The organism is Pseudomonas sp. LB3P14 (assembly GCF_054898045.1).
This window is the reverse complement of the sequence record NZ_CM142714.1, coordinates 2,722,403-3,173,112: the sequence shown is the minus strand read 5'-3', so window position 1 is coordinate 3,173,112 and position 450,710 is coordinate 2,722,403. Positions and strand designations below refer to the sequence as shown.

Below are 450,710 nucleotides of genomic sequence, written 5' to 3'. Positions count from 1 at the left end.
CGGCGTTTGCCAGCTGGACCAACCTCAGCGAAACCACATTCATACTCGAACCGCGCGACCCTCGCGCTGACTACCGGGTACGGATCTTCACCACCCTGAACGAGTTGCCGTTCGCCGGCCATCCGACACTGGGCACCTGCCATGCCTGGCTCGAGGCCGGTGGCGTGCCCAAGGGCGAAGACATTATTCAGGAGTGCGGCGTAGGGCTGGTCCGGGTTCGTCGACAGGGCACGGAGCTGGCCTTTCTCGCGCCGCCTCTAATAAAAACCGGGCCGGTGGACGTCGACCTGATGGCGCGTGTGCGGTCAGGGCTCGGGTTGGAGCAGGGCGCGATTGTCAGGGCCCAGTGGGTCGATAACGGCGCTGGATGGCTGGCAGTGATGGTCGAGGATCGCCAGCAGGTGCTGGACCTGCAACCGGATCATTCGCAAATGCTCGGCTTGGCCGTCGGTGTCATCGCGCCCTGGCATCCCGAGCGCGATGGCGATGGCGCACAGTTCGAAGTGCGGGCGTTCATCTCCGGCGACGGCATGCCGGAAGACCCCGCCACCGGCAGCCTGAACGCCGGGATTGCCCAATGGCTGCTCAGCGAAGGACTGGCGCCGTCTTCCTATGTGGCCAGCCAGGGCCTGACGATGGGCCGCGCCGGGCGCATTCAGGTCGAGCAAGTGGGCGACGAGATCTGGATCGGCGGCGCAGTGGTGACCTGCATCAGCGGCACCCTGACGCTTTAAGGAGGCCTTGATCGTTCCCACGCTCCGCGTGGGAATGCCTCTTGTGACGCTCCGCGTCACGCTTTTGGGACGCAGAGCGTCCCTGGCTGCATTCCCACGCAGAGCGTGGGAACGATCATCCGGTGGGGAGCAGTGATTATTGCCGAACCGGTAAGGGTTTTTCCTCACCTGAGGTTTGTGCCCTGCAAGGTCCAGGGCATAAGCTTCGCCCCCTACGACTTTCGTCTTGTCCCTCCGTTTTTCAGGAACCCCTCATGTCCAGTCAGTTCCCCGAAGCACGTCCACGCCGTCTGCGCCGCAATGCGAGCCTGCGCAGGCTGTTCCAGGAAACCGAGTTCAGCTTGAACGATCTGGTGCTGCCGATTTTCGTCGAGGAAGAAATCGACGACTTCGTACCCATCAAAAGCATGCCCGGCGTGATGCGTATTCCGGAGTCGAAACTGGCGGGTGAGATCGAGCGTTATGCCCGGGCCGGGATCAAGTCGGTGATGACGTTCGGCGTGTCGCACCATCTGGACGGCAACGGCAGCGACACCTGGAGCGACAACGGTCTGGTGTCGCGCATGTCGCGCATCGCCAAGGATGCGGTGCCGGACATGATCGTGATGTCCGACACCTGCTTCTGTGAGTACACCGACCACGGCCATTGCGGCGTGCTGCACAACCATGAAGTCGACAACGACCAGACCCTGATCAACCTCGGCAAACAAGCGGTGGCTGCGGCCCGTGCCGGCGCCGATGTGATCGCCCCGTCGGCGGCCATGGACGGGCAGGTTCAGGCCATTCGCCGGGCGCTCGATGAAGCGGGATTCAGCCAGACCGCGATCATGGCCTATTCGACCAAGTTTGCCTCGGCGCTCTACGGTCCGTTCCGTGAAGCCGGCGGCAGCGCGCTCAAGGGCGACCGTAAAAGCTATCAGATGAACCCGATGAACCGCCGCGAAGCCGTGCGCGAATCACTGATGGATGAGCAGGAAGGCGCCGACGCGCTGATGGTCAAACCGGCCGGCGCGTACCTGGACATCATCCGCGACATCCGTGAAGCCTCGCGTTTGCCGCTGTCGGCGTATCAGGTGAGCGGCGAGTACGCGATGATCAAATTCGCGGCGCAGGCCGGGGCGATCGATGAGGATCGCGTGGTGCGTGAGAGCCTTGGCGCGATCAAACGGGCAGGGGCGGATCTGATCTTTACCTACTTTGCGATGGACCTGGCGCTGGCCGGGATCTAATTGTTTAAGCAGGATCGTTCCCACGCTCTGCGTGGGAATGCCTCAATGGACGCTCCGCGTCCGCTTCTGGGACGCGGAGCGTCCCGGGCTGCATTCCCACGCGGAGCGTGGGAACGATCACATCAGGGAGTACCGAAGTAGGGCCGAATCCCGTGATCCCGGAAGTACCGCTCAATCACCTTGGGATCGGCAGAGTTGTCGGCAATCGCCACATACGTATCCGGCCGCAACAGATAAAACCCGTTACGCCCCAGGCCAGCCGCTTCAAACGCCGGCCGCCAGTCAAACACATGCAACGGCAAATGATGTTCGTGGCACCAGGCGATCATTTCGTCGCTGGTGTCGCCATACACATGCACCTGCCAGGTCGGACACTTCAGCGATTCGAAATTGTCCCCTTCACCGTCGTGAGCCCAGGGCAGGCGATCGCCACCATGAACATGACCGGCAACGCCCGTGCTCAAACGCATCCCACGATAATTCAGGGTGATCTGCGACACCGTCCGAAACAGGAACTCGCGCGACGCCTCAAACGATGCCATTTTCGGAATCACGAACGGCGCCAGACGCGTGCGCAGCAAATCGGCCATGCGCCCTTCGGCCGTGACGAAACTGAACACCCGATCGGTGGTGGCGACCAGTTTGCGGGCAAACGCGATGCGTTCGGTTTCGTAAGTGTCGAGGATTTTGGCCTCAGCGCCGCCGCTCAACACCGCCGCGAGTTTCCAGGCGAGGTTGATGGCATCGCCAATTCCGGTGTTCATGCCCTGGCCACCGGCGGGGCTGTGGACGTGGGCGGCGTCACCCAAAAGAAACGCGCGCCCGGTGCGAAAGTGATCCGCCACCCGATGATGCACGCGGTAGGTCGAGAACCAGTTCAGTTGCTCGATCTTTATTTTCATATGTTCGATGGCCCGGCTGCTGACGTCTTCAAACTGGAGGGTTTCGGCATGATCGGCGCGCTCGTCGCGTACGGTGCCGATCAGGCGAGCGCGGCCTGTACCGGCCAAGGGAAACACCGCGAGAAAATCCGCTTCATCGAGATCCACGTGCAGTTCGCCGTTGAACGTCGGCCCACTGGCCTGCACGTCGGCGACGTAGAAAATCTGCTGGTAGGTGCCACCCGGGAAACCGGTGTCCAGGGTCTTGCGCACAATCGATCGGGCACCGTCGCAACCTGCCAGATAGCAGGCCTGACAGGTTTCCTGCTGACCATCGGCCAACCGCAGCGAGGCGGTGATGCCGTCGCCGGTTTCTTCGAAACTCTCTAATTCGGTGTTGCGCTCCACCTTGATGCCAAAGGCTTCGAGGCGGTCTATCAGCAGCCGTTCGTGCTCGTCCTGAGGAAAGATTTCGAGGAACGCGTAGGGCGTCAGGCCTTCGCCGATGCGGGTCAGCGGCAAGCGCGCCACGGGTTCGCCCTTGACCCAGAAGTTCGCCGCGCCCACTCGATGACCGTTCTGCACCACAGCAGTGCTGAGGTCGAGCTGGCGATACAGCTCCAGCGTCCGCGCCTGGACGGCCAGCGCCCGCGAAGTGGTTCCGGGCGTCGACGTCTTGTCGAGAATCCGCACCCGGATCCCCAGTTTGCTCAGCCACAGCGCCAGCACCAGCCCGGTCGGGCCGGCGCCGATGATCAGTACGTCGCTACGGTTCATGAGCCTGTCCTCCTCGGCGTGTGGCTCAAGTATGGTTCAGCCCAAGCGGGAGGTTAGGCAGACTGCCAAACGGAACAGGGCGCGGCAGGCACAGTCATAGCCTGCGCCATGCCATTGATCGTATGGTTAACCCGGCTCAACGGATTTGATGGAGCAACATGCAAGCCAATCGATTGATGATGAGCGTCGCCGCGCTGCTGGTTCTCGCCGGTTGCGGCACTCAGCGAACGCAGGAACTTCCTGCGCGCAAGCCCGCGGAGGTCAAGGCCGAGATCGTGCGCCTGCTGCCGGCCAAAGCCACTGATCGCCAAGGCTGGGCCACCGATATTTACGCAGCATTTGCTGTTCAAAACATTTATCCGTCCACCCAAAACGTGTGCTCGGTACTGGCGGTCACCGAGCAGGAGTCGACCTTTCAGGTTGACCCACCCGTGCCGGGCCTGGGCAAGATCGCCCGCGAGGAGATCGACCGCCGTGCCGACAAAGTCCATATCCCCGGCCTGCTGGTGAGCGGTGCGCTGCAGGTGAGTTCATCCAACGGAAAAAGCTACAGCGACCGACTCAATGCGGCGCGCAGCGAAAAAGAGCTCAGCGCGATCTTCGATGATTTCATCGGCTTGGTGCCGATGGGCCGGACGCTGTTTGGTGGCTTTAACCCGGTGCACACCGGTGGGCCGATGCAGGTCAGTATCGATTTCGCCGAGCAACAGGCGAAGGCGTATCCGTATCCGGTGGACGGTTCGATCCGGCATGAAGTGTTCAGTCGTCGCGGCGGCCTGTATTTCGGTATCGCCCACTTGCTCGGTTATCCGGTGAGCTACAAACAACCGCTGTATCGCTTCGCCGATTTCAATGCCGGTTGGTACGCCAGTCGCAATGCCGCGTTTCAGAACGCGGTGAGTCGCGCTTCGGGCATACCGCTGGCGCTGGATGGGGACCTGGTCCGCTACGATTCGATCATGCCTGGCACCACGGAATTGGCGGTGCGCACCCTCGGCAAGCAACTGGACATGCGCAATCCGACCATTCGGGACCAATTGGAGGAGGGCAAAAACCTCGAGTTCGAGGACACCCAGCTCTATGCGCGGGTTTTCGCCCTGGCCGAGCAGGCAGAAGGTCGGCCATTACCGCGTGCGGTGTTGCCCGGGATCGTGCTGCAAAGCCCGAAAATCACCCGCAAACTCACCACGGCGTGGTTCGCCAAACGGGTCGATGAACGCTACCAGCGATGCATGGCACGTGCGGGCAAGTGACCGACAACAAAAAACAGGCGTAAAAAAACCCGGCTGATGAGGCCGGGTTTTTCATTGAGTACCACGGTAAAACCATTCATTTATGCTGCGCGGCTTTCGATCAGACGATCGGAGCCACCTTCAGCGACGCGATTCTCGATCAGACGATCGGAGCCACCTTCAGCGACGCGGTTTTCGATCAGACGATCGGAGCCACCTTCAGCAACGCGGTTTTCGATCAGACGATCGGAGCCACCTTCAGCAACGCGATTCTCGATCAGATGATCCGAACCACCTTCAGCCACACGACTTTCAATCAGACGATCCGAGCCGCCTTCAGCGACAACCGGGTGAGCAGAGGTAGCGGCGAAAGCGTTAACTGCAAAAACCGAGAAAGCGATGCTGAGGAGGATTTGGCGTTTCATGAGGGTGTGCTCCGGGGTGTATTTGTTGGGTATGGAGCGGATGTTACGCCAAGCATTTTTTATGAGAACTTCATTGACGTGATGATGAACATCGACCGCAATGATAGGAAGGACGACGCACCCCACGCGAGCATGGCTCAGCCGCGCCCTTGTTCACCGGCTAGACTGGCCGATGACGGGAATGTGCCCCGTGCCCACTCGTCTACTGACTCTGTTCGTTTCGTCAGGAGCGCGCGATATGTACCAGCTATACGGACACCAGAATTCCGGCGCTGCCGCGATAGAAGCGGCACTGGAGCTCTGCGAGATTGCTTACCGCTTCATCGACGTTGAATCCTCTCCCGAGGCGGCCCACGCGCTGGAGAAGCTCAATCCGCTCAAGCAGATTCCGACACTGCAATTGCCTGACGGCAGCGTTCTCACCGAGAGCGCGGCGATCCTGATTCATCTGGGGCTCACGTTTCCCAAATCAAACCTGTTGCCGAAAAACACCGCCGCGCGGGATCAGGCCATTCGCGGCCTGGTGTACATCGTCAGCCATTGCTATTCGGCGATTGGCATCATTGATTACCCCGAGCGCTGGTTGGCCGAGGCGGATGAACTGTCCAGGCAAAACCTCATGGTCGGCACCCGCGCGCGACTGCACTGGAGTTGGGAGGTGTTTGCCGATCAGTTTTCGGGCGATTTGTACCTGGGCGATGAAACGCCGGGGGCGCTGGATGTGCTGGCGGCGGTGGTTTCCAGGTGGGCGGGCAGTCGGGAGCATTTACGCAGTGCAAGGCCCGGGTTTTTCGCATGGCTGGAACGCATCGACCGGCACCCGACATTGGCACCGGTCTTCGCGCGGCATTGGCCGAAATGATCATTCGCCGCGGATGTACTGTTCCAACTGACGAATCAGTTCAGCCTGTTCGGCAATAGCTTCCTTGACCAGGTCACCAATGGACAGCAAGCCGATCAATGTGCCGTTTTCCACCACCGGCAAGTGGCGCAGGCGTTTGTCGGACATGATGCCCATGCAGGTTTCGACGGTTTGATGGGTGTCCACGGTGATGACCGGCGACACCATGATGTCTTCGACCGGCGTACCGACGGAGGAGCGGCCCTTGAGCACGAGTTTGCGCGCATAGTCACGCTCGCTGATGATGCCGACGACCTCGCCATTCTTCACGACCGGCAATGCGCCGACGTTTTTCGCGGCCATGACCATTAGCGCTTCCAGCACCATTTGATGCGGCGCAATGGTGTGGACTTCATGATTCTGTTCAGCCTTTAACTTCAGCAGTTGGGCGACGGTTTTCATGGCGGTTTCTCAGGTGTTGTCGTTGTTCTTGAAGGATCGTAGACGCAGGCGCTGAGGGCAAGGGAGAAAGCGGCAGATAGCGCGCAAAAAACGTCATTCGGCGGTTTTTCTTCGGTAAACCTGAAACTTTTCAAATTATTCATTGATCCATGGACTGACTCAACCCTGTGGGAGCCGGCTCGCTCCCACACGGATTTCATCCACCTCGCAGAGAGGGCTATCGCCCGCGATGACGCGTAGAATTGCGACCTGAATCAAATGTGAGGTTGCAGTGGTGGATTTACAGCAGGGCTTCGTCCTGACCCGGCATTGGCGCGATACCCCGGCCGGCACGGAAGTCGAGTTCTGGCTGGCGACCGATGCCGGTCCCCAGCGGATCCGCCTGCCTCATCAACCGTCGGTGGCGTTTATCCCCGCAGTACAACGGGAGCAGGCCGAAGTGCTGCTGCGCGGCGAAAAGAACGTCGAGCTGCGGCCGTTGGCGTTGCTGGATTTCGAGCACCGCCCGGTGCTCGGTCTGTATTGCCAGCAGCACGGTCAGCTGATGCGCCTGGAAACCGCACTGCGCAAGGCCGGCGTCGACATGTTCGAAGCCGACGTGCGTCCGCCGGAACGCTACATGATGGAGCGTTTCATCACCGCGCCGGTCCGGTTCAGTGGCGCGCCGAACGCCGAGGGCCTGCTGCTCTATGCGCAGATGAAACCCGACCCCGATTACCGACCGAGCCTCAGGCTGGTCTCCCTGGACATCGAAACCACCGCTCAGGGCGAGTTGTACTCCATCGCCCTGGAAGGCTGTGGCGAGCGCCAGGTCTACATGCTCGGCCCGCCCAACGGTGATGACAGCGAGGTGGATTTCCAACTCGAATACTGCGACTCCCGAACCCTGTTGCTGAAAAAACTCAATGAGTGGTTCGCCCGCCATGATCCCGACGCGATCATTGGCTGGAACGTCGTGCAGTTCGATTTGCGTGTGCTCCACGAACACGCCCGGCGCCTGGCGGTGCCGCTGAAACTGGGGCGTGGCGGCGAAGAGATGCAGTGGCGCGAACACGGTAGCCGCAACCATTACTTCGCCTCGGCCGCCGGCCGGCTGATCATCGACGGCATCGAGTCCCTGCGCTCGGCGACCTGGAGTTTCCCCTCGTTCAGCCTGGAAAACGTCGCGCAAACCCTGCTCGGTGAAGGCAAGTCGATCAACAATCCGTACCAGCGCATGGACGAAATCAACCGCATGTTCGCCGAGGACAAACCGGCCCTGGCCAAGTACAACCTCAAGGATTGCGAGCTGGTGACACGGATTTTCGCCAAGACCGAGTTGCTGACCTTCCTGCTGGAACGGGCCAGCGTCACCGGGTTGCCGGCGGATCGCAGCGGCGGCTCGGTGGCGGCGTTCACTCACCTTTACATGCCGCTGATGCACCGCCAGGGCTTCGTTGCGCCGAACCTCGGCGGACGGCCACCGCAAGCCAGCCCCGGCGGTTTTGTCATGGACTCGCAACCGGGCCTGTACGAGTCGGTGTTGGTGCTCGACTACAAAAGCCTCTATCCCTCGATCATCCGTACCTTCCTCATCGACCCGGTGGGCTTGATCGAGGGGCTTAAACATCCCGATGACAGCGAGTCGGTGCTGGGTTTTCGCGGTGCGCGGTTTTCGAGAACCCGGCATTGCCTGCCCGCCATCGTCTCCCGGGTCGCCGAAGGTCGCGAAACCGCCAAGCGCGAACACAACGCGCCGCTGTCCCAGGCCCTGAAGATCATCATGAACGCCTTTTACGGCGTGCTCGGTTCCAGCGGCTGCCGTTTCTTCGATACACGCCTGGCGTCGTCCATCACGCTGCGCGGCCACGAGATCATGCTGCGTACTCGACAGCTGATCGAAGCCCAGGGCCACACGGTGATTTACGGCGACACCGACTCGACCTTCGTCTGGCTGCGCCGCGCGCACGGTCAGCAAGAAGCCGCACAGATTGGCCGCGCGCTGGTGGATCACGTCAACCAGTGGTGGCGCGAGCATGTGCAGCAGGAATACGGTCTGGACAGTGCGCTGGAATTGCAGTTCGAAACCCACTACAAACGCTTTCTGATGCCGACCATTCGCGGTGCCGAGGAGGGCAGCAAGAAGCGCTATGCGGGGCTTGTGACCCGCGCCGATGGCACCGACGAAATGGTCTACAAAGGCCTGGAAACCGTGCGCACCGACTGGTCGCCGCTGGCCCGGCAATTCCAGCAGGAACTGTACCTGCGCATTTTCAATCGCAAACCCTATCAGGATTATGTGCGCGACTACGTGCGCAAGACGTTGGCGGGGGAGTTCGACGACCGCCTGATCTACCGCAAGCGCTTGCGCCGCACCCTCGATGACTATCAGCGCAACGTGCCGCCCCACGTGCGAGCCGCGCGAATTGCCGATGATTACAACGACCAGCAGGGCCGCCCGCGGCAATATCAGAACGGTGGCTGGATCAGTTACGTGATCACCGTCGCCGGGCCCGAACCGCTGGAAATCCGCAGCGCGCCCATCGACTACGACCACTACGTCACCCGCCAACTGCAACCGGTGGCGGACGCGATTCTGCCCTTCGTGGACGACGACTTTTCAACCTTGATTGGGGGGCAACTGGGCCTGTTTTGAATCCAGCAGCAACAACGTCCAGTCATCCAGGATGCCGTGGAAATACTGGTCCAGTGCTTGATGAAAGTCGCTGTTAGCGCCGGCAACCTGGGCGAACAGCGTCATGGAAGAGTGAAACTTGAGATCGTCGGGGTGGCCGAAGATGCCGGCAATCGAGCTTTTTTCGATGTTCAGCACCAACTGAGTGCAGGTGCGCAATCGTGAACCCAGCAGCGGATGATTGAGGTAAGCCGCGGCTTCCTCTTTGGAGCGAATGGCAAAGTGGCGGGACATCTCGCTGCCGCCCAACCCTGCGAATTGCGGAAAGACGAACCACATCCAGTGACTGCGCTTGTGGCCGGCGTTCAGCTCGGCCAGTACCCGTTTGAACACCGGGTCCTGTGCCTGGATAAAGCGTTGCAGATTAAAGGAATCGTCCTGATCAGTGCTTCTCATGCCGAAGCCCTCTGACAGACTGCGATGGCTCAGACCATGGCCAACCGCTGTTTGCGTTGTGGCGCGCGAAATGCCTTGTCCAGCGCCTCCAGATCCCCAGCCTCCAATTGCAATTGCGCGGCTTGCGCGTTGAGTTGCACGTGCTCGGGTCGGACCGCTTTGGGGATGGCGATCAAGCCTTCCTTACGCAGCATCCATGCCAGCGCTACCTGGGCAGGCGTCACGTCGTGACGGGCGGCTATACGATTGAGCGTTGTATGGTTCAGCATAGGCCCACCCTGACCAATCGGACAGTAGGCCATGAGCGGTAGATGATGCTGCTGGCTCCAGGGCAGCAGATCAAACTCGATACCGCGCTCTTCCAGGTTGTAGAGCACCTGATTGGTGGCACAGGCCGGTGAGGCCAGTTCTTCCAGGTCGTCGACGTCGAAATTGGAGACGCCCCAGCGACCAATCTTGCCTTCTTCGCGCAAGCGTTCGAAGGCCTCGACCGTTTCTTCGAGGGGATACTGGCCGCGCCAGTGCAGCAGGTAGAGATCGATGTAATCGGTATCCAGCCGCTGCAGACTGCGTTCGCACGCTTGGGGGATGCCTTTGCGGCTGGCGTTGTGCGGATAAACCTTGCTGACAAGAAAGACTTCGTCACGCCTGCCGGCGATGGCTTCACCGACCACTTCCTCAGCACCGCCCTCGCCGTACATTTCAGCGGTGTCGATGAGGGTCATGCCCAATTCGATGCCCAGGCGCAATGCAGCCACTTCTTGGGTGTGTCGTGAAGGATCTTCGCCCATGCGCCAGGTGCCCTGGCCAATGACCGGTACATTGACGCCGGCCAGTTCGAGGGTCCGCATTCAAATCTCCTTATTTTGAGTCGATGAATACTCTCCAGTTGGCAGCAGAATACCCCGGTGGTTCCATCGACGTGTAGCAGCTGCCGAGCCTGCGAGGCTGCGTATGACTCGGTCCGCGCCGCTTACGGACCGTCGGCACTGCACTTTTTCAGGATTCACGGCTCTATCCTTGGCCAGCCTGCGGCGATCCCCACCGCCGGCAAATGCCCAAGTTCAAGAACCCATGGCTCGAGTTTTACCCCTTATCACCACGCCAATCCGCCGCCATTACCTACTGTTGGCTTGCTTGTCGATGCTCGCAGCCTCCGGGTGCAGTCAGCAGCAGGGCAGCGACATCGTCAGCCAGTTCCGCGAAGGCAAACCCCAGGAATTCCTCCAGACCAGCGTCGACCGCATGGCGACCCTGGCGATGCGTGACAACCTCGACAGCCTCTATCTGCTGATGAGCAAGCTCTACCTGCGCAACCCGGACGAGCTGAAAAAATCCGGCTTCCTCGATGCCCGCACCGCTGGCAATCAAGTGCGCATGGCCATCGAACAGCAACAGCCGCTGCCGACCCTGGGTGGCAAAAAAGACCTGGCAGCGCTGAGTTACGCCATGAGCCCGGAATTTCTCGGCGACCGGGTTGGTGCTTTCATCTATGCCATCGGCAGCATGCTCGTCACCGCCCACGGTAATCGACTCGAGTTCTACATGACGGATGCGATCAACCCGACGTTCGTCAGCAACGCTGCCCGCAACATCGAGAAAGCCACCTGGATACTCAGTCAGCGGCAAAACAAGAACGGCGGGCCTTTGCTGTTCTCCAACGAAATTTCGGAGGAGGGCAGCAACCTGAGTTTTGCTGTGGAGTTCGGCAAGATCGTCGCGCGGTTGGACCTGCTGACGCAGTTGCTGGATGAACGCTACCGCCGGATCGGTTTGAATTACGCGCAGAGTTTGCTGTTTTTGAATTTCTTGCCGGTGCAGTAAGCGAGGAAGTGCATAAAGATAGATCGCATCGATATAAGTGGTTATAAGAAAAATCGCTATGCTGCGGGCCAGATTTTTCATGCGTTTTTTGTGGGCGTGTTAATGGAATTCGGTAATTTCGGTTTAGTCGTAGCAGGTCTGGTGGTCGGCTTTATTGTCGGGATGACTGGCGTGGGTGGCGGTTCGTTGATGACCCCCATTCTGTTGTGGTTCGGTGTCAATCCGGCCACCGCAGTGGGCACGGATTTGCTGTACGCGGCGATTACCAAGTCCAGTGGCGTGCTGGCTCATAGAAAGAACAAGAACATCGACTGGGCAATTACCGGTTGGTTGACCCTCGGCAGTGTGCCGGCGGTGGCGCTGACGCTGTGGTTCCTGAGCACCTTGCAGACATCACCCGAGGCGATGAACGCTGTTATCAAACAGGCGTTGGGCTTTATACTGTTTGCCACGGCGCTGGCGATTTTCTTCAAGAAACGCCTGCTCGATTTCGCCCACAAGCGTGCGGGTGGCAATTACAACCCCAGCGGCAAACGTTTGAATGTACTGACCGTGATCACCGGCCTGGTCCTCGGCACCATGGTTGCCCTGACCTCCATCGGCGCTGGCGCCCTGGGCACCGTCGCGTTGTTCATTCTCTATCCGCTGCTGCCGACCCGCCGCCTGGTGGGCACGGAAATAGCGCACGCCGTACCGCTGACCCTGGTTGCAGGCCTCGGCCATGCGAGCATGGGCAACATGGATTGGCACGTGCTGGGTTACTTGCTGGTCGGTTCGCTGCCGGGGATTTACCTGGGCAGCCACCTGACTGGCCGTATCTCCGATGAAGTATTGCGTCCTTGCCTGGCCACGATGCTGGTGCTGATCGGTTACAAACTGGCCTTTTAGTCGAACAAGCATCAAGTGCTGGAAAAACGCATTCCGTTTTTCACCGCCCATTCCGGCGTTGGTGGCTGACGCGGCCTAGGGCCGGGTCAGAATCTCCAGCAGATGCCCGTCCGGGTCATCGAAATAAACCCGCCGGCCACCGCCGTAATCGTTGATCTGGTTCGGTCGTTGCTTGCCGGGGTCGGCCCACCAGGGTTGCTTTCGTGCTTGCAGGCGGGCGAAGGCCGCATCGAAATCGTCGTCACCGATCAAAAACGCGTAGTGCTGGGAGGCAATCGGCGGGTCATTGTCGTAGAAGTCCAGTGACACGCCGTTGTCGAACTTGACGATCAGCATCGGGCCGAAGGGTTCGGGGCTGGGCAGGCCGAGGATTTCTGCCAGGTAGTTTGCTGATGTCTGCTTGTCGCGGCACCAGACAATGGTGTGGTTCAGCTGAGCGCTCATGCAGAGGTCCTCACGGCGGATCAGGGCTTTGTTGTTGAGCTATGAGATTAGCTCAGCCTGTTGCGCAATGACCGCCCTGACCTAAGCTTGGGGCAAGGCGGAACACAATTGCGGTGCGTCACCCGGAACGAACGCCGCGATGCGCAATCATTAGAGCGTGGATATCAAAAGGAGATGCGCATGCTCATCAGGTCATTGACCCTGACTACCCTGCTGGCTTTCGCCGGCCCCTTGTTCGCTGCCGATGACGGCTCACCGCTGGATATAGACAAGGGCAGGGCGCGACCACTGATTGTTATTGCTTCCAGCACGGTTGATCCGGTGTGGGTTGGCCTGAAAAAGTCGCTGGACGATCCAGCCAACAAGGAGGGAGTCGCCCAACGCAATATCAGGGTGTACACCGTGCTGAACATGTTCGGTCAGCTCGACGGCAAGGATCTCGGGCAACAGGACACCATGGCACTGATCCGCTCGCTGAAACTCGGTGCGGGGGCGTTACCCAAAGTCATCCTGGTGGGCAAGGACGGCGAAAAGAAGTTCGAGAGTTCGGGGGATGAATCAAAATCGGTCAATTTGAAGAAAATTTTCGAGACCATCGACGCGTTGCCAGTGACCGAGAAAGAAGCAGCAGCGCCGACGGTCGCGACGCCCGTTGTAGCCGAACCGGCCGCCAAGGGTGCCAAAGGCGCAAAACCGGGCAAACCGGCCAAACCCACCAAGCCCCCTGAAATGCCGGATGATTGAACAACAATGAAAAATGGGCGACCTCAAGAGGTCGCCCATTTTTTTGCCTGGCAGCTGCTAAAAAACCGGGTGTTCCGGGGTGAGATGTATTGGCTTCTATTGGTCTCGGAAATTTCCTTCAAGTCCTGTCGGACTTTATGAACTGGTTTCTGTCAGAGCGCACCGCTAGCCTTCGTCAGCCACCGCAAAATCGCGGTCGGACGTGGGAGTCCGCGACACTCAGGGATCCAGGGACGAAAAACACCAATGGCACAAAAAGGAGCCTCGTCTGTGAAAAAGTTCAGCAAGAATCAACCGCAAACCCTAACCGACGCCGATCATCTCGATCCCGCAAAGCGGTGTGAAACCGCAAAAGGTGCAGTCGCTCGAAGCCCCAGGCGTACCGCCACGACCCAGCAGATTTTCACTGTTGCTCCTGGTGTCGACACACTAGCCCTGCTGAATCAGGCCTGCGAAACCCTTGCCACCCTGAATGTCCTGATTGCGAATTTTGCCGGAAAACTGGAAGGCTCGAACCGCCATGTGCTGCAGTCGATTCTGCAATTGGCGGCGGTCGCCGAGTTGTTGGTGAATCAGGCACGGGAAAATCTTGATCCGAGAAGGGATGCGCCTGACACTCAGCCGCCGACTCGGCATTGAGCTGACGCAGTAACGACAATGGGCGACCTCAAAGGGGGCGCCCATTTTTATTACTGACATTGACCCCCGCTCGACAGGTAAGTGAGTGTCTCCAGAGAACGATCTATTTGAGTAGTGCGCCCAATATCGTATGAGCAATCTTGATCCGCTCAGGGTTCGGGTAGTTTTTGTTGGCCAGGATCACGATGCCGATGTCTTTCGACGGCACGTACGCCACGTAAGCACCGAAGCCGCTTGTTGAACCGGTTTTGTTGATCAATACGTTTTCTGGTTGAGGCTGCGGCGGGGTCAGCCACTGAACTTCGTGCGCCTCCATCGCCATCTGCGTCGAGTTACCCGCCAGCAATGTATCGAGGGTGGCCGGGTAGTTGTAGAACTCCCAACCCAACCCCTGAGTCATCTCGCCCACCTTGTAGTAACCGATATGGGTCGTGGCAATTGCCCGCTGCACCGGATCTTCAAGGCTGGCCGGTTTCATGTTCGCTTCAACATAACGAATCAGGTCCGCGGCGCTGGTTTTCACGCCATAAGCCTCCGAATCCAGTGCCCCCGGCCCAACCCGCACAGGCTTGTCATCCTTGTTGTAACCCTGAGCGTAAAGCCCCATTTGAGCCTGCGGCACCTTGAGATAGGTGTGCTTCAGTCCGAGTTTCGGCAACAGGGACTTTTCCATCACCTCATCAAACGGCTGGCCCATGCTTTTGGCCGCCAGATAACCGAACAACCCCAGGCTCGGGTTCGAATACTGCCGATGGGTGCCGGCGGCATAGGTCGGTTTCCATTGCTTGAAATAGCCGAGCATCTTGTCCGGTGCATCGGCATCGTCGGGGAATTGCAGTGGCAGTCCGCCAGCGCTGTAGGTGCCCAGTTGCAGCACGCTGATGTTATCGAACGCGCTGCCACGCAGTTCCGGCAGAACGCTGCTGGCTTTGTCGGACAGGGACAGTTTGCCGGTGGCCTGAGCGTAGGCGGCGAGGGTAGCGGTGAAGGTTTTGCTCACCGAACCGATCTCGAACAGGGTGTCTTCGGTGACGGCTTTGCCGTTTTCCTTCGAGGCCACGCCGTAGTTAAAGTAATGCGATTGGCCGTTGACGGTGATGGCGACCGCGACACCGGGGATCTGCTGTTGTTGCATCACCGGTTCGATGGCGGCCTTTACAATGGCTTCGATGCGGTCATCCGCCACGCAATGACCGGCGCTGAGGAAAAGTGCGAAAGCGCTGTAAGACATGAGCTTGTTAGGCATGATTGATTCACTTTCCATGAGTTTCAAGGGTGTTAACCGCTACACTCCGAGCGGCTTTGCAAACCTGGCCGCTGACGGGCGAGCAAAATCTATGCAGTCTGGCGAGTTTCGACAACCGAGCATATTTCGGACGAGCCATTAGAAAAATTTTGGAGTGGATATGATCCGGCCTCAATTACCGCTCAATGCATTGCGCGCCTTCGAGGCCTCTGCCCGGCATTTGAGTTTCACCCGGGCGGCGGTGGAGTTGTGTGTCACTCAGGCGGCGGTGAGCCACCAGGTCAAGAGCCTTGAGTCTCAACTGGGCGTGACCTTGTTCAAGCGCTTGCCCCGCGGGCTGATGCTGACCAGTGAAGGCGAAACACTGCTGCCGGTGCTGCGCGAGTCTTTCGACCGTATCGCGCAAACCCTTGAGCGATTCGAGGGCGGACATTTTCGCGAGGTATTGACGGTCGGCGCGGTGGGGACGTTCGCGGTGGGCTGGTTGTTGCCACGGTTGACCGACTTCCAGTCGAAACATCCGTTCATAGATTTGCGCCTGTCGACCAACAATAATCGAGTGGATGTGGCGGCTGAAGGGCTGGATTACGCCATTCGTTTTGGCGCGGGGGCGTGGCATGGCATTGAAGCGGTGCGGTTGATCGAGGCGCCGTTATCGGTGTTGTGTGTGCCCGAGATTGCCCGGCAACTGAAAACACCGACAGATCTGTTGCAGCAAACGCTGTTGCGTTCCTATCGCACGGACGAGTGGCCCGAATGGTTCCAGGCCACCGGCCTATCGACCCACACAGCACCGCCCCGTAGCATCGTCTTCGACTCGTCGCTGGCGATGATGGAAGCGGCGCTGCAAGGGGCGGGGGTTGCGCTGGCGCCGCCGTTGATGTTCGCCCGGCAACTGGCGGCAGGTGCAATCGAGCAACCGTTCGCCATCGGGATCACCACCGGCAGTTACTGGCTGACCCGTTTGCAGTCCCGCCCTGAAACGTCGGCGATGGCGGCGTTCCGGGGCTGGTTGCTGCAAGCGGCCCAGACGAATTAGAGACTGCGATTCCTGTGGGAGCGAGCTTGCTCGCGATGGCGGTGTAACAGTCAGTGATGATGTTGAATGTTATGGCCTCATCGCGAGCAAGCTCGCTCCCACAGGATTATGGTGTTCCTGCTGATTAGCGCACCAGACACGGTCGCTTGTTATCGAATTTCCATCCCGGAATCAGAAACTGCATCGCCACGCTGTCATCCCGCGCGCCCAATCCCATGCCTTTGTACAGTTCGTGGGCCTTGGCCAGTTGATCCATGTCCAGTTCAACGCCCAACCCGGGTTTCTTCGGCACCTGCACGCAGCCGCCGACGATTTGCAGCGGCGCTTTGGTCAGGCGCTGACCGTCCTGCCAGATCCAATGGGTGTCGATGGCAGTGATTTCACCCGGTGCGGCCGCCGCGACGTGGGTGAACATGGCCAGGGAAATATCGAAGTGATTGTTGGAATGCGAGCCCCAGGTCAGGCCCCATTCATGGCACATCTGCGCCACGCGGACCGAACCCTGCATCGTCCAGAAGTGCGGGTCGGCCAGCGGAATGTCCACCGATTGCAACTGGATCGCGTGGCCCATTTCCCGCCAGTCGGTGGCGATCATGTTGGTGGCGGTTTTCAAGCCCGTAGCGCGACGGAATTCAGCCATGACTTCACGTCCGGAATAACCGTTTTCCGCGCCGCACGGGTCTTCGGCGTAAGCCAGCACATGATGCTGATCCCGGCACAGACGAATGGCTTCTTTGAGTGACCACGCGCCGTTCGGATCAAGGGTAATGCGCGCGTCGGGGAAGCGTTCGGCCAGGGCGGTGACGGCTTCGATTTCTTCATCGCCACTGAGCACGCCACCCTTGAGTTTGAAGTCCTTGAACCCGTAACGGGCGTGGGCGGCTTCGGCCAGGCGGACCACGGCGTCGGCGGTCATGGCTTTTTCGTGACGCACGCGGAACCAGTCGTTGTCGGCATCCGGTTCGCTGCGATAGGCCAGATCGGTTTCGTTGCGATCGCCGACATAAAACAGATATCCCAGCATCTTCACTTCGTCGCGCTGCTGGCCTTCGCCGAGCAGGGCGGCCACCGGCACGTCCAGGTGCTGACCCAAGAGATCAAGCAGCGCAGCTTCAAGGCCAGTGACGGCGTGGATAGTGATGCGCAAATCGAACGTCTGTAGCCCGCGACCGCCGGCGTCGCGATCAGCGAAAGTCTGGCGCACCTGATTGAGGATCTTTTGATAAGTGCCAATCGGACTGCCGACCACCAGCGAACGAGCGTCTTCGAGGGTCTGGCGAATGCGCTCGCCGCCCGGTACTTCACCGACGCCAGTGTGACCGGCGTTGTCCTTGAGGATCACGATGTTGCGGGTGAAAAACGGCCCGTGAGCGCCGCTCAGGTTGAGCAGCATGCCATCGTGGCCGGCCACCGGAACAATCTGCATGCTGGTGATGATCGGGGCTTTTGCGGTTTCTTGTGCGTTCATTTTCATGTCCTTCAACACAGATATTCAGGCGTGCTTGGGCGCTGGTTTGCCCAGAGCAGCAGGTGCAGGTTTCGGTTTGTTGCGTGCGGCGAAAACGATGATCGCGGCAATGATTGAGGTCGCGGCCAGGCCGTATAGCCCGCCCTGAATCGAGCCGGTGCGTTCTTCCAGCAGACCGAATGTGGTCGGTGCAACGAAGCCGCCGAGATTGCCCACCGAGTTGATCAGCGCGATCACACCCGCAGCGATCCGTGCATCCAGATAGGCCTGGGGAATCGGCCAGAACAGCGACGACGCCGATTTGAAACCCAACGCAGCAAAGCAGATCGCAACGAAGGCGAAGATCGGCCCGCCGGTGGTGGACATGAACATTCCGGCCGCCGCGATCAGCAGGGCAGCGGCGACCCAGGCTTGTTGATGCTTCCATTTGGCCGACAGCGAAGCGAAGGCGTACATGCCGACGATCGACAGCAGCCACGGAATCGAGTTGAACAGCCCGACCTGTATGTCGCTCAGGTCGCCCATCTTTTTGATGATGCTTGGCAGCCAGAAGGTCGCGGCGTAGATGGTCAATTGGATGAAGAAGTAGATCAGGCAGAACAGGATGATCTGGCGATCCTTGAGCAGTGTGCTTAAGGACGGTTTGATCGGCGTCGCGGCTTCGCGGGCCAGTTGTTCGTCGTCGATGGCTTTGACCAGAGCGTCCTGTTCTTCGCGGCTCAGCCATTTGGCGTCGTGGGGTTTGGAGTCCAGCCAGAACCAGACGAACACGCACAGCCCGACTGAGAACATCCCTTCAATGAAGTACATCCATTGCCAGCCGTGCAGGCCGAATCCGCTGATTTGCAGCAGCAGCCCGGACAGCGGACCGGAGATCAGCGAAGCAATGGCCGAACCGCTCAAGAAGATCGCAATCGCTTTGCCACGCTCAATGCCAGGCAACCAGCGGGTGAAGTAATAAATCACGCCGGGGAAGAAACCGGCTTCGGCCACGCCCAGCAGGAATCGCAGGATGTAGAAGTGGGTTTCGTTCTGGATGAACGCCATGCAAGCGGCAACCAGGCCCCAGGTCAGCATGATGCGGGTCAGCCAGATTCGTGCGCCGACTTTTTGCAGGAGGATGTTGGAGGGCACTTCAAACAGCGCGTAACCAATGAAGAACAGCCCGGCACCGAGGCCGTAGGCGGCAGCGCCGATCCCCAGGTCATGTTCCATGTGGGCACGGACGAAGCCGATGTTCACGCGGTCGATGTAGTTGACGATGAACATGATCACGAACAGCGGCAGTACATGGCGTTTCACTTTCGAGATGGCGGACTTCAGGACCGAATCGGCGCCATCGTTCGTCCCGGATATGGATGTATTCACTTCGTTTTCTCCCACTGATTATTGTTATGCGGGGTGTGGCCGGATGTTGCGATGTTGATAGACATCATACAACTACATTTTTTGGTCCTGCAAGCGTCTTAATCCAACAAAATGGCGTTGTATAAGAGGTTTGTTATTCTTTTTGCGGTTGTTGGGCGCCTTGTTGCTGGCCTCTGATGCCGTAGTTGTTGAGTGTTGTCATACAAGTGGATGGCGTTTTCCCGAGATTTCCGTCGAGCCCAGTGCTACGATTCCGATAGCCCTGCTTTCGGATGATCGCCATGCAAGAAGACCTCGACGCGCCTGCCCGCAAGCGCACCCACAACCTGGCCCATGACCTGGTCGCCAAACTGACCCAGAGCATCTTGCTCGGCCAAATGCTGCCCGGGGACAAGCTGCCGTCCGAGAACACGATTGTTCAGGAGCATGGGGTCAGTCGCACGGTGGTGCGCGAGGCGATCTCGAAGCTGCAGGCGTCCGGGTTGGTGGAGACCCGCCACGGTATTGGCACCTTTGTGATTGAACGAGCGCCGGAGCAGGGGCTTCGGTTGAACGTCGATACCGCGCTGGGGGTGCGCAGCATTCTGGAGTTGCGCATGGGCCTGGAAACCCAGGCCGCCGCACTGGCTGCAAGCCGTCGCACGGATCATCAATTGGCGCAGATGCGCGAAGCGCTGGACGACTATCAGAGCCTGCTGGCCAACAATGACAGCTGCGTCGAAGCCGACAAGCGCTTCCATCTGCTGATCGCCGAAGCCACCGGCAACGTGTGCTTCACCGAAATCATGCAGCAACTGGGCAGCGCCATGATCCCGCGAACCCGCGTCAATGCCGCCGAGCGCGGCGCAGTGGACTTGAGCAAGCTCGGGCAACTGGCCAACCTTGAGCACGAGGCGATTCTCAACGCTATCAAACGCCAGGATCCGGATGCGGCGCGGGCGGCCATGTGGCTGCACCTGACCAACAGTCGCGACCGGTTTTCGGCAGATCGCTGACAACCGTTTGTCTACTCGATAGCACCTCATCCGCGGCCCTGCTTCCAACGAGTACGGCCCAGATTTGCTGGACCTCATCAGTGAGGTGCGTCATGGCTAACGATTCGATGTTCCAGGGTGGAACGCCCAATACCGACCCTACCAGACCCATGCCCGGCACCGACGAGCCGTCCATGGATCACGACGCGCCACCCGGCATGGACCCTTCGCGCGACCCGGCTGAGGCTGATGCAGATCGACCTGAAGACTGGATGGATCCTGATGCGGCCGAGGACGTTCCTCCGGCAGATGAGCCAACACCGCTCTCCGATGACAGGCGATAAACAGAACCCGGCCAGTGCGCCGGGTTTTTTGTGAAGCAGGCCAACCGAGTCATCGTTCTTCGTCGGAACGCCTCACCACAAATCAGCGATCAGACACTGGCAACCGGAACCACCACCCGCCGCTCTAGATTCAAGGCCAGCACACTGACCAACACCACCAGCGCGCCAACAATGATCATCAACGTCGGCCGCTCGCCCAGCGCAAAAGACGCAATCGCCATGGCGGTCGGTGGAATCAGGTACAGCGTCATCGTTGCCCGGCTCAGATCTACGTGAGCCAACACATACGCCCAGGCCAGGTACGCGAGGGCGCTGGGGAACACGCCCAACGCAACCACCGCCAGTTGTACATGAACCGGTGCACTGACCACCTGATTCGCCAGGCCGGGTAGATAAATCAACAGCAGCACCGTCCCGGCCCAGACGGTGTAACACACCAGCGTCAGCCCGTCGTAACGCCGGGCGTGATGCTTGTGCAACGCGAAGTAAACACTCCAGGACACTGCCGCCAGCAGAATCAACAAGCCGTGGGCGTCGATGCTGCCCAGTCCGTGATCGCCGGCCACCACAATCACCGCGCCGGTCAATCCCAGAAGAACACAGCCCCAACGCCACACGCTCACCCGGTCCTTGAACACAAAGCGCGCCAGCAGTGTGCTGAACAACGGCGTCGATTGGGCCAACACACTGGACGCGCCGGCGCTGACACTTTGTTGGCCGAAATTGATCGCCACGTGATGCAGGCTCACCGCAAAGAAACCCAGCGCGAACAGCAGCGGCAGGTCGCGAATGGTCGGCAGGCGGATGCCCCGGAACACTGCGACCACGGCCATGAACGCCGACGCCACCAGAAACCGCAGCAGCGCCAGATGACCGGGGTCATAGGTTTGCAGGCCGATGTGAATGCCGGTCGGTGAGTAACCCCAGCAGCCGACAACAAATGCCATGGTCAGGATGATTTTGACGGGAGAGTCGGGGGAGGGCGTGAGTGGCTTCATGGTCGGGCACCTGTGAGCGGATACACCGAGTATCAGAAGCCTGACCGTTCTCCACAACTGACTTATACTGCATCAACTGTTCACTTTAGGTGATGTATGGAGCTGGCACAGATTCGCATGTTCAAGACCGTCGCCGAGGTCGGCAGCATCGCCCGGGCGGCCGAACGATTGCATTGCGTACCGTCGAACATCACGGCACGGATCAAGTCCCTGGAAGCGGAGCTGGGTGTCGCGCTGTTTCTACGCGAGGGCCGAGGGCTGCGAATCAGCCCGGCGGGGCAAACCTTTCTGGCTTATGCCTCGAAAATTCTCGCCCTGACGGTTGAAGCGAAACGCGCGGTGGACCCTGCGGCCGAGCCGTCCGGACCGTTGCGCATTGGCGCCATCGAGTCGTCGGCGACCGGTCGTTTGCCGCGGCTGCTGGCCAAATTCCACAAGCGTTTCCCTTCGGTTGCGCTGGAGCTCACCACCGGCAGCTGGAGCCAATTGCTCGACGACACACTTAATCACCGGCTCGACGGCGCGATCGTCGCCGTGGATGTCGAGCGCTCACACCTCAAGCGCACGCCGATGTACCGCGAGGAGCTGCTGCTGATTGCCTCGACATCTATGGGGCCGGTGCGTGACATCGCGGATTTGCAGGACAAGACAGTGTTCATGTGGCCTCAGGGCTGTCCCTACCGGGCGGCGCTGGAACATTGGTTGCTGCGGCAGGGGCAGGCGTTGCCGATCGTCAGCCTGGCCAGTTACGGGGCGATTGTCGGCTGCGTCAGTGCCGGGGCGGGTGTCGCGCTAGTGCCAAAAGGCGTGTTTGATCAGTACGCCAAAGGGGCGGGTTGCGCGGGGTTTGAATTTCCTGAGCTGACGGCGATCGACAACCTGTTTTACTGGCATGAAAACGCCGGGGTTCATCCTGCGCGGGAGGCGTTTGTGGGGATGTTGCGCGAGGAGTTCACGCTGGGATAGGCGTCGTGTTTGAAAGCCACCCCTCACCCCAGCCCTCTCCCCACGGGGGAGAGGGGGAAAGGGAGCCGATCTCTGTTGATGTCAGAACCTGAGTTCGCCTCGATAATTCAGGTCGATGTAGCTTGAAAGAACACCTCGGTCAGTCCCCTCGCCCCCTGGGGAGAGGGTTAGGGTGAGGGGTGGATCTAAGCCCCACCCGCATCAACAACCCAAAACCTAAATCCACCGCATCCGGAATCGGCAGATACACCGTGTGCCCATCCCCCGGGCGCCATAGGCGAAGGCATAACGCATGTTTTCAGAGTGCCCCCGGGGTTCATTGATCTGGATCTATGCTTGATGAACAAACGGATGGCACTCGCGCGAACCGTGGCGGACTAAGCATCAACTGATGTGAAGCTTGATTCTTTGCGAAATAACAATACAAAACAAAGGCCTGCATCTCTGCAAGCCTTTGTCGTTTCTGGTAAGGGTTACGGCGGGGATACACTGCCGCTGGTCGGGGCGCAGATTTTGCTAGGGCTGGTCGTCCTCGTCTAAGAGCCACCGGTGTAGTGGCAAATCGCGCCTACCTGCTACCCTGAATTTTTAACGCAGTCGGGTAGGCCATGCCATCGCGACAAAAAACGCGACATGGCATGTCGCCTACGAGTAGTTAGCATGAAAGGATCAATAATGTCTGCGTCATTTAATCAAAAGATATTTGACCGTTGGCAAGAGCTTCGTAAGGCCCTTAAGGAGTACAAGGGGGCTAAAGACTACGATCAAGTTATTGAAGTAGCCAGCAAGATTATAGTCTTAGATAAAGAAGCAAAGTTTATTCGAATAATGACGCCTCTTTTCTACAAAGAGATTGGCACGGCCTGTGAAAAACTGGGCGAATCAGACAAAGCAGTTGAAAACTATCGGTTAGCTGTGGAAGGTTTTAACAGATATCGAGAGTCTAACGAGCTTAATAAGCCAGATGACTGGCTGAAAGATATTCAGTCATTAAATAAAAAAATTGAACGGTTGCTAGCAAAGCTTTAGAGAGCCGAATCGCTGAAATCGTTCGCTTCGCTCACTGGGACGGGCTTTAGCCCGCCTCTTAACCTGAACATTATAAGCCTTATCCACGAGCATTAGTGACATGAAAATATACGGCGAAACAAAAAACCAGCACTACGTGCCGCAAGTAGAACAAAGGCTTAACTCATTAAACCCCGACGCACCAAAGAAAAAGCAGAGAATATTTTCATTCAATGTTGTCGACCGAGAAGAATACGGAGTTGCTCTTTTGAGCGATAAGGGGGCTCTTATTGAAGGCAACCTCTCGCTCGGGGACTTGTTTAGCTTCGACGTTGTAGATAAAAAGATTCGAGCAAATTTCGAATCGCTATTCCATGATTATGAGCACAGCATAGAGATTAATACATGCTCTTTACTCACGAAGTTGCAAGCGGGCAGCAGCAACATAAAGGATGAGCTGCTGAATTTATTTGCAAGCAAGCTTTTAAATTTTTTTAGAAATCCGCACTGTATTGAAAAAGCCATAAATACTGTTAGCGGTCTCGCCGAGCTCTACCCTTTAGATCCTGATCTTGCCAGTATATGTGCAAGAATTGAAACCGGCAGAAAACCTCACCAAGAATACCTATGCTCCCAGCTAGGAATTACGAATGACACATATAAGAAGTGGCTTAAAATATTGTTCATGTTGCTAATGAGGCCAAAGCCAAACGAACCAAACATGCTAGAAGCGGTCATAAAGTCTCTATACGAAAACGAATCACACTTCGTCAGTGCATTTGTTTTCAATTACACCGGGGAGCATGCAGACAAAAGGCCTCTTCTATCAGATCGTGGTTTTTCTTTGCCAATTCAAGAAGAAGGCCGCCTAGCTTACACATTTAACTTAAGCTCCAACGCCTTCATTGGCTACACTTTTACCGATGTAGATAAGCAGAGCTTCGTTTCTGCATCCGACAGAACAATAGAGCTTTTTAAAAAGCAACCAAAGAATGTATCCGTAAAGTATGTTGAAAATGAACTGAATGCCTTAGCCAGCTACAACAAAAATACAATCTATCAGGCAAAAGAAAAGGTTTACTGTTCCAGCAAGCATATTTACGGTTTATAGCAATGCGCTCAAGCCGTTCACCGTGCATGGGCTACACTGAACCATGCGCCGGGATTTTCCATTTGCAAGGGGGCGCTCGATAAATGCCTTTGCTAAGTGGAGTGTCCCGCCATGCCTACCCTTTCGATTGATTCACACACCCGCCTGCTTATCGCCAAAGCCATCATCTCTACCACAGGTGAAGCCGAAGCTATTCGTATCGTCCCGCTGCCGGACGGCGGTCAGCTATTGCTGATGTTCAACTGCGGGCATATCGCCGTCGACCTCGTATCGGATCAGGACGATCTGTTCGACAACCACCACCTCGTGTTCGACGTATCTGCACAGATCATTGCCGACATGGAAAGCCATCGCGACGAATAGGCGCAGATTCTGTTTTACCAGCCATAATAAAAATCACCCAGATGGCTTGCGCCTTTCGGGTACTTTGACCCCTCCGTGAACCCCTCCACGATAGGGGTTTTTTTATTCCCGCCAAGGCCGGGGGAATGCCCCCATAAACGGGCTGTGTTACCCGAATCTTATATCGGACTCGGCCATAAAATTGGCTACACCAGCGGGGCTTATAGGTTCTTAAATTTTGGCATAGAGATTGCGCAGAGATTGAGAGATTGAAGCAGGAGCTACCGTCATGCGCATCGAGCCGCTAATCCTCACGCTGGTACTCGCTCTTTTCATTTTTGCCATCGGGGTAGGCTGGAGTTTTATGGACGTGTTTATCGGCTAGTCCGGGCCTCTTCACAGCAATTGGCGGCGACGAATTTCCGAAATCGTAGGTTTCCTACCTGCGGCTGGTCGGTCTGGACCGGGGCCTGATTGCTCGCCGGGACCGCCATGGTAGTTGGCCAGCGTGACTTCTTTTGTCTCGCGGACCAAGGCAGCGTCGCGCCTCTGTTCAGGGGTCAAAGCGATTTCTTCGATCCACAGGGCTTTCGCTGGATCTTCACCGGGGTCGACCATGTCCGGGTAATCGGTCGGTGGCGTCCAGCGAAGTGGGTTGAGGTACGCTTCAGGCGGTGCATCCGGCGCCCGCTGTGGCGTAACCTCGGCGCTGATGTCACGCACGGCCACGGAGGGATCGTCGTGCATGCCGCGAGCGAGAATGAAGGCCACTCTGCGAGCGACTTCGGTGGGGTTTGAGTCAAAGTTGATCTGGGTATAGGTGCCACCGGGCTCACCGGGTTCATCGTCTTTCTGTGGCGCTGGCCACAACCGCGAAAGTCCCTGGCGGATGAATTCACCAGGATTTTTTTCTGCGAACTCAAGAAGCCAAGCACGCCCGCCGAGTTTGGAATAAACGAACATCAGGTCCGCCGACATTTTATCGGTCAGCAGCTTTCGCGCTTCGCGATCAATGGAGCCGCGCTTGCGACCGCCAGTTTTTGGCGCCCCGATTCGTGCGGTCATGTCAGGCACCCACAGGGGGCAGGGTGATGATCGAATCCAGCGTGGTATCGGGGCGATAACAGAACTGCACCCGGCGCCCAGCCGGGTCAGGGGTGTCTTTCTCTTCCGCCAGCCACTCGGTCAGTGCCGCGACGATCAAGCGGGCTTCGGCTACGGAATCCTTGTCAACGTCAAATGTCAGTGTGCTCATCGTGGTTCACCGGGCTGGTATTTTCTGGCCGCTGGCAGATAAGGCGGTGTGATAGCCGGTGGCACAGGCGCCTGATCAATCAGCACCATGCGCACAATGTCACCGAGGGCGCCGCGCTGCACACGCCATTGCTCATCGCCCATGTTCACCACGGCAATGCGCCGCAGTTCGTCACGCTGAAACGTAACGTCCATGGCCTTCGGTGGCTGCGTTCTTGGCACCGGTGGCAAGTCCCGGTAGTCGGTGATTGGAGCTGGCTTATTGAACTGCCGGTCGAGCTGCCGCTGCTCTTCCAGCGCGTCACCGACTCGTCGTGAGACTTCGTCGGCGATGAGTCTTTCGATACTGGCGCCCAAGCCATACCCCTCAGGGGGTGGTGCCTTTTCCGCTGGAAGTTGCCGCGCAATCCGTTCCATGTTGGGAGACATGGGCGGATAAGTTTTTGGCACCAGCCCCAATTTTGTTTGGAGTAATTTCAGTTTGGCAGACATGACCGGGCTTCCTGAATGTGATGCTCAAGTTGAAGTTGCTCGCCACCATGGAGAACTTGACGGCTTAACAGGGCTTCGAGTTTAGCCACCAAGCGTTCATGCCCGCCAAGTAAAATCAGTTTGTCGCGGACTTCACGGCCTTCGTGGAAAAGAGCATTACCGCTATCGATGTTAGCCATGATAAACCTCCTAAATAATGTAGGCTGGTGATAAACCCAGCACCAAGGATCGAAGAGCGCCTTGGTTAACGGCAACGCCAGCCGTAGTCATGCTACAGACCTGCAACTTCTGAAGACCGACTAGTGGCGCCGGATCGAACGCTACGATTGAACTGGCTGTCGTGTTGTAAGTGAGGGCGTCACCGTTGGAGTTACGCACTAAATACATAGTGCCGGTACTGCCGTCGATAGACGCCTTGAAGCCAATCACTGCTGTTGTCCAGCCGGAACTTGTCTGGATACAACTTAGGGTGTGCCCGGTAATATTAATAAGATCTGAGTCCGAAGCACCGTTGGCGATTTCCACCGAACAGTCGGCGCGTGGACTTGGTCTAGCTCTGCCTACTTGTCTAGCTGTCATTTTGAGTTACCTCGCTTGTTGCGTTTTTCCCATTTCAGCTTTCTGGCGCGTTCCTTCTTTAGCTGGGCGTCCAGTCGAATCAATTTTTTAATGTGCATGTCATCGCCCCCCTAAAGTGAGTGACAACAACTGCCGATACCTGGCTTGGAGAGCGTCGTCCTTGAGGTAGGCACGCCGAGTAGCAGGCTCACGCATTAAAGCCTCGATCTGCAATATCTCTTGAGCAATGGCCGGGCCGTTAGTGGGCATCGAGTTCACACCAATGGCCATTTCGAAGAGTCCCACCAGTCCGTCATAACTGTTCAAAAAATGAGTCCACGGCCAACTCCCCGTGTACCGGTCGAAGTGCTGTATCTCCACCGGGGTCATTTTATTTAAATGTTGTTGGGCGAGTTCGATATTGACCTTAAAACAAGAACCCCAACGCTGTTCAAGCCGACCCATGGTTTGCGCTTTTACGTTTTCGTTGTGTTTCACCAGCACAGCGTATTGTTGATCCGTCAGCTGATCTTCTACATTAGAAGGTGCTCGTCCCTGAGCTGTCACTTGACCCCGCACGGTGCCAAGATGTTGTGAATTTAAACGTTTAGTGGCTTCTGTCACCCACCAGCAGCAATCGGAAACCAGTTTCTGAGAGAATCCTTGGTCACTCGCGTAGTTGGCCCAGCTCTGGAAAATAGGGTCGTTGGTGTGTTCGTACAGGTTGTAATTATGACGCCGCTGTTCTTGCGCTGGGGGGCTTTTAACTGCATTTAAAAACCAACTGACACATTTCTGCGTTTGCGTAATCGTATATCCGAGCTTCATGAAATCAAGACTAAAGACATCGCCCAATTGTTTATAAATTGGCATTGCCTGGGCGAGGGATACACCGGCTGGCAATGCTTGGCCAAACACCGTTTGGCTGCCACCGGTATATTGCTGGTAGTCGTCGCGGTTGCTTAGTTCGGTATCACCCAAGTCGGGCGCCGGCGCCAACGGTTGAGAGGGGCTGTACGGTGCTAAGCCCCCACCGCTGTATAAGTCGAGGTCGTTACTCATGTTTCACCCCCGTAATCACGTAGAAGTACACCGAGGTTTTCACCAAGATAAGTTTCTACGTCCCTAAAGCTTTCCTCAGACATAAACATTTTCGCTTCGCGCATGATCAGCTGGACCATGTGGTTTTTGCCGTGGAACTGCATGTTCGGTACTGCGATAAGATTTTTAATGGCGGTGTCTATCTGGTTTACGAACATGTTCAAAGCCTCGGCAATAGCATAAATGTCGGTAAAGTGCTGGTAAGTGGGAAGTGGAAGTTTCACAGTAAACTCTCCCTTACTGGGGCTGTTTGGGCACGGGCGACCAAATCCCTGTGCAACTTCCACGGGCGAGAGCACTGGCGATGCAGGCGCACCGTGGTCGGGTTGCCGTAGATGTCTAACTCAGGAATCAGGGCATCCAGTACACCGCGTTCATCCGCCCAACAGAAGGAACAACAATCAGATGACGGCGGGCGTTTAGCCAATAAGCGCTTTGCCACTTCGGGATCGGTTTGTGTGGCAAGACACACTAATCTCCAGCTCTTAGTGCGGTCGGAAGATCGCCACAGCGCTGTTTCGTACATCAGCTCAAGGGTGCGTTGGGTTGACTCTTTTTGCAGGAAGTTGCGCACGCGTTCTGGCTCTGGCGCAGCCTCTCCGATTGAGTAGCGAATGAGTTCGATAAGTTTATCCAGCGAACCCCTATACGCTTGGTAGTATTTAGCTACATATTGCGTATGGGCCAATAAGATTTCATTATCGTCCATTGGCTTATCTCAACGTGGCACTGTCTAACAGCTCGGCCAACGCTTCATCACGGTTGGCTTTGCCTCTCACAATCAACACGCCATCGGCGATACGCTTACAGCAGTAGCCGCCTTCTCCGTTGTTGATTGGTCCGTCAAAGTAAATATCGAAGCCAGGTGGTAGACCGTGTTCACTGACCAACAAGGCAGGAAGTTGGTGGTAATTCAGCAGAATAACGTTACAGAAGCCTCTACCACAGTCGACTACTAACAGCTCTGCGTATCCCGATCTATCTGCCCAGATGACATTGATCCGATCAAAACTATGGAAGGTGTCAGAAACTACGCTCCACAAGCCGCTCTGCAATAGGCGCTCTTTCGTAGTACCGGCTGGCACTACAGCGCTCCACGTATTATTGCGTGATTCGTGGAATGCCACGGCGCTACGGGTTAGCGGGGTAATCTTCACCGGGGCTTCATGTTCAGTGCTGGGGCTGTTAGCCATTGAAGTTCTCCAAAAATACGTTTGAATGTATTTTCAGTTTGAACTTTGCCTACTGATTGACAATACGCTGACCGGTAATCGCTTTGCAGTTGTGACCAGAACTACTTAGCGATTATGTATAGTCCCTGATTGACCAGAACGCGCTGCACCACGGCGCGGGTTGGGAGTTTGGTGATCCCGTAGAAACTACGCTTGAGCCACATGTGGTCCAACACAGCGGATATCCTGAACACTTGGTGTTGCGCTTCCAGCTTGGCGCGAATGCTCTCGACAGCAGCGGCTATCGGAGCCTCTATCTCTTGAGTGCGATCACTGCGGGCCTTGGCGGGATTGGGCACCATGGCCTTGAGCTGTTGAAGTTCAAGCCGCGCACGCTCCAGTTCATCCAGCAACACGTTCGTTCGATGCAGCAGATCCGGGGGTAGACGCCTTGCACGGTTCTGGTCGTCGAGGCTGGTCGATTCAATCGTAGTTTTCACCGTCATTCACCTCTCAAAATGCCCTGTCGTGACAGCGTGGTAGCGTGTAGGCCGCTCCAACATCATGTCCACTGAATCCAGGCAACCTCGGCGCCTGCGCGTCTTCTACAGCCTACGGCGAGCTAAAACCCATTTTGCTGAAATACTGTATGAATACCCACTATTTACCTTCTTCCGTGACCCTGCCGTAACCCCGCGAGCATCACGCAGCTCTATCACAGGTCTTTCAAGCTCTTAAACAGCGGATCAAGTGTCCGTTTATGGGTGGAAATGGTGCTGTTCGCGTCACGTTTACGCGAAGCATGACTGCCGGATTTTTCTATTTGTCTGCTTGCACCATGGATAATTGATCGCTGTCAGTTTCTGCTAAAAGTCTTTCAAGCAATAAGGCCAATGTCTCATCACCATGCAGTCTGTCGCGCAATTTATTAAAAATGGGTTCTGGTACTAAAACCTGTAGTTTCCTGAAACCAGCGTCACGTCTCCGCTGTTCGAATTCTTTTTGCGTGACCGAGTGGCGTGACGGTTTCCTGGGTTTCACCGCCAGATAAAAGCGCCCGGACTCCAAACCATTTTTTATGTCCGCATTCATCATCACACTACGGACATATGCCGCTTCGACCACTTTGACTTCTTGCATCACCATCCCTCCCGAAAAAGGGCGCGTTATTTGGCCCATTTTCACCATCCGGAAGATTGCGCCAAAAAGATTGCGCCCCTAAGGAACACTACGCTCGGCGCAATGCCTCGCTGCCGTCTGCTGTACATGATTGCGCCAGCCTTGGAATCAATTGGCGCAATGCCCTAAAAACCAGCTGAAACCCTTGAGATAGGGCCTTGCCTATTGCGCCGGTGTATTGGCGCAATCACACACGCATTTAAGCCATTAATTCACTTTTTGATTGCGCCCGAGATTCTTTCTCATCTAGAACCCAAATGCTGTGTTCTGGCCCGAACCTTCCTATGGTTTTGGAACTGACGAACTTGATCCCCTTACCATCCAGTGAAGCCAGCACGTTCGGAATGTCGCGTCTTTCGATCATCATTTTCATGCAGCCGTCCTGCATCTGCCGTAGTGACAAACCTTCTACGTTCTCGGGTTTGCGCATGTACTGCAACAAACGCCCCTGTGCAGCTTCCTTACCCTTGACCTCGCTGGCACCTTCAATTAACTCGTAGACAGGTCCAGGCAAGCGACGGAGATAAAACGGTGGGTGAGTCGCCATATAACTGGCCTTGACGTTCCACACGGCGAACACCGGGGCGTCATGGATTTTCGTGATATGTAATTTCGAATACTGGTTATCGGGCAGCTCGACCATGATCACCACCCCACGGGCGGCATCACCCAAAGAACCACCGCCCCGCAATGATTGAAGTGTTGGCGGGTATTTCGAGACGGATTCTTTGGTGACATGGTGAACACCTTGCACGTTGGCGCCGGTGCGCTGCGCGACTTCCTTAAAGGCCAGTGCCACTTGCATCAGGTCAGAGTTCATTTCATCGCCACCGTTGAGCATGGCAATGGTTTCGACCAATACCGAGACGGCACCCTCGCTGATTTTTACAAGCGTTTCGATGGCTTCACGGCTTGGCGCGCATTTGGTGAATTCCTTGATCGTCACCTGCATGCCCCCTACCTCGTCATTGCCGAAGAAAAAGAAGTTTTCCTTTATGTCCGCTTTGACTTGCGGGCAGATATCCTCGGGTATTCTCCCCAGCCACGCTTGCATGCGCGACTTGATGATTCGCCGGCTATCCTCGCAAGAGACGAAAAGGGAAATGCCTTTGATGGTATCCATCTCCCGGTATTTCAGACCCGCTGCAATGCACAACCCTTGATTTAATGCTTCTGTACTTTTACCGACCCCACCGGGGCCAGCTAATATGGTCAGTTGCCCCATAGGCCGCGACGGTCCGGCGACATGCGGACACGGCGGGTCAACCTTGTGCATGTCATCGTCGGTCGTTCTACCGACTTCGCGAGTCAGGTTTTGCCAGTTGGGCAGGTCGGGCGCGTCAGGCTCTTTTCCCTTCGGCGCGCAGACCTCGCGCACAATGTCGGTGACATACTGCTGTTCGTTACGACGCGCATAGTTACCGTATTCGTAGTTCATCAGCCCCAGTGCAATCTCATCGGGCGTGCAGTGCAACCGCCGGTGCAGGGTCAGCGCGTAGGCATAACTGAAGTCGTCCCCGGTCGCCTTGGGGGGCATCCACGGCGTGGGTTTGCCCTTCGATAGCTTGGCGTAGTCGTCGATCTTCCAGCCCGCCGCTAGCTTGTCGGAAAATGCGTTCCGATCAACACTTTCAGGGTGCAGGATCAGAACCGTGTTGGGTACTTTTGTAGAGCCGTCCATATATGTAACCCCCGGTGTTGCTCGATAGTTGCCGAGGGTTTAAAATGACCTCGGTGTTGCTTTCGGTGCGACCCAACTTGAAAGCCCTCTCGGTTGATTAAATCGAGAGGGTTTTCGTTTATTCCCAGAGTTTATCGCCCATCTGGCGGATAAATTCTTCAGCTAATTCACCCCTGATTTTATCGGCATGCTGGCTCATGTACTCATGGACAACTTCGTCCATTCCACCGACGTATTTGTCCCCGAACCAGTTAGCCAATTCGCGGGCGAATTTCTCAACCAATCCGTCCCTGAATTCCTCGGTCAATTCATCCATGTATTCCTCGGTCAATTTGCCGTCGAAAATACCCCACAACCGGCCCTTGAATTCTTCGGCAAATTGATCATCGAAATAACTCGTCAATTTGCCCGCGAATTCACTAATCAATTCGTTCATGGCTTGCTCGGCCAGGTACTCATCAGCCGACTCACTCAACTCCGCCACAAAACGGAAACCGGAATCAGCCGGCGTTATCTCATTGAAAAAACCCCAACGGGAAATGAACCGATTTTCAAGCTCGTTCCAGCGTTCACAAGTGGACTCATTAACTAATGCCAACTTCGCGAACAATGGATGATCGCCCGGCAATGCCTTGACGGTTTCAGCCGCACCTTCCAGCGCTACACCGGACGCCAAGTTACGGGCGTCGTCAGGGTGCTTGAGGGACTTGGACTCGCGAAAGTCGATGGCGCTAGCGATGTGCATCAGCAGTGCTTCTTTAAAAATGTTCATTTCACACCTCTTATTGTTTTGCCGTCCTTGGCTTAGAGTCCATTACACACCTTCGCGCACAGTCCGGCTTTCCAGAAAGGCGTCTAGATCTTTTTTCCAGTAATAAACTTTGCTGCCGATTTTTAGATACGGGATGGGATAACGCTTGGTGCAGCGCCACACTTCAAGCGTACCGGGGGTAACACCGATATACGGGGCGGCCTCGTCGTTATTCAGTTTCTCGTTCATTTCAGTTGCCCTCATTAAACCCCGCTGACTTTAAATCGGGGGAATGGGGCTAGCCTAAACGGAGTAAAGACTGCTGTCGGGTTAGACTTTTTTCAATTCCTAACCCGTTTTTTGAGGGTCTCAGCTAGTTGACCGAGGATGATGTGCTGGTTAACTTCAAACTGCTGGCGTGCTTTGTCGTCCGTGATCTGGTCATCCAAGAACTCGGCCTCGATCAGCCCCTTCATTCCATCGTAAATCTGCTTAATCCGAGCCGCGCTAAGATGGCGGTATTTTTCGCCGACAATGCTAAAGGCACCCTTCTTCTTCTTGTTGTCATCGAGCGGCAGATGGTTTTTGGCGCGGTGATTCAACATCCAAACCTCCCGCGCGATTGCGTAGTGCTCCTTGAAGGTGGCGCTTTTCTTGCCTGGATTAAACACCTTGTCAGCCTCGCGCCCGGCCGCGATCTGCTTAAGCGCGGGCACGAAATATCCGGCCAAGGCTTTTGGTGGCACTTCCCCTTTTTCCAGGTAATCGGCCAGTAAGCCCACCAGCGCCCGCGCCGCTACATCGTCGCCCGCCTTTGCCGCTTGGATGGGAAGATCGAACCATGAGGTGTTCATGACGTGGCCCCCCTCTGGATCTGGATCACGTTATCAGCGACAGCGGCCTCGGCTTGCGCTTCGATATAGTTAGCGAGCACCTGCCAACCATTCCGCAACTCGGCTTCGCTTTTCTTCACATAGTGGCGTCCGGTCACATCGTTGCTTTGCACGGTGTGATTCAGCATTCCTTTCAAGACGTAGGTGCTCACCAACGGTTCGGCGTGACTGGCAAAAGTGGCGCGCAGGATCTTGACACTGAATTCGATCCCGGTGACTTTCACCAGCGTCTGTAGGGTCTGCTGAAGGTTGCGTGGGGCGAACAGGTGATCCGTCGAAGCCTTACCTTCAGCCTGCCGTTTGACGATTTCCCATGCTTGTGTGGACAACGCCAACGTGTGATCGCGCCGGTTTTTAGTGTCGCGCAACAACACTTTTCCACCCGCTAGATCACAGTCACTGATCAGCACTTTGAGTGGTTCGGCAGGTCTACAGCCGGTCAACATTGTGAATTTCAAGTAATCCTTAGTAGGTGAGACCGGCAACGCGTTCACCGCATTCCACCAGCGCCCGATGGGCTCAATCCAGTGCTCGTTGACGCCGGACTGGGGAATGTCGATGCGGTCCACTTGCGGAGTGTCCTTGTTGAACGGACCATGCGCGACGACGATGCCGTGGTAGTTCAGCACTGCTCTCAGGACTTGCATGGCGTAGCCAGCAACGCGTTCACCGCGCTTGAGGTTGGCGTCGTTGACTGCTTTGATTTCACGAGCGGTGATGCTGCGGATCGGCTTACTGGCTAGCGTGAACAGTCCACCTGCCGCGCCTGACGCTCCACCCGGCTTCACCTTGGCCGGTGCTACCATCTCTAGATAGTCGTCCTTGGTTCGCTGCTTCAACAGCTTCTTGTCACTCTTCCGGCGCTTGTGCTCGACATACACCGCCACGGCCTCGGCCAAGGTCAGCGACTCGACCTTCGTTGCCCGCTTTGCCGCGCTCGGGCTCCTGCCATCAGCCAGATCAGCCAGTGCTTTTTTTGCTTTCCTGCGGGCTTGCTCGATACTCACGTCAGGGTACTTGCCGAGGCTGACCCGTTCAGGCTTGCCACCTGCTGCGCGGGCGAAGACAGAAAAAGATATGGCGCCAGCGGACGTGACTCTTAGTTGCAGGCCACGCACAGATTCAGCGCCGGCTTCGTCATAGTAGGTGGTGCGTTTCCCGGCCTCGGGCAGTGGCAAGGCATCAAGGCTCGCCTTGGTGAAATTGAACCGGTTGGTGTCCATGGTCTGGTCTCCTCGGGTTACGCCGGGGAGACGCAACAGGTGTAACCCCGGTAATTTCAGTGTAACCCTGTTAAGGAGACCATCCCCCCAAGTGCCTAGAACATATAGCTTTATTAAACTCTATTAGTCAGCACGAAACCGTACTTTCGCTGACTAAGCATCAGGACGGCTCTTCAGTACAAGAGCCTGCGCCCCTGCGGACTGACATGGATCGGACATGAACGAAGAGACACTGCAAGACAAATCACTGGTGATCTTGCTAGGGCTGGTCACCGCCGCTTTCATCTGGATTTTGCTGCCGTTTTACGGCGCGGTGTTCTGGGCGGTGATCCTCGGCATCCTCTTCGCGCCCCTGCAGCGACGACTGCAACTGAAGTTTGGCTGGCCGCGCAACCTGACATCGCTGCTCACCCTGGGCATCTGCCTGGTGATCGCGATCCTGCCGGTAATCATCCTCAGTATCTTGCTGGTTCAAGAAGGGGCCGCGGTTTACAAGAGCATTGAAAGCGGCGAACTGGACATCGCCGGGTATGTGACGCATTTCAAACACAGCCTGCCGCCGTACTTCCAGCACTTGCTAGACCGGGCCGGGGTAGGCGAGCTGGACGGGCTGCGGGAGAAAATCATCAAGAGTGCGGTGACAGGCAATGAGTTCATCGCCAACAAAGCCTTCAGTTTCGGCCAGGGTACGTTCGATTTCGTGGTGGGGTTTTTCATCATGCTCTACCTGCTGTTCTTCTTTTTGCGCGACGGAGCAGAACTGGCGCGAAAAGTACGGGCTGCCGTGCCGCTGCAGGAGCACCAGAAACGCCGTTTGCAGCTCAAGTTCAATCGCGTGGTGCGGGCGACAGTGAAGGGCAACCTGCTGGTGGCGATCACGCAGGGTGCGTTGGGCGGTTTGATTTTCTGGTTTCTGGATATTCCGAGCGCGCTGCTCTGGGCGGTGCTGATGGCGTTTCTGTCGCTGTTGCCAGCGGTGGGGGCGGGGATTGTCTGGGCGCCGGTGGCGGCGTTTTTCCTGTTCACCGGGGCGATCTGGCAGGGCGTGGTGTTGGCGCTGTTCGGGATTTTTGTGATCGGCCTGGTGGACAACGTGCTGCGGCCGATCCTGGTGGGCAAGGATACGAAGATGCCGGACTATCTGATCCTCATCTCGACCCTGGGCGGTCTGGCGATCTTCGGCCTCAATGGCTTTGTGATCGGGCCGCTGATCGCCGCGCTGTTTATGTCGAGCTGGGCAATCTTCATTGAAACCAAGCCTCGGGTGCAGCTGCCTTAAGCGCTGAGTTGGCCTTGGCCAATACGTTGCGACAGTGCCTGGGCGGCCGGCAGCGAGGTGAGCGGTCCGCTGATCGGTTCGCCGTCCTGCACCAGGTACCAACAGGCGAGCAATCCTAGCTCTCTAAGCGGTGCGGGAACGGCGCTGCCGATAACGGACATGATCTGAACCTGGGACATAAGTACCTCCATCAATCTATGGAGCTACCTTACGGACCCGACGCCTGGACGGACAATCAACGCTTTCGATAGTCGTCATTGACGCCAATGAGCCTTCGGTTCAGTCGACCACCAGATCAAGCATATGGACCACTTCCTGCTCGTTGAGCAGGCCTTTTCGCACCAGGTTTTCTGCCAGCAGCGAAAGAAATTTGGCGCTGCGATGGCCTTCCAGGTGCTTGAGTTCGGTCAGTGCGTTGTACACCTTGCTGGAAGTGCACAAGCCGACAATGCGGTGCGGGTTTTGCGTGGGCATGAGGTCGTCCTTGTTTTTATCAACCTGTTGTTAACGGACAGATCCAAGATTGCGGACCTGACATGACATAAATATGACCGTTTTCCCCAAAGCGGGGGAAGAGTGGCGAGTAATCTTGCCAACTTGCACCGCAAAGACTGTCCCGACAGCGACCTTGCCGAGATTTATCCAGACCTCTACCGACGTACGGTCACAAAAAAGGCCCCGCTGTTGAAGCGGGGCCTGATGATTCTGTTACCAGCGGCCATAACCGTGGGGAGGGCCGTAGTAACCGCGCGGTGGACCGTAATAACCACGTGGCGGACCGTAGTAAACCGGCGGTGGACCGTAATAGACCGGTTGTTGCACGTAGACCGGTGCCGGCTGGTAATAAACCGGTGGAGGTTGTTGTACGTAGACCGGCTGAGGCTGAACGTAAACCGGTTGCTGTACATAGACCGGGCGGTTGCTGTTGATGATGGCCGAACCGACGATGGCCGAGCCAACGATCGCGCCAAATACCGCCGGTCCTTCCCAGCCGTGACCGCCGTGACCGCCGCCAGCCTCTGCCTGCCCTGCGATAGCAAGAGCACCGATCAGCAAGGCTACTGTGGGGATTTTACGGATCATGATAATTCCTCGGTTCTTCGACCCGGCGCTTGTGTCTGCAATAGACCCAAGGATTGTCGCGGGGATACTTCTAAGACAGCGTTTTTTTCAAAATCAGCACAGCCGTTGGGTAAATTTTGTGTAAGGTCTGTACTAGCCTCTTTACGCATCCAGTGATGCCGCGTGCAGACACGCCGTTATGATCGATCAGACCCGATGGAATGGCTAATCCCGTCCATCTGAAAGTGCTATCAAAGGAGATTTTTCATGCAGATGAACCCCAACAGAGACACCCAGCTGTGCATGTCGCTTTCCGCACGCCCCGGGAATTTTGGCCTGCGGTTTCACAATCATCTGTATGAGCAACTGGACCTGAATTTTTACTACAAGGCCTTCAGCAGCCAGGATCTGCCAGGCGCCGTTGGCGGCATTCGCGCCCTGGGGATTCGTGGTTGCGGCGTGTCGATGCCGTTCAAGGAGGCGTGCATTGCCCTGGTCGATGAACTGGACCCCTCCGCTGCGGCCATTCAATCGATCAACACCATCGTCAACACCGACGGCCATCTCAAGGCTTACAACACCGATTACATCGCGATCGCCCAGTTGCTTGAAACCCACGAGGTGCCGAAGGAATTGACCTTTGCCCTGCGCGGCAGCGGCGGCATGGCCAAGGCTGTGGCCAGTGCCTTGCGCGATGGTGGCTACAAAAATGGCCTGATCGTTGCCCGTAACGAGCGTGCCGGACGGGCGTTGGCCGAATCGCTGGGCTATCGATGGCAAGCGGAGCTGGGCTCGGAGCGGCCGCAGATGCTGATCAACGTCACACCGATTGGCATGTCCGGCCCCGAGGCCGATCAGCTGGCGTTCGATGTTGAAACCATCGCTGCTGCCGAGACTGTCTTCGATGTAGTGGCCGTCCCCTCGGAGACACCGTTGATTGTGCGCGCTCGTGCTGAAGGCAAGCGAGTGATCACCGGGCTGGAAGTGATCGCGATCCAGGCGCTGGAGCAGTTCGTGCTGTACACCGGCGTGCGGCCAACCGATGAGCAGTTTCACAGCGCCGTGGAATTTGCCCGCAGTGGCCTTGGCTATCCTGCTGCGCAGCCAGCGAAACCGTGACTGAGGTTATTCATGCATCCTGCCATTCTTAATCTGGATCAGGCCGAGCTTAAACCGCTGCCCGAAGCGTTTGCCCCTACAGGAGACACCGCCGACCGCTATCAGCAGCGGCAGGCGCGCATCGGCCAGCAACTCGGCGCGCAGAAGCTGGGTTATCGCCTGTACGCTCTGGAACCGGGGATGCGTGGCAGCCCGTTTCACAGTCATCGGGTTAACGAAGAGATGTTTTACATCGTGGCCGGGGAAGGGGAGATTCGCTTGGGTGCCGAACGCTTTCCCGTTCGCGCCGGGGATGTCATTGCCTGCCCACCGGGCGGCCCTGAAACCGCGCACCAAATCATCAACACCAGCAACGGTGAGCTGCGCTACCTGGCGGTCAGCACCCAGCAATCACCCGAGATTTGCGAGTACCCGGATTCCGGCAAGTACGCGGTGATGGACGACTTCAAGGTCGACGCCGAGGGCAATGCCTCGGGCTTCGTCGCCGTCGCCAGGCCGGCTGACGGCGTGGATTATTGGGACGGCGAATAACATTTCCAGGCATGGCGCCTATCTTGTAGCAGCTGCCGAGCCTGCGAGGCTGCGTCCGGCTGCGCAGCAGTCGTAAACCCTACGTGCACGATTTTACTGAAATACCGCATTGCTTGATTTAGCGACTGCTGCGCAGCCGGACGCAGCCTCGCAGGCTCGGCAGCTGCTACATAGACCGTGTTGTTTATTCTAGGCGGGCCAGACGCTCTTCCAGCGCCGCAATCCGCGCCTCAAGTTCTTCGATCCGCTCAACCGATACGCCGCCGCCCGTGCCACGTTCGACCGGGTTCTGCCGTGCCGCCAGGATCACTTCGATGTCCGCCGGGTCGCCCAAGGCGTGCATGTAGCGGTCTTCCCGCTGCCCAGCCTGGCGCGGAATCAACAGCGCCAGACCTCGAGCAATCAAACGTTCCAGTTGATGCACCACCTGTTCGGCATCTTCGAAGTCATGCATGCGGCCGCTGCGGGTCAGCAGCTCATTGACCGTTTGCGGACCGCGCAGGAACAGCAGTCCCGCAAGAATGACCTGCGCCGGCACCAGTTCCAGTGCCTTGTCGACCTTATGCTCCCAGCGGTCCGCACGACTGCCCATCACCAGTTTGGTAAAACCTCGTCCTTCGAGGGCGCGCAGACTCTGGCCGACCTGACCCTGGGTAAGGTTCATCACCGGCTCGCGGCTGGTTTTCTGGTTGCAGGCAATCACCAGCGCATTGAGGGTCAGCGGATAGGTTTCCGGGCTGGTGGCCTGTTTTTCGATCAGCGAACCCAGAATGCGGATTTCCGTGCTGCTGAGTCGCGGCTCGTCGAAGGTCGTTTCTTGCTCAGTACTCATGATTCTGCATCCTTCCCGGGTTCATGTTTTTCTCCTGCTGGCATGCACTTTAGATAGACGTGTGCCAATGGCAACTGAATTCGTCGCTCCTTCTTGGCAATCGTCACAAAACCTAAATGAATAATTAACGCTATTTTTACAATCCGACGAGCAACGTATGCATGGCCGAGAATTGGCGGACCTCATCGCGGGCATCTGGTAGTTCTCCCATCGACGATATAAGCCTTATTGACTGGACTATGGAGCAAAGCATGAAGCTGACGTGGGTATTGGCCAAGAACAATACGCTGATCGGTGCGTACTCCCTATGACCGTTCTGGTCACTGGCGCTGCCGGTTTCATCGGGTATCACACTGTCAAGCGTTTGTGCCGGGAAGGACTTGAAGTCATCGGTATCGACAACCTCAACGACTATTACAGCGTTGAGCTCAAGCGCGCACGGCTCAACGAGCTTGCATCCTTGCCAGGCTTTCGTTTTCAGACCCTGGATATCGTCGACAAACCGGCACTGATGGCGTTGTTCAAAGAACATCGTTTTACCGACGTTGTGCACCTGGCGGCCCAGGCGGGCGTTCGCTATTCACTGGACAACCCGGACGTCTACGCGCAATCGAACCTGGTGGGTTTTCTGAATGTGCTGGAAGCTTGCCGTCACTATCGGCCCGAGCACCTGATCTATGCATCAAGCAGCTCGGTGTACGGTACCAACAGCAAAATGCCGTTCAGTGTCGAAGACGCTGTCGATCACCCCATTTCACTGTACGCGGCCAGCAAACGTGCAAATGAGTTGCTGGCTCACAGTTATTGTCATTTGTATGGCCTGAGGGCCAGCGGCCTACGCTTTTTTACCGTTTACGGACCTTGGGGGCGTCCCGACATGGCGCTGTTCAAGTTCACCGAAGCAATCCTCAAAGGCCTGCCGATCGATATCTATAACCACGGCCAGATGGCGCGCGACTTCACCTACATCGACGACATCGTCGAAAGTATCGCCCGTCTGCGCCCACGGCCGCCGATCCCGGACGGGGAGGGCGACGGCGTTAACCGAATTTTCAATATCGGGCGTGGCATGCCGGTAGCACTGCTGGAGTTCGTCGATTGTCTGGAATCGGCGCTGGGGATCAAAGCGCAGCGCAACTTTCTACCATTACAGCCTGGCGATGTGGTCAAGACCTGGGCTGACGTGTCGGCATTGACCCAATGGGTCGACTTCCACCCTCAGGTGACGGTGGAAACGGGTGTAGTGGAATTTGTGAAGTGGTATCGCCACTTTTATCAGAGATGAAATGTTCGCCCTTGATAATAAGAAACCAAGGAATAAAGGGGGGACCCTATGAGTCATGAAATTTTTGTATCTGTACTGATTCCGGCAAAAAACGAAGCGAGCAACCTAAAGCCCTTGATTGAAGAAGTGCGCACGGCCTTGGCCGACGAGGCGTACGAAATCATCGTCGTGGACGATGGCAGTACCGATGCCACTTTGCACGAACTGCGGCAGATCAAAAACAGCGGCCTGAGCACGCTGCGTATCCTGCGTCATGAGCGTTCGCTTGGGCAAAGTACCTCGCTTTACCATGCGGCACTTGCTGCCAAGGGGCAGTGGCTGGCCACGCTCGATGGCGATGGCCAGAACGATCCTGCGGACATCCCCGGGATGTTGGCCTTGGTGCGCGGTGAACAGGGGCTGGTCGGCATTCAGTTGGTGGCCGGGCATCGGGTCAACCGCCGCGACAACGCGAGCAAGCGCTGGGCTTCACGGTTTGCCAATGGATTGCGCAGCCGCATGCTCAAAGACCAGACACCGGACACCGGTTGCGGATTGAAATTGATCGAGCGGGCGGCGTTTCTGCGCCTGCCGTACTTCGATCATATGCATCGGTTCATTCCTGCACTGATCCAGCGTCACAACGGCCGAATGATCACCCATCCGGTCAACCACCGTCACCGCACCTCCGGGGTCTCCAAATACGGCAACCTCGACCGTGCCCTGGTGGGCATTCTCGACCTGATCGGCGTCTGGTGGCTGATCCGGCGCACGCGCCTGAACGCCAATGCGCAGGAAATCGAAGGATGAATCTCTCCCGTGAAACCCTGTGGCTGGTGGTCGGCTTCGCCGGCCAGATAGCCTTTACCGGTCGCTTCGTCCTGCAGTGGCTGTACAGCGAATACAAGAAGCGCAGCGTGATTCCAGTGAGTTTCTGGTACCTGAGCATCGTCGGTAGTGTCCTGCTGCTCGCTTACGCCATTTATCGGCAAGACCCTGTATTCATTGCCGGTCAAGCCTTTGGCTCGATCGTTTATCTGCGCAATTTGCAGTTGATTGCCCGCAGCAAACACTTAAAGGACTGAGTCATGCGCAGAACGTTATCACCCCGGGTCGAATGCCTGGGTTTGATGTTGCTCGCCCTGGTTTTGATCGGTGCCGGGCTGGGGCTACGTCAGCCGCAGAATGTCGACGAGGAGCGATTCCTTGGCGTTGCGCTAGAGATGCTGCAGCACGGCTCGTGGCTGATTCCGCATCGTGCGGCAGAGATCTACGGCGACAAACCGCCGATTTTCATGTGGACCGTGGCGTTCTTCGCCTGGCTCACCGGTAAACCCGCCATCGCCCTGTATCTGCCGGGTCTTCTATCGGCCGTGACGGTCACCGCAGTGGTCTATGATCTGGGCCGCCGGTTATGGCATCAACGTGCCGGTCGGATGGCGGCGCTCTTGTACCTGGCGACTTATCAGACCTACAGCATCCTGCAGACCGGCCAGATCGACAGCTTTTTGATTCTGTTCACCTCCGTGGGCATGTACGGTCTGGCGCGGCACCTGTTGCTCGGGCCGGCCTGGCGCTGGTTTTACCTGGGCTGCGCCGCCATGGGCATTGGTGTGATCACCAAAGGGGTTGGCTTCGTCCCGGCCCTGATGCTGATTCCGTATGCCTACGCGGTGCGCAAAGGTTGGCCCGGTGTGGTGGCCATGCCGGGCGAGGCGCGCAAGTGGCTGCTGGGACTGTTGGTCATGCTGGGCGCCATCGCGATCTGGTTACTGCCCTTGGCCTTGTCCATCGCGCTCAATGGCACTGCTGACGAGGTCGCCTATGCGCGAGAAATTCTTCTGCGCCAGACCGCGGGACGCTATGCCGCCGCCTGGGACCATCGCGAGCCGTTCTGGTATTTCTTCGTTCACGTGATCCCGCAATATTGGCTGCCGTTGGTGCTCGCGTTGCCGTGGCTGGTGCCCGCTTGGGGCCGGCAACTGCGCAAGCGCGACGGCCGAGTGCTGGTGCTGCTGGGTTGGGTCGTGCTGGTGGTCCTGTTTTTCTGTATCAGCAGCGGCAAGCGCAAGTTGTACATCTACCCGGCGCTGCCCGGGCTGGTGCTGGTGGCTGCACCGCTGATTCCCTGGTTGCTCAAGCGCTGGTTCAGTCAGCGTCCGCGTGGTCGGCGGGTATTCCAGGCGCTGGTCGTGACCTGGTTTGCGCTTTGGATTGCCCGCGGTTTCATCGAGCCGATCAAGGACGGTCCCAACCCTCATGAGGCGATCATGGCGCAGGCGGCGACCATGACTCAAGGCGCCGACCTGGTGTTGGTCAATTGGCGCGAGGGCCATTGGCTGTTCGCGCGACAGCCAATCGTGCACTTCGGGATGGTCGGCTCCACGGTCGAGCAGGCGGCACTGTGGCTGCGCGAACACCCTCAGGCGTACGCCTTGGTCCCCGACGAACTGTTGAGCCAGTGTTTCAATCCCCAGGCCGCGCGTGAGTTGGGCGAAACCTCCCGTGCACACTGGTCGATCGTCGGCGCCGATGCCGATAACGGCCAATGCCGTCCGGGACAACCCGTCAATGTCTATCGATTTACCTGGGACCTGAAAAAAGCATGAGTAAAACATGGAAGGCTGGAGTTCTGCTGATCGCCGCGCTGGTCGGCGTTAGCGTGGTTTCCGTTCATTTTGGCTGGCACGGGCAGTTGTATGCGCACTGGCATAACAGCTGGTATGGCAATCAGGCGCCAGACCAAAATATCTGGCTGCCAGACTACAAGGTCGCGATCGAAGGCAAACCGATCCCGGGCATCACCGATTTGTCCGGTATCGCCTATGATCCTGATCACGACCGCTTGTTGGGTATCACCAATGGTTCGCCGATGGAAATTCTGGCGCTGACCCGTGACGGCGATTTGCTCGAACGCTACCCATTGATCGGTTTCGAGGACACCGAAGGCATTGCTTACATGGGCAAAGGGCGGGTGGTCATCGTTGATGAACGGCTGCAGCGACTGCACATTTTCACCCTTCCGGACACCGCTGGACCTATCCGTGCAGAGCAAACCCAATCACTCGCCATTGAGATCAACCTGAGCGAGCATAACAAGGGGTTTGAAGGGGTGACCTATGACCCGGCCAATGACCGCATCTTCGCCATCAAGGAGCGTGATCCGCGGCAACTGTACTCAGTCACCGGCATGCTCGGCTCCATTGGCAGCCGAATGCAGATCCGTATCAAGGATTTGACGGCCTGGGTCGACCGCGGCGTTTACAGCAAAGACCTTTCCGAGGGTTACTACGATCCTCGGACCGGTCACTTACTGTTGCTGAGCGAACAGTCCAGCAACCTGACCGAACTGGACCAGCAGGGTAACTTCGTCAGTATTCTTTCCCTGCGCGCCTTGGCGGGTGACCTCAAGCATACGGTGCCGCAAGCCGAAGGCATGACCATGGACGACGCTGGCGAGCTTTACATTGTGAGCGAACCCAATCTGTTTTACCGGTTCACTCAATCGAACGCCGGTCTGTCGGCGAGTGCAGAAAAACACTGATGAAGTTGAAGTTTTCATGCCGGCGAGGGGCTAACGTGCGCAGATCGTTCAGAGGTTGCGCTGCGTTTCCCGCACCGGATAAAAGACCCGCCGCAGGGGGACCGCGCATGGCTATAATCGCCCCACGTTTCCCTCCTGTCACAACACGAGACTGCCATGACTATTTCCCTGTACGCCGCTTCCGTTCCGGTTTTCAAACAAATGCTCAACGCCCTGAGCGACGTTTTGAACAAGGCTGAAGCCCACGCCACTGCCAAGAACATCGACCCGAACGCTTTCCTGCAAGCCCGTCTGTACCCGGACATGTTCCCGCTAGTACGTCAGGTGCAGATCGCCGTTGATTTCGCCAAGGGCGTTTCGGCGCGTCTGGCCGAAGTTGAACTGCCGAAATACGACGACACCGAAACCACTTTCGCCGAGCTGCAAGCGTTGATCGCCAAGGTGCTGGCCTTCATCGGCGAGATCAAACCAGAACAGATCGACGGCAAGGAAGGCATCGAGATCATCACCCGTCAGGGCACGCCGAAAGAGAAGCGCTTCACCGGCCAGGCTTACCTGCTGAGCTACGGCCTGCCGCAATTCTTCTTCCACGTCACCACCACCTACGCACTGCTGCGTCACAACGGTGTGGAAGTGGGCAAGCGCGACTACATGGGCGCGTTCTAAACCGCCCGGCGTAAAAAAGCCCGCCAAGGTTCGCGCCTTGGCGGGCTTTTTTTTGATCTTTGTTAAGCCAATCGCTGGGCTTTCTCGTCTTCACCTAGGCAAGCGGCGGCCGTAAACAGTACGTCGGTGGAGGAATTCAGCGCGGTTTCCGCCGAGTCCTGCAACACACCGATGATGAAACCGACCGCCACCACTTGCATGGCGATTTCACTGGGAATGCCAAACAGGCTGCACGCCAGTGGAATCAACAGTAACGAACCTCCGGCGACACCCGAAGCACCACAGGCACAGATTGCCGCGACGACGCTCAGCAGAATGGCCGTCGGAATATCCACGGTAATGCCCAAGGTATGCACGGCTGCCAGGGTCAGCACGGTAATGGTGATCGCCGCGCCGGCCATGTTGATGGTCGCGCCCAGCGGGATCGAGACCGAGTAGGTGTCTTCGTGCAGGTCCAGGCGCTTGCTCAATTCCAGATTGACCGGAATGTTCGCCGCCGAACTGCGGGTGAAAAACGCGGTGATGCCGCTTTCCCGCAGGCACATCAGCACCAGCGGATACGGGTTGCGACGCAGTTTCCAGAACACGATCACCGGGTTCATCACCAGCGCCACAAACAGCATGCAGCCCAGCAACACCGCCAGCAGATGCATGTAGCCGATCAAGGCGCCGAAACCGGATGTGGCGAGGGTCGAAGCGACGAGGCCGAAGATCCCCAGCGGCGCGAAACGGATCACCAAACGCACGATCAACGTCACGCCATTGGACAAGTCACCGAGCACTTCGCGCGTCGTGTCACCCGCATGGCGAATGGCAACGCCCATGCCAATTGCCCACGCCAGAATGCCGATGAAGTTGGCATTTATCAGTGCGCTGACCGGGTTGTCGACCACGCTCAGCAGCAGACTTTGCAGCACTTCACTGATACCGCCCGGCGCGGTGACTGCAACGTCGTGAGTCTCCAATACCAGGCTCGACGGGAACAACGTACTGGCGACAACGGCCACCACCGCCGCCGCAAAAGTCCCCAGCAGATACAGAAACAGAATCGGCCGGATGTGGGTTTCCTGGCCGTGCTTATGGTTGGCGATCGACGCCATGACCAGCACGAACACCAGAATCGGCGCGACAGCTTTAAGCGCCGATACGAAGACTTTGCCGATAAACGCAGTGGACTTCGCCACCTCCGGCGCGAACAACGCCAGGGCAATCCCGGCGATCAGGCCGATGATGATTTGTGTGACCAGGCTGGTGCGTTTCAGGCGTAACCATAGCGAAGGGGATGAAGCGGTCATAAAACGGCATCTCTGATTTTTTTAGGTGCGGGGGTATCGCGACATCAATGCCAATCAATGGCCGATGAATAGGGTGTACGTATCGCAGGGCGCGGACTTTATCACAGCGTGGCCTTTATCCTTCAGACCTGTGACGATCTGCCGCCCGTGGGGGCAACGAGAACGGCAGGTTCGTGCAACCCTGATTGGAAACACTCTGTTAAGATTCGCCATCCTCATTTTCAAGTCATGCCAGTGGGCCTTCGGGCTATCGCTGGTGTCGTCGTTTTCTGGAGTTCTGCATGTTGTTGCCCATTCTTCTGTTGTCTGCTGCCGGTTTCACGGTGCTGACCACGGAATTCATCATCGTCGGCCTATTGCCGGCCATCGCTCGAGACCTTGAAGTCAGCATCCCCCAAGCGGGTTTGCTGGTGACCTTGTTCGCCTTCACGGTCGCCGCATTCGGGCCGTTCCTGACCGCGTATTTCGCCCGGTTCGAGCGCCGCAAGTTGTTTATCTCGGTGCTGATCATGTTCGGCCTGGCCAACACCCTTGCGGCGTTTGCGCCGAACATCTGGGTGATGGCCATTGCCCGGTTGATTCCGGCGCTGGGCTTGCCGGTGTTCTGGGCGCTGGCCAGTGAGACAGCAGTGGACATCGTCGGGCCGGATTACGCCGGCCGCGCCATCGCCAAGATCGGTTTCGGCATTGTCTGCGCCACGGTGTTTGGCATTCCTGTGGGCACACTGATCTCTGATGCATTTGGCTGGCGCAGTGCCTTCGGCATTCTGGCGGTGATCGCGTTTGCCAAGGCCTTGCTGCTGTTTATCTACCTGCCGAAAACCAATCTGCATCAGCATCAAGTGAGTTTCCGCTCGCAGTTAAAGATCCTGCGCAGCCCGCTGATGCTGGGGCATGTGCTGCTGTCGATCCTGGTGTTCAGCGGCATGTTCACCGCTTACACCTACCTGGCGGACATTCTTGAGCGCTTGGCCGGTTTCAACGGCACAGTGGTCGGCTGGTGCCTGATGGGCTTCGGCGCGGTCGGGTTGATCGGCAACTCATTGGGCGGCCGCGCGGTGGATCGTCATCCGTTGATCGCTTCGATGATGTTCTGCGCGTTCATGATCGCCGGCCTGGTGGCGCTGGTGCCGAATATTCATTCGCCGCTGGGTCTGGCGGCGGCGATGGGGATTTGGGGTGTGACGCAGGCGGCGCTGTTCCTGGTCAGCCATGTGCGATTGATGAAAGCTGCACCCGAAGCGCCGGCGTTCGCGGCATCGCTGAACATTGCCGGGGCCAACCTCGGGATCGGCCTGGGCGCCATGATCGGCGGCCGGGTCATCGACGGTGTCGGACTGCAAGGTCTTGGTTTCGCGGCCGCCGGTTTTATCCTGGCCTCGATCCTGTTGGCGATCGCGCTGATGACTTTCAAGCCGCGCGAAGTCTGCGCCTGACGCTTTACAGTTCGGTAAACAGCTCGCGTCGGGCACCTTCGGTAATGGCAACAATGCCGGGGTGCTTGACCTTGCGTTCCACCGAAATGGCGTAGAACGACTCGGTCACCGCGTCGGTCTGGCCAATCAACTCCACGCGGCATTGGCGCTTCACTTCATCGGCAATCACGCTTGGGCCGATGAAAATCCCGCTGCCGGATTGACCAAAAGCCTGCATCAAGGCGCTGTCGTCGAACTCGCCGACGATGCGCGGCTGGATCTGCTGTTCGGCGAACCAGCGCTGCAAGCGACTGCGCACCACGGTCTCCGGCCCGGGAATCAATAGCGGTGCGCCGTGCAGGCTGCGTGGGAAGTCCTGACCGTAACGCGCCGCCAATTCAGCGGTGGCAAAGAAGCTGATCCCGCATTCCCCGAGTTTCTGGCTGTAGCCCTTGATGTCCAGGTGCGACGGCATCGGGCTGTCGGAGATCACCAGATCCAGGCGCTGGATCGCCAGGTCGGCGAGCAGGCGTTCGAGTTTGTCTTCGCGACAGGTGATGCGCAGTGGCTCGCTCAATTCCATGGTCGGCGCAATCAGCCGATAGACGATGGATTTGGGTACCACATCAGCCACACCTACCCGAAACAGAATCTGCTGCTCATTGGGCTGCGCTCGCAACATCAACTCCAGTTCACCTCCCAGCTGAAACATTTGCTCGGCGTAGGGCAGGGTCTGACGTCCAGCCTCCGTTAGCTCAAGCTGTCGGCCGACCCGGCGAAACAGCTCGATGCCATAGGTTTGTTCGAGTAGCGAAATCTGCCCGCTGATGGTCTGTGGTGTCAGATTCAGCTGCTCGCAGGCGCGCACGATGCTGCCGGTCTTGGCCACCACCCAGAAGTAATGCAATTGCCGATAATTGAGCATGACGACCTACAGTTCGTAAAAACCGAAGTATAAACGCTAAAAATACGAATTTTCCTGAAGTGTTTGCCTCCCTAGAATGCCCCGCTATCGACGGGTGGCCTTTTCGGCCCTGTCTGTTCTATCGAGGAAAGCATCATGAAGCTCAAAATGACGGCGCTGTTGATCACGTCTTTACTGGTATTGGCCGGTTGCGACCAGGCCGAGAAAAGCGCTCAGCAATTGATGGGCAAGGCTGCCGAAACCGCCAAGCAAGCGATCGACGACACCCATAAAGCCGCCGAGCAGGCAATCAGTGATGCCACTGGCGGGCTGATCAGCAAGAAAGAACAACCGGCCAAAGAAACGGACAAAACCGAATCTTCGTCCCAGGAAATCTAAACCGTCTTAAAAAGAGTCAGGACTGACCCATGGAATACCTTTTAGAGCTTGCTGTAAGCCCCACCGCCTGGGTTGCCCTGGCCACGTTGATCGTCATGGAAATCGTGCTCGGCATCGATAACCTGATCTTCATCTCGATCCTGACCAACAAGCTGCCCGAGCAGCATCGGCAGAAGGCGCGGCGCATCGGCATCGGTATGGCGCTGATTCTGCGACTGGCGTTGCTGAGCACCATCGCGTTCATCGTCCAGCTGACTGAACCGGTGATCGATATCTTCGGCCATGCGTTCTCCTGGAAGGACATGATCCTGATCGCCGGTGGCCTGTTCCTGTTGTGGAAGGCGACCACCGAGATTCATCACAGCATGGACCCGGCACCGGAAGATCCGAAGTCGGCTACCTCGACCGTGACCCTGGGCTTTGCTACCGCCATCGGTCAGATCCTGATGCTGGACATGGTGTTCTCCATCGACAGCATCATCACCGCTGTCGGCATGACCGAGCATTTGCCGATCATGATCATTGCGGTGGTGGTGTCGGTGCTGGTGATGTTGCTGGCGGCTGATCCTCTGGCCAAGTTCATCAACGACAACCCGACGGTGGTGATGCTGGCGCTGGGCTTCCTGATCATGATCGGCATGACGCTGATTGCCGAAGGCTTCGGTGCCCACGTACCGAAAGGCTACGTTTATGCGGCCATGGCGTTCTCGGCGACGATCGAGGGTTTGAACATGATGTCGCGACGGGCAAGGCAGAAGCGTATCGCCACTGAGGCATAACCTGCGTGAAACGAAACGGCCGCCTGCGCTCGAAAGAGCCCAGGCGGCCGTTTTTGTTTGCGCTACGCAACGAAATCGTTCAGTGCGCGGTAGCGTGGTGTGCGGCGGTTTTATCGGGTTTCGCCACCGGCGCCGACTGAGCCGGATGATGGTGCCGGCGGGTAATGCGCAGGACTCCCCATAACATGGCGGCGGCAACGGCCAGCCAGCCAGAAATCAACATCACAATGGTCATTGTCAGGCTCATCAGTGCCTCCTCTTTGCCCTGCTGCGGGCTCACACTCTTTGCAAATGACAGTCTAGTCGCTGCTGTGTTTCAGGCTATTGACCAAAGGCTGGCTGTCACCAATCAGTTCGCTCTATCGAATGCAATCATCTGCCGGTTAAGGCTATACCGTCGCCGCTCGGCGTCCTATGATCGACGGCCAAGCCGGGAGCGCGAATGCCTGGCGTCTAAATCAAGAGAGTGACGATGGTGCGGGTATTTTCTCGAATTCGATCTTTAGTGCTGGTCGTTGGCTGCGTTGCAGGTCTGGCTGGCTGCGCGGGGAGTGTGGCGCCTGAAATCAAGCGTCTGCCGGAGCGTGTCGAGCTCAGTGGCACGTTCTACCGTGGTGTGGCGAATCAAAGCGGGCCGCAAGTGCTGGCCAGCATGTTGTCCCAGCAAGGTGTTGTGATTACGCCAGGTTTGCTCGAAAAACCGTTGCATTTGCCAGGTGCCGAAGCCCAGTTGCAGCAGAACATGCAGAACCTTGCCCGTGAGTACGGCATGGTCGTCTATCCCCTCGACAGCAATCTGCCAGCGCTGTTAACCCAGGTCGCGGCTGGATACCCGGTGATGGTGCGCTTCACGGAAGGCTCGGCGTTCTGGGCTGAACCCCGTTACGCCATTCTTGCCGGGTACAACCGCCAAAAGCGCACTGTGCTGCTGCGTTCGGGCATGAATCGTCGGGAGTTGATGGGCTTCGGTTCGTTTGAATCGGCGCTCAAGGATGCCGGTGGCTGGGCTGTGCTGATCCAGAAGCCGAATCAGCTGCCGGCCAATGTCGATCAACAGCGATGGCTCAAGGCTGCGAGCGATCTTGCCCAGGCAGGTCAGGAACAAGCGGCAGCCAGGGCGAAGAAAGCGCTGAACGCACAGTAAGTCCGTTCGTCATCTGTCGGGCACCCCTGCACGTTGCCGACCTCTAATGTATAGGGCCCGGATTTCTACGGGCTGTGACCAGGAGGCGCCCATGGCACATTCCAATACCCCCGTCGGCCCGCACTCGTCCGAGCATTCGTCGGGCGATGAGTTGGGATTCGACCCCGATTCACCGGACCTCGCCGATCCTCAGGTCGACCCCATCGGACCCGCCAAGGCCCCCAGGGATGTGAAGCCGGGCGACAATCCCAAGGCGCCTGCGAAGCCTTACGATCCACTCGCCGATCTGAAACCCTGAGCCTTAGTGAGGTGCGTATGTCTACCGATTCGAGTTTCAACGACAAACGTCCGGACAGCGTTCCAACCACCCCTGAAAACGACATCGATCCGGTGTTGGATCCGGACAGCCCGCTAAGGGATCCTCTGGCCAGACCTGTGGTAGTGCCGACAGAGCATCCACAGGGCCGGAAAGACCCGAGTGCCGGGGACGGCATTCCGGATGACGATCAGATGCCGCTGCCCAATGATTAACACTGGACGAAAAAAAGCCCCGAATGATAGGGGCTTTCTTTTGCTGTCGCTGACTTACTTCGACGCTTCGACAACGCCGCTCTGACGATGCTTGAGGTTTTTGTCGGATTTGTACTGCAAGGCTACAGACGGCACGTTCGTGCCCTTGCCGGTTTCCACCCAGCTGCGAATACGGCTGGCATCGGCAAAGTGTGTGTACTTGCCAAAGGCGTCGAGGATGACCAGTGCTACAGGTCGATTGCCCATGCTGGTGACCAGCACCAGGCAGTGACCGGCCTCGTTGGTGAAGCCGGTTTTCGTCAGCTTGATGTCCCAGTTCGGCTTATTGACCAAATGGTCGGTATTACGGAAACCCAGGCTGTAGTTGGGTTTACGGAACGAGACGGTTTTTTCCTTGGTGGTGCTCAGTTCGGTCAATATCGGGTACTTGTGCGCCGCGATCAGCAACTTGCTCAGGTCGCGAGCCGTCGACACATTACGCGGCGAAAGGCCGGTGGGTTCGACGTAATGGGTGCTGCTCATGCCCAGCGCCTTGGCCTTGGCGTTCATGGCGGCAATGAACGCGACATAACCGCCCGGATAGTGGTGGGCCAGGCTGGCGGCGGCACGGTTTTCCGAGGACATCAGCGCAATCAGCAGCATTTCCCTGCGCGGCATTTCGCTGTTGAGTTTGACCCGGGAGAACACACCTTTCATTTCCGGCGTATCGCTGATGTTGATGGAGATGTACTCATCCATGTTCTGTCGTGCTTCAACCACGACCAGCGCAGTCATCAATTTGCTGACCGACGCGATCGGAACGACCACGTCCGGGTTGCTGGCGAAAATGACTTTGTTGGTCTGCAGATCCATCAGCAATGCGCTACCGGAAGCGATCTTCAGTTGTTTGGTGTCACGTGGTGCCTCAGTGGTGTCGGCAGCATTGACCGTTGGCGTGATGAACGTCCCTGTAAATGCAAAAAATAGGCTCAGGATGGAAAGACGGATTTTCACGCTGGCAGACTCATAAGGTGTGGATTAGCCGTTCTGTAACGGGTTGTTTCTTAAAACCGACGCATTTTAGGAGTATGGCTGAAGAACTGTCGATGGTTGTTCAATGAACAAGTGAAAGTCCTTGAAAACCCCTACAAAACAGCAGGTTTCCGGCGAGTGGTAGCGTTTTTTATCCGGGCAAAAAGAACCCCGCCATTGGCGGGGGGTCTTTTGTTCGTCGCTGATGTCGAAACGCGAACTCAGCTGTGCAGTGTTTCGGCTGCATACAGCGTGTTTTCCAGTAGGCAGGCGCGAGTCATCGGGCCAACGCCACCCGGGACTGGAGTGATCCAGCCGGCGCGGGGCAGGGCGGTTTCGTAGATCACGTCACCGACCAGTTTGCCGTCTTCCTGGCGGTTGATGCCGACGTCGATCACGATCGCGCCTTCCTTGATCCATTCCCCCTTGACCAGCCCCGGCTTGCCGGCGGCGACCACCACCAGGTCGGCACGGCCGACATGGCCTGCCAGATCCTTGGTGAAACGGTGGGTGACGGTCACGGTGCAGCCGGCCAGCAGCAATTCCATCGCCATCGGGCGGCCAACAATGTTGGAGGCCCCGACAACCACGGCGTCCATCCCGTAAAGATCGACACCGGTGCTTTCCAGCAACGTCATGATGCCTTTAGGGGTGCACGGACGCAGCAGCGGAATACGCTGGGCCAGGCGGCCGACGTTATAAGGGTGGAAACCGTCGACGTCTTTGTCTGGACGAATGCGCTCCAGCAATTTGGAGGCGTCCAGGTGTTCAGGTAATGGAAGCTGAAGCAGAACGCCATCAATCGTTGGGTCGTCGTTCAAACGATCGATCAGATCGGTCAGCGCTTCTTGAGTGGTTTCGGAAGGCAGGTCATAGGCTTGGGAAATGAAGCCGACCTCTTCACAGTCTTTACGCTTGTGCGAGACATAAACCTGAGAGGCAGGATCGCTGCCGACCAGGATCACCGCGAGGCCGGGCGTGCGCAGGCCTTGCTGGCGACGCTCGTTGACGCGTTTGGCGATCTGCTGGCGCAGGCTGGCGGCGATCGATTTGCCGTCGATTAGTTGTGCAGTCATTGCGCGTGATTAACCATCGAGAGGGGAAAAAAAGAGAACGCATTCTCGCATGTCATGAGGTGAGGGCAAAGGCGCTTGGTCTGCAAATTCCCCTAACCCCTTTAATTAAATGAATTTTTTTTAAAAAAGAGTTGACGACCTTCAGGGTCACCTATAACATTCGTCGCACTTGTCGGGCACAGCCTAGCACTGGTTAAGAAGGTCGAGCAGAGTTGATGTTTAATTCGGTGAGACTGAAAGCACTTAGTTTGTAATCGTCCAAGAATACAGATTAACAAGGCGCCCGTAGCTCAGCTGGATAGAGCATCCGCCTTCTAAGCGGATGGTCGCAGGTTCGAGTCCTGCCGGGTGCGCCATTAGGCAGCTTTGGCACAAGTAACGCAACATGGCAATATGGTGGGCGTAGCTCAGTTGGTAGAGCACGGGATTGTGACTCCCGTTGTCGAGGGTTCGATCCCCTTCGTCCACCCCATATTTAGAAAGGCGCCAGATTAACAGTCTGGCGCCTTTGCTTTAAAAGCTTGATGCGGATGTGGTGGAATTGGTAGACACACTGGATTTAGGTTCCAGCGCCGCAAGGTGTGAGAGTTCGAGTCTCTCCGTCCGCACCATTACAAGTAGCTATTTTAATAGCAGAAAACGGCGCAGCACCTGAAAAGGGCTGCGCCGTTTTTGTTTTAGAAGTCTGAATTTTCAAAGCGGCCGCAGGTTCTGGGTCGAGAGGGCAGGTTGGGTCGTCGGATTTATGTTTCTCGATGATGCCGACTTGCCCGTTGGTCCCCTCGTGGGGTCGACTGTCAGGGATGGATTGCCGATGTCTTCTATATATAGAAGGATTGGTGCAGAGCCCTGGCATGATTGGTTGTATTTGCTAACAGGGCGAGGCACAACCGTTTGTCCCCGCCTATAAATTGCCTGCTGCTTTTTTACCCGTTTTCAGTAGGGTGACTTCTTGAGTTTGACCCACTAGAATGCATGCCCTTGATTCTGGGGTCGGAAACGGCCGGCTAACGTCTGTGCAACGAGGAATATCCATGCAAGTTTCTGTTGAAAATACTTCTGCTCTTGAGCGCCGCATGAGCATCACCGTGCCGGCTGAGCGCATCGAGACTCAGGTCAACAAGCGTCTGCAGCAGACTGCCCAAAAGGCCAAGATTGCTGGCTTTCGTCCAGGCAAAGTGCCAATGAGTGAAATCAAGCGCCGTTTTGGTGCTGATGCACGTCAAGAAGCAGTCGGCGACGTGATCCAGTCCTCTTTCTACGAAGCTGTCGTTGAGCAGAAGCTGAACCCGGCTGGTGCTCCTTCGATTGAGCCGAAATCGATGGAAGCCGGCAAAGATCTGGAATACGTCGCAGTTTTCGAAGTGTTCCCGGAGTTCACCGTTGCCGGCTTCGACGGTATCACCGTAGAGCGCCTGAGCGCTGACGTGGCTGATGCCGATCTGGACAAAATGCTGGAAGTCCTGCGCAAGCAGAACACCCGTTTTGAAGTGGCTGATCGCGCTGCCCAAAACGAAGACCAGCTGAACATCGATTTCGTCGGCAAGGTCGACGGTGAAGTGTTCGCTGGCGGTTCCGCCAAAGGTACTCAGCTGGTTCTGGGTTCCGGCCGCATGATCCCTGGTTTTGAAGACGGCCTGGTGGGTGCTAAAGCCGGCGAAGAGCGCGTTCTGAACCTGACCTTCCCAGAGGACTATCAGAACCTCGACCTGGCAGGCAAAACCGCTGAGTTCACCGTTACCGTGAACACTGTTTCCGAGCCAAAACTGCCAGAGCTGACCGAAGAATTCTTCGCTCAATTCGGTATCAAGGAAACGGGTCTGGAAGGCTTCCGCACCGAAGTTCGCAAGAACATGGAGCGTGAACTGCGTCAGGCGATCAAATCCAAGGTCAAGAACCAGGTAATGGACGGTCTGCTGGCCACCAACCCGATCGAAGTACCTAAGGCTCTGCTGTCCAACGAAGTTGACCGTCTGCGCGTGCAGGCTGTTCAGCAGTTCGGCGGCAACATCAAGCCTGAGCAACTGCCGGCCGAGCTGTTCGAAGAGCAAGCCAAGCGCCGCGTTGTGCTGGGTCTGATCGTGGCTGAAGTGGTCAAGCAATTCGACCTCAAGCCTGACGAAGCCCGCGTTCGTGAAATGATCCAGGAAATGGCTTCGGCTTACCAAGAGCCTGAGCAGGTTGTGTCCTGGTACTACAAGAACGACCAGCAACTGAACGAAGTTCGTTCGGTTGTGCTGGAAGAGCAAGTTGTGGATACTGTTCTGCAGAAAGCTAGCGTGACCGACAAAGCGGTCTCTTACGAAGAAGCAGTCAAGCCGGTAGAAGCTCCACAAGCCGACTGATCGTTTTTGCGGTAAGAAATACACACCATAAGCCAGCCTTCGTGCTGGCTTATGCGTATTCAAGACATAACTATTTGGGAGTGACTGCGAGACATGTCCCGCAATTCTTATTATCAGCAGAGCTCTGACATCCAGGCCGCAGGCGGCCTGGTCCCGATGGTTATCGAGCAGTCCGCCCGTGGCGAACGTGCCTATGACATCTACTCGCGTCTGTTGAAGGAGCGAGTGATCTTCCTGGTAGGTCCGGTAGAAGACTACATGGCCAACCTGGTTGCGGCGCAACTGCTATTCCTTGAAGCGGAAAACCCGGACAAGGACATCCATCTTTACATCAACTCACCAGGCGGTTCGGTGACTGCAGGCATGTCGATCTACGACACCATGCAGTTCATCAAGCCAGACGTGTCCACCACCTGTATCGGTCAGGCCTGCAGCATGGGTGCCTTCCTGCTTGCTGGTGGTGCCGCGGGCAAGCGTTACTGCCTGCCGAACTCGCGCATGATGATTCACCAGCCGTTGGGCGGCTTCCAGGGTCAGGCGTCGGATATCGACATCCACGCCAAGGAAATCCTCCACATCCGTTCGCGTCTGAACCAGCTGTTGGCTTATCACACTGGTCAGAGCCTCGAAACCATCGAGCGCGATACCGAACGTGACAACTTCATGAGCGCAGAGCGTGCGGCTGAGTACGGCCTGATCGACTCCGTGATCGACAAGCGTAAAATGCCCGCCTAAGCAGCCCAAATGTAGGTGGTTGGGTTAACTGACCGCCTGCGGACTTGAAAAAGCCCGCAATAGCCTTCATCTTGTGTTGCAAGCCTATCGGATTTGGATCGATCGAATGACTGACACCCGCAACGGCGAGGACAACGGCAAACTGCTCTATTGCTCCTTCTGTGGCAAAAGCCAGCATGAAGTGCGCAAATTGATTGCCGGCCCCTCGGTCTTTATCTGCGACGAGTGCGTCGACCTGTGCAATGACATCATCCGTGAGGAGGTGCAGGAAGCCCAGGCCGAAAGCAGCGCGCATAAATTGCCTTCGCCTAAAGAAATCAGCGGCATCCTTGATCAGTACGTGATTGGTCAGGAACGTGCGAAAAAGGTTCTGGCCGTAGCGGTGTACAACCACTACAAACGCCTGAACCAGCGTGACAAAAAGAATGACGATGTCGAACTCGGCAAAAGCAACATCTTGCTGATCGGCCCGACAGGCTCGGGTAAAACCCTGCTTGCCGAAACACTGGCCCGCTTGCTGAACGTTCCGTTCACCATCGCCGACGCAACCACCCTCACCGAGGCGGGTTACGTGGGTGAAGATGTCGAGAACATCATTCAGAAGCTGCTGCAGAAGTGCGATTACGACGTAGAAAAAGCTCAGATGGGCATTGTCTACATCGATGAGATCGACAAGATCTCGCGCAAGTCTGACAACCCGTCGATCACCCGGGACGTTTCCGGTGAAGGCGTGCAGCAAGCCCTGCTCAAGTTGATCGAAGGCACGGTCGCTTCCGTTCCGCCTCAAGGTGGTCGCAAGCATCCGCAGCAGGAATTCCTTCAGGTTGACACCCGTAACATCCTGTTCATCTGCGGCGGCGCGTTCTCCGGTCTGGAAAAGGTTATTCAAAACCGTTCCACCCGTGGCGGCATCGGTTTCAACGCAGAAGTGCGCAGCAAGGAAGAAGGCAAGAAAGTCGGTGAGTCCCTGCGTGAAGTCGAGCCTGACGATCTGGTCAAGTTCGGTCTGATCCCGGAGTTCGTCGGTCGTCTGCCGGTACTTGCCACGCTGGACGAGCTTGATGAGGCTGCGTTGATGCAGATTCTCACCGAGCCGAAAAATGCTCTGACCAAACAGTATGCCAAGCTGTTCGAGATGGAAGGTGTGGACCTGGAATTCCGGGCCGACGCATTGAAATCGGTCGCCAAACGTGCCCTGGAACGCAAAACCGGTGCTCGTGGACTGCGTTCGATTCTCGAAGGTATATTGCTCGACACTATGTATGAAATCCCCTCGCAGTCCGAGGTGAGTAAAGTAGTGATCGACGAAAGCGTTATAGAAGGCAAGTCCAAGCCACTGTATATCTACGAAAACAGTGAGCCGGCTGCCAAGGCAGCGCCAGACGCCTAAGCGTCACGCTGCTGGAATAAAGAAGGGGCCTTCGGGCCCCTTTTCTTTTAAAGCGTTTTAACACCCTCTTTGCGCTTGTTTTTTTTGAAAGCAGCCCCCATCTTGGTTTCAAGCTCACTTCCATCTGTTTACGGCCTTATGGCCGCCGTAGAGGCGAAATCATGAAGACAACCATCGAATTGCCTCTCCTGCCATTGCGTGATGTTGTGGTTTATCCGCACATGGTTATCCCGCTGTTCGTGGGGCGCGAGAAATCCATCGAAGCCCTCGAGGCTGCGATGACGGGCGACAAGCAGATCCTTCTGCTGGCTCAGAGAAACCCTGCTGACGACGATCCCGGTGAAGACGCACTTTATCGCGTAGGTACCATTGCGACCGTTCTGCAGCTGCTCAAGCTGCCTGACGGCACGGTCAAGGTTTTAGTTGAAGGCGAGCAGCGGGGCGCCGTTGAGCGTTTCAGCGAAGTGGACGGCCACTGCCGTGCCGAAGTCTCATTGATCGACGAAGTCGACGCGCCGGAGCGCGAGTCGGAAGTGTTCGTCCGCAGCCTGCTGGCTCAGTTCGAACAATATGTGCAGCTGGGTAAGAAAGTCCCGGCTGAAGTCCTGTCGTCGCTCAACAGCATCGACGAACCAGGCCGCTTGGTCGATACCATGGCCGCGCACATGGCCCTGAAGATCGAGCAGAAGCAGGAAATCCTCGAAATTATCGATTTGTCGGCCCGGGTCGAGCACGTTTTGGCGTTGCTGGATGCCGAGATCGACCTGCTGCAAGTCGAAAAACGCATTCGCGGTCGCGTTAAGAAACAAATGGAACGCAGTCAGCGCGAGTACTACCTGAATGAGCAGATGAAGGCCATTCAGAAAGAGCTCGGCGACAGCGACGAAGGCCACAACGAAATCGAAGAGCTGAAAAAGCGCATCGATGCCGCTGGTCTGCCGAAAGACGCCTTGGCCAAAGCCCAGGGTGAACTGAACAAATTAAAACAAATGTCGCCAATGTCTGCGGAAGCGACCGTGGTCCGCTCGTATATTGACTGGCTGGTTCAGGTGCCGTGGAAGGCGCAGAGCAAAGTGCGTCTGGACCTTGCGCGCGCTGAAGACATTCTCGATGCCGACCATTATGGCCTGGAAGAAGTCAAAGAACGGATTCTCGAATACCTCGCCGTCCAAAAACGTGTGAAGAAAATTCGTGGTCCGGTGTTGTGCCTGGTCGGTCCTCCAGGGGTGGGTAAAACCTCGCTGGCAGAGTCGATTGCTCACGCCACAAACCGCAAATTCGTACGCATGGCCCTCGGCGGCGTACGTGATGAAGCGGAAATTCGTGGTCATCGCCGTACTTATATCGGTTCGATGCCAGGAAGATTGATTCAAAAGATGACAAAAGTGGGTGTCCGCAACCCGCTGTTCCTGCTCGATGAAATCGACAAAATGGGCAGCGACATGCGTGGCGATCCGGCGTCGGCGTTGCTGGAAGTGCTTGATCCTGAGCAGAACCACAACTTCAACGATCACTATCTGGAAGTCGATTACGATCTGTCCGATGTGATGTTCCTTTGCACCTCGAACTCCATGAACATTCCACCGGCGCTGCTGGACCGGATGGAAGTGATTCGTCTGCCGGGTTACACCGAAGACGAGAAGATCAACATCGCCGTTAAATACCTTTCACCAAAGCAGATTACTGCCAACGGTTTGAAAAAAGGCGAGCTGGAATTCGACGCCGAAGCGATCCGCGACATCATCCGCTACTACACCCGCGAAGCCGGTGTACGGGGGCTGGAGCGCCAGATTGCCAAGGTTTGTCGCAAGGCGGTCAAAGAGCATGCAATGGAAAAACGCTTCTCGGTGAAGGTCTCGGCCGAGATGCTGGAACACTTCCTGGGTGTGCGCAAATTCCGCTACGGTCTGGCTGAATCGCAGGACCAGATCGGTCAGGTGACCGGGCTGGCGTGGACTCAGGTCGGTGGTGAATTGCTGACCATCGAAGCCGCCGTCGTGCCGGGTAAAGGCCAGTTGATCAAAACCGGTTCTTTGGGTGACGTGATGGTCGAATCGATCACTGCAGCCCTGACCGTTGTCCGCAGTCGCGCGAAGAGCCTGGGGATTCCCCTGGACTTCCACGAGAAGCGCGACACGCACATCCACATGCCGGAAGGGGCGACCCCGAAGGACGGCCCTAGCGCTGGTGTAGGCATGTGCACGGCTCTGGTGTCGGCTTTGACCGGGATTCCTGTACGCGCGGACGTTGCCATGACTGGCGAAATTACGCTGCGTGGTCAGGTACTGGCGATTGGTGGTCTTAAAGAAAAACTGCTCGCTGCTCACCGTGGCGGGATCAAGACCGTGATCATTCCTGAAGAGAACGTACGCGATCTGAAGGAAATTCCTGACAATATCAAGCAAGATCTGCAGATTAAACCGGTTAAATGGATTGACGAAGTCCTGCAAATTGCGCTGCAATACGCGCCGGAGCCCTTGCCCGATGTAGCTCCAGAGATAGTTGCAAAGGATGAAAAACGCGAGTCTGACTCTAAGGAAAGAATTAGCACGCATTAATACGCATTTGCCTGGGGGGCTTCCTTGACAGTTTTTTAGAGCCCTTGTTATAAAGCGGCTCTTAAGTGTCTGTAGGCCATTCAGCACTCGTTTTTGCTTTCACCAAAAAACTTAGAATCATACTCAAATAGATATAAGGGGACTTAGAGTGAACAAGTCGGAACTGATTGATGCTATCGCTGCATCCGCTGATATCCCGAAAGCTGCTGCTGGCCGTGCGCTGGACGCTGTAATCGAATCCGTCACTGGCGCTCTCAAGGCTGGCGACTCTGTTGTTCTGGTTGGTTTCGGTACTTTCTCCGTCACTGATCGTCCAGCTCGCATTGGTCGTAACCCACAGACCGGTAAGACGCTGGAAATCGCAGCCGCTAAAAAACCAGGTTTCAAAGCCGGCAAAGCACTGAAAGAAGCTGTTAACTAAGTTCGATTCAGGTTTTTGCCTATCCGGGTCGGGGTCATGCCTGACCTGGCAGCGGAGCGGTAGTCCAGTCGGCGAGTCGCCGATCCGAGACGCCGAGGCTCGCAAGTTCGAGTCATCGGTCCGCTCCGCCAGTTACGAGAAGGCGCATCCTCGGATGCGCCTTTCTTCTATCCGGATTCTACCCACGCTCCACGGTTGCCTAATTTTGAAGTTCAACCGTTTCTGGGGGACGCATGCTGCAGAATATCAGGGACAATTCACAAGGCTGGATTGCCAAGACCATTATCGGGGTCATCGTTGCACTGATGGCTTTGACCGGTTTCGACGCCATCTTCAAGGCCACGACGCACAGTAATGATGCGGCCAAGGTCAATGGCGAAGAAATCAGCCAGAACGAGCTGAGCCAGGCGGTCGATATGCAACGCCGTCAGCTCATGCAACAGCTGGGCAAGGATTTCGATGCTTCCTTGCTCGACGAAAAAATGCTGCGCGAGTCGGCTCTCAAAGGCCTGATCGATCGCAAGCTGTTGCTGCAAGGCGCAGAAAACTCGAAGTTCGCTTTTTCCGAAGCTGCTTTGGACCAGGTGATCCTGCAAACGCCTGAATTCCAGGTGGATGGCAAGTTCAGTTCTGAGCGTTTCGACCAGGTTATTCGCCAACTCGGCTACAGCCGCATGCAATTCCGCCAGATGCTGGCTCAGGAAATGCTGATCGGTCAGCTGCGCGCTGGTCTGGCGGGTAGCGGTTTCGTCACCGACGCACAGGTTCTGGCATTCGCCCGTCTGGAAAAACAGACCCGCGATTTCGCTTCCCTGAACGTCAAGGTTGACCCGGCGGCTGTGAAGCTGACCGACGATGAAGTCAAAGCCTACTACGACGAACACGCCAAGGAATTCATGACGCCGGATCAGGTGGTCATCGATTACCTCGAGTTGAAGAAGGCTTCCTTCTTTGATCAGGTCAGCGTCAAGGACGAAGACCTGCAAGCGGCGTATCAGAAAGAAACCGCGAACCTGTCCGAACAACGCCGGGCTGCGCACATTCTGATCGAAGTGAACGACAAGGTGACCGAAGCGCAAGCCAAGGCCAAGATCGAAGAAATCCAGGCACGTCTGGCAAAAGGCGAGAAGTTCGAGGCGCTGGCCAAGGAGTTCTCCCAGGATCCTGGTTCGGCGAACAACGGCGGTGACCTCGGCTATGCAGGTCCTGGTGTCTACGATCCAGCCTTCGAAACGGCGCTGTATGCGTTGGCCAAGGATCAGGTCTCGGCGCCGGTTCGCACCGACTTCGGCTTTCACCTGATCAAGCTGTTGGGCGTGGAAGCACCTGAAGTGCCGACGTTAGCCAGTTTGAAAGACAAGCTGACCCGTGAGCTGAAAACCCAGCAGGTCGAACAGCGTTTCGTCGAAGCGACCAAGCAACTGGAAGACTCGTCGTTCGAAGCCTCCGATCTGGCTCAGCCGGCGCAGGACCTGAAGCTGACCGTTCACACGTCCAAGCCGTTCGGCCGTGAAGGTGGCGAAGGTGTTGCGGCCAACCGTGCCGTGGTCACTGCTGCGTTTAGCCCTGAAGTGCTGGATGAGGGTGCCAATAGCACCGCCATCGAACTCGATCCGGAAACCGTGATCGTGCTGCGCGCCAAGGAGCATCTGAAACCTGCTCAACTGCCGCTCGAAAGCGTTGCTGCCAACATTCGCGTGCAATTGGCCAAGGAGCACGCCAGTGCTGCCGCCAAGACCAAGGCTGAAGAGCTGATTGTCAGCCTGCGCGATGGCAAGTCACCGCTGGACAAGACGATCGACGGCCAGAACTGGAAAGTAATTCAGGCAGCCACTCGTGGCCAGGAAGGGGTTGACCCAACCGTGCTGCAAGCGCTGTTCCGCATGCCAAAGCCGGTAGCCAAGGACAAGCCGACCTTCAGTAGCGTGACCCTGGCTGATGGTAGCCTGGTGGTCGTTCGTCTGAACGCCGTGAACGAAGCCGCTGCGCCGACTGAAGAGGAGAAGGCACAATACCGTCGCTTCCTCGCCTCACGCATTGGCCAGCAAGACTTTGCGGCTTACCGCAAATTGCTGGAAAGCCAGGCTGAGATCAAGCGCTTCTGATGCCTGACTGAGCTTGTCGCGGCACAAAGACCCCAGCCGAAAGGCTGGGGTTTTTTATGAGCGAAACAAAAGCAAGGCGGGTTACCCGTCGCTTGAGTATTTACCGTGCGACTTTTTCCTGTAAATGACAGTCAGTAGACGTGTAACTGTTTTAAGACACTAATCGATACTCCGCTAAGCATCGATCTGTTGCACAATACGCCCCGGACCGTTTTCCTCAGGATGTTCAATGTTTAAATCATTTCCCATGCGTGTTGCCGGGCTGGCGTTGGTGCTGGCCGCCGCTGCCGGCTGCTCGTCGAAGAAAGCCCCCATCTATGAGCATGAGAACTTCGATGACTCCGGGACGTTTTCTCGCAGCTACCCTGTGACTGATGCGCAGACGTGCGAAGCCGCCCGTCGGGCGTTGCTCAGCCAGGGCTACATCATCACCAGCGCCGACCCGAAACTGGTCAGCGGACACAAAAGCTTCCAGCAGACCGGCGAGACCCACATGGAGATCAGCTTCAGTGTGGTCTGCGCCGATGACGGCAGTGAGGGGCATCACGCGACCATGTTCGCCAACGCCCTGCAGGACCGTTATGCGCTGAAGAAGACCAACAATTCCGCCAGCGTTGGTGTGGGCGTGCTGGGTTCCGTATCGATGCCGATTGGCTCGTCCGACGACTCGATGGTCAAGGTTGCCAGCGAAACCGTATCGTCGCCCAAGTTCTACGAGCGTTTCTTTACCCTGGTCGAGTTGTTCCTGCCACCGGAAGCAAAAAAAGCCGCGCACATCAAGGAGAAGCCGAAACCCGATCTCGGCGTGCCTGAACCCAAGGCCGCACCTGCAGCCGAATCCGCGCCGGCACCCGCTGAAGCTGCTCCAGCAGCCTCGGAGCCGGTAGCACCGCCGCCCGAAGCCGCTCCGATCGCTCCGGCCGAGAATACCGAACCGGCACCGGCCACGGAAACTGTCACTCCGCCGCCGCAATCAAGCCTGCCTCCACCTACCGAGCCTATTTCGGCCATTCCTTCAGCCCAGTAATCGGGTTCTGGCGCTGCGGGATCGGGTCAGACGACATCGATTGCGCAGCGACTTTCAAGATTGATCCACGTCAACTCAGGCCGTAGTCCAACGGCCTGTATCGAAAAAATTCTGTGATAAATGCCTGACGGCCTGCTACGTTTTATTAAGTAGCCGCTGAGCGGCGTGCCTGCGTCATTTTTCTTTCACGTGGGCACTTTATGCTCGGGGTGCTGGTCATTTATTCAGGCGTTTTTTTCAACGAGTTGTGGGGGAATAAAAATGGACGATTATCAAGAAGAGCTGCTCGAGTATCAGGCGTTTGAACTGGACCCGCTGGAACCGGCTGAAGACGCTACCGAGCTGTAAGCGTCAAGCGGAATGGCGATGACTGCGGCGAAACTCGCCGGGTGTCTGGCCGTTCCAGCGTTTGAAGGCACGTTGAAACGCTTCGGCTGAGGCAAAGCCCAGCAGGTAGGCGATTTCTCCGAACGCCAGTTCGGTATCGCGGATGTAGGTCATGGCCAGGTCGCGACGCGTGTCGTTGAGAATCGCGCGAAATTGCGTGCCTTCCTCGGCGAGTTTGCGGCGCAGGGTCCAGGTTGGCAGCTTCAGGCGTGCCGCCACTTCTTCCAGGTCGGGTTCCCGGCCACCATTGAGTAACGGCCCCAGCAACTGAGTGATACGTTCACGCAGGCTGCGGGTGCGTGTCAGTTGCTCCAGTTCCCGTTCACACAGTTGCAGCAGGTGTCGCCAAGTGCTCGGGCAATGTTCCGGGTTACGCTGCGCGAGGCTGGCAAGGCTCAAGCGCAGTTGATTGTGCTCGCCGCCAAACTGGATTGGGCAATCGCCCAGCACCTCATAAGCCGTACGGTAATCCGGTTCATCAAACTCGATCTCGATGCGTTCGGCCCGCAACGGGGCAGGGCTTATGCTGGACAATTGCTGCAACCAGCCAGCGATGATCGAATCCACCACGAAGCGGTTGTAGGCGTTGTAAGGGCTGATGGAATAGAACCGCAGCCAGGCACCTTGGGCGTCTTCGTGAAAGCTCGATTGGCCGCGATAGTTGGAGCCATACAAGGCTTCGAAGCGAATCAGGCAGCGTGCTGCTTCTCGCACCGTTGGCGCCTGGGCGGCGGTGACCCCGGCCAGGCCGGCTTGGCTCAGGCGACTGAGCTGACCCATGCGCAAACCCAGTGCCGGGTTGTCGGTCAGTTGAATGGCGCTGTGGCCCAGACGCATGTAGCGCGGGATCGAGAGCCGGGCGCCTGCTTCGCTCAGGCGAGCCGCGTCGAGGCCGTATTGTTCGAGCAGCGTCTGAGGGTCTACACCGTGGCTGCGTACGGCGTCGGCCAGGCTATGAACAAAGCCCACCGACAGATCGCCGAGCCGCATCGGCAACGGTTTCATCGGTTACAACCAGAGGTTCAGCAAACGCGCGCCACGGGCATTGCCGTCGGCGAACTGCTGCCCGTTGCTGCTGAGAAAACTTTGACCGGCGCTGCCCTGATCCCAGAACTGACCGCGCAGGAACACGCTCATGCCGGCGATCGCCTGGCTGCTGGGCGGTTGAGCGGTGAGTGTCAGACGATGCCAGGCCTGGCCTTCACTGAGCTCCCCGGCCTTGAGACTGACGGAACCAGGCGTCGACAGCCCCTTGTAACCGCGCCACGGTTTGTCCCAGGTGCCGCGCCCGATCACAAACGCCGGGACCGCGACGAACTGCGCACCCTGGTTGTCTAGCTTGCGGTAATTGTCCGGGTACCAGCTGTCGCTGCCGATCAGTACCCCCAGGCGTCCGGCCGGGGTGTCGACGACGCTGAGCGTATGCTCGCCATTGGCCGCGATGACTTCATGTTCATCGAAAATCGGATGCATCTGACGCTGGGGCTGGCCGATCGGCAGGCCATCGTGGCCGAACACCACGGTGCTGTTGTACAACGCGCCGCTGCCGATTTTCAGGGTGCCGTCGATGACGCTAGGCTCGGGCAGCACGATGGAGCCCGCCACCAGGGTCACGTGGAATTCTTTCGCCAGACCACCAAACAGCGCCTGGTAGTCCTTGGCCATGCCTTTGGCCTTCATGCGCAGGTGCGCGTCGTCCAGACGGTTGTCGCCCTTGGCGCTGATCAGTGCGCGGACGAACTTCAGGGGATTGCTGACCGCCAGCCAGTTCATGGCTTCCTTGAGCGTGGTGGCTTGGTACAGCTCATCTTTCTCGCCGCTGACCATCAACCAGGTGCCGACATGTTCGGGCAGTACGACGATGGTTTTTTCATTCAGCAGGCCCTGGTCCTGGGCCTTCTGCAAATAGGCCGCCAGCTTGCGGTGCAAGCGCTCGGGGCTTTGATAGTCAGTGGGAAACAGCTCGGGCTGAATGCCCAGCAAATTGCCGCGATCAGCGGGGGTGCCTTGGTCGACCGCCAGATTGATCCGCAGGTCCGACAGGTAATGACCCACCGGACGGTCCGCGGCCCACATGGCGTAGGTCGTGAGGACGGCAATGAATGCCATGGAAAAGGTCAGGTACAGAAGTTTGCGCATGGGGAAACAGTCAACGGCCGTGTGCAGGGTTCGCGACTAGGGTAGGGCGCATGCCGGCACTTGCCAAGGGGTGCTGTACATTTGGATCAATAAGTTGTCAGTTACGGTCATTGAGTGACGGCGGCGCGACTCTTAGTCTGTCCAACTTGACTGACGGGGGCCGTAGAGCTCCTGCACTTTTTCCGTGATCGCTCGATGTGGAGTTACCGATGGCCGCCGCTCATTACCCGCACCTGTTGGCCCCGCTGGACCTGGGTTTTACCACGCTGCGCAACCGTACCCTGATGGGGTCAATGCACACGGGTCTTGAGGAAAAGCCCGGCGGTTTCGAGCGCATGGCGGCGTACTTCGCCGAACGTGCCCGAGGCGGCGTTGGCCTGATGGTCACCGGTGGTATTGGCCCGAACGATGAGGGCGGGGTGTACTCCGGCGCGGCCAAACTGACCACCGAAGAAGAAGCGCTCAAGCACCGGATCGTCACCCGTGCGGTGCACGAGGCGGGCGGCAAGATCTGCATGCAGATTCTTCACGCCGGTCGTTATGCCTATAGCCCGAAACAAGTCGCGCCGAGCGCCATTCAGGCGCCGATCAACCCGTTCAAGCCAAAAGAGCTGGACGAGGAAGGCATCGAGAAACAGATCAGCGATTTCGTCACCTGTTCGACCCTGGCGCAACAGGCCGAGTACGACGGCGTCGAGATCATGGGTTCCGAAGGTTATTTCATTAACCAGTTCCTCGCCGCCCACACCAACCACCGTACTGACCGCTGGGGCGGCAGCTATGAAAACCGCATGCGCCTGCCGGTGGAAATCGTTCGCCGGGTGCGTGAAGCGGTGGGCCCGAATTTCATCATTATCTTCCGCCTGTCGATGCTCGATTTGGTGGAAGGCGGCAGCAGCTGGGAAGAAATCGTCCAGTTGGCCAAGGCCGTCGAACAGGCCGGTGCAACGATCATCAACACCGGCATCGGCTGGCACGAAGCGCGGATACCGACCATTGCCACCAAAGTGCCCCGCGGCGCGTTCAGTAAGGTGACGGCCAAGCTGCGTGGCTCGGTGAGCATTCCGCTGATCACCACCAACCGCATCAATACCCCGGAAGTCGCCGAGCAGATTCTGGCCGAAGGCGATGCCGACATGGTCTCCATGGCGCGGCCGTTCCTCGCCGACCCGGACTTCGTCAACAAGGCAGCGGCCGGCCGTGGCGATGAAATCAACACCTGCATCGGTTGCAACCAGGCGTGCCTGGATCACACCTTCGGCGGCAAGTTGACCAGTTGCCTGGTGAACCCGCGCGCCTGCCATGAAACCGAACTCAATTACCTGCCGGTGCAGCAGATCAAAAAAATCGCTGTGGTCGGTGCCGGTCCTGCGGGTTTGTCCGCGGCGACCGTGGCCGCCGAGCGCGGGCATCAGGTGACGCTGTTCGATTCGGCCAGCGAAATCGGCGGCCAGTTCAACATCGCCAAGCGCGTGCCAGGCAAGGAAGAGTTCTTTGAAACCCTGCGCTACTTCAATCGCAAGCTACAGACCACCCACGTCGAGGTTTGCCTGAACACCCGCGTCGATGTGGCGCAATTGGTAGAAGGCGGTTACGACGAGATCATTCTCGCCACCGGCATCGCCCCAAGAACCCCGGCGATTCCCGGCGTCGAGAACGCCAAGGTGCTGAGCTACCTGGACGTGATCCTTGAGCGCAAACCGGTGGGCAAGCGCGTCGCGGTGATCGGCGCCGGTGGTATCGGATTCGATGTGTCGGAGTTCCTGGTTCACCAAGGCGTGGCCACCAGCCAGAATCGCGAGGCGTTCTGGAAGGAGTGGGGCATCGATACGCATCTGGAAGCGCGCGGCGGTGTCGCCGGCATCAAGGCTGAACCCCATGCACCGGCTCGTGAAGTGTTTCTGTTGCAACGCAAGAAATCCAAGGTCGGCGACGGCCTGGGCAAGACCACCGGCTGGATTCACCGCACCGGTTTGAAGAACAAGCAGGTGCAGATGCTCAACAGCGTCGAGTACCTGAAGATCGACGATGAAGGTTTGCACATCCGCATCGGCGAAACCGGCGAGCCGCAAGTGCTGCCGGTGGACAACATCGTGATCTGCGCCGGGCAGGACCCGCTGCGCGAATTGCAGGAGGGTCTGGTGGCGGCCGGTCAGAATGTGCATTTGATTGGCGGCGCGGATGTGGCGGCGGAGCTGGATGCCAAACGCGCGATAAACCAGGGTTCGCGTCTGGCAGCTGAACTCTGACGTGGATCGTTCCCACGCTCTGCGTGGGAATGCCTCAACGGACGCGCAGCAATCGCTTTAGGGACGCGGAGCGTCCCGGGCTGCATTCCCACGCAGAGCGTGGGAACGATCACTGCGGCTGTTAAGATGCCGGCTCTTCACCCAGAGTCGGCATCGATGCTTCTCCCGCCCAACGAATGGCTACCCCAGGCTCCCCTCGACCCCCTTCATCTTGATTGGCTCACCCGATCAAACATCGAAGTCGCGATCCTGCGCCTGGACCAGATCGATCCACTGATCAGCGGCAACAAGTGGTTCAAACTCATCGAGCACTTGAAATCCGCTGACCAGATCGGTGCCAAAGGCATCATCAGTCTCGGCGGTGCCCACTCCAATCATCTGCACGCACTGGCCGCCGCGGGCAAGCGTTTCGGTTTCACCACCGCTGGCCTGCTGCGTGGGCATCCACAAGAAACCCCGACGGTGAAGGACTTGCAGGCGTTCGGCATGCAGCTGCATTGGTTGGGTTATGGCGGTTATCGAGCGCGGCACGAGCCGGGTTTTTGGCAACCCTGGCAGGCGCAGTATCCCGATCTGCATCCGGTGCCGGAAGGTGGCGGCGGTTTGCAGGGAGCCAAGGGCTGCCTGCAGCTGAGGACAATGGTCAGCGAGCAGCTGAACGGTCTGGGCTGGAACGACTACGACGGCTGGTGGCTGGCCTGCGGAACAGGCACGACCCTGGCCGGTCTGGTGCTGGCCGAAGCAGGTGAGCACCCGGTGTATGGCGCGCTGGCGGTGCCCGACGATCATGGGGTTGCGCAGCAAGTCGAATCGATCGTGCGGGAGGCGGGTTTACAGAGCCGCGCTTATGAATTGTTCGACGCCAGTCGTGGCGGCTTTGCCAAAGTCGATCCGCTGTTGCTCGGATTCATCGATCAGACCGAACAGGCCAGCGGCATTCCCCTCGAACCGCTGTACACCGGCAAAGCCCTGTTGGCGCTCAAGCAGCAAGTCGAAGCGGGGAGATTCGAAAAGGGCTCGCGCCTGATCTTTATCCATACCGGCGGTTTGCAGGGCCGCCGGGGTTTCCAGTGAGCGGCGGGATTCACCCGCGCTTGGGCATCATCCGCAGCAAGGTGTTATCACCCACGACATAGTGGTGATAAATCCCCGCCACGGCGTGCAGGCCGATCAGCCAGTATCCAATGGTGCCGCCGAGTTCATGCCAGCCCTGAATCTGCTTGGCTAACGCCTTGTCCTCCGCGATCAGCAACGGCAGGTCGAAGCCGTAGAACATCACTTGGTGACCTTTTGCGCTAGTGACCAGCCAGCCCAGAATCGGCATGGCGATCATGAAAATGTACAGCGCCCAGTGCATCAGTTTGGCCAATACGGTCTGCCAGTGAGGCGAGGCCGGGAAAATCTGCGGTGCCGGGCCCAGGCTCCGCGCGAACAAGCGCAACCAGACCAGCACGAACACGGTCAGGCCCAGCATGAAGTGTGATTCAACAATCAGCGTCCGCCCGCCACTGCCTTTTGGAAAGATCCCGCGAAATTCAATACAGGCGTAAACCAGCGCCAGCAGGACCAGCATCAACCAATGCAGCGCGATCGATACGGTGCTGTAGCGTGAGTCGGAGTTCTTCCAGGGCATACGGTGTTCCTCACAGGTCAGGTCGAGCCACCGTTCTTGTTAGACGGTGTGCTGTAACTGTAATCCGCTTTGGTGGATTTGCCTGTGGCTATTTGGGCGTTCAATGCTCTGGATCAAGTGGTTGGCCACAAAAAAGCGCCAGTTCCGTTGAGGAGCTGGCGCTTTTTTTATGAGGCTATGGGCGCAATCAGCTGGTTTGCGGCATCTCGCCCTTGGCCAGGCGCTTATTGATATCGGCGATCACTTCCGGCAAATCGGTGATGGTGTCGATCATGTAGTGCGGCCGCGAGCCTTCGAACATCCCGTGGATGCGCTTGCGTTCGCTGGCCAGTTGGTCGCTGCCGAGGGCGCGGTAACCTTCGTAGTCCAGGCCCAGCGCGTTGCCCGAGCAGATCAGCGCCACGGTCCACATGCCGGCACGACGACCTTCGAGAATGCCCGGCACGGTGTCGTCGATCTTCACGCAAGCCGCGACATCATCAATGCCGAGGGCGATCACGTTGGCCAGCGCCTGGGCCGGCCATGGACGACCGTTAGGCACTTCGTCGGTGGCGACCACGTGGTCAGCAACGTAACCGTTGGTGGCGGCCAGTTCGACAACCTTGTCCATGACCTGTTTCGGGTAACCGGAGCAGGAACCAATCTTGATCCCTTGCTGGCGCAGGTTGGCGATGGTGTCCAGCGCGCCGGGAATCAGCGCCGAGTGCTCGGCGATTTTCTCGATTTGCAGGGGCATGAAGCGTTTGTAGATGGCAGTGACGTCATCATCGGTCGGCGTACGGCCGAACACCGCGCGGTAACGCTCGGCAACTTGTGGCTGATCGCACAGGGTGCGGATGTGGTCCCACTTGCCCATGCCCATCGGCCCGCGGGCTTCTTCGATGGAAACCTGGACGTCGAACTCGGCGAAGGCTTCGACAAAAATCTGCGTCGGCGCGAAGGAGCCGAAGTCGACCACGGTGCCGGCCCAGTCGAGGATGGCGGCTTGCAGTTTGGTTGGGTTGCTGTAGTTCATGTCTTTGATCCTGTAGGAGCGAGCGATGCGGCGATCCGACTTGCCCGCGAAGAACGATAATTCGGTGTAATTGAAGGACCGCGTCGTCTGCATTCGCGGGCAAGCCTCGCTCCTACAGGAACAGCGGCGTCTGCTAATTCAGATATCGAGGACTTCCATCTCGCGCAGTACTTCGGCGACCGCCGCTACCGCCGCGTGCATCTCGGCCTGGTTGACGTGGCCGATGCAGCCGACGCGGAAGGTTTCGACCTGGGTCAATTTGCCGGGGTAGAGGATGAAGCCCTTGGCTTTGACGCGTTCGTAGAATTCCTTGAACTGGTAGCGCGGATCTTTCGGCGCGTGGAAGGTGACGATGATCGGCGCCTGAATGGCGGCGGGCAGGAAACTGCGCAGTCCGAGCTTGGCCATGTCATCGAGCAGCACCTGGCAGTTGTTGGCGTAGCGCTGATGCCGGGCGGGCAAACCACCTTCTTCGTTGTATTGCAGCAGGGCTTCGTGCAGCGCGGCGACCACATGGGTCGGCGGGGTGAAGCGCCATTGGCCGGTCTTGGCCATGTAGGTGTGCTGGTCAAAAAGGTCCATCGCCAGCGAGTGCGAGTTGCCGGCGGCATTCGCCAGCGCTTCTTTGCGAGCGAAGACGAAACCCATTCCCGGCACGCCTTCCAGGCATTTGCCCGAGGCGGCGATCAGCGCCTCGAACGGCACCTGTTGCGCGTCGATCGGCAGGGCACCAAAGGAGCTCATGGCGTCGATGATCAAGCGTTTGCCGTGTTGCGCGATGACGTGGGCGATTTCCGGCAGCGGGTTGAGGATGCCGGTGCTGGTTTCGCAGTGAATCAGCGCGACGTGGGTGATGCTGGCGTCGGCGTGCAGCAGGCGGTCGACGTCGGCGGCGGTGGTCGGTTCATCTTCGGCAGTTTCAAAGGTGCTGAAGGCGCGGCCGAGCACTTCGCAGATTTTCGCCAGGCGCTTGCCATAGGCGCCGTTGATCAGCACCAGGACTTTGCCGTCGCGTGGCACCAGCGTGCCGATCGCTGCTTCGACCGCGAACGTGCCGCTGCCTTGCAAGGGCACGCAGTGGTGGCTGTCGCCGCCGTTGATGATCGCCAGCAGTTGCTCGCAGAGGCTGGCGGTCAATTGATTGAAGCGGTCATCCCATGAACCCCAGTCGACCATCATCGCCTGACGGGTGCGGGCCGATGTGGTCAATGGGCCGGGGGTGAGCAGGATAGGTTCGGCGGTACTCATTCTCGTGTCCTCGCAATCGATGGGATGACGCTACGGGGCTTAAATTGCAATTTGCCGTGCTATCAATCAAATTGTTTGTTGTTATGCCAGCCATCAGTGAGGGTTATTCATGAACCTGTTCCAGCTCCGCGCCTTCGACGCCGTGGCCCGTGAGGGCAGCTTCACCCGGGCCGCTGCGCGACTGTTCATCAGCCAACCGGCGGTCACCGGGCACATCAAGGCGCTGGAGGAGCACTACCAGATCACCTTGTTGCGGCGCACGGCACGACGAGTGGAACTGACGGAGGAGGGCACCAAACTGGCCGCGATCACCCGGGCGATGTTCGGTCTGGCCGAAGAAGCGCAGGTGATGCTGGAAGCGAACCGGCAGTTGCTGACCGGTCGCCTGGAAGTGGCGGCAGACGGGCCGCACATGGTGATGCCGATGCTCGCCAGCCTGCGCGCGCGGTATCCCGGAATTACCGTGAACCTGCGGCTGGGCAATGCTCAGGAAACCCTGGCGGCGTTGCTGTCGGAGCATGCCGACGTGGCGGTGCTGACCGAAGTCGAACCGCGCAAGGGCTTGCATCTGCAAGGCTTAAGCGAGTCACGAATTTGTGCGTTGGTGCCTGAGGGGCATCCGTGGGCGCAGATGTCGAAGGGCGTGCCGCTCAAGGCGTTGGATCAAGTGATCATGGTGTTGCGCGAGCCAAGTTCGATTACCCGGCGCACCTTCGACGACGCCTGCGCGACGGCGTTGGTTAATCCACGGGTGTTGCTGGAGTTGGACAGTCGCGAGGCGGTGACCGAAGCCGTCGCCGCAGAATTGGGGGTTGGCGTTGTGTCGTCGGTGGAAGTCAGCCACGACCCGAGGGTGGTGGCGGTGCCGATTATTGGCGAAGGGTTGGTCAATCGGCACATGATTGGCTGCATGGATCGGCGGCGGGATTTGCGCTTGATACAGGCGTTTTTCGAGTTGGCCCCAAATCTGAATTGATCGTGCAACCCTGTCCTTGATCGTTCCCACGCTCTGCGTGGGAATGCCTCAATGGACGCTTTGCGTCCGCTTTGGGACGCGGAGCGTCCCGGGCTGCATTCCCACGCGGACGGTTCGACGCCTCGACGTGGGAACGATCAGTAGGCGAGACTTTCGCGAACCATCTCCAGAAACGTCGCCACCACCCGCCGCGAACTCTGCTCGCGCAAGCACACGAGTGTCTCGGTCAATCGCCGTTTGCAATCGGTAATCGGCAACGCGCAAACCCTCGAATCCGCACCGAACTCGGCAGCCGATACCACACCGACACCGATCCCCACGACCACCGCTTCACGCGCGGCTTCCCGACCTTCAACCTGAATCGCCGGGCGGATGCGAAAACCGGCCCGGGCCATTTCTTCTTCCAGCGTCTGGCGCGTCACCGAGCCGATTTCCCGCAGCACCAAAGGCGTGTCGTCCAGATCCGCGAGGCAAATCGATTCACGGTCGGCCCACGGATGATGGCGGGAAACGAACGCCACCATCGGGTCATTGCGCAGCGGCAACGAAATCAATCGTTCGTCACTGACCTCACGCCCCAGCAACGCCAGATCGGCCTGGTAGTTGAACAACCGGAACAGCGATTCATCGGTGTTACCGGTTTCGATTTTCACGCTGATGCCGGGATAGCGTTCGCAGAACCGCGCGATCTGCGGCAGCACATGCACCGGCGCATCGACGGCGAGAATCAGGCTGCCGGTCTGCAGCGCCTGAGATTCTTGAAGTAGCTCCTGAGCCTCGGCCTCGATGACAAACAGCCGCTGAGTAATGCTCAACAAACGCTCGCCCAGATCGGTCAGGCGCACCGAGCGTTTGTTGCGGTGGAACAGCAGCACACCGAAACGCTCTTCGAGCTTGCGCACTTGGTCGGAAATCGCCGGTTGGGTGAGGAATAGCCGCTCGGCGGCTTTGGTAAAGCTTCCGTGCACCGCCACGGCGTGGAAGGCTTTGAGCTGGGCATGGGAAACCGACATCGAAACCTCCAGTAACAAGCTGAGCTTATATTTGAAATACGATAAATCGATTTCACTTATTAATCAGTAATTGTTTTTATCGACCTCAGCCCCGGTGACTGGTCAGTCAAACAGCGTCGGCGGCCATGAGCCTGTGCGTGCAACAGCAGGACTCATCTGACCGATATCGCCTCAGGGACGCAGCGATATCGAAGTGCTCAACAATAAAAAAACAGGCGTTATTTCTCAATTTCTGCCGGCACACTCACACCCTGAGGTCAGAACCACAATGAACAAGCACATCGGCACCATCAAACGTTGGCGCGTGCAGATCTTCGCCATCACCTGGCTCGCGTACGCCGCGTTCTATTTCACCCGCAAAGCCTTTTCCGTGGCAAAACTGGGGATCGCCGAAGACCCCACCTTCATGCTCGACAAAATGGCCATGGCCAACCTCGACGCCATCTACCTCACGGCTTACGCCATCGGACAGTTCACCTGGGGCATCCTGGCCGACCGCTTTGGCCCAAGGGTCGTAGTGTTTGGCGGGTTGTTGATTTCAGCGGCGGCGGCCTTGGTGATGGGCAGTTTCGCGACGTTGCCAATCTTCGCTACCTGCATGTTGATTCAAGGGTTGGCGCAGTCCACCGGCTGGTCCGGGCTGTGCAAGAACCTCGGCAGTTTCTTTCCCGCCGAGCAGCGCGGGCGGGTGCTGGGGTTGTGGAGTTCCTGCTACGCATTTGGTGGGTTGGTGGCATCACCGTTTGCTGGCTGGTGGGCGTATACGCTGATCGGCACCTGGCACGCGGCGTTCTTTTCCAGTGCGGCGGTGGTTGGGCTGGTCGCCGTGCTGTTTTTTATTTTTCAGCGCAACAAACCCGAAGACGTTGGCTTGCCGGCGGTGGAGCCGGAGCCGCAACTGACGGCGGAAGAGGCCGACGCGCAAAGCAAGATCAGCGTGCTGGAACCGTTAAAGGAAATCCTGCGCAACCGGACCGTGCTGGTTCTGGGCCTCGCGTACTTTCTGCTGAAACCGGCGCGCTACGCGATTTTGCTCTGGGGCCCGGTGATCGTCTTCGAGCAAATGCCCTCGGTGGGCAAGGTGGGCGCGGCGATTATCCCCACCGCGTTTGAACTGGCTGGATTGCTCGGCCCGATTCTGCTGGGCCTGGCTTCGGACAAACTGTTCGGCGCCCGACGCATGCCAGGGTGTGTGCTCAGCCTGTTGGCGCTGACCGTGACTCTGGCATTGTTCATGGGCGCTCTGCATACCGGCAGCGTGATGCTGGTGGTGGCGCTGCTGTTCGTCATGGGCCTGACCCTGTACGGACCGGACTCGATGATCAGCGGCGCGGCAGCGATCGATTTCGGCACCGCCAAGGCGGGCGCGACAGCAGCCGGTTTCGTCAACGGTTGCGGCTCGGTCGGGGCGATTCTCGGCGGATTGCTGCCGGGCTACTTCGACTCGGTCACGGTGTTCATCGTCTTCGCCGGCTGCGCGTTGTTCTCCGCCCTGGTACTGATCCCGCACTGGAACAGCCGCCCGGCTGGCCTGGGTGCCGAAAGCGCCTTCGTGCCTAACCAGCCGATCACCGTAAAACCTCTGCGTACATAAGGATTGACCCATGAGACCTTTCTGGCTGGAACAGGCGCTGGCGGCCGAGTCCTGCGCGCCGTGCGAACCCCTGGCGGGCGACACCCGCGCCGACGTCTGCATTGTCGGCGGCGGTTACACCGGGCTGTGGACCGCGATCATGCTCAAGGAACAGAACCCCGAGCTGGATGTGTTGCTGATCGAGGCCGATATCTGCGGCGCCGGCGCCAGCGGGCGCAACGGTGGTTGTGCACTGTCGTGGTCGGCCAAGTACTTCACCCTTGAACGGCTGTTCGGCGTCGAAGAAGCGGTGCGATTGGTCAAGGAGTCGGAGCGCAGCATCCATGCGATCGGCGCCTTCTGCGAGCAGTACGCGATGGACGCCGATTACCGCCTCGACGGGACGCTCTACACCGCCACCAACCGTGCCCAATGCGGCTCGACCGACGCCGTGATCGCGGCGCTGGAGCGCAATGGCATCAACTCCTTCACCCAGCGACCGCTAGCGGATGTACAACGCATGGCCGGTTCCAGCAAACATCTGGAAGGCTGGTTTTCTCCGGCGGCGGCAAGCGTGCAGCCGGGCAAACTGGTGCGCGGCTTGCGCCGGGTCGCCTTGCAGCTCGGGGTGAGAATTCATGAAAACACCGCGATGACCGGCCTGGAAGAGGGCCGACCTGCGGGCATTCAAACCCCGAACGGCACCATTCGCGCGGATCGCGTGGTGCTGGCGATGAACGCCTGGATGGCCCGGGCGTTTCCACAGTTCGAGCGCAGTGTGGCGATCGTTTCCAGCGACATGCTGATCACCGAACCACGACCCGATCTGCTCAACGAGATCGGTTTGACCAGCGGCGTCACCGTGCTCGATTCGCGGATTTTCGTGCACTACTACCACAACACCCCGGACGGCCGAATCATGCTCGGCAAGGGCGGCAACACCTTTGCTTACGGCGGGCGGATGTTGCCGGTGTTCGATCAGCCGTCGCCGTATGCCGGTTTGTTGCGGCACAGCCTGAGCGAGTTCTTTCCGGCGTTTGCCGAGGTCAAGGTCGAGGCGACCTGGAACGGTCCGTCTGATCGCTCCGTCACCGGTTTGCCGTTCTTCGGTCAGATGAGTGCCAGCGGCAATGTGTTTTATGGTTTCGGATACTCCGGCAGCGGGGTCGGCCCGTGTCATATGGGCGGGCAGATTCTCGCCTCGATGGTCCAGGGACTGGACAACGCCTGGACCCGTTCGCCTCTGGTCAACGGCCCTTTGGGGTTCTTTCCACCGGAGCCGATTCGTTACCTTGGCTCACTGATGGTGCGCAACGCCATCCGCCGCAAGGAGCGCGCCGAGGATCACGGGCGCCGACCACGGCACCTGGATGTGCGTCTGGCGAAGTTCGCGGCAGCGGCAGGCAAGGCCGACAAGGGCTGAGTGTCAGGGGGCGAGGTCCGAGCGATTGACCAGCCAATCGAGCAGCAAGTGGCTATCGCCGCGTGGCTCGGGAGCAGGCCGAGTGCGCGGGTGATGGCCCATCTCGATGCACAGCACCGGCCGGTCCGGGTCGCTGTCGAGAAAACTGATGAGTACATCGCTGCCAGCCCTTGGCAGTCTGGACGGGTCAATCCGACCGTCCGGCGCTGCGAGGGCCACGGGTAGCCAGATACCGGCAGATTCATCCGGATCCGGTTCCTCTGTTGGCCACAGCCTGACCTGTATTCGACCTTGATCATCCAGCGCCGCTGGCTGCCCGGCCGGGCCAAGCACCCGTGCCGGCTGATAACCCGGAATGCTCGGCCTGGTCTGTTTGAGCGCCGGCCTGAAGACCGTTGACCAGGGAATGGCGATGAACTGATTGCGGTAATGGCGGACAGTCACGGGTTTGTCGGCGGCGAGAATCGAAGGCTGTTGCCCCTGATGACGGGTTTCGGTGAGCAGCCATTGATCGTTGAAACTCGACAGCGGATGCGCTGACACTTGGACAATCCGTGCGCTGCGCAGCGCGCTCTGGTTGCTTTGACCGTGGATTTTCACGTGCTGGCAACGCAGACGCTCCAGTTGTCGTCGACTCATATGATCGCGATGGAGGTGCTCGGGCGCGGGACGGGCCATCACCGGCAATGGTCTGGTGAAGGTGTGGTTGGCCGCTCCCTCGTCGGCGATCAGCGAGCCACGGTTTCTGGCCTCCAGTCGTGAGGGCGGGGGCGGCGAGTCATGGCGCTGGAACAACTCACTGATCACCGGTAAGTCACTTTCGTCGGGCGCGTTGCCCTGGAAAGGCGTAAGGACCGGTTCCTGGGGGAAACTCAGGCTGTCATCGGCCAGAACCAGTACATGCCCGTCGCGCTGATGTTCGAAGTGATAGTGAATGCCTTCTTCTTCGCACAGACGTTGCAGCAATGCCAGATCGCTCTCCTCGTACTGAATGCAAAAAGGCCGGGGAGGATAGTGCCCGGTCGACAATTCGAAGCGATAGCTTCCCTCGGGCACATCATGTTCCTCCAATAGTTGGCGCAGGATCATCGGTACGCTGAGGCGATGAAAGACGCGCCGTGAACGCTGCCGGTCGAGCCTCTGAAGGTAGGGCGCCATCACCAGTTTGTAGCCGATCCGGTGTGGGCCGCGATACTCGCGACTGGCACTGTGAATGACGCCATGAATCCCCTGGCCATCCATCAGGCTGAGGGAAACCGGTTGTTGCAGCAATCGATCGAGGTTCATGGCCGGTGCCAGGCCGATCACTTCGATGTCGAATCGATAGGGCTGGTTGAGGGCTTCTCGGCCGCTGAACTGCAACACCTGCAAACTCAAATCGCCGTCGAGGAGTGTCAGGGTGAAGGGACTTTCCTTGTCGTTGTGCATCGAACGCGCTTCTGCCATGGGATAAGGGCGCAGAGGGTACGAAACCACAGCCCTTTATAGTCACCGCAAATCGAAGTTTCAGAATCGCCCTACAATTGCCGGTGAAGATGTCGATTCATCAGGCCGGTGAACAGGGTGTAATGCTGTTCACTTAAGAAAATGGATGGCGGCCTGAGAGCCGACCGGGTTTTGATCGAGTACATATCCGTTGCTGCGGTCACGGCTCAAGATCAAAAACCAAAGCAAAGCAACAGGAACCGTTCCCACGCTCTGGGTGGGAATGCATCCCGTGACGCTCTGCGTCACCCATGCGCAGGACTCAAGCCCCGTGTCGACAGCGGAACGCGGAGCGTCCCCGGCGGCATTCCCACGCGGAGCGTGGGAACGATCAGTACGCGCAAGCGTTGAGGAAGCAGGCCGGCCGGTAGGCCGCCTCGCTTTGGCGTTTGCGGTGCACGCCCCATCGAGAGGCCGAGTGGAGGTTCTGCGCAGTGGGCAACCCGGCATGGATGCCGGGTTAGCCGCCCCCGGCCATGGATGGCCGATGGCGGCGGGCCCACGGAGCAGGACCGGAGCGAGGGCATGCCGAGCCTGGGCGAGGCACCGAACGAAAGGGGCAAGAGCGTTTGGTTACTTTGCGCTTTTCAAAGTGACCCGCTGTAAAAGCGGAACCGCCAGCCGCCGTGACCGCAGAAACGGATATGTACACAATCAACAAAATACCAGCCGGCCGGCTCTCGATGCACCGCCCCTCGCTACGCCTGTGTATGTGCCTGAAACCCCAAGCTTAAGTGAACAGCATTAGTGAACAGGGTGGATTTTTTGGTCGATTGCCAACTTTAGGCCGTATAAACTTGCGCAAAGCGTCGGCCAATAGATGTCTCGGCGCCACAGATAAGAGAGTGAGTAATGGGCGCACAGTGGAAGGTTAAACACAAAGAAGCGGCATCTAACGCCAAGGGCAAGATCTTCGGCAAACTGGTAAAAGAAATCACCATTGCTGCCCGCAACGGTGCCGATACTGCCACCAACGCACACCTGCGTCTGGTGGTCGAGCAGGCCAAGAAAGCCTCGATGCCCAAGGAAACCCTGGATCGCGCGATCAAGAAAGGCGCGGGCCTGTTAGGCGAAACCGTGCAATACCATCGCGTGACCTATGAAGGCTTCGCACCGCATCAGGTGCCGCTGATCGTCGAATGCGTGACCGATAACATCAACCGTACCGTCGCTGAAATCCGTGTCGCGTTCCGAAAAGGCCAATTGGGCGCTTCCGGCTCGGTGGCCTGGGACTTCAACCATGTGGGCATGATCGAGGCCTCGCCGGACAGCCCTGATGCCGATCCGGAAATGGCCGCCATTGAAGCCGGCGCCCAGGATTTCGAGCCGGGCGATGAAGAGGGCACAACCCTGTTCCTGACCGAGCCTGCGGACCTGGATTCGGTACAGAAAGCCCTGCCCGAGCAAGGTTTCACCGTGTTGTCGGCCAAGTTGGGTTATCAGCCGAAAAACCCGGTCAGCGGTCTGAGCGATGAGCAGATGGCTGAAGTCGAAGCCTTCCTCGAAGGCCTCGATAACCACGATGACGTGCAGGACATGTTTGTCGGGTTGGCGGGTTAAACCGTTACTTCGGTGACCGCAAAGCGGTCACCGATTCTCCAAGGCTCGCACAATCTCACTGAACCCCGGTCGCGCCAGCACCTGCGGCTGACAGCAGCGCTGCTGCAATGCCTCCAGCTGCACGCGACCGTCATCGCTCAACCCCGAGTCGATCCGCTCCAACAGTTCCCCCAGCAAAACACCAAACGCCCGTACCTCGATCCGTTGCAGCGCACGGCTTTCAAAGCTGTCTGAGGTGGCATGAAAAGACGCCGCGCCAAAATCCCCCAGCAGGCAATCACCGTGCTCGTTCCACAGAATATTGTGGCCATAGAGGTCGCCGTGGGTGATGCCATGTTGGTGCAAATGCTCGGCCGCCGAGGCGATGCCAGAGGCGATCCGCAATGCCACGCCAGTGCTGAACCGGGTGTCGTTGGCGTAAACGTCGCGGGTACATGACGCCAGGCTCGGCAGCCCGGCCAGATTGCGATAGCTCGGATCGATCAAGTGCATCACCAGCCCGGCCTGGGCTTCTGGATGCCCGACGACTCGCCCTTCAATCCGGATCAGGTTGGGGTGACAACCTGCGGTAATGCAGGCGTTCATTTCGTGCAACGGCGAACCATCGCTGGTCATTTCGCCTTTGTAGAGTTTGACCGCGACCTGTGTGGCCGGTTGGTCCGGTCGATCCCACATTGCCCGATGAATCACCCCCGACGCGCCTTCGCCCAGTTGTTGTTCCAGACGCAGTTCGGACCAGGGAATGCGGGGCGTGGCTTCGAGGGCGGCCGCATCGGCTTCGGTCTCCAGCGGGTTACCGGCGTACGCCAGCCAGGTCAGGCTCGGCAGGGACAGCAGCCACTCGGGCAACTCGGTCAACTGATTGGCGGCGATGCGCATCAGTTCGAGTCGATGGCACTGGCGCAAGCTCTCGGGCAAACGCTGCAAGCGGTTGCCTGCAAGCATGAGTTTTTGCAGGTACGGGCGTTCACCCAGCTCGGCGGGCAACTCAGTGATGCAGTTATCGGTCAGGATCAGCCAGCGCAGCAACGGTGGCAGGCCGGCGCCTGGCACGCGTTCGATGCGGTTGGCCTTGAAGCTGACCATCGTCAGTGCGGCGCATTGGCCCAGGCAGTCGGGCAGTTCGGTGAACAGATTGTCCGAGCAGAACAGCACGCGCAAACGGGTCAGGCGGTGCAAGTCGTCCGGCAGGCGGCTCAAGGCATTGCCGCTGAGGTCGAGGACTTCCAGCGAGTCCGCCAGGTCGAAGATTTCTCGCGGAAACTCCGTCAGGCCGCCGGTGAGGACCAGGCGTGTGATGCCCGACAGTTGGCCAGCGCGCAGTTGGGCAAGGGTATCCATGAACAGATTCACTATTGATCGAGAGGAGGGCGCGGAGGCCTGGAAAAGGGCGACATGATAACGGCAAAGGCAGGGGGCGTGTCAGGCCGGATCCCTGACTTCGATCAACTGCCCCAACCGGCTGCGCGTGCGCGCCAGATCGATGGCATCGCCGCCCAGGCTTTCGCGCAAAGACTGCTGCCCGAGCAAAATCAGGTGCTTGTCCTGGTCGTACAGGACGTCGACCAGATTGATGAAGCGCTGCTGGGCAGCAATTGAACAATCGGCGAGGTTGGGCAGTTCATCGATGAACCAATGATCGAAACGACGGCACAGCTCCAGATAATCCATGACGGCGGTGGGGTGTTCGCACAGATCGCCGAAGGTAAAACCGATGGTGCGTCCGATGCAATATCGGGCTTGCAAATGCCGGGTTCCGACGGGCAGCGCAATGGCCGGCGCGTTGCTGTCTGGCAGGTTCAGCATCTGACGTTGCACCACCGTGGCCGGCCAGACGTACTGGCCTTGGGTAAACAGCTGCTGGTCATGGGTTCTCACCTGACTGCGGTAGTCGTGGGGGCCGCCGACTTCCATGACCTGCATGCGTGCGTTGATCAGGTCGATCACCGGTTTGAAGCGTGCGTGGTACAGCGGGTTGGGCAGTAATCCTTCCGGTGGGTAGTTGGAGGTGACCAGCAGCAGGATGCCTCGGCGAAACAGTGCCTTGAACAGCCGGGTGATGAGCATCGCATCGCCGATGTCGTGGACGTGAAACTCGTCGAAACACAGCACCCGGCAATCGCGCAGCCGTTCATCGAGGGTGGTTTCCAGCGCATCGGGCTGATCGCGATGACTGAACATCCCTTGGTGAAGTTGCGCAAAAAACTCATGGAAATGCAGGCGCTGTTTTTCCGCGATGGGAATGGCCTGGAAAAACCCGTCGAGCAACCAGCTCTTGCCGCGACCCACGGCGCCATGCAGGTAAAGGCCAGGGAGCGTTTTTGCCGAGGTGCCCAGCAGCGCTGCGGCGTGCTGCGCCATGCAGTCGATGACGCGTTGTTGGCTATGGCTGAGGGTGTAGCCCTGGGAGTGGGCCTTGCGGTGGAAGTAGTCGTGGATGACTCGACCGGTCGCGCTGTGACCGGCGGATGCAGCCGATGCCTTGCCGAAAAAGCGGCGCAGCGTGGGCCAGCGTGATGTCAGTCGCGAACGGTTTGGCGGTCGAACGGCCACTGTGATGTCCCCCCCGTAATCTTCATGCCGGCTCCCCGAGCGGCGGCATAGTGTAACCAGAGGGGGAGTAGCTCGACCACTCCGGACGGAGTGGTCGCCGTAAAGACCGTAGCCTGCGGCAGCTCCTACCGCTCGATACTACGATTCCAGCGCGCATTCCACGCCGGGCGCTGTTCGTTGACCTGATCCCAATCGATTGCAATGGCCGTGGTCAGGTACTGCTTCATCGCCTCGACCTGGCCGCGCGTCTTGTCGCTGGTCGGGGTATTGGGGTTGGACGGGATCTGGTCGCCGTCTTCAAGCGCGGCGGCCTGGGCTTCAGGCGTCAGCAAGAAGGCGGCGAGTTTCTGCGCCAGTTCCGGTTGGGTGTTGTTGGCGATAGCGCATTCGGCAACGTTGAGCACCACGGCGCCTTCCTTCGGCTGCGCATACTCCACCGGCATGCCCTTGAGTTTCAGGGCGGTGACCTGGGTCGGCGTGAGCGGGAACAGCGCCGCTTCGTCGGTCTGAAGCATTTCGGAAATCTTCGCTGAACTCGGGATGTACTCCAGCACGTTGCGCCCGACAGTATTCGGCCAGGCTTTGAACCCCGGCTCGACGTCGGTTTCGCTGCCGCCCTGAATCCGGTTGAACATCAGGAAACCGTGCAGGCCGAAGGTCGAGGAGGCCATCGACTGGAACACCAGTTTGTCCTTGAAGCGCGGGTCGGCCATGTCCATCCACGAGGTCGGCGCGGTCCAGCCTTTCTCCTTGAACAACCGCGTGTTGTACGCCAGCCCGGTCACGCCGAGGCTGACCGCCACCGCTTGATCCTTGATGCGGCCCTTGGCCGGAATCTGCGCCAGCGGTGCGCTGTCTTCGAGTTTGTCGCACAGCCCCATGGCGATGGCGCGGTACATGATGCCGTCGTCGAGGAACATCACGTGCATCTGCGGGTTGCCTTTGCTGGCCTGGACCTTGGCCAGAATATCGGCGGAGGTGCCGGGCACAATCACCACTTTGACGTTGTTGGCCTTCTCGAAAACCGGCAGCACCTTGTCGGCGTAGAGCCGCTCCATGGTCCCGCCGTTCATGCCCAAGTAAAGCGTCGGCTCGGCCTGGGCCTGGGCGACCGGGAGCAGGGCGCCTAAGCCAAAAAAACTAAGCCATGAGAAACCGAGCAGTGCACTGCGTTTGACGTTATTCATTGGCGCGACCTTCCTCTATCAAGCAACGGAGATGGAGTGAAACCGGGTGATGGAAAACGCATCCAGCGACGTTTTTGCGGCGCCGCTGCAGATAATTTCGGTGAGCGCCTGGCCCACCGCGGGGCCGATCTGAAAACCAGCGCCGGCAAAGCCGAATGCGTGCAACAGACCGGGTCGAGTGCCACTGTGGCCGATCACCGGTTGGCGATCGGGCAGATAACCTTCGGTGCCGCTCCAGGTGCGAATCGCCTGGGCGCCTTCGAGAAACGGGTAGAGCTCGACGGCCTGACGCAGGATCTCGATCACCGCGTGCTGACCGGGCCGGGCGCGGGCGTCGTCGAGGGCAAAACCCTGGCCACCGCCCAACACGCAATTGCCGCGCGCAACCTGACGGGCATAGATACCGCCGCCCTCGACCCCGGTGCTGGCGTTCATCACCAACGGCAACGGCTCGGTGACCAGCATCGCCGGGTGCCCGGCGTGCATCGGCACCGGTTCGCCGAATTGTGCTGCCAGGGCGCCGGCCCACGCGCCGGCGCAGTTCAGCAGCCAGGGGGCGTGCAGCTCGAGACCGGTTTGCGTGTGGATGCGAAAGCGCTGACCGTCGTGTTCTACCGCCGCCACCGGGCATTGTTCATGGACCTGCGCACCGTGCCGACGCGCCGCCCGGGCAAACGCCGGGGAGACCAGTCGCGGGTTGGCGTGACCGTCATCGGGGCAAAACGAGGCACCGACCGCTACCTCGCCGACCCACGGAAAACGTGCGCGCAATTCACTGCGCTCGAGTACCTGCAAATCGAGGCCAAAGCCCTGACTGCTGGCGGCATAGTCTTGCAACGCGCGCAGATCGCTGAGGCTGCGGGCCAGTTTCAAGTGGCCGCTGCGTTGATACTCACCGTCGATGCCAATCAGCTGCGGCAGCTGCCCCCAGATTTCGTGCGCCCGTTGCGACAGTGGCAGTTGCGACAGTGGTCGCCCCTGACGCCGCACGCCGCCGTAGTTCACGCCGCTGGAATGCGAGCCACAAAAATCCCGCTCCAGCAGCGCGACACGCCGGCCAGCCTTGCTCAGAAAAAGCGCGGCGGAGGCACCGACAATGCCGCCGCCAATGATGACGGCATCGACCTCGATCATGATTCGACCTCCAGGCCAAACGGCAGGGGTTTGATGGGGGCCTGAGCCCGCAGTCGACCGATGTCGGACACGGAACGCTGGCTTTCGCAGGCAATGATTTCCGCGGCGGCGGCGCCACACATCCGGCCCTGACAGCGACCCATGCCGATCCGACAATGGGATTTGACCCGGTTGATCTCCCAATGGCCCTCGCGCACCACTTGGCGAATGTCGCCGGCGCGCACTTCTTCGCAGCGGCAGATCATCACGTCATTCGGGGCATCGGCGGCCCAGTTCTCGGGAAAGACGAAGGCCCGCTCCAGGCCTTGGCGAAAGGTATTGATCCGTCCCAGCGCCTGCTCCAATTGCGCACCACGCTGCGCCGGGATCAGGCAACCGATGTCTTCGAGCAACGCCAGGGCCGCGCGTTCGCCGGCCATTTCGGCAGCGTCGGCGCCCATGATGCCGGCGCCGTCACCGGCCAGATAAACCTCGGCGACACTGCTGCGACCGGCGCTGTCACGTTGCGGCAGCCAGGCGCGGTTGATCGGGTTCCAGGTGAACTCACAGCCGAGCAAATCGGCGAGTTGGGTTTCACTGCGCAGGCCGTGGGCGAACGCGACGGCGTCGCAATCGAGTTGCAGTTCACCTTTTGAGTTGGACCCGTTCAGCGACTGCACACGTTGTTCGCCATTGATGCGTTTCAGGCTTGCACCCTGATGCACAGGGATGCCGTGAGCGGTCAGCCAGCTGCGGTAATAAATGCCTTTTGCCAGTGTGGCCGGTTGCGATAGCAGGCCGGGCAGGGCGCGGGCCTGGGCGCTGAACGGCGAACTGTCGAGTACCGCGACCACCTTGGCGCCGGCCTTGGCGTATTGATACGCCACCAGGTACAACAACGGCCCGCTGCCGGCGAACACCACGCGTTCACCGATGGCGCAGCCTTGAAACTTGAGGGCGATCTGCGCTGCGCCGAGGCTGTAAACCCCCGGAAGGGTCCAGCCCGGTACCGGCAAAATCCGGTCGGTTGCGCCCGTGGCGACGATCACTCGGGAAAACGCCAACCGTGCGGCGCGACCCTCATGCAAGGTGTCGAGCGCGCCGTCCTCGGCGTTCCATACAAGGGTTTCGGGACGGTAGTCGAGTTGCTCGCGCAGCTCATCAATTGTCTGATGCAACGCGTTGGCCTTGCCGGCTTCGAAGCCATACAGCTTGACCGGCGAACGCTTGAAATTCGTCGGTTGCCGCCGATAAATCTGCCCGCCACCACGCGCTGCTTCGTCCAGCAGCACCGGGTGAACGCCGTGGGCGACCAGAGTTTGTGCGGCACGAATACCGGCCGGACCGGCGCCGATGATGATCACCGAATTCATATCGTCCCCACGATTTTAAAGATCAAAAGATCGCAGGCTTCGCCAGCTCCTACAGAGGATCGCGTTCGGCGTAGGAGCTGCCGAAGGCTGCGATTTTTTGGGAGCACCGGATAAATGGCTGTCATACACAGCGCCCCGGTTCGCGGCTGATCTGCTGGCCGGCTTCGAGCAGCGTCGAGCAGGCGCGCACGCGCCGGCCATCGCCCAGTCGAACCCAGCAGTCCTGACAGGCACCCATCATGCAAAACCCGGCGCGGGGTTCGGCGCTGAAGTCGCTGCCGCGCAAGTGTTCGCTGCAGGTCAGCACCGCCGTCAGCAAGGTGTCGCCGAGCAGGCCGGTGGCAGGTCGGCCGTCGAGGGTAAAGTCAAGGGCCGGGCGATCGCCTTCGGCCAGTCGTTTCAGCAGAGCCATGGCGCCCTCATTGTTTGCCCACCAGAACCCGATCGAGGCCGTAGACCCGATCAAGCAGAATCATCGTCAGCGCGGTCAGCGCAATCACCAGGGCCGACACCGCCGCCATCATCGGATCGATGGATTCGGTGGCGTACACGTACATCCGCACCGGCAAGGTTTGCGTGGCCGGCGAGGTGACGAAAATCGACAGCGTGACCTCATCGAAACTGTTGATGAACGCCAGCAGCCAGCCACCGGCGACCCCCGGCAGAATCATCGGCAAGGTAATTTCCCTGAACAACGTGAAGCGCCCGGCACCGAGCGATTGCGCGGCGTGTTCGGCGCTGCGATCCAGGCCGATGGCCGACGCCAATACCAGTCGCAGCACGTACGGAGTGATCACCAGTACGTGGGCGAAGATCAGCCAGGCGAAGCTGCCATTCACGCCCATCAGCGCAAACAAGCGCAGCAGTGCCACGCCGAGCACCAGATGCGGAATGATGATCGGCGACAGGAACAGACCGTTGAAAAAGTCCCGGCCGGGGAACTCGAAGCGCGTGATTGCCAGCGCGGCTGGCACCGCGATCAGCGTCGCCAGACTGGCGGCGCAGAACGCCAGGATCAGGCTGTTGTAGAACGCATCGACAAAGTCAGCACGCTCGAACACTGCGCGAAACCAGCGCAGGGAAAACTCCGTGGTCGGCAGGCTCAGGGTGTTTTCCGGGGTGAAGGCCACGAGGCAGACCACCACCAGCGGCGCCAACATAAACAGCACCACCAGGGCATGGAACAGCAGGGCGAAAGGACCGTTCTTGGACATGACGAGTTATCCCAATGACTTCTTGTAGCGGCCTTCGATCATTCGGTTCCACGACAGCATGATCAGCAGGTTGAGCAACAGCAGGGCCACGGCGATGGCCGCGCCCATCGGCCAGTTGAGCTCCGACAGGTATTGGTCGTAGATCAGCGTGGCGACCATCTTCAGGCGGCGTCCGCCGAGCAGGCCGGGAATCGCAAACGAACTGGCGGCGAGACCGAACACGATCAACGTGCCGGAAAGCACACCGGGCATGATCTGCGGCAACACCACTTGGCGCATCACGGTGAAGTGGCTGGCGCCGAGGGACATCGCGGCCTGCTCGGCGGCCGGGTCGAGTTTTTGCAACGAGGTCCAGACCGGAATAATCATGAACGGCAGCATCACGTGGACCAGTGCGATCACCACCGCAAACGGTGTGTAGAGCAGCTTCATCGGCGAGCCACCGAAGGCTTGCAGGGTCTGGTTGACCAGGCCGTCGGCACCGAGCAGCAGGCTCCAGCCGAAGGCGCGCACCACCACCGAAATCAGCAACGGGGTGAGGATCAGAATCAGGAAAATCGAGCGCCACGGTGCGCCCATGCGGCTGAGGATGTAGGCCTCGGGCACACCGATCACCACGCAGAGCAGGGTGGTCAGGGCGCTGATCCACATCGTGCGCAGAAAGATTTCGTAGAAGTACGGGTCGCCCAGCAGGCTGCTGTAGTGGTCGAGGGTGTAGGCGTCGCCGTTGATCCCCGAGCTGTAGTCGAAAACGTTGAATGACAACACCAAGGTCAGCAGCAGCGGAATAACCAGCAGCCCGAGGTACAAGGTCAGGGCCGGTGTCGACAGCCAATAACCCTGGCGTCCCTGGCGAATGGCGACAAGCGTACTCATGCCGGCACCTCATCGACACTCAGCACCCGCAGCAACGTCGCGTCCCAATCGAGCCCGACCGCCGTGCCTTCGGTCAGCGGTGCCGAACCGTCGTTGCGGCGTACCACGCTGAGTTCGCCCAGGGTCGTCGATACGCCGTACAGCCATTGGCTGCCGAGAAAGAAGCGACTGACGATTTTGCCTTGCAGACGGCCCTGACCTTTTTCCCGCAGATCGATTTTTTCCGGGCGCAGGCTGAGGGTCATATCGCCGCCACTGTTCACCTGGACGACGCCGGCACTGTCCCGTTCGCCGGGCAGCAGATTGGCCTTGCCGACGAACCCGGAAATGAATTCGGTGCGCGGGTGTTCGTAGAGGGTGTAGGGCGCGTCGATCTGGGTGATACGCCCGGCCTGCATCACCACCACCCGGTCGCTGATGGACAGCGCTTCGGACTGGTCATGGGTGACCATCAGCGTGGTGATCCCGACTTCGCGCTGGATGCGGCGGATCTCGAATTGCATCTCTTCGCGCAGGTTGGCGTCGAGGTTGGACAGCGGCTCATCGAGCAGCAGCACCGGCGGTTCGATCACCAAGGCCCGAGCTAATGCAACGCGTTGACGCTGGCCACCGGAAAGCTCCCGGGGGTAACGCTCGGCATGCTGGTTGAGGCGTACCAGTTTCAGCACCCGGTCCACTCGCTGCAGCAACTCGGCACCGGGCACTTTGCGCATGCGCAGGCCGAAGGCGACGTTGTCTTTGACGGTCATGTGCGGGAACAGCGCGTAACTCTGGAACACCACGCCCAAACCACGGCTGGCGGGTTTGGCGTGGGTGATGTCGCGACCGTCCAGCAGAATGCGTCCGCTGCTGACGTCGACGAAGCCGGCAATCATTTGCAGGGTGGTGGTTTTGCCGCATCCGGAGGGGCCGAGCAGCGAGACGAACTCGCCTTTCTCGACCGAGAGATTGGTGGCAACGACGGCGTCGATCTCGCCGTAACGTTTGCCGAGTCCTTCAAGTTGCACAAAAGCCATAACTGCGCTCCACCTGAGATTGTTATGCGCGGCCTGAGGTCGCGCTTTTTTGTATGGGCAGATACGAAAAAATAGTGCTGGGTGCGTTGGCGCTCGACTTCAGTCGGCTGCCGCTGTTGTTCGAATCGCCCCTGTCTGGACGCAGAGTAGGACGAAGAATAGGATGGGCTCAATGGCCTATTTCACTGAAGCGATGACTATTTTTAGTTTCATTCGGTGAGTAAATTAATACTTGAGAAAACCCATGAAAGATTCCATTGAGCGGAATAAAAGCAAAAGTGAAGTCGGCGTCGGTGCAGTCTCAAGACTGTTTGCCGTGTTGCGCAGCCTGGGTGACACCGTCGAGGGCGGGGAGCGGGTGACGCAACTGGCCCAGCGCATTGGCCTGTCGCAACCGACCACGCACCGATTGCTGCGCAGCCTGATGGACGAGGGCATGGTCGAGCAGGATGCACGCAGCAAACGCTATCGCTTGAGTCTGGAGTTTTTCGCCCTGGCGGCCCGCGCCGGGAATACCGGAAACCTGCGCGAACTGGTGCGTCCGGCGCTGCTGCGGCTGTCGGCGTCGTTGGGGGATTCGTTATTTTTGCTGGCGCGCAGTGGTTTTGATGCGATCTGCCTGGACCGCAGCGAAGGGCCGTTTCCGATCCGCACGTTTACCGGTGACATTGGCGGGCGGGTGGCGTTGGGGGTGGGGCAGGGCAGTTTGGCGATACTGGCGTTCCTGCCGGAAGAAGAGCGTGACACGGTGATTCACTACAACTTGCCGAGGCTCAAGGATTTTCACCTGTACGACGAGGTGTTCCTGCGCTCGGAAGTCGAGAACGTACGCAAACTGGGTTACGCCGGGCGCAATACAGGCGTGTTGCAAGGCATGGCCGGGGTGGCCGTGCCGATACTGGATCGAGAAGGGCGGGCAGTGGCGGCGTTGAGTGTGGCGACCGTGAGTGATCGGCTGGGGCCGGATCGTTTGCCGACGGTGGTGGAAATGCTCAAGCGCGAAGCGGCGCTGATCGGGCCGCGGATCAATCCGTTCGACCCGTTGCTGCGGAGGCCTTCGCAAGTCTTTGGGCAGGGTTGACCCCTACGTCGATCGTTCCCACGCGCAGCAAAGGAATGCAGCCCGGGACGCTCTGCGTCCCCCGCATTGGACGCGGAGCGTCCGGTGAGGCATTCCCACGCAGAGCATGGGAACGATCAGTGTCGGAAGTCAGAACTGCACGGTTTGCTTGAGCATCTGCGCCGCCGGCGTATCAGTCGGGCTGACCATCGCATAGTTGTACCCGCCCCCCGACCAGTACTCGGCCTGCAACTCGCCATCGCTGCGACTGCCCCTGGGCAACAGGTAGTTTTTCGGTCCTGGTGGGCGGACGTAGAAGCTGACTTTATGGCCGCTTTGATCCTCGTAGACCACCATCGCCGCCGGCCCTTGCTCGGTGCTGAGCAAGCGCCCGCTGACCGGTTTGAACCCTGCACCGGAAAGGTCCGGCAAGCGATGGGCCTGGGTGAAATAACGGTCGAGCCAGCCCTGCATATCGCCATCGTCGCTGACCTTGTAATCCGCCGGCAGGATGCCTTGCTGAGCAAACAGACGGTACGCCTGCATTGCATCGGTCATCGGCGCCGCAGCGCTGATGAGGGTCATCTCCCGCGCCTGCCAGCCGCTGAACCCGCCGATGCTCACGGCGACCAGCAACACAGCAGCGCTGGCCAGGTGACGGCGAGATTGTCGTTTGAGGCGTTGGCGAATCAGCGCCGGGTCGAGGTCCGGATTGGCCGGTTGCTGCAGGGCGCCGCTCAATGCCGCACGTAGTTGCTGGGCGTCCTGCTGCCAGGCGCGCACGTGTGCAGCCACTTCAGTGTTGCTGGCCAGAAAAGTCTCCACCAGACGTCGGTCGGCATCGCTGAGTTGATGGTCGACGTAGGCGTGCAGGTCACGCTCGCTTGGGGGCATGCTGATCATTTGAGTCTCCGCAGAGAAGGGCGGGTGATTTCGCCGTCGCTGAGCTGGCGCAATGCCTGGCGGGCACGGGACAGGCGGGACATCACGGTGCCCGTGGGGACGTCGAGAATCTCGGCGACCTCTTTATAACTCAAGCCTTCCACCGACACCCAAAGCAGTAACGCGCGTTGTTCGGTGGTGAGCTGGTCGAACGCTTGCAGCGTCGATTGGGCGATCACGGTGCGCTCCACCGACGGCTGTGTATCGTCACGCCCGGTAAAGAATTCGAGCATCCGCGCATAACGCCGGGAGCGCCGGTGAGCATCGAGAAACTGGCGATAAAGAATCGAAAACAACCAGGCGCGCAAGTCGCCCTCGGGGCGTTTGTCGCCCCAACTCGACAGCGCTCGCTCAAGGCTGGCCTGCACCAGATCGTCGGCGCTACTGGGATTGCGCGTCAGCGAAACGGCGAACCGGCGCAATCTGGGAATGATTTCTCTCAGTTGTTCGTCGATATCGTTCATGAAGTTCTGACTAGTCACTACGCTTGAGTGTCTAGGAAGACGCCCGGCATTCGAGGTTATTCCACGCCTGAAAAAATAAATACCGCGCGATGGAATAAACCGCCGTGGGGTGCGTCTGCTTGATCCTTCTCACTTGTGGCCGATGGCCCTGGAGTCTTTCATGGTAGATCGCTCATCACCGCCACCCCGGCCACCCTTGAGTGCCGCGAGCCTGACGTTGCGCCTGACCGGCATTGCCGTGGTGGTCGCCGCCCTGGCCGGGGCTTTTGCCTACGTCAACGGCACCTTTGACCCACAGCGTCTGACCCCGAAAAAGCTGATCAATGTGCTGGAGACCAACAACGGGAAGCACCCGGGGTTCCGCCGTAACCACTCCAAAGGTGTGTGCGTGATCGGTCATTTCGAGAGCAGCGGCGAGGCGCGCAGCTATTCCAGCGCTCAGGTGTTCAATGTGGCGAGGACCCCGGTAGTCGGACGTTTCGCACTGCCTGCGGGCAATCCTTACGCGCCGGACAACAGCGTGCCGATCCGCAGCCTGGCGTTGCGATTCACTCAGGCCAACGGCCAGCAGTGGCGCACCGGGATGAACAGCATGCCGGTGTTCCCGGTGGGCACGCCCGAGGCGTTCTATCAATTGCAACAAGCCCAGTCGCCGGACCCGGCCACCGGCAAGCCGAACCCTGCTGCCGTCCCCGCATTCTTTGGTTCTCATCCGGAAGCTGCGCCTTTTCTGGCCTGGATCAAAACTGCCAAGCCATCGGCCAGTTACGTGACGGAGACCTACAACAGCGTCAATGCGTTTTACCTGGTGAACGCGGCCGGGCAGCGGCAGGCGGTGCGCTGGAGCATGGTGCCGGTGGCTCAGGATGCAGCGGGTGCTACGGTGCCTGAAGGGGGTGATTTCCTCGAGAAAGACCTGGTTCAGCGTCTTTCCGCAGGGCCGCTGCGTTGGCAGCTGAACATCACGCTGGCCGACTCCGGTGATCCGGTCAACGACGCCAGTAAGGCCTGGCCCGAGGGTCGTAAAGTGTTGAACGCCGGCACCCTGGTGCTCGAAAGCACTCAGCCGCAGCTCAATGGCGAATGCCGTGACATCAACTACGACCCGCTGGTACTGCCCGCCGGTATCGAAGGTTCCAATGACCCGTTGCTCGCCGCTCGTTCCGCCGGTTACGCCAGTTCCTACTTGCGCCGTACCAGCGAAGTCAGCCAGTTGCCCTCTGCTAATAAACAGGAGTCTCGTCAATGAGCGCTCAACCGAACCACTTCGCGCCTTTAGCGCGACTGCTGCATTGGCTGATGGCGCTGATGATCATTTCGATGCTGTTTATCGGCGCGGGCATGGCCGCTTCGGTGTCCGAGCGTCATGAGTGGCTGATTCATCTGCACAAACCCTTGGGCGTTGCGATTCTGCTGCTGGTGATCGTGCGTCTGGGCGTGCGTTTTTCCACTCAACAGCCACCGCTGCCGGCGGATCTGCCGGGTTGGCAAGTGCTGGCGGCCAAGGCTTCACATGTTTTGTTGTACGCCTTGATGCTGGTCCTGCCGCTGCTGGGCTGGGCGATGATTTCGGCGGCGGGGGATCCGGTGATGCTCAGCAGCTCGTTGCAGTTGCCATCGATCCTGCCGGCCAATGCGCAGGTGTTTGCGTTCCTGCGCAAGGCTCACGGGTATTTGGCGTATCTGCTGTTCCTGACGGTGCTGCTGCACCTGGCCGCGGCGTTGTTTCATGGTTGGGTGCGCCGCGATGAGGTGCTGGACAGCATGTTGCGGGGCAAGGGGCGCGGCTAAAAGATCGCAGCCTGCGGCAGCTCCTACAAAGATTCGTGCGGTTCACACGATCGGCGTAGGAGCTGGCGAAGCCTGCGATCTTTTGATTTTGCGCATTCAGCGCAACGTGTTGACCATGTCCGCGACGGTGGTCAGCACATCCTTGCCCAACTGCTTCGAGCGCTTGCCGGACCAGCCGGTCAGCGCATTCGGTGCATCGTTGTTGTCCTTGAAGGGCATTTCCAGGGTCAGCGACAGGCAGTCGAATTTCTCGCCGACGCTGTTGCACGCCAGGGTCATATTGGCTTTGCCCGGCTCGTCGCGGGTGTAGCCGTGCTTGGTCTGGAAGTCCTTGGTCAGGTGCTTCAAATGGCTGCGGAAATGCTCTTCGAGTTTTTCGATCCGCGGCGTGTAGCCCGGGTTGCCTTCGCAACCGGCGGTGAACACGTAGGGGATTTCTTCATCGCCGTGGATGTCGAGGAACAGGTCCACGCCGTACTTTTCCATTTGCTGCTGAACGAACAGCACTTCCGGGCTGACTTCCTGGCTGGCGCTCTGCCAGGCGCGGTTCAGGTCCTGGCCCATGGCGTTGGTGCGCAGGTGACCGTGGAAAGCGCCGTCCGGGTTCATGTTCGGCACCAGGTACAGGTCGGCGCTGGCCAGCAATTTGCTCAGCACAGGATCGTCGTGCTTTTCCAGGCGTTCAATCACGCCTTCCATGAACCACTCGGCCATGTGTTCGCCGGGGTGTTGCTGGGCGATGATCCAGACCTTGCGTTGACCTTCGGCGCCCGTGCCTTTACGCAGCAGCTGGATGTCTCGACCTTCGACGCTCTTGCCGGTGGCCAGCAGTTCGGTGCCGGCCTTGGACAGCGCCTGCTCGATCAACCAGTCATGGCGACCGCGGCTGTAGGGTTCGAAGTAAGCAAACCAGGCGTGGGTGGCGGTGGCTTCAAGGCTGAAGCGCAGGCAGTCACCTTCGAATATGGTCGGCACCCGGAACCAGTTGACGTGGTCGTAGGACGCGACCGCCTGATAACCATCCCAGGCTTTGTTGTACGAAGACCTGCTGGCATTGTTCAGACGAAACCAGTGTTCCTGACCGACGTGCAGACCGCTGGCCTTGAAGTGGAACCACTGAAAGTGCTGGCTGCGGGTGTCTGGCTTGATGGCCAGCAGGGCTTGCAATGGATTGCTGATGTCCAGCACTTCAATGTTGCCACTGTCGAAGTTGGCACTGATGTCGAAAGAGGATTTAGCCACGGCCATAGTCGATTCCTGAATATGATTTTATGGCTGCTACTTTACACGCTGGGAAGGGAAAAACCGGGGGAAATTGCGGGGTAAAAGGGGGGGCGTCCTCCTTGACGCCGACGCAGCTTAGAGACTGTGCGATTGATTCTCAAGCGCTATTTTTTAATTAGTTTGGGCCAATGATGCCGGGCTTCTCTTGCCAACGGATATTCTTTTGATATCATCCGCGCCATCGAATTTGCAGCACCTAAAGACTTCATTAGCCTGAAGGTAAAGCCAGAATAACTGGCAAAAAAAAACCCGGCAAAAAAGCCGGGTCAAAAACCGTGATTAGCCTGATGAGGAGATAGTCCAGGAGACCGACCTAAGGTCACTTGGACAATCGACTGATCTCGCGACCAGTTGCGTGCAATAATAATCATTCTCGTTTGCAAGTCAAATGTTTTTATCTGCGCGATTGGAAAATTCTTTCCCGTCCTCCTCGCCAGTACCCTCGTCTCACCCGTTCTGATCGCCCTCCAGGGATCGATCCACCATTGCCTTGGCCATGTCGATCATGTGTACCGCCGAAAACGCCAGGTCGCGGTTTGCGCCGTGCAGATTGTTGGCTGATTCGTACGCGGTGGCGGCGGCACAACGCAACAGATCCGAAGCATGGACCAGTGCCTCTTCACAGCTGATGTTGCGGTTTACGTTAAAGAAACGTTCTTCGACCACTTCCTCTGAAACTGCTGGTTTCAAGTAATAGTCCAACGCGCGTTGTGCGGCGGCAGAGCCTTTGGGCGAGGTGAGGCTGGTGTCGATTTGCATGTCAGGCAGGTCGTTGCAGGGGATGGACATGGCGGTGGCGAGCTCCGTGATAGATTCAGATCCGTGAACCAATCCTAGTACGTACTGTATTTATGACGAGAGTTTAAATACTACAATTTGTGTTTTGATGGCCGGAGTCCCCCACGTATCGTGCCGCACATGGATAAATGGATTGAGTTGGTCAAGGCCAAGATGAGTGAACTCAAAGTCACTCAAGAGATACTCGCCGAACGTCTCGGGATGTCCCAGGGCGGCGTGGGTCACTGGCTGAATAAACGCCGTCAGCCGAGTATCGAAGACATGAACCGTGTCTTGCGGGCGCTCGGGATGGATTTCCTGGAAGTGGCGATGGTGATCCGGGAGCCTTTAGTCCTGCAGGACGACGAGATTTCCCTGACGCAAAAGTACAACCCCTATTTCCGCTACCCGGTCAGCGACTGGCGGGCGCCTGCCGAGGTGCGCGACGGTGAGCTGTCGGTGTACGGCAAGCCACGTTTCGAACTGACCGATTACCACGCCCAGGGCGCGGCATTCTGGCTGGTGGTGGTCGGCGATGCGATGACTGCACCCAGCGGTATCAGCATCGCCGAGGGCATGATGGTCCTGGTGGACCCGGCCATTGTGCCGGAGCCCGGAAAACTGGTGATCGCCCAATGGCCCGACAGCGCCGAGGCGACCTTTCGCAAGCTGATCGAAGAGGGCGGGCAGCGTTACCTGGTCCCGCTCAATCCGACGTATCCGAAAGCCCTTTACACCGAGGAGTGCCGAATTATCGGCGTGGTGGTTCAGGCGACAGCCAGGTTCTAATCAGATCGGTCCTCGCAAGACGTAGGACCGATCTTCATTTCACGCTTCTTCCAACTCGACCAACGCACTGCCTTCACTGACCATCTCGCCTTCCTGGCAATACAGCGCCTTGATCACCCCGGCGTGTGGCGCACGAATGCTGTGCTCCATCTTCATCGCTTCCAGCACCACCAGTTGCGCCCCGGCTTCGACCGTTTGCCCGGCTTCCACCAGAACCCGCACGATGCTGCCATTCATGGGCGCGGTCAGCCCGCCGTGATGGCTGTGACTGGCTTCGACAGCACTGATCGGGTCGTAGGACTCGATGCGGCGCAATTCGCCTTCCCATTGCAGATACAGAACATCGCCACGACGGATTGTCCGATGCTGACGGCGCAGGCCGTTGTGCTCGGTCAGCAACTGCTCGCCTTTAAGTTGAGCGGTGCAGGTGTCGCCTAAAGTCAGTGCCCGATCCTGGCCTTCACAACTCAAATGCAGAGTGATTTCGCGTGGCAGTCCGGCGCGCAAACCATTGCTGTTGGCCCAAGGCGAACTCGGGTCATCGGCACGTGGGGAGGTCGGCTGGCTCTGGGCAAACGCCTGGGCGGCGGCTTGCCAGAACTCGTCACTGAGGTCCGCGGCAACGGGCAGCAGTTGTTCCTGATAACGCGGAATGAACCCGGTATCCAGTTCGGCTGCAGCGAATGCCGGATGGCCGACTATCCGGCGCAGGAAGTTGATGTTGGTCTTGAGCCCGCCAATGGCAAACTCATCGAGCATGCTCAGCAGCCGCAGTCGCGCCTGTTCACGATCCTCGCCCCAGGCAATCAGTTTGCCAAGCATCGGGTCGTAGAACGGCGAGATCTCGTCGCCTTCTTCGACGCCGCTGTCGACACGACGCCCCGGACCTTCGGCGGATTCGCGATACAGTTCCAGTCGACCGGTAGCCGGCAGGAAATCATTGCCCGGGTCTTCGGCATACAGCCGCACTTCGATGGCATGGCCGATCAGCGGAACCTCGGCTTGAGTCATCGGCAGCGCTTCGCCGCGGGCCACACGAATCTGCCAGGCCACCAGATCGAGGCCGGTGATGGCTTCGGTGACCGGGTGTTCGACCTGCAGGCGCGTGTTCATCTCCATAAAGAAAAACTCACCGCGAGAATCCAGAAGAAACTCCACGGTGCCAGCGCCGACGTAACCGATGGCTTGCGCCGAACGCACGGCCGCTTCGCCCATGGCGCGACGCAGTTCCGGGCTCAAGCCTGGAGCGGGTGCTTCTTCAACGACTTTTTGATGCCGACGCTGAATCGAGCAGTCACGTTCGTTGAGGTACAGGCAGTTGCCATGCTGGTCGGCGAAGACCTGGATTTCCACGTGACGCGGTTTGAGCAGGTACTTCTCCACCAGCATCCGCGAATCGCCGAACGACGATTGCGCTTCACGCTGGGCCGAGGCCAGGGCTTCGGCCAATTGACTGACGTCCTCGACCACTTTCATGCCTTTGCCGCCGCCACCGGCAGTCGCCTTGAGCAGCACCGGATAACCGATGCGTTCGCAAGCATCGCGGAAGGTGTCGAGGTCCTGAGCCTCTCCGTGATAGCCAGGCACCAATGGTACGCCGGCGGTTTCCATTAAGGCTTTGGCGGCGGATTTGCTGCCCATCGCGTCGATGGCCGAGGCGGGTGGGCCGAGGAAGATCAGGCCCGCGTCTTCGATGGCCCGGGCGAACCCGGCGTTCTCGGACAAAAAGCCATAACCCGGATGAATCGCCTGAGCGCCGCTGGCCTTGGCGGCGGCGATCAGTTTGTCGATTTGCAGGTAACTGTCAGCGGCTTTGCTGCCACCGAGGTCGACGCGAATATCCGCTTCGCGGCTGTGTCGGGCTTCACGGTCAGTGGCGCTGTGAACGGCCACGGTGGTCAGGCCCAAGGCCTTGGCGGTACGCATCACCCGGCAAGCGATTTCGCCGCGGTTGGCCACCAGCAGGGTGGTGAGAACAGGTGCGCTCATCAACGCGACTCCTTGGTGGTGGTTGCGGCTTGCCAGCTCGGCGGACGTTTTTGCAGAAAGGCCCGCAGACCTTCCTGGCCTTCGGGGCTGACGCGGATGCGGGCGATGGCGTTTTCGGTGTAGCGCCGCAGCGCCGGGGTCAGCGCGCCGTGGCCGACTTCACGCAGCAAGTCCTTGCTGGCTCGCATGGCGGCCGGGCTGTTGAGCAGCAGGTTGTCGATCCATTGTTCGACGTTCAGTTCCAGCTCTGCGATCGGATAACTCTCCGACAACAAGCCGATTTCCCGTGCTCGTTGTCCGCCGAAACGCTCTGCGGTCAGCGCGTAGCGACGTGCCGCGCGTTCGCCGATGGCTTGCACCACGAACGGACTGATCACCGCTGGCGCCAGGCCGATACGCACTTCCGACAGGCAGAACTGCGCGTCGTCGGCGCCGATGGCCATGTCGCAGCAACTGATCAGGCCCAGCGCGCCACCGAATGCAGCGCCTTGCACCACCGCCAGCGTCGGGACTTTGAGCTTGGCGAGGTTGTACATCAACTCCGCCAGTTCCCGGGCGTCGTCGAGGTTGGTGTGGTAATCGAGTTCGGCCGACTGCTGCATCCAGGCCAGGTCTGCTCCGGCGCTGAAATGCTTGCCGCGTCCACGCACCAGCAGAAACCGCAGGCTGGCGTCGCTCGACACTTTGTCCAGGGCGAGGATCAGTTCGCGGATCATTTCGGCGTTGAAGGCGTTGTTCTTTTCTTCACGGCTGAGCCACAGAGTCGCAAAACCCCTTGGATCGCTCAGCAGTTCGAGGGTGTTGAAGTCGCTCATGATTTTCTTCTCCCGATCACATCCGGAACACGCCGAAGCGGCTCTGTTCGACAGGCGCATTCAGCGACGCCGACAAGGCCAGGGCCAATACATCGCGGGTTTGCGCCGGGTCGATGACGCCGTCGTCCCACAACCGGGCGCTGGAGTAGTAGGGATGCCCCTGTTCTTCATACTGGTCGAGGATCGGTTGCTTGATCTCGGCTTCCTGCTCGGCACTGAAACCGTGGCCACTGCGCTCTGCCTGCTCGCGTTTAACTTGCACCAAAACACCCGCGGCTTGCTCGGCGCCCATCACACCGATTCGCGCATTCGGCCACATCCACAGGAACCGCGGATCATAAGCGCGGCCGCACATGCCGTAGTTACCGGCGCCGAAGCTACCGCCGATGATCACGGTGAATTTCGGCACCTTGGCGCAGGCCACGGCGGTCACCAGTTTCGCGCCGTGCTTGGCGATGCCGCCGGCCTCGTACTTCTGGCCGACCATGAAACCGGTGATGTTTTGCAGGAACAGCAGCGGAATGCCGCGCTGACAGGCCAGCTCAATAAAGTGCGCGCCTTTCTGCGCGGCTTCGGCGAACAGAATGCCGTTGTTGGCGAGGATCGCGATCGGGTAACCGTGCAAGTAGGCAAAGCCGCAAACCAATGTAGTCCCGAACAGCGCCTTGAACTCGTCGAACACCGAACCGTCCACCAACCGCGCGATCACTTCGCGCACGTCGAACGGCTGCTTGGCGTCCGCCGACACCACGCCGTACAACTCGTCGCTGTTGTAGAGCGGGGCGATGGGTGTGCGCTGTTGCACTTCGCCGAGCTTGCGCCAGTTGAGGTTGGCGATGCTGCGCCGCGCAATGGCCAGGGCGTGTTCGTCGCTCTCGGCGTAATGGTCGGCCACCCCGGAAATCTTGCAGTGCACATCGGCCCCGCCGAGGTCTTCGGCGCTGACCACTTCACCGGTCGCGGCTTTCACCAGCGGTGGGCCGGCGAGGAAAATGGTTGCCTGCTCGCGCACCATGATCGCTTCGTCGGCCATGGCCGGTACGTACGCGCCACCGGCGGTGCAGGAACCCATGACCACCGCGATTTGCGGAATGCCCATGGCGCTCATGTTCGCCTGGTTGAAGAAGATCCGTCCGAAGTGCTCGCGGTCCGGGAACACTTCATCCTGACGCGGCAGGTTGGCGCCGCCGGAGTCCACCAGGTAGATGCACGGCAAACGGTTCTGCTGAGCGATGGTCTGCGCGCGCAGGTGTTTTTTCACGGTCAGCGGGTAATACGAACCGCCTTTCACGGTGGCATCGTTGGCGACGATCATGCATTCGACGCCTTCGACTCGGCCGATCCCGGCAATCACGCCAGCGGCCGGCACGTCCTCGCCATACACCTCGTAGGCCGCCAGTTGGCTGATCTCGAGAAACGGCGAACCCGGATCGAGCAAGCGATTGATCCGCTCACGGGGCAGCAGTTTGCCCCGCGAGGTGTGGCGTTCTTGAGCCTTCGGGCCGCCACCTTGCTGCACTTGCGCGAGCAGGGTGTGCAAGGCGTCGACCTGTTTGAGCATTGCCGCGCTGTTGGCCGCGAACTCCGCCGAACGGGGGTTGAGCTGGGTATGCAAAATAGCCATGGACAGCTCCGTTTAGCGGGTTTCGTTGAACAGTTCGCGACCGATCAGCATGCGACGGATCTCACTGGTGCCGGCGCCGATTTCGTACAGCTTGGCGTCACGCAGCAGACGACCGGCCGGGAATTCGTTGATGTAGCCGTTGCCGCCGAGAATCTGAATCGCGTCGAGGGCCATTTGTGTGGCGCGTTCGGCGCTATAAAGGATCACACCGGCGGCATCCTTGCGGGTGGTTTCGCCGCGTTCGCACGCTTGCGCTACCGCATAGAGGTAGGCGCGGCTGGCGTTGAGTTGGGTGTACATGTCGGCGACCTTGCCCTGGATCAGCTGGAATTCGCCGATGCTCTGGCCGAACTGCTTGCGGTCGTGGATGTACGGAACGATGAGGTCCATGCAGGCCTGCATGATTCCAGTCGGGCCGCCGGACAGAACAACGCGTTCGTAATCGAGGCCGCTCATCAGCACCTTCACGCCACCGTTGAGCACGCCGAGGATGTTTTCTTCCGGCACTTCCACGTCATCGAAGAACAGCTCGCAGGTGTTGGAACCGCGCATGCCGAGCTTGTCGAATTTGTTGCTGCGGCTGAAGCCTTTGGAATCACGTTCAACGATGAACGCGGTGATGCCGTGGGGACCTTTTTCAAGGTCTGTCTTGGCGTAGATCACGTAGGTGTTGGCGTCAGGGCCGTTGGTGATCCAGGTTTTGCTGCCGTTGAGGACGTAGTGATCGCCGCGTTTGTCGGCGCGCAGTTTCATCGACACCACGTCGGAACCGGCATTTGGTTCGCTCATGGCCAGGGCGCCAATGTGCTCGCCGCTGATCAGCTTCGGCAGGTATTTTGTTTTCTGTTCGTGATTGCCGTTGCGGTTGATCTGGTTGACGCAAAGGTTGGAGTGCGCGCCGTAGGACAGGGCGACCGAGGCCGAGCCACGGCTGATTTCTTCCATGATCACCACGTGCGCCAGGTAACCCAGGCCAGCACCGCCGTATTCTTCCGGCACGGTAACGCCCAGCAGGCCCATGTCGCCGAATTTACGCCACAGATCGGCGGGGAACAGGTTGTCGATGTCGATCTGAGCGGCGCGTGGTGCGATCTCTTTGGCGACGAAGGACTGAACCTGATCGCGCAGCATGTCGATGGTTTCACCGAGGGCAAAGTTCAGGGATGGGTAGCTCATGGGTCACCTTTTGGCTTTTTTGTAGGGTAGGGAGGGCAGTGATTTGGCTCTCACCTTTACGTTAACGTAAGCCTGTGACGAATGGCTGTCAATCACCCTTTACGTTAACGTCAACTTGAGCGACTCTGTAGGAGCAAAGCTTGCTCGCGAAGAACGATAACGCGGTCGTATAGTTACACCGCAATGCTCCCATCGCGGGCAAGTCGGATCGCCGCACCGCTCGTTCCTACAATAAAGACAATAGGGGTCGTCATGGATCAACCCAGTGCAAGCCCGCAGCGCAGCTATACCCGTGGTTCCCAGGACAAAGCCTTGCTGGCGATGACTATTGGCCAGGCATTCGATAACACCGTCGCACAGTATCCGACCGGGGAGGCGCTGGTCGTGCGCCATCAACAGTTGCGCTACACCTGGCAGCAACTGGCGGAAGCTGTGAACCTGCACGCCAGAGCCCTATTGGCGCTGGGCTTGCAGGCCGGTGACCGCCTCGGTATCTGGGCACCGAACTGCGCCCAGTGGTGTATCAGCCAGTTCGCCAGCGCGAAAATCGGTGTGATTCTGGTCAACATCAACCCGGCCTATCGCAGTTCCGAACTTGAATACGTGTTGAAGCAGTCTGGCTGCCAATGGCTGGTCTGCGCTGGTGCCTTCAAGACCTCCGACTATCACGGGATGCTGCAAGGCCTCGTTCCCGAGCTGGCTGAGCAATCCATCGGACAGTTGCAGAGCGAACGGCTGCCGGAGCTGCGGGGGGTCATCAGTCTTGATGCTCAGCCGCCATCGGGCTTCCTGCCTTGGTCGCAATTGACCGATCTGGCGGGGAGCGTGTCGACAGAGCAGTTGAGCGAGCGTCAGGACAGTCTGCATTTCGACCAGGCGGTAAACATCCAGTACACCTCCGGCACCACCGGTTTTCCGAAGGGCGCGACCCTCAGTCACTACAACATTCTCAACAACGGTTACATGGTCGGCGAAAGCCTCGGGTTGACCGCGAGTGACCGTCTGGTCATCCCGGTGCCGCTGTATCACTGCTTTGGCATGGTCATGGGCAACCTCGGTTGCATGACCCACGGCAGCACTATGATTTACCCCAACGATGCCTTCGATCCGCTGCTGACCCTGACCACCGTCGCCGAAGAAAAGGCCACCGCGCTCTACGGCGTGCCGACCATGTTTATCGCCATGCTCGATCAGCCCAAACGCGCCGAATTCGATCTGTCGAGCCTGCGCACCGGAATCATGGCCGGGGCGACCTGTCCGATCGAGGTGATGCGCCGGGTCATCAGTGACATGCACATGAGCGAAGTGCAGATTGCCTACGGCATGACGGAAACAAGTCCGGTGTCGTTGCAGACCGGTCCGTCAGACGAACTGGAGTTGCGCGTCACCACCGTCGGCCGCACCCAGCCGCAACTGGAAAGCAAGATCATCGACGAGGCGGGCAACCTGGTGCTGCGCGGCACGATCGGTGAACTGTGCACGCGCGGTTACAGCGTGATGCTCGGTTACTGGAACAACCCGCAAGGCACCGCGGAAGCCATCGACCAGGCTGGCTGGATGCACACTGGTGATCTGGCGAGCATGAACGACGAAGGCTACGTGTGCATTGCCGGACGTAACAAGGACATGATCATCCGCGGCGGTGAGAACATTTACCCGCGGGAGCTGGAAGAATTCTTCTTTACCCACCCGGCAGTAGCCGATGTGCAGGTGATCGGGATTCCGTGCTCGCGTTATGGCGAAGAAATTGTCGCCTGGATCAAATTCCATCCGGGCCACAGCGCCACCGAGCAGGAGCTGCAAGCGTGGTGCAAGGAGCGCATCGCGCACTTCAAGACACCGCGTTACTTTAAGTTCGTCGAAGAGTTTCCGATGACGGTGACGGGGAAGATCCAGAAGTTTCGGATGCGCGAGATCAGTATCGAGGAGTTGAAGACCAATAACATCTGACGATAATCCCCTGTGAGAAGCGAACTCGCTCCCACAGGGGATGGCGCTGGAAATTACAAACGCCAGAAAGCACAAAGGGGAGCCGAAGCTCCCCTTTAATTTTGTCGTTGCGCGTGCTCTTTTTTTATTATTGAGGGGCGGTCTGTTTTTGTTTTTGGAAACCGTGACCCTTTACCGCTGTTTTTGTCGATCCCCATCCGGGATCAAGAGCAAACGTATTTTTTTGAGCGCTGATCTACTTTTTCGCTAAGCGATCCAACCAGTTCGGGAGCTACCTGAAGGTAGTTTTATTGTTCTCTGCCCGGTTGCGGGTTACTCCGAAAAGCACCCTGAAAAGCACATCCTCTCCAAAAAAATCTGTTAGCTGCGTCTCTGCCGTGTTGTTTTTGTTATGTCAGAGTCGTTACGTCTTATTTTTATTAGGTTTGCCGCTTTTTTTGTTCTTGTTATGCAATAGAGATAGCAGAAGCCGTGCCAACTTTTAAAAAGCCTTTAAAATCAAAGGTTTGAAATTTTGTAGGATTTTTCATTCAGTCAAAGCACGACAATTTGTTTCCGTGTTACTCGCTTTCGCCCACGTTCCAGAGGTGGCGGTAACACCCCGACGCCTCACTGTGCGCTGCGAGCCTTGGCCACGCGCGAACCGGTCGATCGCCCCAGCACCGTGCAAATCTGCTGGCCGGCCAGAATCAAGGCGTCCAGGTCGATACCGGTCTCGATACCCAGGCCGTTGAGCAGGTAAACCACGTCTTCGGTGGCAACGTTACCGCTGGCGCCCTTGGCGTACGGGCAGCCGCCGAGGCCGGCGATGGAGCTGTCGAACACCGAGATGCCTTCCAGCAGACTGGCGTAGATGTTGGCCATGGCCTGGCCATAAGTGTCGTGGAAGTGCCCGGCCAGTTTTTCACGGGGTACGTCGGCCGACACCACCTCGAACATCTTGCGGGTCGCGCCAGCGGTGCCGGTGCCGATGGTGTCGCCCAGGGAAACTTCATAGCAGCCCATCGCGTAGAGCTCGCGCGCGACCCGAGCGACTTGCTCGGGCGCGACGTTACCTTCGTAAGGGCAGCCCAGCACACAGGACACGTAACCGCGCACGCTGACACCGTGTTGCCTGGCGGCGTCCATGATCGGCACGAAGCGCTCCAGGCTTTCGCTGATCGAGCAATTGATGTTGCGCTGGGAAAACGCTTCCGACGCGGCGGCGAACACCGCGACTTCCTTGACCCCGGCCGCAATGGCGTCTTCAAACCCGCGCAGGTTGGGGGCGAGTGCACCATAGGTCACGCCAGGCTTGCGCTGGATTTGCGCGAAGACCTCAGCAGAGCCGGCCATCTGCGGTACCCATTTGGGCGAGACGAAACTGCCGACTTCTATATAGCCGAGACCGGCGGCTGTCAGCGCGTCGACCAGTTGCACCTTGTCCGCAACGCTGATGGGTTGGGCTTCGTTTTGCAGACCGTCGCGTGGGCCGACTTCGACCAGGCGTACGTGGGCGGGAAGGGACATAAGCAATTCACCTGTGGGTTAAGGACTACTGAACGGTCTGCTGGCTCTTGATGGTCTGTTCCAGCGCCTGGGTGCAACGCTCCTGCGCAGTGTCCAGTTCCAGCTTCATCTGTTCGATGTCGAGCATCTGTTGCTCAAGCTGTTCACGACGTTCGGCGATTTTGGTCAGCATGGTTTGCAGCTGTTTCTGATTGCCACCGGTGGGGTCGTAGAGTTCGATCAGCTCGCGGCATTCGGCCAGGGAGAAACCAATGCGCTTGCCCCGCAGGATCAGCTTCAGACTGACCTTGTCACGGGGCGAGTAGATGCGTTCCTGACCGCGTCGCTCGGGGCTGAGCAGGCCTTGCTCTTCATAAAAGCGGATGGCCCGAGTGGTGATGTCGAGCTCGCGGGCGAGGTCGGAGATGCTGTAGGTCTGGCTGCTCATGGAAGCGCTCGAAAAAGGTCATGGCGCTAAGCTAATGGCAGGTTGACGTTTACGTCAAGGGGCGTGGATATTCAGTGTTATTGCGGGCCCCCATCGAGAGCAGGCTCGCTCCCACAGGAAATCTCTGATTTACACAAATAGTGTGTTCACCGTAGATCTATTGTGGGAGCGAGCCTGCTCGCGATGGGGGCGCCTCGGTCCAAAGTCCTACACTTTGTCGAGTTTCTTCTCATGTGCCGTCACCTGCTGGCACAACTCGATCATCTGCTCGCGCATCCAGCGGTTGGCCGGGTCCTGATCAGTGCTTTCGTGCCAGTAAAGGTGGGTTTCCACGGGCGGCACATCGTTGACCGGCAGGTTCACCGAGTACAGGTCATGGCGACGGGCGAAGCGTTCCGGCACGGTCATGACCATGTCGGTCTGCTGCAGCACTTGGGACGCCATCAGGTAGTGCTGGGAACGCAGGGCGATCTTGCGCTGAATGCCCATTTTGCCCAAGGCCAGGTCGACATGGCCCAGACCACTACGACGGCTGGAAATGTGAATGTGGGTCAGCGACAGGTAATCATCGAGGGTGAACTTCTCTTTGCCCGCCAGCGGATGGCCTTTGCGCATGGCGCACACGTATCGGTCTTCCATCAACTTGACGTGGCGCACTTGCGGGTCAGTGTTGAGCGGCGCATCGACGGCGAAATCGAGACGCCCGGCCGCCAGTTCCTTGGTGGTTTCGCGGCGCTTGGACAGAAAGCTTTCGATGATCACCGTCGGCGCGAGGCGCCGCAGGCGCTGGAACAGAGGCGGCAGGATCACTGCTTCGGTGAGGTCGGTCATGCTGATGCGATAGGTCTTGACCGCCTGCAACGGGTTGAAAATACGGCTTTCCTGCACCGACACCCGCAGCAAGGAGAGGGCGTTACGCACCGGCCCGATAATGTTCTGGGCCATCGGCGTCGGGACCATGCCCTGAGCAGTGCGTACGAACAACGGGTCATTGAAGGTCTCGCGCAGACGGGCCAGAGCGTTCGAGACCGCCGGTTGAGTAATGCCGACAATTTGCCCGGCGCGTGTCAGGTTGGCTTCGGTGTAGATCGCGTCAAAGACGATGAAAAGGTTGAGGTCGACCTTGCTCAGATTCATTGCGCTGCACTCTTATTGTTGGCTCTCGATCAGCCGATCATATATCGGTGATGAATGTTAATACACGCCGAGAATAGGCTAGGTAAATTTTCGTAGCTGTTCTAGCATCGATTGCATGACCTGAACAACTCATCAAAACCCTCCGTTAAAAGGTAGAGCTGCCCATGGATTTCGCTTATTCGCCCAAGGTGCAAGAACTGCGTGAGCGCGTGACCGCGTTCATGGACACCTACGTTTATCCCGCCGAAGCGGTGTTCGAGCGCCAGGTCGCCGAGGGCGATCGCTGGCAGCCGACCGCAATCATGGAGGAGCTCAAACTCAAGGCCAAGGCTGAAGGCCTGTGGAATTTGTTTCTCCCTGAGTCCGAACTCGGCGCCGGCCTGACCAACCTCGAATACGCGCCATTGGCCGAAATCATGGGCCGCTCGCTGCTGGGCCCCGAGCCGTTCAACTGCTCCGCGCCAGACACGGGCAACATGGAAGTGCTGGTGCGCTACGCCAACGAAGAACAGAAGCAACGCTGGCTCGAACCGTTGTTGCGCGGTGAGATCCGCTCGGCGTTCGCCATGACTGAACCGGACGTGGCCTCGTCCGACGCCACCAACATGGCCGCCCGCGCCGTGCGTGATGGCGACGAATGGGTGATCAACGGCAAAAAATGGTGGACCTCGGGCGCCTGTGATCCACGCTGCAAGATTCTGATCTTCATGGGCCTGAGCGATCCTGACGCGCCGCGCCATGCGCAGCACTCGATGATTCTGGTACCGGTGGATGCTCCGGGCGTGAAGATCGTTCGTCCACTGCCGGTGTTCGGTTACGACGACGCACCTCACGGCCACGCCGAAGTGCTGTTCGAAAACGTCCGTGTGCCGTACGAAAACGTCCTGTTGGGCGAAGGCCGCGGCTTCGAAATCGCTCAGGGTCGCCTTGGCCCGGGCCGGATTCACCACTGCATGCGTTCAATCGGCATGGCCGAACGTGCATTGGAACTGATGTGCAAACGGGCGGTAACCCGTACTGCGTTCGGTAAACCTTTGGCACGTCTGGGCGGCAACATCGACAAAATCGCCGACTCGCGGATGGAAATCGACATGGCGCGCCTGCTGACGTTGAAAGCGGCGTACATGATGGACACCGTTGGCAACAAGATTGCGAAGAGCGAAATCGCTCAGATCAAGGTTGTCGCACCGAACGTGGCCTTGCGGGTGATCGACCGGGCGATCCAGATCCATGGCGGGGCAGGGGTGTCCAACGATTTCCCGCTCGCCTACATGTATGCGATGCAACGCACCCTGCGCCTGGCCGACGGCCCGGACGAAGTGCACCGCGCAGCGATCGGCAAGTTCGAGATCGGCAAGTACGTGCCTAAAGAGATGATGCGCAGCAGTCACTAAGACCGCGGCGCTTGTATCGCGGGCCTGGATCAGGCTCGCGATAGCGTTGAGGCTGCATCAATCAACAGAAGGCAACCCGTAGAATGCTCGCGCACACGCCGTGCTGTGAGCGGCCAGATCTTCCTCGCTCTCCCCACGATGCAACGCCACTTCACGCAACACTTCGGTCAGATACGCCGGTTCGTTGCGACCATTCTTCGGCTTGGGGCGCAAGCTGCGCGGCAACAGATACGGCGCATCGCTCTCCAGCATTAACCGTCCCCGTTTGATCTCTTTCACCAGCGGATGCAGGTGCGTGCCCCGGCGCTCGTCGCAGATCCAGCCGGTGATGCCGATGTGTAAATCCAGATCAAGGTAGCTAAACAGCGCCTTCCTTTCGCCGGTGAAACAATGCACCACGGCGGCCGGCAATTGATCACGGTAATCACGCAGGATTTCCAGCAAACGCTGACTGGCGTCGCGCTCGTGGAGGAACACCGGCAATTGCAGCTCGACCGCCATCGCCAGATGCTCTTCGAGAACTTTTTCCTGCTGCGGGCGCGGCGAGAAATCACGATTGAAATCCAGCCCGCATTCACCCACCGCCACGACGTTCGGCTCCTTGAGCAAACTGCGCAGACGCTGGGCGCTGTCGGCGTTCCAGTCGCTGGCACAGTGAGGGTGAATGCCGGCGGTGGCGAACAGCCGTTGAGCCGTTTCGTCCAGTTGCCGGCACAGTTCCAGCGCCTGCTCGCTGCCCTCGACACTGATGCCGGTGAGCACCAGTTGGCAGACCCCGGCAGCGTAGGCGCGGTCGAGTACAGCCTGGTGTTTGTCGGCGAAACTGGGGTTGGTCAGGTTGACGCCGATATCGATGAGTTGCATGGTGCTACCTCGGACCAAAGGCCGGAAAGCATATCAGAGCTGTAGATTTATAAGAAAAGCCAAGAACTACAATGAGTTGTAGCTGTCTCTTGATGCCGCGAGACAGGTCGGGATGGCTAGAGTGCCATCACTGTGCCAGTCTTTCGCACTTTGCCAGCGCTCAAGGCGCTCTGTTTCTGTCGTTCGATTTCATGAAAATTCTTGAGGTCGGCCCAGTATTCTTTCTGGAGAGTGGATGATACGTCCCTCGCTTTTGCTACTGCTGTGTTGTTCGTTGCTGCTGCCAATGCCGGCGGTTGCGCGTCTGGCCGGGCCGCTGCAAGCCGTGCCTTCGACCAAAGTGCGCGACTTGGCGGAAATCCGCAGCAGTCGTGTGCTGCGGGTGTTGGTCAACCAGAGCCGTAACAGCTCCGGCGAAGTTCAGGGCCAGGCCATCGGTGTTGAATACCACCGTTTGCGCGCCTTCGAGCAATACCTCAACGGTCACGCCCGTGACGGTCAGGAAATTACCCTCAAGATCATTCCTAAAGCCAAGGATCAACTGATTGGCGCTTTGCAGCGCGGCGAGGGTGATCTGGTTGCACCGGGGGAGCTGCTCGACCTGCAACCGGGGCACGCCGTCAGCACCAGTGAACCGATTGCCAGCAACATCCCGTTGGTCCTGGTAGGGATCAAAGGCGAGCGACGTTACACCCGTCTCGAACAACTCTCTGGCAAAACCCTGGCGTTGCCCACCGGCAGTGCCGCCGGGGACGCGGTCAGTCAGATCAATCAAAAGCTCGCGCTGCACAAGCTGCCACCGGTGAAAATCGAGTGGGTCGATCCCAGTCTGGCGGTCGAGGACGTGCTGGAGATGGTCCAGGGCGGCATCTTTCACCTGACTATCGTCGAGCAACCCATTGCCGAGCGATGGGGCAAGATCCTGCCCAAATTGCGTTTCGATCGGCAGGTGCTCATCAGTGAACCGGGCGAAGAGTTCTGGTTCGTGCGCCGCGACGCCTCAATGTTGCGGGCGAGCATTGATCGCTTCCTGCCCGGTTACAAAAAGCCATCGGATCAGGATGCCGCGTTTCTGCGGATCTATCGACGCCTGTATCAAGTCCACTATCCATTGGCCAAGGCTGATCGGCAGCGCCTCGAAAAACTTCGACCGGTGCTGCAGAAACACGCCGAAGCCCAAGGCATGGACTGGCTGAACCTGGCGGCACTGGCGTTCAAGGAATCGGCCCTGCAACCCGATGCCCGCAGTGGCAGCGGCCCTACCGGCCTGATGCAGATCACGCCGTCCGCAGCCCAGCGGGTGGGGGTCAACAACATTCAGAATCTCGACGCCAATGTGCAGGCCGGGGCCAAGTACCTGGCGATGATCCGCCGCAAGTTCTTTGCCAGCCCCAAACTCAACGAGCGCGAGCGCATGGCGTTCGTGCTGGCGGCCTACAACATGGGGCCGGAGCGGGTGCAGGGCATGCGCGCCGAGGCTCGTCGGCGCGGTTTAAATCCCAATCAGTGGTTCTTCCAGGTCGAACGCATCGCCATGGAGCAGGTGGGAATGGGGGCTGTCAGCTATGTTAATAGCGTGAACAAGTATTACCTGGCGTTCGATCGGGAGCGGGAGTCGTTGGAGCCCGAGGGACAGAAAGTTGCCTCACGTAAATAATCTAATAAACTGATTGTTATGGTGCATTTATTGCGCTTTTAACATGAGATTTACTGATTAATATAGCGGCCAACCAACACACACTGACAACGGATGACACAGCATGAGCACACTGATCAACAAGGTACTGTTTACCCGCGCTGGCTACGGCCTGACCGTTCTGCGGATCTTCGTCGGCATCATCTTCGCTGCCCACGGCTCGCAGAAACTGTTCGGGGCGTTCGGTGGTTACGGTCTGGCCGGCACCGCGCAGTACATGGAAAGCATCGGTTTGGCGCCGGGTTACCTGATGGCGACACTGGCGGGCGGTACCGAGTTCTTCGCCGGTCTGGCCTTGATTATCGGCTTGTTGACTCGTCCGGCAGCCCTCGGCCTGACCATCCTCTCGCTGGTGGCGATCTTCTCGGTGCACCTCCCTAACGGTCTGTTCATGGTCAACAACGGTTATGAATTCGCCCTGGCCCTGCTCGGCGGCACCATCGCGGTGCTGATCGAAGGCGCCGGCAAGCTCTCGGCTGACCGCGCCATCGCCGGCTAACCGCTCTGGCTCAACGAAAAGGCTCGCATTGCGGGCCTTTTTTGTTGCTGGGAATTCTTGACACTGTCCGGTCAGCTTCTCTAGGATGCTGCCCATGCGCCGATTTAAACAGCTACTTGCGGGGCGCCAGGTGACTCATTCAGTTGCCGATAGAAGCTTGTTACAGGCTTCGAAATACCGCTAAAGCGCTGGTTCGGTGTTGCCTCTCACCTGCCATGCAGACTTTTGAGGCAGAGACACGACACGATGAATGCATTAAGCCCTGTTGTACGCCCCGCGCCGATCACGGCACATCTCACCCAGCGCAATCCAAAAATCCTGCTTGGTGGCAAACATCAGCCGACACTCTTGCGTTATCTCGATGGCTGGCCACGTCGCACCGGTGGGCCTGCCGCCTTCCTGATCCAGTTTGTCGAAGACGGTGAATCGCTGGTTCGATTTGCCAGCGACAGTTTCGATCTGGCGGTGATTCAATCGCCCAGCCTCGAGGACGCCCCCGAAGTGATCAAACAACTGACTCGCGTTGCCCGGCAGGGGCTGATTACCCGCCGTTGAGGTTTAGAACGCTGCGGCTCAAAGATAGTCGATCGACACGATATACACGCACTGCTCGCCGGTCGGTGTCTGGACCCGGACTTCGGCGTCCAGCGCCTTGCCGATCAGGGCGCGAGCCAGCGGTGAGTCGATACTGATCAGGCCTAGTTTCAGGTCCAGTTCATCCGGCCCGACGATGCGATAGCGCGACTCTTTGCCGTCCTCGTCTTCGATCGTGACCCAGGCACCGAAGTAAACCTTGTTCGGATCGCTGGGCTTCTCACTGACGACCTTGAGCGCTTCCAGCCGTTTAGTGAGAAAGCGTACGCGGCTGTCGATCTCGCGCAGCATCTTTTTGCCGTAGGTGTATTCGGCGTTTTCCGAGCGATCGCCCTGTGCCGCGGCCTCGCTGACCGACTGCGTGACCTGCGGCCGCCGAACATGCCAGAGCTCATGAAACTCGGCCCGCATCCGCGCTTCACCTTCGGGGGTGATCAGCGCGGTGCCAGCGGTGCGGGGAGGGCGATAACGGCTCATGGCAACTTCTTGTGATGGAAAGGCCTTGAGTCTATCAACCCTCGCGCAACACTGTCAGTGGGCTGGCGTTCAGAGCGCGACGTGTGCCGAACACGCCGGCACCCCCGATCAGCACCGCGCCAATCAACGGCAACACCAACAGCCACGGATGTGGATGCCACGGCAGGTCAAAGGCGTAGCGGTAAAGCACCAGGCTCACCAGTTCCGAACCCAGCGCCGCCAACAACCCGCTAACCGCCCCAAGCAAACCGAACTCGATCCGCCGGGCCTTGACCAACAATTGCCGCTCGGCCCCCAGCGCTCGCAACAATGCGCCTTGCCGAATACGTTCATCGAGCGTCGCCTGCAAGCCTGAAAACAACACCGCCATCCCCGCCGCCAACACGAACAACAGCACGTATTCCACCGCCAGGGTGACTTGGGCGAGGATGCTGCGCAGCTGTTCGAGCAAGGCTTCGACTTGCAGAATGGTCACCGCCGGGAAGGCCCGCGACAGATCCACGATCTGCTGATCATGACCCGCCGCCAGATAAAAACTGGTCAGGTAGGTTGCCGGCAGATCCTTCAGCGTGCCGGGCTGGAAGATCATGAAGAAGTTGGGTTGGAAGTTGTCCCAGTTGATCTCTCGCAGGCTGGTGACTTTCGCTTCGCGGTTAACGCCGCCCACAGTAAAAACCATGTGATCGCCGAGCTTGAGCTTCAAGCTTTCGGCGACTTTGCCTTCCACCGATACGCCGGGAATATCGTCCGGTGCCTGTTCCGCCCACCAGTTGCCCGCGGTGAGTTTGTTGCCCGCCGGCAAATCCGCCGCCCAGGTCAGGCTCAGGTCGCGCTGGATCGCTCGATCACCAGCCGAATCCTTGCTGACGATTTCTTGCACCGGCTCGCCGTTGATGCTGATCAGCCGTCCAGGGACTACCGGGTACAGCGGCGCGGATTGCGCCGACAGTTCGAACAGGCGATCGGTGAACGCCTGTTTGTCCGCCGGCAAGATGTTCAACGCGAAATAGTTAGGCGCGTTTTTCGGCAACTGATTCTGCCAGGTGTCGAGCAACTCGCCGCGCAGCAATGCGATCAGCGCCATGGACAGCAGAATCAAACCGAACGCCAGGGATTGTCCCGCTGCCGCTAGTGGATGACGCAGCAATTGGCCCAGTCCGAGGCGCCATGGCAAAGAGGCGCGCGCCAGCATTCGGCGCAGACTCTTCAAAAGCAGCAACAGCAAACCGCCAAGTACCAACGCCGCGATCACACCGCCACCGAGCAGGGCGAAGGTCAACACCAGGTCCAGGCTCAGACGCCACATGATCAGCCCGAGGGCGCCCAATGCCGCGCCGTAAACGATCCAGGTGCTGGAAGGAATCGGCAGCATGTCCCGACGTAATACCCGCAATGGCGGAACGCGACCCAGTGCAGCCAGTGGCGGCAAGGCAAAACCGGCCAGCGCTACCAACCCGGTGCCGATCCCGGCGATGGCTGGAAAGAGACCGCCCGGTGGAACGTCGGTCGGCAATAAATCATGCAGCAGCGCGAACAGACCCAGCTGCGCGAACCAACCGATGAGGGCGCCGCTGATACTGGCGAGCAGTCCGAGCACCGTCAGCTGCAAACTGAACAGCACCATGGTTTCCCGCCGGGACAGCCCCAGACAACGCAGCAATGCACTGGCATCGAATCGGCGGGTGGCGAAGCGCGTCGCCGACAGCGCCACTGCCACACCGGATAGCAGAACCGCCACCAGACTGGCCATGTTCAAGTAACGCTCGGCCTTGCCCAAGGCGCCGCCAATCTGTCGGTTGCCATCGCGGGCATCCTGTAAACGTTGGTTGGCGGCGAGGCCGGGTTTGATCAATTGACGATAGGTTTCCAGCGACTCGGCTTTACCGCGCCAGAGTTCGCGGTAACTGACCCGGCTGCCGGGTTGCACCACACCCGTCGCCGCGAGGTCGCTGAGGTTGATCAGCACTCGCGGCGTGAGGCTGTAGAAGTTACCGGCGCGGTCGGGTTCGTAGGTCAGCACTCGCGCCAGCTTCAGGGTTCGCATGCCGACATCGATGCTGTCGCCGATCTTCAAATCCAGCGCGGTCAGCAGTCGCGCTTCGACCCAGGCTTCACCGGGTTTCGGTCCACCGCCGGGCGTTTCCGGGGCGAAGGGTGCTGGGGCACTTTTCAGTTCACCGCGCAGTGGGTAGACCTCATCGGCGGCTTTGATGCTGGACAGCTGAATGCCGTTGTCAGTGGCGATGACGCTGGAGAACTCCACCACTTGAGCGTGTTCGAGGCCCAGCTCCGTGCCGCTTTTGATCTGTTCGGGCCGTGCCGGCGAGCTGCCTTCCAGCAGCAGGTCGGCACCGAGAAACTCGGTGGCACGCAGCATCATGGCGCCGTTCAGGCGGGCACCGAAGTAGCCGATGGCAGTACTCGCGGCGACGGCGACCAGCAAGGCGAAAAACAACACGCGCAACTCGCCGGCGCGGGCGTCGCGCAGCAATTGGCGGCTGGCAAGACTGAACAGGCGCAACAGCGGCAGGCGTGCCATCAAGGCTCCAGAGGGGCGACCAGCAGGCCGGCTTCAAGGCGGATCAGACGCCGGCAGCGATGTGCCAGGCGTTCGTCGTGGGTCACCAGCACCAGGGTGGTGCCGCGTTCCTGGTTGAGTTCGAACAGCAGATCGCTGATGCGTTCGCCGGTGTGGCTGTCGAGGTTACCGGTGGGTTCGTCGGCAAACAGCACATCGGGTTCGGCGGCAAACGCACGGGCAATCGCCACGCGCTGCTGTTCGCCACCCGAAAGTTGGCGTGGCGAATAGGTCAGCCGCTGGCCCAGGCCGACCCGTTGCAGCAGCTCGGTGGCGCGTTCACGGGCGTCTTTGCGGCCGTCGAGTTCCAGCGGCAGCATGACGTTTTCCAGGGCGTTGAGACTGTCAAGCAGCTGAAAGGACTGGAACACAAAACCGACATGCTCGGCCCGGATGCGCGCGCGCTGGTCTTCGTCGAGATTGCTCAGGGCTTGCCCTGCGAGGATGACGTCGCCGCTGCTCGGCAGGTCGAGGCCGGCGAGCAAACCGAGGAGGGTGGATTTGCCGGAACCGGAGGCGCCGACAATGGCCAGGCTGTCGCCCTTGTTCAGTTCCAGGCTGAGTTCGTGCAGGATAGTCAGTTCACCTTCCGCGCTGGGAACCACTTTGCTGAGTTTCTTCGCGGTGAGAATGCTTGCGCCCATGGAGAATCCGATGCGTGTGTGGTTTTTGAGTGCTGGCCTGGCCTTGATGTGCATGGCCCAGAACGCAGCGGCGGGTACTGTCCTGATCGTTGGCGATAGTATCAGCGCGGGTTTCGGGCTGGATACCCGGTTGGGATGGGTCTCGCTGCTCGAGCAACGGCTCAAGCGCGAAGGTTTCAACGATAAGGTGGTCAACGCATCCATCAGCGGCGACACCAGTGCCGGAGGCCAGGCGCGCCTGCCCGCGCTGCTTGCAGAGCATAAGCCTGAGTTGGTAATCCTCGAGTTGGGCGGCAACGATGGCCTGCGCGGACTGCTGCCAACGCAATTGCAACAAAACCTTGCAGCAATGATCGACAGCTCCCGCGCCAGTGGCGCCAAGGTGCTGCTGCTCGGCATGCAATTGCCACCCAACTACGGCGTTCGTTATACCGAGGCCTTCGCGAAGGTCTACAGCACCTTGGCCGAGGAAAAAAAGATCCCGCTGGTGCCGTTTTTTCTCGACGGCGTGGGCGGTCATCCGGACTTGATGCAAGCCGACGGCTTGCACCCGACTGTCGGGGCTCAGGACAAGTTGCTGGAAAATGTCTGGCCGACACTGAAACCGCTGCTTTGACGCTTTTCTAGTGGCGGTGTTTCGGCTAAGGTGGCGCCCCCCGATTTGGAGCCCCCGATGCCACGTCCTGCCTGGTCCCTTTTTGCCTACCAACTGATCGAGCCTGACGAACAGCTGGATCTGTTCGCCTGCCAGGAAGTGCGGGTACATCTGGTGACCCGTCAGCTGGAGCTGGGCGGCTCGGCGGACCGGACCTTGTGCGGCAGCCTGCTGCCAGCACAACCGCGCTGGTCGAGCGTCGACCGCCGAGTGTTCCAGGACCAGCGCCTGTGCTCGCTGTGCCGGGCCATTCTGGAATCGCAAAAACGCGGCACATCGCCGATCTGGCCAGAGCTGCGTTTCGAGCTTTAGAACCCGATACATTGCTTGCTATCGGTCAACTCCCCGATTTTCCAGACGCCGGTGTACAATCCCGTTTTTATACCCTTGTCGATCATGCGAAGGATTTTACGGATGTTGCCGCGCTTTCCTGCCGTCACCCGCTACCTGTCTCTCGCCGCCCTCTGTGTGGCGGGTCCCGTAGCAGCATTGGAGCTGCCCCTGCCACCACCCGGTGAAGACATCGTCGGTCAGGTCCAGGTGATCAAGGCCAAGTACGAAGACACCTTCGCCGACCTTGGCACCACCTACGATCTGGGCTATTCGGAAATGGTCGCGGCCAACCCTGGCGTCGATCCATGGTTGCCGGGCGCTGGCACTGAAGTGGTGCTGCCGACGCGTTTCATCCTGCCGCCAGGCCCACGTGAAGGCATCGTCATCAACCTGGCCGAGTACCGCCTCTATTACTTCCCGAAAGGCCGGAACGTGGTGTACACCTTCCCGCTGGGTATCGGCCGTGAAGGCTGGGGCTCGCCGATTGCCCATACCAGCATCATCGCCAAGACGCCAAACCCGACCTGGACCCCTCCAGCGTCGATCAAGGCCGAGCACGCCGCTGACGGCGATCCGCTGCCGAACGTGGTGCCGGCCGGTCCAGACAACCCGTTGGGGCCGTTCAAATTCACGCTGGGCACTCCGGGCTACCTGATCCACGGTTCGAACAAGAAGTTCGGCATCGGCATGCGCACCAGCCACGGTTGCTTCCGCATGTTCAACAACAACGTGCTGGAAATGGCGGGCATGGTGCCGGTAGGCACGTCGGTTCGCATCCTCAGCGATCCGTACAAATTCGGCGTCAGTGGTGGCAAGGTTTATCTGGAAGCGCACACGCCGCTGGACGACAACGGCAACCCATCGGTGGTCGACAAGCACACCGCGGTGATCAACGCGATGCTCAAGCGTGAGGACATCACCAACAACCTGCGCATGAACTGGGATGTGGTGCGCGACGTGGTTGCCGCTGAAGATGGCCTGCCGGTGGAAATCGGAGTGCCGAATTCCTCGGCGCCGATGGTGACGAGTGCGCCGATCGATCCGTTGCAGTAATGCTTGAACAGAACCCGCCGACGCTGACTGCGCCGGCGGGTTTTTTATGGCCTGGACAAAACGCCGGGCAATAAAAAAGCCGACCCAAAAAATGGGTCGGCTTGATAACAATCCCGAAGGATTATTACTTGCGGCTAGCTTTGTCCAGCATGCGCAGAGCACGCTCGTTAGCTTCGTCAGCAGTCTGTTGTGCTTTTTGAGCAGCAGCCAGAGCTTCATCAGCTTTACGGTAAGCTTCGTCTGCACGAGCCTGGGAGCGAGCAGCTGCGTCTTCAGTAGCTGTCAGACGTGCTTCGGTTTCTTTCGATACGCTGCTGCAACCGGTAGCCAGAACTGCGGCCAGAGCCAGAGCAGAGAATTTCAGAACGTTGTTCATCGTGTTCCCCTTCAAGGACTTTCTATTAAGTAGCTGTCTCCTCAGAGTGAGGAAATAGCCGGCGTACATACTACCCATTACTTGTCGTAAGTAAACTGACGTAAAGCAAGAAGCAAAAAAAATTGTAGGCGTTGATTCTTTTTCGAGCAACTTTTAACTGCATTGTTTAAAAAATATCCAGCTGGGAGGCCCGAGCTGAGCGAGCCGCCGAAGAAAAGTTCCGCGCGCTCACAGCTCTTTTCCGAGTCTTGGCTAAAGTCTGTCTAGATGGATTCGTCTACACTTTTGTTCGGATTTTGCGTGGCGCCTCTCATATCTTTCTCCATGTTCAGGTGACTTTAACAAAGGGCGCTCGTCTTAAGTCTCAACATCCGGCAATGTTCAGGCTATCGACCTTCAGATATCTTGGTCGAGCCGTCTCTGCGTAACCCTGAGCAGCACCCGCCAACCCGCGTGATGACGAGCGTACCTTGAGCATTTCTGCCAAAGGTGCCTACTATTTGATACGTGCTCGGTTGCGCGAGATTGGTGCGGCTCTTCTCGGTGTCCATTCAGGCACGAGGTGGCGTAGATGTTTCTTCGCCGGAAAAACATCGGTAAGGTAGGGGTCAGAATTCCAGACCCGCGAGGAGTAGTGATGAGCGAGGCGTTGTCCATCCACCATGACCAGGCTGGTCATCAGTTCGAGACCAATGTGGACGGTCATCGTGCCTACCTGACCTATATGGATTTGGGGAAACAGACCCTGGATATCTATCGCACCTTCGTGCCCAACGCATTGCGTGGTCGCGGCATTGCGGCAGCCTTGACCGAGAAGGCACTGGAGTACGCTGAGGAAATGGGCTACACCGTCATTCCGTCGTGCTCCTACGTGGAGCGCTACATGGAACGTCACCAGCGGCATGCGGCCAAGCTGAGCCAGTAAAACGAACGCATAAAAAAACGCCGGGTTAAGCCCGGCGTTTTTTTGTGTGGCGAAAAGTGATCAGGTGCGATCACGTTTTGGCAGCACATCCTTGAGCTTGGCATGCATGCTGCGCAAGGTGGTTTCGGTGGCGGTCCAGTCGATGCAGGCATCGGTGATCGACACGCCGTATTGCAGGTCGGCGAGGTCTTTCGGAATCGCCTGGCAACCCCAGTTCAGATGACTTTCGACCATCAGGCCGATGATCGACTGATTGCCTTCGAGGATCTGGTTGGCGACGTTCTCCATCACCAGCGGTTGCAGGGCCGGGTCCTTGTTGGAGTTGGCGTGGCTGCAATCGACCATGATGTTCGGCTTGATCTTCGCCTTGTTCAGCGCTTGCTCGCACAGTGCGACGCTGACCGAATCGTAGTTCGGCTTGCCGTTGCCACCGCGCAATACCACGTGGCCGTAGGCATTGCCCTTGGTGGTAACGATCGACACGCCACCTTCCTGGTTGATGCCCAGGAAACGGTGCGGGCTGGAAACCGATTGCAGCGCGTTGATCGCTACGGTCAGGCCGCCGTCGGTGCCGTTCTTGAAGCCGACTGCCGAGGACAGGCCGGAAGCCATTTCACGGTGAGTCTGGGATTCTGTGGTGCGCGCACCGATGGCCGACCAGCTGATCAGGTCCTGCAAGTACTGCGGGGAGATCGGGTCGAGGGCTTCGGTCGCGGTCGGCAGGCCCATCTCGGCCAGGTCCAGCAGCAACTGGCGGCCGATGTGCAGACCGTCCTGAATCTTGAAGGAGTCGTCCAGGTACGGATCGTTGATCAAACCTTTCCAGCCGACGGTGGTGCGTGGCTTCTCGAAATACACGCGCATGACCAGATACAGGGTATCGGACACTTCGGCCGCAAGCACCTTCAAGCGTTCGGCGTATTCATGGGCAGCCTTGATGTCGTGGATCGAGCAAGGCCCGATGACAACAAAGAGGCGGTGGTCGGTGCCATCAAGAATGTTGCGAATGACTTCGCGTCCCTTGGTGACGGTGCGCAGGGCAGCGTCGCTCAGTGGGATATCACGCTTGAGCTGATCGGGAGTGATCAGCGTCTCGTTGGAGGCGACGTTTAGGTCGTTGATCGGTAAATCAGCCATCGTTTACTCGTCAGGTCACGGGTGCCGGCCGCCAGCGAACCCGCGCGGCGGAGCACAGCAAATTAAGCGCGTCGGGGAGCAGAACCTTAGCGCGTTACGCGCCTGCTCGACAATGGGCAGACACTGGTTTAATCCAGCACAGCCTGTGCAAATGCCTTGCGAACCGTGTCGTGAGAGAACTCGTCGGCGTGCTCCTGGACCCATTCGAGGGCGAGGGCTTGAGTTTCCTGCAGGTCGTCGTGCGCGTCATGCAGGCGACAGTAACGTTCGATCTGGCACACCTGCTCGCCCATCCGGGCACTGAACATCATCTGCTCATCAACAAAAGCGATGCCTACCAGATAGCCGCGCTTGCGTCGCAGGCACCAGGCCACATAGCCCAGAAAACGCATGTCGGGGTTTAAGGTCGGCATGCGCACTTCCAGCGCCGTACCGTGGCGCCATGCCCGGTGATAATTGAAAGCCATGCCCCCGAGGCTGATAGTGTGCAGCTGTTGCCGCGAAATACACTCAGGTTTGAGCAACGTTAATTCGACGGGCACATCGTCAGGGTGAGGAATAAAACGTCCCATGAACACGGACTCCATGTGTCGGCCATCTGACATTGTTTCCCCCAGTATAGTGGTCGAATTGGAACTGACTGATTTCGACGCCGACCAACGGCTGCTGGCGATGAGCGGTGTGTCGCTGGTTATTTTCACCAGTGTCGGCTGCGCCAGTTGCCGTTTTGCCCGTGAACAGTTGCCACGACTCGATCTGAACGTTGATCGACTGTGCTGGATTGATGCGGGGAACAATGGCGGGGTCGTCGAGCGTTATCAGGTCTTTTACTTGCCGGCGCTGTTTGTGGTGCGCGACGGTGAATTCTTCGGGGCACTAAAATCGCGCCTGACCAGCACCGAGCTCAATGAAGCCGTGGGTCAGGCATTGAGTCGAATTGCAGAGGAGTTGCCATGATGGGGGCAGTGACCAAACCGACAGTCGGTATTATCGGCACCGGCGCGATCGGCGGGTTCTACGGGTTAATGCTGGCGCATGCCGGTTTCGATGTGCATTTTCTATTGCGCAGTGAGTTTTCGGCAGTTGCCGAACGCGGATTGCAACTTGACAGTGCGGTGCACGGCGCGCTGACGTTGAATCCGGTTCAGGCCTATTCGGCGGCCGAAGACATGCCGCCCTGTGACTGGTTGCTGGTCGGCGCAAAAACCACCAGCAACGCGGACGTGGCGCCGGCCATCGTTCAGGCAGCGGCACCGAATGCCAAGGTGCTGCTGTTGCAAAACGGCCTGGACGTCGAAGACAGCTTGCGGGCGTTGCTTCCCGAATCGCTGCATGTGCTCGGTGGGCTCTGCTACATCTGCGTTCATCGCGACGGACCAGGCGTCATCATCCATCAGGCGCTCGGCGCGGTGAATGTTGGCTATCACAGCGGCCCCGCAGCCGATGAGCAGGCGCGCATGGCGATTGTCGAAGAGGGCGCCGGACTGTTTCGGACCGCCGGCATCGATTCCCAAGCCATGGCGAACCTGCATGAGGCGCGTTGGCAAAAACTGGTCTGGAATATCCCTTACAACGGTCTGTCGGTGCTGCTTGGGGCGAGCACCACGCCATTGATGGCCGATGCCGACAGTCGGGAGCTGATCAAGGCTCTGATGGCTGAAGTGGTTCAGGGAGCAATCGCCTGCGGTCACGACGTACCGGCCGGATATGCCGACCATCTGTTCATGGTGACCGAGAAAATGCCCGACTACTGGCCGAGCATGTACCACGATTTTCTGCACAAGCGACCGCTGGAACTGGCTGCGATTTACGCCCGGCCACTGGCAGCCGCCAAGGCCGCAGGGTGTGAGTTGCCGCGAATCGAAGCCTTGTATCGCAGTTTGAGTTTTATCGATCGACGTAACACTTGAGTCGATCAACCTTGGGGAGATGGGCATGGCAAAAACGATCGATGACAAACTGGTGCTGGCGATTTCTTCGCGCGCGCTGTTCGACCTGAGCGAAAGCCACAAGGTTTATCTGTCGAGCGGCGTCGAGGCCTATCGGCAATATCAGATCGAACACGAAGATGAAATCCTCGAGCCCGGTGATGCATTCCCGTTGGTGCAAAAACTCCTCAACTTGAACACCAGCCTCGGCCGCGCCCGGGTCGAGGTGATCCTGGTGTCGCGCAACAGTGCCGACACCGGTCTGCGGGTGTTCAATTCGATACACCACTATGGCCTGGCGATTTCCCGTGCGGCGTTTGTCGGCGGGCGCAGTCCTTATCCGTACCTCAAAGCGTTTGGCTGCGACCTGTTTCTCTCGACCCATGCCGAAGACGTGCGCAGTGCACTGGATGCCGGGTTCGCCGCGGCGACCATTCTGTCGGGTGGTGCCAGCCGTGCGGCCAGTGATGAATTGCGCATTGCCTTCGATGGTGACGCGGTGTTGTTTTCCGACGAATCGGAGCGCGTCTATCAGTCCGGTGGTCTGGAAGCATTTCAGGCCAGCGAGCGCGAAGCCGCCCGCGAGCCGTTGCGCGGTGGGCCGTTCAAAGGCTTCCTCGCGGCCCTCAATCTGTTGCAACGTGAGTTTCCCGATGACGCCTGTCCGATCCGCACGGCCCTGGTGACTGCGCGATCGGCGCCGGCCCATGAACGAGTCATTCGTACTTTGCGCGAATGGGACATTCGTCTGGACGAGTCGCTGTTTCTCGGCGGCCTGACCAAGTCGGCGTTTCTCGAAGCCTTTGCCGCCGATGTGTTTTTCGACGATCAGGCCGGTCATTGCGAGTTGGCCCGTGAAGTGGTCGCCACCGGCCACGTGCCGCATGGCATAAGCAACGAGCAAAAGGTTTAAGCCCGCCGTTCAACGCGTTACGCGGGCCGTCGTACTCGCCAAGGCACTGCTAAGCTGAATCAATCTCGGCCATGTTGGCACTCGAGGAGGTCATATGATTCGTTCGATGCTGTATGCCACTGACCTCGGCCTGTACGCACCTTTGGTGATGCAGCATGCCTTGGCGCTGGCTCGAACATTCAATGCCGACCTCTACGTGGTGCACGCTGTTGAACCGATGGGGTTGTTCGCCGAATCGGTGCTTCAGAGTTACCTCGATGAGCAGGCGTTGAACGAGTTTCACAGCCAGGGCCTGAATACGGTGATTGCCAATATCGAGCAGCGCGTACTCGACAGCTTTCGTGAAGAACTGGGGGGCGAAGGGGAGCAGGACCTGGAACGAATTCAAGCGGTGCGGGTGCTTCAGGGCGACCCCTCGCAGGTGATTCTCGACCAGGCGCAGAAACTCTCCGTGGATTTGTTGATCGTAGGTAGTCATAGCCATGGTGCTGGCGCGGAAACGCCTTTGGGCCGGACCGCAGCGCGGGTGTTGCAATTGTCTCGGGTGCCAGTCTATCTGGTGCCGCTGGTGGAACGTCGTCGCCAAGGGGATCGTTAGTGTCCTGCCTCGCGTATTCACGAGGCAGGACACCAGAACACGAATAGTGGCAGTTTGATAAAAAAGTTCTAGATTTATTCTTCAAACCATTAATATAGTTATATACCGTCGCTGATGCCCGTGGCGTCTACCTGCTTTGAGGGATTCATATGAAGCTTCAACAATTGCGCTACATCTGGGAAGTGGCGCACCACGACCTCAACGTTTCCGCTACGGCCCAAAGCCTTTACACGTCGCAACCGGGCATCAGCAAGCAGATCCGCCTGCTGGAAGACGAATTGGGGGTCGAGGTTTTCGCTCGCAGCGGCAAGCACCTGACCCGCGTCACCCCGGCCGGCGAGCGCATTATCACCACCGCCGGCGAGATCCTGCGCAAGGTTGAAAGCATCAAGCAGATTGCCCAGGAATTCTCCAACGAGAAGAAAGGCACCCTGTCGATCGCTACCACGCACACCCAGGCGCGTTATGCATTACCACCGGTGATCAGCAATTTCATCAAGCAATACCCGGACGTTGCCCTGCACATGCACCAGGGTTCACCGATGCAGATCGCCGAAATGGCCGCTGACGGTACCGTGGATTTCGCCATCGCCACCGAAGCGCTGGAGCTGTTCGGTGATCTGGTGATGATGCCGTGCTATCGCTGGAACCGCTGCGTGGTCGTGCCTCAGGGCCACCCGCTGACCAAGCTGTCGAAGTTGACCCTCGAAGCCCTGGCCGAATACCCGATCGTGACTTATGTGTTCGGTTTCACCGGCCGTTCCAAACTCGACGAAGCGTTCAGCCATCGCGGCCTGACGCCGAAAGTGGTGTTTACCGCCGCCGACGCCGACGTGATCAAGACTTACGTTCGCCTGGGCCTGGGCGTGGGCATCGTGGCGAAAATGGCGGTCGATGCCAAACTCGATAGCGACCTGGTCATGCTTGATGCCAGCGATTTGTTCGAATCCAGCATTACGAAAATCGGTTTCCGTCGCGGCACCTTCCTGCGTGGCTTCATGTGCGACTTCATCGAGAAGTTCGCCCCGCACCTGACCCGCGAAGTCATGGCCAAGGCCATCCAGTGCCACAACAAGCAGGAATTGGAAGAGCTGTTCGACGGCGTCGAACTGCCGGTCCATTAATCTCCTTTACACCACCTCGGTAACAGCAAACTGTTGCCGAGCGCCCGCCACCAGAATCTCCACCTCGTCCCCTTCGAACTTGCCCAGCAGGCTTTTGCCCAGTGGCGAGCGGGGGGTAATGACGGTGATCAATTGCCCCACCAGATCGACCTTCAAACCCGCCGCATCGGGGGCCAGGAACAGCCATTGTTCACGACCTTTTTCGTCTTCCAGGCCCAGCAGAGCGCCGACTTCGATACCGCGCTGATCGTCATACGGGCGCAACGTCAGGTTCTGGCAAAGCGTCAGTGAATGACGGATCTCCTCGACCCGCTTCGCCTGCCCGGCCGCGAGGTATGACGCCTCCAGGCCCAGGGTGTCGTACTTGTTCTCGGCGATGTTTTCTTCGTGGGTCGCGGTTTCGTAAGCGGTTTGCGCGGCACGCTCGGCGATGTCGAGATCGATCCGCAGCTTGTCGAGTATCAGTTGGTGGACGGTCGGCTTGTGCATAGAGAGCTTCATGATTAATCGCAGAATTGCTGGACGTTGGCGCGGCTTTTTTCGCTCGGTGCCGTGCGGTCCTGTTGCAGCCAGAACTGGCATTTCGGATTGGCCAGATTACGGCTGGTGCTGCGCGCCTGATCCAGCCTTTGCTGCTGCTCGTTTTTGCGCAGGTTCTCTTCGTATTGTTCGAACAACGGGCTCTGCGGAGGAATATCCGGTACCGGTTGCACCACCACCGGTGGTTTGGCCAGTTGCTGCACTGCCTCAGCCACGGGCGTCAGCTGCTCGCTGAACAACAGTCGAGAGGCGAGCCAGCACGTCAGCGCGATCGCGATAAACCCCAGCCACAAACCCAGGGCAATGCTGCCGGTCAGTTGCAAGGTGCTGAGCTGGATCGGCAACGGGCGGCGCGGGTTTGGACGGTAGGGCATGGCTGCCTCCTGGCGGGTGGTCGCGGGCGAGTGGCGATTGTCGCATGAAGATTAATCGCCGTCGGCTCTTCTGCACGGGGTAATTTATGAGGACAATCGGCGCCTTTGCCAACGGGAGCCTGGAATGCCTGAAATGAAAGCCCGCTGGGATATTTTCTGCACGGTGGTCGACAACTTTGGCGACATCGGCGTGACCTGGCGTCTGGCCCGACAACTGGTGGCCGAACATTCGGTGACGGTGCGCTTGTGGGTCGATGATCTGCGGGCCTTCGAACGCTTGTGCCCGGAAATCGACATCAACGCCTCACAGCAGTGGCAACAGGGCGTCGAAGTGCGTCAGTGGACGGCCGACTGGCAGCCCTCTGAAGCTGCGGATGTGGTGATCGCCGCGTTCGCCTGCCAATTGCCGGGTGCTTACATGGACGCCATGGCCGAGCGGGAAAAACCGCCGCTATGGATGAATCTCGACTATCTGAGTGCCGAGGACTGGATCGTCGGTTGCCACGGTTTGCCGTCGGTGAAGTACAAAAGCGTACAAAAATTCTTCTTCTTCCCAGGATTCCAGAAGGGCACGGGCGGCTTGTTGCGTGAAAGCGGATTGCTTGAGCGTCGTCAGCAATTTCAACAAAACCTCGAGTCCCAGCGAGAATTCCTTCAGGGTTTAGGGATTGATCGCGCGCAAGGTGCGCAGTTGGTCTCGCTGTTTGCCTACGAAAATAAAGGGCTGGCCAGTTGGCTCGATGCAATGGCTGCCGACTCGACGCCCACTCATCTGCTGGTACCCGAAGGTCGGATTCTTGGGGATGTCGAGCGTTGGCTCGGTGTGGACGGTCTGGTGGCCGGCGCGGTGCATGTGCGCGATGCCTTGACCGTGCAAGTGCTGCCGTTCGTCCGACAGGACCAATATGACCTGTTGCTGTGGTGCTGCGATTTCAACGCCGTGCGCGGTGAAGATTCCTTTGTCCGCGCTCAATGGGCGGGCCGGCCGCTGCTCTGGCACATCTATCAGCAGGACGAAGACATCCATCTGGACAAGCTCGACGCCTTCCTCGCTCTGTACACCAACGGCCTGTCGGAGCCTGCCGGCGAGGCGATCAGCGGTCTTTGGCGGGCGTGGAATGCGGGTGACAATATGACCGGGCACTGGCAATCGACCCGAAAACACTGGCCAGAACTGCAAAAACACGCCGAAGCGTGGTGTCTGGAACAGGCTTTGCAGGCGGATCTTGCCGCAGCGCTGGTACAGTTTTATGTAAATTGGATATGATACGCGGCCTAGATTTTTGTAAATCCCATCCAAATTCGGATATTCGCAATGAAAACTGGTAAAGAACTGAAACCCGGTACCGTGATCCGTCTCGAAAACGATCCTTGGCTGGTTCAGAAAGCTGAATTCACCAAGTCTGGTCGTAACAGCGCGATCATGAAGACCAAGCTGAAAAACCTGCTGACCGGTTACAAGACCGAGATCGTTTACAGCGCCGACGACAAACTGGACGACGTAATCCTCGACCGCAAAGAAGCGACCCTGTCCTTCATCAGCGGCGACACCTACACGTTCATGGACACCACCGACTACACCATGTACGAGCTGAACGCTGAAGACATCGAAGCCGTTCTGCCTTTCGTTGAAGAAGGCATGACCGATGTTTGCGAAGCGATCTTCTTCGAAGAGCGTCTGGTCTCCGTAGAACTGCCGACCACCATCGTGCGCGTAGTTGACTACACCGAAGGTTCGGCTCGCGGCGACACTTCCGGCAAGGTGATGAAGCCTGCCAAGCTGAGCAACGGTACTGAGCTGCAAGTTGCTGACTTCATCGAAATCGGTGACAAGATCGAGATCGATACCCGCGAAGGTGGTTCCTACAAAGGCCGTGCTAAATAAGCACCGCTTCAGGAATGAAAAAGCCCGACCATTGAGTCGGGCTTTTTTGTGTCTGATGACCGAAATACGCTAGACCCCTGTGGGAGCGAGCCTGCTCGCGAAAGCGGTAGATCAGTCAACATATGCGTTGAGTTTGAAGCCGCATTCGCGAGCAGGCTCGCTCCCACATTTGTACTGCGTTATTTCTTCAGGTGTTGCTTGAGCTCTTCGGACGCTTGCAGCATCGCCGAACGCACCGCTGGCACCTGGCTCACCACATTCAGCAAACCATAATCGTGAATCAGGCCGTTGTAGCGAACCGACGTGACCGGCACGCCAGCCTCGTCGAGTTTGCGGGCGTAGGCTTCACCTTCATCGCGCAACACGTCGGCGCCGGCGGTCTGTATCAGGGCAGGTGGCAGGCCCTTGAGTTGCGCGGTGGTCGCCCGCAGCGGCGAGGCATAGATCTCGTTACGCTGCTTGGCGTCGGTGGTGTAGTTGTCCCAGAACCACTTCATCATGTTTTTGGTGAGGAAGTGCCCCTCGGCAAACTGGTTGTAGGACGCTGTCTCGAAACTGGCGTCAGTCACCGGCCACAGCAGCACCTGGAACTTGATCGCCGGCGTGCCCTTGTCTTTGGCCATCAGCGCAACCACAGCCGCCATGTTGCCACCGACGCTGTTACCGGCCACGGCCAGACGTTTGCCGTCAACGTTGATCTCTTTACCGTGCTCAGCCACCCACTGGGTCGCGGCGTACGCCTGGTTGATCGCTACCGGGTAATGCGCTTCTGGCGACGGGGTGTAATTGACGAACACTGCCGCCGCCCCCGATCCCGTTACCAAGTCCCGAACCAGACGTTCGTGGGTTGGGAAATCCCCCAGCACCCAGCCACCGCCGTGGAAGAACATGAACACTGGCAGCGGGCCTTTGACCCCGGCCGGCCGGACGATGGTCAAGTTGAGCGGTTGGCCGTCGACTTGAATGGTCTTCTCGCTGACATCGGCTTTTGGCAGCGCCAGTTTCACCCCGGCTTGCGCGCCGACCAGCACGGCACGGGCATCGGCAGGGGTGAGTTGTTCCATCGGTTTGCCGGTGCCGGCATTCAGAACGTCGAGGAACGCCTGGGTGTTGTGTTCAACACCATCACCTGCGAACGCGCTGTTAATGGACAAGGCGAGAAGGGTGCCGGTCAAGACTTTACTGAAAGTGCTCATGTTCGTTTCCTGGTTCGGGCCTGGGAATCAGCGGTTAGACGGTAACGTGCAGGCGCACATCGACGTTGCCACGGGTGGCGTTGGAGTACGGGCAGACCTGGTGGGCAGCGTCGACCAGGCTTTGCGCATCGGCGTGTTCAAGCCCCGGCAGGCTGATATGCAGGTCGATGTCCAGACCGAAACCACCAGGGATCTGGCCGATGCCGACATGAGCGGTGATCGAGGCGTCGTCCGGGATTTTGCGTTTGGTCTGGCTGGCCACGAATTTCAGCGCGCCGATGAAGCAGGCGGAGTAACCGGCTGCGAACAGTTGCTCAGGGTTGGTCGCTGCACCGCCAGCACCACCGAGTTCTTTTGGGGTGGCGAGTTTGACGTCGAGGATGTTGTCGCTGGAAACCGCACGACCGTCACGGCCGCCAGTGGAGGTTGCGATTGCGGTGTAGAGAGTTTGCATGATGTAAGCCTCGTTCGGGTTTTTGGTGTTTTGCGCTAAATGTTTGCGCGCTAAGTAAGTGCGAGATAAATGTAGCGCGCATATATTTAGCGCGCAAGATAAGTTTTGAAAAAAGTTTTGGCGACAAGAATTGATCGGGACGGTGAGGCACGAGATAGAGGCGTTTTTGCGGGATTTACAGGCAGGAAAATTTTTGCGATTTCGAGGTAGCTTTCGCGGGCAAGCCTCGCTCCTACAGGTTTTGGGTCGTCCACATTGCCGGCGGACGACCCAAAACCTGTAGGAGCGAGGCTTGCCCGCGAAGAACGATAACGCGGTAGATGCTTTACAGGCTGTCTTGCAGGTTACTACGCAGTACTTGCAGCTCCGCTTGCAGTTTCTGCAATCTCTCCAGCGTCATCCCGCTGGCGCCGAGGATGCATTGGGGAATATCGCGAGCCTTGTCCCGCAATGCGCGACCCTGTTCGGTGAGTTCGACAATCACCACCCGTTCGTCTTCGCGACTGCGGGTGCGGCTGAGTAAACCTTCGACTTCCAGGCGTTTGAGCAGCGGCGTCAGTGAGCCAGGATCGGTCAGCAGGCGGGTGCTGATTTCTCCTACGGTCAAACCGTCCTGTTCCCACAACACCATCATCGCCAGGTATTGCGGATAGGTCAGGCCCAGCGCTTGCAACAGCGGCTTATAGACCTTGGTCATCAGCAACGAGGTGGAGTGCAGGGCAAAGCAGGCCTGATTGTCCAGCAGCAGGTCGTCGCAGTTATCCGGGGTGTTGCGCTCGGTGGTCATTTCGAAGCCTTGATCAGTGATCGTCATGAATCTAGCGGGCGAATCTTTAATGCACCAGGCAATTCTAGCCTAGTGCCGGTCCAGGGTGTTTTGCAGCGCCAGATCCCACGGTGGAATGGGGCTGAATCGGGTTTTCAGGTATTCCAGCAACAAGCGACTGCGGGAATTGGGTTGTTGCTCCAGGCGTAACGCGTAAATACCGGTGGTTTCCGGTGGTGGCAGGCCGTTTTCGCAGAACAGCGGCAGCAGTTCGCCGCGCAACAGGTACTCGCTCGCCAGCCAAGTCGGCAAGTGCGCGATACCCAGCCCGGCCAACGCGCCGCAGACCAGTGCCTCGGCATTGTTGGCACTCATGCGGATGCGCGCCGGGCGGTGCAAGTGCATCTGCCCATCCCGTTCGAAGCGCCAGGCGAACGGCGGGGCCAGGCCATCCCAGTCGAGCCCGTCGTGCTCAATCAGCTGCGCCGGATCGGTTGGCACGCCACGCCGTTGCAAATACTCGGGGCTGGCGCAGGCAATGCGCACCATGCTCGCCAGCGGCGTGGCCACCAGCCGGGTATCGGCCATTTGCCCGGCGCGCAGCACCAGATCGACCTTACCCAGATTCAAACCCTGCATGTCGACGAAACTGTCGATCAGGTGTAGTTGCACATCGAGGCCAGGGTAAAGCGTCAGAAAATCAGCAATCACCGGCGCCAGATGCCGCCGCCCGAACGCTGCCGGTGCATCAATCCGGATCAAACCTTCCGGCGCGCTGCTGAGGGACACTGCTTCAGCCCGGGCGAGCCGCAGTTCCGCCACGATTCGCCGCGCGCGCTCGGCAAAGGCCAAACCTGCCGGGGTTGCGCGCACCGCGTGGGTGCTGCGAATGAACAACTGGCTGCCGACGGCGTTTTCCAGGCTGTCAATGCGCCGCGCCACCGCCGAAGGGGTCAGCGGGTGGCGGCGGGACGCGGCGGAAAAACTGCCGGTTTCCAGCACATCGAGGAACAGACCCAGTTGTTCGGTCAATTGATTGGGGTTCATGGTGTCGTCAGCGCTTATGCGAAGTTGGCACAGCCATTGTGCGTTGCTGTGCGTTTCCCCGCCAGAGCCGTCTGCGTAGGATGAAGGGCCTGACGTGAGGGGAAATCGCCTGTGATTGAGTTTTCGATGTATCTGGTCTTTGGCGCTGCCTTAGGCACCCTGGGTGGGTTGTTTGGCATCGGCGGCGGTTTGATCGCCATTCCGCTGCTGGGCGTATTGTTCGGTCTCGATCAGCAGATTGCTCAGGGTACGGCGCTGGTGATGGTGGTACCTAATGTGATGCTGGCGTTGTGGCGGTATCAGCAGCGCAACCGGATTGAATTGCGCCATGCGTTGCCGCTCGCCACGATGGGGTTCAGCTTCGCCTGGCTGGGTTCTATCTGGGCGGTGGGCATTGATGCACAAACCATGCGCCTGGGATTTGTCGGGTTCCTGATTGCACTGTCGGTCCTCAACCTTGGGCGAATGTTCTCCGCCAGCCCCGCGGCTGCTTCGAAGATGAATTACCCATGGCCATGGCTGGGTGTGCTCGGTGCGGCATCCGGCACCATGGGGGGCGTGTTTGGCGTGGGCGGTGCAGTGGTGGCGACACCGGTGCTGACCAGTGTATTTGGTACCAGTCAGGTGGTTGCCCAAGGGTTGTCGCTGGCGCTGGCACTGCCAAGCACGGGCGTTACGCTGATTACGTACGCCGCGCACCATCAAGTGGACTGGATGATCGGCGTGCCCTTGGCGATTGGCGGGCTGCTGAGCATCAGTTGGGGCGTGAAGATTGCCCATGCGCTGCCAGAGCGGCTATTGCGCGGTCTGTTCTGCGGTTATCTGGTGCTGTGTGCGGTGACGCTCGCCTTTAAAGTTTGAAGCCTTCGACGATGTGCTCGGCCAGGCACTCGGTGATCGGCGAGGGATTGTGCAGGTTGCGCACCAACATGATGCTGGCCTCTGGCAGGATCGGCAGATTCTCGGCTTCACCGAGTATGCGCATGTCGGGCGTGATCAGGCTTTCGAGTTGCGCGGTGACGGCCAGGCCGGCGCTGACCACCGCCATGATCGCCGACAGGCTGTCGCTGTTGTACGCGACGCGGTAATCGCGACCCATGGCGTCCAGCGCATTGCAGGCCCATGAGCGACAGAAACAATCGCTGTTGAACATCGCCAGCGGCAGCGGCGTTTGCTCATGGGCGCTGAAACATTGCGCTTCGGCCCAAACGAAATGCTCCTTGCGCAATAATTGGCCGATCTCGTTGCCTGGTTCACGGGTGACGATGGTCAAGTCCAGATCCTGGCGCATCAGCAATTGTTTTGATGATTCGCAATGAACCTCGATCTGGATCAACGGATAGGACTGGGCGAATCGCCGCAGAATCCCCGGCAGAAAACGCATCACATAATCGTCCGGAGTACCAATGCGGACCATGCCGACCATGTGCGGTTCGCGCAAGGTGTTGAACACCTCGCTGTGCAGTTTGAGGATGCGCCGCGCATATCCGAGCAGCACCTGGCCCTCAGCCGTCAGGCGCACCTGCCGTCCGTCGCGCTGGAACAGTTGACGCTGCAACACATCCTCTTCCAGCCGCTTCATCTGCATGCTCACGGCCGACTGGGTGCGATTGACCAACTCGCCGGCCCGGGTAAAACCGCCCTGGTCGGCGATGGCGACAAAGGTGCGCAGCACGTCGGTGTCGATACTGGGGAAGGCGGACATTCATCAATCTCCGAGATATGTGACATCAGAAACATTCGTTGGATTGATCTTAGCCCCGGGGCGAGACTGGAGCCATCCAAACGGAGGGCAACAAGATGAAAGGTCAACATGAATATCCAGCAGTAGAAAAACACTCGATCCACCTGGTATCCGATCTGCTGCACAAATTCAGTCGCTGGTACGAACTTCACCGTGAGCGCGAGCTGCTGGCGAGTCTGAGCGACGAAGCACTGAAGGACATCGGTATGAGTCGTGCGGATGTGGAGTTCGAGTCGGTCAAACCGTTCTGGAATGACCCGATGCACAAATGAGTAATGCACTACTACACAAACCGTCTCCCGGTGAGGTAGGTTGCGAGCAGACAAGGAGATGCTCATGCCCGCAACATTGTCCTTTTCCATCAAACAGGTTCGGCGTCTGGCGCTGGCCGCCCAAGGATTCAACGGGCGCCAGCCGCCGGCGGCGATCAAACCGGTTCAGCTCAATCGTCTGATTGAACGGTTGGGCATTCTGCAGATCGATTCGGTCAATGCGTTGGTGCGTTCGCACTACCTTCCCTTGTTTTCCCGCCTCGGCAATTACTCATCCGACTTGCTCGACCAGGCTGCCTGGGGTTCGGGCCGGCGGCGCACGCTATTCGAATATTGGGGCCATGAAGCCTCGTTGCTGCCCTTGTCGATGTACCCGTTGATGCGCTGGCGCATGCTGCGCGCGACCCGTGGCGAAGATATCTACCAGCAACTGGCACGTTTCGGTCGTGAGCAGCAGGGCACGATTCGTCGGGTGCTGGCCTCGGTTCAGGCGCTGGGCGCGCTGGGTGCCGGAAGTCTGTCGACCCGCCAGGAACGGGCAGGGCCCTGGTGGGACTGGAGCGCGGAAAAGCATGCGCTGGAGTGGTTGTTCGCCGCCGGTGAAGTGACCGTGGCCGGGCGGCGTGGGTTCGAGCGGCTTTATGATCTGCCGGAGCGGGTGATTCCTTCGGCGATACTCCAGCAACCGTTGCTCTCGGAAGCTGAGGCCCAGCGTGGTCTGTTGCGACATGCCGCGAATGCCTTGGGTGTGGCGACTGAAAAGGACCTGCGCGATTACTTCCGCCTGAGTCCCGGTGATGCCCGTCCGCGCTTGGCGGAACTGGTGGAGGCGGGTGAATTGCTGAGCTGTGAAGTCCAGGGCTGGCGGCAACCGGCTTATTGCTTGCCGGAGCCGAAAGTGCCGCGCAAGGTTGCGGCCAGCGCCTTGCTTTCACCGTTTGATTCGTTGATCTGGGAACGCAGTCGCACCGAGCGCCTGTTCGATTTTCGCTATCGACTGGAGATTTATACGCCGCAGGACAAGCGAATCTATGGCTATTACGTGTTGCCGTTTTTGCACAATGAACGGATTGCCGCGCGGGTAGACCTGCGCGCCGAGCGGGCGTTGGGCAGACTTGCGGTGCACGCTGTGCATGAGGAAGAGCCGGGGCTGGATGACGAGGGAATGCTGGCGTTGGCGGTTAATCTGCGGCAGATGGCGGAGTGGCTGGGGCTTGAGCGGGTTCAGTTGAGTTGTCCGCGGGCGAGTGCGGGCCGGTTGCGGGTGGCATTGGCACAGATTGGCGGTGACTGAGCTGACGCCTTCGGGCAAGCCTCGCTCCTACAGGATCGCGTCGTACCTGTAGGAGCGAGCGGTGCGGCGATCCGACTTGCCCGCGAAGGGTACGACGCTATTTAACGCCGAACCTGTTTCAGGGTCTCGGCAATAAGAAACGCCAATTCCAGCGACTGATCGGCATTCATCCGCGGATCGCAATGGGTGTGATACCGGTCCGACAAGCCGTCTTCGGTAATTGGCCGCGCGCCACCAATGCACTCGGTGACGTTCTGCCCGGTCATCTCGATGTGGATGCCGCCGGCATAAGTGCCTTCCGCTTCGTGAACCTGGAAGAACTGCTTCACTTCGCCAAGGATCTGCGCAAAGTCGCGGGTCTTGTAGCCGCTGCTGGCCTTGATGGTATTGCCGTGCATCGGGTCGGAACTCCAAAGCACCTGCTTGCCTTCACGCTGCACCGCGCGGATCAACGCCGGCAAATGATCGCCGACCTTGTTCGCACCCATCCGCGCAATCAGGTTCAAGCGGCCCGGATCGTTGTCCGGGTTGAGTACATCGATCAGGCGAATCAGGTCTTCGGGGTTCATGCTCGGGCCGACTTTGACCCCGATCGGGTTGTTCACGCCGCGCAGGAACTCGACGTGAGCGCCGTCGAGCTGACGGGTGCGGTCGCCGATCCACAGCATGTGCGCCGAGCAATCGTAGTAATCGTTGGTCAGGCTGTCGCGACGCACGAAGGCTTCTTCGTAGTTCAGCAGCAGCGCTTCGTGGGCGGTGAAGAAACTGGTTTCGCGCAGTTGCGGCGAGCTGTCCATGCCGCAGGCGCGCATGAACGCCAGGGTTTCATCAATGCGATCGGCCAGGTGGCTGTACTTCTCGGCCAGCGCCGAGTTGGCGATGAAATCCAGGTTCCACTTGTGCACCTGATGCAAATCGGCGAAACCGCCCTGGGCGAAGGCGCGCAGCAGGTTCAGGGTCGCGGTGGACTGGTGGTAGGACTGGAGCAAGCGCTCCGGGTCCGGCACGCGGCTTTTTTCATCGAAACCGATGCCGTTGACGATGTCGCCACGGTAGGCCGGCAGGGTTACGCCGTTGATGGTTTCGTCGTTGGCCGAACGCGGTTTGGCGAACTGCCCAGCCATGCGCCCGACCTTGACCACCGGGCAACCGGCGGCGAAGGTCATGACGATCGCCATTTGCAGCAGGACTTTAAAGGTGTCGCGGATTTTCGCGGCGGAGAACTCGGCGAAGCTTTCAGCGCAGTCGCCGCCCTGCAGCAGAAACGCGCGGCCCTGGGTCACTTCGGCAAACTGACGGCGCAACTCCCGGGCTTCACCGGCAAACACCAGCGGTGGATAACTGGCCAGCGTTTGCTCGACGTGCAGCAAATGCGCCGCGTCGGGGTAATGGGGTTGTTGCTGGATCGGCAGGGCGCGCCAGCTGTCAGGGCTCCAGGGTTGGCTCATCACGGTCTCTAGTGTTTTACGCTCGGACGGTCATGTTATCAGCAATTAGTGCGTGACCTGTTCCCGTCGCTTCGCGGACAATCGCGCCTTTGCCGCTGTATGCAGCGGTTTTATTGCGCTGCTGTTTACATTGCAGGCCCGGTAACGATCAGGAGACGAAATGACTGAGGAGCGCGTCGAGCATCTGCTCGCCGAGGTGCAGGATGAGTTCGGCGTGATTCGCGTGCTGGAAGTGGCCGATTACCGTTTTCTCGAATTCGGTGATGCCATCGAGCAGAGCTGCGTGTTCACGGCTGATCCGAGCTGGCTCGAATACGATTACACCCGGGCGATGCTGATTGGCGCGTTGTGCCACGAGCAGCCGGAAAGCGCGCTGTTCCTCGGCCTCGGTGCCGGCACCCTGACCCAGGCCTGCCTCAAGTTCCTGCCGCTGGAAGACGTCGAAGCCATCGAACTGCGCCCCGACGTGCCGCGCCTGGCCATTGAATACCTTGGGCTGGATGACGATCCGCGGCTGTATATCCGGGTTGGCGATGCGCTGGAGTTGCTCGATACCGCTGAGCCGGCGGATCTGATTTTCGTCGACCTCTATACCGATGTCGGGCCGGGTGTCGGGCATCTGGCGTGGAATTTCCTGGAAAACTGTCAGAAACGCCTGAATCCGGGTGGCTGGCTGGTGATCAATCAGTGGGCCACCGACGATGGCAAACCGTTGGGCGCGGCGTTGTTGCGCGGGCTCTATCACCGGCATTACTGGGAACTGCCGGTGAAGGAGGGCAATGTGATTCTGATCGTGCCTTCGGAGCTGGATCAGGAACTGGACATGGATGGCTTGAGCGCCCGGGCCGAAGGGCTGGCGCCGCGTTTGGGGTATTCGTTGCAGTCGTTGATCAAGGCGATTCGCCCGGCGACCTAAGTCGGTGTCTGTGAGGGCCTCATCGCGGGCAAGCCTCGCTCCTACAGGTTGCGCGTAACCATTGTAGGAGCGAGGCTTGCCCGCGAAAGCAATATCCGCATCGACACAAAGCTCAAAGCCCTTTGAAAACACCGGGCCGCTTCTCGATCATCGACCGCACACCCTCCTTGGCATCCTCACTGGCCAGCAACTTCCTCACCAGCGGCGGCAATCCCTGCGCCGCGGCTGTTTCCCCTTCATAGCGTGCCTGCCTCGCCGACATCAACGTCGCCTGAACCCCAAGCGGCGCCTGCCGGGCAATCCGCTCCGCCAACTCAATCGCCCGCGGCAGCAAATCCTCGCTGGCCATGACTTCCTGGACCAATCCCAGGTGCAACGCGTCATGGGCATCGAACTCATCGCCGGTCAGCAGCCAGCGCATGGCGTTGCCCCAGCCAGCGACCTGATGCAGGCGCAACGTGGCGCCGCCGAACGGGAAGATCCCGCGTTGCACTTCTTTCTGGGCGAAGCGGGTGTTGCTGGCGCACAGGTTGATATCAGCGGCCAGCATCAATTCGATACCGATGGTCAGGCAGTAGCCTTGCGCGGCGACAATCACCGGTTTGCTGACTCTGGGGCCCGCGAATACACCCCACGGATCGCAGCCGCCGGGCGGTGCCTGCCAGCCTTCAGCCAGGGCCGCGCTGGCATTGACCAGATCCAGCCCTGCGGTGAAATGCTCACCATGGCCGAACACCACCGCCACCCGCGCCTCGCTGTCGGCCTCGAACTCGCCATAGGCCAGGCTCAGTTCGTTGAGCAGGTCGAGATCGAAGGCGTTGCGTTTGGCCACCCGATCCAGGCCGATCATCAGGACATGACCATGCCGTTCACGGCTCACACGACTGGAACAGGGGTGATTCATGGTGCATTTCCTCGGGTGGGAAGGGGTGGGAAGGGGTATGTGAGACCGAAGGTCTGCGTCACAAGGGTGAACCGTTTTAGCGCGATCGCCAGCAGGGCTGGGCCTTTGAAAAATAGACCGTTGCACGATGATCCGCAAAGCGTGTGACAGAACGCTGTACTTGGCAGTTTTCCGACAAATAAAGCTCCCTTTTTGGGCTAATTCCGGTATAGTGCGCGCCGGCCTTTAACCGGGCCGCGTTTAGGTAGCGCAATTTCCCGAAGTCAGCTTCGGCTGCACGTCCGCACAGCGGACTCTCCCTTGACGAATCTTTTTCATTCATTCGTTTTCGCAAATCCCCGCCGACAAAGCAGCCAGGGCGACTCTTGAGTCTTACACGGCATGCGCAGCTTTGGAGCATGGGTCTTTGCGGATGCACTTAGAGGCAGACCCATGACCCAGGAAACCGGCGGCTTCGCCGCTTTTAATCTTAATCCGAATATTCTTGCAGCCGTCATCGCGACTGGCTACGAAGAGCCTTCGGCTATTCAGCAGCAATCGATCCCGATCATCATGGCCGGTCACGACATGATTGGTCAGGCGCAAACCGGTACGGGTAAAACCGCTGCGTTCGCCCTGCCGATCCTGCATCGCATCGATCCTGCTAAGCGCGAGCCGCAAGCCCTGATCCTGGCGCCAACCCGTGAGTTGGCGCTGCAAGTAGCAACCGCTTTCGAAACCTACGCCAAGCAAATGCCGGGCGTTACCGTTGTGGCCGTTTACGGCGGCGCCCCTATGGGTCCACAACTGAAAGCAATCCGTAATGGCGCACAGATCGTTGTCGCCACGCCGGGCCGTCTGTGCGACCACCTGCGTCGTGACGAAAAAGTCCTGTCTACCGTGAACCACCTGGTTCTCGACGAAGCGGACGAAATGCTCAAACTGGGTTTCATGGACGACCTCGAAGTTATCTTCAAGGCCTTGCCTCCAACCCGTCAGACCGTATTGTTCTCGGCTACCTTGCCGCAGTCGATCCGTGCCATTGCCGAACGCCATCTGCGCGATCCGCAACACGTGAAGATCCAGACCAAGACTCAGACCGTTACCGCGATCGAACAGGCTCACCTGTTGGTTCACGCTGACCAGAAGACCTCGGCTGTATTGAGCCTGCTGGAAGTTGAAGACTTCGACGCCCTGATCATGTTCGTGCGCACCAAGCAAGCGACCCTGGACCTGGCCAGTGCCCTGGAAGCCAAAGGCTACAAAGCCGCTGCGCTGAACGGTGACATTGCTCAGAACCAACGTGAGCGCGTCATCGAATCCCTCAAGGATGGCCGTTTGGACATCGTTGTGGCGACCGACGTTGCTGCTCGTGGTCTGGACGTTCCGCGCATCACTCACGTGTTCAACGTTGACATGCCGTACGACCCAGAGTCCTACGTTCACCGTATCGGCCGTACTGGCCGTGCCGGTCGCGAAGGTCGTGCGCTGTTGCTGGTGACTCCACGTGAGCGCCGCATGCTGCAAGTGATTGAGCGTGTAACCGGTCAGAAAGTTGCCGAAGTTCGCCTGCCGGACGCTCAGGCCGTTCTCGATGCCCGCATCAAGAAACTGACCAACAGCCTGTCGCCGCTGGTGGCTGATGCCGAATCGACTCACGGTGATCTGCTGGATCGCCTGACTGCCGACATCGGTTGCACCCCGCGTGCACTGGCCGCTGCTCTGCTGCGCAAGGCGACCAACGCTCAAGCGCTGACCCTGGCCGCGATCGAGAAAGAACGTCCACTGGTGCCGAACAACGCACCGCGTGGCGATCGTCCAGAGCGTACCGGTGATCGTCCGGACCGTGGTGATCGCGAGCGTCGTGCTCCGGTTCCATTGGCCGAAGGTCGTGCTCGTTGCCGTACCGCGCTGGGTGCGCGTGATGGTATCGCTGCCAAGAACCTGCTGGGCGCTATCCTCAATGAGGGTGGTCTGGCTCGCGAAGCAATCGGTCGCATCCAGGTGCGTGACAGCTTCAGCCTCGTTGAACTGCCGGAAGATGGTCTGGAGCGTCTGCTGACCAAGCTGAAGGACACTCGCGTTGCTGGTAAGCAGTTGAAGCTGCGTCGCTATCGCGAAGATTGATCCGCCCCCGGGCTGATTGATCGAACATAAAAAATCCCCGACTCGTTCGGGGATTTTTTTTGTCTGCCGTACGGGGTTATTCCTGCACCTGGCCGCCACCTGCCGTGATCACTTGCACGCTCATGCGCGGTGTCGCCAGGTCGAGCCCAGCTTCGTCCAGGTGTCGTTTGAGTGACAAGTTGAACGCGCGGGAAACTTCCCACTGCTTGATCGGCGCGGTCTTGAACCGGGCACGAAGAATCGCATTGCCTGACTCGAAACTCTCGACACCCTGTATTTCCAGTGGCGACCAGATATTGCGCCGTTGCAGTGGATCGGTGCGCATCTTCTGGCCGACTTCGCGCATCAGTCTGATCGCGTTATCGATGTCCATATTGGAGGGTATCGCCACCCGGAAGATCGCGTAGCCGAATTCCCGGGAGTAGTTCTTGATGCTTTTGATTTCGCTGAACGGAATGGTGTGGACGATGCCATCGATGTCCCGCAGGCGCACGGTACGAATGGTCAGCCCTTCGACGGTGCCGAGGTGGCCGCCGACGTCCACGTAGTCGTCGATGGCCAGGGAATCTTCGATGATGATGAACAGCCCGGTGATCAGGTCCGCCACCAACGACTGTGCGCCGAAACCGATGGCCAGGCCGATCACGCCGGCACCGGCCAGCAACGGCGTGACGTTCATGCCCATGTTCGCCAAGGCGACGATCAGCGCGATGATGAAAATCGCCACGAACAAAACGTTGCGGATCAGCGGCATCATCGTCTGTGCGCGGGCATTCGCCAGGCCTTTGCGTGAGCGGGTGAGGGCGTGGTGCACGGCGGTGTCGCTGAGAATCCAGATCAGCCAGGCAAAAATCAGGGTGCCACCGAGGCTGAACAATTTGACGCTGACTTCATGGCCTTCGCCCTCGGTGAATGCGATCAGCGACAGGCCCCAGACCCGCAGGCCGAGTTCGATGAACGCCAGCCACACCACCAAATGAGCGAGGGTGTAGAAGAAGCTTTTCAGGCGATCCGAGTACAGCGCATGACGCTTCACGCTGCGTTGCGGTTTAAGAGAGTGGCGGCGCACCAACCCGTTGATGACCATGCACAACACCAGCAGCACCGTGCAGATCAGCGACTGGCGCAGCGCGGTGCTGGTATCGCCAGCGGAGACAAACGTGGCGAATAGCGAGATGCCCACCAGCACCAGCGCCGGCACATACCAGAAGGTCCCGAGAATCTCGATCGTGTCGCTGAGCGCGCGACGGGTCAGGCGTCGGGACAGTGGTTGGTTGCGGATCAAGTGGGCGATGGGGCGACGGAACCGCAGGATGAACAACCCGGTGAACAGCGCGGCCAGGACGTTGGCCACGGTCGCGGCGGTATGCGCCAGGTGACTGCCGAGGCTGGCGACCAGTCGCGGATCGCTCAAGGCTTCACCGAAGGCGGCGAAACTGCCGATCAGCCACAGCGGCCGAAAGGCTTGATGCCGCAGGATGTACAAGGCGCGGTGGCGGTGTGGGCCGTCGAGCACGGAAAAGGCAATCACGCAGATTGCCGAAAAACAGGTCCCGACCACCAGCGCATAGGCCAGCACCATCGCCAGGCTTTTGCCCAGCGACGAGGGCAGGGCGTAGCTCATGTAGACCGTCATCACCAAGGCAATCAGCCACGGCCCGAGTTTGCGCAAGGCGAAGCGCAGCATATCCAGGGCCTTGGGGTGCTGCGGCAGTTCTTCGGTCAGGCCGAAGCGCATCCGTACCCGGTGGCTGGCCCAGATCAGCGCGGCGGCGAGCAAGCTCCAGACCATCAGGATCATGGCGAAGGCAAAAATGATCGGCAGCCATTCATTGGCCGGCAGCACCAGCGCCGCCAGTTCCTCCTTGGCCAGATCGAACTCGTCGGACCAGCGCGTGAGCGGACTGTCGGCCCCGGAAAACTGTTTCTCGAAACTGGCCAGCGTGCCGCCGATCAGGCCCAGCACGCCTTCTTCAGCGGCCGGTTGGGCTTTTTTGGTGGCGTCGCGCAGCTTCTTCAGGTCGGTCAGCAACTGGCTCCGTTGCTGATCGTTCTCCAAGGACTTGATGACTTCATCCAGGGACTGGCCCAAGGGTTCTTGTGCCTCTGGCTGGGTTTTCGCCGAGCTGTTGAGCAAGCTCGGCAACCCGACCGCTTGGGCGGGCGCCATCGGCAGCAGCGTCATGAGGCAGGCAAGGACGAAACACGGCAGGGCAAAAAGACGAGCGAACACTAGGCGGTCAACCTCGGGATGAGCGGATCGACCGAGTGTACGAGCCCGTCAAAATCAATGCGAGCCAGGGGTGAGGATTTATTCGTTGAGTTTGGCGAGGATCTTGAAAACCAAGGTAGCGAGGATTATCAACATGCCGATCCACATCGCGAACACGCCGGCGTTCTTGTCGCGAAAATTGAAACCGATCGCCAGCATGATCATCCCGGCAAGAATCGGGATCAGCATGGCGTGAAACGAAGACATCGAGATCATGAGCGACTGCCTTGTCGGAAGGGGTATTGAAAGTGTAGGAGCTGTCGAGTGAAACGAGGCTGCGATCTTTTGACTTTGCTATTTAAAAACAAGATCAAAAGATCGCAGCCTCATTTCTCTCGACAGCTCCTACCAGCTCCTACACGGATTACGGCAACTCGCGGCAGGCGTAAAACGCGCTCAACACTTTGACCAGGTGCGCCAGATCATGGCTGCCGCACAGCTCGCGGATCGAGTGCATGGCGAATGTCGGCAGGCCGATGTCCACGGTGCGCACGCCCAGGTGGCTGGCGGTGATCGGGCCGATGGTCGAGCCACAGCCCATGTCGCTGCGCACCACGAAGCTTTGCACCGGTACTTCTTCGGCCATGCACAGATGGCGGAAGAACCCGGCGGTTTCGCTGTTGGTGGCGTAGCGCTGGTTGCTGTTGACCTTGATCACCGGGCCAGCGTTGAGTTTCGGGCCGTGGTTGGCATCGTGCTTGTCGGCGTAGTTGGGGTGCACGCCGTGGGCGTTGTCGGCCGAGACCAGCAGGGATTTCTGAATGGTCCGTACGAACTCATCACCTTCGGGCAACAGGCGACGCAGCGTTTGCTCGAGCATCGGGCCGTCGGCGCCGCAGGCTGAACAGGAGCCGACTTCTTCGTGATCGTTGCAGACCAGTACGCAGGTTTCGTCGGTTTCGGTGGTCAGCAAGGCTTGTAGGCCGGCATAGCACGACAGCAAATTGTCCAGGCGTGCGCCAGCGATGAAGTCGCCATGCAGGCCGATGACCGCAGCACTTTGGGTGTCGTAGAAACTCAGCTCATAGTCGAGCACCACGTCGGCGTTCAAGCCGTGTTCGCGGGCGAGTTGATCAGTCAGCACGGCACGGAAGTCCACACGCTCGTCACCGGCAAATTGCGCGAGGATCGGCGGCAGTTCGGTCTGGGCGTTGATCGCCCAGCCCATGTTGGCTTCGCGGTTAAGGTGAATGGCCAGGTTCGGGATAGTGGCGATCGGCGCCTTGAAGTCGATCAACTGGCTCTCGACCTTGCCATCACGACGGAAGGTCACACGGCCGGCCAATGACAAGTCGCGGTCGAACCATGGCGCCAGCAGTGCGCCGCCATAAACTTCGACGCCCAACTGCCAGAAACCCTGGCGTTGCAGTTCCGGCTGGGGTTTGACCCGCAGGCACGGGCTGTCGGTGTGCGCGCCAACCAGGCGAATACCGCCATGCAGGGGCGAATGACGGCCCATCTTGAACGCGACGATCGAAGAGTCGTTACGGGTGACGTAGTAGCGACCGTTGGCTTCGGTGGTCCATGGCTCGCGCTCGTCGAGGCGTTGATAGCCCGCCGCTTCCAGGCGCTGAACAAGGCTGGCGGTGGCATGGAATGGGGTAGGGGAGGCCTTGAGGAAATCGATCAGGCCTTGGTTCAACTCTTCGCGCATAAGTAGCTCCAGACAGCAATGGCGCAAGTTTAACGTATTGGCTGACGGCATTGCAGAGACAATGCCGTTCGGTATGCGTCGGCTGCTGGTTGGCGAGGAGGATGAGTCAACCGGTGATCAGATTGCCATTGAGGAACACTTCGCGACGTTGCTTGCGGCCTACATATTCATGTTTGCTCGCGAGGTACACCTCGTTGAATTTTTCCTTCGAAATACCGGGGGTCTGCCGAATATAGTCGTCCACAAGGCGGTCATAGGCGGCTTCGGTGATGAGCTTGTAGATGTCCCGGCGATAGAAGAAGCCCAGCTGAAAACCCAGGGTTTCGCTTGGATGGTTTGTCTGGCCGGCAAAGCAGTTTTCAAAGTCGATGGCTTTGAGCGGGGTCTGCGGCGTTTGTGGAATCATGATGTTGCCGGCCCAGAAATCCATGTGCGTGATGTTCTTGCACGAAAGGGAGTTCAGCAATTGGAAGGCATCGAGAATGAATGTTTCGACGTTATCCGGGTTGCGTTTAAGCCATTGCACGCCGTCGATATGATCGTCGAGCAGGCGCGTGATAATGAAATACTCCTGGGTCAGCCCCAGTCGGTCCTTGGTGTAACCGAACCCTTGCAGTGGCGGCATTTGTATGCCACGGCGTTGCGCTTCAAGGGTGTTGATCAGCTCTTCCAGCGGCCAGTCGAATCGGCCATTGCGCTGTGGCTTGCCAAAGGTTACGCGCACTTTTGCCTTCAAGGAGTCCAGCGGCTGGACCTTGGCAAACAGCGGCGTATCGCCGGAGGCCAGCGGCGCACTCGCACGGGTGAGTTTGCGAGCACGTCGTTTGTGAATAAGTTGCTCAAGTGCCTGCTGCGCTTCGACTGAGGGTTGCTCGCTAAGGTGCAGCGTGGTGTTGAACAGGCAGAAGGTGAACGGGTAGTCGTCTTGGAATGTTTTGTTGCTGAGCACGAGGGCTTCCTGCCTGATATCAAAGTGCTGGCATTTTACGTTTCATTACAAATACATGACAATATTTTCACGCCATTTTCACGTCTGTTTGTAACAAGAAATAAAAAAGCGCCCTTCAATGGAAGGGCGTTTTTTTGGTTCAACCGTTACTTAAAAAGGAGCTGGGCACTCGAAGCGCAAGCGTTCGCCGCTTTGCGGGTGAGTGAAGCTAAGCATGCTCGCGTGCAGACACAGTCGTGGCCAGGCGGCCAGTGCCTGCTCGTGGGCGTAAAGCCCGTCACCCAGCAGCGGGTGGCCGATGGAGAGCATGTGCACGCGCAACTGATGGGACCGGCCGGTGATCGGCGTCAGTTCGACCCGGCACCAGTCGCCGCAACGTTCCAATACGCGCCAGAAGGTCAGGGCGTGTTTGCCGAATTCATGGTCCACCACATGACGTGGCTTGGTCGGCGGGTCATAGCGCAAGGGCAGATCGATGCTGCCACTGTCCAGTTCCGGCTGGCCCCAGCACAGGGCGGTGTAGGCCTTTTCGGTTTCGCGGTCGTGAAATTGCCGAGACAGTTCGCGATGAGTGTCCGGGTCACGGGCCAACAGAATAATGCCCGAGGTTTCCCAGTCCAGGCGATGTACGATTCGCGCTTCCGGGTAGCCGTTTTCTTGCAAGCGGGTAATCAGGCAGTCCTTGTTGTCATCGGCCCGGCCAGGGACGGAGAGCAGCAGGGTCGGTTTGTTCACCACCAGTACGGCGGCGTCCTGATAGATGATGCGGATGTTGGACAACGGCATTAAAACAGCCTCGTAACAAACGCCAACGGCGGCTCAGGCCCTCGCACTCTGTAGGAGATGAGCTTGCTCGCGATGCAGGCAACTCGGTCCATCTGATAAACCGAGGTGATGCTATCGCGAGCAAGCTTTGCTCCTACAAGGGCGCAAGCCTGAGCCGCCGTGGCTCCTGTCGGATCGACTAGCGGTCAGGCAGGGTGATATTGAGTTCCAGAATCGAGCAGCTGCCCTGGTTTTCCAGAGCGACGTGCACGTCATCGGACCCGATATTGACGTACTTGCGGATCACCTCGACCAATTCCTTCTGCAGGGCTGGCAGGTAATCCGGTGTACTGCGCTGGCCGCGTTCGTGCGCCACGATGATCTGTAGACGCTCTTTCGCTACCGACGCGGTGCTGACCTTTTTGCTGGCACGAAAGAAGTCAAAAAGATTCATTATCTACCTCCAAACAGGCGCTCGAAGAATCCCTTCTTCGTTACATCGAGAAAACGATGCTCCACGGTTTTGCCCAGCAGACGATCGACTGCATCGCTGTACGCCTGACCGGCGTCGCTCTGGTCGTCGAGAATCACGGGCACGCCCGAGTTGGAAGCTTTCAGTACCGCTTGGGATTCCGGAATGACACCCAACAGGGCGACAGCCAGAATTTCCTTGACGTCTTCGACGCCGAGCATTTCGCCGTCACTGACCCGTTGCGGGTTGTAGCGGGTCAGCAGCAAGTGCTCCTTGATCGGGTCTTCGCCCTTTTCGGCGCGGCGGGATTTGCTGGCCAGCAGGCCCAGCATGCGGTCCGAGTCACGTACCGAGGACACTTCCGGGTTGGTCACAATAATCGCTTCATCAGCGAAGTACATGGCCAGGTGGGCGCCTTTCTCGATGCCGGCCGGGGAGTCGCAGACCACGTATTCGAAGTCTTCTTTCAACGCCATCAGCACTTTTTCCACGCCTTCCACGGTCAGCGCGTCTTTATCGCGGGTCTGACTGGCGGCCAGTACGTAGAGGTTTTCCAGGCGTTTGTCTTTGATCAGGGCTTGTTGCAGGTTGGCTTCGCCGTTCACCACATTGACGAAGTCGTACACCACGCGGCGCTCGCAACCCATGATCAGGTCGAGGTTACGCAGACCGACGTCGAAGTCGACAATAACTGTTTTGTGACCGCGCAGTGCGAGGCCGGTACCGATAGCAGCACTGGTGGTGGTCTTACCCACACCACCCTTGCCGGATGTAACCACGAGAATCTTGGCCAAGGTGTTTCACCCCTAAGGAAAAAGGACATTTAGCCCCTGAAAAACATCTCTAGAAAAACTACTGCAGTCGGACAGCCTTGGCTGGAATCCGGTTCCAGAACGGCGCTTACCTCGGGTAAACACTGCTTATGGCCTTTTTCCTACTTCGTTTGAGCCGTTTTCGCTACGTTTTAGAGATGTTTGGAAAATGCGGCAGTATCCGTTAAAGCCGAATGATGTTCAACACATCGCCCGATAGGCTTATCTGTACGCCCGCGCCCCACATAGGGTCGCGACGCAGATCCTCCGAAACCTTGTAGTGGCCTGCGATGGAAACCAGTTCAGCGCTCATTTGCTGACAGAAAATCCTGGCTTTCGTGTCGCCTTTGACGCCGGCCAACACACGACCGCGCATCGGGCCGTATACATGGATGTTCCCATCGGCGAGAAGTTCCGCCCCCGGGCTGACCGAGGAGATCACCACCAGATCGCAGCCTTGGGCATAAATCTGCTGCCCACCGCGTACGGGCGAGGTGATGATCTTCGTTGGCTTGATGGTCGGCTCCGGCGGTTTTTCCGGTTTTTCCGGTTTTTTCGCAACGACGCCTTCGAGCGGGTCAAGCGCACGTTCCCGGGCGCCGGACGGTGGCAGCACCGGCAGGTCGACCGCGATGGCCGCGGCGATGTCTTCAATGCGGCTGGCACGGATCGCCAGGGTGCGCAGGCCATGCTGGCGGCAGACGCGCATCAGGCCCGGCAGATCAACGGCGCCTTCGCTGGCCGGAAGTTTGTCCAGGGCCAGCACCAGTGGCGCGTTACTGAAGAAGTTAGGCGCCTGGGCGACCTTGGCGGCCAGTTGACGATCAAGGTTCTCGAGGTCGTTACGCGCCAGTTCCAGCACCGTAATGGCGAGCATGCTGCCTTTCAGCTGGAACACGGGATCTTGGTCTAGCGGTTCGGTTTGGCTCATGGTCGGCATACAACGACTTGTCACTAAAAGTGCCGAGACTTATAACGAGAACGCCCGCGAGCCGCAAGCCGGGTCGAACGATGTAGAATGCGCGGCCATTGTCTTTCCGGAACCTTTAATGGATCGCCCGCGTTTTCGAACAGCATTTCTTTCTCCACGTTTCTGGCCGCTGTGGTGTGGCTTGGGGCTGTTGTGGCTGATTGTCCAGTTGCCGTATCCAGCGTTGCTGTCGATTGGTCGCGCCCTGGGTGCATTGATGTATCGAGTAGCGGGCGACAGACGGCGCATTGCCAGGCGCAATCTCGAACTGTGTTTCCCTGAAAAAACCGCTGCCGAGCGCAAGCGCCTGCTCAAGGAAAACTTCGCCTCCACGGGCATCGCGTTTTTCGAGATGGCGATGAGCTGGTGGTGGTCGCGCGAGCGTCTGGCGAAGCTGGCCCATGTCGAAGGGTTGGAGCATTTGAAAAAGGCCCAGCGCGACGGCAAAGGCGTGATCCTGATGGCCGTTCATTTCACCACGCTGGAAATCGGCGCGGCGTTGCTCGGTCAGCAACACACCATCGACGGCATGTACCGCGAGCACAAGAATCCGTTGTTCGACTACGTCCAGCGCCTGGGGCGCGAGCGGCACAACGTCGACTCGCTGGCGGTGGAACGCGACGACGTGCGCGGCATGCTGAAACTGCTGCGGGCCGGCCGGGCAATCTGGTACGCACCGGATCAGGACTATGGCGCCAAGCAAAGTATCTTCGTGCCGCTGTTCGGGATTCAGGCCGCGACCGTCACCGCCACCAGCAAGTTTGCGCGGTTGGGCAAGGCGCTGGTGGTGCCGTTCACTCAGGAACGTCTGGCTGACGGCAGCGGTTATCGACTGGTGATTCATGCACCGCTCGAGGGTTTCCCCGGCGAGACCGAAGAGGCCGATTGCATCCGCATCAATCAGTGGGTCGAAGGTGCGTTGCGCGAATGTCCGCAGCAATACCTCTGGGCTCATCGCCGCTTCAAGAGCCGCCCACCGGGCGAGCCCAAGTTGTACGCAAAACGCGGTTGAACCACCGATCCTTATAAGCACCATGGAGTGTTGCGATGAGTCCTGCTGAACCGGTTACAGGGTTGATTCTTTCCGGCGGCGGGGCTCGGGCGGCCTATCAGGTCGGTGTGCTGGCGGCGATTGCCGAGCTGCTGCCGGTGGGTGCAGCGAATCCGTTTCCGGTGATCGTCGGCACCTCGGCCGGCGCGATCAACGCGGTCAGCCTCGCCAGTGGGGCGATGGACTTCCGTGGTGCGATTCAACGTCTGACAGCCTTCTGGCAGGGCTTTCGCAGTCATCTGGTGCTGCGCAGCGACTGGCCGGGCGTGATCCATCAGGCCAGCCGTTTTGTCAGCCATAGTTTGCTGGGGATTGGCGCTCAGGTGCCGGTGGCCTTGCTCAACAGTTCGCCGCTGCGCGGATTGCTCGACGACAAACTGCAGATGAGCGGGATTGCCGAGGCCATTGCACAGAAGCAGTTGCAGGCGGTTGCGGTGACCGCGTTCGGCTACGAGTCCGGTCAGGCGGTGACCTTTTATCAGGGTGGCGGCACCATCAATGCCTGGTTGCGCCATCGGCGAATCGGCGTTCCCACGCAATTGACCGTCGATCACTTGCTGGCCAGTTCAGCGATCCCGCTGCTGTTCGCGCCAGTGAAAATCGGTGAAGAATATTTCGGTGACGGCGCGGTACGCCAGTCGGCGCCGATCAGCCCGGCGCTGCACCTGGGCGCCAGCCGAGTGCTGGTGGTGGGCGTCAGCGGCAACCCCCGCGGCGTCGACCCGGAACAACCGCTGCAGCGCGCCTACACCGGTCAGCAGCCGAGCCTGGCGCAGATCGGCGGGCACATGCTCAACAGCACGTTCATTGACAGCCTGGAAAGTGACATCGAGTTGCTGCAGCGACTCAATCAGTTCAGTCATCTGTTGCCCGATGGCACACCGACCCGAGCACTCGGGGTGGCGCCAGTAGAGGTGCTGGTGATTTCGCCGAGTCAGCCGATCGATGAGATTGCGGCGCGGCATCGGCAGGAGTTGCCGGCGGCGCTGCGCCTGTTTCTGCGCGGTCCGGGGGCGACGAAGACGAGCGGGGCGGGTGTGTTGAGTTATCTGCTGTTCGAGGCGGGGTATTGCAGCGAATTGATTGATCTTGGGCGGCGGGATGCGTTGGCCAAGCGCGGGGAGTTGTGCCGGTTTCTTGGGTTGGCAGAACCTGTGGTACCTGCTTGAGATTTGTGGTGCGGCCATTCGCGGGCAAGCCACGCTCCCACAGGTTTTATGTCGTTCGCCGATGATGTGAACGACACAGAATCTGTGGGAGCGTGGCTTGCCCGCGAAGCTTTTACGATCAGAAGTGGAACTTCACCAGGAAGCTCGTGGTGCTCTGATCGGTCTTGAAGTACTGGCTGTCTTTGATCCCGTACTTGTCCGACCAGTAGTCGTACTCCACACCGACATACAATTGTTTCTCACCGATGTTCAGCGCCTTGCCCAAGTCGTATTTGACCTGTGGGTTGAAGTGCAGGTTGGCGTGGTAGTCGCCTTTGGAGTTCGAGTCGTTGTCGACCACCCAGTCCATGAAACCATCGATCAGGATGTTCGAATCACCAACGGGAATGGTGTAGGACCAGACCGGGGTGATCTGCCACACGTTGTCGCCCGCACGGCTGCCTTCGGTATGGCGCTGATAGAAGTTCAGCTGGAAGTAGTCGAAGCCTGGAATCGCCAGGTCGAAACCTGGACCGATCAGGTAGGACTCGGTATCGCCTTCACCGAACTCGTACGTCATGGCCAGCAATACGTCTTTGACCGGGCCGAATTCGATTTTCTGGTCGAGGACCTTGCCCAGGGAAATTCGTGGGCTGAACTCACCGTAATAGGTGTTCGGGCCGACGTTGAAATCCTTGTCGCCGTTGTAGAAGATCTTGTCGACGAAGAAGAAGTTATCCCCATATTTCCAGCCATCGACGTGTTCGAAAGTCACGGTCTGCTGAATGCGCGGATTGACCTGGAAGTCCTTGCCATACAGGTAGGTCAGGCTGTTGTTCTGCCATTGCAGCAAGTCGCCGGCCATTGCCTGGCCCCCGGCCAGCAAAGATCCCGCCAGCATCAGGCTAGTGCACGTACGTTTCATTCGGTTGCTCCCAAAAAGTAGGTGGTTCCACGTTATTTTTTTAAGGTCGGCGCTCTGGTGTGGCGCCTTTTTCTATAGCTGTAAAAATCATCCAATCGGTCAGCTTCAGTGCTGTTAGCAAGAGCTGCGCCAAGGCTTTCAAAAAGCAAAAAAACTCCCGTTCGGCTGCTCAAGAGCAGTCGATTGAGAGAGGTTTTGGAGTGCCTTGGTACCGTCCAGAGCCGGGATAAGTTGGCTTTCTGGTCAGGAATTAAATCCGGGCTTTTTTTTAGACCAGATTCGGGCGGCCGCGGAGAATACTGACTCCTTGGCCAGGTCTCAAGTGCCCCGCAACAGCGCACCGACGACAGGTTTGGAGCACGTTTGCGGGCCATCTTAAAAGTGCACCTTCACCAGCAGGCTGGCGGTGTTTTGGTGGGTGTCCAGGTTCGAGCTGTTTTCGACCCCGTACTTGTTCTTCCAGTAGCTGTATTCGGTGCCGACGTAGACCTGTTTCTGGCCCCAGCCCAGGGCTTTGCCGAGGTCATATTTGAGCTGCGGATTGATGTGCAGGTTGGCGTGGTAGGTACCGCGGGCGTTCTGATCGTTGTCGACCACCCAGTCCAGGTAGCCGTCGAACAACAGGTCTGAGTTGCCCAATGGAATGCTGTAGGACCAGGTTGGCGTGATCTGCCAGACACCATCGCCGGGGCGCGGGCCTTCGGTCTGCCGACGATAGAAGTTCAGGGTGAAATAGTTGAAGCCCGGCACCGCGAGGTCGAAACCCGGGCCGATCAGGTAGGCTTCGCTGTCACCTTCGCCATACTCGTAAGTCATGGCCAGCAGCACGTCCTTGACCGGACCGTATTCGAAGCGGCGGTCGAGGACCTTGCCGAAGGACAGGCGTGGGCTGAACTCGCCATAAAAGGCGTGAGGGCCTTTGTTTCGGTCTTCCTGGCCGTTGTAGAAAATCTTGTCGACGAACAGGAAATTGTCGCCGTACTTCCATTTGTCGGCGTGCTCGAACGTCACCGTTTGCTGGATCGACGGGTTGATTGCGAAGTTCTTGCCGTACAAATAGCTCAGGCTGTTGGTCTGCCACAGCAGCAAGTCGCCGGCCATGGCCTGACCAGCGGCCAGAAGACCGCCGCCCAACAGCATGTTTGTCTGTGTCCGAATCATCTGTTGCTCCCTCTTGTTTTTATTGTTTGAGGCGCAGGCAGCCGCTGACCTGTGGGAGCGAGCAGGTCGGATCGCCGCACCGTCGCTCACACAGGTTTTGTGGTTTTAGTGGGTCAATGCGGGTGGGCGTGGCAGTCGTTGATGGCCGCGCGTTCGGCGCCGCCGAGGATGTTGAACAGCAGGTTCAACGACAGCGCACTCAGCGTCGCCATGGCGATGCCGCTGTGGGTGATCGGGCTCATCCACAGTGGCAGGTGCGCGAAGAATTCCGGACGGACCACCGGAATCAGCCCCATGCCGATGCTCACCGCCACCAGTAACTGGTTGCGACGGTCACCGATGTCGGCTTCCTGAAGAATCTTGATGCCAGTGGCGGCGACCATGCCGAACATCGCAATGGCCGCGCCGCCCAGTACGGCGGGTGGAATCGATGCCACCAGAAATGCCGCTTTCGGCAGCAGGCTCAACACCACCAGCAAACCACCGGCGACGATGGTCACCGAGCGGCAGCGTACGCCAGTCATCTGCACCAGGCCGATGTTCTGGGCGAAGGAGGAGTGGGTGAAGGTATTGAACAAACCGGCGAAGAACGAGGCGCCGGCATCACACAACAAACCGCGACGCAGCATGCGTGGGCAGACTTCCTGGCCGGTGATTTTGCCCAGCGCCAGGAACATCCCTGTGGACTCGACGAAGATGATCACCACCACCAGGCACATCGAAAGAATCGGTGCGAGTTCAAATGTTGGCATGCCGAAATGCAGCGGGGTAACAAATTGCAGCCACGGCGCCTGGGCCATGCCGCTCAGGTCGACCATGCCGATCAGGCCACAGAGCACGTAACCCAGGCACATGCCGATCAGCACGGAAATGTTGACCCAGAAACCGCGCATGAAGCGATGGACCAGCAGGATGGTTGCCAGCACTAGCGCGGCGATGGCCAGGTAAATCGGTGAGCCGAATTGAGCGGCACCCGCACCGCCGCCGGCCCAATTCACGGCCACGGGGAACAACGACAATCCGATCGAGGTGATGACTGTGCCGGTCACCAGTGGGGGGAAGAAGCGTACGACTTTGGACATGAATGGCGCGATGATCATGCCGAAGAATCCGGCGGCGATGGTCGCGCCGAAGATCCCTTGCAGGCCGATGCCAGGCATGCCGGCCATGGCGACCATGCTGCCGACGGCGGCGAAACTGGCGCCCATCATCACCGGCATACGGATGCCCATGGGGCCGATGCCCAGCGATTGCACGATGGTGGCGATCCCGGCCACCAGCAGGTCGGCGTTGATCAGAAAGGCGATTTCTTCACGACTCAGGCCAGCGGCCTGTCCGATGATCAGCGGCACCGCGATGGCTCCGCCGTACATCAGCAGAACGTGTTGCAGACCGACCAGGATCAGTTGCAAAAGGGGTAAACGCTGAATAGCGGGTGCGTCGGGGATGCGCGCTTCGGATAGCTCGGACATGCAACACCTCGGATCTTTTTTATTCTTGTGATTTTTGTATCAGGGCGACCGCAGTGCGGCCATTCGCGGGTAAGCCTCGCTCCTACGAGATCTACGCTGATCTGTAGGAGCGGTGCTTGCCCGCGAAGCTTTTCAACGATTAATTGGTCGGAGCTCCCTGAACAATCCACGCGCCGATCAGGTCACGTTCCTGCTGGGTCATCTGGGTGATGTTGCCCAGTGGCATGATCTGGCTGGTGACGGCTTGAGCCTGGATGCGTGCAGCGTTCTGACGGATCTGCTCGGGGGTGTCGAACATCACGCCGGCCGGCGCGGCACTGAACAGCGGGCTGGTTGGTTTGGCGGAATGGCAAACCGAGCAACGTTCCTGGATCACGCTGTGCACCTTGTCGAAACTCGGTCCGGCGTTTGCAGCCTGAACCGGCGCTTCAGCAGGCTTCGCGGCGGCAGGTTTGGCACCTCCACCGAGCGCAGTTTCCGGCAACGGCTGGTACTCGATGGTGCCAGGTGCCTTGGCCACTTCAGGTGCGCTCGGCATTTGCGCCGGGCCGGTCACGTAAGCCAGGCAGATCATGCCGACGGCTGCGACTGGCAAGGTCCAGGCGAACTTGTGGCTGTCGTGACGGGTGTTGAAGTAGTGACGCACCAACACCGCCAACACCGCGATCCCGGCCAGGATCAGCCAGTTGTACTGGCTGCCGTAGGTGCTCGGGAAGTGGTTGCTGATCATGATGAACAGCACCGGCAAGGTGAAGTAGTTGTTGTGACGCGAACGCAGCAAGCCTTTGGCCGGCAGCGCCGGATCCGGCGTGCGGTTCTCGGCAATCGCCGCCACCAGCGCACGCTGGGCCGGCATGATGATGCGGAATACGTTGCCGACCATGATGGTGCCGATGATCGCGCCGACGTGCAGGTACGCACCACGACCGCTGAACACTTTGCTGAAGCCGTAAGCAGCGCCAATGATCAGCACGAACAGGATGACGCCGAGCAGGGCAGGGCGTTTGCCCAGGGCTGAGTCGCAAAGGAATGAGTAGATGAACCAGCCGACGAACAACGAGGCAATGCCCAGGGCAACACCTTCAGGGCCAGTCAGGCTGCTGCCCGGAGCGAGCAGGTAGAGTGTCGGATTGGAGTAGAACACCACGCACAGCAGCGCGATCCCCGACATCCAGGTGAAGTAGGCTTCCCATTTGAACCAGTGCAGGTTGTCCGGCATGGTCGGTGGAGCCAGTTTGTATTTTTCCAGGTGATAGATACCGCCGCCATGGATCGCCCACAAATCACCGGCCAGACCGTTTTTCGGGTTGACCCGATTGAGGTTGTTTTCCAGCCAGACGAAATAGAACGACGCACCGATCCAGGCCACGCCAGTAATCATGTGAACCCAGCGCACGCTCAGGTTCAGCCATTCCAACAGATGTGCTTCCACAGTCTTTACCTCTCGCCTGTCACTCTGTTGTCGAGTGATCAGACCTTCTCTTATTGGTGGGGGGCAAGGATCAAACGCTCATCCTCTTTGAAAAAATGCTCATCGCAGTTGTTGCCTGTGCCACTGCGATCAACCACCAGGAAGTCATCCCGCTTTTCGATCGTCAGCACCGGATGGTGCCAAACGCCGCGATGGTAATTAATGCCCTGCCTGCCGTTGGTGACGAAGGCGCGGACCAAGCCTGATACAGGTTCATCGCCAAGTGGCGCGACCACGATCAGAAAGGGGTTGCCGAGCAGCGGAATGAAAGCCTGGCTGCCCAGCGGATGACGCTCCAGCATGCAGACGGTCAGCGGCATGTCCTGCGCGTCGGCGCGGAAGATGCTGATGATCGCCTTGTCCTCTGGCGTGGCGGTTTCAACCGTCGCCAGTTTGTGAAAGCGCATGGTCGAACCGTTGTTGATCATGAAGTGATCGCGGCCAGAGGTTTCGATCACGTCACCGAAAGGGGCGAAGGCTTCTTTGGTCAGCGGTTCAATCGTCAATGTGCGCATGCTGGTCTTCTTAATCTTTTGGATTGATCGTTCCCACGCTCTGCGTGGGAACGCCTCACCGGACGCTCCGCGTCCGCTTTGTGACGCAGAGCGTCACGGGCTGCATTCCCACGCAGAGCGTGGGAACGATCTTGTGTTACTTCGCGACCTTGCCGAGAACGCGCAGGCGGCTCACACCACCATCCGGGAACACGTTCAGGCGGATGTGGGTGATCGGTCCCAGTGCCTTGATCTGCTCGGCGAAGGTGTGTTCGGCGTGCATTTCCAGTTTCTGTGCCGGCAGCAATTCGCGCCAGAACAGCGATTGGGTTTCAATCTGGCTGTCGGTACCGCCCTTCACGAACGCGCCCTGGATCGAGCATGTGTCCGGGTAGTTGCCCTTGAAGTGCAGGGTGTCGACGATGATTTTCTCGATCTCGCCCGGATGACCCAGCGCGACGATCACCCAGTCATTGCCAGGGGTACGACGACGTGCGGTTTCCCAGCCGTCGCCCATGTTGATGCCACGGCCCGGGTTGAGGATGTTGCTCATGCGACCGAAGTGTTCGTCGGAGCAGGCGAGGGCGCGGCCGCCGTTCAGCGCTGCAGCCAGGTCAACCTGTTCGTTGTCGCCAACAGCGGACCAGTCGCGGAACGGAATACCGTAAACACGCAGGCGGGCCACGCCACCGTCCGGGTAGATGTTGAAGCGCAGGTGGCTGAAGGCCTGGTCGTTGTTGATTTCGTGGAAGTGGTGGCTGTTGCCTTGCAGCTCGACGGCCGACAGCACTTCAGTCCACTGGGTGCTTTCGTCCGGCTCGCCCGAGGCCAGGAAGCACGCTTCCAGAGAGGCCGACGGCGGGAAGTTGCCGGTGAAGAATGAAGTGTCGATGTCCACGCCTTTGATCGAACCCGGTACGCCCAGGCGGATCACGGCGCTGTCGTAGCCTTCGAAGCGCTTGCGGCGCGACTCCCAGCCGTCCATCCACTTGCCGTTGTCATCGAACACGCCCTCCTTCCACACAGCCGGGGTCGGTTGGAACAGGCGGTTGGCATCAGCGAACCAGTCATCGGTGACCGAGATGATTTTGGTGCCCAGGCGGGCGTCGGCCAGGTTGACGAACTTCTCGAAAGGTACGGCGTAAGCTTTCATTCTTCTTGTCTGCCTTTAATAAGTTGGCTTGGGATGCTCGCAGGAGCCCTGGGTGCCATTTGCGTTTAAGAACACTCGGGGCTTTTCACAACTGCTGCTCGCTAAAGGGTCAGTAATCGGAACAACGCAATCTTGTTGATCTCCGCCAGCGCGCATCTGAATTCGGTGTCTTGCGAGTTGTGAATGCGCGTTTCGAACGCCGCGAGGATCTGATGCCGGTTGCTGCCTTTTACCGCCATGATGAAGGGAAACTTGAACTTGGCTTTGTAGGCGTCGTTCAGCTCGGTGAAGCGAGAAAACTCTTCGGCCGTGCATTGGTGAATACCCGCGCCAGACTGTTCTTGAGTGCTGGCTGCGGTAAGCTGGCCCTGGACGGCGGCTTTGCCGGCCAGGTCCGGGTGAGCAACGATCAGTTCAAGCTGGCTTTCATGATCGGCGCTCAACAGGATGTCGCTCATGCGCTGGTGCAGGGTTTCGATCTCGTCGATCGAGGCGTCCTGGCCCAGGTCGAAGGCCTTTTCGGCCACCCATGGCGAATGTTCGTAGATGTCGGCGAAGGCGGCGACGAAGGCATCGCGGCTCAGGGTCGAGGGCTTCAGGGTTTGGAAGTGGCTCATTTTGCGGCCCCTTGGTACGGGTGGGTTTCTTGCCAGTGGCGAGCGATGTCGACGCGACGGCTGAACCACACCTGTTCATGACTTTTAGCGTATTCGATAAAGCGTTTGAGCGAGGCCAGACGCGCCGGACGGCCGATCAGACGGCAATGCAGACCGATCGACAACATCTTCGGTGCTTCGGCGCCTTCGGCATAAAGCACGTCGAACGCGTCTTTGAGGTATTCAAAGAAATCGTCGCCCTTGTTGAAACCCTGGACCTGGGTGAAGCGCATGTCGTTGGTGTCCAGGGTGTACGGGATCACCAGGTGCGGCTTGCCGGTCGGGTTGTTCGGTTCCCAGTAGGGCAGGTCGTCGTCGTAGGTGTCGCAGTCGTAGAGGAAACCGCCTTCTTCCATCACCAGGCGACGGGTGTTCGGGCCGGTGCGGCCGGTGTACCAGCCCAGTGGGCGCTCGCCGGTGATTTCGGTGAGGACGCGGATCGATTCGAGCATGTGCTCGCGTTCCTGCGCTTCGTCCATGTACTGGTAGTCGATCCAGCGATAGCCGTGGCTGCAGATTTCGTGGCCGGCATCGACCATCGCGCGGATCACGTCCGGGTGACGCTGGGCGGCCATGGCCACGGCGAAGATGGTCAGCGGGATGTCGAATTCCTTGAACAGCTTCAAAACCCGCCAGACGCCGGCACGGCTGCCATACTCGTAAAGGGATTCCATGCTCATGTTGCGCGCGCCTTGCAGCGGCTGCGCCGAGACCATTTCCGAGAGGAAGGCTTCGGATTCTTTATCGCCGTGCAGGATATTGCGCTCGCCACCTTCCTCGTAATTGAGCACGAAGGACAAGGCGATGCGGGCATTGCCCGGCCAGTGTGGGTGAGGAGGGTTACTGCCGTAACCGATCAGGTCGCGTGGGTAGTCAGCGCTCACTGCAGTCTTCCTTCTTATTCGTGGTAACAGTTTGTGTGGGCGGCCTGGCGATGGATGACAGGCTGGCGTCACAGCGATGGGCTGATTGTATACAACTTTATATCCACTTTGTAAGCCTGATTTTTTGCATTTTTGATGAACTGTCATCTTCACATGTTATTGCAAGAAACCTGCCTGGTTGGTCAGCTAATGGATGAAAGGTCCTTTGATCTTATGGTTCGCGGGCAGATTCGCCGGGAATCCTTGAATGGCGGGCATGGCGGTAAAAATATCGTTTTTATTGTGTACAATTTTTTTGAAAAGTGTCTTAATCAGTCGCTCGCCGCAGCTTTTCGTGCTCCGAATCGGTGCGGTCTCCTTTTCAACTGACTTCGGGAGGCGCGAGGCCTGACTGCTCCACGCAGGCAGGCGCGCAGAATCAATGGGACGTTTGACTACACACGTTTTGGACGCTGCACACGGTTGCCCGGGCAGCTCGATCAAGGTCGAGTTGTACCGCGTTGAGGGTTCGCAAATGGAACTGGTCGCCACTGCGATGACCAACAGCGACGGCCGTGTCGATGCACCGCTGCTGCAAGGTGAGGACTACCGTTCCGGGGTCTATCAGGTTCAGTTTCATGCGGGCGATTACTACCGCGCCCGTGGCGTTCAGCTGCCGGAACCTGCGTTCCTGGATGTGGTGGTGCTGCGTTTTGGCATCTCTGCGGAACAGGATCACTACCATGTGCCATTGCTGATTTCGCCGTACAGCTATTCCACGTACCGGGGCAGCTGACCCCCAAGCAGCTGCCTCCTCCGAGAAGCGACTGCGCATATAGCTTCTTTGGTCTTTCGCCCGCTTACACTGCGGGCTTTTTTTCGTGGGTTGCGGCTCGCGCTACGTGCGTGAGCCTGTTCGATGCGGTGGCAGTTTGTCAGAGCCTCGAGTGTCCGTCCCTGGCGATGAAGACTGTGTCTGGGTAGGAGGCCAGTATTTGCGAGCCGCCTCTGAGCCAGATGACTTTGTTTGCTTTGTGCGCATCTTGCACGGCCTGTGCGGCTCGCGCGCCGACCTGAAGGTTCAATCGAAGGCTGGAACTGTTCGAGTCGAGATCTAACGTCTGGTTTATTCTTCGGCCTCTGATGCGATGCAGACTGAGGAAGAACACGTAGTCATGTCCCGTTCGCTGAAACACCAGCGCCGGAAATGAGTTCGAAGGGCTGGGGTCGAACACGGCGTAGCCGTTACGGGTCAAGAGCGATGCCATGAACCGTTTGAGATCTACAGCTGATTGAGTGTTCATGTAGTACAGCCATTCCTGTTGGAATCGTATCGGATCGAAATCCAGTCGCTGCAGCGGCCCGCCCGGAACCGATAGAGGCAGCTCTGTAATTCGAACGGTCCCGGCCCCCGAGGTCGGCAATATTGGCAGCATCAGCAGCGGCTCCGCCAGTTGCGGTCGTGGATGGATGTTTCCGGTTTTCCAGTCATTGAAGGTCTGCCGCAGGAGGGTCAGCCCCGAGCCGGTGGCGGTTTCGGAGCCGTTCGCCAGCAGGAACTGGTGAAACGCCACATTTCCCAATGAGGTCGCTGACAACTCAGGAAAGTAAGTGGCGACGTATTCCGTCAATGGTCTTTGGAAAGGCAGTGTCGGATCGATTTCCCAGTGATTGGCAGGAGGAACCCGAATCGCACCGCGTGGTTGTTGAAGCAAGTCTGTCCTGAGAATATCGTCCAGCACGTCGTAGTTGTAAATGAAATGGGTCGGGTTCTTGATGTAGACGATCGGATCGTTTGGTGTGCCGCGTGGCACAACCTTGTATTGAATGCCATCAACGCGGATGTCATCGGGTGAAGGATTATGGCTGCCAATGCCCCAACCCTTCCAGGGATCAGGCAAATGTCCGATGGTGGAACCCTGCGGGGTGCGGGAGTCAGAGAATGAACGGCTCGGCTCAGGGGGGGGCGTTTCCTCGCCCGCGACCGGACTCTCGTCATCGTCGGTGTGACGACGCTTTGGCGGTACGATTGGCGGTTCATCGTCCGGCAGTCGTCGGCGTGTGATGACCAATTGCGAAGTGTCAGCGCCAGCCCGGCTCCCCGGTAGTATCCGACGCCACTGAGGGGTGCCTTCGACCCGTTCAAGCAATGGGCCGGAGGCGACGAGTTCGTTCGATAGCCTGGCTCTGAATTGATTCTGTGCATCTCTGCCAATCAGCACCGTTGCGCCTTCGACAAGGTCGACATAGGTATAGGGGCCAGCTGAGCGAAATCCGGATTGCAGGTCGGGTTGCGGCAATCGATTCACCAGGCTTGGCGCAAGAAAAAAACTGCCAATCGGGCGTTCGGTGGTGGTATGGCGGATTTGCATATCGGCAGGGAGATCGATGATTTCGATCATCGGCGGTCGAGAATCAGGAAGCTGAGATACTTGCCCGGGTTGGTGGCCAACTGTCTGGTCCGCGCCGTGACTGCCTGTGTTCATACGAGGTCCTGGCACTATTTCAGGTGCCGTGTCGCGGACAGTAGGGGTACTTTCCGGTGAGGTGAATTTCGGTCTTGTTGGTCGTTTGGGGCTCATTGACTGTCTGGCTCTTTATGGGCGATTTGTTTTATCTGGACGTCATGTGATCAGTGCGCAAACATCGGGCGCACCTTTGATGCGAATTGATACGTCGGATCCGCCAGCGCCCGCGGGAATACCGCGAGCGCTGACAAAGGAGGCGTCAGCCTTCTCTAAGAATGAACAGGGTTTGTTTTTCCGGACTTAGCTGTTGAGTGCCGCCTACCAGATAAATGAGTTTGTCCTGTGCGAGCAGCGCGTTCAGCCTTTGTCGCCCCACCTCGTCGAGCCTCATCTGCGACACCGAACTCGTCATTTCGGAGCCCGGTCTTGTAAAGCGAGGGATAAAGTCTGCGGAAACGTGCGGAAGTTTCAGTACGAAAACGGCATCGAGTCCTTCCCGGTGAAATACCAGCGCGTTCTCGACCAGTGAGTAATCCAACGGACTTACCGTGTAAGCGTTTTTTTCCAGAACGATTTTGAATAGTTTCCGCAAGCTCGCATCTCCAGGGGCCGCAGCATACTCACTCCATTCTTGCGGGAACTTCTGCGGATCAAAGTCGAGTCGTTGCAGGTGTTGCGCAGACGGCGAGGGCAGCACGATTCTTCCGCCGGTGGTGCCATCGCGCATGATTGGCTGTTCGGGCAACATCATCAGTGGGTCTGCAAGGCTCCGTCGGGGGGTAAGGTGCAAGGCTCTGTCACCCCAGTGCCGGAATGTCTGACTCAGTATCAGCAGTCCTTCACCGTTGATGACTTCGGTATCACGGGCATCTCTGAACATGGCTTTGGCAACCGCTCTGGATGACTGCTCGGACAGATAACCGACAGAGTCGGCGACGTATTGCGTCAGTGGCTTCTCGAACGGGAAGCGACTTTCTATAACGCTCCATTGACCTTGTCTTTTAGCGGCCCATCGGGGCTGCAGCGATGGATCATCCAGGAGCATCTGCTCGAACCCGTCAAAACGTTCGGGTTTGAATCGCGGGTGCTTTAAATAGACGACGCGCGTACCGGAATGAACGATCTGCGACACGATCGGATAGTGCAACCCGGCTATTTCTACCGTTTGGCCGGAGTCAGGCTTTGTAGCCTTTCCCCAGTTGCGCCACAGCTTGCTCGAAAAGTCCAACACCTGCGGTTCATTGGCCAGAATGTTTTCGGCGAACGGATCCGTATCAGGTGAAGAACTGTGATCCTCATCCAAGCGCGGACGCTTGCTCGGGCCCGCAACGCGATCGGGTTCACCTGAATTCGGTCGACGCCTTGTCTGTGTCGTTGTGGCGGTTGGTTCCAGTTTTTGCCATAGATTTGTTTCGGGAATCCGTTCAAGCAAATGTCCGGACGGGATCGACTCGTTGGCTGACGTCTGTTGATAGCTTCCGTCCGGTTTTATGTGAACCATGACGGTTCCTTCCTGCATATCCACATAGGTTCTGGTCCGATTGTCGTAGCGGATCCCGTCCGGGGAGTTTGCCGCCGGGGTCAACCTGACTGCTAGATGCGCAGGAATGAACGTGGGTGATGTCGGCCTTGCAGGTTTGTTTATAGCTTCAGTCTGGGGACCTGACTCTCGTGGCAGCCAGTTCGGCGGTTCGATGCGCCAAAGGGGCTGGCCTTCGATTTTTTTCAGGATCGGGCCTGGTAAATCGGGAGCAAAGGGCAGAGGCACCTGATAGTTGCCGTCGGAGCTCTGTTGCACCAGGAAATGGCCTTCGTCACCCAGGTGGGCGTAGGTGTTGCCATCCGGACCTTCGAACAGCCCGGTGTTGCCTGCGACGGGACGCAACTGGTCGAGCTGATCATTGGGCCAGGAAACCATTCGAATGGCGGATTCGACCGAGATGGATTCGGAAACCATCTCGCTCACCTCTACGGAGGGCGGTCGAACGATGTCGCTCGGGGATTCAAGCGATCCAGGCGAGTCGGTCGTGCTTGCCCCGGGGGGCTCCGGTCGATCATGGCGTCGGGCCAGGACGGGTTCGCTTGGGTTCGGATCCGTGCCCGGCGGGTGGCGCGTACTGGATGAAGACGTGCCGGATGAGGAGGACGCGCCGGGTTTTATAGGGGGTTTTGCCATTAGAAATATTCCGATCAAGTGCTGATTCAACGGTGTAAACCAGTGGGGAAACCACTCGGCTTGGAGGTTGATACTGCTTGGGTCGGCGCCATCAGGTGCGGTACATATGTCTATACATAGGGAGCAAAACGATGCGAAGCGTTACACATGAGAAGAGGCCTTCGCCGATTGCCGGCGAAGGCCGAAAAGGATCAGCGCTCTCGGATAATGAAGACCGATCGTTCACTCGACGTGGTCTTTTGAATGCCGCCCAGCAGCCAGATCACATTGTTTTGCGCATTGGCGGTCATCAACGCCGCAAACGCATCGCCGCCAATTCTGGACATTAGGGAAGGGGATGCCAGTTCATTGCCTGACACGTTGTTAAGCGCCAGCGCATCGCCCTCGGTGACCCCGAGTTTGAGAGCGTACAGACGGGAATCGTCTGCACGCTTGAAAACCAGTGTGGGCCCTTTGTGCTCATGCCCCGTGGGGAAGACCTCGTAACCGCTGCGGGTCAAGAGAGCGCCGAACAGAAGCTTGAGATTGTAATCGGACGGATCGGCGAGGTAGTGCTTCCACGCCGAGGGAAAACGTCGCGGATCGAAATCGAGCCTTTGCAATGGCCCGTCGGTTTCGGGTGGTAAGGGGATTAGCTTTCTGCCGCTGACCTCCACAATCTCTGTCACGGGCAGCAGTTTCAATGGATCGGCCAACGCAGGCGCCGCGTTGACCGGTTTTCGTTGCCATTGATCCAGAACCAGTTTCAGTTTCATCAGCCCCGAGGTTGTGGCAAGCGGCGAATCATCGGCCAGCTCGAAAACCTTTCGCGCGATAGCCCGGCAGGTGAGCTCGGAAAATTCGTTGAATGCATCGCGCGCGGAATCGGAAAAGGGTTTCCCGAACAACCGCCGGCCGGGGCGCGCTTGCGATGGGTCGACGCCGGTGCGGTAGGTGGCGACCGGTTGCAGCCACGGGGTGTCGCGCAACATGCGTTCGAATGCATCGAAACTGGTCTGGGTAAATGCCGGGTTTTGCAGGAAGTAGACCCTGGGCGACCCGACTTCCAGCGTCCCCCTCGGCAACGTCACGTAATGAAGCCAGCCCAGTTGAACGGACTCCACCGCCGCAGGCTTGTTGATGTGGCCCCATGGTAACCAGTCATAAGGCTCGTAAGCTGTCTGCGGGTGAGTTTGCGAAACGGATCGGCTTTCGTAAGTGGCTAGATCCGAGACGCTGGGTTCTTCGAGTCGAGGACGTTTGCTTGGCCCGGGAACCGGTTCATCATCGACCACCACGGCGTCGGGGACAGGTTTGTTGGCTGTGCTTGCGCTCGGCAATTTCTGGCGCCACAGTGCCGTTCCTTCGATCCGCTCAAGTAGCGGCCCCGACGGATCCCGTTCACTGAAGTCGGTCGACTGATATTCACCGTCGGCGTTCTTTCGGACATGGGTCGTGCCGTCAGTCTGCGTATCGACGAAGGCGCGGCCCAGTTTGTCATAGCGGATACCGTCTTTGTCGCCGGCCTTTGGCAGTCGAGCCGCCAGTGGCGCAGGGATGGGCTTGATGGCTTGCAGTTGCCCCCTGCTATCGGCCATTGGCAGAGCTTCGCCTGGGGCTCGCGTGCCCTGCGTCCAGCCAGGACGGTCGATGCGCCAGCGCGGCTGACCGCTGACTCTGGCCAGAATCGGGCCTGGTATGCCCGGGGCGAAGGGCAGGGGCACGTAGTATTCTCCCTGCCCATTGCGTTCGACCATGAAACGGCCGTCGTTGCCGATTTCGGCGTACACGCGCTGATCGGGGCTGTTGAACAGCCCGGTTTGCTCTCCGAACGGGGTCAGTTCGTCATATCTGTCGCTGGGCCAGGCAATGGCGCTATGAGCGGTCTCGACCGGCGGCGCACCGGATCCCGGCATATCGTTGACCTCGACGGATGGCTTTCGCCCTGTTTTCCCCGGCGATGAGGTTAATGAGTGCGGGCCTGACGAGGCATCACTGCCTTGCTCAACAAGGATCCGGCCGGGGGTACGGTGAAAACTGTTCGGGCTGTCCGGACCTTGCGTCATGGTTGCAAGTGTTTGCGAATCACCGGGCAGGGAAACTTTCTTTGGTGTTTTAGCCATGGATAGTTGCTCGTGAAAACGTGCGGTTGTTGATGAAAGTTAGGGTCGACCTGAGCGGTCAGTATTTGCACCTTGAAAGCGCAGTTACTCTCGCAGGGTTCTGTCTTCCATCAGTTGCAGGCTGTGTCTTCGAAGCCGCGTGAGGGCTTCCGCTTCCAGAGCTGGATTATTTTTCAGCGCGACGTTTACGAAATACTGGAACTGCGGGATGTGGTGCAGGCAATGATTGACAACTCTTAAATCCGCCAATTGAATCGAGCGGGCTTTGTCGTCCTCCAGCATCCATCGCCGTTCCTGCGGGTGATAAGTCAGGAGTCCTGGCGTACCGTCGCGCATTGCAATATTGGTAACTGTCAAACCCTCGGAGTTTGCATCAGTCAATTCTTTGGGCAGTGCTTTTGTGGAATCGGAGGGCGGCAAGAAATAACGGGCATCAATACCGCCGATATAAACAGCCTCGAATATCAGATCGACAACGTGGACGATACCGTTTGCCGTGATGACTGATACCTGATCAATAAGATCCTGAGGACTGTCGTATTCAGGCAGATAAATGACGGTACTGCCAACGTGCAAGCGGTTGTTGACGAGTTTTATATCGACGCTTCCAAGCTGCGTTGCATCGAACTCCCAGGTGGAAGAGTACGGCAGTCGGGGAGTGGCACCGGCCAAAGCGCCGGGCGTGGACACACGCCATGTCATGTCGTGGCTGAGATGCACCAGGTATTTCGAGCCTTCGCCCACCAAGTGTTCAACGGCAGTCTGTTCCGGTTGAGCATCGAGCCTGACGCATTTTTCCCGAGTGCCTAGTGTATGCGCTTCATTGTCATGGGGCCGTACGAAGGCAAACTTTCCATTTCTGGCGGTAAGGGGTAATGCCACCTCGCAGGTGAAGGACAGGGGGCCAGTTATCTCGAACCGGTCATTGGCGAACACATCCACCGACAAGCCAGGCTGCACCAGGCGGTAGGACACGTTGTCATTCAGTATCAGTATGAAATGATGATTCAGCCATAAGGAGGGGGCTGTGAGGCGTTCGTTGATTTTTTGTAGTCCGACACTCAGAGAACTTGCCAGATTCTTGAACGCCAACTGTTTCGCACCGAAGTGCAGCGTCATGCTGCACTCCGTGTACATGATGCGGTTGATGTTGACCTCGCGCCTCAAGTCCGCTTTGTAGGACGTTTCGATACGACTCAGTTCATGGCTGGATACGTCGAGGTAAATCGTAGTGAGCGCGCTTTTGCTCGGCCTTGTCACGTCGAACGTGATGCGCTCGGCAGAGGGAGAAACATAATAGTGAGTGTTTTTGTCGTGTGCGACTTTGCACTCGGGTTTGTACAGAATGATCGGCCGCTGGACCCTGCCCGGTTGAGTGATCACTACTTCAATGTCGCACAGTGCGCCCGCCGGAAGGGTATCCGGTAGTTCAGGAGCCAGATGGAAGTGATCTTTGGTGATGAAAGTCAGTTTGCGGTTTCGCAACGTTCGCTGGTGATCGGTGTTCTGATAAACGCCCTCGATAACGACCCTTTTTTCGCGGGTGTCATCGAGATCGAACCTTGATGTGATGACCAGCCGCAGGTCCTCGATCTTCCAGCTCTCGATAAGATCCATCCGCCAGTCCAGCGCGATGATGCTGTCCTCTACACCGTCTTCGGTAATGTAAATACTGCCTTTCTGGTGGGTGATCGCATAGCTGTCCGTCCCGGGCCCGCCATCCGCAATTGTGGTTCCTCCGAGCAGATACATCTGGTCATCGCCGGCGCCCGCCGCGATTTTATCGTTGCCGCGAGCCGTAATGATGTTCGGGCCATCCGTGCCTTTCACCTCGCTCCTGGCTCCCGCCAGCGTTTCCACGTTTTCGATGCTCGCCAGTCGCGTATGGCGATAGTTCCAGCGATCTTTTCTGTCGGGAGTCAGGGTGATGATGGACATCAGTCCATAGTCCAGCTCAATGCGATAACCCAGCCGTGTATCGGGAAGTTCGTCCAGCCGCCCGGTCATGACCAGGGTGTCACTGCCCGGGCCGCCATCCAGTCTTGAGATAAAGGCATCATTTGGCCCGTCCGCGAGTAGCAGCGCCGAATCCTCGAAAACAAACTCGTCGTCCTTGTCGCCACCGGTCAGGTCTTTGATCCCGGTTGCGTATTGAAAAATATTGGGTTTTTTCTCGACGCCTAGAATCGTGTCGGTGCCTTTGCCGAGCAACCACAACACGCTTTTGTGATCGCCCGCGCTGCCGAAAACTGCGCCGGGCGTATCTTTGCTGACGCCTGAGCGGGCATCGATAACGTCGTCACCATCATTGATTTGTGGACGGTCGACGAGTTCGATGGTTTGTTTTCCGGTCCACCAACTCGTCGTTCGCACCGGAACCTGTTTGATCGTGACATTAAAGTTGCCGTTGACGATGACTTCGGTGCTGTCCTTCAAGGGGCCATTGAGCAGCTTCTCGGACATCGCCCGAAGCATTCGTGAATGCTCGGAAGCCGCCTTGGCGATCAGGTAGAGGTCCTGAACATTTTTGTCGGGACTGATTCCCCAAAACGCGAACCAGCCGGTACGCAAACGCTCAATGGTGGTGAGTTCGATGTAGTCGTCGATTTCGTCCACGGCACCGACTGCGCCCCAGATTTGCGAGCCCGCCACCAGTAGCAGTCCCGCCACCAGCCCTACGGGTCCCGCGAACGAAAAGCCTGCCAGGGCGGCGATGCCAAGGATGACGGTCATGGCGGCGCTGGTGATGCTCAAACCGGCGCTGACGTAGTGGGCGGTGGCTTCCTTGCCGGTCGCTTTAGATGCAGCATCGAAGGCATTGACCGCCGCAATGATGTCGAACGGCAATGTCAGCGCGCCGGCGATCAATCCGCCGGCCCGACCCAGTCGCACGCCGACCATGGTTTTCGTAAAATCCTTGTACGCGTGTTGCCCGGCTTTGATCATCTGGGTGGCTTTTTTGGCCACGGCCACTTCAACGGCGACGGAACTTAATTCCACCGCAATGCTTGCGCTGTTGAAGAGGGTCTCGTAGGAATTTTTGTTCTTTATGGCATCCTGAAGACCCCGCAAACCGCTGTAGAGACCAAAGGCCTGAAGTCCAACACCGGTGCTCGCCATGCTGCTGCTCTTGACTCGATTGACCCAGGAGGGCGTGTTTTTGGGCATGTTTGCGCGGCGCACATCGAGCTTTTGCGCCGCGTTGAGTAGTTTTTCCAGCTTGAGCCTGTAGCTTCCGGATTTGTCCGCCGTCCTGGTTTCATCCCTCAGCAGAACAGGGGCAGTCATCGGCCGTCGGCTTGCGATCTCGAAGAGCAACGATGGCAAGTTGTAATCGTCCGCTGCAGTGGTGGCTTTCATGCGCGTTTCTATAGCGCTGGCACTGAACTGCAAGGCGTTGATAAAGGAACGTTTGGGCACGCGAAAAAATGTATTGCTACCTTCCAGGGGCAATCCGCCAATGGTCGCACCCAATGCATCCAGCGCTGAGCGGGTTATTGAAAAAGAGCCGATTTCGAGCGGGCCGAAGAGTTGGTCAACAACTTTAAGCTGCGCTGCATATTGAGATGTGTTTGAAACGTGATCAGTGCCGCTGTCCTTGAAATCGATAGTGGCGGGCGTGAGTTCGTTAGTGCGAAAGTCTATATCCGTCAACTCCACAGCGTCATCGTGCTGCAGTGTTGATGCCTGGAAAATCGTGGCCATTATGAACATCCTTGTTCTGGCGATTATGCTGGATTGCGCAGTCATCTTATGGGGTGACTGAAGCGTATGTATATCCAGTGGTCATTGCGAAGTGTTGCCGAAGTTGAAGTGGCAACCTTGGGGAATATAGTCGAATAGATAAAATAGAAGCGTGGCGTAAAGTTGCTGCCATTCGCACAAAGACATGGCGAGGTGGAAGGGCAGCAATAGCAGAACGAAAGTCGAAGTTACAACTTCGAATGTCAGTGACTGCTCAGCAAGGAGGCGGTTCCTGCACTGGCAAACAAACCGGCACTCATGCGGTTGAACCAGCTCTGGCCTTTGCCGCTACGCAGATAACGCGCCGCGCCATGGGCGCCCAGGCCGTAGGCCAACTTGCACAGCAAATCAAACATCGTCCAGGTCGCTATCATCACCAGCAATTGCGGCAAAAACGGCTGCTCGGCGCTGAGGAACTGCGGCAGAAACGCAGCAAAGAACAGAATGTCTTTCGGGTTGCTGGCGCCCAGTACGAAGGCTCGCCCGAACAGTGCACGGAAACGCGGTACTGCAGGCGCCTGCGGCACTTCGGCACCCACCGACGGTTGACGTGACTGCTGCCAGCTCTGCCAGGCGAGGTAGAACAGGTACAGCGCACCGACGATTTTCAGCGCGCTGAACAGCTGTTCCGACGCCAGCAGCAAGGCGCCCAAACCCAGTGCCGAAGCACTGAGCAAACAGATCGACGCAATCACGCCCCCGAGAAACGCCGGGTAAGAACGGCGCAAACCGTAATTCAGACTGTTGCTGATCATCAGCAAAGACAGTGGCCCAGGGATCAGGATCACCACCAGCGCAGCGCCGCTGAACAGCAGCCAGGTTTCCAGACTCATCACTTTCCTCCATTTGCACAAAAGCCTCACCCGACGGGGTGAGGCTGTTTTGAAACACTGTTTTTGAAACGTAGACGGCTTACAAGAAAATGAACTTGGCGATGAAGATCGCGCAAAGCACCCACAGGCTGACGGAAATTTCCTTGTGCTTGCCGGTGAAAGCCTTCAGCACCACATACGTGATAAAGCCCAGAGCAATGCCGTCGGCGACCGAGAAGGTCAGGGGCATCATGATCGCGGTGACGATCGCCGGAATGCTGTCAGTCGCTTCGTCCCATTCGATGTGAGCCATGCCGCCCATCATCAGCATCGCCACATAAATCAGCGCACCGGCGGTTGCATACGCGGGGATCATGCCAGCCAGCGGTGCGAAAAACATTGCGGCAATAAATAGCACACCTACGGTCACGGCGGTAAGACCAGTCCGACCACCAGCGGCTACACCCGCGGCACTTTCCACATAGCTGGTGACCGGCGGAACGCCGACCATCGCACCGAATACGCTGGAAGCACTGTCGGCTTTCAGGGCACGGGAGAGGTTTTCAATCTTGCCGTCAGCATTTACCAGACCGGCGCGCTGGGCGACGCCCATCAAGGTGCCGGCGGTGTCGAACATGTGCACGAAGAGGAAGGCCAGCACCACGCTGATCATGCTGACATTGAACACGCCAGCGATGTCCATGGCCATCCAGGTCGGCGCCAGGCTCGGCGGGGCGGACATGATGCCCTCGTAGTGCACCAGGCCCAGGCCCCAACCTGCCAGGGTTACGGTGATGATGCTGATGAGGATCGCGCCAAACACTTTGTGGTAGCTGAGCACGGCGATCATCAGGAAGCAGACGGCTGCCAGCAGCGGGCCAGGTTCGCGCAGGGAGCCGAGCTTGATCAGGGTGGCGGGGCTGTCGACCACGATGCCCGCAGTTTTCAAGCCGATCAGCCCCAGAAACAAGCCCACACCGGCACCCATGGCAAAGCGCAAACTGACTGGAATGCTATTGAGCAGCCATTCGCGAATCCGCGAAAAGGTCAGGAACATGAACAACACACCGGAAACGAACACCGCACCCAGAGCGGTTTCCCAGTTGTAGCCCATGGTGCCAACCACGGTGTAGGTGAAGAAGGCGTTCAGGCCCATGCCCGGCGCGAGGCCGACCGGCCAGTTGGCATACAGGCCCATCAACAGGCAACCCAGCGCGGCGGCGATGCAGGTGGCGACGAACGCGGCACCGTGATCGATCCCGGCGTCGGCCATGATGTTGGGGTTGACGAAGATGATGTAAGCCATGGTGATGAAGGTTGTCAGACCGGCAATCAGCTCGGTCTTCACCGTGGTGCCATGCAAGCTGAGTTTGAAGATGCGCTCCAGCCAGCCATTGCGTAACGGCGGCGAGAGTTCCAGCGTAGGGGCTTCGGATTTGCGGCTTTCCACAGCGAATACTCCTCAAGAGTTTTATTGTTATTTCCAGGGCCGGACCCAGAGGGTGGCAGCGGCCCTTTGAGGCACTTGCGAATTTGTTGACCGCTTGGTCAGGAACTCGCACGAGGTGGATTATGCTTTTGTATACAAATAAAGCAAATAATGTTTTTGATTTTGTAGACGAAAAGATTGGCAATAGGGATATATCGCCGAAGAGGTGCGCTGGATGATCGTTCCCACGCTCTGCGTGGGAATGCATCCCGTGACGCGCTGCGTCACATCCGAAGCGGAACGCAGAGCGTCCCCTGGCGGCATTCCCACGCGGAGCGTGGGAACGATCAGTCTGTGAGCACTTGGGTTTTTCCCAGCGCCAAATTCACCGCCAACCACCCATTCACCGCCGTCTCCCCGGCTTCGGCAAACACCCGCTCGAGCAATTTCACCTGCTCACGCCGCAACGACTGCTCAAACCGCGCGCCGTCGTCGGTCAGTTCCAGCAATCGCTTACGCTTGTCGGTCTCGGACGCGACGCTGTTCACCAGCTGCATTTCCACCAATTGCCTTAGCGGAATGTTCAGCGCCTGCTTCGTCACCCCGAGCAACGCCAGCAGTTCCTTGACGCTCAGGTTCGGGTAGCGAGCGATGAAAAACACGATGCGTTGATGCACCCGGCTCAAGCCACGACGCTCAAGCATCTCGTCGGCCTTCGCGGTGAACGCCTGGTAACCGAAGAAAAACGCTTCCATCGCTTGTTGTTGGGTGCTGGGGTTTTTAAGGTCAAGCATATTGACGTATCCGTTCAGTCTGTCGTAATTTCGGTCAACCAGTTTGACTCATTTCCTTCAGGCCTCGCTACCGGTGACCCCCATGGCATTTTCCGAACGTGTCTCGCGCCTTAAAAGTTCTTTGATCCGTGAAATCCTCGCTGCCGCCCAGCGCCCGGAAGTGATGTCGTTCGCCGGCGGCTTGCCGGCCGAAGCCATGCTGCCGAAAGTCGAGTGGGCCGACATGCCATTGTCCATGGGCCAATACGGGATGAGTGAAGGTGAGCCGGCGCTGCGTGAAGTGCTGGCAGCAGAGGCGCGGGCGCTGGGCGTGCCGTGCGAGGCGAGTCAGGTATTGGTGGTCAGCGGCTCCCAGCAAACCCTCGATCTGGCGGCCAAGCTGTACATCGATAAAGGCACCGAGATTTTGCTCGAGGCGCCGACTTATCTTGCGGCCTTGCAGATTTTTCAGCTGTTCGGCGCCGACTGCATCACTGTCCCGCTGGAGGTCGATGGCCCGAACATGGTGCAACTACGTGCTCGTCTGGAAAAACACCGTCCGGCGTTCATCTACCTGATCCCGACCTTCCAGAACCCGTCGGCCGTGCGCTACAGCGAAGCCAAGCGCGATGCCGTGGCCGCCTTGCTCGACGAGTTCGGCGTGACCTTGATCGAAGACGAGCCTTACCGCGAATTGACCTTTGATGGCGGTAGCGCCACACCGATTGTCAGTCGCTTGAAAAAGGCCAGTTGGATCTACACCGGCACCGTGTCGAAAACCCTGTTGCCCGGATTGCGAGTCGGCTATCTGATCGCCAGTCCGGACCTGTTCCCGCATTTGCTGCGGCTCAAACAATCAGCCGACCTGCACACCAGTCGCGTCGGCCAGTGGCAAGCGCTGCAATGGATCGGCACCGAAAAATTCCAGCATCACTTGAGCGAGCTGCGGGACTTCTACCGGGCTCGTCGGGACGCGTTCCAGTCAGCCCTGGAAATGCATTTTGCTGATTTGGCGGACTGGAACGTGCCCCAGGGCGGACTGTTTTTCTGGCTGACACTCAAGCAGCCGCTGGACACGCGTACGTTGCTCAAGGCTGCACTGGCAGCGGAGGTGGCGTTCATGCCGGGCGAGCCATTCTTCCCTGAGCCAGACCACAATCCAGGGCATCTGCGACTGAACTTCAGCCATATCGACCCGGTTAGGCTGGACGAAGGGCTTAAGCGACTGGCCGCGGTCGTGCGTCAGGCCCAGGCAGCGCAAGCGGCCTGAGGCTGCTGGTGAGAGAGGGTATAAAAACAAATAAACCGGCCAAAGGGCCGGTTTATTTTTATCTGAAATCTGTGTTGCTTCAGGCTGCGGCAAACCGCTTGTCCAGATAATCAATGATCACCTTGGACTCGTACATCCAGGTGGTCTGGCCATTCTCTTCGATGCGCAGGCACGGAACCTTGATCTTGCCGCCTTGTTCCAGCAGGGTCTGGCGATCCTGTTCGTTGTTCTTCGCATCGCGCAACGCCACCGGCACGTTCAAGCGGCGCAGGGTGCGGCGGGTTTTCACGCAGAACGGGCAGGCGTGGAACTGATACAGGGTCAGGCCCTTGGCAGCCGTGTTGACCTGAGCCTGAACCTCGGCAGGGCGCTGCTTTTTGCCGGGGCGGGTGATGAAGTCGATGAAGATGATCAGTTGGCCAAGGCCGACACGAAGCGCTTTTACGAACACGGTATAAGCCTCACAGGGGCAAAGAAGGCGCGCAGCTTACCTGATTTTCGCGGGCGAAAAAAAACCGGCGATGAATGCCGGTTTTCTTCGTGCTGCGAATTACTTGATCAGGCTGAGAAACTCGCTGCGGGTGGCGGCGTTTTCGCGGAACTCACCCAGCATCACCGAGGTGATCATCGACGAATTCTGTTTTTCCACACCGCGCATCATCATGCACATGTGCTTGGCCTCGATCACCACTGCAACGCCCAGGGCGCCGGTGACTTGCTGGACCGCATCGGCGATCTGGCGGCTGAGGTTTTCCTGGATCTGCAGGCGGCGGGCGTACATATCGACGATCCGCGCGACTTTCGACAGGCCCAACACTTTGCCGCTCGGAATGTAAGCGACGTGGGCCTTACCGATAAACGGCAGCAGATGGTGTTCGCACAGCGAGTAGAGCTCGATGTCCTTCACCAGCACCATTTCGCTGTTATCGGAGCTGAACAAGGCACCGTTGGTGACCTCTTCCAGTGTCTGTTCATAACCGCGGCAGAGGTACTGCATGGCTTTGGCGGCACGTTTTGGCGTGTCGAGCAGGCCCTCGCGGGAGACGTCCTCGCCCAATTGGCCGAGAATCGCGGTGTAATTCTGTTCCAGTGTCACAGGGGCTGATTCCATAAGGGTTTCAGAGGGGTACTGTTTCTGTCTGTACCAATTTTGTACCAATCAAGCTCTTTTCAAGCTTCCCGAGCTCACCCCGGTCGGTGCTGGAGTTGATCCATCGGGCGTAGGTCGACAGCAACATCTGAATGCTATGACCGAGCTGAGTGGCAATAAACGCAGGGTTCATCCCCGACATGAGGCACATGGTAGCGTATGTGTGCCGGCAGTTGTATTGCCGACGGGCGCGAAGCCCCAATTCGGTTAGTGCGGCCTGGAAGTGTGGTCGGTCACACTGGCCTGCTGGATGAACTCGAAGTACAGGTTGGGGGGAACACACAGGGTGAGTCCGCCTGCCTGCTGCGGCTCTGTTTCGCGTGTTGCTGGGCCACACGCTCGGCCTCCTCAATGGCGTGCAGGGCGCGACTTTTGAGCATGACCCGGCGGGCATTGCGGGTTTTGGTGCGCTCCTCGATCTGGTAGTCCGCGACGATCCGACACACGTTGACCCGCCGCTGCTCCTTGTCGGCCTCGTCCACCGTGAATGGGTCGATAGGCTTTCTGGTCTTCGCCGGCAGCTCTATGGACTCGACCGGGTTGCGATTGATCAGTCCATAGTGCCTCGAAAAAGCTGCGGGCTCAGTCTTTGAAACTCAACCGTGCGTTGCATGATCGAGGCGTACAGATTGCCGTCGGCAGTATCTTTTCCGGCTCGGGCAAATAAACGCAATGGCCTGCGGATGAACTACGCTGCCAAAACAACCCCGTCCATATGTTAATCGCCATCGGCCGGAATACGCTCCGTGAGAATCAGACTGCCCCTGCTTGCTCTTCTGTTACTCGCCTCGCAGTTTGGTGGCTGTACGACACTCAATGTCCCTAGCGAACCGAGTCAGGCCCTGCCGGCGACCGATTCGGCGTTTGGCCGTTCGATCCAGGCTCAGGCAGCCCCCCATCAGGGCCGATCGGGCTTTCGCTTGTTTTCCGATAGCGCCGAGGCCTTCAACGCTCGTGCCGAGCTGATTCGCAACGCCCAAAGCAGCCTCGACTTGCAGTACTACATCGTTCACGACGGCATCAGCACACGAATACTGGTGAGCGAGCTGCTCGACGCCGCCGACCGCGGAGTCCGGGTGCGGATTTTGCTCGACGACACCACCAGCGATGGTCTGGACCGGATCATCGCGGCGCTGGCCGCACACCCCAAGATTCAGATCCGCGTGTTCAATCCGCTGCACCTGGGTCGCAGCACCGTCGTTACGCGCACCATGGGCCGGCTATTCAACCTGTCGCAGCAACACCGGCGCATGCACAACAAACTGTGGGTGGCGGACAACAGCGTGGCGATCGTTGGTGGGCGCAATCTGGGGGACGAGTATTTCGATGCCGAACCCAACAAGAATTTCACCGACATCGACATGCTCAGTGTTGGCCCGGTTGCAGAGCAGTTGGGACATAGCTTCGACGAGTACTGGAACAGCGCTCTGAGCAAGCCGATCGAACAGTTTCTCTCAAGCAAGCCGACAGCCAGTGACCTGAAATATACCCGGACGCGACTGGACGAATCACTGGAGGAAACGCGCAAACAGAATCACACGCTCTATCAACAGTTGATGACCTACACCACTCATCCGCGCCTGGATACCTGGCGCAGTGAGCTGATCTGGGCCTGGAACCAGGCGTTGTGGGACGCACCGAGCAAGGTGCTGTCAAAGGGTGAGCCGGAACCGCACTTGCTGCTAGCTACCCAGTTGGCACCTGAGCTTAATGGGGTTAGCAAGGAGCTGATCATGGTTTCGGCCTACATGGTGCCCGGCAAACCGGGGCTGGTGTACCTGACCGGTCGTGCCGATGCCGGTGTGTCAGTCAGTTTGCTGACCAACTCACTGGAAGCCACTGATGTACCGGTTGCGCACGGTGGTTACGCGCCTTATCGAAAAACCTTGCTGGAGCACGGTGTGCAGCTGTTCGAATTGCGTCGCCAGCCCGGTGACAACGGCGGCAGCGGCAGCAGACCGCATCTGTTTCACAGTGGCAGCGGGTCCCGTAGTTCCGACTCCAGCCTGCACAGCAAGGTAATGGTCTTCGACCAACAGAAAGCCTTCATCGGCTCGTTCAATTTCGACTCGCGCTCACTACTGTGGAATACCGAAGTCGGGGTGCTGGTAGACAACCCGCAGCTCGCCAGACGGGTGCGCGAACTGGCGCTGGAGGGTATGGCGCTTGCCCTCAGCTATCAGGCCCGGCTGGAAAAGGGTCAGATCGTCTGGGGCACCGAAGATGATGGCAAGCAGCACACATTGACCAGGGAACCGGGGAGTTGGTGGCGTCGCTTCAATTCGTGGTTCAGCAGCATGATCGGCCTGGGGAAGATGCTCTAGCTTAAAAAAGGGGCCTTTCTGCTTTGATGTGCTCCCTCCGTTACACGATATCCTGGAGGTGGTTACATTCATTCCATTTTCAGGGCGAGGATGAATCATGCAGATGTGGATAGGGGCGGCGGCTCGGCCCATCAGCCAATTGCTGATTGCAGCGGGTATTAGCCTTATCGCGATCGTAGCCAATGCGCAGGCTCAAGCCACACCTCAAGTCACTCAAGAGATAAAGGGCTTGCTGGACTTTGTCGAGCACAGTGAGTGTCTGTTTGTGCGTAACGGGAGCGAATTCCCAGGTCCCCGGGCTCGAGCGCATCTGGAGAAGAAGCTGAATTATCTCGAAGACAGGAACATGGTGAACAGCGCAGAAGACTTCATCGATCTTGCTGCCACTAAAAGCAGTATGAGTGGCCGCGCCTATGAAGTGCGATGTCCAGAAGGTGTACAACCGGCAAACACCTGGTTGAAGAGAGAACTACAGAGGCAACGGCAGCTTCATTGAGTTTGTCTCAAGTCGGATAGCTTTCTCGGTCTCTCCTTGATGCGGATGAGTACGGGATGAAAATATGAGTAGCGAATGTTCAAACACCAAAGCTGAGCCTTTTCGTATTCCGCGCACGATTTGGGCTCTTGGCTTTGTCAGCTTATTCATGGATCTATCGTCCGAGCTGGTACACAGTTTACTGCCTGTGTTTTTGGTCACTGCATTGGGGGCGAGTGCATTGGCCGTCGGAGTGATCGAGGGTATTGCCGAGTCGACCGCCATGCTCGTCAAGATATTTTCTGGCGCTATCAGCGACTTTATTGGTCGGCGCAAAGGATTGCTGTTGCTTGGATATGGTTTAGCCGCGCTGAGCAAACCACTTTTTCCTTTAGCTCATTCGGTGGACGTGGTCTTTACAGCACGATTGCTGGATCGCATTGGCAAAGGCATTCGTGGGGCGCCACGAGATGCTCTGGTTGCAGATGTGTCGCCACCAGAAATCCGTGGCGCCTGCTTTGGACTGCGGCAGTCGATGGATACCGTAGGGGCTGTTCTTGGTCCTGCTCTGGCCATCTTGCTTATGTTATGGCTCGCAGATATACAGCTTGTCCTGTGGTTTGCAGTGATTCCGGCAGCAGTGGCGGTGGCTCTCATTGTCACAGGAGTAAAAGAGCCCATACACCTCGCCAGCGAACACACATTTCGATCTCCAATTCATTGGAGAGTCCTTCACGACTTCTCCTCTGGGTATTGGTGGGTCGTCATAATTGGAGGGGTGTTTACACTTGCTCGTTTCAGCGAGGCGTTTCTGGTATTACGAGCGCAACAGATAGGCCTGTCGATCACCTGGACTCCGCTGGTGATGGTAGTAATGGCACTTTTTTATACGCTGTCCGCTTATCCTGCCGGCTGGCTATCTGATCGCATCCCTCGCACCAAATTGCTCTGCTTAGGTATGGGGTTGCTCGTCTTGGCGGATCTGGTACTCGCTCAATCCGGTTCTGTCATTACGATGATGCTGGGCGTTGCCTTGTGGGGCCTTCATATGGGATTTAGCCAAGGCATTCTTGCCTCGCTGGTAGCCGATAAAGCGCCCACGGAACTCAAGGGCACGGCCTTCGGCATTTTCAATCTTGTCAGTGGTATATGCATGCTGATCGCCAGCGTTCTGGCGGGATGGATTTGGCAAAGCATTGGGTCAGACAGCACTTTCCTCACGGGTGCACTGCTTGCCATAACAGCTCTGTTTTTACTGTTATTCAAGAAGCAGTAAAGCGAAACCCAAAAGAAAAATAAATAGTTTTGAACGAACAGCTCACCGTTTTAGGCACGCCAGGGAAATGGAACTACCTGTGGGACTTTACGCAAAGGGCAAAGGGCAAGGGGTACGGTGGCGGACACGACGCCCGCAAGTGATGCGACAGCTTTACTCGTCGCGACCTTCCATCATGGTCCGTTTGAGCATCACATAAACCGCGCCGGCGCCGCCGTGTTTGGCCTGGCACGACGTGAACCCAAGTACCTGGGAATGCTGGCGCAGCCAGGTGTTGACGTGGCTTTTGATCATCGGCCGCTTGCCGTCCAGACGCACGGCCTTGCCGTGGGTGACGCGCACGCAACGGATTTCGAATTTGGTCGCTTCGGCCAGAAACGCCCAGAGGGTTTCCCGGGCCTTTTCCACGCTCATGCCATGGAGGTCGAGGCTGCCTTCGAACGGAATCTGTCCGATCTTGAGCTTGCGCATCTGGCTTTCCTGAACACCGTCACGCGCCCACATCAGCTCGTCTTCCGGGCCAACATCGATGACGAACTGATCGGACAGTCCGTCAACCGTGGTGGCATCGGTGCGCACGGTGGCGGCCTGGCGCAGTTTGGCGATTTGTGCGCGGTCAGCTTTGGGTTTGCCGGTTTCGGCGCGATCGTGTTTGATCGGCTTGACGCCTTGGATCGCGCTTTTGAACAGGGAAAAATCGTCGTCTTGCATGTCAGCCTCCGCGAAGGGCGGCCAGTTTACCCAACTCGAGACGAATCGGGGCGCGAGAAAACGCGAAGCGTACGGCTCAGTCGTGTTTTTTCATCAGGTGCGGGGAGATGTTCAGCTCACGCGACTGACGCGAGCGACGACGGCAGCGACGCCATAGCCACACGCCGATGTACAGCACGAACAGTCCAACCACCAGAATCACTGCCGACCCGGCCGGGCTGGCATTCAGCTCGCCCAAGGCGGGCGCGTGGCCGAGCAGGCTGGCAGCGCCGGCCATCGCCAGCAACACGCCGCACATCGCCAGCAAGGCAGCAAATGCCGCGCCGATTCGAAAACGCCAGTTGCGTTGGCCTTTAGGCCGCAGGCGGCGTGCGTCAAAACCATCGGATAACTTCATTCCGACCTTCCTCAATGGGTATCGGCCCTTCGACCGGGAGTTGACCGGGATGTTCCTGAGGCTAAGACAATTACAGCACCTGATAGGCTTTTGCGGATGAGCGGCGGCATGGACCGCTCATCGAGCGTTGATCAAATCAGAGCTTGCGTCAGGGCGAGGGTGGCGAAGTTGTCCGCCATGATCGCCATTTCGGTCTGCTGTACGTGGTCTGCGCTCAATACTCCGCCCTTGTAAGGCAGGTCGCGAGTCGCGCAGGCGTCTTCCACCAGCGTGCAACGAAAGCCCAGGTTCTTTGCGGCGCGCACCGTGGTGCTGACGCTGGAGTGGCTCATGAAACCGCACACGATCAGGTCCAGCGAACCGAGATTCTGCAGGCGTTCCAGCAGTTCGGTGCCGTGGAACGCACTCGGCAGCAATTTACCGATGATGGTTTCGTCGCCCTGCGGTTCCAGCCCCGGGATGAACTCACCGCGCTCGCCCTGTGGATCGAACAGCCCACCGACGGTGCCGAGGTGGCGGACATGGACGATCGGCCGGCCGGCTGCACGGGCAGCGGCCACCAGTTGCTTGATGTTCGCGACGGCAGCATCCATGCCGCTCAAGGCCAACGGGCCGCTGAGGTATTCTTTCTGGGCATCGATGATGACAAGGGTCGCATGGCTCAGAACGGCTGCTGCATAACCGCGGCCGCTGAGTTGAAACATCGTTTTTGGAACGGACATTCTGGGGCTCCTTTGAGTGGGGCTTTTGCGACATTGTCCTCTGGCTGAGCGCTTCTGTGAATCGCTACCATCGTAGGCGCCGTCTTTGCTGGCTCCCAGCCTTGTCAATAGTCCCTTTTTGTTCAATAACCAACCGAAAAAATAGAACAGTCCTACATTTGCCCCGGTAGTTTTCCCGCGTCGTCGTGACGCGTTTTGGCTGTTAGAATCGCCAGTCGTTTTTTCTGGAGTTTGCCCCCGTGATCACTTCCCGACTTCGTACCCTGCGTGACCATATCCGTTGGGCCGTCAGCCGCTTCCATGGGGAGGATCTGTTTTTCGGCCATGGGACCGACAACGCCTGGGACGAAGCTCGTCAGCTGGTGTTGGGTGCTTTGCACTTACCGTGGGAAATCGCTGACAGCTACCTCGACTGCAATCTGGAAGAGGACGAGCTGGTTAACTTGCAGCGCCTGCTCAAGCGCCGCATCGAGGAGCGCATTCCTACCGCTTATCTGCTGGGTGAAGCCTGGTTCTGCGGCATGTCGTTCATTGTTGATGAACGCGTATTGATCCCGCGTTCGCCGATTGGCGAACTGATCGAAAAGCGTTTCGAACCGTGGCTGGGCGCCGAACCTGCGCGGATTCTCGACCTGTGCACCGGTTCCGGCTGTATCGGTATCGCCTGTGCCTACGAGTTCCAGAACGCCGAAGTGGTGTTGGCCGACCTGTCTTTTGAAGCTCTGGAAGTGGCCAACCAGAACATCGAGCGCCATGGCGTCGATGAGCGGGTGTACACGGTGCAGGGCGATGGATTTGAGGGGTTGCCGGGGCAGCGTTTCGACCTGATCGTGTCGAATCCGCCTTACGTTGATGCGGAAGATTTCGCCGACATGCCGGACGAATACCAGCACGAACCGGAGCTGGGCCTGGCCTGCGGTGATGATGGCTTGAACCTGGTGCGTCGCATGCTTGCCGAAGCGGCGGATCACCTGGCCGAGAAGGGCCTGCTGATTGTCGAAGTAGGCAACAGCCAGGTTCACGTCGAGGCGCTGTACCCGGAAGTCGACTTCGCCTGGCTCGATTTCGAGCGCGGTGGACATGGCGTGTTCATGCTGACGGCGGAGCAGTGCCGCGATCATCAGGCACTGTTCGCTTCCCGCGTTTAACCCCGCAATGATCGTTCCCACGCTCTGCGTGGGAATGCAGCCCGGGACGCTCCGCGTCCCAAAAGCGGACGCAGAGCGTCCATTGAGGCATTCCCACGCGGAGCGTGGGAACGATCAGGTCTGCGCGATCAGCGGTGCGTGGCAATCCAGATCAACAACCCGGCCTGAAACACCGCAAACGCCACCAGACAGGTAATGGTAAAGCGCAGCCCGGCGTCTTCGCGCTTGTACTTACTGACCTTTTCTTCGTGCTTCTTGAGTTTGACTTCCTGCTCGGCCAGATTTTGCTCGGCTTGCTGGAGCATCTGCGCCGCCTCAAGGATTTCCACGACCTGCAGTTTTTCCGTGTTCCAGTCAGCCAGCAGGTCGCCGACCTGTACTTCTTTGACGCTGCCCTTCAAATGCTGCGGGTCGGCATAGACCACATCGAAACCGTGCATCCGCAAAAAGTGATCGCGGCGCAGGCGAGTGTCTTCGTTCAGCGCATCCTTATTGTTCAGGTCGGTGCCGTCGACGGTATAGCCGGGCCATCTCTTTTTCGCCCAGGTAATGCCCTGAGCGGCCATGAAGCGGCCGATGCCACGGTTCATCGGTTCAATTTGCAGGCCGCTGTCGGGACCGAAGTGCACGCGCTTGGTGGTGTGATCGACCCACACGTCCAGATGATTCTGTTCCTTGCGCACGCGCTGGCCGGGCAACTTGATGCTCATGCGCATCAGGCTGTGTTCCTTGTTATTGCGTTCGGCGTAACCGAACTCAACAAATCGCAGCGGCCGTCCACCGGTGTTGCGGTCGGTCTGCAACGGCGCCAGACGGAGCATCTTTTGGTGCTCGACGTGGACGTCCGCCCATGGCAGCTCGACCACTGGTGGTGCGTCTTTTTCAGCAGTGGTGTCGGGTGAAGTCTGGGTATCAGTCATAACGGCGAGATCCTGTCCAAGCGCTGCTTGCCGCCAGCCAGTGCGCTGGCGACAAAGGCTTATCGGCCGTTTTTTTCAGTACTGGAGGGTCAACAGCGCTTAAAACAGCGCTTAACTGGTGCGAAGTCCGTCAATAAACCCGAGGATTCGCGCGCCGAGTTCGGCCGCCAGCGGTAATTGCGGATCTTTATAGGAGGCCAATTGCCGCTTCACGTCGTTGGGCACGATGCGCATCACGTGGTTCATGCCTTCGATCAGCGCCAGTTCGGCGTCCGGCTTGGCGGCCTTGAGTGCCTTGGCATCACCCACGCCGACCTGAATGTCGTTGCTGCCCTGGATGATCAGCGCCGGCATTTTCAGTTTGGCGAACGCCGCTGCCGGGTCCTGGCGGAACAGTGAAATCAGATACGGCTGCACGCTCGGGCGGAAAATGACCTGCAACTGCGGCGGCACGTTGTCGTCGGTGTGACCGGCCTTGAGGCTGTCGAGCAGTTCGTTGCTGCGCAGCATCAGCGGGGGCGGCAGACGATTGCTCAATTGTTGGCGCAACACCTGATCGATCGGCCGGGCGCTGCCGGACATGGAGATGACCGCGGCGGCATCAAGGCTCGGCGCCGCCAGGCTGGCGATCAAGGCGCCTTCGCTGTGGCCCAGCAGGATCAGCTGGCCAAATCGCGGATCGGTTTTGAGCTTCTGGCCCCAGGCCTCGGCGTCGGCCACATAGGCTTCAACCGACAGATTGCGTTCGTCCGGGGTCGCCGCAAGGCTCGCCGCCACGCCGCGTTTGTCATAACGCACGCTGGCGATGTTGTGTTTGGCCAGTACCCAAGCGAGACGTTTGAGGCTGTCGTTGCGTCCGCCGTCGGGGTTGTTGCCGTCACGATCCGTAGGACCGGAGCCGGAAATGATCAGGACAACCGGTACCGGCGTGTCGGACTTGGGTAGCAATAACGAGCCGAAAAGCTCGCCGCTGCCGGTGTCCAACGTGATCGGGCGTTGCAGGACAGTGGCCTGTACAAAGCCGGTAAACAGGGTAAGGCTCAAGGCTATAACTCGCAGCATCATCACGCCATCATGAACAAGATGCCGGTTGGACTCGCAGGCACCCATAAGGTTCGAGGATGAACTAGTTGGGTAGCCTGCGTATACTGGCGCGCATTACGTATTTGGTTCGATTTCACGGAGCGTCCTGCATGTCCGGCAATACCTACGGCAAGCTGTTCACTGTCACCACCGCGGGCGAAAGCCATGGTCCGGCGTTGGTCGCCATTGTCGACGGCTGCCCGCCGGGCCTGGAGATCTCTCTGGAGGATCTGCAGCGTGACCTGGATCGCCGCAAACCCGGCACCAGCCGCCACACCACCCAGCGCCAGGAAGCCGACGAAGTCGAAATCCTCTCCGGCGTGTTCGAAGGGCGCACCACGGGTTGCCCCATCGGCCTGTTGATCCGCAACACCGACCAGAAGTCCAAGGATTACTCGGCGATCAAGGATCTGTTCCGCCCGGCCCACGCCGACTACACCTACCACCACAAATACGGCGAGCGCGATTACCGCGGTGGCGGTCGCAGTTCGGCCCGTGAAACGGCCATGCGCGTAGCCGCCGGTGCGATCGCGAAGAAATACCTGGCCACTCAGGGCATCGTCATTCGTGGCTACATGAGTCAGCTCGGCCCGATCGAAATCCCGTTCAAGACCTGGGATTCGGTGGAAGAGAACGCCTTCTTCAGTCCTGATCCGGACAAGGTCCCGGAGCTGGAAGCCTATATGGACCAGTTGCGCCGCGACCAGGATTCGGTCGGCGCGAAGATTACCGTGGTCGCTGAAGGCGTGATGCCGGGCCTCGGTGAGCCGATCTTCGACCGCCTTGACGCCGAACTGGCCCATGCGCTGATGAGCATCAATGCGGTCAAAGGCGTGGAAATCGGCGCCGGTTTCGCCAGCGTTGCCCAGCGCGGCACCGAACACCGCGATGAAATGACCCCGCAAGGTTTCCTCAGCAACAACGCGGGCGGGATTCTCGGCGGCATTTCGTCGGGTCAGCCGATCGTCGCGCACCTGGCACTCAAGCCAACCTCGAGCATCACCACGCCGGGCCGCTCCATCGACGTCCATGGCAACCCGGTGGAAGTCGTCACCAAGGGGCGTCACGACCCGTGCGTCGGCATCCGCGCCACGCCGATTGCCGAAGCGATGATGGCCATCGTGCTGATGGATCACCTGCTGCGTCACCGTGGGCAGAACGCCGACGTACGGGCGAGCACGCCGGTGCTGGGTCAGCTTTAATGGCTGACCTCACAGCCGCTGCGGACTGGTGACTGTGGCGGCGCTCCCGTACTGGCGGCTCTCCAGTTTCTATCTGTTCTATTTCGCCTTGCTCGGTTCGACAGCGCCGTTTCTGGCGCTGTACTTCGATCACCTGGGCTTTTCCAGCGCACGGATTGGCGAGCTGGTAGCGATCCCGATGCTGATGCGCTGCGTGGCGCCGAACATCTGGGGCTGGCTCGGTGACTACACCGGCCGACGCCTGGCCATCGTGCGCTTCGGCGCGGTCTGTACGTTGCTGACGTTCTCGCTGATCTTCGTCAGCAAGACCTACGCCTGGCTGGCGATGGTCATGGCCTTGCACGCGTTCTTCTGGCACGCGGTGTTGCCGCAGTTCGAAGTCATCACGTTGGCGCACTTGCAGGGCCAGACCAACCGTTACAGCCAGATCCGCCTGTGGGGTTCCATCGGTTTCATCATCACCGTGGTCGCACTCGGCCGATTGTTCGAATGGCTCAGTCTCGACATTTATCCGGTGGCGCTGGTGCTGATCATGGCCGGGATCGTAGTCAGCAGCCTGTGGGTGCCCAACGCTCAACCGGTCCAGGGTGAGCGACCGGCGGGGGACGGTTTTCTCAAACAGTTGCGCACTCCCGCAGTGTTGGCGTTTTACGGTTGTGTGGCGCTGATGCAGATGAGCCACGGTCCTTATTACACCTTTCTGACCTTGCACCTTGAGCGACTCGGTTACAGCCGTGGGCTGATCGGCCTGCTCTGGGCAGTCGGCGTGGTGGCCGAAGTGTTGATGTTTCTGGCCATGAGCAAGATCCTTGCGCGTTTCTCCGTGCGTCGGGTGTTGCTCGCGAGTTTTCTGCTGGCGGCGTTGCGATGGTTGTTGCTCGGTTCGTTCGCTGAATTTCTTTGGGTGCTGTTGTTTGCCCAGGTTCTGCACGCGGCGACTTTCGGTAGCTTTCACGCGGCTGCCATCCAATTCGTGCAACGTAGTTTCGGCGCGCGCCAACAAGGGCAGGGCCAGGCGTTGTACGCCGCACTGGCTGGTACCGGCGGTGCACTGGGCGCCTTGTATTCCGGTTATAGCTGGAATGCCCTCGGCCCTGCATTGACCTTTAGTATTGCCAGTCTCGCAGCCCTGGCGGCTGCCGTTATCATTGCCACACGTATGCAAGAGGACAGGCCATGAGCCTTACCCGTGAACACCTCGCTCAGGAAATCATCGATGCCGGGCGTTTTCTGTATGGCCGCGGCTGGTCGCCGGCCACCAGCAGCAATTATTCGACGCGCCTGTCGCCGACTGAAGCGCTGCTGACGGTGTCCGGCAAGCACAAAGGCCAACTTGGCCTCGACGATGTGCTGGCCACCGACTTGTCGGGCAATAGCCTGGAACCGGGCAAAAAGCCGTCCGCCGAAACCCTGCTGCACACTCAGCTCTACCACTGGCGCCCGGAGATCGGCGCGGTGCTGCACACGCATTCGGTGAACGCTACGGTGCTGTCGCGCCTGACGCCGGAAGACTTCATTGAGTTCGAAGACTACGAACTGCAAAAAGCCTTCAGCGGTGTGTCGACTCACGAATCCCGAGTACGTGTGCCGATCTTCGACAACGATCAGGACATTGCGCGCCTGGCCGCCGAGGTGCAGCCTTGGCTGGAAGCCCATCCCGATTGCGTCGGCTATTTGATCCGCGGCCACGGTCTCTACACCTGGGGCGCGCGCATGAGCGATGCGCTGCGGCAGATCGAAGCCTTTGAATTTTTGTTCGAGTGCGAGTTGAAGACGCGCTCGGTTTTTAACAATAAAGCATGAACCGTAAAGGCATGAACCGTTAAGGAGTTGCCCTGATGAGCAGCCTGTCCGTTTACCACGTCTCAAGCCCTGACTTGCCAAACAAGGTGCTGACGCATTTCGAAGACATCGCCTCGACTCTGGCCGAACAGGGCGTGCGCTTCGACCGTTGGCAAGCCACGGCGAAGATCCAGCCCGGCGCGAGTCAGGAAGAAGTGATCGCGGCGTACCAGGAGCAAATCGACACGCTGATGACCGAACGTGGTTACATCACCGTCGATGTGATCAGCCTGAACAGCGATCACCCGCAAAAAGCAGAATTGCGCGCCAAGTTTCTCGACGAACATCGCCATGGCGAAGACGAAGTACGATTTTTCGTCGCTGGCCGTGGCTTGTTCACCCTGCATATCGACGATTACGTCTACGCGGTTCTTTGCGAGAAAAACGACCTGATCTCGGTCCCGGCCGGCACCCCGCACTGGTTTGACATGGGCGAGCATCCGCATTTCGTCGCGATCCGTCTGTTCAACAACCCCGAAGGCTGGGTGGCCAACTTCACCGGCGATGACATCGCCAGCCGCTTCCCGCGTCTTGAGGACTGAGCCAGTGCCGATCAACGCGATTCTCACCGACATCGAAGGCACCACCAGTGCGGTGAGTTTTGTGTTTGACGTGCTGTTTCCGTACGCCGCCAGACACCTGCCTGATTTCGTTCGCCAGCACGCCGAGCGTGCGGATGTTGCCGAGCAACTGAACGCCGTGCGCCGGGACAACAACGAGCCGAACGCTGACGTCGAGCGGGTCATTGAGATTCTTCTGGGCTGGATCGCCGAAGACCGCAAAGCGACGCCACTCAAAGCGTTGCAAGGCATGGTCTGGGAGCAGGGCTATCAGGCCGGACAGTTGAAAGGCCACGTTTACCCGGACGCCGTTGAAGCGCTCAAACGCTGGCATCAGGACGGCTTCAAACTGTTTGTTTACTCTTCGGGATCGATTCAGGCGCAAAAACTGATCTTCGGCTGTTCGCAGGCGGGTGACTTGTCACCGCTGTTCAGCGGCTATTTCGACACCACTTCGGGGCCCAAGCGTGAAGCGCAGTCCTACGCGCGCATTACCCAGGCCATTGGCCTGCAAGCTTCGCAGATTCTGTTTCTGTCCGACATCGTCGAGGAACTGGACGCGGCGCACACGGCGGGAATGGCTACGTGCGGATTGGCCCGAGAGGGTGGAGAACTGGCGGGGCATGTGACGGTGGACAGTTTTGCGCGGATTGATCCTGCTGCGTTTTAAACGACAACTGACGCCCTAAACAACTCAGGCCGTGAAGCGAAAGCGCTCACGGCCTGTTTGTTTGCAGCGTGTTTATTTATACAACCGCAGGATTTACACCGAGTGATAGGTCGGCAGGGCAAACCGCTGCTGGCTTTGCAGCATGGAGATCTGCGGCAGTTCACTGGCCTGTTCGGCAATGTCACGGCGAATGGCACTGATCACCCAGGACAACTGATCACCGGCATGCAATTGCTGGTAGGAAATCGAACGTTTGAAGACTTTGCCGTCGGTGCTGCTCAAGGTCAGCAGAATCCCGCCGTCCGGACGTGGCTGGGTGGTCACTTCGAAGTTGGAGAACAGGGACGAAAATTTTTCTTGGATCAGGCTCATGTCTATCAGCTCCGTTAGCTCTTGAATGGCAAGCATGTAGAGGTAGTTGCAGTGATTGTGCCAGCACCTGTTTTTTTTAAAGTCCTTATAAATCAATAAGTTAATTTTCAGTTGATTTTTTACTTTCGTGCAATCTGCATGAATGGCCATCGTGCATCCTGCATTTTGCGTGGTCGACCCGAATTGGATGGAACGAATTGCCCGGCGCAAGCTCTCCCTTTCGAATTCATCAGCCGTGGATACAAAACATTTCAAAAACCGCGTGTACAGCTCAGGAACCGCTGACGTATTTTCGGCCTCAATCAACGCCGCCCGATAATAAAAAGATCGACCGGGAGCAACCATGAGCCGCACGTCGCACGACACGATTACCTGGGGCATGATGCTCCGCAAGCTGCCTTCCATTGCCAAGGCCATTCCTCGAGTGGTGAAGGGCATGAAAGTCGCCAACGTCAAGGACCCGACCCAACCGTGTGGCCTGGGCTGGTACTTCGAGCAAGCGACGTTGCGTAATCCCGATGGCCCGGCATTGCTGCAGGGCGAGAGGGCGCTGACGTATGCTCAGGTCAACCAGTGGGCGAACTGCATCGCCCATCATCTGATGGCCCAAGGCATCCGCAAGGGCGATGGGGTGGCGATCTTTATCGAGAATCGCCCGGAACTGTTGGTGACGATTCTGGCGGTGGCCAAGGTCGGCGCGATCAGTGCCTTGCTCAATACCTCGCAAACTCGCGATACCCTGGCTCACAGCCTGAACCTGGTAGCGCCCGCGGCAATCATTGTCGGAGAAGAGCTGGTCCCGGCGTTTTTGGCGGTGCGCGAGCGGGTGTCGATCGAGGCGGCGCGCACCTGGTTCGTCGCCGATCAAGACACCTTCACTCAACCGGGCATTGCGCCCGACGGGTTCATTAACCTGATGACGGCCAGTGCCGACGCTTCCAGCGACAATCCTTACAGCAGCCAACAGATTTTCTTCGACGACCCTTGTTTCTATATCTACACCTCGGGCACCACCGGCTTGCCCAAGGCCGGGGTGTTCAAGCACGGCCGCTGGATGCGCAGCTGCGCAAGCTTCGGGCTGATCGCATTGGATATGCGCCCGGAGGATGTCGTCTATTGCACCTTGCCGCTCTATCACGCCACCGGGCTGTGCGTGTGCTGGGGTTCGGCGATCAGTGGCGCCTCGGGCTTTGTCATTCGCCGCAAGTTCAGCGCCAGTCAGTTCTGGAACGATGTGCGCAAGTACCGCGCGACCACCCTCGGTTACGTTGGCGAATTGTGCCGTTACCTCGTGGATCAACCGCCCAGTGCCGACGACAGCAAGCACAGCGTGACGAAGATGATTGGCAATGGCCTGCGCCCTGGCGCGTGGGGCGAGTTCAAGACGCGATTCGGGGTGAACCATATCTGTGAGTTGTACGCCGCCAGCGACGGCAATATCGGCTTCACCAACATCCTGAACTTTGATAACACCGTCGGTTTTTCCCTGATGTCATGGGAGTTGGCGGCCTACGACCACGACAGCGGCGCGCCGATTCGGGATGCCAAGGGTTTCATGCGCAAAGTCGCCAAAGGCGAGCAGGGGCTGTTGCTGGCGAAGATTGACGACAAGGCACCGCTCGACGGTTATACCGATCCGCAGAAGACTGAAAAGGTTGTGCTCCACGACGTGTTCGAGAAGGGCGACCGTTACTTCAATACCGGTGACCTGCTGCGTAACATCGGTTTTGGCCACGCTCAGTTTGTTGACCGTTTGGGTGACACCTACCGCTGGAAGGGCGAAAACGTCTCGACCACCGAAGTCGAGAACATCCTTCTGCAACACCCGAATATTTCCGAGGCCGTGGCCTACGGTGTGGAGATCCAGAACACCAACGGGCGTGCCGGGATGGCGGCGATTACGCCAGCCGAGTCCCTGGCTATCCTGGATTTCAGTGAGTTGCTGGCTTTCGCCCGCGAGCAATTACCCGCTTATGCGGTGCCGTTGTTCCTGCGAGTGAAAGTGAAAATGGAGACCACCGGGACCTTCAAATACCAGAAGACTCGCCTCAAGGATGAAGCCTTCGACCCCGGTAAAACCGGCGATGACCCGATCTATGCCTGGCTGCCGGGGACCCAGACTTACGTGCAGGTCACTCCGCAGTTGCTGGCGGATATTCACGGCGGCGCTTTTCGTTATTGAATGCAGCGCTATTGAATGTGGCTATGGCCGTCCATGAGAAAAAAGAAGTGACAGCCTCGGGGCTGCTCGGGAAACTGTCGGCTTTGCGAATAACAGAAAGTGGAGTCCCCAATGTCAGACCAAAGCCGCCAGATGACCCCCGAAGAAGCCGCTGAATTTGCCGAACAGGTATTCAACAAAGCGCGCGAGGGCGATGCGGCCATGATGGCTGCGCTGTTGACCAAGGGCCTGCCGCCGAACCTGCGCAACCACAAGGGCGACACCTTGCTGATGCTGGCGGCGTACCACGGCCATGTGGAGACGGTAAAAGTCCTGCTTGAACACAAGGCTGATCCGGAAATCCGCAACGACAACGGCCAGAGCCCGATTGCCGGCGCGGCGTTCAAGGGTGATCTTGCGGTCGTCACGGCGTTGGTTGAAGGCGGGGCGCAAGTGGAAGGCTCGTCCTTCGATGGCCGTACCGCGCTGATGATGGCGGCGATGTTCAATCGCGTCGAAATCGTCGACTACCTGATCAGCAAAGGCGCCGACCCGAAAGCCAAGGACGCCAATGGCGTCTGCGCGCTGGATGCCGCCAAGACGATGGGCGCGGTGGACACCACGGCGCAGTTGCAGAAGCTGCTCGGCTGATTTGCACCCTGTAGCCGCTGCCGAGCAAGCTCGACAGCTGCTACACACACCATCAATACACCCAAACCTCAACCCGCCGATTCTTGATTCGCCCCTCATCCGCGCTATTGGCCGCCACTGGCATCTCGGCGCCAAAACCACGAATCTCGCGAAATACCACGCCGCTTTTCACCAGTTCCCGCCGCACCGCCATGGCCCGAAGTTTCGACAGCAGATCGGCCCGCGCCGGATCACTCTTGGCGTCGCCAAACCCCACCAGCGTCACCTGCCGATTGGTTTTGTCACGCTGCTTTATATAGTCGAGCACCCGCGACAGGTCCTGCCGGGCCTTGTTGTCCAGCGTCGCACTGCTTTCTTCGAAACGGAAATTCACTGACAATCGCTGGGCATGACGGCTGAGCGCCTGGTAACCCTCAGGCATCAATGCATTCGGCGTGACAGTCATGGCCTGGACGGTCTGGGCGATAAAACCATTGGCGGCGACAATCGCCTGACCCTTGCTGCTTTGGGCGAACGCCACCAGTGCTTCGGCCCAGGGATTCTTCCCATTGGGCGGCAGGTAAAAGAACAGCCGGCGGGACAACGGATAGTCTTCCGTAGCGATGAGGCTGTTGAGCGGCAACATGGCTTGGGATTGGCCGTCGGCAATCGCCACGGCTTTGGCCTGACGCACGTAAGGCAGGCCGATGAAGCCGATACCTTGCGGGTCGAGGCTGACCGCGTCGGACAATTGCTCGCTGGATTCGAACCGTTTCGCAGCGCTGCTCAGCGTTTTCCCACGACGGCTGAGGACCAGTTCCTTGAACGTGTCGTAGGTGCCCGATTGGTCATCCCGCGCATAGAGATGAATCGTCCCACCGCTGCCGCCGAGTTCTTCCCAGGTTTTTGCCTCGCCGCTGAAGATTCGTGCCAGTTGTTCGGTGTTCAGTTCACTCAACGGATTTTGCGGATGAAGAATGATCGCCAGACCATCAATGGCAATGACTTGCTCGGCGCCGGCGCTTTTAAAGTCGCCCAAGCGTGCAAGGTCCACCCGTTCGCTGTCCTTGATCGGGCGCGAGGAGGCGGCAAGATCGGCAGTGGCGGTTTTCAGGGCAGTGAAACCGGTGCTGGAACCGTGGGCCGCGACGTCCACCACGACCCGGCGGCCCTGAACGGTTTCACCGACGACGCGCAGTTCGTTGGCTTTGTCCGGGGCCTCGCTGTGAACCTTGAGCAGACCCTGTTCGCGCATCAACCCCTCAACCAGCGCCGGCCCCAATGCCGCGCCAATGGTATTGGAGCCCTGGATGCGCAGCACCGGGCCAGGCTCGGGCGTCGGCAAATCGCCAGCCGACGCCGTCAGCGGTAGCCAGGCGCACAGCATCAACAGGAACAACACGCGCAGCGTCATGCCGGCACCTTATAAAGCCAAAGGGAGTGCCGGGAGAATAAGTCAGTAAGATTTCTGAAAGATGACAGTCTCTAATGATCGTTCCCACGCGCAGCAAAGGAATGCATCTCGTGACGCTCTGCGTCACCTCCAGAAGCGGAACGCGGAGCGTCCCTGGCTGCATTCCCACGCAGAGCGTGGGAACGATCATCGACGCAAACCTGAGGGATCAGCTCAATTCAAGCCAGATAGGCGCGTGATCCGATGGTTTTTCCATCCCGCGCAGGTCGTAATCCACACCCGCAGCCTTCACGCGAGGCAACAACCCGTGGGACGCCATGATCAAGTCAATCCGCAGCCCGCGCTTGGGCTCATCCTCAAAACCGCGGCTACGGTAGTCGAACCAGCTGAAACGGTCGGTCACCTGCGGGTTCAAGTGACGGAAGCTGTCCACCAGGCCCCAGTTCTTCAAGCGGGCCATCCACTCGCGTTCTTCCGGCAGGAAGCTGCATTTGCCGGTTTTCAGCCAGCGTTTCATGTTGTCCGGGCCGATACCGATGTCGCAGTCTTCCGGGGAAATGTTCACGTCACCCATCACCACCACCGGCTGATCATTGCTGAACTGGCTTTCCAGCAATTGCTGCAGATCGCTGTAAAAGCGTTCCTTGGCCGGGAACTTGGTGGGGTGATCTCGGCTTTCGCCCTGTGGGAAATAGCCGTTCATGATGGTCACCGGCACGCCATTGGCGTCGGCGAAAGTGCCCCAGATGAAGCGGCGCTGAGCATCTTCTTCATCGGTGGCGAAACCTTTGTGCAAGGCAATCGGTTCCTGACGCGAGAGCAGGGCGACGCCGTAGTGACCCTTTTGCCCGTGGAAGTACACGTGATAACCCAGCGCCTGAACCTCGGCCAGCGGGAATTGGTCGTCGTGGACCTTGGTTTCCTGTAAGCCGATAACGTCAGGCTGATGCTTTTCGATCAGCGCCGCCAGCTGATGGGGGCGAGCGCGCAGCCCATTGATGTTGAAGGAGACGATCTTCATGGTCGGCAGTCCTGGCAAAAGGGCGATGCTAGCTGACATGTGGGAATGGGGCCAGTGTGGGGTGAGGGGATTCACTGTGTTCTGTCAGGTCTATATTGGCAGTTAGGGCCTCTTCGCGAGCAGGCTCGCTCCCACAGGGGACGAGTCTGGTCTATACCTTGTGGGAGCGAGCCTGTTCCGGGCGGCGTTCCGACGAAGACGGCTAAAGCACCCATGCTGATTTGGATCAGCAAGGAACTGTGCCGCTGCTTATAGGCTCGTACCAATAAGAGCGCAGTCATTTGAGCTGTGCCAGGGGAGAAATGCCGTTATGCCCGAAACCTCGACCGTCATCGCCGATATTCACATGCTCGACAACGGTTATTCCCGCGAAGCTCGTTCGCTGTTGTATCAGGCTTACCGGCATGAGCCGACATTCGGCTACCTGTTCGAAGCGGAGCGTCCCGGTTATGAACAGCGGGTCCGCGCCACCGTGCGCGAGCTGGTCAAACAACACTTTCTTCAGGACTTGCCGGCCATCGGCCTGCTGGTCAACGACCGGTTGATCGGTATCGCGCTGATCGCGCCGCCGCAACGTCGCCTGGGCATCACCGAAAGTTGGGCCTGGCGTTTGCGCATGGTGCTCAGCACCGGGTTTCGCTGCACCCGTCGCTATCTCGAGTATCACGATGCCGTGATGGCTTGCGTGCCGTCCGACTCGGTGCACCTGCTGCCGTTGCTGGGGGTTCATCCGCAATTCCAGGGCAAACACTTCGGCGAACAATTGCTGCAAGCGGTGCACAACTGGTGCGCGGTGGATGAGCACTCCGAAGGCGTGATTCTCGATACCGGGAATCCTCGTTATCTGGAGTTCTATAAGCGTCAGGGTTATGAGGAAATCGGTGAGGTCGCCGTAGGACCGATTCGCGAGCACGTGTTTTTCCACGCCAACCCGCAGGTGTTACAAACAGCAACGGCATAAAGGTAGAACTTTCACGCCACGCCAGGCTCTATCACGCTCCCAAGCTCGTGATAGCATCCGCGCCTATGAAGTTTCCAGGAAGAATTACCAGCGGCGTGCTGATGCTGATTACCAGCTGCACGGCGCTGGCGCAAAGTGAATTGGATGTGCGGATCAAACCGTCCAACGATGAACTGAAGGCCAATATAGAAGGCTATATCGGCAGCCCCGGCGATCGTGATGAAGAAGCCTTGTTGCGCTTCAGTCGTGGCGCCGAAGAACAGGCGCGCAAGGCTGCCCAGGCTTTGGGTTATTACCAGCCGCAGATCGACTCGCAGGTGAAGGGCGGCAAGACGCCTCGCCTGGTGCTGACCATTGATCCGGGCGAACCTGTACATCTGCGCAACGTCACTGTTCGCATCGACGGCCCGGCGGCCTCCCTCAAATCCTTTCGTGTACCCAAAGGCAATGCGTTGAAAACCGGCGCAGTGCTCAACCATGGTCATTACGAGGACGCCAAGCGCCTGATTCAGAACCAGGCTTCGCGCTACGGCTTTTTCAGCGGGCACTTCAGTAGCCAGAAATTATCAGTCGACCCGCGAGCCGGCGTTGCCGACATTGAACTGATCTATAACAGCGGCCCGCGCTATTCACTGGGCAAGGTCAGTTTCGAGGGTGACACGCCGTTTGACGAAGACCTGTTGCAACGCATGGTGCCGTTCAAGGCGGGCGCGCCTTATGATTCCGAGCTGATCGCCGAACTCAATCAGGCCATGCAATCGAGCGGCTATTTTGAAAGTGTGCGGGTGGATGCGGCGCCGACGGCGTCGAAGAACGATGTCATCCCGGTAGACGTCAAACTCGAAACCCGCAAACCACGGACCATGGGCCTGGGGCTGGGTTATTCCACCGACGTCGGCCCACGGGTCAAGGCCAACTGGACCCGGCACTGGGTCAACCCTCAGGGGCACAGCTATGGCTGGGAGACTGAAGTCTCGGTACCACGACAGAACGTCGGTGTGTTCTATGACATTCCACTGGACCCGCCGCTGACCGACAAACTGCGGTTCGCCGGTGGCTATCAGAACGAAGAAATCGCCGACAACGACTCCCTCAGCAAACTGCTGACCGTCGGTCCCGAGTGGCACAGCAAGCTGCCCAGCGGTTGGCAGCGGGTGGTGTCGCTCAAGTGGCAGCGCGAGGAATACAGGCTTGGCGACGACTCGGGGCTCAGCACGTTGCTGATGCCTGGCGTCAGCTATTCCTACCTGAAAAGCGACAATCGCATCGACCCGCACAACGGTTATCGCCTGGAATTCGAGACCAAAGTGGCCAAGGAAGGTGTGGGCTCGGACACCAATCTGGTCTACGGCACCGCGTTGGTGAAAGGCTTGACCACGGTCTTCGACAAGCACCGCTTACTCGGGCGGGTGCAGGTCGGCGGCAGCGCCACCAACGGCTACAAATCGGTGCCGCCGTCGTTGCGCTTCTTCGCCGGTGGCGATCAGAGCGTGCGCGGCTACGACTACCAGAGCCTGTCCCCGGAAAACTCCGAGGGCGACCGCATCGGTGGCCGCTACATGATCGCCGGCAGCGTCGAGTATCAGTACTCCATCGCCGAAAAATGGCGGGTCGCGACCTTCATCGACCAAGGCAACTCCTTCAACACCCTCGAACTGCCGAACCTCAAGACCGGTGTCGGTATCGGCGTGCGCTGGGTCTCGCCGGTGGGGCCGATACGCCTCGACCTGGCCCATGCGATGGACGACGACGGCGGCATTCGACTGCACTTTTCCATGGGGCCTGAGCTGTGAATCGTGGTTTGAAAATAACGCTGTCGGCGACTCTGGCGCTGCTGATGCTGGTCATCCTGACCGTGGCCACGGTGCTGGGCACAGCGGCGGGCAGTCGCTGGGCGCTGGGGTTTGTGCCGGGTTTGACCGTGGACAATTTCCAGGGTCGACTGGGCGGACAGTGGAGTGCCGACCATGTGCTGTGGCAGCAGGACAGCAGCCGGGTTGAGCTGAACAAGGCGATTTTCGCCTGGTCGCCGTTGTGCCTGACGCGTATGACCCTGTGCATCGAGCAATTGAAAGCCGATCAGGTCAGCCTGCAATTCCCGCCCGGTACGGAAGAAGAAGGCAGCGGGCCGATCAGTCTTCCGGATCTGAAATTGCCCTTGGCCATCGAGCTGGGCGATGTCCAGGTCGGCAGCCTGCTGTTCAACGGCAGCGAAGAACTCAAGGGTTTGCAACTGGCGGCGCACTGGACGGCCAAAGGCTTGCAGATCGACTCCGTTCATTTGCAAAGGGATGATCTGAGCCTGAATCTTTCAGGCCTGCTGCAACCTAGCGGCAACTGGCCGCTGACCGCCGAAGGCAAACTGACCCTGCCGGCGCCCGGCACCGAGCCTTGGACGCTGGCCCTGAAGGTCGACGGCGATCTGCTGAAAACCATGAACCTGAAAGCCGACAGCAGCGGTTACCTGAACGGCCAACTGACCGGTGAACTGCAACCGCTGGTGGAAAACCTGCCGGCCAAGGTGCGGATCACCGCTGACGGGTTCAAGCCCAGCGTCGATTTGCCGGACACCCTGCAACTCAACCAACTGGAACTCACCGGCGACGGCGACCTGAAAAACGGTTACCAGTTGCTCGGCAAAGCCACGTTGCCCGCAGAACTTGGCCCGGTCGCGCTGTTGCTGCAAGGCAAGGTCGACGCCAATGGCGCTCAGATCGCCGTGTTGGACCTCACGGCCAACGACAAGCAAAGCCTCAAACTCACCGGCAACCTCGACTGGAGCAAAGGCCTGAGCGTTGATGCAAAAATCGACTGGCTGGATTTCCCGTGGCATCGCCTCTATCCGCTGATCGACGAGCCAGAAGTGGCATTGCGCAGCTTCAACGGTGAAGTTTCCTACACTGACGGCCAATACCTCGGCAGCTTCAAAGCCGCACTCGACGGCCCGGCCGGCGCGTTCAGCCTGACCAGCCCGTTCAGCGGCGACCTGACGAAAATCTACCTGCAACAAATTCAACTCGAAGCCGGCCAGGGCAAGGCCGAAGGGCACCTGAACCTGCAATTCGCCGAGGGTATTGCCTGGGATACCGCGCTGGACCTGTCGGCGATTAACCCGGCGTACTGGGTCGCAGAGTTGCCGGGCACCCTGGCCGGACCGTTGCGCAGCAAAGGCGAGATGAAGAATGAAAAACTCAGCCTGACCGCTGATCTCGACTTGAAAGGCAAACTGCGCGGCCAACCGGCAGTGATCCAGGCCAAAGCCGATGGCGGTGGTGAACAATGGAACCTCAACGCGCTGCAAATTCGCCTTGGCGACAACAGCATCAACGGCAAGGGCAGCCTGCAACAGAAGCTCGCCGGCCAGATCGATATCAAGCTGCCGCGCCTGGCTCAGCTCTGGCCGCAACTGCGCGGTCAGCTCAATGGCCGCGTCGATGTCGCCGGGACGCTCAAGGCGCCGCAAGGCAAGCTCGGGCTGCAAGGCACGCAACTGGCGTTCGAAGACAATCGCCTGCAAAGCCTGAATCTGGACGCCACCCTCGACAGCGCACAGCGCGCGAAAATCGACCTCAAGGGCAGTGGCATTCAGGTTGGTGAGACGTCACTGGGGACGCTGACCGCCAGCGGCCAGGGCGATATGAAAAACCAGAAACTCGCCCTCGATCTGCAAGGGCCGAAGCTGAAACTTGCACTCGGCCTCGATGGCAATCTGGATAAAGGCAATTGGCGTGGTCGGCTGGCCAGCGGTGATATCCAGGCCGGCGGTCAGGACTGGAAGCTGCAAGGTCCGGCGAAGCTGGATCGGCTGGCGGACGGCAAGGTCAATTTCGGCGCCCATTGCTGGACGTCCGGCCCGGCCAGCCTGTGCGGTGAGGATCAGCGCCTGATACCTGAGCCGAAGCTGCGTTATCACCTCAAACAGTTCCCGATCGACAGCCTCGCGCAATGGTTGCCGAAAGATTTCGCCTGGAAGGGCCTCCTCAACGCCGACCTGCAACTGGACCTGCCGGCCAGCGGCCCGAACGGCCAGATCAGCGTCGATGCCAGCGGCGGCACGTTGCGCATCAAGGAGAAGGACCAGTGGCTGGACTTCCCCTACCAGACGCTGACACTCACCAGCAAACTCACGCCCAAGCGCATCGACACTGACCTCAACTTCGTTGGCGGCAAGCTCGGCGAACTCATGGTCCAGGCGCAGATCAATCCGCTGCCGAACAACAAACCGCTGACCGGCTCGTTCCGCTTGAGTGGTCTGGACCTGTCGGTAGCGCGGCCCTTCGTGCCGATGGTCGAGAAACTGACTGGTCGTTTGAATGGTAGCGGCACGCTTGCAGGCACGCTGCTGGCGCCGCAGGTCAACGGCAATCTGCTGCTCAGCGACGGCGAGATTTCCGGGCCTGAACTGCCGATGGACTTCGAAGCGCTGCAACTTCAAGCCGTGATTGCTGGTGAAACCGTGCAGTTGAACGGCGGTTGGAAAAGCGGCAAGAGCGGGCAGGGCACCTTGAGCGGCAACATCGCCTGGGGTCAGGCGCTGGTGGTGGATCTGGCGCTCAAAGGCACGCAATTGCCCGTCACCGTCGAGCCGTATGCCAAGCTGGAAATGGCGCCAGACCTGAAGATTTCGATGAAGGACGACAAACTGGCGATTGCCGGCAAGGTGCTGGTGCCCAAAGGCGAGATCACCGTGCGCGAGCTGCCGCCGTCGACGGTCAAGGTGTCCGATGACACGGTGATCGTCGGCCAGCAGACCGAAGCGGGCAAACCGCCGATGGCCATGGCAATGGACATCGATGTGGCGGTCGGACAGGACAAGCTCAGCTTTGCCGGTTTTGGCCTGACCGCCAATCTGCAAGGTCATGTGCACATCGGCGACAACATGGACACCCGCGGCGAACTCTGGCTCAACGACGGGCGTTATCGCGCCTACGGTCAGCGATTGACGGTGCGCCGTGCGCGGCTGCTGTTCGCAGGTCCCATCGACCAGCCGTATCTGGACATCGAAGCGATTCGCCAGACCGACGACGTGATCGCCGGCATTCGCCTGAGCGGCAGCGCCGAGCAGCCGACGACGCAGATATTCTCGGAACCGGCCATGAGCCAGGAGCAGGCGTTGTCCTATCTGGTGTTGGGGCGCCCGTTGAGCACCAGCGGTGAGGACAACAATATGCTCGCCCAAGCCGCGCTGGGGCTGGGGTTGATGGGCAGCTCGGGGGTGACCAGCGGGTTGGCCAAGGATCTGGGCATTCAGGACTTCCAGCTCGACACCCAGGGCAGCGGCAACGCAACCAGTGTGGTGGCCAGCGGCAATATTTCGGAGAAACTCAGCCTGCGTTATGGCGTGGGCGTGTTCGAACCGGCCAACACCATCGCCTTGCGTTACAAGCTGAGCAAGAAGGTCTACCTCGAAGCCGCCGGCGGCGTGGCCAGTTCGCTGGACATCTTCTACAAGCGGGATTTCTAAACCCGCGTTCCCTCGCCTGATCGTTCCCACGCTCCGCGTGGGAATGCAGCCCGGGACGCTCCGCGTCCCTTCCAAAGCCGAACGCAGAGCGTCCGTTGAGGCATTCCCACGCAGAGCATGGGAACGATCAGTCGCGCGCCATTGATCAACTAAATAGCAAGCAACCTAACTATTACGTTGACATTCGCTGCCTAGGCAGTAACATCTCGTCATACATTCTCTGCCTAGGCAGCTAATTGGTGGTCAGATGAAGCATTTCACGCCAGACGAATTCCAGCATTGCCATCTCGGCCTCCTGCTCGGGCGCGCTGCGCTGCTCAAGGACCGGATCATCGACACGCACATGGAACCCCACGGCATCACCGCCGCGCAGTTCAAAGTGTTGATCATCATGGCCCAGTTCGGCGTCGATACCCCGGCCGAGCTGTGCCGTCACCTGTCGCTGGACAGTGGTTCGATGACCCGCATGCTCGATCGTCTAGAACAGAAAGGTTTCCTCGCCCGCCAACGTTCCGAGGCGGACCGCCGTCAGGTTCAACTGGTGCTGACCCAAGAAGGCGAGAAGCTTGCCGACCGCCTGCCGCACATCGGCGCCGATGCGATGAATGAACTGGCAGGCGCGATCACCCCGGAAGAATTGAAAACCCTGGAACTGATCCTGAAGAAAATTTTGGTGGCAGCCGGTGACTCGATCACGCTGCTGCGGGTAGGTGACAAATGAGCAACAAAACCCTGCGTACTGGCCTAAGCCTGGTGCTGGCGGCCATGACCCTGGCCGGTTGCGCCAGTTACAGCGGCCTGACCACCGAAGGCGTCAGCCTTGATGCGAAAACCCTCAAGGCCGGGCAATCCCTCAGCGGCGTGACCCTCTCGCCCGCGGCCTGGCCGAAAAGCGACTGGTGGAAAAGCCTCGGCGACCCACAGCTCGACGGCTTGATCCGCGAAGCCTTGCACGACAGCCCTGACATGCAAATCGCCGATGCCCGCGCCCACCAGGCCAGCGCCGCCGCTTACTCCGCCGACGCTGCGCGGATGCCAACCCTCGATGCCAGCGCTGGCGTCAGCCGTTCGCGTCTGGCCCGGGATCAGGACCCGAGCGGGCAGGGCGACAGGTACTCCACCGTGCGTAACATCAGTGCCAGTTTCAATTACAACTTCGACCTCTGGGGCGGTCAGCGCGACGCCTGGGAAGCCGCACTGGGCCAGGCCCGTGCTGCCGAAGTCGATCAACAATCCGCTCAGCTGACCTTGTCCGCGGACGTGGCTCGCGCCTACAGCGACCTGGGTCAGGCACACATCGTCTATGACCTGGCCAGTGAAGACCTGAAGCGCACCCGGCAAATGCTCGATCTGAGCCAGCGTCGCCTGAGTTCCGGGATCGACAGTCAATACCAGTTCCAGCAGACCGAAAGCCTGGAAGCCACGTCCGAAGCGAGCCTGATCGACGCCGAGAAACGCCTGCAAAGCGCGAAAATCGCTTTGGCCGTATTGCTCGGTAAAGGCCCGGATCGCGGTAACGAAATAGCCCGGCCGAAAATCCTTCAGGCCAGCGCCGTCGCGTTGCCCTCGGTACTGCCGGCCGAGCTGTTGGGTCGTCGTCCCGACCTGGTGGCCGCACGCTGGCGGGTCGAAGCGGCGAGCAAGGACATCGCCGCCGGGAAAACCCAGTTCTATCCAAACTTGAACCTTAGCGCTGCCGCCGGTGCCGAATCTTTGCTGGGCGACGCAATGTTCGGTTCGGCCAGTCGCTTCTTCAATATTGCGCCGACGATCTCGGTGCCGATCTTCGACGGCGGCCGCCTGCGCGCCGACCTCGATTCCCGCGACGCCGATTACGACCTCGCCGTGGCGCAGTACAACAAAAGCCTGGTGAAAGCGCTGGGCGATGTCAGCGACACCATCAACCAGTTGCGTGACATCGGCCGGCAGATCGGGGCTCAGCAGCACGCCACCGACATTGCCCAGGATTCTTACAACACCGTGGTCCAGCGTTACGGTTCCGGCATCGGGAATTACCTGGACGTGCTCAGCATCGAGCAGCAATTGCTCCAGGCCCAGCGTCAGCTGGCCAACCTGAATGCCGAGCAGATCGACCTGTCGATCCAACTGATGCAGGCGCTGGGCGGCGGCTTCCAGGGCGAAACCCTGACCGCAGCCAACGCAACCCCAGCCACGCAGCACAACTAATTCAAGGTACTTGTCATGGCCACTGCCGATACAACTCCTGCTCCAACTGATAAAGCGTCTGACAACACGCAAGACACGAGCAACCCGCGCAAACGCAAAGTCATGCTGGTGGTGTTGGCGATCGTGGTGATCCTCGCCGGTATCGGCGTCTGGGGTTATCACCAATTCTACGGGCGCTGGAACGAAAGCACCGACGACGCCTACGTGAACGGCAACGTGGTGGAAATCACTCCGTTGGTCACCGGCACCGTGGTCAGCATCGGTGCCGACGACGGCGACCTGGTTCACGAAGGTCAGGTGCTGATCAACTTCGACCCGAACGACGCCGAAGTCGGTCTGCAAAGTGCCCAAGCCAATCTGGCCCGCACCGTGCGTCAGGTTCGCGGCTTGTACAGCAACGTCGACGGCATGAAAGCCCAGGTCAACGCCCAGCAGGCCGAAGTGCAAAAGGCTCAGGACAACTTCAATCGCCGGAAAAACCTCGCCGCTGGCGGGGCGATTTCCCAGGAAGAACTGTCCCACGCTCGCGATGACCTGACCTCGGCGCAAAACGCCCTGGCCAACGCCAAACAGCAACTGAAAACCACCAGTGCGCTGGTCGATGACACCGTGGTTTCGTCGCACCCGGACGTGATGTCCGCTGCCGCGCAATTGCGTCAGGCTTACTTGAACAACTCTCGCAGCACCTTAATTGCGCCGGTTACCGGTTACGTGGCCAAGCGCTCCGTACAACTGGGCCAACGCGTCCAGCCGGGCACCGCATTGATGGCCGTCATACCGCTGGATCAGCTGTGGATCGACGCCAACTTCAAGGAAACCCAACTGCGTGACATGCGCATCGGGCAGCCAGTGGACATCGAAGCCGACCTCTACGGCAGCGACGTGAAGTTCAGCGGCACCATCGACAGCCTCGGTGCCGGCACCGGCAGCGCGTTTGCCCTGTTGCCGGCGCAGAACGCCACCGGTAACTGGATCAAGATCGTCCAGCGTGTGCCAGTGCGGATTCACATCAACGCCGAAGAACTGGCCAAGCACCCGTTGCGAGTCGGCCTGTCGACTCAGGTCGATGTGAACCTGCATGACCAGAGCGGTCCGGTGCTGGCGCAACAGCCGCCGCAAAAGGCCTCGTTCAGCACCAACGTCTATGACCGTCAGTTGGCCGAGGCCGACGCGATGATCGCTCAATTGATCCACGACAACAGCGCCGCGGTCAGCAAAACCGTTCAACGCTGATTCGCCAATCCGCCAGCTGCGCCCGTTAAAGGGCGCGGCGCCAGCCAAGTTTCAAAGGATTCGCGATGAGTAATAACGCGTCTTTCACGCCGCCAAGCCTAGTGCTCAGCACCATCGGCCTGTCGCTGGCGACCTTCATGCAGGTGCTCGACACCACCATCGCCAACGTGGCGCTGCCGACGATTTCCGGCAACCTGGGCGTGAGTTCGGAGCAGGGCACCTGGGTGATTACCTCATTCGCGGTGAGCAATGCCATCGCGTTGCCCCTGACCGGTTGGCTCAGCCGGCGCTTCGGCGAGGTGAAGCTGTTTCTCTGGGCGACAGTGCTGTTCGTGCTGGCCTCGTTTCTTTGCGGTATCTCGACCTCGATGCCGGAGCTGATTGGCTTCCGGGTGCTTCAAGGTCTGGTGGCCGGTCCCCTGTACCCGATGACTCAAACGCTGCTGATTGCCGTCTATCCGCCGGCCAGGCGCGGCATGGCCCTGGCATTGCTGGCGATGGTCACGGTGGTGGCGCCGATTGCAGGTCCCATCCTCGGCGGCTGGATCACCGACAGTTACAGCTGGCCGTGGATCTTCTTTATCAACGTGCCGATCGGGGTCTTCGCGGTGATGGTGGTGCGTTCGCAGCTCAAGGCGCGGCCGGTGGAAACCAGTTACCAGCCGATGGATTACGTCGGTTTGATCACGCTGATCATTGGCGTCGGCGCATTGCAGGTGATCCTCGACAAGGGCAACGACCTGGACTGGTTCGAGTCGAACTTCATCATCATCGGCGCGGCCATTTCCGTGATAGCACTGGCGGTGTTCGTGATCTGGGAAATGACCGACAAACACCCGGTGGTCAACCTGCGACTGTTCGCGTATCGCAACTTCCGCATCGGCACTATCGTGCTGGTGGGCGGTTACGCCGGGTTCTTCGGGATCAACCTGATCCTGCCGCAATGGCTGCAAACCCAGATGGGTTACACGGCGACTTGGGCTGGGTTGGCGGTGGCGCCGATCGGGATTCTGCCGGTGCTGATGTCGCCGTTTGTCGGCAAGTACGCGCAAAAGTTCGACCTGCGCTTGCTGGCCGGCGGCGCGTTCTTGTGTATCGGGTTGAGCTGCTTCATGCGCGCCGGGTTTACCAATGAAGTGGACTTCCAGCACATCGCTTTGGTCCAGTTGTTCATGGGCATTGGCGTGGCGCTGTTCTTCATGCCGACCTTGAGCATTTTGATGTCGGACCTGCCGCCGAGCCAGATCGCCGACGGCGCGGGCCTTGCGACGTTCCTGCGGACCTTGGGCGGTAGTTTTGCGGCGTCGTTGACGACGTGGATCTGGATTCGCCGGGCGGATCAGCACCATGCGTATTTGAGTGAAAGCATCAGCACCTATGAGCCGGCGACCCGGGAGGCGTTGAACAATCTGGGCGGAGCGGGGAGTCCGGCGTATGCGCAGCTGGATCATGTGCTGACCAGTCAGGCGTACATGCTTTCCACCGTGGATTACTTCACGTTGCTGGGGTGGGGGTTTATGGGGTTGATTCTGCTGGTGTGGCTGGCGAAACCGCCGTTTGCGGCGAAGGCGGGGCCTGCTGCCTCAGGTCACTAGGGGGCGGATCGTTCCCACGCTCCGCGTGGGAATGCCTCAACGGACGCTCCGCGTTCGGCTCTTGGGACGCAGAGCGTCCCGGGCTGCATTCCCACGCAGAGCGTGGGAACGATCAGGTCGATCAGGCAGAAGGTGCTGCCAGCTGTGGCGGCGGGGCGAAGTCGAACGGCGCCAACGCAAACCCATTCTCATCCACCTGCAACGCCCACCCCTGACGATCCCAATCCCCCAACACAATCCGCTTGGCCGCCTGCTCGCCAATCTGCAATTTGTGGATGGCCGGGCGATGGGTATGCCCATGGATCAAGGTCTTCACGCCAAAGGCCTGCATGATCCGTGGCACTTCTTCCGGCGTGACATCAACAATGTCATTGGCCTTCATCCGCGTCTGCGCACGGCTTTCACTGCGTAGCTTGCGCGCCAGTTTATGGCGAGTACTCAGGGGCAGATGCCGCAGGATGAACAGGGTTATCGGGTTACGCAGATAGCGACGCAGCTTCATATAAGCCTCGTCGCGGGTGCAGAGGCTGTCGCCGTGCATCAATAACACCGGTTCACCGTAAAACTGCACGACACTCGGGTCCTTCAACAACGTACAGCCGGCCTGTTTGCAGAAGGCCTGGCCGAGCATGAAGTCGCGATTGCCGTGCATCAGAAAAATGGCCGTGCCGCTGTCGCTGAGTTCGCGCAGGGCCTGGCAGATGGAGCGCTGAAAGGGCGTCATGGCATCGTCGCCAATCCACGCCTCGAAAAAGTCGCCCAGAATGTAAAACGCACTCGCCGAGCGGGCGCGTCCGGCGAGCAAATCCAGAAACGCCCGGGTGATGTCCGGGCGCTCCTCTTCCAGATGTAAGTCTGAAATCAGCAGTATCACTCAATGATCTCGGCTTTCTCGATGATCACGTCTTCTGCCGGTACGTCCTGGTGGCCGGATTTCATGGTGGTGGAAACACCTTTGATCTTGTCGACGACGTCGGTGCCGGCAACGACTTTAGCGAATACCGCGTAGCCCCAGCCCTGAGTGGTCTTGGCGCTGTGGTTCAGGAAGCTGTTGTCAGCCACGTTGATGAAGAACTGGGCGGAAGCCGAATGCGGTTCCATGGTGCGAGCCATGGCCACGGTGTACTTCTCGTTCGGCAGGCCGTTGTCGGCTTCGTTCTGGATGCTTGGGCGCTTGTCTTTCTTTTCTTTCATGCCTGGCTCGAAACCGCCGCCCTGGATCATGAAGTTACCGATGACGCGGTGGAAAACTGTGTTTTCGTAGTGACCGGCTTTGACGTACTCGATGAAGTTGGCAACGGTCAGCGGTGCCTTTTCAGCGTTCAGTTCCAGGACGATGTCGCCATGGTTTGTTGTCAGTTTGACTTGGGTCATGATCATTACTCTTTATGAGGTAAAGCATTTTCAATGAATTCGTGGGTTTCGGGGCTTCAACACCCCCAACCGGTCTGGCCAAAAACAGCCAAGATGCGCAGTTTAGCGTGCCAAGCGCGAATTTCGAGGCTGTTTTTCATTTGCATCCGATTAAATGCAGCCGTTTTCGGGCCTGCTCTGTCAGCGACTTGACGGCATCGGCTATGATAAGCCCCTTTGTTTTAACCGCCGCTTTGATTTGGCCAACTGGCCGCGCACTTGTACGTTCAAGGATCCTATGAGCAAGCCCACTGTCGACCCTACCTCGAATTCCAAGACCGGCCCTGCCGTGCCGGTCAATTTCCTGCGCCCGATCATCCAGGCGGACCTGGACTCGGGTAAGCACACGCAGATCGTCACCCGTTTCCCGCCTGAGCCCAACGGCTACCTGCACATCGGTCACGCCAAGTCGATTTGCGTGAACTTCGGTCTGGCCCAGGAATTTGGTGGCGTCACGCACCTGCGTTTCGACGACACCAACCCGGCCAAGGAAGACCAGGAATACATCGACGCGATCGAAAGCGACGTCAAATGGCTGGGCTTCGAATGGTCCGGTGAAGTGCGCTACGCCTCGCAGTATTTCGACCAGTTGCACGACTGGGCCGTTGAACTGATCAAGGCCGGCAAGGCCTACGTCGACGACCTGAGCCCCGAACAGGCCAAGGAATACCGCGGCAGCCTGACCGAGCCGGGCAAAAACAGCCCGTTCCGCGACCGCTCCGTGGAAGAAAACCTCGACTGGTTCGCCCGTATGAAGGCCGGCGAGTTCAAGGACGGCGCACGCGTGTTGCGGGCCAAGATCGACATGGCCTCGCCGAACATGAACCTGCGCGACCCGATCATGTATCGCATCCGTCACGCTCACCACCACCAGACCGGTGACAAGTGGTGCATCTACCCGAACTACGACTTCACCCACGGTCAATCGGACGCCATCGAAGGCATCACCCACTCGATCTGCACCCTGGAATTCGAAAGCCACCGTCCGCTGTACGAGTGGTTCCTCGAGAACCTGCCCGTGCCGGCGCAACCGCGTCAGTACGAGTTCTCGCGCCTGAACCTGAACTACACGATCACCAGCAAGCGCAAGCTCAAGCAACTGGTCGATGAAAAGCACGTTCATGGCTGGGACGATCCGCGCATGTCCACGCTGTCCGGCTTCCGCCGCCGTGGTTACACGCCGAAATCGATCCGCAATTTCTGCGAAATGATCGGCACCAACCGTTCCGACGGCGTGGTCGACTTCGGCATGCTGGAATTCAGCATCCGTGACGACCTCGACCACAGCGCCCCGCGTGCCATGTGCGTGCTGCGTCCGCTGAAAGTCGTGATCACCAACTACCCGGAAGGCCAGGTCGAGAACCTCGAATTGGCGTGCCACCCGAAAGAAGACATGGGCATGCGCGTTCTGCCGTTCGCCCGTGAGCTCTACATCGACCGTGAAGACTTCATGGAAGAGCCGCCAAAAGGCTACAAACGCCTTGAGCCGAACGGCGAAGTGCGTCTGCGCGGCAGCTACGTGATCCGCGCCGACGAAGCGATCAAGGACGCCGATGGCAACATCGTCGAACTGCGTTGCTCCTACGATCCGGAAACCCTCGGCAAGAACCCTGAAGGCCGCAAGGTCAAAGGCGTCGTGCACTGGGTGCCGGCCGCTGCCAGCGTCGAGTGCGAAGTGCGTCTGTACGACCGCCTGTTCCGCTCGGCCAACCCTGAGAAAGCCGAAGACAGCGCCAGTTTCCTGGACAACATCAACCCTGACTCGCTGCAAGTCCTCACCGGTTGTCGTGCTGAACCCTCGCTGGGCAATGCACAGCCGGAAGACCGTTTCCAGTTCGAGCGCGAAGGTTACTTCTGCGCGGATATCAAGGACTCGAAACCCGGTCATCCGGTGTTCAACCGTACCGTGACCTTGCGTGATTCGTGGGGCCAGTGATTCAAGGAATCTAACGTGCTATCGATCTACAACACGCTCACCAAGAGCAAAGAAGTCTTCAAGCCTCTGGATGGCAATAATGTGCGCATGTACGTCTGCGGGATGACCGTATACGACTACTGCCACATTGGCCACGGTCGCAGCATGGTCGCGTTTGACCTGGTGACCCGCTGGTTGCGGTTCAGCGGTTATAACCTGACGTATGTGCGCAACATCACCGACATTGAAGACAAGATCATCAATCGGGCCAAGGAGAACGGCGAGCCGTTCGACGCGCTGACCGAGCGCATGATCACCGCGATGCACGAGGACGAGGCGCGCCTTAACATCCTCAAGCCGGACATGGAGCCGCGTGCCACCGATCACATCGCTGGCATGCAGACCATGATCCAGACCCTGATCGACAAGGGTTACGCCTACGCACCGGGCAATGGCGACGTGTACTACCGCGTCGCCAAGTTCATGGGCTACGGCAAGCTGTCGCGCAAGAAGATCGAAGACCTGCGCATCGGCGCGCGGATCGAAGTCGACGAGTCCAAGCAGGACCCGCTGGACTTCGTCCTGTGGAAAGGCGCCAAGCCGGGCGAGCCGAGTTGGCCATCGCCGTGGGGCGATGGGCGTCCGGGCTGGCACATCGAGTGCTCGGTGATGTCTACCTGCTGCCTGGGTGAGACCTTCGACATTCATGGTGGCGGCAGCGACCTTGAGTTCCCGCACCACGAAAACGAAATCGCCCAGAGCGAAGCGGCCACCGGCAAGACCTACGCTAACGCGTGGATGCATTGCGGCATGATTCGCATCAATGGCGAGAAGATGTCCAAGTCCTTGAACAACTTCTTCACCATTCGCGACGTGCTGGAAAAGTACCACCCGGAAGTCGTGCGTTATCTGCTGGTGTCGAGCCACTACCGCAGCGCGATCAACTACTCGGAAGACAACCTCAAGGACGCCAAAGGCGCCCTCGAGCGTTTCTACCACGCGTTGAAAGGCCTGCCGAACGTAGCGCCGGCCGGTGGCGAAGCCTTTGTCGAGCGTTTCACCCAAGTGATGAACGACGACTTCGGCACACCGGAAGCGTGTGCGGTGCTGTTCGAGATGGTGCGTGAGATCAACCGTCTGCGCGAGAGTGATCAAGAGGCGGCGGCGGGTCTGGCGGCGCGTCTGAAGGAACTGGCCAGCGTGCTGGGCGTGTTGCAGCTCGAAGCCGATGACTTCTTGCAGGCCGGTGCCGAAGGGCGGGTTGATGCGGCTGAGGTTGATGCGCTGATTGCTGCGCGTCTGGCGGCCCGTGCCGGTAAAGACTGGGCAGAATCGGACCGTATCCGCGACCAGCTGACCGCGATGGGCGTGGTGCTGGAAGACGGGAAGGGCGGCACGACCTGGCGTCTGGCTGACTGATTGCTGCTGATCGTTCCCACGCAGAGCGTGGGAACGATCGGCCAGCTGCGGCTAGCTTGTCACTCGGTCTGGCGCAATCGCTTGTAAAGGGTATTGCGGCTAACCCCGAGCCTGCGGGCCAAATGGGAGATATTGCCTCCGGCCGCCTGCAACTGCCGATTCAAATCCTCAGCATCATTCAAATCCACCGCCAGCGGCTCCGGCGAATCCATCGGCTCCATCTCCAGATCCACAAAAAAATCATCCGGCAAATGCTCCGGCCGCACCGGTTGTTCCTCGGCCATGGCCAGCGCTACCTGCATCACGCTACTCACCTGACGCAAATTGCCCGGCCACGGATGCCGCTCGAACAAGTCCAGCACCTCGCGACTCAATCCCGCCCACTGCGACGGTTCGCGATGCTGTTCCCACAGCCGCTTGAACAACGCCTCTTTATCACTGCGTTCCCTCAACGGCGGCAATTCCAGCGTCAGACCACCAATCCGGTAATACAGATCTTCACGAAACCGCCCGAGCTGAACCTGCTCGCGTAATGAACGGTTGGTTGCCGAGATGATGCGAATATCCACCGGGAACAACTCGCTGCTGCCCACCGGTTGCACACAACGCTCCTGCAACACGCGCAGCAGTCGAGCCTGAGTCGGCAATGGCATATCACCGATCTCATCAAGGAACAGGGTGCCTTGGTCAGCCTTGCGGATCAGCCCAATGCTGCCTTTCTGGTTGGCGCCGGTGAATGCACCTTTCTCGTAGCCAAACAGCTCAGACTCCACCAGTTCGGCGGGGATGGCTGCACAGTTGACGGCAATGAAGGGTTTTTTGCTCCGAGAGCTGGACTGATGCAGGGCTTTGACGAAGACCTCCTTCCCGACCCCGGTTTCACCGTGAATTAACAACGGAATGTCTTTTTCCAGCAAACGCTCGGCCTGGCGCACGGCTTTTTCCACGCGGCTGTCACCGAAATGCAGGGTGTTGAGGCTGATCGCTGCCGGTGGCGCCACCGTGGGTTCGGCGCTCCTGGGTTCAGCACTCTTTGTTTCAGAAAATAGCCGCGCCTGAATCGCGGTCTGTTTCGGCCGCTTCAATAGGCACTGGAAGCGGTTGCGCCCCGAGGTTTGCAAGGCGAAGGGCAGGCCGTCCGGCTGGTTCAGCAACTCCAGCAGCGAAACCTTGAACAGACTTTCGACGCTGACCCGCGACAGGCTGATGCCCAGCAGATTGTCGGCCCGGCGGTTAGCCGACAGCACCTGGCCAGTCTCGTCGAAAATCAGCAGGCCCGCCCATTGGCTGTCGAGGTTGTTCAGTCCAGTGTTAAAGGTCAGCTGGAAATGCTGGCCATGGAACAGGTTGAGGATCAGCCGGTTTTCCACGGTCTGACTCATCATTTTGACCATGCCGAGGGTGTGGGACGGCGGCAGGTAGCTGTCGCTGGACACATCCAGCACCGCGATCACCTTGCGCTCGGCATCGAAAATCGGCGCGGCGGAACCGGTCATGAAACGGTTGGCCTTGAGGAAATGTTCATCGTGCTCGATGTGCACCGCCTGCTCGCAGGCCAGCGCGGTGCCGATCGCATTGGTGCCGCTGCACCGTTCCATCCAGCTGGCGCCGGCGCTGAAACCGCGGGTCAGGCTCGGCTGGATAAATCGCTGAGTGCCCCAGGACGTCAGCACCTGGCCTTGATTGTCGGCGAGCATGATCAGGCAATTTGAGTTACTGAGGATGTTTTCGTAATACGGCAGGACTTCCTGGTGAGTGGTTTGCACCAGTGAGTGCTGGCTCTCCAGCAATTGCGCGATGCCCTCGGCCGGCAGCTGGTCGAACGCCGGGGCGCTCTGATGATTGAGACCAAACGCTCGGCAACGGGACCAGGAGTCCTGAATGATCGCGTCGTGGGAGAGCGGCGAGGCGGGTGCGGCCATGGCAGTCGATCTCTGAGCAAGCTTTATTGTTTTTATGGGTTTTGCATCACGTTCAAACGCTACATAACCGTAGGAGCCAGGCTTGCCGGCGAAGGCGATTTCAAGGACGCCTTCGCCGGCAAGCCTGGCTCCTACAAGGGCCGTGAATAGCCAGTAGAGTGTTGTTCACTATTGTTCATTGTCAACGGTTGGATTGTTCAATTGTTCAGTCGTGGTTGTTCATTTCTGTTCAGCAACGAACGCGATTTTTCTTCCACTTCAAGGATTTTCAAGCCGGATCAATGGCTTGCAATTTCTGGCACGAATGTCGCTCTGTAGCTCCGGTCGCTTGACTCCAATAATAAAAAGGCCGAGCCATGTCATTAACCCTGGAGCACGTCAGCCGCACCGTCGAGGGCCAGACCTGGATCGACGATGCGTGCCTTAGTTTCGAAGCCGGATCCTTCAACGTTTTGCTCGGGCGCACGCTGTCCGGCAAAACCAGTCTCATGCGCCTGATGGCCGGTCTGGACAAGCCCGACAGCGGCCGAATCCTGATGAACGGCGTCGACGTCACCCAGCGCCCGGTGCGTTTGCGCAACGTGTCGATGGTCTATCAGCAGTTCATCAACTACCCGACCATGACGGTGTTCGAGAACATCGCCTCGCCGTTGCGCCAGGGCGGTGTGTCCAATGATCTGATCCAGAGCAAAGTGCTGGAAACCGCGAAGATGCTGCGCATCGAGAAATTTCTCCAGCGCCATCCCCTCGAACTCTCCGGTGGTCAGCAACAGCGCACGGCGATGGCCCGGGCGCTGGTCAAGGACGCCGAGTTGATCCTGTTCGACGAGCCGCTGGTAAACCTCGACTACAAACTGCGCGAAGAACTGCGTCAGGAAATGCGCGAGCTGTTCAAGGCTCACCACACCATCGCCATCTACGCCACCACCGAACCCAATGAAGCCCTGGCGTTGGGCGGCACCACCACCATTCTTCACGAGGGCCGGGTGATTCAGAGCGGCAAGGCTTCCGAGGTTTATCACCAGCCGCAAACCGTGCTGGCGGCGGAGTTGTTCTCCGAGCCGCCGATCAACCTGATGCCGGGGCGTATCGCTGGCAACGAAGTCAGCTTCGCCAATTTCGTGCACTTCCCACTGAACGTCGATCTGCGGCCGGTGGGCGAGGGCGAGTTCCGCTTTGGCGTACGGCCCAGCCATATTTCGCTGGTGCCGAGCAACGACGATGATCTGGAGCTGGCGGTGACCGTCGAGGTGGCCGAGATCAGCGGGTCGGAAACCTTCCTCCATGTGCGCAACGAGCATTTCCTGCTGGTGCTGCACCTGCCGGGCGTCCACGAATACGACGTCGATGCGCCGATTCGGATCTATATCCCGACCCATAAACTGTTTGTGTTCGATAGGCAGGGGCAGCTGGTCCAGGCGCCCGGTCGCCGTATCTCGAGGGTTGCCTGATGGCCGAAATTCGTTTGCAACACCTCGCCCACAGTTACACCCGCACGCCGAGCGGCCCTGAGGATTACGCGATTCGCGAGATGGATCACGTCTGGGAGCAGGGCGGAGCCTATGCCTTGCTCGGGCCGTCGGGTTGCGGCAAGTCGACCTTGCTCAACATCATTTCCGGATTGCTCAGTCCGTCCCAGGGGCAGGTGCTGTTCGACAGTAAAGTGGTCAACGATCTGACCCCGGAGAAGCGTAACATCGCTCAGGTTTTCCAGTTTCCGGTGGTCTACGACACCATGACGGTGTTCGATAACCTGGCTTTTCCGCTGCGCAATCAGGGCATGGCCGAGGCGAAAATTCACAGCAAGGTGCAGGAAATCGCCGAAGTTCTCGATCTCCAGGCGTTGCTGAGCAAGAAGGCGCGCAACCTCACGGCTGATGAGAAGCAGAAAGTCTCCATGGGCCGTGGGTTGGTGCGCGATGACGTCTCGGCGATCCTGTTCGATGAACCGCTGACGGTGATCGACCCGCACCTGAAGTGGAAGCTGCGGCGCAAGCTCAAGCAGATCCACGAGCAGTTCAACATCACCATGGTCTACGTTACTCACGATCAGCTCGAAGCCTCGACCTTCGCCGACAAGATCGCGGTGATGTACGGCGGGCAGATCGTGCAATTCGGTACGCCGCGAGAATTGTTCGAGCGACCGAGCCACACCTTTGTCGGCTATTTCATCGGCAGTCCGGGGATGAACCTGATCGAGGTTCAGCCGCAGCCAGGCGGTGTCGGTTTTGCATCGACCCATTTGCCGCTGTCGGACGCCCAACAGAAACGCATCGCCGAATCCGAGTGGCACACCTTGAAGGTCGGTATCCGTCCGGAGTTCGTCCATGTGTGGGACGAACCCTTTGACGACGCGATGCAGGCACAGGTCGTACACGTCGAAGACCTCGGGACCTACAAAATCATGACCCTGAACCTCGACGGCGCGCCGCTGAAAGTGCGCCTGGCCGAAGACAAGCCAGTGCCTGAGGGAACCGCCTACATCAGCTTCCCGGCACAGTGGTTGATGGTGTATGCCGACGATTACCTGCTGGAGACGCAGCCATGAACAAGGTGCAGAACAACAAGGCCTGGTGGCTGGTGTTGCCGGTGTTTTTGCTGGTGGCGTTCAGTGCGGTGATCCCGATGATGACCGTGGTCAACTACTCGGTGCAGGACATTTTCGACCAGTCCAGTCGCTACTTCGTCGGCGCCGACTGGTACCGGCAAGTGCTGCTCGATCCGCGCCTGCATGACTCGTTGCTGCGTCAGTTCATCTACTCGGGCTGTGTGCTGCTGATCGAAATCCCGCTGGGTATCGCCATCGCCCTGACCATGCCGACCAAGGGCCGCTGGTCATCGCTGGTGCTGATCATTCTGGCGATTCCATTGCTGATTCCGTGGAACGTGGTCGGCACCATCTGGCAGATCTTTGGCCGTGCGGACATTGGTTTGCTCGGCGCAAGCCTCAAGGCCATGGGCCTGAACTACAACTACGCGGCCAACACCATGGATGCCTGGGTCACGGTGCTGGTGATGGACGTCTGGCACTGGACGTCGTTGGTGGCGCTGTTGTGTTTCTCGGGTCTGCGGGCGATTCCGGACGTCTATTACCAGGCGGCACGGATTGATCGGGCGTCGGCCTGGGCGGTTTTCCGCCACATCCAGCTGCCCAAGCTCAAGAGCGTGTTGCTGATCGCGGTGATGCTGCGGTTCATGGACAGTTTCATGATCTACACCGAGCCGTTCGTGCTGACCGGTGGCGGTCCGGGGAATGCCACGACGTTCTTGAGTCAGACCCTGACGCAAATGGCGATCGGGCAGTTCGACCTCGGCCCGGCGGCGGCTTTCTCGCTGGTGTACTTCCTGATCATCCTGTTGGTGTCCTGGCTGTTCTATACGGCCATGACTCACTCTGACGCCAACCGCTGAGGTCTGCCATGAGTAAAAGAAAGCTTATTCCGCTGGTGATCTACATCCTGTTCCTGCTGGTGCCGATCTACTGGCTGCTGAACATGTCCTTCAAGAGCAACACCGAAATCCTCAGCGGCCTGACGTTGTTTCCGCAGGATTTCACCTTCGCCAACTACAAAGTGATCTTCACCGATCCGGCCTGGTACACCGGTTACCTCAACTCGCTGTACTACGTGAGCCTGAACACGGTGATTTCGCTGAGCGTGGCATTGCCAGCGGCGTATGCGTTCTCGCGCTATCGGTTCCTCGGTGACAAGCACCTGTTCTTCTGGCTTCTGACCAACCGCATGGCACCACCGGCGGTGTTTTTGCTGCCGTTCTTCCAGCTGTATTCCTCGATCGGTTTGTTCGATACGCACATCGCCGTCGCGTTGGCTCATTGCCTGTTTAACGTGCCGTTGGCGGTGTGGATCCTTGAGGGCTTCATGTCCGGCGTTCCGAAGGAGATCGACGAAACCGCCTACATCGACGGCTACAGTTTCCCCAAGTTCTTCGTGAAGATTTTCGTTCCGCTGATTGGTTCCGGGATCGGTGTGACGGCGTTTTTCTGCTTCATGTTTTCCTGGGTCGAACTGCTGCTGGCGCGAACCCTGACGTCGGTCAACGCCAAACCGATTGCGGCGGTGATGACGCGCACGGTCTCGGCGTCCGGTATCGACTGGGGCGTGCTGGCGGCGGCGGGGGTGTTGACCATTCTGCCGGGCATGCTGGTGATCTGGTTTGTTCGCAACCACGTGGCCAAGGGCTTTGCCCTGGGCCGGGTCTGAGGAGCTGATGATGGAATGGATGAGTTGGACCGGCCCCACGACGGCGTTCTTCAGCGTCATTGCCTTGATCCTGGTGGGAATGACGACCTGGGAATTGCGTTCGCCGAGCATTCTTCGGCGTGGTTTGTTGCCGATTGCCACCACCCGTGGCGATCGGTTGTTTATCGGTCTTCTCGGCAGCGCCTACCTGCATTTGCTGGTAATCGGCGTCACCGACTGGAGCATCTGGATAGCGTTCGCGTTGTCCTTGGTGTGGCTGTTGGCTGTGATGCGTTGGGGCTAGTCGAATTGCTCGGCAATGTTGCTCCGAAACCTAATAAGGAGGTCTCTATGTTCGACAAAAACAATAAGCTGCGACATAGCATTTCATTGGCAGCCATGCTGGCACTCAGCGGTTTGAGCGCATCTGCCTGGGCCGATGCCTACGAAGACGCGGCGAAAAAGTGGATCGGCAGCGAATTCAAACCGTCCACGCTGACGGCCGATCAGCAGCTCGCGGAATTGAAATGGTTCATCAAGGCGGCCGAGCCGTTTCGTGGGATGAACATCAAGGTCGTCTCGGAAACCATCGCGACCCATGAATATGAATCCAAAGTGCTGGCCAAAGCCTTTACCGAGATCACCGGGATCAAAGTGACCCACGACTTGCTGCAAGAAGGCGACGTGGTGGAAAAGCTGCAGACCCAGATGCAATCGGACAAGAATATCTATGACGGCTGGGTCAACGACTCGGACCTGATCGGTACGCACTTTCGCTACGGCAAAACCGAATCGATCACCGACCTGATGGCCAACGAAGGCAAGGCCTACACCTCGCCGACCCTGGACATCAAAGACTTCATCGGCATCTCGTTCACCACCGCGCCGGACGGCAAGATCTATCAGCTGCCCGACCAGCAGTTCGCCAACCTCTACTGGTTCCGCGCCGACTGGTTCGAGCGGGCGGATCTGAAAGCAAAATTCAAAGAAAAATACGGTTATGAACTGGGCGTGCCGGTGAACTGGTCGGCCTATGAAGACATTGCCAAATTCTTCAGTGAAGACATCAAGGAAATCGACGGCAAGCGCGTCTACGGTCACATGGACTACGGCAAGAAAGACCCGTCCCTGGGCTGGCGCTTCACCGATGCCTGGTTCTCCATGGCCGGCGCTGGCGACAAAGGCATTCCCAACGGCTTGCCGGTGGACGAGTGGGGCATCCGCGTCGAGGACTGCCATCCGGTGGGTTCCAGCGTGACCCGCGGCGGCGACACCAACGGCCCGGCGGCGGTCTATGCAACCACCAAATACGTCGACTGGCTGAAGAAATATGCACCGCCAGAAGCGGCGGGTATGACCTTCTCTGAGTCCGGCCCGGTGCCGTCCCAGGGCAACATCGCCCAGCAAATCTTCTGGTACACCGCGTTTACCGCCGACATGACCAAACCGGGCCTGCCGGTAATGAACACCGACGGCACGCCGAAATGGCGCATGGCGCCGTCGCCGAAAGGTCCGTACTGGGAAGAGGGCATGAAACTCGGTTATCAGGACGCCGGTTCCTGGACCTTCCTCAAGTCCACGCCTGAGAAGCAAAAACTCGCGGCCTGGCTGTACGCGCAGTTCGTGACCTCGAAAACCGTATCCCTGAAGAAAACCATCGTCGGCCTGACGCCGATCCGCGAGTCGGACATCAACTCGCAAGCCATGACCGACCTGGCACCGAAACTCGGTGGCCTGGTCGAGTTCTATCGCAGCCCGGCCCGTGTGCAATGGACCCCGACCGGGACCAACGTGCCGGACTATCCGCGTTTGGCACAACTGTGGTGGAGCCACATCGCCGAAGCCGCCAGCGGCGAGAAAACCCCGCAACAGGCGCTGGATGGTTTGGCCAAGGATCAGGACGCGATCATGACCCGCCTGGAACGCTCGAAGGCGCAAGCCACCTGCGCACCGAAAATGAACCCCGAGCGCGACGCGCAGTACTGGTTGGACCAACCGGGGGCACCGAAGCCTAAACTGGCGAACGAGAAGCCTAAAGGTGAAACCGTGAGCTACAACGAACTGCTGAAATCGTGGGAGGCGGCGCGTAAGTGACATCTGAACTGTGAAACGCAAACGGCACCGCAAGGTGCCGTTTTTGTTTGTGGCTGATAGTCCGTCATCGCGAGCAGGCTCACTCCCACAATGATCTGCGATGTTCACAGCATTTGTAATCGACGCAATACCTGTGGGAGTGAGCCTGCTCGCGATAGCGGACTGACATTCACCATTGATGTTGCCTGACCCACCGCATTCGCGCCCGCGCTCCCACAGGTTTCTGCGCCGAGTGATGCACACCAAAATCATGAAAAAGCCCACACCAAACCCTCCCGAAGCAAACACAGCTACGGACACCGACCCAACATCCCCCTACGCCTCCATCGATGCCAAAAAACTCCACGAAGCTGCCGAACGCGCCCTTGATTACTACCTGAACCCTACCGCTCACGTCATGGCCACGCCCTACACCCCAATCAGATGTTTTTCGCCAATTCCAAAGCCGACACCGAATCCCTGCTGGCCAATGCCAGCGAGTCATTGTCCTCGGCTACGGCTACGGTCATGCTCGGTGACTTCGCCGCGCTGCTGGAAGGCACCCACCGCAAGACCCTGCTGGGTATTGCGTCCAACACCATGGACGGCCCGGAGCCGACAGAGCGGAAATGCTTCGGCGTGGAATTTATTGTTCGACGGGCAAGGGCCCGCCGACATGGTCGCCTGGTGACATCGTTGCAATTTGCGGATAACGCCAACGTGATGGGGTTATTACAATTTCGTCATGTGCGTGAAATGACGACCCTGCAAGTTCAAGTCAGCGCTGCGAGTTGTTCGATCGTCTGCGGAAAGCGTTCAACCAAGCGGATCAATGTCGTGGCTTGGGCATTCGGTGTTGCCCGTCCTTGTTCCCAGTTTTCAAGGGTTCGGGTGTTGGTGCGCAGGTACATGGCGAACACCGATCGGGAAAGGTTGAGCTGTTGGCGGATGGCTACCACTTCCTCGGCAGTGATGGGTACAAGTTTTGGCAACTGAACCTTGTGGCTCCGCAGCGTGACCTTACCTTGGCGCTCGTCGGCCAAGGCTTCGAGGCCCTCCATCAGTTCGGAAAAAATGTCACGTTTCATAGTGGGTTCTCGTATTGATTTCTCTATGCAGCGTTTGTCTGAAAAGTTTTTTCTGGGCTGGCGTCAGGTCGTCTTGCTCGTTTTTGCTGTACACCGTGAACAGCCAGAATTGATCGAAGCCTGACCACCAGTAATAAATCACCCGTAATCCGCTGCGCTTGCCTTTGCCTCGTCGCTGGTCGGAGAAGCGGACTTTGCGCAAACCGCCCGTACCTTCCACGAGATCGCCCGCTTCAGGGTTTTTCAGCAGCTCCAGTTGAAAGCTGCGAAACAGATCGTCATCCAGATAATCGTTTCGGTGTTTCTGGAACGCAGGCAATTCGATAAAAAGAGCATCCATATTCTGTACGCTACCTACGTATAGTGTTGTCTCGATAATCGAATAGGTCAAGGCATCGAAGCCATCCTTTTCGTCCTGGTCTCCAAGGTAGAACCAAGTGCTTGGTTCTGGCTGTAGGACGAAACGGACAATCCCGCGCGAGCTTTCGGGGATTGCAGAAGTAGGGGAGGGCGGCAGTAACAAATCCCACAAACGCAAAAACGGCACCCGAAGGTGCCGTTTCTGTTTTCTACCGAGTACCGCCTAAGCGATCAACCCGCCAACCCCGCCTGCTGAACCAGGATCAGCAACGGCTGCGGATACAGACCGAGGAAGAACGCCAGTGCAGCGATGGCCAGCAGCATCACGCCACCTGCACGTTGTTCCCAGTGCAGTTGCGCATCGTGGCGACGCAGGTTCGGCTCGATCAGGTACAGGGTGACCATGACGCGCAGGTAGTAGAAAACGCCGATGGCGCTGCCCAGTACCAGGGAACCGACCAGCCACCATTGGTGCGACTCGACACCGGTAGCGATGATGTAGAACTTGCCGATGAAGCCCGCGGTCAGCGGGATACCGGCCAGGGACAGCATCATCACGGTCAGGACGGCGGTCAGGTACGGACGGCGCCAGAACAGGCCGCGGTATTCGTACAGGGCATCCGCGTCACGGCCGTTGTACGGCGAGGACATCAGCGTGATCACGCCGAACGCGCCGAGGCTGGTGATCACGTAGGTGACCAGGTACACGCCGATGGCTTCCACGGCCAGACCCTTGCTCGCCACCAGGGCGATCAGCAGGTAACCGAAGTGAGCGATGGACGAGTAACCCAGCAGACGCTTGAGGTTGCTCTGGGTCAGTGCCAGCAGGTTACCGAACAGGATCGACGCAATGGCGATGATGGTCAGAACGTCGCTCAGCACACCGCTGCTCGCCGCCGGGGAGATCTGGAACAGACGCACCATGACCGCGAACACGGCCACTTTCGAAGCGGTGGCCAGGAACGCTGCCACCGGTGCCGGAGCACCTTCGTAAACGTCCGGGGTCCAGAGGTGGAACGGTACCAGCGACAGCTTGAACGCCAGACCGATCAGCATCATGCCCAGGCCCAATTGAGCCAGCGAACTTGGCAGACCAGTAGCCGCGAGGGCCTGGCCGATACCGACGAAGCTCAGGCTGCCCGAATCGGCGTACAGCAGCGCCATACCGAACAACAGGAACGCGGAACCGGCGGCCGACAGCACCATGTACTTGATACCGGCTTCCAGAGAGCGCTTGTTGAAGAAGGCATAGGCCACCAGACCATAGACCGGCACCGACAGCAGTTCCAGACCGACGAACAACCCGGCCAGGTGCTGCGCGCTGACCAGCACCAGGCCACCGGCGGCGGACATCAGGATCAGCAGGTACAGTTCTTCACGGTTACCCGGGTAACCCGAACCACCATCGCCGAGGTAGGCGTGGGCAAGCGTCACACAAGCGAGGGTGGCGACCAGGATCAGCGCCATGTACAAGCAAGCGAAGCTATCGATTTGCAGCAGCGGGGTCACGGCCAATGGCGCGACTTTCAGGGCTGGCAGGATCGACAGCAACGCCAGGTTCAGACCCGCCACGGAAATCAGGAAGGTCTGCGAGTGGTTGCGGCGCCAGGCGATTGCCAGCATCACCACGATGATCGTGGCGCTGGTGATCAACAACGGCGCAAGCGCGATAAAGTGTTGAGTCGTGAATTCCATAGCGCTCTTACCGGGCCGAAGCGAGTTGAGTGAAGGCGGTGCCGAGCCACTGCTGCACGCCATGCATCGTCGCGGCAGAGGTATCGAGGAACGGTTGCGGGTACACGCCGATGTAAATCAGCAGCGCCGCCAGACCGACCACCATGATCAGTTCGCGACCATCCATGCCATGCATCACCGCGTCCGATTTGGACGCGCCGAAGTAGGCACGGTGAATCATGATCAGCGAGTAGACCGAACCGAACACCAGGCCGGAAGTCGCGAGCACGGTGACCCATGGCGCGCTGGCGAAGGTGCCGATCAGGATCAGGAATTCGCCGACGAAGTTACCGGTCGCCGGCAAGCCCAGGGAGGCCGCCGCGAAGAACAGGCTGACGCCTGGCAGGTAGGCGATCTTCGACCACAGGCCACCCATTTCACGCATGTCGCGAGTGTGAGTGCGCTCGTAGAGCTGGCCACACAGGATAAAGAGTGCCGCGGCCGACAGGCCGTGCGCGAGCATCTGCATTACCGCGCCCTGCAGCGCCAGTTGGCTGCCGGAGTAGATGCCGATCAGCACGAAGCCCATGTGCGAAACGCTGGAGTACGCGACCAGACGCTTGATGTCAGTTTGCGCGAACGCCAGGAACGCACCGTAGAAGATCCCGATCAGACCCAGGGTCATGGCGAACGGCGCGAACTCGGCCGAAGCATTCGGGAACAGCGGCAGGGCGAAACGCAGCAGACCGTAAGCAGCCGTTTTCAACAAGATACCGGCCAGGTCGACGGAACCCGCGGTCGGCGCCTGGGCGTGAGCGTCAGGCAACCAGGAGTGGAACGGCACTACCGGCAGCTTCACCGCGAAGGCGATGAAGAAGCCGAGCATCAGGATGTACTCGGTGGTCAGCGACATCTTGGTTTTCAACAGATCGGCGTAGTTGAAGGTAATCACGCCGGTGTCGTTGAAGTTGACCAGTACCAGGCCCAGGATCGCCACCAACATGATCAGGCCGGACGCCTGAGTGAAGATGAAGAACTTGGTCGCCGCGTAGATCCGGGTTTTCTTGCCGTCCGAAGAACTGTGACCCCAGAGCGCGATGAGGAAGTACATCGGCACCAGCATCATTTCCCAGAAGAAGAAGAACATGAACAGGTCGAGGGCGAGGAACACGCCGACGACACCGCCCAGGATCCACATAAGGTTCAGGTGGAAGAAGCCAACGTGACGTTGAATTTCTTTCCACGAGCAGAGGACCGAGAGCACGCCCAACAGACCGGTCAGCATGATCATCAGCAGCGACAGGCCGTCGAGGGCCAGGTGCACGCTGATGCCAAAGCGCTCGATCCAGATGTGCTTGAACTCAAGCGCCCAGGTCGGATCGGCGCCAGGCGCCGGGGCAAATGAATAGTCACCGTTGGCCCACAGCCAAAGGCCGAGGGAGAGCAACAGGGACATGGTGATCAGCGCAATCCAGCGGGGGAGGGTGGCGCCGAAGCGCTCACCCATCCAGCATAGCAGGCCGCCGATGAAGGGGATCAGGATTAGCCAAGGCAGAATCATGACGGGCTCAATTCCTTTCGCAAGTTCGCAAGGTTCATATTCAGACCGCTACCAGCACGATGGCGCCGATGACCAGCACGGAGCCGGCTGCCATCGATGCCGCGTACCAACGCAGTTGACCGGTTTCGGTACGGCTCAGGGCGGTGTGACCGCCTTTGGCCATACGAGGGATCAGACCGATGGTCTGGTCGAGCGGGTCTCTGCGCAGTACGTGGCTGATCGCAAGGTAGGGCTTGACGAACAGTTTGTCGTAGATCCAGTCGAAGCCCCAGGCAGCGAACCACCAGGCCGAAAGGAAGCGGCCGATGCCGCTGTTGGCGATTGCAGTGACGAAACGACGCTTGCCGAGGAACAGCAGCGCGGCCAGCAGGATACCGGACAGGGCGATGGCGCCCGAGGCGATTTCCAGACTGTGCTTGGCTTCGCCGCCGGCATGGCCGACGCTTTCCGGCAGCACGCCGTGCAGCGGTGGAACGATCATCGCGCCGACAAAGGTCGACAGCACGATCAGCACCGACAGTGGCAGCCAGTGAGCGATGCCGTGACCGGCGTGCGCTTCGGTCTTCGCTTCACCGTGGAACGCGATGAAGATCAGGCGGAAGGTGTACAGCGACGTCATGAACGCGCCGACCAGACCTGCGTAAAGCAGACCGTGGTTGCCGCTGGCGAACGCTTCCCAGAGGATTTCGTCCTTGGAGTAGAAGCCTGCGGTCACCAGTGGCAGGGCCGACAGAGCCGCGCCGCCGACGATGAAGCTGGCGTAGGCCAGTGGCAGGTTCTTCCACAGACCGCCCATCTTGAAGATGTTCTGCTCGTGGTGGCAGGCAACGATCACCGAACCGGACGCAAGGAACAGCAGCGCCTTGAAGAAGGCGTGGGTCATCAAGTGGAAGATCGCACCATCCCACGCGCCAACGCCCAGGGCCAGGAACATGTAGCCGATCTGGCTCATGGTCGAGTAGGCGAGGATACGTTTGATGTCGGTCTGAACCAGTGCGGCAAAACCTGCGAGTACCAGGGTCACGCCGCCGACGACGCCGACGAGGTGCAGGATATCCGGCGCCAGGGCAAATAGACCGTGAGTACGGGCGATCAGGTAAACACCGGCGGTCACCATGGTTGCGGCGTGGATCAGTGCCGAAACCGGAGTAGGACCGGCCATCGCATCCGCCAGCCAGGTTTGCAGCGGCAGTTGCGCGGATTTACCGACTGCGCCACCCAGCAGCATCAGGGTCGCCATGACCATCCAGAAGTCGCCAGCCTGGAACTTCTGCGGCGCCAGAACCAGCAATTCCTGGACGTTCAGCGTGCCCAGTTGCGCGAACAGGATGAACAGGCCGATGGCCATGAACACGTCGCCGATACGGGTCACGATGAAGGCTTTCAGTGCCGCGTTACCGTTGTTGCGGTTGCTGTAGTAGAAACCGATCAACAGATACGAGCACAGGCCAACGCCTTCCCAACCGAAGTACAGGAACAACAGGTTATCGCCCAGCACCAGGAACAGCATGCTGGCGATAAACAGGTTGGTGTAGGCGAAGAAGCGCGAGTAACCGGCTTCACCGCGCATGTACCAGGACGCGAACAGGTGGATCAGGAAGCCGACGCCGACCACCACACCGAGCATGGTCAGGGACAGACCATCCAGGTACAGCGCGAAGTTAGGCGTAAAGCCTTCCACCGCCATCCACTGCCACAACACTTGCGTGTAGTGACCGCCTTCAGGTGGCGCAACGTTGAACTGCCAGATCACATAAGCCGTGACGATGGCAGACAAGCCGATGGAGCCGACGCCGATCAGGGCCGACAGGTTTTCCGAGAGGCGGCCGCGTGAGAACGCCAGCAGCAGGAAACCTATGAGAGGGAATACGAAAGTCAGATAGAGAAGATTCATCCGCGCATCTCGCTGGCAGCGTCGATATCGAGAGTGTGGAAGCGGCGATACAGCTGCAACAGAATCGCCAGGCCAATACTGGCCTCGGCGGCTGCCAGGCTGATCACCAGGATGAACATGATCTGTCCATCCGGCTGCGCCCAGCGGCTACCGGCAACGATGAACGCCAGTGCGGAGGCATTCATCATGACCTCCAGGCTCATCAGCACGAAAAGAATGTTGCGGCGGACCATCAGGCCGACCAGACCGAGGCAGAACAGGATGCCGGCGACCGCCAGACCATGCTCCATAGGGATAGCAGGCATCGTCATTGCTCCTTGGCTTCGTTGCGGCCCAAGTGGAACGCCGTGACGGCTGCGGCGAGCAGCAACATCGAGGCGAGTTCGACCACCAGCAGATAAGGACCGAACAGGCTGATGCCCACGGCCTTGGCGTCTACAGTGGTGTGGCCGACGGCCTGACCGCTGGAGTGGCTGAACAGCACGTAGAGCAGTTCAACCAGCAGCAGGGCGCCGAGTACGACCGGGCCGAGCCAGATGCCGGGTTTGAGCCAGACGCGCTCTTGCTGAGCCGAGGCGGGCCCCAGGTTCAGCATCATCACCACGAACACGAACAGCACCATGATGGCGCCAGCGTAGGCGATCACTTCCAGCACTCCGGCAAACGGTGCGCCGAGGGTGAAAAAGGTCATCGCTACGGCAAGCAGCGAAATGATCAGGTAGAGCAGGGCGTGCACAGGGTTGGTGTTGGTGATCACGCGAAGCGTGGACACAACAGCGATACCCGATGCGAAATAGAAAGCGAATTCCATCTTTCTTCCTTAAGGCAGCAAGCTCTTCACGTTGATCGGTTCGGCTTCATTCTGCGCGGCGCCTTTTGGCTTACCGGCAATCGCCATACCTGCAACACGATAGAAGTTGTAATCAGGGTTTTTGCCGGGGCCGGAGATCAACAGATCTTCTTTCTCGTACACCAAGTCCTGACGTTTGAACTCGGCCATCTCGAAATCCGGTGTCAGCTGGATCGCGGTGGTCGGGCAGGCTTCCTCGCAGAGGCCGCAGAAAATGCAGCGCGAGAAGTTGATACGGAAAAACTCCGGGTACCAGCGACCGTCTTCGGTTTCAGCTTTCTGCAGCGAGATGCAACCGACCGGGCACGCCACGGCGCACAGGTTGCAGGCTACACAACGCTCTTCGCCGTCGGGGTCGCGAGTCAGGACGATACGGCCACGAAAGCGCGGCGGCAGGTACACCGCTTCTTCCGGATACTGCAGCGTATCGCGCTTGCGGAAGGCGTGGCTGAAGATCATCACCAGGCTGCGAAGCTGGGTGAAGAAGCCATGCACGATGTCAAAAATGTACTTCATGATTCTCTATCCTCACTGAGCCGCGACGGCGGGCGTGTTGAGCAACACGATCGCAGCGGTCACCAGCATGTTGATGAGGGTCAGCGGCAGGCAGAACTTCCAGCTGAAATCCATCACTTGGTCATACCGTGGGCGCGGGATCGAGGCGCGCAGCAGGATGAAGAACATGATGAAGAACGCGGTTTTCAGCGCGAACCAGATGAACGGGATCTGCGGCAGAATACCGAACGGACCGTGCCAGCCACCGAAGAACAAGGTTACCAGCAGCGCCGAAATCAACACGATGCCGATGTACTCGCCGACGAAGAACATGCCCCATTTCATGCCAGCGTATTCAATGTGGTAACCGTCGGCCAGTTCCTGTTCCGCTTCCGGCTGGTCGAACGGGTGACGGTGAGTCACGGCGACGCCGGCAATGAAGAAGGTCAGGAAACCGAAGATCTGCGGAATGACGAACCACAGGTTCTGCGCTTGATACTCAACGATGTCGCGCATGTTGAACGAGCCGACCTGGATCACGATGCCCATCAGCGACAGGCCCATGAACACTTCGTACGACACGGTTTGCGCCGAGGCCCGCAAGCTGCCCAACAGGGCGAACTTGTTGTTACTCGACCAGCCGGCGAACAACACCGCGTAGACCGACAGACCGGCCATGGCGAAGAAGAACAGGATGCCGATGTTGATATCCGCCACGCCCCAGGTCGGGGTGATCGGGATGATCGCGAAGGCAATCAGCAAGGCGCTCATGGCCACGACCGGCGCCAACGTGAAGATCACTTTGTCGGCGAACGGCGGGGTCCAGTCTTCCTTGAAGAACATCTTGATCATGTCGGCCGCAATCTGGAACGCGCCGAACGGGCCGACGCGGTTTGGACCGTAACGGTCCTGCCAGAGGGCGAGCAAACGACGCTCGACCCAGCTCAGCAGCGCGCCGCACACCACAACGGCGAGCAGAATCACGATGGCCTTGAGGACCGCGATGATCACGTCAATCACTTCAGGCGTGAACCAGGTCATTGAGCTGCCTCCTGCAGACCGTCAACGGATTTGCCAAAGATCGCTGGCGGAATACCCGCGATACCGGCCGGCAATGCGACCAGACCGGCACCCAGCTCTTCGTTGATGCGCAGCGGCAGACGCAGGGTCTGGCCGGCTACGTTCAAACTGAGCATGGCGCCGTCATTGACACCCAAACGGTCGGCTTCGGATTTGGCCAGCGACACGTAGGCGGCCGGGATGCGTTCCTGAACCGGCGCGGCTTTGGAAGAGTTCTCTTCACTGCCGAACAGGTGGAAGAACGGCACAGCCTGCCAGGTGCCCGGAGCCGGGTTGAACGCGCGAGGAACACTGGCGAACCAGTTCAGCGAATCACCGGTGCTTTCGATCAGGCGGGTGCCCGGGTCGCCAGCGCGGATGTGGCCACCGACTTCGTCCTGGAACTTGTTCCAGGCTTGCGGCGAGTTCCAGCCCGGAGACCAGGCGAATGGCACTTGCTGACGCGGTTCGACCGAGCCCGAATAACCTTCCATGGAGAACGAGAACGCGGTGTCGTTATCCTGGGAAGTACGCGGTTCGTGCACACTGATATCGGCGCGCATGGCGGTACGACCGGAGTAACGCAGTGGTTCGCGCGCCAGTTTCAGGCCTTTGATACGGAACGCGGCGGACGGCGCGGCGCTGACGATGCCGGCCAATTGCGCAGTGCTTGCAGCACACGCAGCGGTGACGTGGTCCAGTTGAGTCCAGTCGATTGGCTGGTTCAACAGGGTCGCGCGCAGGGCATGCAGCCAGCGCCAGCCTTCGTGAACGAGGATGCTCGCATCGAGGTAAGTCGGGTCGAAGACCTGGAAGAAGCGCTGGGCGCGGCCTTCCTGGCTGACCAGCGTACCGTCGCCTTCAGCGAAGCTGGCGGCTGGCAGAACCAGGTGCGCACGATCGCTGGTAGCGGTTTTCTGATGGTCCGCCACGATCACCACTTTCGCGGCGTTCAGGGCAGCATCGACACGGGTTTTATCGGTGCGGGTGTACAGATCGTTTTCCAGCACGACGATGGCGTCGGCTTTACCGTCGATCACGGTTTGCAGAGCTGCGTCGACCGATTCGCCACCGAGCATGGCCAGGCCGAGGCTGTTGGCCTCTGGCACGATCAAGCTGATGGAACCGTTCTTCTCGCGCAGTTTCAGCGCTTTGGCGATGTTCGCCGCCGCTTCGATCAGCGCCTTGGAACCCAGCGAGGTACCGGCAATGATCAGCGGACGCTTGGCCGCGAGCAGGGCATCGGCGATACGCTTGGCCAGCTCCAGCGCTTCAGCGTCCAGGCCTTCAACGGCAGGCGCGCTGGCGTCGAGGGCGTGAGCCACGGCGAAACCGATGCGGGCCAGGTCGTCTGGCGCCGCGTGAACGCATTCTTCAGCGATGTCGTCGAGCTTGGTTTCAGCCAGGCTGGCGATGAACAGCGGGTTCAGAGCGTTCTGACCGATGTTCTTCACGGCAGCGTCGAGCCAAGGCTGAACGCGCATGGCGTCGGCCATGTCTTCAGCTTTGCCCTTGACCGATTGACGCAGGGACAGGGCCATGCGCGCAGCAGTCTGGGTCAGGTCTTCACCGAGAACGAAGATGGCGTCGTGGTCTTCGATGTCGCGCATGTTCGGGATCGGCAGCGGGCTGTCTTTCAACACCTGCACGACCAGACGAATGCGTTCCAGCTCAGCGGCTTCGATACCGGAGTAGAAGTGCTCGGCGCCGACCAGTTCGCGCAACGCGTAGTTGCTTTCGAGGCTGGCACGTGGCGAACCGATACCGACGATGTTGCGACCGCGCAGCAGGTCGGCGGCTTTATCCAGCGCTTCGTCGAGGGTCAGCTTGGCGCCGTTGGCCAGCTTTGGCTGACGCGGGCGGTCTTCGCGGTTGACGTAGCCGTAGCCGAAACGGCCACGGTCGCACAGGAAGTACTGGTTGACCGAACCGTTGAAACGGTTTTCGATACGACGCAGTTCACCATAGCGCTCGCCCGGGGAGATGTTGCAACCGCTGGAGCAGCCATGGCAGATGCTCGGCGAGAACTGCATGTCCCACTTACGGTTGTAGCGCTCGGAGTGAGTCTTGTCGGTGAACACACCGGTCGGGCAGACCTCGGTGAGGTTGCCGGAGAACTCGCTTTCCAGGGTGCCGTCTTCAACGCGACCGAAGTACACGTTGTCGTGGGCGCCGAATACACCGAGGTCAGTGCCGCCGGCGTAGTCCTTATAGAAGCGCACGCAGCGGTAGCAAGCGATGCAGCGGTTCATTTCGTGGGAAATGAACGGGCCCAGTTGCTGGTTCTGGTGGGTACGCTTGGTGAAGCGATAACGGCGCTCGTTGTGGCCGGTCATCACGGTCATGTCTTGCAGGTGGCAGTGACCGCCTTCTTCACAGACCGGGCAGTCGTGAGGGTGGTTGGTCATCAGCCATTCAACGACGCTGGCGCGAAACACTTTCGCTTCTTCGTCGTCGATGGAGATCCAGCTGCCGTCGGTGGCGGGGGTCATGCAGGACATGACGATCCGACCACGCTTGTCGTTCTCGTCGGTGTACTGCTTGACCGCGCACTGGCGGCAAGCGCCAACGCTGCCTAGGGCTGGGTGCCAGCAGAAATAGGGGATATCGAGGCCTAGCGACAGACATGCCTGTAACAGGTTGTCTGCCCCATCGACTTCGAGCTCTTTGCCGTCTACGTGGATAGTGGCCATGGTTCAAAGTTCTTCGTTGGCCCGGTGTCAGCGGGCGTGGCTAATGGAATCTTGTTATCCGCGCGAATCAACACAGCCGTTAAAGGCGTCATCGCGCGAAAAGCGAACGGCACGGACCGTTCGCTTTTTTTAAAGCGTTAAGCGCCGACTACGATCGGCCTTGCCAGAGGCGGGACGACGGCGCTGGTAGGCGCGATGCCGGCTTCGAACTCATGGCGGAAGTATTTGATTGCGCTGCCCAACGGCTCCACGGCGCCCGGTGCGTGAGCACAGAAGGTCTTGCCAGGGCCGAGGAAACCGACCAGACCCAACAGGGTCTCGATATCGCCGGCTTGCCCTTCACCGTTCTCGATGGCGCGCAGAAGCTTGACGCTCCACGGCAAGCCATCACGGCACGGGGTGCAGAAGCCGCAGGATTCGCGGGAGAAGAACTCTTCCATGTTGCGCAGCAGGGACACCATGTTGACGCTGTCGTCCACCGCCATGGCCAGGCCGGTACCCATACGGGTGCCCACCTTGGCGATGCCGCCGGCGTACATTTGTGCGTCCAGGTGTTCCGGCAACAGGAAACCGGTACCGGCGCCGCCAGGCTGCCAGCACTTGAGCTTGTAACCGTCGCGCATGCCGCCGGCGTAGTCTTCAAACAACTCGCGACCGGTGACGCCGAACGGCAATTCCCACAGTCCCGGGTTCTTGACCTTGCCGGAGAAGCCCATGAGCTTGGTGCCCATGTCTTCACTGCCTTCGCGCGCTAACGATTTGTACCAGTCCACGCCGTCGGCAATGATCGCCGGCACGTTGCACAGGGTTTCAACGTTGTTCACGCACGTCGGCTTGCCCCACACGCCAACGGCGGCAGGGAAGGGAGGCTTGGAGCGCGGGTTGGCGCGGCGACCTTCGAGGGAGTTGATCAGTGCGGTTTCTTCACCGCAGATGTAACGCCCGGCGCCGGTGTGGACCAACAGCTCGAAATCGAAGCCGCTGCCCAGGATGTTTTTACCCAGCAGGCCTGCTGCCTTGGCTTCTTCCACGGCACGGTTCAGGTGCTTGGCGGCGGTGGTGTATTCGCCACGCAGGAAGATGTAGCCACGGTAGGTTTTCAGCGCGCGAGCACTGATCAGCATGCCTTCGATCAGCAGATGGGGCAGTTGCTCCATCAGCATGCGGTCTTTCCAGGTGTTCGGTTCCATCTCGTCCGCGTTGCACAGCAAGTAGCGGATGTTGATGGATTCGTCTTTGGGCATCAGGCCCCACTTAACGCCCGTGGGGAAGCCTGCACCGCCGCGACCTTTAAGGCCCGAGTCTTTCACGGTCTGGACGATGTCGTCCTGAGCCATGTCGGCGAAGGCTTTGCGCGCAGCCGCGTAACCGTTCTTGGCCTGGTACTCGTCGAGCCAGACAGCTTCGCCGTCGTCACGCAGACGCCAGGTGAGCGGGTGAGTCTCGGCCGACCGCTTGATGCGGTTGGCAGGACCGAAGGAAGTCAGGGTCATACGTAGCCCTCGAGCAATTTGGCAACGCCGGCAGGCTGCACGTCACCGAAAGTGTCGTCGTCGATCATCAACGCCGGCGCCTTGTCGCAGTTGCCGAGGCAGCAGACCGGCAGCAGGGTGAAACGACCGTCGGCGGTGGTCTGACCCAGGCCGATGCCCAGATTGCTCTGGATTTCGCTGACAACGGATTCGTGGCCGCCGATGTAGCAAACCATGCTGTCGCAGACGCGGATGATGTGACGGCCAACTGGCTGACGGAAGATCTGGCTATAGAACGTCGCCACGCCTTCAACGTCGCTGGCCGGGATGCCGAGGATCTCGCCGATGGCGTAAAGCGCGCCGTCAGGCACCCAGCCACGCTCCTTCTGGACGATCTTCAGGGCTTCGATCGACGCCGCGCGCGGGTCTTCGTAATGATGCAGCTCGTGCTCGATGGCCGAGCGCTCGGTTTCACTCAAGGTGAAACGGTCTGTCTGGATAAGCGTGCTGTTCATGCTTAGCGGTCCACGTCGGCCATAACGAAATCGATACTACCCAGGTACGCAATCAAGTCCGCGACCATGCTGCCTTTGATCACCGAAGGGATCTGCTGCAGGTGCGGGAAGCTTGGGGTACGAATCCGGGTGCGGTAGCTCATGGTGCCGCCATCGCTCGTCAGGTAATAACTGTTGATGCCCTTGGTCGCTTCGATCATCTGGAAGGATTCGTTGGCCGGCATGACCGGGCCCCACGAAACTTGCAGGAAGTGCGTGATCAGGGTCTCGATGTGCTGCAGGGTGCGCTCTTTCGGCGGAGGCGTCGTCAGCGGGTGATCCGCCTTGTACGGGCCTTCCGGCATGTTGCGCATGCACTGCTCGATGATCTTGAGGCTCTGGCGCATTTCTTCGACGCGCACGATGCAACGGTCATAAGCATCGCCATTGGCCGCCAGCGGTACTTCGAATTCGAAGTTCTCGTAGCCGGAGTACGGACGAGCCTTGCGCAGGTCGAAATCGCAACCGGTCGAACGCAGGCCAGAACCGGTGACGCCCCATTCCAGGGCTTCCTTGGTGTTGTAGGCCGCGACGCCGATGGTCCGGCCACGCAGGATGCTGTTGTCCAGAGCGGCTTTCTGGTATTCGTCCAGACGCTTTGGCATCCACTCGACGAAGTCTTTCACCAGTTTTTCCCAGCCGCGCGGCAGGTCGTGAGCGACGCCACCGATGCGGTACCAGGCCGGGTGCAGACGGAAACCGGTAATGGCTTCGATCACCGTGTACGCCTTTTGACGGTCGGTGAACGTGAAGAACACCGGCGTCATGGCGCCAACGTCCTGGATGTAAGTCCCCAGGAACAACAGGTGGCTGGTGATCCGGAAGAACTCGGCCATCATGATGCGGATGACGTCGACTTTCTCAGGCACTTTGATGCCGGCCAGCTTCTCGACCGAGAGCACGTACGGCAGGTTGTTCATCACGCCGCCGAGGTAGTCGATACGGTCGGTGTACGGAATGAAACTGTGCCAGGACTGACGCTCGGCCATCTTCTCGGCACCACGGTGGTGGTAACCGACGTCCGGCACGCAGTCGACGATCTCTTCACCGTCCAGCTGTAGAATGATGCGGAACGCACCGTGCGCAGAAGGGTGGTTAGGACCGAGGTTGAGGAACATGTAGTCCTCGTTCGGGCCGGAACGCTTCATGCCCCAGTCTTCAGGCTTGAAGCGCGCGGCTTCTTCCTCAAGCTGTTGCTTGGCCAGCGTCAGGCTGAACGGGTCGAACTCGGTGGCACGGGCCGGGAAGTCCTTGCGCAGTGGGTGACCTTCCCAGGTCGGCGGCATCATGATGCGGGTCAGGTGTGGGTGACCGGCAAAATTGATGCCGTACATGTCCCACACTTCACGCTCGTACCAGTTAGCGTTCGGCCAGATACCGGTCACGGTCGGCACGCTGAGGTCGCTCTCGGACAAGGCGACCTTGATCATTACGTCACTATTACGTTCGATCGACATCAAGTGATAGAACACAGTGAAGTCGGCGCCGCTAGGCAGCCCTTGACGCTTGGTGCGCAGACGCTCGTCCACGCCGTGCAGGTCATAGAGCATGACGTACGGCTTGGGCAGGTTGCGCAGGAAGGTCAGGACTTCGACGAGTTTGGCGCGGGCAACCCAAAGCACCGGCATGCCGGTGCGGGTAGGCTGGGCGGTGAACGCCTCAGGGCCAAAACGGTTATTCAGTTCGACGACCACATCCTGGTCGTCTGCCTTATAAGGCGGGATGTACAGAGCACTGCCTGTAGTCATGGTTATTTATCGCTTTCGGTCAACGTAAAGAATGAAGCCAGTGTCTCGTTCTATAAAAGAAGCAGGTCTGGATCAGACTTCGTCGGGGCTGCGCAGGTTGGTGACTGCGATTCGCTGTTCGCGGCGCTGTTCCTTTTGCGAAGGCATCTCGGCGCGGTACACGCCTTGATCGCCGACGACCCAGGAAAGCGGACGACGCTCCTGTCCAATCGACTCTTGCAAGAGCATCAAGCCTTGCAGAAAAGCTTCAGGGCGGGGCGGGCAGCCAGGCACGTAGACGTCCACGGGCAGGAACTTGTCCACCCCTTGAACGACTGAGTAGATGTCGTACATGCCACCGGAGTTGGCGCACGAACCCATGGAGATAACCCATTTAGGTTCGAGCATTTGCTCGTAGAGACGCTGAATGATCGGCGCCATCTTGATGAAGCAGGTACCGGCGATAACCATGAAATCCGCCTGACGCGGCGATGCCCGGATAACCTCGGCGCCAAAGCGCGCGATGTCGTGGGGCGCCGTGAAGGCGGTGGTCATTTCCACGTAGCAGCACGAAAGACCGAAGTTATACGGCCACAGGGAGTTCTTGCGCCCCCAGTTGATCGTGCCGTTAAGCACGTCTTCGAGCTTGCCCATGAAAATGTTTTTGTGAACTTGATCTTCTAACGGATCGGAAACGGTTTCCCGTTCGCCAATCGGATACTGCTCGTTAGGAGCATCGGGGTCGATCCTGGTGAGATTGTATTGCATTGCCAAAGCCTCATTGTTTCAGCTTCGCTTGCCGCTTAAGACGAGCTGCCGGAGCCCAGTCAAGGGCACCCACTCGAAATAGGTAGACAAGACCTGCCAACAGAATTGCTATGAAAACGAGAGCTTCGACGAATCCGGTCCAGCCGCTTTCGCGGACGGACACAGACCAGGCAAAGAGAAAAAGGGCTTCGATGTCGAAGATCACGAATAGCATCGCGACCAGATAGAATTTGGCTGAGAGCCGCAAGCGGGCACCACCTGTAGGTAGCATGCCGGACTCGAACGGTTCGTTTTTGCTGCGGCCCCAGGCTTTTGACCCGAGGAGGCTGGAGACGCCGAGCATGAAGGCGCAAAGGCCGACGACGCCCAGAAGGAAAATGGCAAAGCCCCAGTTGTGGGCCATGAGTCCTGTCGCTTCGGGCATGCTGGTAATCCTTAACAGAGAGCAAAGGTCTCTGAGCTTGAAAAGAAACAAAGCAGTGACGATATGTCGCAGCAATCAATCCCGCTGATTTTATGGCTAAACACCGTGCAAGTAAAATTCCTATAGCGAAATTATTTATAGGAATAAGGACATAGCGCACCTCCAAAACCCCGCAGCCCATGCGTTGCGGGCATTAGCCGGGTTTTCATCAATATTGTTTTGTAGGGAATGTAACGAACATAGGTGCCGCTAAATGATAATCAATATTGTTTGAGTCTGTTTTTAAACTGTTTAATGGGTGGGTGGCGAGGAAGTTGTCATATATGCGCGTTACTGCAAGTAGCGGGCGGGGTCGTTTTACTCTGTTTTCCTGATTGTGAAACTGCTCTGGATCAAGGTTTTTTCCTGAATCACCACCGACCCCTGTGGGAGCGAGCCTGCTCGCGAAAGCGTCGGTTCAGTCACCATCACCGGTGAATGATAAATCGCTTCGCGAGCAGGCTCGCTCCCACAGGGTTTTGCAGTGCCGGTGAAAAATCACAGACAAAAAAACGCCCCGAATCAGTCGGGGCGTCAGTTGTGCGACGTTGCGGTTAGCTTTCTATCCGGTCCGCAACGGCCGTTAGCTCAGGCGAAGCAGATCAGTGGAACTGTTCTTCTTCAGTCGAACCGGTCAGTGCGGTTACCGACGACGAGCCACCTTGAATCACAGTGGTCATGTCGTCGAAGTAGCCGGTGCCCACTTCCTGCTGGTGAGCCACGAAGGTGTAACCCTTGGCGGCGTCGGCGAACTCTTGCTCTTGCAGCTTCACGTAGGCAGTCATGTCGTTACGGGCGTAGTCGTGCGCCAGGTTGAACATGCTGTGCCACATGTTGTGAATGCCGGCCAGGGTGATGAACTGGTGCTTGTAACCCATGGCGGACAGTTCGCGCTGGAACTTGGCGATGGTCGCGTCGTCCAGGTTTTTCTTCCAGTTGAAGGAAGGCGAGCAGTTGTACGACAGCAGTTGGTCCGGGTATTCCTTTTTGATCGCTTCGGCGAAGCGACGAGCTTCGTCCAGATCCGGCTTGGCGGTTTCGCACCAGATCAGGTCGGCGTACGGTGCGTAAGCCAGGCCGCGAGAGATCGCCTGGTCCAGGCCGGCGCGCACTTTGTAGAAACCTTCCTGAGTGCGTTCGCCAGTCACGAACTCTTTGTCATACGGGTCGCAATCGGAAGTCAGCAGGTCAGCCGCGTTAGCGTCGGTACGGGCCAGAATGATGGTCGGAGTACCGGCAACGTCAGCAGCGAGGCGAGCAGCGGTCAGCTTCTGTACAGCTTCCTGGGTAGGAACCAGTACCTTGCCGCCCATGTGGCCGCATTTTTTCACGGAAGCCAGTTGGTCTTCGAAGTGAACGCCGGCGGCGCCTGCTTCGATCATGCTCTTCATCAGCTCGTAAGCGTTCAGTACGCCGCCGAAACCGGCTTCAGCATCAGCCACGATCGGAGCGAAGTAGTCGATGTAACCTTCGTCGCCCGGGCCTTTGCCGGCTTTCCACTGGATCTGGTCAGCACGACGGAACGAGTTGTTGATGCGCTTGACCACGGTTGGAACCGAGTCCACCGGGTACAGCGACTGGTCCGGGTACATCGATTCGGCGGAGTTGTTGTCCGCAGCGACTTGCCAGCCCGACAGGTAGATCGCCTGGATACCGGCTTTAACTTGTTGTACAGCCTGGCCGCCGGTCAGGGCGCCCATGCAGTTGACGAAATCTTTCTCAGGGCGGAAGGACGGCTTGGCGCCTTGGGTCACCAGGTTCCAAAGCTTCTCGGCGCCCAATTTTGCAAAGGTGTGCTCAGGTTGAACCGAGCCACGCAGGCGGACGACGTCAGCAGCGGAGTAAGCGCGTGTCACGCCTTTCCAGCGTGGGTTTTCAGCCCAATCTTTTTCGAGGGCTGCAATTTGCTGTTCGCGTGTCAGTGCCATGGAGATAAACCTCGTCGCGTCTTTTACGGAAAGTTGTTCTGCGGTGGAAAATTCATGCGCTCGCTGACCAGAAGCTTAGGCGGTCAAGTCGGATTCGGCGGGGATGGCGACGGGATGAACGATGGGCTCGAGGGGAAGTGAGCAGGTAAGGGCGAACTGGCGAGCGCATTCGGGCGTCGTGGGCCTTGGTACGAACTTCAGTGTGGAGCCGGGTTACCTAATTACGCTTCCGTCCCTCGGGACAACTTCGTTCCAGTCGGCAACCTCGTCAAACACACCTTGTGGGCGGTACAGACACGAAGCGGCTCGCGGGGTAGGTGCGAACGGCGCCTCGAAGGCCCTTGCCAGGGCCCCTGATTAGCGGGAGCGAGGCCATCATGCCTTTGCTTTTTTCGATCGTCAAACGTTTTGTAGTGCTTTTTTTCAAGCACTACATCTTTAGTCTAATACGACTAATCAGTCAGTTTTTGGTGGTTTAGTCCAAAGTATCGACTTTCACCCGCAGGGTCATGTCATCCCGGCCCTGAGTCGAGTAGCTGCGGGTCTGGCCCTGTTTGTCGGCCTGTGTCTGGCGATTCACGCCAGCCAGGGTGATCCATTCACCCAGTCGGCCCGTGACAGTTGTGTCGGTACTTTGCACATTCACTACATCGGGACGTTCCTGGCTCATGCGGTCACGGTTTGTGCTGATCGCCAGGTGAACGATGTCGCCGGTGATGCTGGCGGTGACGTAGAAACCCTGGGTGACGTTGCGGTATTCGGTCTGGCTTCGCAGGTCGCCGTAGGCATCGGTCTGAGTACTGGTCAGCGGCACGCTCTGGCCGACCTGGATCAGGGCCGGTGCGCCTTCGCTGGCCTGAATCTGTTGGATCCCGCCATCACGGCTGTCGGTGCTGCGATTGATGATGCGGGTCTGGCTCGGTTTAGCGCCATTCACCGAGTAACCCTGGTCGCCCTGGAAGTTGTTTTCGTTGGTGTCGACGGTGATCAGCAGGCGTTTGGGTCGGGTGTCGAGTTGCACAATCAGGGCTTTAAGTTCGTCGATCTTGCGCTGATCGGCATTCACGATCAGTTGGTTGCCGTAGGCGCTGACCTGGCCATCCTTACCGATGAAATCCCGTGCCATCGGCAGCATGTCGGCGCTGGTGTGGTAGTTCAGGGGCACGATCTCGGTGGCTGCCATGACCGAGCAACTGCAGGTCAGCAGCAGCGTGGTGAGCAGGGTGCGTAGGGACATATCCGTTATCTCCGACATCTTGAAGTGTTGATATTGCCAGTTTGTCGGTCCGGCGTGGGGCAAGTTGAATCGTAGACAGCAAAACGCCCCGGCATCCGAGGATGGCGGGGCGTTTTGTGGTGTTCTTTCGGGCCTCTTCGCGGGCAAGCCTCGCTCCTACAAGGATCACGCTAAACCTGTAGGAGCGAGGCTTGCCCGCGAAGGGTGCGACTCGGTCTCAAGCCGAATGCCGCACCATGTCCACATGCGGAATCCCTGCTTCCAGGAACTCCTCACTGACCAGGCTGAAGCCCAGGCGCTCATAGAACGCCGTGGCTTGTACCTGTGCGCTGAGCATCTGCTGCTTCAGCCCGCGCTTCTCGGCTTCACCGATCACCGCTTGCATCAGCGCATCGCCGACTTTCAGGCCGCGCCAGTCTTTCAACACCGACACCCGGCCAACGTGACCATCGGGCAGCAGGCGAGCGGTGCCAATCGGAAAGTCGCCTTCGAAGGCCAGAAAATGCACCGCAGTTGCGTCATCAGCATCCCATTCCAACTCAGGCGGAACGGATTGCTCGGCGATGAACACCGTCTCACGAATGCGCCGGATCTCGGCGTTGTCCTTTTGCCAGTCTGCGACACGTACGTGAATCTTATTCATCAGCAAACCCCAGGCTTCCTTGCTTGATCAGTTCACACAGCAGGCCGCGACCGTCCTCGTCGCTCAGCCAGTCGCCGAGGTTGTCGGTGTGCAGCGCGTCTGCGGCGCAAATCAACTTCAGCAGCTCGCGCAGTTTGCCTGGCAGGTAACGGCTCTGGCCGCTGGCGAACAGCAGCAGGTCGTCATCGACTTCGGACCAGGCCAGGCGCGCGCTCGGGTTGCGGATCAGTACTGCGCCTTGCTCAAGGCTGGCGAGCAGGTCGTCTTCTTCGATCTCTTCCGGACCCGCCACCAGTTCCGGGTAGCGTGGCTCGGTCATGAACTGGCCGAACCAGGTCAGCAGCAGACGTTCGTCGCTCATGTGCTCGGCAAGCAGGCCTTTCAAGCGATCAAGGGCGTCGTGCTGGATCTGATGTGGATCGACCGAAGGCAGGGCGTCCGCGTCGGTGTAACGCTCTTCGTCCGGCAGGAACTGGCTGAGGAAGTCGGTGAAGTGCGTCAGCACTTCAGCGGCGCTCGGCGCGCGGAAACCTACCGAGTAGGTCAGGCAGTCATCAACGGCAACGCCGCAATGGGCCAGGCGCGGCGGGAGGTAGAGCATGTCGCCCGGTTCCAGGACCCATTCGTCAGTGGCGTCGAAGTCGGCGAGGATACGCAGGTCGGCATGTTGCAGCAGCTTGCTCTCGGAATCGCACATCTGGCCGATTTTCCAATTGCGCTTGCCGTGACCTTGCAGCAGAAACACGTCGTAGTTGTCGAAGTGAGGGCCGACGCTACCACCCGGGGCGGCGAAGCTGATCATCACATCGTCGATGCGCCAGCTCGGCAGGAAGCGGAAGTTTTCCAGCAGCTCAGCGACTTCCGGTACGAATTGATCGACCGCTTGAACCAGCAGCGTCCAGTCGCGTTCCGGCAATTTGCTGAATTCGTCTTCGGCGAACGGGCCGCGGCGCAATTCCCAAGGGCGCTCGCCGTGCTCGATCACCAGGCGCGATTCGACTTCTTCTTCCAGCGCCAGGCCGGCCAGTTCGTCGGCGTCGATCGGGCTTTCGAATTCAGGAATCGCCTGACGGATCAGCAGGGGTTTTTTCTGCCAGTAGTCGCGCAGGAACTCGCGCGCCGTGATGCCGCCCAGAAGTTGAAGAGGAATGTCAGGATTCATGTGTAACCTATTGAAAAAAAGCACTTTTCAGACGGGAATAAAAACGCCCGGCGCTGCCGGGCGTCTCAAACGGGTAAAGCGGTCGATCAGATGCGCTTGGCTTGCTCTACAGCGTTACCGATGTAGTTCGCCGGGGTGAGCAGTTTCAGCTCGGCCTTGGCCGCGGCTGGCATGTCCAGACCGTCGATGAAAGTTTGCAGTGCTTCAGGGCTGATGCCCTTGCCACGGGTCAACTCTTTCAGTTTTTCGTACGGGTTTTCGATGTTATAGCGACGCATGACGGTCTGGATCGGCTCGGCCAATACTTCCCAGCACGCGTCCAGGTCAGCAGCGATTTTCTGAGCGTTGAGCTCCAGTTTGCTGATGCCTTTGAGGCTTGCTTCGTACGCGATCACGCTGTGTGCGAAGCCGACACCGAGGTTGCGCAGTACGGTGGAGTCGGTCAGATCACGCTGCCAGCGGGAAATCGGCAGCTTGCTCGCCAGGTGTTGGAACAGCGCGTTGGCGATACCCAGGTTGCCTTCGGAGTTTTCGAAGTCGATCGGGTTGACCTTGTGCGGCATGGTCGACGAACCGATTTCGCCAGCGATGGTGCGCTGTTTGAAGTAACCCAGGGAGATGTAGCCCCAGATGTCGCGGTCGAAGTCGATCAGGATGGTGTTGAAACGCGCGATCGCGTCGAACAGCTCGGCGATGTAGTCGTGCGGTTCGATCTGCGTGGTGTATGGGTTGAAGCCCAGGCCCAGCTCGTCTTCGATGAAGGCGCGGGCGTTTTCTTCCCAGTCGATCTCAGGGTAAGCCGAGAGGTGTGCGTTGTAGTTGCCGACAGCGCCGTTGATCTTGCCCAGCAGCGGAACGGCAGCGACCTGGGCGATTTGACGCTCCAGACGGTAAACCACGTTCGCCAGCTCTTTGCCCAGGGTGGTCGGCGAAGCCGGTTGACCGTGGGTGCGCGACAGCATCGGCACGTCAGCGAAACGAATCGCCAGTTCGCGGATGGCGTCGCAGGTCTGGCGCATCAGCGGCAGCATCACGTCATCACGGCCTTCGCGCAGCATCAGGGCGTGGGACAGGTTGTTGATGTCCTCGCTGGTGCAGGCAAAGTGGATGAATTCGCTGACGGCAGCCAGTTCCGGCAGCTTGGCCGCTTGCTCTTTGAGCAGGTACTCAATGGCTTTTACGTCGTGGTTGGTGGTGCGCTCGATCTCTTTGACACGCTCGGCGTGCTCCAGAGCGAAGTTGTCCGCCAGGGTATTCAGCACAGCGTTGGCTTCGGCGGAGAACGCCGGCACTTCGCTGATGCCAGGGTGCGCGGCCAGGCGCTGGAGCCAGCGCACTTCAACCAGAACGCGAGCACGGATCAGACCGTATTCACTGAAAATTGGGCGCAGGGCCTGGGTTTTGCCGGCGTAGCGGCCGTCAACAGGGGAAACCGCAGTGAGCGAAGAAAGCTGCATGGGGTGTTCTCGGACAGTCGGGCAACGAAATGGGGCGCGTATCATACATGAAAAAATCCGCCGGTCCGTTGCCAACTGACCAGCGTCTTACGCGTTACAAATTACAAAAGGTCTTGCGGGCGCGGTTCAGCTGCTGCGCATCAGCGGGTAAAGCTCTTTCAGCAACTTGCGACGGCTGATCACCAACTGCCAGCGATGACCGCCCAACTGCCGCCACAGGCGCGCCGAACGAATCCCGGCCAGCAACAGGGCGCGGATTTTCGACGCGTTGCTCGGTTGCTGCAGGTTGCGCATGTCGCCATGGACCTGAATTCGTTGGCGCAAGGTGCTCAGGGTGTCCTGGTACAGCGCACCGCAGGCCGCAATCACGTTTTCGTGAGCCGGGCCGAAGTGCTCGACCTGGGACTGAATCTGCGGCAAACGCTTGCCAATCACGTCCAGCATGTCGTCGCGCTTGGCCAATTGACGCTCCAGGCCGAGCATCGCCAGCGCATAGCGCAGCGGTTCGCGCTGAAGGGTGCTCGGGTCGCGTTCCAGGGCGCCAATCAATGCGCGGTAACCTTCGCGCAGATTGATGTCGTCGCCGCCGTAGACTTCCAGGGTGTCCTTCGGATCGCGAATCAGCAGGCTACCGAGCATGCACGTCAGGCCGGCCTCGGTGGTCTGGCCGGTCTTGGCGATCTTGTCGACCAGCACGGCGGCGAGGAATACGCCGCCCAGTGCCGTCAGTTGCTCCTGAGTCGGGCTCATTGGGCCTGACCCTTGCTCGTCCACGGTTCGGCAATTTCAATTACGCCGCCGCCGAGGCAGATTTCGCCGTCGTAGAACACCACGGACTGGCCTGGGGTGACCGCGCGTTGCGGGTCATCAAAGGTTGCGCGGTAGCCGGTGGCGGTCTTTTCCAGCGTGCAGGGTTGATCGCTTTGGCGATAACGGACTTTGGCCGTCAGCTTGCGCGGCACGCTCAAATCGATCGGGTTGACCCAATAGATGTCCGAGGCGAGCAGGGCGCGGGAGAACAGATAGGGGTGGTCATTGCCCTGGCCAACGATCAGTTCGTTGTTCTCCAGGTCTTTGATCAGTACGTACCACGGCTCTTCACCAGCGTCTTTCAAGCCGCCGATACCCAGGCCCTGGCGCTGACCAATGGTGTGATACATCAAGCCGTGGTGACGGCCGATGACTTCACCTTCGGTGGTCTTGATCTCGCCTGGCTGGGCCGGGAGGTATTGCTTGAGGAAGTCGCTGAAGCGGCGTTCACCGATAAAGCAGATCCCGGTGGAATCCTTTTTCTTCGCGGTGGCCAGATCATGTTTCTCGGCGATCGCGCGCACTTCGGGCTTTTCCAGTTCGCCGACCGGGAACAGGGTCTTGGCGATCTGTTCACCGCCGACGGCGTGCAGGAAGTAGCTCTGGTCCTTGTTCGGGTCCAGGCCCTTGAGCAGTTCGGTGCGACCCTCGATATCGCGGCGGCGCACGTAGTGACCGGTGGCGATCAGGTCGGCGCCGAGCATCATGGCGTAGTCGAGGAACGCCTTGAACTTGATTTCGCGGTTGCAGAGGATGTCCGGGTTCGGCGTGCGACCGGCCTTGTATTCGGCCAGGAAGTGCTCGAACACGTTGTCCCAGTACTCTGCCGCGAAGTTGGCGGTGTGCAGCTTGATGCCAATCTTGTCGCACACAGCCTGAGCGTCCGCCAGGTCATCCATGGCGGTGCAGTATTCCGTTCCATCGTCTTCTTCCCAGTTCTTCATGAACAGGCCTTCCACCTCATAACCCTGCTCGATCAGCAGGAGAGCGGAAACGGAAGAGTCCACGCCGCCGGACATGCCGACAATGACGCGCTTCTTTTGTGTGTCAGAAGGGGCTGGATCACGCATAGGGATTCAATGAGTGTCTTGAAAAAGGACGCGATTCTAACAGGCCGAAGCCCGCAAGGCTAAAGAGAAGGGCGGATCAGTTCGAGACCGAAGTGTTGGCCGTCCAGATAATCATCAATACAGCGGATGATCAGCTCACTGCGCCAGTTTGCGCGCTGTGCCAGCAGTTCGTCACGCGTCAGCCACTTTGCGCCGACGATGCCGTCGTCCAGTTGATAGTCGGGGTGATGTTTGATCGGTTTTGCGGTGAAACAGACCCGCTGATACGTCACGCCGTTACTCGGGGCGGTGTAGAGGTAAATGCCCACCACGCCCGTGAGCTCGACGTCCCAACCGGTTTCTTCGAGGGTTTCGCGCACGGCGGCGTCGATCAGGGTTTCGTCCGGGTCGAGGTGGCCGGCGGGCTGGTTGAGCACCGTTCGTCCGCCCTTTGACTCTTCGACCATCAGGAAGCGGCCGTTGTCTTCGACGATGGTGGCGACGGTGATGTGGGGTAGCCAATCCATGAGACTTCCTCGATTTCCAAAATTGGAACAAAGATCAATGTGGGAGCGAGCCTGCTCGCGAAAGCGGTAGGTCAGTCAATACAGTGTTGAAGGATATACCGCATTCGCGAGCAGGCTCGCTCCCACAGGGGCCGGGTCCGGCAGATAAATTTGTGTGAAGTCCGGAAACAGAAACCCCGGCACAGGGCCGGGGCTTCTTTGCATCCTTACAACCTTAAACCAGCGCAGCGATCGCGGCGTTGAACGTGTTGCTTGGGCGCATGGCCTTGCTGATCAGCTCGGCATTGGCGTGGTAGTAACCGCCGATGTCCACTGGCTTGCCCTGAACGGCGTTGAGCTCGGCAACGATGGTTGCTTCGTTCTCGGTCAGGGTTTTGGCCAGCTGGCCGAACTGCGCTTGCAGTGCAGCGTCTTCGGTCTGGGCAGCCAGGGCCTGAGCCCAGTACAGCGCCAAGTAGAAGTGGCTGCCGCGGTTGTCGATGTTGCCGACTTTACGCGATGGCGACTTGTTGTTGTCCAGGAACTGGCCAGTGGCCTGATCCAGGGTCTTGGCCAGCACCAGCGCCTTAGGGTTATTGTACGTCACACCCAGGTGCTCAAGGGACGCGGCCAAGGCCAGGAACTCGCCCAGGGAATCCCAGCGCAGGAAGTTCTCTTCCAGCAACTGCTGAACGTGCTTCGGTGCCGAACCGCCAGCGCCGGTTTCGAACAGACCACCGCCATTCATCAGCGGCACGATCGACAGCATCTTGGCGCTGGTGCCCAGTTCCATGATCGGGAACAGGTCGGTCAGGTAGTCGCGCAGTACGTTACCGGTCACCGAAATGGTGTCCTTGCCTTCGCGGGTACGGCCCAGGGTGAAGGCCATCGCGTCGACGGGCGACATGATGCGGATGTCCAGGCCTGAGGTGTCGTGATCCTTCAGGTAAGCCTGAACTTTCTCGATGACCACGCCGTCGTGGGCGCGCATTGGGTCCAGCCAGAAAATCGCTGGTGTTGCGCTTGCGCGAGCGCGGTTGACGGCCAGTTTGACCCAGTCCTGGATCGGCGCGTCTTTGGTTTGGCACATGCGGAAGATGTCGCCGGCTTCAACCGACTGTTCCAGCAGCATGCGGCCAGCGCCGTCGGAAACCCGAACTACGCCATTGGCCTTGATCTGGAAAGTCTTGTCGTGCGAGCCGTACTCTTCGGCTTTCTTCGCCATCAGACCAACGTTTGGCACGCTGCCCATGGTGGTCGGATCGAAAGCGCCGTGCAGCTTGCAGTCTTCGATCACCGCCTGGTAGATGGTCGCGTAGCAGCGATCCGGGATCACAGCCTTGGTGTCGTGCAGCTGACCGTCAGTGCCCCACATCTTGCCGGAGTCACGGATCATCGCTGGCATCGAGGCGTCGACGATCACGTCGCTCGGCACGTGCAGGTTGGTGATGCCTTTGTCGGAGTTGACCATGGCCAACGACGGACGAACGGCGTAGACCGCCTGGATGTCCGCTTCAATCGCAGCTTGCTGCTCGGCGGGCAGGGCTTTGATGCGGGCGTACAGGTCGCCGATGCCGTTGTTCAGGTTGAAGCCGATCTGTGCCAGCACGTCAGCGTGCTTGGCCAGTGCGTCTTTATAGAACTCGGCAACGATCTGGCCGAACATGATCGGGTCGGAGACCTTCATCATGGTGGCTTTGAGGTGAACCGACAGCAGCACGCCTTTTTTCTTGGCGTCTTCGATCTCGGCAGCGATGAAGCTGCGCAGAGCGTTTTTGCTCATGACGGCGCAATCGAGGATCTCACCGGCTTGCACGGTGGTTTTTTCTTTCAGGACGGTGACGGTGCCGTCTTGAGCGATCAGTTCGATTTTAACGGCGTCAGCGGCGTCGATCAGGGCAGCTTTTTCGCTGCCGTAGAAATCGCCGGTGCTCATGTGCGCTACGTGGGACTTGGAGTCCGCAGCCCAGGCGCCCATTTTGTGCGGGTGCTTGCGCGCGTAGTTCTTGACCGACAGCGGTGCACGACGATCGGAGTTGCCTTCGCGCAGAACCGGGTTCACGGCGCTGCCCTTGATCTTGTCGTAACGCGACTTGGCGAGCTTGTCGGCGTCGCTGGTCACGGTTTCCGGGTAGTCCGGCACTGCGAAGCCCTGGGCTTGCAGTTCCTTGATCGCGGCTTGCAGTTGAGGAACCGAGGCGCTGATGTTCGGCAACTTGATGATGTTGGCTTCAGGCGTAACGGCCAGGTCGCCCAGTTCGGCGAGGTGGTCGGCTACGGCTTTGTCACCCAATTGCTCGGGGAAGCTGGCCAGGATGCGCCCTGCAAGAGAGATATCGCGGGTTTCCACGGCGATATCAGCGGAGGCGGTGAAGGCCTCTACGATAGGCAGCAGTGAATAGGTGGCGAGGGCGGGAGCTTCGTCGGTGAAGGTATAGATGATCTTCGAGCGGGTGGGCATATTCGGATTAACTCTCTCTTCTTTGCTAAGCGTGCGCGGAAACTCGAGGGGCGCCGTGTGAGCGCGTTCGTTCAAAGTCATCCATGAGCCGAATGTCGAGGTTTCTTCGCGGTGATGTTGGGTGCATCAGTCGAGCGTCAAGCGGGTGGACTGCGGTAACAGTCCTGCTTTTTCGGGCCCGAAGTCTCGGCTACTTATTCAGTTGCAGGAGAGGTCGGCCGTCGTGACTCTGTGGTCAGCGGGCGGCATTATACATAGGTAGCTGGCAATCTGCCGATGGTTCATAGGCAACGAATATCGTCCATTGGTCTAAAGGTCGCAGGGGCGAGCGGGGCGTAGAGTCTTGCGCCGTGCTTGAGTTTGGCGCTTTTCCCTTTGCTTTCAGGCTTGTAGGCCGCGAACTGTGCAGCTTTGCGGCAGATGGATGGAACAGAGGGTTTGCGTGCCGATTTAACTGGGGTACGCTCGAACGAAGCCAGATGTTCAATCCAAACAATGGAGTTCAGCATGGGATACAAGAAGATTCAGGTTCCAGCAGTCGGCGACAAAATCACCGTCAACGCGGACCATTCTCTCAATGTTCCTAACAACCCGATCATCCCCTTCATCGAAGGTGACGGTATTGGCGTTGATATCAGCCCGGTCATGATCAAGGTTGTCGATGCTGCTGTTAAGAAGGCTTACGGCGGCGAGCGCAAAATTTCCTGGATGGAAGTCTATGCCGGGGAGAAAGCGACTCAGGTTTACGATCAGGACACCTGGCTACCTCAGGAAACCCTGGACGCGGTCAAGGATTACGTTGTTTCCATCAAGGGCCCACTGACCACGCCGGTCGGCGGCGGCATTCGTTCCCTGAACGTGGCACTGCGCCAGCAACTCGACCTTTATGTTTGCCTGCGTCCTGTGCGCTGGTTCGAAGGCGTGCCTAGCCCGGTCAAGAAACCAGGCGACGTCGACATGACGATCTTCCGCGAAAACTCGGAAGACATTTATGCCGGTATCGAGTGGAAAGCCGGTTCGCCGGAAGCGACCAAGGTCATCAAGTTCCTTAAAGAAGAAATGGGTGTCACCAAGATCCGTTTCGACGAAAACTGCGGTATCGGCGTCAAGCCGGTTTCCCTGCAAGGCACCAAGCGTCTGGCGCGCAAGGCGCTGCAGTATGTGGTCGACAACGACCGCGACTCGCTGACCATCGTGCACAAAGGCAACATCATGAAGTTCACCGAAGGTGCCTTCAAGGAATGGGCCTACGAAGTGGCGGCTGAAGAGTTCGGCGCGACCCTGCTCGATGGCGGTCCGTGGATGCAGTTCAAAAACCCGAAAACCGGCAAGAACGTTATCGTCAAAGACGCCATCGCCGACGCCATGCTCCAGCAGATCCTGCTACGCCCGGCCGAATACGATGTGATCGCGACCCTGAACCTGAACGGCGACTACCTCTCCGACGCCCTGGCGGCGGAGGTGGGTGGTATCGGTATCGCACCGGGTGCCAACCTGTCTGACACCATTGCGATGTTCGAAGCGACCCACGGTACTGCACCGAAGTACGCAGGCAAGGACCAGGTCAACCCGGGTTCCCTGATCCTGTCCGCAGAGATGATGCTGCGTCACATGGGCTGGACCGAAGCGGCTGATCTGATCATCAAAGGCACCAACGGCGCGATTTCGGCCAAGACCGTGACCTATGACTTCCACCGTTTGATGGAAGGCGCGAAGCTGCTGTCGTCTTCGGCGTTTGGTGATGCGCTGATTTCGCATATGTAAGCGAATAGGTAATAAAAAACCGCCCGACTCAAGTGATTGAGTCGGGCGGTTTTTTTATGACTGGATGGTTACTGCGAATTCAAGCCGTGACGGTTTGTTGTCCGGTGGGAGCGACCACATTCTGAGTGTCCTGAGGCGCGCCGATATTGATGGCGTGCAGGCCTTTGGGCCCCTGAATGATCTCAAAGACGACAGCTTGTCCGGCCTTCAGGGTTTTATAACCGTCCATCTGGATGGCCGAGTAGTGGGCGAACAGATCTTCGCTCTTGCCTTCCTCATTGATGAAGCCGTAACCCTTGGCATTGTTGAACCATTTGACCTTGCCGTTGACCTTGACACCTGACATACCCATATCCCTCTGCAACAGACTCCATCACTGGAGTATCATCCAGTTCATCCGCAGTCATTTCCTGGAAATAAGATTGACTCCGCGGACCTTTTTTACCCACTGTGGGCTCTATTGGTTGTAACACCGTTTTCCCGATAGTCAAGGTGACCGGGCAGTCGGAGTTGAAATCGTCCATAGCCGCCCCCACCACTGTATTTGCACAACTGACGAACCTTTCTTTCCATGCATGCAATCAGCCAGATTCGACTAACATTCAATCAGGATCGCCCTGATTCACACGACGACGATTCCGCAGGCATTGCTGTTCAGGAAGCAAAGCCTGCTTTACAGGCGCCGCCGATGTACAAGGTGGTTTTGTTTAATGATGACTACACACCGATGGATTTCGTCGTCGAAGTGCTCGAGGTGTTTTTTAACCTGAATCGAGAGCTGGCGACCAAGGTCATGCTGGCCGTCCACACAGAAGGACGGGCAGTATGTGGAGTGTTTACCCGCGACATCGCCGAGACTAAGGCCATGCAGGTCAACCAGTACGCCAGGGAAAGCCAGCATCCGCTACTCTGTGAAATCGAGAAGGACGGTTAATCGCCGACCACTTGGGTATGAGGTGAAGCTATGTTAAACCGCGAGCTCGAAGTCACCCTCAATCTTGCCTTCAAGGAGGCCCGATCGAAGCGTCATGAGTTTATGACCGTCGAACACCTCCTGCTGGCCCTATTGGACAATGAGGCTGCCGCCACCGTTTTGCGTGCCTGCGGCGCAAACCTCGACAAACTCAAGCACGATCTGCAGGAGTTCATCGACTCCACCACGCCATTGATCCCCGTGCATGACGAGGATCGTGAGACCCAGCCAACCCTGGGCTTCCAGCGTGTTCTGCAACGTGCTGTCTTTCACGTACAGAGCTCGGGCAAACGCGAAGTGACTGGCGCCAACGTACTGGTCGCGATCTTCAGTGAGCAAGAGAGTCAGGCAGTGTTCCTGCTGAAACAGCAGAGCGTTGCGCGCATCGATGTCGTCAACTACATCGCACACGGCATTTCCAAAGTGCCGGGGCATGGCGATCACTCTGAAGGTGAGCAAGATATGCAGGACGACGAGGGCGGTGAGTCTTCATCTTCAGGCAATCCTCTGGATGCTTATGCCAGCAACCTCAACGAACTCGCGCGCCAGGGTCGGATCGATCCATTGGTAGGCCGTGAGCTGGAAGTCGAGCGTGTCGCACAGATCCTGGCGCGTCGTCGCAAGAACAATCCGCTGTTGGTGGGCGAGGCAGGCGTGGGTAAAACCGCGATTGCCGAAGGCCTGGCCAAACGCATTGTCGACAACCAGGTGCCGGACTTGCTGGCCAATAGCGTGGTGTATTCCCTCGATCTGGGAGCCTTGCTGGCTGGGACCAAATACCGTGGCGATTTCGAGAAACGCTTCAAGGCGCTGCTCAACGAGCTGAAAAAACGTCCGCAGGCGATCCTGTTCATCGACGAAATCCACACCATTATCGGTGCAGGTGCCGCGTCGGGTGGCGTCATGGATGCCTCGAACCTGCTCAAGCCGCTGTTGTCGTCGGGTGATATCCGTTGCATCGGCTCGACCACGTTCCAGGAATTCCGTGGGATCTTCGAGAAGGACCGTGCTTTGGCCCGGCGCTTCCAGAAGGTCGATGTGTCGGAACCTTCGGTGGAAGACACCATTGGCATCCTGCGCGGCCTGAAAGGGCGTTTCGAAGCGCACCACAATATCGAATACAGCGATGAAGCACTGCGTGCGGCGGCTGAACTGGCCTCGCGCTACATCAATGACCGGCACATGCCGGACAAGGCCATCGACGTCATCGACGAGGCGGGCGCCTACCAGCGTCTGCAGCCGATCGAGAAGCGCGTGAAACGCATCGAAGTGCCTCAGGTCGAGGACATCGTCGCGAAAATCGCGCGGATTCCGCCAAAACACGTCACCAGCTCCGACAAAGAGCTGCTGCGTAACCTTGAGCGTGACCTGAAACTGACAGTGTTTGGTCAGGATGCCGCCATCGACTCGCTGTCGACCGCGATCAAACTGTCCCGTGCCGGCCTCAAGTCGCCTGACAAGCCTGTCGGTTCGTTCCTGTTCGCAGGGCCGACTGGTGTCGGTAAAACCGAAGCGGCGCGTCAGCTGGCCAAGGCGTTGGGTATCGAACTGGTTCGCTTCGACATGTCCGAGTACATGGAACGCCACACCGTATCGCGTCTGATCGGTGCGCCTCCGGGCTATGTCGGGTTTGATCAGGGCGGTCTGCTGACCGAAGCCATCACCAAGCAACCTCACTGCGTGCTGTTGCTCGATGAGATCGAGAAGGCGCATCCGGAAGTCTTCAACCTGCTGCTGCAGGTCATGGACCACGGTACGCTCACCGATAACAACGGGCGCAAAGCGGATTTCCGAAACGTGATCGTCATCATGACGACCAACGCCGGTGCCGAAACGGCAGCTCGCGCTTCGATCGGTTTCACCCATCAGGACCACTCGTCCGATGCGATGGAAGTGATCAAGAAGAGCTTCACGCCGGAGTTCCGCAACCGTCTGGACACCATTATTCAGTTTGGTCGCCTCAGTCATGAGGTTATCAAAAGCGTGGTGGACAAGTTCCTTACCGAGCTTCAGGCGCAGTTGGAAGACAAGCGCGTGCAGCTGGAAGTGACGGACGCCGCACGCAGCTGGTTGGCGGCGGGTGGCTACGATACGGCAATGGGTGCTCGACCAATGGCGCGTTTGATCCAGGACAAGATCAAGCGTCCGCTGGCCGAAGAGATTCTCTTTGGCGAATTGGCTGATCATGGTGGGGTGGTTCACATCGATCTCAAGGACGGCGAGCTGACCTTTGACTTCGAGACCACGGCTGAAATGGCCTGACGTTTAATCGCTATAAAGCAAAAGGCGCCGAAAGGCGCCTTTTTGCTGTCTGCCGAATTTTGAAAGCCTGGCACATCCCCCTGTGGGAGCGAGCTTGCTCGCGATGGCGGCGGGTCAGCTTGCATTGATGTTGAATGCAATGCCGCTATCGCGAGCAAGCTCGCTCCCACAGGGGATGGTGTTGATCCATCAAATCGCAGACAAACAAAAACGCCCGGCATAAACCGGGCGTTTTGTATTGACTTGATTAGCGAGCGCGGTAAGTGATGCGCCCTTTGCTCAAATCATAGGGCGTCAGCTCGACGCGCACTTTGTCGCCGGTAAGAATACGGATGTAGTTCTTGCGCATCTTGCCGGAAATATGCGCGGTTACGACGTGCCCATTTTCCAACTCCACACGAAACATGGTGTTGGGCAGGGTGTCGACGACAGTGCCTTCCATTTCGAAGCTGTCTTCTTTCGACATGCAGTAAAGCCCTCGGTGTCCAATGAATGGCCCGGTGCAACTGCGCCAGGCAAAAGCGGCGTGCATTGTGCCCGAAAAATGGGGTTTAAGCCAAGGGGTTTACGGCTTGCTCTAGTTCAGGATGACCCAGCGCTGATTAATCAGCAGTTCGATAGGTCGATATTGAGTCTTGTAACTCATCTTTTTACAGTTTTTGATCCAATAGCCCAGATAGACGGCTTCCAGCCCCAGACGCTGAGCCTCGGTGATTTGCCAGAGAATCGCGTAACGCCCCAGGCTGCGGCGTTCTTCAGCGGGCTCGTAGAAGGTATAGACCGCCGACAGACCGTTCGGCAGCAAGTCGGTGACGGCCACTGCCACCAGTCGTCCTTCGAGGCGAAATTCGTAGAACCGGGAAAACGGCAAGTCACGTACCAAGAACGTCGCAAACTGATCGCGACTCGGCGGGTACATATCGCCATCGGCGTGACGCTGTTCGATATAGCGCTGATAAAGGTCGAAATACTCTTCGCTGAACCCTGGCCTGGCGGGACGTACCTGCAAGTCGGCATTGCGCTTGAAGATGCGTTTCTGCTGACGGTTGGGCTCAAATTGCGCCACAGGGATGCGCGCCGGTACGCACGCATTGCAATTCTGGCAATGGGGCCGGTAGAGGTGATCGCCGCTGCGACGGAAACCCATTTCAGACAGGTCTGCGTAGACATGCACATCCATGGGCTGACTAGGGTCGAGAAACAGGGTCGTGGCCTGCTCCTCGGGCAGATAACTGCAAGAGTGGGGCTGAGTGGCATAGAACTTCAAGCGCGCCAACTCGGTCATGATCAACCCTCGGGATAAGCTTTGAATTAAGTGTAAGCCACGCGGGCAAAAGTCGCTCAGCAAACCCAGGTTGCGCGGCTGGGTTGATCCAGATGCTGCGCAAGGTAGTCGGCAAACTTGCTGCGTGGAATCGCTCGGGCGCCGAGGCTGTGCAGATGGTCGGTAGGCATCTGGCAGTCGATCAGCACAAAGCCTGAGTCTTTCAGATGTCGGACCAGTGTGGCAAAGCCATATTTCGAGGCGTTGTCGGCGCGGCTGAACATGGATTCGCCGAAAAACAGCTGACCCATCGCCAGGCCATAGAGCCCGCCGACCAGTTCATCCTGGTCCCAGACTTCCACCGAGTGAGCGTACCCGCGCTTGTGCAGTTCGAGGTAGGCGTTCTGCATCGCTTCTGTGATCCAGGTCCCGTCGGCGTAATCCCGTGGCGCGGCGCAGGCGCGGATAACGGCGGCAAAATCCTGATCAAAGGTCACTTGATAGCGTTGCTGGCGCAACAGTTTGTTCAGACTGCGCGAGACATGCAGTTCGTCGGGAAACAGTACGGTGCGTGGATCCGGCGACCACCAGAGAATCGGCTGGCCTTCCGAGAACCATGGAAAACAGCCGTGGCGATAGGCCTGAATCAGACGATCGGCGGAAAGATCGCCGCCCGCGGCCAACAGCCCGTTGGGATCGCGCATGGCTTTTTCCAGGGGCGGGAAGGTCAGGGTATTGCGTTGTAACCAAGTCAGCATGGCATCCGGGCTTGCAGAAGGGGAGGGCAGTGGCGAGCTGATGGGCCCGCCGTAAAGTGTGCCGTTAAACGCTAGGAATGTCGTCGAGATACTTCTCGGCGTCCAGCGCGGCCATGCAGCCGGCCCCGGCGGAGGTCACGGCCTGGCGATAAACGTGGTCGGCGACGTCGCCGGCGGCAAACACGCCTTTGATTTCGGTGCTGGTAGCATCGCCTTCGCTGCCGCCCTTGACCAGCAGATAGCCGTCACGCATTTTCAGCTGGCCTTCAAACAGGTCGGTGTTGGGTTTGTGGCCGATGGCGATGAACACGCCGGCCAGCGGCAACTCTCTGGTTTCGCCAGTGTGGCTGTCCCGCAGGCGGGCGCCGGTCACGCCGCTGGCATCGCCCAGCACTTCATCCAGATTCTGATTCCAGTGCAGGCGGATATTGCCGTTGGAGGCTTTTTCGAAGAGCTTGTCCTGAAGAATCTTCTCCGAGCGCAACTTGTCGCGCCGGTGAATCAGGTGAACTTCCTTGGCGATGTTCGACAGGTACAGCGCTTCTTCAACCGCCGTATTGCCGCCGCCAACGACCGCGACCACCTGATTGCGGTAGAAGAAACCGTCGCACGTCGCGCAGGCTGAAACCCCTTTGCCAGCGAACGCCTCTTCCGAGGGCAGCCCCAGGTATTGCGCCGAAGCACCGGTGGCGATGATCAGTGCATCACAGGTGTAAGTGCCGCCGTCGCCGATGAGTTCGAATGGGCGCTGTTGCAACTTGGCGGTGTGGATGTGGTCGTAAATGATCTCTGTATGAAAGCGCTCGGCGTGTTTTTGCATGCGTTCCATCAGCACCGGGCCGGTGAGGCCTTCGACATCACCGGGCCAATTGTCGACTTCGACGGTGGTGGTGAGCTGGCCACCTGCCTGTATGCCGGTAATGACAACGGGTTTGAGGTTGGCGCGGGCGGCATAAACGGCTGCGCTGTAACCGGCAGGGCCGGAACCCAGAATGATCAGGCGGGAATGCTTCGCTTCGCTCATAAAAACACCTCATAAGCCTTTGTCACAAAAGAGAATGCATGCTCAAATTGAACCGCGAGTAATGTGCTGTTGGCTATGCTACACCTTGGGTTTCAAGCATGGCATCGGGCGAACAAACCCGTACAATGCCTGCCTGTTACAGTGCTTGTAATAAAATAAGCGGTGCGCGCCGTGTTTATAAAAACCGCAGCGTAGTGTTAAAAGTAGTCTCAGTTACGCCTGTTAACTTTTTTACCTGCCTGGATTGGGCAGTTTTTTATAGTCATTCAACAGATGGACGCGCCATGGGCGCAGGAAAAGAAGCGTTTTGAAGAAATCCACCGCAGCACCAAAAACAGTCGTTCCGCTCTGGCGCCAGCAATTGCACTACCGGCTCAAGGAAGGTGCATTGATCGCCATCGGCGGCTTGTGCCTGTTCCTGATGATGGCCTTGTTGACCTATGGCAAGGACGATCCGGGCTGGAGCCATAACAGCAAGATCGACGATGTGCAGAACTTCGGCGGACCGGTTGGCTCCTACAGCGCCGACATCCTGTTCATGGTGTTGGGTTACTTCGCCTACATCTTCCCGCTGTTGCTGGCGATCAAGGCTTATCAAATCTTCCGTCAACGCCACGAGCAGTGGGAGTGGAGCGGTTGGCTGTTCTCCTGGCGCCTGATCGGCCTGGTGTTCCTGGTGCTGTCGGGCGCCGCCCTGGCCCATATCCATTTCCACGCCGCGACCGGTCTGCCGGCCGGCGCTGGCGGCGCTTTAGGCGAAAGCCTCGGCGACTTGGCCAGGAACGCCCTGAACATTCAGGGCAGTACACTGTTGTTCATCGCGTTGTTCCTGTTTGGCCTGACGGTGTTCACCGACCTGTCGTGGTTCAAAGTGATGGACCTCACCGGCAAGATCACCCTCGACCTGTTTGAATTGTTCCAGGGTGCGGCCAATCGCTGGTGGGCCGCCCGCACCGAACGCAAGCAACTGGTCGCTCAATTGCGTGAAGTCGACGACCGCGTCCATGACGTGGTGGCACCGACCGTCACCGACAAACGCGAGCAGGCCAAGGTCAAGGAACGCTTGATCGAGCGTGAGCAAGCCCTGAGCAAGCATATGTCCGACCGCGAGAAGCAGGTGCCGCCGGTGATTGCGCCAGCTCCGCCCAAGCCAGCGGCTCCCAGCAAGCGCGTGGAAAAAGAGAAGCAGGCGCCGCTGTTCGTCGACAGCGCCGTTGAAGGCACCTTGCCGCCGATCTCGATTCTCGACCCTGCCGAAAAGAAACAACTCAATTATTCGCCTGAATCCCTGGCTGCGGTCGGCCACTTGCTGGAAATCAAGCTCAAGGAATTCGGCGTCGAAGTCTCGGTGGATTCGATTCACCCAGGCCCGGTCATTACCCGTTACGAAATTCAGCCAGCGGCAGGCGTCAAGGTCAGCCGCATCTCCAATCTGGCGAAAGACCTGGCACGTTCCCTGGCCGTGACCAGCGTGCGTGTGGTCGAAGTGATTCCGGGCAAGACCACCGTGGGTATCGAAATTCCTAACGAAGATCGCCAGATCGTGCGCTTCTCCGAAGTGCTGTCGACCCCTGAGTACGATAACTTCAAGTCGCCGGTCACGTTGGCCCTGGGCCACGACATTGGTGGCAAGCCGGTCATCACCGATCTGGCGAAGATGCCCCATTTGCTGGTAGCCGGTACGACGGGTTCCGGTAAATCGGTCGGTGTGAACGCGATGATCCTGTCGATCCTGTTCAAGTCCGGTCCGGAAGACGCCAAGCTGATCATGATCGACCCGAAAATGCTTGAGCTGTCGATCTACGAAGGTATTCCGCACCTGCTGTGCCCGGTCGTGACCGACATGAAGGACGCGGCCAACGCCCTGCGCTGGAGCGTGGCGGAGATGGAGCGTCGCTACAAACTGATGGCGAAGATGGGCGTGCGTAACCTGTCGGGCTTCAATGCCAAGGTCAAGGAAGCCCAGGACGCCGGCACGCCGTTGGCCGATCCTCTGTACAAGCGCGAAAGCATTCACGACGAAGCGCCGCTGCTGACCAAGCTGCCGACCATTGTCGTGGTGGTGGACGAATTCGCCGACATGATGATGATCGTCGGCAAGAAGGTTGAAGAACTGATCGCCCGTATCGCCCAGAAGGCCCGTGCTGCCGGTATCCACTTGATCCTTGCGACCCAGCGTCCGTCGGTTGATGTGATCACCGGTCTGATCAAGGCCAACATTCCGACCCGTATGGCGTTCCAGGTATCGAGCAAGATCGATTCGCGAACCATCATCGACCAAGGCGGCGCCGAACAACTGTTGGGTCACGGAGACATGCTCTACATGCCGCCGGGCACCAGTCTGCCGATCCGTGTCCACGGTGCGTTCGTGTCCGATGACGAGGTTCACCGGGTGGTCGAAGCCTGGAAACTGCGTGGCGCGCCGGAATACAACGACGAGATCCTTGCGGGTGTCGAAGAGCCCGGTAGCGGCTTTGAAGGCGGCAGCGGCGGCGATGACGACAGTGAATCCGATGCGCTCTACGACGAAGCGGTGCAGTTCGTACTGGAAAGCCGTCGTGCGTCCATCTCTGCGGTTCAGCGCAAGCTTAAAATCGGCTACAACCGCGCCGCGCGCATGATCGAAGCCATGGAAATGGCCGGGGTCGTGACGTCCATGAATACCAACGGTTCGCGTGAAGTCCTGGCGCCTGGCCCGGTACGCGACTGATTTGATTTGAAAGGCCGGCGCAGTGATGCGCCGCCCGAACTCCCACGAATGTTATGAGGACTCCCATGCGTCTTATCCGCATGCTGTTGCTGCCGGTACTGGCTTTGACCACGCTTTCGGCCCACGCCGATGACAAGGACGTGGCGCGTCTGACCCAATTGCTGGAAAAATCCCAGACCCTGACCGCGCGTTTCTCGCAGCTGACCCTCGACGGCAGTGGCACCCAGTTGCAGGAAACCGCGGGTGAAATGTCCTTGCAGCGTCCTGGCTTGTTTTACTGGCACACCAACGCGCCGGCCGAACAAACGATGGTCTCCGACGGCAAGAAGGTGACGTTGTGGGATCCGGACCTGGAGCAGGCCACCATCAAGAACCTCGATCAGCGCCTGACCCAAACCCCGGCGCTGCTGCTGTCCGGTGACGTGTCCAAGATCAGCCAGAGCTTCGACATCAGTGCCAAGGAAGCCGGTGGCGTGATTGACTTCACCTTGAAGCCGAAAACCAAGGACACCCTGTTCGACAGCCTGCGGCTGTCGTTCCGCAACGGCCTGGTCAATGACATGCAGATGATCGACAGCGTCGGTCAGCGTACCAATATCCTGTTCACTGGCGTCAAGGCCAACGAGCCGATCCCGGCGTCCAAGTTCAAGTTCGACATCCCGAAGGGTGCCGACGTGATCCAGGAATAAGACGCAGCACCCAGTGAGGTTTCATAAGTAGTGATGGACCTGTTTCGCAGTGCCCCGATTGCTCAGCCCTTGGCCGCCCGTTTGCGTGCGGCCAATCTGGACGAGTACGTCGGTCAGGAACACGTGCTCGCTCGCGGCAAGCCTTTGCGCGAAGCCCTGGAGCAGGGTGCCCTGCACTCGATGATCTTCTGGGGTCCGCCGGGTGTGGGCAAAACCACCTTGGCGCGGCTGCTGGCGGAAGTCTCGGATGCGCACTTCGAAACGGTTTCGGCGGTGTTGGCCGGTGTAAAGGAAATCCGTCAGGCGGTGGAAATCGCCAAGCAGCAGGCCGGGCAGTACGGCAAGCGGACCATCCTGTTTGTCGATGAAGTGCATCGCTTCAACAAGTCCCAGCAGGATGCGTTCCTGCCGTACGTTGAAGACGGCACGCTGATTTTCATCGGCGCAACCACTGAAAACCCCTCGTTCGAACTCAATAACGCGTTGCTCTCCCGGGCGCGCGTCTACGTGCTCAAAAGCCTCGACGAAGCGGCCCTGCGCAAGCTGGTGCATCGCGCGCTGACCGAAGAGCGTGGCCTGGGCAAGCAGCAACTGACCCTCAGCGATGAAGGCTTCCAGATGCTGCTGTCGGCTGCCGATGGCGATGGCCGGCGTCTGCTGAACTTGCTGGAAAACGCCTCGGACCTGGCCGAAGACAACAGCGAGATCGGTGTCGACCTGCTGCAAAGCCTGCTCGGTGATACCCGTCGGCGTTTCGACAAGGGCGGTGAAGCGTTCTACGACCAGATATCTGCGCTGCATAAATCGGTGCGCGGCTCCAATCCGGACGGCGCGTTGTATTGGTTTGCGCGGATGATCGACGGCGGTTGCGATCCGCTGTACCTGGCCCGGCGCGTGGTGCGCATGGCCAGCGAAGACATTGGCAACGCCGACCCCCGAGCCCTGAGCTTGTGCCTGGCGGCGTGGGAAGTGCAGGAACGCCTCGGCAGCCCCGAAGGCGAGTTGGCGGTGGCTCAGGCCATCACCTATCTGGCCTGCGCGCCGAAAAGTAATGCGGTGTACATGGGTTTCAAAGCCGCCATGCGCAGCGCCACCGAACACGGTTCGCTGGAAGTGCCGCTGCACCTGCGCAACGCGCCTACCAAACTGATGAAGCAACTGGGTTATGGCGACGAATACCGTTACGCGCACGATGAGCCGGACGCTTACGCCGCTGGCGAAGACTACTTCCCGGAAGAACTCGAACCACAACCGTTCTATCAGCCGGTGCCACGCGGCCTGGAGCTGAAGATCGGCGAGAAACTCAATCACCTCGCACAACTTGACCGTCTCAGCCCACGGCAGCGGAGAAAATAGTGATTCCTTTGATCGTTGCCGTTTCTGTGGGCGGTATCGCCGGAACGCTTTTGCGCTTTGCCACCGGTAACTGGATCAACGCTAATTGGCCGCGGCACTTCTATACCGCGACGCTGGCCGTTAATATCGTCGGCTGTTTACTGATCGGCGTTCTATACGGTCTGTTTTTGGTACGCCCGGAGGTGCCGATGGAGGTGCGCGCCGGGTTGATGGTTGGCTTCCTCGGGGGGCTGACGACTTTTTCATCCTTTTCACTGGATACGGTGCGCCTGTTGGAAACCGGGCAAATGCCGCTGGCCCTGGGCTATGCTGCGATCAGCGTATTCGGCGGGCTGCTCGCTACCTGGGCTGGCCTGTCCTTGACCAAACCTTGATAACGAGAGACCGACATGCTCGATTCCAAACTGTTACGTAGCAACCTTCAGGACGTAGCGGACCGCCTGGCATCCCGTGGCTACACGCTGGATGTTGCGCGCATCGAAGCGCTGGAAGAACAGCGCAAGACCGTCCAGACCCGCACCGAAGCACTGCAGGCTGAACGTAATGCACGCTCCAAATCCATCGGTCAGGCCAAGCAGCGTGGCGAAGACATCGCCCCGCTGATGGCTGACGTCGAGCGCATGGCGTACGAGTTGAGTGACGGTAAAGTCGAGCTGGACGGGATCCAGACTGATCTGGACTCGATTCTGCTCGGCATCCCGAACCTGCCGCACGAGTCAGTGCCGATCGGTGATGACGAAGACGGCAACGTCGAAGTGCGCCGCTGGGGCACCCCGACCGCGTTCGATTTCCCGGTTCAGGACCACGTGGCCCTGGGCGAGAAGTTCGGCTGGCTGGACTTCGAAACCGCCGCCAAGCTGTCCGGCGCCCGTTTCTCCCTGCTGCGCGGCCCGATCGCCCGTCTGCACCGCGCCCTGGCGCAGTTCATGATCAATCTGCACACCAGCGAACACGGTTACGAAGAGGCCTACACGCCTTATCTGGTTCAAGCGCCGGCGCTGCAAGGCACGGGTCAGCTGCCGAAGTTCGAAGAAGACCTGTTCAAGATCAGCCGCGAAGGCGAAGCCGATCTGTACCTGATCCCGACCGCTGAAGTGTCGCTGACCAACATCGTCGCGGGCGAAATCGTCGATTCGAAACTGCTGCCGATCAAGTTCGTTGCACACACACCGTGCTTCCGCAGTGAAGCCGGCGCCTCGGGTCGCGATACGCGCGGCATGATCCGCCAGCACCAGTTCGACAAGGTTGAAATGGTCCAGATCGTTGAGCCATCGACTTCGATGGAAGCGCTGGAAGGCCTGACTGCCAATGCCGAGAAAGTCCTGCAACTGCTCGAGCTGCCCTATCGCGCTATTGCACTGTGCACCGGCGACATGGGCTTCAGCGCGGTCAAGACCTACGACCTGGAAGTGTGGATCCCGAGCCAGGACAAGTATCGCGAGATCTCGTCGTGTTCCAACTGCGGCGACTTCCAGGCCCGTCGTATGCAAGCGCGTTTCCGCAACCCGGAAACCGGCAAGCCTGAACTGGTTCACACCCTGAACGGTTCCGGCCTGGCGGTCGGTCGTACGCTGGTGGCAGTGCTGGAAAACTACCAGCAGGCCGACGGTTCGATCCGTGTGCCGGATGTGCTGAAACCCTACATGGGTGGCCTTGAGGTCATCGGCTAAATGGACTATCTGCCGCTGTTTCATAACCTTCGCGGCAGTCGTGTGTTGGTCGTCGGCGGCGGGGAGATTGCCTTGCGCAAATCCCGCCTGCTGGCCGAAGCCGGTGCGCTGCTGCGGGTGGTCGCACCTGAAATCGAACCGCAACTGCGCGAACTGGTTGCCGGCAGTGGTGGCGAGTGTCTGGTGCGAGGCTACGTTGAGTCGGACCTGGACGGTTGCGGGCTGATCATCGCCGCCACCGACGATGAACCGCTGAACGCGCAAGTCTCCGCCGATGCCCATCGGCGTTGTGTGCCGGTCAATGTGGTGGATGCGCCAGCCTTGTGCAGCGTGATCTTCCCGGCGATCGTCGACCGTTCTCCTTTGATCATTGCAGTATCGAGCGGCGGCGATGCGCCGGTGCTGGCGCGGTTGATCCGCGCCAAACTGGAAACCTGGATTCCTTCCACCTACGGTCAATTGGCCGGTCTGGCGGCGCGTTTCCGCAGCCAGGTCAAACGCCTGTTCCCGGATGTGCAGCAGCGTCGGGCGTTCTGGGAAGACGTGTTCCAGGGCCCGATCGCCGACCGGCAACTGGCCGGGCAGGGCGCCGAAGCCGAGCGCTTGATGCTGGCGAAAATTGCTGGAGAAGCACCGAGTGCAACGGGCGAAGTCTATTTGGTGGGCGCCGGCCCGGGTGATCCCGACCTGCTGACCTTCCGTGCCTTGCGTCTGATGCAGCAAGCCGATGTGGTGCTGTATGACCGCTTGGTGGCGCCCGCGATTCTGGATTTGTGCCGTCGCGATGCCGAACGGGTTTACGTCGGCAAGCGTCGCGCCGATCACGCCGTGCCCCAGGATCAGATCAACCAGCAATTGGTGGATTTGGCCAAGCAAGGCAAGCGGGTCGTGCGGTTGAAGGGCGGTGATCCGTTCATCTTCGGACGCGGCGGTGAAGAGATTGAAGAGCTGGCAGCCCATGGCATCCCGTTCCAGGTGGTGCCGGGTATCACGGCGGCCAGCGGTTGCGCGGCGTATGCCGGGATTCCGCTGACCCACCGCGATTACGCGCAGTCGGTGCGTTTTGTCACCGGGCACCTAAAGGATGGTTCCACCGATTTGCCGTGGGCCGACCTGGTCGCGCCGGCGCAAACCCTGGTGTTTTACATGGGGCTGGTGGGCTTGCCGATCATCTGCGAGCAGTTGATCAAGCATGGTCGCGCAGCGGATACGCCGGCGGCGTTGATCCAACAGGGCACCACGGTCAATCAGCGGGTGTTTACCGGCACGTTGGCGGATTTGCCACGACTGGTGGCGGAGCATGAAGTGCATGCGCCGACGCTGGTAATCGTTGGAGAAGTGGTGCAATTGCGCGAAAAACTGGCGTGGTTCGAAGGGGCTCAGGCGCAGGTCTGAATACCCCTGAAACCGATCGTTCCCACGCTCTGCGTGGGAATGCCGCCAGGGACGCTCCGCGTTCCGCTTCGGATGTGACGCAGAGCGTCACGGGATGCATTCCTTTGCTGCGCGTGGGAACGATCATCTGTCAGGCTTTACGCCAAACCCCTTTCCCACTCAACCGCTCCCGATCATGTAGCGCCGTGAAATCCTGCGCCGGCCCTTTCGGCACAACCCCCGTTGGGTTGATGGTCTTGTGGCTGCCGTAGTAGTGATTCTTGATGTGCTCGAAATCCACCGTCTCGGCAATCCCCGGCCACTGATAAATCTCCCGTAGCCAGTTCGACAGATTCGAATAATCGGCAATCCGCCGCAGGTTGCACTTGAAGTGGCCGTGATACACGGCGTCAAAGCGAATCAGCGTGGTGAACAGCCGAATGTCCGCTTCCGTCAGGTACTCACCCGTCAGGTAACGATTAGCGCCCAACAGCTGTTCCAGCCGATCAAGCTCGCCAAACACATCATCGAACGCCTCTTCATAGGCCTTCTGCGACGTGGCAAACCCTGCGCGATACACGCCATTGTTCACCGCTGGATAAATCCGTTCGTTCAGCACGTCGATCTCGTCCCGCAGCGGCGCCGGGTAGAGATCCAGGTCATTACCCGTCAAATCATCGAAGGCGCCATTGAACATGCGGATGATCTCCGCCGACTCATTGTTGACGATGCGATTCTGTTGTTTGTCCCAGAGCACTGGCACCGTGACGCGGCCGGTGTAGTCGGCAGCATCGGCGGTGTAGCGCTGGTGCATGAAGTCGAAGTGATCGAGTTTGTCGCCGGTCGATCCGAGGTTCTGGTCGAAGGTCCAGCCGTTTTCCAGCATCAGCCAACTGACCACTGACACATCGATCAGGCTTTCGAGACCTTTGAGTTTGCGCAGGATCAGCGTGCGGTGAGCCCACGGACAGGCGAGGGACACATAGAGATGATAGCGCCCGGCCTCGGCCGCAAAACCACCGACACCGGTCGGGCCGGGTTTGCCGTCGGCGGTCAGCCAGTTGCGACGTTGCGCCTGTTCACGCTGGAACGCGCCGTCCTTGCCGCTTTCGTACCACTGGTCATGCCAGCGACCTTCAACTAACAAACCCATGTTCAAGACTCCTCAACCAATAAGCGTTGGAGAGGAGTCTATTCGCATAGGTTCGATAAAAAAGCGCAAAGGTTGGGCGCTTATGATCGGTTAAATCGATCTGTCCCGCGCATCCCAATACTGCTGGGCGGTTTCGAAGGCGTGTTCGCGGGTTTGGCCGAGGCCGCGCAAGGCCAGGGCCATGGTAGAGATCAACGCCATTTGCGGGTAGCTATCGACCACGTCACCGCGCCAAACGGCTTTCAAATGCTCGGGATCGAGGGTGGCCGGTTTGACGTGGCGTTGGCTCGACAGCTGCGGCCATTCCTCGTCCCAGCTTTCGCCACCGGTCGTACCGTACAAGTGACTGTCGGCGTCCGGGTTGATCTCGATTTCGCCGCCGTCGCCTTTCACCACGATCGCGGTGTCGCCGAGCAAGCCGCTGGCATCGCGATGCACGGCCTGATAACCGGGGTGGAAAATGCTTTGCAGGCCACAGCGAGCGCCCAACGGATTGAGAATTCGCGCCAGGGAATGGATCGGCGAGCGCAGGCCCAAGGTGTTACGCAGGTCGATCATGCGCTGAAGTTGGGGCGCCCAATCCACCAGCGGCATGAACGCCAGGCCGCCGTTATCGAGCGCCGTACCCACCTGTTGCCAGTTGCGGCATAGCGGGATCTGCAACTCGGCCAGCAATTGCTCGCTGTACAGCCGACCGGCCGTGTGTGCACCACCGCCGTGCATGAAGATCCGCACGCCGTTCTGCGCCAGGCACTTGGCGGCCAGCAGATACCACGGCAGATGACGTTTCTTGCCGGCATACGTCGGCCAGTCCAGATCGACCGCTAATGCCGGTGGATTCAAGCGTTCACGCAAGGCTTCGGTGAACCCCGCCATCTCCTCAGCGCTTTCTTCCTTGTGCCGCAACAGCATCAGGAATGCGCCGAGCTGGGTGTCTTCAACCTTGTGGTCGAGCACCATGCCCATCGCTTCGCGGGCTTCGACCCGGGTCAGGTCGCGGGCGCCGCGTTTGCCTTTGCCGAGGATGCGCACGAACTGGGCGAACGGGTGTTCAGCGGGTGTTTCGAGGGTCAGCGCTGGGTAGTTGGTCATAAGCAATTCGTCGGTTTGGGCAGGCCCGCCAGTTTCGCGGCGAGTTTGGCAGGGGTGCCTTTGAACAGTCGGTTCAGGTGCAGGCTGTTGCCCTTGTCCGGGCCCAGCTTCAGCGCGGTGTACTTGATCAGCGGACGAGTGGCCGGGGACAGCTGGAATTCGGCATAGAAACTGCGCAGCAGTTCAAGGATTTCCCAGTGTTCGGGGCTCAATTCGATGTCTTCAGTGGCGGCCAGTGCGCTGGCCACGTCGGAGGACCAGTCGCTCAGTTCTACCAGGAAACCGTCCTTGTCCAACTCGATGGCGCGTGCGCCGACCGTCAGGGAGTTCATAGCCAACTGTTGACCTTATCGTAGTGAATCGACAGCTCGACGAAGGCCGGGTAATCGATGGCCTTGGCCGTGTCAGGAATCTCCAGTGCGCGAGCCTGGGCGTCTTCGGCCAGCACGAACAGTTTCAGATTGCGGGCGTGCAGCGCATTGAACGGCGCGGTGCCCGGTTGCAACGCATAGGCCGCGTCGCCAGTCAGGAGCAGCGCATCGTCAGCGCCCATCAAGCGCAGGCAACTGGTCAGGCGATCGTCGCCGAACGGGGAATGAGACAACACATGCAAAGTCGACATCAGAGGGTGATCACCTGGTCGTAACGGTCAATGAGTGCGGTGATTTCGTGGGCGGTCAGCACTTGAGCTTCTTCCAGCGCTAAACCGGCCGGGTCCAGACCTCGTTCTGCAGCACTGTCGCCACAGACGAAAAGGTCTTCGACACCGAACATCGGCAAGGCTTGCAGGTTGGCGCTCAGGTCCTTCTGCTGGAGGGCCTTGGCATCCTGTTTCGCGGCGAGCTGGAACACCCCGTCATCGAGAAACAGCAGGCCGATCGGCAGATCAAAGGCGCCGCCGGCCAGCACGATGTCCAGCGCTTCCCGTGCACTGGGTCCGGACCAGGGTGCCTGACGGCTGATAATCAGCAAGGATTTAGGCATCTCACGCGCCTCCGAAACAGATCAGACGGTCAGCGTCCTGCACCGCGTCATGCAACTGGCCGAGGCCGGACAATTCCCACGGCGCGCCTACTGCAGCGGCTTCACGCTGATAGCGTCCGGCTTCTTCTTCGTTCAACACGCCACGACGCAGGGCTGCGGCGATGCAGACGACACCGTCCAGTTGATGCTCGGTGACGAAGTTGCGCCATTGCTTGGGCAAGTCCTGCTCATCCTGCGGCGTGACCACGCTTGCGGAGGCGTTGTAGACGCCGTCCTGATAGAAAAACAGCCGGACAATCTCATGCCCACCGGCCAGCGCGGCCTGGGCGAACAGCAAGGCGCGGCGCGAGGAGGGCGCATGGGCGGCGGAAAACAGCGCGATGGCGAACTTCATGACGGACTCGATCAGTAAAACTGCGGCCATGATAAAGCTTTATCGCCGGGGCGGCGAAGGGCGTTCGCACGTAGACCGAGTCGCCGCTCCCACTGAATTCGCTGATCGTTCCCACGCTCCGCGTGGGAATGCCTCATCGGACGCTCCGCGTCCGCTCTTTGGGACGCAGAGCGTCCCGGGCTGCATTCCCACGCAGAGCGTGGGAACGATCATGTCGAGATCAGCGTGGCATATACCCCAACTGCCAACGCCGCGGGATTTTCAGCGACAGCAGCCCGATCGCGCCGGCCAGCAGACCGCTGACAAACAAGGCCCTGAGCCCCAGGTGATGTTCCAGCACGGCGCCGAGTACTGCGCCAGCAAACATCCCGGTCCAGGGGATCAGTTGCACGCGCCAACCGTTGCGACGTTCGCCGAGCATCCAGCGTCCCAGCCCACGGCCGAAGCGCGACAGGGCGCCGGTGACGTAGGTCAGGCCGACCGGCAGGCCGTTCACTTCTTCGACGGCGGCATTGAGCATGCCCATGGCGATGATCGCCGCCAGCAGTGCTGGCAATTGCGCGTCGAAGGGCCAGGCGGCTGCCCCGCAGAGCAGCGTGGCGATGCACAGCAGCAAGGGCAGCGCCCGGCGGCCGCCGAGGCGGCTGACGACAATACCCAAGGCATTGCCGACGATGAAGGTGCCAACGAGTATCACCAGGCGCAAGGTCAGGCCCAGGTCACCGTCGCTGATGGCGACGGCGAGGCGGGTGGTGTTGCCGCTCATGAACGAGACGAAATCGCCGCTGGCCATGAAGCCGATGGCGTCGGTCATGCCAGCGAGCACCGAGAGGCTGGCCACCAGCGACATGCCGATGCGTCCCCGCCATTTCCGGGTATGCAGATGGCCTGGACTGGCGCGGTCAGTTGAGAGGGATGGCAACATCAGCGAAGGTCGTCCTCAGGCAGCGACCATGTTGGTCACTTACTCAATCCATATAACTCGCAATACTCCAGCCAGTCCATGCCGGCCATCTCGGCCACTTCCTTGTGCACTTCCAGGCGTTGTGCCTGATAGTCCTCGGGCGTCGCGGCGGTCAGTTGCAGCGTCAGCTCCCAGGCAAACAATCCCAGGCGCTCGGCCTCGGCTTCAAAGGCTTCATGCAAGCGCTCCTCGCGGTACTGCGCCGCGGTCTCGCCCTTGGCCTGAGCCAACAGAGGGTTGAGGTTGTCGAGTTCGACGCGCAGCTCAGGGCGCTCATCGAGAAACTTCTTCAGTGCTTGCTCGTGTTGCTGTTCGGTTGCCGCCATGGTCGCTCCTTGAGGCCGGGTTACGAAGATTGCTTCTTGCTGGCCTTGGCCGCTGCTGCCAGGCACTCAAGGGCAAACTGCTCGGGGTACGTCATTTGAATCGGTGTGGTTTCACCTTTGACGGTTCTTTCGCCGTCGAGGATGTAACGAATCCGCTTGTCGGTGACGCCAATTCGCTTGGCAATCCAGGACGGCGTCTGACCGATCTGGCTGATCAGCTTGTCGGCATATTCAGCGGTCGGTTTGTAATATTCGGCGTTGGGTGTCATGGCCTTTCCAAAAAATGAGCCCGGAAAAATGGGCGATGCGGCGTTAATGGCGCGACAGGGTGCGCGAATCGTCACTCGGTGTCGCGGTATAAATGAAGTAAAGCAGAACGATACGCCGTGCCGCGGTGATACAGTCCGCTTTTTCTTGATGAGCGAACGTAATGCGAATTCTGATGGTGGCGCTGGCCGTAACGTTGCTGGCGGGATGCGCCGGCTCGACGATGAACGATGCCCGCACTGGAAGCCCGTACAAAACCCTGACGTCGGACAAGCCGGAAAAAGTCGTCGCCCAGTGTGTGCAGTTTTCCTGGCAGGACGAGGCGGTGTTCGGGGTCGATGCGGGCGCGTATTTGCAGCCTGGCAAGAAGGGCGGTTCCACCGTTTACACGCGCTCGGCGGAGTCCTTTGTGGACGTGACGACTGACGCTTCCGCAACCGTGCTGAATTATTACGCGCAGCATGACGACTTTGTGGCCAAGCGCCGACTGGCGGCGCTGGCGACCTGCCTCTGAACAGACTTTCGACATGCCAATGTGGGAGCGAGCTTGCTCGCGATAGCGATTGTTCATTCAGCATTGATGTCGATTGAACGGCCGTCATCGCGAGCAAGCTCGCTCCCACAGAGTTTTGCGTAATCAGTAAGTCAGGCGCTTCTGGAGAAAGAAGCGCTTGTGACCCGGCGGATAGTCAGCGATCTGCCCGAACTCGCTGTAGCCCAGTTTCTTATAGAACTCTGGCGCCTGGAAGTCGAAGGTGTCGAGCCAGACCCCGATGCATCCCTTCTCCCGCGCCAGGTCTTCGGCCATCTGCATCAGCTTCGAACCCATGCCCTGGCCCCGGGCCTGTTCCGGCACCGACAGCAACTCGATGTATAACCATTGGTAAAACACCCGGCCATAGAGCCCGCCGAGGATCTCGTCGTTGTCGTCGCGTACCAGCAAGGCAATCGGCTCCGGCACCGTGACGCCGGCCTTTGAGGCGTTATACGCACGCAACGGCAGCACGATCGCATGTTCCTCGACATCCGTGGGGTTTTGCGACTGCTCGATTCGCAGGGTCATCAGCTATTTCCTTATGGCTTGAGTGGACAACAGCCTCAAGCCTATCGCGGTCAGCGGTCGTTGTTCCAGCCCCTGAGGTGGAACCCTCGCCATCGCGCAGATGTCTAGCCTCAAGAGCGTCATTCCAGAACGCGGCCTACGAGGACGATCCGTGAATATTTTTGAAGCCTTGCGCGAAAGCCACGACCGCCAACGCACCTACGCCGATGCGCTGATCCAGACCAGCGGCGATACCCCAGAGCGGGTCGAGGCTTACCAGCAGCTCAAGTCCGAACTCCAGGCCCACGAAACCGCTGAAGAGCGCCATTTCTACATCCCGCTGATGGAGTTCGATAACGGCGTCGACCTCAGCCGCCATGCGATTGCCGAACATCATGAGATGGACGAAATGATGGAGGAGCTGGACGAGACCGAGATGTCCAGCCCTGCCTGGCTGGCGACCGCGAAGAAGCTCGCCGAGAAGGTCAATCACCACTTGGAAGAGGAGGAGCAGAAGTTCTTCCAGATGGCCGGTAAGCTGCTCGACGACAAACAGAAAGAGACGCTGGCGGGTCAGTATGAGAAGGAATACAAGGCTCAACTTTCTTGAGGGCGTTTTCGTCTAAGATGTCGGCCCTCTGACGAAAAAAGGATGGATTGTCATGTCGAACACAGCCAAGCGGGTCAACCTCATCGAGTCTCAGGTGTTGTCCCACGACTGGTACCTGCTGAAGAAAATCACCTTCGATTACCAGCGCAACAACGGCGAATGGCAACGCCAGACCCGCGAGGTCTACGATCGTGGTAACGGCGCGGCGATTCTGCTGTTCAACCGCGAAAAGAAAACCGTCGTGCTGACCCGGCAATTCAGATTGCCGGTGTTCGTCAACGGCCACGATGGGTTGCTGATCGAAGTGGCGGCGGGGCTGCTCGAAGGTGCGGCGCCTGAAGAGCGCATCCGCGAAGAAGCGGAGGAAGAAACCGGTTATCGCGTGCACCATGTGCACAAGGTGTTCGAGGCCTACATGAGCCCCGGTTCGGTGACTGAAAAACTGCACTTCTTCATCGCTGAGTACGATGCTGCTTCGAAGGTCAGTGATGGCGGCGGACTGGAGGAGGAGACCGAGGAACTGGAAGTGCTGGAGTGGAAGTTCGACGACGCGCTTGAGGCGTTTTATCGCGGGGAAATCTGCGATGCGAAGACCATCATGCTGTTGCAGTATGCGGCGATGAAAAACATCTTCACCGACGCTTGAGCGTTAAATCAAAACAATTCCCCCGTCCTGCTGAGGCCTGACCACTCGCAACCCTCCAGCGTCAGCAGCCGTTCCTTCGCCTCAAGCCCACCGGCAAACCCCGTCAACTTCCCCGAAGCGCCAATCACCCGATGACACGGCGCAACAATCGAAATCGGATTCTTGCCATTCGCGGCTCCCACCGCCCGAACCGCACTGGGGTTACCAATCTGCCTGGCAATCTCGCTATAGCTGCGTGTCTCTCCAAACGGAATGGTCAGCAACGCCTGCCACACCTTCTTCTGAAAGTCCGTCCCGGCAAACTCCAGATCCAGGTCGAAACGATTGCGCGTGCCCGCAAAGTATTCCTGCAACTGTTGAACGGCGCGCACCAGGATCGGGTTGTCCGCCGCTTCACTCATCGGCCCGAGCCGTACGCGGTTCGGTTTGTCGTTTTCCCAGAGGATGGCTGCCAGTCGTGAACCGTTCGCGACCAGCTTCAGCTCGCCGACCGGGGACGCCAGGGTGGTAAAGGTGTAAGTCATGCTGGCGGACTCCGTAAAAGTGCTGAACTGAGGCCAAGCATACTGCCTCGACGGGGAGGCGCAATACGCAATCCCAGCCATACTTGCTTCTGCTCTTGAAGCCTTCCCTCTGTTTTTGGACAGAGCCTAAAAACAAAAAGAGACCGACTCATGAAGTTCGAACCTTTTGCCAAATCGCTGATTACGACCTCATTGGCGCTCAGCTGCCTCAGTGCTTACGCGGCCTCCGTGGCGCCGGTCGCGGCCGAAAACGGCATGGTCGTCACGGCCCAGCATCTGGCCAGTCATGTGGGCGTCGATGTGCTGAAGAACGGTGGCAACGCCGTCGATGCCGCCGTAGCGGTCGGTTACGCGCTGGCGGTGGTTTATCCCGCGGCGGGCAACCTGGGCGGCGGCGGTTTCATGACCATTCAGTTGGCGGACGGGCGCAAGACCTTCCTCGACTTCCGCGAAAAAGCACCACTGGCGGCCACCGCCAACATGTACCTGGACAAGGACGGCAACGTCGTCCCGGACCTGAGTACCCGTGGCCATCTGGCCGTCGGCGTGCCCGGCACCGTGTCGGGCATGGAACTGGCGCTGAAGAAATACGGCACCAAACCCCGCAAGGAAGTCATCGCCCCGGCCATCAAACTCGCCGAAGACGGTTTTGAGCTGGAGCAGGGCGATGTCGATTTGCTGGACTACGCCACCGATGTGTTCAAGAAGGACATCAAGGATTCCGGCTCGATCTTCCTGAGCAACGGCGAGCCGATGCAAGTCGGGCAGAAACTGGTGCAAAAGGACCTCGGCAAAACCCTGCGGGAAATCTCCGAAAAGGGCGCTGACGGTTTCTATAAAGGTTGGGTGGCCGACGCTATCGTCACCTCCAGCCAGGCCAACAAGGGCATCATCACCCAGGCCGACCTCGACAAATACAAGACCCGCGAACTGGCCCCGGTGGAGTGTGACTACCGTGGCTATCACGTGGTTTCGGCGCCGCCGCCAAGCTCCGGCGGTGTGGTGATCTGCGAGATCATGAACATTCTCGACGGCTACCCGATGAAAGACCTGGGTTACCACTCGGCCCAGGGCATGCACTACCAGATCGAAGCGATGCGCCACGCTTATGTGGACCGCAACAGCTACCTCGGCGACCCGGATTTTGTGAAAAACCCGATCGCCCATTTGCTGGATAAAAACTACGCGACCAAAATCCGCGCGGCCATCGATCCGAAGAAGGCCGGCGTGTCCCGCGAGATCAAACCCGGCGTAGCGCCACACGAAGGCAGCAACACCACCCATTACTCCATCGTCGACAAGTGGGGCAACGCCGTCTCGGTGACGTACACCCTGAACGACTGGTTCGGCGCCGGTGTCATGGCCAGCAAAACAGGGGTTATTCTCAATGACGAGATGGATGACTTCACCTCGAAAATCGGCGTGCCGAACATGTACGGCCTGGTGCAAGGGGAGGCTAATGCCATTGCTCCCGGCAAGGCACCGCTGTCGTCCATGAGCCCGACCATCGTCACCAAGGACGGCAAAGTCGTGATGGTCGTCGGCACCCCCGGCGGCAGCCGCATCATCACCGCGACCTTGCTGACCATGCTCAACGTGATCGACTACGGCATGAACATCCAGGAAGCGGTCGATGCACCCCGTTTCCACCAGCAATGGTTGCCGGAAGAGACCAACCTGGAGACCTTCACCACGAGTCCGGATACGGTGAAGATGCTCGAAAGTTGGGGGCACAAGTTTGCCGGGCCACAGGACGCCAACCATGTGGCGGCGATTCTGGTCGGTGCGCCTTCGCTCGAAGGCAAACCGGTGGGCAAAAACCGCTTCTATGGGGCGAACGACCCACGTCGTAATACCGGGTTGTCGCTCGGTTATTGAGACAGATCTGAGGGCATCCCAATGCTTGAGGGTGGCCCCCGATCCCGTAGCAGCCTCGCAGGCTCGGCAGCTGCAAGTTAAAAGGGTGAACGGATTCGAAATCCGTTCCCGATTCACCGACCCATCAAGGAAGCCCCCCTATGGCTACTGCACTGCTGATCATCGACGTCCAGCGCGCCCTGTGCACTGGCGAGTACGAATGTTTTGAGATCAAGCGCGTCATCGAGAACATCAACGGCCTCAGTGCCAAGGCTCGCGAGACCGGTGTTCCGGTCATCCTCATCCAGCACGAAGAAAAGGGTGGTCTGCTGCAACACGGCTCCGAAGGTTGGCAACTGGCAGACAGCCTGGTGACTTCGCCACTGGACCTGCGCCTTCGCAAAACCACTCGAGATTCGTTCTACCAAACCCACTTGCAATCATTGTTGCAAGACCAGGGCACTGACCGCCTGATCATCTGCGGCCTGCAAACCGACTATTGCGTCAACGCCACCGTCCGCCAGGCCCTGAACCTGGGTTATGACGTGGTGCTCGCCGCCGACGCGCATTCCACCGTCGACAACGGCAATCTCGCCGCCGAAGACATCATTGCCGAGCACAACGCAGACCTGGCGCACTTGACGGGGCCCGTGGCCCGAATCGACGTTATCCCGACCAGCGAAGTCCGCATTTAAGTGCCGAAGATGTCGATCAACTCCGTTAGAAAGGCGCTCACCACATCACGCTGACGCGCCGAATGCCTGACTGCCGCATGAAAGCCGACCTCATAGCGCAGCAGCTCAGGATTCAGCGGATGTAACTGCCCCAGCTGTTCATGCTTCGCCGCATAGTGCTGCGGCAGAAAGCCCAAATGCTGGCCCGACAGAATGAGCAGGGCGGCGCCGTCCATGCTGTCAGTGAGCACCGTCAATCGTTCAATCGAAGTAGGCGCCGGCATTTCCGGCAAGGGGTGGCTGGGCCACACCCAGTCGTAATCGCTGACGTCATCCCGGCTCAGCGCGCCTACCTGCTCAAACAGGGGGTGAGTGGGGGCGCAATAGGCGATCTGGGTTTCCTGGAATAGCGCAAAGTAATCAATGTTGGGCAGACGGTGCCAGAAATAGCCGATCGCCAGATCGATATGGCCGTTGATGATTTTCTCTTCCAGCAGCGATGACGACAGCTCCGTGAAGTGGAAATACAGCCCCTCATGCCGGGACCGTAAACGCGCAATGGCCAGGGCAATTTTCTTGTTGGCAACCGGATCGATTTGACCGAGCAGGCCGATGTTGATGTTGCCTGACACCTTGCGATTGATGTGCTGGACTTCAACCCGGAACCCCTCGGCAGCGGCCAGTAACCGGCGGGCCGCCTCGACAAACTGGCTGCCCTTGGGCGTCACCGAAAATCCGCCGCGCCCGCGCTCGCAAAGACGAAAGCCCACCCGCGCTTCCAGCGTCGCCAATTGCGCACTGATGGTGGGCTGAGTGGTATTGAGCGCTGTTTGCGCGGCCGAAATCCCCCCCGCTTCAACGACGGTCAGAAATACCCGGATCAAACGCAGATCCAGCTCCGATACAGTTCCCAGCATGCGTGCTCCCGATACTCACTCACATAGACGTGGATCTATGTAAACAGTTTGCCTGCGATATTTTATAGCCCTGATCAACGCCCTACATTGCAATGAAACCGGCGCTTTGCCCATAAAAACAACAATCACCAGCATAGGAACATTCGTATGTCAGGGTCTCCTCATTCTGCGCACGCCGTCGAGGCGAGTGGCGGGTTGGCCATCGAAGGCCACTCGATCGATTACATTCCGCAAAACGAACGTCACGCCAAGCTCAGCAGCCAGGGTCCTTTCTGGTTTTTGGGCAACTTCCACTTCTTCACCATCTCCATCGGTTTTGTCGGCCCAAGCCTCGGCTTGTCGGCGCTGTGGACGATGTTGGCCGGTGCGCTGGGCATTATGTTCGGGACCATTTTCATGGCGTTTCATGGCTCGCAAGGGCCCGAAATGGGTCTGCCGCAGATGATCCAGTCGCGTGCGCAGTTTGGTTATCGCGGGGTGATTCTGGCCTTGATGGCGACGATGTTTGTGTTCGTCGGTTTCAACGTGGTGAACATCTCGCTGATCATGAACGGTCTTGAACATGTGTTTGGCATCGACCCGACCATCGTCGCCGTAGCCGTGGTGCTGATCGGCGCGCTGCTGTCGATTTACGGCCACGACCTGATGCACAAAGCCTTCAAGTGGGCATTGTTGGCCACGCTGCCACTGTATGCGCTCGTCACCATCGCCTTGATGTTCGGCGCAGGGCAGGAGGGCGTCACCCCGGCGACCGACCTGGGTTTCAGCTGGATTGCCTTTGCCACGCTGTTTGCCATCGGTGCGAGCTACAACATTTCCTATGCGCCTTATGTCTCCGATTATTCCCGTTACCTGCCGAAAAACACCAGCCGGCCGAAGCTGATCGCCGCGGTGTTCATCGGCGCCTCGTTGTCGGGCGGCTGGATGATCGGCCTCGGCGCCTGGCTCGCGCAGCAGTTGAAAGCGGCGGATGCGCTGGTGGCGCTGAACCAGGTCGGCTCTTCGATGATTCCAGGCCTGGGCAATGTGTTGGTGATCGTCTCGGTGGCGGGCTTTCTGCCGATCATCGCGCTCAACACCTACAGCGCCATGCTGACGTTGCTGACGGGGGTGGACTCGATCAAAAAAATCACACCAACACCCCGCGCCCGCGTGATGTCGATCTCCGTGATCAGCGTCATTCTGTTGACCTGTGTGCTGTCGATCAAAGGCGATGGCATCGCCCTGTTGAACACCTTCCTCGTGCTGCTCCTGTACTTCCTCGTGCCCTGGACCGCGGTCAATCTGGTGGACTACTTCTTCGTGCGCAAAGGCCGCTACGCGATCCCGCATTTCTTCACGCCGAAGGGCATCTACGGCGCCTGGCAATTTCGCGGCATCGTCTCGTACCTGATCGGGTTCGCCACCATGGTGCCTTTCTTCTACATCTTTGATGCGGCGGCCGGCAAAGAGGTGTTCGTCGGACCGCTGGCGCGGATGCTTGAGGGCGTGGATATCGCCTGGCTGGTTGGCCTGGTCGTCTCGGGCCTGACGTATTACCTCCTCAGCCGTTCGATAGACCTTGAGTACGAACGCCGGATCATCGACTCGATTAGCGAGAGTGACATTGTTTCCATGGCTCATCAGTCTGTGGAGGAGGGGCGTTGAACAGCGCAAAAAACATCGTGGTCGCCTGCTGCCAACTGGCGCCGAAAATAGGCGACCTCGCTTACAACCGGAAGCTGACCGAACGCGCGATTCGTTCGGCGGCCTACCAGGGTGCTCAAGTGGTGGTGCTGCCCGAACTGGTCCAGAGCGGCTACTTGTTTGCCGACCGCAGCGAAGCCCTGTCCTTGGCGGAAACCGCCGAAGGGCCGACCTTGCGTCTGTGGACGGCGTTGGCCCGGGAACTGAACATCGTCGTGGTGGGTGGATTCTGCGAGCGGCTAGCCGGCGATGAACTGGCCAACAGCGCGGCGATGATCGATGCCCAAGGGCTGCGCGCCGTGTACCGCAAGGCGCACCTCTGGGATGGCGAGAACGAAATCTTCAGCGCCGGCAATGAGGCGCCGCCCGTTGTAGACACCGTTCATGGACGAATCGGCATGCTGATTTGCTACGACCTGGAATTCCCCGAGTGGGTGCGACTCCCGGCGCTGGCCGGCGCAGACCTGCTCTGCGCCCCGGTCAATTGGCCCGATGGACCACGTCCGCAAACCGAGCGCCCGGCGGAAGTCGTGCGGGTCCAGGCCAATGCGTCGGTCAACCGGATGTTCATCGCCGCGTGTGATCGGCATGGTCATGAACGTGGGGTCAGTTGGGTGCAAGGCTCGGTGATCGTCGATGCCGATGGTTATCCGCTGGCAGGGCCTGCGGAGCGGGGGGGCGAGCAGATTTTGCTGGCGACGCTGAACCTTGCTGAGGCGCGGAATAAGCGAATCAGTGCGCGCAATGATTTGCATCGGGATCGGCGGTCGGAGTTGTATGGGGTGGGCGTCGATTCACATTAATGCCTATCGTTTGATGGATAGATAGCAGACCACCGATACCGGCGCCGGCAATGGCGATATTCAACGCCGGACACCACCATCTAGTGCATTACAACTTCACTGAACTTGAGAATTAGCGGGTCATTATTTCCGTCACGAAACCCTAGTTTGATCGCTGGCGTTTTGCTCAGTTTGTTGTTGCTTTGCTGGAAAATCAGGGTGACCCGGGTAGGTACGTTCCGAATCAGCTGAAACTCCCGATAGTAGTTTTCCTCGACCTGTCCCACTCGGATCGACTGGGGCTTGAGTGGTCCGCCGGACTCGTCGAATAGGACCGTGCCATCGTCAAAGCGAAAGCTGCGGTCTACGTTCAGGTTGGATAGCTCAAACGTACAGGTGGGCAGACGACCGATGTTTTCGCAGCCTTCCAGTTCGATGCGCACGTTGTCCAGCACTTCCATGCGTTTGCCGAGAAGGTTGCTGCCTTCGTTTTCAACGACCTTGGATTGCAGTTTGGCGAACTCGAATGAGGGCTTGGCGTATTCGGTGCCCAAAATGAAAAAGCCGAAAGACAGGCCGGCGACCATAAAGAACTGCAGCAGACCTCTGAGCATTGGCGTGAAGTTACGGATCTGCCAACCGATCGAAACGACCCCCAAGAACAAAAAGGTACTGACCAGCAAGACCACATTCTTCCAACTGATGAAGCTGAAGCCGAAAACACTGGGATCAGGAACGACATAGGTGATCAACGCCCACAGTAAACCCAGCACGACGCCGAGGCCTGCCATGCCACGGGTGATCAATGAAGCGGCTTTTTGGGTGCGGGTAAGCGGGGTTAGTAAGTTTTGCTGTGACGTCAACGCTGACAAATCCTTTTTCTGTAGCCGAATCATCCGTCCATGAAGGCGACTGTCGGGCTGTTGCAATAAAAACCCCGGGAGCCCAAGGTAGGGTAGCCAATTGTGGCAGGTTGCCATTATCCAGTAATGGCTTGGCAGGTAAAGATGTGTTGACGCCTGGAGTCAGTAATTTCTGGCGTTAGGGTTTCTGCCTAACGCAACATGCCTTGTTTTTCCCTTCGTTTCTAATCACGGTCTGTAACCTTTATTTTCGATCGCCAAGACTGATTTGATGCTAGACCGCAGGCCCGCCGGAATATCGGTCGTGCCCTATGTTCAGGACCTCCTGTTGCAACTACGGGAGTGAACCCACGCGCCGTCGAGTCTAGCTCGGCGGCGCTTTGATTGTATGACCTCTTTGCTCGAGCGGGGACTGGACGCCATCGCTACGCCTATGGCATCGTCGAATTAATACGCCATGTAGCAAACAGGATCAAAACAATGGAGGAGGGTGATGAAGTCGGCGGCAGTACGTCGATGGCAACGCTGAAAGCATTCAATCTGTGCGTGCTGCAGCTGGGTCGTCTTGCTCGAGAGCGCGGCGCCTCCCAATTCATCGCCGACGGCCTGCACGCCTTCCGCCAGTTGGTACCCTTCGCGTCAGCCTGGTGGGGCGAGATGTCCGCCTCAGACGCCAATGCTCCACCCAAAAGCTGGATGCACGGGCGAATCAATCTGCCGGAGTCGTTTGCCGCCGAATGGCACAAAAGCGCGGGTAACGACAAATTCTCCCATGACACCTTGAGTCAACCCGGCGAGGTCGTGCGCGACAGCGGGTTCACCGACCCGGATGAAGAAGTGGACGCGTTCGCCCGTCGCCACGACCTCTACCACCTGATGTGCATCACCTTCGAGTTACCCGAAAGCGGCTTGATGTTCTTCGTCTGTCTTTACCGTGGCAGTGATGCTGCGGCGTTCAATGACAGCGAGGCCGGGTTGTTTTCGGCGTTCTGCGACCATCTGTTGCAGTTGTGGCGCTTTCAGGTGCAGGACATGATCCGCTTCGACACGGGCAACGGGGCGACTGATTTCGGCGTCGCGCGTATGGACGGCAGTTTGCTGTACGTGGGAGCAAGTCTGTGCGCCGCCATTCAGCGCGAGTTACCGGGGTGGAGTGGTTCAACGCTTCCCTTTGATGTGATCGCGCAGCTGCAAAAGGCACCTTGCGTCATGCGCCTGGGTCGCTGCGCACTGACACTGAGCCCTAACGCCGAGCATGTCATCCTGTCGCTCGAAACACAGTCGCGCGCGGCGGTGCTGGCGCCTCGCGAGCGCACTGCCGCGATGCTGTTCGCGGCGGGCCATTCCTATAAGGAAATTGCCAAGATCCTTGCCTTGAGCCCTGCGACAGTGCGCACTTATCTGCGCAACTGCTACTTGCAGCTCGGTGTGAAGAGCAAGGTGGAACTGGGTTCTGCCTTGCGTTCACCGACCTCGCTTGCGGAGGCTGCGCGTCGCGATTAACCCCCGGTACTTCCAACTATTTGCCTCTCCCCTCCTCATTTGTGGAGGTCCATCCGATCGCCGTGCTCTATAGGGTATGCCCTGCATATCAGGGGCTTGCACGGCAGTCTGTTCGGGCACTTCTAAAACTATAAAAACAGAGGTGAGGCATTTGAAATTTTCCAGGCTATTTATCGCCGTTGCCGCGACAACGGCATTTTCCTGCGTGGCGCTGGTGGGGTGTCAGACACAGGGTTCGGCTCCCGCTGACATGGTGATGCGCAACGGCTATGTCTACACTGTCGACGGCAAGAATTCCGTGCAGCAGGCGATCGCCGTCACGGGCGGGAAGATCGTTTATGTCGGCAGCGATGAAGGCGTTTCTTCGTACATCGGCACGCAGACGCAGCTGATCGATCTGGCGGGACGCATGGTGATGCCGGGCTTCATTGATGCACACATGCATCCGGGGGACGGCGGCCGCGCCATGACGCTGTGCGACCTGAAATACCAGACGATGACCCGCAAGGTTTTCCAGGAAACCATTCAGGCGTGCCTGGATGCCGACAAGGGCAAAGGCCCCGATGTCTGGCTGGAAGTGGGCAGTTGGGATCGCATGGGCATGGACGGACTTGACGGCGACCCGGACAAATCGACGCTGGATGCGCTCAAGACCAACCGACCGATTCAGGTCCGGTCCACTGATTTCCATACCGTGCTGACCAACTCTCGCGGCCTGGAAGTGGCCGGCATCAACAAGCACACGGCCAATCCCGGTGATGGCAAGTACGTGCGCGACAGCGCCGGCAACCCGACCGGCATTTGCGAAGACGGCGCTGCTGATGCCATGGCCGCCGTGGTGCCACCAGCCACCGACGCAGAGAAACTCAAGCAGACCCGCGCGGCGCTCGACGCCATGCGCCAGCAAGGCATTACCAGTTTCTTCGATGCCTTGTCGGGGCCTGAAAATGGCAAAGCTTTCACCACGTTGCAACAGTCGGGCGAGCTGACCGCCCGGGCCTTGCTGGCGATCAAGCTGGACCCTGCCGCCGCGGCTGCAGACCCGGCGAAAACCATCGCCGAAGCCAAGGCATTGGCCACGACTTACGATCAGGGCGAAGCGCAACCCGCGCCGGGCGTGAGCATGCGTCACGTCAAATTATTCATGGATGGCATCATCAACGCGCCGGCGGACACGGGGGCAATGTTGACGCCATACCTGCGCAATGCCGGAACCGAGGCAGCGCCCAAATGGACGCCAGGCAAGAATGTCGGTGAGCTGTATTTCCCGCCGCAAGTGCTCAACCCGCTGCTGCTGAAGGCCGTCCAGGCCGGCCTCGATCCACACCTTCATGCCACCGGAGACCGAGCGGTACGTGACTCACTGAACGGCATCGAATACGTGCGCCAGCAACTGCCGGGCAATGGCTTCCGCCCAGCCATTACTCACAACGAGGAGGTGGACCCCGCCGACTATGCGCGCTTCAAGGCGCTCGATGTGACCGCCAACATGTCCTTTCAGTGGGCCCAGCAGGCGCCGTCCACGGTCGACGGCACCAGCGATCATCTGGGGCCTGAGCGTTTTGCCCGCATGGAGCCCTCGGGCAGTATCAGCCGCGCCGGCGGCCGCGTTGCGTATGGCAGCGACTGGCCCGTCGACCCGCTCGACGAATTCCTCGCACTGAAGGTCGGGGTCACCCGCTCAGGCGATCCTCTGAACCCGCACAGCTACGGTCCCAAGTATGCGGGCAGGCTGAATGCCGACCCGGCGCTGTCGCGCACTGAAGTGCTGCGTACCATCACCATGAACGCCGCCGAGCAGCTGAAACTGGACGCTGTCGTGGGTTCGGTCGAAGTCGGCAAGTTCGCCGACGTGATCGTCCTGGACAAGAACTTCATGCAAGTGCCCGAGGATGAACTGGCCCGCAATAACGTGCTGCTGACCGTGGTCGGCGGCAAGGTCGTGTGGGCCAAGGCGCCGTTCATGGGTCTTGATCAGCGGCCGGCTCAAGTCGCCGTGACTGAACAACAAAAATAAAAGCAGTGTCTGCCCCAATGCCCGTCAGTTAAGCCGCAATGCTACAAAGAGTGAGTCGTCGCACAAATCACTTCATCGATTGGCATTAGCGCCTACCCATAAGAAGAGAACACCGTAAATGACCCAGGTCAGCGATAGTCAGCAGCGAAGTCCCCTGATCGAGACACGTTCGATCGATTACATTCCCGAGGCCGAGCGTCATGGCAGCCTCTACAGCCAGTTCACCCTGTGGCTCGGCGCCAACCTGCAGATCACGGCGATCGTCACCGGCGCACTGGCCGTGGTGCTGGGCGGTGATGTGTTCTGGTCACTCATTGGCTTGCTGATCGGCCAGGTGCTCGGCGGTACGGTGGTTGCCCTGCACGCGGCGCAAGGGCCGAAGCTCGGGCTGCCGCAGATGATCTCCAGTCGTGTGCAGTTCGGGGTCTATGGGGCGGCCATCCCGATTGTGCTGGTGTGCTTGATGTACCTCGGCTTCAGCGCCACCGGCGCGGTACTGTCGGGGCAGGCCATTGCCCAGTTGATCCATGTCAGCGACAGCGCCGGCATCCTGATTTTTGCCTCCTGCATCGCGTTTCTGACGATCTTCGGTTACCGGGTCATCCACCTGGTCGGCAAGGTGGCCAGCGTGCTGGGCATCATTGCCTTCGTGTATCTGTTTACCCGGTTGATGACGCTCAACGATATCGGTCTGTTGCTGGAGAACCGCCACTTCGGCTGGAGTACTTTCCTACTGGCAGTGTCCCTTTCCGCGTCCTGGCAGATCGCCTTTGGCCCTTATGTGGCTGACTATTCACGCTACCTGCCGAGCAAGACCTCGTCCTGGAAGACGTTTGCTGCCGTCGGGCTTGGAACGGTGCTGGGCGCCCAGGCGTCCATGGTGCTGGGGGTGTTCGCGGCGGCGTTGGCCGGTGCGAACTTCCGCGGTCACGAGGTGGCGACCATCGTCGGGTTGGGCAGCACCGGTGTGATGGCGTCCCTGCTGTACTTGAGCGTCGTGTTCGGCAAGGTCACGGTGTCCACGCTCAACGCTTATGGCAGCTTCATGTGCGTGGCCACGATCATCAGTGGCTTTCGCAGTCGTCTCGAGATTTCCGCCAGGCAGCGCATGGTGTTTGTGTTGGTGATTGTCGCGGCGTCCACCACGCTCGCGCTGCTGGGCCAGTACTCGTTTCTCAACACCTTCAAGTACTTCATCCTGTTTTTGCTGACCTTCTTCACACCGTGGAGCGCGATCAATCTGGTGGATTACTACTTCATCAACAAGGAGCGTTATGACATCCCGGCGTTGTCCGACCCGGCAGGTCGTTATGGCCGCTGGAACATGCGCGGGATCAGCGTGTATGTCATCGGCGTATTGATCCAGTTGCCCTTCGTCGATACTCACTTCTACTCTGGGCCGATGGTCGCGCAACTCGGCGGTGTCGATATTTCCTGGATTGTGGGTCTGGTGGTGCCGGGCATCTTCTACTACCTGCTGGCCAGAACCTCAGCACTTGCTGTGTTGCCCGAACAGGGCTCAAAGGCCTGAGATCCGGAACAACTCTCACACTCTTCGCCGGGTGTGAGAGCGCGCTGTCCAGTTGCCGGGACAATTGAATACGCGGTGCTAGACTTCCAGGCTGATCAGCCCCAGGCGCTTTCGACAGCTTCTGTACGGAGAAGACATCCATGGACATCCAGGCCCTACGCGGCGACGCAACCCATATCGACAAAATCGCCAGCCTCTTTGACGCCTATCGAGGCTTCTACGGCCAGCCGTCGAACCTGCCGCAGTCTCGCGCGTTCATCGCCGAGCGTATCGCCCGGGACGAATCCGCGATTTTCTACGCCCTGGACACCCGCGGCGAAGCGCTGGGTTTCGTCCAGTTGTACCCGACGTTTTCCTCCATCGACGCACACCGCACCTGGCTGCTCAGCGACCTCTTCACAACACCCGCCGCCCGAGGGCAAGGGGTAGGAACGTTGCTGATGAACACCGCGCGAGCCTTTGCGCTGTTGACCGGTGCCAAAGGCATGGTGCTGGAAACGGCCACGGACAATGTCGGCGCGCAACGCTTGTATGAATCCTTGGGCTATGTGCGCGATACGGGTTACTACACCTACTGCCTCGATTTGAAGCAAGGTTGAGCCAACCGCTGCCGCCTACATCAGCTCGTGCAGGAATGCAGCTTGGGCCTTGGGGCACACTCAGACGCCCCATCCCTCTCGCACCGCCCTTCGAATCCCCTCCAGCAACATCGCAAACGCCGGGTTGTCATTGTTCTCGCGCCAGATCAAATGCAGCTCGCTCTGCACACCTTCGCCCAAATCGATATCGCGAAACACCACATTCTTGAACACCACGCTGGTGGCGCAGCGAGGCACCAGCGCCAGGCCCATTCCGGCGTTGACCATGGCCAGGATGGTCAACGATGAGCCGAGCCATTGCACGTATTCCGGGGCGACGCGGGCAGAGCGGAGCATACCGGTCAGCAGTTCGTTGAACGGCGGATAGGCAGCGTGGGAGTACATTAGAAACGGTTGCGCATCGAGGTCGTTGACGGACACGGTTTCTGCGCTCGCCAACCGATGACTGCTCGGCACCGCCAAGACAAACGGCTCGCGCACCAGACATTCGGTGGCGTATCCCGGCTCCAGCAAAGGCGCGCGAACAATGCCCAAATCGATACGGCGAGCACGCAGGGCTTCATGCTGCTGGTAGGTGTTCATCTCCGACAGGTCGATTTTGACGTGGGGCTGTTTGAGTCGCGCTTCGGCGATGACCTTGGGCAGGAATTCATACACCGCGCTGCCGACGAAGCTGATGTTGACCGAGCCGATGTCGCCTTCGGCAAAGCGTCGGGCGGTGATGGCGGCTTGCTGGGCGCGCTCCAGCAGGTTCTGCGCTTCGATGAAAAAGGCGCGGCCGGCGGCGGTCAGGGCAACGCTGCGGGTGGTGCGGGTAAACAGCTCGACGCCCAGGTGATGTTCCAACAGTTGAATCTGTCGACTGAGGGGCGGTTGAGTCATGTTCAACCGTTCGGCGGCCCGGCGGAAATTCAGTTCGGTCGCCACGGTGGTGAAGCAGCGCAATTGAGTCAGTTCGAACATTGATCTAATTCCAGTATCAATCGAATGCCAAGTTAGATTAGACGGGATCAATGCTGGCGTCCATGATCGGACTGTCCCTAAAAAAACAATGACCGGGAGTCGCCCCTTGAATACCCTCCAGAGTCCGCCGGACCCGAATGTGCTTGCCCGAGCCGCGGCCAAGGTGAAGCGCCATGTGCTGCCGCTGTTCGTGGTGATGTTCATCGTCAACTACATCGACCGGGTCAACATCGGCTTCGTGCGCAGCCACATGGAAACCGATCTTGGCATCGGCGCAGCAGCCTACGGCCTGGGCGCCGGGTTGTTCTTCATCGGTTACGCGATATTCGAAGTCCCCTCCAACATGCTGTTGCAACGCTACGGTGCTCGCGCCTGGCTGACGCGCATCATGTTCACCTGGGGCGCGGCGGCGATGGCCATGGCTTTCGTACGCGGCGAAACCAGCTTCTATGTGCTGCGTTTTGTGCTCGGTGCAGCCGAAGCGGGCTTCTTTCCCGGCATCATTTACTACTTCACCCAATGGTTGCCGTCGACTGAACGTGGCAAGGCCATGGCGATTTTCCTCAGCGGTTCGGCCATTGCCTCAGTGATCTCCGGTCCGGTGTCCGGTGCGTTGCTGAACGTCAGTGGCTTCAGCCTGCATGGCTGGCAGTGGATGTTCTTGATTGAAGGTTTTGCCTCGATCGTGCTGTGTGGGTTCGTGTGGTTCTGGCTGCAATCCCATCCGCGCGAGGCGAAATGGCTGAGTCCAGAAGAAAAGGACGCACTGGTTGGCGCCATCGCGCTGGAGCAGCAGGCTCGTGAAGCCACGCAGACGGTCAAGCCGTCGATGTTCAAGCTGTTGGCCGACAAACAGATCGCGCTGTTCTGCTTCATTTACTTTTCCATCGCCTTGACCATCTACGGCGCCACGTTCTGGCTGCCAAGTATGATCAAAAAAATGGGCAACCTCGGCGACTTCCAGGTGGGCTTGTTCAACTCCATTCCGTGGATCATTTCGATCATCGCGATGTATGGTTTCGCCGCCATGGCCAGCAAATGGAAACACCAGCAAGCCTGGGTTGCCTTGACCCTGGTGATTGCCGCGTTCGGCATGTTCATGTCCACCACCGGCGGGCCGATTTTCGCCTTCGTCGCCATCTGCTTTGCCGCCATTGGTTTCAAGGCCGCCTCGGCATTGTTCTGGCCGATTCCGCAAGGCTATCTCGATGCCCGCATCGCCGCCGCGGTGATCGCCTTGATCAACTCCATCGGCAACCTCGGCGGTTTCGTCGCCCCAACAGCGTTCGGTTTCCTGGAACAAAAAACCGGCTCCATCGAAGGTGGCCTCTACGGGTTGGCGGCCACTTCACTGGTGGCGGCCGTGGTGATCTTTTTCGCCCGCACGGCACCGCGTGGTGACGCCCTCCACGCGCTGACCGACAAACCTACCGACGTCGCAGCGCCAACTAAATCCAACAGTCATCAAGCCTTGAGTTCAGGTTCAAAGGGAGCCGCTTCTTGAAAATCAAACGAGTCACCGTCACCCCAATCGCCTTCCGTGATCCGCCACTGCTCAACGCCAGTGGTATCCACGAACCTTTTGCGCTGCGCTCGATCATCGAGATTGAAAGCGACAACGGCTACATTGGCCTGGGTGAGAGCTACGGCGACGCCCCGGCGCTGTTGATCCAGCAGCAACTGCAAGACCAGCTGATCGGCCTCGATCCGTTCAACCTCAATCAGCTGCGCCGCATCGTGCAGGCCACGGTGGCGGCGAACAAACCGGCGAGCATTGCCGGTGCGGAACTGGCGCCTGGCTCCCACGCCAGCAAAGCGGTGAGCAACGCGTATTCGGCGTTCGAAGTGGCTTTCCTGGATTTGCAGGCGCACTCGCTGAACGTGCCATTGGTGGACTTGCTGGGCGGTGCGATTCGCAACGAAATTCCATTCAGCGCCTACCTGTTCTTCAAGTACGCCCAGCATGTCGACTCGCCCTACAAACCCGACAATTGGGGCGAAGCCCTGAACGAAGAGCAAATCGTCGCCCAGGCGCGTCGGATGATCGAGGCCTACGGCTTCAAGAGCATCAAGCTCAAGGCCGGCACGCTGCCGCCGGAGCACGAAGTGTCGTGCATCAAGGCGCTGAAAAAGGCTTTCCCCGGTTACCCGCTGCGGATCGACCCGAACGGCAACTGGTCGCTGGAAACCTCGATTCGCATGGCTGAACTGCTGGGTGACGACCTGCAATATTACGAAGACCCGACGCCTGGCCTGGACGGCATGTCCGAACTGCACAAACGCACCGGCCTGCCGCTGGCCACCAACATGGTGGTCACCGATTTTGATGAGTTTCGCCGCAGCGTGGCGTTGAACAGCGTGCAGATCGTCCTCGCCGACCACCACTACTGGGGCGGCCTGCGCGACACCCAGGCGCTGGCCAAAATGTGCGACACCTTTGGGCTTGGCGTGTCCATGCATTCCAACTCGCACTTGGGCATCAGCCTGATGGCGATGGCGCATGTGGCCGCCGCGGTGCCCAATCTGGATTACGCCTGCGACACGCATTACCCATGGCAGGAACCGGATGAGGAAGTGATCAAGGGCGGCAAAATACCCATCGTCGATGGCTGCGTGAAGATCACCCGTGCCCCCGGGTTGGGCCTGGAACTGGATCACGATCAACTGGGCAAGCTGCATGACCAATACCTGACCTGCGGCATTCGTCAGCGCGATGACGTGAAACAGATGCAGCGTTACAAGCCGGAATGGAAGGCGCTCAAACCGCGTTTTTGAGTTCAGTCAGCAAGCGCTCGATCTGCGCCAGCTCCCAAGTGCTGAGCAAACTGACCGGGTCGGTGCCGTAACGTTGCCAGCTGTCGAACACACCCTCGCGGCCGTCCGGACTCTGGCAACGTTGGCAATGGCGCAGGCGAATGCCGTCGAAGTCGAGGGTCAGGCGCCAGCCCTCGATATCGACCTGTGCCTGGCCGGGTACGGGTTGGTCGTCGAGGCGCGTTAGTGGGCGAATGCCCAGCGCAGCGTCGCGCAATGGTTGGTAAACCTCGCGGGCGGTCAGGGGCGGCACGTGTGTCTCCGGTGAGTTCGTGGCAGGCGTAGAAACGGGGTGCACAGGATAGACGATCATGGTGAAATCTCCGCGAGCTTCTGCTCTGGACACCTACTGATCTGGAACCCTACATGAAAAAAGCCGCCGTACTCACCTTCGCCTTGATACTCAGTACGGGACTGTTCAGCACGCAAGCACCAGCGGCCGGCGATGCTGAAGCGGGTGCGACACTGTTCAAGCGGATATGCGGTGGCTGCCATCAAGTCGGGGAGTCAGCACGGGGTTCTTTCGGTCCGCAGCTCAATGGCATTTTTGGACGCCATTCTGGAAGCACGACGGACTACCAATATTCCGACGCTATGAAATCAGCAGGCATCGTGTGGACCCGCGAAACGCTGACCGCGTACCTCGAAGATCCCAAAGCAGTGGTGCCCGGCACTCGCATGATTTTCTGGGGGCTCAGCGATTCGGAAAAGATCGAAAATCTGTTGGCGTACCTTCAGACGTTTCAGCCGCAGTAGGGCGTTCGCCGGCATGTCTTTTGTTGGTCGTGTGCATATCCGTTTCTGTGGTCATGGCCGCTATTGGTTTCGCTTTTACAGCGAGTCACTTGGAAAAGCCCCAAGTAACCAAGGGCTCTTGCCCCTGACGTTCGGTGCCTCGCTTAGGCTCGGCATGCCCTCGCTCCGGTCCTGCTCCGTGGGCCCGCCGCCATCGGCCATCCATGGCCGGGGGCGGCTAACCCGGCATCCATGCCGGGTTGCCCACTGCGCAGAACCTCCACTCGGCCTCTCGATGGGGCGGTGCCTCAAGATCAAAAGCTGCAGGCGAGCTAACGCTCGGCCTGTTGAGTGGTGAGAAGCAAAAGCTGTACGCCGATCTGCTTTATGTGGGAGCGGGCTTGCTCGCGAAGCTGTTGATCTTGCTGCCTGATCGTTCCCACGCTCCGCGTGGGAATGCCGCCGGGGACGCTCCGCGTTCCGCTGTCGACACAAGGCTCGAGCCCTGCGCAGGGGTGACGCGGAGCGTCACAGGATGCATTCCCACGCGGAGCGTGGGAATGATCAGTGGGTGAGCGCTGACTGTTGTCGATCTTGCTTTGGCTCTGGCTTTTGATCTTGATCTGCCTGCCCCTTTCCCAGAGGCCGAACGCAGGTATTGCGCAGGGGGCACCGCGGCAAGGATGCCGCGGTAGCCGCCCCCCGGCCATGGATGGCCGATGGCGGCGGGCCCCCGGAGCAATGCCGGAGTGAGGGCATGCCGAGCCTGGGCGAGGCACCGAATGGCGGGGCAAAAGCCTTTGGTTACTTGGGGCTCTTCCAAGTGACTCGCTGTAAAAGCGAAACCGCCAGCAGCCGCTACCGCAGCAACGGATATGTACCCCATCAATCTTAGGCCTTGACCCAGCGTTGGCGGCTCCAGCTGCTCAGCGTATCGACGGCCAATACCAGTAACAGCATGGCCAAAATAATAGTGCTGGCTTGAGCTTCCTGGAACAGGCTGAGGCTGACATAGAGCATCTGCCCCAAACCACCCGCGCCGACGAAGCCGAGCACGCTGGCCATGCGGATGTTGTTCTCCCAGCGGTACAGGATGTAGGCCAGCAGCTGTGGCAATAGATTGGGCAGTGTGCCGTAACAGAATGCCCACACGGCATTGGCGCCCTGTAGGCGGATAGCTTCGGCCGGTTCTGGTGGGGTGTTTTCCAGCGCTTCGGCGAACAGGCGGCCGAGCACGCCGGTGGTGTGCAGGGCTAATGCCAGGGTGCCAGCATTCGGGCCGAGCCCGGCGGCAAGGACCATCAACGCGGCCCACACCAGTTCCGGAATCGCGCGCAGGGCGTTGAGCACAAGGCGCGACGCGCTCTGCAACGGCCAGCCGAATCGCCCGGCCGCGGGCAGTGCCAATAGCAGACCGAGCACCGCCGCGAGCAAGGTGCCAAGGGCGGACATGGCGATGGTTTCCAGGGCGCCACGGCCGATGGCTTGCAGATGAGCCGTGCTCAGGTCCGGACTGAGAAAACGCTGCGCATAGGCGCCCATCTGGTTCAGATTGGCGGTGTCACCCAGTTCGGCGAGGTCGATGCCCAGATAGGTGAACGAGGCGGCGACCGCTGCGCCGATGCACAGGACCAGTACCAGATTGAACAGGCGATTCATGCCAGCCTCCAGCGCAGCAGGCGGCTGAGTTGATCGGCGAGCAGCACCAGGACGAGGAAGGTCAATAACAAACTGGCGACTTCACCGCCGGCAAACATGCGCAGCGACAAATCCATTTGCTGGCCCAGACCGCCGGCACCGACGAAGCCCATCACCACCGAGGCGCGGATTGCGCATTCCCAGCGGTACACCGTGTACGACAGCAGCTCCGCAGCGACATTGGGCAGGATCCCGTAGCAAAAGGCCGCGAGCCGACCACTGCCGGCCTGCAGCAGCGCGTGGGCCGGGCGCTGATCGACCGACTCGAAAATTTCTGCGTAGACCTTGCCCAGCATGCCGCTGTAGGTAATGGCAATCGCCAGTACCCCGGCAGTCGGGCCGAGGCCGACGGCGCGCACGAACAGCAGGGCCCAGACGATTTCCGGCACGCTGCGCAGGAAGATCAGTAAACCGCGTACAGGCCAACGCAGCAGCTGGCCCAAATAGCTCGGGTGGCCGGCACGGGAGGCAGCAGACAGCGACAGAGCCCGACTGGCCAGCAGGCTGGCGGGGACTGCCAACAGCAACGCCAGGGCCATGCCGGCCGTGGCGATGGCCAGGGTCTGCAGGGTGGCTTGCAACAACAGCTGAATGAATTCCTCGCCATGAGCCGGTGGCCAAAAGGCTGATACAAACCGAGCCATCTCGCTCTGACTGTCACTCGCCAGCAATACACTGAGGTCCAACTCGCTGAAGCGGATGCCCGGCCATAGCAGGGCCAGGGCCAGCAGGCTGAGCAACAGACGGGGGCGGGTGGCGGGGTCTCGGGTATCGCGCGTCAGCATCGGGGGATCTGCACACTCAAGGGGGGCGGAGGAACCGGCGAGGATTGTAGTTGCTCGTTGGCGTACAGCTTGTCGAGCAGCTCGCGGTCGACAGCGTCGGCCGCCAGGTCGAACATGATCTGTCCATCCCGTAAACCGATGATCCGCGAAAAATGCACCAGGGCCAGTTCCACCGCATGCAGGCTGGCGACCAGGGTGACGTTGTGCTCCCGGGCATGGCGGCAGAGCACCGAAAGTGTGTGCTCGGCGAGCACCGGGTCCATGGCCGATACCGGCTCATCGGCCAGCAACACCTCGGGCGCTTGATACAACACGCGGGCAATGCCCACGCGCTGGAGCTGTCCACCGGACAGTTGCTGGCATTGCGCGAACAACTTGTCACTCAGGTCCAGCCTGGCCAATGCCGCGCGTGCGCCCGGAATATCCAATGGGTGCAGCAGGTTCAACAGGCTCTTGCCCAGACCCCACTGACCAAGCTTTCCGGCCAGAACAGCGGTGACTACGCGCAGGCGCGGTGGCAGGGGGGGCGATTGATGTATCAGACCGATGCGAGCGCGCAGACGCTGACGCTGACGGGCAGAAAGCTGCCAGGCTCGCTCGCCGAGCACCTGCAGTTCGCCGTTGTCCGGTCGCAGGGCGGTGGCCAGCAGGTTGAGCAGGCTCGACTTACCCGCGCCGGACGGACCGATGATGGCGACCTGTTCGCTTGCACCGATGTGCAGGTCCACGTCACGCAGCGCCTGGACGCCGTTGGCGTGGGTAAGGCTGACCTGGGTCAGATGCACAGTCATTTGAGCAGGTCGGCGGCGCGTGCGGCTTCCTCGATACCCTTGTAGTTTTCAGGCTTGGTTTCGATGAATCGGCTGGCGGCCTGCAGATCCAGAATCTCCTTGTCCTTCGGGTTCGCCGGATCGAGCGCAAGAAAGGCGGCCTTTATCTTGGCCGCCAGCGCTGGGTCGAGGGTCCCACGCACCGTCCAGTTGTAGTCGTAGTAGGCCGGGGTGGTAGCAAACACTTTGACCTTGTTGGTGTCGACCTTGCCGGCGGCGACCAGTTTTTCCCACACGCTGGCGTTCAGTACCCCGGCGTCCACCTTGCCGGCCTGGACCCAGGCGACGGTGGCGTCATGGGCACCGGAGTAGCCCACGCGGCTAAAGTACGTTTCCGGTTTGATGCCGTCCTTCAGCATGAAATAGCGCGGCATGAGGCTGCCTGACGTGGATGACACCGAACCGAAGGCGAAGGTCTTGCCCTTGAGATCGGCGAGGGATTTGACGGCGGGGTCGGCGGTGATGAACTTGCTGGTGAACTGGGCGTCCTGTTCGCGCTGTACCAGCGGAATGGCATTGCCGGTTTTCAGGCGTGCCTGCACGAACGTGAAGCCGCCCAGCCAGGCCAGGTCGATTCGGTCGGTGGCCAGCGCCTCGACCACGGCCGGGTAATCGGTCACTGGCACGAACTCGACCTTCATGCCTAATTGTTGTTCCAGATAGGCGCCCAGGGGCTTGAACTTGCGGAGTAGTTCGGTAGGGGCTTCATCAGGAATGGCGCTGACTTTCAGGGTGTCGGCGGCCTGCGCCAGCAGGGTACAAAAAGACAGGGTTAAGCCGACGGCCAATGCCAGGGTACGCTTGAGCATGTAAGTTCTCCGGTTCATTAGCGCAAGAATGTCGATGCGCCTGGCACACGCTGATTGCTGAATGGCGTTTTGTCAGGGTAGACGAGACGCAGCGATATTGACCGCTTTTGGCCCAATTGCAATCTGTACAAAGTGTGGCAATCGAGCCAAAGCAACCGCCGGGTGTTGAACCTTACTGGTAAAACGTGCGGCCCAGCGCATCCAGGCTCTACCTTTCAGACGTGGCTCCGCGTTCGACCCATAGCGGGTGGGCGGATCAGAACCTGTAGCCACTGCATGGCGGCATCACCACCCGGTATCTGTCCTCCACCCTTGAACGAAGGTTACATCAAGGTATTTTGCGGCAGCCTCAGCAGGTCGGTCAGGGTGTTGATAATGGCTTGTTGTCGTGCACGGTCTACTTGGTGCACGGCTTCTGCGGCGGCGACATCGGCGGCGCAGTGTGGGCAGGTCACTTCGTGTGCGTGGATGTACTGCAAGCAGCCACGACACAGAGCCAGTTGCGGTGGAATACGTCCTTCGTCCGGCGATTTCTGACCCTGGTTCGCCCAGGCCAGTTTGATCACCTGGCCGCTGTCGCTGACGCTGCTCACCTTCTCGCCGGTGTCGATGCGTTCGGTAATCAGGTCAAAACGTCCGACGGCGAAGGATGTTTTTGCCGCGTCCTCAAGTTTGACAATTCGCTCCTGTAGCCCTCGTTTTTGCAGGTCCAGCGCGCGGTAATGGCAGTAGGGGTTGTTGCCGGGTTTGCCGAGCAGGGAGTGCGATGTCCAAGTGCAGCCGCCACGGCAGACGTCGTTGTAGTAACAGCTTCGGCAGTAACCCCACAGGTCGTCGACACCGCGCAGGCGGCCAAAGTGGATGCCTTCGCTGTAATGCCAGATATCGTGCAGGCTCATGGTGCGTACGTTACCGCCGGAAAACCCCACCGTTGCCAATGACGGGCAGCCCTTTACGGTGCCATCGGCCTCAAGTGCCAGCACGGTTTGGCCGGCGGCGCAGCCACTCCAGTGCACACGCTCGTCGCCGAAGCCACGCCACATGTGTTCATAAGGACCGTAGTAACCAATGTTGTTGCCCACGTTCATCAACAGGCCGCGATCGACACCCTCGCGGTAGAGCCGCGCCAGCAACGGCATCACTTCCAATAGTTGATAAGGCTGCAACAGCAGTTCCGGGTGATCGACGGCATTGCCCATGGCGACCGTCAGCTGGATCTGCCAGTGAGTGGCGCCGAGGTTGATGATCAGGTCCATCAGCTCAGGCAAATCGGGCAACGTGGCCGCGCCGATTTGTGTGTTGACGCTCACTGCAAGCCCGGACTGTTTGGCGCGTCGCAGGGTGTCCACCGCCTTGTCGAACGAGCCCGGAACATTGCGCACCGCGTCATGCAGCGGGGCCAGTCCATCCAGTGAAACACCCACGCCATTGAGCCCGGCATCCACCGCTGCCTGCATTTTTGCGGGTGTCAGGTTGCGTCCACCGGTTTGTATGGCGCAATACATGCCGTGATCGTGGATGGCCTGGATCAGTTGGGTCCAGTCCTTGCGCAAATAAGCTTCACCGCCGATCAAGGTGATCTCGCGGGTACCGAGAGCGGCCAGGGAATCGATGACGTCCAGGCATTCCCGGGTGTTCAACTCATCGGGGCGTCGATGGCCGGCGCGTGAGCCGCAATGCAGGCATTTGAGATCGCAGGCCAGGGTAATTTCCCAGACCACATGGACCGGCACGTAGCGTTTGAGGTCGGTTTCACTGAGGTAGCGGGCAGGGCGACTGTCTGACATGGGAAATCCTTGCGCACAGACGCGTGCGCGGCACGAATCCATCGAAGTGGTCGCGCCTTCCTTAGCGTAAACGGCGCGAGCGGATTTACCTTTTGAAATTGAAAAGAGCCCGGGCTCGGCCATGGGTGGTGACCAAGCCCGGGTAGTGCGGGTTAGCGGGCCTCCAGACGGGCGATTTCTGCGTTCAACTGTTCCAGTGCGCTACGCAAGGCGCCGCTGTTGGCCAGTTGCTGTTCGCCTTTGCTCACCACCGACTTCAACTGCGCCAGATCACCGCTGGCCTGCGCTTGCTGTACCGCGACGGCGTAAAGCGGCTGGGCATGGTGCGGATGCTCAGGACGCACAATAACGGGTGCCTGGCTGACGGCTGCGTGTTTGACCGAGTGCCAGATGCCCTGTTCCTGATACTTGTAGCTGGCAAAGCCGCTGGCCCAATCGGCGCCCAGGATGCCCTTCAAATGAAAGGTCTCGGCAATCTGGCTGGTAGGGCCGCTTGGGTTGCCATCCAGGGTAAGGATGATGTGGTTCTCGGCCGTCGGCACCAGTTTGGCTTCGGAGTACTCACCCCATACGCGGGCGCGGAAGTTGAGGGGCGGGTAGGTGCTTTGATAGATGCTGGAAATACCGCTGACTTTCTTTTTAACCGTATCCACCAGCAAGTCGAGGGTCAGAACTGGTGTGCCGAGCAAATGATTGCTGACGGTGAGGCGCGTGTGAAAAAGTCCAATTGACATGGTGCAACTCCCTTAAGTGTATTCAGGACAAGCCAGGCACATTCAGTGGCCGGGTTAGCGGCGCTCGAGCCTGCTAATTTCGCCCTTGGCGGCTTCCAGTGCACTTTGCAGTTGTGGCTGCTGATCCAGTTGTTGCTTGGCCAGGCTCGCCAGGCTTTTCATCTGTGCCAGGTCACCGCTGGCGATGGCGCTCTGAATCGGCGCGGCGTACAGCGGCATGATCGGTGGAGAAGGTGACTGCGGCGGAATAACCGGGCCGGGTTCTAGAGGCGGGAAGGCGCTGGATGACACCTCAACGAGATGGGCGGGGGCGTTGTTAACTTCGATCCACCGTTGGCCATCGTAGTACGAATAGTTGGCGACGCCTGCTTTCCAGTCGGTGCCCACCACCAATTGCAACTTGAAATTCACGATGGAATTCGAGCCTGGCCCGCCGTGATTGCCCTGGGCGGTGATCAGGATTTTGCTGACACCGGGTGACATGACTGTCAGGTAGGTGTATTCGCCCCAGACATCGGAGTGCACATCCAGCGGCGGGTTGGTCGCCTGAGTGATTGCAGCGGTACCGCTTACAGTCTCTTCAGGGGTAAAGACCAGAAGATTAAGTGCCAGACTTTGTGCACCGGGTGCCGAAGTACCAATTCGGTAGCCGAGCGGGAACAAACCGACAGGTTGCTGATTAGAACCAGACATGGTTATTGCCTCCATTGCAATAAGGGGGAAACAGAGCTAGCGCTGTTCCTGCCGAGAAACTTCCTTGGCTAATTTATCGTAAGCGGTCTGTAGCTCTTTGGGTTCAGGCTTGGATGCATCGCGTTGTTTCAATAACGTCTTCATCTGCTGCAGATTGCCTTCCGTGATCGCGTCATGGATGGCGGCCCCATAAGGGGGAATGGGATGAGAAGGTGAACGGCTCATAACGACTCCTTCCGTGGTGTTTGCGGACACTGCCTTCATCAGCAGTTTTTGCAGTTAAGCAGGCGCGGATGAATATGCAATGGGTAACGGGGGAGTAATTTTTAATATTATTTTATTAATAGCGATGGGTTAGGATTTGGGTTGCTTAATATTAAGAATGGCGATGAGGGAAGGGAGTATTAAGTTGCTTGCTCATAAACAGTGTTGTCTTTATCGCCATTAATAATGCGAGCGTCGCTCAGCCTGTATTCCATAAATGCAGGTCATCTGTGTCTATCGAAAAGCACACAGAATGGGTACGGTCCACGGACGCTCTTTGATCGAGGAGGCAACCATGGATCTAATGGCAATTCCCTTTGGTACGACCGATTGGTCGACTGTCGACCCCGTCCAGCATGTTGGAAAGACGGGTACCGCCTATTGGCGAACCTGCCAGTTTGGTTCGACGCGTGTGCGGATGGTTGAATACAGTCCTGGATATCTGGCCGATCACTGGTGCTGGAGAGGTCATATCCTGTTGTGCCTGGAAGGCGAGTTGCACACGGAGCTGGAGGATGGTCGCCAGTTCACGCTCACCGCCGGGATGAGCTATCAGGTGGGCAACAACGCTGAGGGGCACCGATCGTTCACCACCACCGGTGCGAAGTTGTTCGTTGTGGATTAACGCTGGGCAGCATCAAGCCAATCAGTGCTGCCCCAATCCCGCCATGTCTATTTTTTGCCACCCGGCAAGGGTGGGGTGCGAGGCGGGATCAATCGTTTTGTCCCAATCGACTCAAATGCCGACGCCAAGCGCAGCAGCGTCGAATCGTCATAGGCACGACCGGCAAAGGTCAGCCCGACGGGCATGCCGATGTCCGGCATGACGCCCATCGGCACGGTGACCGTGGGAACACCGAGGTGCCGGATGGCGAGATTGCCGTTGGCGACCCATACGCCGTTACTCCACGCGATATCCGCAGACTTCGGATCGACATCGGCATTCGCCGGCCCAACGTCGGCTACTGTCGGGAATATCACCGCATCGAGCCGCAGCCGATCCATCCAGTCCTCAAGATCGATTTGACGCGTCTTTTCAAGTCCGCGCAGCCCGTCAGGCACCGTGGTGATCTTGTCCCACGGTGTAATGCCGCGTTCGGCCATCCTCACATATTCGTCCATGCCAGCGGCAAGGTCGTCCTCCCGGTTGGGGAGCGTTCCGGGGTCGTGCGGGAAAATCAGCGATCCGTCGACATCGGCCAGACGGTTTAACTTGGGATCGCCATTGGCCCGCAGAAAATCATCGAACGCCCAGGCCGACAGGTCCCACAACTCATGATGAAGGAACTCTTTGGACACCAGGCCCCGAGTAAACACGGTCGGCGCACCAGGACGATCACCTTCGCAATTGGAGACCAACGGGAAATCGACTTCGACCACTTCGGCACCCAGGGTTTCGAGTGCCTTGCGAGCTTCTTCCCAGAGCCCGATCACGGAAGGACGAGTAATGATTCGCTGCCCCGTCGGACCACCGATGCCAGGCGCTTCGCTCGTCCCCGCTTCGGGATCCGCGTTGATGTACATACGGGGAACGCCAAATCGCTTTCCGGTGAGCGCATCAGTATTGGCGACAAGCGACGCATAGGAGGCGGGACGCACCGAGGCGACACTCGGAATCGGCACCCAGGGTTGCATCCGCCACAGATCGCCCCGTGTGTCGGGATCATCCGCTACCACCACGTCGAGCACCTCGAGGAGGTCGGCCATGGTTCTGGCGTACGGCACGACAACGTCCATCGTCGGCGTCAACGGCCAGTTCCCGCGTACCGAGATCACCCCGCGCGAAGGCGTATAGGCACACAAACCATTGTTCGATGCAGGACCGCGTCCGCTCGACCAGGTTTCTTCAGCTAGGCCGAATGCCGCGAAACTGGCGGCGGTGGCTGTACCGGCGCCGTTCGATGAGCCCGAGGCGAAGGGGGCGGTGAGATAGTCACCGTTGTAGGGGCTTTCCGCACGGCCGTAGACCCCGCGCTGCATGCCGCCGTTTGCCATGGGCGGCATATTGGTCTTGCCCAGGCAGATCGCGCCAGCGGCGCGAAGCCGTTCGATCGTGAACGCATCGCGATAAGCAATCAGGTTCGCGAAGGCGGGACTTCCAGAGGCGGCGGTGAGCCCCTTAACCAGATAACTGTCCTTGGCCGTATAGGGAATGCCATCGAGCGGACCCAGCGTCTCGCCCTTGGCCCGACGGGCATCGGACGCCTGCGCCTCGTTGAGCGCCTCGGTGTTTCGAACCACCACCGCGTTGAGGGCGGTGGGCGTATCGGGTCCGTCGTAGGCATCGATCCTGGCGAGGTAGGCCTGGACCAGCTCAACCGCTGTGGTTCGGCCAGACTCGAGCGCGGCACGCAGTTCGGCAATGGAAACCTCGGTGACCTCGATCATGCTGTTACCACCGGCGGCTGATCGGGGAGGGGTGAATGTTTCCATCTCGCTGGGTCTTGGGCTCAAGGGCATCACTCGTCTCAAAAAGGGTATTCATAGGTGTTCTCGTTGCGCTGCTTTACGCGTTCTATTTAACACCAAGCCGGGAGCAGAGGCATCGGTGTAATGGTTCACCCGTTCTCCGGTGGCTGCACAGCCGCCCGAATGAAATGCTCACGAAGCCATTGATGCGCTGGGTCTTCATGCGACCTGGGATGCCATGCCATGGCAACGTCAAAGGCGGGCAGATGAAAAGGCAGGGGCAAAATATCCAGACCGGTAGCATAACGTTGCAGCAGTCGACTGGGCAGCGTCGCTACGCAGTCGGTATCGCCCAGTACAAGGGCTATCTGGTTGAATCCAGAGACGGTCAGCGCCACGTGGCGTTGATGCCCCAAACCTTCCAGCGCGTTGTCCACACTGCTTTTGAATTTACCCTCCTGGGAAACCATGACGTGAGCAAGCTTGCAGTACGCCTCGAGACCAGGGTTTTCCGTGCCTCGGGGATGCCCCTTGCGTTGCGCCAACCGAAACTCGTCCTTGAGCAAGAATCTGGATTTCAATGCCTCAGGCACTTGTCGCGCAAGGCCGACATACAGATCAATCTCACCTCGTTCCATCCTGTACGTCAGGTTCGCTTCTATCGGCGTAATGAAGCTCAGGCGTATGCCTGGCGCCTGATGCGCCAACACCGACTGCGCGACGGGCAGTCCCACCAGCGTGAAGACATTGTCATTCACGGCAACGACAAAATCGCGCCTGGCAGTGAGCGGCTTGAAGTCTTCACTCGACGCCACCGCGCCCTGAAGATCCAGCAATGCCTGATGCAGGCGCGACTGAATCGCCAGTGCGCGGTCAGTGGGTGCCATGCCCCGACCCGCTTGCGAGGGGACCAGCAGCGGATCATTGAACATGTCCCTTAACCGACCCAGCTGCGTTGATAGCGCGGGCTGGCTGATGTTCAGTCGTTTGGCTGCACGTGTGACGTTTCGCTCTTCAAGGAGTGCGTCCAGGGAAATGAGCAAAGGGAGATCCGATCGCCGGATATCCATATTCGGTATACCTCGTATAGGGAAAGGTAACTCACTGCCGCGACGATGACGCTTTAGAGTCTGGACTGTACTGGTTTAAGGAGTGAGATATGCGAGTTGACCGTTTTTTTATCTCGAGTGCACTGGCGGCTTCGATAGCGCTCGCTGGCACTTTTTCTTCGGGGGCCAACGCGGCTACCGATGCTCAGACGACGCCCGCGGTGGCTGTCGCACAGGTTCATGCTCAAGCCCCCGGCGTCTATCGTTACCGCGTCGGCGATTTTCAGGTGACCGCTCTGTCCGATGGTACGGTGCCACAGGATCTGCATGCGCTGCTGACCAACACAACCCCGGCTGAAACTGACGGTTTGCTCAAGCATGCATTCCTGGCCAGTCCGGTTGAGGCGTCGATCAATGCCTTCCTGATCGATACGGGCAGCAGACTTGTGTTGGTCGATACCGGCTCCGGCGCACTCTTCGGTCCAGGTAATGGCGGTAAGCTGCTCGGTAGTTTGAAATCGGCGGGCTATGCGCCTGAGCAGATCAACGACATCTTGCTCACCCATATCCACAGTGACCATAGCGGTGGCCTGGTGAACGAGGGGCAGCGGGTCTTCCCGAATGCAACCGTTCATGTGGGTAAACCTGACGTGGACCTGTTCCTTGATCCGGCGAACATCCACGGCGTCAACGGCTACGACAAGAAGTACTTCGAGCAAGCGGTGAAGACGGTCGAGCCCTACGTCAAAGCGGGCAAAGTCGTCGCGTTCACCGGCGTGACCCAGCTGTTCCCGGGCGTTAAGGCAATTCCAACGCCCGGGCATACGCCTGGCCATAGTTTCTATCAGTTTGAGAGCAAGGGTGAGTCGATCGAGTTCATCGGTGACATTGTTCACGTCGCGTCGGTGCAATTCCCTAAACCGAAGATCACGATTGTTTACGACGTATCGCCCAAAGAAGCGGCGGCCCAGCGTGAGAAACAGTTCGCTATTGCCGCTTCTCAGCGTGAGCTGGTAGCGGGCGCTCACTTGCCTTTCCCAGGCTTGGGGCATATTCGGGCTGAAAGCGACGGTGGTTTCACTTTCGTGCCGGTCGACTATCGTGATCGTAATCGCGATGAGCGCTGAGTTTCTTCTGCGCGGACCTGGAAAGACTCACCGCGAGTGCCAACCCAATTGGTTTGAGATCTGTTGAGTGGCCTCCATCAGTTGTTTCACGTAGTTCTGCTTCAATTCTTCCCTGAAGCGAAAGCACGGGAATGAAACACTCATGCCACCGATCACGTGACCAAACCGGTCCCTGATCGGTGCTGCCAGGCAGCGCATGTTGTCTTCGAACTCTTCATGGTCTTCGGCATAGCCCTGTTCTCGAACCACTTCCAGTTCTCGCAAGTACAACTCGACGCTGGTCAGGGTATTGGCTGTACGGCGCTCGAAGCTTTCTTCCTCGAGGTGCGCGAGCAACTCACTCTCCTCGAGCCAGGCCATCAGCACTTTGCCGATGCCTGTGCAGTACAACGGCGCACGCCGCCCGATGCGCGAGTACATGCGCAGATTATATTTTGAGTCGATCTTGTGGACGTAAACGATGCTGCCTTCATCGAGGATGCCCAAGTGAACAGTCTCGCCAGTCAGTTCATTGATCCGCCGCATACCCGGTTCTGCTTCTCGGACAATGTCCAGATGGGGCAGGGCCTGAGCGCCTAGTTCGAACAGCCGAACGCTGAGGCGATAACGATCCTCGGCATCCTGTACCACATAACCCCGCGCCTTGAGTGACTGCAAAAAGCGGTAAACCGTGCTTTTCGACATGTCCAGTTTGTGGGCGATTTCTGATACGCCGCTTTCTTCCGGATGCTCGGCCAAGGCCTCGAGTACGGCCATGGTCCGGCCTACAGCGGAGACCAGATCATTGTTTTGGATGACGCTGTTGTCCATGAAGGCTCCAACGGAAACGTAAAGCCCAAGGATATACGCAAGCGGATCAAAACGCTGTTTCATTTTTCTTGACGGTGCGGGAAATCTGATTAGACTCGACCCTCAACAGAAAATGAAACGCCGTTTTAAAAGTGACGGAAGGTGGTGCGGAACACGACGAGATCGTGTCTGTGTCCAAGCCTTGCGACTCATTCGAATAAAAACCAAAGGCACGTCGTTATGAAAATCCGTGAAGCCCGCGTTATCGTCACCTGCCCAGGCCGAAACCTGATCACCTTGAAGATCGTCACCGATGAAGGGATTTACGGCATCGGCGATGCGACCTTGAATGGCCGTGAAATGGCAGTGGTCGCCTACCTTGAGGAACACGTTCTTCCGGCGCTGATCGGTCGCGATGCGCACTGTATCGAAGACATCTGGCAATACCTGTACCGCGGGGCGTACTGGCGCCGTGGCCCGGTGACCATGACCGCCATCGCCGCAGTGGACGTAGCGCTCTGGGATATCAAGGCCAAGGCCGCGAACATGCCGTTGTACCAACTGTTGGGCGGCAAGAGCCGCGAACGGGTCATGGTCTACGGACATGCCACCGGCAAGGACATCGAAGGTTGCCTGGACGAAGTCGCCCGCCATGTCGAACTGGGTTACAAGGCCGTGCGCGTGCAATGCGGTATTCCCGGCATTGCCACCACCTACGGCGTCGCCAAGCGCAGCGGCGAGCGTTATGAACCGGCCGACAGCGACCTGCCCGCCGAGCATGTCTGGGACACCGCCAAGTACCTCAACTACGTGCCCAAACTGTTTGCTGCCGTACGCGATCGATTTGGTGACGACCTGCATATCCTGCACGACGTCCACCATCGCCTGACGCCGATCGAAGCGGGGCGCCTGGGTAAGGCGGTGGAGCCGTTCAACCTGTTCTGGCTCGAAGACTGTACGCCGGCCGAGAATCAGGAAGCCTTTCGCCTGATCCGTCAGCACACCACCACACCGTTGGCAGTCGGGGAGGTGTTCAACTCCATTCATGACTGTCGCGAGCTGATCCAGGAACAGTTGATTGACTACATCCGCGCGACGCTGGTGCACGCCGGCGGTATCACTCACGTGCGGCGTATTGCCGACTTTGCGGCGCTGTACCAGGTGCGCACGGGTTTCCATGGCGCGACCGACCTGTCGCCAGTGACGATGGGCGCTGCGCTGCATTTCGATACGTGGGTGCCGAATTTCGGTATCCAGGAACACATGCCTCACGACGAGCGCACCGACGAAGTCTTTCCCCATGCCTATCGCTTCGAGGATGGCCATTTCACGCCTGGTGATGCGCCAGGGCATGGCGTCGACATCGATGAAGGCCTGGCCGCGAAATACCCCTACAAACGCGCCAGCCTGCCGGTCAACCGTCTTCAGGATGGCACGCTCTGGCATTGGTAAGCGCTGCTCTGAAGTTCTCCACCACGGTTCAGCTGTTCAACTGCTCAATAACTACAAATACAAGAAACGGGGCGTCGCGTCCTGACAGGAGTTATCTGATGAAAGCTTTCCAGGTAAGAGCACCCTTCGAATTCGGCCTGGCCCAGGTTGACATGCCGCTGGTTGCTCCCGGTGAGGTCAAGGTCGACGTGGCCTACGCCGGCATTTGCGGCTCAGACATGCACATCATCCATGGGCAGAACGCATTCGTGCGATTCCCCCGCGTGACCGGTCATGAGTTTTCCGGTGTTGTCCGGCAGATAGGTGAGGGGGTCGAGCATCTGCAGGTCGGCGACCGGGTGTGTATCGACCCGGTGATCAGTTGTGGCACCTGCTATCCCTGCCGGATCAATCGTCCCAATGTCTGCACGCAACTGCAGGTGATCGGCGTGCATCGAGACGGCGGCTTCAGTGAGCAGGTCTGTGTACCGGCCACCAATGCCCACCGCTTGCCTGACTCGATGTCGCTGAGCCACGCGGCGCTGGTGGAGCCTTATTCCATCGCCCTGAATGTGCTCGATCGCATGCAACCGCATCCCGGCGACAGCCTGTTGATCTACGGTGCCGGCGTCATCGGTCTGACCCTTGTGCAAATGGCTCGGGCGCTGGGGCTGACTGACATTACCGTCACCGATGTCATCGATGCCCGGCTCGACACTGCGCGGGCCTTGGGCGCGAGCCTTACCCTCAACGGCAAGGAGCTGGATGTCGAGGCGAAGATGCGCGAACTCACCCAGGGTGAAGGTGTGCCGCTGATCGTCGATGCCGCCTGTATTCCTGCGTTGATGCCGCAAATGGTACGTCTGGCCTCGCCAGCGGGACGCATCGGGCTGCTCGGTTTCAATGCAACACCGAGTGATCTGGTGCAGCTGGAAGTGATCAAGAAGGAGTTGACGCTGGTCGGCTCGCGCCTCAATAACCGCAAATTCCCACGGGTGATCGAACTGATCGCCAGCGGCAAATTGCAGGTCCAGGACCTGATCAGCCATCGCGTCACGTTCGACGAGATGCCCGCGGCCATCGAGATGATCGAGAACCATCCCGAGCACACCCGAAAGGTATTGGTGGAGCTGACAAGCGCACTTGACTGAGAACAGCGCGGCGCCTTCACGGCCCGCCGGTTTTATCGTGCCCCTGGATGGGCACCCTCACCGAATAAACACAAAAAGCGGGAGGTTCCAATGTTTGGACAAGGTCGTAGCGTAGTCATCATCATGCTGTTCCTGGCGGGCGTCATTAATTACCTGGATCGCTCGGCATTGTCCGTGGCGGCCCCCTTCATCCAGAAGGACTACGGTCTGAGTACGGGTGAAATGGGGATGATCTTCAGTAGCTTTTTCGTCGGCTATGCGGTGTTCAATTTCATCGGTGGTTGGGCTGCCGATCGTTACGGAGCAAAAACCACGCTGCTGCTGGCGATGGTGCTCTGGTCGCTGTTCAGCGGTCTGACGGTATTGACGATCGGCTTCGCCTCACTGGTGTTCATCCGAATACTGTTCGGCATGGGTGAGGGCCCGCTGAGTGTCACTACCAGCAAGATGGTCAACAACTGGTACACACCCAAGCGAAGGGCACGGGCGCTAGGCGCTTCGATGTCCGGGACGCCATTGGGCGGCGCGATTTCCGGGCCTGTGGTCGGTTTTATCGCGGTCAGTTACGGCTGGAAAGTCTCCTTCATCATCATCATGGTGATTGGCCTGATCTGGGCGGCGGTGTGGTTCAAATTCGTCAAGGATAAGCCGCAAGGCAAGGCAGCCGAGGACATTCTGCAGGCAGAGGGCGAGAGCGAGATGGCTGCGCAAGCTGTTCAACCGCTGCGCTACTACCTCAGACAACCCACGGTGCTGTTCACCTCGCTGGCGTTTTTTTCCTATAACTACACGCTGTTCTTCTTTCTGACCTGGTTCCCCAGCTACCTGACCATGGCTCACGGCCTGAACGTCAAAGACATGAGCATTGCCACGGTCATTCCCTGGTTGCTGGGTTTCCTTGGCCTGGCCCTGGGTGGCTTCATCTCCGACTTCGTCTTCAAGAAAACCGGACGGATGATGTTCTCGCGCAAGGTGGTGCTGGTGACCTGCCTGCTCGCTTGCGCAGGCTGCATCGGTTTCGCCGGCGTGGTGAAAACGCTGTATCCGGCGGTCATCCTGGTGGCCCTGGCGGTGTTCTTCCTCTACCTCACCGGCGCTATTTACTGGGCAATCATTCAGGACACCGTACCTGCCGCTCGCGTCGGTGGGGTTAGCGGCTTCATGCATTTTCTCGCCAATACGTCGGGCATTATCGGGCCGACCTTGACCGGGTTTATCGTCCAGTTCACCGGCTCGTTCACCAGTGCCTTTCTGTTGGCGGGCCTACTGACCGTCATCGGTGCGGTGTGTGTGGCACGCTATGTCAAGCCACTGGCGGTGGCCGATGTGCCCGCGTCGCCGGCGGATAGCGTTCAGCCGCGTCCGGCTTTGAATCATCCCTAGAAGGAGAGCGCCAATGTCTGTTATTCAGCGTATTCCTTCAGCAAGTCCGGCACCTGAGATCGGTATCGTGCATCTTGGCCTGGGGGCGTTTCACCGCGCCCATCAGGCGGTCTACTTGCAACGTAACCTGGCCCGCCACGGCGGCGGCGACTGGGGGCTGTGCAGCGCCAACCTTCGGTCCAATCACACACTGGTCGATCAATTGCGCAAGCAGGACGGTCGCTACCATGTGGCGGAATATCGCGACCGCGAGCAGGTGGTTCTGCGCGAAATCACCGTGTTGCGCGAGGTTTTGTACGTGGGTGATGGCGGCGATGAACTTGCACTTCTATTGCAGCGCATGGCCGCGCCACAAACGCGGATCGTGACCCTGACTGTCACCGAAAAAGGTTATTACCTGAGCCCGACCACCGGGGAATTGCGCGTTGAAGATCCCGCTATTGCCCATGATATCGCTCACCCTCAAGCACCACGCACAGCCCCTGGCATTGTCCTGGAAGCTCTGCGCCGCCGACACGCCGAAGGCATTCCGGCGTTCACGGTGCTGTGCTGCGACAACATGCCGGACAACGGCTCGCGAACACGACAGGCCGTCAGTGCATTGGCTGCGGCACAGGATCCGCAGTTGGCGAAATGGATCGACGAGCACGTAGCGTTTCCCGGCTGTATGGTCGATCGGATCGTTCCCGCGATGGACGCAGCCGCGTTCACTCGACTGGACGAACAGCTCGACTGTCAGGACCGCGCGGCGGTGGTGTGTGAAAGCTTCAGCCAATGGGTTATCGAGGATCACTTCCCGCTCGGGCGTCCGGATTGGGAAGAGGAGGGCGTGAAGATGGTTCGCGACGTCCGGCCCTTCGAGACCATGAAGCTGCGCATGCTCAATGGTAGCCATTCGTTGCTGGCCTACATCGGTTCGCTGGCCGGCCATGAATCGGTGTTCGAGGCGATCGGCGACGCCGATCTCGCACGTCTCATCCATCGCTACATGGCCGATGAGGCGGCTCCCACTCTGGACATGCCAGAAGGTATCGACCTTACGATGTATGCCCGCGAACTCTGCGCTCGCTTTGCCAATGACAGCCTGCAACATCGCCTGCGACAGATCGCCATGGATGGCTCGCAGAAAATACCTCAGCGCTGGCTGCTCGGCGCGCAACAGTTGCTTGACGATGGTCGCAGCATTGCCTGTACGGCACTGGGTGTCGCGGCGTGGATTCACTATTGCGCACAACCGCCAGTGATCGACGATCCCTTGAGCGCGACGTTCGTCGATCTAACTGCACGACTGCAAGGTGCGCAATGGGTGGATGCCTTTCTCGACCTGGCCGAAGTCTTTCCCACGGCCTTATCTGACCGCGGCCAATTCCGTGACGCCGTGCAACATGCTTACGGCGCCCTCGGTCGCGACGGTATTCGAAGCATTCTGAAAACCTTTCCAGAACACGATACCCAAGAAGGAAAATGACATGGAACATACCTGGCGTTGGTTTGGCCCGAAGGACCCGATCTCTCTGGCAGACATCCGACAAACCGGTGCGACGGGCATTGTCACTGCCCTGCACGACATTCCCAATGGCCAGGTTTGGCCGGTGGAGGCTATCGCGACGCGCAAGCAGTTGATCGAAGCCGCTGGTCTGACCTGGTCGGTGGTTGAAAGCATCCCGGTCCATGAAGACATCAAGCGTGGTTGTGGCCAGCGCGATGAGTACATCGCCAACTATCAGCAAAGCCTGCGCAACCTGGCGGCCTGCGGTATCGATATCGTCTGCTACAACTTCATGCCAATTCTGGACTGGACCCGCACGGATCTCGCCTGGGAACTCGAAGATGGCGGCTGGGCGCTGCGTTTCGATCAAACCGCGTTCGCTGCGTTCGACCTGTTCATCCTGCAGCGCCCTGATGCGCAAGACGAATACAGCGCCGACGATATCCAGCAGGCCAAGGCCTATTTCGAGCAACTGACGCCGTCCCAGAGCGATGCGTTGGTCAACACCTTGATTGCTGGCTTACCGGGCGCCGAAGAACACTACAGCCTGGATGACTTTCGTGCCTTGCTGCGTACCTACGCCGACATCGATGAAGCCCGGCTGCGTGAGCATCTGGGGTACTTTTTGCGTGCGGTGATTCCGGTCGCCGAAGCAGCCGGTGTGCGCATGGCGATTCACCCGGACGACCCGCCTCGCGCGTTGCTTGGCCTGCCGCGAATTCTCTCCACCGCCGATGACGCACAATGGTTGCTGGATGCTGCGCCAAGTCCAGCCAATGGCCTGACATTCTGTACCGGCTCCTACGGTGTGCGCGAGGACAACGATCTAGTGGCGATGGCCAAGCGTTTTGCGCCGTTCATCTACTTCACCCACCTGCGTTCAACCCGCCGCGAAGCCGATCCGCGCAGCTTTCATGAAGCCCATCATCTGGACGGGGATGTCGATATGGTTGGCGTGATCGGTGCCTTGGTCGAAGAGGAGTACAGGCGTGAACGCGAAGGAGGCCCACGTTTGCCATTGCGTCCGGATCACGGGCATCAATTGCTTGATGATCAGCAGCGCAAAAGCAATCCCGGCTACTCCTTGATAGGTCGCCTCAAGGGGCTCGCTGAAATAAGGGGCGTCGAGTTAGCCGTGCGACAACTGCGCAGCTAATAAGATTTTCGGTCATAGCCGCCGACTGCTTCTGGTCGATAGTTGTGGATAAAAACGAGGTGGCCGGACTTCCTGTCGGCCACCTGCAGCACCCCGCCCAAGGCGAGGTAATGTCATCAGGCTTTGCTGGCCGCCAGGTAAGCGCCAAGGCGTTGTCCCATTTGCTCGCCCAAGGCTTGCAAGCCACTCAAGGGACGGACCATCACCTCAAACTCAACGATTTTTCCTTGTTCGTTGAACCGGATCATGTCGATTCCCTTCAACTCTTTTCCGCCGACGTTGGCGCTGAATTCCAGGACGACGTTCAACCCGTCTGCCGTCGACAGTTCCCGGTGGTAGACGAAATCCTCAAATACCTCGATGACCGTGTTGAGAATCATCGATACCACGGCCGCACCCGGGTAAGGCGTGTGAGCCATTGGGGAGCGGAATATCGCCTGTGGGTCCAACAAACCGGGCAAAGCGCTCAAGTCACCCTTGCTGATCATGTTGTGCCATTGTTTCAGGGATTCTGCGGCGTTGGGATGCAGTTTCAGTTCAGACATTTTCAACTCCTGTATTTTTGTTGTTTTGCAAACGCTCATCGATCAGCGACACACAGCTCCCCGGTGGCGCGTATCAGTGCTTGACCATGCAGACTGTCCTTGATCAGGCCGGATCGTGCCTTGGCCAGCCAGTTCGCGCATTCCGGGTCATTGCGATAGGGCGCGAAGTCAGCGTATTGCTGCAACAGGCGGTTTTGCAGCTCATCCAGCTGTGGCCGGATTTGATTGACGAGGTCCGGCCTTGGCGTGTCAGGCGCCTTGCCAGCCGCTCGCCAATGAGCGAGCAGTCCGTACTGCACCAGCTTGCTGGCTTCTATCTGTGCCGCGATCAATTCGGCCACGTCGTCCGGGTCCAGTTTGCGCTCAACGGCCATCTTCCTGGCGTTGGCGATGACTTGCGCTTCCCGGTCACTGTCCTGGATCGGTTTGCCACTGTCCCACTTGGTCAGCGCCACGAGATCACCGATGCTCAGGCGCTCGTTCAACGTCACCAGCAGCGGTTGCAAGCTATCGGGCGCCGGGGAGGGCGCGCTGGCTTGTGCGCTGCAGGCGAGTAAACCGAGGATGGCGCAGGTCAGCAGTTGCGGTAAGCGTGGGGAACGGGGCATCGGCAAACCTCATTGGGTACGGGACTTACAATCAGGTGTTATGTATCACAGGTGTGGCAGAGGCATTAAGTGGGGATTGATTTATTTTGTGCACGAAAAAGCCCGGCTTTGCAGGCCGGGCTTTTCATTGAGTACTGCGGTAAAGCTAGTCATTTATGCAGCGAGGTATTTGATCAGACGCCGGCAATGATCCTCCTATCGTCGGCTGTACCGCTCAGCCAGAACCGCGGGGGTATGCTGGACCTCTTAGACTGTCGAGGCTCTCCAGGTCCGCAAGGATTTCCTGCGAGATTCCATACTCTGGTCGAGAGGATAAACCGATGCATGACTATTACGATTTGGGCACCTACAGCCGTCCGGTGACGACCCACTCGTCCCAGGCCCAGCGCTGGTTTGATCGTGGATTGTTATGGTGCTACGGCTACAACCACGACGAATCCATACGTTGTTTCCACAAGGCGATCGAACACGACTGCGATTGCGCCATGGCCTACTGGGGCATCGCCTACGCCTCGGGGCCCAACTACAACAAGCGCTGGGATGCTTTCATCGAACAGGAGTTGAAAGAGGTCGTGGCCCAGGCCCGACTGGCAACGCAAGCCGCGCTGGCGCATCTCGATGGAGCAACACCGGTGGAGCAAGCGCTGATCCGCGCTCTGGAGCAACGCTACCAGGCCGATCAGGCGACCAGCCTTGAGCAACTCTTCACCTGGAACGATGCCTACGCGGCGTCCATGCGCGATGTCTACAAAGCCTTTCCCGAAGATCCCGACGTCTCAGCGCTGTTTGCCGAAGCGATGATCGACCGCACACCCTGGCAATTGTGGGACCTGAAAACCGGTGAGCCGGCGCAGGGGGCTGACACGCTTGAAGCCGTGGCCGTGCTGGAACAGGCACTGCGGCGGATGGAGCAGCACGGCGATGCGCCGCACCCGGGCGTGCTGCACATGTACGTCCACACCCTGGAAATGTCGCCCTATCCGGAGCGGGCATTGCGAGCCGGCGATGTCCTGCGTGACCTGGTGCCGGACGCCGGGCATTTGCGCCATATGCCGTCGCACATCGACGTGCTCTGTGGTGATTACCGTGGGGCCATGGTCACCAATAGTCGGGCGATCCTGGCCGACAGCAAATACCTGGAACGGGAAGGGCCACTCAACTTCTACACCCTGTACCGAAGCCACAACTATCACTTCAAACTCTATTCGGCGATGTTCCTCGGGCAGTACCAACCGGCCCTCGAAGCCGCCGATCAACTCATCTCGACCATCAAGGAAGAACTGCTGCGCGTGGAACAGCCGCCCATGGCCGACTGGCTGGAAGGTTTCGTGTCGATGAAGGTGCACGTGCAGATTCGCTTCGGCAAATGGCAGGACATACTCGCCACTCCGCTGCCGAACGACCAGGCACTGTACTGCGTGACCACGGCGATGCTGCATTACGCCAGAGGCGTGGCGCACGCGGCCTGCGGGTATATAGCCGCTGCGGAAGCCGAACAGCATCTCTTCCTGAATGCCCTGACCCGAGTGCCGGAAACACGCTACCTCTTCAACAACACCTGCACCGACATTCTGGCGGTTGCCGGCGCCATGCTGCGCGGGGAAATCGAGTACCGCAAAGGTAACTACGACAGCGCTTTTACCCACTTGCGCCAGGCGCTATGGCTGGACGATAACTTGCCCTATGACGAGCCATGGGGCTGGATGCAACCGGTCAGGCATGCGCTGGGCGCGCTGCTTCTGGAGCAGGGCAGGGTAGAAGAAGCCTTGCAGGCCTATCGGGCCGATCTGGGGCTGGACAACACACTCAGCCGTGCGTCCTGGCATCTGGACAATGTGTGGAGCCTGCACGGTTATGTGGAATGCCTGAAACGACTGGGGCGGGACGCCGAAGCAGCCGCTGCCCAGACGCGACTTGATCTGGCGATGGCCCGGGCTGATGTGGAAATCACGGCATCGTGTTTTTGTCGGGTTGGAAAACGTTGTTGCGAGTAATGCCCGGCAGGTACGGCCCCGCCTCAATTGACGATTCGGCCGCATTGTGGAAATGCATGCTAACTACTACGCCGCGACGCGGCCTGGCCGCTGCGCAAACTTGAGCCGGTATCAAGCGCCCCTTCTGACCGAACCTGGACGATTCGTATTGGCCAATCATTCACTCATCTAAATCGAAAGGCCAAACCGATATTCGTGCACTGTCCCTTCTTGCCGAGATAGATGTTCGATCAAGAAGCCACACCGTTTGAGTACTTTTGCCGAGCCGATATTTCCAGCGTATACGTTGGCAACCAGTTGTTTAAGGTTCCAATGCAACTGCGCCTCCTGGATCAGATGCCTCACCGCCAGCGTTGCCAGTCCCCGTCCGCAAGCGCTTTGAGCAATCCGATAGCCGACTTCTGCCGACCGCTCGGACATGTCGATGCCTTTCAGGTTCGCTCGACCCACTATTTTTCCGTCAGGATCTTCGATGACAAATGGGTGCCAGGTTGCGGCGGCAAAATCAGATAAATAAGCCGCAATGTGGTCGGTGACGCCCTGCACCGAGTAAAAAGCAGAACCGCGCGCGTCAATGTAGCGCTCGAACCATTCGCGATTGTCCAGTTCAAATGTCAGCAACGCCTCAGCATCATTACTGTGTAGGGTACGAATTCTGACGGGTTTCATAAGTATGCCGGTCGCTCGGTCATACGTTTTCATTATCCGATCGGGTAAACGAATACCGATCGATATCAGACCTGAGCTGCCAACCTTGGCTGTGCCAATAGTTAGCCGCTGTGACATTGGTCTTGAACACGTCGAGATGACATTTAAGTATTCCGTGTTTCTCGAGACTCGAAAGACAGCGCTCTACCAACGCATTGGCTATGCCTTGCCGCCGATACTGAGGAAGGACAACCAAATGCTGCAAATATCCTCTGCGGCCGTCGTGTCCACACATGATGCAACCGCAGAGAACGGCTCCGACCTCAGCAACGAAGCTCATTCCGGGATTTCGCTCTAAATATTTCGAGGTCGATTCACGAGAGTCGGCATCACGCAAGGAAACGCCTGGGGTACGCCTCATGAGGTCGATGACCGCATCGTAATCGTCCATGGTCATGACACGGATGTTGAACATTGATTGAGCCTGGCTTTGATAACTGTCTGGCCCAGCAGACTAGCAGAAGCAGCTTGGATGTTGCTCCCATTACGAGGATCCCACCATGCGCAACTACACACTGGAATACCTGTTCAACGGCGAACCTCGCGCACACATGTTCGAGCTCAAGCAGCCTCAGCTGCCCGTCCATGAGGCGGCGATGCACCTGCTACAGCTGCATTTTGGGGATGGAGAAAACAGCCTGATCATGCCCACTGCGGACGCGACGCCGGAGGAGATTTTAGAGCAGGCTGAGCGGGTAGGGCTGACGCAGATTAAGGTTGTCGATCAACCCAGTTGATGCCAGGTGCAGCAATCAGCAACGCGCGCCTCGGCAGATTTGAACCACTGCTTCTGGCCGATTGTTGCCTGTCGCCGCAATGGTCGGCCAGAAGCGGCCCATAACCAGGGTCCGCTTTGGGCCGATACGCGAGCGGTAGATACGGGTTGAGCCATGGCCCTGGTCGCATAAATTTGAAATGCACGGCGTTGCTCGACAGAATCGCGCCCCGATCTGGCCAAAGGTGCCGGACATTCGTGATCAAAAGGAACTGCAGTTGAACGAACAGACATTGTCCATGCGCCTGGAGCGCGTGGCGGCGTATGTGCCAGCGGATGCGCGCCTGGCCGATATCGGTTCGGATCACGGCTACCTGCCGGTGGCGTTGATGCGCCGTGGCGCCATCGCGGCGGCGGTGGCCGGCGAGGTGGCATTGACGCCGTTTCGCTCGGCCGAACGCACCGTGCGTGAGAATGGCCTGGACCAGTGGATTACCGTGCGCCTGGCCAATGGCCTGGCGGCGATCGAGCCAGGAGACGGGATCACGGCGATCAGTATCTGCGGCATGGGCGGCGAGACGATCCGCGACATCCTCGACAGCGGCAAGGCGCATCTGAGCGGCCAGGAGCGCCTGATCCTGCAGCCCAACGGCGGCGAGCAGCCACTGCGCCAATGGCTGATGGTAAATGGCTACCGCATCCTCTGCGAGGAAGTGCTGCGGGAAAACCGCTTCGACTACGAAATCATCGTCGCCGAGCGCGCCGGGCCTGTGATGTACACCGCCGAGGAACTGTACTTCGGCCCGCTGCAGATGCAGGCACGCAGCCCGGCGTTCTTGGTCAAGTGGCAGCGCATACTGCGTGAGAAGCAGAAGACCCTGACCCACTTCGCCCGGGCGCGGCAGGCCGTGCCCGAGGAGAAGGTGCAAGACATCGCCCGGCAGGCCCAGTGGATCACCGAGCTGCTGGCTTGAGCCCGGTCCAGGGCGACCCAAAAGCCACCTGTCGGAAGTGCGCACGAAACCCGAGGCGACTCATTCAGATTGTTGAGTTGCCCAGTGTCTCATCTCTTCGGCAATGAAGTGGTTCACCAGGTCACGGAACATTTTTTCGATTACATCCGGGCTCAGGCCTACTTCCTCGGCCCAATCGCGACGTGTCATCAGCATGGTATTGAATCGTTCCAAAGCACGTACCGAGGCAGCAGAGGTCTTGAACTTCGAAGCAGCAAGTACGTATTGAAAACGCCTTCCTAACAACTTGATAACCGCTCGATCCAGGGCATCGATCTTGCGTTTGCAATTGACCGCGGTCACTCGGGCAACCCGGCCAGCCGCAGTCCATCCGCGAACCGCGCGAGATCCTCGGGCCGTTGGATGGGCAGCCAGTCCTTCAGGTTGGAGATGCGCAACGATGGTTCCAGCTCGTGCAGGCGCTGTATCGCCTGTTTTGCTTTGTCCATTTGCCCGGTGAGCGCATGACTGGCCGCCATCAGGGCAACCGAGGGCAGGAGCGTGGGCAGGTTCCCCAGCGCCTTCTCCGCCCAGGCCGAAGCGGCGTCGAAGCGCCCGGCGAAGAAATACGCGAGCGCCGTTCCAACCTGCATTCGGAACATTTCCGGATCCAGCGGACTTAAGCGAACGGCATGGGCCAAATGCTCAATCGCTTCGTCTGTTTCACCGCGCAGTGCGCGCAGGATACCGCCCAGGAACCAGGCGGGGGCGAGATTGGGATTGAGTAGACGTGCCCTGTCGAGCAGGGCAATGCCGCCATCGACATCGCCGGCGAGATGGGCAAGTGCATGTCCGCCTCGCGTCAGTGCCACGGCATCATCCCGGCCGAGTGCCACCGCCAGACGCGCAAGCCTCACGCCTTCGGCGATCTCTTGAGTCCGATCGGTCATCCAGCCATTCAACTTGCGCCAGAAATGGCACCAGGCTGCCATGCCATAGGCCGATGCAAACTCCGGGTCGAGTTCGATGGCCTTGTAGAACAATGGCAGCGCCACCTCAATGGCTTCCCGGGTGCCGCTGTGCAGTTTCGCCATGCCGCGCAGGTAATAGTCGTAGGCGTCCAGGCTTTCCGTCGGTTTGCGCTTGGCGCGCTCGATTTCCGCCCGTTCCAGCTGCGGCGCGATGGCACCGACGACGCTTTCGGCAATTTGATCCTGCAGCTCGAAGATGTCGTCGAGCAGGCCTTCGAAGCGCTCCGCCCAGATATGCGTCCCGCTCGTCGCATCGATGAGCTGCCCAGTGATGCGTACCTTGTTCCCCGATTTACGCACGCTACCTTCGAGCACGTAGCGCACGCCGAGCTCCTGGCCGACGCCCTTGACGTCCACCGCCCGGCCCTTGTAGGTGAAGCTCGAATTGCGCGCGATGACGAACAGCCAGCGGATTCGCGACAGGGCCGCGATGATGTCCTCCACCATGCCGTCGGCGAAATATTCCTGCTCCGGATCGCCGCTCAGGTTGTGGAAGGGCAAGACGGTAATGGAGGGTTTGTCCGGCAGAACGAGCGCGGCGGGAGGCGTTGGCTTCGGGTCAACGGGCGCGGGTTCGCCAATGCCTGGCCGGTCAGGCTGTTGCGCTTCGCCGATCTTGTCGACCTTGATCTCGCCCACGAAGCGGTAGCCCTTACGGGCAACCGTGCGAACCAGGCGCTGCTCCTCGCCCGTATCACCGATGGCCTTGCGAACCGCATTGATGTGGCTGGTGATCGTCGATTCCGAGACGATCCGGCCGTTCCACACCGCTTTGAGCAGGTCGTCCTTGCTGATGACGCGATCGGGATTGCTGACGAGCTGCAGCAATAGGTCGAAGACCTGTGGTCCGACGGACACGACTTGCCCGCGCAAGGTCAGTTCCCGGCGCTCCTGATCGAGCACGTAGTCTTCAAACACGAATGGCAAGGTGAACATCCCCTGGTCGAGCGCCCTCGACTCCGTGTCCGAGCTGGCGATTGGTACGTGGTGCCGATAATACGGCAGCGCGTAACCCTCTGCACCGTCCAGCATGGGAGCCCGTCGCACAGCTGCTGCTTTGGACGAAAAACCAAGCTTCCCCGAAGACAAACTCAAGATCGGCACAAGGACTTCCCTCACGCGCATGGGCACTCTCTCTCCACATCGACAGCAATGGTTGCCGTCGAGAAACGGAGAGAGCCCATGAAGATCGTCGTCATCGGAGGCACCGGCCTCATCGGATCAAAACTTGTGAAGAACCTCCGCGAGCACGGCCATGACGTGCTCGCAGCCTCCCCCAGCACGGGCGTCAACAGCATCACCCGCGAGGGCCTGGCCGAAGCGATGGATGGCGCCGATATCGTCGTCGACGTGGCGAACGCGCCGTCGTGGGAAGACCAGGCCGTCCTCGACTTCTTCGAAACATCGGGCCGAAACCTGTTGGCTGCCGAAGCGGCCGCCGGCGTCCGCCATCACGTTGCCCTGTCGGTCGTCGGTAGCGAACGGCTTCCCGAGAACGGCTATTTCCGGGCCAAGGTCGCGCAAGAAAACCTCATCAAGGCGTCCGGCATGCCTTACACCATCCTGCGTGCGACGCAGTTCTTCGAGTTTGTCGGCGGCATCGCGCAGTCGGCCACCGTCGGCGAGGAGATTCACCTGTCGCCGGCGCTGATCCAGCCGATGGCGTCCGACGATGTGGTGGCGGCACTCGCCGATGTCACGCTCGAAACGCCGGTCAATGGCACGGTCGAAGTCGCCGGTCCCGAGGCCATGCCGCTCGACGAACTGGTCAGGCGCTTTCTGCGCGCAACTCAGGACAACCGCAAGGTTGTGCCGGACGTGCACGCGCGCTACTTCGGCGACGTGCTCGACGATCAATCGCTGACCCCCGGCAAGGACTCGCGCCTGGGCACGATCCGCTTCGAGGGCTGGCTCGGTCAGGCGACGGCCCCAGCGGGGCGCTGAGCCTCCCATGGACACATCAGGAAAGCGTCGGCCCGGTAACGGGCCGCGCTGTCACAACACCTACCCACGAAGGAGAATTGCCATGTTTAGCCGATATCTCTTGGCCGCGGCCTTTGCCGTGCTGTCGATCACCGCAGCATCAGCCGATGAGCGGCCCGCAGGCAAGGTGACGGTTGTATTCGACCGTCCCATTCCCAACATCCCTGGCAAGAGCATGAAGGGTGTGGTCGTCGAGTATGGGCCGGGCGCCGCGTCGCCGGCCCACACCCATCCGAAAACGGCCTTCATCTATGCAACGGTCCTGGAGGGCGCGTTTCGCATCAAAGTCAAAGGCCAGCCGGAAAAGATCTACCACGCCGGCGAAAACTTCGTAGAGGAGCCGGGATCCGTGCACGAAGTCAGCGCCAACGCCAGCGACACAAAACCTGCACGCCTGCTGGCCGTGTTCGTCCTCGACACCGACGAAAAGGTGCTCGTCACGCCCATCGGGAAATGAGCCCGTCAACGCGTTCATCGACCCGCGACAGCCGGGCGGCAGGTGACTTCCGCCCTGTGGTTGCTGTAGGTCCTTGGCATTGAACAGGAAATGAGAACATGAACGCGCTCCAGGACAAGGCCGTCGGTGTCACCGGCGCAAGCGCCGAGACCGCTGCCGTTGTGGCGCGGCAAAGCAAGAGAAAGAGGATCGGCATACTGCTGTGCGTCGGCGCCGTGGTGGTCTTGGCGGCCGGATGGGTCATGGCTGTTTCGAGCGGCGCGACCTCGACCGACAACGCCTATGTCCGCGGCGACCTCACCTCGCTCGCCGCCAAGGTGGCCGGCTATGTCACTGCGGTAGAGGTCGAGGACAACCAAGCCGTCCAGGCGGGTGACGTCCTGTTCCGGATCGACGATCGGGACTATCGCGCACGGCTTGCGCAAGCCGTGGCCAATGTCAGCGCTGCCCAGGCTCGCCTGACCCATGTCGACGCAGAAACCCAGCTTCAGCGTGCCCTGATTCGACAGGCCGAAGCCCAGAGACGTTCGGGCGTGGCCGAGATGAATCTGGCGACCAAAACCCACGATCGCAGCCGCAAACTCATTCTCAGCAACGCGGTCAGCCAAGCTCTGGTCGATGAAACCGGCGCGGCACAATCCAGAGCCGAATCGACGGTATCGGCCGCTTCCGCAACGGTAGAGGCTCAACAGCAACGCATCGCCGTCCTTGTGGCCCAGCGAGAAGCTGCCGTGGCTGCGGTGACGCAGGCACAGGCCGCGCGTGATCTCGCCCAGATCGATCTCGACAGCACCGTGGTGCGTGCGCCTGTCGATGGCGTTATCGGTAACCGCCAGGTTCGCATCGGCCGCTTTGTTACGCCGGGCGTTGCCTTGCTCGATATCGTGCCGGTCAACGATGTGTGGGTCGTGGCGAACTTCAAGGAAACCCAGCTCGAACATATCCGCCCCGGTCAGCGTGTGCGCATCACGGTGGACGGCTACCCCAACGGGGCACTTGAAGGCGTGGTCGACAGCTTTGCACCGGGTAGCGGCTCGGCGTTCAGCTTGCTCCCCACAGACAACGCGACCGGGAACTTTGTTCGTGTCGTGCAGCGCGTTCCGGTCAAGATCCGGCTTGTCCACAACCCGTTGCCGGGCCGCATCGTGCCCGGCCTGTCCGCGCGTGTCGAGGTTGCGCAAGGTGATGGCTCATGAACACGGCTGCCACCGCAACGCCGAGCAACGCCAGCGTTACGACCGGTGTCCTGCTCATTACGGGCATCGTGCTTGCCACGTTGACGGAAGCGATCGCCAGCACCGTTCTGTCGCTCGGACGCAGCGACATCATCGGCGACACCTACGCAACGCCTGATGAGTTCGCCTGGTTGGATATCGGCTACACCGCGCTCAAGCTTATCGGGTTCATGACCGCTCCTTGGTTGCTGAACCGTTTTTATCCGCGTCATGTGCTCATCGGCTCAATCCTGGCCATGGGCCTGGCGTGCGGCATTGCCGCCATCACCGCTCAACTGGACGTGCTGGTCGCGCTTCGAATGATCCAAGGCTTCGCCGGTGGCACATTGCTGGTCGGGGGCCAGGCGATCATCTTTCGCGCCTATCGGCGATCCCATCAACCCATCCTTCAAGCCGTGTTTGCCATGGGCGCCGTGGTTGCGCCCGCGACACTCGCCCCGGCCCTTCAAGGGTGGTTGATCGATAGCCAATCCTGGACATGGATCTTCTTCAGCGTTGTGCCGGTGGCCCTGGCGGCTACCGGACTTCTGCTGATCGCAGACAGCCCAGTGCCCGCCAAGGTCCGGCACCGTCCGTTTGACTGGATCGGCTTTTCACTGATCTGCGCCACCCTGTTCTGTTTCACCTACGTGCTCAGCCAAGGCAGCCGATGGGACTGGTTCGAGGAGCCTCGCATCCTGTGGCTGAGCGTGATCGGCGCAGCCGCTCTGCTGGCCTTTCTCGGCCAACAAGTGTTGGCCAAAGGCCAAGGTCTGCTCGACTTCACCCTGTTCAAATCGAGCGATTTTGCCTTCGCTTTTATCGTCAGTTTTGTCGCCGGCGCCGCCTTGTTCGGGAGCGCGTTCCTGATTCCGGCGTTCGCCCTGTCGGTCCTCGCGTTCACGCCTACCGACGCCGGCCAGCTCCTGTTGCCCAGTGGCGCGTTTTTTATCGGCGCGCTGCTCATTGCTGCCTGGCTCATGCAGGTCCGCCGCGTTCCGCCGTTCGCCACCGTGCCCTTTGGAATCCTGATGATTATGGTTGCGATGTGGATGCTGTCCGGCTCGACCAGCGAAAGCGGCACGGACGACATGATGGCAGCCATCCTGTTGCGCGGCCTGGGCCTTGGCTTCCTGTTTCTATCGATCACGCTGATCGCTTTCAGCGACCTCAACAGCCGAAACCTCGCCTGTGGAATAGGCCTCTTTAATACGGGTCGCCAACTGGGTGGACTTATGGGAGTCGCAGGACTCCAGACACTGATCGAACATAACGTCGTCGCCAATGCCGTGGTCCTCGGCGCCAGCGTCACCCCAGGAGGGGCAGCGGTCATTGAACGGCTGACGACCACGACAGCCATGCTGTCGATGAAAGGGATGGATGCGGTGGCCGCGAGCCGGGCAGCGACAAGCCTACTGGGCCGTGTCGTGACAGGTCAGTCCACGGCGATTGCCTTCGACACGGCGTTCATCTCAGTTGCCCTGCTTTTTGCAATCGCCGCCCCCGTATTGGTCAGCATCAAGATCGGGCTCTTTGCCAAACAGGAAGATGCTTGCATCACGTTGCCGCCTCCAGGCTACGGGAGGGAGGCCGTGCAACCGGGTGAACACGCGAGTCAGGTGGGATTGGTCTGAAAATCCACATTCGCGGGCGATACCAGAAATGGGTTTCGAGGGTTGGGACAGCATCAGTTCTTTGGCTTTTTCGACGCGCATTTGCGTCAACCAGGCATGAGGTGCCATCCCTGTGGTCTGCTTGAATGCCCGGGAGAAGTGGCTCCGTGACAGGGAGCATTCCCTGGCAATGGTGTCGACCGAGAGATCTCCCGCCAAGTGGGTGGCGATGATCTCCTTTGCCAGCACGAGCTGCCAGGTTGTCAGCTTGCAATTGGCATCAGCGCTGTTCGTCCCGCCACGAACGTAACGACGCAGCACATGATCACAGGTAGCGAAAAAAATGTGGTCAAGGAGCAGTTGGTTCCGTGTGCTCGACGGGTTGAGGGCCGGCAACAGGGCACAGGCGAGATGATGGAGGGTTTCGTCCTTGCCACCCTGATCGTATTCGAAACGGTCAAAGCGCCTGATTCCATTTTCCTGCCGAAGATCATCAAAGGTTGAGCGTGGAATATTGAAGCGGACATTGTCATAGGGGGCCCGGTGCTGGCACCTCAACTCGTCTCCCATAAAGGGTAACGATGCACTGGCTTTTCTGTACCCGCCGGAGTAAGCAAGCCGTCCCGCACGCCAAAGTCGATGATCAGCGAAGTCCTCCAGCTGAACAATGATTGAAAACATGTCAAGGCACGGTATGTCCACAAGCCTTTCTACGTCAGGATTTTTTTGCTGTGTCCTTACCACAGTGAATTTATCGGTGGTGAGTTGAGAGATCCAGGGTGAGGTCACAGAGGAGCCCTCAAGGCTAAGGGGATTATAGAAAGCCAGTGTTGAGCTGACGCCAGTAAGAAGGCGAGAATCCGGTACATCGACTGAATACCTTGGTGAAATGCGAGCTATCGGAAAATCCGCAATCTATAGCGACATCAGTAATTTTCAACAAGGGGTTCAGGAGCAGTTTTTTGGCTTTGTCCACGCGTATTTGCAGAAGGTACTGATGAGGGCTCGATCCGAGACTGAGCTTGAACGCCCGGCTGAAATGGCAGCGAGAGAAGGAGCACTCACGGGCCAGTTTTTCAACCGATACACCATCGGCAATATGGGCGCATAACATTTCCTTTGCTCGTCTCTGCTGCCAGGGCGCCAGGCCTCGATCCTTCGAAGACACTGCAACGCTTCCCTGACCATGATGGAGGGAAAGCTGTGTCTGAATGGCCATCATGATTTGATCGATAAAAAAGCGATTGGGTTCATCAGGCTGGTTGAGCATGGGCATCACCGCACAGGCCAAGTGATAGATGACGGGGTCAGACGCCTCGATACTGTGTTTGAAATGGATGAGCAAGAACTCATCAATGGTCGGTGTATAGGTAGAGGGCATGGTTTTATCGGACATCGGACGCATGCTCGAGCTTCCTCATTTGCGGGAAACAGGCCTTTTCGTGGAACAAAGCCGTTTTACAGGCGAATCGCTCAGAAAACATCCGGGATCGCGTAAAAAAGACATGCGGTCTGCCACTGTCCGGATTCGGAAACAGCAATTTTCTCAGCACAAACCTTCCAAAATCGCACATCCATACAATCGCCTGCTCCAGCACACCATGAAAATGCACACTCCCAAACGTATCTGGAGAAGTGTCATGGCAACTGCAAAAGCAGCACCCGGTAAAGGCCTGTTGGATCCTTCCAACCACGCTCTGATCCTGATCGACTTCCAATCTCAGATGTCATTTGCCACCAAATCCATCGACGCCGTCACCCTTCGAAACAACGCTGCACTGATCTCGAAAGCAGCAAAGGAATTTGGTGTTCCGGCCATTCTTACCACGGTCGCTGAAAAAAGTTTTTCAGGTCCTATGTTTGAAGAAATCACCTCGACTTTTCCTGGTCAGAAACTCATTGATCGAACCAGCATGAATACCTGGGAAGATGAGCGGATCGCCGTCGAAGTGAACAAGATCGGTCGCAATAGAATCGTTCTTGCCGGTCTCTGGACGTCGGTCTGCATCGTGGGCCCTGCAATCTCGGCGCTCGAACAAGGGTTCGAGGTCTACGTCATTTGTGATGCCTGCGGTGACGTTTCAGATGAGGCTCACGAACGCGCCATCAGCCGTATGATCCAGGCAGGCGCGCGTCCAATGACTTCGCTTCAGTACCTGCTGGAACTGCAGCGCGACTGGGCCCGGAGCGACACCTACAACGAAACGGTGAAGACCTCCATTGCCCATGGTGGCGCTTATGGTCTTGGTTTGATTTACGCCAAAACGATGTTCAACGCCTCGGAAAGTCACTGATCTGTTTTGCGCCTCATTCCGAAGGGGAATAAGGCGCTCTCAGGCGAGTCGTGCGGATAGAAGGGCAGTTTCCATCTTGCCTGACGACCGTATTGACTCGCGGGGCGACGGCAGCCCAGGAGGTCGCAATGAGCATTTACAATGCCAATGAAGTGGCCACGTTAGTCGTTCGGCACGGAACCCGGCAGGGCAGTGAGGACGCTTATGAAGCCTGGCTTCGAAAAACAGTCAATACCGCCAAGGGTTATGAGGGGCACTTGGGCGTGGATGTTTTTCGCAGCCACCGTGACGGTATTCATCTCTTCACCAGCGTGCTGCGCTTCTCCTGCACGGAGAAGCTTCAGGCCTGGCTGGACTCCGAGGACCGTCGTTTGCTGGTGGCTGAGGTGCAAGACCTGCTGGCCGATGGTGATCAACTCGAGGTCAGCCAGGGCCGCGAGTTCTGGTTCACTCCCGAGACCTCCCAGGCGTCACCGCCGCCCCGGTGGAAACAGGCTTGCATTACCTTTTTGGTCATCCTTCCGCTGACATTGACTGTCCCTTTGTGCTGGGGCCCGTTGTTCGCACGGGTTCCGTGGCTGGGAGGGTACTTGCAGAGCAATGTGGTGATCACGCTGACCATCGTATTGTTGGTGGTTTACTTGTTCATGCCGCGTGTGACCCGGCTATTCGCACCTTGGCTCAATGGTCATAAAGGCGGGGAGCGTCCATGAAAAAAGGATTCTATCGACAGCAGTCGCCGACGATTTCTTGCCGAAAGCCAAGTTCTCGCAGGCGTGGGTGCGCTGTGGTGCGCACTACCGTTTGCCCTATCAGCAGGTTCATCAGCATCGAATATTCGAGGAGGCACAATGAACGCCGATTTGATCATGATCAATGGCCGCTTTCACACCGTTGATCGCGAGAAACCCACGGCCAGTGCCGTGGCTATCAAGGACGGGAAATTTATCGCGGTTGGCAGTGACGAAGAAATCATGGCCACCCGCGGCAGTGCCACTCAGGTCATTGACTTGAACAAACGCACAGCGATTCCCGGGCTGAACGACTCCCACCTCCACCTGATTCGAGGTGGCTTGAATTTCAATCTGGAACTGCGTTGGGAGGGCGTGCCTTCGCTGGTGGATGCCCTGCGTATGCTCAAGGCACAAGCTGATCGTACGCCTGCGCCACAGTGGGTGAGGGTGGTGGGCGGCTGGACGGAGTTCCAGTTCGCCGAAAAGAGAATGCCTACGCTGGACGAACTGAACAAAGCCGCCCCCGACACGCCGGTGTTCGTATTGCATTTGTATGATCGTGCGCTGTTGAATCGGGCAGCGTTGAAAGTAGTCGGTTACACCCGCGATACGCCCAATCCGCCTGGTGGGGAAATTCAGCGCGATGCCAATGGCGATCCTACCGGCATGCTGATCGCCCGCCCCAACGCGATGATCCTTTACTCGACGTTGGCCAAAGGCCCGACGTTGCCGCTGGAATATCAGGTCAACTCAACACGCCAGTTCATGCGCGAGCTCAATCGGTTGGGCGTCACCAGCGCCATTGACGCGGGGGGCGGCTTCCAGAACTACCCCGACGACTACAAGGTCATTCGCGAACTGGCCGATAAAAATCAATTGAGCGTACGCATCGCTTACAACCTGTTCACTCAAAAGCCAACGCAGGAACTGTCGGACTTCAAGAGCTGGACAAGCATGGTCAAGCCGGGCGACGGCAACGACTTCTTCCGTCACAACGGTGCCGGTGAAATGCTGGTGTTCTCTGCTGCCGACTTCGAGGACTTCCTCGAGCCGCGACCCGATCTTTCCCAGAGCATGGAGCAAGAGCTGGAGCCCGTGGTTCGCCATCTGGTCGAGCATCGTTGGCCTTTCCGGCTTCATGCGACCTACAACGAATCCATCACGCGGATGCTCAACGTTTTTGAGAAGGTCGACAGAGATATTCCCTTCAATGGCCTCCCTTGGTTTTTCGATCACGCCGAAACCATCACCCCTGAAAATATTGAGCGCGTCCGGGCGCTGGGTGGCGGAATCGCCATTCAGGACCGGATGGCGTTCCAGGGGGAATATTTTGTCGAGCGCTATGGCAACAAGGCCGCCGAGCAGACGCCGCCCATCCAGCGGATGCTGTCCGAAGGCGTGCCCGTGGGTGCCGGCACCGATGCTACCCGGGTTTCCAGCTATAACCCGTGGACATCGTTGTACTGGCTGGTCAGTGGAAAAACGGTGGGCGGGATGACGCTCTATCCGCAAGGTCTTTCACGGGATACGGCGTTGCAGCTGTATACCCATGGCAGTGCCTGGTTCTCATCGGAGCAGGGCAAGAAAGGGCAGATCAAGGTCGGTCAGCTGGCTGACGTCGTGGCCTTGAGCGCCGATTTTTTCAGCGTCGATGACGAAGCGATCAAGTGGATCGAATCCGTGTTGACGGTGGTGGGGGGCAAGGTCGTTTATGGCGCCGGTGAATTCGATCAGTTGGCTCCACCCGCGCTTCCGGTCATGCCGGATTGGTCACCTGTCACTAACGTTCCCGGGCACTGGAAACCCAATGCGGTGGTCGCTGCCCGCACGCATCAGTGCAGTGGCCCTTGCGCCGTCCACTCACACAGTCACGACAGGGCCCGGTTGTCGTCAGTGCCGGTCAATGATTTCACAGGTTTCTGGGGAGCCTTCGGCTGTTCCTGTTTTGCATTCTAGGGGCAGGCGGCGGCCTCGACGGTGGACACGATACGTGGCCATCCTGGATAACGGATGGTCGGATTTCAGTGGGGTGAATCATCATGCTGAGCAATATGACGATGACTGACGAACATCGCAAATCAGTGATCCTTGACTACTTCAAGGCTTTTGATAATGGCGGTGTCGCCCCGGATGGCCGCAATATCCTGGCGTTGTTCGCTGAAGACGCACAGGTTTATTTTCCCAAGTGGGGGATTGCGACAGGGCATACGCAGATCAGTGAATTGTTTGCGGACTTGGGTGAGCGGCTGATTTCAATCACCCATGACTACGCTCATTTCAATTGGGTTTTTTCCGGTACGGATGTCGTTGTTTGTGAAGGCACAAGCCACGGCGAGCATGTGGATGGCGCGTGGTGCGCTGGTAATCCGGACTGGGCCGCCGGGTATTGGTGCGATGTATTCGAGGTCCGTGACTGGAAAATCAATCGCTGTTTTATCTATCTCGATCCGGACTACGGAGGGCAGGACTCCTTACGCTATCCATGGTTGGCGAAACCGATTTGAGGCCAGGAAAAATGTCTACGACTGATATTGATACACCAACGACCGCCGCCGATGTCGCACTGTGCTGGCTACGAATCACCGGGTGCCTGCTGCTGTTGTCAGTGCATGGAATCCCCAAACTGCTCCATTTTGACCACGAATTGGGATTGATCGAAGACCCGTTCGGCATGGGGAGTTTGTTGACCTTGTCGCTGGCGATTTTCGCCGAAGTACTGTGTCCGGTATTCATCGTATTGGGCGTTCTGACGCGCCTTGCGACGTTGCCGGTTCTATTTTTGCTCGCGGTATCGGTGATCTGGGTGCATCCGGAGTGGAGCCTGGGCGAAGGGCAGTTCGCCTGGCTGTTACTGATCGTCTTCTCGACGATTTTTGTCGCGGGCCCCGGGCGATTGGCATTGGGTACCAGCTTGTCGCGTCGTTGGCCGGTTCTGCGTGAACTGTAGTGCTCCGCAGGGTAATGTAGTTCACTTAAGAGGTGATGGGACGGTGTACATATTCGTTGCTGCGGTAACGGCTACTTAGGGTTCCGCCCTTACGGCGGGTCACTTGGAAAAGCGCCAAGTAACCAAACGCTTTTGCCCCTGACGTACGGCCCTTCGCTTAGGCTCAGGGTACCCTCGCTCCGGTCCTGCTCCGTGGGCCCGCCGCGATCGGCCATCCATGGCCGTGCGCGGCTAACCCGGCATCCATGCCGGGTTGCCCACTGCGCAGAACCTGCACTCGGCCTTCCGACGGGGCAGATCAAGATCAAAGCCAGAGCCAGAGCCAGAGCCAGAGCAAGAGCAAGAGCAAAAGCAAAGCAAACACCAATCCCGCGGCTGGAAAAAATCCAAATGTGGGAGCGGGCTTGCTCGCGAAGAGGGAGTGTCAGTCGAAATCTACATTTCCTGACACTCCGCTTTCGCGAGCAAGTCGAATCGTCGCACCGCCGCTCCCACAGGGATTTGGTACAGCTACAAAAGTCAGGTCGGCTGTCAGGCCGCCTCGCTTTGTTTTTGCGGTACACGCCCCCGACCATGGATGGCCGATGGCGGCGGGCCCACGGAGCAGGACCGGAGCGAGGGCATGCCGAGCCTAGGCGAGGCACCGAACGAAAGGGGCAAGAGCCCTTGGTTACTTGGGGCTCTTCCAAGTGACTCGCTGTAAGAGCGAAACCGTCAGCGGCCATCACCTGAATAATGGATATACACCCGAAACACCCAACCCAAGTGAACAGCAATACTTTAATGGAGGGGACTTGATGAGCTCCATGAAGGAGGAAGAGAGAACCTGGCGCAAGGGCCTTCTGCTGCTGACTTTGACGCTATCAGCCTGTTCCAACTCGCCATCACTACCCGTGCTGGGGGCCTATTTCCCCGACTGGCTGTTCTGCATCTTCGGCGCTGTGCTGCTGGCGTTGCTGGTCCATACTTTTCTGGCTCGGCGCGGTTTGGGTGCCTGGCTGACGCCACCGGCGCTGGCTTACCCCGTGCTGACCGTGATGTTCGCCTTGAGTGCCTGGCTGCTGTTCTTCCAGACCTGACCGGGAGTCGCCCGCCATGAGCGAGAATGTTGTGAAGACACTGCCCCGGCGCGTCCTGATCCTGGTGTTGCTGGGGCTGACGCTGGCATTGCTGTTGTGGGTGGTCTGGCGGCTCGACAACGCACCGCGCACCGATGACGCCTATGTCTACGCCGATACCATCAACGTCACCCCCGAGGTGAGCGGCAGCATCGTCGAGCTGCCAGTGCGCGAGAACCAGCAGGTGCAGCAGGGGGATGTGCTTCTGCGCATTGATGCTCGTCCCTATCAGGACGTGCTGGATCAGACCCAGGCATCACTGCAAGCGCTGAATCAGGAAATCATCCTCAGTCAGCGCCAGGTCGATGCCCAACAATTCAACTCTGATGCCGTAAAGGCCGGCATCGATCGGGCCAAGGCGGCTGCCGTGCAGACTGCGGACACCCTGCGACGCATGGAACCGCTGCTGTCGCGCGGCTATGTTTCCGAGGAGCAGGTGGACCAGGCGCGCACCGCCGCCAAAAGCGCCCGTGCCGAATTGAACGCAGCGCAGCTACAAGTCAAGCAAGCTGCCGCTGCCGTCAGTGGGGTTGACGCAATGGTCGCCAGGCGCGCAGTGATCCAGGCGCAGATCGCCCGCGCCGAGCTGGATCTGGAGCACAGTGTTGTTCGCGCACCTTTCGACGGACGTATCGTTGGCCTGACGACTTCTGACGGCCAGTTCGCGGCAGCAGGGCATCCGCTGTTCAGCCTGATCGATACGCGGCGCTGGTACGTGGTGGCGAACTTTCGCGAGACCGAACTGGACCATATCCACACCGGCAGCCGCAGCACGCTGTACCTGATGAGCGACAGTCAGCGTGCGTTCAGCGGGACCGTGGACTCCATTGGCTTCGGTGTCTTCCCTGACGATGGCGGCGCCCAGGTCAGCGGGCTGCCGAGGGTCGCCCGGACCATCAACTGGGTGCGTGTGGCGCAGCGTTTCCCGGTGCGCATCCGCGTCGATCAACCCGACCCGCAACTGTTCCGCATCGGCGCATCGGCGGTAGCTGTGATCCACGCCGACAGTGCCAAAGGTAAGCCACAATGACGGCCGTGGATGGCTGGCCCGAGCGTCTATGGCGCTTCGTCGTCGCGGAGTTGGCGGCGTTTCCCGGGCGCGGCAACGCGCTGCTGCGCAATCTGGTGGCTTGCACGCTGGTGATCATTCTCTCGATGAGTCTGGAAGTGCCATTACTGGCGCTGTCGCTGATCATGGTGTTCTTCGTGAGCCAGACCAACGTGGTCCTGACACGTATGGCCGGCATCCTGTTCATCGTCAGCGCCACGCTCGCCATCGGTATCGCTATCCTCCTGCTCAAGTTCACCTACGGCTATCCGCTGCTGCGCATCGTCTGTGCAAGCGTGGTGTTTCTGGTCAGTATGTTCGGCATGCGTGCCACGCGCCTCGGCCCGCTGTTTTTCGTGGTGGCTATCGTCACCATTTACGTGCAGAGCCTGGTGGATCTCGTTGCGCAACCCGAGTTGCTGTTACGTGGCTGCCTTTGGGTGTGGATGGCTGTGGTTTACCCGACGCTGGTCACCCTGCTGGTCAACACGTTGCTGCTGCCGCAAGAACCGCAGCAGTTGTTGCGCGAAGCGATGCAGCGTCAACTGGCGCAGGTCGAGGCGTGTCTGGGGGAGGTGGGAGAGGGGCGAACAAAGACCCTGGAAATCAGCCCGATTGATGTCCAGCAGGGCGTGCTCAGCCTGCATAAACTGCTGAAGTTCACCAGCATGCGCGATGCCGGCTATCGAGCTCACGAGGTGCAGCATCTGGCGCTGATCACGTGCATCTCGCGACTGTATGCCGCCGTAGCATCCCTGAACGCGCCAGTCTCGGATGTCGAAGCGCTGGCGGCACTACGTCAGGATTGTGCAGCGCTGGCCAAGGCCATCGAAGGCGGCCCCATGCCGTCGCCATTGCACAGCGAGGCGTTGATGCGGCCGTTGATGCCTGCGGCACTGGAGGAGATGCGTGAAGCGTTGCGCGCCCTGGCCCCCCGCGAGGCCTTGATCCCATCCGCCAACATCCCGGTGAAGGAGCCGCTGCTGGCAAGCGACGCCTTCAGCAATCCCAACTACCTGCTTTTTGCCTTCAAGAGCTGGCTGGCCGCGCTGTTGTGCTATGTGTTCTACAACGCCGTGGACTGGCCGGGCATCCACACGGTGATGCTGACTTGCGTGATCGTCGCCTTGCCCAGTCTCGGTGCGTCGACCCAGAAAGGTCTGCTGCGCATCGGCGGTTGTCTGGTGGGAAGTGCCTTGGCACTGCTGTGCATGGTCTTCGTCATTCCGCAAGTCGAGACGCTGGTCGGCCTGTTGGTCATGAGCCTGCCGGTCATCGGTCTCGGGGCGTGGGTCGCGGCGGGCTCCGAGCGAATCAGCTATGCCGGCTTGCAAATCATGTTCTGCTTCGCCCTGGCCTTGCTCGAACAGTTTGGCCCGAGCACCGACATGACCGAAATCCGCGACCGTCTGGTGGGCATCATTCTCGGCGTTCTGGTCAGCACGCTGGTGCATGGTCTGTTGTGGCCGGAAAGCGAGGGTGACAGTTTGCGGCGGCGCCTGTCTTCAATCCTGCACAGCATCGCCGGAGTATTGGGTGCGCCCAAAGATGATGCATCGGTCGATCACTTGCACGAACTGAGCTTGCGCAGCTGGGGACAGCTCGCCGAATGCGAGGCGATGCTTGCGCGCGTGGCCCTGGAGCCCGGTTGGCAACAGGGCGAGCATGAAGTGCTGACACTGTTTACCCAGACGTTGTTGGCCAAGGCTCGGGAGATCCTTCTATTGACTGGACAGTTGCAGCGCAATCGTGCGGCGCTCGAAGCCCAATTGCCAATGCCGCTGCGCGCTTGGCTGGACGAGCATCAGGCGCGGTTGGGTGCGTGGCTGGTCAGCTACGCGGCGCGACTGAATGATCAGGCGGTTGCGCTGGATGGCTTGCCGCCATTCAATCCGCCAGCGGAAGGTAGTCGGGGCGACTTCGGACTGTTGCGGGAGTTGCATGAACTACGTCGTCTGTTGGGTTCGCTCCCAGACTGGCCGTCTTTCGAAAATGGCACGCTGGCGGAGCTGCGCCCGTGAATGGCGGCACTCGGTTGTGCGCGGTTCTCGGCCTGTGCCTGACCTTGGGCGGATGCGCGTTGATCCGCGAGGAGGGCAGCCTGGTGCCGCCGCTTGATCCGGCCAGCATCCGTCTCGCCGACGACCTGCACCTGGCCCGCGAGGGTTGGCCCGACGCGCGTTGGTGGGCACGCTATCAGGACCCGCAGCTCAACCAGTTGATCGACATCGCCTTCGCTCAGGCTCCGAGCATCGCCATCGCTCGCAGTCATATCGACCAGGCCCGCGCCCAGGCAGCCTCGGTGAAATCTCTGACTGGCGTGCAGGTCGATCTGGTCGCCCTGGTCAACCGCCAGCACGTCTCCGCCAATGGTTTTCTTGGCCCCTTTGCCCAGAACGAGCCGGCCCTCGGCCTCACCGGGCCCTGGTACACCGAGGGCGTGGTGGGCCTCGGCGGCGCGTACCAACTCGATCTCTGGGGGCGGCAACGAGCGCAAGTCGACAGTGCCTTGGGCGTGCGCAACGCGCGTCAGGCCGAAGCGGCCTGGGTCGAACTGGAGGTGTCCAGCGGCGTGACCCTGCTGTATTTCCAGATCCAGACTGCACAACAACTACTGGCCGATTTGCAGCGCATGTCGGCCATTGCTGCTGAAGTGGTGGCCGCGCATCAGGCGCTCATCGAACGTGGCCTGGAGGCGCAGCCACTGAAGCAACAGGCGCTGAGCAACCAGGCACTGATCGAGCGTCAGATCGTCTCTCTGCGCAGCCAGACGCAACAACTGCGTGAAGCCATGCGCGCGTTACTCGGTGTTGGCGCTGAGGTTGCGCTGCCACTGGCGCCGCGATCCCTGCCGACACATGCTTATGGGGTGCCGCAGAGTTTGGGCTATGAATTGCTGGCGCGACGCCCGGACCTACAGGCCATGCGCTGGCTGGTCCAATCATCCTATTCGAACATCGATGCGGCCAAGGCCGCCTTCTACCCGAGTTTCGACATCAAGGCCTTCTTCGGCGCCGACGCCCTGCACATGGGAGACCTATGGGACCATGGCAGCCGACAGATCAATCTGATCCCCGGGATGACCCTGCCGATCTTCGACGGTGGCCGCCTCAATGCCGAACTGGCCAATGCCCGCAGCCTGAGCAACGGCCTCGTGCAACAGTACAATCAAGCGGTGCTTGACGCCGTGCGTGACGTCGCTGTAGCCGGCAGCAAGCTGCAGGGGCTGGAAGTACAGGCGACGTTACAGCAGGCGCGCATCGGCAACATGCGCTTCAACCGTGACAGCGCCGAAGCGCACTACCAGCGTGGCCTGTTGAATCGGGTGGCGGCACTGGAAGCAAACCTGCCGCTGCTGGCCGAACAGAGTGGCCTGGCTTTGTTACAGGGGCAGCGCCTGGAAAGCGAGGTGGCGCTGATCAAGGCTTTGGGTGGTGGCTATCGCGCCAATACCGCAACAGCAGCGAACGATGAGGGAAGCGAGCCGAATGCGGCGTTTTAGCCAGCTCTATCAACAGACTCTCGGCTCACGCGTTAATGTTCAATAGCTTATGCAGGATCAGGCGGCCTGTTACTCAGGTCCGCAACACAATCACAGTCAGCTTTCAGGGCAAGCACGGAAATGGGCTTGAACGTGGAGCAGTCAGCCAGATCCGGGGGCACCGACAGACGGCTGCTCAATGATCAAGTTATCGGTTCTATTGTTTTTGCGGATCGAATTGCTTGTCCCGTATCAGTAGCGCCGGAATCACGCCACAGACGAAGTAGGCCGCACTCATGACGAGAAGGCCCACACCAATCGAGCCGTTCGAGGCGAGGAAGCCGATAGCGGCAGGTGCAATCGCAGCGCCAAGACGCCCGATATTGTAGGCGCCGCCTACGGCTGATCCGCGTAATTTGGCCTCGAAGCTTTCAGTCATGTAAGTGGCGTTCACACCGTAGGGAATGCCGTACAAGAAGCCGAATACCACCAACAGCCAGAGAATGTTTTCCGGGCTTTGGAACAGCACGATCACCGGCAGGAATACGGCGGTCCCCAACGCGCCAAGGGCGAACACGTCACGGCGCCCGATACGGTCAGCCGCCAGACCAGCGAGCACTTTGCCGAGGATCATGGCGGTATAGGTGCCGACCATGTAGCCGGTCATAGAGCTGAATTTCATGCCGAGTTCGCTTTCCAGGTACGTCGGCATCCGAAGGCCCGGGGTGTCATCGAGCAGCTTGGCGAACGCTGATATTGAACATTTGCGGATGACTACTTTTGGTCGATTGCTGCCTGACGCGAAGGGCGGCAGTCGACCCAAAGCAGCCGCTTGCAGATCATCCCCGGGCCGTTCACGCTCATACCTGATCCATAGCCTCGGTCACCCCTCGGTCCTCACCCAGGAACCCGCCACTCTGATGGTGCCACAGCCGCGCATAGATGCCGTTCTTTGTGAGCAACTCGGTGTGGGTGCCCTGTTCGATAATGCGTCCATCGTCCATGACAACAAGTCGATCCATCGCCGCAATCGTGGACAGCCGATGGGCGATGGCGATTACGGTTTTGCCCTCCATCATGTCATCGAGGCTTTCCTGAATGGCCACTTCGACTTCCGAATCCAGCGCGCTGGTAGCCTCGTCAAGTAGTAGGATCGGGGCGTTCTTGAGCATCACTCGGGCAATCGCGACGCGCTGGCGCTGGCCGCCCGAAAGCTTGATGCCACGCTCGCCCACCAAGGTGTCGTAGCCGGAGTGTCCTTGCCGGTCGCTCAGTTGGCTGATGAACTCATCGGCCTGAGCATTGGCTGCGGCACGGCGGATTTGCGCGTCGCTTGCATCGGGTCGGCCGTAGGCGATGTTGTCGCGAATGGATCGGTGCAGCAGGGAAGTATCCTGGGTGACCATGCCGATGGCGCTTCGCAGGCTGTCTTGCGTCACGTGCGCAATGTCTTGCCCGTCAATGCGAATCTGCCCGCTGTCGACGTCATAGAAGCGCAGCAGCAAGTTGATGAGCGTGGATTTACCCGCGCCGGAGCGGCCCACCAGGCCGATTTTTTCTCCCGGACGAATGTTCAGGCTCAGGCCATCGAGCACTTGGCGTTCGCCATTGTAGTTGAAGCTCACGTTGTCGAAGGTTACCGCCCCGCCAGAGGTCACCAGCACGCCCGCGTCCGGCGCATCCTGCACCTTGGGGCCGCGGGTAAGGGTTGCCATGCCATCCTGCACGGTGCCGATGCTCTCGAACAGCGAGGTCATTTGCCACATGATCCAGTGCGACATGCCGTTGATACGCAACGCCATGGCGGTAATCGCCGCCACGGCACCTGTGCCGACTTCGCCCAGGTGCCACAGCCAAAGCGCATAACCGCCTGCTGCCATGATCAACCCCACCACCAACGCTTGGTTGACGATCTCGAATTGGCTGACCAGGCGCATCTGGCGAAAGCCGGTCTGCTTGAAATCTTCCATGGCCGCGCGCGCGAAGTGCGCTTCACGATTGGAATGGGAGAACAGCTTCACTGTGGTGATGTTGGTATAGGCGTCTGAGATACGTCCAGTCATCGACGAGCGCGCATGGGCCTGTTCCTGTCCGACTTTCCCCAAGCGGGGCACGAAGTAGAGCATGGCCAGCCCGAATAACACGATCCAGGCAACGAAAGGCAGCATCAGTTTCAGTGCGAAGCCGCCGGCCAGTGCGATGATCGCGATGAAATACACCCCGATTCCGGGTGCGATCTCGATAAGGGTGAACAGCACGTCGCGCACGGCCAGCGCAGTCTGCATCACCTTGGTGGTGACCCGGCCGGAGAACTCATCGGAAAAGAACGAAAGGCTTTGCCGCAGCATCAGGCGGTGGAAGTCCCAACGCAGCCGCAACGGCAGATTGATCGCCAATATCTGGTGCTGCACCATGGTACGCAACGCCACCAGCCCGATGCTGGTCAGCATTACGATGCCCATGCCCCACAACACGCGACTTTCCTGCGCAGCCGCATCACCACCGGCTTGCCAGGTCGAGAGCAGATCCACGACCTGACCGAGGAAAGAAAACAGCCAGGCTTCGTAGATCGACACACCGGCACTGAGCAGCGCAAACGCGAGAATATAGCCGCGGGCGCCCCGTGTGCACGCCCAAAGGAACCGAGCCAGGCCTTCGGGTGGCGGTGGTACCTCGTCGGGCGGGAAGGGGTCGAGTCTTTGTTCAAATGCGCGAAGCATGGTGGTCTCCGAAACGATCAAGTTGAGGAGATTCTGCCATTTAAAGGTTGCTTTGAGGGTTATGTGGATTGGCGGGTATGGCGCTATTGGCATGTTGCCCTGGAAGTTGGGTTGCCGAGTGGAGGGACTCAGGCATTGTTTAAGTCCAAGTCGGCGGGGCCAAGACGGGCGGTCTCGGAGCGCCGCTCTCGACCCATTGCTGCCCTTCGCGAAAGACAGATAACTACCGATACCGGCCAGTCGCCTTCACACTCATACTGCGTAATTCATATGTTAGCCATAATGCTGGCTTAATTCAGATACGGTGATATCGCCTGAATCAGGGCCTTCGGCAGGCTGCTGAGAACCTGCATCCAATTGTAAGAGCCATTTTCAGCGACTACACTCCAGCCCATGAAACGCTATCTGCGGTTTTGCCTCATCTTCATGATCAGCTTGGCGCTTCCCATCAGCGGGATGGCTGGCGTACAGGCACCCACAGAACCTTGCCCAATGAAGACGATGGGCATGGCGATGATGGACGACATGGGGATGGACTGCTGCAACGATATGAAAAGCCCTTCCGAGCACGGTAAACCCTGTAAGCCGGGCCAGGAATGCAAGACAGGCGGCATGCTGCAAGTCTCGATCTTCAAGCCTCCTGTAACCGTGTTCAGTCCCGTAGTGCTTTCCTTTTTCAGCGATTCCCTGCCTGAACAGACCCCCTCCGGAGTATGGCGACCGCCTCGCGTTTGATTCCTGTCCCACATTGAGCCTCATTCCGCATTAGCGGGATGGACTAGCTGCGCGGGTGCCTTTTGACGCGTGCAGTGGATGATCACAGGAATCGTAAACATGAACTCCAAGTGCTATTGCACAGGTTGGTCCCTCGTGGCCGGTCTGGCGGCAAGCGTACTGGCATTGCCGAGCTTCGCTGCCGTATTGACACTCGATGAAGCGCTGCGGCTGGCCGAAAACAATGCTCCGTCGCTGACCGCACAAGACGCCAAAATTCAGGCTGCCAGTAGCGCGGCTATTCCAGCCGGTGAGCTACCTGACCCCAAACTGCTGCTGGGTGTGCAGAACTACCCCATTGGCGGTCCGGATCGCTGGAGCATTGACCAGGATTTCATGACCATGCAAATGGTCGGGGTCAGGCAAGAAATGCCAAACAGCGACAAGCGCAAAGCGCGCATTGAGGTTGCCAGTGCGGCCGTTGATCGCGCCGCTGCGGAGCGTCGGGTCGAACGCCTGAAGGTTCGCCAGTCCACGGCGTTGGCATGGATCAGCAGCTACTCGGTTGAGCGCAAAGACGCGTTGTTCCAAGACTTCTACAAAGAAAACCGCCTGCTGACCGACACCGTCCGAGCCCAAATTGCTGGTGGCCGCGCTCAACCCGCCGATGCGGTTACACCCAAACAGGAAGCGGCTCAACTGGCGGAGCAGCAGGACGATCTGATTCTCCAGAGAGCGCAGGCCCGAGCAGCCCTAAAGCGCTGGATTGGCTCCGCCGCCAACGACAAACCTGTAGGCAGCTTGCCTGAATGGCCCGTCGATACCTCAAGCTACTCACATAAGCTGCAACACCACCCCGAGTTGGCAGCGTTTGCGCCGATGACACGCGAAGCGCAAGCAAAGGTTAGTGAGGCCGTGTCGCAGAGGCAGTCGGACTGGAGTTGGGAACTGGATTACCAGCACCGTGGCCGTGAGTTTGGCGATATGGTCAGCGTGCAATTTTCCTGGGATTTACCGTTGTTTCCTGACTCTCGCCAAAATCCCAAAATCGCAGCCAAACAGGCTGAACTCAGTCAGCTTGAGGCCGAGCGCGAAGCCCTGTCACGCGAGCACACCCAGCAACTGGAAAACGAACTGGCTGACTATGAGCGCCTCAATCGTGCCGTGCGCCGAAACCAGGAAAGCCTGTTGCCACTGGCCAAGGAAAAGGTCGAACTCAGCATGGCCAGTTATCGCTCCGGTAAAGGCGATTTAAACGCCGTTGTTGCCGCCCGACGTGAACTCATCGAAGCCCGACTCAAACAGATCGACGTGGAAGAGCAGCGAGCGCTGACCAGTGCGCGTCTGTATTTTGCTTATGGGGAGCCCAGCCAATGAGCCTTAAAAAATGGAACGGGGCATTGCTGGTGGGCATCTCGCTGGCATTGGGTGTTGCCGGTGGCTATTGGTTCGCTCACCAGCGCATGAGCGGAGTACCCGTTAACGCCCCGGAGCAGAGCCACAGTTCACCGGACGAACGCAAAGCACTGTATTGGTACGACCCCATGTACCCGCAGCAAAAGTTCGATAAGCCAGGTAAGTCCCCCTTCATGGACATGCAACTGGTCCCCCAGTACGCCAGTGGCGCAGGGGATCGTGCGACCGTCACTATCGATCCAAGCCTCACCCAGAATCTCGGTCTGCGTTTTGCAACTGTCACCCGTGGAATCTTTGACTCCAGCCTCGATGTGACAGGTGTCTTGGCGTTCAACGAACGTGATGTCGCTGTGATTCAAGCACGCACCACTGGCTTTGTGGAGCGGGTCTATGCCCATGCTCCCGGTGATGTGCTCGAAGCCAACGCGGCGTTGGCGGATATCCTGGTGCCGGAATGGGCCGCTGCTCAGACAGAGTTCCTTGCCCTGAAACGCAACGGGGATGCTGCCCTGTTGGATGCAGCCCGCCAGCGTCTACGGCTCACCGGGATGCCGGCAGCACTGATTACTCAGGTAGAGCGTGGCGGTAAGGTTCAGCCGTACCTGACTCTGACCAGTCCCATTGGTGGTGTGCTGCAAGAGTTGAACGTACGCGCGGGTATGACCGTGGCGACTGGCGATACTCTGGCACGTGTCAATGGCTTGAGCAGTGTCTGGCTAGCCGTTGCCGTTCCAGAATCGGATTCCGGAGCTATCACCGTGGGGCAGGCGGTCGAAGCGCGTCTGCCAGCTTTCCCAGGGACAATGCTCAATGGCAAGGTCAGCGCGATTTTGCCCGAAACCAATCTGGACAGCCGCACCCTTCGCGTACGTGTCGAGTTACCCAATCCAGACGGGCGCCTCAGACCGGGTTTGACGGCGCAGGTACGCTTGAACCGCTCGACCGAGCAAAGTGTGTTGTGGGTGCCGAGCGAGGCCGTCATTCGCACTGGCCGACGTGCCCTGGTGATGCTTGCCGAAGACGCGGGTCGCTATCGTCCCGTGGAGGTGCAACTCGGGCAGGAAAGCGATGGCAAGACGGCGATATTGAAGGGGCTGGAAGACGGCCAGAAGGTGGTTACGTCTGGCCAGTTCCTCCTCGACTCCGAGGCCAGTCTCAAGGGCATTGTTGCAAGCTCGGAGGAAGAGGCAACACCCAGCGCAGCAGCCTCCAGCTTTCATGAGGCGGATGGGCAGATCGTTGAGATCAACGACAAAGAAGTCACGCTCGCTCACGGTCCCTTCAAAACGCTGGGCATGCCTGGCATGACGATGACGTTCCCTCTCGCCAGTCCAGCTCTGATGCAGGGTCTGAAAACGGGTGACAAGGTTCGTATCGCGGTGAGCCAGACCGATGATGGTTTGCGTGTCGAGCGCCTGAACAAATCGGGGAGTCAGCCATGATCGCTGCCCTGATTCGTTGGTCGGTGGCCAACCGATTCCTGGTGCTTCTGGTGACACTGTTCGTCACGGCCTGGGGCATCTGGTCGGTGCAGAGCACACCCATCGATGCGCTACCAGATCTCTCTGATGTTCAGGTAATCATCCGCACCCCTTTTCCGGGACAAGCGCCGCAGATTGTCGAGAATCAGGTGACCTATCCGTTGGCCACTACCATGCTCTCGGTGCCGGGGGCCAAGACGGTGCGTGGTTATTCCTTCTTCGGCGACAGCTTTGTCTATGTGTTGTTCGAGGACGGCACTGACTTGTACTGGGCCCGCTCGCGGGTGCTGGAGTACTTGAGTCAGATACAAAGTCGGTTGCCGGCTAGCGCCAAGCCAGCATTGGGGCCGGATGCGACGGGGGTGGGCTGGATCTATCAGTACGCACTGGTGGATCGCAGTGGTGGTCACGACCTGGCGCAGCTACGCGCACTTCAGGACTGGTTCCTCAAGTTCGAACTCAAGACCCTGCCCAACGTTGCGGAAGTGGCCACCGTGGGGGGTATGGTCAAGCAATACCAGGTGCAGCTTGATCCGCTCAAACTGGCCAGCCTCGGTATCACTCAGGCTGAGGTGACCGAAGCTATCGGCAAAGCCAACCAGGAAACCGGTGGTGCCGTGCTGGAGATGGCAGAAACCGAGTTCATCGTGCGGGCTTCCGGCTATCTGAAGACGCTCAGTGATTTTCGGACGATCCCACTCAAGTTGGGTTTGGGTGGTGTGCCGGTGACCCTTGGCGATGTCGCCACGATCCAGTTGGGTCCGGAAATGCGGCGCGGCATCACCGAACTCGACGGCGAAGGTGAGACCGTCGGCGGCGTGGTGATTTTGCGCAGCGGCAAGAATGCTCGCGAGACTATTGCGGCGGTCAAGACCAAACTCGACGAACTGAAAAGCAGCCTGCCGGCCGGGGTGGAAATCGTCCCTACCTACGATCGCAGCAAGCTGATAGACCGCGCGGTGGAAAACCTCAGCCACAAGCTAATCGAAGAGTTCGTCGTCGTCGCGTTGGTCTGTGGGATCTTTCTCTGGCACCTGCGTTCTTCCCTGGTGGCGATCATCTCGCTGCCGGTGGGGGTGCTGATTGCCTTCATCGTCATGCGTTACCAAGGGATCAACGCCAACATCATGTCCTTGGGCGGGATTGCCATCGCCATCGGTGCCATGGTCGATGCAGCCGTAGTGATGATCGAAAACGCCCATAAGAAGATTGAGGCTTGGCACGTGGCCAATCCAGGGGAGGAACTGAAAGGTGAACGTCATTGGCATGTGATGACAGAGGCGGCAGCAGAAGTAGGCCCCGCATTGTTCTTCTGTTTGTTGATCATCACCCTATCGTTCATTCCGGTGTTCACCCTGGAAGCGCAAGAGGGACGGCTGTTCGGTCCGTTGGCTTTCACCAAGACCTACGCCATGGCAGCCGCAGCGGGATTATCGGTGACCTTGGTGCCAGTGCTGATGGGCTACTGGATTCGGGGGCGAATCCCTAGTGAACAAAAGAACCCATTGAACCGATGGTTGATTCGGATCTATCAGCCAGCCCTGGACGCAGTCTTGCGTCGACCAAAGATTACGCTGCTTGTCGCGGTGCTGGTCTTTGTCAGCGCGTTGTGGCCAATGTCTCGTTTGGGTGGTGAGTTTCTTCCGCCACTGGACGAGGGCGATCTGCTCTATATGCCTTCGGCTTTGCCGGGGCTGTCGGCGCAGAAAGCGGCGCAACTGCTGCAACAGACCGACCGCCTGATCAAGACCTTGCCAGAGGTAGAACATGTCTTCGGTAAAGCAGGGCGTGCTGAAACAGCCACCGACCCGGCACCGCTGGAGATGTTCGAAACCACCATCCAATTCAAGCCGCACGAGCAATGGCGGCCAGGCATGACTCAGGAAAAGTTGGTGGAAGAACTGGATCGAGTAGTACGAGTCCCTGGGCTGACCAATATCTGGATACCGCCGATTCGAAACCGTATTGATATGCTGGCTACGGGTATCAAAAGCCCCATCGGAGTGAAGGTTGCCGGCACCAATCTGACTGAAATTGATGCTGTCACCCAGGCGGTCGAACGCGTGGCCAAGGACGTGCCCGGTGTCAGTTCGGCTCTGGCCGAGCGACTAACTGGTGGCCGATACATCGATGTGGATATCGACCGCAAAGCCGCCGCCCGTTACGGACTGAATATCGCCGATGTTCAGTCCATTGTGGCCGGCGCTATCGGAGGTGAAAACGTCGGGGAGACCATTGAAGGGCTCGCACGTTTCCCGATCAACGTACGTTACCCTCGGGAGTGGCGTGACTCGCTCGGCGCCCTGGAGCAATTGCCGATCTACACCCCGTTAGGGAGCCAGATCACCCTCAGCACTGTGGCGAAGGTCAAGGTCAGTGACGGTCCGCCGATGCTCAAGAGCGAGAACGCACGGCCTTCGGGCTGGGTGTATATCGATGTGCGTGGTCGGGACATTGCTTCCGTGGTCGCCGATCTACGCCGGTTCGTCAGTGAGCAGGTCAAATTGCAGCCCGGCATGAGCCTGAGCTACTCAGGACAGTTCGAATTTCTCGAAAGGGCCAACGCACGACTCAAACTGGTGGTGCCTGCCACGCTGTTGATCATCTTCGTGTTGCTCTACCTGACGTTCGCCCGCTTTGATGAGGCCTTGCTGATCATGGCCACTCTGCCATTTGCACTGACTGGCGGAGCATGGTTCCTCTACTTGCTGGGATTTAACCTGTCGGTCGCCACCGGGGTGGGCTTTATCGCACTGGCCGGGGTTTCTGCTGAATTCGGCGTGATCATGCTGCTCTATCTGAAGAATGCCTGGGCTGAACGTGAAGACCTCGGCGACAGCACTGAGCGCGGGCTGGTTGCGGCCATTCGTGAAGGCGCGGTGCAGCGTGTTCGACCCAAGGCTATGACTGTGGCCGTCATCATTGCTGGCCTGTTGCCCATCCTGTTGGGTAGCGGAACCGGTAGTGAGGTGATGAGTCGCATCGCCGCGCCCATGGTCGGCGGCATGGTCACGGCCCCCTTGCTTTCCCTGTTTGTTATTCCGGCAGCCTATCGCCTGCTGCGTCGGCGCCATCTCCCAGTTGAACCCATCCCCCCTCAAGGAAAAGTCGTATGAAACTGACCCATATTGCAGTTGCAAGCACCTTAGTTGCGTTGTCTCTTTCTGCGCGTGCAGAGGACATGCCAGGCATGAAAATGGACGGTATGGAGGGCATGCAGATGAAGGAGACAAAGCAGGCACCAATCGCTAATGCCGACGGAACGATCAAGGCTATCGATACGATGAAACATACGGTGACCATTTCTCACGGCGCTGTTCCAGCTGTGCAATGGCCACCGATGACCATGGCCTTTTCCGTAACGGAAGATCAGCTGACAGGGCTGACGGCCGGAGATCGCGTATCGTTTTCCTTTCGGCTAGAGGGCGGCAAAGCCACGATTGTGTCCATTAAAAAGTGAAACAGCAGTAGTGAAGTTGGCCGGCACGCTTGTCGTGCCGGTTATTTCCCATAACTCTGCATGTCAAGAAAACCGATACGTCTGTGATGTTGCTCGAAACTTTGCTTGCGCCGCCAGGTCAGGCCGGCTCACCGAAGGTCTCAGCGTTTCCATGCCAGGACCGAGACATTATCGGTGCGTTGCTGAACAAAGTGTTCGTGTTTTGACTCCTTTGTTGTGGCCGAGATACGTTTGACCATATCCCCCTCGGGGGGATAGGATGCCGACGTAATTCATTGGGTCTGAGGCTCAAGTCATGAGTGAACACGAACACAACCATCCCCACACCCACCAAAGCCACGAGGCAATCATCAAGCGCCTCAAACGGGCGGACGGTCATCTGCGCAGCATCATCACCATGATCGAAGACGGTCGCGAGTGCGTCGACATTGCTCAGCAGCTGCATGCGGTGGAAAAAGCGGTGTGTCAGGCCAAGCGAACGCTCATCCAGGATCACATTGATCACTGTCTGGAGGACACCGTCTCGGCGCTGAACAATGGCGAGCGCGCACCGCTGGAAGCCTTCAAACAAATCACCAAGTACCTCTAGGTCTGACATGCCCAACTTCGCTGAACTCTTGCAGCAGGGCGGTTCACACGCCTGGCTCTATTTCCCGAGCGCTATCTTGCTCGGCGCTCTGCATGGCCTGGAACCGGGTCATTCAAAAACCATGATGGCCGCCTTCATCGTGGCCATTCGTGGCTCGGTAAAACAGGCAGTGTTGCTTGGACTGGCCGCTACGCTGTCGCACACTGCGGTGGTGTGGCTGGTCGCCATCGGCGGCATGTACCTGGGCAAAGGCCTGGATGCTCAAACCACTGAGCCTTACTTTCAGCTCGCATCCTCTGCTCTGATCATTGTGATTGCACTCTGGATGCTTTGGCGTACATGGCGCGGCGAGCAGATGTTCAAATTCGAGCAAGGTGATGATCACCACCACGGCGAGCATGACCATGGTCATCATGATGAAACCCATCGAATCGATACCGGCCATGGCCGCATCGAACTGTCGATCTTTGAAGAAGGTATGCCACCGCACTGGCGCCTGAAAGCGTTGACCGGGCATGCCTGGCCCGCCTCAGACGTCCACCTCACTACTACCCGTCCAGACAGCAGCACTCAAGCGTTCTCATTCGTCGAGCGCGAAGGTTTCCTGGAGTCGACGGTCGATATCCCAGAGCCTCATGAATTTAACGCTCGCTTGAGTCTTGGGCATGCGGGGCATTCCCATGATTACGACCTGGAGTATCAGGAGCATGATCACGGACACGCACACTCCGAGCTGGAAGGCTTGGAGTTGTCGATTGATGGCTATCAGGATGCGCATGAACGTGCGCATGCCAACGATATCCGTAAGCGCTTCACCAACCGAGAGGTCACCACGGGCCAGATCGTCATGTTCGGTTTAACGGGCGGTCTGATTCCTTGCCCTGCTGCCATCACCGTTCTGCTGCTCTGTCTTCAGGTTAAAGAGGTTGCGCTGGGAGGCTTGCTCGTTCTGTGCTTCAGCATTGGCCTGGCGATCACGCTGGTGGCTGTTGGTGCTGCTGCCGCCATTGGGGCAAGACAAGCCTCCAACCGTTGGCCTTGGTTGGGCACCGTTGCTCGTCGAGCACCTTACCTGTCCAGCGTGTTGATCATTGGTGTTGGCCTGTACGTGGGCATCCATGGCTGGATCGGCTTGAACGCATAGCTCTTGGTCGACCAACTGGAGGCCCGAATCAAGGCCTCCCATCTTTTACCGATCAGCTACCGCAGACCTTTAGTCGAGCTGTCATAATTTTGCAGCACTGGAACAGCAATACTCGGGCTGTACCATCACGTAATTCACACTATTGGCTGCCATTGAAGGCGGCCTTTTTTATGGACTACGCTTTTGAAATCGACTCAAAAAACTTTGCCAATTGAGCCTTTACCTTCGGCGGTGCCGCAGCACGGATGCGCTACCGGGGCTCCATAATCCGTAGTACCGGGTGCCCATCAATATCCTTGAGCGGAAAATACGAACGGTGCGTCGCGGTATCGACGGCAACGACGTGCGCACGTGGGCCCACGCTACCACTGCCGATTTTCGTGACGACTGCACCCTTGACGTGGAACATCGACACAATGCCGGCCTCTCCAGCCACATAAAGTGTGCTCAGCACTGGATCGAACGCAAGCACATCAGGGGTTCCCCCAGTATCGAACTCCTGGATAACCCGCATGGTGTGCATGTCCAGTACGAGGAGCTTGTCGTTACCTTCGCACGTGATAAAGGCAAGCCGGTCACGCGGATTGATCAACAAACCATGGTTGCCTCTCGCCCCAGGCAGATCAATGCGCGCCACAATTTGGTCGGTCGCGGGATCGATTTCGATAAGTTGCCGACGTGTCTGGATATTGACGAAGATGTGTCGTGATACCGGGTCATATTGTGTATTGCCGACTTCACCTCCCAGCGGAATCGTCGCAACACGAGTGTTGGTGCGCACGTCGATCACCGTTTCGGTCTCGCCGTTTTCGTTCGAAACGTAAAGCTTGTGAAGGTCGGGCACATAAGCCATGCCGTCTGGATAGATACCGCCCGGTATGCGACTGACAATGGCCAGGGTCGCTTCGTCAATTGCAACGATTTCGTTGGTGCCCGTCGCCGAAGCGTAGACACGCGACAACTCAGGAATAACGAGCACGCCGTGTACCGACGAGACGTTCGCAGTGCGTCCAACGACTCGGGACTCGCGCATGTCAACGGCGATAACTTCGCCGTCACCAAGATGTGCGATGAACAACAGGTTGCGCTCTGGATCGTAGCTCTCGTAGTCGAGCCGAGTGGCGCCACCGGGCAATGGAATGTCGGTGACGTGCTTCAGTGGTAGGTCGCTAGTCGGCGTCTCATCCGCCGCCTGACAGTAACGAAGGCTTGCGACGTCCATAATGGCTAGCGCAATTAACAGGACGGCGAAGACTGGCAGAGCGAAACGTCGATTGTGCCATATGTTCATGAGGCCCTCTGCTCGGGCAGGGCGGGTTCAATCGCCCTGCCTTTGTCCCCGTCATGCAGGATTAGAACGTGCAGTATTTCACTGATCATGAGCTCAACTCTGGGATGGGCTTCAGTGTGAACAGGTCTCTTCACATTTGCGGAGGCCAGTTATGCGACTCGCCCTGACACTCCTTGCACCAGGCATACAGCGCGTCATACATGATCAAACCATGTGCGAGCATTTCGTGGTCATCGACATAACGCTGCGATAGCCCCAGTGAAATGGCGTACAGCCCAGCCGATTGCGGCGTCAGATCCAGGCGGGAGGTATCTGCCCCGCGCACGATTTTGGCCAGCTGCTGCAAGGCGGGCTCACTGAGCTGGTACTTCTTCAGAAACGCGTCGAAGCTGCACAGCTCGCCCTCATGCGTAAGCTCAACGCCCGGAATATCGTAAGGCGTTGCGTCCCTCTCGGCGGCAATCGACAAAACTTCTCGGCTGGGCACGTACAAGAGCTCGGCCTCAGGATCGATAAAACGAGTGATCAGCCAAGGACAGGCAATGCGGTCGATCTTGGGTCGTTCACGGGTAATCCACCTCATGGAACACCTCCTGCCTAGCTCAGTAGGCTGGGTGATCTGGCAGGCCCAGTGCCCGCCAGAGACAGTTAATCAATTCCTGCTCTCTAGCGCAGCAGATGCACTGCCAAGCCTACGAGCGCGCAGGCCATCAGTACCTGAATCACGCCACGCTTGAAGCGAAACAAGGCAATCGCTGCGGCAATTGCGATCAGCGCGGAAGGCCAGTCCAGGTTGCCGCTGAACCCTTTGGGCCACAGCACGTGGTAGCCGAAGAAACACGCCAGATTGAGAATCACCCCAACCACAGCGGCAGTAATCCCGGTCAGCGGCGCGGTGAACTTGAGTTCGTTGTGGGTCGATTCCACCAGCGGGCCGCCCGCGAGGATGAACAGAAACGAAGGTAGGAACGTGAACCAGGTCACCAGCGTGGCAGCGAGAGCACCCGCCAGGAACACCTGATCGGCACCGAACACCTGAGAGACATAGGCGCCGACAAAGCCGACGAAAGCCACCACCATGATCAGCGGCCCAGGCGTTGTTTCCCCGAGTGCCAGGCCATCGATCATTTGTGTCGGTGTCAGCCAGCCATAGTGGCCGACCGCGCCCTGATAGACATAAGGAAGCACCGCATAGGCACCGCCAAAAGTCAGCAGCGCCGCCTTGGTAAAGAACCAACCCATTTGGGTCAAGGTGCCTTCCCAGCCAAAGAGTGCGGTCAGGATCCCCATTGGCAACGCCCACAGTGCTGCGCCGATGAGTACCAGTAGAGTCAGTTTTAACCAGCTAAATCGGGCATGGTCAGGGGACGGGGTGTCGTCATCGATCAAGGCCGGGCCGAAGGACTTTTTGGCGGCGCTATGGCCCCCGGTTCTGAATTTCTCGGGAGCCAGGCGGCCTCCGATATAACCGATTAACGCGGCTCCCAGCACGATCAGCGGGAACGGCACATTGAACGCGAAGATCGCGGTAAACGACGCCGCCGCCATAGCCCACAGCCAGTTGTTCTTCAGCGCGCGCGAGCCGATTCGATGGGCCGCCTGCACGACGATGGCCGTCACGGCGGGCTTGATGCCATAGAAAAGCCCGGCCACCACTGGTACTTCGCCGAAGGCGATGTACATCCAGGACAGCGCGATCAGGATGAACAGTGAGGGCAGCAAAAACAGCACTCCGGCGATCACTCCACCCCAGGTTCGATGCATCAGCCAGCCGATATAGGTTGCTAGCTGCTGAGCCTCCGGCCCTGGCAACAGCATGCAGTAGTTGAGGGCATGCAAAAACCGCCGCTCGGAAATCCAACGCCGCCGCTCTACCAGCTCCTGGTGCATGATCGAGATCTGCCCTGCGGGCCCGCCAAAGCTAATGAATCCCAACTTCAGCCAGAACCAAAACGCCTCACGCAAACTGATCGGTTCAGGCCTCGACAGATCCTCTTCAGCAGCTGATGGGGAAGCCTTAATCATTGAGTTGTTCCTCTTTCACAAACGTTGCGAGCAGGCCGTCGAAGATGGCGCTCGCAGCAGCCAGCAAATGGTCATCATGGGTAATGGTTTCGCGTAGCCCGGCCAGTACCCGTTCGATACCGGCAGCCTCCACCGGCTGAATACCGCCGACATCGAGGTAGTGCACCAAGGCTGCAATGCGGCCCAGACCGGGCTCTTGGATTTCAAAACTGGCTTGCAGGGTTTCGAAGGTCACGCGGTTGCCGACATGACTGAAAGTCGCGTCATCGAAGTCGAAACCCAATGCATCTGCTGGGCAGTCCTGAGGGTGGTTCAGCCAGAGGATCTGAGCCTTGGGATCAATGAAACGGCGAATCAGCCAGGCACAGGCCAATCGGTCGACCCAGGGACGCTTGCGGGTAGCCCATACGCGGCCCTGATAGTCGCCACGACTCAGCGCCATGATTGGCTGGTCGCAGCTATGCGGCTCATCCGCAGACAGGGCCCTGCTGACCGCTGTCTCAAGCTCCTGCAACGCTGAGTCGATCTGCCGCTTCGGCTTACCAGGAAAGTAATCGATGTATGCCAGCTGATCGTAGGCTTTGCGCAGCTTGCGAATCTGCTTCGTGCTGGACAGCGCATTCTCGGAATTGAGCTGTGCCCGGCACGCTTCGATCTCAGCGCTTAGCTTGCTGTAGTCATCGCTACGGTCGAACAGCTCTACGAAGCGTTCGCCATTCGGGTCGATGACAGGCAGGACGTAGGAGGTGCCATTGATCGCCAGGATGTCTCGCTCGACAGACGCTAGCGCTTCACGACAGGCACCGGTATCCGGCAACAGGTAGGCACCATCGCGTAAGACTGCCGCACCGCTAGCTTTCAAAGCGCGCCAGGCACGCATGCGTTCGGTGGCATTGGCAGTAGGCAGACCGAGAATCAGAATAAGCCAATTTTCCATGTGATGTAATCTACTTATTATGTAGTTTTCACTACCTTAAACTTGATCCGGGCAATTGAAAAGCTCTCCTTCAGAGTTAAGAGTTTTGCGTAGGTAGGAGCAAAGAATGACGACTAGCAGGGGGGGCGTAAATGTCGTGTGATGTGATGGCTGTCAGAAATGCTTTCGATTCAAAGGCAATAGTGCTTAATGGCCGCAAGGGGTGAAAGGCTGCTTTTGGCCGATTGCAGTCCTTCGCAACAAGTAGCTACCAACCCCAAGCGGTCAGTCGTGACAGCAGAAAATGGCAAGAAACAATTCAGATGTATCCATAAAACTGAGGGCGATTCTTTGCTCCGGTGAGATAGGTTGGACGCGAGACCTGACTCAGGTCTCGTGCGTGGAAGATGGAATTAGCCGGCCAGGTTAAAAAGGGGTATCACCGATGATTTCGGCGCGTTCCATTTTTCGGTGGCAGGGTGGGTAATCCATCACGGCTAAATGCTGGGTGCTGCGGTTGTCCCACAGAGCGACGCTGTTCGGTTTCCAGCGGAAGCGCACCTGGTACTCGGGGATAAACGCCCGGCTGATCAGGTACTGCAGGCATCAATTTGCGGATTTCGGCCATCATCTCCGTGTCGCGCGAAGCGACACCGAGGTTGACGTTGCTGATTTCCGCACCGATGGAGCAGGTGAGTTGCTCGACCTTGATCGAATCAGACAACGAGCCAGCGCGGACGATGGCAGGTGCACGAGGGGTAGTCATGGACGTGTCTCCGTGTTCGGGCCACCCCCGATGGCGGCCCTTATAGTTGTTTTGGTTTTTCAGGCAAGAAGGAATCGTCGCGTGGGCTCGACGCAGGTACCGGACAGGTTCATCGCGTCGGCTCCTTCTAACGTTCGGATGGAGGCAGTGTCCGCGCTCAGGGCAGCGCTCGAATGACCGATAGGGACATTGGCTTAACAGTTCGAGACAGGCACGCCTGCGGTACACCGCAGCGGCGTTCCAGAGGGTTAAAGAGGCGGATGACAGGGTGAGCGTTCGCGAAGAGTGATACTCGGCAAGGCCGCGACTGTGGAGCAATTCACCGGAGCCGCAGACAAGCTTAGGAACTTAAGGCCAGAATTGCCCCCTCCTTGTGGAAGGGGGGGGCGAACCTCGCTGTGTAGCAACGATGTTGTCAGACCGGGCGGTCGCCCATGAGGCCGGCGCGCAGCATGCGCCGGGGCTGCGTGTCGTAGTCGTACGCCGCGTAGTGCTGGGTCGAGCGGTTATCCCAGATGGCGACGGTGTTCGGCCGCCAGCGCAGACGCATCTGGAATTCGGGAATCGTGGCCTGCGAGGCGAGGTAACTCAGCAACTGGTAGGCCTCGTGCATGTCCTGGCCGTACCGCGTGCGTTCACCGTCGTGCCAGTTGGTGAAGTGGGTGACATAGCCCATGGACACATAGAGGATCTTCTCGCCGGTCTCGGGGTGGGTACGCACGACGGGATGCTCGGGGGGCGGATTGTTCGTCACAAACCCTTGGCGCTTCTCGTTCGACATGCCGCCGCAGAACGCGATCTCGACGCTGCTCCTGGCATTCAGACCCTCGATTTGTTGCTTCACACGCTCCGGCAGCATCTCGTAGGCGAGCGCCATGTTGGCCCACAGCGTATCGCCACCGAGCTCCGGGCAGTGGACGCAGCGCAACACCGCGCCCTTCAGCGGCTCGGACTGGGACATGGTGTCGGAATGCCAGTTGTTCTCGAAGCTTCTCGGTTTGGTGTAGCCGGGGAGCTTGCTTTTTTCGGCTTCATCGATAACCAGGATCTTCGGTGCGTCCGGCATGCCGGCGTAGACCCTGTGGACATCCAGTTCGCCGAAGCACTCGGCAAAGGTCTGCTGTTCCAGCGGCGTGATGTCCTGGTCGCGGAAGACCAGCACTTTGTGCTTGAGCCAGAGCGCCTTTATCTCCGCGAACAGCTCGGCGTCCTGGCTGGCATCGACCAGACTGACGTTGCTGATCTCGGCCCCAAGGGCCGGCGACAGGCGCTCGACTTTCAGGGAGTTCTTGAGTGCCGACGGTCTGACGATCGCCGGAGCGCCTGCAATGGGGCGGGTTACGTGAATTTCTGTCATCACTATCTCCTGGTTCAGCCTGTAAGTCTTTGAACAGATGGCACGGATATACGGGTAACCGCGTGCTGGGGGGCGCACTCAAGTCTTTCTGATTGGGTTCAGGCACGGAGCATCCTGGCCTTTGGCGCATGCGCGCCCAGCGAGTCACGGACGGGTCTAGGTCGGTGCAGATACCCAGGGCAGGCTCATCGCATGGGTCCTTCAACCGTTCGGATGCAAGGCAGTATCCGCGTGCAGGACAAAGTTCGAATGACGGGCTGGGACATTCGTTTACCCTTTTGGGACACGCACGCCCTGCGGTACACCGCAGCGGCGTTCCGGAAGGTCGAAGTGCGGGTGACAGGGTCGTCTCCACGAGCTGGAGTCTGACCCGGATGGCCCAGATATCTCTGACTCGGAGTAGGGCTTCTGCCCGACAAGCTTTCCCTTGTTCCAAGGCTGATGGCTGTATGTAGCTATAGTGTTCATAGCTTGTCCTCCACGTTGAGGGAGGACAAGCGTGGATCAGTCACGGTGCGTGGTCGCTATCCGACCCAAAGCGGACCTAACCGGTTTCTGAAGCCATCCAGGTCAAAAAATTATGGACCTGAGTCGTAAACTCTTTTGGCTTAGCGCATGGGTTCCTTGCCTGGGACAAGAAAAAAAAGATCTGCATTCTCATGCACGGGAAATGCTGAACAAACAGTTCGACGTGCTCTTCCAGTGTTTGCGGCCACATCAGGTCCTGTTCAGAGCGAAATACCTGAGTTGACCGGATGAGTTTGCGCGAGGCTTCGCGTTGCAGGCGTAGCGATTGGGTCGGTGTGGTCGCTTGATTGATAAGATCGGCATACCGGGTCAGTATGGATTCAAAGTCACCATTCACGGCAATGGCGATATCACGCGACGGCTTGAACCGGTCGAAGCGCTTGGTCAGATCATTCCCCCATAAGCAACGACAGTGATGCTTGAGCCAATACCCCCAGCTCAATCGATTGTCAGCCTCCAATACTTCAGAACGACTACCGATGTCGAAATCGATCTTGATGACTTCGGTATGCCGACTTTCCAGCGTGCGCTTTTTCGACTCCAGCAATTCCAGATCCTGCGACGTAGGAGGGCTGTGCAGAACAAGGGTTAGGTCCAGGTCGGAAACCCCCGGCACGGCGTCGCCTCTAGCGACGCTGCCATAAAGATAAATCCCGTCGAGCAGAGGTTCCGACCGAGCGAGCGTCATGCAAACGTCCGCCAGCAAATCCTGAAACTGTGGCTGCATCTCGACGTTGGACACGGTGAGGATATAACCGTCTGCATCAATGCCACGAGGATGGAATCGTTCCATGAAGCCGTCCGTGAGTTGTGTTCAGAGAGGTACTTTAACAGAGCAATAGTGGCTGCTCTTGGCCGATAGCTGCCTGTCCAGAGTTTGACTGAGTAAATGGAGAGCGTAAAAAAGCCCGGTTTGTCAGGCCGGGCTTCTTGTTGGGTTTCGCAGTAAAGCCATTCATTCAGGCAACGCGGTTTTCGATCAAACGGTCGGAACCACCTTCAGCGACGCGATTTTCGATCAAACGGTCGGAACCACCCTCAGCGACGCGGTTCTCGATCAGACGGTCGGAACCACCTTCAGCGACGCGGTTTTCGATCAGACGATCCGAACCACCTTCAGCAACGCGGTTCTCGATCAAACGGTCGGAACCACCTTCAGCAACGCGGTTCTCGATCAGACGGTCGGAACCACCTTCAGCGACGCGGTTTTCGATCAGGCGATCCGAACCACCCTCAGCTACACGACTTTCAATCAGACGATCCGAGCCGCCTTCAGCGACAACCGGGTGAGCAGAGGTAGCGGCGAAAGCGTTAACTGCAAAAACCGAGAAAGCGATGCTGAGGAGGATTTGGCGTTTCATGATTTTGTGCTCCGGGGTGTAGGTGTTGGGTATGGAGCGGATGTTACGCCGAGGATTTTTTTTGAGAACTTCATTGAATTAATGGTGACTATTGACGGAGTCAATGGATGCGGAAGTCCGGCGTGGGCGCGATCAGGCTTCGCTGACCTTACTGACGCTAGTCACCTGACCATTCCAGACCATCTCGTAATGCGCTGCTTGAATGATTGATAAAACCGGTCTCGGCGTCATCAGCGCCCAGCAATAACTGCCCTGCATCCGCACAGAGTTGTAACGAATGCCCGGACATCCCGCCTCTTTAACGGACCTCCCCAAGCGATGGGAATGCGTGTAATCGTCAGGCGAATAAACAGGATCAGTCATCGCAATAGCTGCAGCATCTTTCATCGCCACGTCCACGAAAGAGCAAGACAGCCCCCGAAAAACGAACCGCTCATAGTTCAGGCTCGGGACATTCGACCAATACAGACTTTGGTGATGCCGCACTTCGGCCAGCGCCGTCTCCATGGAGTCCGCAAGGTACAACACACCAAAACTGCCATCGCTGAACCGCGAACCCGCCGGGTTGACGTGGGTAAAAGGCGCTGTCGCGTAGGAGCAGCCAGGAATGCCGAACGGGATCTGATCACGGGGAATCAACTCAAGATGACCCACTTCATTTTTCAGCCTGGGATTCGTCAGCGCCTGTATCTGATACAGCACCTCAAACTCATCCGCGTCCGCAACGTCATCAAACATCGCGATAGGTGGAAACTTCGAATTGACCAGTCGATAGGCCTGTAACCGCTCTCCGGCAAGTTCTGCCAGTTCATTCACCTTTACCATTGCGCGCCACGCAGCACGTCAATGCGCCGAAAGGTTTCATACAACGAAATCATATCGCCCTGAGACATGATCTCGAGCGGGGAGCGCCCATTGAAAAACTCGTTGTCGTTGGCCATCGACGGGAAGCCGTAGACGTTCTCCGGGTTATCGAAAACCAGGCGCAGCGCGGCGTGGATGTTGAGCACAAAACTGATGCGCTGCATCTGGTCCGAGTCCAGCGTCACAGCCCAGTCGGGGTCGCGCTGCCGGGCGCGGGTGTAGGTGCTGCGGGAAATGCGCAGGATGCGGCAGGCCTGATCGCTGGACGCACCCCATTTTTCGAGTATGCCAACAGCGGCACGCAGGCCCGTCACACACTGGCTCTTGGTAAAGGCTTGTTCCTGGAGGGCAGCGGCCATGTTCAATACCTCATCGTGAATCCATAGACTCAAAGATAGTTAAGTTGAATCTACAGAGCAAGTCTGCCTCGACCAGCGGACATTACAGCGTTATTAGCCGTTCAACCCTGTTGGGCGATCTTCCAGGTTACTCAGCAGCCACTCACTGAAGCTTCGCGCCAGCGCATTATTCTCACTGTCACGATGGGTCAGCATGGCCCAGTTCGGACCACGAATGGTTTGCTCCACCAAGGGTTGCAACACGCCATTGGCGCGTGCCTGTCGACTCAATAGTTGGCTGACCAGAGCGATACCGAGGCCCGCGCACGCGGCGTCCAGCAGAAGGCCGGGGTCGGAAAAATTCAGCCCCTGGTCTTTCTGACCGACATCAATGCCAGCCTCCACCGCCCAGTGACTCCAGTCCATTTCCCGCTCGCCGTGAAGGGTTGTGCGCTGTTCGCGTGGCAGCGCCAACAGGTTCGGGTGACACGCCGGATAGAGGCGGTCGGCGTGCAGCACCTTGAAGCTGCACTCGGCTTGGGAACTGATGTCATCGCGCACCGCGAGGTCGATAGTCTGGGTGGTCATGTCCGGGACTTCATCGGTACTGAAAATCCACAGATCAACGTCCGGATGCTCGCGGCGAAAATCTCCCAAACGCGGCAGCAGCCAGTGACGGGCGAACGCCGGTGTGGTGTTGAGGACCAATTGGTTGGGTTTTTGGTACTGCCCCAGTCGGCGAATCCCGACGGCCAGCTGTTGCAGCATCGCCTGGGTGGTGCTGAGCAAGTCGTGACCGGCATCGGTCAGGCTGACGCTGCGTCCACTGCGAAAGAACAAGGGTTGTTCAAGGTACGCCTCAAGGCTGCGGATCTGCTGATTGATCGCCGATTGGGTGAGGTGCAACTCGGCGGCCGCCTTGTGGAAGCTGCCCAGCCGGGCGGCGGCTTCAAAGCCGCGAAGGGTGCTGAGAGGCGGCCAGTGCTTGAGCATATTGATAAGTTCCTCTAATCATTTGTCTGCAAAATCCATCGTTTGTTTGCCTGTATTTACGGCCGTAGCATGCATGCCAGGACCACCCAAGCAGTTTTGTTGAACACAATGGCTTAACTAAAAGGGCTTTTTTTATCATGAAGCATGTCATGCAGCAGAATGAAGTTCGAAACAGTGGTTGGATGATGCCGGCCGAGTGGGTGAGGCATGTCGCCACCTGGATGGTCTGGCCACACAACACAGCACTCTGGGAGTCCGGTTGGGGCATGACATTGCCGCAGGTGCAAGAGGACTTCGCTCGCGTGGCCAACGCCATCGCCCGCTTCGAACCGGTGAAACTGGTCGTCGACCCTTCTGCTGTCGCCAGCGCCAAAGCGTTATGTGGGCCAAACGTCGAATTGATCGAGCTGGCGGTGAACGACAGCTGGTGCCGGGACTCTGGTCCGAGCTTCGTCTGCCATCCGCAACAAGGCCTGGCCGGGGTGAGCTGGCGCTTCAATGCGTGGGGCGGCAAGTCGGCCCACAACCTGGACGAAAGCCTGGCGCGCCGCGCACTCAATCACTTGGGCGTGGAGTGCTTTGGTACCGCGCTGAGTAATGAAGGCGGGGCCATCCATGTGGACGGCGAGGGCACGCTGATCACCACCGAATCGGTATTGCTCAACCCCAATCGCAACCCGGGCATGAACAAGGCTGAAATAGAGGAAATCTTCACGCGTTTGCTGGGTGTGAAGAAGACGATCTGGCTGCCAGGCGATCCGGACTATGTGACCGGCGACATGACCGACGGCCATGTCGATGGCGTGTGCGCATTCGCCCGCCCTGGGGTTTTGCTGGTAGATGCCACCCACGACCGGCAATCGGTGTATGCCGAAGTGGCTCGCGAAAACCGTCGTGCGCTGGAACTGGCCACTGATGCCCGAGGCCGACAGTTCGAGCTGATCGAATTGTATGAAGCCACCGACGCCGTGGACACCGAGGCAGAAGTGTTCTGCGCTTCCTACACCAATTTCTACATCGCCAACGACGCGATCATCATGCCGGCCTACGGCATTGAGGCCGACAACGCGGCTGCCGAGGTTTTGGCTCAGACGTTCCCCGGGCGCGAGGTAGTGCCGGTGCGAATCAATCACCTGGCTCATGGCGGTGGCGGAGTGCATTGCATCACCCAGCAACAGCCCGCCTGGCCGGTGGAGGGCTGATGCCATGACGCTTCTGACCATCGCCACAACCCAGATGCCCTGCACCTGGGACTTGCAACACAACCTCGATAAGGCCGAGCAGCTGGTGCGTGAGGCGGCTGCGAAGGGCGCCCAGGTCATCCTGTTGCAGGAACTGTTTGCCACACCCTATTTCTGCATCGAGCAAAGCCATAAACACCTGGCACTGGCTGAAGAATATCGAGACAGCCACGTACTCAAGCGCTTTGCCGCGTTGGCCAAAGAGTTGGGTGTGGTGCTGCCGCTGAGCTGGTTCGAGAAGGCCGGTAATGCTTACTTCAATTCCTTGAGCGTGGCCGATGCCGACGGGCGTCTGCTGGGTATGTATCGCAAGACCCATATCCCCAACGCCATCGGTTATCAGGAGAAGGAATACTTCAGCCCCGGCGATACCGGCTTCCGTATCTGGGACACGGCTTTTGGGCGCATCGGTGTGGGCATCTGCTGGGACCAGTGGTTCCCCGAGACCGCACGCTGCCTGGCGTTGATGGGCGCTGAAGTCTTGCTGTTTCCCACCGCCATCGGCTCTGAGCCTGGCTGCGCGACGCTGGATTCCCGTGACCACTGGCAGATGACCATGCGCGGCCACGCCGCCGCCAACCTCCTGCCAGTGGTGGCCGCCAACCGCATTGGCCGCGAGGTGGCCACCACCGATCCAGCCCTGCAAATGAGCTTCTACGGCTCGTCCTTTATCTGCAACCACAAAGGCCAGTTGCTCGCCGAGGCCGACCGCGACAGCACCGGCGTGCAGGCCCACAGCCTGGACCTGGCAGCCATGGGCGAAGAGCGCTTGAGCTGGGGCATTTTCCGCGATCGCCGTCCGGACATGTACGGCGCGCTGTTGACTCAGGACGGTCGTCACATCAATGCACGCTGGAACACTCAAGGGGTTTGATATGCACACGATCAACACGTGGTTGAGCGGCGCCCTGGGACTGGCACTTGGCTGTGCCATGCCGTCGCTGCACGCGGAGGAGAAAACCCTCAGGCTGTACAACTGGGCCGACTATTTTGCCGAAGACACGCTAGCCAAATTCACCACCGAAACCGGGATCAAAGTGATCTACGACGTCATGGATGGCAGCGAGACACTGGAAGCCAAAATGCTCGCCGGCGGCAGCGGTTATGACCTGATCTTCCCGGGCGACACCGTCGCCGAACGCTTGATGCGCGCGGGCAGCCTGCAACCGCTGGACCGGTCAAAACTCATGGCCCTGAATGACATCGAGCCCGGTTTGCAGAAGCTGCGTACGCAGTATGAACATTCGAGCCAGGCCACCGTTCCCTACACCTGGGGCACCATCGGCCTGACCTACAATGCCGGGCAGATCAAACAGCGATTGCCGGATGCCCCGGTCAATAGCCTCGACATGTTGTTCAAACCGGAACTGGCCGCCAAATTTGCTGATTGCGGTATCGCATCCCCCGTGAAGGCACCACGGTGTGGGTGGATACCATGGCGATTCCTGTCGACGCTAAACATCCGGAGTACGCCTATGCGTTCATCAACTTCGTCATGCGTGCGCAGAACATGGCTGCCATCAGTAACTTCACCGGCTATCCCACCTCCAATTCCAAGGCACGTCCAAGCGTCGATACGACAATGCGCGACAACCCGGACATTTACATCGATGAGGCCACTTACGCACGGTTGATTCCTGGCAAGGACATTCCCCAGTCCGACATGCGGGCGCGCATGCGAACCTGGACCAAGTTCAAGACGGCCACCGCGAAATGAGGGGGACCGGTCACCCACCGTTGGCGTAGTCCGGATCAAGCATTACTGGTGAAACGTGCGACCCAGCGCATCCAGGCGAACAGCAATGGGTGGCAAGCGCTGGCTGCTCAGGGCAAGGGTTTCGACATCGTCTGCGGTGTTTTGCGCGATGGTCTGCACAGACTGCAAGCGTCCGACAATTTCGGAGCTTGCCGTGGATTGTTCGCGGGTGGTGGTGACAATGCGTCCATTGAGTTCATCGATGTGCGAAATGTCGCTGCCCACCGCCTGCAACATCGCTGCCGCCAGCTGGCTGTCTTCGACACAACGCTCCACGCCTTCGCGGCTGTCGTGCATCGCCTCGACGGCTTTGCGACTGCCTTGCTGCAAGGCCTCGATGATCGTCCTGATTTCCTTCGTGGAGACGGCCGTTCGCTGCGCCAGGCTGCGCACTTCATCGGCCACAACGGCAAAGCCTCGGCCTTGCTCGCCGGCGCGAGCAGCCTCGATGGCGGCGTTAAGGGCCAGGAGGTTGGTCTGGTCGGCGATACTGCTGATAACCTCCAGGACGGTACCAATTTGCTCCGCCTGTCCCGCCAGCACCTGCACGGTTTCGTTCGTGCCTTTTAGGCGCGATGCCAACTGAGTGATTTCATGCTGTGCCCGGTTCACACTTTCCTGTCCTCGCGTGATTTGCACGCTGGCCTGGCCGGCATGTTCAGCGGCATGTTCGACGTGAACACCAATATGGCCCATCGCGTCCCCCATGCGCTGCATTGAACCCGTCATCTGGGCAATTTCCGTCAGCTGATGCTTGGCCCCTTTCTCCAGCGTGTTGCTCGCCTTGGCAAGCTCCTGGCCCAGCTCACCGAGGCCGTGAGAATCGCGAACAACCCCGTCAACCAGGGCGGTAATCTGCATCAGGAATTGATCGAAACGATCCGCAAGCGAGACATGCACCCCGGCCTTGTCTCCCTTGCCAGGATCGACGGTGAGCTGGGACGTGGCCGCGAGCATCTTGTCCAGCATGTCCTGGCTCTCCACCGCTTCGGCCTGACTGTGCACAGCCAGATAGAGCAGGGCGACCGTCTCCATCACCACATAGAAGGCGTGAACGAACACCATCGTCCACCCACCGTGATGCGCCATGACGTAGACCGGGAAACCTTGATGTTGCAGCGCATGGAAGACTACGTGGTGAACGGCGATCGTTGCCGCGGCGACCAGAATCGGTAGCCAGTCGCGATAAAAAGTCAGTACCGCCAGCAACGCGAATATACCGAAGTGGGATTCAATGACGCCCTCGGCCTGGTTGATATGCAAGGCGGCCATGACCATCAAGCCAATGGCCAGGCAACACCGCATCAACCGCGTTCCGCCCATTGCGCGATAAAACACCGTCAGCAGCAGGCTCGTGCCCCCACCTACCAAAAGCGCCTGCATAAAGGTGTCGTGCCAGTAAGCCAGACCCAACGCGAAGAGGAACATCAGCCAGATCAAGCCCAGCATGATTCGGTCGGCTTTGCGGTAGTGCTCGAGAAAACGAGGGGGGAAGGGCATGCACGCTTACTCCATGTAATTGAGCCAGGATGAAGCAGACTTGTGGCTGATGCCGGTCAGGATGCCGCAAAGACGGTGAATAGAGTAGCCGTTTGCCATCACCCTTGACGTGTTCGACGGTGCACACGCAAAACAATGTCGGAAATAGAGGCAAGTAATGCTGAAGTGACGCGGCCAAGGTCTGCACCTGTGCCGGCCAGGGAAAATTGCTGGCGCTCGCGACGCACGAAAAAACCCGGCATGTAAGGCCGGGCTTTTCGTTGAGTACCGCGGTAAAGCTACTCATTCATGCAGCGCGGCTTTCGATCAGACGATCTGAACCACTTTCGGCGATGCGGTTTTGACTGGCAATGGATGCGCCTCACGCCCAGGTTTGCCCGAGCGTCCCCAGATCGGCCTTTTGCAGATCCTGCGGGCTCAGCACGATACGGAACTTGCAGTTGGCGTTGAAGTTGAGAAAAAACGGTTCGGCTAAAGCGGGGATCTCGGATGAGTCTTGTACGTCGACCAGAAAGATCCCGCCGCGCATGCCATCCTGCTCAGTAAAGTACGCGGCCTCAGGCTTGATGCTTGCCAGAATGCGCTCAATCACCTCGCCCACCGTCCCGGCTTTGACAAGGGAGTTGAAGGGCTCATTAGGGCACTCGACCATCAGTAACATCTTCATCATTCAATCCTCTGCTCAACGTGCAACCCTGTAGCCAGACCTTTGCGTCTGGTGCTCATGCCGCAGGCCATCCATTCAACAGTCCTCGCGGCTCGTGTCATCAAGAATAGCGAAGCGTGAGCCAGCCCTCGGGCAGGGTTACGGGCGGTCATGAAGCCCATTTCAAGGATTGAGAAAGTCCCTGATAGTTGGCTTGCTGCGCAGCTCGGGAAACGAACCGCTCATCGCTCAATTCGACTGCTTCGGCGGGTAGTTGCCGCGCAAGCCGCCGGGCTTGTTGCCCGTTTTGTCAGGCAGGGCAGGCACTACCGGGCGGGATCTGGGCTGAGGGTTGGCGCGGCTGCGGGGTTGAGGTTGTTTGCTCATTGTTCGCCTCCTGAGTTTTCAGAAAATTGCGAATGGGTCTTCTGATAAAGCTTAGCGACTGGGCGCTATTACCTCGCTAGCGCTATTCGTCCACGCTGATGCCCGATCCCCCTAATTCGTTGGGGACATCCTTCAGCTTGGGCAATCCATCTTTGATGTGCAGCACAGTCTCCTGATAATGGACGTGAACGCCTGGTGAATACGCGAGATCCGGGATGACCGCGGCATACACATCGATGAGCCCCATCTCCGGATGTTCAGTGAAGAGGTGCCCGCCGCATGTCTTGCACCACTTGCGGTAACTGCGCGGTGTCTTGTTGTAGGTGCCGATGTTGTCAGCACCCCGAGTCACTTGCACCGCCTCGGGTTTCCATAGCGTGAAGGCATTGACCGGTCCTGCTGACCAATGCCGACACGACTCGCAATGGCAATAGCCCATTCCGGCCGGCTCGCCGCTGACGGTGAACTCGACTGCGCCGCAAAAACAACTGCCCTTGTAAGACCGTTCAATGCTCATGGCATGACTCCTTGATCAATTGCCAGGCGATACCGTCGGACATGGCATGGATCGCCTGAACGTTGCCTGACTTCACCCGTCGATGTAGCGCACTGCTGTCGCCGGCGTGCGTCGCACCTGCAGTTCGAAAATGTCAGGGCGCGCGTAGTGCCCGGTGACGTCGAGCGCCCGCCGCGCTGGCGCCACGAGTGCGACGTCGATGTCCGCATACAAAATGCCTGCCTCCCGGTGTAAGGGACCGGCCACGATCCGGCCTTGAGGATTGACCACCACCGAGTCGCCGTCGTTGATCCATTCGTCCGGATCGGGAAACAGTTGCGTACGCGCCGGGAAGTCGTCGGGAATGTCACTGCCGCGCAGCGCGGTGCCACTGCCAATCACCCAACAGCGGCCTTCGAGTGCAATGTGACGCATCGTGCTGATCCAGCCCTCGCCAGTGTCGTACGTGGGGGCGACGTAGATTTCCACCCCTTGGGCATACAGTGAATAGCGTGCCAGCGGCATGTAGTTTTCCCAGCAGATGAGCGCACCAATGCGGCCGACCGGTGTATCGACCGTACGCAACCCGGAGGCATCACCGAAGCCATGCACCATGCGCTCGGGATTCGTTGGCATCAGCTTGCGGTGGCGGTTGAGCACTGCGCCGTTCGCGCCGATAACGACTACGCTGTTATAGAGCGTGCCGCCGCCATTGCGCCGGTCGCATTCATTGATGCCGCACACGATCGTCACGGCGTGAACCCTGGCGGCCTCGCACAATTGGCTCAAGTCACCGTTGGTGATATCGACGGCGTTGGCCAGCAGCCGCGTGTGCAACTGGCCCATTACAGCCCCGTCCTTTCCTGCCGCCAGCCGCCAGATCCACGACGGGTAACCGGGAATGTACGATTCGGGCAAAACGATCAGCGACGCTCCCGTCGCCGCAGCCTCGGCGACCGATTGCACGGCCCGGGCGATCGTCGCACTGCGATCAAGCAGCACGGGCGGGCGCTGAATAATGGCTACCTTGGTCATGGCGTTCTCCTTTGGCTTTTGGCTTTCGAAGGCTTGAGCGTGCGCGTGGCGAAGTAGCGGGGCTAGTTCAAAATCTGAAGTGTTGTAGTTACGGAGCCCAGGCGATGGAAGAAAGCTACGGTCAGTTCTGCACGGTCGCGCGCGGTGCTGAAGCCCTGTGCGAACGCTGGACACCATTGGTGGTGCGCGAGCTGCTGTGCGGCAGCAAACGCTTCAATGAACTGCACCGCGGCGTACCACGGATGTCCACCAACCTGCTGGCACAAAGGCTGCGCCATTTGGAAGAAATCGGTGTCGTGCACCGCACCGCCGCAGGCAAAGTCTGGGAGTACAGCCTGACCGAGGCGGGCGAGGAATTGCGCCCCATCATCATGGCGCTAGGTCATTGGGGCGCGCGCTGGATCGGCAGTCGCCTTCGCGATGACGAACTCGACGCGGGCCTGCTCATGTGGGACGTGCGCCGGTTCGTGCGCATCGAGACATTCCCGTCCCGACCGGTGGTCATCCAGTTCAAGTTCCGCGACGCACGGCCCGGCGAGCAAGCGTGGTGGCTCGTGGTCGAACAGGGCGTGGCAGACCTGTGCCGCGACGACCCCGGCCGCGAACTGACGCTCGTCGTGGACTCCAGCGTGCGCGCATTGACCGAAGTGTGGACGGGCGACCGCACACCGCGGGAGGTTCTTCAGTCGCGAGAGCTGCGTGTAGACGGTGCCGTGAAGGATGCGGAAAACTTGTGGCGCTGGCTTGGCACGAGTGCGTTTGCGGGGACTCGGAGTGCGGCAGTAACTCGGTAATCTCGCTGGCCTGAGCCCGAGTCACGTTAACTGTTTGGAGTTAACCGATGTTGAACGTGCTTTATCATATGCAGCCAGAACCGACTGCGAAGCCCCACAGCCGAACAACATTTTGCTGACTGACCAGGCGTGGAAACCGCGTCGATGGGTATCAGCAATGATGCTTATGTTCCAGTCAGCCTGGAACTGCTGCAGTGGGCTGATCTGAGTCTGTCTGGACATACCTGATATTTTTCAATACATGGAGCCTGCACTGATCAAGTTACTGGACGCGAGAGTCACGCGGTATTTGCCTTCCTGAAATGAAGGTCAGTCGACCGATGGATGCTGGCGTACCTCTTGTTCGCAGACACAAAAAACGGGCGCCTTCATGGCGGCCGTTTCCTTTTAATCCATTCCTTGGCCGACCGCACATAGCGGTTTTTACCGTATGAAAGGCTTCACATTTTATTTCACATTTTTAGGTGAAGTGCCTTCGGTCAATGGGGGCACGAATGGATCCGTCAGCCGTGTTTATGCACAGACCGCAATTGGTGAAAAACGGGCGCCCATTGAGGCGCCCGTTTTTACTTACTCCTTCGCCTGCGCTCGCAAGCGTCGACCGATCACGTCCATCAAGTCACAGCCGTCGCGTAACGGAATGGCTAACAGCTGAGAAAAGTCTTTCAACACCACCGTGTCGCAACCGAGTTCGGCGCGGTAGGCGATATTTTCCAGCACCTGCGTGACTGTGCGGATGCGGTAATCGGCCATGGCTTGCAGGACGTCGAGTGGGGCTTGGGTGTCGATGAGCAGGGAGGCCGGGATCAAGTCGATTCCGGTGAGGGGCGTGTATCTTTCCATAGGGGGAGATCTCATTCAGTTTGTTGAGACCGCCAACAGATCGTCGCCAAACGATAGGGTGGCAGTTGCGCGCAGGTTGGCGAACCGGGAATGAGTAACCGGCAGACCCGAAGGTCTCCCGCGCACAACCGCCATAGTACAGCGGTTTTGCGGCTGCGACGACGCCTGCAAATGAGCAGACGGCCCTCGCGCTCATATCTCGGGTCGCCAAACCCGAAATCGCCATTTTGGGCGACGAGATGGACTATAGGCCTCATCAGAACGGCGGGAAAGGTGAGGGATTCCGAGGTTTATGTAGGAATTTTTATGGTGCTCCTAGGACCGTTACGCCCCTTCCTCGGGCGACTGCTATCGGCCCAGAGTGTGTAAAAACGCCTTCGCAAACCCTTGCTATGATTTCTGAGGATTTCATCGCAAGGATCGCCCATGAAGCGCTTTATTCAAGGTGAACATCGAGGCCAAAATACCTTCCTTCCCGAAAGCCTCGATGACTACGTCACGGATACAAATCCGGTGCGCGTAGTCACGGCCGGCAGCAGTCGACTGGGGCTGTGTGAAAACGTTTTAAATACCCAGCACTGATGGTTTGCTGATCAATTTTGGCGTTACCTCGCAAATTCTGAGCAATCCCACTTGGTCAAACTCCAATGATTTCGCGTAGCAACGCGAACCTTGAATTTCATCGGGAGTTTTCACACAGCCTGGAGCCAAAGCTGGCATTCGCAGCAAGAAAATAAATCAGTCCCCTTTTCCTCTGCTTTTCCTCTGCATGCTCACGCCATCACCGGGCGTGAGCATGCGCCGATCACTTAGGTAAAAGCGAAGTCCGCCTCGGTGATGGCGGCCTGTGGGACGCCGATCAAGGTTATGCTTCCCACACCCGGCTGGCCAGTGACGCTAATGACAGCCTCGCCGAACTGTTCTCCAACGGTGAGATTCGCGAAGGTCAGACCGCTGGTGCTCAGGTCGATCAGGTCAGTGCCGTCTTCGAAGTCGGCGATAGTATCCGTTCCCCAGAGGGCACCGAACTGGAACCTGTCCGCATCGAGGCCGGGTTCGAACTGGAGGCTGCCGACCATGAAGTCATCCGCCGCACTGCCCACCAGCAGGTCTTCCCCCGTGCCACCAATCATGAAGGCGCCAGCACTGCCGGACTGCAGTGTGTCGTTGCCTTCATTCCCCTCAAGGGTCGTCTGGAAAGCGAACTCGGCGCTGCTGCCGATCACCAAGTCGTTCCCGGCACCGCCGAAGGCACTGCCGAAATCCTCGATGGTGAGCGTGTCGTTACCCTCGCCGCCGAACAGATTATCCAGGCCTGTGCCGCTCAGCAGCACGTCGTCACCGGTACCGCCATCGAGCAGGTCCTCGCCCGCCTGGCCGAACAACTGGTCGTTGCCGCCGAGGCCGAAGATTTTATCGTCGCCATCGGTGCCGACGATGATGTCGTTTCCATCGGTGCCAGCCGTGACGAAGACGGTATTGTTACCGAAATCGTCCACCGTGAAGTTCTTGACGCCGAGGAACTTCACCGTGAAGTCGGTGCTGTCGAGCCGGCCGTTGTCATTCTCGTCCGCTATCAGCCAGGTATTGCCCTGGCGGACCGTGTAGAGCAGGTCGGTGATGCCGTTGCCACCGCCGACCAGTACCGCGCCAAGCTGTGGATTGAGCGTGACCTGGCCACGAAATACGAACTCATCGACCAGTTCGATCGTATCGCCCCCGGCCACACCTGCGCCCTGGAAGTCCTGGACCGTATCGAAGGTCGCGAAGGGTGAGTTCGGGTTGAACGAGCCGAGGAAGAACTCGAACTCGTCATTGCCGGCGCCGCCGTTCAACTGGTCTGCCCCGGCGTCGCCTTCGAGCACGTCGTCACCATTGCCGCCGAACAACTGGTCGTTGCCGGCATCGCCGAACAGTTCGTCGTTGCCGTCCTCGCCAAACATCTGGTCGTTGCCGTCTTCGCCGAACAGGCTGTCGTTACCGATGCCGCCAAACAGCTGGTCGTTACCGGCGTCGCCGTCCAGCGTGTCGTTGCCTGCACCGCCACTCACTATGTCATTGCCGTTGCCGCCGGCAAGCAGCGGGTCATTGCCGGCACCACCGTCAATGATGTCGTTTCCGTCGTTGCCCGTGATGCTATCGCGGTCGTCGCCACCGTTCAGGGTGTCATTGCCGAGCCCACCGGTCAGCAGATCGTTGCCCGCGCCACCGTTCAGGATGTCGTTGCCGGCGCCGCCGTCGACGATGTCATTGCCGTTACCAGCGTTAATCACATCGTTTCCACCGAGCGCGAAGATCCTGTCGATCTCTGCGGTGCCGTTGATCACGTCATTGCCTTCGGTGCCACGCAGGACAAAGGTCGTGGTGCCGAAATCGGCTTTTACGAGGTTGTGCTGACCCGTCAGTTGCACCGAGAAGTCCGTGGCGTCAAACACGCCGTTGTCGTTGGAGTCCGCGAACAGCAACGTGCTGGCGGCACCTGCGACATAGAAGACCTCGGTGAAGCCGTTGCCGCCGAAACCGAGCGCAGCGCCCAGCGTAGGTACCGTGGTGCGAGCCCCCTCGAAAACCAGCCGGTTATTCGCGGAGAGGACCAGGGTGTCACCACCAGCAACGCCAGCGCCCTGGAAGTCGGTCACCGTGTCGCGGGCCAGGGAAGAGGAGTCCGAGCCACTGCCGACAAACCAGTTGAAAGAGTCATTATCCGCGCCACCGGTCAGGGTATCTGCACCGGCATTGCCCGTGAGCCTGTCGAGTCCGATGCCACCGCGAAGCAGGTCGTCGCCGTCACCACCGGAGATATCATCGTTGCCGTCACCACCTTCTATTGTGTCGTTACCTCCTTCACCCAGGATAAAGTCGTCGCCACCAAGGCCGAAGATCTGATCGGCCTCCGGGTTGGCAAATATAAAGTCGTTTTGTGCGGTCCCATTGATTACAGCCATGGTTCTACCCTCCCTTGAAGGAGATGATAAGCGTGAATTGGCGTACAGCGGGTTGAGGCAAGTTAATATTAGCTACTGACCCTCGGTATGGGAGGCTGGAGTCACATCTTTTTGCATCTCTCCCCAATGACCGTCCCCTGATGAATACATCAAGGCATCCCGTTTTTTGGATGGCCTGACTGGGCCGATTGCAGCCTGTCGCAAAAGGTAGAAATCGACCCTGGGCTGTCGTCCGCAGAGGACGCAGGGTGTGTGATCCGTTGTGCAACTAATGGTCGCGGAATCACAAGATTCCTGCACTCACCGGATTATTGTAATTGGCCGTAGGCGATTGCCAGTCGGTTGTGGAGGCTGGATTACGCCTTTAAATGCGCATACCGATCATGCCCGTTGAGGCGCATTCCGCCTGTCGTGGGACTTGAACTGTAAGGGGGTTAATGCGTCATATCATTCGCGATATCAACCTACGGAAGCCACCATGCTTTTAAAAAATAAGAGTCTCGTTGCTGTCATGTCATGCGCCATGATGCTTGCAGCCGCTCCATTGCTCCCTACTGATCTGTCTGTCATGAACTCCGCCTATGCGAAAGATGGTGGTGGTGGTGGTGGTGGTGGTGGTGGTGGTGGTGGTGGTGGTGGTGGTAACGGAGGTGGTAACGGAGGTGGCCATGGCGGCGGTACAGGCGGCGGTTACAGCGGTTCAGATCACTCCGGCGGCTCTAACAGTAACGGCCGCGGCAATGGACTGAGCAGCGATCATGCCGGCAAGGCTGTTCGCGACCATGGTGAAAGCGGTAACCACTACGGCAGTGATCGCAATGGTGATCGCGGTCATGGCGCAACGACTTCAGGCATCGCCCATTCCAAAGATACTCGCGGCGTGGCCAAAGCCAGAGCAGTCTCGACCTCGACGCCTGGGGATCACAACTCGAAAGGGTTGAGCAAAGCCGGGACGTCGGTATCGAAAAAATCGCACTGATCAGCCATAACGGCTGATAGGGAAGTGCAACGGACTCTACTGCAAAGCCTGCCGCACGCTTGAGCTCAATTCGACTTCTTCGATGGGTAGTTACCGCGCAACCCCCCGGACTTGGTGCCTGTTTTGCTGTGCAGGTCAGGCACTACCGGGCGGGATCTGGGCTGAGGGTTGGAGCGGCTCCGGGGTTGAGGTTGTTTGCTCATTGTTCGCCTCCTGACTGTTCAGCATTTCGCGAAGGCCTCCTGATAAAGCTTAGCTGCTTGCTGCGATGGGCGGCATCGTCCAGCAGTGGGTGAATAGGCTCCAAGCGACCAAAACCCGCAGCACGCAACCCAAAACAAAACGGGCGCCCGACAAGGCGCCCGTTTTCGTTTATTCCGCTGCTTGAGCCCGCAAGCGCCGGCCGATCACATCCATCAAGTCGCAGCCATCGCGCAACGGAATGGCCAGCAGTTTGGAAAAGTCGGACAGCACCACCGTGTCGCAACCGATCTCGGCGCGGAAGGCGATGTTTTCCAGCACCTGCGTGACCGTGCGGACGCTCGCTATTTACGTCACTTGAACTGAGCAACCAGCCAATCCTTCAAACGCCCACACGCCGGATCCTCTGCCTTCTTCTCCTTAATCATCAAATACTGAACCGCTTCCCTGAGCGTCAGTTCCTCCGTCACCGGCCGAACCAGGCGCCCCTGCTGTACCAGATGTCTCACCAGATGATCCCAGCCCAAAGCGAGCCCCTGATCGTCCAGCGCCATTTGCACGAGAAGGCTGTAGTCATTGCTGCTGAAGTAGTGCGGGCTTTCCGAGGCCGGGCTCGCGTCCACATTACGATTTTGGCCGAAAGTTGTCAGTCACGAATGACCCCGCAGACGTCCCTCGAACCGCTTTTCACCTTTCGGGGAATCGCCTTTACAGACGCGTACCCATCTCGAAAGCACGAGTCTCAAACCCGAACTCTGTGTACAGTGCTCCGCCGGTTTTTGTCTGATTGCGCGGAGGCAATGCGCTCATCACATCGGCGCTCTAACTGGTACTCATTATCCGAACAGGGCCATGACGGTTAAGGACTTCGATCATAACGTTCTTTCCCGAACGCCTCAGCATCACATCAGCCGATTCCGCCCCCACTGCCAGACGCTGAATGGCGATGGTGTCCAGAAATGCCGGAAGTATTGGCTCGTCAAACATGATGTTGAGTTTCGTAGGACTGAAGCTAAGTCCCAGGCACGACTGAATCATCGAAAGCGGCGCCGCAGCAGCCCACGCCTGCGGCATGCAGGCGACTGGGTAAAACGTCGGCCCTTGGGTGCGCTGCCGGGAAAAGCCGCAAAACAGTTCCGGAAGCCGTCGAAGATCAATGTACGTGGACGCGGCAAAAATCCCTTCGAAAATCCGCGCTGCTTCCCGACGGAAGCCGTAACGGGCAAACCCAGCCGCGATTAAGGCATTGTCATGGGGCCAGACGGATCCATTGTGATAACTCATCGGGTTATAGCGTGGCTGCGAGGACGCGACGGTTCGCACGCCCCAGCCTGAAAAAGAGGAGCGGTCCATCAACGCCGCCACGACCGATGGTGCACGTTTGCGGTACGCGATGCCGGCGAACAGCGCATGGCCCGCATTGGAGGTGCGCACTCGACAGGGCATTTTGTTGCCGTCCAGCGCCAGGACATACGTGCCCAGTTCCTCGTCGAAAAAGTGAGCATCGAACTGCTGGCGCAAGTGTCGGGCTTTTTCTTTCAAACGTAGAGCCTGGTCTGGCTCGCCAAGCCGTCGTGCAATTTGCGCGGCACCACTCAAGGCGCCATAGACGTAAGCCTGCACTTCAACGATCGCAATCGGGCCGACGGCCAATCGACCGTCCGCATGAAACACCGAATCATGGCTGTCCTTCCATCCCTGGTTGATCAGACCCTCGGCGGACTGCCGCCCATATTCGACAAAACCGTCACCGTCGCGGTCGCCGTACTCCTCAATCCAGGTCAGCGCTGCCTCGATGTTTGGCCAGAGTTGGCGGAGTGTATCCAGGTCATTGGTCCTTTCCAGATAGGCTGCGGCCAACATCACAAACAGCGGCGTGGAGTCGATGCTGCCGTAGTAACGCCGGAATGGCACCTCACCCAACTCAGCCATTTCCCCGAGCCTGACTTCATGCAGGATTTTTCCGGGTTCGGCATCGGCGCCAGGGTCGACGGTCGTCGCTTGATTGGCCGCCAGATGCCCTAGCACGCCTCGGGCTATACCGGGGTCGAGCCAGAGCATCTGCCACGCGGTAATCAAAGCATCACGTCCAAAGACTGTGCTGAACCAAGGGATACCTGCGTACGGATACAGGCCCTGAGGGGTTTTGGTCATGAGCATGTAAAGGTCGGAAACGCTCCGACTCACCGCTTCGTTGAACACCTCATGGGACGTTACGACCAAGGCCGCGCGCGAAGAGTACGTGCGTGACTGGCGCCGGGCATCGCGCAGTGAAACGAAAAACCCGTGACGCACTGAATAGGGTGGGTTTTGAACGCCGCAATTGATATCCATGAACAATGATTGGATTTGACCGGGCGCCAATGCGATGTCGAACAGTGCCTGGTCACAGGAAAGACAGGCTGGCAGCGGGTCAAAGCGTAGTCGGGTGGTGCGCCGTTTGTGATCCAGCCCGGTGTAGGAGAGAACGACTTGCTCACCCGTAATGTCCGCCAGATGCGCTTCTCCGCGTTGTGGACGCCGAGCACCGCGAACCTCGAACAGATCCTTGAAGTCGGCCACGAACTGGATTCTAAGTTGCAGGCGATGTGGGAATTCGTCGAAATTGCGCAAGGTCAGCCGTTCGTAACATGATCCTTCCCATAAAAAACGTGAGCGGCGCAGATGGATCAAATCATGGTGCAGGACTTTTTGGCCCTGGGCATTGAACAGATCGGCGTTGGTAAGATCGCAAGTGAGCATCGCGTTATCGTCGCGCAGCGTGGAGCTGAGCAACAGTGGTCGCGTCCCGTTAAGCGTCAGATAAAACCCCGACAGATGCCGGGTATCGGTATGGAAAAGCCCCTGCGGGCTTTCTTCTGTAACCAGTACATCCCCATTAGGGTCGAATATCGCAAAAGTATCGTTATGTTTAAGGGTGCGTAAGCGCAATTCTTGCAACGACGCGGAGGCGGGAACATCGAAAGGCGTGTTGGGTTGACCCGTAGTGTGGCCCGTCGTCAGATGACGATACAGCTCCAGATAATGGTTGGTCATGCACTCGACCGTGAACCGTTCCTCGAACGCGGCCCGAACCCTGCGACGATCAAGCGCTTTCAGCCGCTGGATAGCCGCTACCGCGCCCTCGATGTCGTCGACAATGTAACCGGACACTCCGTCATCAATCACTTCCGGGACCGCGCCATGACGAAAGGCAATGACAGGCGTCCCACACGCCATGGCTTCGATCATCGCCAGGCCGAAAGGCTCAGGCCAATCGATGGGGAAAATTAGCGCGCGGGCATTGCCAAGAAAGTTGGCTTTTTGGCGATCATCGATCTCACCGATAAATTCGACGTTCGGATGCGTCGCGATCAACGGGGCAATGACGTCGTGCCAGTAAACCTGATCTGCCTTGTCTACCTTGGCCGCGATTTTCAACGGCAGACCCGCCTTGGTGGCAATTTCGATGGCGCGGTCCGGTCGTTTTTCGGGGGAAATACGTCCCAGGAAAGCCAGATAGTCGCCTTTGGGTTCAGGGGTGAACGCTAAAAGATCGGCTGGAATCCCATGATAAACGTTGCCCATCCAATTGACGTTGCCGATCAACGGCGCGCGTTGGGCTTTTGAAATCGAGACCAGTGGTACTTCGGGAAAATGGCTGTAAAACGATTGGGAGTCTGCGATATCCAGACGTCCGTGGAGCGTGGTTACACTGTGGCCGGCCAAGCGACGAATTAACGGAAAATGGTAGATGTCGACATGAAAATGCATCACGTCGAATTGATCCGCCTGCCTGATCACTTGGTCCAGCATCAGGATGTGATGAGGAATCGCATCCTTGACGCCCGGGTCCAGTCGCAAGGCTCGCCGCGATCCTGGCTCCAGGCGTGCCGAAGTTTGTGAATCCCCGCTGGCAAAGAGCGTTACATCGTGCCCTTGCCGAACCAGTTCTTCAGTCAGGTAAGAAACAATCCGCTCAATGCCGCCGTATAGGCGGGGCGGACAGCATTCGGTAAGCGGCGCAATCTGAGCGATCCTCATGGAGATGATCTCCGGTATTGAGTCGAATGAAAAAGCCTCCTGTGCCTTAGCTTCCTACGATTCCCTTTGCTCGCCTTATCCACGATTGATGGTACGCCCACCGCGACAGTTCAATTCGATATGACGCCTTCAGCGTTCACCGGTCGCAAATCAGCTTTCATGGCGGTGACTGATGGGTGACGCGCGGCGCAAGCGTTCCGCACAGCTTCCGGACAGGACAGAAGCGATACATGGTCAATCATCAGGGTTGTTCGGCCGGTAACGTTCCTAAGGCACAATCACTCGCCAGTTCGTCAGTGTTGTCGGGGTTGTCACCTTCTGAGCCAAGGTCATCCATATAAGGAGAGTGTCAACTTATGGCCGTTCTCTGCCTCATACCTAGCAGTTATAGCTACCCAGTTTGGCTGTTCTGATGTGGGCGAATTCAGACGCCGCACTGCGGGTACGATGCGGCTGGGACCTAGCCTTGGATTCGATGGCGGTCAGCAGAATCCACCCTAAACCCTTGTTGCTTCGACAAACCTTTTTTCACCGCAATGCGCGCCGTTGTTTGCTCGGCGCGCATCACTCTTCGTTTCGGAGATGGACATTAGCTTTGTCGATACTTTATCTCCGAACAGTATCGTAATCGTAGGGTTTAGTTCCATAGAAAGAATGGATTTCTGTTGCCCAAGACTCGTCGGCCATATTAGGCCAACTGTCCTTGTCAAAACCTGGTGCATTTTCCAAGCGTTCTTTCTCTACGTTTAGTACGAAGCGCTTATTTACTGTATCGAGTGTCAATGCGTTCCAAGGTACCGCAAACAGTTTTTCTCCCATGCTAAGAAAGCCACCAAAAGATAGAACAGCATAACTCACTCTACCGCTGCGAACATCCAGCATGATTTCCTTAATATCTCCCAAGTCTTCTTCATTATGGTTATAAACATCATTTCCAATGAGAGTATCTGCCCCCATCAGGTCGGGGCCAGGCCCCTGTTCTTCAGAGCCGGCATCTCGTAGGAGGTTGGTTTTGTACATGCCATAGGTATCGCGATCTTCGTAGTTCATTACTATCTCCTATCAGCAATTGTCAATCAATCAGAAAAATGTACCCACTGCCTTGATGGCTGTATTAGTGGGAGTCACCCGTTTTCGAAAAAGTTGAATTTTTTTTCTGCATGACGACGAATGGTAAGTTGGAGTAAAAAGTCAATCAGCTTTTATTAGTGCGCTATCCATGTGTGATGCTTGTTTTTATTTTTGGCATTAACCAGATCGATATCATAGAGGTGTGGGTGAAGCGATTTCTCAATATGACAACTGGTTTGCATATGACTTCATAAATATGACGACTAAGTTTGGGTCGCTACTGCGACCAAACTTATTTGAATGATAGTTAATATAGGGGAAAGTCCAGCAAAATCTGGAGCAGGACATAAAATTGGCAGGTGAATGTCTGCTTCTGGCCGATAACAGCCTGTCGCGAAGGGCGGCAATCGACCCTTTGTCGCCTCCCGACTGATCACACCTTTTAGGGTCTCTACTTCTAGTTAGGCCCTGTATGTACAGAGAGGAGCGCGCGATGAGCAACGAACAGGCGGCACCTGAGACGAAAGGGGTCACGGTGATCTTACTTGCAACGATTGACCTGGGTCCTGAGATCGAGGGTATGGCAGGGCGCCAACTTAGAATGCGCAGGGTGACCATCGAGCCTGGAGGCGTCTTCGGGCCGATTCACAACCATGTAGACAGACCAGGCACGGTCTACATTCTGCAAGGAACGATCACTGACCATCGAAATGGAGTCGCCACGGATTATGGGCCGGGAGTAGGCTGGCCCGAGGACAGGAACACCACACACTGGCTTGAGAACAGAGGCACGATTGCGGCGGTGGAGATCTCGGTCGATATTGTCAGGCAAGAGTAAGTTCATTTACGTCACTTGAACTGAGCAACCAGCCAATCCTTCAAACGCCCACACGCCGGATCCTCTGCCTTCTTCTCATTAATCATCAAATACTGAACCGCTTCCCTGAGCGTCAGTTCCTCCGTCACCGGCCGAACCAGGCGCCCCTGCTGTACCAGATGCCTCACCAAATGATCCCAGCCCAAAGCGATACCTTGATCATCCAGCGCCATTTGCACCAGAAGGCTGTAGTCATTGCTGCTGAAGTAGTGCGGGCTTTCCGAGGCCGGGATCTGTAGATCGTGGGACTGGAAAGCGAACCACACATTCCAGTCGACCTGTTCTGACAGCTGGGAACGGCCATAAGGGTTCAGGTCCAGCAGTACGCTGTTGCGCATGCCCTCCAGGGTTTTCAGTTCTGGATGAGCCTCCAGATAACGAGGCGTGCACACGGGATAGACGACTTCATGAAACAAGGGGATTCGCAGATAGCCGGGGCGCAGATCACTGGTCTGGGTGATGAAGATATCCGGATTGATCCCGGGCTCCATGACCAGAAAATGCTGAGTGGTAATGACATTCAGGTCGACATCGGGGTGGGCGCTGAAGAAGTCTTTCAGTCGATGGGATAGCCAAAGCGCCGACAAGGCGGGTGAGCAGCAAAGGGTCAGGGTGCGCTTATCGCTTTTTTCCCGGCGGATTCTTTCGGTTGCTTGAAAGATGTTGAGCAGGGACAGCTGTGCAGCATCGAAGAGTGCCGTGCCCGAGGCTGTCAGCCTGACTTCCCTCCCGGTACGGGTGAACAACTCGGTCCCCAAGTAGAGTTCAAGCTCGCGAATCTGACGGCTGATGGCCGCCTGCGTGACGCACAACGCCTCGGCGGCCCGGGTAAAGTTCCGATACTTGGCGGCGGCCACGAAGGATCTCATGGCCTTGAAGGACGGCATTGAGAGCAGGGCCTGATCAGGCTGGGAGCTTTTAGCCATAACAAAAACTACCTGTTTTCTCGAAAAAAAAGTCGGTTCTGCCCATCGGGCTCCGGGTCCACACTCTACCGCACGATGGGTCACAATCGAACCGGCGGCGGGAAGACAAAAACAAGGAGACGAAATGCGGTACCAATCAGGAAGAGAAGCCTTCATGCAAGGTGTCCGGGCGCTCATTCCATTGAGTCCCGGTGTCGTTCCTTTCGGCTTGCTGACGGGGGTCATGGCGATCAACATGGGCATGTCGCCCGGCACGACCATGGGCATGACGCTGCTGTTCTACTCGGGGTCCGCTCAGATGGTTGCACTGCAACTGCTCCATACGGGCGTTGTGCCGCTGGCGATCGTGGTGACTGCCCTGGTCATCAACTTGCGCTTCATCATGTACAGCGCGTCACTGGCCCCTTATCTGCACCACTTGCCCCGGCGCTGGACATGGCCGGTGTCCTACATGCTTTCTGACCAGTCCTACGCGCTGTGCAGTCTCAAACTGTCCTCTGGCGAACTGGGTCAATTCGCACATCACTACTATGCCGGCACCGCCGCTGCCATGTGGCTGTCCTGGCAATTGTCGGTATTGGCGGGCATCTACCTGGGCGCGAGCATCCCCGAGACCTGGTCATTGAGCTTTGCCATACCGCTTTCGTTTCTGGCGCTTCTGGTTCCCGGCATACGCAGTGCGGCGAGCCTGGCCGCCGCCTCTGTCGGCGGGCTGATCGCCGTGTTGGCGGTCAATATGCCCTATAACCTTGGGTTGATAACCGCTTCCATCGGCGGTGTCATGGCGGGTCTGTTGATCGAGAGTGTTCGCAAGCGCCCATTGATCGATGCGCTGCCCCATGACGTCGAGAGGGAGACACCATGAGTGATTTAGCCTTGTGGGGGATGTTCCTGGCGGTCGGTTTGGGAACGTTCGCGATGCGTCTTTCCTTTGTCGAACTGTATGGCCGGTTGCGCATCCCGTCAGTGCTGAGTCGGGCTTTGCTTTACGTACCGGCGAGTGTGCTGGCTGCCCTTGTGCTGCCCGCCGTGGTGTATCCCAATGGGCAGGGGGCATTCGTATTGAATAACCCCCAGATACCCGCCGCCATTATTGCGGCCTGGGTCGCCTGGCAGACTCGCAATACGGTCCTGACGCTGGCGGTTGGTATGGGAGGGTTGTGGCTATTCAGGTATTTAGGTGTGTAGTGAATCGATGTGCAGCCGGGGGGGCCTGAAGCGTCAGCGACAAACTGTCTGCCAGGCTCCTGGCCTGCCGAGTCGCGTCCTCACGCGCGCGAAGGTCAACGTCTTCCCCCAGGATCGTTTTCTCCACAATCACCGAATGCACATCCGTGACGCCGATAAATTTCAGCCAGGCTTCCACGTAGGGCTTCTGGAAGTCGAAGCGCTCCGCCGGTGTGCTCGACTGCGCCGAAAAATCCAGGCCGCGGGCGTACATCACCACGGCGAGTTTGTTGTGCAGCAGGCCTTCCAGACCCCGTTCCGGGTCAACGCTGAACAGGACGTCTTTCTGCGAGACCAGGTCGATGAAGTGCTTGAGTTTGTACGGGATGCTGAAATTCCACAGCGGTACGGACATCACGAGTACATCCGCGCGGTGCAGGTGACTGGCCAGCTCTTTTAACGTGTTCCAGGCGTCTTGTTGCGCGGCGGTCAACGGCGTGCCATTGAGCCCGGCGTATTTGGCCTCCATTGCCAGATCATCGAATTCTGGCAGCGCCATGTTCCAGAGGTCGAGGGTGATGATTTCGGTATCCGGGGTGTTTGCTTGATAACGCGCAATGAAGCTGCGAGCGACTTCAAGGGAAGCCGAACGCTGTTTGCGTGGAGAACATTGAATATGGAGAAGAGTCGTCATGGCACACCTTGAATGATGGGGAGACAGGGCAGGTGGGAGCATTGCAACATAGTTGTATTTGAAATATAAATCGTAAATTCCAACTAGATTGATCACGTATAAAACTATGTTCGATGCTCTGCTGCTCAAGACATTTGTCACCGTCGTCGATGAAGACAGCTTCAGCCGTGCAGCCCAGAAGCTGCACCTGACTCAGTCTGCGGTCAGTGGCCACGTGCGGCGATTGGAAGAACAGATTGGTAAACCCCTGTTGACGCGCACCACCCGATCCCAGCAACTGACTGCCGATGGCGAGCGCCTTGTCTCTTATGCGCGCACGATCCTCGCGCTGAACCGTGATGCCTGGACAGACCTGACACGCACGCCGTTTCACGGGCGGCTGCGGATCGGGGTGTCCGAGGATTTTGTCGAGTCTCGATTACTGCGCACTGTTCAGGATTTCGCGGCGCAGTACCCCGGGATGGAGATCGAGGTGCAGGTGAACATTCCGGGTACGTTACTGGCGCTGATGAAGCAAGGGCATCTGGAGGTGGTCATCGGTTCGCTGTGTGAAACCAGCGAAGTGGGGCTGTTGCTATGGCAAGAGCCGCTGGTGTGGGCCTGGTCGGCGCAACCTGTCGCCCGGTTACCCACGCCGTTGCCGCTGGCCCTGTTCCCCGAGCCGTGCCCTTATCGCGAGGCCGCGCTGACAAGGCTGGCGCAGGCGGGAATCGCCCAACGCACGGCGATGTTGTGCAGCAGCACTGCCGGGTTGCGGGCGGCGGCCCTGGCAGGCTTCGCAGTAGCGCCCATGCCTCTCAGTCAGTTGGGGCAAGGATTGACGGCTATTGGGGTAGAACAAGGATTGCCGGATTTGCCGGATGCGCAATGTCGGCTGTTCACCTCGCCTGACGCGGATCAGGCGATTGTGGCAGCGGTCACTCAGCTCATTGTGGAGTATTGCTCTACGCGGAGGGCTTGATTGTCATTTCAAGGGCTTGCTTGAGCGTCTCGGGTACGCGGTCTTTGCCTTCCTGAGGGAAGGTCAGCTGTCTGTTGGATGCTGGTGAACCACTTTGATCATGGACACAAAAAAAACGGGCGCCTTGATGGCGTCCGTTTTCATTTCATCCATTGCCCTAACCAATGTCCGACCGCACATAGCGGCTTTTTACCGTATGGAAGTCTGCACATTTTATTTCACATACTGACTTGATGAAGAGGCGCTAATTTACTGGCCTCCAGAGGTTTTGTAGGCTCTTAAAACAAAATTATCTTCACATTTTATTTCACATATTTTTGTGAAATGACTTCGGTCAATGGGCTCACGAAAGGATCCGTAAGCCGCGTTTATGCACAGATCGCAATTGCAGAAAACGGGCGCCCATTGAGGCGCCCGTTTTTACTTACTCCTTCACCTGCGCTCGTAAGCGTCGACCGATCACGTCCATCAAGTCACAGCCGTCGCGTAACGGAATGACTAACAGCTGAGAAAAGTCTTTCAATACCACCGTGTCGCAACCGAGTTCGGCGCGGTAGGCGATGTTTTCCAGCACTTGAGTGACCGTTCGGATGCGGTGGTCAGCCATGGCTTGCAGGACGTCGAGTGGGGCTTGGGTGTCGATGAGCAGGGAGGCCGGGATCAAGTCGATTCCGGTGAGGGGCATGTATCTTTCCATAGGTGAGATCTCGTTCAGTTAGATGAGACCGCCAACAGATCGTCGCCAAACGAATAGGGTGGCAGTTGCGCGCAGGTTGGCGAACCGGGAACGAAAACCGGCAGACCCGAAGGTCTCCCGCGCGCAACCGCCATAGTACAGCGGTTTTGCAGTTGCGACGACGCCTGCAAATGAGCAGGCGGCCCTCGCATTCGTATCTCGGGTCGCCAAACCCGAATCGCCATTTTGGGCGACGAGATGGACTATAGGCCTCATCAGAACGGCGGGAAAGGTGAGGGATTCCGAGGTTTGTGTAGGAATTTTTATGGTGGTCCTAGGACCGTTACGCCCCTTCCGCGGGCGACTACTATCGGCCAAAAACGGACATTCGGGCGATGAGTTATTTCCTGAATCGCGGTGCCCAAACTTCTAAGACCTTAGTTTTTTTTTACAAATTTTTGAACAACCCCGCCCCCAACGCACATCGTCATTACCACGAACTTCACCCTCACCGCCCTCTTTCCAGGAACGCGTGCCGTCCATTAGCACCCCGCTCATGCCAAAGAGATGCCCGATCGAAATGGTGCTGCTGACGTTCAACTTTGCCGGAACGATCTCCAACCGCGTCGCGCGCAATAAAAAATTCTAGGATGCCCTTTTTCCCGGAAATTGATAAAAACGCTGCTCCCGTTTGCCATAGCGTTAGAGGTGATAGGAATCATTGTCTCGCATGCAAATGAAAATAATCCTTCCAAAAGCCAGTATTAATAACCCAGCTAAGGTGAGTAATATTCCCTGCGTCGCGCCGTCTAAACTTTCCCAGCGAGTCTTGCTTAGTCTCTTGCCATCTACCCATACCCAATCTGCAACGCCTTGGTATATTAGGCTGCCGTCATCATCAGCTCTCCCGCTGATACTCCCACTGTAAAAAGCGAATTCATGCCCGAGAATATTTTTTATGGACTCTCCATTTAGTCGCAAATAATTAATATTTCCGCCAATTGTCAAGCCCTGCATGATCCCTGGTGAAATCAAGTTTTTGATCCGCTCAGGCTTAATGTTGCTGACTGACAACCAGCCATTAAGCCCTGTAAGGCTGAAAGAGTTTTGTTTGGAAAAGCTGTATACTTTGCTTTTTTCGGTTTGACGAATTTCAAGAATAATTTTGATCGCGCCAGCCTTCGAGAAATGTGTACTTAAAGACAAAGGCGGTCCTGATAAGTTGAAGGGTGCACAGACATTCGAGGTAGCTCGCGGTGCATTGGGCTTGAATGCGAGCGAGTAGATCTTCCCGTTCATATCAAGCTTTATTATCTTTTCGGCGGACGTCACCTCGGAAGCTTCGTTCATAGTAAAAAGTGGGAGCTGTATTATGAACTTTTTGGGCACTTCATTTGACCAGTACTCAGTTACATCAGTGGCCATTACGAATCGATTAAGTTCATGCCCCTTGTCATCCTTTAAATGCCATGAGGGCTCTACCTTTGACTGCCGAACCTCAATATTTCCGTCATCTGTTTTAGATCCTAAGATCACTATCCCCTTATCCAGGATGATGGATAAGTCCCTTAGATCCGTAATTTTTAGCGCTTTCGATTTATCTGTATTTGCTTTTAATAGATCCTCCGTAAGACATCCATCGAAAGCGGTGACAGTGATTTCAAAATCATCAGAATTAGTGGCTTTCCAGCCCAAAGTTGCATTTTCTGCATTCCCTTGAAACGTAAGGTTGCCCTCAAACTGTCCCTTAAGAAATCCGAAGTCATTTTTATTATTTTTTTCGGGCTCGCAGTTGCATTCGGCGGCATTCTTCTTCTGATGCCGTTCTTTCATCTCCTGGCTGAATATATAGCTTGCGCCCGATTTTGGTGATGTCTTTGCTTCTATGTTAGATGGGGTCGGATTGAAAACTAACGTCAGCGCGTAGTATTGGAACAAGAAGACGAGTAGACCCAGTATGGCAGGTAACAGCGAGGACACAAATTCCGCTAGTTTCACGTGCTCGGCCATACTTTTCTTCAAACGCTCCGCGCTCCAAAGAATGACAACCAAAAGAGCTGATGTTAACGGGGCGCCGATTATGTTGCTAGATACGGACTCAAATAGTTGAGAGCCTGTGAACGTCTCGTACCAAATGAATGATCCTAAATCTAGCAGGGTCATGAAGGCGAACGAAGTAACGGAGGTCAAGATAATTGCTCCCCGCATCGAGCGACTTTTATAAATACACAGCGTCAAGGCGGCAGCCCCAATACTATAGAGTAAATAATCGTTACCGAGAATCCATTCCTTGAAACTAGGAAATCTTATGAGCGCATCCTTATAGACGCTTTGATAAAGACTCGAACTAGGGCTGGTTAAGAGAGCTAGTCCATGTTGCTGAAATGAGGGGCCTAGAGTAAGGATAAGAAGTGCACAAAAAAATATTGACCCTAAAGTTGTGCATTTTGTTACCTGATTAAATTGAATTTTCAGCAATTTCTTCTTGAGTCCGTTCAGGATGTGAGTGGGACAGCGGGGGGTTGGAGCAAGCATACCCCACACGCGTGATGACGGAACCTGCTACTTTCGAAGGCATCTCGCAGGGATGCCCTAAGAAGTTTTTTTAAGGTAAGCATTGCTCAAAAACAAATCGCATTGCGTGTAATTGATTCATCGCGCACTTCTGCGACATGAAGCACAGTAGCGCCCCTCTACCAGCGGTTTAACCTTCGGCAAACCCAAGTCAGGGGCAAGGCAATCGATGAACAAACCATTCGACTAGCCGTCGCAGAGGTGCTGCGAATAAGCGGCCGGTCGCGAGTGACCGGTTTGGGTCGGATAGCGCTCCCTTCGCACAGTGACTGATCCACCCTTGTCCTCCCTCAACATGGAGGACGAGCCATGAACACTATTGCTACATACAGCCATCAGCCTTGGAACAAGGGAAAGCTTGTCGGGCAGAATGCCCCGCTCCGAGTCAGAGATATCTGGGCGATCCGCGTAAGACTTCAGCTTGCTGAGAAGACACGTGATTTGACGCTATTCAACTTGGCGATCGACAGCAAGCTGCGTGCCTGTGACTTAGCCCCGCAGAGCATCTGCTTTCACAGCCAAGGCTGAGCAGGCCTTGGCACTGGCTTCAAAGGTGCGACCAATTACACTTTGATCTGAGCTTCAGCAAAAGTTGGAAACAACTATCATGCACTACAGCATTTCTTGTATTTTTTTCCTGATCCACATGTGCAACGCTCGTTGCGGCCCGGAATAGTCGCTTTGCGGGGTTGGGATTGAACGAACTCGCTAACCGTCACCTTCCGTTGACTGAGAGTTGAGGTTTCGAAAAAATTCCACGGCTTATTTAACTCTCGGTAATGCGAGCGAAGTTCTTCCGTCCATGTTTCGCAGGGCATGAGAATGAAGTCTTCAGCAACGGTGTCAGAGTATTTTGGCGACTCCACTCCGATGCCTACTATTTTCGTAAAGTTCGGGAATTTATTTTTTGCAGCGCCACATGCTATTTCTAAAATCGTCTGGCGTTTTTCCCGCAAGTCAGGTGCTAACTTGAAGCTATCTGGGACTTTTAATTGTAAAAACAGATACGCCGTTGTTGGAGTAATTGACGGCATCAGAGTGACTTTTCGTCCGCCACCATACATTTCAGGAAAAGTCTCGATCGCTTGAAACATTCCCTCGGCGATGCTTCGGCGCATGAATCGAGGTTCTTTCACCATTTCGTAAATTGCGCTTGGCCCCCGCAGCAGATCCGCATTACCTTGCAACTTTCCGTCAATGGAATACTGGCACGTTCTCTGTATCAGTTCGTCCCACATATAGGAGACTGCGTTCGCCTCCTTCGTCGCAGCATACGTATCGGATTCAAGGTATTCTTTCCATTCCCCCTCGCCGATCATCACACCGTTTATTTTCCTATCATCACTCCCTATGTAATGGCGCTGATTTTTCTTGTCAAAATTCATGTAGTAGTGAGCTAGAAGGTCTTCTTCGCCGCAATAGCTAAGAACATTTAAATAATGTATCGCTGCTGTCTTTTCATCCAGATAATTTGCGAAGTCAGTTACCGTGTCGAGCTCCCCAAGAACTATTGAAAGATTGTGGCTGTCCAGAATGTGGATCGGATTTGTTTTATCCAGAACTAATGAAAACGGCTGAACAGACTCTGTCGGGGTTTCTCCATTAATATTCGTGTAAGTTACTGCGAGACTGCCATAAATATTGTCGGGCGAAGAATTAATGCAAGCCTCTTTTGCCCCGTGAGCAACTATTATTTTGTGAAAAATGGCCTTTTCTAAATTGATATCAAGTGGAAATGGCCGTGTTTTCTTTCCATCTAAAAAAATAGATCTGCCACTTCTTATGTATCGTTCCGCACCGTGAGCCGTAACCACCTGCTTATCTATTACCTTGGACTTCCAGCGATTCCAAAGTACTAATGGGTCTTTGTCCGCCGTATGAGATAGCGCATTATTTCTGTCGAAAAATATGAAAACATTATCGCCAAAAACAGCGATCAAATCACATAATTCTTTTCCGTCATCCTTATATGGATTCGGATAAGTCCATAGTTTCAAAAAGGAGTTTTGACAAAATTGAGAAAGCAAACGTTCAGACTCAGTAACACCGCCCGTAATCAACACAGTAAATACCTCCTTTTCACCATGGTTAGCCGCTATTCCCCACAATGGCCCAAAGCCATTAGTTTTGCACGTCATTTGCGCTCTATCACAATCGACACCACCACGACCGCGCGTACGCAATCATCGACATATTCAATACCACTCAGCACAAATCCCTGAACCGCCATTCCCGCCAACATCGCATCGAGCAGTGGTGGCAAAGGGTCAGGATCGAGCGGCATCCCTACATCAACACGGGCAACGGTGGTCGTCCGGCACAACTGGGCGCAGACAGTAGATTTCACCATGACATTGCCTCGGATCGCCGGATAGCGGCGCCGCTCCTTGGCATCCAGCGCGACACCGCGTGAGCGCATAGGTGTGACCATTACGTGCATGGAACCTCCTACTCGTCAGTATCGATGTCGAGTAGCGATTCAACGGCGTAGGCCAGCGCCGCGTCTGCCAACTTCAACAGATCGCTTAGATCGTCGGCATCAATCACATGGCCTTGGTGCAGCGCGTGAGCCTGCCTAGGTAATTGCACTGACTTGACCACCTGTTTGCATCGACTTGACCGGCGCACTTTGTAACCATGATCGGCAGAGAACGGCCAAAACCGACCATTCTCTACGTAGTCAGAAGACAAATGCCATTATACCCTCAGTGGCAGTTGCCAGCTCCCTACTAGGCAGTGCCAAGTCTTCCTTCAATTTTTCAACCGTCATCTTGGCTCTCGAAAGCTGAGACTAATCATCCTTAGGCAAAATTCGTGGGTATAACCGCCATCTCACCACGTAAATTCAGTCCATAAAATCCTTTAGTAGAGGGAATAGCTTTTCATCCTCCAACACAATCCACCTAATGAAAGCAGAAAACTCTTGATGCCGACCCATTAATGTTTTCAATATCTCAAGGTTTTCAGCTTTAACTTTTGGCGACGACTCATCACTGAAGTACTCAACTACCACCTCCATCAATCTATTATATTTCTCGTACACTTTTTTCCTCATGTAGGCTGCGGTAATTGTTTTATTTATGGTGTGCTCCGAGTTAAATATTTTATTGAGAAGGGTCGCGGTGGAAATCGTTTCCTTTGAACCGTCCACGGCTTCGATAGTCAGCTTGCCACTGAAAGGTGAGTGTGGAGGGATATGTCTGATTTTAGCAAAAAGATTACGATCTTCTGTTATACAATCTAGCAATAGTGCGGAGTCGGCGAGCTTGATATTATTACAGCGCCCACACACGTAATAAAGATTGTCCCAAGAGAATTTTAAATCAAGATCACCTTGATGAGCAACGAAGTGCTCAACATTAAGAGCCAAAGGATCTTTGATCTCGCACAAATAGCACTTATCGAAAAAAATTTCCTTGAGCACTACTAATACATCTTCTCCGCTATAGCTTTTTTTAGCACTAAGAGACAAAGGCGCTGGATAAATTCTGGTAACTCTGAACAATTTATTCATCCTCGCCCTAGTTAGACGAATCATCTTTTGTTATAAGAAACTTAGCCTTGTTCAGAAAGAATCTGGACTCCTCGTCTAACGCTGATGTGTCAGTGCCAATTGCATTTATTTTCCCTTGAAGAAGATCTATGTCAATTTTATCTTTTGTACTTATCTCGACCAACTCCTTTATTTTTGATTGGAGTATATCTGATGATGGAAGAACGCCAAACAAGCCCTCTAGTACAGCCTCGTAAGACGAGGAAGATAACTCGTCCACCTGCTCTCGCCTACTGATATCATAAATAACACAGTTATCAATTGACGTAATCACAAAAGGCGAGTGTGTGGTGATTAAGAACTGAATACCCGGAAACGAAGCTGTCAAAAAAGGTAATATTTTTCTCTGGAGAGAAACATGTAGATGGGCGTCAAGCTCGTCAATTATTGCAATGCCGCAAATTTCTGAAGGGCTTATTTTTAAATACTCTGCACGCATCAAGAAGCGCGAAAATATGCTAAAAATAGCCGCATAGCCTGAAGAGAGATTCTGAAATGTATACGGCGCCTTCCCTTTTTGCGATATAGAGAATTTGAATGTATCCGAATTGAAAATTAATTTCGTTGAAGGGTCCTCCATTAAATACTGAAGATTTTTCTCGAAATTATTCAGCCATTCTGATATTTCAATTTCCAGTTTTTTATCTTGCTTTTCCGTTCTAGCAAATGCTCGTCGAGTGTAGATATTTACAAGATGCTCTTCAAGCCTATTACCGATTTCTTCATTGATCGTATTTTTGTCGTAGGTGAAGCTGCTAGCACTTTTAGCGTCTGTTATTTGAGATTGTCTTGCTGCTGGGAAAAACTCGATGAGGCCTGTTTTGCTAGCAACAAGTATCCTAAGATTTTCGGGATCGATGAATTCTATTTTTGCGCCACTCAAAGCAGCATTTATATAGCCTTCATAGGTTTCAATTACATTAGTATATTGCAGGTAGTTTGGACTACCTTCAGAAAACTGATGAATCTGGCTTTTATGAGCGTGTACAGTTTCACGCCAATTCGCGATATTTTCTTGCTCTGCGTTGGCAATTATATTATTTGCCTTTTTGAAGATGTCGGTTATAAGCGATGTTTTTCCAGTACCGTTCCCACCAGTTACAATTAAGTTTTTGCCATTCAGCATTATGGTTATACTTTGTTCTGTATACGGAATAGTAGTTACTATGCTTCTGATAAATTGTTGCACTATTATTTCCCTCGCGACTTTCGACTGAATCAGGCTCTGAATACTGTAGAATGAAAGGATACGCCATTCCAAGTCTAGTCTTACTTTACTGAGGTTAGAGTGAGCCCTTGGTGCGGCCAAGAGCGATCGTTTTTTTCTCAGACATCTACCCGTGCTCATCGGCAGCTATGGGTCGATTTCTGCCTGTCGCAACCGCCAACTATGGGACCTGGGACTGGCGACCAGTTAAGCATTCGACCGGTCAGGTGACCCGCGGCAACCGAAGGCGGTTCAATGCTAGGCGATCGTGCCGAGTGCCCACTCACATCGACTTGACCGACATCACTTCCACAAATCTAAATTTTTTTCTAGCCATCTTAGTAGCCTCTTGCTCTGCAACTAGGGAGCTCAGCGTATCGGCCTTATGTACCATCTCGTGCATCTTGCCTTCAAATTCATTTCCCACCCGCAGCGTGACTCTCAGCCTAGGCGTGAAGCCTTTTGAGACTTTCTTTTTCTTCGCTGCTTTTACCGGTTGCACGATCAAGACTTCCGGTACGGAGTCTTGCACCTGTGAGTTCATTGCCGGCGCAGGCGGCTCAGAATCACCGAATAGCGCCCGGCGCATCTCTTCTTCCGTCAATTCTGTATTCATACCATTTCTAAGAGGGGCGTTATTTATAGCCTGGTCGATTCTATCAGCATGGCCGAACTCTGGAGTAAAGCCTCACGGTGTCAAACCTGAAGCGGTAGGGGGCCACCAGATACCGGCGAGTGTCAGCGTCTTGCCATTTGCTGGCCATCGTGGCGGGCAACTGTCGGCCAGAAGAGGACGCTAATCTTTGGCTGAGGGGGGGGAGCTTACCCCAGCGAGCAGGGCGAGCGTATTAAACTATTTTCTAGGGATCTACGGAGTTAGTCCCAGGACAGTTCGGATGGAGTCATTGTCAGGCCAGCTTCGATGTAATAGCCACGATACGCATGCCTGACCAATGGCTCGACTGATAGCGCCAACGCCTTGGAGGTGGACTTCGCATAAGGCTAGGACGGCTGGCGCTTCCTGTGGCGTCTGACTATGGCCATGCGTTTCAAGTGACATGAACCTGTAGAACACCGTGTATAGGTCCAATACCTCCGCTTCCTTTGCTTGTTCTTCAACACTCTTTCATCTAGAGGTTATTTTCATCTGTTCTGTTTCTAGAAACTCGGCAGTAAAGTCCTGTCCTGAGCCCTTGTCTTTGACCGTTGCTTTGCCTGCCTTCAAGTTAATTTTGAAGGCTTTGGCTAGCTCAGCCTTAGCCGCACCCTGATGCTGTTGAGCGTTTTCAATAGATCTGATAGACCACAAGGTAGTGATTAGTTGCTCCAGCAAGTTGCGGCTAAGAATGCCTAGGCAGGCAGCGTTCTTAGTGGTTCCTAACGCGGCGGCTCCGCGCACAAGCTCAGCGGCGCGGCGCAGTTGCTGGCGGACTAATTCATCGCGTAAGTCGGCTTGCCCCCCTGCTTCAATTAGGCATGCAGAGGTTAGTTGCGCAACCTGTTCATGCAGTGACTGAACAAGTTCATCTAATGTGGTGGTTTCAATAAACATACGATACCAATGTCTTATGTAGCGCTATCCTGCCGGAGCCGCGCGGCGTAGGGGGCAGAGTACGGTTTCAGGATGATTTCTACCAGCTTGCTTCAAGCGAAGCGCAGATATTGCTCAGGGTTGGCATTTTCAAAGCAGTGAAGGCATATGCCGTCTTTGATTTCCTGGAAAAATCCGATTGGCCGCAGCCGAAAGCAGACATTACTCATACTACCCAAGTCTGCAAAATCGAATCGGGGTGGTACCCAGCTCCCTAGCGTAGAATTTCCAAAACACGAGCCCACCCCGAGACGGACCCTCAATGCAAACCCCCTCAACCCAACACCCCCTCTGGAAAACCTACCTCCTTTTCCTAGCCCCCATGGTCCTCTCCAATTTCCTCCAATCCATGTCGGGCACCATCAACAGCATCTACATCGGCCAAATGCTCGGCACCCAAGCCCTGGCGGCCGTGTCCGGCATGTTCCCCATCGTCTTCTTCTTCATCGCCCTGGTCATCGGCCTCGGCGCGGGCGCTGGCGTGCTCATCGGCCAGGCCTGGGGCGCACGCGAACCGCATCTGGTGAAGACCATCGCCGGCACAACCTTGCTGTTAGGCGCAATGATCGGCCTGACAGCAGCGGTACTCGGCAGTGTGTTCGCAAGGCCAGCGTTGCAGGGTTTGGGGACCCCGGCAGACGTTCTTGATGACGCGGTGTCCTACGCCCACGTGATGATGTGGATCATGCCGTCGCTGTTGGTCTATGTGCTGTTTACCCAGCTGCTGCGCGGAGTGAGCGATACGGTGTCGCCGCTGATAGCGTTGGTGGTGTCGACGTGTATCGGGTTGGCGCTGACGCCGGCGTTGATTCGGGGTTGGTTCGGGCTGCCGATGATGGGGATTCAGAGTGCGGCGTATGCCGGGTTGGCGGGTAATTTGTCGGCGATGGGGTGGCTGGCGTGGCGGTTGATTCGCAAGGGGCATCCGTTGGCGCCGGATCGAGAGATGTTTGCGGCGATGCGGCTGGACCTGGTGATTCTCGGCAAGGTGTTGCGCATCGGGTTGCCGACCGGGTTGCAAATGGTGGTGTTGTCGGTGTCGGAGCTGGTGATTCTGGCGCTGGTGAATCAGCATGGTTCGCAGGCGACGGCGGCGTACGGGGCGGTGACGCAGATCGTCAATTACGTGCAGTTTCCGGCGCTGTCGATTGCGATCACGGCGTCGATCCTCGGCGCTCAGGCGATTGGGGCAGGGCGCCTTGAGCGCATGGCGCCGATTCTGCGCACGGGGCTGTTGATCAATGTGTGCCTGACCGGTGGGTTGGTGGTGTTGGGTTATCTGTTGTCGCACTGGTTGCTGGGGTTGTTCCTCACGGATGATTCCACCCGGGCGATGGCGGAACACCTGTTGCACATCATGCTCTGGAGCCTGTTGGTGTTCGGCTTCCAGGCGATCGTCGGCGGCATCATGCGCGCCAGCGGCTCGGTGCTGGTGCCGATGGCGATTTCGATTGTTTGCGTGGTCGGGGTGCAGTTGCCGGTGGCGTATGTGCTGGACGGGCAGTTCGGGTTGCAAGGGGTGTGGATGGCGTTTCCGGTGGCGTATCTTGGGATGCTGGTGTTGCAGACGGCGTATTACAAAATGGTCTGGCAGCATCAGAAGATCGAGCGGCTGGTGTAGGCGGGCGGGAGGTAACGGTGCTGAACATGCAGATGATTAAAGTAGACGATAACGGTCTGGATCAGCTCCGTGATGCTCTGCGTCAGGCAGCATTGCCCTGCGATGATGTCAGCGAACCAGGCCGGCAGTTTTACCGTTTCGAAGTGGCGGGGGAATGGGTGGCTTTTGGAGGGCTGGAGGGTTCGGCTCCCGACCTGTTGCTTCGTTCAATAGTGGTGTGTGAAGCGCGTCGTGGAGAAGGGCTGGGCCAAGCCGTGTTGTTTGCATTGGAACAGTGTGCGGCCTCGCAAGGCGCGCTTCGATTGCATTTGTTAACCCAAGGGGCTGCCGGTTTTTTTGCCGCCAATGGTTATGAACGGTTCGACAGGCAGGCGGCGCCTGTTGTCATCACCCAAACAGCCCAGTTCAAACATTTATGTCCGGCGTCTGCGAGCTATCTACGAAAAACGTTAAGTGCGCCGGTTCCATAGACCGGCGATGTTGCTCGAACAACTCATCTCAAAACGACAACTTTGGCTCCCGCATTGGCGCTGGCGATGTTGTCATCCCTTCCTCGACGAGTGGAATGGTAAAAGTATGACTGTTTCAGTGGGGGCAGGCCCTAAATGCGAGCAGCTCGCTATTGAACTTTTCGTAAGTTACCTAACAACTAATGGATCCAATAAACAATATTGGAAACCCCTGTAATTCACCAGCCCAGTTGTCATGGGGCTGACAGAGAAGTTGATACGTTAGTACCGGCGTGTGGGACGTTCACAATAACCGCCGTTTGTCGGGGGGGTGCTCAAAAAATGAACATTCCAGGATCCCTGGCCTCTGATCCTCCAGCACGTCACCCAAGACCTGCTCCTGCAGCCGCAGAAAAGAAGTGGAAAATTAACCTCATGTGCATTGAATGCTAATGGGGATTTTTTTACCCGAAATTCAGGAGGCAATAAATAAGCCGGTCATTGATTTGCCAGGCGAATCAATGGGCTAAGCAGTGCCAAGTCTATGAGTTGGCATATCTTATAAAAGTAAGATCGCGCAGGGTTTAGAAGAGTTGAATGCCCTGTTAAATATCGATCTGTACTGTCGAATAAGGTGGAGAAAGTACCGTGGCGATAAATACAATTATGAGCCTGCTTGAAAATAAAGAGTGCATGGAATTTTTGCGAATGGGCGTTATTTACGTTCATTTAGTGTCGTGTTGTGTGGCCATTGGTTTGGTATTGACCAGTGATATTGCGATGGTCAGAGACTTGTTAAAGCGTAAAACATTCACTGAGCATGATAATGCTCACATGGAAAGTCTTCAGAAGTCTGTCAGCGTTGCATTGATAGCGTTGTGGGTGACGGGTGCCGCTATCATCGGTATTGATTACCTGGAAAAAGGTATGAATTACTTTATGAATCCAAAGCTTCACGCCAAAGTGATTATTGTCGTGTTGCTGAGTTACAACGGCCTCTTGTTGCATCGCCTGGTATTGCCCGCGCTGCAAAAGGCCGGTTCGTTGCTCAATCTTGGCTTTAGCGCACGGATGCTGGCGCTATTCTGCGGCTCGCTGTCGGCCGTGTCCTGGATGTATGCGGCCATGCTGGGGGTCGGGCGCCCGTTGGCCTGGAAATACTCCCTTTCCGAACTGTTGATGGCGTATCCGGTACTGATTGCACTGGGGTTCCTGACAATGCTGGTTTTGACTCAGCGTGTGAAACAACAGGACTCCATCGTTATTTCTCCACGGACAGTAGCGAGCGCATGCTAGGCCGGTTCACTGGGTAAACCTTGCCGGCTTGTCCTGAGCCTGACAGGCGCGACCTTCTTTGTGCAGGTGATAATAAAAGCCTGCATCAGGGAGGTCGCTTTGTTTTGAGTCAGAAGGCCGGATGCTTCCAGACATTAAACACTTCTGTGAAAAACCCTGTATGAGTTCGCGCTGACGCCGGCGATGCGATCGGCGGGCGGGTACATCATGGCTGAACTTGATGTCAGCCACTGTCAGACCGACAATCCTGAGTGACCGTGTGATGTGAACCGACAGGCGTGATCGCCTGAGGAGGTTTTCAAATGAGTCCCTCATCTCCAACCCTCTTGCAGGACCGGGCCGCGGCCGGTCGACGTCTTGTGGAGCCGTTATTCAAATACGCGCATAGACCCGATGTCATCGTCCTCGCCTTACCCCGTGGCGGTGTGCCGGTCGCCTATGTAGTGGCCACTGCCCTGGAGGTTCGCCTCGACCTGATGCTGGTGCGCAAGCTCGGGGTTCCGTCCCATCAGGAGCTCGCCATGGGCGCCATCGCCAGCGGCGACATTCAAATCCTCAATGAACACGCGCTGCGGGCCCACCCGATTGATAAGGCCACGTTCGACACCGTGGTCGAACGGGAAACCCGGGAGCTGTTGCGCCGCGAGCAGGTTTACCGGGGAACGCGCGCGCCTGTGCAACTCAAGGATCAGGTGGTGATTCTGATCGACGACGGCCTGGCGACAGGCGCCTCGATGATGGCGGCGATACACGCGGTGCGTGTGCAAACACCGTCTCGCATCGTCGTCGCCGTGCCGGTGGCGCCGATTGAGACGGCGGAGGCGCTACGCAGCGAGGTGGATGAGCTGATATGCCCGTTCATTCCCGACTGGCTCATGTCGATCGGCCGTTGGTACATGGACTTTACCCAGACCTCGGATGCCGAGGTCATCAAGTTGTTGCAGCGGGCGTGGTTGCGAGAGTCCAGCGCCGCTCAGTAGCGTTCCGATCATGAGTCGATTTCGTTACGGCACATGGAAGTCCGTCAAGAAAGGCGCGACCTCTACGGGGGTGTTCAGCTTCCTGATGCTTCCTCAAGCCGAGGTGTTGGTGGGTCAGGCCATGGGCCAGGACAAGCATGGCGTCCCTCGGACGTCGGACTGGATCCTGGCCAGGCGCAAAGAGGATATTGAGCTCGGGAAGCAATGGCTGGCCAAACACGCCACTTACTACCGCGGTGACGTTAAGCCAAGCGCTTGATTTGCGGGTGACACCCCGATCATCACAAACAGTGCCCGGGCAATCCGCTCACTTTTGTTGCGCCACGCGTGCCGTGTGCCATTTTGAATAACGATGTCACCTGCCTTGACGAGACGGCTCTGACCGTTATCCAGCTCCAGCCACATCTCACCTTGCAGAATGATTGCGTAATCAATGGTGGCGGTGGTGTGCATGCCCGGATTTTCCGGCTCAAAGCTTTCGATCAAGCCCGGCAGTGCAGCGCTCAACTCACTAAAGGCCTGGACGCCATCGACGAGGTTCTGCATGACGGTGTCGGGTGGGAAATCAAACAGGGCGATGCTGGTGCCGCCCTGAGGAGGAATCAGCGACGCGTGATCAAGCGTTGGGTCGCGCTCTTTTTCGAGGAGTGTCGGCTGGGAGGGAGTCGTCCACAACTGTGCCATCGCGTGCCCCGGGATTGAGGCAAAAGACTGGGCCCTTGGGGCAAAGTCATCTGAAACGAACACCGAGTTGCCCTGTTCGTCGTGGCCGGTCACGATTCTTCTTATCTTCATAGGGATTACTCAACGGGCAGTCAAAGAGGCAGAGGGGCGGTTGAACCGCTGCGATCGTTGCGTTTAATCACAGATGACTCAAGACGGATGCGCGGTTTCCAGCCAGTCTTCAAACCGGGTCGCTCCAACAATCGGGCTATCGCCCGGCGTGAGGGACTTGTCATTGATCGGCGCACCAAAGTAAGGAACCGTGTCGTCCGAAACCGCCTCGCGCGGGTCCTTGGTGTGTTTCAGGTACTCACTCACGAACTCGACAATGGGTCGGCGATCCGGCCCGGCCACTTCCACGGTCTGATTGATCGGCGCTTTTTGAGCGATAGCCGTCAGTGCGGCCGCGACATCGACCGAGGCCACCGGTTGCAACGCGGCAGACGTTAGATGGATGGTGTTGCCGTCCTCGCGACCTGAGTAAGCAATGGCACCAATGAATTCGAAGAACTGCGTGGCGCGCAGGATGGTGTAGGGGACGCCCGACGCCTTGATGAGTTTTTCCTGGGCCATCTTGGCCCGAAAATAACCACTGTCGAGCATACGTTCGGTGCCGACGACTGACAGGGCGACATGGTGTTGGGTGCCGGCAACCTTCTCGGCAGCGAACAGGTTATGCCCGGCTGTCTCAAAGAAATGCAGCGCCGCGTGATCCTCGAATGAGGGTGAGTTGGCCACGTCGACCACCACGTCGGCGCCCTTGAGCGCGTCCGCCAGGCCTTCGCCGGTGATGACGTTGATGCCGGTGCTCGGTGATGCTGATATGACTTCATGCCCCAGATCCTGGAGGTTCTTGCAGACTTTGCTGCCGATCAGCCCGCTTCCTCCGATGATGACAAATTTCATGACCCGTCCCCCGATGCGGTGAGTTGGACAGTCATTAAACACCCGGGCGACGGCCGTATCGGGCGGCCACTCGTGTTGGCCGACAGGTGGTCGGAAGTCTGAGCGCCAGGTGGAATAAACGGCGTTATTTTGCTTTAGTCCACCTATCGCTGGCTAACGTGTGCGGCGCCTCAGCTCATGACGGGAGCCCCGACCGGAGAATCCCATGAAACATCGATACCCGACTTGCGCGGGGCTGGTTGCCGCCCTTGCATTCGGCGCGTTGCCTTGCGTCCACGCGGTCGAGTACACGCAGGTGAATGAAACCGCCAGCACGATCTCCTTCACGTATAAACAGTTCTCCTCGCGGGTATACGGCACGTTCGGCAAGTTTGACGCCACGCTTGATTTCGACACGGCGAACCCGTCAGCAGCCCACGCCGCGCTCACCATCCAGCTCGACAGCATCGATGCCGGGAGCAGTGATGCCAACAGCGAACTGCAAAAGCCTGCCTGGTTCGACACCGCAACGTATCCAGTGGCGACGTTTGAATCGATCGGCGTGAAAGTACTGAGCAACAACCGTTACTCGATCACCGGCAAACTCACGCTCAGGGGGATCACGCGTGAAGTGAATGTACCGGTGCTGCTGAAGTCCGAGAACGCCATCGGGATTTTCGATGGCCAGTTAACGCTCAAACGCAGCGACTTCAAAGTCGGTGAAGGTGAATGGGCCGACGGCGTCGTCTCCGACAAGATCAATATCCGGTTTCGGATGGTTGCGCCGGAGCAGTAACTCGATCATCGGGTTTAATAATCACGGCGCCAATGCAGATCAGCGCCAGCCCGAGCATCACGCTGCTGCCAATGAACGCTGCTGAGATACCGGATGAAATGGCTTCGACACTGACATTCGAACCCTCGCCGTGAGCGAACACCACGGTGAGGATGCCCAGCCCCAAAGAGCCGCCCAACTGGTGCGCCACATTCACCAGCCCTGAGGCGGCGCCGGCGTCGCGCGGTTCTACATCGGTCATGCCGGCCGTGGTCAATGGACTGAGGCTGGCGCCTTGGCCTAACCCGATCAACGCCATCGGCAGCGCGACATCCATCAGGTAATCACTGTGTGCGGTGACGCCGCTGAGCCAGATCATGCCGATCAGGGTGAACGCGACGCCACCGGCCAGCAGCCAGCTGTTGCCAAAACGTTGGGTCAATCGCGGCACGGCCAGGGCGACGGCGAAATTCACCAAGGTGGTCGGCAAGAACGCCATGCCGGCCTCGCTTGCACTGAACCCGAGCACCTCCTGAAGGTACTGCGTGGTGAAAAACCAGAAGCCGATCATCCCGCCGAGAAACAACATCCGTGTCGCGTAGGCACCGGCACGGACCCGGTGGGTAAACAGGCGCAGGGGCAGGATCGGCTGATGCACTCGCGCTTCGTGGGTGATGAAAATCGCCAGTAATACGACGCCACCGACCACGCTGCCGAGGGTGACCGCATCGCTCCATCCGACCATGGCCGAGCGGACAATGCCGTAGACCAGCGCCGTCATCCCCAGCGTTGAGAGCACGGCGCCCACCAGGTCAAATTTTCCGGCATGCAGCGTGGTTTCACCCAGGCAACGCTTAGCACCCACCATCAGTGCGATGCCAATCGGCACATTGATCAAAAAGCCCACACGCCAGGACAGCCACTCGGTCAACAGCCCGCCGAGCAGCAAACCGACGCTGGCACCGATACCGGCGGCGGCGCCGTAGTAAGCGATAGCGCGGGTGCGCTGGTGACCCTCAAAGTGGGTCAGCAGCAAGGCGAGGGTGGACGGCGCGAGGATCGCCGCGCCGACGCCTTGCAGTGCTCGGGCGGACCATAGCAACCCCGCGCTCTGGGCCATTGCGACGAGCAACGAGGCGGCAGTGAACAGCCCCAAACCTGCAATGAACATACGACGCCGACCGAGGATATCGCCGGCCCGCGCGCCCAGCAGCAACAGGCCGCCGAAGGCCAGGGTGTAAGCGTTCTGCACCCACGACAGGCCTGCCGTGGACATCTCGAAGGTTTGCCGAATCCGGGGCAGGGCGGTGATCACGATGGAAATATCCAGCACGATCATCAGGTAGCTGCACAGAATGATTGCGAGCACGGCGATCTGGCGTGGGGTGAGTTTGGCTCCGTGGGGGGTGGGCATGGGCGTGGTGACTTCTCGGGATAACAGCGCGGTGCGCCATCATAAAAGCCGAGGCGTTGATTGATTAGCCCGTTAAATACGAATTGCCCTATGAGCCTGACTCATCAATCGAGCCGTAGATCGTTCCCACACTCTGCGTGGGAATGCAGCCCGGGACGCTCCGCGTCCCTTCTGAAGCCGAACGCGGAGCGTCCGTTGAGGCATTCCCACGCAGAGCGTGGGAACGATCATCGACGGATCAACCCCGATACCGCAGCGCATCCAGCAGCAGCGCGAAGGCCGGCGAAGCCTGGCGACGGCTGGGGTAATACAGGTGGAAACCGGCAAACGGTGCGCACCAATCTTCCAGCACCTGCACCAGTCGCCCAGCCGCAATGTGTGGCGCAACCAGGTCTTCGGGGATGTAACTCAGACCGAAGCCGTCCAGCGCCGCGTTGAGCAACTGATACACGCCATTGAACGTGACCTGACCAGACACTCGAGCCTTCAGGCTGTCCTCGCCCTTTTTAAACTCCCAGGCGTACAAGCCACCGTTGGTGGGCAGGCGCAGGTTGTTGCAGGCGTGATCGGTCAGATCGCGCGGCGTTTTTGGCCGTACACGGTTGGCAAAGTAGGCAGGTGAACCCACCACCGCCATGCGCATGTCCGGCCCGATGCGGGTGGCGATCATGCCTTGCGCCACGTCCTCGCCCAGGCGCACGCCGGCATCGAAACCCTGGGCGGCGATGTCGACAAAGCTGTAGTCGCAACAGACCTCGACCGAGATGTCCGGGTACTTCGCCAGGAACGGTTTCAACACCGGCCAAAGAATGTACTCCAGCGCGTGGTCCATCGCATTGATGCGAATGTTGCCGGCGGGTGTGTCGCGCAGATTGCTCAGCGCCGCCAGTTCAATCTCGATTTCTTCGAAGTGCGGGCCAATGGTTTCAAGCAGGTGTTGCCCGGCCTCGGTCGGCGACACGCTGCGCGTGGTACGGGTCAGCAGGCGCAGGCCCAATCGTGCTTCCAGCGCCCGGATCGTATGGCTCAGTGCCGACTGGGAAACGCCGAGTTTGGCAGCCGCTTTGGTGAAACTTCTTTCTCGCGCAACCGCCAGGAAAGCGAGCAGGTCGTTGGCGTTTTCCCGAAGCATTAATGAGTCACTCTCATAGGTCTTTTCTGATTCTAGCGGCTAATTTTAATAATGCATCACGGGTAGATTGAGTGAGCGTTTGCTTGTCAAAAATACTTAATTGAGAACATCCATGAAGAACCTTGCAGCAACAGCGCTCTCGCTTTCGCTATTGGCCTTCGATTCCCTGGCTCAGGAGACCCCGATGCTGACAGTGACCCCCAACGGATCCCAACCTTCGGTGAAAGGCCCCGCTGATTATTTCACCGGGACCGTACGTGTCGACGCGCCGTTCAAAGGCACTGAACCGGCGCAGGTCAGTGGCGCCACGGTCACCTTTGAACCCGGCGCTCGCACCGCCTGGCACACCCATCCGCTGGGACAAACCCTGATCGTGACCGCAGGCTCCGGTTGGGTGCAGGAATGGGATCAGCCCGTGCGTGTGATCAAGCCGGGTGACACAGTGTGGATTCCACCTCACGTGAAGCATTGGCACGGCGCGACCGCGACCACCGCCATGACCCACATTGCCATCGCCGAAGTGCAGGACGGCAAAGTGGTCGACTGGATGGAGCAGGTCAGCGAGCAGGACTATGCCAACGCGCAATAACCTGTGGGAGCGAGCCTGCTCGCGAAGAACGATTACGCGGTCTTCCTGACGGACCGAGTCATCGTTCATCGCGGGCAAGCCATGCTCCTACAAAATCAAATCATTGGCGGCAACTTGTCCAGCAGCTTGTCCAGCGTGATGGGGTACTCCCGAACACGGACCCCCGTCGCGTTGTAGACCGCGTTGGCGATGGCCGCACTCACACCGCAAAGTCCCAGCTCCCCGACGCCTTTGGCTTTCATCGGCGATGAGACCGAGTCGGTTTCATCGAGGAAAATCACTTCCTGATGCGGGATGTCCGCATGCACCGGCACCTCGTAGCTGGCCAGGTCATGATTGACGAAAAAGCCCAGCCGTTTGTCGACGGCCAGTTCTTCCATCAGCGCTGCACCGACCCCCATGGTCATCGCCCCGATCACCTGACTGCGTGCCGAGGCCGGGTTAAGGATTCGCCCGGCCGCACAGACCGCCAACATGCGTCGGACACGGGTTTCCCCGGTCGCGCTGTCGACAGCGACTTCGACAAAGTGCGCGCCGAACGTCGACTGCTGGTACTGCTTGCTCAGCTCACCGAACTCGATGGAGTCCTCGGCGACGATTTCTCCGGCCTGCGCCGCGTTGCTCAACGGAAAGTGCTTGCCGGCCGAGCGCACTTCACCGTCAACGAAAATGGCCTCGTCCGCGTTCACGCCAAGGCGTTGCGCGACGGCCTCGCGAAGTTTGACGCAGGCCGCATAGACACCTGCCGTCGAGCAGTTGGCGCCGAATTGCCCGCCAGAGCCGGCCGATACCGGGAAGTTTGAATCACCCAGACGCACGACCACGTCATCGAGGGTAACCCCCATCATTTCCGCCGCCGTCTGGGCGATGATCGTGTAGCTCCCGGTGCCGATATCGGTCATGTCGGTTTCCACGGTCACCGTGCCCTGATCATTGAGCCGCACACGGGCGCCCGACTTCACCAGGGCGTTGTTGCGAAAGGCGACACCGACGCCCATGCCGATCAGCCAGCGGCCGTCGCGTTGCGTGCCCGGTTGTGGAAGGCGTTGCTTCCAGCCAAAACGGTCCGCCCCGGTGCGCAGGCATTCAACCAACTGCCGCTTTGAAAAGGGCCGTTTGGGATTGGTCGGATCGACCTGGGTGTCATTGAGGATGCGGAATTCGATGGGGTCGAGTTTCAGCTTTTCGGCCATCTCGTCCATGGCAATTTCCAGCGCCATCAAACCGGGCGTTTCACCCGGAGCGCGCATGGCATTGCCTTCCGGCAGGTCGAGTGTTGAAAGCCTCATCGTCACCAATCGGTTTTCACCGGCATACAGCAGTTTGCTCGGCTGCGCCGCCCGCTCGACTTTGCCGCCGGGCAAGTCGCCGGACCAGCCTTCGTGCGCCATGGCGGTGATCTTGCCATCGCTCGTGGCACCGATGCGGATGCGTTGAATAGTCGCCGGACGGTGGGTGGAATTGTTGAACATCAGCGGGCGGGCGAGCGCCACTTTCACCGGTCTGCCGGCCAGGCGCGCGCCGAGGGCGGCGAGCAGTGCATCCGACCGGATGAACAACTTGCCGCCGAAACCGCCGCCGATGTACGGCGAGATCAGCCGCACGTTTTGCTTTGGTACCCCGAGGGTGGTCGCCAGATCGGTGACCGACCAATCGATCATTTGATTGGACGTCCACAGCGTCAGCTGGTCGCCTTTCCAGGACGCCATCGACGCGAACGGTTCCATCATTGCGTGGGCCTGATCGGGGGTGGTGTAGGTCGCGTCCAGTTGCACCGGCGCCGCCGCGAACGCACTTTCAAAATCGCCATGGACGGTGTCTGCCATCTGGTCCTTGGCTTCCACGCCCGACCCGCGCGAACTGGCGAGGTCGAACACGCCTTTAGCGCTCACATAGGTAATGTTCACCAGCTCCGCGGCGGCCCGTGCCTGTTCGAAGGTTTCTGCGACCACCAACGCCACGGCTTGGTGGTAGTGCTGAATGTCTGGCCCGGCGAGTAACGTTGCGGTGTTGTATTTGCCTTTGCCGAGCTTGCCGGCATTCGCGGCGGTGACGATGGCGATCACCCCCGGCGCTGACTGCGCCACTTCCAGATCCATCGAGGCGATGCGCCCTTTGGCGATGGCCGAACCGACCACCACGCCATAGGCCTGGTTGGGTACGGCGGCATGGTGTTCGTAGGCATAAGGTGCATGACCGGTGGTCTTCAATGGTCCTTCGATACGGGTCGTGGCCTTGCCGACCACCTTCATCTGGTCGATCGGGTTGGTTGTAGCGGGCGTGTCGAATTTCATGCCTGAGCCCTCGCTTGCGCCATCACCGAAGCGAGCGTGCGCTCGACCAGCGTCAATTTGAATGCGTTTTCATGGGTGGGTGTGGCGCCTGCGAGCAACTGTTCAGTCAGCGCTTTTGCACCTTGGGACATCGCGGATTCGGCTGCCTCCACGCGCCATGGCTTGTGCGCGACGCCGCCGAGCGCTACGCGGCCTGAGCCGTCCTGCTGAATCACTGCGCCCACAGAAATAAGGGCGAATGCGTAAGAAGCGCGATCACGGACTTTCTGGTAGATGTGCGTGCCGCCGAGCGGTGCCGGCAGCGTGACGGCGGTGATCAGCTCATGGGCCGCCAACGTGGTTTCGATGTTGGGCGTGTTGCCGGGCAATCGGTGCAAGTCTGCGATCGGAAGGCTGCGGGTTGTGCCGTCGGGTCGGACAGTCTCGACTTGAGCGTCCAGGGCACGCATGGCGACGGCCATGTCGCTGGGATGCGTGGCGATGCAGGCGTCGCTTACACCGATGATGCCCAACTGCCGACTGAAGCCACCGATGGCCGCGCAGCCGCTGCCAGGCTGGCGTTTGTTGCACGCCTGATGAGTGTCATAGAAGTACGGGCAGCGCGTGCGTTGCAGCAGGTTGCCCGCCGTGGTGGCCCTGTTGCGCAATTGGCCGGAGGCACCGGCGAGGAGGGCGCGGGAGAGCAGGGCGTAGTCCTTTCGGATGCGCGCGTCGGCGGCCAGGTCGGTGTTTCTGACCAGCGCGCCGATTCTCAGACCGCCTTCGGGTGTGGCTTCGATGCGGTCCAGGGCAAGGCCGTTGACGTCGATCAGGTGTGTTGGCGTCTCGATGTCGAGTTTCATCAGGTCGAGCAGGTTGGTGCCGCCGGCGATGAACCGTGAACCATTGACTTGCGCGGCCAACGCAGCGGCTTCGGCTGGCGACTTGGCGCGTAAATAGGTAAAGGGCCTCATGCGCTGGCCTCCGCGACTTCGGTGATCGCTTCGATGATGTTGGAGTACGCCCCGCAGCGGCAGATGTTGCCGCTCATGCGTTCCTGGATTTCACTGGCGATCAGCTTGGGTTGCTCGGTGAGACTTGGACTGGCATGGCTTGGAATGCCGTCGCGAATTTCCCCTAGCACCGCGACCGCAGAGCAGATCTGCCCCGGCGTGCAATAGCCGCACTGATAGCCGTCGTGCTTGATGAACGCGGCCTGCATGGGGTGAAGTTTTTCCGGTGTGCCGAGCCCCTCGATGGTGGTGACTTTCGAGCCTTCGTGCATCACCGCCAGGGTCAGGCAGGAATTGAGCCGTCGGCCATCGACAATCACCGTGCACGCGCCGCACTGGCCGTGGTCGCAACCCTTCTTGGTGCCGGTGAGCTGCAGGTTTTCCCGTAGTGCATCGAGCAGCGTGGTGCGGGTATCGAGATCCAGTTGTCGCTGTTGATCGTTCACCCAGATCGACACTTTGGTTTTGATCGGGCGTGCCGCATTGGCGGCGGACGCTTGCGCAGAGATGAACGGTGGAAGCGCCACGGCCGCCGCCGTCACCGCGCCCACAATCAGAAATTTGCGCCGGGAAATCGACATCAGGTCACGGTCGTCCATTGGTTCGATTCCTATACGTTGTTGGCGTTGACAGTCCTCATCAGAAGAGTGACCCGTGCGCTCGCGGAATGTTTTTGCGTAATTCGTCTATAGAGTTATGCGTCCTGCTCATGAATCAGCGCGGACATTACTTTTGGCCAGCCTAAGTAGAAGGCGAGATGGGTGAACGACCTACGAAATAGCGCGGATCCCTCACATACTAGAAAGGTTTGATCAATCGATTAAGGGCAATAAGCTGCATGAAGTCATGAGCTGAACTCATCAATGGCGGTCGACGATCGTTCCCACGCTCCCGCGTGGGAATGCCTCAACGGACGCTCTGCGTTCGGCTCCGGAAGGGACGCGGAGCGTCCCGGGCTGCATTCCCACGCAGAGCGTGGGAACGATCATTGCGTAGCGCACAACTTTTCAAGACGTTTCCTACAACGTACCCTGTTGCCGCGTTTCGGCATCGACTCCTATAGTTCGGGCCGCGGAAAACACCGCGAACGACCTTGGCCGGTCGAGTTTAGGAATGCTTCAGCGTCCATAACACCATTTCAGACGTTTTTTACGTCTGAAATGGTGTGTTATGGCGGCTGTGCGTGGGACACCTTCGGGTGTGCCGGTTTCCTATACCCGGTCGGCCAACCCGCGTACAGCTGCCACCTCTTTCGCTTGGCCGCGAATGGTGGAAGCTCTATTTATAGGAGTTACACACATGTTCGACCAAGTAATGCCCCGTTACTTCCCCATCGACACCTACGACGCCGAAACCCCGGTGCTCTTCGTCAACACCCACAAAGAACTCAGTGACCTGGCCGCTTGCGCCATGCATCGCTTTACCGTGGTTCGCGATTTGGCGGACACGTTGTCCAGCCTCAACCTGAAGAACATTTCCGATTGTGATCTGACGCGCGTTACCCGGGCGGTGCATCTGCTGATGCGTGAAGGCTGCGCCGTGCTGGATGTGATTCAGGCGAGGGCGTTGCAGCGGGAGGAGGGGTTTAAAGCCACTGTTTAGTTGCGTCGCCTCTGGCCCCTTCGCGAGCAGGCTCGCTCCCACATTGAATCTTCGCCGTATGGAGATCAATTGTGGGAGCGAGCCTGCTCGCGAAGGGGCCGGGACATTCAGCATGGCTGTCGACTGACACACCACCTTCGGTCACGTCAGCACGTTATGATAGGCACGCCCGCGAACACATTCTTCACGTCCGCCCCAGAGTCAGAGCCACGAATGCCCCAGATCACCCATTTCAAAACCCCGTGCCCCGAGCACATCAATAGCCAGATCCTGCAGATGGTGGTCGATTACCTGACCGACATCAGCATGATCGCTATCGCGCCGAGCAATCTGTTGTACAACGTGTACCAGTACGCGATCGGCTACGAGGTTCATCTCTATCTGGAGGCATTGAACGGGGCGAAAGGGATTGCCGTGGAGTTGCTCGTCGCAACCTACGAAGATGACCCGGAGAAGGTCGTCGGCTTTCTGCTGTACCTGCCGGTCAAGGACGATCCCGATGCATGCGGCGTGGCGTATATGGCGGTGCAGGCCAGCCATCGGCGTCAGGGTATCGCCCGGCGAATGCTGCAGGAAATGGTCGGCCGTTACCCTCATGCCGAACTGACGTGTGCCGTGGCCAAGGTTCGGTACTTTGAGGCAATGGGCTTTCAGGTGGTGGGTGTGCGTGGTACTCAGGTGCTGATGAACACCCACGACCATGGCACCGACGGCTTGATGGGGCTGCTGGATGTGGCGTCGATCTACAGCTCGCTGGAGGTGCGGCAGATTCATACCTATCTGCTGCAAAAGCACGGCAAACGGGCGATGCTCGATGCGGAAAAGCAGCGTGACCGGCATCTGGACCAGATGACGCGCAAGGCGAACGAGTTTGTCCGCGAGCGACTGGGCGAGGCACGCTAACCGCGCTCGCCCAGACAACTCGCTCCCACATTAGGCCCCGTCAGCGTTTAAGTAAGCTTGATGTTCATGGTGATCTGCGCCGTGAACACTTTCTTGCCCTCGGCGTCATGAATGTCCACCGGCACGATCTTGTCGCCTTCAGTAGTCCAGTCGATGGCACCCCCATCGGCCACCGCCGTCACATCGGTTTTTGCCTTCGCCAGGTACTCGACCGTCATGCCTTTGGGAATCCAGCGTGCGCCTTCGGGAATCGACACATCGGTCATCATCCCGGCTGCCAGTTCGGCGGCATTACACATCGCAATCGCATGAACCGTACCCAGGTGGTTGGTAATCTCCTTGGCGAACGGCACCTGCACCGTCGCGAAGTCTTTGCGCAACGCCGTGACCAGCGGGTTGATGGTGCTGAAGTAGGGCGCCACCTGGCAGGCCATTTTGCTGAACGCTTGCGGGCCTGCGCTGGTGAACATGCTGAGAAACTGACTCATTTTGACGCCTCGCTGATGGGCTGATAAACAGAATGATGTTCCGTAACAGAATAATGTTCTGTTGCGGAACAGTATTCTGTCGACGGGAATTCTGTCAACCTAGCGCCACTTGTCCGATGGCAGTTGCCTGCCTTCACCATTGATTTTTTGGGTCTGTGTTGAGCATGGAAACGTCAGATTTACTCGAGCGCTGCTACCCCGGAAGACGCGCTGAACTCAAACGCGACATCTTTAGAAAGGCCCTCACGCTGTTTAACGAGCAGGGGATCGAGGCCACGACCATTGAGATGATCCGCGCCGAATGCGATACCAGCGTGGGTGCGATTTATCACCACTTCGGGAACAAGGAAGGTTTGGTGGCCGCGCTGTTTTTCACCGCTTTGGATGATCAGGCCAGGTTGCGCGACAGCTACCTGAGCGACGCGGGCACGACGCAAGAGGGTGTGTACGCGCTGGTGCACAGCTATGTGGATTGGGTCGACAACCAGCCCGAATGGGCGCGCTTCCAGTACCACGCGCGATTTTCCGTCACTAAAGGGCCGTTCAAGGACGAACTGGCTACCCGTAACAAGGCTCGCAACAAGCAACTGTTGGAGTGGCTGTCGGCTTCGGCGCGAGGCGATGAGTTAAAAGGTTTTCCGGCCGAATTGATGCTGTCGCTGATCATTGGCCAGGCGGAAAGCTATTGCCGGACATGGTTATCGGGCCGGGTGAAGGGCCGTCCGAAGACGTACAGGGATATGCTTGCCCAGGCGGCGTGGCGATCGATCTGCGTCGAACAAATGTAAAAAGCCCGGCCAAATGCCGGGCTTTTCATGTCTGGATTTCGCGCAGTTAAAAAAGAGCCTCAAGGCTCTTTGATGGGGAGGAAGTAGAGCCCTCGAGGCTCAAGATGCGCATGAAACAAGTGATGAGCTTGTTGGGGGTTCAGTTCACTCACCACTTACGCAACGGCTTGAGCAAACAAGCGGCTGCGTAGATTCATCGTAGAAAGATGGGGTTTCGCACTCAAGTACCGCTAGTCGAATCACCCGGCCAACCCGCCCGACGCAAGGCGTTGAGCAGCGTTCCGGCATCCAGTCCCGGCACCGCATGCCCATTGCCCTCGGCGGTGTCGGAGGCCAGCAAGGCATTGATGATCGCTTCCTCCACCGCTTCGGTGGCGGCCAGGAACAACTCGCTGATGTGGTCGTTATTGACCATGCTCAGGTTGTCGGTTGTCGGCGCCTTCTTGCTTTCATAAGCGGCGGGTGGCACGTCATTGCCGGTTGCAAAGGCAATGAAAATGTCACCGCTATGGTCTTCATTGCCGCCGCCGGTGCGGGCGAGACCGAGGCTGGCGCGCTGCGCGAGGCGCGTGCACTGGTGTGGCAGCAACGGCGCATCGGTGGCCAGGCAAACGACGATCGAACCCATGCCAGGATGCGGCAAAGACGCTTTGAGGAACGGCGAGTCAGCCTTTTCCATGTAGCGCCCGACCGGGTAACCGTCGACGCGCAATTCGTTGCGGATGCCGTGGTTGGCCTGGACGATGGCGCCGACGGTCCAGCCGCCCTGAGCACTGTTCAGACGTCGCGAAGCAGTGCCGATCCCGCCCTTGAATTCGTGGCAGATCATGCCGCTGCCGCCGCCGACGGCGCCTTCACTGACCGGGCCAGCCACTGCCGTGCGCAGGGCTTGGGCCACATGTTCAGGCCTCACGTGGAAACCGTTGATGTCGTTGAGCAGACCGTCGAAGGTCTCCAGCACCACGGGCATGTTCCAGTAGAGGCGCCCGTCATCGGGCTGGTTCTGGCGATCCAGCGTCACCAGCGCATCGCGCACCACACCCAGGCTGTGGGTGTTGGTGAAGGCGATCGGGCTGGTCAACAGGCCTGCCTCGCGAATCCATTCAAGCCCCGTGGCATCACCGTTGCCGTTGAGCACATGGACGCCGGCAAAGCACGGTTGCTGATTGGTTGAACCGGCACGCGGCTCGATCACGGTGACGCCGGTCAGGATGTCGCGGCCGTTTGCGGTGCGTCCTCGCACATTGCTGTGGCCGACCCGGACGCCGGGCACATCGGTAATGGCGTTGAGCGGGCCGGGTTGCAGTTGGCCGAAGTGGATGTTCAGGTCGCGGGCACGTGGTTTCATCGTTTCTCTCTTCTTCTATTCGTGGCAGGACTCGTAGGAGCCAGGCTTGCCGGCGAAGGCGTCCTCAAGAGCGCTTTCGCCGGCAAGCCTGGCTCCTACGAAAAGCGATTCACATCGAAAAATGATTGGTATTAGGTTTACTGGCCGTTTTTGACTTTGCTCCAGATCCGCGTCCGCACGCGCTCGGTGGCGGGCGGCAGGGGCTGAAGGGTGAATAACGTGGCCATGGCTTCGGCCGACGGATATACGGCCGGGTTGTTGCGGGTGGCTTCGGCCACCAGTGGCGTCGCGCTGCGGTTGCCATTGGGGTAGGAGAGGTGATCGCTGACGGGGGCGATGACGTCGGGGCGCATCAGATAGTCGATGAACGCCAGGCCCTGTTCTGGATGCGGCGCGTCCTTGAGCAATACCAGCGTGTCGAACCACACCGGCGCGCCTTCCTTCGGCAAGCTGTAGGCGATCTTCACGCCGTTGTTGGCCTGCTCGGCATTGGTCTTGGCTTCCAGCATCGCGCCGGACCAACCCACCGCCACGCAGATGTTGCCGTTGGCCAGGTCGCTGATGAACTTGGACGAGTTGAAGTAGGCAATGTGCGGACGCAGCTTGAGCAGCAGCGCTTCGGCCTTCTTGTAGTCCTCGGGGTTGGTGCTGTTAGTTGGCAGACCGAGGTAGTGCAGGGCGACGGGCAACATCTCGGCCGGCGAGTCGAGCATGGCCACGCCGCACTGGCCGAGCTTGGCCAGGTTCTCCTCGTTGAACACCAGGTCCCAGGAGTCCACCGGCGCCTTGTCGCCCAGCGCAGCGCGGACCTTGTCGATGTTGTAGCCGATGCCGTTGGTGCCCCACAGATACGGTACGGCGTACTGGTTGCCCGGATCGTTGTTGGCCAGTTTCGCCAACAGATCAGCGTCCATGTTTTTGAAATCAGGCATCTGAGCGTGCGGCAGGGGTGCAAGGGCGCCGGCCTTGATCAGGGTCGGCAGACTGAAGTTGCTGGCCACTACCACGTCGTATCCGCTGCGGCTGGTGAGCAATTTTCCCTCCAGTACTTCGGCGCTGTCGAAGGTGTCGTAGACCGGCGCAATTCCGGTGTCACGCTTGAAATTCTGCAAGGTCGTGGGACCAATGTAGTCATACCAGTTGTACACGTGCACGGTGGGCCCCTCGGCGGCAATCGCCGATAGCGAGACCGACAGACAGGCGCCCAGTCCAAGATTGATATACGCGCGGTGACGACTCATGATGCGGCACTCCTGGCCTGCTGCAGGCCGGTAATGATCAGGTGCTTGCAGCGTATCGGCAGGGAGTGGACTCACCCATTCCCATCATGGGTTACTCGAAAGGGGTAGTGCGTGGACGCGTTGTTGAAAGAATTACCGATGCACCAAGGGCTGGCGCGGGTATTTGGTGCAGTGGGGCAGGACGGGTTCTGGCGCGCGCTGGTCGACACGCTGCGCCTGCTGGTGCCGCTGGATAATGCGTTGGTCGCGGTGATGCGGGCCGGGCGGGTGCCGCGTCTGCTGATTGATTTCGACGCCAAAGGTGGCGCCGACGAGCATGAAGAATTGGCGGACTACAGTGCCGGCATGTACCTGCTCGACCCGTTTTATCAGGCCGCCTGCGCCGGCATTGCCGATGGCTTGCACAGCCTCGATTCGGTCGCCCCTGACCAGTTCCAGCAGAGCGAGTACTACCTGAGCTACTTCCGCACCGTGGTGGGCGGTGACGAGTTGCAGTTCATGGTCAACGTCGATGGCGCCGTGCTCGGTTTGTCCCTGGGTCGCTCGACGCGGTTCAGTCCTGAAGAGCAGGGCCGCCTGCTCTGTGTGCGTGATTGGGTGCTGGCGGCGATGCGCCGTCACCTTCAATTGCTGCCGCCTGAAGGACCGGCCGCCGAGGCGGTGGCCGGGGATCTGGCGACCCTGCTCGATCGCTTCGACGCGCGCCTGTCGGTGCGGGAAGTCGAAACGGCGCGCCTGATTCTTCAGGGTTTCTCAAGCAAGGCCATCGCCCAACAGATGGGCATTTCCCCGGAGACGGTGAAGGTGCACCGGCGCAACCTCTATCACAAGCTCAATGTGAATGGGCATGGTGAGTTGTTTGCGTTGGTGCTCAATCCTCCAGCCTGAACACTAACGCCTTCAACCCGCATTCAACATCGGCGTCTGGAAACTCCGGCGGATTGTCCAGCCGTTGCTCGAAACGCAGGCTCGGTGCTTCGCGGGTGACGCCGTCGATGAGGAAGTCCGGGCCGAACGCCGGATCGTTCATGCACGCCAGAACCGTGCCCTGGGGGCTGAGCAATTCCGGCAGCCGGCGCAGCACGCGCTGGTAGTCCTTGGTCAGCAGAAAACTGCCTTTCTGAAAGGACGGCGGGTCGATGATCACCAGGTCGTAAGGGCCCTTGCCGATCACCTTGCCCCAGGATTTGAACAGGTCATGACCGAGGAAAGTCACCTTGCTCAGGTCGTGGCCGTTGAGCCGGTGATTGTCGCGGCCACGGCTCAGGGCCGGGCTGGACATGTCCAGATTGACCACGTGCGTAGCACCCCCCTCGATGGCCGCCACCGAGAATCCGCAGGTGTAGGCGAACAGGTTCAGCACGCGCTTGCCCTGGGCATTGGCCCGCACCCAGTCGCGGCCGTAACGCATGTCGAGGAACAGGCCGGTGTTCTGTTTGCGGCCCAGGTCCACCCGGTAATGCAAACCGCCCTCGGTGATCGTCATCTCGTCGATCGCGTCCCCCAACAGCCACTCGGTCGTGCTTTGCAGCAGGTAGCGATGTTGCAGCAAGAGCGTGTGCGCGCCGGATTGCGTCCACGCAGGCGATTGCGTGACGTCCATCAGCTTCTGTTTCAACGCTTCCAGTTGCGATGCTTCGGGTTCCTTGAACAGCGACACCAGCACCACGCCCTGCAGCCAATCGACGGTCAATTGCTCCAGCCCCGGCCAGCACCGGCCACGGCCGTGGAACAGCCGACGGGTTTCGGCGGGGGCCGCTGCCAGGGCTGTCAGTAAATGGTCGTGGAGGGTGGAGAGGGCGTCTGAGTTCATCGGGCAGCGTCGGCAATGAGAAGGGGCGGCATTTTAAACACAATTGCGGTGCAAGGACCGCTGCAAGGCGCCGAGAGTTGTCACGTTTAATTTAACTTTACGTGAGGATTTGGCGACCTGTCGGCTCACATAATCGGCTCCAACGATCAACCGCCGGGAGCCCATCATGTCGCAGTTACCTGCTTCACCCACGGTCAGCACACATCCCCGCTGGCTTCGGCTGACCCATTGGCTGAACGCCCTGGCGGTGCTGGTCATGGTCACCAGCGGTTGGCGAATCTATAACGCTTCCCCGCTGTACGACTTCAGTTTTCCCAAAACAATCACCTTGGGCGGCTGGCTTGGCGGGGCGTTGCAATGGCATTTCGCGGCGATGTGGTTTCTGGCCGTCAACGGTCTTGTCTACCTGATCATCAACCTCGTCAGTGGTCGTCTGAAACGGCGCTTTTTCCCGGTTTCGCCTAAAGGTGTCCTGCATGACCTGTGGGCGGCGTTGCGAGGGCGGTTGGGGCATGCCGATCTGAGCCATTACAACCAGGTGCAACGGGTGGCATACCTGTTCGTGATGGTCGACATCACACTGCTGGTGATTTCCGGGCTGGTGTTGTGGAAGTCCGTCCAGTTTCCGCTGTTGCGTGAACTGCTGGGCGGTTACGAAGGCGCACGGCACGTGCACTTCATCGCGATGTCGCTGTTGGTGGCCTTTGTCGCGGTTCATCTGGTGATGGTCGCGCTCGTTCCAAAAACGTTGTGGGCCATGATTGTCGGTCGCAAGGAGCCCGTATGAAAAAGCGCATCGAAGGCTCAGGGCTGGACGAGTCGTCCATCCTGACAGACGCCAGAAAGATCCTTGCACCACAGATCGAGGACCGCTCACGACGCTCGTTCCTGATGCGCGGCCTGACCCTCGGCGGTGTGGCCATGTTGTCCGGCTGCAACCTGACCGACAACGAAAGCGTTGAGACTGCATTGTCCAGTATGTCCCGGTTCAACGATCGGGTGCAGGGCTGGTTGTTCAACCCCAATGCACTGGCGCCAACCTATCCCGAGTCGATGATCACCCGGCCGTTTCCCTTCAATGCCTTTTATGGCATCGAAGAGGCGCCGACGGTGGAGGAAGAGAGTTATCGACTGGAAGTGACCGGCATGGTCGCGGACAAGCGCAGCTGGCGCCTGGAAGAGCTGCGCGCCATGGCGCAGACCGAACAGATTACCCGGCACATTTGCGTCGAAGGCTGGAGCGCGATCGGGCGCTGGGGCGGCGTACGGTTCAGCGACTTCCTGAAGCGGGTCGGTGCCGACACGGATGCCAAATATGTCGGCTTCAAATGCGCGGACGACTACTACACCAGCATCGACATGGCCACCGCACTGCATTCGCAAACCTTGTTGACGCTGACCTATGACGGCGCGGTGCTGCCTCGCCAGTACGGCTTCCCGATGAAGCTGCGCATGCCCACCAAGCTGGGCTACAAGAATCCCAAACACATTCAGGCGATGTTCGTCACCAACACCTATCCGGGTGGCTACTGGGAAGACCAGGGCTACAACTGGTTCGGTGGCAGCTGACGGCGCCTGGCCACTTCACTGCGTAGCGCTCGCTGCGCTCATTCGCAACCTGTGCTTCAAGGAGTTTCATCATGAAAAAGTTAGCGACCACCGTACTGTCCATGTGCCTGGCATTTGACGCCGCCAGCGTTTTTGCGGCCGATGCAACCACCAATAACGGCATGAGCAACGACAGCATGAGCAAAGACTCGATGTCCAAAGACGCCATGCAAAAGGACACGATGAAGAAAGACGCGATGTCCAAGGACACGATGAAGAAAGATGCCATGTCCAAGGACACGATGAAGAAGGATGAGATGAAAAAGGACGCGATGTCCAAGGACACCATGAAAAAAGACGCTCCGTCGTACTAAGCACAATTAACCCAATCCCTGTAGGAGCAGAGCTTGCTCGCGAAAGCGGTGTATCAGAAAACGATGATGTCGGCGGACACTCCGCCTTCGCGAGCAAGCTCCGCTCCTACAGGGGGTTGCTTCAGGGTATGACTTGAAGTCATGCCCTCATGACTTTTAATGGTTACAGCCCCGCAAACCCCCGGTGTTAAAAAATCGCAAACACAGCTCATCAACAACAAAAAGAGCGTTTGCACCCATGACTAATCCTCACTGCCGCGTCCTCGCCAGCGACCTGCTGCGCTCTTCGAATCCCGACATTTGCCACGCGACCTCCACGGTCGGCGTGCACCTCTGATCAACCCAAATCCCTGAAGAGTAATGACTCATGAAAGAACTCGACCTGTACATCGGTGAAGGCTTCGAAGGCCCTGGCGTGAATGCCGCGCACATCAACATTCTGATCGGTCCGCGCAACGGCCCGGCAGGGCAGGCGTTTGCCACCAGCCTGGCATCGCCGAGCCAGGGCCATTGCCCGTTCATGGTGATCGCCCAGCCGAACATTCCGGTCAAGCCAATGACCCTTTATGTGAACAAGGCTGCGATCAGCAGCGACCTGCACGGCAACGCCACGTGGGGCGCGTCGCAGGCCGGGATCGCCAAGGCTGTGCTTGAAGCGCTGCTGGACGGCACCTTGCCGCCGGAAGCCGAAGACGAGTGGGCCATCGTGACCGCGAACTGGGTCAACCCGGCCTGCGACGATCTGGATGCGGTCTACCTGAACAACTACAACGCCTGCCGCACGGCGATTCGTGCGGCGCTGACCGGCAAGCCGGAAACGGCGCAACTGGCGGATGTGGTCAATCACATCAGCAACCCTTTCTACACCCCAAAAGCCTGAGGTCCGCGCCATGCAATACATTCGTTTGGGCAACTCCGGCCTGCAAGTCTCCCGCCTCTGCCTGGGCACCATGAACATGGGCACCCCGGACTGGAAACCGTGGATCTTCGATGAGAAGAAAAGCGAGCCAATCGTCGCGCATGCGCTGGACAACGGTGTGAACTTCATCGACCTCGCGGATTTCTACTCCGCCGGTGTCGGCGAGGAAGTGGTGGGGCGCATCGTCAAGCGCCTGGCCCGTCGCGAAGACCTGGTGATCACCACCAAGGTCGGTTACGGCACTCGCACCGGGATCAACGCCAGCGGTCATTCGCGCAAGCACATCATGGACAGCATCGATGCGTCGTTGAAGCGTCTGAACATGGATTATGTTGATGTGTTCATGCTGCATTACTTCGACGTGAATACCCCGGTCGAAGAAACCATGAGCGCCATGAACGACATCGTGCGTTCCGGCAAGGCGCGATACATCGGCGTCTCGACCATGCTCACCGGGCAACTGGCGAAAATTCTCATGGCCTGCGAGCGCAATGGCTGGGTCAAGCCGATCAACATGCAGCTGCAACTGAACTGCGCCTACCGCGAAGAAGAACGCGAGATGATCCCGTTCTGCCGTGATCAGGGTTTGGGCGTGTCGGTGTTCAGTCCGTTGGCTCGCGGGTTGTTGACCGGTGATGTGCAATCGACTCGTAACCAGACCGACTTTTTCACCCAACAGATGTACAGCGACGAAGCTTCGTTCGAGATCGCGCATTCGGTGCAGCGTGTGGCCCGTGCTCGCGGCGTGTCCAACGCACAGATCGCGCAGGCCTGGGTCGCCAATCACCCGGGCGTGGATTGCATGCTCGTGGGCGCCGACACCACAGAACAGTTCGACAGTGCCTTGGCAGCGCTGGAGACCAGACTCGATGCAGATGAGCTGTACGAGCTGGAACGCAATTACACCCCGTGCGACGTGATCAACGATTACACCGCCGGCAAACGTATCTTGCGTTCGGCCCGTCCGGGTCTGGAGCGCTTTAATCTGACCGAGGCTGTGGCATGAGCGCGCTGATCCGCAACGGCAACTTCATCGACGGCCAATGGTCCAGCGGTGGTTCGATGTATCCGGTTTTCAACCCGGCCAATGGCGAGTTGATTACCGACGTACAAAAGGCCGGCGCTGAAGAAACCAACCGAGCCATCGACGCCGCCAACCGCGCTTTGCCAGCCTGGCGCAAGTTAACTGCCAAGGAACGCAGCCAGAAGCTCAAGCGCTGGAGCGAATTGATGCTGAGCAATCAAAAGGATCTGGCGACCCTGCTCAGCCGCGAACAAGGCAAACCGCTGGCCGAAGCCATGGGTGAAGTGGTCTATGCCGCGAGCTTTCTGGAGTGGTTCGCCGAAGAAGCCAAACGCGCTTACGGCGACGTGATTCCAAGCCACAAGGCCGATGCGCGGATCATCGTGGTCAAGGAAGCCATCGGTGTAGTCGCTGCGATCACCCCGTGGAACTTCCCGCTGGCCATGGTCACCCGCAAGGTTGGCCCGGCACTGGCGGCGGGTTGCACGATGATTCTCAAGCCGTCGGAAGAGACACCGTTGTCGGCTTTCGCCTTGGCGGTATTGGCTGAACAGGCAGGCATTCCGGCCGGTGTGTTCAACATCGTTTCCGGCGACGCCGTGGCCATCGGTGGTGCGCTGCAAACCTCCAGCGTGGTGCGCAAGTTGTCGTTCACCGGCTCCACCCGCACCGGCAAATTGCTGATGCGTCAGGCCGCCGACACACTGAAAAAAGTCTCGCTGGAACTGGGCGGCAACGCGCCGTTCATCGTCTTCGACGATGCCGATCTGGACGCAGCCGTCAAAGGCGCGATGGCCTCGAAATTCCGCAACACCGGGCAAACCTGCGTCTGCGTGAACCGCTTCTTCATTCAGGATGGCGTCTATGAAGCCTTCACCGGAAAACTCGCGCAAGCCGTTGCGGCAATGCGGGTGGGTAGCGCGCTGGAGGGTGAAACCGAGCAAGGTCCGCTGATTAACGCCGCAGCGCTGGCCAAGGTCGAGCTGCATGTGGGCGATGCGCTGGAGAAAGGTGCCAAGTTGCTGTGCGGCGGTCGCCGTCACGCACTGGGCGGCACTTTTTATGAGCCGACCATCCTCACCGAAGCCAACAGCGACATGCTGATCGCTCAGGACGAAACGTTCGGTCCGGTGGCTGCGTGCTTCCGCTTCAAGGACGAGGCCGAGGTGCTGCAACGGGCCAACGACACGCCGTACGGTTTGTCGGCCTACTTCTATAGCCGCGACATCGGCCGGGTCTGGCGCATGGCCGATGGCCTGGAAGCCGGCATGGTGGGGATCAACGAAGGGATCATTTCCACGGAAGTGGCGCCATTCGGTGGCATCAAGGAATCGGGCCTCGGTCGCGAGGGTTCGAAATACGGTCTGGATGACTACCTGGAAATCAAATACCTGTTGATGGGCGGCCTCTAACGCCCCACACAACCCTGTAGGAGCGAGGCTTGCCCGCGAAGACGGTGTGTCAGTCGACATCTGTATTACCTGACACACCGCCTTCGCGGGCAAGCCTCGCTCCTACAAGAAACACAGCTATCGGTTTCATTTCTCCGTCAATAACAACAATTGGAGACTTACATGTCCGTCCAACCGGTAAAAATCGACGACCTGCCCATCGGGCGCTTCCACCTCAAGATCGCCGGCCTGACCTTCGGCGCGCATTTCACCGACGGCTACATTCTCGGTCTGATCGGTATCGCGTTCACGCTGCTGAGTCCACAGATGCAGCTGGATACGTTCTGGCAGGGATTGATTGGGGCTTCGGCGCTGATCGGTTTGTTTCTCGGCAGTCTGTTTTTTGGCTGGATTTCCGACAAAGTCGGTCGGCAGAAAATCTTCCTGGTCAGCTTCGTGTTGATCACCATTGCCTCGGTGATGCAGTTCTACGCTGAAACGGCCATGGGCCTGTTTCTCTGTCGGGTGCTGATCGGTATCGGGCTGGGTGGTGACTTCAGCGTCGGTCACGCCATGCTGGCCGAGTTTGCGCCGAAGAAACACCGCGGCGTGTTGCTCGGTTCGTTCAGCGTGATCTGGACCTTCGGCTACGTGGCCGCGACCTTCGTCGGCACCGCTATGCTCAGCCTCGGGGACGATGCCTGGCGCTGGATGCTGGCCTCGTCGGCGATTCCGGCGGCATTGATTCTGATCGCCCGTATCGGCACGCCCGAGTCGCCGCGCTGGCTGGTGAATCAGGGTCGGATTGCCGAGGCGCGAGCGATCGTCAAGAAGCATCTGGGTGACAACGTCGAACTCGACGAAACACAATCCACCGAAACCCGCTCCGGTTACGCGGTGCTGTTCAGTCGTGAATACCGCAAGCGCACCGCGTTCAATTGCCTGTTCTTCGTCTGCATCGTCATGCCGTACTTCGCCATCTACACCTTCCTGCCGTCGATTCTGCAGAAGATGGGCCTGGCCGAAGGTTTTGGTACCGAGTTGATGCTGAACATGCTGTTGATTCTGGGCGCGCTGATCGGGATCTGGTGCACGATCAAATTCTCGCGCCGGGGCTTTTTGATCAACTCGTTCATCATCCTCGCGGTGGCGTTGTTCCTGTTGGCGGTGTTGCCGGGCAGTGCGGCGTTCCTGATGGTGCTGGTGTTCGGACTGTTCACGCTGGTGCTTTCGGCCGTGAGTAACCTTGTGGGCGTGTTCCCGGCCGAGAGCTTTCCGACTGAAGTGCGGGCCAGCGGGATCGGTCTTGCCACAGCGGTGAGTCGTTTGGGCTCGGCGGTCAGTACGTTTCTGTTGCCGGTGAGTGTGGCGGGGATTGGCTTGAGCCCGACCATGGGCATACTGGCGGCGATTCTGGCGTTGGGCGCGATCATTTCCTGGGCCTGGGCGCCGGAGACTAAATCGCTGACGTTGAGCCAGGCGTGCAAGGCGCAGAGTCCGGTGGAGGGGAGTGCGCCGACTGCAGTAAAAGTCGCTGCACCGATCTAAAGTCTGCCAAGAATCCCTGTGGGAGCGGCGGTGCGGCGATCCGACTTGCCCGCGATGGCGTCGGCACATTCAACATCAATGTGAATGGAAGACCGCGATCGCGGGCAAGCCCGCTCCCACAGGGGTCGTTGGTGTTCTATGGATTGCTGACCAACCCCAACCAATGCGTAAACAACCGCACCTTCGACAACCCCTGCTTGTCGTTTGCCACATCCAGCCAATACCCATAAGGCCCGATCACCTCCACCGGAGTGATCGGCAACAGGCTGCCATTTGCCAGTTCCTTCTCAATCATCTGCCGGTCAATCACCGCCAACCCACCACCGGCCAACGCCGTATGGATCACCTGATCCAGTGTGCTGAATTCCAGTCCTTGCCCCGCATCGACATCGTCGCGGCCCATCGCGGCCAACCAGTTCTCCCAGACCTTCAAGCGCTTGCCGTCGTGCAGGATGTGCAGCAACGGAAACTGCCGCAGGTCTGGCGGTTGGCCGTTGGTGAAAAGCTCCGGACTGGCCACGGCGATGTGACGCTCCATCACCAGCAACTGGCTGCTGCAATGGCTGGCGGCTTCGAGGCCGAAGCGGATGTGGCAATCGACTTCGGCGAGGCTGTCGTGGCTGGCCTGGTTAGTCACGCTCAGGCTGATGTCCGGGTAGCGTTGGCAAAACACACGCAGGTGCGCCGACAACCAACGAGTCGCCCAGGTCGGCGGTGCGAGAATCCGCAGGCGCTGACGCAGGTTGGGCACGCGTACCGCTTGCAGGGCGCGTTCGATGTGGTCGAAGGCCTCCGCCAGATGCGGGGAAAGGGCGGTGCCGGTTTCGGTCAGTGTCAGACCTTGGGGAGTACGTACGAACAGGGCTACACCGAGGTAGTCTTCAAGCTGTTTGATCTGCCGGCTGACAGCGCCCTGGGTGACGTTTAATCCCAAAGCCGCCTGGCTGAAGCTGCGATGCCGCGCGACCTCTTCGAAGACGCGCAGCATGTTGAGCGAGGGCAGTTGACGCATGGAAGGATGACTCCGCACCGGCCTCGGGTGCTACGGCGGGCCGGTTTGTTGTTTTTGGATGGTTTTGTGGTGCCTATCTGACTATCAGGAAGGGGCTGATGCAAGTGTTGTTTGAGCTGACGCCTTCGCGGGCAAGCCTCGCTCCTACAGGGGAATGCGATTAACCGTAGGAGCGAGCGGTGCGGCGATCCGACTTGCCCGCGAAAGCGTCCTCAAGGACGCCTAAAATCGCGGATCAGAAGTAATACCCAACGTTCACATAAACCTGATTCTCCCACTGGTCACTGCCGCCAGCCCCCAGGCTCTGGGTATAGCTGCTGCCCCCAATGTACGGATCGTTCTTGCCAAACAACCATTCAGTCGCGATCCACAACGTGCTCACCGAAAACGAGCTGCCAAGTATCACCCGTTCGGAGGTCTTGAACTCGCTGGCGGATTTGTCGAAGGCGCTGTAGTTGGCATAGACCTTGACCCCGCTGACCTGATCGAACAGGTACTTGCCGGCCACGTCGTAACTGACATCCGCCACGTACAAGTTGCCGCGGCTGGCGATGTTATACGTACCGTCGTAACCGCCAAGGGTTACCAATTCATCGGTGCCAGGGTTGCGCGGCGACATCTGTTGCCGCGCTGCCTGCAACTGCACGCCCCACGGGCCGTTTTTGCCCAGGTAATGAACGGCCACGGCGTTGCGTCGGCCATTGTCGTCGGTGTCATTGTTCTTCAGGGTGGAGGTCAGGCCGGAGACCCCGACTTCGGATTTCCAAGGCCCCAGATCCAGCGCCTTGGCCACCCGCAGCACCACGGTATTGCGCTCGCGGTTGTCGCTGCCGTCGGTGACATAGCTGTCGGCCTCGGACACCACGCTGGAATAGGTGCGGCCATTGCTGGTGCCTTTGCCTTGCCACGCCGGGCGCAGGTAGTAACCGGCCTGGATGTTCCAGTCACCTACTTGCTGGATGTATTTGGCGCCGACTTCTTCCAGGTCTTCCACGCCAATGACGTTGCCCAGGGTTTCGAAGAAGGTACTGCCGAAGTACGGTTGCAAACCAAACGGCACCTGGTTCAGGCCGACCTGGACCTGCTGGTCCGGGTTGAACTTGTAGCCGATCCACGCCGACTCGGCGAACGCTACATCACCGACGTTGTTCGTGTACTGATACGGGTAGGCCCGACCGTAGAAACGGTACTTGGCCGCGCCGATCCAGGTGTCAGAGTTGTACTTGGCGGTGAGGAACGCGGTGTCGAAGTTGAACTTCTGGATATCGCGATCGGGGTCGTAATCCCAACGTGCACGGACGGCGCCGCCGAGGTCGAGGTTGTCAGTGACCTGTACGGCCATGGCCGGTGCTGCGAAGGTGCAGAGCAGAGCGAGGTACGACGGACTAAGGCGCAAAGAAGCAGGGAAGGGCATGGGGCGGCTCTCGGTTTTTTTTATTAGAGATGCCGGCAAGTCTTGCTATGAGCGAGGTGATGAACAAACGATAAAAAATGCGAGTAAACCTTCGTCAGATGCATGTTACTGAGAAAATCCTGTAGGACAATGCATGGCGAGCGTGGGATGCTTTGCGTCTTGTCACTGATCCCGAGAGCCTTCCATGAAACGAAAAATGCCCGGCCTCAACGCGCTGAAAGCCTTTGAAGTCGCTGGTAGCACGGGCAGCTTCACCCGTGCTGCCGAGTTGCTGAACGTGACGCAAAGCGCCGTCAGCCGGCAGGTGCGTCAGCTGGAAGAACAACTCGAAGAGACGCTGCTGGAGCGCCGGCACCACCACCTCGAGCTGACCAGCGCCGGTCGGATTCTGCTGCGGGCATTGCATCAATCCTTCGACAAGATCGAACTGACGGTGCGCAGCATTCAGCAGAAAACCCATTCCAATCGCCTGCACATCAACGCGCCGCCAACCTTCACCAACCGCTGGTTGATGCCGCGTCTGGGGCGGCTGCGCGAGAAGCATCCGGAACTGGAACTGAGCATCACCACGCGCTTGCAGGACAGCCTGGCGGAAACCAGCACGCTGGATTGCGCGATCCGCTTTGGCGACGGTGAATGGGACGGCCTGGACAGCTCGCTGCTGATCCAGGAACGGCACATCGCGGTGTGTGCGCCGTCCTTGTATGCGCGGGAGTGGAGCGAGCGGGGCATCGATCTCAATCGCTTGACACTGTTGCATGTACTGGCCCGGGAGGACCAGCGCTACCTGACCTGGAAACACTGGCTGGACGCCGCGCGAATCACCGGCGTCGACACCCAGGGCGGTTATGAATTCGACCTGCTGGACCTGGCAATCCGCGCGGCCATCGACGGCCTGGGCATCACCATTGCCGACTGGCACATGGTTGCTTCTGAGCTGGCCAGCGGCCAGTTGACCCAGGTGCTGAACGTGCATGTGGAAGGGCATCAATCCTACTGGCTGGTGACCCGGCCCGAGCAGACGCAGATGCCGCAATTGCAGGTGTTCAGTCAGTGGTTGCAGGAGGAAATCTGGTTGGCGCAGCGGCAGCTCGAGCCCTCCAAAGCCGCCAGCTAGAAACCCCAACCCCTGTAGGAGCGAGCGGTGCGGCGATCCGACTTGCCCGCGAAGGCGTCAGCACATTCAACACAAATGTTGGCAGGCCCGCCGCCTTCGCGGGCAAGCCTCGCTCCTACAAGGGGATCGGGTAACTTGCATTTTTCGAATGTTACATCGCTCAATAAATCGTTTGTTCAACCCGGCCTGGATGACAAGACTGCATTCACTGGATAAAAACAACGATGGGCAATGCCATGCGAATCGAGCGAAATTTTGTTAACGGTCACTTCATGGAACCTGCCAGCGAAGCGCTGATCGCAGTCTACAACCCGGCCACCGAAGCACTGGTGGGCCACGTTTCAGCGGCGACCGCCGATGAAGCCACTGCCGCCGTCGAAGCCGCCGCGGCCGCCCAGAAAGTCTGGGGCAAACTCACCAGCATCGAACGCGCCGAACACCTGCGTTCCTTCGCCGACGCCCTCGATGCCTGCGCCGAAAACATCGGCGCAGCCCTGGCCGCTGAATCCGGCAAGGCCGTTGCCGATGCCAGCAACGAAGCCCGTTACGCCGCGCAGATAACCCGTTACCACGCCGAATGGGCGCGCCGCATCGAAGGCGAAATCATTCCCAGCGACACCCCGAACGAAAACCTCTTTCTGCACCGCGAGCCGATTGGCGTCGTTGCCTGCCTGATTCCGTTCAACTACCCGGTCTATACGTTGCTGCGCAAAATCGCCCCGGCGTTGATTGCCGGCAACACGGTGGTGGTGCGTCCGAGTAACAACACCCCGACCTCGGCGTTCGAGATCGCCAAGGCTGTGCAGCAATCCGGTTTGCCCGCCGGTGTGGTCAATATCCTGACCATGGATCACGCCACGGCCGCCACCGTTTGCACCCATAAGGCTGTCGGTTTGATCACCCTGACTGGCAGCGTCAACGCCGGGCGCATCGTGCTCGATTACTGCAAGGCCAACATCGCCAAGCCATCCCTGGAGTTGGGCGGTAAAACCCCGGCGATCATCGAAGCCGACGCCGATCTGGAAAAAGCCGCCAGCGACATCATCGCCTCCAAGACCACCCACTGCGGCCAATTGTGCACGGCGGTCGAGCGGGTCTACGTGCAGGAAAGCGTCTATGAACAGTTCCTCGCGCTGCTGAAAGCCAAAATCAGCGCCGTGAAGTTCGGCGATCGTGCCATCGATGCCAACCTGATGGGCCCGTTGGTCAACGCCAGTTCGCAACAGAGCATCCACGCCATGGTCCAGCGCGCCATTGCCGACGGTGCTGTATTGGAAACAGGCGGTGTGCTGCCACAAGGCAAGGGCCATTTCTACCCGCCGACCCTGCTCAGCGGCTGCCGTCAGGACATGGAAATCATCCAGGAAGAAATCTTCGGCCCGGTGCTACCGGTGCTCAAGTACCGCGACATCGACGAAGCGCTGGCCATGGCCAACGATCACCAGTTTGGTCTGTCCTCGGTGCTGTACACCGAGAACTACCGCACCACGATGAAAGTCGCCAACGCCATCGAGGCCGGTGAGTTGTATGTCAATCGCACCCCGGCAGATCCGTACCAGGGCTTCCACGCCGGTTGGAAACGCTCGGGCCTGGGCGGCGATGACGGCAAGCACGGCATGCTCGAATTCACCCAGACCCGTCTGGTCGTCATGAAGTATTGACCCACCCGCGACACGCCTCACGCACTACCTATAAAAACAATTATCAGGGGCACCCGGACCACCGGGCTGCTCGAGGTCTCCCAGATGTCCAAGCATGCATCCACTGCTGCCGCTGTTCAGGGTTCGAACGCGGGTACAAAAAGCCACAGCGACAAGGGAAGTCGCTATTTCCAACTGATGCTATTGGTGCTGGCCGCCGGTGCGATCTATCCGATCCTGTACCTGCGCCAGGTCTACCAGACCACCATGCTCGACGTGTTCCAGATCAACCACAGCGAGCTGGGTTATCTGTACTCGATGCTCGGGACGATTTTCCTCCTCAGTTATTTGCCGAGCGGTTGGCTGGCTGACCGCATTGCCCCACGGTTTCTGATTTTCTTCTCGCTGGTCGCCACCGGCGCCTTGGGCCTGTGGTACTCCACCGCGCCGTCGATGACCGGGTTGATGATCATCTTCGGTTGTTGGGGCCTGACCACCGGCCTGACGTTCTGGGCCTCGGTACTCAAACGCGTGAAGATGATCGCTCATCACACTGAACAAGGCCGGTTCTTCGGCATCCTCGACGGCGGTCGCGGCCTGGTGGAAGCCCTGCTGGCGACGGTTGCTCTCGGTCTTTTCGCCTTCGCCACCGAAACCCGTGGCGAGTCGGCAGCCGAAGGCTTCAAGCACGTGGTCTACCTCTATGCCTTCACCTGTATCGCCATCGGCTGTGTGCTGGTGTTGATCAAGGACCCGAAGTCCATGGAAGACACGGCGCCGGTGGAGAAGGGCAAGTTCAACCTGCTCAGCGATCTGGCGACGTTGGTGAAAATCCCTGAATTGTGGTTGGTGACGGCCATCGTGTTCTGCGGTTATCACATCTTCTGGGCCACCTATAGCTTCTCCGATTATCTACAAGGCGGCGGCATGACGGCGGTCATGGCCGGCACCATCACCACCATCAAATTGTGGATGCGCCCGATCGGCGGTATCGGCGGTGGCTGGCTGGGTGACAAGTTCTCGAACATTTCGGTGCTGATCGTGGCGCTGTTTTTGGCGACATTGGCGATGGTCGGCCTGATCGTGTTCCCGGCACTCAACAGCATGGGCCTGCTGATTGGCACGGTGATTTTCATCGGTTTGATGACCTACGCCATTCGCGGCTTGTACTGGGCGATCCTCGACACCTGCAATATTCCGCTGCGCATCACCGGCCTGGCCATTGGCATTGTCTCGGTGGTCGGGTACCTGCCGGATGCTTTTATTCCCTTGATCAACGGCTACCTCACCGAACATTTCCCCGGTGCCTTTGGTTACAAGCTGTATTTCGGCTACATCGCCTTCGTCGGCCTGCTCGGGACCCTCGCGGCCCTGACCTTGCGCGCTCGTATCAATCGCAAAACTTTGAACCAGACTTCTTTGAATTAAGCAGGTGCCTGTGATGAAAATCGTCGCCTTAGAAACCCATATCGTTGCCGTACCGCCACCGCACATCGGCGGCATGTACTGGCTGTTCGTCAAGCTCAAGACCGATTGCGGCATCATCGGGGTGGGCGAAATCTACGCCGCAACCTTCGGCCCCAAAGCCATGCTGCCGATCATCGAAGACGTGTTCGAACGCTACCTGCTCAATCACGATCCGCACCACATCGAACGCTTCTTCCGTCAGGCCTATTCGAGCGGTTTCACCCAGCGTCCGGACCTGACCATGATGGGCGTGGTCAGCGGTCTGGAGATGGCATGCTGGGACATCATCGGCAAAGCGGCGAACAAGCCGGTGTACGAACTGCTGGGCGGCAAGGTCAATGAACGCCTGCGTTCCTACACCTACCTGTATCCGGTTAACAGCAAAGGCGAGTACGACTACGACGACCCGGACCTAGCCGCCGAATGCGCCATCGAGAACATGAACAAAGGCTTCACCGCCGTGAAGTTTGACCCGGCCGGGCCCTACACCGCGTACTCCGGGCACCAGATCTCGCTGGAAGTGCTGGAGCGTTGCGAAACCTTCTGCCGCAAGATCCGCGAAGCGGTGGGCGACAAGTGCGATTTGCTGTTTGGCACCCACGGGCAAATGGTGCCGTCCTCGGCGATCCGCCTGGCCAAGCGCCTGGAGAAATACGATCCGCTGTGGTTCGAAGAACCGGTGCCGCCGGGTCAGGAAGAGGCCATGGCGCAAGTCGCGGCCAAAACCAGCATCCCGATTGCCACCGGCGAACGGCTGACCACCAAGTACGAATTCTTCAAGCTGTTGCAGGCTGGCGGTGCGTCGATTTTGCAGATGAACGTGGCCCGCTGCGGCGGTCTGCTGGAAGCCAAGAAAATCGCCAGCATGGCCGAAGCCTATTACGCGCAGATCGCCCCGCACCTCTACAACGGGCCGATCGGCGCGGCGGCAAGTTTCCAGCTCGCCACCTGCACGCCGAATTTCCTGATCCAGGAAAGCATCATGACCTGGGGCGGTTTCCATGCCGAAGTCCTGACCAAACCGTTGCAATGGGAGGACGGCTACATCATCCCGTCCACCGAGCCGGGCCTGGGCGTGGAGCTGAACATGGAGGTGGTGCGCAAGCATTCGCCGTACACCGGCGAGCGCCTGCACCTGCAAATGGCGCCGACCCCGGCTGACGTCAAAGACACATCGCCAGCCAGAGGCTGACGGGAGAAGGCGCAATCCCCCAGTAGGAGCGAAGCTTGCTCGCGAAAGCGGTGGGTCAGCCAACATAAATGTTGACTGATACGACGCCTTCGCGAGCAAGCTTCGCTCCTACAGGAGGGCGCTCGTTTTTTTTGTACAACGACTTACGCGGTAACCGTGCATGACATACGACTACATCATCGCTGGCGCAGGCGCCGCAGGTTGCATCCTTGCCAATCGGCTCTCGGCATCGGGCAAACACTCGGTGCTGCTGCTGGAAGCGGGCGGCAAGGACAGTTCCTTGTGGTTCAAGATCCCGGTCGGCTTCGCCAAAATGTATTACAACCCGACTTTCAACTGGATGTACTACAGCCAGCCGCAAAAGCAGCTGAACAACCGCGAAATCTACGCCCCGAGGGGCAAGGTGCAGGGTGGTTCGGGCTCGATCAACGCGATGATCTACGTCCGTGGCCAGGCCCATGACTTCGACGACTGGGCGGCCAACGGCAACGACGGTTGGGGCTTCACGGAAGTGCTGCCGTACTTCCGCAAACTGGAAAACCATCCGTTGGGCGACAGCGAGTACCACGGCGGCGGCGGCCCGATCAGCATCACGCCAATGAAGGGTCAGACCCATCCGATCTGTGACGTGTTCCTCAAGGGTTGCGATGAACTGGGTTATCCCCACAGCGACGACTTCAACGGCCCGAAATTTGAAGGCTCGGGTATCTACGACGTCAACACCCGCAACGGTCAGCGTTGCTCCAGCAGTTTTGCGCATCTGCATCCGGCATTGAGCCGGCCGAACCTGACGGTCGAGCATTACGCGCTGGTGGATCGGGTGTTGTTCGATAACGGTCGGGCGACCGGGATTTCCATCACCCAGCACGGTGTGGTGCGCACCTTCACCGCCAACAAGGAGGTCATTCTTTGCGCCGGTGCCGTGGACACGCCGAAGATCCTGCAATTGTCCGGTGTCGCGGATCAGGCGTTGCTGGCCAAACACAACATTCCGTTGGTCAAACACTTGCCGGCGGTGGGGCAGAACCTGCAAGACCACCTGTGCGCCAGTTACTACTACAAGGCCAACATCCCGACGCTCAACGATCAACTGAGCTCGCTGTTTGGTCAGTTCAAACTGGGTTTGAAATACCTGTTCACCCGCAAGGGCGCACTGGCGATGAGCGTCAATCAGGCCGGCGGGTTCTTCCGTGGCAACGAACTGCAGGCCAATCCTAACCTGCAGCTGTACTTCAATCCGCTGTCGTACCAGATCCCGAAAAACAACAAGGCCAGCCTCAAGCCCGAACCGTATTCAGGCTTCCTGCTGTGCTTCAACCCGTGCCGGCCGACCAGTCGCGGGCACATCGAGATCGCCTCGAAAAATCCGCGGGACGCGGCGCTGATCGACCCGAATTACCTGAGCACGCAAAAGGACATCGACGAGGTGATCCAGGGCAGCCGCTTGATGCGCAAAATCATGCAGGCGCCTGCGCTCAAGGGCATCACCGTTGAAGAAGTATTGCCGGGGCCGGTCGTCGAAACTGACGAACAGATGCTGCAGTATTTCCGCGAAAACAGTGGTTCGATCTATCACCTGTGCGGCTCATGCGCCATGGGTGCGGACGAGCAGAAATCGGTCGTCGACAAACGCCTCAAAGTGCACGGTCTGGAAGGTCTGCGTATCGTCGACGCGTCGATTTTCCCCAACGTTACCTCGGGCAATACCCATGCCGCCGTGCTGATGGTGGCGGAGAAGGGCGCCGACCTGATTTTGCAGGACGCCTGATTCATCGCTTGCCTGTATCAAAAATGAATTTTCTGCCGAGTCCGCTGCTCATACCTGATAGGCAGCGGATTTAAGCGCGCGAAATCATTTAGGCAATCAGGGAGTGGCACAGTCATGAGACCAGTATCGACGGCGGGCGATCATCTCCCTGGCGGGTTGATTCTTGTGGTTGAGGACGACCCGCTGATCCTGGAGTTTCTCTGCGAAATTCTTCAGGACGAAGGCTTTGTGGTTGAAGCGCATGTCAGCGCGGATTCCGCCTCAGCGTATCTGGAGCAACACTCGGACGGCGTCTGTCTATTGCTCACGGACATCACCATGCCGGGCCAACTCAATGGCGCGGACCTGGCCAATCTGTTTGGCGACCGCTGGCCGGACAAACCGATCATGATCATGTCCGGTTTCGAAACGCCGCAAAGCGCCGGGGTCAGGCATTCGGTGTCGTTCATCAAGAAACCGTGGGCGCTTGGGCAGTTGCTGGACTGTGTGGACGGTGCCTTGAAGTCGAAACGCACCCTGTAGAACCTAAGGCAGCTCATATCTCGCCAATGCTACATTGCTCGCCGAACCCGCCTGGCACCTGCGAGAGGAAGCACCCCTTTGTCTGGTCAAAAATCCGTCTTTAACACCCCGTACCGCGCTGTTCTGTTCGATATGGATGGCACCGTCCTCAATTCCATCGCCGCTGCCGAGCGGATCTGGGCGGCCTGGGCCTTGCGCCACGGCGTCGATGTCGACACCTTCCTGCCAACCATCCATGGCGTTCGCGCCATCGACACCATCAATCGTCTGGCGTTGCCCGGGGTGGATGCCGAGGCTGAAGCGGCGTTCATCACAGAGGCAGAAATCGAGGATGTCGAGGGGATCATTGAGGTGCCTGGCGCGGCAGACTTTCTGAAGTCGCTGCCCGCCAACCAATGGGCGATCGTCACCTCGGCGCCGAAGGCATTGGCGCTGCGCCGGATGGCCGCGGCGGGCATTCCGGAGCCTTTGGTGATGGTCACTGCCGAAGACGTCAGTGCCGGCAAACCCGATCCCGCGGGCTATCGACTGGCGGCTGAACGGTTGGGCGTTGAACCGGCCGATTGCCTGATTTTCGAGGACGCCGCAGTCGGCATTCTCGCGGCCGAGGCGGCGGGCGCGGACCTGATCGTGGTGACCGCGACCCACGACCATCCGCTCCAGACCCCGCATGCCACGCTCGCCAGCTATGAGACAGTCGACTGCCGCGTGGTGGCCGAAGGTCTGCTTCACCTTGAGCAGCGGGACCTTCAGTAAACCTTGGGAATCAACCGCCAACTGCGGGCGCAGTAAGCCTCGTATTCGCTGCCGAACTGCGTCCTTAACAGCGCTTCTTCGGAGTGAATGCGGGCGATCAGCGGGATCATCGTCACCGCTGCCAGCAACAAACCAACGCCGGAACGAAACGCCAGTGCCCAGCCCACAGCAGTGATCATCAGCCCCAAATAACTGGGGTTGCGCAAGGTGCGGTAAATCCCGTCGGTGACCAGCGTGTGCCCCGGCTGAATCGCCACCAGTCCACTGAAACGCTTGCCCAGCACAAACACCGGCCAGAGCCGCAGCGTGCCGCCGATGATGAACAGCAACGCCCCGAGCCAACGCATACCTTCGCCACCCAAGGTCCAGAAGTCGATCCGGTCGGTATAGGCCGGCAGGTACCCGCTCAATAATCCGATCACCCCGAACGCAGGCAACACCCAACGATTGGCCCGGTCTTCACGTTCGCCGGAACTCAAGTTGACCTCGGTGAACAAGGATGCGATGGCCATCATCAAAGTGGCTAGCGCAATGACCACCAGCGGCGCATGAGCGAAAAACGCCGAGAATCCGCCAAGCCCCCAAACTGCAAGGCCGAGGTAGGCGAGGGTGGAAACAACGGCGAAAAACGCCAGTTTGGCCGAGATTTTCATCTGCATCTCCACACGTGGACCTGACACGTTTCATCCTACGCCGAACGGGCATTGCGTCGAATCACCTGTGGCGGCTGCCCGAACGCCCGAAGGAAGGCTTCGCGCATGCGGCGACAGTCGCTGAAACCGGACTCTTCGGCGATTTGATCGAGGGTCAGTCGTCCGCGCTCCAGCATCTGACGTGCCGCTTCCAGGCGCAGGTTTTCGATGGCCTTGGCCGGCGATTGACCGGTTTCCGCCCGGAAGGCCCGGCTGAATTGCCGAGGGCTCAGGCGCGCGACGTCCGCCAGTTGCTCCACCGACAATGTCTCGGTGAGGTGTTCTCGCGCATAGCCGAGGACGGTTTGAATGCGGTCGGATTTCGCTTCCAGTTCCAGCAGCGCCGAGTGCTGCGACTGGCCTCCCGCGCGGCGGTGGTACATCACCAGTTTCTGCGCCACGGAACGGGCCAGGGCGGCGCCGTGATCCTTTTCGACCATGGCCAGCGCCAGGTCGATGCCGGCGGTCATCCCGGCGGAGGTCCAGATCGAACCGTCGACGACGTAGATGCGGTCTTCTTCCACTTTGATCGATGGAAACCGCGCTTGCAGCTCCCGTGCATAAGCCCAATGGGTGGTGGCCCGCCGTCCGTCGAGTAAACCCGCCTGGGCCAGGACGAACGCGCCGGAGCAGATCGACGCCGTTCGTCGTGCGGTTTTAACGTTTGCACGCAGGTAATTCAGCACGCCTTCGGGTGCCTGCTCGAGGATGGCATCGCCGCCCACTACAATCACCGTATCGAACACCTGCTCACCAAAGGCCTGGGTACCGACACTCAAACCGCCGGAGGCACGCAACGTGCAGCCATCTTCGGACACCACGCTCACTTCGTAGAGCGTCTCGCCAGCGCTGAAATTGGCGTACTCGAACACCGGCATGGCCGCCAGCGCCATGGACTGGAACCCTTCAAACACTACAAACGCCACGGAAGTCATTGAGGTGTCCTCAAAAGGTCATGTCCGAAAAACGTATTTTAAACGTCATTTGAGACGGGCGTGAGTCCATTTATAACGGTTCACCCCCGGCGAACTTATCGCCTCACTGTGAAGGAAATCGACATGGCCCTCTCATCCAAAGGCACCGCACTGATCACTGGCGCATCTTCGGGCATCGGCGCGGTGTATGCCGACCGTCTGGCCCGGCAGGGTTACGACCTGATTCTGGTCGCCCGCAGCCAGGCGAAACTGAACGCCCTGGCCAACCACCTGAGTAACGAAACCGGGCGCGCCGTGGAAGTGGTCGCTGCCGATTTGAAAGACAAGGCCGACTTGCTGCGGGTCGAAGAAATACTGCGCTCCGACGCCAGTATCACCCTGTTGGTCAACAATGCCGGGGTCGGCGCTGTCATGCCGCTGCTCGGCAGCCCCGTGGATGACATGGAAGACATGATCACCCTCAACGTGACCGCGTTGATGCGCCTGGCTTATGCGGTGGTGCCAGGCTTTGTCGCTCGCGGCACCGGCACTCTGATCAATATCTCTTCGGTCGTTGCCATCGCCCCGGAAATTCTCAACGGCGTGTATGGCGGGACCAAGGCGTTTGTTCTCGGCTTGAGCCAATCCATGCACCGCGAGCTGGCGGACAAAGGCATTCGTATCCAGGCCGTGCTGCCCGGTGCCACTGCCACTGACTTCTGGAGTGAGGCCGGCAACCCGGTGGAAAACCTGCCGCAAGAGATCGTGATGTCTGCCGAGGACATGGTCGATGCCGCGCTGACGGGGCTGGCGCAAGGCGAAGTGGTGACCCTTCCGGGCCTGCACGAAGGCGATCAGTGGGACGCCTACGAAGCCCAGCGCCAGACGCTTTCAGGCTTGTTCGGCCATTCCGCGGCGGCACCGCGTTATCGCTGATACGGTAACCGCCGGGGCAGGGTGAACTAAGCTTGGATTAGGACCGTTCACCCTTAAGGAGCTCCACAAATGCTTCACATCAGAACGCCCTTGATTCTGCATCCAGACTTGTCGACCCCATCCCGACGAATCTGGCTCAAGCTGGAAAACCTGCAACCCAGCGGCTCATTCAAACTGCGCGGCATAGGGCTGTTGTGCAGCCAGGCGGCGGAGCAAGGTAAACGCAAAGTGATCTGTCCTTCGGGCGGCAATGCCGGGTTTGCCACCGCCGTGGCGGCTGCCAGCCTGGGGTTGAAAGCCTGCATTGTGGTGCCGCACACCACGCCGGAAACCACCCGCGCACGGATCAGGAAAACCGGTGCCGAGGTGATCGTCCATGGCAAGGTCTGGGACGAAGCCAATTTACGGGCCAAGGAACTCGCGCAGGGCGCGGACACCGAATACGTGCCAGCCTTCGATCACCCGGTGCTGTGGGAAGGGCACAGCACGATGGTCGATGAAATCCTCGAGGATTGTCCTCAGGTCGATGCAATCGTGATGTCGGTAGGGGGCGGAGGTTTGCTGGCGGGGATTCTCACCGGATTGATCCGTCACAAGCGCATGGACTGCCGGATCATCGCGTGTGAAACCCAGGGTTCTGCGTCTTTTGCCGCCGCTGTCAGTGCCGGACATCCGGTCATATTTCCCCGGATCGATACGGTTGCCAGGTCGCTCGGCGCTACTTTGGTGGCTGCCTGGCCGGTGCAGCACATCCTCGATTTCCCGCACGAATGTGTCGCGCTCAGCGATGACGAGGCGATCATGGGCGTGGTGCGTTATGCCAACGACCTGCGTCAGTTGGTCGAGCCGGCGTGCGGCGTTTCGTTGGCGATTGGCTACCTGAACCATCCGGCGATTGCCGAGGCCCATGATGTCGTGATTGTGGTGTGCGGCGGCGTGAGCATCAGCGCGCAATTGGTGGCGGGTTGGGCGCGTTTATCAGGCGCTGAATCGAGGTAGGGCTGCAAACGCTATCCGTGTGCCGCGAGCCCCACCGCTACTTTTTCAGCCTTCATTGACCCGCAGCAGCGCCATCCTGGACGAGGATCGCTCTGGCCAGGTCTTCGTCGCTGGCGTTTAGACCGGGATTGTCCTGACGAATCTGTTTTAAGACCGATTCCAGATAAACCCCACGAATCGCACCGCCACTGGCAACGAAGCTGGAGGCGTCATCCCGGGCAGGAATCATGAGTTTGTGGTCCTTGAACGTCGAGTACAACGATGCGGAAACCCCGGCTGACGTGGCGACATCGCCCGCATCCACTTTGGCCATAGCGGAGCCGAAGGGTAAACACAGCAAAAGGGAAGAGATGATCATCAGACGGCGCATGACGGTGTCCTCTGAAAGCGTGAAGCAAAAAAGAAAGTACCTCATCTTTTGGATGCGTGGCGGTCGTCAGGAGTTCCCTGTCGATGCGTGATCAGTCCAAAGCCTGCCTCTGAAAACGCTCAGCCCCTCGCCGAAACTGCCCAACCATGGGGGCGCCTTGCCGGCGATGCAGTCGGCGACCCACTGGCCGGTTGCCCCGGCCAGGGTCAGGCCCAGGTGCTGGTGACCGAAGGCGCAATTGCTCTAGGCTGCTCTGCTAAAGCAAAGGAATGCTGTAACTCACGATCAAGCGATTCTGGTCCTGGTCACGGGCCGCCTCGCTGTTGGACTTGCCGTTACGCCATCCGAAACCGACACCTTTAAGCGTGCCGGACTGAATCACGTAGTCCAGAGCAATGTCCCGCTCCCATTCCTTCTGGCTATCGCCAGAGGTCGTCTTGATATCGTCCCCGCTGAGGTACATGACGGACGCTTTCAGTCCGGGCACCCCCATGGCGGCAAAGTCATAGGCGTATTGACCGAAGGCTGTGCGTTCGCCCGCACGGGTGAAGGTTTGAATCAGACGGTCGGTGTACAGGTAAAGACTGCTGCCGCCGGCACCCTTGTTGGCCAGGCCGCCCTGATTGAGCTGCGTGAAGTTGCTGCCACTCGAAACGCTTTGATAGCCCGCTGTGATGCCATGGCCACCCAGCGTGTAAATCAGCGCGGCGCTCCAGGTTCGATTGTCGATCTCGCCATCATTGCCTTGGGTGAAGCCACTGATTTTGTAGCCTGAAGTGCCCGAGCCGTTTGCACCGGATGAATCGGTCTTGAAGTAGCGCAAGTCGGTTTTCAGCGATTGACCCTCCGCGATCGCCAGCGTGTGGATCAGGCCGAAAAACTGCTGGGTGTAGTAGTTGTCCAGGTTGGCGTAGTAATACTGGGCGGTCAGGTCCTTGGTGATTTTCCAGTCGCCGCCGGCGAAGTCGAACGCGTTGCTTTCACGGGTGCCACCCGTGGCGGCCAACCCCGTCTGATCGCTAGAACCCCGACCGGTGGCGTGTTCGATTCGGCCAGCGGTGAAGGTCAAGTCCTTGAACTCGCCCGAGGTGATCTGGCCACCTTCGAAGGTCTGGGGCAGCAGGCGGCCGTCGTTGGATACGAGGATTGGAAGTTTGGGCATCAGGGTACCCAGGCGCAGCTCGGTTTTCGAGACTTTGACTTTGCCGGTCAACCCCAACCGGCTCCATTCGTCGACAGCGCTGTTATCACTCTCTGAAGGAATCATCGAGCTGCCGACGTGCCGTCCTTTGCCACTGTCCAGCGTAATCCCCATCAGGCCCAGTGCGTCGACGCCAAAACCAATCGTGCCATCGGTGTAGCCCGACTTGTAATCGAGCATGAAACCTTGCGCCCACTCTTCGGTTTTCGAAGGCGTGGCCGTGCCGTCGCGGTTGTCGTTGTTGAAGTAGAAATTTCTCATTCCCAGGGTGGCTTTGCTGTCACTCAGGAAGTCCGCGTGCGCCTGGGTGCTGAGTGCAATGGCACCCAATGCAAAAGTCACCGCCGTTTTCTTGCTGCTCATGTATATCGCCTCGTTTTTTTTTGTAATTTGAGTTCAGGAGGGTGGCTCCCGCAGTAGCGGGTGCCGGCAACGTTCGATGCCTGCGGGAGCGTTATTCGCTTGGCTTAAATACCCAACACGTTGGCGCCGATGCACGGGTCAATCCCGCGTTCCAGGCGACGCTGGTGCACGATCACGGTGATTTCCATCGAGCCGGTGGTCACTTCGAAGTCGAGGATGTGGCCGCCGTACGCTTGAAACGTGGCGTCACCGGCGACGCCGTGCATATGGATCGAAGGCTGATCGTTCTTCCAGGCCACCGAGCCGGTGATGCTGGCCATCTCGACACTGTTCAAGGTCTTGGCGTCGAAGTCCTTTTTGTCCTTGTTCCAGAAACCGAACTTCACATTGCCGAAACCGATGCCGGTGATCGACGCGCTGGGGATTTTCTCGGCGATGGCCAGTTTGGTCAGTTCCTTGAAAGCGTTGTCGCCCATGCGCAGGACCATGAGGTAACCGGTGGGGGTTTTGGTGTAGCGCGGTGTGGCTTCAGTGGCACATTGCATGGGGGCTGTCGTCGCGGTGGGAGTGGTGTCGGCAACGGCCAGTTGAGCGCCTGCGGTGTTGATCATCACGGCGGCGGTCACGGCCAGCATCAATTTGCAAAAGCGCAGTGTCGGGTGAAGTTGAACGTGCATGAGACTTCCTCTGTTTTTGTTGTTGTGTGGGTGAAGCGTTTGTTGGGACGAGCGAATCCGACGCCTGTTGTTCAACAGGCGCGGAAGTTGTGCTGACAGTGGGTGTTAGTTGAAGCCGGGTGACTTACAGCGCATCACGGCTGCTGACACCGTCAACCAGTCGGGCAATGCTCAACGGGTTGGCGTTCTTCAGCGCGTCCGGCAGCAAACTGTCGGGGCAGTTCTGATAACAAACGGGACGCAGGAAGCGATCGATGGCCAACGTCCCGACCGACGTGCCGCGCGCATCCGACGTCGCCGGATACGGTCCGCCATGAACCATGGCGTCACAGACTTCCACGCCGGTGGGATAACCGTTGAACAGCACGCGTCCGACCTTCTGTTCCAGCAGGGCCAGAACGTCGCCGAGGGTATCGAGCTCCGAGTCTTCGACAATCAGCGTTGCGGTCAACTGACCCCGCAAACCGTGCAGTGCCTGGAGCAATTCGGCGTGGTCGGCGACTTCCACCACGATGGTGGTCGGGCCGAAGACTTCTTCCTGAAGCAATTCATCCCCGTTGATCAACAGGCTGACGTCGGCCTTGAACACTTGCGGGTGCGCCTGATTGCCCTGTTGTGCGGCGCCGGCCAGGTGCGTCATGCCGGCGTGAGCGCGAAGGTTGTCCAAACCGTGGCAATAGCTTTTCAGCGCGCCGATGTTGAGCATCGTTTGCGCGGATTGCTCGCCCATCAACCCGGCGAAACGTTCGAGGAAGGCAGTAAATTCCGGCGAACGAATGCCCAGCACCAAACCGGGATTGGTGCAGAACTGACCCGCACCCAGCACAACGGAAGCGGCCAGCTCGGCGGCGATCTTTTCACCGCGCGCCTTGAGTGCTTCGGGCATCAGCAACACCGGGTTGATGCTGCTCATCTCGGCGAATACCGGGATCGGTTGAGGCCGTGCCGCTGCCATGTCACACAACGCACGGCCACCGCGCAATGACCCGGTGAAACCCACCGCCTGGATAGACGGATGCTTGACCAATGCTTCGCCGACGCTGCCGTAGAGCATGTTGAACACACCGTCAGGCATGCCGGTTTTTCTGGCCGCGCGAGTGATCGCATCGGCGACGTAATCGGCTGTTGCCATGTGGCCGCTGTGGGCCTTGAACACCACCGGGCAACCGGCGGCGAGGGCAGACGCGGTGTCGCCGCCGGCGGTGGAGAAGGCCAGCGGAAAGTTACTGGCGCCGAACACCGCGACCGGACCGAGCCCGGTGCGGTATTGGCGCAGGTCGGGGCGAGGCAGCAGTTGACGGTCCGGGAGCGCACTGTCGATGCGGGCGCCGTAGAAATCGCCGCGACGCAGCATCGTGGCGAACAGGCGCATCTGGCCGCTGGTGCGTGCCCGCTCACCTTGAATGCGGCCGGCGGGCAGGGCGGTTTCCCGGCACACGAGGGCAATGAACGAGTCGTCCAGCGCCTCAAGCTCAGTGGCAATCGCCTCCAAAAACTGAGCGCGTCGGGCCGCTGAAAGATTACGAAAGATCGGGTAAGCCGTGGCTGCCGCTTCTGCCGCCGCATTCACTTCATCCACGGTCGCCTGATGGAAACGAAAGGGCAGGGCTTCGCCGGTGCTGGCGTCGTGGCTTTGCAGCGTGCTCGTGCCGTTTGCAGAACGAGTGCCAGCGATGTAGTTGTGGCCTGAAACTTCAAACATGGGAACTCCTGAAGGACTGTTCAATGAGGGTCAAGTGAGCCGGTAAATGCGTCGGGCGTTGTCATGAAACAGGGCGAGCCGATCTGTGAGGGAGCGGTCGCTGACAATCGTTTTGAAGCCGTCGAAGATCTCGCTCATGCCGTTCACTACGCCGTCGACCGGGTAATTGCTGGCAAACGCACAGCGGCTGATATCGAAAATCGAAATCGCGTCGTTCACCACCACACGGTTCGCCTCGACCGGCCACGCCTTGCCGGGGATGCAAATGCCCGAAATCTTCAGGGCGACGTTCGGCTCCCGGGCCAGCAACGCGAGGTTTTCACGCCAGCCGGCTAACCCTTCTTCCGAACGATCAGCCGGCAGCGCCGTGTGATTGACCACAATGGTCACGTCGGGGAAGTCTCTGGCCAGCTCGGCCGCTTCCGGCAGATGCCACCATGGCGCCTGCAACTCGAAGTGCAGGCCGTTTTCGGCCAGTTGTGCGTAACCCTCGCGCCAGCGGGGATCGCGCATCGAGCCTGGCGCCACGAAATCTTCGCGCCATGCCTCAAGACGGGTGACCGCAGGTTTGTGGCGCACGCCGCGCACCAAGGGATGATCGCGGTACTGGCGCAACAGGGTTGAAGCGTCCTTACGATCCAGCCAGGCCTGCGCCACCATGGCGGCCAGGGTGGGTTCGTCTTGCGCCAGCGACTCGACAAAACTCACCTCATCGGCCGGCGTCGCGGGGTCCCATTCACCCTCGATGACGACGGTCTGCACGATGCGGTGGTTGCCCGTCAGTCGGCGATAGTCATGGGGCAGGAAGTTGCGGCAGATCGATGAGTAATCGCCATAACGAAACGCTTGCAACGGTCGGTCGTTCAGCCACGGGTAGTAATGCTTTTCGATATCGAAATAGTGTTGATGAGCGTCGACGATGGGTAAGTCCGCGTCGTCGCCGCTGGCCAGAAAGCGTGCGCGCCAGTCGATGGCCGATACGTTATCCATGCGGCGTCTCCAGGCGATAAAAGCGTCGTGCATTGCCGGCGAACACCGCTTCCTGCACGGCACGACCCATGGGGGCGAGCATCGCGGCCATGCCATCGGCAATCGTGTCGTAGGACGCGCGCAATCCGGCGACCGGGAAGTTGCTGGCGAACATGCAGCGCTCGGGACCGAAGATCTCCAATGCGGTCAGCACCACGATCCGGTTGTCGTCGTAGTTCCAGGGCGAGTCTTTAAGCCCGAACTCCGACAGCTTGATATGCACATTGGGCTGCAAGGCCAGCGCTTCCAGGCCCTTGCGCCAGCGGGTCATGCCTTGCGGGCTGCGATCCCAGGCAAAACCGGTATGGTTCAAAGCGATCTGGATCTGCGGAAACATCGCCGCCACTTCGGCGGCCTCGACCAGGTGCCACGGCGGCACGCGCAGATCCCACGACAGACCGTGGTCAGCCAGACGCGAAAAGCCTTCCAGCCATTTTGGGTCTTGCATGGAGCCCCTGGAGCCGGTAATCGATACCTCCGGTGACGCCGAGGTCACCGGTTTTGAGCGAATGCCTTTCACCAGCGGCCGGGCGGCCTGAGCCGCGAGAATTTCCGCGCTGTCCTCACGATCGAACCAGGCGTGGGCAACGATGGCATTTGGAAAGCCGTAACGGGCATTCACCTGTTCCAGCCAGCGTGTCTCGGCGACTTGCTCATCGCGAGCACGTTCGGCCTCGACGTGTACCGTACCGACCAATCGTTGTCTTTCAGTCAGGGCAAGAAAGTTTTCCGGCAAAAAATCACGGCACAGGCTGCGATAGTCACCGAGGAAAAAATCTTCGTGATACTCATCCTGCAGCCAGGGATAGCGACCGTTGCCCAGGTCCCACAAGTGATGGTGAGCATCGACAATCGGCAGCGCATCCTCGGCGGCAAGGTTCGGCAAGCCGTTGCGTTCCTGCAGCGTGATCATGACGTCACTCCTTGCTCAGCGCGACGCGGCGAACTGGGAAGGACTGAGCACGCCGTCTTCGACTTCTCCAGCGGCCGCCGCCTCGGCCTTGGCCTGGACACGGCTGCGCAGTTTGGCAACGTTCACCACCACCCGGGTATGCGCCGCCGTCGCCACCAGCTCGACGTCATCGCGCACCTCGACGTTGAAGGTGACGCTGCGCCCCTCGATACGGGTAACCGTGGCGACGATGCTGACCGACATGCCCAGCAGTGTGGCGCCGACATGGCGGATATCGACCGCTGCACCGACAGTGTTTTCGCCTTCATCGAGGAAGGTGAGCAGGTAATCAAGGCAGGTCTGTTCGATGTCGTCGACCAACCGTGGCGTGGCGTAGATGCGCAAGTCTTCGCCGAGAAACGAGATGGTGCGTTCCTTGTCGACGAGCAGTCGGCGTTCGGTGGCGGTGCCGGCTTCGAGTGGGGAGAAATTCATGAGAAACCTCGTATTTGAGTGCTGAAAGTCAAAAAGTGATTCAGGCGTTGGGCAGGAAACCGATGGAGATCCATGGCACGGCGATCAGCACGCCCAAGGCCACGACGAGTGCGCCGAGATACGGCCAGACCCGGCGCATGGCACCGCTGGGGTCGACCTTGGCGATGGCGCAAGCGGCATAGAAGCCCACGCCAAACGGTGGCGCGAACAAACCCAGGCCCATGGCGAAGATCGCGACCATGGCGTAATGCACGTCGTTGATGCCCATGGCCTTGGCAATCGGAAACAGCAGCGGCCCGAACAGCACGATGGCGGGAATGCCCTCCAAAAAACTGCCCAGGAGGATGAATGCCACTGCGGAGATGATTAAAAAGCCCATCGCGCCACCCGGCACCGTCGACATCACCTGGGCCAATTGATGGGAGAAGCCCGACTGGGTCAACGCCCAGGCCATGGCGGTCGCGCTGCCGATGATGATCAGAATCGCGCCGGACAACGACGCGGTGCTGACCAGGATCGGGTACAGCCGGCGCCAGTCAAAGCAGCGATAGCACAGCAACCCGACGATGAAGGTGTAGGCCACGCCGATGGCGGCGACTTCGGTGGCCGTGGCGACCCCTTCAACCACCGCGGTGCGGATCACAAAGGGCAGGGCCAGTGCGGGTAGCGCGACCAGCAGCGAGTGGCCGATTTCCTTGCCCGAGGCACGTTTGCCGGTGGAGGCCTCGCCTTTGCGGTTTTTCCACCAGATCACCGCCGCCATGGCGATGGCACCCACCACCGCCGGCATGAAACCACCCGTGAACAGGGCGGAAATCGACACCCCGGTCACCGAGCCGATGGTGATCAGTACCAGGCTCGGCGGAATGGTTTCCGACATCGCCCCGGACGCATTGAGCATCGCCACCAGTTCGTTTTCATCCTCACCGCGTTTCTTCATTTCCGGAAACAACGCCGGCGCGATGGCCGCCATGTCGGCAGCCTTGGAACCGGAAATGCCGGAGATCAGGTAGATGGCACCGATCAGCACATAAGACAGGCCGCCACGCACATGGCCGATCAACGAGCAGAGGAAGTGGATCATCGCTCGGGCCATGCCCATGGCTTCGATCAACGCGCCCAAAAACACAAACAACGGGATGGCCAGCAAGATCAGGCTCGCCATGCCTTCGTCCATTCGGCCCACCACCAGGGTCAAGGGCGTGCTGGTCATGGTCGACAGGTAAGCCACTGTCGCCAGGCCGAACGCCACCATGATCGGCACGCCGATGATGATCATGGCCATCACGCCAATCATGAAGAAGACGACCAGGTTCCAGTTGCCCATCAGCAGCAGGGTGCCTTCAGCCACCCAAAATAACGCGGCCAGGGATGCCAGCATCGCCACCGACACGGAGAAATCGATCAAGCGGGCGCTGGTCAGCAGACGCGCGACACAGGTCATCAGCATCAGGCTCAGGCCGACCGCAATGGCGGACACGCGAAAGGCGTTGGGGATTTCGAGGGCGGCGGTGGTGATGATCCACTCGTCGCTGACGTACTCCCAGGCCGGCGTGAACAGCAACCCAATGAACGTGATGACGATCACGGCGCCCAAGGTGTCGACAAAGGCGCGTTTATGCAGCGGCAACCGCCCGATGAACGAGGTCAGCCGCATGTGCTCGCCTCGACGCATCGCCACCACTGAACCGAGCATCGCCAGCCAGAGAAACAGCAGCGAGGCCAGTTCGTCGCCCCAGACGATGGGCTGATTGAGCACGTAGCGCGAGAACACGTTGCAAAACAGCAGCGTGACTTCGATAACCACCAGCAACGCCGCGCTACCCTCGGTCAGCCAGCGCAACCCGGTGTCCAGTGCGCGACCGAGACGAAAGGTGGTGGCGCGCGGGCTGAGTCCTTCAGCGGGAGAAACATCCGTCATTGGTATTTCGTTTTTCATGACCTTGTCTCCGGCTTAGGACAGTTGACCTGCGTACTGCTCGAGCAAGCTCCAGGCTTCGTCGCCGTACTTTTCTTTCCATTGGGTGTAGAAGCCTTTGGACTGCAGATCATTCCTGAACAATGAACGATCGACTTTGTTGAACGTGATGCCGTGGGCGGTCAGGGACGGTTCCAGGCTGGAGTTGAGGTCAATCACCTGCTGACGCTGGACCAGCGCGGCGGCGTTGATTTGCCGGGAGACGATTTCCTGCACGTCTGCGGGCAGTTTTGGAAAGGTCTTGCCCGACGCAACGATCCAGAAACCACCCCAGATGTGGTCAGTCATGGAGCAGTATTTCTGCACTTCATAGAAGCGCGCGGCTTCGACCACCACCAGCGGGTTTTCCTGGCCGTCGACCACTTTGGTCTGCAACGCCGAGTAGGTCTCGTTGATGCTGATGCCGGTTGGGGAGGCGCCGAGGGCGCTGAACATGGACGTCCACAGGGGGCTGACCAATACGCGCAGTTTGAAGCCGGCCAGGTCTTGCGGTGTGTAGATCGGTCGCGTCGAACTGGTGATCTGGCGGAAGCCGTTGTTCCAGACTTTCTCCATGGGGATCAGGCCGACCTTGGCGGTCTTGGCGCGCACGTATTCACCCAGCTTGCCGTCGAGCGCGGCCCACACACTGTCGTAGTCCTTGAACGCGAACGGCATGCTTTCGATCGACATGGCCGGCACCAGCGTAGAGAGAATCGCGCCTGGCAATGGAATGAAGTCGATTGCCCCGGCGCGCACCTGGGACAGCATGTCGGTGTCGCCGCCCATGGCGCCGTTGGCGTACACCTGCAGATCCACGGCGCCGTTGGTTTCGGCCTTGATGGCTTCGGAAGCGGCCTTCATCTGTTTGTTCAACGGATGGGTGTCGGGCAGGCTGCTGGTGTAGCGCAACACAATGGGTTTGGTCGCAGCGAAGACGCTGGAAGGCAGCAGGTTGGCGGCGAATGCGCCACCGACGGTGACGCCGGCAGACACTAGAAATGATCGGCGGCTGACGGCCTCGGTCAAGATACGGCTCATGATGTTCACCTTGTTGTTTTTGTTTTAATGATTAGGTTTCGGAAACAGGTCAGGACGCGAGTGCCACCACCGCCTGGGTTCGAATCAGTTCGTCGATTTCGTCTTCCGCGTAGCCGCTTTCTTTCAGCACTTCGCGGGTGTGTTCACCGAGCAGCGGGGCATGCCGACTGGTCGGCGGCGCGGCGTTGTCCATGTCGGAGAAATGAATCGGCAAGCCCATGCCGCGTACCCTGCCTTCGGTCGGGTGTTGGGTCTCGACGACCATGCCGCGTGCTTCGGTTTGTGGATGAGCCAGCGCCGCCGCGATATCGAGGACCGGCCCGGCAGGCAAGCCGAGGCTGTCGAACAGCACCATCCATTCATCCGTGGTGCGCGCGACCAGGACTTCGTTGAGGATTTCCACCAGGGCCAGACGGTGCTCCATGCGCAACGCGTTGCTGGCGAATCGTGGGTCCGCTTCGAGTTGTGGCACGGCGAGCGCCTCGACCAGCCGTTCGTAGTTGGCCTGGTTGGCGGCACCAATGTTGATCCAGCCGTCCGCCGTGCGGAACACCTGATAAGGCGCGCTGGTGGAGTTGGCCGAACCCATCTTCGGCAGGATGGTGCCGTCGGCGAAATACGCAGCCGCCGGCCAGTACATCTGTTGCAGACCGGCTTCGAACAACGAGGTGTCGACCATCTGCCCGAGGCCGGTTTTCTGTTTGGCGGCGTACGCTGCGCAGATGCCGAGAGCGGCGAAAATGCCGGAGTTGATATCAGCGACTGGCGAACCGGCCTTGACCGGTTCACGCCCGGCTTCACCGGTCATGCTCATCATGCCGCTCATGCCCTGGGCGATCAGGTCGAAACCGCCTTTTTCGCCAAACGGGCCACTGCGGCCGTAGCCGGAGATCGCGCAGTAGATCAGCCCTGGATTGAGGGTTTTCAGCGTTTCATAACCCAGGCCGAACTTCTCCATGGTGCCGGCACGGAAGTTTTCCGTCACCACATCGGCGTCCATCAAGAGGCGGCGCAACACGTCGCGCCCGCCCTCGGTTTTCAGGTTCAGGCCAATCCCGCGTTTGTTGCGGTTCACCACCATGAACGAGGCGGATTCACCACTGTCCATGATCGGCGAGAAGCGGCGCGAATCATCACCGCCCGGGACTTTCTCGACCTTCACCACGTCGGCACCCATGTCGGCCAGCATCATTCCGCACACCGGTCCGGACATGATGTGAGCCAGTTCTACCACGCGCATTCCTGTCAGCGGTCCCATGTCATTTCCCCTTGAACTGTGGTCGGGCTTTCTCGATGAAAGCGTTCAGACCGATCTGAAAATCTTCGGTGTCGTAGCAGGAGTAACTGGCGTCGGTCTGCTCGACGGTGGGTGCAACGCCGGCCTCAAGCTGGCGTGCGGCCTGGCGATGCCAGCGGGCAACGAGGGGCGCACCATTGACGATGCGCTGGGCGGTGGCGAGGGTTTCGCTTTCGACTTCGGTATCGGGTACGACGCGGGTCACGAGGTTTTTTACGTAGGCGTCGTTGGCGTCGAGAATGCGACCTTCGAGAAGAATCTCCAGGGTCGTCGAGCGTCCAGCCAATGCCACCAGACCTGCCATTTCGTCATACGACATGACCAGGCCCAGCTTGCCAACCGGCGCGCCGAAACGACTGGAAGTGCCGCAGATTCGCAGGTCGCAGAGCGCGGCGATTTCCAGGCCGCCGCCGACGCACACGCCGTGGATCATCGCGATGACCGGGTGCGGGCAGTCGATCACGGCGCGCATGGCCGCCGAGGTGACTTCGGCATAGTCGCGGGCTTGAGCCTGGTTGGCGCGCACGGTCGGAAACTCGCTGACATCGGCGCCGGCGGCAAAGGCTTGTTCGCCGGCACCGCGCAATATGACGCAGCGTACGCTGGCGTCGGCGGACAACTCGGTCATGACATCACCCAGGTCCTGCCACATGGACAAGGTCAGGGCGTTCATTTTTCCCGGATGGCTGAGGGTGACGATGGCAATGGCTTCTTGCCGTTCGATAAGGACGGTGGGCTTCATGATTGTTCCGCTGGCGTCGGCTCGGCCGACGACGCGGATGCCTCCTGATTTATTGTTGTTGGATAGCGGCTGCTTACAGCGATTGTTCGAGCATCGACAGGTAGTCCGCGGAAGACGCTTCGCGGGGGTTGGTCTTGTGGCTGTGATCGTGCAATGCGCCTTCGACGATGCCGGCAAACAGGCTTTCGTCGACGCCGATTTCGCTCAGGCGGGTCGGCAGGCCCAGGCGTCGGGTCATGTCTTCGATGGCCGTGCCGATATTGGCGTCTGCCTCAAGGCCCATGGCGTGCCGCAGGCGTTCAAGCTTGCGCTCATCGCGAACGGTGGGAGCGTTAGCGTTGAAGTCCACGACCGCGGGCAGAAAAATCGCGTTCAAGGTGCCGTGGTGCAGCTTCGGATTGATGCTGCCCAAGGCGTGGGACAAGCTGTGCACGCAGCCCAGTCCCTTCTGGAAGGCCAGCGCGCCCTGCATCGACGCGCTCATCATGTTCATTCGCGCTTCGCGATCGCCGGGTTCGGCGGTGGCGCGCTCGATGTGTTCCCAGGCGCGCCACAAGCCGTCGAGGGCAATGCCATCTGCTGCAGGGTTGAAGGCCGGCGCCATGAACGTTTCGATGCAGTGAGCGATCGCGTCCATGCCGGTGGCGGCGGTCAGCATCGGTGGCAAACCCAGGGTCAGTTCCGGGTCGCAGATGGCCACGCGAGGCACCACAAAAGGTGAGATTACGCCCACCTTGCGACCATCGTCGAGGATCAGGATGGCGCCTCGGCCGACTTCGCTACCGGTGCCCGCCGTGGTAGGAATGGCGATCAGCGGCGCGGTAGCAGAGGTGATGCGGTCGAGTCCGCCTTCGATCACCGCAAAGCTGTGCAGAGGACCGTCGTGCGTGGCGCAGACAGCGACGCCTTTGGCCAGATCAATGGAAGAACCACCGCCGACCGCAATGATGCCGTTGCACTCGCCGAGGTGGTATTGCGCGACGGCTTCACGTACGGCGTGTTCGTTGGGGTTGGGCGGGGTGGCGTCGAAAATCGAAGGGGGAAGACTGGCGCCGAGGGCTGCGATGACCTTGTCGACGATGCCGGCATTGCGCACGCCGATGTCGGTGACAATCAGCGGCCGGGTAATGCCCGCGCGCTCGGCTTCGGCGGCCAGATGCTCCAGGCTGTCGTAGCCGAACTGGATTTTGGTGACGTAATTGATGAGGGACATGATTCACCACAAGTTATACAGGATTGTTATTGTTGCAATCGGTCTGCGGCAGGAAGGCTTTCGCTCTCTGGTCAAACCCATTGCATTGCCTGGTTGTGGGGTGGACTATAGGGCCGTCGTGGCGAGCCTCGATACTGACAACTTTCGATACCTCTATAACTTTTAGTTAACCCTGATGACGCCCTCACTCAATTCGATCATGTCCCGCCTGCACATCAAGCAGCTGCGCTTGTTGATAGCCCTTGATGAACACGGCTCCTTGCTGGGCGCGGCCAAACAGGTCGCGCTGACACAGCCGGGCGCCAGTAAAGCCCTGCAAGAAATTGAAACCACGTTCGGCACCGCGCTGTTCACCCGCACTAACCGCGGGCTTGAGCCGAACGATGCCGGGCGCTCGGTCATTCGCTACGCCAGGCTGATCCAGACCGACCTTGCGCATCTGCGCGAAGAGATCATCGGCATCATGAGCGGGGAGGGTGGGCGCGTGTCGGTCGGCACCATCATGGGCGCCGTCCCGCTGCTGACCACCGCGATCAGCCGGGTGATCGCCGACCACCCGAAGCTGTCCATCGAGATCGTCGAAGACACCAGCGCCGCACTGCTCAGCCAGCTTGACGCCGGGCGCCTGGACCTTGCGATCTGCCGTACGACCATCAGCACCACGCCCTACTTGTATGAGAGCTCGACATTCGTCGAAGAAACCCTGGCGGTGATCGCCAGCACTCAGCATCCGTTCGCCTATGCCCGGCAGTTATCACTGAAAGACCTGGTGGATTACCGCTGGGTGGTTTATCGCGCCAATATGCCCATGCGCTTGCTGTTGGAGCGGGAATTCCATGAGGCCGACCTGCGTTTTCCGGTGCACCTGCTGGAAACCACGTCGGCGTTTGCCACCCTGTCGTTGCTTCAGGAAAACCCGACCCTCGTCGCATTGGTGTCGACCGATGTGGCGAAGTTTTGCTCCGGCTACGGTTTCACCACCACGCTGCCGCTGCCCATCACCTCGCGCAGCGAACCGTACGAGCTGGTTTCGCGCAAAGGCGTGCCGGACTCTCCAGCAGCCAGGCTGCTACGAGAGGCCTTGTTGAACCCCACTTGAGCTCAGGGCGCATAGAAACGGGCGATTGGGATAGTGCCCGGCTTTGGAGGCTCGCATTCATGCGTTTCAAGCAAAATTGATTTGCGACAGGCGCGGTGTTTGAAACGGGCCCTCGCCGGGATACTTCACCAGGATTTTGCCTGCCCAATAATTGGCCCACGGATGGCCGTTGCGAGGTTCGAACAATGAATGTGTCCAACCGACTTGCGCTCCTGATGACCACTGCCGCGCTGCTCACCGCGTGTGGTGAGTCTTCCAAATTGCAGTCTCAGGCCAGCGTCGGTCCGTCCCCGCAATTGCCTGAACCCACCACCTCGCTGATCCCCACATTAAAGGTGTCCAAAGCGATCGGTTGGGCGGGTAATGACATGCCCAAGGCACCGGCCGGTTTCAAAGTGACCGCGCTGGCCGAGAACCTCGATCACCCGCGCTGGGTGTACACGCTGCCCAATGGCGATGTGCTGGTTGCCGAGAGCAACCACCCGCCGATGCCGGAAGGGGCTACTGACGGTGGCACCGGGCCGATCGCCTGGGCAAAACGCACGGCCATGGGGTTTGTGATGGGACGGGTGGGCGCCGACGCACCGAGCGCCAATCGGATTACCTTGTTGCGCGATGCCGACGGTGATGGCCACGCGGAGGTGCGCAAGGTGTTCATGTCCGGCCTGACGTCGCCTTTTGGCATGGCATTGGTGGGCAATGAGCTGTTTATTGCCAATGCCGACGCCGTGGTCAAAGTGCCTTACAGCACGGGGCAAACCGAGGTGAGTGCAACGCCGGTGAAAGTGACCGATCTGCCCGCAGGCATCAATCACCACTGGACCAAGAATGTCCTCGCCAACCCTGAGGGAACCAAGCTGTACGTCACAGTCGGTTCCAACAGCAATGTTGGCGAGAACGGCCTTGATGCAGAGGACGGGCGCGCAGCGATTTGGGAGGTAGACGTCAAAAGCGGCAGCAAGCGTCTGTTTGCCAGCGGCCTGCGTAACCCCAACGGGCTTGCCTGGAAACCGGGCTCGACGCAGTTGTGGACGGTGGTCAATGAGCGCGATGAAATCGGCAGCGACCTTGTGCCGGATTACCTGACGTCGGTGAAAGACGGTGCGTTTTACGGCTGGCCGTGGAGCTACTACGGCAGCCATGTCGACACCCGAGTGGAACCCCCGCGCCCGGATAAAGTGGCCACGGCCATCGCGCCGGACTACGCGCTGGGCACTCACGTCGCACCGCTGGGCCTGACGTTCTCTGATTCGCGTGGTATGCCGGAAAACTTCTCCCATGGCGTTTTCGTCGGTGAACATGGCTCGTGGAACCGTAACCCGCAGGCGGGCTATAAGGTGGTGTTCATTCCCTTCACCGACGGAAAGCCTTCAGGCATGCCGGTCGATTTTTTGACCGGTTTCCTCAATGCCGATGGCGAAGCGCAAGGGCGTCCGGTGGGCGTCACGCTTGATCAGGGCGGAGCGTTGTTGGTGGCCGATGATGTCGGGAATAAGGTTTGGCGTATCGCGATCGCCAAGCCCTAGATATAGGCGCGATGGCTAACTCCGCAAGATTTGTGGTTGCCACAGACCCCTGTGGGAGCGAGCTTGCTCCGGGCGGCGTTCCGACGATGGCGTCAGCCGGCACACCGCATAAACCTGTTTAACGACATGCGTTTAAAGACACTCGGTGTTACGTCATAAGCGGCTACAACGCCTTGCGTCGTTACCTACGCGTACGCCAGAATCCGCTGGCTTGTGCGGCTGTGGGGCGGGCTATATCGTTTCCCTGTCACTGCAAAACAGTGATCGGGTTTGGTAGCCCGCCTGTTGTAGCCGTATGGCAACACCTTATGCAGTCTCCTTTTTTTGGGGCTTTGCTTTTTATGGTGGTCATGCGTGGGGCTCCTTTGTGAGCGCCGGGTTCCTACTACAGCCGGTCTACCAACCCACGTATGGCCGTCACCCATCGTTTGGTAGCGAGGGTGATGGCTCCTTAAAATTTGTAGTAGGAGTTTCATCTATGTTCAAAGTCACACCCAACCCCCCGAATACCAGTCCGCTACCCTACGACGCCTTTCTTGATCTTGACCCCAAGAAAATGAAAGAGGCGGCCGACCGCGCACTCAGCTTCTACCTCGACCCTGGGGCGTCGAAAACGCAGATACCGCCCCGCAAGCCCAGCACCATTTTCACCATCGACGCAGCGGTGGATGACGAAACGTTGCTCGTCGAAGCCTGCGAATCGTTGGCAGCAGCCAGCGCCATAGTCAACGATCTCACCGACTTAACGGACGGCCCACGACGGCAAACGATGCTGGTGCTGCAACGGGTGATCATGTTGGGTGAGTTAGCGGTCAATCGGGTATTGGACAACCACAAGCCTGGGTAGTCGCCAGGCACTGTAGGAGCGAAGCTTGCTCGCGAAGGCGTCAGGTCTGACACACCGCGTTGTTGTTCTTCGCGGGCAAGCCTCGCTCCTACGGCACTCGCATTACTCGTGACAATCCAGAACAAATGTATTGCCCATTCCTGTCTGTTTCCCCACAGACGGGCTGCGTACCTTGGGTCCACCGCTACTCCAAAAGGACCCCCTCATGCTGAATCGCTTGATACTGCCCTTCACCTTGCTCTTCACCTTCAGCGCCGCCCAGGCCGCAGACACTGAAAAATGGTACCCCTCCAAATACGGCGCCAACGATGAAATCGGCGCGCTGAACCTGCTCAACGCCGAGTCGGTGATCAACGCCTCGAAACTGATCAAGACCGGCAAAACCTACCCCTTGGCCGTACCCATCGACAAAACCCTGCCAGCCTTCCGTCATCGCAGTTTTCACCTGACCAACATCCAGCCGGGCGAAGCGGGCGGCACCACGATGGGACCGAACAAATTCACCTTCAACGATGAACTGGTGGTGGGCTGGACGGGCGTCGGCACGCAGCTCAACGGCATCGGCCACATCGGTATCGACAACGTCTACTACAACGGCAACCGCGCAGCGGATTTCGTGACCGTCGAAGGAGTGAAAAAGCTCGGCATCGAAAAGGTCCCGCCAATCGTCACCCGTGGCGTAGTGCTGGACATGACCGCGGTGTACGGCAGCGCCATCGTGCCGGAGAAAACCGAATTTACTGTTGCCGACATTCAAAAGGCGCTGGACCTGCAAGGCATCAGCATTCAGAAGGGTGATGTGGTGCTGTTCAACACCGGTTGGCTGGAGCTGCTGGGCAAGGACAATGAAAAATTCCTCGCCGTGGAACCGGGCATCGGCATGGCTGCGGCCAAGTGGCTGGTGGACAAGCAGATCGTCGCATTCGGCGGCGACACTTGGGCTTCGGAAATTTACCCGGCCAAAGACGGCCAGGAATTCCCGGTCAACCAATTCATGCTGGCCAAGAACGGCATCTACAACCTTGAGTTGATCGACAGCCGCGCGCTGGTGAAGGATAAAGCGTGGGAATTCATGTTCGTGCTGGGGCAGCCGCTGTACAAGGGTTCGACCCAGGTCAACATCAACCCGGTCGCCATTCACTGATAGCCGCCGTCATTGGTTTACCCCTTGAATCGAGAACACACGGACATGGTTCCTTCCCTTGGCAGCATCGCTGCACGCTTGCGCCTCAAACAACTGCGATTGTTGATCGCGCTGGATGATCGCGGCTCCTTGCACAAGGCCGCCGAGCACATTTCGATTTCTCAGTCCGGCGCCACCAAGGCGTTGCATGAGGTCGAATCGTTGCTCGGCATGCCGCTGTTCGAACGCCAGCCCAAAGGCCTGGTGGCCAACGAAATGGGTCGCTGCATGATTCGTTACGCACGGCTGATCCACAGTGATGTCGAGCACCTGCACGAAGAAATGCTGAGCATCATGCAGGGCCATGGCGGGCGACTTTCAGTAGGCGTGATCATGGGCGCAGTGCCGTTGCTGACCCGGGCCTTGACGCAGTTGCGCCTCAAACAGCCGCAGCTGTCTGTCGAACTGGTGGAAAACACCAGCGCCACATTACTCGGGTTGCTGGATCAGGGACGGCTGGATCTGGCGATTTGTCGTACCAGCGTCGGCCAGCGCTCGGACGCTTACGACTGCATCGAATTGAGCGAAGAACCTTTGGCGGTGGTGGCCAGCAAAGACCACCCGCTGGCGTGTGCCGAGTCTTTGCAGCTGTCGCAGTTGAGCGATTATCGTTGGTTGGTCTATCCCAAAGACATGCCGATGCGCCAAGCACTGGAGCGCGAGCTCAACGAGGCCGGGTTGCAAATTCCACGTTATCCGCTGGAAACCTCGTCGATTTTTGCCACCATGCTGCTGGTGCAACAGGACCCGACCTTGTTGGCGGTAATCCCGGTGGAAGTCGCCGGGTTCTGCGAGCAATTCGACTTGCTGGTGAAGCTGCCGGTGTCGTTGCGTGCGTTGATCGAGCCTTACGGCGTGATCAGCCGGGCCGGCGCCGACTTGTCCCCGGCGGCAACCCTGCTGATCAACGAACTGAAGCAGGACCTGATTACTTGATCACGATCGGATTCACCGGTGCGCCCGTACCGCCAACGACCTTCAATGGCGCGGCGGTGTAGAGGAACTGCCACTGGCCGTCTTCGGCACAATCTGTGGCCAGGTCGTCGAGCATCGCCACTTCGGTGAAGGTCACGCCGAGGTTGCGCATCAAGGCATTGTGCAGCGGGATCAGCACGCCCGAGGTCGGGTCGACCGCCACTTCGTTGGCCATGGTGTCGGTCACCAGGTTGGGGATTTCCATCTGGTGAAACCATTCCACCAGCTCGCGGCTGAAGGTCAGGCCAGGCTCGGCGAAGTCCTTGTAGAACTCTTCCGGTTCACGCTCATAGAACGAGCCGATCCAGCCGGTGCGGATGATCAGGATGTCGCGCTTCTGGATCTCAATGCCCTGGGCTTTCGCCGCAGCCAGCAGGTCCAGGTGATTAAACGTCTCGCCCTTGTCCAGCACGGACTTGCCGCGATGGCGGGCCATGTCGATCAACACGGCGCGCCCGACAATCCCGCGCTCGGCAATCGGCAGGATGCTGGCCTTGTCCATGCTGCCGATGGTGCTCATGGCGTCGTAGCCATTCCACAGTTTGTTGTCATGCCAGACGTGGCCCAGCGCGTCGTATTGGGTCGAGCCTTGCAGGTGCATGAAGATCACGTCGTCGGCGTATTCCACATGACCGTCGAAGTGGGTTTTGCCGGCCAGGAAATGGCCCTTGTCCAACACGTTGACCCGCATCGACGGGCGTCGGCCGGGCCACAGTGGTTCGCCTTTGGGATGGCCGATCTGCACTTGCAGGGTAAAGGTCTTGCCCTGGCGGACCGAGGCGATGCCGCGGAGGATTTCTGCGCTTTGCAGGTAATTCAGGGCACCGACTTCATCGTCTGGCCCCCATTTTCCCCAGTTGGTTGGCAGGCCTTCGAGCAAGGCCTTGATGTCGGGAGAACGGTCAACGGCGGTGTTATTGGGATTGTGGTCGCACATGAGGTTGTCCTTGGTTTGAGCAGGTGCCGAGGGATCCAGCAGACCTTCACAGTCCCTGTGGGAGCGGGCTTGCCCGCGATAGCGGTGTGTCAGACAACATCAATGTCGCCTGACACTCCCTCATCGCGGGCAAGCCCGCTCCCACAGGTTTTGTGTTGCCTGTCGATTATTTGATCGGGGAAAAATCTGCCGGCATCAGCAATTTGGATTCCATCTTTTCCAGCATCGGGAACGCTTTCGGCACGAAACCTTCGAGCCAGTCGGGGTCTTGATACAGCGCGGCGCGTTTTTTGATCCGGTCATCGAGGCTCTCGTACGCCCAGATGTGGATGACCTGATTCAGCTCGCCGATTTCGGTGTACCACCAGCCCACCAGCGTGGTGTAGCGGGAGATCACCGGCAAACCGGTTTCTTCAAAGTGCTTGAGGTAGGTTTGCATTTTTCCGATCTGAATCGTGTAGGTGCGCATTTCGTAATACATGGGAGTCGTCTCTTTAAGAATGAGTGCCGTGCCAGGCGTTGCTGATGATTCGCTCGATGTCGGCAGCGGTGGTCAGACGTGGGTTGACCAGCACGTTGCCGCTGCGCATCGAGTCGCTGACCATTTGCGGCATGTAGTCGAGGTCCACGCCCAGGTCCTTGATGTTGTCGGGAATGCCGATGGCCCTGTTCAGTGCCACCACGTGTTCCACCACTTTGTGCCCGGCGCGGGCAACGCTCAGGCCGTCGACGTTCTCGCCCATGGCAATGGCGATTTCACGAAACAGCTCCGGGCACGCCGCCAGGTTGTATTCGATGACGTAGGGCAGCAGTGTGGCGTTGGCGATGCCATGGGGAATGTTGAACACACCGCCGAAGGTGTGGGAGATCGCATGCACGTTGCCCAGTTTCGATTGAGCAAACGCGACGCCGGCGAGGAACGAACCGAGCAGCATCTGTTCCCGGGCGTGCAGGTCGGAGCCGCTGAAAAACGCTTTCGGCAGGTGCGTGCAGATCATCTTGATCGCTTGCAGCGCCAGGGCATGGCTGACCGGGTTGGCCTGCTTCGACACGTAGGACTCGATGGCGTGGGTCAACGCGTCCATGCCGGTCGCAGCGGTGATCGACGGCGGTAGTTTGAGCGTCAGTTCGGCGTCGAGAATCGCCAGTTTCGGAAATAACGCCGGGCTGATGATCACAGTCTTGAACAGGGTTTGGGTGTTGGTGAAGACGGTGGACGCAGTGCATTCGCTGCCGGTGCCGGAGGTGGTCGGAATGGCGAAAATCGGCAGTGGCGGGTGCAGCAGTTTGTCGTAGCCCTCGTAGTCGAGGATGTTGCCGGGGTTGGTGGCCATGGCTGCCACACCTTTGGCGGTGTCGATGCTGCTGCCGCCACCGACGCCGATCACCGAGTCGCATTCATGGTTTTTCAGGAACGCTACGGCGCGCTCCAGCACGTCGGTGGTGGGGTTGGGTTCTACGCCGGAAAACACTTCGTAATGGATGTCACTGTCGGCCAGCGAGGTGAAAAAGCTTTCCAACACGCCCGACGCCATCAGCCCTTCGTCGGTGACCACCAGCAGTTTTTTTCGAACATGCGGCTTGAGCAATGCACCGGCCTGACGCACCAGGCCGTTGCCGCTCTTCAAGGTCGTGGGGAAATAAAACTGGAACGGGTTCATGTGGATCTCCGGTTCTTATTGGTCCCCAGACAGTAATTAGCGTTGCGGGCGGCTGATAATGAAAAGGTCTGATCCGGTGATCACTCTTTGTCATCCCCTGAGAAGGTGTATTGCAGTGGTAACGTAAGGTTTTCAAACCAACAGGAGCAATGTCATGGATTTGGCTATTTCGGGTCGCTGGGCAATCGTCTGCGCCGCCAGCAAGGGCTTGGGTCTGGCCTGCGCGCGAGCCTTGGCGAAGGAGGGCGTCAACCTGGTGATCAACGCCCGTGGCGACGAAACCTTGCAGGCTGCCGCCGCAGAGTTGCGCAGCCTGGCACCGACCATTGAAGTGCGCACGGTGGCCGGGGACATCAGCACACCTGCTGTGCGCGAGCAGGTGTTGGCCGCGTGTCCGCAGGTGGACATCCTGGTCAATAACGCTGGCGGTCCGCCGCCGGGTGACTTCCGCGACTGGCAGCGTGAAGACTGGTTGAAGGCGCTGGATGCCAACATGCTCACGCCCATCGAGCTGATCAAGGCCTGCGTCGATGGCATGGCCGAGCGCGGTTTCGGGCGCATCGTCAACATCACTTCTGGCGCGGTGAAGGCACCGATCGATGTGCTGGGCCTGTCGAACGGCGCCCGCAGCGGGTTGACCGGTTTCATCGCCGGGCTCGCGCGTCAGTCGCGGTTGGCCGGGCACAACGTGACGATCAACAACTTGCTGCCGGGGCCGTTCGAGACCGAGCGCTTGCACAAGACCCTGAGTGCCGCCGCCGACGCCAACAGCACCACGGTGGAGAGCATCAGCGAGCAGCGGCGCAAGCACGTTCCGGCCCAGCGTTTCGGCCAGCCCGATGAGTTCGGCGCCTACTGCGCGTTCATCTGCAGCGCCCACGCCGGTTTCCTCACCGGGCAAAACCTGTTGCTGGACGGCGGCAGCTACCCCGGCACGTTCTGATCGATTGGGGGGATGACGATCGGTGATCCCCCAATCAGATCCCCTCATTATCCAGCTGTCGGGTGCGTGATTAGAGTGGGGCCGCAAGCCTTCACAACAATAAGAGTGCCCCTCATGAACAATCCGAGTGCCGAAACACTGCGGCTGACAGCCGCGTCTGCAACCGAGCGCCCCACCAGCGTGCGCTGGCGGATCTTCCTCATCATGTTGCTGCTGACCGCCATCAACTACATCGACCGCGCCTCGCTGTCGGTGGCCTTGCCGCTGATTTCCAGCGAGTTCCAGATCCCGCCAGCGTTGGAAGGCTTGATGCTCAGCGCGTTTTTCTGGTCCTACGCGTTGATGCAGATTCCCGGCGGCCTGCTGCTGGACCGTTTCCAGACTCGCCGTGTGATCGTCATCGCGACCGTCGCCTGGGGCGCCTTTCAGGCCCTGGCCGCCGGCGCGCACAACTGGGTCACGCTGCTGATCACCCGCATGGGCCTGGGCATCGCCGAGTCGCCGATCATGCCGGCCGGGGCCAAGCTCAACGGCGCCTGGCTGACCCCTAACGAACGTGGGCGCGGCGCAGTGCTGGTCGACGGTGGCGCACCGCTGGGCAGTGCCTTCGGCGCGATCATCATTGCCGGCCTGATCGGCTGGTTTGACTCCTGGCGCATCGCCTTCGTGATCGCCGGCATCGGCACCATGCTCGCCGGCGTGCTGGCCTGGAAATACATCCGCAACCATCCCAGCGAACACCCTGGGGTCAATGCCGCGGAACTGGCGCACATCACCGAGGGCAATACCAAAGTCGGCCAACCCGGCGCGGTCACCAGCATCCCATTCAAAGAGCTGCTCAAGGATCGCTCGGTATTGGCCATGTTCGCCGGTTATTGCTGCATCCTCAGCGTGTTCTACGGCTTGCTGACCTGGATGCCGAGCTACCTGCACCAGACCCACGGCCTGAACATTTCGAGCATGGGCGGGGCGACGTTCCTGATCTTCATGTGCGGTTTTGTCGGCGAGCTGGTCGGCGGTTATCTCGGTGACAAATGGAAGTCCAGCGGCGCTTCGCCCAACCTGGTCATGCGCAGCATGTTCAGCGGCTCTTCGCTGGTAGCGGCCCTGTGCATGCTGGCGGTGGCTTATACGAGCGAGGCCAGCAAAGCGATTGGCCTGCTGTGCGTGGCGATGTTTTTCATTCGTTGGTGCGGCATGTACTGGTGCATTCCGTCGATCCTCGGCGGCACTTCGAAAACCGGCGTACTGGCCGGCACCATGAACTTCTGCGGGAACATGGCCGGGGTGATCGTGCCGATCCTGATCGGGCTGATCGTGCAGTTCACCGGGTCGTATTTCCTGGTGCTGA

General features: G+C 58.7%; 433 protein-coding genes, 3 tRNA genes and 12 pseudogenes (2 of these 448 running past the window's edge). 206 read left to right on the top strand and 242 right to left on the bottom strand.

Features of this window, described 5'->3' with window-relative positions:
* Positions 1-734 carry the 3' portion of a PhzF family phenazine biosynthesis protein gene (locus tag ACYZT5_RS14825; RefSeq protein WP_462051753.1) on the top strand. The gene continues 109 nt to the left of window position 1, outside the view, so only the last 734 of its 843 coding nucleotides appear in the window; the start codon falls outside the window, past its left edge; its stop codon occupies positions 732-734.
* A 254-nt stretch (positions 735-988) separates the two neighbouring features.
* Positions 989-1,963, top strand: a complete 975-nt coding sequence (gene hemB, locus ACYZT5_RS14820) for a porphobilinogen synthase (protein WP_462051752.1) — start codon at positions 989-991, stop codon at positions 1,961-1,963.
* 122 nt (positions 1,964-2,085) lie between these two features.
* On the opposite strand, the gene ACYZT5_RS14815 is transcribed toward hemB, so the two are convergent.
* Entirely contained in the window at positions 2,086-3,621 is a 1,536-nt protein-coding gene (locus ACYZT5_RS14815; protein ID WP_462051751.1) for an FAD-dependent oxidoreductase, read from the bottom strand.
* 158 nt (positions 3,622-3,779) lie between these two features.
* On the opposite strand from ACYZT5_RS14815, the gene ACYZT5_RS14810 reads away from it, so the two are divergent.
* A complete protein-coding gene (locus ACYZT5_RS14810) occupies positions 3,780-4,874 on the top strand; it encodes a DUF1615 domain-containing protein (protein WP_462051750.1) in 1,095 nt (364 codons plus the stop codon).
* An 80-nt stretch (positions 4,875-4,954) separates the two neighbouring features.
* Here the strand turns inward: ACYZT5_RS14810 and ACYZT5_RS14805 are convergent, their stop codons facing one another.
* Positions 4,955-5,278, bottom strand: coding sequence for a hypothetical protein (locus ACYZT5_RS14805; protein ID WP_462051749.1), 324 nt, complete (start codon positions 5,276-5,278; stop codon positions 4,955-4,957).
* A 238-nt stretch (positions 5,279-5,516) separates the two neighbouring features.
* Between ACYZT5_RS14805 and ACYZT5_RS14800 the strand changes: the two genes are divergently transcribed.
* Entirely contained in the window at positions 5,517-6,140 is a 624-nt protein-coding gene (locus ACYZT5_RS14800; protein WP_462051748.1) for a glutathione S-transferase N-terminal domain-containing protein, read from the top strand.
* Here the strand turns inward: ACYZT5_RS14800 and ACYZT5_RS14795 are convergent, their stop codons facing one another.
* A complete protein-coding gene (locus ACYZT5_RS14795; protein ID WP_033057363.1) occupies positions 6,141-6,581 on the bottom strand; it encodes a CBS domain-containing protein in 441 nt (146 codons plus the stop codon).
* A 274-nt stretch (positions 6,582-6,855) separates the two neighbouring features.
* Here ACYZT5_RS14795 and ACYZT5_RS14790 point away from each other — a divergent pair, with 274 nt between their 5' ends.
* Entirely contained in the window at positions 6,856-9,216 is a 2,361-nt protein-coding gene (locus ACYZT5_RS14790) for a DNA polymerase II (protein ID WP_462051747.1), read from the top strand.
* Here the strand turns inward: ACYZT5_RS14790 and ACYZT5_RS14785 are convergent.
* Positions 9,181-9,651 carry a DUF1810 domain-containing protein gene (locus ACYZT5_RS14785; RefSeq protein WP_462051746.1) on the bottom strand — a complete coding sequence of 157 codons (471 nt, stop codon included), beginning with the start codon at positions 9,649-9,651 and terminating at the stop codon, positions 9,181-9,183. The two genes, ACYZT5_RS14790 and ACYZT5_RS14785, sit on opposite strands and share 36 nt — an antisense overlap.
* 29 nt (positions 9,652-9,680) lie before the next feature.
* Positions 9,681-10,502 carry an aldo/keto reductase gene (locus ACYZT5_RS14780; protein ID WP_462051745.1) on the bottom strand — a complete coding sequence of 274 codons (822 nt, stop codon included), beginning with the start codon at positions 10,500-10,502 and terminating at the stop codon, positions 9,681-9,683.
* A gap of 223 nt (positions 10,503-10,725) precedes the next feature.
* On the opposite strand from ACYZT5_RS14780, the gene ACYZT5_RS14775 reads away from it, so the two are divergent.
* Together ACYZT5_RS14775 and ACYZT5_RS14770 are read left to right on the top strand one after the other, a co-directional pair.
* Positions 10,726-11,475 (top strand): hypothetical protein, encoded by a 750-nt coding sequence (locus ACYZT5_RS14775; protein ID WP_462051744.1) that lies wholly within the window; start codon positions 10,726-10,728, stop codon positions 11,473-11,475.
* Positions 11,476-11,577: 102 nt separating this feature from the next.
* Positions 11,578-12,363, top strand: a complete 786-nt coding sequence (locus ACYZT5_RS14770; protein WP_462051743.1) for a sulfite exporter TauE/SafE family protein — start codon at positions 11,578-11,580, stop codon at positions 12,361-12,363.
* A 75-nt stretch (positions 12,364-12,438) separates the two neighbouring features.
* Here the strand turns inward: ACYZT5_RS14770 and ACYZT5_RS14765 are convergent, their stop codons facing one another.
* On the bottom strand, positions 12,439-12,807 hold the full coding sequence (locus ACYZT5_RS14765) for a VOC family protein (RefSeq protein WP_462051742.1): 369 nt from the start codon (positions 12,805-12,807) through the stop codon (positions 12,439-12,441).
* Positions 12,808-12,987: 180 nt separating this feature from the next.
* On the opposite strand from ACYZT5_RS14765, the gene ACYZT5_RS14760 reads away from it, so the two are divergent.
* Positions 12,988-13,551 carry a DUF4174 domain-containing protein gene (locus tag ACYZT5_RS14760; protein WP_462051741.1) on the top strand — a complete coding sequence of 188 codons (564 nt, stop codon included), beginning with the start codon at positions 12,988-12,990 and terminating at the stop codon, positions 13,549-13,551.
* Positions 13,552-13,821: 270 nt separating this feature from the next.
* The gene (locus tag ACYZT5_RS14755; protein WP_462051740.1) at positions 13,822-14,190 is read left to right on the top strand and encodes a DUF6124 family protein; all 369 of its coding nucleotides are present in this window, start codon (positions 13,822-13,824) and stop codon (positions 14,188-14,190) included.
* 103 nt (positions 14,191-14,293) lie between these two features.
* On the opposite strand, the gene ampC is transcribed toward ACYZT5_RS14755, so the two are convergent.
* Positions 14,294-15,421 (bottom strand): class C beta-lactamase, encoded by a 1,128-nt coding sequence (ampC, locus tag ACYZT5_RS14750; protein ID WP_462052252.1) that lies wholly within the window; start codon positions 15,419-15,421, stop codon positions 14,294-14,296.
* Between the two features lie 175 nt (positions 15,422-15,596).
* On the opposite strand from ampC, the gene ACYZT5_RS14745 reads away from it, so the two are divergent.
* Entirely contained in the window at positions 15,597-16,475 is an 879-nt protein-coding gene (locus ACYZT5_RS14745; protein WP_462051739.1) for a LysR family transcriptional regulator, read from the top strand.
* Between the two features lie 124 nt (positions 16,476-16,599).
* On the opposite strand, the gene gudD is transcribed toward ACYZT5_RS14745, so the two are convergent.
* Both gudD and ACYZT5_RS14735 read right to left on the bottom strand, forming a co-directional pair.
* Positions 16,600-17,943, bottom strand: coding sequence for a glucarate dehydratase (gene gudD, locus ACYZT5_RS14740; protein WP_462051738.1), 1,344 nt, complete (start codon positions 17,941-17,943; stop codon positions 16,600-16,602).
* A 24-nt stretch (positions 17,944-17,967) separates the two neighbouring features.
* Positions 17,968-19,311, bottom strand: a complete 1,344-nt coding sequence (locus ACYZT5_RS14735) for an MFS transporter (RefSeq protein ID WP_462051737.1) — start codon at positions 19,309-19,311, stop codon at positions 17,968-17,970.
* Between the two features lie 281 nt (positions 19,312-19,592).
* On the opposite strand from ACYZT5_RS14735, the gene ACYZT5_RS14730 reads away from it, so the two are divergent.
* On the top strand, positions 19,593-20,306 hold the full coding sequence (locus tag ACYZT5_RS14730) for a FadR/GntR family transcriptional regulator (RefSeq protein ID WP_462051736.1): 714 nt from the start codon (positions 19,593-19,595) through the stop codon (positions 20,304-20,306).
* A 92-nt stretch (positions 20,307-20,398) separates the two neighbouring features.
* Positions 20,399-20,629: a hypothetical protein gene (locus tag ACYZT5_RS14725; RefSeq protein ID WP_462051735.1), complete on the top strand. Its 231-nt coding sequence runs from the start codon at positions 20,399-20,401 to the stop codon at positions 20,627-20,629.
* 89 nt (positions 20,630-20,718) lie between these two features.
* Here ACYZT5_RS14725 and ACYZT5_RS14720 read toward each other — a convergent pair whose 3' ends face one another.
* On the bottom strand, positions 20,719-21,627 hold the full coding sequence (locus tag ACYZT5_RS14720) for a DMT family transporter (RefSeq protein WP_462051734.1): 909 nt from the start codon (positions 21,625-21,627) through the stop codon (positions 20,719-20,721).
* 96 nt (positions 21,628-21,723) lie between these two features.
* On the opposite strand from ACYZT5_RS14720, the gene ACYZT5_RS14715 reads away from it, so the two are divergent.
* The 4 genes from ACYZT5_RS14715 (at position 21,724) to ACYZT5_RS14700 (ending at position 25,075) form a co-directional block, all read left to right on the top strand.
* Positions 21,724-22,593 carry a LysR family transcriptional regulator gene (locus ACYZT5_RS14715; protein WP_462051733.1) on the top strand — a complete coding sequence of 290 codons (870 nt, stop codon included), beginning with the start codon at positions 21,724-21,726 and terminating at the stop codon, positions 22,591-22,593.
* A 675-nt stretch (positions 22,594-23,268) separates the two neighbouring features.
* Positions 23,269-23,622 (top strand): hypothetical protein, encoded by a 354-nt coding sequence (locus ACYZT5_RS14710; protein ID WP_462051732.1) that lies wholly within the window; start codon positions 23,269-23,271, stop codon positions 23,620-23,622.
* A 100-nt stretch (positions 23,623-23,722) separates the two neighbouring features.
* Positions 23,723-24,712: a hypothetical protein gene (locus ACYZT5_RS14705; RefSeq protein WP_462051731.1), complete on the top strand. Its 990-nt coding sequence runs from the start codon at positions 23,723-23,725 to the stop codon at positions 24,710-24,712.
* A 111-nt stretch (positions 24,713-24,823) separates the two neighbouring features.
* On the top strand, positions 24,824-25,075 hold the full coding sequence (locus ACYZT5_RS14700; RefSeq protein ID WP_462051730.1) for a hypothetical protein: 252 nt from the start codon (positions 24,824-24,826) through the stop codon (positions 25,073-25,075).
* Positions 25,076-25,450: 375 nt separating this feature from the next.
* Here the strand turns inward: ACYZT5_RS14700 and ACYZT5_RS14695 are convergent, their stop codons facing one another.
* The 15 genes from ACYZT5_RS14695 to ACYZT5_RS14625 form a co-directional block, all read right to left on the bottom strand.
* Complete coding sequence (locus ACYZT5_RS14695; RefSeq protein ID WP_462051729.1) at positions 25,451-26,119, bottom strand: hypothetical protein; 669 nt, start codon at positions 26,117-26,119, stop codon at positions 25,451-25,453.
* Between the two features lies 1 nt (position 26,120).
* Positions 26,121-26,309: a hypothetical protein gene (locus tag ACYZT5_RS14690; RefSeq protein ID WP_462051728.1), complete on the bottom strand. Its 189-nt coding sequence runs from the start codon at positions 26,307-26,309 to the stop codon at positions 26,121-26,123.
* Positions 26,306-26,800 carry a hypothetical protein gene (locus ACYZT5_RS14685; protein ID WP_462051727.1) on the bottom strand — a complete coding sequence of 165 codons (495 nt, stop codon included), beginning with the start codon at positions 26,798-26,800 and terminating at the stop codon, positions 26,306-26,308. The genes ACYZT5_RS14690 and ACYZT5_RS14685 overlap by 4 nt, the downstream gene beginning before the upstream one ends.
* Positions 26,785-26,979: a hypothetical protein gene (locus tag ACYZT5_RS14680; RefSeq protein ID WP_462051726.1), complete on the bottom strand. Its 195-nt coding sequence runs from the start codon at positions 26,977-26,979 to the stop codon at positions 26,785-26,787. The genes ACYZT5_RS14685 and ACYZT5_RS14680 overlap by 16 nt, the downstream gene beginning before the upstream one ends.
* Positions 26,980-27,478: 499 nt before the next feature.
* Positions 27,479-28,420, bottom strand: a complete 942-nt coding sequence (locus tag ACYZT5_RS14675; RefSeq protein ID WP_462051725.1) for a hypothetical protein — start codon at positions 28,418-28,420, stop codon at positions 27,479-27,481.
* On the bottom strand, positions 28,417-28,683 hold the full coding sequence (locus ACYZT5_RS14670; RefSeq protein WP_462051724.1) for a hypothetical protein: 267 nt from the start codon (positions 28,681-28,683) through the stop codon (positions 28,417-28,419). Before ACYZT5_RS14670 ends, ACYZT5_RS14675 begins: the two co-directional genes overlap by 4 nt.
* Positions 28,680-29,168: a hypothetical protein gene (locus ACYZT5_RS14665; RefSeq protein ID WP_462051723.1), complete on the bottom strand. Its 489-nt coding sequence runs from the start codon at positions 29,166-29,168 to the stop codon at positions 28,680-28,682. Before ACYZT5_RS14665 ends, ACYZT5_RS14670 begins: the two co-directional genes overlap by 4 nt.
* Positions 29,169-29,172: 4 nt before the next feature.
* Entirely contained in the window at positions 29,173-29,652 is a 480-nt protein-coding gene (locus ACYZT5_RS14660; RefSeq protein ID WP_462051722.1) for a hypothetical protein, read from the bottom strand.
* A gap of 101 nt (positions 29,653-29,753) precedes the next feature.
* Positions 29,754-30,131: a hypothetical protein gene (locus ACYZT5_RS14655; RefSeq protein WP_462051721.1), complete on the bottom strand. Its 378-nt coding sequence runs from the start codon at positions 30,129-30,131 to the stop codon at positions 29,754-29,756.
* Positions 30,132-30,450: 319 nt separating this feature from the next.
* Entirely contained in the window at positions 30,451-30,771 is a 321-nt protein-coding gene (locus tag ACYZT5_RS14650; RefSeq protein WP_462051720.1) for a hypothetical protein, read from the bottom strand.
* A 238-nt stretch (positions 30,772-31,009) separates the two neighbouring features.
* Positions 31,010-32,491: an AAA family ATPase gene (locus ACYZT5_RS14645; RefSeq protein WP_462051719.1), complete on the bottom strand. Its 1,482-nt coding sequence runs from the start codon at positions 32,489-32,491 to the stop codon at positions 31,010-31,012.
* Positions 32,492-32,609: 118 nt separating this feature from the next.
* Complete coding sequence (locus ACYZT5_RS14640; protein ID WP_462051718.1) at positions 32,610-33,263, bottom strand: hypothetical protein; 654 nt, start codon at positions 33,261-33,263, stop codon at positions 32,610-32,612.
* A 42-nt stretch (positions 33,264-33,305) separates the two neighbouring features.
* A complete protein-coding gene (locus ACYZT5_RS14635) occupies positions 33,306-33,491 on the bottom strand; it encodes a helix-turn-helix domain-containing protein (protein ID WP_462051717.1) in 186 nt (61 codons plus the stop codon).
* 92 nt (positions 33,492-33,583) lie between these two features.
* Positions 33,584-34,096, bottom strand: a complete 513-nt coding sequence (locus ACYZT5_RS14630) for a hypothetical protein (protein ID WP_462051716.1) — start codon at positions 34,094-34,096, stop codon at positions 33,584-33,586.
* Positions 34,093-35,358 (bottom strand): tyrosine-type recombinase/integrase, encoded by a 1,266-nt coding sequence (locus ACYZT5_RS14625; protein WP_462051715.1) that lies wholly within the window; start codon positions 35,356-35,358, stop codon positions 34,093-34,095. The genes ACYZT5_RS14630 and ACYZT5_RS14625 overlap by 4 nt, the downstream gene beginning before the upstream one ends.
* 217 nt (positions 35,359-35,575) lie before the next feature.
* On the opposite strand from ACYZT5_RS14625, the gene ACYZT5_RS14620 reads away from it, so the two are divergent.
* A complete protein-coding gene (locus tag ACYZT5_RS14620; RefSeq protein ID WP_462051714.1) occupies positions 35,576-36,637 on the top strand; it encodes an AI-2E family transporter in 1,062 nt (353 codons plus the stop codon).
* Here the strand turns inward: ACYZT5_RS14620 and ACYZT5_RS14615 are convergent.
* The 3 genes from ACYZT5_RS14615 to ACYZT5_RS14605 all read right to left on the bottom strand — a co-directional run bounded on the left by ACYZT5_RS14615 (position 36,634) and on the right by ACYZT5_RS14605 (position 37,720).
* The gene (locus ACYZT5_RS14615) at positions 36,634-36,816 is read right to left on the bottom strand and encodes a hypothetical protein (RefSeq protein ID WP_095128871.1); all 183 of its coding nucleotides are present in this window, start codon (positions 36,814-36,816) and stop codon (positions 36,634-36,636) included. The two genes, ACYZT5_RS14620 and ACYZT5_RS14615, sit on opposite strands and share 4 nt — an antisense overlap.
* Positions 36,817-36,916: 100 nt before the next feature.
* The gene (locus ACYZT5_RS14610; protein ID WP_003179723.1) at positions 36,917-37,111 is read right to left on the bottom strand and encodes a hypothetical protein; all 195 of its coding nucleotides are present in this window, start codon (positions 37,109-37,111) and stop codon (positions 36,917-36,919) included.
* A 234-nt stretch (positions 37,112-37,345) separates the two neighbouring features.
* The gene (locus ACYZT5_RS14605) at positions 37,346-37,720 is read right to left on the bottom strand and encodes a hypothetical protein (protein ID WP_462051713.1); all 375 of its coding nucleotides are present in this window, start codon (positions 37,718-37,720) and stop codon (positions 37,346-37,348) included.
* Between the two features lie 246 nt (positions 37,721-37,966).
* Between ACYZT5_RS14605 and ACYZT5_RS14600 the strand changes: the two genes are divergently transcribed.
* Complete coding sequence (locus ACYZT5_RS14600) at positions 37,967-38,818, top strand: shikimate 5-dehydrogenase (protein ID WP_462051712.1); 852 nt, start codon at positions 37,967-37,969, stop codon at positions 38,816-38,818.
* 12 nt (positions 38,819-38,830) lie between these two features.
* Entirely contained in the window at positions 38,831-39,349 is a 519-nt protein-coding gene (locus tag ACYZT5_RS14595) for a cupin domain-containing protein (RefSeq protein ID WP_462051711.1), read from the top strand.
* 184 nt (positions 39,350-39,533) lie between these two features.
* Here ACYZT5_RS14595 and ACYZT5_RS14590 read toward each other — a convergent pair whose 3' ends face one another.
* Complete coding sequence (locus ACYZT5_RS14590) at positions 39,534-40,181, bottom strand: YceH family protein (RefSeq protein WP_462051710.1); 648 nt, start codon at positions 40,179-40,181, stop codon at positions 39,534-39,536.
* A 307-nt stretch (positions 40,182-40,488) separates the two neighbouring features.
* Between ACYZT5_RS14590 and ACYZT5_RS14585 the strand changes: the two genes are divergently transcribed.
* The 6 genes from ACYZT5_RS14585 (at position 40,489) to ACYZT5_RS14560 (ending at position 45,655) form a co-directional block, all read left to right on the top strand.
* Positions 40,489-41,466 carry an NAD-dependent epimerase gene (locus ACYZT5_RS14585; RefSeq protein ID WP_462051709.1) on the top strand — a complete coding sequence of 326 codons (978 nt, stop codon included), beginning with the start codon at positions 40,489-40,491 and terminating at the stop codon, positions 41,464-41,466.
* Between the two features lie 48 nt (positions 41,467-41,514).
* The gene (locus tag ACYZT5_RS14580; RefSeq protein WP_462051708.1) at positions 41,515-42,255 is read left to right on the top strand and encodes a glycosyltransferase family 2 protein; all 741 of its coding nucleotides are present in this window, start codon (positions 41,515-41,517) and stop codon (positions 42,253-42,255) included.
* Positions 42,252-42,530, top strand: a complete 279-nt coding sequence (locus tag ACYZT5_RS14575; protein WP_462051707.1) for a lipid-A-disaccharide synthase N-terminal domain-containing protein — start codon at positions 42,252-42,254, stop codon at positions 42,528-42,530. Before ACYZT5_RS14580 ends, ACYZT5_RS14575 begins: the two co-directional genes overlap by 4 nt.
* Before the next feature lie 3 nt (positions 42,531-42,533).
* Positions 42,534-44,054 (top strand): ArnT family glycosyltransferase, encoded by a 1,521-nt coding sequence (locus ACYZT5_RS14570; RefSeq protein ID WP_462051706.1) that lies wholly within the window; start codon positions 42,534-42,536, stop codon positions 44,052-44,054.
* On the top strand, positions 44,051-44,989 hold the full coding sequence (locus ACYZT5_RS14565) for an SdiA-regulated domain-containing protein (protein WP_462051705.1): 939 nt from the start codon (positions 44,051-44,053) through the stop codon (positions 44,987-44,989). The genes ACYZT5_RS14570 and ACYZT5_RS14565 overlap by 4 nt, the downstream gene beginning before the upstream one ends.
* A 156-nt stretch (positions 44,990-45,145) precedes the next feature.
* Positions 45,146-45,655, top strand: coding sequence for a DUF1993 domain-containing protein (locus ACYZT5_RS14560; RefSeq protein WP_008148402.1), 510 nt, complete (start codon positions 45,146-45,148; stop codon positions 45,653-45,655).
* Positions 45,656-45,717: 62 nt separating this feature from the next.
* Here ACYZT5_RS14560 and sstT read toward each other — a convergent pair whose 3' ends face one another.
* On the bottom strand, positions 45,718-46,950 hold the full coding sequence (gene sstT, locus ACYZT5_RS14555; RefSeq protein ID WP_462051704.1) for a serine/threonine transporter SstT: 1,233 nt from the start codon (positions 46,948-46,950) through the stop codon (positions 45,718-45,720).
* A gap of 281 nt (positions 46,951-47,231) precedes the next feature.
* Between sstT and ACYZT5_RS14550 the strand changes: the two genes are divergently transcribed.
* Positions 47,232-48,386, top strand: coding sequence for an MFS transporter (locus tag ACYZT5_RS14550; protein WP_462051703.1), 1,155 nt, complete (start codon positions 47,232-47,234; stop codon positions 48,384-48,386).
* Between the two features lie 4 nt (positions 48,387-48,390).
* On the opposite strand, the gene nhaR is transcribed toward ACYZT5_RS14550, so the two are convergent.
* A complete protein-coding gene (gene nhaR, locus ACYZT5_RS14545) occupies positions 48,391-49,290 on the bottom strand; it encodes a transcriptional activator NhaR (protein ID WP_462051702.1) in 900 nt (299 codons plus the stop codon).
* A gap of 135 nt (positions 49,291-49,425) precedes the next feature.
* On the opposite strand from nhaR, the gene ACYZT5_RS14540 reads away from it, so the two are divergent.
* Both ACYZT5_RS14540 and ACYZT5_RS14535 read left to right on the top strand, forming a co-directional pair.
* Positions 49,426-49,668: a hypothetical protein gene (locus ACYZT5_RS14540; RefSeq protein WP_462051701.1), complete on the top strand. Its 243-nt coding sequence runs from the start codon at positions 49,426-49,428 to the stop codon at positions 49,666-49,668.
* A gap of 29 nt (positions 49,669-49,697) precedes the next feature.
* Positions 49,698-50,447, top strand: coding sequence for a TerC family protein (locus tag ACYZT5_RS14535; protein WP_462051700.1), 750 nt, complete (start codon positions 49,698-49,700; stop codon positions 50,445-50,447).
* 79 nt (positions 50,448-50,526) lie between these two features.
* On the opposite strand, the gene ACYZT5_RS14530 is transcribed toward ACYZT5_RS14535, so the two are convergent.
* On the bottom strand, positions 50,527-50,694 hold the full coding sequence (locus ACYZT5_RS14530) for a hypothetical protein (RefSeq protein ID WP_462051699.1): 168 nt from the start codon (positions 50,692-50,694) through the stop codon (positions 50,527-50,529).
* A gap of 167 nt (positions 50,695-50,861) precedes the next feature.
* Here ACYZT5_RS14530 and ACYZT5_RS14525 point away from each other — a divergent pair.
* From ACYZT5_RS14525 to ACYZT5_RS14515, 3 genes and pseudogenes are all read left to right on the top strand, one after another.
* Positions 50,862-51,591 (top strand): annotated as a pseudogene (locus tag ACYZT5_RS14525) (peptidase C39 family protein).
* Between the two features lie 91 nt (positions 51,592-51,682).
* Positions 51,683-51,889, top strand: coding sequence for a DUF6021 family protein (locus ACYZT5_RS14520; protein WP_449643993.1), 207 nt, complete (start codon positions 51,683-51,685; stop codon positions 51,887-51,889).
* 17 nt (positions 51,890-51,906) lie between these two features.
* Positions 51,907-52,122: a hypothetical protein gene (locus tag ACYZT5_RS14515; protein WP_462051698.1), complete on the top strand. Its 216-nt coding sequence runs from the start codon at positions 51,907-51,909 to the stop codon at positions 52,120-52,122.
* A gap of 54 nt (positions 52,123-52,176) precedes the next feature.
* Here the strand turns inward: ACYZT5_RS14515 and pbpG are convergent, their stop codons facing one another.
* Positions 52,177-53,115 (bottom strand): D-alanyl-D-alanine endopeptidase, encoded by a 939-nt coding sequence (gene pbpG, locus ACYZT5_RS14510; RefSeq protein WP_462051697.1) that lies wholly within the window; start codon positions 53,113-53,115, stop codon positions 52,177-52,179.
* 239 nt (positions 53,116-53,354) lie between these two features.
* Complete coding sequence (folD, locus tag ACYZT5_RS14505) at positions 53,355-54,209, bottom strand: bifunctional methylenetetrahydrofolate dehydrogenase/methenyltetrahydrofolate cyclohydrolase FolD (RefSeq protein WP_462051696.1); 855 nt, start codon at positions 54,207-54,209, stop codon at positions 53,355-53,357.
* 279 nt (positions 54,210-54,488) lie between these two features.
* Between folD and ACYZT5_RS14500 the strand changes: the two genes are divergently transcribed.
* The 10 genes from ACYZT5_RS14500 (at position 54,489) to ACYZT5_RS14455 (ending at position 64,790) form a co-directional block, all read left to right on the top strand.
* Positions 54,489-54,565, top strand: a tRNA-Arg gene (locus ACYZT5_RS14500).
* Positions 54,566-54,605: 40 nt separating this feature from the next.
* Positions 54,606-54,681, top strand: a tRNA-His gene (locus tag ACYZT5_RS14495).
* A 54-nt stretch (positions 54,682-54,735) separates the two neighbouring features.
* Positions 54,736-54,820 (top strand) — tRNA-Leu (locus ACYZT5_RS14490).
* 423 nt (positions 54,821-55,243) lie between these two features.
* Positions 55,244-56,554, top strand: a complete 1,311-nt coding sequence (gene tig, locus ACYZT5_RS14485) for a trigger factor (protein ID WP_462051695.1) — start codon at positions 55,244-55,246, stop codon at positions 56,552-56,554.
* Positions 56,555-56,647: 93 nt separating this feature from the next.
* Positions 56,648-57,289: an ATP-dependent Clp endopeptidase proteolytic subunit ClpP gene (clpP, locus tag ACYZT5_RS14480; protein ID WP_462051694.1), complete on the top strand. Its 642-nt coding sequence runs from the start codon at positions 56,648-56,650 to the stop codon at positions 57,287-57,289.
* A gap of 106 nt (positions 57,290-57,395) precedes the next feature.
* Positions 57,396-58,679, top strand: coding sequence for an ATP-dependent Clp protease ATP-binding subunit ClpX (clpX, locus tag ACYZT5_RS14475; RefSeq protein ID WP_462051693.1), 1,284 nt, complete (start codon positions 57,396-57,398; stop codon positions 58,677-58,679).
* 161 nt (positions 58,680-58,840) lie between these two features.
* The gene (gene lon / locus ACYZT5_RS14470) at positions 58,841-61,237 is read left to right on the top strand and encodes an endopeptidase La (protein WP_461999265.1); all 2,397 of its coding nucleotides are present in this window, start codon (positions 58,841-58,843) and stop codon (positions 61,235-61,237) included.
* Between the two features lie 148 nt (positions 61,238-61,385).
* The gene (locus ACYZT5_RS14465) at positions 61,386-61,658 is read left to right on the top strand and encodes an HU family DNA-binding protein (RefSeq protein ID WP_002552737.1); all 273 of its coding nucleotides are present in this window, start codon (positions 61,386-61,388) and stop codon (positions 61,656-61,658) included.
* Between the two features lie 233 nt (positions 61,659-61,891).
* The gene (locus ACYZT5_RS14460; protein WP_462051692.1) at positions 61,892-63,763 is read left to right on the top strand and encodes a SurA N-terminal domain-containing protein; all 1,872 of its coding nucleotides are present in this window, start codon (positions 61,892-61,894) and stop codon (positions 63,761-63,763) included.
* A 229-nt stretch (positions 63,764-63,992) separates the two neighbouring features.
* Complete coding sequence (locus tag ACYZT5_RS14455) at positions 63,993-64,790, top strand: DUF2242 domain-containing protein (RefSeq protein WP_462051691.1); 798 nt, start codon at positions 63,993-63,995, stop codon at positions 64,788-64,790.
* Positions 64,791-65,141: 351 nt separating this feature from the next.
* Here the strand turns inward: ACYZT5_RS14455 and ACYZT5_RS14450 are convergent, their stop codons facing one another.
* Together ACYZT5_RS14450 and ACYZT5_RS14445 are read right to left on the bottom strand one after the other, a co-directional pair.
* A complete protein-coding gene (locus ACYZT5_RS14450; protein ID WP_462051690.1) occupies positions 65,142-66,182 on the bottom strand; it encodes an AraC family transcriptional regulator in 1,041 nt (346 codons plus the stop codon).
* A gap of 3 nt (positions 66,183-66,185) precedes the next feature.
* Positions 66,186-67,316 carry a nitrilase-related carbon-nitrogen hydrolase gene (locus ACYZT5_RS14445; RefSeq protein ID WP_462051689.1) on the bottom strand — a complete coding sequence of 377 codons (1,131 nt, stop codon included), beginning with the start codon at positions 67,314-67,316 and terminating at the stop codon, positions 66,186-66,188.
* A gap of 209 nt (positions 67,317-67,525) precedes the next feature.
* Here ACYZT5_RS14445 and ACYZT5_RS14440 point away from each other — a divergent pair, with 209 nt between their 5' ends.
* Positions 67,526-69,565 carry an oxidoreductase gene (locus ACYZT5_RS14440; protein WP_462051688.1) on the top strand — a complete coding sequence of 680 codons (2,040 nt, stop codon included), beginning with the start codon at positions 67,526-67,528 and terminating at the stop codon, positions 69,563-69,565.
* A gap of 156 nt (positions 69,566-69,721) precedes the next feature.
* On the top strand, positions 69,722-70,639 hold the full coding sequence (locus ACYZT5_RS14435; protein WP_462051687.1) for a 1-aminocyclopropane-1-carboxylate deaminase/D-cysteine desulfhydrase: 918 nt from the start codon (positions 69,722-69,724) through the stop codon (positions 70,637-70,639).
* 10 nt (positions 70,640-70,649) lie between these two features.
* On the opposite strand, the gene ACYZT5_RS14430 is transcribed toward ACYZT5_RS14435, so the two are convergent.
* The 3 genes from ACYZT5_RS14430 to ACYZT5_RS14420 form a co-directional block, all read right to left on the bottom strand.
* Positions 70,650-71,198 (bottom strand): cytochrome b, encoded by a 549-nt coding sequence (locus ACYZT5_RS14430; RefSeq protein ID WP_462051686.1) that lies wholly within the window; start codon positions 71,196-71,198, stop codon positions 70,650-70,652.
* A 187-nt stretch (positions 71,199-71,385) separates the two neighbouring features.
* Positions 71,386-72,213, bottom strand: a complete 828-nt coding sequence (gene phnX, locus ACYZT5_RS14425) for a phosphonoacetaldehyde hydrolase (protein WP_462051685.1) — start codon at positions 72,211-72,213, stop codon at positions 71,386-71,388.
* Positions 72,214-72,351: 138 nt separating this feature from the next.
* Entirely contained in the window at positions 72,352-73,461 is a 1,110-nt protein-coding gene (locus tag ACYZT5_RS14420; protein ID WP_462051684.1) for a 2-aminoethylphosphonate--pyruvate transaminase, read from the bottom strand.
* 109 nt (positions 73,462-73,570) lie between these two features.
* Here ACYZT5_RS14420 and ACYZT5_RS14415 point away from each other — a divergent pair, with 109 nt between their 5' ends.
* A complete protein-coding gene (locus ACYZT5_RS14415; RefSeq protein ID WP_462051683.1) occupies positions 73,571-74,437 on the top strand; it encodes a LysR substrate-binding domain-containing protein in 867 nt (288 codons plus the stop codon).
* Between the two features lie 137 nt (positions 74,438-74,574).
* Here the strand turns inward: ACYZT5_RS14415 and ACYZT5_RS14410 are convergent, their stop codons facing one another.
* The gene (locus ACYZT5_RS14410) at positions 74,575-75,450 is read right to left on the bottom strand and encodes a LysR family transcriptional regulator (protein WP_462051682.1); all 876 of its coding nucleotides are present in this window, start codon (positions 75,448-75,450) and stop codon (positions 74,575-74,577) included.
* 268 nt (positions 75,451-75,718) lie between these two features.
* On the opposite strand from ACYZT5_RS14410, the gene ACYZT5_RS14405 reads away from it, so the two are divergent.
* Positions 75,719-77,044, top strand: a complete 1,326-nt coding sequence (locus ACYZT5_RS14405) for an MFS transporter (RefSeq protein WP_462051681.1) — start codon at positions 75,719-75,721, stop codon at positions 77,042-77,044.
* 10 nt (positions 77,045-77,054) lie between these two features.
* Positions 77,055-78,446 (top strand): FAD-dependent oxidoreductase, encoded by a 1,392-nt coding sequence (locus ACYZT5_RS14400; RefSeq protein WP_462051680.1) that lies wholly within the window; start codon positions 77,055-77,057, stop codon positions 78,444-78,446.
* A gap of 3 nt (positions 78,447-78,449) precedes the next feature.
* Here the strand turns inward: ACYZT5_RS14400 and ACYZT5_RS14395 are convergent, their stop codons facing one another.
* Entirely contained in the window at positions 78,450-79,874 is a 1,425-nt protein-coding gene (locus ACYZT5_RS14395) for a type VI secretion system Vgr family protein (RefSeq protein WP_462051679.1), read from the bottom strand.
* 909 nt (positions 79,875-80,783) lie between these two features.
* Here ACYZT5_RS14395 and ACYZT5_RS14390 point away from each other — a divergent pair.
* Positions 80,784-81,491, top strand: a complete 708-nt coding sequence (locus tag ACYZT5_RS14390) for a YebC/PmpR family DNA-binding transcriptional regulator (protein ID WP_462051678.1) — start codon at positions 80,784-80,786, stop codon at positions 81,489-81,491.
* Between the two features lie 27 nt (positions 81,492-81,518).
* Here the strand turns inward: ACYZT5_RS14390 and ACYZT5_RS14385 are convergent, their stop codons facing one another.
* From ACYZT5_RS14385 to ACYZT5_RS14345, 9 genes are all read right to left on the bottom strand, one after another.
* A complete protein-coding gene (locus ACYZT5_RS14385; protein WP_462051677.1) occupies positions 81,519-82,832 on the bottom strand; it encodes a leucine-rich repeat-containing protein kinase family protein in 1,314 nt (437 codons plus the stop codon).
* Between the two features lie 81 nt (positions 82,833-82,913).
* The gene (zapE, locus tag ACYZT5_RS14380; protein WP_462051676.1) at positions 82,914-84,044 is read right to left on the bottom strand and encodes a cell division protein ZapE; all 1,131 of its coding nucleotides are present in this window, start codon (positions 84,042-84,044) and stop codon (positions 82,914-82,916) included.
* Positions 84,045-84,169: 125 nt separating this feature from the next.
* Positions 84,170-85,231, bottom strand: coding sequence for an ABC transporter substrate-binding protein (locus tag ACYZT5_RS14375; RefSeq protein ID WP_462051675.1), 1,062 nt, complete (start codon positions 85,229-85,231; stop codon positions 84,170-84,172).
* 18 nt (positions 85,232-85,249) lie between these two features.
* A complete protein-coding gene (locus ACYZT5_RS14370; protein ID WP_462051674.1) occupies positions 85,250-86,365 on the bottom strand; it encodes an NAD(P)/FAD-dependent oxidoreductase in 1,116 nt (371 codons plus the stop codon).
* On the bottom strand, positions 86,362-87,717 hold the full coding sequence (locus ACYZT5_RS14365; protein WP_462051673.1) for an FAD/NAD(P)-dependent oxidoreductase: 1,356 nt from the start codon (positions 87,715-87,717) through the stop codon (positions 86,362-86,364). Before ACYZT5_RS14365 ends, ACYZT5_RS14370 begins: the two co-directional genes overlap by 4 nt.
* Before the next feature lie 121 nt (positions 87,718-87,838).
* Positions 87,839-88,129, bottom strand: coding sequence for a (2Fe-2S)-binding protein (locus tag ACYZT5_RS14360; RefSeq protein ID WP_462051672.1), 291 nt, complete (start codon positions 88,127-88,129; stop codon positions 87,839-87,841).
* Positions 88,130-88,136: 7 nt separating this feature from the next.
* A complete protein-coding gene (locus ACYZT5_RS14355; protein WP_027925045.1) occupies positions 88,137-88,931 on the bottom strand; it encodes an ABC transporter permease in 795 nt (264 codons plus the stop codon).
* 6 nt (positions 88,932-88,937) lie between these two features.
* Positions 88,938-89,807, bottom strand: a complete 870-nt coding sequence (locus ACYZT5_RS14350; RefSeq protein WP_462051671.1) for an ABC transporter permease — start codon at positions 89,805-89,807, stop codon at positions 88,938-88,940.
* On the bottom strand, positions 89,804-90,823 hold the full coding sequence (locus ACYZT5_RS14345; RefSeq protein WP_462051670.1) for an ABC transporter ATP-binding protein: 1,020 nt from the start codon (positions 90,821-90,823) through the stop codon (positions 89,804-89,806). The genes ACYZT5_RS14350 and ACYZT5_RS14345 overlap by 4 nt, the downstream gene beginning before the upstream one ends.
* A 244-nt stretch (positions 90,824-91,067) precedes the next feature.
* On the opposite strand from ACYZT5_RS14345, the gene ACYZT5_RS14340 reads away from it, so the two are divergent.
* Positions 91,068-91,904: an IclR family transcriptional regulator gene (locus tag ACYZT5_RS14340; protein ID WP_462051669.1), complete on the top strand. Its 837-nt coding sequence runs from the start codon at positions 91,068-91,070 to the stop codon at positions 91,902-91,904.
* A gap of 129 nt (positions 91,905-92,033) precedes the next feature.
* On the opposite strand, the gene ACYZT5_RS14335 is transcribed toward ACYZT5_RS14340, so the two are convergent.
* Together ACYZT5_RS14335 and ACYZT5_RS14330 are read right to left on the bottom strand one after the other, a co-directional pair.
* Positions 92,034-92,786, bottom strand: coding sequence for an anti-sigma factor family protein (locus ACYZT5_RS14335; RefSeq protein WP_462051668.1), 753 nt, complete (start codon positions 92,784-92,786; stop codon positions 92,034-92,036).
* Positions 92,783-93,289, bottom strand: a complete 507-nt coding sequence (locus tag ACYZT5_RS14330) for an RNA polymerase sigma factor (protein WP_462051667.1) — start codon at positions 93,287-93,289, stop codon at positions 92,783-92,785. Before ACYZT5_RS14330 ends, ACYZT5_RS14335 begins: the two co-directional genes overlap by 4 nt.
* Before the next feature lie 160 nt (positions 93,290-93,449).
* On the opposite strand from ACYZT5_RS14330, the gene ACYZT5_RS14325 reads away from it, so the two are divergent.
* Both ACYZT5_RS14325 and ACYZT5_RS14320 read left to right on the top strand, forming a co-directional pair.
* Positions 93,450-94,538 carry a catalase family peroxidase gene (locus ACYZT5_RS14325; RefSeq protein WP_462051666.1) on the top strand — a complete coding sequence of 363 codons (1,089 nt, stop codon included), beginning with the start codon at positions 93,450-93,452 and terminating at the stop codon, positions 94,536-94,538.
* Complete coding sequence (locus tag ACYZT5_RS14320) at positions 94,535-95,080, top strand: cytochrome b (RefSeq protein WP_462051665.1); 546 nt, start codon at positions 94,535-94,537, stop codon at positions 95,078-95,080. Before ACYZT5_RS14325 ends, ACYZT5_RS14320 begins: the two co-directional genes overlap by 4 nt.
* Before the next feature lie 96 nt (positions 95,081-95,176).
* Here the strand turns inward: ACYZT5_RS14320 and ACYZT5_RS14315 are convergent, their stop codons facing one another.
* The gene (locus ACYZT5_RS14315) at positions 95,177-96,328 is read right to left on the bottom strand and encodes a M14 family metallopeptidase (RefSeq protein ID WP_462051664.1); all 1,152 of its coding nucleotides are present in this window, start codon (positions 96,326-96,328) and stop codon (positions 95,177-95,179) included.
* Positions 96,329-96,811: 483 nt separating this feature from the next.
* Complete coding sequence (locus ACYZT5_RS14310) at positions 96,812-97,153, bottom strand: DUF6124 family protein (protein ID WP_462051663.1); 342 nt, start codon at positions 97,151-97,153, stop codon at positions 96,812-96,814.
* A 129-nt stretch (positions 97,154-97,282) separates the two neighbouring features.
* On the opposite strand from ACYZT5_RS14310, the gene ACYZT5_RS14305 reads away from it, so the two are divergent.
* Positions 97,283-97,930 (top strand): LexA family protein, encoded by a 648-nt coding sequence (locus ACYZT5_RS14305; protein ID WP_462051662.1) that lies wholly within the window; start codon positions 97,283-97,285, stop codon positions 97,928-97,930.
* A 39-nt stretch (positions 97,931-97,969) separates the two neighbouring features.
* On the opposite strand, the gene ACYZT5_RS14300 is transcribed toward ACYZT5_RS14305, so the two are convergent.
* The 4 genes from ACYZT5_RS14300 to ACYZT5_RS14285 are packed head-to-tail and all read right to left on the bottom strand — an operon-like array spanning position 97,970 to position 103,534.
* Positions 97,970-99,919, bottom strand: coding sequence for an acetyl/propionyl/methylcrotonyl-CoA carboxylase subunit alpha (locus ACYZT5_RS14300; RefSeq protein ID WP_462051661.1), 1,950 nt, complete (start codon positions 99,917-99,919; stop codon positions 97,970-97,972).
* Entirely contained in the window at positions 99,919-100,734 is an 816-nt protein-coding gene (locus ACYZT5_RS14295; RefSeq protein ID WP_282376507.1) for a gamma-carboxygeranoyl-CoA hydratase, read from the bottom strand. Before ACYZT5_RS14295 ends, ACYZT5_RS14300 begins: the two co-directional genes overlap by 1 nt.
* Before the next feature lie 16 nt (positions 100,735-100,750).
* Positions 100,751-102,358: a carboxyl transferase domain-containing protein gene (locus tag ACYZT5_RS14290; protein WP_461969984.1), complete on the bottom strand. Its 1,608-nt coding sequence runs from the start codon at positions 102,356-102,358 to the stop codon at positions 100,751-100,753.
* 12 nt (positions 102,359-102,370) lie between these two features.
* Positions 102,371-103,534, bottom strand: coding sequence for an isovaleryl-CoA dehydrogenase (locus ACYZT5_RS14285; RefSeq protein WP_129436997.1), 1,164 nt, complete (start codon positions 103,532-103,534; stop codon positions 102,371-102,373).
* A 252-nt stretch (positions 103,535-103,786) separates the two neighbouring features.
* On the opposite strand from ACYZT5_RS14285, the gene ACYZT5_RS14280 reads away from it, so the two are divergent.
* Positions 103,787-105,484, top strand: a complete 1,698-nt coding sequence (locus ACYZT5_RS14280) for an AMP-binding protein (protein WP_462051660.1) — start codon at positions 103,787-103,789, stop codon at positions 105,482-105,484.
* 609 nt (positions 105,485-106,093) lie between these two features.
* Here the strand turns inward: ACYZT5_RS14280 and ACYZT5_RS14275 are convergent.
* The 3 genes from ACYZT5_RS14275 to ACYZT5_RS14265 all read right to left on the bottom strand — a co-directional run bounded on the left by ACYZT5_RS14275 (position 106,094) and on the right by ACYZT5_RS14265 (position 108,557).
* On the bottom strand, positions 106,094-106,993 hold the full coding sequence (locus ACYZT5_RS14275; RefSeq protein WP_462051659.1) for a hydroxymethylglutaryl-CoA lyase: 900 nt from the start codon (positions 106,991-106,993) through the stop codon (positions 106,094-106,096).
* 25 nt (positions 106,994-107,018) lie between these two features.
* Positions 107,019-107,420: a MerR family transcriptional regulator gene (locus ACYZT5_RS14270; RefSeq protein ID WP_046047542.1), complete on the bottom strand. Its 402-nt coding sequence runs from the start codon at positions 107,418-107,420 to the stop codon at positions 107,019-107,021.
* Between the two features lie 207 nt (positions 107,421-107,627).
* The gene (locus ACYZT5_RS14265) at positions 107,628-108,557 is read right to left on the bottom strand and encodes a LysR family transcriptional regulator (protein ID WP_008148497.1); all 930 of its coding nucleotides are present in this window, start codon (positions 108,555-108,557) and stop codon (positions 107,628-107,630) included.
* 164 nt (positions 108,558-108,721) lie between these two features.
* Between ACYZT5_RS14265 and ACYZT5_RS14260 the strand changes: the two genes are divergently transcribed.
* Positions 108,722-109,951, top strand: coding sequence for an acyl-CoA dehydrogenase (locus tag ACYZT5_RS14260; RefSeq protein ID WP_033057213.1), 1,230 nt, complete (start codon positions 108,722-108,724; stop codon positions 109,949-109,951).
* A gap of 57 nt (positions 109,952-110,008) precedes the next feature.
* Here ACYZT5_RS14260 and ACYZT5_RS14255 read toward each other — a convergent pair whose 3' ends face one another.
* Complete coding sequence (locus ACYZT5_RS14255) at positions 110,009-110,815, bottom strand: TatD family hydrolase (RefSeq protein ID WP_462051658.1); 807 nt, start codon at positions 110,813-110,815, stop codon at positions 110,009-110,011.
* Between the two features lie 235 nt (positions 110,816-111,050).
* Between ACYZT5_RS14255 and ACYZT5_RS14250 the strand changes: the two genes are divergently transcribed.
* The 3 genes from ACYZT5_RS14250 (at position 111,051) to ACYZT5_RS14240 (ending at position 113,565) form a co-directional block, all read left to right on the top strand.
* Complete coding sequence (locus ACYZT5_RS14250; protein ID WP_462051657.1) at positions 111,051-112,472, top strand: MltF family protein; 1,422 nt, start codon at positions 111,051-111,053, stop codon at positions 112,470-112,472.
* Between the two features lie 103 nt (positions 112,473-112,575).
* Entirely contained in the window at positions 112,576-113,010 is a 435-nt protein-coding gene (locus ACYZT5_RS14245; RefSeq protein ID WP_462051656.1) for a DoxX family protein, read from the top strand.
* 246 nt (positions 113,011-113,256) lie between these two features.
* Complete coding sequence (locus tag ACYZT5_RS14240) at positions 113,257-113,565, top strand: class I SAM-dependent methyltransferase (protein ID WP_462051655.1); 309 nt, start codon at positions 113,257-113,259, stop codon at positions 113,563-113,565.
* Between the two features lie 18 nt (positions 113,566-113,583).
* Here ACYZT5_RS14240 and greB read toward each other — a convergent pair whose 3' ends face one another.
* The 3 genes from greB to ACYZT5_RS14225 are packed head-to-tail and all read right to left on the bottom strand — an operon-like array spanning position 113,584 to position 117,303.
* Positions 113,584-114,081, bottom strand: coding sequence for a transcription elongation factor GreB (gene greB / locus ACYZT5_RS14235; RefSeq protein WP_462051654.1), 498 nt, complete (start codon positions 114,079-114,081; stop codon positions 113,584-113,586).
* Between the two features lie 34 nt (positions 114,082-114,115).
* A complete protein-coding gene (locus ACYZT5_RS14230) occupies positions 114,116-116,620 on the bottom strand; it encodes an ABC transporter permease (RefSeq protein WP_462051653.1) in 2,505 nt (834 codons plus the stop codon).
* On the bottom strand, positions 116,620-117,303 hold the full coding sequence (locus ACYZT5_RS14225) for an ABC transporter ATP-binding protein (RefSeq protein ID WP_462051652.1): 684 nt from the start codon (positions 117,301-117,303) through the stop codon (positions 116,620-116,622). Before ACYZT5_RS14225 ends, ACYZT5_RS14230 begins: the two co-directional genes overlap by 1 nt.
* Before the next feature lie 10 nt (positions 117,304-117,313).
* Between ACYZT5_RS14225 and ACYZT5_RS14220 the strand changes: the two genes are divergently transcribed.
* The 3 genes from ACYZT5_RS14220 to ACYZT5_RS14210 all read left to right on the top strand — a co-directional run bounded on the left by ACYZT5_RS14220 (position 117,314) and on the right by ACYZT5_RS14210 (position 119,344).
* Positions 117,314-117,919, top strand: coding sequence for an arylesterase (locus ACYZT5_RS14220; RefSeq protein WP_462051651.1), 606 nt, complete (start codon positions 117,314-117,316; stop codon positions 117,917-117,919).
* Between the two features lie 57 nt (positions 117,920-117,976).
* On the top strand, positions 117,977-118,270 hold the full coding sequence (locus ACYZT5_RS14215; RefSeq protein ID WP_003226812.1) for a hypothetical protein: 294 nt from the start codon (positions 117,977-117,979) through the stop codon (positions 118,268-118,270).
* 102 nt (positions 118,271-118,372) lie between these two features.
* Positions 118,373-119,344, top strand: a complete 972-nt coding sequence (locus ACYZT5_RS14210) for a L,D-transpeptidase family protein (protein WP_462051650.1) — start codon at positions 118,373-118,375, stop codon at positions 119,342-119,344.
* A 124-nt stretch (positions 119,345-119,468) separates the two neighbouring features.
* Here ACYZT5_RS14210 and oprI read toward each other — a convergent pair whose 3' ends face one another.
* On the bottom strand, positions 119,469-119,720 hold the full coding sequence (gene oprI, locus ACYZT5_RS14205) for an outer membrane lipoprotei OprI (protein ID WP_002553018.1): 252 nt from the start codon (positions 119,718-119,720) through the stop codon (positions 119,469-119,471).
* Between the two features lie 637 nt (positions 119,721-120,357).
* Between oprI and ACYZT5_RS14200 the strand changes: the two genes are divergently transcribed.
* Positions 120,358-120,645: a GNAT family N-acetyltransferase gene (locus tag ACYZT5_RS14200; RefSeq protein ID WP_008057026.1), complete on the top strand. Its 288-nt coding sequence runs from the start codon at positions 120,358-120,360 to the stop codon at positions 120,643-120,645.
* A 60-nt stretch (positions 120,646-120,705) separates the two neighbouring features.
* On the opposite strand, the gene ACYZT5_RS14195 is transcribed toward ACYZT5_RS14200, so the two are convergent.
* Positions 120,706-121,782, bottom strand: a complete 1,077-nt coding sequence (locus ACYZT5_RS14195; protein WP_462051649.1) for a 3-deoxy-7-phosphoheptulonate synthase — start codon at positions 121,780-121,782, stop codon at positions 120,706-120,708.
* A gap of 128 nt (positions 121,783-121,910) precedes the next feature.
* On the bottom strand, positions 121,911-122,354 hold the full coding sequence (locus ACYZT5_RS14190) for a PilZ domain-containing protein (RefSeq protein WP_462051648.1): 444 nt from the start codon (positions 122,352-122,354) through the stop codon (positions 121,911-121,913).
* On the opposite strand from ACYZT5_RS14190, the gene ACYZT5_RS14185 reads away from it, so the two are divergent.
* The 5 genes from ACYZT5_RS14185 (at position 122,353) to cysB (ending at position 126,345) form a co-directional block, all read left to right on the top strand.
* Complete coding sequence (locus ACYZT5_RS14185) at positions 122,353-122,739, top strand: thioredoxin family protein (protein WP_462051647.1); 387 nt, start codon at positions 122,353-122,355, stop codon at positions 122,737-122,739. The genes ACYZT5_RS14190 and ACYZT5_RS14185 overlap by 2 nt on opposite strands.
* Positions 122,736-123,692 (top strand): putative 2-dehydropantoate 2-reductase, encoded by a 957-nt coding sequence (locus ACYZT5_RS14180; protein ID WP_462051646.1) that lies wholly within the window; start codon positions 122,736-122,738, stop codon positions 123,690-123,692. The genes ACYZT5_RS14185 and ACYZT5_RS14180 overlap by 4 nt, the downstream gene beginning before the upstream one ends.
* A gap of 25 nt (positions 123,693-123,717) precedes the next feature.
* The gene (locus ACYZT5_RS14175; protein ID WP_449645426.1) at positions 123,718-124,623 is read left to right on the top strand and encodes a 5'-nucleotidase; all 906 of its coding nucleotides are present in this window, start codon (positions 123,718-123,720) and stop codon (positions 124,621-124,623) included.
* Between the two features lie 94 nt (positions 124,624-124,717).
* Positions 124,718-125,221, top strand: coding sequence for a universal stress protein (locus ACYZT5_RS14170; protein WP_462051645.1), 504 nt, complete (start codon positions 124,718-124,720; stop codon positions 125,219-125,221).
* Between the two features lie 149 nt (positions 125,222-125,370).
* Complete coding sequence (gene cysB / locus ACYZT5_RS14165) at positions 125,371-126,345, top strand: HTH-type transcriptional regulator CysB (RefSeq protein ID WP_008148549.1); 975 nt, start codon at positions 125,371-125,373, stop codon at positions 126,343-126,345.
* Positions 126,346-126,351: 6 nt separating this feature from the next.
* Here the strand turns inward: cysB and ACYZT5_RS14160 are convergent, their stop codons facing one another.
* Positions 126,352-126,834 carry a GreA/GreB family elongation factor gene (locus tag ACYZT5_RS14160; protein ID WP_462051644.1) on the bottom strand — a complete coding sequence of 161 codons (483 nt, stop codon included), beginning with the start codon at positions 126,832-126,834 and terminating at the stop codon, positions 126,352-126,354.
* A 14-nt stretch (positions 126,835-126,848) separates the two neighbouring features.
* Complete coding sequence (locus ACYZT5_RS14155) at positions 126,849-127,259, bottom strand: hypothetical protein (protein WP_462051643.1); 411 nt, start codon at positions 127,257-127,259, stop codon at positions 126,849-126,851.
* A 124-nt stretch (positions 127,260-127,383) separates the two neighbouring features.
* On the opposite strand from ACYZT5_RS14155, the gene earP reads away from it, so the two are divergent.
* A complete protein-coding gene (gene earP / locus ACYZT5_RS14150; RefSeq protein ID WP_462051642.1) occupies positions 127,384-128,526 on the top strand; it encodes an elongation factor P maturation arginine rhamnosyltransferase EarP in 1,143 nt (380 codons plus the stop codon).
* 48 nt (positions 128,527-128,574) lie between these two features.
* Positions 128,575-129,144, top strand: coding sequence for an elongation factor P (locus ACYZT5_RS14145; RefSeq protein WP_028619992.1), 570 nt, complete (start codon positions 128,575-128,577; stop codon positions 129,142-129,144).
* 179 nt (positions 129,145-129,323) lie between these two features.
* Here the strand turns inward: ACYZT5_RS14145 and ACYZT5_RS14140 are convergent, their stop codons facing one another.
* The 4 genes from ACYZT5_RS14140 to ACYZT5_RS14125 all read right to left on the bottom strand — a co-directional run bounded on the left by ACYZT5_RS14140 (position 129,324) and on the right by ACYZT5_RS14125 (position 132,607).
* A complete protein-coding gene (locus tag ACYZT5_RS14140) occupies positions 129,324-130,340 on the bottom strand; it encodes an alpha/beta hydrolase (protein ID WP_462051641.1) in 1,017 nt (338 codons plus the stop codon).
* 34 nt (positions 130,341-130,374) lie between these two features.
* Positions 130,375-130,794: an organic hydroperoxide resistance protein gene (locus ACYZT5_RS14135; RefSeq protein ID WP_462051640.1), complete on the bottom strand. Its 420-nt coding sequence runs from the start codon at positions 130,792-130,794 to the stop codon at positions 130,375-130,377.
* Between the two features lie 325 nt (positions 130,795-131,119).
* Positions 131,120-131,581: a MarR family winged helix-turn-helix transcriptional regulator gene (locus ACYZT5_RS14130; RefSeq protein ID WP_462052251.1), complete on the bottom strand. Its 462-nt coding sequence runs from the start codon at positions 131,579-131,581 to the stop codon at positions 131,120-131,122.
* Between the two features lie 69 nt (positions 131,582-131,650).
* Entirely contained in the window at positions 131,651-132,607 is a 957-nt protein-coding gene (locus ACYZT5_RS14125) for a LysR family transcriptional regulator (protein WP_462051639.1), read from the bottom strand.
* A 126-nt stretch (positions 132,608-132,733) separates the two neighbouring features.
* On the opposite strand from ACYZT5_RS14125, the gene ACYZT5_RS14120 reads away from it, so the two are divergent.
* Entirely contained in the window at positions 132,734-133,468 is a 735-nt protein-coding gene (locus ACYZT5_RS14120) for a sulfite exporter TauE/SafE family protein (RefSeq protein ID WP_462051638.1), read from the top strand.
* Here the strand turns inward: ACYZT5_RS14120 and ACYZT5_RS14115 are convergent.
* Positions 133,458-134,312, bottom strand: a complete 855-nt coding sequence (locus ACYZT5_RS14115) for a LysR substrate-binding domain-containing protein (RefSeq protein WP_462051637.1) — start codon at positions 134,310-134,312, stop codon at positions 133,458-133,460. The two genes, ACYZT5_RS14120 and ACYZT5_RS14115, sit on opposite strands and share 11 nt — an antisense overlap.
* 95 nt (positions 134,313-134,407) lie before the next feature.
* Between ACYZT5_RS14115 and ACYZT5_RS14110 the strand changes: the two genes are divergently transcribed.
* Both ACYZT5_RS14110 and ACYZT5_RS14105 read left to right on the top strand, forming a co-directional pair.
* Positions 134,408-134,623: a DUF1127 domain-containing protein gene (locus ACYZT5_RS14110; RefSeq protein ID WP_033057173.1), complete on the top strand. Its 216-nt coding sequence runs from the start codon at positions 134,408-134,410 to the stop codon at positions 134,621-134,623.
* 64 nt (positions 134,624-134,687) lie between these two features.
* The gene (locus ACYZT5_RS14105; protein WP_462051636.1) at positions 134,688-135,917 is read left to right on the top strand and encodes a winged helix-turn-helix domain-containing protein; all 1,230 of its coding nucleotides are present in this window, start codon (positions 134,688-134,690) and stop codon (positions 135,915-135,917) included.
* Positions 135,918-136,018: 101 nt separating this feature from the next.
* Here ACYZT5_RS14105 and ACYZT5_RS14100 read toward each other — a convergent pair whose 3' ends face one another.
* Positions 136,019-137,365, bottom strand: a complete 1,347-nt coding sequence (locus ACYZT5_RS14100; RefSeq protein ID WP_462051635.1) for a class II 3-deoxy-7-phosphoheptulonate synthase — start codon at positions 137,363-137,365, stop codon at positions 136,019-136,021.
* 160 nt (positions 137,366-137,525) lie between these two features.
* On the opposite strand from ACYZT5_RS14100, the gene ACYZT5_RS14095 reads away from it, so the two are divergent.
* Complete coding sequence (locus ACYZT5_RS14095; protein WP_462051634.1) at positions 137,526-138,281, top strand: spermidine synthase; 756 nt, start codon at positions 137,526-137,528, stop codon at positions 138,279-138,281.
* A 112-nt stretch (positions 138,282-138,393) separates the two neighbouring features.
* Here ACYZT5_RS14095 and ACYZT5_RS14090 read toward each other — a convergent pair whose 3' ends face one another.
* Positions 138,394-139,185 (bottom strand): crotonase/enoyl-CoA hydratase family protein, encoded by a 792-nt coding sequence (locus ACYZT5_RS14090; protein WP_462051633.1) that lies wholly within the window; start codon positions 139,183-139,185, stop codon positions 138,394-138,396.
* A 432-nt stretch (positions 139,186-139,617) separates the two neighbouring features.
* Between ACYZT5_RS14090 and ACYZT5_RS14085 the strand changes: the two genes are divergently transcribed.
* Positions 139,618-141,291, top strand: a complete 1,674-nt coding sequence (locus tag ACYZT5_RS14085) for a DEAD/DEAH box helicase (protein WP_008146183.1) — start codon at positions 139,618-139,620, stop codon at positions 141,289-141,291.
* A 76-nt stretch (positions 141,292-141,367) separates the two neighbouring features.
* On the opposite strand, the gene ACYZT5_RS14080 is transcribed toward ACYZT5_RS14085, so the two are convergent.
* The 8 genes from ACYZT5_RS14080 to minC form a co-directional block, all read right to left on the bottom strand.
* Positions 141,368-143,524, bottom strand: coding sequence for a mechanosensitive ion channel family protein (locus tag ACYZT5_RS14080; RefSeq protein ID WP_462051632.1), 2,157 nt, complete (start codon positions 143,522-143,524; stop codon positions 141,368-141,370).
* A gap of 78 nt (positions 143,525-143,602) precedes the next feature.
* Positions 143,603-143,779 (bottom strand): hypothetical protein, encoded by a 177-nt coding sequence (locus ACYZT5_RS14075; RefSeq protein WP_462051631.1) that lies wholly within the window; start codon positions 143,777-143,779, stop codon positions 143,603-143,605.
* Between the two features lie 148 nt (positions 143,780-143,927).
* The gene (locus tag ACYZT5_RS14070; RefSeq protein WP_462051630.1) at positions 143,928-145,217 is read right to left on the bottom strand and encodes a M18 family aminopeptidase; all 1,290 of its coding nucleotides are present in this window, start codon (positions 145,215-145,217) and stop codon (positions 143,928-143,930) included.
* 106 nt (positions 145,218-145,323) lie between these two features.
* Positions 145,324-146,166, bottom strand: coding sequence for a protein kinase family protein (locus ACYZT5_RS14065; RefSeq protein WP_462051629.1), 843 nt, complete (start codon positions 146,164-146,166; stop codon positions 145,324-145,326).
* Positions 146,167-146,316: 150 nt separating this feature from the next.
* A complete protein-coding gene (locus tag ACYZT5_RS14060) occupies positions 146,317-146,952 on the bottom strand; it encodes an RluA family pseudouridine synthase (protein ID WP_462051628.1) in 636 nt (211 codons plus the stop codon).
* Between the two features lie 178 nt (positions 146,953-147,130).
* Complete coding sequence (gene minE / locus ACYZT5_RS14055) at positions 147,131-147,385, bottom strand: cell division topological specificity factor MinE (protein WP_007898843.1); 255 nt, start codon at positions 147,383-147,385, stop codon at positions 147,131-147,133.
* Positions 147,385-148,197, bottom strand: a complete 813-nt coding sequence (gene minD, locus ACYZT5_RS14050) for a septum site-determining protein MinD (protein WP_129436963.1) — start codon at positions 148,195-148,197, stop codon at positions 147,385-147,387. The genes minE and minD overlap by 1 nt, the downstream gene beginning before the upstream one ends.
* A 202-nt stretch (positions 148,198-148,399) precedes the next feature.
* Entirely contained in the window at positions 148,400-149,146 is a 747-nt protein-coding gene (minC, locus tag ACYZT5_RS14045; protein WP_462051627.1) for a septum site-determining protein MinC, read from the bottom strand.
* A gap of 118 nt (positions 149,147-149,264) precedes the next feature.
* Between minC and ACYZT5_RS14040 the strand changes: the two genes are divergently transcribed.
* Positions 149,265-150,197: a lipid A biosynthesis lauroyl acyltransferase gene (locus ACYZT5_RS14040; protein WP_462051626.1), complete on the top strand. Its 933-nt coding sequence runs from the start codon at positions 149,265-149,267 to the stop codon at positions 150,195-150,197.
* 35 nt (positions 150,198-150,232) lie between these two features.
* Positions 150,233-151,405, top strand: coding sequence for a patatin-like phospholipase family protein (locus ACYZT5_RS14035; RefSeq protein WP_462051625.1), 1,173 nt, complete (start codon positions 150,233-150,235; stop codon positions 151,403-151,405).
* Positions 151,406-151,523: 118 nt separating this feature from the next.
* On the opposite strand, the gene ACYZT5_RS14030 is transcribed toward ACYZT5_RS14035, so the two are convergent.
* From ACYZT5_RS14030 to puuE, 8 genes are all read right to left on the bottom strand, one after another.
* On the bottom strand, positions 151,524-152,309 hold the full coding sequence (locus tag ACYZT5_RS14030) for an outer membrane protein OmpK (RefSeq protein WP_462051624.1): 786 nt from the start codon (positions 152,307-152,309) through the stop codon (positions 151,524-151,526).
* A gap of 375 nt (positions 152,310-152,684) precedes the next feature.
* Positions 152,685-153,470, bottom strand: a complete 786-nt coding sequence (locus ACYZT5_RS14025) for an outer membrane protein OmpK (RefSeq protein WP_462051623.1) — start codon at positions 153,468-153,470, stop codon at positions 152,685-152,687.
* Between the two features lie 113 nt (positions 153,471-153,583).
* Positions 153,584-154,942: a nucleobase:cation symporter-2 family protein gene (locus ACYZT5_RS14020; RefSeq protein WP_462051622.1), complete on the bottom strand. Its 1,359-nt coding sequence runs from the start codon at positions 154,940-154,942 to the stop codon at positions 153,584-153,586.
* Positions 154,943-155,081: 139 nt separating this feature from the next.
* Entirely contained in the window at positions 155,082-156,374 is a 1,293-nt protein-coding gene (locus ACYZT5_RS14015; RefSeq protein ID WP_462051621.1) for a urate hydroxylase PuuD, read from the bottom strand.
* A 50-nt stretch (positions 156,375-156,424) separates the two neighbouring features.
* Entirely contained in the window at positions 156,425-156,928 is a 504-nt protein-coding gene (locus ACYZT5_RS14010; protein WP_462051620.1) for an ureidoglycolate lyase, read from the bottom strand.
* A 136-nt stretch (positions 156,929-157,064) separates the two neighbouring features.
* Positions 157,065-158,060 carry an allantoicase gene (gene alc / locus ACYZT5_RS14005; protein WP_462051619.1) on the bottom strand — a complete coding sequence of 332 codons (996 nt, stop codon included), beginning with the start codon at positions 158,058-158,060 and terminating at the stop codon, positions 157,065-157,067.
* Between the two features lie 101 nt (positions 158,061-158,161).
* Complete coding sequence (gene uraD, locus ACYZT5_RS14000; RefSeq protein ID WP_462051618.1) at positions 158,162-158,677, bottom strand: 2-oxo-4-hydroxy-4-carboxy-5-ureidoimidazoline decarboxylase; 516 nt, start codon at positions 158,675-158,677, stop codon at positions 158,162-158,164.
* On the bottom strand, positions 158,674-159,600 hold the full coding sequence (gene puuE, locus ACYZT5_RS13995) for an allantoinase PuuE (RefSeq protein ID WP_462051617.1): 927 nt from the start codon (positions 159,598-159,600) through the stop codon (positions 158,674-158,676). Before puuE ends, uraD begins: the two co-directional genes overlap by 4 nt.
* Before the next feature lie 421 nt (positions 159,601-160,021).
* Between puuE and uraH the strand changes: the two genes are divergently transcribed.
* Positions 160,022-160,375, top strand: coding sequence for a hydroxyisourate hydrolase (gene uraH / locus ACYZT5_RS13990; RefSeq protein ID WP_462051616.1), 354 nt, complete (start codon positions 160,022-160,024; stop codon positions 160,373-160,375).
* A 139-nt stretch (positions 160,376-160,514) separates the two neighbouring features.
* On the opposite strand, the gene ACYZT5_RS13985 is transcribed toward uraH, so the two are convergent.
* The 7 genes from ACYZT5_RS13985 to ACYZT5_RS13955 form a co-directional block, all read right to left on the bottom strand.
* A complete protein-coding gene (locus ACYZT5_RS13985) occupies positions 160,515-162,065 on the bottom strand; it encodes a hypothetical protein (RefSeq protein WP_462051615.1) in 1,551 nt (516 codons plus the stop codon).
* A 241-nt stretch (positions 162,066-162,306) separates the two neighbouring features.
* A complete protein-coding gene (locus tag ACYZT5_RS13980) occupies positions 162,307-164,004 on the bottom strand; it encodes a hypothetical protein (RefSeq protein ID WP_462051614.1) in 1,698 nt (565 codons plus the stop codon).
* 410 nt (positions 164,005-164,414) lie between these two features.
* Positions 164,415-166,325 carry a hypothetical protein gene (locus ACYZT5_RS13975; RefSeq protein WP_462051613.1) on the bottom strand — a complete coding sequence of 637 codons (1,911 nt, stop codon included), beginning with the start codon at positions 166,323-166,325 and terminating at the stop codon, positions 164,415-164,417.
* Between the two features lie 84 nt (positions 166,326-166,409).
* Entirely contained in the window at positions 166,410-170,030 is a 3,621-nt protein-coding gene (locus ACYZT5_RS13970; protein ID WP_462051612.1) for a calcium-binding protein, read from the bottom strand.
* Positions 170,031-170,272: 242 nt separating this feature from the next.
* Entirely contained in the window at positions 170,273-170,902 is a 630-nt protein-coding gene (locus ACYZT5_RS13965) for a LysE family translocator (RefSeq protein WP_462051611.1), read from the bottom strand.
* A gap of 79 nt (positions 170,903-170,981) precedes the next feature.
* Positions 170,982-172,331, bottom strand: coding sequence for an NCS2 family permease (locus ACYZT5_RS13960; RefSeq protein ID WP_462051610.1), 1,350 nt, complete (start codon positions 172,329-172,331; stop codon positions 170,982-170,984).
* A gap of 326 nt (positions 172,332-172,657) precedes the next feature.
* A complete protein-coding gene (locus ACYZT5_RS13955; RefSeq protein WP_462051609.1) occupies positions 172,658-173,104 on the bottom strand; it encodes a MarR family winged helix-turn-helix transcriptional regulator in 447 nt (148 codons plus the stop codon).
* Positions 173,105-173,186: 82 nt separating this feature from the next.
* On the opposite strand from ACYZT5_RS13955, the gene ACYZT5_RS13950 reads away from it, so the two are divergent.
* Entirely contained in the window at positions 173,187-174,353 is a 1,167-nt protein-coding gene (locus ACYZT5_RS13950; RefSeq protein ID WP_462051608.1) for an aminotransferase-like domain-containing protein, read from the top strand.
* 79 nt (positions 174,354-174,432) lie between these two features.
* Here ACYZT5_RS13950 and ACYZT5_RS13945 read toward each other — a convergent pair whose 3' ends face one another.
* A complete protein-coding gene (locus ACYZT5_RS13945; RefSeq protein ID WP_449645452.1) occupies positions 174,433-174,804 on the bottom strand; it encodes a glutathione S-transferase N-terminal domain-containing protein in 372 nt (123 codons plus the stop codon).
* Positions 174,805-174,903: 99 nt separating this feature from the next.
* Positions 174,904-175,449 carry a GTP cyclohydrolase I FolE gene (gene folE / locus ACYZT5_RS13940; protein ID WP_010456659.1) on the bottom strand — a complete coding sequence of 182 codons (546 nt, stop codon included), beginning with the start codon at positions 175,447-175,449 and terminating at the stop codon, positions 174,904-174,906.
* A 374-nt stretch (positions 175,450-175,823) separates the two neighbouring features.
* On the opposite strand from folE, the gene ACYZT5_RS13935 reads away from it, so the two are divergent.
* From ACYZT5_RS13935 to ACYZT5_RS13915, 5 genes and pseudogenes are all read left to right on the top strand, one after another.
* Complete coding sequence (locus ACYZT5_RS13935; RefSeq protein ID WP_462051607.1) at positions 175,824-176,096, top strand: hypothetical protein; 273 nt, start codon at positions 175,824-175,826, stop codon at positions 176,094-176,096.
* Positions 176,090-176,225, top strand: a pseudogene (locus tag ACYZT5_RS13930) (hypothetical protein); the annotation flags it as partial. The gene ACYZT5_RS13935 and the pseudogene ACYZT5_RS13930, both read left to right, overlap by 7 nt.
* A gap of 24 nt (positions 176,226-176,249) precedes the next feature.
* Complete coding sequence (locus ACYZT5_RS13925; RefSeq protein WP_462051606.1) at positions 176,250-177,827, top strand: phospholipase D family protein; 1,578 nt, start codon at positions 176,250-176,252, stop codon at positions 177,825-177,827.
* Positions 177,828-177,924: 97 nt separating this feature from the next.
* On the top strand, positions 177,925-178,323 hold the full coding sequence (locus ACYZT5_RS13920; RefSeq protein WP_462051605.1) for a YfeK family protein: 399 nt from the start codon (positions 177,925-177,927) through the stop codon (positions 178,321-178,323).
* 64 nt (positions 178,324-178,387) lie between these two features.
* On the top strand, positions 178,388-179,578 hold the full coding sequence (locus tag ACYZT5_RS13915) for an MFS transporter (protein WP_462051604.1): 1,191 nt from the start codon (positions 178,388-178,390) through the stop codon (positions 179,576-179,578).
* 153 nt (positions 179,579-179,731) lie between these two features.
* On the opposite strand, the gene ACYZT5_RS13910 is transcribed toward ACYZT5_RS13915, so the two are convergent.
* The 3 genes from ACYZT5_RS13910 to ACYZT5_RS13900 form a co-directional block, all read right to left on the bottom strand.
* Positions 179,732-180,289: a Smr/MutS family protein gene (locus tag ACYZT5_RS13910; RefSeq protein ID WP_008146127.1), complete on the bottom strand. Its 558-nt coding sequence runs from the start codon at positions 180,287-180,289 to the stop codon at positions 179,732-179,734.
* Positions 180,290-180,365: 76 nt separating this feature from the next.
* Positions 180,366-180,686, bottom strand: coding sequence for a hypothetical protein (locus ACYZT5_RS13905; protein ID WP_462051603.1), 321 nt, complete (start codon positions 180,684-180,686; stop codon positions 180,366-180,368).
* Positions 180,687-180,817: 131 nt separating this feature from the next.
* On the bottom strand, positions 180,818-181,408 hold the full coding sequence (locus ACYZT5_RS13900) for a cysteine hydrolase family protein (protein ID WP_129436944.1): 591 nt from the start codon (positions 181,406-181,408) through the stop codon (positions 180,818-180,820).
* 239 nt (positions 181,409-181,647) lie between these two features.
* Between ACYZT5_RS13900 and prmB the strand changes: the two genes are divergently transcribed.
* The gene (gene prmB, locus ACYZT5_RS13895) at positions 181,648-182,556 is read left to right on the top strand and encodes a 50S ribosomal protein L3 N(5)-glutamine methyltransferase (protein ID WP_462051602.1); all 909 of its coding nucleotides are present in this window, start codon (positions 181,648-181,650) and stop codon (positions 182,554-182,556) included.
* 128 nt (positions 182,557-182,684) lie between these two features.
* Here prmB and ACYZT5_RS13890 read toward each other — a convergent pair whose 3' ends face one another.
* On the bottom strand, positions 182,685-183,476 hold the full coding sequence (locus ACYZT5_RS13890) for a hypothetical protein (protein ID WP_462051601.1): 792 nt from the start codon (positions 183,474-183,476) through the stop codon (positions 182,685-182,687).
* 111 nt (positions 183,477-183,587) lie between these two features.
* Positions 183,588-184,586, bottom strand: a complete 999-nt coding sequence (locus ACYZT5_RS13885; protein WP_462051600.1) for an alpha/beta hydrolase — start codon at positions 184,584-184,586, stop codon at positions 183,588-183,590.
* An 83-nt stretch (positions 184,587-184,669) separates the two neighbouring features.
* Between ACYZT5_RS13885 and aroC the strand changes: the two genes are divergently transcribed.
* The 5 genes from aroC to mtnC are packed head-to-tail and all read left to right on the top strand — an operon-like array spanning position 184,670 to position 188,833.
* The gene (gene aroC / locus ACYZT5_RS13880; protein WP_462051599.1) at positions 184,670-185,761 is read left to right on the top strand and encodes a chorismate synthase; all 1,092 of its coding nucleotides are present in this window, start codon (positions 184,670-184,672) and stop codon (positions 185,759-185,761) included.
* Between the two features lie 34 nt (positions 185,762-185,795).
* Positions 185,796-186,941, top strand: a complete 1,146-nt coding sequence (locus ACYZT5_RS13875; RefSeq protein ID WP_462051598.1) for an MFS transporter — start codon at positions 185,796-185,798, stop codon at positions 186,939-186,941.
* Positions 186,938-187,564, top strand: a complete 627-nt coding sequence (locus ACYZT5_RS13870) for a methylthioribulose 1-phosphate dehydratase (RefSeq protein WP_462051597.1) — start codon at positions 186,938-186,940, stop codon at positions 187,562-187,564. The genes ACYZT5_RS13875 and ACYZT5_RS13870 overlap by 4 nt, the downstream gene beginning before the upstream one ends.
* Positions 187,565-187,599: 35 nt before the next feature.
* Positions 187,600-188,145 carry a 1,2-dihydroxy-3-keto-5-methylthiopentene dioxygenase gene (locus ACYZT5_RS13865; RefSeq protein ID WP_462051596.1) on the top strand — a complete coding sequence of 182 codons (546 nt, stop codon included), beginning with the start codon at positions 187,600-187,602 and terminating at the stop codon, positions 188,143-188,145.
* Positions 188,146-188,149: 4 nt separating this feature from the next.
* Positions 188,150-188,833, top strand: coding sequence for an acireductone synthase (gene mtnC / locus ACYZT5_RS13860; RefSeq protein WP_462051595.1), 684 nt, complete (start codon positions 188,150-188,152; stop codon positions 188,831-188,833).
* A gap of 93 nt (positions 188,834-188,926) precedes the next feature.
* Here mtnC and ACYZT5_RS13855 read toward each other — a convergent pair whose 3' ends face one another.
* On the bottom strand, positions 188,927-189,205 hold the full coding sequence (locus ACYZT5_RS13855; RefSeq protein WP_347803381.1) for a DUF3509 domain-containing protein: 279 nt from the start codon (positions 189,203-189,205) through the stop codon (positions 188,927-188,929).
* 343 nt (positions 189,206-189,548) lie between these two features.
* Between ACYZT5_RS13855 and ACYZT5_RS13850 the strand changes: the two genes are divergently transcribed.
* On the top strand, positions 189,549-191,387 hold the full coding sequence (locus ACYZT5_RS13850; RefSeq protein ID WP_462051594.1) for a long-chain-acyl-CoA synthetase: 1,839 nt from the start codon (positions 189,549-189,551) through the stop codon (positions 191,385-191,387).
* A 111-nt stretch (positions 191,388-191,498) separates the two neighbouring features.
* Positions 191,499-192,017 (top strand): ankyrin repeat domain-containing protein, encoded by a 519-nt coding sequence (locus tag ACYZT5_RS13845; protein WP_462051593.1) that lies wholly within the window; start codon positions 191,499-191,501, stop codon positions 192,015-192,017.
* Positions 192,018-192,069: 52 nt separating this feature from the next.
* Here ACYZT5_RS13845 and ACYZT5_RS13840 read toward each other — a convergent pair whose 3' ends face one another.
* A complete protein-coding gene (locus ACYZT5_RS13840; RefSeq protein WP_462051592.1) occupies positions 192,070-193,410 on the bottom strand; it encodes a substrate-binding domain-containing protein in 1,341 nt (446 codons plus the stop codon).
* 208 nt (positions 193,411-193,618) lie between these two features.
* Entirely contained in the window at positions 193,619-194,431 is an 813-nt protein-coding gene (gene xthA, locus ACYZT5_RS13835; protein WP_462051591.1) for an exodeoxyribonuclease III, read from the bottom strand.
* Positions 194,432-194,741: 310 nt separating this feature from the next.
* On the opposite strand from xthA, the gene ACYZT5_RS13830 reads away from it, so the two are divergent.
* From ACYZT5_RS13830 to ACYZT5_RS13800, 7 genes are all read left to right on the top strand, one after another.
* On the top strand, positions 194,742-195,392 hold the full coding sequence (locus ACYZT5_RS13830) for a GNAT family N-acetyltransferase (protein ID WP_462051590.1): 651 nt from the start codon (positions 194,742-194,744) through the stop codon (positions 195,390-195,392).
* Between the two features lie 65 nt (positions 195,393-195,457).
* On the top strand, positions 195,458-197,185 hold the full coding sequence (locus ACYZT5_RS13825) for an autotransporter assembly complex protein TamA (RefSeq protein ID WP_462051589.1): 1,728 nt from the start codon (positions 195,458-195,460) through the stop codon (positions 197,183-197,185).
* Positions 197,182-200,856 (top strand): translocation/assembly module TamB domain-containing protein, encoded by a 3,675-nt coding sequence (locus ACYZT5_RS13820; RefSeq protein ID WP_462051588.1) that lies wholly within the window; start codon positions 197,182-197,184, stop codon positions 200,854-200,856. The genes ACYZT5_RS13825 and ACYZT5_RS13820 overlap by 4 nt, the downstream gene beginning before the upstream one ends.
* 247 nt (positions 200,857-201,103) lie before the next feature.
* Positions 201,104-201,577: a MarR family winged helix-turn-helix transcriptional regulator gene (locus tag ACYZT5_RS13815; protein WP_462051587.1), complete on the top strand. Its 474-nt coding sequence runs from the start codon at positions 201,104-201,106 to the stop codon at positions 201,575-201,577.
* Positions 201,574-203,043 carry an efflux transporter outer membrane subunit gene (locus ACYZT5_RS13810; protein ID WP_462051586.1) on the top strand — a complete coding sequence of 490 codons (1,470 nt, stop codon included), beginning with the start codon at positions 201,574-201,576 and terminating at the stop codon, positions 203,041-203,043. The genes ACYZT5_RS13815 and ACYZT5_RS13810 overlap by 4 nt, the downstream gene beginning before the upstream one ends.
* Positions 203,044-203,058: 15 nt before the next feature.
* Positions 203,059-204,276, top strand: coding sequence for an HlyD family secretion protein (locus tag ACYZT5_RS13805; protein WP_462051585.1), 1,218 nt, complete (start codon positions 203,059-203,061; stop codon positions 204,274-204,276).
* A gap of 65 nt (positions 204,277-204,341) precedes the next feature.
* Positions 204,342-205,871, top strand: a complete 1,530-nt coding sequence (locus ACYZT5_RS13800) for a DHA2 family efflux MFS transporter permease subunit (RefSeq protein WP_462051584.1) — start codon at positions 204,342-204,344, stop codon at positions 205,869-205,871.
* Positions 205,872-205,992: 121 nt separating this feature from the next.
* Here ACYZT5_RS13800 and lpxH read toward each other — a convergent pair whose 3' ends face one another.
* Together lpxH and ACYZT5_RS13790 are read right to left on the bottom strand one after the other, a co-directional pair.
* Entirely contained in the window at positions 205,993-206,745 is a 753-nt protein-coding gene (gene lpxH, locus ACYZT5_RS13795) for a UDP-2,3-diacylglucosamine diphosphatase (protein WP_462051583.1), read from the bottom strand.
* Positions 206,742-207,245, bottom strand: coding sequence for a peptidylprolyl isomerase (locus tag ACYZT5_RS13790; protein WP_128869400.1), 504 nt, complete (start codon positions 207,243-207,245; stop codon positions 206,742-206,744). The genes lpxH and ACYZT5_RS13790 overlap by 4 nt, the downstream gene beginning before the upstream one ends.
* Positions 207,246-207,522: 277 nt before the next feature.
* Here ACYZT5_RS13790 and ACYZT5_RS13785 point away from each other — a divergent pair, with 277 nt between their 5' ends.
* Both ACYZT5_RS13785 and cysS read left to right on the top strand, forming a co-directional pair.
* Positions 207,523-209,220: a glutamine--tRNA ligase/YqeY domain fusion protein gene (locus ACYZT5_RS13785; RefSeq protein ID WP_462051582.1), complete on the top strand. Its 1,698-nt coding sequence runs from the start codon at positions 207,523-207,525 to the stop codon at positions 209,218-209,220.
* A 15-nt stretch (positions 209,221-209,235) separates the two neighbouring features.
* The gene (gene cysS, locus ACYZT5_RS13780; protein WP_462051581.1) at positions 209,236-210,618 is read left to right on the top strand and encodes a cysteine--tRNA ligase; all 1,383 of its coding nucleotides are present in this window, start codon (positions 209,236-209,238) and stop codon (positions 210,616-210,618) included.
* A gap of 59 nt (positions 210,619-210,677) precedes the next feature.
* On the opposite strand, the gene ACYZT5_RS13775 is transcribed toward cysS, so the two are convergent.
* Positions 210,678-212,540, bottom strand: coding sequence for a sigma-54-dependent Fis family transcriptional regulator (locus ACYZT5_RS13775; protein WP_462051580.1), 1,863 nt, complete (start codon positions 212,538-212,540; stop codon positions 210,678-210,680).
* 356 nt (positions 212,541-212,896) lie between these two features.
* Between ACYZT5_RS13775 and ACYZT5_RS13770 the strand changes: the two genes are divergently transcribed.
* From ACYZT5_RS13770 to ACYZT5_RS13740, 7 genes and pseudogenes are all read left to right on the top strand, one after another.
* On the top strand, positions 212,897-213,991 hold the full coding sequence (locus ACYZT5_RS13770) for an ABC transporter ATP-binding protein (RefSeq protein ID WP_462051579.1): 1,095 nt from the start codon (positions 212,897-212,899) through the stop codon (positions 213,989-213,991).
* Complete coding sequence (locus ACYZT5_RS13765; RefSeq protein ID WP_462051578.1) at positions 213,991-215,088, top strand: ABC transporter ATP-binding protein; 1,098 nt, start codon at positions 213,991-213,993, stop codon at positions 215,086-215,088. Before ACYZT5_RS13770 ends, ACYZT5_RS13765 begins: the two co-directional genes overlap by 1 nt.
* Positions 215,085-215,951, top strand: a complete 867-nt coding sequence (locus ACYZT5_RS13760; RefSeq protein WP_283180876.1) for a carbohydrate ABC transporter permease — start codon at positions 215,085-215,087, stop codon at positions 215,949-215,951. The genes ACYZT5_RS13765 and ACYZT5_RS13760 overlap by 4 nt, the downstream gene beginning before the upstream one ends.
* 8 nt (positions 215,952-215,959) lie before the next feature.
* Positions 215,960-216,760, top strand: coding sequence for a carbohydrate ABC transporter permease (locus ACYZT5_RS13755; protein WP_129436919.1), 801 nt, complete (start codon positions 215,960-215,962; stop codon positions 216,758-216,760).
* Positions 216,761-216,770: 10 nt separating this feature from the next.
* Positions 216,771-217,043 (top strand): DUF2160 domain-containing protein, encoded by a 273-nt coding sequence (locus tag ACYZT5_RS13750; protein ID WP_462051577.1) that lies wholly within the window; start codon positions 216,771-216,773, stop codon positions 217,041-217,043.
* Between the two features lie 47 nt (positions 217,044-217,090).
* Positions 217,091-218,833 (top strand): ABC transporter substrate-binding protein, encoded by a 1,743-nt coding sequence (locus tag ACYZT5_RS13745; protein ID WP_462051576.1) that lies wholly within the window; start codon positions 217,091-217,093, stop codon positions 218,831-218,833.
* Positions 218,834-219,083: 250 nt separating this feature from the next.
* Positions 219,084-219,421: pseudogene (locus tag ACYZT5_RS13740) on the top strand (DUF6124 family protein); the annotation flags it as partial.
* Between the two features lie 164 nt (positions 219,422-219,585).
* Here the strand turns inward: ACYZT5_RS13740 and ACYZT5_RS13735 are convergent.
* The 24 genes from ACYZT5_RS13735 to ACYZT5_RS13620 all read right to left on the bottom strand — a co-directional run bounded on the left by ACYZT5_RS13735 (position 219,586) and on the right by ACYZT5_RS13620 (position 246,723).
* Positions 219,586-219,900, bottom strand: a complete 315-nt coding sequence (locus ACYZT5_RS13735; RefSeq protein ID WP_462051575.1) for a helix-turn-helix domain-containing protein — start codon at positions 219,898-219,900, stop codon at positions 219,586-219,588.
* Positions 219,890-220,240, bottom strand: a complete 351-nt coding sequence (locus ACYZT5_RS13730; protein WP_462052250.1) for a toxin — start codon at positions 220,238-220,240, stop codon at positions 219,890-219,892. Before ACYZT5_RS13730 ends, ACYZT5_RS13735 begins: the two co-directional genes overlap by 11 nt.
* A gap of 251 nt (positions 220,241-220,491) precedes the next feature.
* A complete protein-coding gene (gene nuoN / locus ACYZT5_RS13725; RefSeq protein ID WP_462004853.1) occupies positions 220,492-221,955 on the bottom strand; it encodes an NADH-quinone oxidoreductase subunit NuoN in 1,464 nt (487 codons plus the stop codon).
* A gap of 7 nt (positions 221,956-221,962) precedes the next feature.
* Complete coding sequence (gene nuoM / locus ACYZT5_RS13720) at positions 221,963-223,495, bottom strand: NADH-quinone oxidoreductase subunit M (protein ID WP_462051574.1); 1,533 nt, start codon at positions 223,493-223,495, stop codon at positions 221,963-221,965.
* Between the two features lie 40 nt (positions 223,496-223,535).
* Positions 223,536-225,389: an NADH-quinone oxidoreductase subunit L gene (gene nuoL / locus ACYZT5_RS13715; protein ID WP_462051573.1), complete on the bottom strand. Its 1,854-nt coding sequence runs from the start codon at positions 225,387-225,389 to the stop codon at positions 223,536-223,538.
* Positions 225,386-225,694, bottom strand: coding sequence for an NADH-quinone oxidoreductase subunit NuoK (gene nuoK / locus ACYZT5_RS13710; protein WP_007946416.1), 309 nt, complete (start codon positions 225,692-225,694; stop codon positions 225,386-225,388). The genes nuoL and nuoK overlap by 4 nt, the downstream gene beginning before the upstream one ends.
* 2 nt (positions 225,695-225,696) lie before the next feature.
* A complete protein-coding gene (nuoJ, locus tag ACYZT5_RS13705) occupies positions 225,697-226,200 on the bottom strand; it encodes an NADH-quinone oxidoreductase subunit J (protein ID WP_462004856.1) in 504 nt (167 codons plus the stop codon).
* 9 nt (positions 226,201-226,209) lie between these two features.
* Positions 226,210-226,755, bottom strand: coding sequence for an NADH-quinone oxidoreductase subunit NuoI (nuoI, locus tag ACYZT5_RS13700; RefSeq protein ID WP_401123796.1), 546 nt, complete (start codon positions 226,753-226,755; stop codon positions 226,210-226,212).
* Between the two features lie 12 nt (positions 226,756-226,767).
* On the bottom strand, positions 226,768-227,775 hold the full coding sequence (gene nuoH, locus ACYZT5_RS13695) for an NADH-quinone oxidoreductase subunit NuoH (RefSeq protein ID WP_436274337.1): 1,008 nt from the start codon (positions 227,773-227,775) through the stop codon (positions 226,768-226,770).
* A complete protein-coding gene (nuoG, locus tag ACYZT5_RS13690; RefSeq protein WP_462051572.1) occupies positions 227,772-230,486 on the bottom strand; it encodes an NADH-quinone oxidoreductase subunit NuoG in 2,715 nt (904 codons plus the stop codon). Before nuoG ends, nuoH begins: the two co-directional genes overlap by 4 nt.
* A gap of 137 nt (positions 230,487-230,623) precedes the next feature.
* Positions 230,624-231,979: an NADH-quinone oxidoreductase subunit NuoF gene (nuoF, locus tag ACYZT5_RS13685; protein WP_462051571.1), complete on the bottom strand. Its 1,356-nt coding sequence runs from the start codon at positions 231,977-231,979 to the stop codon at positions 230,624-230,626.
* On the bottom strand, positions 231,976-232,473 hold the full coding sequence (gene nuoE, locus ACYZT5_RS13680) for an NADH-quinone oxidoreductase subunit NuoE (protein ID WP_007946422.1): 498 nt from the start codon (positions 232,471-232,473) through the stop codon (positions 231,976-231,978). Before nuoE ends, nuoF begins: the two co-directional genes overlap by 4 nt.
* Positions 232,474-232,475: 2 nt before the next feature.
* Entirely contained in the window at positions 232,476-234,260 is a 1,785-nt protein-coding gene (gene nuoC / locus ACYZT5_RS13675; protein ID WP_462051570.1) for an NADH-quinone oxidoreductase subunit C/D, read from the bottom strand.
* Between the two features lie 72 nt (positions 234,261-234,332).
* Positions 234,333-235,007: a NuoB/complex I 20 kDa subunit family protein gene (locus tag ACYZT5_RS13670; RefSeq protein ID WP_008146035.1), complete on the bottom strand. Its 675-nt coding sequence runs from the start codon at positions 235,005-235,007 to the stop codon at positions 234,333-234,335.
* Between the two features lie 10 nt (positions 235,008-235,017).
* Entirely contained in the window at positions 235,018-235,431 is a 414-nt protein-coding gene (locus ACYZT5_RS13665) for an NADH-quinone oxidoreductase subunit A (protein ID WP_008146033.1), read from the bottom strand.
* A 641-nt stretch (positions 235,432-236,072) separates the two neighbouring features.
* Positions 236,073-237,398, bottom strand: coding sequence for an isocitrate lyase (aceA, locus tag ACYZT5_RS13660; protein ID WP_282377694.1), 1,326 nt, complete (start codon positions 237,396-237,398; stop codon positions 236,073-236,075).
* Between the two features lie 475 nt (positions 237,399-237,873).
* Entirely contained in the window at positions 237,874-238,635 is a 762-nt protein-coding gene (locus tag ACYZT5_RS13655) for a secretin N-terminal domain-containing protein (RefSeq protein ID WP_462051569.1), read from the bottom strand.
* A 217-nt stretch (positions 238,636-238,852) separates the two neighbouring features.
* On the bottom strand, positions 238,853-239,278 hold the full coding sequence (locus ACYZT5_RS13650) for a GNAT family N-acetyltransferase (protein ID WP_017339601.1): 426 nt from the start codon (positions 239,276-239,278) through the stop codon (positions 238,853-238,855).
* Complete coding sequence (locus ACYZT5_RS13645; RefSeq protein WP_462051568.1) at positions 239,271-240,440, bottom strand: ribosomal protein uL16 3-hydroxylase; 1,170 nt, start codon at positions 240,438-240,440, stop codon at positions 239,271-239,273. The genes ACYZT5_RS13650 and ACYZT5_RS13645 overlap by 8 nt, the downstream gene beginning before the upstream one ends.
* 86 nt (positions 240,441-240,526) lie before the next feature.
* Entirely contained in the window at positions 240,527-241,897 is a 1,371-nt protein-coding gene (gene purB / locus ACYZT5_RS13640; protein WP_462051567.1) for an adenylosuccinate lyase, read from the bottom strand.
* 126 nt (positions 241,898-242,023) lie between these two features.
* On the bottom strand, positions 242,024-242,647 hold the full coding sequence (gene hflD, locus ACYZT5_RS13635) for a high frequency lysogenization protein HflD (protein ID WP_131062367.1): 624 nt from the start codon (positions 242,645-242,647) through the stop codon (positions 242,024-242,026).
* Positions 242,644-243,777, bottom strand: a complete 1,134-nt coding sequence (mnmA, locus tag ACYZT5_RS13630) for a tRNA 2-thiouridine(34) synthase MnmA (RefSeq protein WP_462051566.1) — start codon at positions 243,775-243,777, stop codon at positions 242,644-242,646. Before mnmA ends, hflD begins: the two co-directional genes overlap by 4 nt.
* A 59-nt stretch (positions 243,778-243,836) precedes the next feature.
* Entirely contained in the window at positions 243,837-244,283 is a 447-nt protein-coding gene (locus ACYZT5_RS13625) for an NUDIX hydrolase (protein WP_462051565.1), read from the bottom strand.
* Between the two features lie 214 nt (positions 244,284-244,497).
* The gene (locus tag ACYZT5_RS13620) at positions 244,498-246,723 is read right to left on the bottom strand and encodes an NADP-dependent isocitrate dehydrogenase (RefSeq protein WP_462051564.1); all 2,226 of its coding nucleotides are present in this window, start codon (positions 246,721-246,723) and stop codon (positions 244,498-244,500) included.
* Positions 246,724-247,230: 507 nt separating this feature from the next.
* On the opposite strand from ACYZT5_RS13620, the gene icd reads away from it, so the two are divergent.
* Positions 247,231-248,487, top strand: coding sequence for an NADP-dependent isocitrate dehydrogenase (gene icd / locus ACYZT5_RS13615; RefSeq protein WP_461954776.1), 1,257 nt, complete (start codon positions 247,231-247,233; stop codon positions 248,485-248,487).
* 79 nt (positions 248,488-248,566) lie between these two features.
* Here icd and cspD read toward each other — a convergent pair whose 3' ends face one another.
* Positions 248,567-248,833 (bottom strand): cold shock domain-containing protein CspD, encoded by a 267-nt coding sequence (cspD, locus tag ACYZT5_RS13610; protein WP_462051563.1) that lies wholly within the window; start codon positions 248,831-248,833, stop codon positions 248,567-248,569.
* 225 nt (positions 248,834-249,058) lie between these two features.
* Between cspD and clpS the strand changes: the two genes are divergently transcribed.
* A complete protein-coding gene (clpS, locus tag ACYZT5_RS13605) occupies positions 249,059-249,421 on the top strand; it encodes an ATP-dependent Clp protease adapter ClpS (protein WP_046032480.1) in 363 nt (120 codons plus the stop codon).
* A 30-nt stretch (positions 249,422-249,451) separates the two neighbouring features.
* The gene (clpA, locus tag ACYZT5_RS13600; protein ID WP_095129000.1) at positions 249,452-251,722 is read left to right on the top strand and encodes an ATP-dependent Clp protease ATP-binding subunit ClpA; all 2,271 of its coding nucleotides are present in this window, start codon (positions 249,452-249,454) and stop codon (positions 251,720-251,722) included.
* Positions 251,723-251,969: 247 nt separating this feature from the next.
* On the opposite strand, the gene infA is transcribed toward clpA, so the two are convergent.
* The 4 genes from infA to trxB form a co-directional block, all read right to left on the bottom strand.
* On the bottom strand, positions 251,970-252,188 hold the full coding sequence (gene infA / locus ACYZT5_RS13595; RefSeq protein ID WP_002553999.1) for a translation initiation factor IF-1: 219 nt from the start codon (positions 252,186-252,188) through the stop codon (positions 251,970-251,972).
* A gap of 111 nt (positions 252,189-252,299) precedes the next feature.
* Positions 252,300-253,007: an arginyltransferase gene (locus tag ACYZT5_RS13590; RefSeq protein WP_462051562.1), complete on the bottom strand. Its 708-nt coding sequence runs from the start codon at positions 253,005-253,007 to the stop codon at positions 252,300-252,302.
* A 56-nt stretch (positions 253,008-253,063) separates the two neighbouring features.
* Positions 253,064-253,744, bottom strand: a complete 681-nt coding sequence (aat, locus tag ACYZT5_RS13585) for a leucyl/phenylalanyl-tRNA--protein transferase (protein ID WP_462051561.1) — start codon at positions 253,742-253,744, stop codon at positions 253,064-253,066.
* A 64-nt stretch (positions 253,745-253,808) separates the two neighbouring features.
* Complete coding sequence (trxB, locus tag ACYZT5_RS13580; RefSeq protein WP_462051560.1) at positions 253,809-254,768, bottom strand: thioredoxin-disulfide reductase; 960 nt, start codon at positions 254,766-254,768, stop codon at positions 253,809-253,811.
* Positions 254,769-254,866: 98 nt separating this feature from the next.
* Here trxB and ACYZT5_RS13575 point away from each other — a divergent pair, with 98 nt between their 5' ends.
* From ACYZT5_RS13575 to cysG, 7 genes are all read left to right on the top strand, one after another.
* The gene (locus ACYZT5_RS13575; protein WP_462051559.1) at positions 254,867-255,079 is read left to right on the top strand and encodes a hypothetical protein; all 213 of its coding nucleotides are present in this window, start codon (positions 254,867-254,869) and stop codon (positions 255,077-255,079) included.
* Positions 255,076-257,478 carry a DNA translocase FtsK gene (locus ACYZT5_RS13570; protein ID WP_462051558.1) on the top strand — a complete coding sequence of 801 codons (2,403 nt, stop codon included), beginning with the start codon at positions 255,076-255,078 and terminating at the stop codon, positions 257,476-257,478. Before ACYZT5_RS13575 ends, ACYZT5_RS13570 begins: the two co-directional genes overlap by 4 nt.
* A gap of 65 nt (positions 257,479-257,543) precedes the next feature.
* Positions 257,544-258,167: an outer membrane lipoprotein periplasmic chaperone LolA gene (lolA, locus tag ACYZT5_RS13565; RefSeq protein WP_008154853.1), complete on the top strand. Its 624-nt coding sequence runs from the start codon at positions 257,544-257,546 to the stop codon at positions 258,165-258,167.
* Positions 258,168-258,200: 33 nt separating this feature from the next.
* Positions 258,201-259,523 carry a replication-associated recombination protein A gene (locus ACYZT5_RS13560; RefSeq protein ID WP_192418727.1) on the top strand — a complete coding sequence of 441 codons (1,323 nt, stop codon included), beginning with the start codon at positions 258,201-258,203 and terminating at the stop codon, positions 259,521-259,523.
* Positions 259,523-259,897 carry a fluoride efflux transporter CrcB gene (gene crcB / locus ACYZT5_RS13555; RefSeq protein ID WP_462051557.1) on the top strand — a complete coding sequence of 125 codons (375 nt, stop codon included), beginning with the start codon at positions 259,523-259,525 and terminating at the stop codon, positions 259,895-259,897. The genes ACYZT5_RS13560 and crcB overlap by 1 nt, the downstream gene beginning before the upstream one ends.
* Before the next feature lie 15 nt (positions 259,898-259,912).
* On the top strand, positions 259,913-261,193 hold the full coding sequence (gene serS / locus ACYZT5_RS13550) for a serine--tRNA ligase (RefSeq protein WP_462051556.1): 1,281 nt from the start codon (positions 259,913-259,915) through the stop codon (positions 261,191-261,193).
* Complete coding sequence (gene cysG / locus ACYZT5_RS13545; RefSeq protein ID WP_462051555.1) at positions 261,194-262,588, top strand: siroheme synthase CysG; 1,395 nt, start codon at positions 261,194-261,196, stop codon at positions 262,586-262,588. It begins immediately after the preceding gene.
* A gap of 130 nt (positions 262,589-262,718) precedes the next feature.
* Here cysG and ACYZT5_RS13540 read toward each other — a convergent pair whose 3' ends face one another.
* From ACYZT5_RS13540 to ACYZT5_RS13500, 9 genes are all read right to left on the bottom strand, one after another.
* Entirely contained in the window at positions 262,719-263,720 is a 1,002-nt protein-coding gene (locus ACYZT5_RS13540) for a glutathione S-transferase family protein (RefSeq protein ID WP_462051554.1), read from the bottom strand.
* Between the two features lie 90 nt (positions 263,721-263,810).
* Positions 263,811-264,812 carry a glycosyl transferase family protein gene (locus ACYZT5_RS13535; protein ID WP_462051553.1) on the bottom strand — a complete coding sequence of 334 codons (1,002 nt, stop codon included), beginning with the start codon at positions 264,810-264,812 and terminating at the stop codon, positions 263,811-263,813.
* A complete protein-coding gene (locus tag ACYZT5_RS13530; RefSeq protein ID WP_462051552.1) occupies positions 264,809-265,144 on the bottom strand; it encodes a TusE/DsrC/DsvC family sulfur relay protein in 336 nt (111 codons plus the stop codon). Before ACYZT5_RS13530 ends, ACYZT5_RS13535 begins: the two co-directional genes overlap by 4 nt.
* Positions 265,141-265,434 (bottom strand): sulfurtransferase complex subunit TusB, encoded by a 294-nt coding sequence (gene tusB / locus ACYZT5_RS13525; RefSeq protein ID WP_462051551.1) that lies wholly within the window; start codon positions 265,432-265,434, stop codon positions 265,141-265,143. Before tusB ends, ACYZT5_RS13530 begins: the two co-directional genes overlap by 4 nt.
* Entirely contained in the window at positions 265,434-265,796 is a 363-nt protein-coding gene (gene tusC, locus ACYZT5_RS13520) for a sulfurtransferase complex subunit TusC (protein WP_462051550.1), read from the bottom strand. Before tusC ends, tusB begins: the two co-directional genes overlap by 1 nt.
* A gap of 1 nt (position 265,797) precedes the next feature.
* Complete coding sequence (gene tusD / locus ACYZT5_RS13515; RefSeq protein ID WP_462051549.1) at positions 265,798-266,190, bottom strand: sulfurtransferase complex subunit TusD; 393 nt, start codon at positions 266,188-266,190, stop codon at positions 265,798-265,800.
* 220 nt (positions 266,191-266,410) lie between these two features.
* A complete protein-coding gene (locus ACYZT5_RS13510) occupies positions 266,411-267,115 on the bottom strand; it encodes a YoaK family protein (RefSeq protein ID WP_462051548.1) in 705 nt (234 codons plus the stop codon).
* 35 nt (positions 267,116-267,150) lie between these two features.
* Complete coding sequence (locus ACYZT5_RS13505; RefSeq protein ID WP_095129012.1) at positions 267,151-267,480, bottom strand: DUF6388 family protein; 330 nt, start codon at positions 267,478-267,480, stop codon at positions 267,151-267,153.
* A 20-nt stretch (positions 267,481-267,500) separates the two neighbouring features.
* Positions 267,501-267,749 carry a hypothetical protein gene (locus ACYZT5_RS13500; protein ID WP_008154823.1) on the bottom strand — a complete coding sequence of 83 codons (249 nt, stop codon included), beginning with the start codon at positions 267,747-267,749 and terminating at the stop codon, positions 267,501-267,503.
* A gap of 161 nt (positions 267,750-267,910) precedes the next feature.
* Here ACYZT5_RS13500 and ACYZT5_RS13495 point away from each other — a divergent pair, with 161 nt between their 5' ends.
* Complete coding sequence (locus ACYZT5_RS13495; RefSeq protein WP_462051547.1) at positions 267,911-268,261, top strand: hypothetical protein; 351 nt, start codon at positions 267,911-267,913, stop codon at positions 268,259-268,261.
* 123 nt (positions 268,262-268,384) lie between these two features.
* On the opposite strand, the gene ACYZT5_RS13490 is transcribed toward ACYZT5_RS13495, so the two are convergent.
* Positions 268,385-268,810, bottom strand: a complete 426-nt coding sequence (locus ACYZT5_RS13490) for a GNAT family N-acetyltransferase (protein ID WP_462051546.1) — start codon at positions 268,808-268,810, stop codon at positions 268,385-268,387.
* A gap of 151 nt (positions 268,811-268,961) precedes the next feature.
* Here ACYZT5_RS13490 and ACYZT5_RS13485 point away from each other — a divergent pair, with 151 nt between their 5' ends.
* Positions 268,962-269,399 (top strand): hemerythrin domain-containing protein, encoded by a 438-nt coding sequence (locus ACYZT5_RS13485; RefSeq protein ID WP_462051545.1) that lies wholly within the window; start codon positions 268,962-268,964, stop codon positions 269,397-269,399.
* Positions 269,400-269,451: 52 nt separating this feature from the next.
* Positions 269,452-270,045 (top strand): NUDIX domain-containing protein, encoded by a 594-nt coding sequence (locus tag ACYZT5_RS13480; RefSeq protein ID WP_462051544.1) that lies wholly within the window; start codon positions 269,452-269,454, stop codon positions 270,043-270,045.
* An 8-nt stretch (positions 270,046-270,053) separates the two neighbouring features.
* Here the strand turns inward: ACYZT5_RS13480 and ACYZT5_RS13475 are convergent, their stop codons facing one another.
* Entirely contained in the window at positions 270,054-270,569 is a 516-nt protein-coding gene (locus ACYZT5_RS13475; protein WP_462051543.1) for a methylated-DNA--[protein]-cysteine S-methyltransferase, read from the bottom strand.
* Positions 270,570-270,719: 150 nt separating this feature from the next.
* Between ACYZT5_RS13475 and ggt the strand changes: the two genes are divergently transcribed.
* Both ggt and ACYZT5_RS13465 read left to right on the top strand, forming a co-directional pair.
* A complete protein-coding gene (gene ggt / locus ACYZT5_RS13470; RefSeq protein ID WP_462051542.1) occupies positions 270,720-272,447 on the top strand; it encodes a gamma-glutamyltransferase in 1,728 nt (575 codons plus the stop codon).
* Positions 272,448-272,587: 140 nt separating this feature from the next.
* Positions 272,588-273,121, top strand: a complete 534-nt coding sequence (locus tag ACYZT5_RS13465; RefSeq protein WP_462051541.1) for a cysteine hydrolase family protein — start codon at positions 272,588-272,590, stop codon at positions 273,119-273,121.
* On the opposite strand, the gene ACYZT5_RS13460 is transcribed toward ACYZT5_RS13465, so the two are convergent.
* A complete protein-coding gene (locus ACYZT5_RS13460; protein ID WP_462051540.1) occupies positions 273,118-274,017 on the bottom strand; it encodes a LysR family transcriptional regulator in 900 nt (299 codons plus the stop codon). The genes ACYZT5_RS13465 and ACYZT5_RS13460 overlap by 4 nt on opposite strands.
* Before the next feature lie 147 nt (positions 274,018-274,164).
* Between ACYZT5_RS13460 and ACYZT5_RS13455 the strand changes: the two genes are divergently transcribed.
* Positions 274,165-275,664 (top strand): purine-cytosine permease family protein, encoded by a 1,500-nt coding sequence (locus ACYZT5_RS13455; RefSeq protein WP_462051539.1) that lies wholly within the window; start codon positions 274,165-274,167, stop codon positions 275,662-275,664.
* Positions 275,661-276,506: a nitrilase family protein gene (locus tag ACYZT5_RS13450; protein WP_462051538.1), complete on the top strand. Its 846-nt coding sequence runs from the start codon at positions 275,661-275,663 to the stop codon at positions 276,504-276,506. Before ACYZT5_RS13455 ends, ACYZT5_RS13450 begins: the two co-directional genes overlap by 4 nt.
* Positions 276,507-276,586: 80 nt before the next feature.
* Here ACYZT5_RS13450 and ACYZT5_RS13445 read toward each other — a convergent pair whose 3' ends face one another.
* Positions 276,587-277,414, bottom strand: coding sequence for a hypothetical protein (locus tag ACYZT5_RS13445; protein ID WP_462051537.1), 828 nt, complete (start codon positions 277,412-277,414; stop codon positions 276,587-276,589).
* Positions 277,415-277,828: 414 nt separating this feature from the next.
* Here ACYZT5_RS13445 and ACYZT5_RS13440 point away from each other — a divergent pair, with 414 nt between their 5' ends.
* The 4 genes from ACYZT5_RS13440 to ACYZT5_RS13425 all read left to right on the top strand — a co-directional run bounded on the left by ACYZT5_RS13440 (position 277,829) and on the right by ACYZT5_RS13425 (position 282,998).
* On the top strand, positions 277,829-278,851 hold the full coding sequence (locus tag ACYZT5_RS13440; RefSeq protein WP_462051536.1) for a helix-turn-helix transcriptional regulator: 1,023 nt from the start codon (positions 277,829-277,831) through the stop codon (positions 278,849-278,851).
* 151 nt (positions 278,852-279,002) lie between these two features.
* Positions 279,003-280,868 carry an amidohydrolase gene (locus tag ACYZT5_RS13435; protein WP_462051535.1) on the top strand — a complete coding sequence of 622 codons (1,866 nt, stop codon included), beginning with the start codon at positions 279,003-279,005 and terminating at the stop codon, positions 280,866-280,868.
* 118 nt (positions 280,869-280,986) lie between these two features.
* Positions 280,987-282,399, top strand: a complete 1,413-nt coding sequence (locus ACYZT5_RS13430; RefSeq protein ID WP_462051534.1) for a purine-cytosine permease family protein — start codon at positions 280,987-280,989, stop codon at positions 282,397-282,399.
* Between the two features lie 140 nt (positions 282,400-282,539).
* Positions 282,540-282,998, top strand: a complete 459-nt coding sequence (locus tag ACYZT5_RS13425; protein WP_462051533.1) for a GNAT family N-acetyltransferase — start codon at positions 282,540-282,542, stop codon at positions 282,996-282,998.
* Between the two features lie 60 nt (positions 282,999-283,058).
* Here ACYZT5_RS13425 and ACYZT5_RS13420 read toward each other — a convergent pair whose 3' ends face one another.
* The gene (locus tag ACYZT5_RS13420) at positions 283,059-283,961 is read right to left on the bottom strand and encodes a LysR family transcriptional regulator (protein ID WP_462051532.1); all 903 of its coding nucleotides are present in this window, start codon (positions 283,959-283,961) and stop codon (positions 283,059-283,061) included.
* 106 nt (positions 283,962-284,067) lie between these two features.
* Between ACYZT5_RS13420 and ACYZT5_RS13415 the strand changes: the two genes are divergently transcribed.
* Both ACYZT5_RS13415 and ACYZT5_RS13410 read left to right on the top strand, forming a co-directional pair.
* Entirely contained in the window at positions 284,068-285,465 is a 1,398-nt protein-coding gene (locus ACYZT5_RS13415; RefSeq protein ID WP_462051531.1) for an MFS transporter, read from the top strand.
* Positions 285,462-286,736: a glucarate dehydratase family protein gene (locus tag ACYZT5_RS13410; RefSeq protein WP_462051530.1), complete on the top strand. Its 1,275-nt coding sequence runs from the start codon at positions 285,462-285,464 to the stop codon at positions 286,734-286,736. The genes ACYZT5_RS13415 and ACYZT5_RS13410 overlap by 4 nt, the downstream gene beginning before the upstream one ends.
* On the opposite strand, the gene ACYZT5_RS13405 is transcribed toward ACYZT5_RS13410, so the two are convergent.
* Positions 286,720-287,028, bottom strand: a complete 309-nt coding sequence (locus ACYZT5_RS13405) for a DUF7693 family protein (RefSeq protein ID WP_462051529.1) — start codon at positions 287,026-287,028, stop codon at positions 286,720-286,722. The two genes, ACYZT5_RS13410 and ACYZT5_RS13405, sit on opposite strands and share 17 nt — an antisense overlap.
* Before the next feature lie 113 nt (positions 287,029-287,141).
* Here ACYZT5_RS13405 and ACYZT5_RS13400 point away from each other — a divergent pair, with 113 nt between their 5' ends.
* Positions 287,142-287,531, top strand: a complete 390-nt coding sequence (locus ACYZT5_RS13400; protein ID WP_462051528.1) for a c-type cytochrome — start codon at positions 287,142-287,144, stop codon at positions 287,529-287,531.
* Positions 287,532-288,401: 870 nt separating this feature from the next.
* Here the strand turns inward: ACYZT5_RS13400 and phnE are convergent.
* From phnE to ACYZT5_RS13360, 8 genes are all read right to left on the bottom strand, one after another.
* Positions 288,402-289,169 (bottom strand): phosphonate ABC transporter, permease protein PhnE, encoded by a 768-nt coding sequence (phnE, locus tag ACYZT5_RS13395; protein WP_462051527.1) that lies wholly within the window; start codon positions 289,167-289,169, stop codon positions 288,402-288,404.
* Positions 289,166-289,993 (bottom strand): PhnE/PtxC family ABC transporter permease, encoded by an 828-nt coding sequence (locus ACYZT5_RS13390; RefSeq protein ID WP_462051526.1) that lies wholly within the window; start codon positions 289,991-289,993, stop codon positions 289,166-289,168. The genes phnE and ACYZT5_RS13390 overlap by 4 nt, the downstream gene beginning before the upstream one ends.
* A complete protein-coding gene (locus ACYZT5_RS13385; protein WP_462051525.1) occupies positions 289,987-290,784 on the bottom strand; it encodes a phosphonate ABC transporter ATP-binding protein in 798 nt (265 codons plus the stop codon). The genes ACYZT5_RS13390 and ACYZT5_RS13385 overlap by 7 nt, the downstream gene beginning before the upstream one ends.
* Entirely contained in the window at positions 290,781-291,632 is an 852-nt protein-coding gene (locus ACYZT5_RS13380; protein WP_462051524.1) for a putative selenate ABC transporter substrate-binding protein, read from the bottom strand. Before ACYZT5_RS13380 ends, ACYZT5_RS13385 begins: the two co-directional genes overlap by 4 nt.
* A gap of 323 nt (positions 291,633-291,955) precedes the next feature.
* On the bottom strand, positions 291,956-293,419 hold the full coding sequence (locus ACYZT5_RS13375) for a GDL motif peptide-associated radical SAM/SPASM maturase (protein WP_462051523.1): 1,464 nt from the start codon (positions 293,417-293,419) through the stop codon (positions 291,956-291,958).
* A gap of 152 nt (positions 293,420-293,571) precedes the next feature.
* Positions 293,572-294,153 (bottom strand): DUF1842 domain-containing protein, encoded by a 582-nt coding sequence (locus ACYZT5_RS13370; RefSeq protein WP_462051522.1) that lies wholly within the window; start codon positions 294,151-294,153, stop codon positions 293,572-293,574.
* Positions 294,154-294,207: 54 nt separating this feature from the next.
* Positions 294,208-294,846 carry a DUF1842 domain-containing protein gene (locus ACYZT5_RS13365; protein ID WP_462051521.1) on the bottom strand — a complete coding sequence of 213 codons (639 nt, stop codon included), beginning with the start codon at positions 294,844-294,846 and terminating at the stop codon, positions 294,208-294,210.
* 36 nt (positions 294,847-294,882) lie between these two features.
* The gene (locus tag ACYZT5_RS13360; protein WP_462051520.1) at positions 294,883-295,071 is read right to left on the bottom strand and encodes a DUF1843 domain-containing protein; all 189 of its coding nucleotides are present in this window, start codon (positions 295,069-295,071) and stop codon (positions 294,883-294,885) included.
* A 334-nt stretch (positions 295,072-295,405) separates the two neighbouring features.
* Here ACYZT5_RS13360 and ACYZT5_RS13355 point away from each other — a divergent pair, with 334 nt between their 5' ends.
* Positions 295,406-295,735, top strand: a complete 330-nt coding sequence (locus ACYZT5_RS13355) for a DHCW motif cupin fold protein (protein WP_462051519.1) — start codon at positions 295,406-295,408, stop codon at positions 295,733-295,735.
* A 47-nt stretch (positions 295,736-295,782) separates the two neighbouring features.
* Here ACYZT5_RS13355 and ACYZT5_RS13350 read toward each other — a convergent pair whose 3' ends face one another.
* Positions 295,783-297,498 (bottom strand): amidase, encoded by a 1,716-nt coding sequence (locus tag ACYZT5_RS13350; RefSeq protein WP_462051518.1) that lies wholly within the window; start codon positions 297,496-297,498, stop codon positions 295,783-295,785.
* 170 nt (positions 297,499-297,668) lie between these two features.
* Positions 297,669-298,562: a LysR family transcriptional regulator gene (locus tag ACYZT5_RS13345; RefSeq protein ID WP_462051517.1), complete on the bottom strand. Its 894-nt coding sequence runs from the start codon at positions 298,560-298,562 to the stop codon at positions 297,669-297,671.
* A 116-nt stretch (positions 298,563-298,678) separates the two neighbouring features.
* On the opposite strand from ACYZT5_RS13345, the gene ACYZT5_RS13340 reads away from it, so the two are divergent.
* Positions 298,679-299,695, top strand: coding sequence for an MBL fold metallo-hydrolase (locus ACYZT5_RS13340; protein ID WP_462051516.1), 1,017 nt, complete (start codon positions 298,679-298,681; stop codon positions 299,693-299,695).
* Between the two features lie 27 nt (positions 299,696-299,722).
* On the opposite strand, the gene kdgR is transcribed toward ACYZT5_RS13340, so the two are convergent.
* Positions 299,723-300,505 (bottom strand): DNA-binding transcriptional regulator KdgR, encoded by a 783-nt coding sequence (kdgR, locus tag ACYZT5_RS13335; RefSeq protein ID WP_462051515.1) that lies wholly within the window; start codon positions 300,503-300,505, stop codon positions 299,723-299,725.
* Positions 300,506-300,724: 219 nt separating this feature from the next.
* Between kdgR and manD the strand changes: the two genes are divergently transcribed.
* From manD to uxuA, 5 genes are all read left to right on the top strand, one after another.
* Entirely contained in the window at positions 300,725-301,936 is a 1,212-nt protein-coding gene (gene manD, locus ACYZT5_RS13330; protein ID WP_462051514.1) for a D-mannonate dehydratase ManD, read from the top strand.
* 98 nt (positions 301,937-302,034) lie between these two features.
* Positions 302,035-303,066, top strand: coding sequence for a Zn-dependent oxidoreductase (locus ACYZT5_RS13325; RefSeq protein WP_462051513.1), 1,032 nt, complete (start codon positions 302,035-302,037; stop codon positions 303,064-303,066).
* Positions 303,067-303,156: 90 nt separating this feature from the next.
* Positions 303,157-304,449 carry an MFS transporter gene (locus tag ACYZT5_RS13320; RefSeq protein ID WP_462051512.1) on the top strand — a complete coding sequence of 431 codons (1,293 nt, stop codon included), beginning with the start codon at positions 303,157-303,159 and terminating at the stop codon, positions 304,447-304,449.
* 13 nt (positions 304,450-304,462) lie between these two features.
* On the top strand, positions 304,463-305,917 hold the full coding sequence (locus ACYZT5_RS13315; protein ID WP_462051511.1) for a mannitol dehydrogenase family protein: 1,455 nt from the start codon (positions 304,463-304,465) through the stop codon (positions 305,915-305,917).
* 1 nt (position 305,918) lies between these two features.
* Positions 305,919-307,094 carry a mannonate dehydratase gene (gene uxuA / locus ACYZT5_RS13310; protein ID WP_462051510.1) on the top strand — a complete coding sequence of 392 codons (1,176 nt, stop codon included), beginning with the start codon at positions 305,919-305,921 and terminating at the stop codon, positions 307,092-307,094.
* 116 nt (positions 307,095-307,210) lie between these two features.
* Here the strand turns inward: uxuA and ACYZT5_RS13305 are convergent, their stop codons facing one another.
* Both ACYZT5_RS13305 and ACYZT5_RS13300 read right to left on the bottom strand, forming a co-directional pair.
* Positions 307,211-307,639, bottom strand: coding sequence for a nuclear transport factor 2 family protein (locus tag ACYZT5_RS13305; RefSeq protein ID WP_462051509.1), 429 nt, complete (start codon positions 307,637-307,639; stop codon positions 307,211-307,213).
* Between the two features lie 35 nt (positions 307,640-307,674).
* Complete coding sequence (locus ACYZT5_RS13300) at positions 307,675-308,247, bottom strand: chorismate mutase (RefSeq protein ID WP_462051508.1); 573 nt, start codon at positions 308,245-308,247, stop codon at positions 307,675-307,677.
* A gap of 320 nt (positions 308,248-308,567) precedes the next feature.
* On the opposite strand from ACYZT5_RS13300, the gene ACYZT5_RS13295 reads away from it, so the two are divergent.
* Positions 308,568-310,241 (top strand): hypothetical protein, encoded by a 1,674-nt coding sequence (locus ACYZT5_RS13295; RefSeq protein WP_462051507.1) that lies wholly within the window; start codon positions 308,568-308,570, stop codon positions 310,239-310,241.
* 168 nt (positions 310,242-310,409) lie between these two features.
* On the opposite strand, the gene ACYZT5_RS13290 is transcribed toward ACYZT5_RS13295, so the two are convergent.
* Positions 310,410-310,910, bottom strand: a complete 501-nt coding sequence (locus tag ACYZT5_RS13290; RefSeq protein WP_462052249.1) for a GNAT family N-acetyltransferase — start codon at positions 310,908-310,910, stop codon at positions 310,410-310,412.
* 19 nt (positions 310,911-310,929) lie between these two features.
* Positions 310,930-311,364: a GNAT family N-acetyltransferase gene (locus ACYZT5_RS13285; RefSeq protein ID WP_462051506.1), complete on the bottom strand. Its 435-nt coding sequence runs from the start codon at positions 311,362-311,364 to the stop codon at positions 310,930-310,932.
* Between the two features lie 85 nt (positions 311,365-311,449).
* On the opposite strand from ACYZT5_RS13285, the gene ACYZT5_RS13280 reads away from it, so the two are divergent.
* Together ACYZT5_RS13280 and ACYZT5_RS13275 are read left to right on the top strand one after the other, a co-directional pair.
* Positions 311,450-311,686 carry a hypothetical protein gene (locus tag ACYZT5_RS13280; RefSeq protein WP_462051505.1) on the top strand — a complete coding sequence of 79 codons (237 nt, stop codon included), beginning with the start codon at positions 311,450-311,452 and terminating at the stop codon, positions 311,684-311,686.
* Positions 311,687-311,942: 256 nt separating this feature from the next.
* On the top strand, positions 311,943-312,638 hold the full coding sequence (locus ACYZT5_RS13275; protein ID WP_462051504.1) for a tRNA (adenine(22)-N(1))-methyltransferase: 696 nt from the start codon (positions 311,943-311,945) through the stop codon (positions 312,636-312,638).
* 60 nt (positions 312,639-312,698) lie between these two features.
* Here the strand turns inward: ACYZT5_RS13275 and ACYZT5_RS13270 are convergent, their stop codons facing one another.
* Positions 312,699-312,980 carry a chorismate mutase gene (locus tag ACYZT5_RS13270; RefSeq protein WP_462051503.1) on the bottom strand — a complete coding sequence of 94 codons (282 nt, stop codon included), beginning with the start codon at positions 312,978-312,980 and terminating at the stop codon, positions 312,699-312,701.
* A complete protein-coding gene (locus tag ACYZT5_RS13265) occupies positions 312,977-314,575 on the bottom strand; it encodes a winged helix-turn-helix domain-containing protein (protein ID WP_462052248.1) in 1,599 nt (532 codons plus the stop codon). The genes ACYZT5_RS13270 and ACYZT5_RS13265 overlap by 4 nt, the downstream gene beginning before the upstream one ends.
* A gap of 255 nt (positions 314,576-314,830) precedes the next feature.
* Here ACYZT5_RS13265 and ACYZT5_RS13260 point away from each other — a divergent pair, with 255 nt between their 5' ends.
* From ACYZT5_RS13260 to ACYZT5_RS13245, 4 genes are all read left to right on the top strand, one after another.
* A complete protein-coding gene (locus ACYZT5_RS13260) occupies positions 314,831-315,592 on the top strand; it encodes an SDR family oxidoreductase (protein ID WP_462051502.1) in 762 nt (253 codons plus the stop codon).
* 82 nt (positions 315,593-315,674) lie between these two features.
* Positions 315,675-316,088 (top strand): cupin domain-containing protein, encoded by a 414-nt coding sequence (locus ACYZT5_RS13255; RefSeq protein WP_462051501.1) that lies wholly within the window; start codon positions 315,675-315,677, stop codon positions 316,086-316,088.
* A 98-nt stretch (positions 316,089-316,186) separates the two neighbouring features.
* Complete coding sequence (locus ACYZT5_RS13250; RefSeq protein WP_462051500.1) at positions 316,187-317,284, top strand: HlyD family secretion protein; 1,098 nt, start codon at positions 316,187-316,189, stop codon at positions 317,282-317,284.
* Positions 317,281-318,936: an MFS transporter gene (locus ACYZT5_RS13245; RefSeq protein ID WP_462051499.1), complete on the top strand. Its 1,656-nt coding sequence runs from the start codon at positions 317,281-317,283 to the stop codon at positions 318,934-318,936. Before ACYZT5_RS13250 ends, ACYZT5_RS13245 begins: the two co-directional genes overlap by 4 nt.
* On the opposite strand, the pseudogene ACYZT5_RS13240 reads toward ACYZT5_RS13245, so the two are convergent.
* Positions 318,925-319,164, bottom strand: a pseudogene (locus tag ACYZT5_RS13240) (helix-turn-helix domain-containing protein); the annotation flags it as partial. The gene ACYZT5_RS13245 and the pseudogene ACYZT5_RS13240 overlap by 12 nt on opposite strands.
* Between ACYZT5_RS13240 and ACYZT5_RS13235 the strand changes: the two are divergent.
* The gene (locus tag ACYZT5_RS13235; protein ID WP_462052362.1) at positions 319,135-319,419 is read left to right on the top strand and encodes a hypothetical protein; all 285 of its coding nucleotides are present in this window, start codon (positions 319,135-319,137) and stop codon (positions 319,417-319,419) included. The pseudogene ACYZT5_RS13240 and the gene ACYZT5_RS13235 overlap by 30 nt on opposite strands.
* 310 nt (positions 319,420-319,729) lie before the next feature.
* Here the strand turns inward: ACYZT5_RS13235 and ACYZT5_RS13230 are convergent, their stop codons facing one another.
* The gene (locus ACYZT5_RS13230; protein WP_462051498.1) at positions 319,730-320,320 is read right to left on the bottom strand and encodes a helix-turn-helix domain-containing protein; all 591 of its coding nucleotides are present in this window, start codon (positions 320,318-320,320) and stop codon (positions 319,730-319,732) included.
* Positions 320,321-320,555: 235 nt separating this feature from the next.
* On the opposite strand from ACYZT5_RS13230, the gene ACYZT5_RS13225 reads away from it, so the two are divergent.
* The 9 genes from ACYZT5_RS13225 to ACYZT5_RS13185 all read left to right on the top strand — a co-directional run bounded on the left by ACYZT5_RS13225 (position 320,556) and on the right by ACYZT5_RS13185 (position 330,558).
* Positions 320,556-321,209 carry a hydrolase gene (locus ACYZT5_RS13225; protein WP_462052247.1) on the top strand — a complete coding sequence of 218 codons (654 nt, stop codon included), beginning with the start codon at positions 320,556-320,558 and terminating at the stop codon, positions 321,207-321,209.
* Between the two features lie 128 nt (positions 321,210-321,337).
* A complete protein-coding gene (locus tag ACYZT5_RS13220; protein WP_462051497.1) occupies positions 321,338-321,922 on the top strand; it encodes an antibiotic biosynthesis monooxygenase in 585 nt (194 codons plus the stop codon).
* 138 nt (positions 321,923-322,060) lie between these two features.
* Complete coding sequence (locus tag ACYZT5_RS13215; RefSeq protein WP_462051496.1) at positions 322,061-323,899, top strand: amidohydrolase; 1,839 nt, start codon at positions 322,061-322,063, stop codon at positions 323,897-323,899.
* A gap of 83 nt (positions 323,900-323,982) precedes the next feature.
* The gene (locus ACYZT5_RS13210; protein WP_462051495.1) at positions 323,983-324,447 is read left to right on the top strand and encodes a nuclear transport factor 2 family protein; all 465 of its coding nucleotides are present in this window, start codon (positions 323,983-323,985) and stop codon (positions 324,445-324,447) included.
* Positions 324,448-324,458: 11 nt separating this feature from the next.
* The gene (locus ACYZT5_RS13205; RefSeq protein WP_462051494.1) at positions 324,459-324,890 is read left to right on the top strand and encodes a DoxX family protein; all 432 of its coding nucleotides are present in this window, start codon (positions 324,459-324,461) and stop codon (positions 324,888-324,890) included.
* Between the two features lie 797 nt (positions 324,891-325,687).
* Complete coding sequence (locus ACYZT5_RS13200) at positions 325,688-325,969, top strand: YtcA family lipoprotein (protein ID WP_462051493.1); 282 nt, start codon at positions 325,688-325,690, stop codon at positions 325,967-325,969.
* A gap of 16 nt (positions 325,970-325,985) precedes the next feature.
* Positions 325,986-327,038 (top strand): multidrug transporter subunit MdtN, encoded by a 1,053-nt coding sequence (gene mdtN, locus ACYZT5_RS13195; protein WP_462051492.1) that lies wholly within the window; start codon positions 325,986-325,988, stop codon positions 327,036-327,038.
* Entirely contained in the window at positions 327,035-329,077 is a 2,043-nt protein-coding gene (locus ACYZT5_RS13190; protein ID WP_462051491.1) for an FUSC family protein, read from the top strand. Before mdtN ends, ACYZT5_RS13190 begins: the two co-directional genes overlap by 4 nt.
* Entirely contained in the window at positions 329,074-330,558 is a 1,485-nt protein-coding gene (locus ACYZT5_RS13185) for an efflux transporter outer membrane subunit (protein ID WP_462051490.1), read from the top strand. The genes ACYZT5_RS13190 and ACYZT5_RS13185 overlap by 4 nt, the downstream gene beginning before the upstream one ends.
* Positions 330,559-330,754: 196 nt before the next feature.
* Here the strand turns inward: ACYZT5_RS13185 and ACYZT5_RS13180 are convergent.
* Together ACYZT5_RS13180 and ACYZT5_RS13175 are read right to left on the bottom strand one after the other, a co-directional pair.
* Positions 330,755-331,249: pseudogene (locus ACYZT5_RS13180) on the bottom strand (MFS transporter); the annotation flags it as partial.
* A gap of 148 nt (positions 331,250-331,397) precedes the next feature.
* A complete protein-coding gene (locus ACYZT5_RS13175; RefSeq protein ID WP_462051489.1) occupies positions 331,398-333,257 on the bottom strand; it encodes an ABC transporter ATP-binding protein in 1,860 nt (619 codons plus the stop codon).
* Between the two features lie 393 nt (positions 333,258-333,650).
* On the opposite strand from ACYZT5_RS13175, the gene ACYZT5_RS13170 reads away from it, so the two are divergent.
* The 7 genes from ACYZT5_RS13170 to ACYZT5_RS13140 all read left to right on the top strand — a co-directional run bounded on the left by ACYZT5_RS13170 (position 333,651) and on the right by ACYZT5_RS13140 (position 342,061).
* Positions 333,651-333,992: a hypothetical protein gene (locus ACYZT5_RS13170; RefSeq protein ID WP_462051488.1), complete on the top strand. Its 342-nt coding sequence runs from the start codon at positions 333,651-333,653 to the stop codon at positions 333,990-333,992.
* Positions 333,993-334,091: 99 nt separating this feature from the next.
* Positions 334,092-335,348: a TolC family protein gene (locus tag ACYZT5_RS13165; RefSeq protein ID WP_462051487.1), complete on the top strand. Its 1,257-nt coding sequence runs from the start codon at positions 334,092-334,094 to the stop codon at positions 335,346-335,348.
* The gene (locus ACYZT5_RS13160) at positions 335,345-336,829 is read left to right on the top strand and encodes an efflux RND transporter periplasmic adaptor subunit (protein ID WP_462051486.1); all 1,485 of its coding nucleotides are present in this window, start codon (positions 335,345-335,347) and stop codon (positions 336,827-336,829) included. Before ACYZT5_RS13165 ends, ACYZT5_RS13160 begins: the two co-directional genes overlap by 4 nt.
* Complete coding sequence (locus ACYZT5_RS13155) at positions 336,826-339,984, top strand: efflux RND transporter permease subunit (RefSeq protein WP_462051485.1); 3,159 nt, start codon at positions 336,826-336,828, stop codon at positions 339,982-339,984. The genes ACYZT5_RS13160 and ACYZT5_RS13155 overlap by 4 nt, the downstream gene beginning before the upstream one ends.
* Positions 339,981-340,328, top strand: a complete 348-nt coding sequence (locus tag ACYZT5_RS13150; protein WP_462051484.1) for a copper-binding protein — start codon at positions 339,981-339,983, stop codon at positions 340,326-340,328. The genes ACYZT5_RS13155 and ACYZT5_RS13150 overlap by 4 nt, the downstream gene beginning before the upstream one ends.
* 295 nt (positions 340,329-340,623) lie before the next feature.
* Positions 340,624-340,917 (top strand): metal-sensing transcriptional repressor, encoded by a 294-nt coding sequence (locus tag ACYZT5_RS13145; RefSeq protein ID WP_462051483.1) that lies wholly within the window; start codon positions 340,624-340,626, stop codon positions 340,915-340,917.
* Between the two features lie 7 nt (positions 340,918-340,924).
* Positions 340,925-342,061: a nickel/cobalt efflux protein RcnA gene (locus ACYZT5_RS13140; RefSeq protein ID WP_462051482.1), complete on the top strand. Its 1,137-nt coding sequence runs from the start codon at positions 340,925-340,927 to the stop codon at positions 342,059-342,061.
* 250 nt (positions 342,062-342,311) lie between these two features.
* Here the strand turns inward: ACYZT5_RS13140 and ACYZT5_RS13135 are convergent, their stop codons facing one another.
* The 12 genes and pseudogenes from ACYZT5_RS13135 to ACYZT5_RS13080 all read right to left on the bottom strand — a co-directional run bounded on the left by ACYZT5_RS13135 (position 342,312) and on the right by ACYZT5_RS13080 (position 352,500).
* Complete coding sequence (locus ACYZT5_RS13135; RefSeq protein ID WP_462051481.1) at positions 342,312-343,352, bottom strand: YncE family protein; 1,041 nt, start codon at positions 343,350-343,352, stop codon at positions 342,312-342,314.
* 130 nt (positions 343,353-343,482) lie between these two features.
* Entirely contained in the window at positions 343,483-343,935 is a 453-nt protein-coding gene (locus tag ACYZT5_RS13130) for a chromate resistance protein ChrB domain-containing protein (RefSeq protein WP_462051480.1), read from the bottom strand.
* Positions 343,936-344,018: 83 nt separating this feature from the next.
* Positions 344,019-345,377: a chromate efflux transporter gene (gene chrA, locus ACYZT5_RS13125; protein WP_462051479.1), complete on the bottom strand. Its 1,359-nt coding sequence runs from the start codon at positions 345,375-345,377 to the stop codon at positions 344,019-344,021.
* Positions 345,370-346,314: a chromate resistance protein ChrB domain-containing protein gene (locus ACYZT5_RS13120; protein ID WP_462051478.1), complete on the bottom strand. Its 945-nt coding sequence runs from the start codon at positions 346,312-346,314 to the stop codon at positions 345,370-345,372. The genes chrA and ACYZT5_RS13120 overlap by 8 nt, the downstream gene beginning before the upstream one ends.
* A 405-nt stretch (positions 346,315-346,719) precedes the next feature.
* A pseudogene (locus ACYZT5_RS13115) lies at positions 346,720-346,896 on the bottom strand (TauD/TfdA dioxygenase family protein); the annotation flags it as partial.
* A 578-nt stretch (positions 346,897-347,474) separates the two neighbouring features.
* Positions 347,475-348,341, bottom strand: coding sequence for a TauD/TfdA dioxygenase family protein (locus ACYZT5_RS13110; protein WP_462052246.1), 867 nt, complete (start codon positions 348,339-348,341; stop codon positions 347,475-347,477).
* A gap of 403 nt (positions 348,342-348,744) precedes the next feature.
* Positions 348,745-348,884 (bottom strand): annotated as a pseudogene (locus ACYZT5_RS13105) (integrase); the annotation flags it as partial.
* 76 nt (positions 348,885-348,960) lie between these two features.
* Entirely contained in the window at positions 348,961-349,737 is a 777-nt protein-coding gene (locus ACYZT5_RS13100) for a nucleotidyltransferase domain-containing protein (RefSeq protein WP_462051477.1), read from the bottom strand.
* Positions 349,738-349,903: 166 nt separating this feature from the next.
* Positions 349,904-350,305 carry a hypothetical protein gene (locus ACYZT5_RS13095; protein ID WP_154911624.1) on the bottom strand — a complete coding sequence of 134 codons (402 nt, stop codon included), beginning with the start codon at positions 350,303-350,305 and terminating at the stop codon, positions 349,904-349,906.
* A gap of 132 nt (positions 350,306-350,437) precedes the next feature.
* Positions 350,438-351,130 (bottom strand): RES family NAD+ phosphorylase, encoded by a 693-nt coding sequence (locus tag ACYZT5_RS13090; protein WP_462051476.1) that lies wholly within the window; start codon positions 351,128-351,130, stop codon positions 350,438-350,440.
* Positions 351,124-351,528: an antitoxin Xre-like helix-turn-helix domain-containing protein gene (locus ACYZT5_RS13085; protein ID WP_462051475.1), complete on the bottom strand. Its 405-nt coding sequence runs from the start codon at positions 351,526-351,528 to the stop codon at positions 351,124-351,126. Before ACYZT5_RS13085 ends, ACYZT5_RS13090 begins: the two co-directional genes overlap by 7 nt.
* 93 nt (positions 351,529-351,621) lie before the next feature.
* Positions 351,622-352,500, bottom strand: coding sequence for a LysR substrate-binding domain-containing protein (locus ACYZT5_RS13080; protein ID WP_462051474.1), 879 nt, complete (start codon positions 352,498-352,500; stop codon positions 351,622-351,624).
* A 149-nt stretch (positions 352,501-352,649) separates the two neighbouring features.
* Here ACYZT5_RS13080 and ACYZT5_RS13075 point away from each other — a divergent pair, with 149 nt between their 5' ends.
* The 3 genes and pseudogenes from ACYZT5_RS13075 to ACYZT5_RS13065 all read left to right on the top strand — a co-directional run bounded on the left by ACYZT5_RS13075 (position 352,650) and on the right by ACYZT5_RS13065 (position 355,458).
* Entirely contained in the window at positions 352,650-353,702 is a 1,053-nt protein-coding gene (locus ACYZT5_RS13075) for an agmatine deiminase family protein (RefSeq protein WP_462051473.1), read from the top strand.
* Positions 353,703-353,706: 4 nt separating this feature from the next.
* Positions 353,707-354,615: an N-carbamoylputrescine amidase gene (gene aguB / locus ACYZT5_RS13070; RefSeq protein WP_462051472.1), complete on the top strand. Its 909-nt coding sequence runs from the start codon at positions 353,707-353,709 to the stop codon at positions 354,613-354,615.
* A gap of 1 nt (position 354,616) precedes the next feature.
* Positions 354,617-355,458, top strand: a pseudogene (locus tag ACYZT5_RS13065) (extracellular solute-binding protein).
* Positions 355,459-355,500: 42 nt separating this feature from the next.
* Here the strand turns inward: ACYZT5_RS13065 and ACYZT5_RS13060 are convergent.
* The 5 genes from ACYZT5_RS13060 to ACYZT5_RS13040 all read right to left on the bottom strand — a co-directional run bounded on the left by ACYZT5_RS13060 (position 355,501) and on the right by ACYZT5_RS13040 (position 359,561).
* Positions 355,501-356,997, bottom strand: coding sequence for a methyl-accepting chemotaxis protein (locus tag ACYZT5_RS13060; RefSeq protein WP_462051471.1), 1,497 nt, complete (start codon positions 356,995-356,997; stop codon positions 355,501-355,503).
* Positions 356,998-357,358: 361 nt separating this feature from the next.
* The gene (locus ACYZT5_RS13055; protein ID WP_462051470.1) at positions 357,359-357,664 is read right to left on the bottom strand and encodes a panthothenate synthetase; all 306 of its coding nucleotides are present in this window, start codon (positions 357,662-357,664) and stop codon (positions 357,359-357,361) included.
* Between the two features lie 228 nt (positions 357,665-357,892).
* Positions 357,893-358,030, bottom strand: a complete 138-nt coding sequence (locus ACYZT5_RS13050) for a hypothetical protein (RefSeq protein ID WP_462051469.1) — start codon at positions 358,028-358,030, stop codon at positions 357,893-357,895.
* A gap of 82 nt (positions 358,031-358,112) precedes the next feature.
* Entirely contained in the window at positions 358,113-358,547 is a 435-nt protein-coding gene (locus ACYZT5_RS13045) for a GFA family protein (protein WP_462051468.1), read from the bottom strand.
* Positions 358,548-358,619: 72 nt separating this feature from the next.
* Positions 358,620-359,561: a carbon-nitrogen hydrolase family protein gene (locus ACYZT5_RS13040; protein ID WP_462051467.1), complete on the bottom strand. Its 942-nt coding sequence runs from the start codon at positions 359,559-359,561 to the stop codon at positions 358,620-358,622.
* A 104-nt stretch (positions 359,562-359,665) separates the two neighbouring features.
* Here ACYZT5_RS13040 and ACYZT5_RS13035 point away from each other — a divergent pair, with 104 nt between their 5' ends.
* A complete protein-coding gene (locus ACYZT5_RS13035) occupies positions 359,666-360,355 on the top strand; it encodes a winged helix-turn-helix transcriptional regulator (RefSeq protein WP_462051466.1) in 690 nt (229 codons plus the stop codon).
* Positions 360,356-360,402: 47 nt separating this feature from the next.
* Positions 360,403-360,656: pseudogene (locus tag ACYZT5_RS13030) on the top strand (phosphotyrosine protein phosphatase).
* 269 nt (positions 360,657-360,925) lie between these two features.
* On the opposite strand, the gene ACYZT5_RS13025 reads toward ACYZT5_RS13030, so the two are convergent.
* A complete protein-coding gene (locus ACYZT5_RS13025) occupies positions 360,926-361,198 on the bottom strand; it encodes a hypothetical protein (RefSeq protein ID WP_462051465.1) in 273 nt (90 codons plus the stop codon).
* A 426-nt stretch (positions 361,199-361,624) separates the two neighbouring features.
* Between ACYZT5_RS13025 and ACYZT5_RS13020 the strand changes: the two are divergent.
* A pseudogene (locus ACYZT5_RS13020) lies at positions 361,625-361,750 on the top strand (hypothetical protein); the annotation flags it as partial.
* Between the two features lie 257 nt (positions 361,751-362,007).
* On the opposite strand, the gene ACYZT5_RS13015 reads toward ACYZT5_RS13020, so the two are convergent.
* Entirely contained in the window at positions 362,008-364,143 is a 2,136-nt protein-coding gene (locus tag ACYZT5_RS13015; RefSeq protein WP_462051464.1) for a calcium-binding protein, read from the bottom strand.
* Positions 364,144-364,621: 478 nt separating this feature from the next.
* Here ACYZT5_RS13015 and ACYZT5_RS13010 point away from each other — a divergent pair, with 478 nt between their 5' ends.
* A complete protein-coding gene (locus ACYZT5_RS13010) occupies positions 364,622-365,122 on the top strand; it encodes a hypothetical protein (RefSeq protein WP_462051463.1) in 501 nt (166 codons plus the stop codon).
* A 372-nt stretch (positions 365,123-365,494) separates the two neighbouring features.
* Here ACYZT5_RS13010 and ACYZT5_RS13005 read toward each other — a convergent pair whose 3' ends face one another.
* From ACYZT5_RS13005 to ACYZT5_RS12990, 4 genes are all read right to left on the bottom strand, one after another.
* Positions 365,495-365,644, bottom strand: a complete 150-nt coding sequence (locus ACYZT5_RS13005) for a hypothetical protein (protein ID WP_462051462.1) — start codon at positions 365,642-365,644, stop codon at positions 365,495-365,497.
* Positions 365,645-365,676: 32 nt separating this feature from the next.
* A complete protein-coding gene (locus tag ACYZT5_RS13000) occupies positions 365,677-365,946 on the bottom strand; it encodes a LysR substrate-binding domain-containing protein (protein ID WP_462051461.1) in 270 nt (89 codons plus the stop codon).
* Between the two features lie 199 nt (positions 365,947-366,145).
* Positions 366,146-369,346 carry a glycogen debranching N-terminal domain-containing protein gene (locus ACYZT5_RS12995; RefSeq protein ID WP_462051460.1) on the bottom strand — a complete coding sequence of 1,067 codons (3,201 nt, stop codon included), beginning with the start codon at positions 369,344-369,346 and terminating at the stop codon, positions 366,146-366,148.
* Positions 369,347-369,952: 606 nt separating this feature from the next.
* Complete coding sequence (locus ACYZT5_RS12990; RefSeq protein WP_149631315.1) at positions 369,953-370,396, bottom strand: PRC-barrel domain-containing protein; 444 nt, start codon at positions 370,394-370,396, stop codon at positions 369,953-369,955.
* 514 nt (positions 370,397-370,910) lie between these two features.
* Here ACYZT5_RS12990 and ACYZT5_RS12985 point away from each other — a divergent pair.
* Positions 370,911-371,255: a cupin domain-containing protein gene (locus ACYZT5_RS12985; RefSeq protein WP_462051459.1), complete on the top strand. Its 345-nt coding sequence runs from the start codon at positions 370,911-370,913 to the stop codon at positions 371,253-371,255.
* Positions 371,256-371,266: 11 nt separating this feature from the next.
* On the opposite strand, the gene ACYZT5_RS12980 is transcribed toward ACYZT5_RS12985, so the two are convergent.
* Positions 371,267-372,220, bottom strand: coding sequence for a LysR family transcriptional regulator (locus ACYZT5_RS12980; RefSeq protein ID WP_462052245.1), 954 nt, complete (start codon positions 372,218-372,220; stop codon positions 371,267-371,269).
* A 124-nt stretch (positions 372,221-372,344) separates the two neighbouring features.
* On the opposite strand from ACYZT5_RS12980, the gene ACYZT5_RS12975 reads away from it, so the two are divergent.
* Both ACYZT5_RS12975 and ACYZT5_RS12970 read left to right on the top strand, forming a co-directional pair.
* The gene (locus ACYZT5_RS12975; RefSeq protein WP_462051458.1) at positions 372,345-373,085 is read left to right on the top strand and encodes an AzlC family ABC transporter permease; all 741 of its coding nucleotides are present in this window, start codon (positions 372,345-372,347) and stop codon (positions 373,083-373,085) included.
* Entirely contained in the window at positions 373,082-373,408 is a 327-nt protein-coding gene (locus ACYZT5_RS12970; RefSeq protein WP_462051457.1) for an AzlD domain-containing protein, read from the top strand. The genes ACYZT5_RS12975 and ACYZT5_RS12970 overlap by 4 nt, the downstream gene beginning before the upstream one ends.
* Here ACYZT5_RS12970 and ACYZT5_RS12965 read toward each other — a convergent pair.
* Entirely contained in the window at positions 373,389-374,081 is a 693-nt protein-coding gene (locus ACYZT5_RS12965; protein ID WP_462051456.1) for an FMN-dependent NADH-azoreductase, read from the bottom strand. The genes ACYZT5_RS12970 and ACYZT5_RS12965 overlap by 20 nt on opposite strands.
* A gap of 106 nt (positions 374,082-374,187) precedes the next feature.
* Between ACYZT5_RS12965 and ACYZT5_RS12960 the strand changes: the two genes are divergently transcribed.
* Complete coding sequence (locus ACYZT5_RS12960; protein WP_462051455.1) at positions 374,188-375,042, top strand: LysR substrate-binding domain-containing protein; 855 nt, start codon at positions 374,188-374,190, stop codon at positions 375,040-375,042.
* Positions 375,043-375,466: 424 nt separating this feature from the next.
* Here the strand turns inward: ACYZT5_RS12960 and ACYZT5_RS12955 are convergent, their stop codons facing one another.
* Together ACYZT5_RS12955 and ACYZT5_RS12950 are read right to left on the bottom strand one after the other, a co-directional pair.
* Entirely contained in the window at positions 375,467-375,739 is a 273-nt protein-coding gene (locus tag ACYZT5_RS12955; protein WP_462051454.1) for a hypothetical protein, read from the bottom strand.
* Positions 375,740-376,420: 681 nt separating this feature from the next.
* Positions 376,421-378,253: a hypothetical protein gene (locus tag ACYZT5_RS12950; RefSeq protein ID WP_462051453.1), complete on the bottom strand. Its 1,833-nt coding sequence runs from the start codon at positions 378,251-378,253 to the stop codon at positions 376,421-376,423.
* 348 nt (positions 378,254-378,601) lie between these two features.
* On the opposite strand from ACYZT5_RS12950, the pseudogene ACYZT5_RS12945 reads away from it, so the two are divergent.
* Positions 378,602-378,784 (top strand): annotated as a pseudogene (locus ACYZT5_RS12945) (integrase); the annotation flags it as partial.
* Between the two features lie 113 nt (positions 378,785-378,897).
* Here the strand turns inward: ACYZT5_RS12945 and ACYZT5_RS12940 are convergent.
* From ACYZT5_RS12940 to ACYZT5_RS12910, 7 genes and pseudogenes are all read right to left on the bottom strand, one after another.
* The gene (locus tag ACYZT5_RS12940) at positions 378,898-380,430 is read right to left on the bottom strand and encodes a YecA family protein (RefSeq protein ID WP_462052244.1); all 1,533 of its coding nucleotides are present in this window, start codon (positions 380,428-380,430) and stop codon (positions 378,898-378,900) included.
* A 10-nt stretch (positions 380,431-380,440) separates the two neighbouring features.
* A pseudogene (locus tag ACYZT5_RS12935) lies at positions 380,441-380,732 on the bottom strand (hypothetical protein).
* An 8-nt stretch (positions 380,733-380,740) separates the two neighbouring features.
* Positions 380,741-380,881: a hypothetical protein gene (locus tag ACYZT5_RS12930; RefSeq protein WP_462051452.1), complete on the bottom strand. Its 141-nt coding sequence runs from the start codon at positions 380,879-380,881 to the stop codon at positions 380,741-380,743.
* A 256-nt stretch (positions 380,882-381,137) separates the two neighbouring features.
* Positions 381,138-381,797: a hypothetical protein gene (locus ACYZT5_RS12925; protein ID WP_462051451.1), complete on the bottom strand. Its 660-nt coding sequence runs from the start codon at positions 381,795-381,797 to the stop codon at positions 381,138-381,140.
* Positions 381,798-381,813: 16 nt separating this feature from the next.
* A complete protein-coding gene (locus ACYZT5_RS12920) occupies positions 381,814-383,034 on the bottom strand; it encodes an AAA family ATPase (RefSeq protein ID WP_462051450.1) in 1,221 nt (406 codons plus the stop codon).
* Between the two features lie 301 nt (positions 383,035-383,335).
* The gene (locus tag ACYZT5_RS12915; RefSeq protein WP_462051449.1) at positions 383,336-383,668 is read right to left on the bottom strand and encodes a hypothetical protein; all 333 of its coding nucleotides are present in this window, start codon (positions 383,666-383,668) and stop codon (positions 383,336-383,338) included.
* A 510-nt stretch (positions 383,669-384,178) separates the two neighbouring features.
* Complete coding sequence (locus ACYZT5_RS12910) at positions 384,179-384,604, bottom strand: hypothetical protein (RefSeq protein WP_462051448.1); 426 nt, start codon at positions 384,602-384,604, stop codon at positions 384,179-384,181.
* Positions 384,605-384,905: 301 nt separating this feature from the next.
* Here ACYZT5_RS12910 and ACYZT5_RS12905 point away from each other — a divergent pair, with 301 nt between their 5' ends.
* The 5 genes from ACYZT5_RS12905 to ACYZT5_RS12885 all read left to right on the top strand — a co-directional run bounded on the left by ACYZT5_RS12905 (position 384,906) and on the right by ACYZT5_RS12885 (position 389,248).
* The gene (locus tag ACYZT5_RS12905; RefSeq protein WP_462051447.1) at positions 384,906-386,264 is read left to right on the top strand and encodes an MATE family efflux transporter; all 1,359 of its coding nucleotides are present in this window, start codon (positions 384,906-384,908) and stop codon (positions 386,262-386,264) included.
* A gap of 26 nt (positions 386,265-386,290) precedes the next feature.
* Entirely contained in the window at positions 386,291-386,734 is a 444-nt protein-coding gene (gene arsN2, locus ACYZT5_RS12900; protein WP_462051446.1) for an arsenic resistance N-acetyltransferase ArsN2, read from the top strand.
* A 627-nt stretch (positions 386,735-387,361) separates the two neighbouring features.
* A complete protein-coding gene (locus ACYZT5_RS12895; RefSeq protein ID WP_462051445.1) occupies positions 387,362-388,009 on the top strand; it encodes a hypothetical protein in 648 nt (215 codons plus the stop codon).
* Between the two features lie 302 nt (positions 388,010-388,311).
* Positions 388,312-388,989 (top strand): phosphoribosyltransferase, encoded by a 678-nt coding sequence (locus ACYZT5_RS12890; protein WP_462051444.1) that lies wholly within the window; start codon positions 388,312-388,314, stop codon positions 388,987-388,989.
* A 10-nt stretch (positions 388,990-388,999) separates the two neighbouring features.
* Positions 389,000-389,248 carry a hypothetical protein gene (locus ACYZT5_RS12885; protein WP_462051443.1) on the top strand — a complete coding sequence of 83 codons (249 nt, stop codon included), beginning with the start codon at positions 389,000-389,002 and terminating at the stop codon, positions 389,246-389,248.
* Here the strand turns inward: ACYZT5_RS12885 and ACYZT5_RS12880 are convergent.
* Both ACYZT5_RS12880 and ACYZT5_RS12875 read right to left on the bottom strand, forming a co-directional pair.
* Positions 389,218-389,784: a cupin domain-containing protein gene (locus ACYZT5_RS12880; RefSeq protein ID WP_462051442.1), complete on the bottom strand. Its 567-nt coding sequence runs from the start codon at positions 389,782-389,784 to the stop codon at positions 389,218-389,220. The two genes, ACYZT5_RS12885 and ACYZT5_RS12880, sit on opposite strands and share 31 nt — an antisense overlap.
* 78 nt (positions 389,785-389,862) lie before the next feature.
* Entirely contained in the window at positions 389,863-390,618 is a 756-nt protein-coding gene (locus ACYZT5_RS12875; protein ID WP_462051441.1) for an SDR family oxidoreductase, read from the bottom strand.
* A gap of 205 nt (positions 390,619-390,823) precedes the next feature.
* Between ACYZT5_RS12875 and ACYZT5_RS12870 the strand changes: the two genes are divergently transcribed.
* Positions 390,824-391,393 (top strand): YceI family protein, encoded by a 570-nt coding sequence (locus ACYZT5_RS12870; RefSeq protein WP_462051440.1) that lies wholly within the window; start codon positions 390,824-390,826, stop codon positions 391,391-391,393.
* On the opposite strand, the gene ACYZT5_RS12865 is transcribed toward ACYZT5_RS12870, so the two are convergent.
* Together ACYZT5_RS12865 and ACYZT5_RS12860 are read right to left on the bottom strand one after the other, a co-directional pair.
* Positions 391,356-392,786 carry an MFS transporter gene (locus ACYZT5_RS12865; protein WP_462051439.1) on the bottom strand — a complete coding sequence of 477 codons (1,431 nt, stop codon included), beginning with the start codon at positions 392,784-392,786 and terminating at the stop codon, positions 391,356-391,358. The two genes, ACYZT5_RS12870 and ACYZT5_RS12865, sit on opposite strands and share 38 nt — an antisense overlap.
* A 238-nt stretch (positions 392,787-393,024) precedes the next feature.
* Positions 393,025-393,918, bottom strand: coding sequence for a LysR family transcriptional regulator (locus tag ACYZT5_RS12860; RefSeq protein WP_462051438.1), 894 nt, complete (start codon positions 393,916-393,918; stop codon positions 393,025-393,027).
* Positions 393,919-394,030: 112 nt separating this feature from the next.
* On the opposite strand from ACYZT5_RS12860, the gene ACYZT5_RS12855 reads away from it, so the two are divergent.
* Positions 394,031-394,507 carry a (R)-mandelonitrile lyase gene (locus tag ACYZT5_RS12855; RefSeq protein ID WP_462051437.1) on the top strand — a complete coding sequence of 159 codons (477 nt, stop codon included), beginning with the start codon at positions 394,031-394,033 and terminating at the stop codon, positions 394,505-394,507.
* Positions 394,508-394,602: 95 nt separating this feature from the next.
* Here the strand turns inward: ACYZT5_RS12855 and paoC are convergent, their stop codons facing one another.
* From paoC to paoA, 3 genes are read right to left on the bottom strand one after another with little or no spacing between them, the layout of a single operon-like run.
* Positions 394,603-396,801 (bottom strand): aldehyde oxidoreductase molybdenum-binding subunit PaoC, encoded by a 2,199-nt coding sequence (gene paoC, locus ACYZT5_RS12850; protein WP_462051436.1) that lies wholly within the window; start codon positions 396,799-396,801, stop codon positions 394,603-394,605.
* Positions 396,798-397,754, bottom strand: coding sequence for an FAD binding domain-containing protein (locus ACYZT5_RS12845; protein WP_462051435.1), 957 nt, complete (start codon positions 397,752-397,754; stop codon positions 396,798-396,800). The genes paoC and ACYZT5_RS12845 overlap by 4 nt, the downstream gene beginning before the upstream one ends.
* Positions 397,751-398,374, bottom strand: a complete 624-nt coding sequence (gene paoA / locus ACYZT5_RS12840) for an aldehyde dehydrogenase iron-sulfur subunit PaoA (RefSeq protein ID WP_462052243.1) — start codon at positions 398,372-398,374, stop codon at positions 397,751-397,753. Before paoA ends, ACYZT5_RS12845 begins: the two co-directional genes overlap by 4 nt.
* A 718-nt stretch (positions 398,375-399,092) precedes the next feature.
* On the opposite strand from paoA, the gene ACYZT5_RS12835 reads away from it, so the two are divergent.
* On the top strand, positions 399,093-399,395 hold the full coding sequence (locus tag ACYZT5_RS12835; protein ID WP_462051434.1) for a hypothetical protein: 303 nt from the start codon (positions 399,093-399,095) through the stop codon (positions 399,393-399,395).
* Between the two features lie 213 nt (positions 399,396-399,608).
* Positions 399,609-400,298, top strand: a complete 690-nt coding sequence (locus ACYZT5_RS12830; RefSeq protein ID WP_462051433.1) for a GNAT family N-acetyltransferase — start codon at positions 399,609-399,611, stop codon at positions 400,296-400,298.
* Positions 400,299-400,345: 47 nt separating this feature from the next.
* On the opposite strand, the gene ACYZT5_RS12825 is transcribed toward ACYZT5_RS12830, so the two are convergent.
* Positions 400,346-400,786 (bottom strand): hotdog fold domain-containing protein, encoded by a 441-nt coding sequence (locus tag ACYZT5_RS12825; RefSeq protein ID WP_462051432.1) that lies wholly within the window; start codon positions 400,784-400,786, stop codon positions 400,346-400,348.
* Between the two features lie 164 nt (positions 400,787-400,950).
* Between ACYZT5_RS12825 and ACYZT5_RS12820 the strand changes: the two genes are divergently transcribed.
* Positions 400,951-401,574 (top strand): TetR/AcrR family transcriptional regulator, encoded by a 624-nt coding sequence (locus ACYZT5_RS12820; RefSeq protein ID WP_462051431.1) that lies wholly within the window; start codon positions 400,951-400,953, stop codon positions 401,572-401,574.
* A 220-nt stretch (positions 401,575-401,794) separates the two neighbouring features.
* Here ACYZT5_RS12820 and ACYZT5_RS12815 read toward each other — a convergent pair whose 3' ends face one another.
* Positions 401,795-402,922, bottom strand: a complete 1,128-nt coding sequence (locus ACYZT5_RS12815) for a DmpA family aminopeptidase (RefSeq protein ID WP_462051430.1) — start codon at positions 402,920-402,922, stop codon at positions 401,795-401,797.
* 137 nt (positions 402,923-403,059) lie between these two features.
* On the bottom strand, positions 403,060-404,163 hold the full coding sequence (locus ACYZT5_RS12810; RefSeq protein ID WP_462051429.1) for an extracellular solute-binding protein: 1,104 nt from the start codon (positions 404,161-404,163) through the stop codon (positions 403,060-403,062).
* A 111-nt stretch (positions 404,164-404,274) separates the two neighbouring features.
* Here ACYZT5_RS12810 and ACYZT5_RS12805 point away from each other — a divergent pair, with 111 nt between their 5' ends.
* Positions 404,275-405,051, top strand: a complete 777-nt coding sequence (locus tag ACYZT5_RS12805) for a helix-turn-helix transcriptional regulator (RefSeq protein ID WP_462051428.1) — start codon at positions 404,275-404,277, stop codon at positions 405,049-405,051.
* On the opposite strand, the gene ACYZT5_RS12800 is transcribed toward ACYZT5_RS12805, so the two are convergent.
* Positions 405,035-405,976, bottom strand: a complete 942-nt coding sequence (locus ACYZT5_RS12800; protein ID WP_462051427.1) for a class I SAM-dependent methyltransferase — start codon at positions 405,974-405,976, stop codon at positions 405,035-405,037. The genes ACYZT5_RS12805 and ACYZT5_RS12800 overlap by 17 nt on opposite strands.
* Positions 405,977-406,142: 166 nt before the next feature.
* On the opposite strand from ACYZT5_RS12800, the gene ACYZT5_RS12795 reads away from it, so the two are divergent.
* The 7 genes from ACYZT5_RS12795 (at position 406,143) to ACYZT5_RS12765 (ending at position 412,780) form a co-directional block, all read left to right on the top strand.
* Positions 406,143-406,763 (top strand): cytochrome b/b6 domain-containing protein, encoded by a 621-nt coding sequence (locus ACYZT5_RS12795; protein ID WP_462051426.1) that lies wholly within the window; start codon positions 406,143-406,145, stop codon positions 406,761-406,763.
* Positions 406,760-407,545 (top strand): molybdopterin-dependent oxidoreductase, encoded by a 786-nt coding sequence (locus tag ACYZT5_RS12790; protein WP_462051425.1) that lies wholly within the window; start codon positions 406,760-406,762, stop codon positions 407,543-407,545. The genes ACYZT5_RS12795 and ACYZT5_RS12790 overlap by 4 nt, the downstream gene beginning before the upstream one ends.
* A gap of 71 nt (positions 407,546-407,616) precedes the next feature.
* On the top strand, positions 407,617-407,898 hold the full coding sequence (locus ACYZT5_RS12785; protein WP_462051424.1) for a pentapeptide MXKDX repeat protein: 282 nt from the start codon (positions 407,617-407,619) through the stop codon (positions 407,896-407,898).
* A 367-nt stretch (positions 407,899-408,265) separates the two neighbouring features.
* Positions 408,266-408,778, top strand: coding sequence for a formaldehyde-activating enzyme (gene fae, locus ACYZT5_RS12780; protein ID WP_462051423.1), 513 nt, complete (start codon positions 408,266-408,268; stop codon positions 408,776-408,778).
* A gap of 10 nt (positions 408,779-408,788) precedes the next feature.
* Complete coding sequence (locus ACYZT5_RS12775) at positions 408,789-409,823, top strand: aldo/keto reductase (protein ID WP_462051422.1); 1,035 nt, start codon at positions 408,789-408,791, stop codon at positions 409,821-409,823.
* Entirely contained in the window at positions 409,820-411,253 is a 1,434-nt protein-coding gene (locus tag ACYZT5_RS12770) for an NAD-dependent succinate-semialdehyde dehydrogenase (protein ID WP_462051421.1), read from the top strand. The genes ACYZT5_RS12775 and ACYZT5_RS12770 overlap by 4 nt, the downstream gene beginning before the upstream one ends.
* A gap of 162 nt (positions 411,254-411,415) precedes the next feature.
* Positions 411,416-412,780, top strand: a complete 1,365-nt coding sequence (locus tag ACYZT5_RS12765; protein WP_462051420.1) for an MFS transporter — start codon at positions 411,416-411,418, stop codon at positions 412,778-412,780.
* 136 nt (positions 412,781-412,916) lie between these two features.
* Here ACYZT5_RS12765 and ACYZT5_RS12760 read toward each other — a convergent pair whose 3' ends face one another.
* Together ACYZT5_RS12760 and ACYZT5_RS12755 are read right to left on the bottom strand one after the other, a co-directional pair.
* On the bottom strand, positions 412,917-413,792 hold the full coding sequence (locus ACYZT5_RS12760) for a LysR substrate-binding domain-containing protein (protein ID WP_462051419.1): 876 nt from the start codon (positions 413,790-413,792) through the stop codon (positions 412,917-412,919).
* A gap of 235 nt (positions 413,793-414,027) precedes the next feature.
* Positions 414,028-415,206, bottom strand: coding sequence for a hypothetical protein (locus ACYZT5_RS12755; RefSeq protein ID WP_462051418.1), 1,179 nt, complete (start codon positions 415,204-415,206; stop codon positions 414,028-414,030).
* Positions 415,207-415,390: 184 nt separating this feature from the next.
* On the opposite strand from ACYZT5_RS12755, the gene ACYZT5_RS12750 reads away from it, so the two are divergent.
* The 7 genes from ACYZT5_RS12750 (at position 415,391) to ACYZT5_RS12720 (ending at position 423,668) form a co-directional block, all read left to right on the top strand.
* Positions 415,391-416,323 (top strand): LysR substrate-binding domain-containing protein, encoded by a 933-nt coding sequence (locus tag ACYZT5_RS12750; protein ID WP_462051417.1) that lies wholly within the window; start codon positions 415,391-415,393, stop codon positions 416,321-416,323.
* A 236-nt stretch (positions 416,324-416,559) separates the two neighbouring features.
* On the top strand, positions 416,560-417,984 hold the full coding sequence (aldA, locus tag ACYZT5_RS12745; RefSeq protein ID WP_462051416.1) for an aldehyde dehydrogenase: 1,425 nt from the start codon (positions 416,560-416,562) through the stop codon (positions 417,982-417,984).
* Positions 417,985-418,068: 84 nt separating this feature from the next.
* Positions 418,069-419,391 (top strand): MFS transporter, encoded by a 1,323-nt coding sequence (locus ACYZT5_RS12740; protein ID WP_462051415.1) that lies wholly within the window; start codon positions 418,069-418,071, stop codon positions 419,389-419,391.
* Between the two features lie 13 nt (positions 419,392-419,404).
* Positions 419,405-420,622 carry a mandelate racemase/muconate lactonizing enzyme family protein gene (locus tag ACYZT5_RS12735; protein WP_462051414.1) on the top strand — a complete coding sequence of 406 codons (1,218 nt, stop codon included), beginning with the start codon at positions 419,405-419,407 and terminating at the stop codon, positions 420,620-420,622.
* A gap of 160 nt (positions 420,623-420,782) precedes the next feature.
* Positions 420,783-422,390: a GMC family oxidoreductase gene (locus tag ACYZT5_RS12730; protein WP_462051413.1), complete on the top strand. Its 1,608-nt coding sequence runs from the start codon at positions 420,783-420,785 to the stop codon at positions 422,388-422,390.
* 114 nt (positions 422,391-422,504) lie between these two features.
* Positions 422,505-422,912, top strand: a complete 408-nt coding sequence (locus ACYZT5_RS12725; protein WP_462051412.1) for a response regulator — start codon at positions 422,505-422,507, stop codon at positions 422,910-422,912.
* Positions 422,913-422,990: 78 nt separating this feature from the next.
* Complete coding sequence (locus ACYZT5_RS12720; RefSeq protein WP_462051411.1) at positions 422,991-423,668, top strand: HAD-IA family hydrolase; 678 nt, start codon at positions 422,991-422,993, stop codon at positions 423,666-423,668.
* Here ACYZT5_RS12720 and ACYZT5_RS12715 read toward each other — a convergent pair.
* Together ACYZT5_RS12715 and ACYZT5_RS12710 are read right to left on the bottom strand one after the other, a co-directional pair.
* The gene (locus ACYZT5_RS12715) at positions 423,662-424,321 is read right to left on the bottom strand and encodes a methyltransferase family protein (RefSeq protein WP_462051410.1); all 660 of its coding nucleotides are present in this window, start codon (positions 424,319-424,321) and stop codon (positions 423,662-423,664) included. The two genes, ACYZT5_RS12720 and ACYZT5_RS12715, sit on opposite strands and share 7 nt — an antisense overlap.
* Positions 424,322-424,356: 35 nt before the next feature.
* Positions 424,357-425,295, bottom strand: a complete 939-nt coding sequence (locus tag ACYZT5_RS12710) for a GlxA family transcriptional regulator (protein WP_462051409.1) — start codon at positions 425,293-425,295, stop codon at positions 424,357-424,359.
* Positions 425,296-425,418: 123 nt separating this feature from the next.
* Here ACYZT5_RS12710 and ACYZT5_RS12705 point away from each other — a divergent pair, with 123 nt between their 5' ends.
* Together ACYZT5_RS12705 and ACYZT5_RS12700 are read left to right on the top strand one after the other, a co-directional pair.
* Positions 425,419-426,210, top strand: a complete 792-nt coding sequence (locus ACYZT5_RS12705) for an SDR family NAD(P)-dependent oxidoreductase (protein WP_462051408.1) — start codon at positions 425,419-425,421, stop codon at positions 426,208-426,210.
* 69 nt (positions 426,211-426,279) lie between these two features.
* The gene (locus ACYZT5_RS12700; protein ID WP_462051407.1) at positions 426,280-427,209 is read left to right on the top strand and encodes a pyridoxal-phosphate dependent enzyme; all 930 of its coding nucleotides are present in this window, start codon (positions 426,280-426,282) and stop codon (positions 427,207-427,209) included.
* 52 nt (positions 427,210-427,261) lie between these two features.
* Here the strand turns inward: ACYZT5_RS12700 and ACYZT5_RS12695 are convergent, their stop codons facing one another.
* The 12 genes from ACYZT5_RS12695 to ACYZT5_RS12640 form a co-directional block, all read right to left on the bottom strand.
* The gene (locus ACYZT5_RS12695) at positions 427,262-427,579 is read right to left on the bottom strand and encodes a DUF2388 domain-containing protein (RefSeq protein ID WP_462051406.1); all 318 of its coding nucleotides are present in this window, start codon (positions 427,577-427,579) and stop codon (positions 427,262-427,264) included.
* A 256-nt stretch (positions 427,580-427,835) separates the two neighbouring features.
* A complete protein-coding gene (locus ACYZT5_RS12690; RefSeq protein ID WP_462051405.1) occupies positions 427,836-429,143 on the bottom strand; it encodes an OprD family porin in 1,308 nt (435 codons plus the stop codon).
* Between the two features lie 104 nt (positions 429,144-429,247).
* The gene (locus ACYZT5_RS12685) at positions 429,248-429,820 is read right to left on the bottom strand and encodes a PPC domain-containing DNA-binding protein (RefSeq protein WP_462051404.1); all 573 of its coding nucleotides are present in this window, start codon (positions 429,818-429,820) and stop codon (positions 429,248-429,250) included.
* A 124-nt stretch (positions 429,821-429,944) separates the two neighbouring features.
* Positions 429,945-431,522, bottom strand: coding sequence for an aldehyde dehydrogenase (NADP(+)) (locus ACYZT5_RS12680; protein WP_462051403.1), 1,578 nt, complete (start codon positions 431,520-431,522; stop codon positions 429,945-429,947).
* A 30-nt stretch (positions 431,523-431,552) separates the two neighbouring features.
* On the bottom strand, positions 431,553-432,512 hold the full coding sequence (locus tag ACYZT5_RS12675; protein ID WP_462051402.1) for an amidohydrolase family protein: 960 nt from the start codon (positions 432,510-432,512) through the stop codon (positions 431,553-431,555).
* Positions 432,505-433,464 (bottom strand): amidohydrolase family protein, encoded by a 960-nt coding sequence (locus ACYZT5_RS12670; protein ID WP_462051401.1) that lies wholly within the window; start codon positions 433,462-433,464, stop codon positions 432,505-432,507. Before ACYZT5_RS12670 ends, ACYZT5_RS12675 begins: the two co-directional genes overlap by 8 nt.
* 15 nt (positions 433,465-433,479) lie before the next feature.
* Entirely contained in the window at positions 433,480-433,938 is a 459-nt protein-coding gene (locus ACYZT5_RS12665; protein WP_462051400.1) for a thioesterase family protein, read from the bottom strand.
* Positions 433,939-433,978: 40 nt separating this feature from the next.
* Positions 433,979-435,877 carry a TRAP transporter large permease gene (locus tag ACYZT5_RS12660; protein ID WP_462051399.1) on the bottom strand — a complete coding sequence of 633 codons (1,899 nt, stop codon included), beginning with the start codon at positions 435,875-435,877 and terminating at the stop codon, positions 433,979-433,981.
* Between the two features lie 15 nt (positions 435,878-435,892).
* Complete coding sequence (locus ACYZT5_RS12655; RefSeq protein WP_462051398.1) at positions 435,893-436,936, bottom strand: TRAP transporter substrate-binding protein; 1,044 nt, start codon at positions 436,934-436,936, stop codon at positions 435,893-435,895.
* 49 nt (positions 436,937-436,985) lie between these two features.
* Positions 436,986-438,194, bottom strand: coding sequence for a CaiB/BaiF CoA transferase family protein (locus ACYZT5_RS12650; protein ID WP_462051397.1), 1,209 nt, complete (start codon positions 438,192-438,194; stop codon positions 436,986-436,988).
* Position 438,195: 1 nt separating this feature from the next.
* Positions 438,196-438,975: an enoyl-CoA hydratase-related protein gene (locus ACYZT5_RS12645; RefSeq protein WP_462051396.1), complete on the bottom strand. Its 780-nt coding sequence runs from the start codon at positions 438,973-438,975 to the stop codon at positions 438,196-438,198.
* Between the two features lie 73 nt (positions 438,976-439,048).
* Positions 439,049-440,188, bottom strand: coding sequence for an iron-containing alcohol dehydrogenase (locus ACYZT5_RS12640; protein ID WP_462051395.1), 1,140 nt, complete (start codon positions 440,186-440,188; stop codon positions 439,049-439,051).
* Positions 440,189-440,363: 175 nt separating this feature from the next.
* Between ACYZT5_RS12640 and ACYZT5_RS12635 the strand changes: the two genes are divergently transcribed.
* The 5 genes from ACYZT5_RS12635 (at position 440,364) to ACYZT5_RS12615 (ending at position 445,779) form a co-directional block, all read left to right on the top strand.
* The gene (locus ACYZT5_RS12635) at positions 440,364-441,287 is read left to right on the top strand and encodes a LysR family transcriptional regulator (RefSeq protein ID WP_462051394.1); all 924 of its coding nucleotides are present in this window, start codon (positions 440,364-440,366) and stop codon (positions 441,285-441,287) included.
* Positions 441,288-441,472: 185 nt separating this feature from the next.
* Positions 441,473-442,813: a PQQ-dependent sugar dehydrogenase gene (locus ACYZT5_RS12630; RefSeq protein WP_462051393.1), complete on the top strand. Its 1,341-nt coding sequence runs from the start codon at positions 441,473-441,475 to the stop codon at positions 442,811-442,813.
* Positions 442,814-443,291: 478 nt separating this feature from the next.
* The gene (locus tag ACYZT5_RS12625; RefSeq protein ID WP_462051392.1) at positions 443,292-443,660 is read left to right on the top strand and encodes a DUF6124 family protein; all 369 of its coding nucleotides are present in this window, start codon (positions 443,292-443,294) and stop codon (positions 443,658-443,660) included.
* Positions 443,661-443,865: 205 nt separating this feature from the next.
* Positions 443,866-444,804, top strand: coding sequence for a cyclase family protein (locus ACYZT5_RS12620; RefSeq protein ID WP_462051391.1), 939 nt, complete (start codon positions 443,866-443,868; stop codon positions 444,802-444,804).
* Positions 444,805-444,849: 45 nt separating this feature from the next.
* Positions 444,850-445,779 carry a LysR family transcriptional regulator gene (locus ACYZT5_RS12615; protein ID WP_462051390.1) on the top strand — a complete coding sequence of 310 codons (930 nt, stop codon included), beginning with the start codon at positions 444,850-444,852 and terminating at the stop codon, positions 445,777-445,779.
* Here the strand turns inward: ACYZT5_RS12615 and ACYZT5_RS12610 are convergent.
* The 3 genes from ACYZT5_RS12610 to ACYZT5_RS12600 all read right to left on the bottom strand — a co-directional run bounded on the left by ACYZT5_RS12610 (position 445,772) and on the right by ACYZT5_RS12600 (position 448,416).
* The gene (locus tag ACYZT5_RS12610; RefSeq protein ID WP_462051389.1) at positions 445,772-446,755 is read right to left on the bottom strand and encodes a cyclase family protein; all 984 of its coding nucleotides are present in this window, start codon (positions 446,753-446,755) and stop codon (positions 445,772-445,774) included. The two genes, ACYZT5_RS12615 and ACYZT5_RS12610, sit on opposite strands and share 8 nt — an antisense overlap.
* A gap of 166 nt (positions 446,756-446,921) precedes the next feature.
* Positions 446,922-447,236: an NIPSNAP family protein gene (locus ACYZT5_RS12605; RefSeq protein WP_462051388.1), complete on the bottom strand. Its 315-nt coding sequence runs from the start codon at positions 447,234-447,236 to the stop codon at positions 446,922-446,924.
* A gap of 13 nt (positions 447,237-447,249) precedes the next feature.
* Positions 447,250-448,416: an iron-containing alcohol dehydrogenase gene (locus ACYZT5_RS12600; RefSeq protein ID WP_462051387.1), complete on the bottom strand. Its 1,167-nt coding sequence runs from the start codon at positions 448,414-448,416 to the stop codon at positions 447,250-447,252.
* 154 nt (positions 448,417-448,570) lie between these two features.
* Between ACYZT5_RS12600 and ACYZT5_RS12595 the strand changes: the two genes are divergently transcribed.
* On the top strand, positions 448,571-449,359 hold the full coding sequence (locus ACYZT5_RS12595; RefSeq protein ID WP_462051386.1) for an SDR family oxidoreductase: 789 nt from the start codon (positions 448,571-448,573) through the stop codon (positions 449,357-449,359).
* 114 nt (positions 449,360-449,473) lie between these two features.
* Positions 449,474-450,710, top strand: the 5' portion of a protein-coding gene (locus tag ACYZT5_RS12590; RefSeq protein ID WP_462051385.1) for an MFS transporter. It continues 77 nt past the right edge of the window; only the first 1,237 of its 1,314 coding nucleotides appear in the window; its start codon is at positions 449,474-449,476; its stop codon lies beyond the right edge, outside the window.

Coding starts and splice junctions, on each gene's coding strand:
- hemB (WP_462051752.1), top strand. CDS start 989: ATGTCCAGTCAGTTCCCCGAAGCACGTCCACGCCGTCTGCGCCGCAAT.
- ACYZT5_RS14815 (WP_462051751.1), bottom strand. CDS start 3,621: ATGAACCGTAGCGACGTACTGATCATCGGCGCCGGCCCGACCGGGCTG.
- ACYZT5_RS14810 (WP_462051750.1), top strand. CDS start 3,780: ATGCAAGCCAATCGATTGATGATGAGCGTCGCCGCGCTGCTGGTTCTC.
- ACYZT5_RS14805 (WP_462051749.1), bottom strand. CDS start 5,278: ATGAAACGCCAAATCCTCCTCAGCATCGCTTTCTCGGTTTTTGCAGTT.
- ACYZT5_RS14800 (WP_462051748.1), top strand. CDS start 5,517: ATGTACCAGCTATACGGACACCAGAATTCCGGCGCTGCCGCGATAGAA.
- ACYZT5_RS14795 (WP_033057363.1), bottom strand. CDS start 6,581: ATGAAAACCGTCGCCCAACTGCTGAAGTTAAAGGCTGAACAGAATCAT.
- ACYZT5_RS14785 (WP_462051746.1), bottom strand. CDS start 9,651: ATGAGAAGCACTGATCAGGACGATTCCTTTAATCTGCAACGCTTTATC.
- ACYZT5_RS14780 (WP_462051745.1), bottom strand. CDS start 10,502: ATGCGGACCCTCGAACTGGCCGGCGTCAATGTACCGGTCATTGGCCAG.
- ACYZT5_RS14775 (WP_462051744.1), top strand. CDS start 10,726: ATGGCTCGAGTTTTACCCCTTATCACCACGCCAATCCGCCGCCATTAC.
- ACYZT5_RS14770 (WP_462051743.1), top strand. CDS start 11,578: ATGGAATTCGGTAATTTCGGTTTAGTCGTAGCAGGTCTGGTGGTCGGC.
- ACYZT5_RS14765 (WP_462051742.1), bottom strand. CDS start 12,807: ATGAGCGCTCAGCTGAACCACACCATTGTCTGGTGCCGCGACAAGCAG.
- ACYZT5_RS14760 (WP_462051741.1), top strand. CDS start 12,988: ATGCTCATCAGGTCATTGACCCTGACTACCCTGCTGGCTTTCGCCGGC.
- ampC (WP_462052252.1), bottom strand. CDS start 15,421: ATGTCTTACAGCGCTTTCGCACTTTTCCTCAGCGCCGGTCATTGCGTG.
- ACYZT5_RS14745 (WP_462051739.1), top strand. CDS start 15,597: ATGATCCGGCCTCAATTACCGCTCAATGCATTGCGCGCCTTCGAGGCC.
- gudD (WP_462051738.1), bottom strand. CDS start 17,943: ATGAACGCACAAGAAACCGCAAAAGCCCCGATCATCACCAGCATGCAG.
- ACYZT5_RS14730 (WP_462051736.1), top strand. CDS start 19,593: ATGCAAGAAGACCTCGACGCGCCTGCCCGCAAGCGCACCCACAACCTG.
- ACYZT5_RS14725 (WP_462051735.1), top strand. CDS start 20,399: ATGGCTAACGATTCGATGTTCCAGGGTGGAACGCCCAATACCGACCCT.
- ACYZT5_RS14720 (WP_462051734.1), bottom strand. CDS start 21,627: ATGAAGCCACTCACGCCCTCCCCCGACTCTCCCGTCAAAATCATCCTG.
- ACYZT5_RS14715 (WP_462051733.1), top strand. CDS start 21,724: ATGGAGCTGGCACAGATTCGCATGTTCAAGACCGTCGCCGAGGTCGGC.
- ACYZT5_RS14710 (WP_462051732.1), top strand. CDS start 23,269: ATGTCTGCGTCATTTAATCAAAAGATATTTGACCGTTGGCAAGAGCTT.
- ACYZT5_RS14705 (WP_462051731.1), top strand. CDS start 23,723: ATGAAAATATACGGCGAAACAAAAAACCAGCACTACGTGCCGCAAGTA.
- ACYZT5_RS14700 (WP_462051730.1), top strand. CDS start 24,824: ATGCCTACCCTTTCGATTGATTCACACACCCGCCTGCTTATCGCCAAA.
- ACYZT5_RS14695 (WP_462051729.1), bottom strand. CDS start 26,119: ATGACCGCACGAATCGGGGCGCCAAAAACTGGCGGTCGCAAGCGCGGC.
- ACYZT5_RS14690 (WP_462051728.1), bottom strand. CDS start 26,309: ATGAGCACACTGACATTTGACGTTGACAAGGATTCCGTAGCCGAAGCC.
- ACYZT5_RS14685 (WP_462051727.1), bottom strand. CDS start 26,800: ATGTCTGCCAAACTGAAATTACTCCAAACAAAATTGGGGCTGGTGCCA.
- ACYZT5_RS14680 (WP_462051726.1), bottom strand. CDS start 26,979: ATGGCTAACATCGATAGCGGTAATGCTCTTTTCCACGAAGGCCGTGAA.
- ACYZT5_RS14675 (WP_462051725.1), bottom strand. CDS start 28,420: ATGAGTAACGACCTCGACTTATACAGCGGTGGGGGCTTAGCACCGTAC.
- ACYZT5_RS14665 (WP_462051723.1), bottom strand. CDS start 29,168: ATGGACGATAATGAAATCTTATTGGCCCATACGCAATATGTAGCTAAA.
- ACYZT5_RS14660 (WP_462051722.1), bottom strand. CDS start 29,652: ATGGCTAACAGCCCCAGCACTGAACATGAAGCCCCGGTGAAGATTACC.
- ACYZT5_RS14650 (WP_462051720.1), bottom strand. CDS start 30,771: ATGCAAGAAGTCAAAGTGGTCGAAGCGGCATATGTCCGTAGTGTGATG.
- ACYZT5_RS14645 (WP_462051719.1), bottom strand. CDS start 32,491: ATGGACGGCTCTACAAAAGTACCCAACACGGTTCTGATCCTGCACCCT.
- ACYZT5_RS14640 (WP_462051718.1), bottom strand. CDS start 33,263: ATGAACATTTTTAAAGAAGCACTGCTGATGCACATCGCTAGCGCCATC.
- ACYZT5_RS14635 (WP_462051717.1), bottom strand. CDS start 33,491: ATGAACGAGAAACTGAATAACGACGAGGCCGCCCCGTATATCGGTGTT.
- ACYZT5_RS14630 (WP_462051716.1), bottom strand. CDS start 34,096: ATGAACACCTCATGGTTCGATCTTCCCATCCAAGCGGCAAAGGCGGGC.
- ACYZT5_RS14625 (WP_462051715.1), bottom strand. CDS start 35,358: ATGGACACCAACCGGTTCAATTTCACCAAGGCGAGCCTTGATGCCTTG.
- ACYZT5_RS14620 (WP_462051714.1), top strand. CDS start 35,576: ATGAACGAAGAGACACTGCAAGACAAATCACTGGTGATCTTGCTAGGG.
- ACYZT5_RS14615 (WP_095128871.1), bottom strand. CDS start 36,816: ATGTCCCAGGTTCAGATCATGTCCGTTATCGGCAGCGCCGTTCCCGCA.
- ACYZT5_RS14610 (WP_003179723.1), bottom strand. CDS start 37,111: ATGCCCACGCAAAACCCGCACCGCATTGTCGGCTTGTGCACTTCCAGC.
- ACYZT5_RS14605 (WP_462051713.1), bottom strand. CDS start 37,720: ATGATCCGTAAAATCCCCACAGTAGCCTTGCTGATCGGTGCTCTTGCT.
- ACYZT5_RS14600 (WP_462051712.1), top strand. CDS start 37,967: ATGCAGATGAACCCCAACAGAGACACCCAGCTGTGCATGTCGCTTTCC.
- ACYZT5_RS14595 (WP_462051711.1), top strand. CDS start 38,831: ATGCATCCTGCCATTCTTAATCTGGATCAGGCCGAGCTTAAACCGCTG.
- ACYZT5_RS14590 (WP_462051710.1), bottom strand. CDS start 40,181: ATGAGTACTGAGCAAGAAACGACCTTCGACGAGCCGCGACTCAGCAGC.
- ACYZT5_RS14585 (WP_462051709.1), top strand. CDS start 40,489: ATGACCGTTCTGGTCACTGGCGCTGCCGGTTTCATCGGGTATCACACT.
- ACYZT5_RS14580 (WP_462051708.1), top strand. CDS start 41,515: ATGAGTCATGAAATTTTTGTATCTGTACTGATTCCGGCAAAAAACGAA.
- ACYZT5_RS14575 (WP_462051707.1), top strand. CDS start 42,252: ATGAATCTCTCCCGTGAAACCCTGTGGCTGGTGGTCGGCTTCGCCGGC.
- ACYZT5_RS14570 (WP_462051706.1), top strand. CDS start 42,534: ATGCGCAGAACGTTATCACCCCGGGTCGAATGCCTGGGTTTGATGTTG.
- ACYZT5_RS14565 (WP_462051705.1), top strand. CDS start 44,051: ATGAGTAAAACATGGAAGGCTGGAGTTCTGCTGATCGCCGCGCTGGTC.
- ACYZT5_RS14560 (WP_008148402.1), top strand. CDS start 45,146: ATGACTATTTCCCTGTACGCCGCTTCCGTTCCGGTTTTCAAACAAATG.
- sstT (WP_462051704.1), bottom strand. CDS start 46,950: ATGACCGCTTCATCCCCTTCGCTATGGTTACGCCTGAAACGCACCAGC.
- ACYZT5_RS14550 (WP_462051703.1), top strand. CDS start 47,232: ATGTTGTTGCCCATTCTTCTGTTGTCTGCTGCCGGTTTCACGGTGCTG.
- nhaR (WP_462051702.1), bottom strand. CDS start 49,290: ATGCTCAATTATCGGCAATTGCATTACTTCTGGGTGGTGGCCAAGACC.
- ACYZT5_RS14540 (WP_462051701.1), top strand. CDS start 49,426: ATGAAGCTCAAAATGACGGCGCTGTTGATCACGTCTTTACTGGTATTG.
- ACYZT5_RS14535 (WP_462051700.1), top strand. CDS start 49,698: ATGGAATACCTTTTAGAGCTTGCTGTAAGCCCCACCGCCTGGGTTGCC.
- ACYZT5_RS14530 (WP_462051699.1), bottom strand. CDS start 50,694: ATGAGCCTGACAATGACCATTGTGATGTTGATTTCTGGCTGGCTGGCC.
- ACYZT5_RS14520 (WP_449643993.1), top strand. CDS start 51,683: ATGGCACATTCCAATACCCCCGTCGGCCCGCACTCGTCCGAGCATTCG.
- ACYZT5_RS14515 (WP_462051698.1), top strand. CDS start 51,907: ATGTCTACCGATTCGAGTTTCAACGACAAACGTCCGGACAGCGTTCCA.
- folD (WP_462051696.1), bottom strand. CDS start 54,209: ATGACTGCACAACTAATCGACGGCAAATCGATCGCCGCCAGCCTGCGC.
- tig (WP_462051695.1), top strand. CDS start 55,244: ATGCAAGTTTCTGTTGAAAATACTTCTGCTCTTGAGCGCCGCATGAGC.
- clpP (WP_462051694.1), top strand. CDS start 56,648: ATGTCCCGCAATTCTTATTATCAGCAGAGCTCTGACATCCAGGCCGCA.
- clpX (WP_462051693.1), top strand. CDS start 57,396: ATGACTGACACCCGCAACGGCGAGGACAACGGCAAACTGCTCTATTGC.
- lon (WP_461999265.1), top strand. CDS start 58,841: ATGAAGACAACCATCGAATTGCCTCTCCTGCCATTGCGTGATGTTGTG.
- ACYZT5_RS14460 (WP_462051692.1), top strand. CDS start 61,892: ATGCTGCAGAATATCAGGGACAATTCACAAGGCTGGATTGCCAAGACC.
- ACYZT5_RS14455 (WP_462051691.1), top strand. CDS start 63,993: ATGTTTAAATCATTTCCCATGCGTGTTGCCGGGCTGGCGTTGGTGCTG.
- ACYZT5_RS14450 (WP_462051690.1), bottom strand. CDS start 66,182: ATGAAACCGTTGCCGATGCGGCTCGGCGATCTGTCGGTGGGCTTTGTT.
- ACYZT5_RS14445 (WP_462051689.1), bottom strand. CDS start 67,316: ATGCGCAAACTTCTGTACCTGACCTTTTCCATGGCATTCATTGCCGTC.
- ACYZT5_RS14440 (WP_462051688.1), top strand. CDS start 67,526: ATGGCCGCCGCTCATTACCCGCACCTGTTGGCCCCGCTGGACCTGGGT.
- ACYZT5_RS14435 (WP_462051687.1), top strand. CDS start 69,722: ATGCTTCTCCCGCCCAACGAATGGCTACCCCAGGCTCCCCTCGACCCC.
- ACYZT5_RS14430 (WP_462051686.1), bottom strand. CDS start 71,198: ATGCCCTGGAAGAACTCCGACTCACGCTACAGCACCGTATCGATCGCG.
- phnX (WP_462051685.1), bottom strand. CDS start 72,213: ATGAACTACAGCAACCCAACCAAACTGCAAGCCGCCATCCTCGACTGG.
- ACYZT5_RS14420 (WP_462051684.1), bottom strand. CDS start 73,461: ATGAGTACCGCCGAACCTATCCTGCTCACCCCCGGCCCATTGACCACA.
- ACYZT5_RS14415 (WP_462051683.1), top strand. CDS start 73,571: ATGAACCTGTTCCAGCTCCGCGCCTTCGACGCCGTGGCCCGTGAGGGC.
- ACYZT5_RS14410 (WP_462051682.1), bottom strand. CDS start 75,450: ATGTCGGTTTCCCATGCCCAGCTCAAAGCCTTCCACGCCGTGGCGGTG.
- ACYZT5_RS14405 (WP_462051681.1), top strand. CDS start 75,719: ATGAACAAGCACATCGGCACCATCAAACGTTGGCGCGTGCAGATCTTC.
- ACYZT5_RS14400 (WP_462051680.1), top strand. CDS start 77,055: ATGAGACCTTTCTGGCTGGAACAGGCGCTGGCGGCCGAGTCCTGCGCG.
- ACYZT5_RS14395 (WP_462051679.1), bottom strand. CDS start 79,874: ATGCACAACGACAAGGAAAGTCCCTTCACCCTGACACTCCTCGACGGC.
- ACYZT5_RS14390 (WP_462051678.1), top strand. CDS start 80,784: ATGGGCGCACAGTGGAAGGTTAAACACAAAGAAGCGGCATCTAACGCC.
- ACYZT5_RS14385 (WP_462051677.1), bottom strand. CDS start 82,832: ATGGATACCCTTGCCCAACTGCGCGCTGGCCAACTGTCGGGCATCACA.
- ACYZT5_RS14375 (WP_462051675.1), bottom strand. CDS start 85,231: ATGAATAACGTCAAACGCAGTGCACTGCTCGGTTTCTCATGGCTTAGT.
- ACYZT5_RS14370 (WP_462051674.1), bottom strand. CDS start 86,365: ATGATCGAGGTCGATGCCGTCATCATTGGCGGCGGCATTGTCGGTGCC.
- ACYZT5_RS14365 (WP_462051673.1), bottom strand. CDS start 87,717: ATGAATTCGGTGATCATCATCGGCGCCGGTCCGGCCGGTATTCGTGCC.
- ACYZT5_RS14360 (WP_462051672.1), bottom strand. CDS start 88,129: ATGGCTCTGCTGAAACGACTGGCCGAAGGCGATCGCCCGGCCCTTGAC.
- ACYZT5_RS14355 (WP_027925045.1), bottom strand. CDS start 88,931: ATGTCCAAGAACGGTCCTTTCGCCCTGCTGTTCCATGCCCTGGTGGTG.
- ACYZT5_RS14350 (WP_462051671.1), bottom strand. CDS start 89,807: ATGAGTACGCTTGTCGCCATTCGCCAGGGACGCCAGGGTTATTGGCTG.
- ACYZT5_RS14345 (WP_462051670.1), bottom strand. CDS start 90,823: ATGGCTTTTGTGCAACTTGAAGGACTCGGCAAACGTTACGGCGAGATC.
- ACYZT5_RS14340 (WP_462051669.1), top strand. CDS start 91,068: ATGAAAGATTCCATTGAGCGGAATAAAAGCAAAAGTGAAGTCGGCGTC.
- ACYZT5_RS14335 (WP_462051668.1), bottom strand. CDS start 92,786: ATGATCAGCATGCCCCCAAGCGAGCGTGACCTGCACGCCTACGTCGAC.
- ACYZT5_RS14330 (WP_462051667.1), bottom strand. CDS start 93,289: ATGAACGATATCGACGAACAACTGAGAGAAATCATTCCCAGATTGCGC.
- ACYZT5_RS14325 (WP_462051666.1), top strand. CDS start 93,450: ATGGTAGATCGCTCATCACCGCCACCCCGGCCACCCTTGAGTGCCGCG.
- ACYZT5_RS14320 (WP_462051665.1), top strand. CDS start 94,535: ATGAGCGCTCAACCGAACCACTTCGCGCCTTTAGCGCGACTGCTGCAT.
- ACYZT5_RS14315 (WP_462051664.1), bottom strand. CDS start 96,328: ATGGCCGTGGCTAAATCCTCTTTCGACATCAGTGCCAACTTCGACAGT.
- ACYZT5_RS14310 (WP_462051663.1), bottom strand. CDS start 97,153: ATGTCCATCCCCTGCAACGACCTGCCTGACATGCAAATCGACACCAGC.
- ACYZT5_RS14305 (WP_462051662.1), top strand. CDS start 97,283: ATGGATAAATGGATTGAGTTGGTCAAGGCCAAGATGAGTGAACTCAAA.
- ACYZT5_RS14300 (WP_462051661.1), bottom strand. CDS start 99,919: ATGAGCGCACCTGTTCTCACCACCCTGCTGGTGGCCAACCGCGGCGAA.
- ACYZT5_RS14295 (WP_282376507.1), bottom strand. CDS start 100,734: ATGAGCGACTTCAACACCCTCGAACTGCTGAGCGATCCAAGGGGTTTT.
- ACYZT5_RS14290 (WP_461969984.1), bottom strand. CDS start 102,358: ATGGCTATTTTGCATACCCAGCTCAACCCCCGTTCGGCGGAGTTCGCG.
- ACYZT5_RS14285 (WP_129436997.1), bottom strand. CDS start 103,534: ATGAGCTACCCATCCCTGAACTTTGCCCTCGGTGAAACCATCGACATG.
- ACYZT5_RS14280 (WP_462051660.1), top strand. CDS start 103,787: ATGGATCAACCCAGTGCAAGCCCGCAGCGCAGCTATACCCGTGGTTCC.
- ACYZT5_RS14275 (WP_462051659.1), bottom strand. CDS start 106,993: ATGTCCCTTCCCGCCCACGTACGCCTGGTCGAAGTCGGCCCACGCGAC.
- ACYZT5_RS14270 (WP_046047542.1), bottom strand. CDS start 107,420: ATGAGCAGCCAGACCTACAGCATCTCCGACCTCGCCCGCGAGCTCGAC.
- ACYZT5_RS14265 (WP_008148497.1), bottom strand. CDS start 108,557: ATGAATCTGAGCAAGGTCGACCTCAACCTTTTCATCGTCTTTGACGCG.
- ACYZT5_RS14260 (WP_033057213.1), top strand. CDS start 108,722: ATGGATTTCGCTTATTCGCCCAAGGTGCAAGAACTGCGTGAGCGCGTG.
- ACYZT5_RS14255 (WP_462051658.1), bottom strand. CDS start 110,815: ATGCAACTCATCGATATCGGCGTCAACCTGACCAACCCCAGTTTCGCC.
- ACYZT5_RS14250 (WP_462051657.1), top strand. CDS start 111,051: ATGATACGTCCCTCGCTTTTGCTACTGCTGTGTTGTTCGTTGCTGCTG.
- ACYZT5_RS14245 (WP_462051656.1), top strand. CDS start 112,576: ATGAGCACACTGATCAACAAGGTACTGTTTACCCGCGCTGGCTACGGC.
- ACYZT5_RS14240 (WP_462051655.1), top strand. CDS start 113,257: ATGAATGCATTAAGCCCTGTTGTACGCCCCGCGCCGATCACGGCACAT.
- greB (WP_462051654.1), bottom strand. CDS start 114,081: ATGAGCCGTTATCGCCCTCCCCGCACCGCTGGCACCGCGCTGATCACC.
- ACYZT5_RS14230 (WP_462051653.1), bottom strand. CDS start 116,620: ATGGCACGCCTGCCGCTGTTGCGCCTGTTCAGTCTTGCCAGCCGCCAA.
- ACYZT5_RS14225 (WP_462051652.1), bottom strand. CDS start 117,303: ATGGGCGCAAGCATTCTCACCGCGAAGAAACTCAGCAAAGTGGTTCCC.
- ACYZT5_RS14220 (WP_462051651.1), top strand. CDS start 117,314: ATGCGTGTGTGGTTTTTGAGTGCTGGCCTGGCCTTGATGTGCATGGCC.
- ACYZT5_RS14215 (WP_003226812.1), top strand. CDS start 117,977: ATGCCACGTCCTGCCTGGTCCCTTTTTGCCTACCAACTGATCGAGCCT.
- ACYZT5_RS14210 (WP_462051650.1), top strand. CDS start 118,373: ATGTTGCCGCGCTTTCCTGCCGTCACCCGCTACCTGTCTCTCGCCGCC.
- oprI (WP_002553018.1), bottom strand. CDS start 119,720: ATGAACAACGTTCTGAAATTCTCTGCTCTGGCTCTGGCCGCAGTTCTG.
- ACYZT5_RS14200 (WP_008057026.1), top strand. CDS start 120,358: ATGAGCGAGGCGTTGTCCATCCACCATGACCAGGCTGGTCATCAGTTC.
- ACYZT5_RS14195 (WP_462051649.1), bottom strand. CDS start 121,782: ATGGCTGATTTACCGATCAACGACCTAAACGTCGCCTCCAACGAGACG.
- ACYZT5_RS14185 (WP_462051647.1), top strand. CDS start 122,353: ATGAACACGGACTCCATGTGTCGGCCATCTGACATTGTTTCCCCCAGT.
- ACYZT5_RS14190 (WP_462051648.1), bottom strand. CDS start 122,354: ATGGGACGTTTTATTCCTCACCCTGACGATGTGCCCGTCGAATTAACG.
- ACYZT5_RS14180 (WP_462051646.1), top strand. CDS start 122,736: ATGATGGGGGCAGTGACCAAACCGACAGTCGGTATTATCGGCACCGGC.
- ACYZT5_RS14175 (WP_449645426.1), top strand. CDS start 123,718: ATGGCAAAAACGATCGATGACAAACTGGTGCTGGCGATTTCTTCGCGC.
- ACYZT5_RS14170 (WP_462051645.1), top strand. CDS start 124,718: ATGATTCGTTCGATGCTGTATGCCACTGACCTCGGCCTGTACGCACCT.
- cysB (WP_008148549.1), top strand. CDS start 125,371: ATGAAGCTTCAACAATTGCGCTACATCTGGGAAGTGGCGCACCACGAC.
- ACYZT5_RS14160 (WP_462051644.1), bottom strand. CDS start 126,834: ATGCACAAGCCGACCGTCCACCAACTGATACTCGACAAGCTGCGGATC.
- ACYZT5_RS14155 (WP_462051643.1), bottom strand. CDS start 127,259: ATGCCCTACCGTCCAAACCCGCGCCGCCCGTTGCCGATCCAGCTCAGC.
- earP (WP_462051642.1), top strand. CDS start 127,384: ATGCCTGAAATGAAAGCCCGCTGGGATATTTTCTGCACGGTGGTCGAC.
- ACYZT5_RS14145 (WP_028619992.1), top strand. CDS start 128,575: ATGAAAACTGGTAAAGAACTGAAACCCGGTACCGTGATCCGTCTCGAA.
- ACYZT5_RS14140 (WP_462051641.1), bottom strand. CDS start 130,340: ATGAGCACTTTCAGTAAAGTCTTGACCGGCACCCTTCTCGCCTTGTCC.
- ACYZT5_RS14135 (WP_462051640.1), bottom strand. CDS start 130,794: ATGCAAACTCTCTACACCGCAATCGCAACCTCCACTGGCGGCCGTGAC.
- ACYZT5_RS14130 (WP_462052251.1), bottom strand. CDS start 131,581: ATGACCACCGAGCGCAACACCCCGGATAACTGCGACGACCTGCTGCTG.
- ACYZT5_RS14125 (WP_462051639.1), bottom strand. CDS start 132,607: ATGAACCCCAATCAATTGACCGAACAACTGGGTCTGTTCCTCGATGTG.
- ACYZT5_RS14120 (WP_462051638.1), top strand. CDS start 132,734: ATGTATCTGGTCTTTGGCGCTGCCTTAGGCACCCTGGGTGGGTTGTTT.
- ACYZT5_RS14115 (WP_462051637.1), bottom strand. CDS start 134,312: ATGTCCGCCTTCCCCAGTATCGACACCGACGTGCTGCGCACCTTTGTC.
- ACYZT5_RS14110 (WP_033057173.1), top strand. CDS start 134,408: ATGAAAGGTCAACATGAATATCCAGCAGTAGAAAAACACTCGATCCAC.
- ACYZT5_RS14105 (WP_462051636.1), top strand. CDS start 134,688: ATGCCCGCAACATTGTCCTTTTCCATCAAACAGGTTCGGCGTCTGGCG.
- ACYZT5_RS14100 (WP_462051635.1), bottom strand. CDS start 137,365: ATGAGCCAACCCTGGAGCCCTGACAGCTGGCGCGCCCTGCCGATCCAG.
- ACYZT5_RS14095 (WP_462051634.1), top strand. CDS start 137,526: ATGACTGAGGAGCGCGTCGAGCATCTGCTCGCCGAGGTGCAGGATGAG.
- ACYZT5_RS14090 (WP_462051633.1), bottom strand. CDS start 139,185: ATGAATCACCCCTGTTCCAGTCGTGTGAGCCGTGAACGGCATGGTCAT.
- ACYZT5_RS14085 (WP_008146183.1), top strand. CDS start 139,618: ATGACCCAGGAAACCGGCGGCTTCGCCGCTTTTAATCTTAATCCGAAT.
- ACYZT5_RS14075 (WP_462051631.1), bottom strand. CDS start 143,779: ATGATCTCGATGTCTTCGTTTCACGCCATGCTGATCCCGATTCTTGCC.
- ACYZT5_RS14070 (WP_462051630.1), bottom strand. CDS start 145,217: ATGCGCGAAGAGTTGAACCAAGGCCTGATCGATTTCCTCAAGGCCTCC.
- ACYZT5_RS14060 (WP_462051628.1), bottom strand. CDS start 146,952: ATGCCGTTGTCCAACATCCGCATCATCTATCAGGACGCCGCCGTACTG.
- minE (WP_007898843.1), bottom strand. CDS start 147,385: ATGAATCTTTTTGACTTCTTTCGTGCCAGCAAAAAGGTCAGCACCGCG.
- minC (WP_462051627.1), bottom strand. CDS start 149,146: ATGAGCCAAACCGAACCGCTAGACCAAGATCCCGTGTTCCAGCTGAAA.
- ACYZT5_RS14040 (WP_462051626.1), top strand. CDS start 149,265: ATGGATCGCCCGCGTTTTCGAACAGCATTTCTTTCTCCACGTTTCTGG.
- ACYZT5_RS14035 (WP_462051625.1), top strand. CDS start 150,233: ATGAGTCCTGCTGAACCGGTTACAGGGTTGATTCTTTCCGGCGGCGGG.
- ACYZT5_RS14030 (WP_462051624.1), bottom strand. CDS start 152,309: ATGAAACGTACGTGCACTAGCCTGATGCTGGCGGGATCTTTGCTGGCC.
- ACYZT5_RS14025 (WP_462051623.1), bottom strand. CDS start 153,470: ATGATTCGGACACAGACAAACATGCTGTTGGGCGGCGGTCTTCTGGCC.
- ACYZT5_RS14020 (WP_462051622.1), bottom strand. CDS start 154,942: ATGTCCGAGCTATCCGAAGCGCGCATCCCCGACGCACCCGCTATTCAG.
- ACYZT5_RS14010 (WP_462051620.1), bottom strand. CDS start 156,928: ATGCGCACATTGACGATTGAACCGCTGACCAAAGAAGCCTTCGCCCCT.
- alc (WP_462051619.1), bottom strand. CDS start 158,060: ATGAAAGCTTACGCCGTACCTTTCGAGAAGTTCGTCAACCTGGCCGAC.
- uraD (WP_462051618.1), bottom strand. CDS start 158,677: ATGAGCCACTTCCAAACCCTGAAGCCCTCGACCCTGAGCCGCGATGCC.
- uraH (WP_462051616.1), top strand. CDS start 160,022: ATGGGACGTTTGACTACACACGTTTTGGACGCTGCACACGGTTGCCCG.
- ACYZT5_RS13985 (WP_462051615.1), bottom strand. CDS start 162,065: ATGAACACAGGCAGTCACGGCGCGGACCAGACAGTTGGCCACCAACCC.
- ACYZT5_RS13980 (WP_462051614.1), bottom strand. CDS start 164,004: ATGGTTTCCGAATCCATCTCGGTCGAATCCGCCATTCGAATGGTTTCC.
- ACYZT5_RS13975 (WP_462051613.1), bottom strand. CDS start 166,325: ATGGCTAAAACACCAAAGAAAGTTTCCCTGCCCGGTGATTCGCAAACA.
- ACYZT5_RS13970 (WP_462051612.1), bottom strand. CDS start 170,030: ATGGCCACGATTTTCCAGGCATCAACACTGCAGCACGATGACGCTGTG.
- ACYZT5_RS13965 (WP_462051611.1), bottom strand. CDS start 170,902: ATGAGTCTGGAAACCTGGCTGCTGTTCAGCGGCGCTGCGCTGGTGGTG.
- ACYZT5_RS13955 (WP_462051609.1), bottom strand. CDS start 173,104: ATGCTTGACCTTAAAAACCCCAGCACCCAACAACAAGCGATGGAAGCG.
- ACYZT5_RS13950 (WP_462051608.1), top strand. CDS start 173,187: ATGGCATTTTCCGAACGTGTCTCGCGCCTTAAAAGTTCTTTGATCCGT.
- ACYZT5_RS13920 (WP_462051605.1), top strand. CDS start 177,925: ATGCAGATGTGGATAGGGGCGGCGGCTCGGCCCATCAGCCAATTGCTG.
- ACYZT5_RS13915 (WP_462051604.1), top strand. CDS start 178,388: ATGAGTAGCGAATGTTCAAACACCAAAGCTGAGCCTTTTCGTATTCCG.
- ACYZT5_RS13910 (WP_008146127.1), bottom strand. CDS start 180,289: ATGCAAGACGACGATTTTTCCCTGTTCAAAAGCGCGATCCAAGGCGTC.
- ACYZT5_RS13905 (WP_462051603.1), bottom strand. CDS start 180,686: ATGAAGTTATCCGATGGTTTTGACGCACGCCGCCTGCGGCCTAAAGGC.
- ACYZT5_RS13900 (WP_129436944.1), bottom strand. CDS start 181,408: ATGTCCGTTCCAAAAACGATGTTTCAACTCAGCGGCCGCGGTTATGCA.
- ACYZT5_RS13890 (WP_462051601.1), bottom strand. CDS start 183,476: ATGACTGATACCCAGACTTCACCCGACACCACTGCTGAAAAAGACGCA.
- ACYZT5_RS13885 (WP_462051600.1), bottom strand. CDS start 184,586: ATGGGTGCCTGCGAGTCCAACCGGCATCTTGTTCATGATGGCGTGATG.
- aroC (WP_462051599.1), top strand. CDS start 184,670: ATGTCCGGCAATACCTACGGCAAGCTGTTCACTGTCACCACCGCGGGC.
- ACYZT5_RS13870 (WP_462051597.1), top strand. CDS start 186,938: ATGAGCCTTACCCGTGAACACCTCGCTCAGGAAATCATCGATGCCGGG.
- ACYZT5_RS13865 (WP_462051596.1), top strand. CDS start 187,600: ATGAGCAGCCTGTCCGTTTACCACGTCTCAAGCCCTGACTTGCCAAAC.
- ACYZT5_RS13855 (WP_347803381.1), bottom strand. CDS start 189,205: ATGAGCCTGATCCAAGAAAAATTTTCGTCCCTGTTCTCCAACTTCGAA.
- ACYZT5_RS13850 (WP_462051594.1), top strand. CDS start 189,549: ATGAGCCGCACGTCGCACGACACGATTACCTGGGGCATGATGCTCCGC.
- ACYZT5_RS13845 (WP_462051593.1), top strand. CDS start 191,499: ATGTCAGACCAAAGCCGCCAGATGACCCCCGAAGAAGCCGCTGAATTT.
- ACYZT5_RS13840 (WP_462051592.1), bottom strand. CDS start 193,410: ATGACGCTGCGCGTGTTGTTCCTGTTGATGCTGTGCGCCTGGCTACCG.
- xthA (WP_462051591.1), bottom strand. CDS start 194,431: ATGAAGATCGTCTCCTTCAACATCAATGGGCTGCGCGCTCGCCCCCAT.
- ACYZT5_RS13830 (WP_462051590.1), top strand. CDS start 194,742: ATGCCCGAAACCTCGACCGTCATCGCCGATATTCACATGCTCGACAAC.
- ACYZT5_RS13825 (WP_462051589.1), top strand. CDS start 195,458: ATGAAGTTTCCAGGAAGAATTACCAGCGGCGTGCTGATGCTGATTACC.
- ACYZT5_RS13815 (WP_462051587.1), top strand. CDS start 201,104: ATGAAGCATTTCACGCCAGACGAATTCCAGCATTGCCATCTCGGCCTC.
- ACYZT5_RS13810 (WP_462051586.1), top strand. CDS start 201,574: ATGAGCAACAAAACCCTGCGTACTGGCCTAAGCCTGGTGCTGGCGGCC.
- ACYZT5_RS13805 (WP_462051585.1), top strand. CDS start 203,059: ATGGCCACTGCCGATACAACTCCTGCTCCAACTGATAAAGCGTCTGAC.
- ACYZT5_RS13800 (WP_462051584.1), top strand. CDS start 204,342: ATGAGTAATAACGCGTCTTTCACGCCGCCAAGCCTAGTGCTCAGCACC.
- ACYZT5_RS13790 (WP_128869400.1), bottom strand. CDS start 207,245: ATGACCCAAGTCAAACTGACAACAAACCATGGCGACATCGTCCTGGAA.
- ACYZT5_RS13785 (WP_462051582.1), top strand. CDS start 207,523: ATGAGCAAGCCCACTGTCGACCCTACCTCGAATTCCAAGACCGGCCCT.
- ACYZT5_RS13775 (WP_462051580.1), bottom strand. CDS start 212,540: ATGGCCGCACCCGCCTCGCCGCTCTCCCACGACGCGATCATTCAGGAC.
- ACYZT5_RS13770 (WP_462051579.1), top strand. CDS start 212,897: ATGTCATTAACCCTGGAGCACGTCAGCCGCACCGTCGAGGGCCAGACC.
- ACYZT5_RS13765 (WP_462051578.1), top strand. CDS start 213,991: ATGGCCGAAATTCGTTTGCAACACCTCGCCCACAGTTACACCCGCACG.
- ACYZT5_RS13760 (WP_283180876.1), top strand. CDS start 215,085: ATGAACAAGGTGCAGAACAACAAGGCCTGGTGGCTGGTGTTGCCGGTG.
- ACYZT5_RS13755 (WP_129436919.1), top strand. CDS start 215,960: ATGAGTAAAAGAAAGCTTATTCCGCTGGTGATCTACATCCTGTTCCTG.
- ACYZT5_RS13750 (WP_462051577.1), top strand. CDS start 216,771: ATGGAATGGATGAGTTGGACCGGCCCCACGACGGCGTTCTTCAGCGTC.
- ACYZT5_RS13745 (WP_462051576.1), top strand. CDS start 217,091: ATGTTCGACAAAAACAATAAGCTGCGACATAGCATTTCATTGGCAGCC.
- ACYZT5_RS13735 (WP_462051575.1), bottom strand. CDS start 219,900: ATGAAACGTGACATTTTTTCCGAACTGATGGAGGGCCTCGAAGCCTTG.
- ACYZT5_RS13730 (WP_462052250.1), bottom strand. CDS start 220,240: ATGGATGCTCTTTTTATCGAATTGCCTGCGTTCCAGAAACACCGAAAC.
- nuoN (WP_462004853.1), bottom strand. CDS start 221,955: ATGGAATTCACGACTCAACACTTTATCGCGCTTGCGCCGTTGTTGATC.
- nuoM (WP_462051574.1), bottom strand. CDS start 223,495: ATGATTCTGCCTTGGCTAATCCTGATCCCCTTCATCGGCGGCCTGCTA.
- nuoL (WP_462051573.1), bottom strand. CDS start 225,389: ATGAATCTTCTCTATCTGACTTTCGTATTCCCTCTCATAGGTTTCCTG.
- nuoK (WP_007946416.1), bottom strand. CDS start 225,694: ATGCCTGCTATCCCTATGGAGCATGGTCTGGCGGTCGCCGGCATCCTG.
- nuoJ (WP_462004856.1), bottom strand. CDS start 226,200: ATGGAATTCGCTTTCTATTTCGCATCGGGTATCGCTGTTGTGTCCACG.
- nuoI (WP_401123796.1), bottom strand. CDS start 226,755: ATGAAGTACATTTTTGACATCGTGCATGGCTTCTTCACCCAGCTTCGC.
- nuoH (WP_436274337.1), bottom strand. CDS start 227,775: ATGACCTGGTTCACGCCTGAAGTGATTGACGTGATCATCGCGGTCCTC.
- nuoG (WP_462051572.1), bottom strand. CDS start 230,486: ATGGCCACTATCCACGTAGACGGCAAAGAGCTCGAAGTCGATGGGGCA.
- nuoF (WP_462051571.1), bottom strand. CDS start 231,979: ATGACCCTGACTTCCTTCGGTCCTGCCAACCGCATCAAGCGGTCGGCC.
- nuoE (WP_007946422.1), bottom strand. CDS start 232,473: ATGAACAGCACGCTTATCCAGACAGACCGTTTCACCTTGAGTGAAACC.
- nuoC (WP_462051570.1), bottom strand. CDS start 234,260: ATGACTACAGGCAGTGCTCTGTACATCCCGCCTTATAAGGCAGACGAC.
- ACYZT5_RS13670 (WP_008146035.1), bottom strand. CDS start 235,007: ATGCAATACAATCTCACCAGGATCGACCCCGATGCTCCTAACGAGCAG.
- ACYZT5_RS13665 (WP_008146033.1), bottom strand. CDS start 235,431: ATGCCCGAAGCGACAGGACTCATGGCCCACAACTGGGGCTTTGCCATT.
- aceA (WP_282377694.1), bottom strand. CDS start 237,398: ATGGCACTGACACGCGAACAGCAAATTGCAGCCCTCGAAAAAGATTGG.
- ACYZT5_RS13655 (WP_462051569.1), bottom strand. CDS start 238,635: ATGTCCCTACGCACCCTGCTCACCACGCTGCTGCTGACCTGCAGTTGC.
- ACYZT5_RS13650 (WP_017339601.1), bottom strand. CDS start 239,278: ATGAATAAGATTCACGTACGTGTCGCAGACTGGCAAAAGGACAACGCC.
- ACYZT5_RS13645 (WP_462051568.1), bottom strand. CDS start 240,440: ATGAATCCTGACATTCCTCTTCAACTTCTGGGCGGCATCACGGCGCGC.
- purB (WP_462051567.1), bottom strand. CDS start 241,897: ATGCAGCTTTCTTCGCTCACTGCGGTTTCCCCTGTTGACGGCCGCTAC.
- hflD (WP_131062367.1), bottom strand. CDS start 242,647: ATGAGCCCGACTCAGGAGCAACTGACGGCACTGGGCGGCGTATTCCTC.
- mnmA (WP_462051566.1), bottom strand. CDS start 243,777: ATGCGTGATCCAGCCCCTTCTGACACACAAAAGAAGCGCGTCATTGTC.
- ACYZT5_RS13625 (WP_462051565.1), bottom strand. CDS start 244,283: ATGGATTGGCTACCCCACATCACCGTCGCCACCATCGTCGAAGACAAC.
- ACYZT5_RS13620 (WP_462051564.1), bottom strand. CDS start 246,723: ATGCCCACCCGCTCGAAGATCATCTATACCTTCACCGACGAAGCTCCC.
- icd (WP_461954776.1), top strand. CDS start 247,231: ATGGGATACAAGAAGATTCAGGTTCCAGCAGTCGGCGACAAAATCACC.
- cspD (WP_462051563.1), bottom strand. CDS start 248,833: ATGTCAGGTGTCAAGGTCAACGGCAAGGTCAAATGGTTCAACAATGCC.
- clpS (WP_046032480.1), top strand. CDS start 249,059: ATGCATGCAATCAGCCAGATTCGACTAACATTCAATCAGGATCGCCCT.
- clpA (WP_095129000.1), top strand. CDS start 249,452: ATGTTAAACCGCGAGCTCGAAGTCACCCTCAATCTTGCCTTCAAGGAG.
- infA (WP_002553999.1), bottom strand. CDS start 252,188: ATGTCGAAAGAAGACAGCTTCGAAATGGAAGGCACTGTCGTCGACACC.
- ACYZT5_RS13590 (WP_462051562.1), bottom strand. CDS start 253,007: ATGACCGAGTTGGCGCGCTTGAAGTTCTATGCCACTCAGCCCCACTCT.
- aat (WP_462051561.1), bottom strand. CDS start 253,744: ATGCTGACTTGGTTACAACGCAATACCCTGACCTTCCCGCCCCTGGAA.
- trxB (WP_462051560.1), bottom strand. CDS start 254,768: ATGAGCGAAGCGAAGCATTCCCGCCTGATCATTCTGGGTTCCGGCCCT.
- ACYZT5_RS13575 (WP_462051559.1), top strand. CDS start 254,867: ATGGCATCGGGCGAACAAACCCGTACAATGCCTGCCTGTTACAGTGCT.
- lolA (WP_008154853.1), top strand. CDS start 257,544: ATGCGTCTTATCCGCATGCTGTTGCTGCCGGTACTGGCTTTGACCACG.
- ACYZT5_RS13560 (WP_192418727.1), top strand. CDS start 258,201: ATGGACCTGTTTCGCAGTGCCCCGATTGCTCAGCCCTTGGCCGCCCGT.
- serS (WP_462051556.1), top strand. CDS start 259,913: ATGCTCGATTCCAAACTGTTACGTAGCAACCTTCAGGACGTAGCGGAC.
- cysG (WP_462051555.1), top strand. CDS start 261,194: ATGGACTATCTGCCGCTGTTTCATAACCTTCGCGGCAGTCGTGTGTTG.
- ACYZT5_RS13540 (WP_462051554.1), bottom strand. CDS start 263,720: ATGGGTTTGTTAGTTGAAGGTCGCTGGCATGACCAGTGGTACGAAAGC.
- ACYZT5_RS13535 (WP_462051553.1), bottom strand. CDS start 264,812: ATGACCAACTACCCAGCGCTGACCCTCGAAACACCCGCTGAACACCCG.
- ACYZT5_RS13530 (WP_462051552.1), bottom strand. CDS start 265,144: ATGAACTCCCTGACGGTCGGCGCACGCGCCATCGAGTTGGACAAGGAC.
- tusB (WP_462051551.1), bottom strand. CDS start 265,434: ATGTCGACTTTGCATGTGTTGTCTCATTCCCCGTTCGGCGACGATCGC.
- tusC (WP_462051550.1), bottom strand. CDS start 265,796: ATGCCTAAATCCTTGCTGATTATCAGCCGTCAGGCACCCTGGTCCGGA.
- tusD (WP_462051549.1), bottom strand. CDS start 266,190: ATGAAGTTCGCCATCGCGCTGTTTTCCGCCGCCCATGCGCCCTCCTCG.
- ACYZT5_RS13510 (WP_462051548.1), bottom strand. CDS start 267,115: ATGTTGCCATCCCTCTCAACTGACCGCGCCAGTCCAGGCCATCTGCAT.
- ACYZT5_RS13505 (WP_095129012.1), bottom strand. CDS start 267,480: ATGGCGGCAACCGAACAGCAACACGAGCAAGCACTGAAGAAGTTTCTC.
- ACYZT5_RS13500 (WP_008154823.1), bottom strand. CDS start 267,749: ATGACACCCAACGCCGAATATTACAAACCGACCGCTGAATATGCCGAC.
- ACYZT5_RS13495 (WP_462051547.1), top strand. CDS start 267,911: ATGCGAATTCTGATGGTGGCGCTGGCCGTAACGTTGCTGGCGGGATGC.
- ACYZT5_RS13490 (WP_462051546.1), bottom strand. CDS start 268,810: ATGACCCTGCGAATCGAGCAGTCGCAAAACCCCACGGATGTCGAGGAA.
- ACYZT5_RS13480 (WP_462051544.1), top strand. CDS start 269,452: ATGTCGAACACAGCCAAGCGGGTCAACCTCATCGAGTCTCAGGTGTTG.
- ACYZT5_RS13475 (WP_462051543.1), bottom strand. CDS start 270,569: ATGACTTACACCTTTACCACCCTGGCGTCCCCGGTCGGCGAGCTGAAG.
- ggt (WP_462051542.1), top strand. CDS start 270,720: ATGAAGTTCGAACCTTTTGCCAAATCGCTGATTACGACCTCATTGGCG.
- ACYZT5_RS13465 (WP_462051541.1), top strand. CDS start 272,588: ATGGCTACTGCACTGCTGATCATCGACGTCCAGCGCGCCCTGTGCACT.
- ACYZT5_RS13460 (WP_462051540.1), bottom strand. CDS start 274,017: ATGCTGGGAACTGTATCGGAGCTGGATCTGCGTTTGATCCGGGTATTT.
- ACYZT5_RS13455 (WP_462051539.1), top strand. CDS start 274,165: ATGTCAGGGTCTCCTCATTCTGCGCACGCCGTCGAGGCGAGTGGCGGG.
- ACYZT5_RS13440 (WP_462051536.1), top strand. CDS start 277,829: ATGGAGGAGGGTGATGAAGTCGGCGGCAGTACGTCGATGGCAACGCTG.
- ACYZT5_RS13430 (WP_462051534.1), top strand. CDS start 280,987: ATGACCCAGGTCAGCGATAGTCAGCAGCGAAGTCCCCTGATCGAGACA.
- ACYZT5_RS13425 (WP_462051533.1), top strand. CDS start 282,540: ATGGACATCCAGGCCCTACGCGGCGACGCAACCCATATCGACAAAATC.
- ACYZT5_RS13420 (WP_462051532.1), bottom strand. CDS start 283,961: ATGTTCGAACTGACTCAATTGCGCTGCTTCACCACCGTGGCGACCGAA.
- ACYZT5_RS13400 (WP_462051528.1), top strand. CDS start 287,142: ATGAAAAAAGCCGCCGTACTCACCTTCGCCTTGATACTCAGTACGGGA.
- phnE (WP_462051527.1), bottom strand. CDS start 289,169: ATGAATCGCCTGTTCAATCTGGTACTGGTCCTGTGCATCGGCGCAGCG.
- ACYZT5_RS13390 (WP_462051526.1), bottom strand. CDS start 289,993: ATGCTGACGCGCGATACCCGAGACCCCGCCACCCGCCCCCGTCTGTTG.
- ACYZT5_RS13385 (WP_462051525.1), bottom strand. CDS start 290,784: ATGACTGTGCATCTGACCCAGGTCAGCCTTACCCACGCCAACGGCGTC.
- ACYZT5_RS13380 (WP_462051524.1), bottom strand. CDS start 291,632: ATGCTCAAGCGTACCCTGGCATTGGCCGTCGGCTTAACCCTGTCTTTT.
- ACYZT5_RS13375 (WP_462051523.1), bottom strand. CDS start 293,419: ATGTCAGACAGTCGCCCTGCCCGCTACCTCAGTGAAACCGACCTCAAA.
- ACYZT5_RS13370 (WP_462051522.1), bottom strand. CDS start 294,153: ATGTCAATTGGACTTTTTCACACGCGCCTCACCGTCAGCAATCATTTG.
- ACYZT5_RS13365 (WP_462051521.1), bottom strand. CDS start 294,846: ATGTCTGGTTCTAATCAGCAACCTGTCGGTTTGTTCCCGCTCGGCTAC.
- ACYZT5_RS13360 (WP_462051520.1), bottom strand. CDS start 295,071: ATGAGCCGTTCACCTTCTCATCCCATTCCCCCTTATGGGGCCGCCATC.
- ACYZT5_RS13355 (WP_462051519.1), top strand. CDS start 295,406: ATGGATCTAATGGCAATTCCCTTTGGTACGACCGATTGGTCGACTGTC.
- ACYZT5_RS13350 (WP_462051518.1), bottom strand. CDS start 297,498: ATGATCGAGGTCACCGAGGTTTCCATTGCCGAACTGCGTGCCGCGCTC.
- ACYZT5_RS13340 (WP_462051516.1), top strand. CDS start 298,679: ATGCGAGTTGACCGTTTTTTTATCTCGAGTGCACTGGCGGCTTCGATA.
- kdgR (WP_462051515.1), bottom strand. CDS start 300,505: ATGGACAACAGCGTCATCCAAAACAATGATCTGGTCTCCGCTGTAGGC.
- manD (WP_462051514.1), top strand. CDS start 300,725: ATGAAAATCCGTGAAGCCCGCGTTATCGTCACCTGCCCAGGCCGAAAC.
- ACYZT5_RS13325 (WP_462051513.1), top strand. CDS start 302,035: ATGAAAGCTTTCCAGGTAAGAGCACCCTTCGAATTCGGCCTGGCCCAG.
- ACYZT5_RS13320 (WP_462051512.1), top strand. CDS start 303,157: ATGTTTGGACAAGGTCGTAGCGTAGTCATCATCATGCTGTTCCTGGCG.
- ACYZT5_RS13315 (WP_462051511.1), top strand. CDS start 304,463: ATGTCTGTTATTCAGCGTATTCCTTCAGCAAGTCCGGCACCTGAGATC.
- uxuA (WP_462051510.1), top strand. CDS start 305,919: ATGGAACATACCTGGCGTTGGTTTGGCCCGAAGGACCCGATCTCTCTG.
- ACYZT5_RS13305 (WP_462051509.1), bottom strand. CDS start 307,639: ATGTCTGAACTGAAACTGCATCCCAACGCCGCAGAATCCCTGAAACAA.
- ACYZT5_RS13300 (WP_462051508.1), bottom strand. CDS start 308,247: ATGCCCCGTTCCCCACGCTTACCGCAACTGCTGACCTGCGCCATCCTC.
- ACYZT5_RS13295 (WP_462051507.1), top strand. CDS start 308,568: ATGCATGACTATTACGATTTGGGCACCTACAGCCGTCCGGTGACGACC.
- ACYZT5_RS13290 (WP_462052249.1), bottom strand. CDS start 310,910: ATGAAACCCGTCAGAATTCGTACCCTACACAGTAATGATGCTGAGGCG.
- ACYZT5_RS13285 (WP_462051506.1), bottom strand. CDS start 311,364: ATGTTCAACATCCGTGTCATGACCATGGACGATTACGATGCGGTCATC.
- ACYZT5_RS13280 (WP_462051505.1), top strand. CDS start 311,450: ATGCGCAACTACACACTGGAATACCTGTTCAACGGCGAACCTCGCGCA.
- ACYZT5_RS13260 (WP_462051502.1), top strand. CDS start 314,831: ATGAAGATCGTCGTCATCGGAGGCACCGGCCTCATCGGATCAAAACTT.
- ACYZT5_RS13255 (WP_462051501.1), top strand. CDS start 315,675: ATGTTTAGCCGATATCTCTTGGCCGCGGCCTTTGCCGTGCTGTCGATC.
- ACYZT5_RS13250 (WP_462051500.1), top strand. CDS start 316,187: ATGAACGCGCTCCAGGACAAGGCCGTCGGTGTCACCGGCGCAAGCGCC.
- ACYZT5_RS13245 (WP_462051499.1), top strand. CDS start 317,281: ATGAACACGGCTGCCACCGCAACGCCGAGCAACGCCAGCGTTACGACC.
- ACYZT5_RS13230 (WP_462051498.1), bottom strand. CDS start 320,320: ATGCGTCCGATGTCCGATAAAACCATGCCCTCTACCTATACACCGACC.
- ACYZT5_RS13225 (WP_462052247.1), top strand. CDS start 320,556: ATGGCAACTGCAAAAGCAGCACCCGGTAAAGGCCTGTTGGATCCTTCC.
- ACYZT5_RS13220 (WP_462051497.1), top strand. CDS start 321,338: ATGAGCATTTACAATGCCAATGAAGTGGCCACGTTAGTCGTTCGGCAC.
- ACYZT5_RS13215 (WP_462051496.1), top strand. CDS start 322,061: ATGAACGCCGATTTGATCATGATCAATGGCCGCTTTCACACCGTTGAT.
- ACYZT5_RS13210 (WP_462051495.1), top strand. CDS start 323,983: ATGCTGAGCAATATGACGATGACTGACGAACATCGCAAATCAGTGATC.
- ACYZT5_RS13205 (WP_462051494.1), top strand. CDS start 324,459: ATGTCTACGACTGATATTGATACACCAACGACCGCCGCCGATGTCGCA.
- ACYZT5_RS13200 (WP_462051493.1), top strand. CDS start 325,688: ATGAGCTCCATGAAGGAGGAAGAGAGAACCTGGCGCAAGGGCCTTCTG.
- mdtN (WP_462051492.1), top strand. CDS start 325,986: ATGAGCGAGAATGTTGTGAAGACACTGCCCCGGCGCGTCCTGATCCTG.
- ACYZT5_RS13190 (WP_462051491.1), top strand. CDS start 327,035: ATGACGGCCGTGGATGGCTGGCCCGAGCGTCTATGGCGCTTCGTCGTC.
- ACYZT5_RS13175 (WP_462051489.1), bottom strand. CDS start 333,257: ATGCTTCGCGCATTTGAACAAAGACTCGACCCCTTCCCGCCCGACGAG.
- ACYZT5_RS13170 (WP_462051488.1), top strand. CDS start 333,651: ATGAAACGCTATCTGCGGTTTTGCCTCATCTTCATGATCAGCTTGGCG.
- ACYZT5_RS13165 (WP_462051487.1), top strand. CDS start 334,092: ATGAACTCCAAGTGCTATTGCACAGGTTGGTCCCTCGTGGCCGGTCTG.
- ACYZT5_RS13160 (WP_462051486.1), top strand. CDS start 335,345: ATGAGCCTTAAAAAATGGAACGGGGCATTGCTGGTGGGCATCTCGCTG.
- ACYZT5_RS13155 (WP_462051485.1), top strand. CDS start 336,826: ATGATCGCTGCCCTGATTCGTTGGTCGGTGGCCAACCGATTCCTGGTG.
- ACYZT5_RS13150 (WP_462051484.1), top strand. CDS start 339,981: ATGAAACTGACCCATATTGCAGTTGCAAGCACCTTAGTTGCGTTGTCT.
- ACYZT5_RS13145 (WP_462051483.1), top strand. CDS start 340,624: ATGAGTGAACACGAACACAACCATCCCCACACCCACCAAAGCCACGAG.
- ACYZT5_RS13140 (WP_462051482.1), top strand. CDS start 340,925: ATGCCCAACTTCGCTGAACTCTTGCAGCAGGGCGGTTCACACGCCTGG.
- ACYZT5_RS13135 (WP_462051481.1), bottom strand. CDS start 343,352: ATGAACATATGGCACAATCGACGTTTCGCTCTGCCAGTCTTCGCCGTC.
- ACYZT5_RS13130 (WP_462051480.1), bottom strand. CDS start 343,935: ATGAGGTGGATTACCCGTGAACGACCCAAGATCGACCGCATTGCCTGT.
- chrA (WP_462051479.1), bottom strand. CDS start 345,377: ATGATTAAGGCTTCCCCATCAGCTGCTGAAGAGGATCTGTCGAGGCCT.
- ACYZT5_RS13120 (WP_462051478.1), bottom strand. CDS start 346,314: ATGGAAAATTGGCTTATTCTGATTCTCGGTCTGCCTACTGCCAATGCC.
- ACYZT5_RS13100 (WP_462051477.1), bottom strand. CDS start 349,737: ATGGAACGATTCCATCCTCGTGGCATTGATGCAGACGGTTATATCCTC.
- ACYZT5_RS13095 (WP_154911624.1), bottom strand. CDS start 350,305: ATGAAACGCCAAATCCTCCTCAGCATCGCTTTCTCGGTTTTTGCAGTT.
- ACYZT5_RS13090 (WP_462051476.1), bottom strand. CDS start 351,130: ATGGTAAAGGTGAATGAACTGGCAGAACTTGCCGGAGAGCGGTTACAG.
- ACYZT5_RS13085 (WP_462051475.1), bottom strand. CDS start 351,528: ATGGCCGCTGCCCTCCAGGAACAAGCCTTTACCAAGAGCCAGTGTGTG.
- ACYZT5_RS13080 (WP_462051474.1), bottom strand. CDS start 352,500: ATGCTCAAGCACTGGCCGCCTCTCAGCACCCTTCGCGGCTTTGAAGCC.
- ACYZT5_RS13075 (WP_462051473.1), top strand. CDS start 352,650: ATGCAGCAGAATGAAGTTCGAAACAGTGGTTGGATGATGCCGGCCGAG.
- aguB (WP_462051472.1), top strand. CDS start 353,707: ATGACGCTTCTGACCATCGCCACAACCCAGATGCCCTGCACCTGGGAC.
- ACYZT5_RS13060 (WP_462051471.1), bottom strand. CDS start 356,997: ATGCCCTTCCCCCCTCGTTTTCTCGAGCACTACCGCAAAGCCGACCGA.
- ACYZT5_RS13055 (WP_462051470.1), bottom strand. CDS start 357,664: ATGAAGATGTTACTGATGGTCGAGTGCCCTAATGAGCCCTTCAACTCC.
- ACYZT5_RS13050 (WP_462051469.1), bottom strand. CDS start 358,030: ATGAGCAAACAACCTCAACCCCGCAGCCGCGCCAACCCTCAGCCCAGA.
- ACYZT5_RS13045 (WP_462051468.1), bottom strand. CDS start 358,547: ATGAGCATTGAACGGTCTTACAAGGGCAGTTGTTTTTGCGGCGCAGTC.
- ACYZT5_RS13040 (WP_462051467.1), bottom strand. CDS start 359,561: ATGACCAAGGTAGCCATTATTCAGCGCCCGCCCGTGCTGCTTGATCGC.
- ACYZT5_RS13035 (WP_462051466.1), top strand. CDS start 359,666: ATGGAAGAAAGCTACGGTCAGTTCTGCACGGTCGCGCGCGGTGCTGAA.
- ACYZT5_RS13025 (WP_462051465.1), bottom strand. CDS start 361,198: ATGGAAAGATACACGCCCCTCACCGGAATCGACTTGATCCCGGCCTCC.
- ACYZT5_RS13015 (WP_462051464.1), bottom strand. CDS start 364,143: ATGGCTGTAATCAATGGGACCGCACAAAACGACTTTATATTTGCCAAC.
- ACYZT5_RS13010 (WP_462051463.1), top strand. CDS start 364,622: ATGCTTTTAAAAAATAAGAGTCTCGTTGCTGTCATGTCATGCGCCATG.
- ACYZT5_RS12995 (WP_462051460.1), bottom strand. CDS start 369,346: ATGAGGATCGCTCAGATTGCGCCGCTTACCGAATGCTGTCCGCCCCGC.
- ACYZT5_RS12990 (WP_149631315.1), bottom strand. CDS start 370,396: ATGAACTACGAAGATCGCGATACCTATGGCATGTACAAAACCAACCTC.
- ACYZT5_RS12985 (WP_462051459.1), top strand. CDS start 370,911: ATGAGCAACGAACAGGCGGCACCTGAGACGAAAGGGGTCACGGTGATC.
- ACYZT5_RS12980 (WP_462052245.1), bottom strand. CDS start 372,220: ATGGCTAAAAGCTCCCAGCCTGATCAGGCCCTGCTCTCAATGCCGTCC.
- ACYZT5_RS12975 (WP_462051458.1), top strand. CDS start 372,345: ATGCGGTACCAATCAGGAAGAGAAGCCTTCATGCAAGGTGTCCGGGCG.
- ACYZT5_RS12970 (WP_462051457.1), top strand. CDS start 373,082: ATGAGTGATTTAGCCTTGTGGGGGATGTTCCTGGCGGTCGGTTTGGGA.
- ACYZT5_RS12965 (WP_462051456.1), bottom strand. CDS start 374,081: ATGACGACTCTTCTCCATATTCAATGTTCTCCACGCAAACAGCGTTCG.
- ACYZT5_RS12960 (WP_462051455.1), top strand. CDS start 374,188: ATGTTCGATGCTCTGCTGCTCAAGACATTTGTCACCGTCGTCGATGAA.
- ACYZT5_RS12955 (WP_462051454.1), bottom strand. CDS start 375,739: ATGGAAAGATACATGCCCCTCACCGGAATCGACTTGATCCCGGCCTCC.
- ACYZT5_RS12950 (WP_462051453.1), bottom strand. CDS start 378,253: ATGCTTGCTCCAACCCCCCGCTGTCCCACTCACATCCTGAACGGACTC.
- ACYZT5_RS12940 (WP_462052244.1), bottom strand. CDS start 380,430: ATGACGTGCAAAACTAATGGCTTTGGGCCATTGTGGGGAATAGCGGCT.
- ACYZT5_RS12915 (WP_462051449.1), bottom strand. CDS start 383,668: ATGAATACAGAATTGACGGAAGAAGAGATGCGCCGGGCGCTATTCGGT.
- ACYZT5_RS12910 (WP_462051448.1), bottom strand. CDS start 384,604: ATGTTTATTGAAACCACCACATTAGATGAACTTGTTCAGTCACTGCAT.
- ACYZT5_RS12905 (WP_462051447.1), top strand. CDS start 384,906: ATGCAAACCCCCTCAACCCAACACCCCCTCTGGAAAACCTACCTCCTT.
- arsN2 (WP_462051446.1), top strand. CDS start 386,291: ATGCAGATGATTAAAGTAGACGATAACGGTCTGGATCAGCTCCGTGAT.
- ACYZT5_RS12890 (WP_462051444.1), top strand. CDS start 388,312: ATGAGTCCCTCATCTCCAACCCTCTTGCAGGACCGGGCCGCGGCCGGT.
- ACYZT5_RS12885 (WP_462051443.1), top strand. CDS start 389,000: ATGAGTCGATTTCGTTACGGCACATGGAAGTCCGTCAAGAAAGGCGCG.
- ACYZT5_RS12880 (WP_462051442.1), bottom strand. CDS start 389,784: ATGAAGATAAGAAGAATCGTGACCGGCCACGACGAACAGGGCAACTCG.
- ACYZT5_RS12875 (WP_462051441.1), bottom strand. CDS start 390,618: ATGAAATTTGTCATCATCGGAGGAAGCGGGCTGATCGGCAGCAAAGTC.
- ACYZT5_RS12870 (WP_462051440.1), top strand. CDS start 390,824: ATGAAACATCGATACCCGACTTGCGCGGGGCTGGTTGCCGCCCTTGCA.
- ACYZT5_RS12865 (WP_462051439.1), bottom strand. CDS start 392,786: ATGCCCACCCCCCACGGAGCCAAACTCACCCCACGCCAGATCGCCGTG.
- ACYZT5_RS12860 (WP_462051438.1), bottom strand. CDS start 393,918: ATGCTTCGGGAAAACGCCAACGACCTGCTCGCTTTCCTGGCGGTTGCG.
- ACYZT5_RS12855 (WP_462051437.1), top strand. CDS start 394,031: ATGAAGAACCTTGCAGCAACAGCGCTCTCGCTTTCGCTATTGGCCTTC.
- paoC (WP_462051436.1), bottom strand. CDS start 396,801: ATGAAATTCGACACGCCCGCTACAACCAACCCGATCGACCAGATGAAG.
- ACYZT5_RS12845 (WP_462051435.1), bottom strand. CDS start 397,754: ATGAGGCCCTTTACCTATTTACGCGCCAAGTCGCCAGCCGAAGCCGCT.
- paoA (WP_462052243.1), bottom strand. CDS start 398,374: ATGTCGATTTCCCGGCGCAAATTTCTGATTGTGGGCGCGGTGACGGCG.
- ACYZT5_RS12835 (WP_462051434.1), top strand. CDS start 399,093: ATGTTCGACCAAGTAATGCCCCGTTACTTCCCCATCGACACCTACGAC.
- ACYZT5_RS12830 (WP_462051433.1), top strand. CDS start 399,609: ATGCCCCAGATCACCCATTTCAAAACCCCGTGCCCCGAGCACATCAAT.
- ACYZT5_RS12825 (WP_462051432.1), bottom strand. CDS start 400,786: ATGAGTCAGTTTCTCAGCATGTTCACCAGCGCAGGCCCGCAAGCGTTC.
- ACYZT5_RS12820 (WP_462051431.1), top strand. CDS start 400,951: ATGGAAACGTCAGATTTACTCGAGCGCTGCTACCCCGGAAGACGCGCT.
- ACYZT5_RS12815 (WP_462051430.1), bottom strand. CDS start 402,922: ATGAAACCACGTGCCCGCGACCTGAACATCCACTTCGGCCAACTGCAA.
- ACYZT5_RS12810 (WP_462051429.1), bottom strand. CDS start 404,163: ATGAGTCGTCACCGCGCGTATATCAATCTTGGACTGGGCGCCTGTCTG.
- ACYZT5_RS12800 (WP_462051427.1), bottom strand. CDS start 405,976: ATGAACTCAGACGCCCTCTCCACCCTCCACGACCATTTACTGACAGCC.
- ACYZT5_RS12795 (WP_462051426.1), top strand. CDS start 406,143: ATGTCGCAGTTACCTGCTTCACCCACGGTCAGCACACATCCCCGCTGG.
- ACYZT5_RS12790 (WP_462051425.1), top strand. CDS start 406,760: ATGAAAAAGCGCATCGAAGGCTCAGGGCTGGACGAGTCGTCCATCCTG.
- ACYZT5_RS12785 (WP_462051424.1), top strand. CDS start 407,617: ATGAAAAAGTTAGCGACCACCGTACTGTCCATGTGCCTGGCATTTGAC.
- fae (WP_462051423.1), top strand. CDS start 408,266: ATGAAAGAACTCGACCTGTACATCGGTGAAGGCTTCGAAGGCCCTGGC.
- ACYZT5_RS12775 (WP_462051422.1), top strand. CDS start 408,789: ATGCAATACATTCGTTTGGGCAACTCCGGCCTGCAAGTCTCCCGCCTC.
- ACYZT5_RS12770 (WP_462051421.1), top strand. CDS start 409,820: ATGAGCGCGCTGATCCGCAACGGCAACTTCATCGACGGCCAATGGTCC.
- ACYZT5_RS12765 (WP_462051420.1), top strand. CDS start 411,416: ATGTCCGTCCAACCGGTAAAAATCGACGACCTGCCCATCGGGCGCTTC.
- ACYZT5_RS12760 (WP_462051419.1), bottom strand. CDS start 413,792: ATGCGTCAACTGCCCTCGCTCAACATGCTGCGCGTCTTCGAAGAGGTC.
- ACYZT5_RS12755 (WP_462051418.1), bottom strand. CDS start 415,206: ATGCCCTTCCCTGCTTCTTTGCGCCTTAGTCCGTCGTACCTCGCTCTG.
- ACYZT5_RS12750 (WP_462051417.1), top strand. CDS start 415,391: ATGAAACGAAAAATGCCCGGCCTCAACGCGCTGAAAGCCTTTGAAGTC.
- aldA (WP_462051416.1), top strand. CDS start 416,560: ATGCGAATCGAGCGAAATTTTGTTAACGGTCACTTCATGGAACCTGCC.
- ACYZT5_RS12740 (WP_462051415.1), top strand. CDS start 418,069: ATGTCCAAGCATGCATCCACTGCTGCCGCTGTTCAGGGTTCGAACGCG.
- ACYZT5_RS12735 (WP_462051414.1), top strand. CDS start 419,405: ATGAAAATCGTCGCCTTAGAAACCCATATCGTTGCCGTACCGCCACCG.
- ACYZT5_RS12730 (WP_462051413.1), top strand. CDS start 420,783: ATGACATACGACTACATCATCGCTGGCGCAGGCGCCGCAGGTTGCATC.
- ACYZT5_RS12725 (WP_462051412.1), top strand. CDS start 422,505: ATGAGACCAGTATCGACGGCGGGCGATCATCTCCCTGGCGGGTTGATT.
- ACYZT5_RS12715 (WP_462051410.1), bottom strand. CDS start 424,321: ATGAAAATCTCGGCCAAACTGGCGTTTTTCGCCGTTGTTTCCACCCTC.
- ACYZT5_RS12710 (WP_462051409.1), bottom strand. CDS start 425,295: ATGACTTCCGTGGCGTTTGTAGTGTTTGAAGGGTTCCAGTCCATGGCG.
- ACYZT5_RS12705 (WP_462051408.1), top strand. CDS start 425,419: ATGGCCCTCTCATCCAAAGGCACCGCACTGATCACTGGCGCATCTTCG.
- ACYZT5_RS12700 (WP_462051407.1), top strand. CDS start 426,280: ATGCTTCACATCAGAACGCCCTTGATTCTGCATCCAGACTTGTCGACC.
- ACYZT5_RS12695 (WP_462051406.1), bottom strand. CDS start 427,579: ATGCGCCGTCTGATGATCATCTCTTCCCTTTTGCTGTGTTTACCCTTC.
- ACYZT5_RS12690 (WP_462051405.1), bottom strand. CDS start 429,143: ATGAGCAGCAAGAAAACGGCGGTGACTTTTGCATTGGGTGCCATTGCA.
- ACYZT5_RS12685 (WP_462051404.1), bottom strand. CDS start 429,820: ATGCACGTTCAACTTCACCCGACACTGCGCTTTTGCAAATTGATGCTG.
- ACYZT5_RS12680 (WP_462051403.1), bottom strand. CDS start 431,522: ATGTTTGAAGTTTCAGGCCACAACTACATCGCTGGCACTCGTTCTGCA.
- ACYZT5_RS12675 (WP_462051402.1), bottom strand. CDS start 432,512: ATGGATAACGTATCGGCCATCGACTGGCGCGCACGCTTTCTGGCCAGC.
- ACYZT5_RS12670 (WP_462051401.1), bottom strand. CDS start 433,464: ATGATCACGCTGCAGGAACGCAACGGCTTGCCGAACCTTGCCGCCGAG.
- ACYZT5_RS12665 (WP_462051400.1), bottom strand. CDS start 433,938: ATGAATTTCTCCCCACTCGAAGCCGGCACCGCCACCGAACGCCGACTG.
- ACYZT5_RS12660 (WP_462051399.1), bottom strand. CDS start 435,877: ATGAAAAACGAAATACCAATGACGGATGTTTCTCCCGCTGAAGGACTC.
- ACYZT5_RS12655 (WP_462051398.1), bottom strand. CDS start 436,936: ATGAGCCGTATCTTGACCGAGGCCGTCAGCCGCCGATCATTTCTAGTG.
- ACYZT5_RS12650 (WP_462051397.1), bottom strand. CDS start 438,194: ATGGGACCGCTGACAGGAATGCGCGTGGTAGAACTGGCTCACATCATG.
- ACYZT5_RS12645 (WP_462051396.1), bottom strand. CDS start 438,975: ATGAAGCCCACCGTCCTTATCGAACGGCAAGAAGCCATTGCCATCGTC.
- ACYZT5_RS12640 (WP_462051395.1), bottom strand. CDS start 440,188: ATGTCCCTCATCAATTACGTCACCAAAATCCAGTTCGGCTACGACAGC.
- ACYZT5_RS12635 (WP_462051394.1), top strand. CDS start 440,364: ATGACGCCCTCACTCAATTCGATCATGTCCCGCCTGCACATCAAGCAG.
- ACYZT5_RS12630 (WP_462051393.1), top strand. CDS start 441,473: ATGAATGTGTCCAACCGACTTGCGCTCCTGATGACCACTGCCGCGCTG.
- ACYZT5_RS12625 (WP_462051392.1), top strand. CDS start 443,292: ATGTTCAAAGTCACACCCAACCCCCCGAATACCAGTCCGCTACCCTAC.
- ACYZT5_RS12620 (WP_462051391.1), top strand. CDS start 443,866: ATGCTGAATCGCTTGATACTGCCCTTCACCTTGCTCTTCACCTTCAGC.
- ACYZT5_RS12615 (WP_462051390.1), top strand. CDS start 444,850: ATGGTTCCTTCCCTTGGCAGCATCGCTGCACGCTTGCGCCTCAAACAA.
- ACYZT5_RS12610 (WP_462051389.1), bottom strand. CDS start 446,755: ATGTGCGACCACAATCCCAATAACACCGCCGTTGACCGTTCTCCCGAC.
- ACYZT5_RS12605 (WP_462051388.1), bottom strand. CDS start 447,236: ATGTATTACGAAATGCGCACCTACACGATTCAGATCGGAAAAATGCAA.
- ACYZT5_RS12600 (WP_462051387.1), bottom strand. CDS start 448,416: ATGAACCCGTTCCAGTTTTATTTCCCCACGACCTTGAAGAGCGGCAAC.
- ACYZT5_RS12595 (WP_462051386.1), top strand. CDS start 448,571: ATGGATTTGGCTATTTCGGGTCGCTGGGCAATCGTCTGCGCCGCCAGC.